Source organism: Solwaraspora sp. WMMD406 (genome assembly GCF_029626025.1).
GTDB lineage: Bacteria > Actinomycetota > Actinomycetes > Mycobacteriales > Micromonosporaceae > Micromonospora_E.
Map to the genome: position 1 here is coordinate 4,733,428 of NZ_JARUBF010000001.1, position 461,373 is coordinate 5,194,800.

Sequence of the window (461,373 nt, forward strand, 5' to 3'; positions counted from 1 at the left end):
CAACTGGAACGCCTGGTCACCGGAGAGCTTGCCGCCGCCGGCCGACTTGGTCTGCGCGATCGCGGTGTCCAGGATCGTCGTGCCCGCCCGCAGGGTGGACAGGAACGCGTCCTCCTCCGCGTAGGCGTACGTGGAGATCCGCTCGAAGTCGGCCGCCAACTCCGGGTACGACGGCGCCATGCAGTCGCGGGCGACCGGCAGCAACTCGGGCAATGCCCGGTCCTGCCAGCCGAGCAGGCGTACCGAGCGAATCGCCCGACGCATGATCCGCCGCAGCACGTAACCCCGGCCCTCGTTGCTCGGGGTCACCCCGTCGCCGATCAGCATCAGCGCGGTCCGCACATGGTCGGCGATCACCCGCAGCCGTACGTCGTCGGGGTGCGACTCGCTCGCCGCGTGCCCGGAGCCCGCACCGTACCGTTTGCCGGTCAGTTCGGCCGCCCGGTCCAGGATCGGCCGCACCTCGTCGATCTCGTAGAGGTTGTCGACCCCCTGCAGGATCGACGCGATCCGCTCCAGCCCCATGCCGGTGTCGATGTTCTTCTTCGGCAGGTCGCCGACGATGTCGAAGACCTCTTTGCTCAGTACGTTGGTGATCTCGTACTGCATGAAGACGAGGTTCCAGAACTCCAGGAACCGGTCCTCGTCGACCTCCGGGCCGCCGTCGGGCCCGTACGCTGGTCCCCGGTCGTAGTAAAGCTCCGAACAGGGCCCGGCCGGTCCGGGAATGCCCATCGACCAGAAGTTGTCCTTGTTGCCCCGGCGCACGATCCGCTCCGCCGGAACCCCGGTGCGCCGCCAGATGTCGGCGGCCTCGTCGTCGTCGAGGTAGACGGTGACCCAGATCCGGTCCGGGTCCATGCCGAACCCGCCGGCCTCCACCGGCTTGGTGGACAGGTCCCAGGCCAGCGGGATCGCGCCTTCCTTGAAATAGTCGCCGAAGGAGAAGTTGCCGTTCATCTGGAAGAACGTGCCGTGCCGGGAGGTCTTGCCGACCTCGTCGATGTCCGGCGTACGGATGCACTTCTGCACGCTGGTCGCCCGCTGGAACGGCGGGGTGCGCTGGCCCAGGAAGAACGGTACGAACTGCACCATGCCCGCGTTGATGAACAACAGGTTGGGGTCATCGATAGCGGGCAGCGGAGCGGACGGCACCACGGCATGGCCGTTTCCCTCGAAGTGTGCGAGGAACCGCCGCTTGATCTCCGCCGTTTTCACCGAACGTCCTCCTGGGGAAAGATCTCCTCGTCGCCGATGCTCGGGTCGCCCCGCAGTTCGGCGAACTGGTCATCGAACGCCACGCCCTCGGCGAACGCGGCCTGGATCTGCTGCTCGCGCTCGGCCATGCCCTCGCGGACGTCCTCCATGAAGGTACGGACCGACTCGACCAGTCCACCAGCGGATTCCGACAGCGAGGCGGCGATCCCGGACGGGGTGTACGACTGCGCGGTGTGGGTCAGCTTCCGGACCACCAGGGCACCGACCGCCAGACCGACCCCGAGCCACAGCAACCGCTTCATGTCTGCTTCCTCTCCGCTCAGCCGGCGTTGCGACGAGCGGCCCGACGCCGGGACTTGAGTTCGGCGCGGACGTCCCGCTCGGTCTCGGCCTGTCGGCGCGCCGACGCGGCCCGCCGGACGCCGTAGCCGAAGGCCGCGACCTTGACCAACGGGTTGGCCGCCGCGGCCGAGACCACAGTGGCCAGGTTGGCCACGTTCGCCGTGACGTTCTGCGCGTGGCTCGTCATCGTGTCGATCTTGGCAAGTTGGATGTTGACCCCGTCGAGGGTCGTGTGCATCTGCCCCAACGCGGTGTTCATGTTCTCCACGGAGGTGTTGACCTGACCGAGCAGCGGCCCGGTCCGGTCGTTCAGGTCGTTGATCGCCCGGGTGGCCGCGTCCACGGTGTGCCGCAGCCGCAGGATCGGCACCGCGAGCACGAGCACGAGCATCAGGAACGCGCCGGCTGCCACCAAGGCCGCGATCTGTCCACCATCCATGCCTGTGTCCTCCTCGTTCATGAACCGCCCGGCCGTGGGCACGGACCGGTAGACGGGTCGCGCCCGCAGGCACGACCCCGCCGACACCGGTGACCGGTCCGGCTGCGGTCAGCCGGCGCCGCACCACCGTGCAGACCCTACCGTCAGTGATGGGGGTCCGCTCACGACGGTTCGGTCTCCAGGTCCAGCAGGGGGTCGTCGGTGAAGACCGGGTCGGGATCCTCACCGGTCAGCGAGGGGTCGATGCTGGGCTGCGGCTTCATCCGATCGTCACCGATGGCGTTGCGGACCTTGACCGAGACGACCGAGCCGGTGCATTCCGGCGCGCCGTCGGCCGGCACGTCGCCGCTGGTGTCGACCTCGGGCGCGCCGTCGGCCGGCGGTTCGACGGTCGGACGCTGCGCCAACAGGTCGTCGGAGCAGGCCGGCGGCCGGACCCACAGGTCGAGGGTCAGCTCGTCCCGGGTCCAACAGGTGTACTGTCCCTCCACCGGCTGCGCCGGGCAGAGCTCCACGGTCCAGGGCAGCCAACCCGCGTCACTCAACGCGGCGGTGTAGACCTGAGCGGTCTCCTCGGTGCCGCGTTCGGAGGTAATGGTCCGCTCCCGGAACCGGCAGTCGATCATGCACCAGCGGCTACCGCTGACCGCGTCGGTGCTCTCCACCGCCGCCCACGCCGGCACGTCGAGCCGGTCCAGGGAGTTGAAGACCGGATCCCGGGTGGCCGCGCGGATGCCGAAGTAGAGCGGCAACGCCGCCAGCACCAGCACGGCGATCATGATCAGGGCGATCGCGCGCAGTCGTCGGTGCTGCCCGCCGGATTCGGTCTCCGAGTCGGCGGGTGAGTCACCGGCGTCGGTCGCGGGCGACACGACGGGCGACCCGGCGGACGGCGGCGCGGCAGGCTGACGCACGATCAGGGCGGTCGCGGCCCGATCGGCATGCGGGTCGCCCGCTCGGCCGGTCGGACCAGGCCGGCCGGCGTCACTCGGACCCCGGCCGGGCGGCGCCGACACCGGACGCGAACCCGGGCCAGCGCCGGTCGGCGGCAGGCCACCGGACCGCACCGGTACGGCGGCGGCCGATGCCCGGGCCACCGGGACACCGGCGCCAGAGGTCGGGCGGGGCGAAGGGCCGATCGGCCGGGCCGCGCCACGAGGTCCGCTGTCGGGCGTGGCCGCTTGCCCAGCCTGAGCTGGCGCACCGCCACCCAGGTCGGGGCGACCTGGTCGACCGGTGTCCGGCCGGGGACCGCCGCCCGGGCGTCCGTCCGGGGCCGTACCCGCCGGGTCGACGGCTGCTCGGCCCGGGCCACCACCACGCGTTGGCGGACCGGCCAGGGTCGACGGCGACGGGCCGGCCGGCCGGTTGACCGGACGCTGGCCGCGATCCCCCGGCTCCGCCGGTGGACGGCTCTGACCCGGCGACGACGCGCCAGCGGGGCCGGGCACCACCGGGGGTACGAGATTGTCCCGGATGGCTGCCCGGCCTGGCGGCGGTCCTGGCGGCGGACCGGCCGCTGGTGACACCGGCCTGGCCGGCGCACCCGGGCTCGGGCTCAGGCTAGGACTCGGGCTCGGGCCAGGACCGATGCGAGGTGCCGGCCCGGGGCTGGGGCGGGGGCCAGGTGCCGCCTGCTGGCCAGGAAAGCGTTCCGACTGTTGACCGGGGAAGTATGGACGTCCGCGCCCCGCCGGTTCCGTCGGGGCGGACGAGTGCCGGCCACCGCCGGGGGAATCCGGTCCCCCACCGGTCCGCTCTGGTACGGCCCGCCCTGGTACGGCCCGGTCGGGCATCGCTCGATCGGGCATGGCCCGGTCGGGCATGGCTCGATCGGGCATGGCTCGATCGGGCATGGCTCGATCGGGCATGGCTCGATCGGGCATGGCTCGATCGGGCATGGCTCGATCGGGCATGGCTCGATCGGGCATGGCTCGATCGGGCATGGCTCGATCGGGCATGGCTCGATCGGCGGGCGGGGCGGCGGCTGCCGGGTCCGGCGGTTCCGGGGCCCGGCGGCGCCCTACCGGTGGCGCACCCGTCGGTGGTGCCTGTGGCGGCGACCGATCAGGAGCACGGCTGGCTCCACCGGCGGACGGGCCGGTCTCGAATCCAGGGAAGGACCCGCCCGACAGACCATCGATCGGTCCACGGGCAGGGCCGGTCGGGGGGACGCTGGTCGGCCGCCGACCGGCGGTGGGCTCGTTCGATGGCGTCCGGTCCCGTTCGGGGACGGGCAGCGGCGGCGCGTTGCCGGACTGCGGGACCATGGGGGCCGCCGGAGCAGGTGACCCGGGTGCGCGCTGGGCCGTCGCGGCGTGTGGCGGCGGGCCGGGCGGCCCGCTGGTCGGCCTTGGCGGACGGTAGCGGTCCTGCCCGGTTCGTGGTTCGTCCGGTGACGCTGGCGGACCGGGGCGGTACGTGGGTGGCTGGCCGGCGGCCGGCGGGCCAGACCGGGGGTCGACCTGCCGGGCGCCGGCCGCCCTGGGATCGACTTGTCGGGCACCGGCCGACCTGGGATCGAACTGGCGGGCGGCATCGTCGGTGCCACGCGAACTCGTCGCGCGGGGGTCCACCTGTTGCGGTCGACGCCCCGGCCCCCCGCCAGCGGGTGAGCCGTTCGATCCGGGCGCGTCCCGGTCCGGCGCCGTACCGGCACGTGGCGCGCTCGGCCCGTGGGGTGACGTCGGCGGCGGGGCAGGCGGTCGGGCGGGCGCTGCGGGCGAAGCCGGCGCGGCGCGTACGGCGGCCGACGGTGGGCTGGCCGACTCCACCGCGCCGGGTCCGATGTCGACCCGCTGTTCCTTGGCCGTACGCAGGTCGTCGAGCCAGCCGGTCTCCTCGCCGCTCACCTCTTCTTCGACCTGCGCCGCCCGGCCCCATCGACGGCCCTTGGCCTTGGGCTCCCGACGCTCGTCGGGATTGTCGGGCCGATCAGAACCGCGCGCTCTCACTGCTGTTCCTCCCCGGCAGTCGTGCTGCCGCTGTCATCATCGGACGCCACACCAGGTTCGGTCATCGGACCGGCGGTGCCACGGACGATCCGGCGGAGCACCGGCAGGCGGGCGGCGACCGTGCGCTCCGCGCCGTGCTCGGTCGGCTGGTAGTAGTCGACCCCAGCGAGTTCGTCCGGCGGATACTGCTGGGTGACGACGCCTCGATGATCGTCGTGTGGATAACGGTAGCCGCGCCCGTGTCCGAGACCACGCGCCCCCGAGTAGTGGCCGTCGCGCAGGTGGGCCGGCACCGCTCCGCCCCGGCCGGCCCGTACGTCGGCGACGGCGGCCGACAGCGCGGTGGTAGCCGAGTTGGACTTGGGCGCGGTGGCCAGGTGGATCACCGCCTGGGCCAGGTTGAGCTGCGCTTCCGGGAGCCCGACGTACTCGACGGCGTGGGCGGCGGCGGTGGCGACCGACAGTGCGCCGGGGTCCGCCATGCCGATGTCCTCGCTGGCGAAGATCACCATGCGGCGGGCGATGAAGCGGGCGTCCTCGCCGGCGACCAGCATCCGCGCCAACCAGTGCAGTGCGGCGTCCACGTCCGAGCCGCGCAGGCTCTTGATGAACGCGCTGGTGATGTCGTAGTGGGCGTCGCCGTCGCGGTCGTAGCGCACCGCCGCGACGTCGATCGCCTGCTCGGCGGTGTCGAGATCGATCTCGTCCAGTTCGCGGGCTGCCGCAGCGGACGCCGCCGCCTCCAGCGCGGTCAACGCCTTGCGGACGTCGCCGCCGGCCAGCCGTACCAGGTGGTCTTCGGCGGGCTGGGCCAGGCGTACGGCCCCGGCCAGACCGCGCTCGTCGGTCATCGCTCGCCGGAGCAGGCCACGGACCGCGTCGTCACCCAGCGGCCGGAGGGTAAGCAAGACACAACGCGACAATAGTGGCGATATTACCGAGAAGTGGGGATTTTCCGTCGTGGCCGCCAGCAGCGTCACGGTGCGGTCCTCCACCGCCGCCAGCAACGAATCCTGCTGGGTCTTGCTGAACCGGTGCACCTCGTCGATGAACAGCACCGTCGGCGGTCCGCCGGTACGTCGCTGCCGGCGGGCCTCGTCGATCACCGCCCGGACGTCCTTGACCCCGGCCGACAGTGCCGACATGGCCACGAACCGGCGGTCGGTCGCCCGCGCGACGAGATGCGCCACGGTCGTCTTGCCGCAGCCGGGTGGGCCCCACAGGATCACCGACATCGGTGCGCTGCCGGTGACCAGCTGGCGCAACGGGGACCCCGGGGCGAGCAGGTGTTCCTGCCCCACCAACTCGTCGATGGTCGCCGGACGCATCCGTACCGGCAGGGGCGCGGCCTCGCCACCGGAAGCCCGATCGGAACCACCGGGAGTCGGACCAGTGCCGGGGCCAGAGCCGCCGGGGGGCGGGCTGAAATCACCGAGTCCGTGCTCCGCGCCCATGCCACCCGCAGCGGGCCGCGCGCCGCGCGGCCCACCCGAAGCGGGATAGGAGAAGAGGACGTCGGACTCCATCAGCAAGACAGTACCGGCCCGATCTCGCCTGCCGGAAATGCACCGAGATCGGACCGACACCGCCACTCGATCAACGCCTACGCTGCGCCAAGGCGGGTTGACGCTATGCCAGGCTCAGCCCCGACCGGGACGACGTCCGCGATACCACCGGCCGCCGCCGGTCCCACCACGGCCGACGCCGGCGAAGAACAACGCCAGGCAGAGCAATCCGATCAGCACCAGCGTGTTCCAGTTGAACAGCTCCGGCGCACCGAGATCGGTGTTGAGCAGGTCGAGAAGCAGAGCGAAACCAAAGACGACCGCCGCGACGATGGCGAGCATGAAATCCTCCTGGGGGTTCAGTCGGTCGCCCACTCCATACCCACCCGTGACCTCGACCAATCCAGGTTGGACTAGGGTGCCGCCGACACGACCTCGCCCGCCGATCCGTCCCGGCCCGCCGGTTCGCGTCGGGCTGGTCCGGCCCGATGGGCGGACGGCGACGGGTGCGACGGGGTCCGCCGCGCCGCCAGATAGAGCGGCGCGGCGGCGGCCAGCACCACGGCACCGACCAGCATCGCCAGACTGACCGACGTCGCGCCGGCGATTGCCAGCAACACCACCCCGCCGAGCGCGCCGGCCGGCTGCGCGACCATCGAGTTGAGCGAGACCACACTGGTCCGGTGCCGGCCGTCCACCTGCCGGTGCAGCAGACCCAGATGTACGGGGTTCGACGCGCCGTGCACGGCGTAGCAGGCCAGATATGCCGCGACCACCCCGAACGGCCCGGCGAGCAACGCCATGCCGACCACCGTCGCCCCTTGGAGCAGGCGCAGCGCGGCAGCGGTCAGCGGCGCACCGATCCGCCGGCTGGCCATCGGCACCAGCGCCGCGCCGCCGGCCGACGCCAGCCAGGCGACGGCACCGACCGGGCCGAGCAGCGCCGCCGCGTTGTCGGCATCGCCGGTCACCTCGGCCAGGCGTACCGGCATCAGCGTCTCGAACGAGATCATGCCGAAACCCCAGAACAGCTCGACCGAGACCAAGGCGACCAGGATCCGGGAGCGGCGCAGCAGCCGCAGTGCGCCGAGCACCACGGTCGGTACCTGCCGGACCGACGTACCGAACGACGACAAGCCGGCCGGCTGTCCCCCAGCGACGGACGCCCCGGCCGCCGGCCGGGCCTCGACCAGCAGCCATGCCAGGCCGACGAGGCCGACGACCTGCAGCAGCCCGGCGACCACCACCGGTCCGGTCAACGCGCTGACCGGACCGACCGGCCCGAGAGCCACCAGAGCGCCGGCGGCCAGCGCACCGGCGGCGATCGCCACACCGGCCACCACGCCGCCGTGGCTCAGGCCGTCCTCGTACCGCGCGTCCGGGTCGGCGGCCAGCGTCGCGTCGACGTACCAGGACTCCAGTGGCCCGCTTTCCAACGCTCGGTAGACACCCTGCAGGAGCAGCACGGCGACGAACAGGCCGAACGAGTCGGCGACCACGAGCACCGTCAGCGACGCCAGGTTGGCCAGGGCCGCGCCGACCAGCACCGGCTTACGGCCGACCGCGTCCGCCAGGCCGCCGGTCGGCAACTCCAGCAGCAGTACGGTGAACCCTTGGAACGCGACGACCAGGCCGATCTGGGCCAGGGTGAGCCCGCGTTCCAGCATCAGTAGCACCATGACCGGGATCAGTAGCCCGGTGGGCGCCCACCGCAGTGCGTGCAGGACCAGGTAGCGCTGGTGGACCTGGCCGGCGGTCAGCGTGGTCACGGCTCGTCCCCCGCCGGCCCGCCCCGCTCGCCCAGGTCACCGGAGACGTCCGGCCCGCCCCGTTCGCCCGAGGTGTCCGGCTCGTCACCGCCGTCGCCGCCGTCATCCGTGCCGCCCTTGACGACCCGGGGGAAGGCGTACCGGTAGAGCAGCACCTGCTCGGCCTGCCCATCGCCGGGACCGGGGTCGGTGCGGTAGCGCTCGACGACCGCTTCGATGTCGGTGTTGAGTCGCCGCAACTGGTCGGCGGTGAGGGTCAGCCGGGTGTCGGAGTAGTCGGCCGCCTCGCGCCATTGGGCCGAGTAGCCGTCGCGGGCGGTGTGCCAGTCCTCGGCGTGCTGGACGAACACTTGCAAAAAATAGCTGTTGAGCCAGTCGGCGGCCGCACGGGCGTCCGGGTCGGCGTCGAAGGCCGTGTTGTGCCAGGCGGTGACCTGGTGCACCGACCGCCACCAGCGTTCCCGGCCGGTGCCCTTGGCAGGTTCTTCCCGTACCAGCCCGGCGTCGGCGAGCTTGCGCAGGTGGTAGCTGGTGGCGCCGGTGTTGGTGCCCAGCTCGCGGGCCAGGGCGGTGGCGGTCGCCGGGCCGTCCAGGCGCAGCGCGCCCAGCAGCCGCAGCCGCAGCGGGTGGGCCAGGGTGCGGACCTGGTCACCGGTGAGCCAGACCGTCGACAGTTGCTCGTCCATGTTGTGCAGACTAACTATGCAAAGGAAGTGTGCACAACTTCTTTGCAGAGAACCTGTGCAAAGAAGTTGTGCATCTCGGTCGGCGGAGCCGGAGACACCGGTGGGCCCGGGTGCGTGTACGCACCCGGGCCCACCCGCTCAACCGCGAATCAGCAGATCAGGACGGCTCCACCGGGGCCGCCACGCCGGCCGTACCGGCCGCCGGGGTCGGCGCGACACCGGCCGGCGGCTTCGGCTTCGCGTCCACCCCGGCCTCCGCCCGCTGCTGGGCGGTGATCGGCGTCGGCGCCTGGGTCAACGGGTCGAAGCCGCCCCGGGTCTTCGGGAACGCGATCACCTCACGGATCGAGTCCACCCCGGCCAGCAGCATGCAGATCCGGTCCCAGCCGAACGCGATACCGCCGTGCGGCGGCGGGCCGTACTTGAACGCCTCCAGCAGGAAGCCGAACTTGTCCGACGCCTCCTGCTCGGTGATGCCCAGCAGGTCGAAGACCCGCCGCTGGACGTCCGCCCGGTGGATACGGACCGAGCCGCCGCCGATCTCGTTGCCGTTGCAGACGATGTCGTACGCGTACGCCAAGGCCTCGCCGGGCGCGCCGTCGAAACGGTCCAGCCACTCGTCGGTCGGCGAGGTGAACGGGTGGTGCACCGCCGTCCAGCCGCCCTCCTCGGTCGGCTCGAACATCGGCGCGTCCACCACCCAACAGAACGCCCACGCGCTCTCGTCGATCAGGCCGGACCGGCGGGCGATCTCGATCCGGGCCGCGCCGAGCAGTTCCTGCGCCTCCCGCCGGTCGGTCGAAGCGGCGAAGAAGATCGCGTCACCGGGCTTGGCGCCGACCGCGTCGGCCAGCCCGCCCAGGTGCTCGGCCGACAGGTTCTTCGCCACCGGGCCGCGCGGCTCGCCGGTCTCGGCGTCCAGCACCACGTACGCCAACCCGCGCGCACCGCGCGCCTTGGCCCAGTCCTGCCAGCCGTCGAGCTCCTTGCGGGTCTGCGCGGCACCACCGGGCATCACCACCGCGCCGACGTAGCCGCCCGCGTCGATCGCCCCGGCGAACACCCGGAACGCCGTACCGCGCAGGAAGTCGGTCAGCTCGGTCAGCTCCACCCCGTAGCGCAGGTCGGGCTTGTCCGAGCCGTACCGGTCCATCGCCTCGTGCCAGGTGATCCGCGGCACCGGGCCGGTGATCTCGTGCCCGGCCAGTTCCCGCCACAACGCGCCGACGATCGACTCGCCCAGCTCGATCACGTCGTCCTGGGTGACGAACGACATCTCGATGTCCAGCTGGGTGAACTCCGGCTGCCGGTCGGCCCGGAAGTCCTCGTCGCGGTAGCAGCGGGCGATCTGGTAATAGCGCTCCATCCCGGCGACCATCAGCAGCTGCTTGAACAGCTGCGGCGACTGCGGCAGGGCATACCAGGTGCCGGGCTGCAGCCGCACCGGCACCAGGAAGTCCCGGGCACCCTCGGGCGTCGACCGGGTCAGCGTCGGCGTCTCGATCTCCACGAAGTCACGGTCGTGCAGCACCGTACGGGCGATCTGGTTGGCCCGCGACCGCAGCCGCAACGCCCCCGCCGGCCCGCTGCGCCGCAGGTCCAGGTAGCGGTACCGCAGCCGGACGTCGTCGCCGGCGTCGACCTGGTCGTCGATCGGCAACGGCAGCGGCGCGGCCTCCGACAGCACGGTCAACTCGGTCGCGGTCACCTCGACCTCGCCGGTGGCCAGCTCCGGGTTGTCGTTGCCCTCCGGACGGCGGTCGACGGTGCCGGTCACCCGGACGCAGAACTCGTTGCGCAGCGCGTGCGCCAGCTGCATCTCCTCGCGGAACACCACCTGCACCACGCCGGAGGCGTCGCGCAGGTCGACGAAGATGACACCGCCGTGGTCGCGCCGGCGGGCCACCCAACCAGCGAGCGTCACCGTCGTGCCGGCGTGCGTCGCGCGCAGGCTGCCGGCGTCATGGGTACGAATCACGGCACGGAACTCCTCATCGCGGGTACGGACTGCATCCCGCATTGTGTCAGCCCGTCCGGTGGGCGTCCGCGCCGATCCCGGCCGGCCGGCATACCATCACCGGGCCTGCCACCCTGGTGTCCGCGGAGTCGCCATGCTGCTGTTGAGTTTCGCCGCCGTACTGCTGCTCGCCGTGCTGCTGTCGGCGCTGGCGCATCGGACGATCCTGTCCACGGCGGCGCTGTTCCTGGTGGCCGGCTTCCTGCTCGGGCCGGAAACCACCGGTGTGTTGGACGTGGGTGCCGACTCGTCGATCGTCAACACCCTGGCCGAGCTGGCGCTGTTCGCCGTCCTGTTCACCGACGGCATGCGGGTCGGCTGGCAGGATCTGCGCTCGGCCTGGCGGCTGCCTGGCCGGGCCCTGGGCTGGGGACTGCCGCTCACCCTGGTGATCACCGCGCTGCTGGCCCACTACGTCGCCGGACTGGGCTGGGCCGAGTCCCTGCTGATCGGCGCCGTGCTGGCCCCGACCGACCCGGTGTTCGCCGCCGCGCTGGTCGGCAACGAGAAGGTGCCGTACCGGCTGCGGCATCTGCTCAACGTCGAGTCCGGGGTCAACGACGGCCTCGCGCTGCCGTTCGTGATCCTGTTCTTGGCGATCGCCACCGGCTCCGGTGACCTGCACCTCGACGAACTGGCCACCGAACTCGCCGTCGGCCTGGTCATCGGGGTCGCCGTACCGGCGGCCGCCATTGCCCTGGAACGGACCCGGTGGTTCGCCGCGTCGGCCCTGTACGCGCCGCTCAACGGGGTGGCCATCGGACTGCTGGTGCTGGCGCTCGGCCAGGCCACCCACGGCAACCTGTTCCTGGCCGCGTTCGCCGCCGGCAGCACCATCGCCACCTTCGGCCCCCGTCAGCGGGCGGCCTTCGAACACTTCGGCGAAACCGTCTCCGAGCTGTTGAAGCTGGCCGCGCTGCTGGTCTTCGGCGCGCTGATCTCGATCGAGTTCCTCGGCGAGATCTCCTGGCCGGGATGGGTCTTCGCGGTGCTGGCCATCTTCGTCGCCCGGCCGGTGGCGCTGGCGATCGCGTTCCTGCGCTCCGGGCTCGCGCCCCGGGAACAGGCGGCGGCCATGTGGTTCGGCCCGAAGGGCTTCGCCTCGGTGGTGTACGGCCTGATCGTGCTCAAGTCCGGGATCGACGCCGCCGACGAGGTGTTCCACCTGGTCGCCCTGACCATCGTGCTCTCCATCCTGCTGCACTCGTCGACCGACGTGGTGATCGCCAACGCCTTCGACGACGAACGGGACACCCCGGCCTGGCACGAGCGCTTCCGCCGTACCCGTACCACGCCCGACCCGCCGACGCCTGAAGCCACTCACCCGGACGGGGGCCATCCGAGCTGACGTCGAATGGCCCCGTCGCAGGCCCTCACCCCGGGATCTTCCATGCGTCCATGCGCAGGCTGACGTCCCCGTCAGGGGAGTCCCCGGTGATTTCCAACAGCACGACAAGCTGTGCCCTGCCCGAGTTGACGGCTGCGGCACGGCTCGTCCAGAGGCAGAGCACCACACCTTGCTGCACCGGCACCTGCGCCTCGGCGCCGAGCGGGGCCATGCGGATCTGTTCCGAGCAGTCATGCGGAGTGAGCCCTGGTCCGTCGACCTTGCTGCCGCGTACGTCCCGGCCGAGCACCAGGTTGGCCTGCGGGTTGCCGTAAGAGGCCCGCAGCGTGATGTCCGCCTCGGACGACGGCACGTCGGCCCGCGGCTCGTCCAGGTCGGCGTGCATGCTGGTGTTGTTGCCGGATACCCGCAGCGTCAGTAGCTGCTGCGGGTAGTGGATCGCGTACTGAGTCTGCGCGTCGAGCGTCGGCTGCGCGGTCGGATCGACCGACGGCACACCGTCGGGCGGTCCAGAGGGCTCCGGCCCGTCCGGCGTCGCGGAGGCCTCGATCGTCGGCTTCGCGCCCGGCTCCGACCCACCGCCACCGCCGTCCCGTGCAGTCATCGCATCGACCTCGCCCGCCGTCTGTAGAGCGATCACTATCGACGTGGCGGCGAGCGCCAACGCGACCACCGCGAGCACCACCGACACCGCGACCAGCAGCCGCTGGAGCCGGCCGGTCGGTCGCCGCGACGAAGAGGCACTGGAAATCGTCGACGGGCTGTCTCCAGAAATCGACATCTGACTCCTCCATACGCCATCGGCCAGGGACGGCCGACAATCACTCAGAGACCTCACCAGCCGCGCGCACCGTCCGACCGCCGACGTACTCGGAGAGGTCACCGAGCCAGTTGATTGATCGAGTAGTGCAATGGTGGCACGGCGCCACAATCATCTTCCGCGACCCCGATGGACGAACCATGCCTGACAATGGCAAATCCGCAGGTGAAGACCCTGGCCGACCACGTCGGCGGGTGCGGAGAGCATCCGAACGGCTGGCGTTGGCCGGCCTGGTGGTCACCGTAGTGGGGGTGATCGTCGCAGTGTTCGCCTGGCGCTTTCCAGTCGTACAACAGGCGACACCAGCGCCGACGGGGTCGATCGATCCATCGGTGACGGTGCCGGCGGGCGCGTCGCCCGGCGCTCCTCAGGACGGTTCACCGGCCACGACCGGGGTCGAATACCTTTCCGCGCTCCCAGCTCATGCTGGCACCACCAATCTGACGGAACTTCCACGCGAGCTACGGAAGACCGCCGGATTCGAACGAGCCATCGTGATCAAATGCCCGAGCAACCAGAGCAATGACAAGATCAGCGAGGTCACTTATCAGCTCTTCGGTCGATTCGACACGTTCCAGGCGACTGTTCGGCCGTATTTCGAGAGCCAGCCGGATGCCCGGATGCACGTCGAGGTCCTAGTCGGCGAACGCACTCGCGACGGCGGCCTGGCGTGGGCAGTCGGCGGGGGACAGTACGAAGCGAACGCCGAAGAGCCCAAACCGGTCAGCGCGGTCGTCGAGGGGATGCAGGAGCTAGAGATCCAGGTGCAGTGCCAGCTGCCGGACGGGGTGGCGATCCTGGTCGACGCCGCCTTGTACGAGTGACCGACCCCGCCCTAGCTGCGCAGGTGGGGTCGCCGGCCCAGTGAGTCGGATACGAGTACGTAACGTGATTGAAATGTCAGAATGCCAGCATCTGGCACGACCCAGGTCTCGATCGCTCATGGAGGTCCGGTTTTGTTTCTCACCCGGCACGAGCAGGAGCGACTGCTCATCCACGTCGCAGCGGACGTGGCCTGGAAACGCCGTGAGAGGGGCATCCGGCTCAACCACCCGGAGGCGACCGCGGTGATCACCGCCTTCCTGTTGGAAGGTGCCCGGGACGGCCGCAGCGTGGCGGAGCTGATGGAGGCCGGGCGTCACGTGCTCGGCCGCGAGGACGTGCTCGACGGAGTGCCGGAGATGCTCCCCGAGGTGCAGGTGGAAGCCACCTTCCCCGACGGGACCAAGCTGGTGACCGTACACGAGCCGATCTCCTAGGAGCGCAAGTGAGTGCACCACCCACGCCGTCGGGCACCGACGGCGGCCCAGTCGTTCCCGGCGAAGTCATCCCCGGCGACCGGCCGATCGTCCTCAACTCCGGTCGGCCGGTGCTGACCCTGGCCGTGGTCAACACCGGGGACCGGCCGGTGCAGGTCGGTTCGCACTACCACTTCGCCGAGGCCAATCCGGCGCTGGACTTCGACCGGGCCGCCGCCTGGGGTCACCGGCTGGCGGTGGCCGCCGGCACGTCGGTACGGTTCGAGCCCGGCGTGGACCGCGAGGTCACCCTGGTGCCGTTCGGCGGTCGGCGGATCGTGGCCGGCCTGCGCGGCGAATGCGCCGGCGAGTTGGACGGACGGGGCCCGGCCACGGCGGCGGGCACCGACGAGGCGGGAGGCCCGGCGTGAGCACCCTGGACCGACGGCGGTACGCCGCCCTGCTGGGACCGACCGCCGGTGACCGGATCCGGCTGGCCGACACCAACCTGCTGATCGAGGTCGAGGAGGACCGCTGCGCGCCGCGCGGCGCCGACGGCACCCCCGCGTACGGCGACGAGGTGGTCTTCGGCGGTGGCAAGGTGATCCGCGAGTCGATGGGTCAGTCCCGGGCGACCCGCGCCGAGGGCGCCCCGGACACGGTGATCACCGGTGTGGTGGTGCTGGACCACTGGGGCATCGTCAAGGCCGACGTCGGCATCCGCGACGGCCGGATCGTGGCGCTCGGCAAGGCCGGCAACCCGGACACCATGGACGGCGTACATCCGGATCTGGTGATCGGGCCGGGCACCGAGATCATCGCCGGCAACGGCAAGATCCTCACCGCCGGGGCGATCGACAGCCACGTCCATCTGATCTGTCCGCAGGTCCTGGAGACGGCGCTGGCCAGCGGCGTCACCACGATCATGGGTGGCGGGACCGGACCGGCCGAGGGCACCAAGGCGACCACGGTCACCCCGGGTCCGTGGCATCTGGGCATGATGTTCGCCGCGCTGGACCCGTGGCCGGTCAACGTGCTGCTGCTCGGCAAGGGCAACACGGTCAGCGAAGACTCGATGTGGGAGCAGCTGCGCGGCGGTGCCGGCGGCTTCAAGCTGCACGAGGACTGGGGCACCACGCCGGCGGCGATCGACGCCTGTCTGCGGGTGGCCGACGCGTCCGGGGTCCAGGTGGCGATCCACACCGACACCCTCAACGAAGCCGGGTACGTCGAGTCGACGCTGGCGGCGATCGCCGGCCGGTCGATTCACGCGTACCACACCGAAGGGGCCGGTGGCGGGCACGCGCCGGACATCATGCGGGTGGCGGCCGAGCCGAACGTGCTGCCGTCGTCGACCAACCCGACCCGCCCGCACACCCGTAACACCCTCGACGAGCACCTCGACATGCTGATGGTCTGCCACCATCTCAATCCGAGCGTGCCGGAGGACCTGGCGTTCGCCGAGAGCCGGATCCGGCCGTCCACGATGGCCGGTGAGGACATCCTGCACGACCTGGGCGCGATCTCGATGATCGGCTCTGACTCGCAGGCGATGGGCCGGGTCGGCGAGGTGATCCTGCGGACCTGGCAGACGGCGCACGTGATGAAGGCTCGCCGGGGCGCGTTGCCCGGCGACGGCGCCGCCGACAACATGCGGGCCCGGCGGTACGTCGCCAAGTACACGATCTGTCCGGCGGTGGCGCACGGCCTGGAAGGCGAGATCGGCTCGGTGGAGCCGGGCAAGCTGGCTGACCTGGTGCTGTGGGATCCGGTCTTCTTCGGCGTACGGCCGCAGGTGGTGATCAAAGGCGGCATGATCGCCTGGGCGCAGATGGGTGACGCGAACGCGTCGATTCCGACCCCGCAGCCGATGCTGCCGAGGCCGATGTTCGGCGCGTACGGCACCGTTCCGGCCGCGACCAGCCTGGCGTTCGTGGCCCCGGTGGCGATCGACGACAACCTCGGTGACCGGCTCAACGGGGTCCGCCGCCGGCTCGCCCCGGTGGCCGACACCCGGGGTCGGGGCAAGGCGGACATGCCGCTCAACGACGCCACCCCACGGATCGAGATCGACGCGGACACCTTCACCGTCCGGATCGACGGGGAGACCGTGGAGGCGGCTCCGGCGACGGAGCTGCCGATGGCTCAGCGCTACTTCCTGTTCTGATGACCGGCCGACGTGCGATGACTGGCCGACGTGCGATGAGCGGCCGGCTTCCGACGACCGGTGGAGCATGAGCGGGCTCGCCACGCTGCTGGTGCTCGCCGACGGCCGGTTGCCGTCCGGCGCGCACGCGCACTCCAGCGGTCTGGAGGCGGCGGTGGTCGCCGGCCGGGTCAAGGACCTGGACACCCTGGCCGGGTTCCTGACCGGGCGGCTGGCCACCGGTGGGCGCACCGCCGCCGCGTTCGCGGCTGCCGCGGCCGGCGCACCGACCTCCGACGCCGCCTCCGGGGGCGCGACGGCCAGGCTGGACGCGCTCGACGACGGGCTCGACGCCCGTACCCCGTCGCCGGCGCTGCGCCGCGCGTCGCGGACCCAGGGCCGGGCGTTGCTGCGGGCCGGCCGGGGCATCTGGGCGATGCCGGCCGGCGGCCGACGGGACCGCCACCAGCCGGTGGCGCTCGGCGTGGTGACCGCCGCCGCCGGGCTCGGTCCGGCGCAGGCGGCGCTGACCGCCGCGTACGGTGCGGTCACCGGCCCGGCCAGCGCCGCCGTGCGGCTGCTCGGCCTCGACCCGTACGCGGTGCACGGGCTGCTGGCCCGGCTCGCCCCGCAGATCGACGCGGTCGCCGCCGAAACGGCGGCCATGGCGGACTGGCCGGTCGACGACCTGCCCGCCGGGTCGGCCCCGATCCCGGAGGTCGACGCCGAACACCATGCCACCTGGGAGGTGCGTCTCTTTGCGTCCTGAACCTCACGTCCATGCCACCGGCGATGCCGCCGAACCGCACGCGCACGTCGGCGGGAGCGTCCCGCACGTACACGACGAAGGCGAGGTGCCGCACACCCACCCGGAGCCGGGCGTCGACCCGCACCCGCCGAGGGTGCCCGACGGCTCCCCCGCCCTGCGGATCGGCATCGGCGGGCCGGTCGGCTCCGGCAAGACGGCGCTGGTCGCCGCGCTGTGCCGGGCGCTCGCCGACGAGCTGCGGCTCGCCGTGGTCACCAACGACATCTACACCACGGAGGACGCCGATTTCCTGCTGCGCAACGGGGTGTTGCCGGCGGAGCGGGTCCGGGCGGTGGAGACCGGCTGCTGCCCGCACACGGCGATCCGGGACGACATCTCGGCCAACCTGGACGCGATCGAGGAGCTGTCCGAGCAGTTGGGCACGCTCGACCTGGTGCTGGTGGAGTCTGGTGGCGACAACCTGACGGCCACGTTCAGCCGGGGCCTGGTCGATCAGCAGATCTTCGTGGTCGACGTGGCCGGCGGCGACAAGGTGCCGCGTAAGGGCGGGCCGGGGGTCAGCACCGCCGACCTGCTGGTGATCAACAAGACGGATCTGGCGCCGCTGGTCAACGCCGATCTGTCGGTGATGCAGCGTGACGCCGCCGCCCGCCGGGGCGATCTGCCGACGGTGTTCCTGTCGCTGGTGCGCGACCCCAAGGCGACGCCGGTCGCGGACTGGATCCGGGGGCTGCTGCGCGAGCGGGCCCAGGCGTCGGCGGCGGTCGCCGGCTGATGGGTCGGCACAGCGACCGGTCGGCGAGGGTGAGCGGCTGATGCGCGCTCGCGCGCGGCTGGTCGCCGAGGTCGACGCCACCGGGCGGACCCGGCTGGCCAGCCTGCGCGGCGAACCGCCGCTGGTGCTGCGCCGCACCGGCCCCCGGACGGCCGGCGACGGCGACTCCGACGCCGGTGAGGTCGAGGTCCATCTGGTCGGGGCGGCGGCCGGCCCGCTCGCCGGCGACGACCTGCGCCTGGACGTCGAGGTCGGGGCGGGGGCGCGGTTGTGCCTGCGTACGGTCGCCGCGTCGCTGGCGCTGCCCGGGGCCGGCGGCGGCCGGTCGGTGCTGGAGATGGTGGTCCGGGTCGCGGCCGGCGGGGCGCTGCGCTGGCTGCCGGAGCCGCTGATCGCCGCCGCCGGCTGTGACCACGTTTCCCGGTCGGTGGTGGAGCTGGCCGACGGGGCGTCGCTGGTGTGGCGTGAGGAACTGGTCTGCGGGCGGGCCGGCGAACCGTCCGGTGACGCCCGGATCGACACGGTCGTACGGTACGCCGGTCAGACGTTGCTGCGGACCGACCTGGCGGTGGGGCCGCGCGCGGCCGGCTGGGCCGGACCGGCGGTGCTGGCCGGGGCGAAGGCGACCGGTTCGATGCTGGTCGTGCGGCCCGAGTGGGCCGACGGTGGGGCACCGACGGCCGCCCCGCTCGGGCCGGGCGCGGCGCTGCTGCCGCTGGCCGGTGGCCCGGCGGTGCTGGTGACGGCGACCGGGCCGACCGCCCATCAGGTCCGCGCCCACCTCGACCGCGCGGCCGATCAGGCGCCGGCGGCGGTGAGCTGACACTGCCGGAGCAGATGTTCACGGCCGTACGCCGGCTTGTCACCGCTGCGCTGCTGCGGACCCGGTCTGGAACTCCTCGGTGCCGAGCACGAGCAGCAGTGCCAGCCGTTCGCGGGCGTCGTCGTCGGCCGGGGTCAGCACCAGCAGCAGCTGCCGCTGATCGGGCGTGACCAGTGTCTCGCAGTCGAGCAGGAGGCTGCCCACCTGCGGATGGACGACGGTTTTGCGGTCGGCGCGTCGGACCGCCACCTCGTGGTCGTCCCAGAGTCGCCGGAAGTCGGCGCTTGCTGACCGCAGACGCCCGACGAGCCCGGTGACCATGGGGTCGCCGCTGCGGCGGCCGGCGGTCGCCCGTAGATCGGCCACCAGCTGACGGGACTGGTGTTCCCACTCCCGCTGCGGGTGGGTGGCACGGGATTCAGGATCGGTGAACCATCGGAACACGAGGTAACGCCGGTCGCCGTGGTGGCCGGTCTGGTCTCCGGTGAGCAGCACTGACGCCCGGTTCTGGGCGAGCACCTCTCCCAGGTCGGACAGCACCAGGGCCGGCGTGTCGCGGAGCCTGTCGAGCATGCGCACCAGGCCGGCGCGGGCCAGGCGGGCTGTCCCGTCGGCGGGTGGTGGCTGGTGTCCGGCCAGGTGGAACAGGTGGTCGCGTTCGTCGTCGGACAGGCGCAACGCCCGCGACAACGCACCGAGCAACTGGGGCGACGGCTGACTGCTGCGGCCCTGTTCCAGGCGTACGACGTAGTCCACCGACATGCCGGCGAGCATCGCGACCTCCTCCCGGCGCAGTCCGGTGGTCCGCCGACGCGGACCGTCGGCAATGCCGACCTCGACCGGGCGGATCGCCCCACGGCGGCGACGCAGGAAGTCGGCGAGCTCAGCACGCTGCATGGCTCCATACTCGCGCGCGACTGGCTGACGAGCCAGGGAGCGGCTCTCCCACGACAGACGCTCCGCTCCCGTACGCCCCGGCTCCGACGCACGGTAGGTGTCACACACGTCGACGACGAAGGGAACACCATGGAGAACGTCACGATGCCGACCCGGACCCTGGGCCGGGCCGGGCCGGCGGTTTCCGCGCTGGGGCTGGGCGCGATGGGCATGTCGGGTGACGGCTACGGCCCGGCCGACCGGGCGGAGAGCATCGCCACCGTGCACGCCGCGCTGGACGCTGGCGTCACGCTGATCGACACTGGCGACTTCTACGGGGCGGGTCACAACGAGTTGCTGCTCGCCGAGGCGCTGCGCGGCCGGGACCGGGACAGCTACCTGCTGAGTGTCAAGTTCGGTGGGCTGCGTACGCCGGACCACGGGTTCGGTGGGCAGGACAATCGCCCGGAGGCGGTACGGAACTTTGTGGCGTACTCGCTGACCCGGCTGGGCACCGACTGCATCGACATCTATCGTCCGGCCCGGCTGGATCCAGCGGTGCCGATCGAGGAAACGGTGGGTGCGATCAAGGAGTTGGTCGACGCCGGGTACGTCCGGCACATCGGCCTCTCCGAGGTCGACGCGGCGACGATCCGTCGGGCGCACGCCGTACATCCGATCGTCGATCTGCAGATCGAGTACTCGCTGATCTCCCGCGCGGTGGAGGCCGAGGTCCTGCCCACCTTGCGGGAGCTGGCTATCGGCCTGACCGCGTACGGCGTGCTCGGCCGGGGGCTGATCTCCGGGCACTGGAGCACCGACTACACCGCCGGTCCCGGCGACTTGCGCGGGCTCGGTCTGATCCCCCGGTTCGCCGACGGAAACGTGGAGCACAACCTGGCCCTGGTGGAGGCGCTGCGCCGGGTCGCCGGGGCCAAGGGGTGCACCGTCGCCCAGTTGGCGATCGCCTGGGTGGCCGCGCAAGCTGCGGACATCGTCCCGCTGGTCGGCGCACGTACCCGGGAACGGCTGGCCGAGGCGTTGCCGGCGGCGCGGTTGCACCTCACCGCCGACGACCTCGCCGAGATAGAGCAGGCGGTGCCGAAGGGCTCGGCGCGGGGCGACCGCTATCCGTCGGCGTTCATGGCCAGCCTCGGCGTCGGTAACTGAACGAAGTCGTGACCAGGCGGTGAATCTGGTCGCTCCGCTGCTGTTGCGGCAGGCCGAACAGGAGCCAGGGCATCCGTTCCTGCGGGGCTACCGGTCGGCCGCCGGCGACGAGGCGGTCGATCTCGACGACGCGGCGGTACGTCGTCGACTGGCCCTTTACCGGATGCACCTCATACCTGGTGATGCTGGTGGAGATGCCGAGCCGGCAGATGACCGACCCGGCACGCTCGGAGTTCCTCACCGACCTGCTGATGCGGGAGCTCACCGCCGCGTCCGGCCGGGCTTAGTACTGCAACGGCGGGTCGTGACTTATGGCGGTTCGAGTCGTTTGCGGTAGTGGGAGGCTTTCGCTTGAGCTTGCCTACGGCGGCGCCAGGTTGACCAGTGCAGCACGTGATCAGCTGCGGTACGCCCGATGAGGACGAGGTGGGCGAACAGGCGGCGGACCTCGTTGCTGCTCAGCGGGATCAGGCTGCGCTCGCTTGGGGTGGTGCCCCCTTTGCGGCCTCGGCGGCGCGGGTGACGACGAGGAACGCGGCGGCGGCCATCGCGAGGGTGATGTGGGCGTACCAGGCGTCGTAGCGGCGGACCTGGTACTGGTCCAGGCCGACCTCGTTCTTCGCGGTCTGGAACGACTCCTCCACCGACCAGCGACTGCCGGCGACCCGCACCAACTCACGCAGTCGGGTGCCGCGTCGGCCGAAGCAGACGTAGTAGGCGATCTCGCCAGGGTCGCTGATCGAGCGTCGGGCGAGGACCCAGCCGCGGCGGCCGTGGGCGAAGGTGCGCCGGATCGGTACCCGGGCCCAGTCGTAGCGGCGTGGCCCGCGCGCGCCATCACCGCACGACAGGCGCTGCCACGCGCCCGCACGCACCCTCGCGACCAGCTCATCGACACGCAGGGTGGTGCGCAGTCCGGAGGGCACCTCGTCGTCACAGCGGGTGGCCATCACATAGGCGATGTCCTGATCCTCCAGCCAGCCCCGCAGGCCCGGGTTCTGCCCGTAGGCCTCGTCCGCCGTGAACCACGAGAACGGCACCCGCGCCTCGATCGCCCGCTCCACCATGGCCTGTGCCTGCTGCGGCTTCGTGGCGAACCCCACCTCTTCCGGGATCGCCGCCGCCCGGCACCGGTCCCGGTCATCGGTCCACGACTTCGGCAGGTACAACTCCCGGTCGATCAACGCCCGACCCCGCGCCGTGGCGTAGCACAGGAACGTGCCGATCTGACAGTTCTCGGTCTTGCCCGCCGTGCCCGAGTACTGCCTCTGGACTCCCGCCGAGGCGCGGCCCTTCTTGATGAACCCGGTCTCATCGGCGACAAGCACCCCGGCCGGATCGCCGATCCGCTCCACGACGTAGTCGCGCACGTCATCGCGGACCGCGTCCCGGTCCCACGCCGCGCTGCACAACATGCCCTGCAACCCGTCCGGCGACACATGCCCAGCCTGCTCCGCGAGAGTCCACCCGTTCCGCCGCTCCAACGGCGCCAACAACCCCCGCACATACGCCCACGCCCGCCGCCGGGGCTCCACCCGCTCAAACCGATGTGCGAACCGGAAGAACAACTCCTCCAACCCGGCATCCCACGACCCGACCACCTGCGCATCCACCACAGTCAACCAACGAACGATCAGCAGCCGAAGCAACGACCCGCCGTTGCAGTATTAGGCGCGAGCCGCGCGTTCGGCATGTGGACCACGCGCAGGAACGCCGGGAGTCGCCACGGTCTCGGCCCGCTGATCACCACGTCACGGCGAAGCGCGGCGACGGCGGTGCTGGTCCGGCCGAACAGCATCAGGTTGAACCGGGCCGGCCGGAACCGTACCTGGACGTCGACGGGGTGGTCGGGGGGCGCGAGCCGGATCCGTCGGTCGCCGAGCACGATCGTCGCGGTCGGCGTGTACGCGGAGCGGAACCGCACCGCGATCGGTCGTTTCGGCATCGGCAGCGAGGTGTCGAGCAGCACGCCGTAGTCGTGGTGAAGCATGCCGAGGAAGAACTGGTCCCAGTAGAGGGCGGCGTGGTCGTCGGGGATCGGCCACGGGCGGCGTACCGCCCTCGCCATGTCCCAGCCGTGCACCAGCAGTTCGTTGACCAGGTGGGCGAGCACGCCGCAGACGGGGACCCGGGCGTCGCCGAGCCACGGCAGGGTGGTCTCCGGCGGCGTCCGGGTGGTGGCGACGAGGATCGCGTCGATCGCCTCGCCGAGCTGGTCGGCGAGGCGATCGGGGTCGCGCTCGGTGAAGTGCCGCAGGACGTGGTCGTTGACGTCGGCGACCGTGTCGACGTTCGTCGCGGGCAGGATCGTCTCGATGTCGGGTATCCGCACCGCCACGTCGCTGTCCTCGACGAGTGCGACGTAGAGCACCGCGATGCTGAGTACGTGCGCGGCCGAGTCGGCCACGGTCCACTCGCGGGTGGCCATGGCCGTCGGGTCGGTGCCGTCGGTCAGCAGCGTTCGGAACCTGTCCCCGGCGGCGCGTAACGCGGTCCGGGTGAGGGTCCAGCGGTGCGCGGGGACGGTGTAGGTCATCTGGTCACCCTCGCACCGCCGCTGACAGGGGACTTCTCGCAGATTGCGCGATCAGGCGCCGTCGCGCGCGAGACGCCGCTGAGGTGTGCCCCGCCGGGCGGCGAACCGGGCAAGGGTCCGCAGCATGGTCCGCATGAACCAGTCGAAGCCGCGATCGGGCAGAATCCGTCGTACGGCCAGGATCGGCTTGGCACCGTTGCCGACGGCGTAGCGGGTCCGGGGCCGGCGGGCGCGTACCGCCTTGGCGACCGCGTCGGCCACCACCGAGGGCGGCGACGCCGGGCCGTCCTCGATGGAGAGAAAAGCCGCGCTGATGGCGGCTTGGTCGGCGTACGCGCCCTGACCGGAGGTGGCGAGCAGGTGCCGGCCGGCGATGCCGGTCCATTCGGTGGCGATCGCGCCCGGCTGGATGACGATCACGTCGATGCCGAGTGGAGCGAGTTCCATCCGCATCGAGTCGCTGAGCCCTTCGACGGCGAATTTGGTGGCGTGGTACCAGCCGCCGAGCGGCTCGTGGATCTTCCCGCCCATGGACGAGATGTTGACGATGCGACCGCTGCCCTGCCGGCGCATCTGGGGCAGGACCAGCTGGGTCAGCCGGGCCAGGCCGAACACGTTCACGTCGAACTGCCGGCGAGCCTCGTCCAGGGGCACATCCTCGACCGCGCCGAAGGAGCCGTAGCCGGCGTTGTTGACCAGCACGTCCACCCGTCCGGATTCCGCCAGGACCTGCTTCACGAGGTCGACCAGTGCGGCGTCGTCGGTGATGTCGACCCGCACGGGCCGAATGCCGACCTCGGCCAACAGCGCGATCCGCTCCGTCCGGCGGGCGACGGCGTAGACCTGGTAGCCCATGGCGCGCAGCTTGCGGGCGGTGGCTTCGCCGATGCCGGCGGAGGCGCCGGTGACGATGGCGACCTTATCGCTCATGATCTCTCCCGAGAGGAGTATCCAACTGGTTAGTTAGATAATCGGCCCCGAGCCGTCCCGTTGTCAACCAACTAGTTGGATCGGCGTAGGCTGGCCGGCATGGCCCGCGACTCCACCGCCACCAAGCAGCGCATTCTCGACGCCGCCACCGTCGAGTTCGCCGCGTACGGGCTGGCCGGTGCCCGGGTCGATCGGGTGGCCGAGCGGGCGGGCGCCAACAAGCAGCTCATCTATGCGTACTTCGGCAGCAAGGAACGACTCTTCGACGCCACACTCGCCACCCACCTGGAGCACTTCATCGAGGCGGTGCCCTTCGACGCCGACGACCTGCCCGGCTACGCCACCGCGATGTTCGACTTCGGCATCCAGCACCCCGACCTGCTCCGGCTGCTGCGCTGGCACACCCTCGAACGCCCGGGCGAGCTAGCCCGGATGGAGCAGGACCACGGCGCGACGCGGCGCAAGCTGACCGCGCTGGCCGAGGCCCAAGCCGCCGGCACCGTCGACGACACCCTCGCACCGGCCGAACTGCTCGCCGTCATCCTGGCCATCGCCCAGGCCATCGACGACCCGGAGCCCGCCTCGACCGCCGTACGCCGCGCCAGCGTCGCCACCGCCGTACGCCGCCTCGTCACCCCAGCAGGCGGCGCCGGACGGTGACCGGTGTGCCGGACGACGTCGTCGGGCACGGGCGTCAGACCCGACGGTCAGACGCGGCAGAGGATTTCGCCGTGCAGGATGGCGAACCAGCCGTCGGGCGCGTCCGCCCAACGACGCCAGCCGGCGGAGAGACGTTCCAGGTCGGCGGCGGTGGCGGTGCCGGCGGCGAGGACCTGGCGGGCCATCTCGGACGCGACGATCCGGTCCGCCCACATGGTCCCCCACCAGCGGCGATCCTCATCGGTGGCGTAACACCAGACGGACGCTCCCGGGGTGATGTCGCTGAATCCGGCGGCCCGCGCCCAAGAGAGCAGCCGGCGTCCGGCGTCCGGTTCGCCGCCGTTGGCGCGGGCGGTCGCCCGGTAGAGCGCGAGCCATTCGTCGAGCTCGGGGACGGCGGGGTGCCAGGCGAACCGGTCGTAGTCACTGTCGCGGGCCGCGACGACACCGCCGGGTGTACAGACCCGGCGCATCTCGGCGAGCGCGCGGACCGGGTCGCCGACGTGCTGCAGGACCTGGTGTGCGTGGACCACGTCGAACGCGTCGTCGGGGAACGGCAGATCGTGGACGTCGGCGGTGGTGAAGTCGACGGTGGTGACGCCACGGGCTCGCGCCTCGGCACGGGACAGCGACAGGGCGTCGTCGGTGACCTCGGTGGCGGTGACGCGGCCGGGGGCGACGAGCGCGGCGAGGTCCATGGTGATGGTGCCGGGTCCGGCGCCGATGTCGAGCAACGTCTGTCCGGAACGCAGGTGCGGCAGCAGGTACGCCGCCGAGTTGTCGGCGGTACGCCACCGGTGGGAGCGCAGCACCGACTCGTGATGACCGTGCGTGTATACGGCTGACATGCCCCGACGATAAAGCACCCATCTCGTCATCTGAGAGAGATTTCTCTATATATGAGATGACGACTAGCGAGAACATCGACCGGTACGCCCCGGAGGCAATGTCTGTTCTGGCGTGATCCCGTACGGGGATCGTGATCCCCCAAGGGGATCACGCGCGGAAGCAATACAGGTCCCCAGCCCTGGCATCAGGGTGGACGAGTGAGGATTCAGACAGGTAACGCCAGCCGAGGACCGGGTCAGACCGCCCTGGGCGGCCGGTTCTCCCGGATCCACCGCTCCACGTCGGCCCGAAGCCAGACCGGCCCTTGCACCAGCCGGGCGACCGGATCGGGGAAGCCCTTGGACCGGCTCACCACGTATGCGCGCTGCTTGCTCACCGGCTTGTCCGGCGTGCCCAGCATCGCGCGCAGCTCCGAGGTTCCGACCAGATCCATTGGCTCGACGCTAGGGAGTTGCCATAGGGCATTGCCTTTGGGCAACAAATGCTTCACGCTATCGGGTATGACGGGCAGGGAACACGGCCGGCGGGCCGGTGGGACGGCGTTGCTGCGACGGCAGTTGGGGCGGTGGCTGACCGTGCTGCGGAACCAGGCCGGACTCTCCCAGGACGCCGCCGCCAACAGACTCGGGCGCGGCAGCAGCACCATCTGGCGGATCGAGGCCGGCGACGAGCGGACCCGCTGGAACGAAGCGGACGTGACGGCGATGTGTCAGCTCTACCGGGCCGACGACCGCACCCGGGAGCGGATTCTCGCCCTCGCGGCCGAGACGGGGCGCTCCAGTGAGGGCCGCTGGTGGCACGACCAGACCGACGGGCTACCGGTCGCCGCCGACCCGTACCCGGTCTTCGAACAGTCCGCCACGGTCGTCCGTCACTACGCCCAGGAGGCGATCCCCGATCTGCTGCAGGCCCCCGAGTACGCCGAGGCGGTGCTGCGGCGACCGGCGGGATTACGCAGCGACGACGAGATCGCGGCCCGTCTCGACCAGTTGGCGGCGCGGCATCGGCACCTGCTGACCCATCCGCACCCGCCCGCCGTACAGGTGATCGTCAACGAGGGCGCGCTGCGGCGTACCGCCGCCGGCGACGCCGCCACGACGCGAGCGCAACTCGACCACGCCGGGACCGGGCTGGTCCGGCTGACCACCGTGACCGGGACGATGTACCTCGACCGGCCGGCGCACGTCACCGCGTACGAACGGGTCTGGTCCGACCTCGCCGGCCGCGCCGTCGACGACCGAACCGGCCGCGCCGTCGACGAGCGTCTCGGCCGACGAGCAGACCAGCCGGTACGGGCGGTGAGCAGCTGACATGGAAAGGCAACAGGGCAGCAAAGTGATCGAAACCACAGCGGCGTCTACTCCGTGGTGACTCACCAACGGTGAGGCGCACCTAGGGTTCCGCCGCCGCCGGGCAGCCGTAGACGGACAGCCGGAGACGGGCAGCCGACGGCGGGACTGGTCCGAGAGGTGCAGGCGTCGGACCCGCCGACATGAGCGGGCGCGGCGTTCCACGGCGGGACAAAAGCCCGGGAGGCAGCCGAATGTCTGGCTGTGCCTCAGCCAGGCCCTCATTCGGAGGTGCCCGTGGGCTTCCACCACCACCATCATCACCACAATCACCAGCACCGCGACCAGCAGCCCAGCGACCAGCCCGAGCTGCACGGCAACTACGGCCCGGAGGCGGCGTACGCGGTCGCCCGCGAAGCCGAACTGCCCACCACCAAGTGGGAAGAGGAGATCGCCCGGGGCCTGGAGTACGGCCTGCCCGGTGCCGACTCGATCGTCGACAAGCGGATCCCGACGTTCTCCCGTGGCGAACTGCCACACTTCGCCGGGATCAACACCTTCCTGAAGGCGCCGTACGTCGAGGACGTGCGCCGCTGCGGCGAGTACGACGTGGCGGTGCTCGGCGCGCCGTTCGACGGCGGCACGACGTACCGCTCGGGGACCCGGTTCGGGCCGCAGGGCATCCGCAAGATCTCCGCGCTGTACGGGCCGTACTCGTTCGAACTCGGCGTCGACCTGCGGGAGTCGATCACGATCGCCGATCTCGGGGACGTGTTCACCATCCCGGCGAACATCGAGAAGACCTTCGACCAGATCTCCAAGGCGGTCAGCCACGTCTACGCTTCCGGGGCGTTCCCGGTGGTGCTCGGTGGGGACCACTCGATCGGCTACCCGACGGTGCGCGGGGTCGCCGAACACCTCGACGGCAACCTGGGCATCATCCACTTCGACCGGCACGTCGACACCCAGGAGACCGACCTCGACGAGCGGATGCACACCACCCCGTGGTTCCACGCCACCGACATTCCGAACGTGCCGCCGAAGAACCTGGTGCAGATCGGCATCGGCGGCTGGCAGGCACCGCGCCCCGGAGTCAAGGTCGGCCGGGAACGCGGCACCACGATCATGACGGTCACCGACTGCGTCGAGATGGGCATCGAGGCCGCCGCCGAAAAGGCCCTCGAAGTGGCCTGGGACGGTGCCGAGGCGGTCTGGTTGTCATTTGACGTGGACTGTCTGGACGCCGCGTTCGTGCCCGGCACCGGCTGGCCCGAACCGGGTGGCTTCCTGCCCCGCGAAGTCCTCAAGTTCATCCAGTTGATCGCCGAGAAGCCCTTGGCGGGCATCGAGGTGGTGGAGTGCTCGCCGCCGTACGACAACGCCGACATCACCTCGTTGATCGCCACCCGGGTCATCTGCGACACCCTCGGCTGCCTGGTCCGCGCCGGGCACCTGCCGCGCCGCTGAACCCCTGAAACGCCTCACCGCAAATCCCGCTCCGCAGGAGGACATAGATGCGACGTACCGCCGGATCTTCCCGCCGCTCCCCCACCCGCCGCCTGGTCGCGGCCGCCTGCGCGGCGACGCTGCTGGTCACCGCCGCCGGCTGCGGCGACAGCGAGCCCGACGGCGACGGCTCGACCACCGTACGGTTGGGGTTCAGCGCCTGGCCCGGCTGGTTCCCCTGGCAGGTCGCGCAGGAGCAGGGGCTGTTCGAGGAGAACGGGGTCGACGTCGAGCTGACCTACTTCGACAGCTACACCGACAGCTTGACGGCGCTGGCCACCGGCAACCTGGACGCCAACAGTCAGACCCTCAACGACACGCTGTCGTCGGTCAGCGGTGGCGCGACGCAGACCGTGGTGCTGGTCAACGACAACTCGACCGGCAACGACCAGATCATCGCCGCGCCCGGGATCGACTCGGTGGCCGACCTGGCCGGCAAACGGATCGCGATCGAGGAGGGTACGGTCGACCACTACCTGCTGTTGTTGGCGTTGGCCGAGGCCGGGCTGAGCGCCGACGACGTCGAGATCAGCCCGCTGCTGACCGACGCGGCCGCCGCCGCGTTCCTGGCCGGGCAGGTCGACGCGGTCGGGGCCTTCGCCCCGTTCACCACGACCGCGCTGGGCCGCGAGGGCAGCACGGCGATCGCCACCTCGGCGGACTTCCCCGGCGCGATCCCGGACCATCTCGTGTTCGACTCGGAGTTCGTGGCCGCGCATCCGGAGCAGGTGCAGGCGGTGGTGGACACCTGGTTCGACACCCTGGACTGGATCGCCGCCAACCCGGACGAGGCGGTGGAGATCATGGCGGCGCAGGCCGGGGTCAGCGTCGAGGACTACCGCACGTACGACGCCGGGACGACGATCTTCGACCTGGCCGACAACCAGGCGGCGTTCGAGTCGGGCGACACCCCGGCCAACCTGGACTTCCAGGCCCGCTCGATCGCCGAGTTCCTGGTGGAGACCGGTCTGGTGGACGAGGCACCGCCGCTGGACGGGCTGCTCGACGGGCAGTTCGTGGCGGCGGTGTCGCCGTGACCGTCGCCCCGGCCCAGGCGACCGCGAACGGCGGCCCGGACGACACCGGCCCGGCCGCGACCAGCGGTGGGGACCGGGCGTCGTGGGGGCCGCTGCCCCGGCGGCGGCCGGCCCGCCGGGTGCCGGCCCTGCTGGCCATCCGTACGCCGATCCCGGCGGCCGGGCGGTGGACGTTGACGGTCGCCTCGATCGTGGTGCCGTTGGCCGCCTGGCAGGTCGGCAGCATGCTGGTCGACGGGCGGCCGGACTTCCTGCCGTCGCCGTTGGAGTCGGTGGCGGCCGGGGTGGAGATGGCCCGTACGGGTCAGTTGTGGACCGACACCGCCGCGACCGTCGGCCGGGTGTTGCGCGGTTTCGGCCTGGCGGTGGCGGTGTCGGTGCCGCTGGGTCTGCTGATGGGCAGCTTCCAGGCCGGTCGGGCGGCGTTGGAACCGATGATCGGCCTGCTGCGCTACCTGCCGGCCAGCGCGTTCATCCCGTTGCTGATCATCTGGTTGGGGTTGGGTGAGCCGTCCAAGGTGGCGTTGATCTTCATCGCGACGGTCTTCTTCAACACGCTGATGACCGCCAACGTGGTCCGGACCGTGCCGGCCGGGTTGATCGACGTGTCGTACACCCTCGGTGCCCGCCGGCTCGAGGTGCTGCGCAAGGTGATCGTGCCGCACTCGCTGCCCGGCATGATCGACGCGATCCGGGTGAACGCGGCGGCGGCGTGGAACTTCGTGGTGGTCGCCGAGCTGATCAACGCCCAGTCCGGGCTGGGCTACCGGATCGTCCGCTCGCAGCGGTTCAACCAGCTCGACAACATCTTCGCCGTACTGATCGTGATCGCCCTGATCGGCGTGGCAATCGACCTGGCGTTGCGGACGACGCGCGACCGGGTCGGGAGGTGGGCGTCGTGACCGCGACCGACGGCGACGCCGCAACATCAGCCGCCGACGCCGCAACATCAGCCGACGCGCCGCTGGTGCGGCTCGACGGCGTCGGCAAGGACTTCCGGGCCGCCGCCGGCGGGTCACTGCGCGCGCTCGACGGCGTGGATCTGGCGGTACGCCGAGGCGAGTTCGTCTGTCTGGTCGGCGCTTCCGGGTCGGGCAAGTCGACCCTGTTGTCGCTGATCGCCGGGCTGGCCACGCCGAGCCGGGGCAGCGTGCTACTCGACGGCGCGCCGGTCACCGGGCCGGGACCGGACCGGGGGCTGGTGCTGCAGAGCGGTGCCGTGTACCCGTGGCGGACGGTGGAACGCAACGTCGCGTTCGGGTTGGAGCTGCTGCCGATCAGTCGGGCCGAACGGGCCCGGCGGGTTGCCTGGTATCTGGCCGAGACCGGGCTGACCGGGCTACGGCACGCGCTGCCGAAGCAGCTGTCCGGCGGGCAGCGCCAACGGGTGGCGATCGCCCGGGCACTGGCCTGCGAGCCACGGGTGCTACTGCTCGACGAGCCGTTCGGCGCCCTGGACGTGCAGACCAAGGAGGACATGCAGCTGTTCGTCCGCCGGGTGTGGGCCGACACCGGCACCACGGTGGTGATGGTGACCCATGACGTCGAGGAGGCGGTCTTCCTCGGTCAGCGGGTGGTGGTGCTGGCCAGCGACCCGGGTCGGGTCGCTGCCGACCTGCCGGTGGAGCTGCCGCCGGACCGCGACGGAGCGCCCCGGGAGCTGGCGGTCAAACGGCTGCCCGAGTTCCTGGCGCTGCGCGCCGAGGTGGAGGACCAGGTCCGCGCCTACCACCAGCGGCACGCCGCAGCGGCCGGCTCGGGCGGCTGACTGGCCGCCCGCTCCGGTGGCGAGCGTTCAACGGCTCGCAGCGGCGTCACTGCCAGCGGAAGAAGCGGGCGGCGACCAGCGCGCCGACCACGGTGGCGACGGCCAAGGCGATCAGGTGCCGGGCCTGCGGCGGCTCGCCCGACCAGGCCGCGCCGACCGCCTGCACGGCCGCCCCGAACGGCAGTGCTTCGCCGACGGTGGCCACCGGGTCGGGCAGGTTCTGCGTCGGCCCGAACAGGCCGCCGGTCGCCGCCATCGCGAAGAAGGCCGTCAGGCCGATCGCCACCGAGGCGTTGCCGCTGGGCGCGACCGCCGCCACCAGCATCCCGACGGCGTACATGGCCGCCGCGGCGAGGGCGACGACGGCCACCGTACGGCCGGGGTGCTCGTGCGCCCGCACCCCGAATGCGACGACCGCGACGCCGAGTGCCAGCCCGACCCCGACGATGGTCTGCAGCAGACTCGTGACGACCTGCGCGGCGAGGACCATCGCCGGGTGGGCGGGGGTCACCGCCAGGCGGCGCAGCACCCCGGTCCGCCGGTAGTAGGCCAGGAAGCTCGGCATGTTCACCACCCCGATGGTGGCGATGATGACGGTGAACACCAGCGGTAGCACGTAGACGTCGAGCACGGTGCGGCCGCCGGGCAGCGGCTGACCGCCCTGCGCGCTGACCGCGTTCATCACCAGGATCAGCAGCGGCAGCCCGATCGGGACGACCAGGCCGGCGGTGTCGCGGGCCACCATCCGGCATTCGGCGGCGACCAGCGCGGCCCAGGCGCGCGGTCCGGGCCGGCGGACGATGATGTCGGGTGCGGTCACCACGGCTCCTCCTCGGCGTCGCGTCCGGTACGCAGGTCGGGCGGCAGCCGATGAGTGCCGAACGGCTGGCCGGTCAGGGCGAGAAAAGCGTCGTCAAGGGTGGTGTACGGTGCTGCCGTCCCCGTGTCGGCGGCGATGCGCCGGGCTCGCGCGATCAGTCCGGCCGGGCTGTCGAGGGCGATCAGCCGGCCCCGGTCGATCAGCGCGACCCGGTCGCAGAGCCGCTCCACCTCCTCCGTCAGGTGGCTGACCAGCAGCACCGTCACCCCGTCGTCGCGCAACTGTTCGACCACCGCCCAGATGCGTCGACGGGCCTGTGGGTCCAGCCCGGTGGACAGCTCGTCGAGCAGCGCCACCCGGGGGTTGCCGACCAGGGCCAGGGCGATCGACAGCCGCTGCTGCTGGCCACCGGAGAGCTTCTCGAACCGGGTGTCGCGGCGGCCGGTGAGACCCAGCAGGTCGATCAGCTGGTCGGGGTCGGCACCGTCGGCGTAGAAGCTGCGGTACAGCCGGACCAGTTCCCGGACGGTCAGCGCCGCGTGCAGCGCGGCGGACTGCAGCTGTACGCCGAGCACCTGGCGCAGCCGGGCCCGGTCCCGCCACGGGTCGAGGCCGAGCACCCGCACCCGGCCCCGGTCGGGTCGGCGCAGCCCGGCGATCGTCTCCACGACGGTGGTCTTGCCGGCCCCGTTGAGCCCCAGGACGCCGAGGATCTCCCCCGGTTCGACGGTGAAGCTCACCGCGTCCACGGCGACGGTCGACCCGTACCGCTTGTGGATGTCCTCGACGAGGATCGCCGGCATCGACCTACCTCCTCTGGTGCGATGTCCGCACGCTATGCCGGTCGGGCCGGCCGGCGGATCTGCCGGTGGTCACGGCCGGTGGGGGTGACTTCCGGCAGGGGCGGTACGCCGGCCGGGCCGCCTAGCATGACGAGGGTGAGCCGTCTGGATCCCCGACCGTGGTCCGGGGTGGTCGGCGTGCTGACCTGCCTCGCGGTCGGCGTACCGGTGGTGGTGCTGGGTCGCGGACCGGCCGCCGGCGCGTTTCTCGTCCCGGTCTGGCTGTGGTGGGTGTGTTTCGCCGGATTCGTCGTGGCGTTGGTCGTCTGCACGCTGCTGGTGGACCGGGTCCGCGACGTCGGCACCGTGCTGGTGTTCGGCGCGCTGGTCGCCCTCGGGGTGGCGTTGGTGCTGATGGCGCCAGCGTTCGGCTGGACGCAGATCCTGCTGGTGTTCGGCGCGGCGGTCAGCACCTACCTCAACCGGTGGCCGGTGACCGCCGCCGTGGTCGGGCTCAACACCGTCGTGGCCGCCGTGGCCGCGTACCTCAGCTCGGGTGCGGTCGCCCAAGGGTTGCTGAACGCGCTGCTGTACGCCCTGCTGCAGGTGGGGGTGGTGCTGTCGGTGCGGACGTACCTGCGGGAGTTGGCGACCCGGCGCGAACTCGCCGAGGCGCACACCGAGCTGCGGGCGGCGACCGCGCTGCTCGCGCAGGCGACCCGGTCGGACGAGCGGCTGCGGATCGCCCGGGAGTTGCACGACCTGATCGGCCACCAGTTGACGGTCCTGTCGTTGGAGCTGGAGGTCGCCGCGCACCGCAGTGCCCCACCGGCGCGGGACCATGTCCTGCGGGCCCGCCGGGTCGCCCGGGATCTGCTGGCCGACGTGCGGGACGCCGTGGGCGAGCTGCGTCGGCACGCCCCGGATCTGCGCGACGCCCTGGAACGGATCGTCGCGGAGCTGCCGGAACCCGCCGTGCACCTGCGGGTCGCCGACGGGATCGCCGTCGACGAGGCGCGGGTCACCGCGCTGGTCCGCTGCGTGCAGGAGGTGGTCACCAACACCATCCGGCACGCCGACGCGGCCAATCTGTGGGTCGAGATCAGCGACGACGACGGGACGATCCGACTCACCGCCTGGGATGACGGCCGGGGAGCCGGCGGCCAGGTACGGCCCGGCAACGGGTTGTGCGGGATCCGCGAGCGGGTCGAGGCACTCGGCGGCCAGGTGTCGTTGGATGGCGGGCGCGGCTTCCGGATCCAGGCCGAGGTGCCAGCCGCATGACCGGTAGCCACATGACCGGCGGCCGGGTGATCAGCGTTTGTGTCGTCGACGACCAGACCCTGGTCCGGCAGGGCATCCGCAGCCTGCTGGAGCTGGCCGACGACGTCGTCGTGGTCGCCGAGGCCGACGACGGGCAGTCGGCCGTCGCGGCGGTCGAGCGGCACCGGCCGGACGTGGTCCTGCTCGATCTGCGGATGCCGGGCTGGGACGGGATCTGGGCGCTGCGGACGTTACGGGAACGCGGGATCGACGTACCCGTGCTGGTGTTGACCACGTTCGACGACGACGAGCTGGTGCTGCGGGCGTTGCGGGCCGGGGCGCGCGGCTACCTGCTCAAGGACGTGACGCTCGACCAGCTGGTCGGCGCGGTCCGTACCCTCGCCGCCGGGGGGACGCTGATCCAGCCGGCGATCACCGACCGGCTGCTGCGGGCGGTCGGCGCCGGTGACGTGCCGGCCGCCGTGGACCGCGACGCCCCACCGATCCAGGAGCTGACCGAACGGGAACGTGAGGTGCTGCGGCTGATCGCCACCGGCTACACCAACCGGCAGATCGCCGAGGCGCTGTTTCTCGCCGAGGGCACGGTCAAGAACCACGTGTCGGCCGTCCTGGCGAAGTTGGGCACCCGCGACCGCACCCGGGCGGTGCTGCGCGCGCTGCACCACGGTCTGCTCAGCTGACGCGGAGACGGGCACCGGGTCCGGGGCGGGGCAGGGCGTCACGCGGGCCGGCCAGGTCGTGGCCGGCGGCGCAACGCATGGTCACGCCGACGTCGGCGCCGCAGTCGCGGTGGGCGACGGTCAGCGCCGAGCCGTCCGGGTCGGCGCAGTACCGGTCGCCCCATTGCAGCAGGGCGATCAGCACCGGCCACAGGTCGAGGCCTTTGTCGGTGAGCCGGTACTCGTAGCGGTGCCGCTCCCCCGGTTCCTGGTAGGGGTGCCGACGCAGCAGGCCCTGATCGACCAGCATGGTGAGCCGGTTGGTCAGCACCTGGCGGGGTACGCCGGTGCGTTCGCGCATCTGGTCGAAGCGCCGTACGCCGTTGAAGACCTCGCGGAGCACGACGACGGTCCACCGCTCGCCGAGGATGTCCATGGTGCGGGCGATGGTGCAGTTGTCGATGGACCAGTCGAGTGCGGTAGGTCTCACCCCGCCCAGGCTAGGTCTCGTTGACAGACCTAGCAACCGGCTGCCAGGCTGCGTCCATGACACAGACCGAGCGGCCGTCGCAGCCGGACGCGCAGCCGGAGCCGGACGCCGCGCAGCGCAGCCGTACCTTCTCCTGGACCGACCCGGCGGAGGTGCGGCTGGCCGCGTTGAACGGCCTCGACGGGCTGGGCCAACTGCGGGCGATGGCCTCCGGCGAGATCCCCGCCCCGCCGGTCATGGTGATGCTGGGCCTCGAAGGGCTGGAACCCGAGCACGGCCGGGTGGGCATCGCGCTGACGCCGCAGGAGTTCCACTACAACGCCTTGGGCACGGTCCACGGTGGCATCATCTCGACGCTGCTGGACACCGCCGCCGGCTGCGCGGTGCACTCGGTGCTGCCGGCCGGGACGAGCTACACCTCGATCGACCTGAACGTGAAGTTCCTGCGCCCGGTGACGCTCGCCTCGGGCACGCTGCGCTGCGAGGGCACCGTCGTGCAGCGCGGGCGGCGCACCGCGTACGCCGAGGCGAAGCTGACCGACGCCGCCGGCCGGCTGGCCGCCCACGCCACCTCGTCCTGCCTGCTGTTCGAGCTGCCACCGACCAGCTGAGGCCGGGCCGCCAACAAGCTGAGGCCCGGCCCGGCGGTGGGTCACACCGACAGCAGCTGGCGGACCGACTCGTCGCGCAGGTCCTCCTTGTCGCCGGCCCGGACCACCTCGCCGGCGTCGAGGATGACGAACTGGTCGGCGAGCCGCAACGCCAGTTCGAGGTACTGTTCGACCAGCAGGATCGCCAACCCGGCCTCGGTGTGCAGCCGTTCGATCGCCTCCTCGATCTCGACGATGATCGACGGCTGGATGCCTTCGGTCGGTTCGTCGAGCAGCAGCATCTTCGGCCGGGTGACCAGCGCGCGGGCGATCGCCAGCTGCTGCTGCTGACCGCCGGAGAGGAACCCGGCCTTACGGCGCAGCAGGCCGACCAGCGCCGGGAACAGGTCGAGCGCCTCGTCCACGGCCACCTTGTCGGTCCGGGCCGCCTCGACCGCCACCTGCAGGTTCTCCGCGACGGTCAACTGCGGGAAGGTCTCGTGGCCCTGCGGCACGTAGCCGAGCCCGAGCCGGACCCGCTCATGCGTCCGTAGCTTGGTGATGTCGCGGCCGTCGAAGGTGACCCGGCCGGAGCGCACCGGCAGCACCCCGGTGATCGCCTTCAGCAGGGTGGTCTTGCCGACCCCGTTGCGGCCCATCACGCAGACCAGGGCACCGGCCGGGGCCTGCAGGTCGACCCCGAACAGCACCTGGGCCCGGCCGTACGCGACGTCGAGCGACTCGACGGTCAACATGGCGGTCACGACGACGCCTCCTGAGCGATCGGTGATCCCTGCGCGGCGGCCGGCGGTTCGGCAGCCTCGGTGCCGTCCTCGCGGCTGCGGCCGAGGTAGACCTGTTGCACCCGGGAATCGGCCTGCACCTGCGCGACGGTGCCCTCGCAGAGCAGTTTGCCCTCGTGCAGCACGGTGACGGTGCTGGCGAAGCGGCGCAGGAATTCCATGTCGTGTTCGATCACCATCACGGTGTGGTCCTTGGCGACCTCGCGCAGCAGCTCGCCGGTGCGTTCGCGTTCGCCGCGGCTCATCCCGGCCACCGGTTCGTCGAGCAGCAGCAGGCTGGGCTGCTGCACGATCAGCATGCCGATCTCCAGCCACTGCCGCTGGCCGTGCGACAGCACCCCGGCCGGGGCGAACGCCAGGTCGGCCAGGCCGGTGGTGTCCAGTGCCCGGGACACCTGGTCGGAGACGCCCCGGCGGCGGCGCAGCAGGCCGACCAGCGGTCGGCGGAAGCTGGCCGCCAGGTCGAGGTTTTCCAGGACGGTGAGCTGCTCGAACACCACCGACGTCTGGAAGGTACGGCCGATGCCGAGCCGGACGATGGCGTGTTCGCGGCGGCCGACGAGTTCCTGGCCGTTGAACCGGACCGAACCGGACGCCGGTCGGGTCCGGCCGGTGACGACGTCGATCAGGGTGGTCTTGCCGGCCCCGTTGGGTCCGATCAGGAACCGCAGCTCGCCGGGCTCGACGGTGAGGCTGAGGTCGGTGACCGCCCGGAATCCGTCGAAGACCACGTTGAGGTCGCGGACCTCTAGCTTTCCGCTCACGGCTGGTCACCTCCGACCGAGGCGGTCGCCGCCGGTTGGGCCGGCGCGGGCGCGGCGGTGTCACCGGCCGCCGGTGACACCGGGGCCGCGCCGGGCGGACCACCGGTGGACCGGCCGGGCCAGCGGTGCCGTACCGCCGACCAGCCGTCGGCGAGCAGCCCGGCGAGGCCCCGGGGGGCCCACATCATCACGGCGATGAACAGCCCGCCGAGCAGGTAGAGCCAGCCCGACGGCCACTGTTCGCTGAGCACCGTACTGCCGTAGTTGAACAGGATGGCCCCGCCGACCGCGCCGACCAGCGAGAACCGCCCGCCGATGGCGACCGCGACCAGCATCTCGATCGACGGCACCACACCCAGGTCGGCCGGTCCGAGGATGCCGACCACCGGCACGAACAGCGCGCCGGCGATCCCGGCCATCGCCGCCGACAACGCGTACACCAGGGTCTTGACCACGGCCGGGTCGTAGCCGAGGAACCGGACCCGGTCCTCGCCGTCGCGGATGGCGACCAGCAGTTTGCCGAACCGGGAGTGGGTGAGCTGCCAGGCGGCCAGGAACACCAGGCCGAGCGCGCCGACGCAGACATAGTAGACGATCCGCTTCTGCGCCGGGTCGTACAGGTCGAGGCCGAAGAAGAACTGGACGTTGGTCAGGCCGTTGGTGCCGCCGGTGAGTCCCTGCTGGCCGATCAGCAGGATCACGAACGCGGCGGCCAGGGCCTGGGACAGTACGGCGAAGTAGGCGCCCCGGACCCGTTGGCGGAACACCAGGGTGCCGAGGATCAACGCCACCGTGGTCGGCAGGACGACCACCATGGACAGGGCGAAGAACGGGTTGCGGAACGGTGCCCAGATCGCCGGCAGCGTCTCCACCCCGCTCCACACCATGAAGTCGGGCAGGTTGCCCTCGCCGGCGTCGGCGAGTTTGAGGTACATGCCCATGGCGTAGCCGCCGAGGCCGAAGAAGACGCCCTGGCCGAGGGTGAGCATGCCGCCGCGTCCCCAGGCCAGGTAGATGCCGACGGCGACGATGGCGTAGCAGAGGTACTTGGCGAGCAAGTCCAGCCGGAACGGGCTGAGCGCGAGCGGCGCGACGACCAGCAGCAGGACGCCGACGGCGACGAACACAGCCGGTCCGGGCCAGCGGGCGGGCGGCCGGGCGGCGAAGCGGGCCGCCGGTCGCGGGTCGGCCGGGGTCGGCCGGGCCGGGGTCGCCGGGGCCGGGGTCGTCCGGGGGGCGCTCATGTCAGCGCCCGGGAACGGAGGACGAACATGCCCTGTGGACGGAACTGGAGGAAGGCCACGATCACCGCGAAGACCACCACCTTGGCGAGGCTGGCATCGGTCCAGAATTCGACATAGCTGTTGATCACGCCGAGGGCGATCGCGGCGATCACCGCACCACGCAGTTGCCCGAGTCCCCCGGCGACGACGACGAGGAACGCGTCCACGATGTAGTAGGTGCCCAACGACGGCCCGACCGGGCCGATCAGGGTGAGCGCCACCCCGGCGACACCGGCCAGGCCGGAGCCGATGAAGAAGGTGAGCTGGTCGACCCGCTGGGTGGCCACCCCGGTGACGGCGGCGAGTTGGCGGTTCTGCATCACCGCCCGCATCCGGCGGCCGTAGGACAGTTTGCCGAGGTAGAGCGAGATCGCGACCACGCAGGCGATCGCGAGGACCATGATGAAGATCCGGTTGTACGGCAGCCGTACGCCGACCACGTCGATCCCGCCGGTGAGCCATCCGGGCGCGGTGACCTGCACGTTCGGCGCGCCGAAGATGTCGCGGGCGAGCTGCTGCAGGATCAGGCTGACACCGAAGGTGAGCAGCAGGGTGTCCAGGGGCCGGCCGTAGAAGCGTCGGATCACCAGCCGCTCCAGGATCAAGCCCATGGTGCCGGCGATGAGGAACGCGACCGGCAGGGCGGCCGGGACGGCTTGCGTCCCGACCAACCCCTGCATCATGTACGCGGTGTAGGCGCCCGCCAGGATGAACTCCCCGTGGGCCATGTTGATGACGCCCATCTGACCGAAGGTGAACGTCAGTCCCAGCGCGATCAGGAGCAGCACCGCTCCGATACTCGCGCCGATGACCAGTTGGTTGACGACAGCCATGGCGGGCACCTCCCTCCGCTAGTCGCGCCGGGTCAGGACAGGCCTTCGGCCCAGTCGTAGCCGGTCAGGTATGGGTCCGGCTTGATGGGTTCGCCGGAGTTCCACACCTCTTGGATCTGGCCGTCGGGCTGCACCACGCCGATCCGGGCCGTCTTGTGGACGTGCTGGTTGTCGCCGTCGATGGTGACCTTGCCTTCGGGGGCGTCGATGCTGATCCCGCCGGCGGCTTCCTTGACGGCTTCGACCTCGGTGGTGCCGGCCGCTTCGACGGCCGCCGCCCACAGGTAGACGGCGTTGTAGCCGGCTTCCATCGGGTCGGAGGTGACCTTGTCGGCGCCGTACTTGGCCTTGAAGGCCTCGACGAACTCGGTGTTCCGGTCGCCTTCGGTGGTCTGGTAGTAGTTCCATGCCACCAGGTGTCCGGCGACGTTCTCCGGGCCGATGCCGACGACTTCTTCCTCGGCGACGCTGACCGAGACGGTCGGCATCGCGTCGGCGGTGATGCCGGCGCTGGTCAGCTGCTTGAAGAAGGCGACGTTGCTGTCGCCGTTGAGGGTGTTGAACACCGCGTCGGGTTGGGCCTGCTGCAGCTTGTTGACCACGGTGCTGTACTCGGTGTGGCCGAGCGGGGTGTACTCCTCGCCGACGACCTGCATGCCGTTGGCTTCGGCGTACGCCTTGATGATCTTGTTGGCGGTACGCGGGAAGACGTAGTCGCTGCCGACCAGGAAGATCGTCTGGTGGCCCTGCTCCTTGAGATAGTCCAGGCCGGGCACGATCTGCTGGTTGGTGGTGGCTCCGGTGTAGAAGATGTACGGCGAGCTTTCCAGCCCTTCGTACTGCACCGGGTACCACAGCAGCGCCTTGTTGCGCTCGAAGACCGGCAGCATCGCCTTACGGCTGGCCGACGTCCAGCCACCGAAGACGGTGGCGACCTTGTCCTGGGAGATCAGCTTCTGGGCCTTCTCGGCGAACGTGGGCCAGTCCGAGGCACCGTCCTCGACGACGGGTTCGATCTGCTTGCCCAGCACGCCACCGGCGGCGTTGATCTCCTCGATCGCGAGCAGCTCCGCGTCGCGTACGGTGACTTCGCTGATCGCCATGGTGCCGCTCAGCGAGTGCAGGATCCCGACCTTGATCGTGTCGGAGTCCGTGTCGCCGCCGGAGGCGGTGGGATCCTCCGCGCACGCCGTGGCCGCAACCAATGTCGACAATATACAGAGCGCGGCGAGGCCGCCCCGGAAGCGTCGTGGCATCCAACTCCCCTTCAGCCGAAGTTGTGGTGCCACGAAACGTAGGGAGGGCGGGTTTCACGAATCTCGACGCATCGATTTCCAATGCGTTAAGCCCGTCTCACCGTCAACCTGAGCGTCTAGTGAGGCGGGTCGGCCACCGGTCCACCGACGACCGGCGCTCCACCCACGACGGGCACTCCACCGACGACCGGCCACACCCGACGCGGGTCCCGTGGCGACCAGCCACGAGACCCGCGTCGCCAACACTGGGCACGGCTCAGCGATTGCGGGCGCGCCGCTCCTCGCGTCGTGCCTCGAACCGGGCGGCGGCGGTGTCCATCTGCGCCATCTGGTCGGCGAGCTGCTCGCGGGCCGCCTCGCCGTCGGCGTCCAGCCCGGTCACGTTCCAGATGTCCCACTGGCGCAGCACCGGCGAGAGCACCTCGTCGTGGTGCTGGCGCAGGTCGTAGATGCCGGCCATGGCGATCGCCACCGACTTGCGGGCGAACCCGTCGATGCCGACCCCGGGCATCTGGAAGTCGGCGACCACGTCCGCCACGGCCCGCATCGCCTGGCTCGGGGCCAGCTCGAACGCCGCGCCGAGCAGATTGCGATAGAACATCATGTGCAGGTTCTCGTCGGCGGCGACCCGGGCCAGCAGCCGCTCACACAGCGGGTCGCCGGTGGCTTTGCCGGTGTTGCGGTGCGAGATCCGGGTGGCCAGCTCCTGGAACGACACGTACGCCAGCGAGTGCAGCACCTCGTCGCTGTGCACGTTGGCGTAGCCGTTGGACATGTGCACCATCCGGGCCCGCTCCAGCGCGACCGGATCCACCGCCCGGGTGACGGTCAGGTAATCGCGGATCGCGGTGCCGTGCCGGCCCTCCTCGGCGGTCCACCGGTGCACCCACGTGCCCCACGCGCCGTCGCGGCCGAACAGAGTGGCGATCTCGTGATGGTACGAGGGCAGGTTGTCTTCGGTGAGCAGGTTCACCACCAGGGCGGTACGGGCGACCTCGGGGATGCTGAAGTCCTCCGGTGACCAGGGTTCGCCGCCGAGCGGGCCGTCGAAGGTGCGCCCGTCGCTCCACGGTACGTACTCGTGCGGGAACCACTCCTTGGCCAGGCTCAGATGCCGGTCGAGGTTGGTGGCGACCACCGGCTCCAGTTCGATCAGCAGGGCGGTCTGGGACATCGGGGCGACGGACACGACGGACAACAGCTTCTCCCTACGGCAGCGTAACTTACGCAACCGTAGGTTATCCGAAGCCGTCGCCGCCACTTCTCCCGAGCGAATCGCCCCTTTCGTCGCCGACTACCCGTTAGATCGTTGGTCAGTCGGCCGCCGCCGCCGACCCGCCCGACACCGTCGGTGTCAACTCGGACGCCGGCGGTGACCAGGTCGAACGCTCCGCCGGCTGCTGCGCACCCGACCGGATGTCCTTGACGCTGTCCGGCTCCCCGTCGACCCCCGGGAACCACACGTACGGAATGCCGCGCCGTGCCGCGTACCGGATCTGCTTGCCGAACTTCGCCGCCGACGGCGACACCTCGACGGCGATCCCCCGCCGCCGCAGCGCGTCCGCGACCTGGTTGCCGGCCGGCCGGTCGGACTCGGCCGGCAACGCCACCAGCACACAGGTCGGCACCGGCCGGGAGATCGACAACGCGTCGGCACCGAACAACAACCCCAGCAGCCGGGACACCCCGATCGAGATGCCCACCCCCGGGAAGCGGTCCGCCCCGGCCGAGGCGAGATCGTCGTAGCGGCCACCCGAGCAGATCGAACCGAACCGCTCGTACCCCCGCAGTTGGGTCTCGTAGACCGTGCCGGTGTAGTAGTCGAGCCCGCGGGCGATCCGTAGGTCGGCCACGCACAGGCCGGGCGCGTGCGCGGCGGCCGTCTCCAGCACCACGACCAGCTCGGCGAGCCCTTCGTCGAGCAGCGGGTGCTCGACCCCGAGGCCGCGTACCGCGTCGGCGACCGAGGCGTCCGGCGCGGAGATCTCCGCCAGCGACAGACACGCCTTCGCCTGGCTCTCGCCGGCCCCGGCCGTACTCATCAGCAGCTCGGCCACCCGCTGCGGACCGATCTTGTCGAGCTTGTCGATCGCCCGCAGCGCCGCGTCCGGGTCGGTCAACCCGATCCCCCGGTAGAAACCCTCGCAGACCTTGCGGTTGTTGACCTGGATCCGCACCGGCGGGATCGGCAGACTGGCCAACGCGTCCCCGATGACCAGCGGCAACTCCGCCTCGTGGTGCGGGGCCAGCTCGTCGCGGTCAACGATGTCGATGTCGGCCTGCAGGAACTCGCGGTAGCGGCCCTCCTGCGGCCGCTCGCCCCGCCACACCTTCTGGATCTGGTAGCGGCGGAACGGGAACTGCAGCTTGCCGGCGTTCTCCAACACGTAGCGGGCGAACGGCACGGTCAGGTCGAAGTGCAGCCCGAGGGCGTCGTCGCCGGCCGAGGCCGCCGCGTCCGGGTCGGCCTGCAGCCGGCGCAGCAGGTAGACCTCCTTGGAGGTCTCCCCCTTGCGCAGCAGCTGGTCCAGCGGCTCGACCGCCCGGGTCTCCAGCGGCGCGAAGCCGTACAGCTCGAAGGTGCGGCGCAGCCGGTCGATCACGTACTGCTCGATCATCCGCTGCGGGGGAAGCCACTCCGGAAAGCCGGAGATCGGCGTGGGCTTGCTCATCAGGAACTCTCCGTCACAATCCGGTCTGGCGGGCGCGGGGCGCGACGCCGAGGTCGGCAACCTCCCGCAGGTACGGGTTATCCGCGCGTTCCCGCCCGATGGTGGTCGCCGGACCGTGGCCGGGCAGCACGACCGTGTCGTCGGCCAGCGGCAGCACCTTGTCGCGCAGGCTGGCCATCATCGCCGGCAGGCTGCCACCGGGCAGGTCGGTACGGCCGATCGACCCGGCGAACAGCACGTCACCGGCGAGGCACACCTGCTCGGCCTCCCACGGCGAGCCGGCACCGGGCAGCCGGAACAGCACCGAGCCGCCGGTGTGCCCGGGGGCGTGGTCGACGGTGACCTCCAGCCCGGCCAGGGTCAACACACCTCCGTCGGTCAACTCGGCGACGTCGTCGGGCTCGGTGTACGGCAGCCGGCCGCCGAACATCGCGGCCAGGTCCGCCGACAGGCCCTTGGCCGGGTCGGCCAGCAACTCGCGGTCCCCCGGATGCACGTACGCGGTGACGCCGCGCGCGCCGCACACCGGCGCGACCGAGAAGGTGTGGTCGAGATGGCCGTGGGTGAGCAGCACGGCGGCCGGGTGCAGCCGATACTCGGCGACGACCGCGTCGAGCTGGTCCAGCACCCCGATGCCGGGGTCGACGATCACACACTGCTCGCCCGGCCCGGTCGCCACCACGTAACAGTTGGTGCCGAAGGCCGGTGCCGGGAACCCGGTGATGAGCACGCCTCTCCTTCCGCCGGTCCTTCCGCCGGCCGTGCGGGCACGCCACGGCCTCTGTCACCGGTCGAGCCTAGCGGCCGGCGCGAATCGGCGGATCCGGCCCGCCGCGCGTCCCGGCAAACCCATCGGTTACAAAGATGATCTCCGATTGGATACGGAGCAGACCTCGTACAACAATTTCCCAGCGGATACCCGTACACTCTGGCGGGCATGTGGCGCGGAGTACCGCAATGCGTCTCGATCCGGCACGCCCGCCGCAGGGTGCACGGCTGATCAGGAAAGGGGAGCGCGGGTGGCTTCCAGCAGGGACCGGCAGCGCAAACTGGCGCGCGCCAAGCTCGACCGGCAGATGGCCCGGCGAGCCGCGACGGCGCGACGCAAGCGGCGAGTCCGCGCCGGTGTCGGCGCCGGTCTCGCGCTGCTACTCGTCGCGGGCGCGTCCGCGTGGGCACTCGGTGCGTTCGATCGCGAACCCGAACCGGTCGCGGAGGCCGGACCCTGCACCTGGACCCCGCAGGATCCGGTGGCCAACACCGATCTCAAAGACGTCGGCATGCCGGAGACGACCGATCCGCCGACCAGCGGCGTACGGCTGATGACGATCAGCACCAACCAGGGCGACCCGATCACCGTCGAACTCGACCTGGCCAACGCCCCCTGCACCGCGGCGAGCTTCGCCCATCTGGCCAGCGAGAACTTCTTCGACGACACCACCTGCCACGAGATCACCGACGAAGGCGCGATCCTCTGCGGTGACCCGAGCGGCACCGGGCAGGGCGGGCCGGCATACTCGTACTACAGCGAAAACGTGCCGACCGCGCCGCAGCCCGACCCCTCGGCGGACCCGGCCGACAACCCGCCGCTGTATCCGGCCGGTACGGTGGCCGCTGTCGGCGTGCCGCAGGGCACCAACGGCAGCCAGTTCAAGATCTTCTTCCGTGACTTCACCACCGAGTTCCCCGAGTACCCGATCATGGGGCGGGTCACCGGTGGAATGGCGACGGTCCAGGCGATCGGCGCGCTGCCGAAGGTGGCCAACGACGCCGGCGCCGAGGTCAAGCCGGATTCGGACGTCGTCATCGAGACCATCACCGTCGACGAGCCGTACGAGCCCGGCACCCCCGCGCCGACCCCGTCGGCCAGCAGCTCCGCCGACGGTCAGTCCTGACCAGCCTGACCAGATCGACTCGACCACGATGTCCCAGAGCAGCTAGATAACCGATTCAGGAGGAGCCACCGTGACGTCGACCAGGGAGCGGCAACGTGCCGCGGCTCGGGCCCGCCTCGAAAAGGAGATGGCCGAACGCGCCGCGGCGGCTCGCAAGCGCCGTCAGCTGCAGGCCGGCGTCGGCGCCGGGCTCGCGCTGGTGCTCGTGGTGGCCGTCGTGGTGTGGGTGGTCGTCGCCGTCGGTGACGACGAGACCGAGACGCCACAGGCCGAGGGTGAGGCCGTCGCCACCACCTGCGTGTGGAACGAGGTCCCCGCCGAGCAGCGCCGCCCCACCATCAAGGACGTCGGCCTGCCGCCGACCACCACGCCGCCGGACAGCGGCACCCAGGTGATGACCCTGGACACCAACTTCGGTGAGATCCAGGTGACCATGAACCTCGCGGACGTGCCGTGCACCGCGGCGAGCTTCCACCACCTGGCCAGCCAGAACTTCTGGGACAACACCAAGTGCCACCGGATGTTCCCCGGCATGCTGCAGTGCGGCGACCCGAGCGCCAGCGGCGAGGGCTACCGGGAAACCGACGGTACGGGTGGCCCGACCTACCAGTTCGCCAACGAGAACCTTCCGGTCGACGACCGCCCCGCGTACCCGGCGGGTGTGGTGGCGATGGCCAACAGCGGGCCCGACACCAACGGCAGCCAGTTCTTCTTCATCTACCAGGACGTCGAACTGAGCCCGGACTACACGGTTCTCGGTACGGTCACCGAAGGGCTCGACGTGATCCAGGAGGCGACCGAGGCCGGACACGACGGGGCGTTCGAACCGTCGCCGGGCGGCGGTCACCCGAACAACGACATCCTGATCAACTCGCTGACCGTCAGCGACCCCCAGTAGGCGGGCCGTACGTGGGAGGGCCGGCGGCCAGGGGCTACCCCTGGCCGCCGGCCCGTTTTCGTGGGATGAGCCCGACCGTCGGGGGTGCCGTCGGGCCGGGCGTTCAGCTTCCGGACGTGACCCGGTAGGCGTCGAAGACTCCGTCGACCTTGCGGACGGCGGCGAGCAGGTGCCCGAGGTGCTTCGGGTCGGCCATCTCGAACGAGAACCGGCTGACCGCGACCCGGTCCCGCGTGGTCGTCACGGTCGCAGACAGGATGTTGACCCGCTCCTCGGACAGCACCCGGGTGACGTCGGCCAGCAGCTTGTGCCGGTCGAGTGCCTCGACCTGGATCGCCACCAGGAACGTCGACGCCGACGTGAGCTTCCAGCTCACCTCGACCATGCGCTCCTTCTGCACGCGCAGATCGACGGCGTTGACGCAGTCGTCGCGGTGCACGCTGACCCCACCGGACCGGGTGACGAACCCGAACACGGTGTCCGGCGGGACCGGGGTGCAGCAGCGGGCCAGTTTGATCCAGACGTCGCTGACGCCACGGACCACGACGCCGGGATCGGTGCCGGCGTGGCGGTCCCGGGGAGGACGGGTGGCGACGGCAGACTCGGCGAGATCCTCGGCCGCGCCTTCTTCCCCGCCGAAGCTGGCCATCAGCCGCTGGACGACCGTCTGGGCGGAGACCTGGCTGTCGCCGACGGCGGCGTACAGCGCCGCCACGTCTGCCAGGTGCAGGTCGCGGGCGATCGCCATCAGCGAGTCGGTGGTCAGCATCCGCTGCAGCGGCATGCCCTGCTTGCGCATGGCCTTGGCGATCGCGTCCTTGCCGGCCTCGATCGCCTCCTCACGGCGTTCCTTGTTGAAGTACTGCCGGATCTTGGTCCGGGCGCGCGGACTCTTGACGAAACCGAGCCAGTCCTGGGTCGGGCCGGCGGTGGCCGACTTCGACGTGAAGATCTCGATGACGTCGCCGTTGGACAGCGTCGATTCGAGAGGCACCAGTTTGCCGTTGACGCGCGCACCGATGCACTTGTGTCCGACCTCGGTGTGGACGGCGTAGGCGAAGTCGACCGGGGTGGAGCCGGTGGGCAGCGGGATGACGTCACCCTTGGGGGTGAAGACGTACACCTCCTGGCTGGACAGGTCGAAGCGCAGCGCGTCGAGGAACTCGCTCGGGTCGCTCGCCTCCCGCTGCCAGTCGAGCAGCTGACGCAGCCAGGTCATCTCGTCGATGTGGGCCGGCGGGCCGACGACGGTGGCGCCCTTGAGTTCCTTGTACTTCCAGTGCGCGGCGATGCCGAACTCGGCGGTCCGGTGCATGGCGAAGGTCCGGATCTGCATCTCCACCGGCTTGCCGGTCGGGCCGATCACCGTGGTGTGCAGCGACTGGTACATGTTGAACTTGGGCATCGCGATGTAGTCCTTGAACCGGCCGGGTACCGGCTGCCAGTTCGCGTGGATCACCCCGAGTGCCGCGTAGCAGTCGCGGACCGTGTCGACCAGGATCCGTACGCCGACCAGGTCGTAGATGTCGGTGAAGTCGCGTCCGCGCACGATCATCTTCTGATAGATCGAATAGAGGTGCTTGGGGCGACCGGTCACCTCGGCCTTGATCTTGGCCGCGCGAAGATCCACCTGGACCTTCTGGGTCACCTTGCGCAGCTGCGTGTCGCGCTGCGGCTGGTGCTCCCCGATCAGCCGGTTGATCTCCTCGTACCGTTTGGGGAACAGCGTGCCGAACGCGAGATCCTCCAACTCCCACTTCACGGTGTTCATCCCGAGCCGGTGGGCCAGTGGAGCCAGGATCTCCAAGGTCTCCTTGGCCTTCTGCTCCTGCTTGGCCTTGGGCAGGAAGGTGAGCGTCCGCATGTTGTGCAGCCGGTCGGCCAGCTTGATCACCAGCACCCGGGGGTCCTTGGCCATCGCGACGACCATCTTGCGGATCGTCTCCGCCTTGGCCGCGTCGCCGAGCTTGACCCGGTCGAGCTTGGTCACCCCGTCGACCAGCAGGGCGACCTCGCCGCCGAAGTCGGTCCGCATCTCGTCGAGGGTGTAGCCGGTGTCCTCGATCGTGTCGTGCAGCAGCGCGGCGACGAGTGTGGTGGTGTCCATCCCGAGGTTGGCGAGGATCGTGGCGACCGCCAGCGGGTGGGTGATGTACGGATCACCCGACTTGCGGTACTGCCCGGAATGCCACTTGGAAGCCAGGTCGAACGCCCGCTGGAGCAGCCGCGGGTCCGCCTTGGGGTGGCTCTGCTGGTGCGTGGCAATGAGCGGCTCCAGCACCTCCTGGATGTGCGCGGACTGCCAAGGGGAGTTGAACCGCGCCAGCCGGGCCCGGACCCGACGGCCGGTCGGCGCGCCGGCGAAGGCGAAGCCGCTGGCCGCCGGGGCGGTGCCGTTCGTGTGGGTGCCGCCGGTGCCGTTGGTGTGCGTGCCGCCGGTGGCGGCCACGGTGCCGTTCGCCGGGGGCCTGCCGTTGGCCGGTGGGGCGGCGTCGGCCGGGCTGGTCGACGCGGCGGCCTGCGGGCCGTCGGACGGCGCGGCCGAGCTTGCCGTCACCGGTTCGATCGGCGGCGGCTCGGACGGGGTGGTACGTGGCGTCGGGTCAGCCTCGCCAGTCGGGTGCACAGTGCCCTCCACAGAAGGGGCGACGTCGTGGGACACCGGCCTCCTTCCAGTCCGCCGGGACCTCAGCCGACCGTATCCGGCCGACCTGCTGCAGCGCTAGCCAGGAGAGGATGCCCCTGACTGACAGGGACCGCAATACTACCCGTACGGACCTGACCGTACCCGTCTGCCGGGTCGATCATGTCGGTCACGTCGGGCGTCACACTCGCCACATCGCGTGTACCGCCCGGGGCGACAACCGCTCACGTCCGGCCAGAAAACCGAGTTCGAGAAGCACGCTGAACCCGGTCACGACGCCGCCGGCCCGTTCGACCAGGTCCAACGTCGCGCTCGCCGTACCGCCGGTGGCCAGCACGTCGTCCACCACCAGCACCCGCTGGTCGGCGGTGAACGCGTCCTGGTGCACCTCCAGCACCGCCTCGCCGTACTCCAGGGCGTAGGAGGCGGAGAACGACGCTCGTGGCAGCTTGCCGGCCTTGCGCACCGGCACCACCCCGGTGCCGGTGGCGTACGCGATCGCCGCCGCCAGCACGAAGCCTCGCGCTTCGATGCCGGCGACCACGTCGAACGACTCGGCACCGTGGTAGCCGACGATCTCGTCGATCACCTCACGAAACACCGGTCCGTCGGCGAACAACGGCATCAGATCCTTGAACACGATGCCCGGTTTGGGAAAGTCTGGCACGTCGAGTACCCGACTCGCCACGAGTGCCGCCGCCTCGGGTCCGCTGTCCCCGATGACCGGTGACTGGCTCTCCACCACCCGATCCTCCCCCACCCGCGGCACCGTCGGCCCGGTCCGGGCCGACGGTGCGTTGTCGGTCAGCGACGCTTGGCCCCGCTGGGCCGTTTCCGACCGCCTCCGCCGCCGGGACGGCCACCGCGTCCGCCGCCGGTTTGGCGCTTGCCGCCCGGGCGGGCCCCGACCTTGGGGGTGCTGCCGGCGAAAGCGGCGTCGGTGTCGTCGGCCGAATCATCGTCGTCCGCGTCGGTCTCGGCCGGTGCGGCGGCCGTACGGCTCGGCCGCTTGGCCGACGTCTTGTCCCGCTCCGCCAACGAGGCACGCTTGGCCTGCACTCGTTGGGTGTGCATCCGGTACTTGGGCTCCTGCTCCTTGAGCAACGTCACCAGCGGAGCGGAGACGAAGATCGAGACGAAGAAGGCGGCGCCCATACCGACGAAGAGCACCAGGCCGAGGTCCTTCAGCGTGCCGGCACCGAGCAGACCGGCGCCGATGAACAGCAGACCACCGACGGGCAGCAGCGCCACGATCGAGGTGTTGATCGACCGCATCAAAGTCTGGTTGATGGCCAGGTTGGCGGCTTCACCGTACGTTTGCACGCTGCTGCCGGTGATCGACCGGGTGTTCTCCTGGATCTTGTCGAAGACCACGACGACGTCGTAGAGCGCGAAACCGAGAATGGTGAGGAAGCCGACGACGGTCGACGGCGTGACCTCGAACCCGGACACGGAGTAGATCCCGGCGGTGAGCACCAGGTCCAGGACCAGGCCGGCGACTGCGGCGATCGCCATCCGGGCTTCGAAGCGCAGCACCAGGTAGATCGTGACCAGCACCATGAAGACGGCCAGACCCAGCAGCGCACGCTGGGTGACCTGACCACCCCAGGCCGCGCTCACCCGGCTGTCGCTGATGGTGTCCTCGGCGATGCCGAACTCCTCGGCCAACCCTTGCTTGACCGTGACGACCTGCTCGGCACCCAGTTCCGAGACCCGGAACAGGTAGGTGCTGTCCCCGACCTCCTGCCCGGACACCACCCGCGCCGGCTCGTCGGCGTCGAGGTCACCCAGCTCGGCGGCGAGGGTCTCCTCGGCCTGCTGCAGGGTGCCGACACTCGACGGCACCTGGAACTCGTTGCCGCCCCGGAACTCGATGCCCAGGTTGAAGCCGCTGATGATGATGCTGGCGATCGAGCCGACGACGATCACGGCGGCGATGGTGAACCAGGTCTTGCGGCGGGCGACCACCGGCAGGTTGGCTTCACCTCGGTACAGGCGTCCAGCGAAACCACTCATCTCAGGCCTCCTTGACGCGTGGGTTACGGACCGGGGTGGTGGTCTCGTCGTCGGTCTTGACCGCCCTGCCCAGGCCGCTCACCCGAGGCGAGAGGAAGGCCTTGGTGCGGGCCAGCATCGACATGATCGGATGCCGGAAGAGGAAGACCACGACGAGGTCGAGGATGGTCGCCAGGCCGAGCGCGAAGGCGAAGCCCTTCACGGTGCCGACCGAGACGATGTAGAGCACGATCGCCGCCATCAGGGTGATCGCGTTGGCGGAGATGATGGTCCGCCGGGCCCGCAGCCAGGCCCGTGGCACCGCGCTGCGCGGACTTCGACCTTCTCGGATCTCGTCTTTCAGTCGTTCGAAGTAGAGCACGAACGAGTCGGCAGCGACGCCGAGCGAGACGATCAGACCGGCGATCCCGGCCAGGGTCAGGGTGAAGCCGATCTGCCGGCCGAGCACCACCATCGCGCCGAACACCAGCAGCGCCGACAGGATGAGGCTGAGGAAGATCACGATGCCGAGCATTCGGTAGTAGAAGAACGAGTAGACCGCGACCAGCAGCATGCCGATCCCAGCCGCCAGCAGACCGGCCCGCAGGTGCTCGGTGCCGAGGGTGGCGGAGATGCTCTGCGCCTCCTGCGGCTCGAACGTCAGCGGCAGGGCACCGAAGCGCAGGTTGCTGGCCAGTTCGTTGGCGGTGGTGCCGTTGAAGTCGCCGGTGATCTGCGAGTCGCCGGTGAGCACGCCCTGGATCTCCGGCGAGGAGATGACCTCGTTGTCGAGGACCACCGCGACGCGGCACTTGCCGTCCTGGCCGAGGGCGCTGGCCTCGCACTCCTGGTCGGTGTTGTTGAACGCCTCGCGGGTCAGCTCGGTCCAGGCCCGCTGGCCGGAGCCGGTGAAGTTGAGGCTGACCACCCACTGGCTGGTGGTCTGGTCGAGCACGCCGGCGGCGTCGCTGACGTCGGTGCCGACGACCTTGGCCTCGTCGAGGAAGTACTTGACCAGTCCCTCGCAGGCGACGACCTGCTGCGACTCGTCGCGGATCGAGCCGGCCTGGCGCAGCAACAACTTGTCGCAGGTGACGTACGGGACGTTGTACTGGACGGTGGCCGGCAACGCGCGGATCTCCGCAGGGGTCAACTCGCCGAACGGCCGCAGCGTCTCGGCCAGCGACGGGTCGGCGCTGAAGTCGGCCGGGGCCTGCAGGCCGGTGGCCGCCGCCCACGCCGCCTCGCCGACCTTGGCCTGGACGTCGGCGACGTCGACCGGGCCGGTGTCACCGGCGTCGGGAGCCGGCGTCGGGGACGGGCTGGTCTCGGCGCCAGGGCTGGGGCTGGGGTCGGTGGCGGTCGGGCTGGGATCCGGCTGGGCCATGCCGCCCTCGCCGCCCGCGTCCGGGCTCGTTTCGGCGCCCGGGCTGGCCTCGACCTCGGCCTCCGGGGAGGTCTCCGGGTCCGGTGACGCACCGGGCGAGGCGTCGGGGGCTGGTAACTCGGTGCCCTCGCCGGGGGTGGGGCTGGCCTGCGGCTGGATCGGCTCGCCACCGTCGGTCGCCCGGATGACCTTGCGGAACCGCAGCTCCGCCGCGTTGCCGATCTCGGTGAGGTCACGGTTCTGGCCCGGCAGCGACACGACGATGTTGCGGTCGCCCTCGGTCACCACCTCTGCCTCGGAGACGCCGAGGCTGTTGACCCGGTTCTCGATGATGCCGCGAGCGCGGTCGAGCGAGGCGGCCGGCGGCGCGCTGCCGTCCTCGGTGGTCGCCTCCAGGGTGACCCGGGTGCCGCCGATCAGGTCCAGGCCGAGCTTCGGCTCCAGCCGTTCCTGCCAGCTACCACTCGCTCCGGCGAAGAACACCATGAGGTATAGGACGGCGAAGATGAGTCCGAGTGCGGCGAGTTGCCGGCCGGGACGCATCTGTCCCTGAGGTGGTGCCACGGCGGTCCTGTCTCCCTGCGCGGTTCGGCCGCTGACGCCCCAGGTGGACGGGGGGTGCCCCTGGTGCGAGCGACGGTGGGGTGGCCTGTGCCCGCTAGGTCACCGCCGGCGCAACCCGCCGACGGTGACCGGGGACACAACGATCAGTATCATCGATGTAACCCGGCTCGGTGCAACCGGGGGTGGTCAGTCTTTGCTCGGCACCTCGTCCGGCGCGGTCGAGTCCGCCGGGGAGCTGTCCATCGACGCGGTCTTGGTGACGACCCGGGCGATCGCCGGACGGGCGTACCGCTCGTGCACACCGGGTGCGACCTCGAGCATCACCGTCTCGTCGTCGACGCTGGCGACCGTGCCGTACAGGCCACCGATGGTGACCACCTCGTCGCCCGGGCCGATCGACGACTGCATCTGCTCGGCCTCCCGACGCCGCTTCTGCTGCGGCCGGATCATCATGAAGTACATGACGCCGAAGAGCAGACCGATCATCAGGATGGGCATGAAGCTGGCGCCACCGCCGCCGCTCTCTACTGCCAAATGCACAACGAACGACCTTTCCCGTCAGCCCACCGTACGGCGGATACGCCGCAGCGGAGGCAGGATCTCACGTGCCGTACAGACCGCGGCGAGTCTAGTCGGTGTGACTGAGAACCCCACGGCCGGCACAGATCACGTTCAGATCACGAGATAATTTAAGCCCCATCTGCGAACAAATCAGGCGGCGCGGACCCGCCGCTGCCGCTGCCGAGTGACCCGGACCGGCCGGACCCACCGGCACCGCCACCGGGCGGACCCGATCCGAGGCCGCCGCCGAGCGCACCCGGCGGCGGAGTCCGACCCAGATGCCGCCACGCGGCCTCGGTCGCCACCCGACCCCTGGGCGTACGGGCCAGCAGCCCGGCCCGGACCAGAAACGGCTCGCAGACCTCCTCGACCGTGTCCGGCTGCTCCCCCACCGCCACCGCCAGGGTCGACAACCCCACCGGGCCGCCGCCGAACGACGAGATCAACGCGGTCAGCACCGCCCGGTCCAGCCGATCCAGACCCAGGTCGTCGACGTCGTACACGGTCAACGCCGCCCGCGCCGTCTCCCGGTCGACCACCCCCGCCGCCCGTACCTCGGCGTAGTCGCGCACCCGGCGCAGCAGCCGGTTGGCGATCCGGGGCGTGCCCCGCGACCGGCCGGCGATCTCCACCGCCCCGTCCGGGGTGATCGGCACCGACAGGATCCCCGCCGACCGGCGCAGCAGCACCTCCAACTCGGCCGGCTCGTAGAAGTCCAGATGCGCGACGAAACCGAACCGGTCGCGCATCGGCCCGGTCAGCAGCCCGGCCCGGGTGGTCGCCCCGACCAGGGTGAACGGCTCCACGTCGAGCGGGATCGCGGTCGCCCCCGGCCCCTTGCCGACGATCACGTCGACCCGGAAGTCCTCCATCGCGCTGTACAGCAACTCCTCCGCCGGCTTGGCGATCCGGTGGATCTCGTCGATGAACAACACGTCACCTTCGGCCAGGCTGGTCAGGATCGCCGCCAGGTCACCGGAACGTTCGATCGCCGGGCCGCTGGTCACCCGGATGCCCGAACCCAACTCGGCGGCCACGATGTTGGCCAGGGTCGTCTTGCCGAGCCCCGGCGGCCCGCTGAGCAGAATGTGGTCCGGCGGAGCGCCCCGCTTCATCGCCCCGCGCAGCAGCAGATCGAGCTGGTCGCGTACCCGGTGCTGGGCGATGAACTCGGCCAGCCGGCGCGGTCGGACGCTGACCTCGGCGTCGCGTTCGGCGTCACTGGCGTACGCCGACACCAGACCGTCGGGCTCCGCGCTCACCGGGTCCTACCCAGGAGCCGGATCGCCTGCTTGAGCAGCACCGGCACCGGTGGCGGTGGGCCGTCGAGCGACTCGGCGACCGCCGCCACCGCCTGATCGGCCTGCCCGGCGGTCCAGCCCAGCCCGACCAGCGCCTGCCGTACCTGCTCGGGCCAGGCCCCGCCGGTCACCCCGGCTGCGCCGTCGGTGCCGACCGCAACCGGGCCGACGCGGTCCCGCAGCTCCAGCACCAGCCGCTCGGCACCCTTCTTGCCGATGCCGGGAACGCGGGTCAGCGTCGCCGTGTCGGCGTTGGCGATCGCCGTGCGGACGGCGTCCGGGGTGAGCACCGCCAGCACCGCCTGCGCCAGCCGGGGACCGACCCCACTGGCGGTCTGCAACAGTTCGAACAGCTGCTTGGCGTCGTCGTCGGCGAAGCCGTACAGGGTGAGCGAGTCTTCCCGGACCACCAGGCTGGTCGCCAGCCTGGCCGGGCTGCCCGGCCGAAGATTGGCCAGGGTGCCGGGGGCACAGTGGACGGACAGGCCCACTCCCCCGACCTCGATCACCGCGCTGTCCGGCGCGACAGCCACCACGGTTCCGCTCAGGCTGGCGATCATCGCGGGTCTCCTGTCCGGGCCGCGCGCGTCGCGGCGGCCAGCCGATCGTGGGTACCACCCCGCCAGACGTGGCAGATGGCCAGGGCCAGGGCGTCGGCGGCGTCGGCCGGTTTGGGCGGTTGGGCCAGCCGCAGCAGCCGGGTCACCATCGCGGTCACCTGGGCCTTGTCGGCCTGGCCGGAGCCGGTCACCGCCGCCTTGACCTCGCTGGGAGTGTAGGTGCGCACCGGCAGACCGGCCCGCGCGCCGGCCAGCACCGCGACCGCGCTGGCCTGCGCGGTGCCCATCACGGTCCGTACGTTGTGCTGGCTGAACACCCGCTCGACCGCGACGCTGTCCGGCCGGTGCTCGGCGACCAGCTCGGTCAACCGCTGGTCGAGCCGCAGCAGCCGGGCCGGCAACTCGTCGCCCGGGTCGGTCTGCACCACGTGGTAGGCCACGAGCCGGCACGGCCGGCCCGGCGTCCCCTCGACCACACCGACCCCGCACCGGGTCAACCCCGGGTCGACTCCGAGCACCAGCACATCGCTCCTCCCGGTTGACTCCCGCGCCGCCGGCACCACCTGTCGCATCCGGCACGTACGTGTGTTCGACACCCTAGCCAACCAGCAGCGGGCCAGAACAGCCGACACGCGTACCGGAGCCACCGGCCGGTACGTCAGTTCAGCTGCACGTCGATGACTGCGTTCTGGCTCAGGTCGACCGCGTATTCCAGGCGCAGGCCGGTCGTACCAGCCGGGACCTCGAACGGGACGTACCCCTCGACCGCCTCACCGGGGGCGAGGGTGACCGCGTCCGGGGCGTCCCCGACCTCGGCGTCGTAGAAGGACGGTCCGTAGGTCTCGTCCGACTCGTCGAAGAGGAAGAACTGTACGACGTTCGACTCCCAGGGATCGGCGTCGACGTTCTCGATCTTCACCTGGAGGTACAGCACCTCGTTGCCCTCACCGACTTCCCACAACGGGGAGGCGGGTGTGGAGGTACCGAACGATTCGACGGTGAGCCTGCGGCCGTTGAGTTCCTCCGTGAACGGTAGTGAATCCGCTGCGATGCCGGTGTCACCGCCAGCGTCCGCACCGTCGCCCGGATCGCCGGCCTGCGATGGCGCCGCGGTCTCCGCGACACTCGACGACGGCGTCTCCTCCGTCGATGAACACCCTGTGGCGATCAGCCCGAGGAGGCCAAGCACGGCGATCCGGGCAACTGCGGCAATGAGTTTCCTGTTGACCATTGTGTCCTCATCTACGGCTCGGTTGCGGCAGGGCCGCCGACTCGAATCCCGCCAGCGGGAAGCCAGCTGGCAGCCCAGGTGATCTTAGACTTCCCGCGACCGTAGGGGAGATTGTCAAACCCGGATACGACGACGTAGTGAGCCCAGGGCGATCCGGAGCAATTACTCGGTCGGCCGTCCGCCGACGACGGCTCTGCTCCGATCGACGACGGGCGAGCCGGCGACGGGCGAGGCGGTGCCGGGGAGGCGGTGCCGGGGAGGCGGTGCCGGTCAGTCGCCGGGCAGCGCCATTCGCAGGGCGTCGGGCAGTGAGGTGAGCAGGGTGGCCCGCGCCGGTGCCCGCTGCGGCCAGCCCGGCCCGGCGAGGCCGAACCGGACCGCAGGGTGGTCGCGGCCGAGCCGGGCGGCCGGCTGGGTACGCGCGGTGAAGTGGTCTGCGCCCACACGATCGCCACCCGGGGCCGCCACCGGTGTACGGCGTCGGCCAACGCCGTCCACGGCAGGGCCGCGCCCAGCAGCAGGCAGTCGTAGCCCCGTTCGCGTAGGCCGGCGGCGACGGCGTGCAGGCCCAGGCAGTGCTGTTCCCGTTCGGCGGCGGCGAGCAGGACGCCGCTGGATCTCAGTCGGCGGTCGGATCCCCGGACGGCGTGGTCGAGGCCGATCCGGATGCCTTCGGACAGGACGTGTTCGGCGGCGATCTCCAGGTCCGGACCGACCGGGATCCGCGCGAGCAGCGGCAGGCAGATCCGCTGCCAGGTCGGCAGTACGCCGTCGCTGGCGATCCGATCGGAGATCAGCCCGGCCACCCGATACGTGTCGAGGTCCTCGGCCGCGCCCCGGATCCGGGCCAGCGTCCGCCATGTGCCGACCGACGTGTGTTCCGCCTGCACGCCACCCATCCCTCAGCGCCGTCCTGCCTGTCGCTGAGAGTTCGCCGCTGGGCACCGATCCGGATGCAGGCAACCGGAGTGTCGTCGACCTGCGCCACGTGCGGTCCGCGCTACCGGCGGACCGCGTGGCGGATCGGGAACGGCTCGCGCTAGCGCGGCGGCGACGACCCCTGAACCGAGGCGGCCCGAGGTGCGTGCCCGCATCGACGCCACTGATACCCGATCCAAGATCAATGTGAGCGCTATTGTCGTCAGGACGCGGCTTTGACGACAATAGCGCTCACATTGATCTTGGCAATGGCGGCTTTCGTGACAGGTCCGAGGCCGGCGCATCGCCACCGACACCGGCCGTGACCGGGTCAGGGGCGCGTTGCCGCGACTGACCGCTGAGCAGCGAGCGGAGAATCAGCGCCGTCGGAACATGGTGCGCGCAGGAACCTGGCCGGCCGACGACATCTGACCTGACCGGCCCGTCGTTGATCCCGGTCACGCCGATCTATCGGCACGAAGGTTCGTGATCGATTCCGGGATACCTGGTCACTTATGGTTCGCCGAGGTCGAGGATGCTCCAGCCTGCGGGCAGGACGGCGGCGGCCGCCTTTGGGTCGGCGGTGGCAAGGTGCGCTTGGTGAGCGATAGCGCTATGGGCCGCGTGGCCGAGTGCGATGTCGCCGTCTGCGGCACGTGCCAGAACGCCGGCTTGGCGGGCGTCGTCGTTGCCGGCCTCAGCCCCGAGCGGTAACACGGTGATCGTCGGCGTGGTGGTCAAAAGCGTGAGCAGGGCGCTGCTCACCTCGCTGCTGGTCGCGGCGTAGGCGGCGGCGAGGCAGGCCGCCGGTACGCCGACCGTACGGCCTTCGTCCGCGACCTCGGCGATCAGCTCACCGACGGAGACCTGCCCGTCGATGAACGCGGCGAGCGCGGAGGCGTCCAGGACCACAGCGACCTGGCCGGCGCTCACGCGGCCTCGTCGAGCATGCGCCGTCCCTCGGCGAGGGCTTCATCAGGGATGGGTGCCGCCAGGCGGTCACGCCAGCGCGCCTTACCCGCGTCGGTGACCTCGATGCCGGCGCGACGCAGCACCTCGTCGAGGTGGGTGCCGGCCATCTGAGCGCGCACGGCAGCGGTGATGGCGGCAGATACGTTGGGCTGGCCGTCGAGCCACTGGGCGACGTCGTCAGGGACGCTGATCGAGCGTTTCGCGGTCATGGCCCGAGCATACTCCCGTGGTGGCACCGCCGGTGCCACCAACGAAGATTTCTGCCCCCGATCGACGGCAGCCGATCGTCTTCACCGCCTCGGGGTCAACCGCCGGAGGCCGGCGAGTTGGACGAACACCTCCCGGCGCTCGACCGCGTCGCCGGCCGCGTCCAACTCGTAGCCGTCGAGCCAGCACCACCCGTGGTAGGTCTGCCGCTCGTCGCGGCGGATGACCCGGAAACGGATCGGTCGCGCGGCGAACTGGACACTGGCCGCACGGTTCAGCAGCACCACGTCACCGGCGGCCGGGAGGCGCGGGTGAGCGCGGTCGCTCATTCGACATCCTGGTCGGGATCGATCGACCGAGTCGGGCAGCCCTTGTTGGTGGCCGATTCGCATTCCCGGCACGCGGGCACGTCGCCATCCGTACGGCACTCGATGATCAACACGGCCGACGACGTACGGCAGTAGGCGCACGTCGGCACCTTCCGGGTCAGCACACCCGGACGTACAAGCGCGTCCTTGTACGGGCGCACCATCACCAGCGTGCCGGAGCGCTCCGGATCGTCGCTAATCTCCGGCCCCATCACGATGATCCAGGACTGCCACGGCACGTCCGGGCCGATCTCGGCCACCGTCAGCCGCACCGGGCGCAGCCCGTCCAGGTGATCTGCCGCCCGGACATCGACCACGTCACCGGGGCGCAGCCGCACCGGCCGGTAGGCGGCGACCGGCGGCTCCGACGCCCCGACCGGCCACAACCCGGCGTACGCCAGAACAGCGCGGACCCGCTTCGCCCGCCCCGGGTCGACCCGCTGCAGTACGGCGAACGCCCGCCGGAACCGCTCACAGAAGGCGGGAGTGCCGCAGCTTCGACACTCCACCGTGGCACGTACCGGCATGTGCTGATTGACCAGCGCCACGGCCCGATTCGCCACCAGGGACGCCGGCCGAGGCGGCGGCACGTTCCGAGCCAGCCGCCACACACCTGCCGTCGTGTCGTAATGACCGGGGTTACGAATCGGAAGCCGTCCCCGCCGGGCCGCAGCCAGGTTACGCACAACCCGCGATCCATTCGCGTTTCCGAAACCATCGTCATTACGCACGCTGTCCCCCTCGGTGAGGTCGGTCTGTCTGGGACCCCGAGGGTTGGTGCCGTGGCGCGAGGAGTGAGCGCTCCCAACCCCGGGGTCACTTCACTCTGGACTGACGACCCCTCTCGACGAAATACTGAGAGCATCCGTGGGCGGTCACGTGGCTACAGGTCGCAGTGGGTGCCTCCGGGTAGGTCCATACAGAGTGGTGTGGCATGCCGTAGTGAAATTGGGGGACGTGAACGTCTATGTCTGCGAGCGAATATCTGCTAGAGGACCTACGCCGCATCCGCGATCTACTGGGACTGACCCAGGAGTCCTGGGGCGAGCGCATCCACTTCTCGGCGTCGCATGTCGGCGCGGTGGAGCGCGGCGAACGTCCGGCACTCCCGGACTACCTCGGGGCGGTGGACCGGGCGTACGGGACCGCGTTCATGAAGTTCTATCGTGAATTCATCCGTGGCGAGTGGACCCCGGTGTGGTATCGCCCGTTCGTCGAGTACGAGAGCCGGGCGAGGCTACTGCGGATCTTCCAGCCGATGATGATGCCCGGCCTGCTGCAAACTGAGGCATACGCTCGCGCTCTGTTGCAGGCGCTCAACACCAAGCCGGAGGATCTTGAGCCGACCCTGGCCGCCCGACTGGACCGCCAGGAAATCGTCACTCGCGCCACCAACGCCTGCCGGCTGGTGGTGGTGCTCGATGAAATGGTGTTGCGCCGATCGGTGGGTGGGCCGGAGGTGATGCGCGACCAGCTCAAGGCGATCGCCGACGCCAACCAGCGACAGAACGTGCAGGTGCACATCGTGCCGTTCGCCACCGGGGGTTACCCCGGGATGCTCGGGCCGATGGTGCTGGCGACCGTCGACGGCCGGACGGTCGGCTTCCTCGAAGGCCACCAGGAAGGGCGGTTGGTTGAGGCCACGGATGCCACCGAGGCGCTGGAAGAGGATTGGGAAGCAATCCGGGGGTACGCTCTGAACGCACGGCAGTCCGAGGAGATGATCATGGAGGCGACCGAGACATGGAGCTGACCGAGGCGCGTTGGCGCAAGAGCACCAGGTCCGACAGCGGTAACTGTGTCGAGGTTGCCGACAACCTGCCCGGCCACGTCTACGTCCGGGACACCAAGAACCGCGACGGCGGTACGTTGGCGTTCGCCCCGTCGTCGTGGTCAAGCTTCGTTGAGATGACCAAGGTACGCGGCTGAGCCCGCACCGGAACCCGCCGAGCGGTTCACGTACGGACCACGGAGCCTCGGACCCCGTCTCTCATCGCCGGGTCCGGGGCTCCTCCGTCTGGCTCCTCCGCGAGAGGTCCGTCACGACGCCTCTGAGCGCAGACACCTCTCGGAGCCTTGACGTGCGTTACCCCTCACCCTGATGCTGCCGGTTCCCGGTCCAAGATCAATGTGAGCGTCATCGTTCTCAAAGCCGCGCCATAACGACGATAGCGCTCACATTGATCTTGACCATGGTGAGTATTCGCGACAGGTCCACGCGCCGACACGTGGCCGACGACGCGACACGCGCTGAACCGAGCGGCCGCGAGGATGGAGAGGGAACAAGATCAGAAACCTCGCGACATGCGGGCCGAAGGGAGTACGCACCCGACCGTGCGGCATGCACGGCACCCGACCCGGAGACCGGATCACCAGGAATCGAGCCAACTGGTGGACGCGAAAGTTGGGCTGATCAGTTCGCCTGACGGTCAGCCGACGGCGGCCATGATTTCGTCTGAGACGTCAAAGTTGGCGTAGACGTTCTGCACGTCGTCGCAGTCTTCCAGCACGTCGATCAGCTTGAAGATCCGCCGCGCGCCTTCCTCGTCGAGCGGGACGTTCACGCTCGGCACCAGCGACGACTCGGCCGACTCGTAGTCGATGCCGGAGTCGACCAGGGCGGTCCGTACGGCCACCAGGTCACCGGGCTCGCTGACCACCTCGAACGCCTCGCCCAGGTCGTTGATCTCCTCGGCCCCGGCGTCGAGGACCGCCATCATGACGTCGTCCTCGGAGTGGTCACCCTTCGGGACGATCACCACACCTTTGCGGGAGAACAGGTAGGAGACCGAGCCGGCGTCGGCGAGCGACCCGCCGTTGCGGGTCAGTGCGGTCCGTACCTCGGTGGCGGCCCGGTTGCGGTTGTCGGTCAGGCACTCGACCAGCAGCGCGACGCCGTTCGGCCCGTACCCCTCGTACATGATCGTCTGCCAGTCGGCGCCGCCGGCCTCCAGGCCGGAGCCGCGCTTGACCGCGCGGTCGATGTTGTCGTTGGGTACGGAGCTCTTCTTGGCCTTCTGGATCGCGTCGTACAGGGTGGGATTGCCGGCCGGATCGCCACCCCCGGTCCGCGCGGCGACCTCGACGTTCTTGATCAGCTTGGCGAACATCTTGCCGCGCTTGGCGTCGATGACGGCCTTCTTGTGCTTGGTCGTCGCCCATTTGGAGTGGCCGGACATGTGTACCTCCGTCGCTTCCCGCCTGAGGGGTCAGCCTGCCGCGCCAGCCATCTCCACGAAGAACCGGTGCACGCGCCGGTCGCCGGTCAGCTCTGGGTGGAAGGCCGTGGCGAGCAGATTGCCCTGCCGAACCGCGACAATCCTACCCTTGGCGTCACCGGCCGCCACGCGGCCCAGCACCTCGACGTCGGCACCGACCCGTTCCACCCATGGCGCGCGGATGAAAACCGCGTGAAAAGGTGGCCCGTCGATGCCGTCGACGACCACGGGTCCTTCGAACGAGTCGACCTGTCGGCCGAAGGCGTTGCGCCGGACCGCCATCGAGATGCCGGCGAAGGAAACCTGGTCCGGTCGGCCGTCCAGGATCTCGTCGGCCAGCATGATCATGCCCGCGCAGGAGCCGTACACCGGCATGCCGTCGGCGATCCGCTTGCGGATCGGCTCGAACAGCCCGAACTCGACCGACAGCTTGCTGATCGTCGTCGACTCGCCGCCGGGCACCACCAGCGCGTCGACCTCGTCGAGTTCGGTGGGCCGCCGGACCGTCCGGGCGGTGGCCCCGCACTCGGTCAGCGCCCGCAGGTGTTCGCGGACGTCGCCCTGCAGCGCGAGTACGCCGACCCGCACCGCCGGCCGTACCGCCGGGGTCGGCTGCCCGGCGCTCACCAGCCGCGCTCGGCGAGCCGGTGCGGCACCGGGATGTCGTCGACGTTGATGCCGACCATCGCCTCACCCAGGCCACGGGACACCTTGGCGATGACGTCCGGGTCGTCGTAGAACGTGGTGGCCTTGACGATCGCGGCGGCCCGCTGCGCCGGGTTGCCGGCCTTGAAGATGCCGGAGCCGACGAAAACACCCTCGGCGCCGAGCTGCATCATCATCGCCGCGTCCGCCGGGGTGGCGATGCCACCGGCGGTGAAGAGCACCACCGGCAGCTTGCCGGTCTCGGCGATCTCCTTGACCAGGTCGTACGGGGCCTGCAGCTCCTTGGCCGCGACGTAGAGCTCGTCGGCGGACATCGAGGTCAGCCGGCGGATCTCGGCACCGATGCGCCGCATGTGGGTGGTGGCGTTGGAGACGTCGCCGGTGCCGGCCTCACCCTTGGAGCGGATCATGGCCGCGCCTTCGGTGATCCGGCGCAGCGCCTCACCCAGGTTGGTCGCGCCGCAGACGAACGGCACGGTGAACGCCCACTTGTCGATGTGGTTGGCGAAGTCGGCCGGGGTCAGCACCTCGGACTCGTCGACGTAGTCGACGCCGAGCGCCTGCAGCACCTGGGCTTCGACGAAGTGCCCGATCCGGGCCTTGGCCATCACCGGGATCGAGACCGCCTCGATGATGCTCTCGATCATGTCGGGGTCGCTCATCCGGGACACGCCGCCCTGGGCGCGGATGTCGGCCGGGACCCGCTCCAGGGCCATCACGGCCACCGCGCCGGCGTCCTCGGCGATCTTCGCCTGCTCGGCGGTGACCACATCCATGATCACGCCGCCCTTGAGCATCTCGGCCATGCCGCGCTTGACGCGGGCGGTGCCGGTGACGCCGGTGGGCGACGCGGAGGTGGATGCGGCTCCGGTGCCGGCCCGGGCCGGGGTGCTGGTGGCCTGCTCAGTGGTCTCGGACACGACGGATCGGCTCCCTCGTCAACGACGCGCTCAGTGGACGGCCCGATGCTACGCCGGCCGCCACCGGCCACCGACAGCCAATCGACAACCCGGTGGACTGCTGTGTGGTCCGGCTCACCCAGACGGGGAGGCGGACGGCGAGCCGGACGGGGAGCCGGATGGGGAGCCGGACGGCGAGACCGGTACGTCCGGATCCCGGACCAGCGTCGGGTCGTCGATCTCGAAGTAGCGGGGTTCGTCGTGCCGCCGTCCGAACCGCATCAGTCGCACCAGTGGACGCCGCCGCGCCAACAGGGCGTCGCGGACCAGATCGGTGTGCACCTGTCGGGCCAGCACCAGCCGTCGGCTGGCCACCACCACCGCCTCGGTGGCCGGGTCGGCGGCGGTCAGCGTGGTGGCCCGCAGCTGCCGGGTCAGGTCGTTCTCCGCCGCCTCGCGTTCCTCCGGGGTGGTCGCGTCGAGGGCGATCCGGGCGGCCGCGTACAGCTCGACGGCGTACCGCTCCTCGGCGAGCACCGCCGCCGCGGCGGCCCGGCGCAGCAGGTGGGCGTCAAGGGCGCGGGCGGCCGCCGCCACCCGTACGTGCAGGCGGTCGACCCGCGACGCGGTCCAGGTGAGGTACGTCGACACCACGACGACCACCAGGCTCACGCCGACCACCCACCACATTCCCGGCATCGTAGTGCGGCCGGCTACCCGGCCGTGGACCCGATCACCGTGGCTCTACCCACTCCTGGTAGAGAACCCGCCCGTCGGTGGCTTCGATCGCCGCCGCGTAGACCTCCAGCACCCGGCGGGCCACCGCCGGCCAGTCGAAGGCCGCCACCGCCTGCCGGGCGTGGGCGGCGAGCGCGGCCCGGCGCGGTTCGTCGTCGAGCAGGTCGGCCAGGGTGTCACGGAGCGCGGCCACGTCGCCGGTCGGGAAGAGCTGCCCGGCCCGGCCGTCGTCGAGGACCCGGCGGAATGCGTCCAGGTCGCTGGCGACCACCGCCGCGCCGGCGGCCATCGCCTCGGTGAGGATCATCCCGAACGACTCGCCGCCGATGTTGGGGGCCACGTACAGGTCGACGCTGCGCAGCATCCGGGCCTTGTCCTGCTCGGAGACGAGTCCGAGAAAGGTCACCCGGTCGTGGAGCTCGGGCGGGATGCCGGCGTACAGGTCGGCCGGCCGGCCGGGGCCGGCGACCAGCAGCCGCAGCCCCGGCCGCTGCGCCGCGAGCGGCACGAACGCCTGCCGCAGCAGGTCGAAGCCTTTGCGGGACTCGGTGAACCGGCCGAGGAAGCCCAGGGTGCCGCCGTACCCGGGTCGACACTGACCGGGCCAGCCGGGCAGCGGTTCGGCGGTGGCGAACTTGGCCACCGCGACCCCGTTCGGGATCTCCACCGCGCCGCCGTCGAGGTGTTCGACCTGGACCTTGCGGGCCAGCGCCGACACCGCGATCCGGGCGGTGATCTTCTCCAGGACCAGTTGCAGGACGCCCTGCGCGGCGGCGAGCGCCCGGGACCGGGTCATCGCGGTGTGGAAGGTGGCCACCACCGGTCCCCGGGCGCAGAGGACGGCCAGCAGGCCGACGCTGAGCGCGAACGGTTCGTGCACGTGCAGCACGTCGAAGTCGCCCTTGTTGAGCCAGCGCCGGACCCGGGTGGTGACCACCGGGCCGAAGCTGACCCGGGCCACCGACCCGTTGTAGGGCACCGGCACCGACCGGCCGGCCGCGACGACGTACGGCGGTAGTGCGGCGTCCTCGTCGGCCGGCGCGAGCACACTCACCTCGTGACCGAGACTGATCAGCGCTTCGGCGAGATCGACGACGTGGTTCTGCACCCCTCCAGGTACGTCGAAGGAGTACGGGCACGCGATGCCGATCCGCACAGCGCCTCCCCTCATCCCGGTCCGGAAGCGGGAGCCGTCGTCGTTGTCGAACCTTCAGCGTCGCTCGCCGGGCGGTCGGACAGCCAGAGCCGCTGCATCATGTGCCAGTCCTGCGGGTGGCGGGCGATGCCGGCCGCGAGCCGGTCGGCGATCTGCTGGGTGAGCAGCCGGACCCGTACGTCCAGTGGACCGGACGCGGGATCCGGCAACGGCAGGGGCCCTTCCAGCGCGCCGTGCGCGGCGTCGGGTTCGAACCACATGGTCGTCACGTAGAGCGGGGCACCGGTGCGCAACGCCAGCAGCGCCGGGCCGGGCGGCATCCGGGTGCGGCCGCCGAAGAAGCTCACCTCGACCCCCCGGGCGGACAGGTCCCGGTCGGCCAGCAGCGGCACGACGTGGCCCTTGCCGAGCCGGTCCACCAGGACATCGAACGGAGGCCGTTGCCCGCCGACCGCCGGGATGATCTCCATGCCGAGGCGTTGCCGGACGGCGACGAACCGTTCGTAGACGCCTTCCGGACGCAGCCGTTCGGCGACGGTCGTCAACGGCCAGCCCTTCGCGGCCACCCAGGCACCGGCGGCGTCCCAGTTGCCGGCGTGCGGCAGCGCCACCACCGCGCCCCGACCGGCGGCGACGTCCGCGCCGAGCAGGTCCTCCCCGGCCAAATGGAAGGCTGCCAGCCGCTGCGCCCGGCTCAGCGACGGCAGCCGGAACATCTCCATCCAGTAGCGGGCGTACGAGCGCACCGCGTCCCGCAGCAGCAGGTCGAACTCGGCCGCCGGCAGGTCCGGGCCGACGACCCGGCGCAGGTTGCCGGCCAGTCGCCGTACCGCCGGGCCGTCGCGGCGGTGCGCCCGGTCGGCACCGGCGCGGAACAGCGCCGCCGCCGCCGGCCGGGGCAGCGTACGGACCAGCCGCCACGCCGCCGCGTAGCCGAGCTCGACCGGGGTCACGCCTGCACGCCCTGCGTCGTCTGCTGCTCGCGGGCGGCCTGGCTGGCCTGCTGGTGCACGTGCGCGATCCGCTGCCAGACGGTGATCACCGACAGGACGGCCAGCAACCACAGCGCCGCCGGCAGCCCCCAGCTGAGGCCGAGGCCGCTGAGCAGGCCGCCGATGCCGACCAGGATCAGTCGTTCGGCGCGTTCGGCGATCCCCACGTTGCAGGTCATGCCGAGGCCTTCGGCCCGCGCCTTCACGTACGACACCACGCCCCCGGCGATCAGGCAGATCAACGCCGCGACCGCTCCGGGGCGGTTGCCGCTGACGGCCAGCCAGTAGGCGACGGAGCCGAAGATGGCGCCGTCGGCGACGCGGTCCATGCTCGAATCGAGGAACGCGCCGAAGGTGCTCGGGCCGCCCCGCAACCGGGCCATCGTGCCGTCGAGCACGTCGGTGAGTGCGCTGAGGGTGACGATCACCAGGCCGGTGATCAGATGCCCACGAGCCCCGAAGCCGATCGCGCCGACCAGTACGCCGATGGTGCCGGCGACCGTGACCGCGTTGGGCGAGACACCGACGCTGAGCAGCGTACGGGCCACCGGCTCGGTGACCCGGGTGATGCCCGCACGGATGGACACTCTGAAGATCTTCGCCATGGCGGTCCCACGATAACGGTCGGCGGAAACGGTCGGCACGGTGGCCGTGCACGCGAGCCGACGACGGTCACCTCGCGCGCCGGACTTGTGTACGGCGCGTCGCGGGTGTGGGATCGACACGTGAACGTGAGCGAGCTCACCCGTGCCCGTCTCACGTTACCGACGGGTGGCCACCCGGCCGAAGATGTCGCGGCGGAATCACCCCGAGGTCACCCACCGCGGTCCGCGACCGACCACTGGTCCGCCCGGCCCGTGGTCACCCCACGCAGCAGGTGTAGCCAGGAGGTGCGCAACGATGGCGCAGAAAAGCCATGACCAGGGGTTCACCGGGACCGTCCCGGTGGTGACCGAACCCGAACAGGTCCGCAACGTGGTCGTGGTCGGGCATTCCGGTGCCGGCAAGACCGCGTTGATCGAGGCCCTGCTGGCCGCGTCCGGCACCATCGCCCGGGCCGGCAGCGTCCCGGACGGGACCACCGTCTGTGACCACGATCCGGCCGCGATCCGGCAGCAGCGTTCGGTGGCGCTGGCCTGCGCGCCGCTGTTCCACGCCGGGATCAAGGTCAACCTGCTGGACACGCCGGGTTACGCCGACTTCGTCGGCGAGTTGCGGGCCGGGCTGCGCGCGGGCGACGCCGCGCTGTTCGTGGTCTGCGCCGCCGACGGGATGGACGCGGCCACCGCCGCCCTGTGGGAGGAGTGCGCCGCCGTCGGCATGCCCCGGGCGGTGGCCGTCACCCGGCTGGACCACCCCCGCGCCGACGTCGACGAGACTCTCGCCCTGTGCCAGCGGGTCTTCGGCGACAACGTGCTGCCGCTGCACCTGCCGATGCTCGACGACGACGGCGTCGGCACCGTCGGCCTGATGGACCTGATAGCCCGGCAGGTACTGGACTATTCGGCCGGCTACCCGCCGGTGGTGCGGGATCCCGATCCGCAGCACCTGCCGGCGATCACGGAGGCCCGCGACGAACTGATCGAGGGCATCATCGCCGAAAGCGAGGACGAGACCCTGCTCGACCGCTACCTGGCCGGGGCGCAGCTCGAGGTGAAGGTCCTGGTCGACGACCTGGAAACGGCGGTCGCCCGGGGTCACTTCTACCCGGTGGTGCCGGTGTGTGCCCGTACCGGGGTGGGTCTGGACGCGCTGCTGCGGCTGCTGACCTCGGCGTTTCCCGCGCCGGCCGAGCATGATCTGCCGGCGGTGACGGAGCTGGACGGCACCCCGCGTCCGCCGCTGAGCTGCGATCCGGCCGGGCCGCTGGTCGCCGAGGTCGTCCGTACCACAGTGGACCGCCACGTCGGGCGGGTGTCGCTGGTGCGGGTCTTCTCCGGCACGCTGCGCCCGGAGGCCACCATGCACGTCGCCGGGCACGGCCTCGGCGACCGGGGCCACCCGGACCACGACAGTGACGAACGGGTCGGGCACCTCTACAGCCCGCTCGGGGCGCGGCTGCGGGAGGTGCCGCTCTGCGTGGCCGGCGACATCTGCGTGGTCACCAAGTCGGGTGGCGCGGAGACCGGTGACACCATCTCGGCCCCGGCCGATCCGCTGCTGATCGCGCCGTGGGACATGCCGGAGCCGCTGCTGCCGGTCGCCGTGGTGACCCGGACCCGGGCCGACGAGGACGCGATGGCCCGCAACCTGGGTCGGCTGGTGGCCGGGGATCCGACGCTGCGGCTGGAACGCAACGCCGAAACCCGGCAGCTGGTGCTCTGGTGCATGGGTGAGGCGCACGCCGACGTCGTCCTCGACCGGCTGCGCGCCGGCGGGGTCGAGGTGGACACCGAACCGGTACGGGTGCCGCTGCGCGAGACGTTCACGGCACCCGCCCGTGGGGGCCGTGCTCGGTGACCTGTCCGGTCGGCGGGGACGGGTGCTCGGCACCGAGGCGGACGGCGACGCCGGGGAACGGTCGGTGATCCGCGCCGAGGTGCCGGCCCGTGAACTGCTGCGGTACGCGGTGGAGCTGCGTTCGATGACGTCCGGGGCAGGCACGTTCCGGCGGGCGTTCGCCCGGTACGAACGGGTCCCGGCGCAGTTGGCGGCGGAGATCACCGCCCGGTGACCGTGGTGGGACGAGGCTGACCGACCAGGTGTCGGTCGGTCAGACGGGCTGGTCCGCCGGAGGTAGGTCAGCCGGCAGCGGGTCAGACGGGCTTTTCCGCCGCTGGCCAGGCGGCGGCGAACAGGTCCCGGGTGTCGGCGAGCAGTTGCGGCAGAACCTTGGTCTGCCCGACCACCGCCATGAAGTTGGCGTCGCCACCCCACCTCGGTACGACGTGCTGATGCAGGTGGGCGGCGATCCCCGCGCCGGCGACCGAACCCTGGTTCATCCCGAGATTGAATCCGTGCGCGTTGCTGACCTGCCGGATCATCCGCATCGCGGTCTGCGTGAAGGCGGCCAGTTCGACGGTCTCCGCCCGGTCCAGGTCCGGGTAGTCCGCGACATGCCGGTACGGGCAGATCAACAGGTGACCGGGGTTGTACGGGTAGAGGTTGAGCACGGCGAACACCCGTTCGCCCCGGGCCACCACCAGGCTCTGCTCGGTCGGTCGGCCGGGAGCCCGGCAGAAGGGGCACCCGGCCGGCTGGTCGTAGCCGCCGTCGGGGCGGTCCTCGCCGGTGACGTACGACATCCGGTGCGGTGTCCAGAGCCGTTCCAACCCGTCCGGCCCGCCCGGCCCTGGCTGCCCCGTCACGCCGTCACGCCCCCTCACGCCCGTTGTTCCATGATCCTACGGGCCGCCGTGGTCACGACGCCCGACCCGGCCCTGACCTCGGCACGCCAGAGGATGGTGTGCCGTCGGCCACGGCAGGGCCGAGCGGCTCAGGCCGCGCTCGGGTTGGTGTTGGTCCGCGAACGGACGATGTCGACCACGTGCGCCACCGCCTCGGCCACCGGCATTCCGTTGCGCTGGGAACCGTCGCGGTAACGGAAGGAGACCGTACCGGCGGCGACGTCCGCGTCGCCGGCGATCGCCATGAACGGCACCTTCTGCTGCTGGGCGGTGCGGATCTTCTTCTGCATCCGGTCGTCGGAGAAGTCGACCTCGGCTCGAATGCCCTCGGCCCGCAGCATGGCCACGAACTCGGCCAGGTAGTCGCCGTGCTCGCCCCGGATCGGGATGCCGACCACCTGCACCGGTGCCAGCCAGGCCGGGAACGCCCCGGCGTAGTGCTCGGTGAGGATGCCGAAGAACCGTTCGATCGAGCCGAACAACGCCCGGTGGATCATCATCGGCTGCTGCCGGGTGCCGTCGGCGGCCTGGTACTCCAACCCGAACCGACGCGGCTGGTTGAAGTCGAGCTGGATGGTCGACATCTGCCAGGTGCGGCCGATGGCGTCGCGGGCCTGCACCGAGATCTTCGGGCCGTAGAACGCCGCGCCGCCCGGGTCGGGCACCAGCTCCAGGCCGGAGTCGACGGCGGCCTGCCGCAGGGTCTCGGTGGCCTCTTCCCACTCGGCCGGGTCACCGATGAACTTGTCCGAGTCGTCGCGGGTGGACAGCTCCAGGTAGAAGTCCTCCAGCCCATAGTCGCGCAGCAGGTCGAGCACGAAGGCCAGCAGCGAGCGCAGCTCGCCGGGCATCTGCTCCTTGGTGCAGTAGATGTGCGAGTCGTCCATGGTCAGCCCGCGCACCCGGGTCAGCCCGTGCACGACGCCGGACTTCTCGTACCGGTAGACGGTGCCGAACTCGAACAGCCGCAGCGGCAACTCCCGGTAGGACCGCCCGCGCGACCTGAAGATCAGGTTGTGCATCGGGCAGTTCATCGCCTTGAGGTAGTACTGGGCGCCTTCCATTTCGGCCGGCGGGAACATCGTGTCGGAGTAGTACGGCAGGTGGCCGGAGGTTTCGAACAGGTGCGACTTGCTGATGTGCGGGGTGTAGACGAACTCGTACCCGGACTGTTCGTGCCGCCGGCGCGAGTAGTCCTCCAGCTCCCGGCGGATGATGCCGCCCTTGGGGTGGAACACCGCCAACCCGGAGCCGATCTCGTCGGGGAAGCTGAACAGGTCGAGGTCCGCGCCGAGCTTGCGGTGGTCGCGGCGGGCGGCCTCGTCGAGCAGCTTCAGGTACGCCTTGAGGGCGTCGCGGGTCGGCCAGGCGGTGCCGTAGATCCGCTGCAGTTGCGGGTTGCGCTCCGAACCGCGCCAGTACGCGGCCGCGCTGCGCATCAGCTTGAACGCGCCGATCAGCCGGGTCGACGGCAGGTGCGGGCCGCGGCACAGGTCCGACCAGCAGGTCTTGCCGGATTCGGGGTCGAGGTTGTCGTAGCTGGTCAGCTCGCCGCCGCCGACCTCCATCACCTCGCTGGCGTCGAAGTCGGCGGCACCTTTGACGTCGACCAGCTCCAGCTTGTACGGCTCGTCGGCGAGTTCGGCGCGGGCGGCGTCGAGGTCCGGGAACCGGCGGCGGCGGAACCGCTGGCCGGCCTTGACGATTTCCTGCATCCGCTTTTCCAGCTTGTCGAGGTCCTCGGGCTGGAACGGCTTGGCCACGTCGAAGTCGTAGTAGAAGCCGTTGGTGATCGGCGGGCCGATGCCCAGTTTGGCTTCCGGGAACAGGTCCTGCACCGCCTGGGCGAGCACGTGCGCGGTGGAGTGACGCAGCACGTTGAGCCCGTCGGGTGAGTCGATCGCGACCGGTTCGACGGCCGCGTCGGCGTCCGGCGTCCAGTCGAGGTCGCGCAGGGTGCCGTCGGCGTCGCGGACCACCACGATCGCCTTGGGCCCGGTGGTGGGTAGCCCGGCGGCCGCGATCGCGTCGGCGGCCGTCGTCCCGGCCGGGACCGCGACGGGTTCGGCTGGGGTCAGGGCTGCGCTTGCGGACACGACGGGCTCCTTGTGGCTTGTGGTGACGGATTGGTACGGATCGGTACGGTCACGCACCGACGCGACGGCTGGTCGGCTCCGATGCTATCGGTCCCTGTTTCTACGCCTGACGGGGACGCGTCCCGGGCGATAGATTGACGCGGTGGCACCCACCGACATGGTCGGCGCCCTGCGGCGCCGTTACGACTCATTCTTCACGCACCGGTCACCGGTGCCGTTCGCGGTACGGGACGCGACCGGCGCGGAACACCGTTTCGGGCCGGGTGAGCCCGAGTTCAGCATCGTCGTACGGGACCGGCGGGGCGATCGGGCGCTGGCCGCGCTGGACCAGTTCGCGGTCGCCGCCGCGTACCTGCAGGGGTGGCTGGACGTCGAGGGCGACCTGTCGGCGGCGCTGCGGATGCGGGCGTTCTTCACCGACTTCCACCCGGTGGCCCGGTTCTCCGGGCTGGTCACCGGCATGGTGCGGGGACGCCGGGAGGACGACCGTCGGGCGATCTCGCATCACTACGACGAGGAGTCCGAGTTCTTCCTCACCTTCCTGGACACCCGGCACCGCTGCTACACCGAAGGGGTGTTCGTCTCCGACGACGAACCGCTCGAAGACGCGATGAGCCGCAAGATGGACCTGGCGTTGGAAGCGATCGGTGTCAAGCCGGGCGACCGGGTGCTGGAGGTCGGCGGCGGCTGGGGGGCCTTCGCCGAGCACGCGGCCCGGCGCGGCGTCGAGGTGACCACGACGACGCTGTCGCGGGAGTCGGAGCGTTACCTGACCGGGCTGTTCGAGCGGGAAGGCCTCGATGTGCGGGTGGTCCGCCAGCATTTGTTCGCCTTTACCGACAACCACCGCTACGACGCGATCGTCAACATGGGCGTCACCGAGCATCTGCCCGATTACCGGCGGACCCTGCGCAAGTACGCCGAGCTACTCAAGCCGGGCGGGCATGTCTATCTGGACGCGCTCGCGATGCGCCGCAAGCACATGGCGTCGGCGTTCATGAAGCGCTACATCTATCCCGGCCGGTCGGCTCCGTTGCTGTTGCACCAGTATCTGCGGCACGTCGCGCGGTCGCCGTTCGAGCTGCTGAGCATCGCCGACGACCGGCACAACTACTACCTGACCTGCCGGGAGTGGGCGCGGCGGCTGGACGCGTCCCGCGACGACATCGTCGGGCGGTGGGGCGAGCCGATGTACCGGCGGTTCCGGATCTTCCTGTGGGGATCGGCGGCGGGCTTCGACACCGGGCTGGTGCAGGCGTACCGCTGGGTGTTGCGGCTGTCCTGAACCGGCCGTGGGGCGGCCGACTTGCCAGGGGCAGTACGGTCGTGAGGTGGCTACGGTGCTTCTGGTCGAGGACGACCACGTGGTGCGCGGCGCCATGTTGCGCTCGCTGGCCGATCGCGGGCACGCGGTCCATGCGGTCGGTACCGCCTTGGACGCGCTGCGGCGGGTCGCCGCGGAAACCCCTGACCTGGTCGTACTCGATCTGGGCCTGCCGGATCTCGACGGAGCGGACGCGCTGCGGATGCTGCGCGGCATCACCGACGTACCGATCATCATCGCTACCGCGCGCGACGACGAACAGGCGATCGTCCGGCTGCTGCGCGCCGGGGCGGACGACTACATGGTCAAGCCGTTCACCGGGGCGCACCTGGACGCGCGGATCACCACCGTGCTGCGCCGGGCCGGCCGGGCCAGCCGCTCGGTGGCTCCGGCGGTGCACGAGGTGGGCGGGCTGCGGGTCGACGTCGGGGAACGCAGTGCCACCCTGGACGGCGAGTCGCTGGCGCTGACCCGCAAGGAGTTCGACCTGCTGGCCTATCTGGCCGCCCGTCCTGGGCGGGTAGTGTCCCGCCGGGAGCTGTTGGAGGAGGTATGGCGGCAGCCGTCAGTCGGCGAGGATCAGACCATCGACGTACATCTGTATTGGCTTCGTCGCAAAATGGGCGAGTCCGCAGCGAAACCGCGCTACCTGCGCACCGTGCGGGGGGTCGGCTTCCGGTTGGTGGTACCGGACTGAGGTTGGCCCTGGCCTACCTCGGAGCCGGCATGACGTCGATCATCGCCTTGGTCTTCCTCATCCCGCTCGGCCTGCAGCTGCAGCAGGAAACCCGCGAACAGGCCCTGGCCGACGCGGCGCGCCGGGCCGCGGTGATCAGCGGCGCGCTCGCCATCAGCAACGACCCGGCGACGGTACGGCGAGCGGTCGACAGCCTCGGCGAGGATCCGGCACGTCAACCCGTGGTGCACGGGCTCGACCTCGGCGGCACCGCACGGGCCACCCCCGAGGACCTCGCCAGCGCCACGGGATCGGACAGCCCGGTGGTGGTGGCCGCCGACGGTGGAGTGCTGCGACTGGAACCGGTGACCGTCGGCGACACCGTGACCGCGATCGAGGTGTTCGTACCTGACGCCGAACTCAACCGGGGCGCGGCCGGCACCTGGGCGCTGCTCATCGCGATCGCGGCCGGGCTGGTGGTCATGTCCGTGATCGTCGTGGACCGGATCGCGGCCCGCGCGGTCGCGTCGACCCAAGGGCTGGTCAAAGCGGCGCTGGCGGTCGGCGACGGCGACCTGGGCGTGCGCATCCAGCCCAGCGGTCCCCGGGAACTCGCCGAGGCCGGATACGCATTCAACCGGATGGCCGACCGGCTGGTGGTCTCCCGTACCGACGAACGTGAACTCGTCGCGGACCTGTCACACCGGCTGCGGACACCGCTGACCGTCCTGCGTCTCGACGCCGACGCGCTCGACTCCGACGACACCAGCGTCGGCTCGTTCAGCGAAGCCGAACTGGACCGTCGGCGCACGATCCGCCGCATCCGGCAGGCGATCGTCACCCTCGAAGGTGAGATCGACGTGCTGATCAACACCACCCGCAAGACGGTCATCCAGGAGACCGGTCCGGGCAGCTGCGACGTCAGCGAGGTGGTCCGGGACCGGATGGTCTTCTGGTCGGCGCTGGCCGGCGACCAGAACCGGCCCTACAACGTGATCGGTGCCCAGCTGCGGACACCCGTCCCGGTCCCCCGCGCGGAGCTGGCGGCCGCCCTCGACGCCGTCCTCGGCAACGTCTTCCGCTACACCCCACAGGGGACCGCGTTCGAGGTGGCGGTCTCCCGGCGGGACGGGTACGTGGCGATCCGGGTCGACGACGCCGGACCGGGCATCGCCAACCCTGACCGGGCGCTGCGCCGGGGCGCCAGCGACCAGGGCTCCACCGGACTCGGACTGGACATCGCCAAACGGGTCGCGTTGCAGGCCAACGGCTCGGTGAGCCTGGACCGGGCCCGACTCGGCGGTGCCAGCGTCGTGATGCTGCTCGCCGACGCGGAGGCCGCTCCACCCCGGCCGGTGAGCCGGTTCGGCCTGGTCGGCCGGTTGGCCCGCGAACGCGACAAGGACCGCAACCGGGACCGGGGCCGCGACAAGGACCGGGACCGAGACAAGGACCGGGGCCGCGACCGCGCCGGTGGCAGCGGACGGGACCGGGAACCGGCCGACCGCGCGGAACGGGACGCCGACCCGCCGCGCTTCCGGCACCGATCGCCGCGCGACTGAGTCGGTGTACCCGTCGAGACTGCCCTCGATCAGGTGAGCCGAACGACGACCCGCACGCCCACCCCAAACGCAAGTCTTCCTTAGGTCTGGATTAACGGCGTTCCAGTCGGCGGCCCACGGATGGCACCATCTGCTGCGAACCCAACCTGTTCCTTGGACCATCACCCGCAGTTCCGTCCCGAACCACCGGTCCAGGGGACGCCCACGCGCGGCGGGGCTCGGTCCCCCAACTCCCTGTCCCGCCGCGCGCCCACCCTCGGCAGTGAGGCAGGTCGACGTGTCAGCGCCGCTACGGAACTCCCCGACCGGGACCCGGCGGGGCGGACAAGAGACCGACTCGACACTCACCGACGCCGACGACGCACCGGTGCTGTCCGGCCGCCGGTTGTTGCGGTGGACGGCGGTCGTCGGCGCGCTGGTGATCGCGGTCCTCGCCTGCTGGCAGGACCCCGGCTACGCGCTCGACGACGGCCGCTGGAGCGAACACCCCGGTACCGGTCCGGCGTCGGCCGGCACGGCGGGGCTCGTCGCGACGGTGGTCGTCGCGCTGCTGATCGCCCGGGGCACCCGGATCAGCTGGTCGCCGTCGCCGTCGCCAGGTAACCGTCGATCTCGCTGAGCAGCGCCGCCTGCGCCGGTCGGGGCAGGAACGACGCGGTCACCGCGTTACGCGCCAACTCCGCCAGCACCGGCGGACCACCGTCGAGCAGGGACGCCGCCACGGCGTACTCCCGGTTGAGGGTGGTGCCGAACATCGGCGGATCGTCGGAGTTGATCGTCACCAGCAGACCGGCGGCGACCATGTCGGGCAGCGGGTGGGCGGCCAACGTCGGGACGGCACCGGTACGCAGGTTGGACGTCGGGCACACCTCCAGCGGGATCCGCCGCTGCGCCAACAGCTCGACCAGCTTCGGGTCCCGCAGGCAGGACGTGCCGTGCCCGATCCGCTCGGCGCGCAACTCCCGTACCGCGTCCCAGATCGTCTCCGGACCGGTGGTCTCGCCCGCGTGCGGCACCGAGTGCAACCCGGCCGCCCGCGCCTGGTCGAAGTACGGCTTGAACTGCGGCCGGGGAACCCCGATCTCCGGGCCACCCAGACCGAAGCTGAGCAGACCGTCCGGTGCCTCCTCCAGACAGATCCGCAGGGTCTCCTCGGCCGCCGGCAGACCCGCCTCACCCGGGATGTCGAAGCACCAGCGCAGCTCCACCCCGAAGTCGGCCCGGGCCCGCTGGCGGGCGTCCTCGATCGCCGCGCAGAACGCCGGGGCGGCGATCCCCCGACGCACGTGCGAGTACGGCGTCACCGTGAGCTCGGCGTAGCGGACCTGCTGCCCGGCGAGTTCACGGGCCACCTCGTAGGTGAGCGTCCAGACGTCCTCGTCGTCCCGGATCACATCGACCACACTCAGATAGATCTCGATGAAGTGGGCGAAGTCCCGGAAGACGAAGTAGTCGGCCAGGGCGGCGGGATCCGTGGGCACCGGGCTGTGCCCCTCGTGTCGCTGCGCGAGTTCGGCGACGATCCGGGGCGAGGCCGAACCGACGTGGTGCACGTGCAACTCGACCTTGGGCAGACCGGCGATGAACGCCGACAGGTCCGGCGACGGACCCGATGGCACTGGCAACTCGGTCACCTGACTGCTCAGCCTCCTCGCGCGACGGGCAGCGCCGAGCGTACCGTCCGGGCGGTCGTCCGGGTTCTCCGGCCGGCCGGACGGGCTCGCCGGCCGGTCGTCTAGGCTCAGCCGGTGGACAAGCGAACGTTTGTGCGGCTCGGCCGCACCGTGGGAGCCGTCGGCCTCGGGGCCTGGCAGCTCGGCGCGGACTGGGGAACGGTCAGCGAGGACGACGCGCTGGCCACGCTGACCGCCGCCGTCGAGGCGGGCACCACCTTCCTGGACACCGCCGACGTGTACGGCGACGGCCGCAGTGAGCGGATCATCGGTCGTTTCCTGCGGAACCGGCCGGCCGGGGCCGACCTGTTCGTGGCCACCAAGATGGGCCGCCGGGTCGCCCAGCGGGCCGACGCGTACGTGCTGGACAACTTCCGGGCCTGGACCGACCGGTCGCGTACCAACCTGGGCATGGACACCCTGGACCTGGTCCAGCTGCACTGCCCGCCGACCGAGGTCCTGCACACCGACGGGGTCTACGACGCACTGGACACCCTGGTCGCCGAGAAACGGATCGCCGCGTACGGGGTGAGCGTGGAAACCGTCGACGAGGCGTTGGCGGCGATCGCCCGGCCGACCGTGGCCAGCGTGCAGATCATCCTCAACGCGTTCCGTCTCAAGCCGCTCGAACGGGTCCTGCCGGCCGCGCGGGCCGCCGGCGTGGGGATCATCGCGCGGGTGCCGCTGGCCAGCGGACTGCTCTCCGGCCGCTACGACGAACAGACCCGGTTCGCCGACGACGACCATCGCACGTTCAACCGTGAAGGGACCGCGTTCGACGTCGGCGAAACCTTCTCCGGGGTGGACTTCGCCATCGGGCTGGCCGCCGTCCGCCGCCTCGCGCCGCTGGTCGGCGAGCAGGTGACCATGGCGCAGTTCGCGCTGCGGTGGCTGCTGGACCAGCCCGGGGTCACCGTGGCCATTCCCGGTGCGCGCAATCCGCAGCAGGCGCGGGACAACGCGACGGCCGGTGAGCTCGCCCCGTTGGACGAGGAGACCCATCGGGCGGTGGCCGCCGTCTACGACGAACTGATCCGCCCGCAGGTCCACCACCGCTGGTGACCGCCGTCCGGCACGGCCACGAGCGTCCGGTACAGCCAAGCGTCCGGTACAGCCAAGAGCCTCGCATCCCGGCCAGGGTGCGAGGCTCTTGTCACGACCGTTGCGGGTCAGTGCCAGGACCGGCAGGGCGCCGGCCGCTGGGATCAGATGGGGCGGACCTGCTCAGCCTGCGGGCCCTTCTGGCCTTGGGCGATCTCGAACTCCACCCGCTGGTTCTCCTCCAGCGTCCGGTAGCCGCTGGTCTGGATGGCCGAGAAGTGGACGAACACGTCAGCACCCCCGCCGTCGACGGTGATGAAGCCGAAGCCCTTGTCTGCGTTGAACCACTTCACGGTTCCCTGCGCCATGTGTATCTCCTTCTGAAACTGGCGGCCAAGCACGCCGTGCGGCCGGTTGGCCGTTTTCGAGCAGCGGCGCCTGAGGTGGCCCCCGGTGAAGGAGGACTCTCAACCCACGCTGTCTCGCAACAGCGTGGACAGCAAACCACGTACGCAAAAACTTCGCACAGCCTACCTGACGAACGTCGCCGACATGTGACCTGAGACGCCCCTCATCCCCCTCGTGGCGGACTCGAAACCAGGGGTCCTCGGCCGACCGCCGACCGGCACGGCCACCCTGGTCAGCTAGGCCAGCGGCCGGTCAACCGGCGTACCCCGGTGGCACCGCCCCGGTCCACCGCGGCCCGTACGACCGAGAAGATCGCGCCCTGCAGGGCGGCGGCGGCGAGCACCTCGCCCCAGCCTCGTTCCTCGTCGATCGGGCTGGGTGCGTCGTCCTCGCCGGCCGCCAACTTCCAGACCTGTCGGAAAACGACGCCCGCCAACGCCCCGGCGGCGAATCCCAGTACCAGCCCCACCGGACGGTAGGCCAACTTGTTGACCGGCTTGCTCACCGACGCCTTCCTCTCATCATCAGCCACACCACCACGACCACCGCGACCGTCGCACCGGACACCACCAACGCGGGAGTCCGCCGGGCCACCATAGCCGGAACCTGACGGCGCAGGTCCGTCCGGCGGGCCCGCTGGACCGCCCCGGTGGCCTGGTCGCGCAGACGCTGTCCGGTACGTGCCGCGCCGAGCCGCACCCGGCTCTTGACGTCGGTCTTCGCGGCCAGCGCCTGTACCGTCTGGCCGAGCTCGGCCCGGGTCTGCCGGATCTCGGCGCGGAGCAGTTCGAGATCGCCGCTGCCGTTGCCGTTCGTACCGGGAGGGTGCGGGGTCATGACCGCCTCCCCCGCTTCATCGCGGCGCTCACCACGGTCACGTCCGCACGTACGCTGTCGGCGGCCGCCGTCGGCACCGCCGGCGCGGCCTGGCGGACCTGACGTCGGCCGGCGATCGCCAGGCCACCGGCCAGCGCGAAGAGCAGGACCGCGATGGTCAACGCCGCCACCCAGGGCGGCCACGCCTGGCCCAGCAGCAGCACGGCCGCCGCGATCAGGGTGGCCAGGCCGTACAGGGCGAGAACGCCACCGCCGCCGAACAAGCCAATGCCGAAACCGGCATGCTTACCCTTTTCCGTCAATTCGGCTCGGGCCAACGCCAACTCGTCGCGGACCAGCCGGGAAATCTGCTCACCGGCCTGCTGGACGAGTTCGGCGGTGGACCGATCGTCGGTGGCCCGGTCGGCGGGCGGCCGGTGCAAGACGTCGGCCATCTGATTGCCTCCTTTCCCGCTGTTCGACGCTGTATGCCCGCGTGGGGCCCGGATCAATCCTGCTGACGACGATCAGGCGCGGGTGTTTCGTGCCGACCGGCGAAGGCCTTGTCCCGACCGGCGAAGGCTGTGTCGCGACCGGCGAAGGCTGTGTCGCGACCGGCGAGGTCCTCGTCCGGGCCGGCGAACCTGTCATCCCTGTGGTCGCCCGGCCCGTCCGGGTCGTCGGCCCCCTTGTCGGGGTCGTCGACTACCCGGTCCGGGCCGACCACGTCGTCCGGGCCGACGAACACCGAGGCGCGGGCATCGCCCTCGGCGCCGCCGCCGAACAGCCTGGCGTCGTCGGGCAGTTCGCCGTCCGACGCGGGGCCGTCGTGGTCCAACGACCGGGCGTCGTCCGGTACCCGGCCGGCGAGCACCCGGTCGGCGGCTTCCGTCCGCCGGGAATCCAGCCAGTCCAGCATCCCGTCGCCGTCGCCCACCTCGGCACGCCACCGGGGCAACGCGATCGGCGACTGCTCCCGGACCCACCGGACCAAGTGCTCACGGACCAGGCACCGCAGGTCCCACAGGGTCGGCGAGTCGGCGGCGCTGACCAGGGCCCGAAGCCGGACCGTACCGCCGGTCGCCTCGGTGACCTGCAGGACGCAGACCCGTCCGTCCCACAGCTGCGACCCCTCCACCGCGCGGCGCAGTTCCTCCCGCATCGGCTGCACCGGCACCGACCAGTCGAGGTCGAACTCCGCCGTGCCGAGCACCGCTGCTCTGGTCCGGGTCCAGTTCTGGAACGGCTTGGTGGTGAAGTACGAGGTCGGCAGGATCAGCCGGCGGTCGTCCCAGATGTGCACCACCACGTAGCTAAGGGTGAGTTCCTCGATCCGGCCCCACTCGCCTTCGACCACCACGACGTCGTCGATGCGCACCGCGTCGCTGAACGCGAGCTGCAGCCCGGCGAAGACGTTGCCGAGGACGCTCTGCGCCGCCAACGCGGCGACCACACCGATCACCCCGGCGGACGCGAGCAGACTGGCACCGACGCCCCGTACGGCCGGGAACGTCATCAGCATCACCCCTGCGGTGAGCACGACGATCACCGCGATGGTGACCCGACGCAACATCACCACCTGGGTGTGCAACCGGCGGGCGTGCCGGTTGTCCGGCACGTCGGTCCGGAAGCGGGCCAGCGTGGTGTCCTCGAACGCCAGCAGCAACGCGGCGACCAGCCACGAGCAGGACGCGATCGTCGCGAGCACCAGCACGTGCAGCAGTCCCGCGCGCCATGGCTCGCCGGCGGCGAACCCGGTCGTGAAGCGGACGGCGAACTGGACCGCCGCCGCGGTGGCCGCCACCAGCAGCGCGCGGTGCGCGTGCGCGGACAGCTCGGCCAGCAGCAGCGAACGGCGGCCGAGTCGACGGATCACCCGGTGGACCGCCACCACGAAGACCACCGCGAACACCGCCGCGCCCCCGGTGACGATCGCCGTCCAGACAGCGGGATGCACGATTGCCTCTCCCTCCACAGTACGAATCATCGGTGACAAACCGCCAACAATGCCGCAAGTGGAGTAGCCCTGTCACGCGTGCCACTCCGCTAGTGATCCGGCACACGCTAAGTCCGGCCCGGCGTGTGCCGGGCCGGACTCAGCCCCTCGACGCTCCGGCCGGGGATCACACCTTGCGGTAGCGCGACTGGGCGAAGCAGTAGATGCCGAACGCCGCGAAGCCGGCGGCGACCAACGTGAGCAGGATCGTGCCGTAGGCCTGCTCGCGCAGGGCGCGCAGGGCCGCGTCCAGACCACGGGCCCGCTCCGGGTCGTACTGCACCGCCGCGACGACGACGAGCACGCCGGCGGTGCCGTACGCGATGCCCTTCGCCACGTATCCGACCATGCCGAGCCGGCAGGTGACCTGGCGGACCCGCGCGCTCATCGCGCCCGTCTTCAGCTGCTTCTCGAACCGGCGGGTGGCTCCGTTGAAAATCATGCCCGCACCGATCCCGACCAGCACCAGTCCCGCCACCCCGACCAGCCACCGTCCACCGGGGGCGGACATCACCCGCTCGCTCAGCGCCTGCTGCTGGTCGGCCGTGTCGGAGCCGGCGTTGCGGAAGACCTGGACCGCCGTCCAGGCGAACGAGAGGTAGACGGCGGTGCGACCGGCCGAGATGACCCGTTCGAGGACCCGGTCCCGACCCTGCTCGGCCCGGTGCCCGACGGCGGCTTCGATCGCCTGCCAGATCGCCATCGCGGTGAGTCCCACCGCGATCGCGATCAGCAGTACACCGCCCAACGGCTGAGCGGCCAACGTACGCATGGCACCGGACTGGTCGCCATCGGCGGCGGAGCGACCGAACGCGATCTGCAACGCAAGCCAGGCGACCAGCAGGTGAACGATTCCGTATCCGATGAAACCGACCCGGGCGAGCAGTTCGAGCCAGCGGCTGTCACCGACCTGATTGGCGGTCCGACGGGCATCTTGGGTGTTCGGCATGGCCGCATCATTGACCGTTGCCGAACATCGCCAAACCTCCCGCCGGCGGTCGGGTCACTGCCGGGCGATCCGCACCACCACCTGGGACTCGGTGACCTGCTGCAGGCTGACCGCCAACCCGGCCACCTCGGTCGCCTGCTCGCCGACGGTGAGCGTGAGCTGTTCACCGGCGATCTCGACGGTGACCCGGTCGGCCTCGGAACCGATGAGCTTCGCTTCCACGCCGAGGATGTTGGCGCTGGCCTGTACGCCACGGTCGAAGGTGACGGTGCAGGCGTCCAGCCCACACTCGGTGCTGGCCCCCTCGGAGCTGCAGCCGGTCAGCAGGGCGACACCGAGGATCAGCGCCGCCGCCAGGCCGGCCAGCCGGGACACGTCGCGTCGGGCCGACCGGGCGAGCCGCAGCGGCGAGATCGAAGACAGGAAGGGGAGAATCGTCACGGGGTCAAGCGTACCGACGCCCCACCAGCACCGGTCGGCCTCGACGGTACGGACCGGTCCTGCCTGCTCCGTGGCCGCGCCTTGCTCGGTGGCCATGCCTGAGCTCGGGCGCCCCGGTCGGCTAGGCTCGGCGCAGTCGAGGAGGTGCCCTGCGGTGACGATTCTGGTGACAGACAATCCGGCCCGAAGCCGGTTCGAGATCCTGATCGACGACGGGCTGGCCGGGTTCGCAAGCTACCGGGTCCGCCCCGGTGCCGTCGTCGTGACGCACACCGAGATCGATCCGTCCTACCGGGGACAGGGCGCGGGTGACGCTCTCGCCCGGGGCCTGCTCGAACAGATCCGCGACCGGGGCGAGCAGGTAGTGCCACAATGCCCCTTCATCGCCGCCTTCATCGAGCGTCACCCCGAATTCGCCGCCATGGTGTCCGGCACCGGTGACTGATCGGCGCCCGGCCGATCGGCGCCCGGGCAGAGTGGTCCGTACGGTCGTCGCGCTCGCCGTCGTGGTCGCGGTCGTGGCCGCGACGGTCACCGCCGGTAGCTGGCTGGGCTGGTTCAGCGACCCGACCGTCTCCGACACACCCGAGGCCGAGACCGAGGTACGGGTCGTCACCACCGGCCTGGCGGCCCCCTGGGATATGGCGTTCCTGCCCGACGGCACCGCCCTGGTGACCGAACGGGACAGCGCGCGGCTGTTGGCCGTCGACCCCACGGGTGCCACCCGCCAGCTCACCCGGGTGCCCGGCGTCGCCAGTGGCGGCGAGGGCGGCCTGTTGGGGGTCGCGGTCTCCCCCGACTACGCCAGCGACGGCTGGGTCTACCTGTACTACACGACAGCCGACGACAACCGGATCGCCCGGCTGCGCCTGTCCGACGCCTCGACCGTGGACACGCCGGAACCGGTGCTGACCGGAATCCCCCGGGCCCGTACCCACAACGGCGGGCGGATCGCGTTCGGCCCGGACGGGATGCTCTACGCCGGCACCGGCGACGCCGGCCAGCGCGACGCCGCCCAGGACCGGTCCACCCTCGCCGGGAAGATCCTGCGGTTGACCCCGGAGGGCGAGACACCGCCGGACAACCCGTTCCCCGGCTCCCCGATCTACAGCCTGGGGCACCGCAACGTCCAGGGCTTGGCCTGGGGACCGGACGGTGTGCTGTTCGCCAGCGAGTTCGGCCAGAACCAGCACGACGAGCTGAACCGGATCGAGGCCGGTGGCAACTACGGCTGGCCGATCGCCGAAGGGGTGGCCGAACTCGCCGAGTTCGTCGATCCGGTGGCGACCTGGGCGACCCGGGACGCCTCGCCCAGCGGCATCGCTTTTCACCAGGGCAGGATCTGGTTGGCCTGCCTGCGCGGCGAACGGCTGTATCGGATCGGACCCGGCGGCGAGCAGCCAGAGTCCCTACTGAGCGGGGATCACGGACGGCTGCGGCACGTCGCGGTGGCACCGGACGGATCGCTGTGGGTGCTGACCTCCAACCGCGATGGTCGCGGATCACCTGCCGATGACGACGACCGGATCCTACGCATCGCCGGCTGACCGGTGGAACGCGGCGACCGGTTCAGGATCCACCGGACCGGCGGGATCGACCGGACCTGGACCTAGTCCCGGCTCCGGATCCGGCTCCGTGCGGTCGGTCGACCGGTGCCCGGCGAGCAACTCGGCCGCCGCCCGAGCGTTGGCGCGGCTCGCCCCGTACGTCGCCAGGTAGCCACCACCGGTCACCAGAACCGGGACACCGAGCTCCACCACGATGGCGTCCGGACGGTCGACCAGGGCCTGGTCGACCGCTGCCGACATCCACGGGTGCCGGTGCAGATCCCGCACGACCAGCACCAGCGGGCGGTCGGCGGCCGGGGCGGTCTCCGGGCGGCGGGCCGTCGAGGCCGGGTCGAGGTGGTCGGGCGGCGCGGCGACCCGCGGTGGGTCGTCGGCGGTGACCCGGGCGAGGGTGGTGCCCGGAAGCAGTTCGGTCAGCGACGCGGCCAGGCCCCACGGGGTCTCGGCGCCGATCGCGATGTTGTGGGCCGGGGCGAACTCCACGACGTGCGGCGCTCGACGCAGTGGCAGGTCGGTGCCGGGCCGCACCCGGACGGCTCGGCGAGCCGCGACCAGCCCGATCGCCGAGTGCCCCGGCCGGGCCGTCGCCAGGGCCGGCCGTACCTCGATGGTGGACCTCGCGGGACCGGCGGCCGGTGGCGACGGGGAGTGCGCGGCCCGATGCCGCAGGGTCCATCCGGCCAGCCGGCCCACCCGGTCGGCGGCCTGCGCCAGCCGCCGCTCGGGCAACCGCCCGGCGACCACGGCGTCGACGATCGCGTCCCGCAGCAGCCGTACGGTCTGCTCGTCGGCGTGCCCGCCACCGACGCAGACCGCGTCGACGCCGGCGGCGATCGCCCGTACGGTGGCCCCGGCCAGACCGAACCGCCGGGTGACCGCCCGCATCTCGATCCCGTCGGTGATCACCGCTCCGTCGAAGCCGAGTTCCTCACGGAGCAGGTCGGTCAGTACCCGGTGGCTCAGGGTCGCCGGCCAGGTCGGGTCGATCGCCGGCACCAGGAGATGACCGGTCATGACCGCCTTGGTGCCGGCGGCGATCGCGGCGCGGAACGGCAGGAGTTCCACGGTGTCCAGTCGGGTCCGGTCGCCGGTGATCCGGGGCACGTCGACGTGCGAGTCGACGCTGGTGTCGCCGTGTCCGGGGAAGTGCTTGGCGCAGGCGGCGACTCCCGCGTGCTGCAGGCCACGGGTCCAGGCGGCGGTGTGGCGGGCGACCAGGTCCGGGTCCGCGCCGAAGGCCCGTACCCCGATCACCGGGTTGTCCGGGTCGACGTTGACGTCGGCCACCGGCGCGTAGTCGAGGGAGATTCCGAGGTACGCCAGTTCGTGACCGAGGTCGCGGGCGACGTGTTCGGTCAACCCGACGTCGTCGACGGCCCCCAGCGCCAGGCTGCCCGGTCGTGAGCTGCCCGAGCCGGACTCGATGCGGGTGACGTCGCCGGCCTCCTCGTCAATGGCGATCAGGACGTCGGGGCGTTCGGCCCGCAGTTGGGCGGTGAGCGCCGCGACCTGCTCGGGGTCGCGGACGTTGCGGGCGAAGAGCACGACGGCGCCCAGCCCGTCGGCGGTCCACCGGCGTACCCAGGCCGGTGCGACGGTTCCCTCGAACCCGGGCTGCAGCACGCTGGCCGCCATCCGGCGCAGGGTGGGACTGCGATCCGCCATCCGGCGCGCACCTCCGGTCGTGCCACGACAATCGAACGTTCGACCGACCGCCGGTCGCAGCCCATGGTCACACCGCCCGGATTATTAGTCAATAAACCTTCCTATTAAACGAGATCAGGCCGACCCTGTCGCCTCAGTGACCGCTGTGGCACAGTGCGTGGATGGCACCGTTCGTCCTTCGCGCCGCCGACGACATCCGGTGGGTCGCCCAGGAAACCAGCTGGCAGGACATCCCGGGCGTCCAGGTCGTCGGCGCCGTGCTGGGCATCCTGTTGCTCCTCGCCGCGTTGCGCGCGATGTTCGGCAAGCGCCGCTGAACCGGCGGTGTTCGGCAAGCGCCGCTGAACCCGACGCCGTTTGGCCACCGCGCGCACCGGGTAACCACGGCCTCCGATGAAGCTGCCGTTGCACTCACCCCGCCTGCGCCGCGTCGCCCGCCAACGATTCGGCTGGTCCGCGCTGCGTCCCGGCCAACTCGGCGCCATGCGCGCACTACTCAAAGGCCGGGACACCCTGGTCGTCCTGCCGACCGGCGCGGGCAAGTCGGCCGTCTACCAGATCCCGGCGGTGCTACTGCCCGGACCGACCGTGGTCATCTCACCGCTACTGGCGCTGCAACAGGACCAGATCACCGCGCTCAACGATCGTGACCAGCCGGACCTGCGGGCCGTACGGATCAGCTCGGCCGAATCACCGGCGCAACGGCAGGCCGCGCTGGACGACGTCCGACACGGCCGGGCACGGTTCCTGTTCACCACCCCCGAACAGCTCTGCGACCCACACCGGCTCGCCGAGGTCCGGGCACTTCGGCCGGCCATGATCGCCGTCGACGAGGCGCACTGCGTCTCCGCCTGGGGGCACGACTTCCGGCCCGACTACCTGTCCATCGGTCATCTCGTCCGTGAACTCGGCCGCCCGCCGGTGGTGGCGCTGACCGCCACCGCCTCGCCGCCGGTCCGCGACGACATCGTGGCGCGGCTCGGCCTGACCGACCCGCACCTGGTCGTCGCCGGCCTGGACCGGCCGAACCTCTTCCTCGAAGTGGCGCACTGCCCGACCGAGGACTATCGCTGGCGACGGCTGCTCGGCCTGCTCGACGTCGAACGACCGCCGGGGATCGTCTACGTGCCGACCCGACGCGCGGCCGAGGAACTCGCCGAGCGGCTCACCGGCGACGGATATCCGGCGCACTGCTACCACGGCGGAATGCCCGCAGCCGCGCGGGACAGCCTGCACCAGGACTTCATCGACGGCGCCGTACCGGTGATGGTGGCCACCTCGGCGTTCGGGATGGGCATCGACAAACCCGACATCCGGTGGGTCGTCCACACGGCACTGCCCGACTCGCCGGACAGCTACCTGCAGGAGATCGGCCGTGGCGGCCGCGACGGGGAACCCGCCCGGGCCCTGCTGCTGTGGCGGGCCGAAGACGTCGGACTCCAGCGCTACTTCACCACCAGCCCACCCGACGCCGACGAGGTCCGGGACCTGGCCGCGCTGCTGCGGGCCGCGCCGGTCACCCGCGCCGCGCTGCGGGAGCGGACCGGGCTGGGCGCCCGCAAACTCGGCCGCCTGCTCGCCCTGCTGGAAGAGGTCGGTGCCGCCCGTACCGTCGGGGCCAACCGGGTGACGCGACCACCGTACGCCCCGTCACCCGCCGACGCCGCCACCGAGGTGCTGGCCGCCGCCGCCCGACGCCAGACGCTGCAACGATCCCGGACCGACATGATGCGCGCCTTCGCGCAGGCCCAGGGCTGCCGCAGCCAGACGCTGCTCGCCTACTTCGGCGAGCACATGGCCGAGGTGTGCGGCCACTGCGACAGTTGCCACGCCGGCAACAGCACCCCGGACGACGGCGCCGCCGGGCCCTTCCCCGTGCACAGTATGGTGCGACACGGCGAATGGGGCGCCGGCATGGTCCTCGGCTACGAAGAAGACCGGATGACCGTCCTGTTCGACGACATCGGATACAAGACATTGTCGGTGCCGGTGGTCAGCGAACAGGGACTCCTGACCGCCGAGCCGCGCTGATGAATCACCCGGCGGGCACTAGCCTGGGCGGGATCACTGGTGGAGAGGGGCATGAGCGTGACGGACGTGCCGGTGTACACCGCACTCGGGTTCTCCGACGCGGAATGGGGACTGCTGGTCGGGCTGCCGCACGCGGTGCTGACCGCGGCGAGCGCCGCCGAGTCCGACGGCGGGCGGCGGACCCGGGCCGAGAACGCCGCCGGTCTGGATGCGATCGGCGCCGGCCGGGAGTCGGCCAGTCCGCTGGTCGCGGCGGTCGCCGGCGAGCTGGTGAGTCGGGTCGGCGATCCGGAGGCCGGCGAGGAGCTGCCGGTGCTGGAGCCGACGGATCCGCAGGCCCTGATCGCCGACGTGCTGGCCCGGGCGACCGAGGCGGCCCGGCTGCTCGCCCAACGGGTCGACGACGGCGAGGCCGGAGCGTACAAGCACTGGCTGGTCGGCATCGCCGAACAGGTGGTCAGCGCCGCGTCGACCGGCGGCCTGCTGGGCATCGGCGGCGAGACGGTCAGCGAGTCGGAGCGACGGTTCCGCGACCAGCTCGCGCACGTGCTCAACGACTGAGCCAGGGTCATCCCGGCCGGGGCGGGTTTGACGCCGACCAGTACGGTCTCCTACCGCGAGCCGTGGCGGCTCGGTAGGCACACCCCTTGACCTGGGAGCGTCATGGAGCTTCTCACCAGCCCCGAGCTGTGGATCGCGTTCGCGACCCTGCTGCTGCTCGAAATCGTGCTGGGCATCGACAACATCGTGTTCATCTCGATTCTCGCCGGCCGGCTTCCCGAGCATCAGCAGGCCCGCGCCCGGACCATCGGCCTGTCACTGGCGCTGATCACCCGGCTGTTGCTGCTGGCCTCGCTGTCCTGGGTGATCGGGCTGACCGCGCCGCTGTTCACGGTGTTCGGCCAGGAGATCTCCGGCCGGGATCTGATCCTGCTGCTCGGTGGTCTGTTCCTGCTGGTCAAAGCGACCTACGAGATCCACGAACATCTCGAAGGCGCCGATCACGGGACCAGCCGCAAGACCGCGTCCTTCGCGTCGGTCATCGCGCAGATCCTCGTCCTGGACGTGGTGTTCTCCCTCGACTCGGTGATCACCGCGGTCGGCATGGTCGAGCAACTGTTCATCATGGTCGCCGCGGTCGTGGTGGCGATGGTCATCATGCTGGTCTCCGCCGGTACGGTGAGCGCGTTCGTCAACCGCCATCCCACGGTGAAGATGTTGGCGTTGTCGTTCCTGCTGCTGATCGGCGGCAGCCTGATCGCCGAAGGGCTCGGGCAGCACATCGCCAAGGGCTACGTGTACGGGCCGATCGCCTTCTCGGTCTTCGTCGAGTTCCTCAACCTGCGGCTACGCTCGCGTCAGCGGCGCGAGGAGGCCCAGCCGGTCAACCTGCACCCGACGTACGTCAAAGCCGGGGCCGGCGGCGCGGCGGACACCAAGGGCACGGCGGACGCCAAGGGCACGGCGGACGCCGATGGCGGAGCGACCACGTAGCGGTGACGGCGAGACGCCATGCCGCAATGGCGGCGAGACGCGACCCGACCCGCTTGGAACAGATCATGCGGGACGTGTGCGCCGACTTCGAGGCCGAACTGGTCGAGTTCAACGGCGGCCACAACCACCACCTGCTGGTCAACCACCCACCCAAAGTCGCCGTTTCCCGCCTGGTCAACTCACTCAAGGGCGTCTCGTCGCGCCGCCTGCGGCAGGAATTCCCCGACCTCGCACGCCACTTCTACCGGGCCGACAAGCTCTGGTCAGGCTCGTACTTCGCCGGCTCCGTCGCCGGCGCGCCACCGAGCGCCGTGAAGCGGTACATCGAGCAGCAGAACCAGCCAGGTTAGAACACTGCTCGGGCCCTGGCGGCCCTCCCAGCGCGGGCCTTCACCCCCGGCCTGAAGGCCGGAGCACTGGCCCGCATTCCGGTAGCGGCAGGAGGCGGCGGACCGCGTCCTCGGCGGCGGCCGAGGGCGGTCCGCCGCCGTCGTCGGGCACGGCGGCACGGCCGAGCCGGACCACGTGACCTCGGTGGAACAGCTCGACCACCCGTGGGTCGACGTAGGAGGCGCGCGCCACGGTCGGCGTGTTGCCCAGCAGGTCGGCGACGTCACGCATGGCCGCCGCCACCGCCCGCCGCCGGGCGGCGGTCGAGCGGGGCACCCCACCCCGGGCGAGCGTCGTGGCGGCCCGAACCGTGGCGTGCCAGGTACGAAAATCCTTCGCGGTCATGTCGGTGCCACTCGCCGCACGCAGGTACGAGTTGATCTCGTCGCTGTGCACCTCGCGCCACTGTCGCCCGTCCCAGTAGCAGAACAGCCGCTGCTCGCCGGTGCGACGCCGACGCAGATCACGCAACACCGCGCACACCTGCGGGTCGGTGATCCGGCGCACCTGCGGGATCCCACCCTTGGCGGGGAAGTCGAGGACGACGCAGCCCCGACCGACCCGGGTGTGTGTCGACCGCAGCGTGGCGACGCCGAAGGTCGGATCGTCGCCGTCGGCGTACTGGTCGCTGCCGATCCGGAACATGCCCAGGTCGAGTAGGCGGACCACGGTGGCCAGCACCCGCTCCCGGCGCAGGCCCCCGCCGCGCAGATCGGCCGCCACCCGCCGACGCAGTCGGGGCAGCCGCTCGGCGACCCGCCGGACGTGCTCGAACTTCGCGGTGTCCCGGCGGGCCCGCCACTGCGGATGGTAGAGGTACTGCCGACGACCGGCGGCGTCGGTCCCGACCGCCTGGATGTGGCCGGCCGGGTGGGGGCTGATCCACACGTCCCGCCACGCGGGCGGGATCACCAGTTCCCGCAGCCGGGCGAGTTCGGCGTGGTCGGTGAGCGGACGCCCGTCGGTGTCCAGGAACGTGACGCCGCGACCTCGGCGGCGTCGCCGGTAGCCCGGTCGGGCCAGGTCACTGCGTCGCAGCCGCACCGCGTTGCACCTCACCGATCGCGGCGAGCACCTCGTCGACACAGATCGCCGCCAGCGCCGGATGCGGTACGGCGTCAGCCGGCTCCGCGTACCCGTCGGCGTCAGCCGGCTCCTCGGTGCCCTCGGACAGCGCCGGATACTGCAGGACCTGGTGGATCTCCCGGTCGATCAGCGGACCCCACCGGGCCGGCGACGTCGGCCCGAACAGCAGCACCGACGGTACTCCGAACGCGGTGGCCAGGTGCCCGGCTCCGGTGTCCCCGCTCACCAGCAACCGGGCGTGGGACAGCAGGGCGCTGAACCGGAACAGGTCCATCCGGCCGGCGTACACGGCGGTGCCGGGCAGGTCGGCGACGGCCGCCACCGCCTCGGCGAGGGTCCGCTCCCCCGGCGATCCGGTGATCACCACCCGGTGGCCGGCGTCGGTGAGCCGGCGGGCCAGCACCCCGAACCGGTCCGCCGGCCAGCGCCGCCGCGCCGAGGCGGCTCCCGGGTGCAGCACGGTCACCCCCACCGGAACCCGGTCCGGTGGGGGTCGGGGCAGCGTCAGATCGGTCGGGTCGCACTCCACGCCGTACCAGGTCAGAAGCCGGCACCAGCGCAGCACCTCGTGCTCGTCGTCGCGCCAGGTCGGCCCGTCGTCGTGGTCGGCCGCCGGGCAGGCGTAAGCCCACAGCCGCCCCGGCCGGGTCGCCCGTAGCACCTGGTGCGACTGCGGGCCGCGACCGTGCAGGTTCACCGCCCAGTCCGGCGGGGCGTCCAGCCAGCGCACCGGCTCCAACCCGACGGTCGGCACCAGCCGGTCCACCACGCCGATCAGGTCGATCAGCGCGGCCAGTCCGGCCGGCGCGGCCAGGGTGAGGGTCATCGCCGGGTACGCGGCGCGCAGCCCCCGCAGCGCCGGAACGGCGGTGACCAGGTCACCGATGCCGAGCGCCCGCAGCACCAGGATCACGGGTACGACGACTCACGGTCGGCGCAGACCACCAGCTCGCGTACGGCACAGCCGGCGGGTTGCTGCAGCGCGAACAACACCGCCGCGGCGACGCTGCCAGGATCGTTGAGCGCCGCGTCCGCGCCGGGACGGTACTGGACGTCACGGTCGTCGAAGAAGGCGGTCCGCATCCCGCCCGGGATCAGCAGGGTCACCCCGACGGAGCCGGCGAGCTCGGCGGCGAGGGCACGGGTGAACCCGACCACGCCGAACTTGGCCGCGCAGTAGGCGGTGGCGTCGCTGACCGCCTTGACACCCAACGTGGACGCCACGGTGACGACGTGACCGTTGGCCCGGGCCAGCCAGGGCAGCGCGGCCCGGATCACGGCGGCGGTGGCCAGCAGGTCCACCGTCACGATCCGCTCCCAGGTCTCGCCGGGCAGTTCGGCGAGCCGGCCGGGAACGTCCATGCCGGCGGCGGTCACCACAGCGGACAGTCCGCCTGCCTGGTCGGCGATCCGCCGGGTGGCGGATTCGGCGGCGCGGGTTTCGGCCAGGTCGCATTCGACCCACGGCACTCCGTCAGCGGGGGCCTGCCGGTCGATCACGTACGGCCGGTGGCCGGACTTCGCCAGCAGGCTGACGACCGCCGCGCCGAGGCCGCTGGCGCCGCCGGTGACGAGCACCGCCGGCTCGAGGGCATGGTTCGTCATCGGATTCCTTCCGTCACACGAACGATGTGGTCGACCGACGGGTGCCGGCGCGCGCGGCGGCGATCATGCTGCTGGTGGAGTGTCCGTCGAGGTACGGGACGATGGCGGTCTGGCCGCCCCAGCGTCGGACCAGATCGGCCTCGGGCAGGTCGGGTCGATCGGCTCCGCCGCCGGCGTAGTCGCCGCCCTTGACCCAGACGTCGGGACGCAGCCAGGCGAGCACCGCCTCCGGAGTGTCCTCGTCGAAGATCGCCACCGCGTCGACGCAGCCCAGCGCGGCCAGCAGCCGGGCCCGATCCCGCTCACCGACGAGTGGACGCTCGGGGCCTTTGATCCGGGCCACGCTCGCGTCCGAGTTCAGGCAGACGATCAGGCAGTCGCCCATCCGGCGGGCGGCCTGCAGGGCCGACACGTGCCCGGCGTGCAGCAGGTCGAAGCAGCCGCCGGTGGCGATCACCGTCCCGCCGGCCGCGCGGACCCGGGCGGCGAGCGCACCGACGGCGTCGAGTCCGATCCGGTCGGCCACCGGAGCCGACGCACCGGCCGGTTCCGGTGCCGGCCCGTCAGCGGACGGCGCGAGCGACCACGACACCCCGGCGCCGATGCCGCCGCCACCGATGCCAGTGGCGACCCCGGTGGCGGCGGCGGTGGACAGTCGCGGCACGGCGGCGACACCACCATCTGCGACGTACCGCGTGGCCTGCCGTACCGCCGTCTGGACCGCCTCGGAGACCAGCGCCCCGTCGGCCAGCGCGATCGCCGCCGCGGCGGCGAACCGGTCACCGGCTCCGCAGGTGTCGCCGTCGGCACTGGTCGGTGCCGCGACCATCAGCGGTGTCGCGCCCGCGTGACACAGCAGCGCGCCGTCGGCGCCCATGGTGACCGCGACCGCGCCGACCCGCCACCGCCGGCGCAGCTCGGCCGCGCTGCGGGCGGCGGCGGCCATCCGGGTCTCGCCACCCGCCGGGTCACCGGTGAGCTGGCGGACCTCGACCTCGTTCGGAGTGACCAGCCGCACCCCGGCCACCGCCGCCGGGCCCCGAGGGTGCGGATCCCAGACCACCGGGGCGGCGGTGGCCGCCAACGCGGCCCGCAGCGCCGGCAGCCGGGCCAGCCCACGCCCGTAGTCACTGACCACCACCGCCGTCGCGCGGGCAAGTAGTTCCTCGGTCGGTTCGGGTAGCGTCCCGATCGCGCTTCCCGTCCCGCCCCGGTCGAGGCGTAGCAGCACCTGGCCCCGGGTCCGCAGGCGGATTTTCTCGGCGGTGGTCCCGGACGACGGCAACGGGTGCAGTTCGACCCCGGCGGCGGTGAGCAGACCGGCGAGCCGGGCACCGGCGGCGTCGTCGGCGAGCGCGGTGACCAACGCCACCGGATGTCCGTGACCGATGGCGAGCAGGGCCGCGAGTCCGGCGCCCCCGGGCCGGTCGGTGACCTGCCGCTCGTCGAGCACCGGTGCCGGGGCGTCCGGGCAGACCCGGGTGACGGCACCGTCGACGTCACGATCGAGCAGGGTGTCGCCGACGACAACGATCCGGCCGGCGGTCACGGCCGGTGTCCGCTCGCGTCGACGACGGGCAGGCCGGAGACGGTGGCCGCGCCAGCGGCGGTGGGGGCGCCAGCCACGGTGGGGGCGCCAGCGGCCGCCAGCCCGGTCAACGAGTCGACGGCACCCGCCAAGCCGAGCACGCTCGGCAACATCTGGTCGACGTACTCGCAGATCAGGTGCGCGGTGACCAGATGCAGCTCCTGCACGACCTGCGGATCCTTCGCCGGCACCGCGAGGACCTCGGCGCACAGTTCGGCCAGCGGGTTGGGTGCCGGCCCCGTACAGGCCCAGCAGCGCAACCCCACGTCGCGCCCGGCGCGGGCGGCGGCGAGCAGGTTGCCGCTGCGGCCGCTGGTGGAAAAGAGCAGCAGGATGTCGCCGGGCCGGCCATGGGCGCGGACCTGCCGGGCGAACACCTCCTCGAAGCCGAAGTCGTTGCTGATCGCCGTCAGCGAGGAGGTCTCCGCGGTCAGCGCGATCGCCGACAGCGGGGTCCGGTCGTCGCGCAACTTCCCGACCAGCTCCGCCGCCAGGTGCTGGGCTTCGGCCGCGCTGCCGCCGTTGCCGGCGACCAGCAGCCGTCCACCGTGGCCGAGGGTCCAGGCCAGGTCACTGCCCCAGCGTCCCAGCCGGCTCGCCACCCGCCGGTACGGCAACATCGCCTCGGCCAGACCGGCGAGGTGCTCGTCGAGCACCGTGTTGGCGTCGGCCATCTCAAGCCACCACCCGGCTCGGTTGGCGCACCCCGCTGACCGTCGCGTAGACGGCGACGAGCTGCTCGGCCGCCCGCCGCCACGAGTAGCACTGGCGGGCGCGGTCCAGCGCGGCGGTCGCGTACGCGAACCGGCGCACCCGGTCGCTGAGCAGCCGACGCATCGCCATCCCGAGAGCGCGCGGATCCCTGGGCGCGACCAGGTCGCCGGTCAGCCCGTCGACGACGGTGTCGGTCAGTCCGCCGACCGCGGTGCCGATCACCGGTACGCCGCAGGCCATCGCCTCCAGCGGAGTGAGCCCGAACGGCTCGTACCAGGGCGCAGCGACCAGCACGTCGGCGGAGCGGTACCAGCGGGGCATTTCCTCCCGGGGCACCGCGCCCACCAGCCGGACCCGGTCGCCGACCCCGCAGTCCTCGGCGAGTCGGCGCAGCTGACAGGCCTGCGGATCGGCGTCGAGGTCGCTGCCCGGCGGCCCGCCGACGATGACGCACTCGGCGTCCGGCACCAACTGCATGGCCCGGACGACGTCCTGGAAGCCTTTGCGCGCGACCAGCCGACCCACGGTCAGCACCCGGGGCCGGCCCGGGATCCGGTCGGCGACCGGGCCGTCCGGCGCGAAGGTCTGTTCGTTGACGCCGGACGGCACCACCGACAGCCGGGCCCGGGGTACCCCCATCCGGATCAACTCGGCCACCTCGTCCTGGGATTGCGCGATGACCCGGTCGACGCTGCGCCCCAGTGCCCGTTCGTAGCCGATGCGTCGGGGCGGAGAGGTGTCCATGGCACCCTGGTGGCGTCGTTTGACCGTGCCCAGCGCGTGATAGGTCTGCACCACCGGCACCTCGGTGAGCCGGCCGGCGGTGACCGCCGCCAGGCCGCTCATCCAGAAATGGGCGTGGGCGACGGCCGGTGTCCACTCGCCGCTGCCCCACTGCCGGACCAGCCAGTGGCTGAACTCCGCCATGTGCGGCAGCAGATCGTCCTTGCCGATGTGTTCGGCCGGCCCGGCCGGCACGTGCACCACCGACACCCCGTTGTCCAGTTCTGCGAGTTCCGGCAGGTCGGGGGCGTCCCGTCGGGTGTAGACCCGCACCTCGTGGCCCTCCGCCGCCAACGCGGTGGACAGCTCGGCGACGTGCGTGTTCTGCCCACCGGCGTCCACTCCGCCGAGCGCGGCGAGCGGGCTGGCATGCTCCGAGATCATCGCGATGCGCATTGCGCCTCCTCCAGCAGCTCGTCCCAGTCCGCGAGGAAGCGGTCCAGTCCGTAACGGGTCCGCGCGGCACGCCGCGCCTCGTCGCCCAGCTGGCGTGCGGCAGCGGGCTCCTCGATCAGCCAGACGGCGGCGTCGACCAGGGTCTGCACCCGGGTGTCGAGCACCCCGGCCGACGCGGGTACGGCGGCGACCGCCTCAGTGGTGGCGAGCGCGATCACCGGCATCCCCATCGCCATCGCCTCGATCAGGCTCAGGCCCAGCGACGTCCACCGGCACAGATGCAGGTACGCCCGGCGTCGGGCGACCTCGGTGTGCATCGCCGCCTGGGGCGGGTCGTCGTAGGCGGTGACCCGCTGGCCCGGCGGACCGAGCGCTTCGGGGAGGCCGGCCACACCCATGCCGTACACGTCGAGGGGGGCGACCGGGGTGAATCGAGGGATCAGGTCGGTGCCGGTGATCCGTTGACGCCGCACCGGTTCGTTGGTGACCACGGCCAGCCGGTCGAGCTGCCCGGTGTAGCGGGCCGTCGGCGCGACGATGCCGTGTTCGATCACCCGGGTACGGGTGGCGCCGGTGTCCCAGAACAGTTCGTTGAAGTGGGTCACGTGCGCCAGGATCACGTCGTCGCGGTCGGCCATCGGGTGGCGGGTGTTCGGCACGTCTCCCTTGGGCGTGTTGTGCTCGACGTAGACGACGGGCAGGTCCCGGCCGACCGCCCGGCCGAGCCAGCTCGTGGCGAGCTCCCACTCCTCGGGTCGCTGCAGGACGACGAGGTCGATCTCGGCCGTGGCGAGCTGACCGGGCCGGATCTCCACGACCGAGTCCGGCCAGGGGTAGGTGCGCGCCCGGCCAAGCCCGTACGGCCCCCGGTCCGGGGTGACCGGCACCAGGTAGCGGTGTTTGCCGTGCACGAAGGCGCTGGTCCAGGAGCCGTGCACGTGCCAGAGCAGGATGTTCATGCGGCCGTCCCGCAGATCAGCTCGACCGCCTCGACGACGCTTTGCGGCCGTACCGAGGTGAGGCAGGGGTGACCGGGTACGGGGCAGCGGGCGGCCCGGGTGTTGCCGCAGGCCGCCATCGGGTCGCCCAGTCGTACCCAGGGCACCCGGTACGGGCCCCACTGTCCGAATGGAACGGTTGGTGCGAAGAGACTGACCACCGGGGTGCCGACGGCGGCGGCCAGGTGCGCCGGGCCGGTGTTGCCGACCACCAGGGCACTGGCCGACGCGATGATCGCGGCCAGCCTGCCCAGGGACGTCTGGCCGCCCAGATCGGTGCCGTCCCGGCCGGCGACCATGGCGCTGAGCGCCCGTTCGTGCGGTCCGCCGGTCACCACCACCCGGTGTCCGGCGGCGCGCAGCGCGGTGACGTACTCGGCGCAGCGCTCCGGCGGGCAGGCCCGCGACTGCACCGACGATCCGGGGTGCACCACCACGTAGCCCGGTCGCACCGGGCCGGGTGAGCCGCCGGGTAAGGCACCGGGGGGTGCACCGCCGGGTGACTCCGTGGCGGCCGGCGATTGCCGCGGACCCACCGGTACGGCCGCCGGGAAACCGGTCGAGGTGGCCGGCCGTAGACAACCGGGACGCAGCCGCAGCACCGGCTCGTCGGTGTCGGGCAGCGGGAAACCCGCCGCCGCCGCGAGCGACAGGGCCCGTTCGGCCTCCGGGACGCCCGCCGGGACCCGGTGCCGGACGTCGAGCAACGAGCCCGGATAGTCGTCGCTGATCGCGGCGATCCGGACCACTCCCGCCATCCGCAGCAGCACGGCCAGCGGCAGCGGCGACTGGTGGAACGAGGTGAAGATGATCGCTTCGTCGACGTCGATGGTGGCGAGCCGGTCGGTCAGCCGGGACAGTTCGGCCGGCTCGACCGGTGCCGGCTCGGGATCGATCCAGGGCAACGGCCATTCGATCAGCTCGGCGACCCCGGGGAGCAGTTCGGCCGCCGCCCGGCCGCGTGGCCCGCACAGCATGACCACCTCGTCTGCGCCGGCCGCGACGGCCCGGATCGCCGGCCCGGTGACGAGCACGTCGCCGACCGAGTCGGAGCGGACCACCAGCACCCGGCGTCGGCGCTCGACCGCCGGGCGGGAGTGGAGCATCCGGTGCCGGCGAAGGATGAGATCGACGGCGCTGGTCAGGTCTCCGGCCACCGCCGGAGCGGCGGCGATCTCCGCCGGCCAGGTCGCCTCGGTCGGCACCATGATGGCGGTGGCGCCTGCCGCGCCGGCGGCTGCCATGTCCCGCCCGATGTCACCGACCACGACGCACCGGGCCGCCACGGTGCGCAGGGCGGACGCGGCGGCGTGGATCATCCCCGGGGCCGGCTTGCGGCACCGGCAGCGCTCGCCCTCGTCGTGTGGGCAGACCTGCCAGGTGTCGAACGGGCCAAGCAGTTCCTCGATCCGGTCGTGTACCCGGGCCAGTTCGTCGGCGGTGAAGTGGCCGCGCGCCAGTCCGGACTGGTTGGTGACCACCCCGATCCGCAGCCCGGCCGCCCGCAGCCGGTCCAGCGCCGCCCGGGCACCCGGCATCACCCGGACCTGTCGTGGGTCGCCGTTGTAGGGAACGTCGTGCACCAGCGTGCCGTCACGGTCGAACAGCACCGCGTCGAACAACCCGCGGCTTCGACTGATCTGTTCGCTTCGCACCTGGTACCGGTTCCCGGGGGTCCGACGAGTAAACATCGCTCACCTTCGTCCGGTCCGCACGGTTTGCGCAGGCTGCGTGATTAGTCGGCCCTGGCAGGGGTACGGGCCAATCGTGGCTGTCGTACAGCGGGTCATCCCGACCTCGCCGGACCGGGTCTTCGCGGTACTCGGCGACGGGTGGACCTACAGCGACTGGGTGGTCGGCACGGTGCACGTCCGGGACGTGGACGATCACTGGCCGCGACCCGGTGCCCGGTTGCTGCACAACGCCGGGCCGTGGCCGTTGTCGCTGGCGGACAGCTCGACCGTCGTTTCCTGCGATCCGCCCCACGAGCTGATCCTGCGCGCCGGTCTCTGGCCACTCGGTGCGGCGACCGTGACGTTCCGGCTGGCCCCCACCGAGGCCAACGGCACCCGGGTGAGCATCGACGAAACCTTCACCGGAGGTCCGCTGGGTTGGCTGACGGGCAGGCCGCCGGGCTGGATGACGGGCGGACCGCTGTGCCGGGTGCCCGGCTGTCCGCTGCGACGGGCCTGGACCACGATCGACGATCTCGTACTGCAGCACCGCAACCGGGAGACACTTCGCCGGTTGTCCGACATCGCGACCAGGCAGGTGAACGTGTGATGAGCCAAACCGTCATGATCACCGGGGCGAGCGCCGGGATCGGCCGGGCCACCGCAGAACGGTTCGCCCGTCAGGGTGCCCGACTCGGGCTGATCGCCCGGGGTTCCGCCGGACTCGCCGCCGCTGGTGCCCGGTGTCGGGAACTGGGGGCCGAGGCGGTGGCGACTTATCAGGTCGACGTCGCCGATCCCACGGCGGTCGACCAGGCCGGCGACGACCTGGTCCGACGCCACGGCGTCCTCGACGTCTGGATCAACAACGCCATGGTGTCGGTCTTCGCTCCGACGTGGGAGATCAGCGCCGACGAGTTCCGGCGGGTCACCGAGGTCAACTATCTGGGTACCGTCCACGGCACTCTCGCCGCCCTGCGGCACATGCGCTCGGCGGGGATCGGCACCATCGTGCAGGTCGGCTCGGCGTTGGCTTACCGGGGGATCCCGTTGCAGTCGGCCTACTGCGCCAGCAAGCACGCCATCCAGGGTTTCAACGACTCGCTCCGGGCCGAGCTACTGCAGGCCAGCCCCAAGATCAAACTCTCGATGGTGCAGCTGCCGGCCGTCAACACCCCGCAGTTCTCCTGGGTTCGCACCCATCTGCCCCGGCATCCGCAACCCGTACCGCCGATATTCCAGCCCGAGGTCGCGGCGCGGGCGATCTGCTGGGCGGCACAGAAGGGTCCCCGCGAGGTCAACGTCGGCGGGCCCACGCTACGGGCCCGGCTGGCTGACATTCTGGCACCTGGCCTGCTCGACCGCTACCTCTCGGTGCGCGCGGTCGGATTCGAGTCACAGCAGACCGCAGAGGTGATCGACCGCTCCAGCTGGCGGGACAACGTCGACACGCCCGCCGACGAAGAGGTCGACCACGGCGCGCACGGGGTCTTCGATCACCGGGCGCACCCACGGTCGCTGGCGCTGTGGGCGGTGACCCACAAGCAGGCCGCGACGGCGATGCTGCTGGCCGGCCTCGGCGCGGCACGGGCGCTGGCGGCGGCCGGCTCGGACCGGCTGCGCCTGTCCGTGCCGACGGCCGGTCGCGGGGGCAGCGTGGCCGGCTGACCGACCGGTCGCGCGGACGATGTGGCCGGCTGACCGACCGGTCGCGCGGACGATGTGGCCGGCTGACCGACCGGTCGCGCGGACGATGTGGCCGGCTGACCGATCCGACGCCGCGTTCGTCCGACCCAGACCTCCGACAAACCGCGACCTCGCTGATCTCGACCCGTCTACTGTGGCACAGATGGGGGATACAGGCGGCTCACCGCCGGATGCATCATCGACCGTAGCTGACGATCATGGGATGCCGACGAGGTCGCGTCCCCGACACGAGGTGGCGGTCAATGACAACCGATTCCAGCTGGGGCGACTACTTGTCCGACGACACGAGCGTGGCGGACGTGGCGGCCAGCGCCGCCGAGCTACCCGAGCCGGTCGCGGCTGCCGTGGAAACCGACCTGGGCCAAGCGGTAGCCGACCAGGAGTGGTCCGACTGGCACGGCGGGATCAGCGATTCGTGGACCGATTCCGCCGACAGCTATCTGCAGCACGGCCTCGACAGCGCCGCCGCCGGCTTCGACGGCGCGGCGGCCGCGTCGTTCGAAGCCGCCGAACGGCAGTACGAGCTGGCCGCTGACGAAGCCAGCACAGCCGGTGACTACGCGGCGGCGGCCGAGTACAACGTCGCTTCGGCCGCGGCCGAGGTCAACGCGTACGACAGCGCCAGCGGCTCGTACGACACCTCCAGCGCGTACGACGCTGGTACGGCGTACGACACCTCCAGCGCGTACGACACCTCCAGCACCTTCGACGCTGGTAGCACGTACGACAGCGGGCTCGGCGTCGAGTGACGACCTGGGCCGACGGTAACGGCGCGCCACCCGCCGCAGCTCCGGGTGTCGACCGGCGGCAGCCTGGTCAGCTCGCCGCCGGCTCGGAACGGGCCATCCGCGTACCACTGACCGTCGTACGGCAGCACCTGCACGCCGCGCTCCGACACCTGGGGTTCCAGTTCACCACCGAGCAGCTCACCGTTTTGGCGGCGGAGCGCGGCTCCAAGCTCGGCGCGCTCACCCTGCAGCCGGCGCGGGTGCCGGTGGGCGTGCAGGTGGGACTGGAGTCGACCCCACAGGGGTGCCGGGTGACCGTACGGCTCGCCGACGGGTGGCCGGCGAAGGTGGGCCGCAACTGGGGTGCCACCGCCGTCTATCTGGACGTGTTCGGATCGGTACTGACCGCCGTCGACGACGCCCTCGGCCGGCTCGACCCGGCCGCCGTGTCCGGCTTCGCGCCGTGGTGGCGCGACACCGGTACGGGCGACGTCGCCGCGATGCAGAACGCCGCCGGCTGGGCCGCGCAGGCCGGCTCGATCCTGTCCCGCCAGACCGGCCGGCTGCTCGACGGATCGGGCCCGAAACGCGGTGCACCGGTGAGCCGTACCGGGGCGGAGACGTTCACCTTCGTCGCACCGGACACGGTCGCCGAGATCCCGACCGCGCTCGCGGACGGGATGCTCACCGTCGGTACGCTGATCACCAGCAGGCCAGGCCCGATGCCGGGCAACCTGGTCGGCCAGATCCAGGGACTGGTCTACCGGGTGGAGGAGTACATCGCCGCGTCAGCCGGCCCGTCGGGTGCCGCTACGCCGTTCCGGTTCACCGTGAACGCCGACGACGTACCGGTGGTGACGTTTCTCCATCAGCAGGCACAGCTGCGGGAGATGCTGCCGGTACGCACCTTGCTGATCTGCACCACCTGCAAGCTCGAAAAGATCGTCAACCCCGAGTTGGAACGGTTGCAGGAGCGGAACCGTCGTACCCGCGACCTGGCGACCACGGTGAGCGCGGTGATCAGCCCGTTCGTCCTGGCCGGACGGCTGGCGCAGACCAAGGGGCCGGCCTTCGCCTGTCCCCGCTGCCAGGGTCTGTCCGCCGACGAGTCGGTCGTGACCTTCTGCAAGCAGTGCGGGGAACGACGGTCGGAGACGGCGTTGCGCACCTGCGGAAAGTGCGCGTTCGACTTCCGCTCGCTGCTTTCAAAAGAGCCACTGTGGACGAAGCCGGCCGGACCGACGACTGCGATCACGGACGTGGCCGCCACGCCGGAAACCACGACCGGACCCGCCGGGCCGGTCAACGAGGTCGCATCAGGCCCGCCGCCGCCAGCTCCAGCGCCGATGCCGCCGGCACCACCATCGCAACCAACACCAGCACCAGCGGCAGCGCGACCAGCACCAGCGGCAGCGCGACCAGCACCGCCGGCACCGCAACCCACCGCGCCGGTACCGACGCCACGACCAGCACCGATGGCGCCGCCGGCCGCGCGCACGCCGCCGGCCGCACCGCCAGCGGCGGCGACCACGCCGACGCCGGACGAGCAGGCGTGGCCGAAGCCGCCGGGCACCTCAGGGCCATGATCGATCACGCCGCGCCGAGAAGACCGTCGAGCTGCGGAGATCCGACATTCCTCCACCGGGCATGACCCGACATCCGGAAGCCACCATCTAATGACAATCAGTAATTGGATGGTGGCTTCGTCGGTACTGCGAACGGGGAGAAAATGGCGTACTACCTGGCGCCGTCGTTACAGCGGCTGCGCAACGAGATCGACGCCCGCTGGCCCGACCGTGACCGGGCCTCGGACGGATGGATCGGCGCCGCCGCGCACGCGGCGTCCACCGCCGGCCACGCATGGTGATCGACTTGGTCACGCGCCGCAGTGCGGCGGGTCGGCGTCGCCGCGATCAGCGGTAGACAGCCCGCTGGGTCGCGGAGACCACCGCGCCGTACAGGCCGCCGAGCACGGCCCGGTCCCGGGCCAACGCCGCGCGGGCCGCGTTGGCGCCGGGGGCACCATGGACACCGCCGCCGGGATGCGCCGAGGACGACGCCAGGTAGAGCCGATCCACCGGCGTGTCGGCACGGCCCAGACCGGGCACCGGGCGGAAGAACAGCTGCTGGTACGCGGCGGCGGTGCCGCCACCGACCGCGCCCCCGACCAGGCTCGGGTTGCCGTTCTGCAGATCAGCCGGACCAGCGACGTGCCGGGCCCGCACCAGTGCGGAGAAGCCGGGGGCGTGCCGTCCCAGCACCGCCTCCATCCGATCCACCTGTTCGGCGACCTCCTCGGCCCGCCACCGGGCACGGTGTGGCAGATGGGTGTACGCCCACACCGACTCGGTGCCCGCCGGCGATCGCGTCGGGTCGGCCGTGGTCAGCTGGCCGAGCAGCAGAAACGGGTCCCCGGGAAGTTCGTCGCAGGCCAACGCGGCGGCGTAGCGGGTCAGGCCGTCGAGGTCCGCGCCGAGGTGCACCGTGCCGGCGCCAGCGACCGCCGGGTTGCTCCAGGGCACCGGCGCGGACAGTGCCCAGTCGACCTTGACCGTGGCCCCGTCCCAGCGAAACCGGCGCACGTCGTCCAGCATCCTGGTGGGCAGCCAGGTCCCACCGACCAGGTCGAGGAAGAGCGCCGGCGCGGGAACGTCGGCGACGACCGCCCGGCGGGCCCGCCAGTGCCGCCCGTCGACGGTACGCACTCCGACCGCTCGGCTACGCGCGATCAACACCCGCTGCGCCGCCGCCCTGGTGACGAGCACCCCGCCCCGGCTACGGAGCCGGTCGACCAGGGCGTCGGTGATCCGCTGCGCGCCGCCGACCGGCACCGGCCAGCCGACTTCCTGACCGAGCATGGTCAGCAGCCACCCGTAGATCCCGGAGGCCGCGTCGTCTGGTCCCAGGTCGGTGTGCAGCGCGCAACCGGCGAGCAGCGCCGGGCCGCCGGAACCGGCGAACAGTTCCCGGCCGAGTTGGCGGGCCGGTAGCAGCATTCGTCGGGCGAGCCGCAGCGCGCCGGCGGTCCGCAGCCGCCGGAGCACCGTCGCCGCCGACCGGACCGGCGGGAACGGGCTGAGCACCGCGTCGAGCAGCGGCGCCGAGACCGCCCGCCACTCGTCGTACGCGGCCAGCCACCGCTCGCCGTCGCCGGTGGCGAAGGCCTCCAGCGACACGGCGGTACGGCGCGGATCCAGGTTGACCACCGCCGCCCGGTCGTCGGCAAGCAGGTGGGCGAACACGTCGGGAGCATGCCGCCAGCGCAGTCCGAACTCGGCCAGCCGCAGGTCGCGCAGCACCGGTGAGGCGAACCCGAGCGGATAGAACGAGCTGTAGAGGTCGCTGAGATACCCGGGTGCGGTCACCTCCGCCGAGCGCACCGCACCGCCGGGCACCCCGGTCGCCTCCAGCACGACCACGTCCCAGCCGGCGTCGGCCAGCAGGTTCGCGGCGACCAGCCCGTTGTGTCCGGCACCGACGACGACCGCGTCGGCGACCTGTCCACCCGGGGTTGTCATCCCGGGGCGGCTACCCCACCCGGCCGGAACCAAACGTTTGCGACACCGGACATCGGGAACGTCGACCGGATGTACGACGTGGAGCAGTTCATCGACGGTGTCTGGGGCCGGTTCGGCGACGACGCCGAACTGGTGGTCGACGACCCGTCCGATGGTGGACCGGTCAGCCGGAGCCCGATCGCCACCCAGGCTGACGTGGACGCGGCGGTCAAGTCGGCCCGCGAGGCCGCACCCGGGTGGGCCGCCACCCCGGCGGCCCGCCGGGCGGCGGTCCTGCACCGGGTGGCAGACGCGCTGGCGGCGGCGACCGACCGGGTCGCCGAGGTGCAGAGCGCGGAGATGGGCAAGCCGTTGACCGGGGCACGGGACGGTGTCGCCGCCGGCATCGGCACCCTGCGCCAGTACGCCGAGTTGGGGCCGGTGCACCGGGGCCGGGCCCTGGCCGGCGATCCGGCGGCGATGGATGTGATGACCCACGTGCCGCGCGGGGTGGTCGCCGTGTTGACTCCGTGGAACGATCCGGTCGCGGTCGCCTGCGGGTTGCTCGGCGCCGCCCTGGTCACCGGCAACACGGTGGTGCACAAACCGAGCGAACGTAGTCCGGCGACCGGTGCCCTGCTGGCCCGGATGTTCGCCGACGAGGTGCCAGACGGGGTGTTCGCCCTGCTCACCGGGGACGGCAAGGTGGGTGCCCGGATCGCCGGTGCGGACGGCGTCGACCTCGTGGCGCACGTCGGTTCGACCACCGCCGGCCGGGCCGTCGCCGCCGCTTGCGCGGCGACCGGGGCGAAGGTGCTCCGGGAGAACGGTGGCAGCGATGCCCTGATCGTCGACGACGGCGTCGATCCTCGGTGGGCGGCCGAGCAGGCCACGCTCGGTGCGCTGGCCAACTCGGGTCAGCTCTGTGTCGGTGTGGAACGGATCTACGTGCACAGCGCGGTGGCCGTACCGTTCCTGGACGAGGTGACCCGGCGCTGCGCCGGGCTCCGGCTCGGCCCGGCCCGGGACCCGTACACCGAGCTGGGCCCGCTGGTCGACCGCCGGCACCGGGAGCAGGTGCACGCACAGGTCGCGGCGGCGGTCGCGGACGGGGCGACGGCCCGGTGCGGCGGGCAGATCCCCGACGGCCCAGGCGCCTACTATCCGCCGACCGTCCTGGCGGACTGCACCGACTCGATGTCGGTGATGCGGGAGGAGACCTTCGGCCCGGTCGCGCCGGTCATGGTGGTGGGCTCGTTCGACGAGGCGCTGTCCCGGGCCGCCGACTCGCCGTACGGGCTGTCGGCGACCGTGTTGACCCGCTCGATGACGCACGCCCAGCGGGCCTGGCGGGAGCTACCGGTGGGCACCGTCAAGATCAATTCAGTGTTCGGTGGGGCGCCGGGAGGCGCGGCGCATCCGCGCCGGGGCAGCGGCGAGGGCTTCGGATACGGTCCTGAGCTGCTGGACGAGATGACACTGACGAAAGTGCTGCACCTGTCTCCGCCGGGCGGCCCGGACGACCGTTGGTGACCGGGGGTAGATCGTCTGGTGACGACGGTGACCCGGTGCCGGCCCTGCGGTGGGGTGCTCGCGCCAAAGTCACGTGTCTCCCCGGGCCTTGGCGGTCTGCCGGCGGTTGGCCCGACCGATCGCGGTGACCAACTGGTCCTTGGTCATCGAGGACCGGCCCTTGATGTCGAGCTTGCGCGCCACCCCCATCAGGTGTTCCTTGGAGGCGTTGGCGTCGACCCCGCCGGCGCTGCTGGTCAGCGGATCACCGTAGCCCCGGGCGGCCTGCGGATCGCTGGGCCCCTTCTTCTCCTTCGGCTCCCAATGGTCGCCGACCTTCTCGAACGAGTGCTTCAGCGACGCGAACGCCGTACGGTGCGCCCGTTCCCCTTCGCCGTACGTCTCCACCGCGCTGTCGTGGGTCTTCGACCAGGTGTCCTGCGCCTTCTCCGGTGATCGGCGCAGCGTGCTTGGTAGTTCCTCCCGAGCCGGCATGATCGCCTCCACATCGTCGGTACTGACAGACTCACCTGATCGACATGTGCCCGAGCGGGTGGCCGGCAAACCCGCCAGCCAGGTTTACTCGGGCCGCCCTGGGGTAGCGGGAGCGGGACATGGGGTCGTCCGAGACTGAAGGTCCAGCCGCCGGTGGACGCTCCGCCGCCGACGTCAACGAGACCGAGCCACAGCGGTCGCTGCGGCTGCGCGACCTGCGACCGGCGACCTGGCGGTACGTGGTGGTCAACAGCGGCCGGGAGTTCGTACGGGACAACTGTGTCGACTGGGCGGCCGCGTTGACGTACTACGGCGTCCTCGCGCTGTTCCCGTCGATGATCGTCATCGTCGCCTTGGTCGGCCTGGTGTCCGACGGCGAACGGACCGTGGAAACGATCGTCGATCTGGCCGACGACGTCGGCGCCGGCGGAGTGGTCGGCAACGACGCGTTCATCGATGTCGTCAACGAGGTGGTGAACCAGCGGAGTTCGGCCGGCGTGCTGCTCAGTTTCGGCCTGCTCGCCGCGCTCTGGTCGGCGTCGGGGTACGTCCGGGCCTTCACTCGGGCCGCCAACGCGATCTACGGAGTCACCGAGGGACGTCCTTTCTACAAGCTGCAGCCCCAACAGCTCGGACTGACCTCGGCCGGGCTCGTCCTGCTCGCCCTGGTCGCCACCATGCTGATCGTCAGTGGTCCGGTGGCCGACGCCGTGGGTGACCTGCTCGGGCTCGGGCAGGCCCCTCGCACCGCATGGGACCTGCTCAAGTGGCCGGTGCTGGTCGCCATCATGACGCTGCTGCTGACGCTGCTGTTCTGGCTCGCGCCGAACGTGCGGCAACCCCGGATCCGGTGGTTGGCCGTCGGCGGCGCGGTCACCTTGTTCCTGTGGGCGGCCTCGTCGGTCGGATTCGGCGTCTACGTGGCGCACTTTGGCTCCTACGACGTCACGTACGGCAGTCTCGGGGCGGTGATCGCGTTCCTGGTCTGGCTCTATCTGGCCAATCTGGCCGTCATGCTCGGCGTCGAGATCAACGCCGAGGTGCAACGCGGCCGGGCCATGCAGGCCGGCGAGCCCGACCCGAGCGACCCGGTGCTCCCGCCGCGTACGCCGGCCCGATGACGGCTCGTACTCGATGACGGCTCGTACCCGGTGACCGGCGCGCGGGCCGGCCGGGTCGCCCTGACGGCTGACACCAGTGGCCCGTCGGCCTTGTCGGTTTAGCCCGCCGACCGCCGGGTAGTTCGACAGCTATGGAACGCGGCAACAGCAAACACGGCCCCCGGGTGGACGAGAGCATGGCCCACGAGGTACGTGGGACCACGCAGGGAACCGCGGGCGGTCGGGCCGAGGAGTGGCACGAAGCCGAGCCACCGGGCGAGGACCAGCCGGAACCGACCACGGTGCCGGCGGGCGACAACCGTTCGGGAGCACCGCAGGGCATGACCAACGAGGAAGTGGAGCAGCGTAGCCGTCTCGGCCGCTACATCAACCTCTCCGCTCTGCCCGGCGACCGCACCATGCTGCGCGACAGCGCGCGGGAGAACGAGGCACCGGCCGACGTGCTCGCGGAGATCGACCAGCTGCCGGCTGGCCGCACGTTCCGGACGGTGTCGGAAGTGTGGGCCGCCCTCGGCCACGCCAACGAAACGACACGCTGGTGACCGCGCCGCCTCGCGGTCACGTCAGCTGAGGAGGAATGGACACAAGCTGAGGAGGAATGGACACATGAGTGCAGTTACCGAGTACGTCGATGTCGCGGTGCCGGTCCGGGCCGCGTACAACCAGTGGACCCAGTTCGAGGAGTTCCCCCAGTTCATGGAGGGAGTCTCCGAGGTGGTTCAGGTGTCGGACACGATGACGCGCTGGAAGACCGAGATCGCCGGGGTCGACCGGGAGTTCGACGCCAAGATCACCGAGCAGATTCCGGACGAGCGGGTGGCCTGGACCGCGACCGGCGGTGTGAAGCAGGCCGGCGTGATCACGTTCCACCGTCTCGACGATCACCACACCCGGGTGACCGCACAGATGGAATTCGACCCTGAGGGCGTGGTGGAACAGGCCGGCGACAAGCTTGGCATCGTCGACCGACGGGTCAAGGGCGACATGAAGCGGTTCAAGGAATTCATCGAAGGCCGCCACGGCATGGAGACCGGCGCCTGGCGCGGTGAGGTGCCCCGGCCGCAGCCGTGACGAATCCGAGTTCACTCGGCACGAACATCCGACGCGGGTGTGGCGCGGACCCAGGTCCTGGGTCCGCGCCACACCCGCGTCACACCTGTGCGTTTGCCGCTGACCGGACCGGGTAATCGATCCGGTATGACGGAATCCGAGGACGGCGTCTGGCGCGACGAGCAGCGGTTGCCCCTACGCGATCTGGAACGCGCGGTCGCCGCGTCGGCGCAAGACGGCGAGGTCGACGACGTCACCGGCAACGACTCCGGCGCCGAAGAGGAGTTCGGCCACGGCGCCGAGGCCGCTGATCACGCACGAACCCGGGGGCAGACGGATCCGCACCGTTCCTACCGGCCCTCGACCACCGGCCGGACCGGGCCGCACTGACTGACGACGACGCGGACGATCTCTGCCCGGAACGATCCCCGCCCGGAGGAACAAATCCCCGCCCGGGGGCGATCTCTGGCGAGGGGGGCGCTCTCAGCGCGGTAGGGGTCGCCCGCGACTCGATCGCCTCGGCAAGCGGCTGGTCATCGTCAGTTCGGTCAACCATCCTCGTCCGATCGGCTGACGGCGGGACGCCTGGGTCGAGCAACACTTTTCGGATGCGTCCCGCCTCTGGATTCCTCACTGTGCGCCAGCGACGTTGGGCCTGGCTCGGGTTCATCCTGGCCGCGCTACAGGCCCCGGTCTCGGCATATCTGCTCCCGGACGGCTCCTGGTTGTTCAGCGTCTGCGTAGCGCTGATGGTGGCGACCGTGATCATCGCGGACGACGCGGCCCGCCGTCGCCCGGCTCAAGCCGATCATGGCGTCGAGTGAAGACCCCCGCGACTCCGTGATGAGCCCGTTGCGTACGTCCCCCCGTGGCCTGTTCGCCGCGCCGGCAGCCGTCCGGTCGGCGCGCGACACGCTGGTCGGGCTGCAGGCCCTGATCGGCGAGCCCGGGGTGGCTGCCGCCGCCGCACAGCCGGGGCTGCTGGCCGAAATCGATCAGCACTCGGCGGCCATTCGGGACCGGCTGCTGGGCGATTTCCGGCCGCTGAGCCAGGTCACCCTGGCCCGCTACGCCGAGGGGGTCCGCGACGCCGCGATCGAGGTCGGCTGGCAGGTGCCGACAGAGCCGATGGACGACTGGTCGCGGACCGACTGGGTCAGCGTACGGTTGCTGGCGGTCTGCCACCTCGCCACCCGCTGACGGCGGAAGGATCTCGGGCCGGCCGACCAGTAACCACTGATCAACCGGCCCGAGTGGCAGGACGCCTGCCTCACCGCGTCTGGCCGCCGCCCAGGCGCCTAGCCTCGCGGCGTCTGACCGCCGCCCATCTGCCGGCCGCCGCCCATCTGCCGGCCGCCGGCCGTACCACCGATGGTCGGACCGCCGCCGGCCATCCCGCCCGGCTGGTTGGCTCCCGGGCCGGCCATTCCACGGCCGCTGGCCGCTTCCGGCCCACCGGACATCGCCGGAGCCTGCTGGGTCTGCGGGATGACCTGGGTCGGCTCGTTCATCCGCCGGCCCACGTCGTCACGGCCCGCCTGATAGGACTGGGCGCTGTCGCGGATCGCCTGCGACTCCTCCGCCATCCGGGTCAGCCAGCCTTCCCACCGCTGCTGCATCGGCCGCACCAGGCCCCCGCCGACGCCGATGATCAGAATTCCGGCGACCGTGGCGAGGAAGGCGATCAGCACCGGAGTGGTGACCGTCGTGGCGATTCCGACCTGGTTGAGCGCGGCGATGATGCCGAGCGCGAGAATGAAAATCGACGCGGCGGTGGCCAGTACGCGACCGTAGGACAACCCGCCGAGCGCACCGGATACCAGGTCGCGTACCGCCGTCGCGATGGCGGCGGCGACGACCACGATCACGATCGCGACGAAGGCCCGCGGCAGCCAGGCGACCACGGCGCTGATCAGGTCACTGATCGGGTTCGGTCCCCACACTCCGAACGCGAACTGCAGGGTGAACAGCAGGACGGCGTAGTACGCCAGCCGCGCGAGGATGTCGCTGGCGTCGTACCTCGTCCGTTCGAGCGCCCGGCCGACCCCTCCGCGCTCCACCGCCCGGTCGAATCCGACCCGCTCAAGAGCTTTGTCCACCCCTTTGAGCACCGCCCGCGCGATCAGCCATCCGACCACGAGGATCGCGATGAACGCGATGGCCCGGGGCACGAAAAGCACAACGGACCGCCACATGTCAGTCAGCGCCTCACCAATGTCGACCTGCGCCGACGCGTACGTCGAGGACATCCGGTCCCCCCTTCCGCCTCGTTTGTCGATGCGTCGCCTCGCTGTCGTACGGACGCGCAGCATCGCCTACCGCCGGCCCGCATACCCACCTTGCGGCGGTCCACGCACCGGGGTGACGACCATCCGGATAGGCTGCGTGTCATGGCAGGTACCGCCGGACAGACCCGGGACAGCCCATCGGGGGTACCGGCGGCGCGTTCCGGGGTGACTCCGGGCATGGCCTCGCCTGCCGACGCCCCGTCCGACACCGCGCCGGCGCCATCGGTCGCTACCGCGCTGGCGGACCGGACGGTGTGGCGGGAAACGTCGTTGGGGATGCCTGATTCCTGGGATCCCGCGCTGCGGGCGGTCGTCGAACTGATCCTGGACTCGCCGGTACCGATGGCCCTGGCGCACGGCGACGACTTCGTGATGATCTACAACGACGCGTACGCCGACCTGCTCGGTGCCAAACACCCGGCCGCCTTCGGCCAGCCCGCCGCCCTGGTGTTCGCCGACGTATGGGATCAACCTGGCGTGGGCGACGTGGTCGAGCGGGTGTACCGCACGGGTGAGCCGTTCCTCGAGTCGGAGAGCGTCGCGCCGTTCGCCGGCGACCTGGACCTGCTCGGACGCACCGCGTTCACCCGTGGCTACTCGGCGGTCCGCGACAGCCACGGCACGATCATCGGCATGCTCTCGGTCGCCACCGAGACCAGCAGCATCACCCACCGACTGCAGACGCTCAGCGAGCTGACCGCCGCGCTGGCGGGCACCCTCACTCTCGACGACGTCGCCCGCGTCTCGTTGCGGTACGGCCTGGCCTCACTCGACGTGGACCAGGTGGCGCTCGGCATCGACGACGGTGGCGGGTGGCGGGTGGTCCGGCGGGTCCGTGGCGAGCTGATGGACGAGGCCGACGAACGACTGCCTCCGGTCTGGCGTCGCTACCCGCGAGACACCACCACCCCACTGGTCACGGTCGGCGGCACCGGGGTGCCCCGGTTCATCGCTCAGGGTCAACCGCTGGCCCGCTACGCCGTCGACCGGCACGACGAACGGGTCGAGTCGCTGGCCGCGCTGCCGCTGCGCACGGCGTCGCTACGGGGTGCCATCACGTTCGGCTGCCGGGAGCCGCATCAGTGGACTCCCGCCGAGCGGGCGCTGCTGAGCGCGGTGGCCGAGCTGATCACGCAGGCGGCCGAGCGGGCCCGTCGGTTCGAGACCCAGCACGGTACGGCGCAGCTGCTGCAGCGGAGCATGTTGCCGGAGCAACTCCCGGACCTGCCGCTGTTCCGCCTCGCCGCACGGTACGACCCCGGCGTGGACGGCAACTCTGCCGGCGGCGACTTCTACGACGCGTTCCGGCTGCCCGGCGACCGGCTCGCGGTGGTGCTCGGTGACGTCGCCGGTCACGACGTGCGGGCCGCGGCGTTGATGGGTCAGGTGCGGGCCGCGTTGCGGGGGTTGGCCCTGGCGGAGCCGGAGCCGGCCGCCGTACTGCACGGTCTGGACCGGCTGGTGCAGAGCCTCGGGGCGGAGAGCCGCAACGAGGAGCTGTTCGTCACCGTCCTGTACGGGGTCCTCGAACCGGCCACCGGTCAGCTCGACATCGCCAGCGCCGGGCATCCGGCACCGTTGGTCCGCCGCTGGTCGGCCGAGTGCCCGCAGGCGCACTTCGTCGAGTTGGCGCCGGGTGTGCCGCTCGGGTTGACCGGCGACCGCCGGCCGATCCGGGTCGAGCTGCGTCCGGGTGACACGTTGCTGCTGTTCAGTGATGGCGTGGTGGAACGGCGGGGCCAGGATCTCGGCGTGGGTCTGGCCAGCCTGGCCGCCGCGATCGCCGCGACGGCCACGAGTGATCCGCGCAATCTCTGCGCGGTGGCCAGCGCGGCGGTCGCCGGTACGACCGACGACGACGTGGCGGTGTTGGCGGTCGAACATGCCACGGCACCGAGCCGGTCCGCCGGGTTGCTGGTGCCGGCGGAGCCGATCGCGCCGAGTCGGGTGCGGCACTGGCTTGCCGAGCAGTTGGCCCAATGGCGGGTACCGGAGTCGGTGATCGGCCCGGCGGTGCTGTGCGCCAGTGAGTTGACCACCAACGCGTTGCTGCACGCGGGCACCGAGGCGCGGGTGGAGATCGACCTCAGCCAGGAGCGGCTGCTGGTCTCCGTCGCGGACAGTGGTACCCGGGGCACGGTGAGCCGGGCGCGTACCGATACGCTCAGCAGTCGCGGACGCGGCCTGGGCCTGATCGAGCAACTCAGCGACGCGTGGGGCACCGACCCGTCGGTACGCGGTTCCACCGTGTGGTTCGAGATCATGTTGCCTACGGAAGCGTAGCCGCCGTCGTCACTGCGAGTGAGCATAATTCGGCCTTTCAGCCGACCTGCCCGGGAGCGGTTGCAGCGTAACGTAACTAATCCCCAGGACCAGGGCGAACCACTCGGAGAGGTACGGCAGGTGCGAATCAGAGGTTACGCTCCAGGGACCCCATGTTGGTCCGAGTTGCGCAGCGCCGACCCGGACCGCTCCGTGGAGTTCTACGGCGAGCTGTTCGACTGGAAACCCGTCCATCTCGGGGCGGAGGGGGACCTCGACTTCCATTTGCGCAGTGCGGCGGTCGCGGGTCTCGCGCCGACGGTCGCGCCGCACCAGCCGTCCGCATGGTTGACCTACCTGTCCAGCGCCGATCTGGCCGGCACCGTCGCGTCCGCGACCCAGGCCGGGGGGCGCACGTTGCAGCCGCCGACGGACCGCGCCGGCCGCGGCGTCGCGGCTCTGCTGGCCGACCCGCAAGGCGCGGCGTTCGGGTTGTGGCAGCGGGGCACGTTCGCCGGCGCCCAGGTGGCGAGCGAGCCGGGGGCGAGCTGCTGGAACGAGCTCGCCTGCCGCGACGTGGCGCAGGCGACCGGCTTCTACGGCGCCGTCTTCGGCTGGATCACCCGGGCGAGTATCTACAGCGACAACGAAGGTTACCGTGAGTGGTTGCACGACAGCCGCGAGGTGGCCGGTCTGATCGAGATGGGCGCGCTCTACCCACCTGAGGTGCCCGCCCATTGGCGGACTACCTTCGAGGTCGACGACTGCGAGCAGACCGTGTCGCGGTGCGTCGAACACGGCGGCCAGGTGGCCTTCGGCCCGTTCGACGCCGGGCCCGGGGTGTACGCGCAGCTGGTCGACCCGCTCGGAGCAGCGTTCGGGGTCATCGCCCTGATTCCGGAGTTCCGGTCGCCGTTGGCCTGACGGGCCGCCGGCCCCGCCTGGCGGCCGCCGCCGGCCCGGCTCATCACCACCGCCCGCCTCCCTTCATCCTGCTCCTGGTCCTATCCTCTGTCCGGCGATGCCGGCCGCTGACCCGGAGTAATGACGCATGTCTAATACGAGCCCTTCTGACGGCATTTCGGACGTTTTGCGCGGTCAGTCGTCATAGCCTCTTCACATATCGGCAACACACCCGTACGGTAGTCGATATCCATGGGAGCGCTTCCACTGAGAGCTCTCAATATATCGTCCCTACCCGGAGGGAGTAAGGCATGCGCAGGAGAACTGCGCTCACCGCAGCCGGCACCGCCGCCGTCCTGGCGTTCACGGTAGCCACCGCGGTCGGTGTCGGGCTGCTACAGCCCCGGGCTGCCGAGGCAGCCGATTCGGTCTTCTACGTCGATCCGAACACCTCAGCCGCCCGTTGGGTGGCGGCGAACCCCGGTGACTACCGGGCGAATGTGATCCGCGACCGGATCGCCACGGTTCCCCAGGGCCGCTGGTTCACCCAGTACAACCCGAACGAGGTCCGCAACCAGGTCAGCTCCTACGTCGGCGCCGCAGCGGCGGCGGGCAAGATCCCGATCATGGTGGTCTACAACATTCCCAATCGTGACTGCAGCAACCACAGCAGCGGGGGCGCGCCCAACCACACCGCCTACCGGCAGTGGGTCGACCAGGTAGCCGCCGGGCTCGGTGACCGGCCCGCGTACATCGTGCTGGAACCCGACGTGCTCGCCCTGATGGGCACCTGTATGAGCTCAGGCGAGCAGGCCGAGGTACGGGCGTCGATGGCGTACGCCGGCAGGGCGCTCAGGGCAGGATCATCCCAGGCCCGGGTCTACTTCGACGCCGGACACTCAGCCTGGCACTCCCCTTCGGCCATGGCGAGCATGCTGGTCGGCGCCGACGTGGCGAACAGCGCCCACGGCATCTCCAGCAACGTGTCCAACTACCGCAGCACCAGCGAGGCGGTCAACTACGTCAAGGCGGTCATCAACGCCACCGGCGCGAACCACCTCACCGCGGTGATCGACACCAGCCGCAATGGAAACGGGCCGCTGGGCTCGGAATGGTGCGATCCGGAAGGCCGCGCGATCGGCACGGCGAGCACCACCAACACCGGTGACAGCAAGATCGACGCTTTCCTCTGGGTCAAGCTGCCCGGCGAGGCGGACGGCTGCATCGCCGCCGCCGGACAGTTCGTGCCGCAGCGGGCGTACGACCTCGCGATCGCTGCCGGGCCGACCACCCCGCCGCCGACCACGGCACCCCCGACCACGGCACCCCCGACCACCGCACCCCCGACCACCGCACCCCCGACCACCGCACCCCCGACCACCGCACCCCCGACCACCGCACCCCCGACCACCAACCCGCCGACCACCAACCCGCCGACGGGCGCGTGCAGCGTCAGCGTCAGCACCAACCAGTGGCCGGGTGGCTTCACGCGCGAACTGCGGATCACCAACGGTGGTGCCGCGCTCAGCAACTGGACCCTGGTCTTCAACGCCGGCTCCAACGTCAGCCTGAGCAACGGCTGGAACGCCACCTGGAGCCAGTCAGGCAGCCAGATCACCGCCCGCAACGCGGCGTGGAACGGGTCGCTGGGCTCCGGCGCGACCGTGAGCATCGGGTTCCAGGGCACCTTCACCGGCGGTAGCTTGCCGGCGCCGAGCTCCTTCACCCTCAACGGGTCCGCCTGTAGCAGCTAGCGGGGCTGATCCCGACAAGCGGGGCTAACGGTCGATAGGCGTCCGAACCTCACCAGACGTCCCGCGCGAGCCCCCCTCTCGAACGTTCGAGAGGGGGCTCGGTCCTGTCCGCCCACCGCTGACCGCGATCCGACCGCCCAGGTCGGTTACCGACTGGACGGACGGGGCACTCCTCAACGAAAGGAGGCCGAACATGACCAGATCCACGATCCGCACCGACGCCGCGTCGCCGGGCACACTGGGCGACACGGCCAACTTTCCCGCCGGCCCCGCCGGCTATCCAGCCACGCCCGGTGGCCCCCAGACCGGGACCGACCAGGGCCGGGCGACGGTGAGCGTCGCCGTCTTCTCAAACTATGCCTCGGCGCAGCGGGCGGTCGACTATCTGTCGGACAACCGGTTCCCGGTCGAGCGGACCACGATCGTCGGTACCGATCTGCGGTTGGTCGAAGACGTGACGGGCCGGCTGACCACCGGTCGCGCGGCCCTGCTCGGCGCGGGGACCGGAGCCTGGTTCGGTCTGTTCATCGGGTTGCTCGTCGGCATCTTCGCAGTGGTGAACTGGCTGGGAATCATCGCGGCCGCAGTGATCATCGGGGCGGTCTGGGGTGCCGTTTTCGGCGCGGTCGCGCACGCGATGACCGGCGGCCGACGCGACTTCTCGTCCCGCAGCATGCTCCAAGCCAGCCGGTACGGCGTCGCGGTGGACGCGGAACTCGCAGATCAGGCACGCCAGGTCCTGGATCGGATGCGTCCCGGTGCCGGCACCGCCGCCGTCCGCTGAGCGCACCGCTACCCGCTTGTCCACGGACCCCGGCCGGTCGATCGAGACCCGGCCGGGGTCCACCTACGTGACGACGACGAACTACCGGCACCTGGCCCATCCAGCGACGATCGGCATTGGTTGATTTTTTCAACACGAGCCAGTCTCGTCTTCGATCACCAGGACTCGCACGGCGGCGGTGGCACCATCACCAACGGTGACACCCAATGGATGACCGCCGGGTCCGGCCTGCTGCACATCGAGGCTCCGCCCGAGCAAATCTGGTACTCAGCGGCGGCCTGTTCCATGGTCTGCTGCTCTGGGTCAACACTTTTGCGCGCGAAGGAGTTCGCGCCGCTGCGCTACCAGGACATCCGCCGCCGCGCTACCAGGACATCCTAGGGTCCGTTCGTGATGAACATCCGCGACGAACTCGTCGCGGCGTTCGAGGACTATCAGGCCGGCCGACTCGGCGTCGTCCCGGCCGCCCGCGTTCCGCTCACCGACGGCCGGCGACTGCCACGCTGACGTCTCTGGAGTTCGGTGGCGTCAGGAGACCAGGAACATCCCGAGCACGCCGAGGACGACCATCACCAGCACGGCCAGCAGGAGGCCCTGCTCGCTCTGGACCTGCTGGCCGGAGTACGTCTGCTGGGGATCCGGGGTGACGATTTCGGTGCTCATCGTGCCTCCTCAGCGGGCTGTCCTGCTTGCCAATGACGGTAGGTGGCCGGCCTCGTCGGCGAATCCCGAACCTGTGCCACCCGATCGATGTCCTCGCGCCCCCTCGTGTACCCGCCACCACGGGGCCAAACACCGGTCGACCGGAACGGAGGTGTGGCGGCGGGCACGTCGTTCGCGACGGGTGGGAACGATGCGGCGACTGGGTATCAATGAGGGATGGGTGATCAGGGGTCAGGGACGGCTGTGGGCGCGGTGGGTTGTGACCTCACCTACGAGGTGGCGGAGCCGGCGAGGCTGGTGGTCCAGGTGTGCGCGTACCGGGAGCTGCCGGACATGAGGTTCATCGTCACCACCGACGACGGCGATCTGCCGGCCGAGGAGGTCAGCGGCTCGTGGGCCGACGGCGGGCGGCAGCATCTGCTGCTCCTGCCGCCCGGTAGGGCTCGGGTCAGCTACCAGGCGACCGTGCCGAACGGCCCGCCGGCGACACCGGTGCCGCTCACCGCGCTGGATCGGATCGTCGCGGTACGGCCGAGTCGATACTGCCCGTCCGATCGGCTGGGTGGGTTCGCGGCCGCGCGCATCGACCGAAGCCGGGCCGACGCCGACGTCGTGCGGGCGGTCTGCGACTACGTTCACGGCCACACCGTCTACGCCGCCGGGGCCAGCGGGCCGAGTACGGACGCCGCCGACACACTGCTCGCCGGACAGGGGGTCTGCCGAGACTTCGCGCACCTCACCGTCGCCCTGTGCCGGGCGTTGGACATCCCGGCCAGGGTGGTCGCCGTGTACGCGCCGGGTTTGACGCCGATGGATTTCCATCTGGTGGCCGAGGTCGCGGTCGACGGCCACTGGTACGTCTGGGACAGCACCCGCCTGGCGCCCCGGCAGAGTCTGGTCCGGATCGCGACCGGCCGGGACGCGGCCGATGTCGCCTTCGGGACGATGCTGGATGGTCAGGTCGAGATGTCGGAGATGATCGTCTCGGCGGTCGCGCCCGGGATCCTGCCGATCGACGATCACGAGGGCTTGGTGGCGCTTCACTGACCGTCTGCGGGGCACTCCGACGGTGGCCGCGCCAGAATTATCGCGGAAAAATGTCCGTCTTGATCCTCTATGAGCGATAAGTACATCATACTTTCGGCTAGCTTTATCCAGGCCGATCAGGCTAGGGTAAGAACCGAAAGACCCTAGCTCGCTCAACCACACGCACCACCTTCCATATCCGCGGACGAGGTGCAGGGAGGACCACCATGACCGCGACATTGACCGGACACCGCGCGGTGCACGAGCCCGCGACAGTGGACCAGGCCATGACCACCACTGTGGACGCCCCGGCGGCCGCCACCACGGACAGCGCGACCGACGTACTCAACGCCATGGCCGCGCTGCCCGCCGGCCACCCGTCCCGCGAGGCCCTGCGGGCCCGCGCGATCGAGGCCTGGCTGCCGCTGGCCCAACACCTCGCCCAGCGCTACAGCGGGCGCGGCGAGCCGACCGACGATCTGGCGCAGACCGCTGCGGTCGGCCTGATCAAGGCGATCGACAAGTTCGACCCGAGTCGCGGCGTGGACTTCGCCGGGTACGCCATCCCGACCATCATCGGCGAGCTCAAGCGGCACTTCCGCGACCGTACGTGGGACATCCGGGTTCCGCGCCGACTGCAGGAGCTGCGGCTGAGCATCTCCGAGGCGAACAGCACCCTCCTGCAGACTCTCGGCCGCTCGCCGACAGTGGCCGACATCGCGGCCCACCTGCGGATCACCGAGGAAGAGGTGCTGGAGGGCCTGGAGGGTGCCCGCGCGTACAACGCGGTGTCGCTGTCCACGCCGACCGGGGACGGCGAACGCGCCACCGAGCTGGCCGACATGCTCGGCGCCGAGGACCGGGAGTACGAGCTGGCCGAGATGCGGGTCGCCCTCGGTCCCGCGCTGGCCACCCTCGACGAGCGGGAGCAGCGCATTCTCACGCTGCGGTTCTACGGCAATCTCACTCAGTCGCAGATCGCCGACCAGATCGGCGTCTCCCAGATGCACGTGTCCCGGCTGCTGGCTCGCGCCCTGACCAAGCTCCGGGGGCAGCTGCAGTCCGCATACTGAGCTGACCGGTGGCTTCCACCGGTTGCACCGTCTCGGAGACGGTGCAACCGGTGGAAGCCACACCATGATCGACGACGAGAAGCAGCGGTCACCCGCCTCGGGCGGGTGACCGCTGCTTCGTCGTCCGGTGGCTGGTCAGCTGCGTTTCGTCGCCCGGTGGCTGGTCAGTCGGTGACCTCGGTGATGTCACCGATGACCACGGTGATGTTGTCCGGACCACCGGCCCGGATGGCGAGATCGACCAGCCGCTGCGCCCCGGCCTGCGGGTCGGCGTAGGTGGCCAGCACCTCCGAGATGCTCTCCGCTCGCACCACGTTCGACAACCCGTCGCTGCAGATCAACCACCGGTCGCCGGTCTGCGGCTCGAGAACGGCGTAGGTGGGATTCACGTTCTCCCCCTGCAGTGCCTGGGTGACGACGGCACGCCGGGGATGCACGGCTGCCTGATCCGGCGTGATCACACCCTCGTCGACCAGCATCTGGACGAACGTGTCGTCCCTGGTGACCTGCTGCAGGGTCCCACCGCGCAGCAGATAGGCGCGTGAGTCGCCGACGTGCGCCAGGGCGATGGCCGCACCGGAGGCGGCAAAGAGCAAGGCGGTCAACGTGGTGCCCATGCCCTCACGGGTCGGATCGTCGACGATCGCCTCGCGGATGCGCGAGCTGGCGGTCTCGACCGCCTCCTGCAGGAGGGGCACCAACCGCTCGTCGGAGACCGCGACGTCGAGCGGAGCGATCGCGTCGATCGCGATCTTGCTAGCCAGATCCCCAGCCGCCATCCCCCCCATGCCGTCAGCGACGGCGATCAGCCAATGGCCGGCGTGGACGGAGTCCTGGTTCCCGCTCCGGATCAGGCCGCGGTCGGTCACCGCCGCGGAACGCAGCTTCAGGGTCATGGCTGGCAGCCTGCCAGGAAGAAGGCTGAAATGTCTCTAGTAGATCCGCATGCAGATGGCAAAGATCGTGGAGTTTCTCGACCGGAAATTACACAAAAGCCTATAGAAGCGACATGCCGCCGCCGGACCCACCCACCAGCTGGCGAGACCGTCACGCGATTGACACAACGGTAATGCCCTGGCAACATCGTTCCAGATCAATGGGAGCGCTCCCACTCATCGCTCCTGTTCATCGAGTGCTTTTCTCCTCAGCCGGAACCCCCGCACCGGAAGGATCCCCGTGACCCGATCCAGACCCCGACGGCCGGCACCCCGCCGGGCCGTCGCGCTGCTGGCTGGCGCGACCGTCACCGCTCTCGCGCTGACCGCGGTGACCGTGACGACCGCGTACGCGGAAGAACGCGAACACATCGTCAACGGCAGCTTCGACGACGGAACCGATCCCTGGTGGGCCACGGAAAACGTCGCCCTGACCGCCGACGACGGCCGGCTGTGCGCTGCGGTACCCGGTGGCACCGCGAACCCCTGGGACGCCAGCATCGGACACAACGGCATCCCGCTGATCGACGGCGCCGCCTACCGTCTCGCGTTCTCCGTCAGCAGCGACGTACCCACCAGCGTGCGCGCCAACGTCCAGCTCAACGCCGCTCCGTACACCACGGTGCTCAGCCGTGAACTCACGCCGACGGCGGAGAGCGAATCGGTCAGCTACCAGTTCACCGCCAACCTCGACTCCCCTGACGGCACCTTCACCTTCCAGCTGGGCGGCAGCGCCGAGCCGTACACCCTCTGCCTCGACGACGTCTCGCTGATCAGCGACGACGCGGCCGGCCCACCACCAGGCGGCCCGGAGCAGATCACCAACGGAGACTTCAGCAACGGCACCACCGGCTGGACCACCTACGGCACCACCAACACCGGGGTGACCGACGAACGGCTCTGCGCCGCCGTACCCGCCGGCCTGGCCAACCCGTGGGACGCGGGCATTCTGCAGGACGGCGTACCGCTGATCGCCGGCGAGCCGTACGTCATCTCGTTCGAGGCCTCGGCCGACCCGGGTGCCAACGTACGGGCGGTGGTGCAACTCGGCGCCGATCCCTACACCGGGTACTTCGGTCGGGACCTGGTGCTCACCGCCGAACCGCAACGCGTCGAGCAGACCTTCGTCGCCAGCGATGACACCACCCGCGCCCAGGTGGCCTTCCAGGTCGGTGGCAACGCCGACGGATTCACCTTCTGCCTGGACGACGTCTCCCTGCGTGGCGGCGAGGAAGAGCCGCCGTACCAGCCGGACACCGGCCCCCGGGTCCGGGTCAACCAGGTGGGTTACCTGCCCGGCGGCCCCAAGAACGCCACCATCGTCACCGACGCCGACGAACCGGTGACCTGGGAACTGCACGACGCGGCGGGCGACACCGTGGCCAGCGGTCAGAGCACCCCGCGGGGTCTCGACACCGCCTCCAGGCAACAGGCCCACAGCGTCGACTTCTCGGCCTACCGGGGCACCGGCGACGACTACACGCTGGTCGCCGACGGCGAGACCAGCTACCCCTTCGCCATCTCCGGCGACATCTACCAGCAGCTCCGCTCCGACGCACTGCAGTTCTTCTACATCCAGCGCAGCGGGATCGCCATCGACGGAGACCTGGTCGGCGAGGAGTACGCCCGCCCCGCCGGCCACCTCGGCGTCGCCCCCAACCAGGGCGACACCGACGTGCCGTGCCAGCCCGGGGTCTGCGACTACCGGCTCGACGTACGCGGCGGCTGGTACGACGCCGGCGACCACGGCAAGTACGTGGTCAACGGCGGCATCGCCACCTACCAGCTGCTCAGCACCTTCGAACGGACCAAGACCGCGCCCAGCGCCAACGGCGGCGCCGCCCTGGCCGACAGCACGCTGCGGGTGCCCGAGCGGGACAACGGTGTGCCGGACATCCTCGACGAGGCCCGCTGGGAACTGGAGTTCCTGATGCGGATGCAGGTGCCGGCCGGCGAGCCGCTGGCCGGGATGGCCCACCACAAGATGCACGACCGGAACTGGACCGGGATGCCGATGCAGCCCGAGGACGACCCGGAACTGCGCGAGCTGCACCCACCGTCGACCGCCGCGACACTCAACCTGGCGGCCGTCGCGGCCCAGTGCGCCCGGTTGTTCGCCCCGTACGACGCCGATTTCGCCGGCCAGTGCCGCACCTCGGCACGCGCCGCGTACGCGGCGGCCAAGGCCAACCCCGACCTGCTGGCCGACCCGAACGACGGCAACGGTGGCGGCGCCTACAGCGACCCCAACGTCAGCGACGAGTTCTACTGGGCGGCGGCGCAGCTCTACCTGACCACCGGTGAGCAGACCTACCTGTCGGACCTGAGCGCCTCACCGCACCACAGCGCGGACGTGTTCGATCCGACCGGGTTCGGCTGGGGCAGCACCGCCGCGCTCGGCCGGCTCGACCTGGCCACGGTGCCCAACGGCCTGGCCCCGCAGGAGCGGGAACGAATCCAGGCCTCGGTGGTGGCCGCCGCCGACGAATACCTGGCCGCGCTCGACAGCCAGGCGTACGGGCTGCCGATGCCCGGCCACCGGGGTGCCTACTTCTGGGGTGCCAACAGCAACATCATCAACAACGCGGTGGTGCTCGCGACCTCGTACGACCTGACCGGGGACGTCGAGTACCGCGACGGTGCCGTGCAGGCGATGGACTACATCTTCGGCCGCAACGCGCTGAACCACTCGTACGTCACCGGTTGGGGCACCGTCTACCCCCGCAACCAGCACAGCCGGATCTTCGGCAACCAACTCGACCCGAGTCTGCCGAACCCGCCGGCCGGGTCGATCGCCGGCGGCGCGAACGCCAGTCTCGACGATCCGTTCGTCCGGGAGCTGCTGGACGGCTGCGCACCGATGTTCTGCTACGTCGACCACATCGACTCGTACTCGACCAACGAGGTGGCGATCAACTGGAACTCGGCGCTGAGCTGGATCGCGTCCTTCCTCGACGATCAGGGTGACGCCGTACCGGCACCCGCGCCACTGGCCTGCCGGGCCGAGTACGTCAACTACGGCACCTGGGCCGGCGGCGGCGGCTTCACTGGTCAGGTCAACATCACCAACACCGGCACCACGGCGATCGACGGCTGGACGGCCCGCTTCGCCTTCACCGGTGACCAGCGGGTCCGCGAGGCGTGGTTGGCCGGCGTCACCCAGGCCGGTGCCACGGTGACCGCGCGCAACGACACCTACAACCGCCGGATCGGTCCCGGAGCGAACGCGATGTTCGGCTTCAACGCGGTGACCGACGGCGGCGCCAACCCGGCACCGGAGCTGATCACCGTCAACGGGGTGGCCTGCTCCTGACCCGGCCGTGGTGGCCGGCCCGTCGACGAACGGTGCGGCGACGGGCCGGCCACCACCCGGTCAGCGGCTCGACCAGTGGGTCTGCCGATCGGTCGGTCCCCTCGCGGGCCGCCGCGCCCCGGCCCCGGCCGTGCCGACCCCCGTCGCGCCGACACCCCGGGTTGCCGGTAGCCGCGGCTGGCCATCGGCCGATGACGGGTCAGCTCCTGCATCGCCTGCTGCAGCAACTCCTCCAACGCCACGCCGAGCGCCCGGCAGATCGACGCCAGCATCTCGGACGAGGCTTCCTTGCGGCCACGCTCCACCTCCGACAGGTAGGCCGTCGACAGGCCTGCGGTCCGGGCCACGTCATGCAGGGTGCGGCCCTGATCCTGCCGGAGCCGGCGCAGCACCCGGCCGATCACCTGTCGCAGCAGCATCACGCGTCTCCGTCCGCGATCGTCGGTCAGGTGGTGACGCCAGCGGCGGACAGTTGCGCGGTCGTGGCGATCACATGGTCGATGATGCCGTACTCGCGAGCCTGCTCGGCGGTGAACCAGCGGTCCCGGTCGGAGTCGCGCTCGATCTCCGCGTAGGTGTGCCCGGTGTGGAACGCGATCCGCTCGATCGTCGTCCGCTTGATGTGCAGCATGTTCTCGGCCTGGATGGCGATGTCCGCAGCCGTGCCGCCCATCCCGCCGGACAGCTGGTGCATCATGATCCGGGTGTGCGGCAGGGCGTACCGCTTGCCGGGTGCACCGGCGCACAGCAGGAACTGCCCCATGGACCCGGCGAGCCCGAGCCCGACGGTCGCCACGTCGTTGGTGATGTAGTGCATCGTGTCGTAGACGGCCATGCCGGCGCTGATCACGCCGCCCGGTGAGTTGACGTAGAGGAAGATGTCGCGCTCGCTGTCCTCGGCCGCCAGCAGGAGCATCTGAGCGCAGATCGTGTTGGCCGAGGTGTCGTCGACCTGGGTGCCGAGGAAGATCACCCGTTCCTTGAGCAGCTGCTGATAGACCTGGTCGCCGAAGCCGGTCGCCGCGTTGGTCGCGGCCATCGCGGAACTGGTGTGCCGCATGGATGACGCCCTCTCGATCACGGTGGATACGCCTATCAGCATCAACCGTCGTCGAGCCGGTTCGCTGCCTTTTCTGCTGACAGGAGATCAGCTGTCGGCAGAAGGCAACCAGCGTCGTCCACTCTGGCCCATCGAACACCTACCACGACCGACGTAGCCGGCACCGATCCGCTGTCGACACTCCCCCGTGCCCACCGGTCGGCCGGGTGCGGCCCGCCGTCGAAGACGGGCCGCACCCGCAACCTCAGTCGAGCAGCTCAGTCACGGTACCGGCGGCCACCGTACGGCCGCCCTCCCGGACCGCGAAGCCGAGCCCGACGTCCATCGCGACCGGCCTACCGAGCTCCACCGTCAGGTCGATGGTGTCGCCGGGCATCGCCATCGTCCGGTCGCCCAGGTCCACCGACCCGACCACATCCGTGGTACGGAAGTAGAACTGCGGCCGGTAGTTGGCGAAGAACGGCGTGTGCCGCCCACCCTCGGCGGTGGTCAGCACGTACAGCCGGGCGGCGAACCGCTGATGCGGCGTGACACTGCCCGGCAGCGCCACCACCTGGCCCCGCTGCACCTGGTCACGCTTGACCCCGCGCAGCAGGACGGCGGCGTTGTCGCCGGCCTCGGCCGTGTCCAGCGACTTGCCGAACGTCTCCAACCCGGTCGCCACGGTCGACAGGGTCGGACCCAGTCCGACCACCTCCACCTGGTCACCCAGCCGCAACGTGCCGCGCTCGACCGCGCCGGTCACCACCGTCCCCCGGCCGGAGATGGTCAGCACGTTCTCGATCGGCATCAGGAACGGCTCGCCGAGCTCGCGCGGCGGCACCGGAACGTACCGGTCGACGGCGTCGAGCAGCTCCACGATGGACCCGACCCAGCGCGGGTCACCCTCGAGCGCCCGCAGCGCCGACACCCGGACGACCGGAAGCTCGTCGCCGGGGAACCCGTACTCGGTGACCAGCTCACGGACCTCCAACTCGACCAGGTCGAGCAGGTCCGGGTCGTCGACCGCGTCCGCCTTGTTCATCGCCACCACCAGGTACGGCACCCCGACCCGCTTGGCGAGCAGCACGTGCTCGCGGGTCTGCGGCATCGCGCCGTCGAGCGCCGACACCACCAGGATCGCCCCGTCGACCTGGGCCGCACCGGTGATCATGTTCTTGACGAAGTCGGCGTGACCGGGCATGTCCACGTGGGCGTAGTGCCGGGTCGCGGTCTCGTACTCGACGTGCGAGATGTTGATGGTGATGCCCCGCGCCACCTCCTCCGGTGCCCGGTCGATCCCGTCGAAGGAGACGAACCGGTTGACGGCGGGGTCGCGGTCGGCGAGGACCTTGGTGATCGCGGCGGTCAGGGTCGTCTTGCCGTGGTCGACGTGACCCATCGTGCCGATGTTGAGGTGCGGCTTCGCCCGCACGAACTGACTCTTGGCCATGATGCTGACGCTCCAGATCGGAGACGAACTGGCGGACGACGAACGCGGGCGGGTGCCATACCGCCGCGTCAGAACCACTCTTGACGGCGCGCCTGTGGAACGGGCAGCGCCGGAGAGACCGGGCCACCCTCCTCCGTGGTTCTGCCGCAGCTAGAGGAGGGTCAGCCTCGGGTATCAGCCAGCCATGCGCACCCGACGGCGGCACCCGGCAGGTGGAAGCCTGCGGGCCGCACAACGCCGACGGTGCCGAACATGGTGGTCACGCTAGCCCGCAACGTCCGGCGGGGCGACCGAATTCCCGCGCGGTCAGGCCGGCCGAATTCCCGCGAGGTCAGGCGGTACGCAGCTTCGGCAGCACCTCCGCGCCGAAGACATCGACGAACTCGTCCAGCTCCTGGCCGACGTGATGCAGGTAGATCTCGTCGAAGCCGAGCGAGACGTAGGCGGCGAGCTGGTCGACGTGGCGGGACAGATCCGACGACACGTTCACCGTACGGCGTACCTGGTCGATGGTGACGTCGCGGGCCACCACGTCGAAATGCTCCGGGGTGGCCAGGTCCCACGCCACCGGCGGGGCGAAGATGTTGGTCCGCCACTGGTCGTGCGCGATCGCCTCGGCCTCGGCCTCGTCCGGTGCCCAGCTCAGGTGCACCTGCAACACCAGCCGGCCGCGACCACCCGCACCCCGGTACGCGTCGACCACCTGGCGCAGGTGCTCGACCGGCGCGTTGACGGTGATCAGGCCGTCGGCCCAGTCCGCGCACCAGCGGGCGGTCGCCACGGTGACCGCCGCGCCGACCAGCGGGGCCGGCTCCGGCGGACGGGTCCACACCCGGGCGCGGTCCACGGTGACCAGACCGTCGTGGCTGACCTCCTCGCCGGCCAGCAGCGCCCGGATCACGTCGACACACTCGCGCAACCGGGCAGACCGCACCTCCTTGCGCGGCCAGACGTCACCGGTGACGTGCTCGTTGGCGTTCTCGCCGGTGCCGAGCGCCGCCCAGAAGCGCCCCGGGTACATCGCCGACAGGGTGCCGATCGCCTGCGCGACGATCGCCGGGTGGTAACGCTGGCCAGGGGCGTTGACCACCCCGAACGGCAGGCTGGTGGACTGCATGGCGGCCCCGAGCCAGGACCACACGTACCCGGAATGGCCCTGCCGCTCGCTCCACGGCGCGAAATGGTCCGACGCCATCGCCGCGTCGAACCCGGCCCGTTCCGCTCGGATCACGGCGTCGAGCAGCCGGCTGGGGTGGATCTGTTCGTGGGAGCAGTGCAGGCCCAAGACCGTCATGGCCGGTCATCTACCCAATGGCCGATTCCGTCAATCGCCTCGGACGACTCCGTCGACCTGTCAGGCAGCCGCGCCGCTCACCCGCAGGCAGCCGCGCGGCTCATTCGAACAGCGAATGCCGTACGCCCGGCTCCTCCCGCCTGCGGGCCCGACGACGCCGCTGGATGACGACCAGGTCGACCACCGCGATCGCCGCGAGAACCCACAGGATCACCGCACCGGCCACCAGATCGGCCCGCCAGGCCAGGAACCCGATCACGACGCAGAAGACGAACCCGAAGCCGGCCATCGCGAGCCGCAGGTTCAACGCGCTGTAGGCATGGCCGACGGTCCCTCTCGCCCGCTTGGGCTGCGATTTCGTAGCCATCTCGCCGGTGTACCCGACGTTCGCCGACCCGTAACGTCGCACCGGTATCCGATCCGGCACCGTCCGGCACGGGCCTGGCGGCAGGATCTGAGCTTCGGCACCGGGATCGGATTGAGCACCCCTACTCATCCGGGCCACCCCAGTCCGGCGGAAAGCTGAGCACATGAACGTCGCGTCGCCACCGGGACCGCCCACCCCAAGGATCGGAATCACCGGAATCGGTGCCAGCCTGCCCGACCGGGTCCTCGACACCAGCGAACTGCAGGACCGGATCGCCCGCACCAGCGCGATCACGCTACCCGGCGGACTGTTCGCGAGAATGACCGGAATCAGCCACCGCAGGGTCGCGCGCGACGACGAGTACGCCTCGACCCTGGCGGTCCGGGCGGCCCGGCAGGCGCTGACCGCCGCCGACCGGCGACCCGACGAGGTCGACCTGCTGCTGTTCGCCTCCGCCAGCCGCGACCTGGTGGAACCCGCCACCGCGCACATCGTGCAGGCCGAACTCGGCGGCCGGGCCCACGCCCTCGACGTCACGAACGCCTGCAACAGCTTCCTCAACGGCATCGACCTGGCCCGCTCGGCGATCCTCGCCGGCCGCGCCACCCGGGCGCTGGTGGTCACCGGAGAGACCCCGACCAGGGTGATGCGGCCCACGCTGACCGGTCTGGCCCAGGCCCGCACCGCCTTCGCCGGCTACACGTTCGGCGACGGCGGGGCGGCGGTCCTGGTCGAGCCGGTCGACCGGGGCGGGATCGTCGACGTCGACACCGAGACCCGTTCCGAACACTGGTCGGTGGGCGGCATCTTCGGCGGCGGTTCCCGGCACCCGCGCGGGGACGAACACACCTACTTCCACGGCGACGGACACTCCCTGCGCTCGGTGTTCGAGCAGGTCGGCACCGCCATCCTGGACCGGGTACGGCACCGGACCGGCTGGGACTGGGCCGACTACGAGCGGGTGCTGGTGCACCAGGTCAGCCTTCCTTATCTGGAACGGTTCATCGAGATCACCGGGGTACCGAAGGACAAGCTGGAGGTCACCGTCGACGAGTTGGGCAACCTGGCCAGCGCCACGCTCGGTGTGCAGCTGGCCCGGGTCGACGCCGGGCTGCGCACCGGGGACCGGGTCCTGGCGATCGGCCTCGGCGGCGGGATCAGTGTGATGACGATGGTGTGGGAGAAGTCGTGACCCGGGCCTTCGAGCAGGACCGTACGGTGGCCCCGGCCCCGGCCCCGGCCCCGGCCCCGACGCCGGACCCGGGCGGGCCGCTGTGGGTCGTGGTGCCGGCCTACCAGGAGCAGGCCCGCGTCGGCGCGACCCTGGCCGCTCTCGCCGCCCAGGACGATCGGGACTTCACCCTGGTCGTGGTCGACAACGGATCCACCGACGACACCGCCGGCGTCGTGAAGCGTTTCGCCGCCGGAGCGCCGTTCCCCGTCGTGCTGCTGCGCGAACCGCAGAAGGGCGTCGGAGCGGCGGTCGACACCGGCTTCCGGTACGCCATCGCGCACGGGGCGCGGCTGCTGGCCCGCACCGACGCCGACTGCCTGCCCCGGCCGGGGTGGGTGGCAGCCGCGCGATCGGGGCTGACCGCCGGTTCCGGCATGGTCTGCGGGGCGATCCGCGCCCGCCGCGACGAACTCGGCCCGGCCGGCCGGGCCGGGTTCCGGCTCCTGGTGGCGCTCGCCGCCGCGTTCGGACGCCTACGGCCGGCCCACCGCGACCGGGGCTACCTGGCGCCGTACCGGATGCACGCCGGCAACAACATGGCGATCACCGCCGAGCTTTACCAGGCCTGCGGCGGCATGCCCCGCATACCGTCGCCGACCGACCGGACGTTTCTCAACCGGGTACGCCGTACCAGCCCGGCGATCTCCCACCGGCGGGACATGGTGGTGGAGAACTCGCTCCGCCGGCTGCGGGCGTACGGCGTGCTGCGGACGGCGTCCTGGTATCTGGGTCGCGGCAGCGGCCCGATGAGCCCGGATCCCCGCTGATGCTCGATCGACTCGATGCCACGCTGCGCGCCCACCGGCACCGGCCGGCGGTGCTGACCGCCGCCCCGCTCACCGGCCGCCCCCGGGTCCGGGCCACCGCCGGCGACCTCGCCGACCTCACCGACGGCTACGCCGCCGCGTTGCACCGGCAGGGGCTGGCCGCCGGGGACACCCTGGGCGTGGCCGTGCGGCCCGGACCTCGGTCGCTGGCGGTGCTGCTGGCCGCGTACCGCCTGGGAATCCGGGTCACGGTGCTGGATCCGACCGCCGGCCCGGACGTGCTCACGGCCCGGTTGGCCCTGGCCCGGCCGGCGCTGGTGCTGGCCGACGCGGCGGCCCAGGCGGTCGCCGGTTGGGCGGGCCGGCTGGCCCGCCGCGCGCACCTGGCGCTACCGGAGCTGACCCGGATCGGGCCGGTGTTGACGGTCGGTCGGCGGGTTCCGGGATGTGCGCCGAGCCTACCGGCGGGGCGTGGCCCGCTCCCGGTGGCTTTCGACGGTGACGGCGACGCGGTGATCATCTTCACCTCGGGTACCACCAACCAGCCCCGGGCGGTGGTCCACACTCGGGCCGGCCTGGCCGCCGGGTTGCGGGCCGTCACCGAGCTGGTCGGGCCCCGTCCGCAGGTGCCGGTGCTCGGCGGGATGTTCTTCGTGCTGGTGCCGGCGCTGGCCAGTGGTGCCCCGGTCGCGCTGCCGGCACGGTCGTCCCCGACGCTGGCCCGGCAGATCGCCCGGCTGCGCCCACAGGCCAGTTATCTGACCCCACCCCAGTTGCGGTCGCTGCTGGCCTGCTCCCCCCGGCTGCACGGGCGGTTCTTCAGCGGTTCGGCACCGGTCAGCGCCGGGTTGTTGACGCGGGTCAAACGGGCCGGCGCGGACCGCGCCTACGGGGTGTACGCGCTCACCGAACTGTTCCCGGCGGCGGCGGTGGAGGAAGCGGAGAAGGCTGCCTTCGCTGGTCCCGGTGACCTGGTCGGGTCCCCGCTGCCCGGCGTACAGGTCAGGATCGACCACGACCGTGACCACGACCCCGGAAACGACCACGACCGTGACCACGACGGCGGCCCCGGAAACGGCGACCCCGGCGACAACGGTCATGTCCTGTTGGCCGGGCCGGGACAGGCCGACCGCTACCTCGGCGAGCGGCCGCACGACTGGGTCGCGACCGGCGACGTGGGCCGGCTCGACGGTGGACGGCTGGTGCTCGCCGGCCGCAGCAAGGACATGGTGCTGCGGGGCGCGGAGAACATCTACCCCGGACTGTACGAACCCACGCTGCACGTGCCGGGGGTGGCGCTGGCGGTCCTGGTCGGGGTGCCGGCCGGCGACGGCGACGAGCGGCTGGTGGCCCTGGTCGAAACCGAACCCGGGGCGGATCGGGCCCACGTCCGGGCAGCGCTGCGCCCGGCCCTGGAGCGGATGGGATCGGCGCGCCCCGACCGGGTGCTGTTCACCAGCGTTCCGCTGGCCGGCCGGTCACGCAAACCGGACCGCGTCGCCGCGGCCGCCGCCGCAGCGGCCGTCACGACGACCAACGGCGACAGTGCGGACCGTACGGGCGGCACGGACGGCACGGACCCGGGCGGCACGGACCCGGGCGGCACGGACCGTACGGGCGGTCCTGGCAGACGGGAGCGGCGTCGTGTCGAGCGTGGTTGACCGCTGGCGACGCGGCCGGGGCCGCCGCCGGGACCGGCAGGTCTACCTGGCCACCCATCCGGTGTTGTTCGCGGCGATGGCGATGACCAGGCGGGCACCGGTACTCCGGATCGGCCGGACGGTCGTGGTACACGGTGCCGAGGCCTACACCGACGCGCTGCGGCGGGTGCCGTTGGACCGGCTGGCCGACGGCACCACCGCCGGCGCGGCCCATCGGGCCATCAGCGGCGACGCGGAAGGCTTCTTCTTCGACCAGGACGGCCGTGGCCACCGGCAGGATCGTCGAACAGCGGCCACCGTGTTCAGCAGCGACGGAGTGGCCCGACTTCGCCCGGTGTGGCAGGAAGTCCTCCGCCGGCGGCTGGTGCCGCTGTCCGACGGAGGCGAGGTGGACATCGTCGATGTGGTCGCCGAGCTGACCGGTGCCAGCACCGTCGCGCTGCTCGGCGTACCGGCCGACCCACGGGCGCTGGCCGACGCCGCGCGATCGGCCGCCGCCGCCGCGACGCGGGGACATCTACCCGGGCTGCGGTGGCCGAGCCGGACCCGACGCGACCACGCGGCGACAGCCGTCGCGGCGGCGCGGCTGGCCACGCTGCTCGGCCTGCCACCGGAGCGGAGCGCCCGCGCGAGCATGCTGGCGGTGGCGTCGGTGAACACCACGTTGGCCGCGATCCCCCGGGCGGTGGCCTGGTGCGCCGACGACGGGCTGTGGAGCGTGGCCGACGATCCCCGGCGACGCCCGGCTCTGGTCACCGAACTGTTGCGGGTGACCGCCCCCAGCCCGGTGCTGCCCAGGTTCGCGGCGGCGGCCGGCCAGGTGGGGCACGTCGCGGTCCAGCCCGGTGACCGGTTGCTGCTGGTCGCCCGGCATGCCAGCCGAGCCGGGCGGCCCGACCCCGATCCGGCGGCACCGGTGGCGGCCGGGATCGCCCAGCTGGTCTTCGGCACCGGCCCGCACGCCTGTCCCGGGGCGCGGATGGCCCGGGCGCAACTCGACGACGTGCTCGCGGCACTCGCCCCGTACCGGCCGGTGGTGACCGGAGCCCGGGTCGATCGCCGTGCGGCCCTGCCCGGCTGGGCGCGGCTGCGGATCCGGGCCGGTCGGTGACGATGCCGGACCTGTCCGGCCTGCGGGTCGCGGTGACCGGTGCCAGCGGGTTCTGCGGTGGTGTGGTGGCCCGGGCCGCGATCGCCGCCGGGGCCGACGTGACCTGCCTCGGCCGCCGCCCGGGACCGGCGGGACGCCAGGTGTACTGGGACGCGACCCGGCAGCAACCGGATCTGACCGGCGTCGACGTGGTCGTCCACCTCGCGGCGGCGGTCGGCGATCCTCGGCCGGGCGCCGCCGCCGAGGCCGCGTATCACGCGGTCAACACGGCCGGTACGGCGCGACTTCTGCACGCTGCGGCCGATCGGCGGGTGGTCTGGGTGAGCAGCGCCAGCGTCTACCGACCGGACGGGACCGGCCAGCCGCTGCGCGAGGACCATCCGGTGGACGGTCAGCGAACGGCGTACGGGCGCAGCAAGGCCGCCGGTGAGCGACTGGCGCTGGCCGCCGGCGCGGTCGTGCTCAGGCCACGTGCCGTGTACGGCGCGGGTGACCCGCATCTGCTGCCGCGCCTGACGGCGGCGGTACGCGGACGGTGGATACCCCTGCCCGGTGGCGACGTCACGCTGAGCATGACCGCCGTGGAGAACCTGGCGGACGCCTGCCTCGCCGCGCTGCGGTGGCCGGCGGGCCCGTACAACGTGACGGACGCGACCGCGTACTCCCGCGACGAGGTGGTCGCCCGGGTGCTCGCCGCTGTCGGCCGGCCGGCTCGGCCGCTGCGGATACCGGTGCCGGTGGCGCTCGGGGCGGCCGGGGTGGCTACCGCAGTGGCCCGGCTGCGGCCGGCCGGCACGCCACGGCTGACCCGGTACGCCGTGGAACAACTGGTGTTCGGCACGGTGCTCGACATCGGACGGGCGACCGGCCAGGGCTGGCGGCCGCGGCGCGGGTTGTCGGACTTCCTGGCCGAGCTGAGCGGACAATCGTCGACCGCACCGGTGACAGCACCGCCCATCTGACGCATATAGTGACGACAATGTCGCTATGAGCAAGATGGAGGCGTGGTGAGCCGACGATGGGTGGCCGCTGCGGCGGCGGTCGCGGCATTGGTCGCGTTGGCCTGCGAGGCCGAGCCGGAGCCGGGCCAGCCGGTGTCGCCGACACCGCCCAGCGGCGACCTGCCGTCGTCGATGGCGGCGCTGGGCGACTCGATCACGGCTGGCTACGGCTCCTGCGTGGTGTTGACCTCGTGCCGCCGCAACTCGTGGTCGACCGGCGACGGGTTCCGGGTCGACAGTCACTACGAACGGATCCGCCAAGCGAATCCGGCCATGCGCGGTCAGGCCCACAACTTCGCCGTACCGGGTGCCCGCGCCGCCGCCCTGGCCGACCAGGCCGCGTCGGCGGTCGACGTCGGCGCCCAGTACGTGACGATTCTCGTCGGCGCCAACGACGTCTGCCGTCCAGACGTGCGCGAGATGACCTCGGTGACGGCGTTTCGCGCCGAGATCGATCGGACCCTCGACGTCCTGCGGGCCGGGTTGCCGCAGGCAGAGGTCCTGGTGGTGAGCATCCCGGATCTGTATCACCTCTGGCAGATCGGTCACGGCGAGGAGCGGGTGGTACGTGCCTGGAACCGGGGCGTCTGCCCGTCCATGTTGGCCGATCCGACCTCGACCGACGAGTCCGACGTCCAGCGACGCGCCCTGGTACGGGACCGGGTGGAAGCATTCAACACGCAACTGGCCGAAGCGTGCCGCGCGTACGGCGACCGGTGCCGATTCGACGGCGGCGCGGTCCACCGGGTCGAGTTCGCTCTCGACACGCTGAACCAGATCGACTATTTCCATCCGGACGCCGATGGTCAGGACATCCTGGCCGACGTGACGTACGCCGCCAGCGGCCTGGCCAACTGATGCGCCGACCGCCGCGTGGTCCGGCCGGCGGCCCGGTCGACCGGCCGCCGGCCGCTGTTGATCGATCCGGTCAGCGAGTGGCGAGGATCGCGGTGACGACGGCCTCCGCCGGCGCCTCGTGCTTGGCGTAGTGCTCCGGGAAGGCCGACACCTGCACCGCCTGAGCGGCTTCGGTGAGCCGCAGCAGTTGCCAGCCGGCGACCCGTTGCAGTGCGAGGTAGAACTGGGTGGCCGCGTACTTCGGGTCCATCAGGTCGGCGACGGCGCCCCAGCCGGTGCTGGTCCGCTGCTGGAACAGGCCGACCGAGTCATGGTCCCAGCCGGTGCCCTGGTGCGGATAGTTCTTCGATTCCGGCAGTACCTCGCTGGCCCGGTTGAGCAGCGTGCTCTCCTGCATGGCGGTGGCGACGGCGATCACCAGGGCCCGGCGTGGCATCTGCAGGTCGAGGCCGGCGTCGACGATCGCGGTCGCGTTGTCCATCTGGATCTGGGAGAGTCCGGCGACCGGCGTCACGCTGGTCGGGGCGGGTTCGGCGGCCGGCGACTCGGCCGCCGCGTCGGCGGACGGCTCGGCGGATGGCTCGGCGGATGGCTCGGCGGGCTGTGGCTCACCGCTCGGCTCGGCAGCGGCCAGGTCCGGATCGGCGGCGGTCGCGCCATCGGTGGTGCCGGCCGACGGCTGCGTGGCGGTGGCGGCACCACTGTCGGTCCGCTCGGACCGGGACGCGCCGTCGAGCGCTTCGGCCCGCCGGAGCAGGTCGGACTCCGCGACGACGGTTCCGCTGTCGGTACGGGTCTGCGGATCGGCCGTCGACTCGACCGCAGCGACGACGCCGAGGGCGCCGATCACCACCGCCGCGACAGCGCGGCGGGCTCCCGGGCGGTGACGCAGGGTGGCGCCGGCCGCGACGAGGGCGCGCCGGACCGGAGTCGGGTACGGCGACGGAAGCAACCGGTCCCCAAGCCGAAGCCACCCGGCGATGAGCTGGGTCGCACCCGTGGTCTGGACGCCGGACTGGGCATCGTCCGAACGGCTATCGCGACTCAGGGTGTTCTCGTCGTTCCTTGTGGTGTGGTCATCAGGCATTCGACGAGGCTAGGCAGCATCACCCTCGATTACCTAGAGTGATTTTGTGATCGAGGACACATTTCCATCCTGACTAACCAGTCAACGCGCCTCACGCGATCACCCGGCCGACAATACCTCCGAAAATTCCGATGTCGGTAATACCGCTTTTGGCTGTTTAAGACGGCATTTATCGAGTGAGCAGCTTCCACCACATCGCCGACGGGACCGAATCCACCGTTCGACGGACCAGCTCCCCGAACTTCCGAGCCACGATCGGCCACCCGGCCAGCGCCCACCCCACCACATCCGCCGACCACCCTGACGAAGAGTAACGATAAATTAACTATTAGTAGTCACAGCTGAGTCGTCTCGGATCCGTGTCCGGAACCTGGAATGCACCGGGATGGCACTAACGTTGCGGCAACAGGGATGCCGTCCCGCCGTACCGTTCTGAGGAGGTTGCGTCCGGTGCTCGACCCACACGAACTCTACGACGTCGTCGATGAGTTGCCCGAGCTCGGCCAGCCGGTGCTGATCCAGGCAATGACCGGATTCGTCGACGCCGGCAATGCGACCCGGCTTGCCCGCGAACACCTGCTCGCGACCCTCGAGCACGAGGTGGTCGCCACATTTGACATCGATCAGCTGCTGGACTACCGGTCCCGCCGTCCGGTGATGCTCTTCGTCGAGGACCACTGGGAGCACTACGACGAGCCCCGGCTCGAGATACATCTGGTGCGCGACGACGCCGGTACACCGTTTCTGCTGCTCGGCGGACCCGAGCCGGACCTGCAGTGGGAACGGTTCACCGCCGCCGCGATCGCCGTCAGCCGTCGACTGAACGTCACGACGACCGTCGGCCTCAACGCGATACCGATGGCGGTGCCGCACACCCGACCGACCGGGTTGACCGCCCACGCCAGCCGCCGCGAGCTGATCAACGGATACGAGCCGTGGCTGCAACGGGTCCAGGTTCCCGGCAGCGCCGGGCACCTGCTCGAATACCGGCTCGGCCAGCAAGGTCAGGACGCTGTCGGATTCGCGGTCCACGTACCGCACTACGTGGCGCAGGCGGAATATCCTGCAGCGGCCGAACTACTGCTCAACTCGGTCTCCCGCACCACCGGTCTGCTCCTGCCCACCGAGCAGCTGCACACCGCGGCCGAAGCGGTCCGCGAGGACATCGACCGGCAGGTGGCACAGACCGAGGAGGCAGCCTCCCTGGTCCGCGCGTTGGAGGAGCAGTACGACACCTTCACCAGGGGACGGACGAGCAGCACCAACCTGCTCGCTGAGTCCGCCGGACCGTTACCGACCGCCGACGAGCTCGGCGCCGAGCTGGAGCGGTTCCTCGCCGAACAGAGCCGTCCGGGAGACCTCGGCGGCGGACCCGGCTGAGCCCAAGGCCCCGCCGCTCAGCTGAGTCCCGAGGCGGACTCAGCTGAGCTGCTCAGCTGAGCAGGCCGGCCGCAGGGCCCGGCCCAGCAGGCGTGTCAGGCCCCGCGTGGTCGGCCGCCTCGACCGGGCGTTGTGGCAGGCTGGGCCGGTGCGGATAGCCACCTGGAACGTCAACTCGGTCAAGGCCCGGCTCCCCCGGCTGCTGGGCTGGCTGGCGGACACCTCGCCGGACGTCGTCTGTCTGCAGGAAACCAAGTGCGCCGCTGGTGCCTTCCCCACCGCCGAGGTCGCCGAGCTGGGCTACCTGACGGCGGCACACGGCGACGGACGGTGGAACGGGGTCGCGGTGTTGTCCCGGGTCGGGTTGGCCGATGTCGCGACCGGGTTCCCCGACGAACCCGGGTTCCCGCTGCCCGAAGCCCGGGCGATCGCCGCCGACTGCGCCGGGATCCGGGTCTGGTCGGTCTACGTGCCCAACGGCCGTACGCCGGACTCGGCGCACTACGCGTACAAGCTGGCCTGGCTGGCCGGGCTACGGGAGGCGCTGGCAGCCGAACCCGGGCCGGAACTCGTGGTCTGCGGCGACTTCAACGTGGCGCCCACCGACGACGACGTCTGGGACCCCGCCGTGTTCGCCGGATCCACCCACGTCACCGGGCCGGAGCGGGCAGCTCTGGCCCGGTTGACCGAAATCGGACTTGTCGACGTCGTACCGCAGCCGATGAAGGGGCCGCACCCGTACACCTATTGGGACTATCGGGCCGGCATGTTCCCGAAGAACATGGGGATGCGCATCGATCTGGTCCTGGCCTCCGCCGCCGTCAACCGCCGCGTTCGAGCGGCCTACGTCGACCGCGACGCCCGCAAGGGACCCTCGCCGTCGGACCACGCCCCGATCGTCGTCGACCTGGACTGAGCCCGAACACCCGGAGCAGCGAGCGTCAGGGGACGCCCGGAGCTGGTGGCAGGCACAGCGGCCGGCCGTGACGACGCCGCCCGGGGCCGCCACCAGCGGGGGTCGTCGTGGCCGGCTCGTCGACCGGCCGGCCACGACGATTCCTCACCCGCGGGGCCGTCAGCGGGACGCGACCTCGCTGCGGTCACCGGCCCAAAGCACGTGGAAGCTGCCCTCGGCGTCGACCCGGCGGTAGGTGTGCGCCCCGAAGAAGTCCCGCTGGCCCTGGATCAACGCGGCCGGCAGCCGGGGTGCGCGCAGCCCGTCGTAGTAGGCCAACGCCGAGGCGAACCCGGGTGCCGGAACGCCGATCTGGGCGGCCGTGGCCACCACTCGGCGCCAGCCCTGCTGGGCACCGGCGAGGGCCTCGGCGAAGTAGCCGTCGGTGAGCAGGGTCGGTAGCTGCGGCGCGGCGTCGTAGGCGGCCCGGATCTTGTCCAGGAACGCCGCCCGGATGATGCATCCGCCACGCCAGATACGGGCCACCGCGCCGAGGTCGATGTTCCAGTCGTACTCGACGCTGCCGGCCTGGATCTGGTGGAAGCCCTGGGCGTACGCCACGATCTTGGACGCGTAGAGCGCCTGCTCGACGTCGGCGATCAGCTCGTCCGCCGAACCGGCCCAGTTGTCCACCGGTCCGGGCAGGCTCGCGGCGGCGGCCCGGATGTCGGCGTGTCCGGACAGCGCCCGGGCGAACACCGCCTCGGAGATCCCGCTGACCGGCACCCCGAGGTCGAGCGCGCCCTGTACGGTCCACCGGCCGGTGCCCTTCTGCCCGGCCTGGTCGAGCACCACGTCCACGAACGGCTTGCCGGTGGGGACGTCGGTGTGACCGAGCACCTCGGCGGTGATCTCGATCAGGTACGAGGACAGGCGGCCGTCGTTCCAGCCACGGAAGACATCGGCGATCTGCGCCGGGGTGAGCCCGCCCGCCCGGCGGAGCAGGTCGTACGCCTCACCGATGAGCTGCATGTCGGCGTACTCGATGCCGTTGTGCACCATCTTGACGAAGTGACCCGCACCGTCCGGGCCGACCCGTACGCAGCAGGGGGCACCGTCGACCTTGGCCGAGATGTCCTCCAGCAGCGGGCCGAGCGCGGCGTACGACTCGGCGGAGCCGCCCGGCATGATGCTCGGTCCGTGCAGGGCACCTTCCTCACCGCCGGAGACGCCGGTGCCGACGAAGTGCAGCCCCCGCTCGCGCAGCGCCGCCTCGCGGCGCCGGGTGTCGAGGAAGTGCGCGTTGCCGCCGTCGATGATCATGTCGTCCGGCTCCAGCAGGGGCGCGAACTCGTTGATCACCGCGTCGGTCGCCGCACCGGCGTTGACCATGATCACCACGCGGCGCGGCCGTTCCAGCGAGGCGACGAATTCCTGCGGGCTCTCGGCCGGCAGGAACGTCCCCTCGTGGCCGAACTCGGCCATCATCTCCTTGGTCCGCCCGACGGACCGGTTGTGCACCGCCACCGCGTGCCCGTGCCGTGCCAGGTTACGGGCCAGGTTACGGCCCATCACACCCAGACCGGTGACGCCGATCTGCGCCGTCTGGCTCATGACTCCTCCTCGGTGCTGCTGATGTGGTGAACATCTTTCCGCCTTCCGGATGGCGGGACACTCCGGGGCAGGGGTACGGCGGCGACGTCGGAACAGTTCACCGGACCGGTCGCCGTCAGGCGTCACGGACCTCGACCAGCGAGGCGAAGACCACGATGTTGTCGGCGTACCCGATGCCGTCGCCCAGCCATCGACCGCCGCAGGTGATCAGGCGCAACCCGGGCCGCGCGTAGTCGCCGTACACCCGCTCGATCGGCAACTCGTCCTTGCCGAAGTGCTCCACCGAGTTGACCTCGAAGACCGCGACCGCCCGGTCGCGTCGGGTCACCTCGACCAGCGCGCCCGGTTCGATGTCGGGCAGGTCGTGGAAGACCGACGGTCCGTCACGGGTGTCGGCGTGACCGACGATGATCGCCGGTCCGAACTGGCCGGGCGTCGGCCCCCGCTCGTACCAGCCGGCCTGGTTGTGCCGGTACAGCGGCGGCACGGCGATCGACCCGTCGTCGGCCAGCCCGACCGAGTGCACCGGGGCGCGGACGTCCAACGACGGGATCGCGATCCGGATCGGCCGGCTGGGTTCCAGGACCGGGAACTCGCGGGGTGGCGGATTGTTGCCACCGGCCAGGATCTCGCGCCAACCGCCGTCGCCGCCGAACGCGATCGCGAACACTCCGAACAGCCCCAGCAGCAACGCGACCGACCCGGTCCAGCTCCGGCGACCACCCTTCGCCACGTCCCCACTCCCTTCGCCCCGCCGTCCGGCGGCGGGGTCAGGCCTGCCGACGCCGCCGCAGAGTGATCAGGCCGAGTACGCCGCCGGCGGCCAGGGCCGCCACACCCATGCCGGTCAGCACGGCACCGGAGTCACGATCGCCGGCGGTGCCGCCGAACCCGGTGGCCGGGCCACGACTCGGCCGGTTGGGATCCAGTACGTAGAGAGTCGTTGTCGCGGACCGGTCGTCGGAGCAGGTCAGCCGGACCCGGTAGCTGCCGGCCTCGGTACCTTCCGGCACGGTGACGGCGGCGGTCAGGAAGTCGTACTGCGGCTGTGCCTCGACCGTGCCGAACGCCTCCGATTCCACGGTGGCTGCCGCGGTGTTCTCGGTGCAGCTGGCCCGGATCCCCACCAGATAGCCGGATTCGACGGTGCTCGGATTGAGCTCGACGAACACGTCGGCCGCGTGGACCGGTGCCGCCCCCACCAGGACACCGGCGACCGCGACGGTCAGGCCCGCCCCGACGGCGGCCAGCGAACGGCGTACGGACATCGGGCACCATCCTCTCCGTGACGCTGCCGGGATCCTCTCACTCCGCTGCCCTGGATGACACCCCGGACACCCTCGGTGTCGGCTTTCGGGCGATCCGCAGGTAGGCTTCGGGCCGCGAGCCGAACAACCGCCCGAACCCCGCAGACCGCAGAATCGGCGACCGTGACGATCCGGACCTATCATCCCCGCCGTGGCCGGCTCAGTGGCCGACACCACGACGCGCTGGACCGCCTGCACCACACGTACGGGCTGGTGGTCGCCGACCTGCCGACGCCGCTGGACCTGCCGGCGGTGTTCGGCCGGACCGCGCCGGTGGTGCTGGAGATCGGCTTCGGGATGGGCGACGCCACGGCGGCGATGGCCGGTGCCGACCCCGACCGCGACTACCTCGCCGTCGAGGTGCACACCCCCGGCATCGCCCACCTGCTGGCGCTGATCGAGCAGCGGGAGCTGACCAACGTACGGGTGGCCGACGGCGACGCGCTCGACCTGGCCCGACGGTGCCTGCCGGAGCAGAGCCTGGACGCCGTACACGCCTACTTCCCGGATCCGTGGCCCAAGTCCCGCCACCACAAGCGGCGACTGATCCAACCCACCAACGTGGCGCTGCTGCGCTCCCGGCTGCGTCGCGGCGGGCGGCTGCACTGCGCCACCGACTGGGCCCCGTACGCCGAGGTGATGCTGGCGACGCTGACCGCCGACCCGGAGCTGTTCAACCGGCACGACGGATACGCGCCCCGCCCGGCGTACCGGCCGGAGACCAAGTTCGAACGGCGTGGGACGCGGGCCGGCCGCCCCGCGTACGACCTGATTTTCGAACGCCGCTGACGCGACGCGGCCTGCCTTCCGAACGCCGCTGACGCGACGCGGCCTGCCTTCCGAACGCCGCCCCGCCGGGCTCGGTGCCGGGCCCCGCGTTGCTCGGTGCGGGCCGCGACGGGCACGATGGAACGACTATGACGCAGACCGCCCCGACCCTGACCGACCTGCTACCGCGCGACGCCGACCCGGACGCCGTCTACGAGAGGTTCGCCGAGTGGGCCGCCGGCCGGGGTCTGGAGCTGTACCCACACCAGGACGAGGCGCTCATCGAGATCGTCTCCGGGGCGAACGTCATCCTGAACACCCCGACCGGATCAGGCAAGAGTCTGGTCGCCACCGGCGCGCACTTCGCGGCCTTGGCCGACGACCGGGTCACCTTCTACACCGCGCCGATCAAGGCGCTGGTGTCGGAGAAGTTCTTCGCGCTCTGTGAGGTCTTCGGTCCGGCCAACGTCGGCATGCTCACCGGCGACGCCAGCGTCAACGCCGACGCGCCGATCATCTGCTGTACCGCCGAGATCCTGGCCAACCTGGCGTTGCGCGACGGCGCCGACGCCGACGTCGGCCAGGTGGTGATGGACGAGTTCCACTTCTACGCCGAGCCGGACCGGGGCTGGGCCTGGCAGGTGCCGCTGATCGAGCTGCCGCAGGCCCAGTTCGTGCTGATGTCGGCCACGTTGGGCGACGTCAGCCGGTTCGTCGACGACCTGACCCGGCGTACCGGGCGGGCCACCGCCGTGGTCGCCTCCGCGCAGCGGCCGGTGCCGCTGATCTACTCGTACGCGATGACCCCGCTGCACGAGACCCTCGAGGAGCTGCTCAGCACCCATCAGGCCCCGGTGTACGTGGTCCACTTCACCCAGGCGGCGGCCCTGGAACGCGCCCAGGCGCTGATGAGCATCAACGTCTGCACCCGGGCGGAGAAGGACGCGATCGCCACGGCGATCGGCAACTTCCGGTTCACCTCCGGATTCGGGCGCACCCTGTCCCGGCTGGTCCGCCACGGCATCGGGGTGCACCACGCCGGCATGCTCCCCAAGTACCGGCGGCTCGTCGAGACCCTCGCCCAGGCGGGACTGTTGAAGGTCATCTGCGGTACGGACACCCTCGGTGTGGGGATCAACGTACCGATCCGCACGGTGCTGTTCACCGGGCTGTCCAAGTACGACGGAGTTCGTACCCGGCTGCTCAAGGCACGGGAGTTCCACCAGATCGCCGGCCGCGCCGGCCGGGCCGGATTCGACACCCTGGGCACCGTCGTGACGCAGGCCCCGGAGCACGTCATCGACAACGAGAAGGCACTGGCCAAGGCTGGTGACGACCCGAAGAAGCGCCGTAAGGTGGTGCGCAAGAAGCCACCGGAGGGGTCGATCGGCTGGGGCAAGCCGACCTTCGAGCGGCTGGTCGATGCCGAGCCGGAGCCGCTGACCTCCAGCTTCCAGGTCAGCCACGCGATGCTGCTCAACGTGATCAGCCGCCCGGGTGACGCCTTCGCGGCCATGCGTCACCTGCTGACCGACAACCACGAGGACCGGGCGGCGCAGCGCCGGCACATCCGCCGGGCGATCGCGATCTACCGGGCGCTGCGCGCCGGCGGCGTGGTCGAGCAGCTGCCGGAGCCGGACGCCGAGGGCCGACGGGTCCGGCTCACCGTCGACCTGCAGTTGGACTTCGCACTCAACCAGCCGTTGTCGCCGTTCGCGCTGGCCTCCTTCGAGCTGCTCGACGTCGAGTCCCCGACGTACGCCCTGGACGTGTTGTCGATCATCGAGGCGACGTTGGACGATCCCCGGCAGATCCTCTCCGCGCAGCAGCACAAGGCGCGCGGCGAGGCGGTGGCGCAGATGAAGGCCGACGGCATCGAGTACGAGGCCCGGCTCGAACTACTCGACCAGGTGACCCATCCGAAGCCGCTGGCCGAGCTGCTGGAGATGGCGTACGAGACGTACCGGCGGGGCCATCCGTGGGTGGCCGACCACGAGGTGGCGCCGAAGGCGGTCGTCCGCGACATGTACGAGCGGGCGATGACCTTCACCGAGTACGTCAGCTTCTACGGGCTGTCCCGCTCAGAGGGTCTGGTGTTGCGGTACCTGGCAGACGCGTACCGGGCGCTGCGTCAGACGGTGCCCGACGACGCCAAGACCGAGGAGCTGATCGACCTCATCGAGTGGCTGGGTGAGCTGGTCCGCCAGGTCGACTCCAGCCTGATCGACGAATGGGAGCGGCTGCGTAACCCGACCGACCCGGAGGCGCCGGTGGTGGCCGACGACCGACCACCGGCGGTCACCGGCAACCTGCGGGCGTTCCGGGTGCTGGTGCGCAACGCGATGTTCCGGCGGGTGGAGCTGGCGGCGTTGCGCCGCTTCGACGAACTGGGCGAGTTGGACGCCGGGTCCGGATGGGACGCCGACGCCTGGGCGGACGCGCTGGACGACTACTTCGCCGAGCACGACCAGATCGGCACCGGGCCGGACGCCCGTGGCCCGGCACTGCTGATGATCACGCAGGAGCGGGAGCGGTGGCTGGTCCGGCAGATTCTGGCGGATCCGGCCGACGATCACGACTGGGGCATCAGCGCCGAGGTCGACCTGGCGGCGTCGGACGAAGCCGGAGCGGCGGTCGTGCGGATCACCGACGTCGGTCAGATGTGATCGGCGCGGGTTCGACCGAGATCGGCTCTTGATCGGCGTCAGCGCCGATCGTCGTCGGTGAGCCGCTCGTCCGGCCAGAGGCCGGCGTAGCGGAGCACCGCCCGGACCCGGTGTGCCTTGCCCGGATCCCAGCGGTCCAGGACCGCTAGCGCCTTGGTGAATGGGTCGCACAGTGCTCTCGCACCGCACGCACGGCATTCGCCGAATCGATTCGGCAGGTGGGTCGTGGCGATGTCACGCGCCCGGTTGACGACGACGTCCCCGGAGGCGGTACGGCGGATCGCGCCGATCAGTGTCACGCCGGCGGCGGGCCAGCGGAGCCGAAAGGCGCGCTCGATTCCGGCCTCGCCGGGGGACCATCGGGGTCGCGGTGTTCGGTTCGGTGCGCCGTGGTCGAGGTCGGGCCGGGACGGGGCGTCGGACTGGGGCCGCGCATCGGGCCGGCGTCGGGCAGCGGCAGATGTGTAGCGGGCCATGCGTGGTGTACCACCGATTCCGTCGTTGCGAAGCATTCATCCCCCTCGAATCGAACACGAGTCAGCAACCTGTCCCCTTCCACCCTGGACTGTCGGCCACGGCAAGTGGAAGATGGGCGGCGACCCGGCGTAGTTGGTGAATGACCACACCAAGATCGGGTGCTCAACTGCGGCGTTGTGAGGGATGTGAAGGTATTGTGAGCGGCAGCGAGTATCTGGTAGGAGAACTGCGTAGGCTTCGGGAGATGCTCGGGCTCACGCAGGAGGCATGGGGAGACCGAGTCCACTTCTCGACGTCGCATGTCGGGTCGATAGAACGTGGCGACCGACCGGCGCTTCCGGACTACCTGGGAGCGGTCGACAAGGCATTCGGAACGGCGTTCGTGAATTTCTATCGCGAATTCGTCGTCGGCGAGCGGGCTCCGGTGTGGTACCGCCCATTCATTGAGCACGAGAGCCGGGCAACCATGATCCGGATCTACCAACCGCTGATAGTCCCCGGGTTGCTGCAAACGGCCGCGTACGCGCGAGCGGTGCTGGCCGCACACGGGCTGCACGGGGACGAGTTGGAGACGGCGCTGACCACCCGGCTCGGTCGCCAAGAGGTGCTGAACCGTCCGCAGCCCTGTCGGCTCGTCGCCGTGCTCGACGAAAGCGCGTTGCTGCGCAGGGTCGCCGAGCCCGAGGTGATGCGAGAGCAGCTGAAGGCGGTGGCGGCGGCAGGCGAACGTCCACACATCAGTGTGCAGGTGGTGCCGGCCGACGCGGCCGCACATCCCGGGCTCGATGGTCCGTTCGTCATCGCGACGGTGGATGGACGTTCTGTCGGCTATCTGGAAGGACACCTGCAGGGCCGCGTGGTGGAGAGTCCGGACGACACGGCCGACCTTGAACGCATCTGGGAAGGTATCCGGGACTACGCTCTACCCGGCCACCAAAGCCTGGACATGATCATGAGGACGGCTGAGACATGGATCTGAATATTGCTCCACTTTGGCACAAGAGCAGCTATAGCGACAGCTCGTCCTGTATAGAGGTCGCCGGAAACCTGCCCGAACGAGTGCTGGTCCGCGACACCAAGGACCGCGATGGCGGCACCCTGACCTTCGCGCCCACCGCCTGGTCGGCGTTCCTCGACCTGGCGACAACGGACCGGACGGTCAACCGGACAACCGGTCGTTAGCAGCACCGTGACCAGTTCGAGGATCACGTGACGGACAACCGGCCGGCCCACCGCTAGCCATCCGGTAACACGTGTAGCCGCCCGGTAACACGTGGTCGAGCATGTCGATCATCGCACTGGGCCCGCCCGACGACCCGTACCTCGTGGTCGTCGCGGGCAGCGGTCGGGACGGCCGCCTCGGCGGCCAGAGCGTCCGCTGGTCGGGCCCAGTGCGATGATCAGCAGAACGTACGGAAGGCGACACCGCCGCATCGTCGGTGGCGACGACGCCGTCAGTCGCCGTCAGTCGCGGCGTAGGCCACGGTCGAGGAAGTCGACCATCCACTCGAAGCTCTCGTCGATGTCCGCCGTCAACTGGAAGCCCTTCGACTGCTCGAGGGTGGCGAAGCCGTGCAGGGCGCTGCGCAGCGTACGCAGCGCGTGAATCCGCTCGGCCGGGGCGACCGGGTAGCCGCGCAGCACCGCCGAGAGCGACTCCAGCGCCCGTGCGCTGGACGCCCCGAAATCGGCGTCGCGCGCCGCGCCCACGGTGGCCGCGTACCGGCCGGGGTGTTCGGTCACGTAGGAGCGGATCACCCGCGCCGCAGCGGTCAGCGCGTCGCGCCCGGCGACGCCCTGCAGGGCGTCGCGCAGCGCGTCATCCAGCTCGGTCATCGCCAGCGCCGCGATGCCCTGCTGCAGCTCGGCGAGACTGTCGACGTGTTTGTACAGCGACGGGGTGCGCACCCCGAGCCGCTGGGCGACCACGGCCATGGTCAGCGCGGCAAAGCCCTGCTCGTCGGCGACCATCGCACCGGTGGCGATCACCGTGACCCGGTCGAGGCCGGCTCTAGGCACGAACGGCCTCGGCGACGAACGGAAGCATGAGCGCCATCAGCTGATCGGGATACTGGGTGTGCGGATAGTGTCCGGCACCGTCGATCATCGCCAGCGTACCCAGGCCTTCGGGCAGCGCCGCGACGATCGCCTCGCCTTCGGCTCGCGGGTCGGCCCAGTCGGGATCGAGCGTTCCTTCGACGACCAGTACGGGGCGGCGGACGTTGCCGAGCTGCGCACCGGCGTCGGCCGGGCTGGACTGGCCCATCTTCCGCAGCACCGTCATCCGGCCGGGCTCACGCAGGCGGGCCTCGGTCCGGGCCAGCTGCTCGGCCCAGTCGGCCGGCCGTTGCCCGGGGAAGGCGACGTCCAGGTAGCCGAGCCACTGCCGGACGCTGCCGAACATGCCCGCGCCCAGCAGCCGGGTCATGCCCTGCCGGTACCGCTTGACCCGCAGGTCACCGAGGCTGATCGACTGTTTCCGAGTGAACGGTGCGAGCTCGACCACGGCGGTGATCAGTTCGGGCGCGGTGGCCGCTGCGATCGTGGCCGCCCCGCCGGAGATCGAGTGCCCGGCCAGGACGGCCGGACCACCCAGGTGCCGGATCAGCGCGACCAGATCGCCGGCGATGTCGGTACGGGAGTACGACGGCCAGCCGACGCTGGACTCACCGGTACCCCGCAGGTCGGTGGCGGCGACCCGGTAGCCGGCCGCGACCAGCTGCGGGACGACGAACCGGTACGCGGAGCGGCTCTCGCCCATGCCGGGTGCGAGAACCACGAGGGGGCCGTCGCCGGTCACCTCGTAGGCGATGCGCCCGCCGTCGACGGACAGGTACGCGGTCATCACAGCCTCCCGTTTAGCTAACTTATGTAGCCTGAAAGCTAACACCGTTAGCCATCGCCGTCAACCCACCCCAGCCGACAGGAGCACACGCCAGCCCTCCCCCGCCCAACCGAACGCGCGCAGCGTGATCAAAGACTGGGCACAGCGTCACTTCTCGATTAGAATGGGTGTACTAATCCGGCTCCTGACCTGGGAAGGAACGCCGTGATCGCACCCCCTCCTGCCACCGCTTCGAGCCCGACCGCCACACCGACCAACCCCACCCCGGTGCCGTACGCGACCCTGCTCGGTTTCACCCGTTATGTCGGGCAGTCCGGGCCGGCGAAGGCCACCTTCGTCGGCGGGCTGCGTCGGCAGCGGGCCAGCCGCTCCGGGTTCAACCCGCACGGGCAACTGGTCAAGGCGCTCAAGGCCGACATCCGGTTCCGCACCGGCGGCAGCCACCTGGCCGCCGTCGGCGGGCAGGTCGCCCAGCGCTGGCAGCCGCTGTACGCGACCCTTGTTCCAGGCGCCCAGCGCTACCTGGAGTCGCTGGGTGACCTGAGCCAGGTGGAGCTGGCGCAGACCCACGACGCGCTCGGCATGGTCGGCAACCTCCCCGTCAAGATCAACCCGCACTTCGGCCTGCGGTACGCCGACGGGCACGCCGAAGCGGTCCGGATCCACTTCGACGACCAGCCACCGAACCCCGACGCGTACACCGCGACCCTGCACCTGATGGCCCGGCACATGGACCAAGTGCTGCCGCACGCCGAACCCGTGCTCGTCGATCTGCGGCGCGGCACCACGTTCCGACGCCCGGACGTCACCTCCCGCCCCGACCAGGTGGAGCGCTGGCTGGCCGGCGAAGCCGCCGCCTTCACCGCGATCTGGTCCACCACCGCCTGACCCGTCCAGGCAACCATCGCCCCTTTATGCGATCACGGGTGCGCCGAGGGTACGCCGCCACGTGCGGCGTATCCTCGGGCACCGGTGAACCTGTGGACCGAACTTCGCGCCGGTGCCGTCCTGTTCGAGGACGACACCGCCCTGGTGCTGAACAAACCCTCCGGCGTGTCGGTGATGGGCGAACGGCACGGCACCGACCTGGCCCGCCTCGCCGAGGAAGCCGGCGAGCCGGTCTTCCCGGTGCACCGCATCGACAAGAACACCTCCGGGGCGGTCCTGTTCGCCAAAGACCTACGCCACCACGGTGACCTGACCCGGCAGTTCAACCGCCGTACCGTGGAAAAGGTGTATCTGGCCGTGGCGTCGGCCGCCGCCGACGCCGCGCCGCTGCCCGAGGTCGGCCTCGTCGACCTGCCGCTGAGCGTCGGCCGCAAGAACCGGGTCCGGGTCGCCGGCAACCGCGCCGACATCGGCTTCGACGCCGCCACCGCCCGCTGGTCGCTCCCCGTCGGGGCCGAGTTCGACCACGTGAAGACCTATCCGTCGCAGAGCCGGCTGACCGACGTCGCCGCCGGCTCCGACCGGGTCACCACCGGATCCGGTACGCCGGCAGCCGACGCCACGCACCGGCTGCTCGCCGTCGCGCCGCTCACCGGTCGACGCCACCAGATCCGGGTGCACCTGGCCTGGATCGGGCACCCGATCGTCGGTGACCCGCTGTTCGACCGGACGGCCGCCGACAATGGGTTGCGGACACACCTGCACGCCTGGCGGCTCGGCTTCGACACCACCGACGGCAAACGGGTCGACGTGACGGCCACCCCCGACGCCGACTTCTGGCAGCCGCTGCCCAGCGGCGCACCCGATGATGCCGAGCTGGACCGGGCGTACCAGCGGGTGTCACGCGACTGAGTACCCGGCGTCCACACCCATCAGCGGGATCGCGATACCTGTCCGAACGACCGCGTCACAGGCATCGGTGGTGGTGAACAGCTCCAGCAGGTCGCGGCCCGCGCAGTCGGCACCGAGGTGCTGGTCGAGGCGTGCGGGGTCGAGCAGCACGAACCCGTGAGCCTCGGGAAAGCAGCCGGTGAGGCGGACGGCCGGGAAAAGGCCATGGCGTCGACGCTACAATGATCGACAGCGCGCCGGGGATCGCGCCGAGACTCGCCGGAAGGCTCAAAGCCACCCCAATTGTCTGGTGTGAGCGACAGACACCGCAGCTCTGAATCCGCCCGTGCGAGTCCGGGTCGCAGAGCGAGGTTCCCGTGAAGACGCTCCCCGACAACGCACACCTGCGCCACCTGCGGCAGCAGGCCAAGGAACTACTGGCCGGGCTGCGTGACGTCGATCCGACCGCGACGCTGGCCGACGCGCAGGCGACGCTGGCCGGCCAGTACGGCTTCCGTACCTGGCCAGAACTCAAAGCCGAGGTCGACCGGATGCACGGGCGGGCCGACACCACCGACCCGGCCCTCGCCCAGGTGATCGCCGACCGGTTCGGCCTCGGCACCGTCGCCGGCCCGATGCGCTCGCTGGCTCGTCCGGACGCCATCGGCCGCCGCTGGTCGATCACCACCGACCGGGGACGGTTCACCGTCCGTACGATGGACACCTGGCTGCCGATCGTCGACGCCGACACCGACTTCGCCCTGCAGCAGGCCGCCGCCGCAGCCGGTGTGCTGTTGCCGGGCCCGATACGCGGCCGCGACGGCGAGGTCGTCGAGTCGATCGGTGGACACCGGTGGCGGGCGTACCAGCACCTGCCGGCCGGGCCGCCGCTCGCGGCCCCGGTGAGCGCGGCGGTCGCCGGTGCGGTCGGCGACGTGCTCGCCACGCTGCACGGCCTGGCGTTGCCGGTCGACCGGGTCAGCCCGTGGCACGCCAAGCGGCTCGGCCCGGCCAGTTGGGCCGGGCTGGCGGCCACCGCGACCGCCCGGCAGGTGCCCTGGGCCGGGCAGTTGGCGGCGGCGGTGCCGGCCCTGGAGGACCTGGCCGCGATCGGCCGCGACGTGCCGGTGCCGGGGGCGGTGCTGACCCACAACACGCTCGGCCCGGCGCAAGCCCGACTCGCCCCCGACGGTCGCCTCGTCGTCGTCGGCTGGGAGCACGCCGGTGGCCAGCCGCCGGCCTGGGAGGTGGCGAACGCGCTGCTGGACTGGGCGGTAGCCCCGCACGGTCGGGTCGACACCGTCGACACCGTCGACACCGTCGGCGCGCGGGCGCTGGTCGACGGCTACCGTCGGCGGGCCGGTGGTGTGCCGACGCTGTGCCTGGCCGACTTCCGGGGTGCGGCGACCGGTCTGGGCAACTACGCGTCCGAGCAGATCGAGGCGGCGTTGGCGGCCGGGACGACCGACGAGCGGCGGTACGCCGACCGCAGTGTCCGCCACCTGCTGACGCAGCTGCCGACCCGGACCACTCTGGAGCGCCTGCTCGACGCGGTGACCTGATCCAGGGGCAGGCAGGGCAGAAACCCAGGCGACCGGGCGGGGTGCGGCGGGTATCGTGGTCACCGTCATGAACCCGCCCTCCCCTGCGCGCTCCGCCTCTGAACTCCTGAAACTCCTCCCCGAGTTGACTCTTCGTGACGAGCGGCGGTTGCACCGGCGCCTCGACGGGGTGCGCAAGGTCCGGGATCCGCAGGCCCGCCAGTCGACGCTCGACGAGATCGCCGGCGCGGTCGCGTCGGCGCAGCAGGCGGTGCAGCGGCGGCGGGACGCGGTGCCGCAGGTCAGCTACCCGGCCGGGCTGCCGGTCAGCGAACGCGCCGACGACATCGCGGCGGCGATCCGCGACCACCAGGTGGTGATCGTGGCCGGGGAGACCGGCTCGGGCAAGACCACCCAGATCCCGAAGATCTGTCTGGAGCTGGGTCGTGGCGTGCGCGGGCTGATCGGGCACACCCAGCCGCGCCGGCTGGCCGCCCGTACGGTCGCCGACCGGATCGCCGACGAACTCGGCACCACCCTCGGCGACGTGGTCGGCTACAAGGTCCGGTTCACCGACCAGGTCGGCGGCCAGACCCTGGTGAAGCTGATGACCGACGGGATCCTGCTGGCCGAGTTGCAGCACGACAAGATGCTGCGCCAGTACGACACGTTGATCATCGACGAGGCGCACGAGCGCAGCCTGAACATCGACTTCATCCTCGGCTACCTCAAGCAGCTGCTGCCCCGCCGCCCCGACCTGAAAGTGGTCATCACGTCGGCGACGATCGACCCGCAGCGCTTCGCCGACCACTTCTCCGAGCCGGGCCGGCCACCGGTGCCGGTGGTCGAGGTGTCCGGGCGTACCTATCCGGTGGAGGTCCGTTACCGGCCGCTGCTGCGGGAGGCCGCCGACCCCAACGACCCCGACGCCACCCCGACCACCGTGACGCTCGACCAGGTCGACGGGATCGGCGAAGCGGTCGAGGAGCTCGCCGCCGAAGGCCCCGGTGACATCCTGGTTTTCCTCAGCGGCGAACGGGAGATCCGCGACGCCGCCGACGCGCTCGGCAAGCTGGTCGCCAACCGGCCCCGGCTGCGCGACACCGAGATCCTGCCGCTGTACGCCCGGTTGTCCGCCGCCGAGCAGCACCGCATCTTCCAGCCGCATCCGGGCCGGCGGGTGGTGCTGGCGACCAACGTCGCCGAGACGTCGCTGACCGTGCCAGGTATCACATACGTCATCGACCCGGGCACGGCGCGGATCTCCCGCTACAGCAACCGGTTGAAGGTGCAGCGGCTGCCGATCGAGCCGGTGTCGCAGGCGTCGGCCAACCAACGCAAGGGCCGCTGCGGGCGTACCTCGGACGGGATCTGCATCCGGCTGTACGACGAGGCCGACTTCGAGTCGAGACCGGAGTTCACCGATCCGGAGATCCTGCGGACCAACCTGGCCTCGGTGATCCTGCAGATGACCGCGATCGGGTTGGGCGACATCGCCGCGTTCCCGTTCGTGGAGCCGCCGGACCGCCGGCAGATCACCGACGGCGTCGCGCTGCTGCACGAACTGGGCGCGATCGAACCGCCCGCGCCGGGTCTGCCGCCCCGGTTGACGGCCGTCGGCCGGCGGCTGGCGCAGCTGCCGGTGGATCCCCGGCTCGGCCGGATGGTCCTCGCGGCCGAGGGCAACGGCTGCGTCGACGAGGTCGCGGTGATCGCCGCGGCATTGTCCATCCAGGACCCTCGGGAGCGGCCGGCGGAGCAGAAACCCCAGGCCGATCAGGCGCACGCCCGGTTCGCCGATCCGGAGTCGGACTTCGTCGCGTTGCTCAACCTGTGGCGCTACCTGCGCGAGCAGCAGCGGGAACGCTCCGGCAGCGCGTTCCGGCGGATGTGCCGGGCCGAGTTCCTCAACTATCTGCGGGTCCGCGAGTGGCAGGACATCAACAGTCAGATCCGGCAGGTGCTGCGCGGGATGAACGTGCCGGTCGACCGGGGCGGTGAGCCGGCCGCGCCGACCGCCGTACACCAGTCGTTGCTGGCCGGTCTGCTGTCGCATGTCGGGGTGAAGGACCCGGCCAAGCCGGAATACCTGGGTGCCCGAGGGGCCAAGTTCGCCATTTTCCCCGGTTCGGCGCTGGCCCGCAAACCACCCCGCTGGGTGATGGCGGCCGAGCTGGTCGAGACGTCCCGGCTGTGGGCGCGCACGGTCGCCAGGATCGAACCGGAGTGGGTCGAGGCGCTCGCCGGGCACCTGGTGAAACGCTCGTACAGCGAGCCGCACTGGGAGAAGAAGCAGGCGGCGGTGATGGCCTACGAGAAGGTCACCCTGTACGGCGTACCGCTGGTCGCCGGCCGCAAGGTCACCTTCGGCCGGGTCGACCCGGTGCTGAGCCGGGAGCTGTTCATCCGGCACGCCCTCGTCGAGGGTGACTGGCACACCCCGCACCGGTTCTTCCACGACAACCGGGCGTTGCTCGACGAGGTCGGCGAGCTGGAGGAACGGGTCCGCCGCCGGGACATCGTGGTCGACGACGAGACCTTGTACGAGTTCTACGACCAGCGGCTGCCCGCCGACGTGGTCTCCGGCCGGCACTTCGACTCCTGGTGGAAGAAGGCCCGCCGGGACCGGCCCGACCTGCTCACCTTCGACCGGAACATGCTGGTCAACCAGGGCAAGGGCCGCATCGACCCGGCCGACTACCCCGACGAGTGGCACTCGGACGGGATGGCGCTGCCGCTGACGTACCGGTTCGAGCCCGGCTCGGCCGTCGACGGGGTCAGCGTCGACGTGCCGTTGGCGATGCTGAACCAGGTCTCCGAGGACAGCTTCGACTGGCACGTGCCCGGGTTGCGCGAGGAGCTGGTGGTGGCGTTGATCCGGTCGCTGCCGAAACAGGTGCGCCGCAACTTCGTACCGGTGCCGGATTTCGCCCGCGCGGCGTTGGCCGCCATCACCCCCGGCGCAGAGCCGATGCTAGCCGCGCTGGCTCGGCAGCTGCGCCGGATGACCGGGGTGCTGGTCCCACACGACGCCTGGGACCTGACCAAGCTGCCGGCGCATCTGCGGGTGACGTTCCGGGTGGTGGACGCCGACGGTAAACCGGTCGCCGAGGGCAAGGATCTCGCCGCGCTACGCCGACAGCTGACCACCGAGGTCCGTGAGGTGGTGGCCGCCGCCGCGCCGGACGTGGAACGCCGGGGGCTGCGCGACTGGAGCATCGGCACCCTGGACCGCAGCGTCGAGCAGGACCGGGTCGGCTACCGGGTGACCGCGTACCCGGGGCTGGTCGACGAGGGCACCTCGGTGGCGGTACGGGTCTTCGACACCGCCGCCGTGCGGGACCGTGCGATGTGGGCCGGTACCCGCCGGTTGCTGCTGCTCGGCCTGCCGTCGCCGGCGAAGTTCGTCTCCGGCCGGCTGTCCAACCAGGACAAGTTGGCGTTGAGCCGCAACCCGTACCGCAGCGTGGTGGAGCTGTTGGAGGACTGCGCCGGCGCGGCCGTCGACAAGCTGATGGTCGACGCCGGCGGGCCGGTCTGGGACGCCGACGGTTTCGCGGCGCTGCGCGAGCGGGTCCGGGCCGGGCTGGTCGACACCACCGTCGAGGTGGTCGACCGGGTACGTCAGGTGCTGGCGGGGGCGCACACGGTGCAGCAGCGGCTGGGCCGTACCACCGATCTGGCCCTGGTGGCGGCGCTGACCGACATCCGCGACCAGCTCGCCGCCCTGGTCTATCCGGGGTTCGTGACGGCCACCGGGTACGCCCGGCTGGGCGACCTGCCGCGCTACCTGACCGCTATCGAACGCCGGCTCGACAAGCTGGGGCAGAATCCGCGCCGGGACCGTGACCAGCAGGCCAGGATCGACGCGGTACGCCGGGAGTATCAACAGCTGCTCGACGGGCTGCCGCCGGCCCGGCGCCATACCGAGTCGGCCCGGCAGATCCGGTGGATGATCGAGGAGCTGCGGGTCAACGTGTTCGCCCAGGCGCTCGGCACCCCGTACCCGGTGTCCGAGCAGCGGATCTACCGGATGATGGACGAGGCGGAGACGGCGGACTGAGCCGTCGGGTGGCCCGGCCCGCCACCGGTACGTCAGTCGCGTCGCAGGGTGAACACGGAGGTGCCGGCGACGACGTCGACGTCGTACCGGTCGGTCGCGTCGGCGAAGTCACGGCCGGTGAACACCGACCCGGGGGCTACGCCGCCCCGCTGACGGTCGTCGAGGGTCACGTCGCCCGCCCCGGCACCGAAGCGGACCCGGGCCGGCGGCCCGGCCGGGGCGCGGATGAGGAACTGGTTGGCGCCGCCGGTCATCCGTACCGGCAGGGTGCCGTCCGGGGCGGGCAGGGTGAGGTCGATCCGCGCCGCGCCGCCGACGATGTCGATCCCGGACAGTCGCGCCGAGCTCAGGTCGATGTGGTGTTGCGCCACGCCGCCGGTGAGTCGCAGTTGCCAGTCGACGTCGGCGTGCAGCTCGATGTCGACGACCCCTGGCCCGGCCTGACCGGTCGGGACGAGGTGCAACTGGATCTGTCCGCCTTCGGTGATCGCCCGGGGCAGGATGTCGGCGTCGAGCGGGGTGCTGACCCGGTAGAGCTCGTCGCCGAGGTCGACCGTGCGGATGTTGACCGTCGTGGTCCCGCTCACCAGGTCGAACTGGGCTTGACGCAGGTCTCCCAGCGGCGCGGACGCGACGCGTTCGGTGGCTGGCTCGACGAGGTCACCGCCGCCTCCGGCGTTGGCGTCGCCGTTGGTGGATCCGGCGTCGGCGGGGGTGCCTGTCCCGGTGGTGGTCGGCCCGCTGGCGAGGTCGGCCGGGTCGCCGCCACGGGCATCGACGTAGGCGGCCCCGGCGAGGGCCGCGACGACGAACAGCGCCAGCAGCCCGGTGAGCAGCAGGGCGGAGCGGGGCAGCCCTCGGCGGGGCTGGTCCGCTGACGGTTCTCCGTCCCGACGGGGATCGAATCCGGGATGGGAGCCGAATCCGGGATGGGAACCGAATCCGGGATCGGGATCAGGGTCGAAGAACGGCACCGCCGGAGTGACCGGTTCGGGCCGGTCGAGCTCGCGGGCCAGCCACGGCGGAGGTGGCACCAGGTGGGGTGGCGTGGACCCGGCGGAGTCCGTGGGATCCGCCGCGGTGTCGACGGCCAGGTACGGGTACGACCGCGTGCCGTCGTCGGGGTCCGCTGGCGCCGGGCCGGGCCAGACGGTGTCCGGCCGCGCCCGGGGATGCTCCGGCCCCTCGGTGCGCAACGTGGGCGGCGTTGGGCCGGCGGGTTCCGGCGTCGCTCCTGGTCGCTGCACCGGGCCTAGTTCGATCGCGGCGAACTGCCCGCTTTGTGCCGGTCGCTGCATGGCGGCACCTCCTCAGCTGGTCGCGGGCACGGCGTACCGACGCGCCCATCGAGGAATACGGACCGGCGAGGCGCGCGGATCGGTGTGCCGGAGAGAAGCGCAGCCGCACCGGCTCGAATCCGACATGCTCCACATCGGAGATAACGGAGGGTGACAGATCAGGTGGCTTGTGCCACAACGCCTGCCGCCCTGACCTGGTTCTCAGTCGTCACTCATACTCATGGGTAGGGCCGTGGCCACCCCCTCTACGACGGCGCGGTCCGGAGGATGGGGACATGTACATAGAGGTCGAGACGACCATTCCCGGCGAACTGGCCGAGGCGACCTGGCAGCTCTACACCGAGGCCTTCGACGAACTCCGCACCGTAGCGGTACAGCGACACGTCATGGATCGCGGCGAATTCGACACCGTGTTGGGCGACAAGCGCGTCCTGAAATACCTCGGCCATGATCCGAACCGGACGGACCAGCTGGCCGCGCTGGCCACCTTCACCAACGAACTCGCCGCGATGCCGCTGATCTCGCCGGACTACTTCGCCCACCGCTGGCCCGACCTGTACGCGGGGAAGCGCATCTGGTACATCGGCTTCTTCGCCATCCACCCCGCGTACCGTGGCTCCGGGCTGTTCGAAGCCATCATCGCCGATATGTGGCAGCGGGTACAGGCCTGTGACGGCATCGCCGCCCTGGACATCTGCCGACGCAACGACACCATCGGGCTCGGCCGGGCGATCCACCACACCCTGACGGCGTTGACGCACGGCGCGCGGGCGAGCCGGATGGACGAGCAGACGTACTGGCTCTACGAACTGCCGGCGCGTTCCTGACCCTGATCTCCGTACGGATCCGACCAGCGCTTGGCGAACTCCACCGGCCCGACCGGTTCGCCCCACAGCCGCCCCTGTCCGAACACCACGCCGAGTACGGCCAGTACGCCCTGCTGCAAGGTGGTTTCGACGCCTTCGGCGACGACGGTCAGGTGCAGGGCGCTACTCATCGCGACCACTGCTCGGACGATCTCCTCGTCCTTGGCACTGGACCCGAGCCCGGCGACGAACGCCCGATCGACCTTGACCCCGGTCACCGGGTGGCTACGCAGGTAGCCCAGGGCGGAGAAACCGGTGCCGAAGTCGTCCACGACGATCCGGATCCCCCGGGCCCGCAGGTCGGCCAACACCTGACCGGTCACGCTCGACGGATCGATCATCACCGACTCGGTTATCTCCAGCACGACGACGGCGGCCGGCACCCTATAGCGCGCCAGCGCGTCGTCCAACGCGCGGCCGAGTCCCGGGTCCCGCAGTTGGCGGGGTGAGACGTTGATTGACATCCAGAACTCGACGCCGACCGTACCGTCCGTTCGCCAGTCGGCCAGCTGGCGGATCGCCCGATCCAGCACCCACCGGCCGATCGGTCCGATCAGCCCGGTGTCCTCGGCGATCGGGATGAACATCGCCGGCGAGACCGGTCCCCGCTCCGGATGCTCCCACCGCAGCAACGCCTCGGCACCGATGAGCCGGCCACTTTCCAGATCGACGATCGGCTGGTACGCCAGCCTCAGGTCGTCGGAGCTCAACGCGGTCCGCAGGGCCTGTTCGATCTCCACCCGCTCACGGACCCGCTCGTGCATGGACGCGTCGAACATCACCCACCGTCCACGCCCGTCGGACTTCGCCTGATACATGGCGGTGTCCGCGTCCCGGAGCAGCGCGTCGGCGGTGGCGGGGGCCGGATCGCCGGACGCGTCGGCACCGAGCCGGGTGCCGGCGACGCCGACCGAGGCGGTGATCACCGCCTCGACCTGCCGGATCTGCAGCGGCTCGTTGACGCAGTCGATGATCCGGTCGGCCACCGCGATCGCCTCGGTCTGGTCACCGAGGTGGACGACGACGAACTCGTCGCCGCCGACCCGGGCCACCGTCGCCGACGGCGGTAGCGCGGCCCGGAGCCGACCGGCGACCTCGGCGATCAACTGGTCCCCGGCATGGTGCCCCCACGAGTCGTTGACCAGCTTGAACCCATCCAGGTCGAGGAAGAACACCCAGATCCAGGTCTCCCCCGCCGTGGTCGTGGTCAGCAGTCGACGGACCTCGGCCGCCAGCATCAACCGGTTCGGCAGACCGGTGAGGGGATCGTGGGTGGCCCGGTGCTCGTACCGGCGCTGCGCGGCGGCGTACCCCTGGACAGCGGAGACCGCCCGCATCATCAGCAGCGCCACCATCGCGGCACCACCCACGCCGAGCACCAGCCGGTCGGCCGCCGAACGGCCGGAAACGAAAATGGTGAGCAGGAACGGTGCGGCCAACGCCGGTCCGATCAGCAGCAGCCGTTGCCAGGACCAGGCCTGCACCGGCAGCCGGGCCGCCCGCCCGACGTCGACCACCGACGGATGCAGCGCGGCCGCGCCGATCAGCAGGAAACCGAGCAGGAACGGCAGGTCGAGCAGCCGGGAACCGGTGAGCTGACCGAACACGCCGATGATCGCGTAGAGCACGTCACCGATCAACAGGAAGCTCATCGACGCGACCAGCAACAGATAGCTGGGCCGCCGCACCGCCGTGGTGAAGGCCAGGCTGACCAGCACCAGCACCAGGACGACGTCGAAGATCGGGTAGACAGCGGCGAGTGCCGAGACCAGCACCGGTCGGTCGGCGATGCGGCCGGCCGGTACGGCGAGCAACAGCAGCGAACTGAGCGCCGCGCCGGTGCAGACGATCAGACCGTCGATCACCGCGTGCAACGGAAGCCGGCCACGGGTGTGGAGCAGCCCGGCCAGGCCGAGCAGCATGAACAGGTATCCCGGAACGGTGAACGCGTCGGCGGCCAGCGCCCCCGGCCCCTCCTGGTCGACCGCCCACGGTCGGACCAGCGCGCCGCCCAGGAACAACAGGCACGCGACGGCGAGGGACTGCCAGGCCCAGCGGGGCGCAGCCGCGTGCCACCGGGGTCCGATCACGACGGCGGCGGCGCCACCGGCACCGGCTACGGCGAAAGCCAGTCCGGTGACCAGCGGAGAGTCGACCACGCTGTAGAGAACGGCGGTGGCCAGCCCACAAGCCAGAAACAACAGAGCAGGCAGCGGCGACGGGGCGGTCCGTCGCGTCCCCGGCGTCGCGGGTCGCACCCCCACCGCCCCTGCGCACATGTCATCCACCGGCTGATTCGTCGAACAGGCGCACACCATACCAAGGGAATCCAGAAACCGACCTGGTCATGACCGGCCGGTGTGTCCGAACCGATCGACCGCACCGATCAACCGCACCGATCAACCGCACCGATCGACCGTGCCGACGTGCGGTGTGGGATCTCAGCCGGGCGACGGCAGCGGCAGACCCGACGGGAGCAGTCCGGAGTCGACCAGTTCGTACCAGAACGCTGCAGACGGTCGCTCGATGGTCGTCAACGAGACGTTACGCCGTACCTGATCGGCACCGGCGGCACCGATGATCAGTTGCCCTACGGCTGGATGGGTCGCGGCGAAGGACAGCGCGGCGGCGGGCAACGAGGTGCCGTGCCGGCGGCACGCATCGGCGATCGCCGTGGCACGGCGTACCACCTCGGCAGGGGCGGCCTGGTATTCGTAGGGCAGGTCGGCCGTGGGTGACTCGACGGCGAGCAGCCCGCTGTTGAACACCCCGGCGAGCAGCACCCGGACCCGCCGACGCTGACAGGCCGGCAGCAGGGTCGCTGCGGCTGACTGTTCCAACAGGGTGTACCGACCAGCGATCAGGACTGCGTCGAGGTCGACCTCGGTGACGAACCGCTCCAGGACCCCGATGTGTTTGGAGCCGACCCCGATGGCACCGACCACGCCCTCGTCGCGTAGCACGCGCAACGCCGGGTATGCCTCGTCGAGCGCGGCCGTCTGGTGTTCCTCGGGGTCGTGCAGCAGGACCAGGTCGATTCGGTCCAGTCCGAGCCGGCCGAGACTGGCGTCCAGGCTCCGGCGCACCCCGTCGGCGGTGAAGTCCCAGACCCGCCGATGGTCGGCAGGCACATCGAAGCCTTCGGGGTCACGCCGGGCGGCACCGGACGGATCCGGCACCAACCATCGGCCGACCTTCGTGCTGATCAGATACTGCGTCCGTGGCCGGTCCCGCAGTGCCGCGCCGAGCCGGCGTTCGGAGAGCCCGAGCCCGTAGTGCGGGGCGGTGTCGAACAACCGGACGCCGGCATCCCAGGCCGCCGCCACGGTGCCTTCGGCGCATTCGTCGTCGATCGCCGTGTAAAGGTTGCCGAGCTGGGCACAGCCGAGACCGAACGGGCCGGACCCGCCAGCCGTACCCGGTCCGACGAGTCCGCCTGACCCGCCGGACTCCGGCCCTGGAACCTCATTTGCCGCCGACACGCGCACCGCCGCCTCCCTGGTCTCGCTGGCCATCCGCACTGCTGCTCGGTGGTTCCCGGGCACGGACGCGCGGTCAGGATGTGGCCGGACGGCGGATCCGCAGGCCCTGCATCCCCCCGTCGACCGCCAGTACGGTGCCGGTGGTGGAGCCGGCCAGCGGACTTGCCAGGTAGGCGATCGCGGCGGCGACCTCGTCGGTGCTGACCAGCCGGCCCGTCGGCTGGCGAGCGCGCAGCGCGGCGAGCTCGGCTAACGGGTCGGCGGTCGTGTCGAGCAGCCGGCGGACCCAGGCGGTGTCGACCGTACCTGGATTGACCGCCACCACCCGGATGCCGTCCCCGACGTGGTCGGCGGCCATGGCCAGGGTCAACGACAGGACCGCGCCCTTGCTGGCGCTGTACAGCGCCCGATCCGGCAGGCCGGCGGTGGCCGCGATCGAGCAGGTGTTCACCACGACCGCTCGTCGGGACGACCGCAGATACGGCAGGGCCGCACGGGTCACCCGGACGATTCCGACGACGTTGACGTCGAGTACGTGGTGCCACTCGTCGTCGGAGTTGGCCTCGATCGAACCGACCGCCCCGACGCCGGCATTGTTGATCACGATGTCAAGCCCGCCGAAATCCTCGGCCGCAGCCGCGACCGCACGACGTACCGAGGCGTCGTCGGTGACATCGGCCGCGATTGCGACCAGCGGCTCAGGTAGGGTGTCCGGCCGCAGATCGAGGCAGGCGACCCGGGCACCACGACGGGCGAGCAGCCGCGCGGTGGCCAGCCCGATCCCGGAGGCACCGCCGGTGACGACAGCCGAGCAGCCGGAGAATTCGCCCATCTCGCCTCCACTACAGGCCGTACGACATCCAACAGCCCCAATGAATGGTGGTCCGATCGCGGCGTTTGGTCAAGGTTCTGAATGATACCTGGTTGGATCGACGGGATTCTCCGGTTGTCGAGTAGCCTCGTGTCGGCCAGGATCGGATTCCACGCCACGAGTTCCACGCCACGAGTTCCACGCCACGAGTTCCACGCCACGAGCGGCATCGTCGCCGAGCAGGAGGTTATCGTTGACTCAGCCATCAGCCGGATTGGACGCCCTGCTCGGCGTACGGAAGGTGGAGGTGTCCGGCGAGCGGGTACGGCTACAGCTTCCGGTCACCCCGGCGCTGCACCAACCACACGGACTGGTCCACGGTGGCGTGTACTGCGCGATGGTGGAGAGCGCCGCCAGCCTCGGCGGCGCCCGCTGGCTGGGTGAGCAGGGCCGGGTGGTCGGCGTGGCCAACCAGACGGACTTCCTGCGGGCGGTACGCGACGGCGAGCTGACTGCCGTGGGAAGCCCGGTGCACCAGGGTTACAGCCAGCAGCTCTGGCAGGTGGAGATCACCGACTCCGGCGGTCGGCTGGTCGCCCGGGGACAGGTCCGGCTGCAGAACCTCCGCCCGGATGCCGGCCGCGCGGATGGACCCGGCCGGTGAACCGATCGCGACGACGGCGAACCGGACGGGCCCCCGGTCCGTAGAAACGGGCAGGAGGTAGACGAGATGGACATCCTGGTCGACCCTGCCCACCGTGACCCGACCCAGTCCGACCTCTACATCGTGCGCGGATTGCTGCGCTGCGGCGCAGATCCGATGATCCCGGCCCGCACAGCCGGCGGGACTCGCGGCTACGCCTGCCCCGACCGTACCTGCGACCGGTTCCTCAACGCGGAGGAGATCGAACAGCAGGTCTGGCGGCGGTACGTGCAGCTCAACGCTGACGCCGCCGACATCGTCAGTCGCGACCGACGCCGCAGCGCGCTGCTGGCCGTACTCGCCCGGGTCACCGTCGGCTCCAGTCTGGCCGACGTCGACTACGACTGGCGGGACTGAGGCCGGGCCGGCGCCAGCGGGACTGAGGCCGGGCCGGCGCCCACCGCCGCCGGCCGATGTCCCACCGCGAGCGTCGGGAGGTTTACAGCACGAAAGCATCGGTCCAGAGCTGGCCGGATCGGCCGGACAAGGCGTCGAGCAGGGCCACCGCCTGGCTGTCGGTCAGTGAGCCGATGTAGTCGACGATCGCCCGACCCCGGGCCGCCCGCACCGGATCGGCGACCTGCCCGGTCAACTCGGCGGTGGCCAGTTCGACCAGATCGTGCAACCGTCGGGGCAACCGCCCCTCCTCGTCCGGATCGGTCAGCCAGGCCAGCAGCGCCTCGACCAGGGTGGTCAGCAGTTCGGCCTGACCACGCTGGTGCAACGCCAGGTCCGGCCGGGCCAGGACGAACCGGTGGTGCACGAACTTGAGCACCTGCACCTCGTGCCACTGCGCGGTGGCCAGCAGCACGTGCCCGGACCGTACGGTCGGATGCGCGGTGACCCAGATGGCGTCGACCAGCCGGCGGGTCCACCGCGCGGAGAACGTGGTGATGTTCTCCTCCGCCTCGATCGACCCGTCGAACGGCACCATCAACAGTCCGTCGACCAGCTCGCGGCGGACATGCTCGACGGCGTCGGCGAACGCCGCGTCGGAGCTGATCCAGCCGTCCTTGCGGTGCAGTTGCCGGCGGAGCCGCTCGATGGATCGGCCCGGCCGGTGGGCGGTCGCGGCCACTTCCTCGTCGGGCAGGGCACGCAGCTCGTCGGCAGCCCGCCGCCAGGCCGTCAGTTCACCGGCGACCGCTCCCTGCTGGAGCACGCCGACCCGGTGGAAGTCCTCGACGTCGTGGATCGCGTACGCGATGTCGTCCGCGGTGTCCATGATCGACGCCTCGACGGTTTGCTGCCACGGGTCGATCAGCCCGAGGAACGGCGCCCGGGCCTGCCGAAGGTCCTCGGCCTCGGTGGTGTAGGCACCGAACTTGACCGAGCCGACCGCCGGATCGTCCGGTGCGACGGCCGCGCCGCGCGGCGCGGGGCTCAGCTCGCTGGGATGCGGCCGGGGGTACGTCCGCCGGGTCCACGGGTATTTGAGCATCGCGGCCCGGACCGCAGCGGTCAGATCGAGTCCGATCGCCGCCTCGCCGCGAATCTCGGTGCTGGTCACGATCCGGTAGGACTGGGCGTTGCCCTCGAAACCGTCGGGCAGGCCGAGCCGTTGCCGGGCGATCCGGTCCAAGACCCGCTCGCCGAGGTGCCCGAACGGCGGATGGCCGAGGTCGTGGGCGAGGGCGGCGGCCTCGACCACGTCCGGATCGCAGCCGCCCAGCTTGTCCAGCAGGGTCCGGTGCCGGTCGTCGGCGGTGAGTCGTTCGGCGATGGCCCGCGCGACCTGGGCGACCTTCAGGCTGTGAGTCAGCCGGTTGTGCACCAGCAGACCGGAGCCGCCCGGGCTGATCACCTGCGTGACGCCGCCGAGTCGGGCGAAAAACGGCGAGGAGACGATCCGGTCGCGGTCGGCCCGGAACGGGCTCGCGGCCAAGTCGCCAGCCGCGACCGCGCCCCGGCCGAACAGTCGGCGGGCCCGGGGATCCTCCGCGCCATCCATGAGCAGACGCTAACCCGCCCGGGGGCCGCGTACCGGCGCGGGGTGGCACATCGTGGCGCGTCGTGCTCACCCGGCGACGCCTGCTGGCAAAAGTGATGGTTGAGCGGATTGATCCCGCGTCGTAAGGTTCCGCTTCAACAAGGTCATCCTTGCCGGGCCGCTCCACCGGCCCCGCTCGGCTCGCGCACCAGAAACCGCCGCAGAGGACGATCGATGCGCCACGCTCGAACTCCGACGGAGTTGACGCTGACCGAGGAGTTCTTCCTGGTGGCGCTCGACGACGCGACCGGCCGGCCGATGATCGGCCGGGACGCGCTCGGTGCCGGACTGGCCGGTGCCGCCATCGCCACGCTGCTGCTGGCCGGCCGGGCCGCCGTACACGACGCCATGCTGGTCGCGACCGACGGCGATCCGGTCGACGACCCGATCTGTGACCCCCTGCTGGCCGGGCTACGCCGGGAACGCCGCCAACCGGTGGGCGCCTGGATCGCCCTGATGCGCGACGGGTTACCCGCGATCGTCGCCGAGGACCTGGAGGCGCTCGGCGTCCTGCGCACCGTGCGGGTACGCCAGGTGGTGACCCGCCGGACGGTCGCCCGGTTCCCGGCCGACGACCCGGTCCGCGCCGTCGGACCCCGGGTCCGGCTGGGGTACGCGCTCGGTCGGCCGGTCGCGGTCGACGACCGTACGGCGGTCCTGGCGCAGATCGTCCGGGCCACCGGGATGGATCGGTGGTTCGTGACCATGTTCGGGCCGGTGGTCCGCAATCGGCTCGCCGCCCTCGCGCAGCGCATGGATCCACAGCTCGGGGTGGTGGTCACCGCGATCAGCGAGCCGGCCCCGCAGGCCCGGCCGACGATCCGGCTCTGGCCGCAGCGCGACACGTCGGTCGCGTGGTGAGCCCGGCCAGGTCGCCGCGCGGCCCGCAGCGCATAGCGCGACCCGCACCAACGCCGCGCGGCGCACAGCACGGGCCGCACGCCGGCCGCGTGCCGTCGCCCAAGGGGACGCGACACCGGCGCCGTTAGCCGGCACAATGCATCCGGACCCAGACGGTGGTCCCCGGCGCCGGTCCGCCCGGCCGCCGGGTCGCGAGGGACCGGGTCGGCCGGCAAGGTCGGGCCCGGCAGGGTAGTTGGAGCGGGGCGCGGAACGTGACCACAGCGATTGACCAGCGGATCGCCGAGGAACTCGGGGTACGGGCGGGGCAGGTGTCCGCCGCCGTGGAACTGCTCGACGGCGGCGCGACCGTGCCGTTCATCGCCCGGTACCGCAAGGAAGCCACCGGCATGCTCGACGACGCGCAGCTACGCACCCTGGAGGAACGGCTGCGCTACCTGCGGGAGTTGGAGGAACGCCGCGGCGCGATCCTGGAGTCGATCCGTGGCCAGGGCAAGCTCGACGAGGCGCTGACCGCGCAAATCATGGCCGCCGACTCCAAGGCCCGGCTGGAGGACATCTACCTGCCGTACAAGCCGAAGCGGCGGACCAAGGCGCAGATCGCCCGCGAGGCCGGCCTGGAACCCTTGGCCGAGACGCTGCTCGCCGACCCGACCCAGGATCCCCGGACGCTGGCGGCCGGCTACGTCGACGCGGACAAGGGTGTGGCCGACGCGGCGGCCGCCCTCGACGGGGCGCGGGCGATCCTGGTGGAACGCTTCGCCGAGGACGCCGACCTGATCGGCGCGCTGCGGGAACGGATGTGGTCTCGGGGCCGGCTCACCTCGCGGGTACGGGACGGTCAGCAGACCGAGGGTGCCAAGTTCGCCGACTACTTCGAGTTCGCCGAGCCGTTCACGAAACTGCCGTCGCACCGGGTGCTGGCGATGTTTCGGGGCGAAAAGGAACAGGTCCTCGACCTGACCATGGAGCCCGAGGAGGTGCCGGCCGACGCCGTCGCCGGGCCGAGCAGCTACGAGCCGATCATCGCCGGCCGGTTCGGGATCTCCGACCAGGGCCGGCCGGCCGACAAGTGGCTGGCCGACACGGTCCGCTGGGCCTGGCGTACCCGGATCCTGATCCACCTCGGCGCCGACCTGCGGACCCGGCTGTGGCAGGCAGCCGAGGACGAGGCGGTCCGGGTGTTCGCCGCCAACCTGCGGGATCTGCTGCTGGCGGCGCCGGCCGGCAGCCGTACCACGATGGGCCTGGACCCCGGGGTCCGCACCGGGGTGAAGGTGGCGGTGGTCGACGCCACCGGCAAGGTGGTGGCGACCGAGACCGTCTATCCGCACGAGCCGCGCCGACAGTGGGACGCCTCGATCCACACCCTGGCGAAGCTGGCCGCCGCGCACCGGGTGGACCTCGTCGCGATCGGCAACGGCACCGCGTCGCGGGAGACCGACAAGTTGGTCGCCGACCTGATGGCCCGGCATCCGGAGCTGACACTGACCAAAGTGATGGTCTCCGAGGCCGGCGCGTCGGTCTACTCGGCGTCGGCGTACGCGTCGCAGGAGCTGCCCGATCTGGACGTGTCGCTGCGGGGCGCGGTCTCCATCGCCCGCCGGTTGCAGGACCCGCTCGCCGAACTGGTCAAGATCGACCCTCGGTCGATCGGAGTCGGGCAGTACCAGCACGATATCTCCGAAGCCAAGCTGTCCCGGTCGCTCGACGCGGTCGTCGAGGACTGCGTCAACGGCGTGGGGGTGGACGTCAACACCGCGTCGGCACCGCTACTGACCCGGGTGTCGGGCATCGGCGCCGGGCTGGCCGAGAACATCGTGCTGCACCGCGACACTCATGGGCCGTTCCGGTCGCGCGCCGCGCTGAAGACGGTCGCCCGACTGGGGCCGAAGGCATTCGAGCAGTGCGCCGGCTTCCTGCGCATCCGCGACGGCGAGGACCCGCTCGATTCGTCCAGTGTTCACCCCGAGGCGTACCCGGTGGTCCGCCGTATCCTCGCCGACACCGGCAGCGACCTTCGGACGTTGATCGGCGACACGAAGACGTTGCGCCGTATCAAACCGGAACGCTTCGTCGACGCGATGTTCGGCTTGCCGACGGTCACTGACATCCTGGCCGAGTTGGAGAAGCCGGGCCGCGACCCCCGGCCGGCGTTCCGTACCGCGACCTTCGCCGACGGGGTGGAGACCCTCGCCGACCTGCGCACCGGGATGATCCTGGAGGGCGTGGTCACCAACGTGGCGGCGTTCGGCGCGTTCGTCGACGTCGGGGTCCACCAGGACGGCCTGGTGCACGTGTCGGCGATGTCCACGACATTCGTCAAGGATCCCCGCGACGTGGTCAAGCCCGGCGACATCGTCCGGGTGAAGGTGCTCGACGTCGACGTGGCACGCAAACGGATCTCGCTGACTCTGCGGCTGGACGACGAGCCCGGCACCGGTCGACCGCCGGGCCAGCGGGGCACCGGTGGCGGGCAGCCCCGGTCGGGTGGTCGCGACGGCCAGCCGGGCAAGGGCGGTGGCCAGCCGGGCAAGGGCGGTGGCCAGCGAGGCGGCGGCCGGTCCGGTCAGGGTGGCCGGCCCTCGGCCGGCGGCGGGTACGCCGACGGCGCGCTGGCCGACGCGCTGCGCCGGGCGGGTCTGGCCTGATCCTTGGGCATGGTCGCCGGGGCGGGCCGTGGCCCGCCCCGGCGACCGGTCAGCAGTGGACGAGAAAGGTCAGATGTTGGACGAGTAGGTGAGGAAGAAGTTGTTGGGTGTCTGCGTCCCGGCGGCGTTGAAGCAGATCACGTTGCGGACGAGCACTGTGCTGCCGGACAGCGCCCAGGGTGCCTGCAGATTGCAGTAGTCCGGGGTGGTGCCGAAGGCGGTCACCTGCACGGTGGTCATCCGGAAGCCGACCAACGGCAGGGTCACCAGATACTGCCCGACGCCGGAGACCATGATGGTGTTGACCCCGCCGGCGGAGTTGAAGTCGCTCGGTGCGCCGAGCGCCGGGGACCACAGGTAGGCGAACTGCGTCGGCGGCACCGCACCGAAGATCGGCCGCTGCCGGTGGTAGGTCAGGTTGAAGAAGCTGTCGGCCATCGCCCCGGCGGGGTCGAAGCAGAACACGTACGCGTAGACGATGCCGCCGCTGGAGATCCAGCGGGCGATCTTGCAGCGGCGCGGGAGGTTCGGGTGTTCGGCGGTGGCCTGCAGGTTGCCGTCCAGCAGGGCCGTGCCGAGACCATTGAGTCGCACCTCGTAGAAGCCGGTGCCGAGCTGGGTGACCACGTTGCCGGCACCGACCGAGTTGTACGACGACATCAGGCCACCGACCGGATTGGCCTTGACGTAGCCGAACGCGGCCGGGCCCGGGGGCAGCACCCCGGAGGCCGACGTGTAGTCGACGACGAAGCGTGAGTTGTCCGGCGCGCCACCGGGCCGGTAACACTGGACCTCGACGATCTGGAAGGCACCGGACGGGTACGTCTGGAAGACCTGGCACCAGCGCGGGGCGTTGTCGACGGCGGTGACGTGTGCGGCGCCGTTGACCGAGGCGGTGCCGGGGAACCGTACCCGGTAGCGGCCGAGGCCGATCTGGTCGACGGTGGCCCAGGCCGCCGGCATGGTGGCCTTCCAGCCGCCCCACTGACGACTGGTGTCGAGGATGGTGCCGGGTGCCGGTGTCGGCGTCTGCAGATAGGCGAAGCCCCACCGGTCGGGTACGGCGGCCTGGGCCGGCGCGGTCACTCCGGCGAGCGCGGTGGTGGCCACCAGAACGGTGGTGGCGACCAGGGTCAGGCACCGGCGGGCGATGGTACCGCCGGCGCGGGATCGAATGAGGACGGACACGATCCACCTCCATCTATGGAGTTGCGATCCAATCAGCGTAGATAGCACCGACAGTGCCCGTACAGTTATTGACCGTGATCTGATTTCGCGCGGCATTCGGACCGGCTGACAATCCGGGTCATGCCCCACCACCAGCGGCTTTTACCTGATCCGTACCGGAAGCTGATGTTCGGTGCCCCCGGTGCCGGCATGATGAACCGGTGACCTCCACCCGGCGTTCCGACAGTTCCCCGACCGTGGTCACCGCCGACGAATCCCGGCCGGCGGATCGTGGCCTGATCCTCGTGGTGGAAGACGAACCGGCGATCGCCGACCTGATCCGGCTCTATCTCACCCGGGACGGATACGGCGTACACGTGTGCGCCGACGGACCGAGCGGACTGGCCGCCGCCCGCCGGCTGCGCCCCGTGCTCTGCGTGCTGGACATCGCGTTACCCGGTATGTCCGGAACCGAGATCTGCCGACGGCTACGGTCCGACGGCGACTGGACCCCGGTCGTATTCCTCACCGCCCGCGACGACGAGATCGACCGGATCGTCGGCCTGGAAATCGGTGCCGACGACTACATAACGAAACCGTTCAGTCCACGCGAACTGGTCGCCCGGATCCGGGCGATCCGCCGCCGCGCCCTCGGCCCACCCGACGCCGACCCGGTACGCGTCGTCGGCACGGTGACCCTCGACCCGGCCCGGCGCACGGTGCGGGCCGCCGGCCGGCCCGTCACTCTCACCTCGACCGAGTTCGACCTGCTGGAACATCTGATGCGCCGGCCCGGACGGGTATTCACCCGCGAGGAGCTGCTCGCCGCTGTCTGGGGCTACGCGGCGCACGCGGGCACCCGTACCGTCGACGTGCACGTGGCCCAGGTACGCGGCAAACTCGGCGACGCGGCCGGTGTGATCCGGACCGTCCGTGGGGTGGGCTACACCGCCGATGGCTGAACCGACCCGCCCGTACGGGATCGACCGGCCGTACGAGATCGACCGGCCACGCCGTCCCGGCCCGCCGGGCGGGTACCGGTGGACCCGCACGCTGACCGCCCGCACGGTCGCCGTGGTGTGCGCCGTCGCCGGCCTGTCGGTGCTGGTCACCGCCGCCGTAGCGATCCCGCTCGGGGTCCGAGGCACCGAACGGGGCGCCCGGGCGTCCCTGGCCGCCAAGGCCGATCTGGTCGCGGTGGCCCTCGCCGCGCCGGCCGCCGGCCAGGACCGGTCGGTACTGATCGACCGGCTGACCGGTGAACTCGCCGGCCAGGGCGTCGAGGTCCTGCTCGTCGAGCGCGGCACGGCCGCCCCGCAGCGGCTCCCGACAGCGGTGGTACGGCGACTCGCGGCCGGCGAGGCGGTCAGCGGCCGACCGATCCGCGTCGCCGGCCGACCAACCCTGGTCGAAGGCCGACCGGTCGGCGACGGGTCAGCGGTGGTGCTGCTCCAGCCGCTGCGCACCGGCGTCGGCCGGGCCGTCTGGGGCAACCTGTGGCTGGCCCTGGCCGCCGGACTCGCCGCCGGACTGATCGCCGGCGTGCTGCTGGCCGCCCGGCTGTCCCGACCGATCCGGGCCGCCGCGCACGCCGCGGTCCGGTTACGCGCCGGCGACCGCACCGTCCGGGTGCCGGTCGAGCCACCGGTCGAGGCGGAACAGCTGGCGCACGCGCTCAACGACCTGACGACGGCGCTGGCCACCAGCGAGGCCCGGCAGCGGGACTTCCTGCTGTCCATCTCACACGAGCTGCGAACCCCGCTGACGACGCTGCGCGGGTACGCCGAGGCGATCGCCGACGGAGTCGTCGACCTGACCGACGCCGCGCGGACCGGACGGATCATGCTCGGTGAAGCCCGGCGGCTGGACCGGCTGGTCGGTGACCTGCTGGCACTGGCCCGGCTGGAAGCCTCCGACTTCACCCTCGAAGTGGCCGATTTCGACCTCGGTACGGTGCTCACCGACGCGGTCGACGCCTGGTCGCCCCGATTCGCCGGCGACGGGGTGACGCTGACGGTGACGCCCCCGGACGCGCCGGTCGTCGTCCGGACCGATCCCGGGCGGCTGCGCCAGGTGATCGACATCCTGCTGGACAACGCGCTGCGGGTGGTACCGGCGGGGGGCACCGTGCGGCTCGGCGTACCGCCGGGGTCGGCCCACGCGGACCCGCGCGCCGTCGCGGTGCAGGTCCACGACGACGGTCCGGGCTTCACCGACGGTGACCTCGCGGTCATCTTCGAACGGGGTGCGCTGCACCGCCGCTACCGGGGCGAACGGTCGGTCGGCACCGGGATCGGGTTGGCGCTGGCCGCCGGGCTCGTCCACCGCCTCGGTGGGCGGATCACGGCCGGGCACGCCACCGGTGGCGGCGCCGTGTTCACACTGCTGCTGCCCAGACGGCCGGCACCGTAGAAGCCCTCGCGTCGGGCCGGCGGTCAGCAGGGGACGGCGCTTACCTGATTCGAACATCCGGCTGACCGACCCTTGGTCGACGTCGCACACGCTTGGCCACATGAGACGTTCACTGCTTCCGAGAACCCTGGCCGGTACGGCGGCGGGCGTGGCCGCGCTGCTGGTCCTCACCGGCTGCGCGGTCGGCGGGCCCCGCGCCGACGAATCGTTGACGGCCGAGGCACACGCGATGCGGCTCCTCGGCTTCGCCGACGACGACATCGCCGACGTCGCCGACCCAGCCGACGTCGCGTCGCTGACCATCGTCGAATCCGATCATCCCGACGACGGGCGTCCCGGCTGGTGGCAGGATCGTCCCGGCCGGTACGCCGAGGGTGGCGGCCCGTGGCGTGGCCGGCACCCGCTACGCGGTGCCGGCCTGCACGGGGAGGTCACCGTCGAGACCGAGGACGGTCCCCGGACGATCGTCGCGCAGCGCGGCACAGTCGAGGCGGTCGACGGTACGACGGTCACGGTCGAGTCGGCCGACGGGTATCTGCTCGACTGGACCTGCGCCGACGGGTGCCGGGTGATCGACCAGGGCGACCGGATCGGGTTGGCCGAGCTCGACCTCGACACCGCCGTCGGTGTCGCCGGTGTCCGCGATGGCGAGGATCTCGTCGCCCGGCTCGTGCTCCGACCGAAGGCGAAGTGATCCTGACCTCGGCGAGGCGCGCGGTCCGATGACGGTACCCTCCCGGCACCGATCCGGCCGACCACCGAGTCTGCTGCCGGATCGACTGCCGTCATCGGACCGTCATCGGACCGACATCCGATCCTTCGGGTCGTCCCGGCTACGCTGCGACGATGCGGGTGAGCGGGCACTCGGGCTCGGTGGACGCGCCACTTGCGATCTCCGCCCCGACGTTCGTTGGGCGGGACCGCGAGATGGCCGCCCTGGTGGCGGCGCTGGCCCGGCCTGCGCCGGTGGTGGCGCTGGTGGAGGGCGAGGCGGGAATCGGCAAGAGCCGCCTGGTACGGGAGGTGCTCGGCGCGGCCCCGGCGCGCCACGACGAGACGTTACTGGCCGTCTGTCCCCCGCTGCGCGAGTCGCTCACCCTCGCGCCGATCGTGGACGCGCTGCGGGCCGCCCGGCACCGGCTGACCGGCGTGCGGCTCGGTGTCCTGGCCGGGGCGTTGCGGCCACTCGTACCGGAATGGTCGGCCGACCTGCCGCCGACACCGGAACCGATCGACGACGCGAAGGCCGCCCGCCACCGGCTGTTCCGGGCGCTCGACGAACTGATCCGCGCGTTCGGGGTGACTCTGCTCGTCGTCGAGGACGCGCACTGGGCCGACGACGTGACCCTGGAGTTCCTGCTGTTCCTCGCCGCCAGCCCGCAGCCCGGCGGGCCGAGCCTGATCGTGACGTACCGCCCCGACGAGGTCCACGACCAGTCGCTGCTGTTGCGGTTGTCGGCCCGGCTTCCCGCCGGCGGCACCCCGCTCCGAATCGGCCTGGCCCCCTTGGACGTGGCCGGTACGGCCGCCCTGGTGTCGTCGATGCTCGACGGCAATCCGATGTCGACCGAGTTCGCCTCCTTCCTGCACGAGCGCACCAGCGGTGTGCCGCTGGTGGTCGAGGAGTCCGTACGGTTGCTCTGCGACCGGGCGGACGTGGTGTTTCGCGACGGCCGGTGGGTTCGGCTGAGCCTCAGTGAGCTTCAGGTGCCGGCGACGGTACGGGACTCGACCAGGGAACGGGTCGGCCGGTTGACCCAGACCGCGCAGCGGGTGCTTCGGGCGGCGGCGGTGCTGGCCGAGCCGTCCACGGAGGAAGTTCTGGCCGCTACCGCCGGATTGTTGACGCGGGCGTGCCGGACCGGTCTGGCCGAGGCGGCGGCGGCCGGTCTGCTCGACAGCGCCGACGGCGGCAGCCTGGACGGTGGCGGAGGTCGGCCCGGAGGCGGTGACGGTCGACCCGGAGGCGGTGATCGGAGTCGGTGGCGGTTCCGGCACGCGCTCGCCGCCACCGCCGTGTACGAGGCGATCCCGCGCGCTGACCGACGCGCCCTGCACCTGCGCGCCGGGCGCGCGGTCGAGACGCTCGACCCGCCGCCGGTGGCCCGCCTGGCCCGTCACTTCCGGGAGGCGGGCGAGGTGGCCCGGTGGGTACGGTACGCCGAGCTGGCCGCCGAACGGATGATCGCCTCCGGAGATCACAGCTCGGCGGTCGTCCTGCTCGACGAGGTGCTGTCCACGGCGAGGCTCCCGGCTCAGGACACCACCCGGATCGCCCGGATGGCCGCGGTCGCGGCGCTCGGTCGCCGGGAGCCGGTCGACGACGTCCACCACCACCTGGTCGCCACCCTACGCACGGTGTTGGACTCCGCCGGCCTCACCGCCCGGCAGGAGGCCGACATCCGTGACCCGCTGGGCCGGTTGCTGATCATCGGTGGCGAGGCGCGGGCCGCGCTCGTCGAACTCGACCGGGCGGTGGAACACCTGGATTCGCCGGTCGACGCGGCCCGGGCGATGACCTACCTCGGCTGGGCGTACGCAGGACCGTGGCCCGCCTCGACCCATCTGCGGTGGCTGCGCCGGGCCGCCGAGCTGACCCCGCGCATCGGCTCCCCCGCCGACCGGATCTCGTTGGCCGGCAACCGGGCGGCGGCGTTGCTGATGCTCGGCGAGCCGCAGGCCTGGGAGGTGGTGGCCGGGCTACCGAGCGACGGCGGGTCCCCGGCCGAGCGGCAGGACATCGCCCGGATCCACGCCAACGTCGGCACCGGGGCACTGATCTGGGGTCGGTACGCCGAGGCGCGGCGTCATCTGCGGGTCGCGCTGGCGTTGGCCGACGCCGAGCGGCTGGTCCGACTGCGCTACAACATCCTGATCGAGCAGGCCAACCTGGACTGGTTCACCGGCCGCTGGGAGGGACTCGGGCACCGTGCCGCCGAGCTGGCCGAGGCCGATCGGGACCGGCCCGGCGTCTACCTGGCCGGAATGCGACTGGCCGGCCGGTTGGCGGCGGCCACCGGGCGGCTCCGCCAGGCCGAGCAGCAGCTCCAGCTGGTGCTGGACGAGGCGACCCGGCTCGGGGCGGTCGACGACACCGTCGAGCCGGCGGCTCTGCTGGCCCGGATCTGGCTCGCCGACGGACAGGTCGATCGGGCGGTAGGGGTCACCGACGCCCCGATCGGTACGGTCACCGACAAGCGGGTCTGGGTGTGGGCCACCGACCTCGCGCCGGCCCGGGTCGAGGCGCTGATCGCCGCCGGCCGGGTCGACGAGGCCGACCAGTTGGTACGCCGCTTCGCCCGAGGGCTGCGGGGTCGCGCGGCTCCGGGGCCGCAGGCGGCGCTGGCGGTGTGCCGGTCGTTGCTGGCCGGCACCGCCGGTGACCACACCCGAGCGGCGGCCGGGTTCGACCGGGCGGCGCGGGCCTGGTCCGCGCTGCCCCGGCCGTACGACACGTCGCTGGCCCGCGAGCGGCAGGCCCTGGCCCTGCTGGCGGCCGGACAGGTGGAATCGGGTCACCGGCTGCTGGCCGAGACCTACGATCGGCTGACCGGCCTCGGGGCCAGCGGGGACGCCGACCGCGTCGTACGGCGGCTGCGAGAGCACGGCGGGCAGGTGCCACGGCGGTGGCGGGGTGGCCGCAAGGGGTACGGCGACCAGTTGTCGCCCCGCGAGTTGGACGTGGTCCGGTTGGTGATCGCCGGTCGGACCAACCGGGAGATCAGCCGGCTTCTCGCCAAGTCGTCGGCCACCGTGGATCAACAGTTGCGCTCGGCGATGCGCAAACTCCGGGTGTCGTCGCGGACGGCCCTCGCGGTCGCCGCGGTCGAAGCCGGCGTCACCGCCGCCGGCAGCTCCACTTCGGCCGAAAACACAGACCCGGCGTCGGCCTGAAACGGTACGGCAACTCGGTCGACACGCAGTCCACGAATCCGCCGGCGCGCGGCAGTTCTTTGACGTATCTGCTGGATAGCTAACCCCTCTGCCGGCTCTGCAGCATGACGGAATGCGAAAGCCACCGGGGCGATTCACGGGTGATTCCGTACCCGACCGACCAGCGCCCGACGAGAACGGCTCCGGTGTGGACGGCAGCGGTTCGACCGGGGCCGGAGCGGACGGCGATCACGGCCCGACACCCGACGGCCCGACACCCGACGGCCCGACACCCGACGGCCCGACACCCGACGGCGACCGCCGCGACCCGTACCAACCCCTGTAAGGGACGACCACGCCCACCTCGCGTGGCGATCCCACGGAAGGACATCGATGAGATCCATCGCACGAGCCCTGTCGCTGGTGCTGTTGGCCGGGGTGGCGCTGGTCGCGCCGCTGCCGGCTGCGGCGGCGCCCCGACCCGGCCCGGAACCGGGCGACACCCCGGCGCGCGGTGCCGCCGACAAGATCCAACCGGAGCTGGACCGGTCGCTACAGGCGGCCGGTGCGGCCGACCTGTGGATCCGGTTCAGCGAACAGGCCGACCTGTCGCAGGCCCGTCAGATCGACGACTGGACGGCCCGGGGCGAAGCGGTCGTCCACGCGCTGCGGACCGCCGCCGCCACCAGCCAGACCAACGTCCGGCACCTGCTCGACACCGAAGGGGTGACCTACCAGGCATTCTGGGCGTCCAACGCGATCTACGTCCACGACGGCTCGTCGACCCTGGCCCGGGAACTGGCGGCCCGGCCCGATGTCGAGGGCCTGTACGAGCCGGTCGAGTACCAGCTGATCGACCCGGCACCGGGTACCCCGACCGCCGACGAGCCGACCCGCAGCAGCACAGCGGACGACGCCGTCGAATGGGGTGTCGCCGACATCAACGCCGACGACGTGTGGGACCAGTTCGGCACCAAGGGCGCCGGCATCACCGTCGCCAACCTCGACACCGGGGTCCAGTTCGACCACCCGGCGCTGGTCGCCCAGTACCGGGGCAACCTCGGTGACGGCACCTTCGACCACGACTACAACTGGTTCGACGCCGACGGTCGATGCACCGACGCGCCATGCGACCGGGGCACCCACGGCACCCACACGATGGGCACGATGGTCGGCGACGGCGGTCCCGGCAACCGGATCGGGGTCGCCCCCGAAGCCACCTGGATCGCGGCGAACGGCTGCTGCCCGAGCGACGCCGCGCTGGTCGCCTCCGGTGAGTGGCTGCTGGCCCCGACCGACCTCGCCGGGCAGAACCCGGACGCGGGCAAGCGGCCACACGTGATCAACAACTCGTGGGGCAGCCGGGCACCGTCGATGGATCCGTTCATGGAGGACGTGATGACGGCGTGGGACGCCGCCGGCATCCTCGGCATCTGGTCCAACGGCAACAGTGGCTCACTGGGCTGCCAGTCCAGCGGCTCCCCGGGTAGCCGGACGATCAACTACTCGGTGGGCGCGTACGACGCCGACAAGCGGATCGCCTCCTTCTCCGGCCGGGGACCCGGCCAGGACGGCGAGTTCAAGCCGAACATCGCCGCCCCCGGGGTCGCGGTCCGTTCCTCCGGGCCGGGCAGCAGCTACTACACCGACGACGGCACCTCGATGGCGTCGCCGCACGTCGCCGGTGCGGTGGCGTTGCTGTGGTCGGCCGCGCCGTCACTGATCGGCGACACCGACGCGACGAAGCGGCTGCTGGACCAGACCGCGATCGACACCGCCGACCCGCAGTGCGGCGGCACCGGCGCCGACAACAACGTGTTCGGCGAAGGTCGCCTCGACGCGGTGGCGCTGCTGGAAGCGGCACCGGTCGGTGACACCGGCACCCTGACCGGCACCGTCACCGACGCCGCCACCGGCAAGCCGGTCGAGGGCGCCACCGTCACCATCGAGACCGAGCCGGCCCGCGAACGGGTCACGGCGGTGGACGGGTCCTACTCGGCCCGGCTGACGGTGGGGACCTACCCGGTGACCGTCACCGCGTTCGGCTACGCCGCACAGACCACCGAGGCGACGATCACCGTCGGCGGCGCGACCATCGTCGACGTGGCACTGACACCGCTGCCGACCGTGACGCTCAGCGGTCTGGTCCGTGACGGTTCCGGCCACGGCTGGCCGCTGTACGCCAAGGTCACCGTCGACGGCACCCCGGTCGATACGTTCACCAACCCGTTCACCGGCCGCTACCAGTTGACCCTGCCCGCGCACACGGCGTACACGCTGGTGGTCGAGCCGCAGTACGACGGCTACGGCACCGTCGAACAGGCGGTCGAGCTACGCGGCGGCAACCGTACGGTGGACGTGGCCGCGACGGTGGAGCAGTGCGGGACTGCCCCGGGGTACGCCTTCTCGGCCGGCATCGGCATCCTCGGCGACGACGCCGGCCAGCTCGGCGGCTACCTCGCCGACCGGGGCGTGCCGACCACCGAGGTCGACTGGGACACCGACGTCACCGGCTACGACGCGATCATCGTCAACCGGCCCAGCAACCCGGGCCAGGAGACGTTCCTGCGGTTCCTGGCCGACACCGACGCCGCCGGCGTCGGTCTGCTGTTCCTCGACACCTGGTCCAACGTCGGCGGCAACGGCATCTACATGCTCAGCCAGTACACCGGCAACCCGGGTGCCCGCAGCAGCGGCATCGTCTACGACACCGAGGGCGACCTGTCGTACCAGGTCATGCAGGACCATCCGGTCGTCGCCGGCTTCCCGCTCGGCGGGCGGATCGCCTTCGACGAGACGGCCAACTACTCCAAGTACTACGGCTTCTTCAACGCCTACGGCGGCGACGGCCGGATGGTGGTCGCCAACGCGGTCACCTCGGAGGTCGGCACCGTCGGCGTCGGAATCGGCGTGCAGCAGCGGGCCAACAACCGGCACGTGCTGCTGTCGATGCACGCGGCCAGCTACAACACCGGACCTCAGAACTGGCACGACGACAGTGCCCGGGTGTTCCGCAACGCGGTCGACTGGATCGCCGAGACCGAGTTCGAATGCCTCGTGGTCGACGGTGGAATGGTCGCCGGCTTCGTCCGGGACGCCAACACCGGTGCCGGGCTGGCCGGCGCGCAGGTGACGCCGGTGGACCGGGTCGGTGCGGGCACCCGTACCGTCGCCACCCCGACGGACCCGGCGCTCGACGACGGGTTCTACGCGCTGTTCTCCCCCGCCGGCCGGCACCGGATCACCGCCTCCGCCAACCAGTACACGCCGTTGACCCGGTGGGCCGACGTCGCCGAAGACTGGACCACCCGACACAACTACAACCTGGCCGCCGGCCAGCTGACCGTCACCGGGTCACCGGTCGAGGTGACCGTACCGTTGGGCGGCACGACGACGGCCAGCGTCACCGTGACCAACACGGGCGGCGCGTCCGCCGAGGTGGAGCTGGCCGAGCGGGCCGACGACTTCGAGATCGCCCGCGCCGACGGCACCGAGGTCGGATCCCGGGCGCTCGCGTCGGCACCGGGCGCGCCGGTGCGTCGCGTCCCGGTCGACATACCGATCGAGCAGCTGGCCGGCGCGAACCCGGCGGCGGCGTTCGGGCCGAATGCCGCGTCCGGAACGGCCGCCGCGCCGGCCCCGACGGGCGTGCCGACGCCGGCCGCCGAGCCGTGGCTCACCCTGCCGGGCCTGCCCCGCACGGTGATGGACAACAGCGCGGTCACCGTCGACGGCAAGGTGTACTCGTTCGGCGGGTCCAGCGGATCGTCGCTGGCGGAGGTGTACGTCTACGACCCGGCGGCCCAGTCCTGGACCCGGCTCGCCGACATGCCCGACGGCCCCCGCAGTCAGGCCGCCGAAGGGGTCATCGACGGCAAGGTCTACCTGGTCAGCGGCTGGAGCACGCTGAACACCGACACGCTGATCTTCGACCCGGCCACCGGCGGATGGAGCACGGGCGCCGACGTGCCGTCCGCGTCGGCCGCCGCCGGCTCGGCGGTGCTCGACGGCCAGCTGTACGTGGTCGGCGGCTGCACCACCACGAATTGCACGCCAAACACCGACCAGGTGTTCCGCTACGACCCCCGGGCCGACGCCTGGGAGACCGTCGCCCCGTACCCGGTGCCGATCGGGTGGCAGTCCTGCGGTGCGCTCGCCGGCCGAATCGTCTGCGCCGGTGGTCTGTCCAACAGCCAGCCGGTGACTGACAGCTACTCGTACGACCCGACCAATGACTCCTGGACTCCGGTGGCGGACCTGCCGGTGAACCTGTGGGGCTCGGCCTACCACAGCGCCGACAACCAGCTGCTGATCTCCGGTGGCGGCACCGGCAACCAGGCGATCACCAACCAGGGATACGCCTACGACCCGGTGACCGACGCCTGGTCGAACCTGCCTGCGACGAACAGTCCCGGTTTCCGGCCGGGTAGCGCCTGCGGGTTCTACCGGGTCGGCGGCTCGGCGGTCGCCGGTTTCCAGCCGACGACCACCGTGGAACTGCTGCCCGGATTCGACCAGTGTGGGTCGACACAGGACACCGCGTGGTTGACGATGGACCCGGCTACCGCGACGATCGCCCCGGGTGCGAGCGTCACGGTGACGATGACGCTGACGGCCGACGTGGCCCAGCCGGGCACCTACACCAGCAGCGTCGCCGTCTTCGAGGACACCCCGTACGCGGTCGACGCGGTGCCGGTGACGATGACGGTCACCCCACCGGACACCTGGGGCAAGATCACCGGTACGGTCTCCGCCGTGGGCTGTGATGGCGACCGTACCCCGATCACCGGGGCGACGGTGCAGCTGAGCACGTGGACGATGGAGTTGCCGTTGGCCACCGACGCCGGCGGGGGCTACGCCCACTGGCTCGACCACCGGCACAACCCGGTCACGATGATCGTGGCCAAGGACGGCTACATGCCGCAGACCCGCCAGACCCAGGTCACCGCCGGTGACGTACGGGTCGAGGACTGGGCGCTGCGTCAGATGTGTGGCCGATCGGCCGGAGCGCTGGAGACCAGCTGACCCGTGAGCCGGCTCACCGGTAGATGACCCGTCGACGGTGAGCCACCCTGAGCGTACGCCCCGAGGTGATCCCTCGGGGCGTACGCCGTGGGAGGTCGGCTCAGCTGACGACGCAGGTCGCGGACACTCCGGCGGCGCCGTCGCCAGAGGCGAGGAACCCGAAGCTCGCCGTACCGCCGGCCGGCAGGCCGCCGTTCCAGCTCGCGTTGCCGGCGGTGGCTACCGCGCCGGTCTGGGTCACGGTGGCGTTCCATGCCTGGTTGATCTGCTGGCCGCCGCCGAGGGTGAGCGTCGTGGTCCACGCCGACGTCGCCGTCGGGCCGGTGTTGCGCACACTCACCTCGCCCTGGAAGCCGCCGTTCCACTGGCTGACCACCCGGTAGATGGCCGTGCAGTTCCCGCCGGCCGGCGGCGTGGTCGGCGCGACAGTCGGGGTCGGGGTGACCGGAGGTGTGGTCGGGGCTACCGTCGGCGTCGGCGTCGGACTACCGGTCGTGCTCGGGGTCGGGGTCGGTGTGGCGGTGCCGAGGAGTCGTGCGATCGCCGGTGCGAACCGGTCGGCCATCTTGCGGAAGCCCGCGTCGTTGGGGTGTACGCCGTCGCCGGTGTCGGTGGCGGCGTCGAACCCGGTCCACTGGTCCACGACGGCGATCGGTGACCGGGTCGTCGTCAGACCGGCGGCCCAGCCGACGATACGGCTGTTCAGCGTGACCGTGTCGGCCGGGCAGGTGGCGCAGCCGTGATGCGGGATGATCTGCGCGACCAAGAGCTTCATGTCCGGGTTGTGCGCCCGCATCTGCCCGACCAGGGTGGTGAACGCGGCCATGATGGTGTCCATCGACTGCCAGCCACCCCACAGGTCGTTGGTGCCCAGGTGCATTACCACGATGTCCGGATCGGCCGCAGCCAGCCACGGTGGCAGCTGGTTGTTGTTGGCGATGCCGACCGCCGAGAAGCCGCCGTGGCCCTCGTGGTCGGGGTCGTACGAGAAGCCGTAGTTGCAGCTGCCGCCGTCGGAGGCGCTGCCGACGAAGTCGATGTCGGTGTGCCCGGCGCGGCGCAGCTGGTCCCAGACCAGGGCCCGCCAGCAGCCGGGGCCGGCGGTGATCGAGTCACCGAGCGGCATGATCCGCACCGGGGTGGCGGCCGAGGCCGCAGGCACAGGCACCGCCACCAGCGTCAGCCCGAGGGCCATGGCGAGGGTTGCGAGCACCGCGTACACAGTGGTTCGTCGTGACATGGTCGATCCTTCCGAATGTCGCACCGACGTCGGCGGCCCGGGGAAGCGGTGACCGCCGGCACGGCGAGTGGGGATCGCCGATGGGAGCGCACCCTCAGCTTTGTTTATAATCCCTACTAAGTCAACGATCGATCCTGGTCGGTGACCCGGAACCCACGTCGGAGTCCCATATGCGGGCAACATCCGCCTCGGTGATCCCGTACCCGGTGAACCGCTCCACCGCGACCAGTCCCTTCTCGACTCGGTCGCGGGGCACGTCGAAGTCGAGGCCGGCGATCGCGGGTCTGACAGGACGGGTACGGCCGCCGACGCCCAGAGACGACTGACGTCGACCGCCGAGACGGCTACCCTTCGTAGTGGTACCGGCAGGCGACGATCTCGACGTCTTCCTTGGTGATCCGGTACACGAGCCGGTGTTCGCGATCGATCCGGCGGGACCAGAATCCGGACAGCTCGCCACGAAGGGGTTCCGGCTTACCGATGCCCTCGTAACCGTTGCGCATCACGTCGGCAATAAGGTCGTTGATCCGTTTGATCAACTTTCGATCGGTATGACTGAGGTACTGGGCCCATGCCGTAGCGGCGAAGACCAGTCTCACGCAGCGTCCCGTTCGGCGGCTGGATCGACCAGCTCCCGCTCCTGCGCATCGCCGTTTTCCAGCTCCGCGATCGATCGCCGCAGGGCTGCGGCGTTGCTCGGGTTGCGGAGCAGGTACTCGGTCTCCTTCATCGACTCGTACTCGGCGAGCGGTACGATGACGACCGGCTCATGACCTGACCGGGTCACCACGACCTCCTCGGCGTCGTTGACGACGCTGTCGAGCTCGGCAGCCAGATTCTGCCTCAGCTGGGTGAAGTTCACCGTCCGCATGATCACCTCCGCAGGTACAGAAAATTGTACCCCAAGCGGCGGCTCCGGTCAGACCTCAGGAGTTGGGCCGGTCGCGCAGCACGTCGGCGATCATGCGGTGGCCCTGGGCTTCGAACCGCTCGTCGGCCACCCGGTACGCCCACCCGGCGGTGCCGATCGCCTCACGGACCTGGGTACGGTGCCACGCGTCGGCCGTACGCGGATCGGGCCCGTAGCCGTCGAGGAACGCCGCTTCGAGGCCCGGCGTACGGCGGAAGTCGTTGACCGCCAGTCGGGCGAAGTCGGTGTACGCGGGGCGCAGCGCCGCCCGGCCGAAGTCGATGACGCTGACCACGCCCCCGTCGACGAGCCAGTTGCGCGGATGCCAGTCGCCATGGGTGGGTACCAGGGTCGCGGCCGGGGTCGGCCAGCGGGCGATCTCGGCGCGCAACCGCCGTACCGTGTCGTCGTCGATCCGGTGCGGGCCGGCCAGCCAGGACAGCGACTTGGTGTTCTCGCGCCGCTCGTAGTCGACGTCCGTGGCAGCGGTCTGGGCGTGCAGCAGCGCGAGCAGCCGGCCGGCCTGCCGGTGGACGTCCGGGTCGTCTGCGTGTCCGCTGCCGAGCGCCAGCTCCCCCGGCAGGAACCGGGTGACCAGCAGCTTCGCTTCGACGCTGCCGTACGCCATCAGCGGAGCACGGCCGATCCTGGTCCACGGGCGCAGCCAGTGCCGGTGGGCGTGCAGTTCGCGAGCGAGATGATGGTCGTCGTCACCGCCGGCCTTGACGATGAACCGCGACCCGGCCTGCGTCACTTCCAGTACAGTGGTCGCCACGAAGCCCCAGCTGTGGTCCCGCTCGACGATCGCGCCGGGCAGCCAGCGGTCCAGCAACGACCGCTGCCGCCGGGTGAACGTGCCGAGCGCCGAGTCCACAGCTCCGGATCATACGGTCGGGCGCACAGCCATGCAGATTGCCGGCTTGTCAGTTCGTGCAAAGCTCAGTTCGCGCAAAGCGCGCTGACCGTGACGTTGTAGACGTGCCAGGAGCCGTCCGGCGCGGTGAACACCTTGCTGGAGTTCGTCGCCCAGTTCGCACAGGCCACCCCGACGGCGAGAATGTCGGCTCGAGCGGCCTGGGACCCGTTCTGGATCGCGATGGTCGAGCTGGCACCGCTGCCCTGTCGGGTAGCCGAGCGCGCGACGGTATACGACGGCGGCGGGGCAGGTACGCAGTAGCCGGTGGCTGTCGCCTCGTAGATGTACGCCGAACCGTCGGGCGCGGTGTAGAGATGTCGCGGCGCCGGGACCGTGACGTTGCTGCAGGTCTCGCCGAGGCTCGCGGCGAGCGAGGTGAGGGCGGCGCGAGCGTTGTTGGCCGCGGACTGCTGCCCGGAGGCTGGGCTCGGTCCCCACCCGGTGGCCGTGGCCGACCGCCACGTGGCGGCCTGCGCCGCCGTCGCCGGGAGCGCGAAGAGTCCCATGGTGGCAGCCAGAGCGACGACCATCAGCCGGCGGATCAGTCCGCCCGTTCGGTTGTCGGAACCGTTCATGAGTTCTCCCTTTCGGCCCTGTATTCGCTACGCCGACCCAATTGATCAGACGTCATCACTGTGATGCTAGTCAATGCATTAGCTTTTCGACAGAGGACGTCGTCCACTTTGCTCGAGTCATCCGGCGGCCCGGCCGGGGCCGGCCCGGCACACCGGACGGCCTGGACGGCGAAGGCGGTGTTGACTTCGAGCGCGCTCACAGTGGGAACCTTTCGCCGTACCCGAGATTCGACGGAAGGAACGTAGGGCGATGGAGAAGCGAACCCTCGGCAGCCTCGGACCGGTCAGCGTCCTCACCCTCGGCGGGGGTGGGCTGGGCCAGGTCTGGGGCACCACCGACCGGGACGAGGCGGTGGCGACCGTACGGGAGGCGGTCGACGCCGGCATCGACCTGCTCGACGTCGCCCCCGGCTACGGCGACGGCGAAGCGGAACGGGTGGTCGGCGCGGCGTACGGTGGCAGCCTGCCGGCCGGCGTACGGGTCGTCACCAAGTGCGGGCTTGGCAACCCGGCCGCCGGTGACGTCGCGGCCCTAGTGGAGAAGTCCCTCGACGACAGCCTGGAGCGCATGCGGCTGTCCACGGTCGACGTATTGCTGCTGCACAACCCGATCGTGGCGCAGGCCGCGCCGGGCACGACCGGAGTGACCTCGGCGGACCTGTTCGACGAGGCCGTCCGACCAGCGTTCGAGGACCTGGTCCGGCGCGGCCGGATCGGCGCCTGGGGAATCACCGCCGTCGAGGAGCCGGACGCGATCATCCGGGTGTTCGGCGAGCAGCCGCCGCCGGCGGTCGCCCAGTGTGTGACGAACCTGCTCGACTCCCCCGGCGATCTGCTGCGGCCGGACGGCGAGGGCTCCCGGCCACTCGACATCCTGTCGGCCGCCGGCCGGTACGGCGTCGGGGTGATGGGTATCCGCGCGGTCGCGGCCGGCGCGTTCACCGACGCCGTGGACCGAGACCTGCCGCCAGAGCATCCGACCATGGTGGACTTCGAGCGGGCCGCGCCGCTGCGCGATCTGGCCGGTGAGCTGGGTGAGTCCGCCGCGTCGCTGGCGCACCGGTACACGCTGTCGATGCCGGGCGTCGACACCGTCGTCCTCGGCGTGAAGAACCGCGTCGAGCTGCGGGAGTGCCTCGCGGCGGCGGCCGCCGGCGCGCTCTCGGCCGACCTGATGGCGACCATCGACGCCCGCGTCGGCGCTCAGACACCCAAGTAGCGGGGCGGCACCGCGTCGGTGAGCCATACCCCGTTTGCGCTGCGGTAAAAGCTGCGGTAAACAGGTGGCCGTCTCGCGCCATCGCCGCCGCGTTGACGGTGAGGACCACGACGCCACCGGCCCGTCGGGCACCGACCCGACGGGCCGTGTCGGTGTCGGCCGACAGGTGCACGTGGTGTCGCCGGGCCCGGTGCAGCCCGGTGGCCCGGATCGAGTCGAGCGCGGCGGCGGTCGTGCCGTGGTAGAGCCGTTCCGGCGGTGGCTGCGCGACCAGCCCCAGGTCGATCCGGACCGAGTGTCCCTGGTTGGCCCGGATCTGCTCGGTGCCGTCGGGGTCGCGGCGCAGCGCCAGCAACATCCGTTTACTCAATTTGACCAATACCTTGTCGTTCGCACCGGCATTGTCGCCGTACGGCGCACCCGCCCGCATCGGCATTGTCGCCAGCCCAGCACGCCCCACCAGAGCATCACCGGTAGATGCAGGACGTAGCCGAGCTGTTCCACCGCGGCGGAGGCCCGGCGGTCCCGGTCGTCCAGGGCAGGACCACGGCGGCGAGGCCGGACGCCGTGGCGGCCATCCCGGCCCGCCGTAGCCCGGTCGGCACCGCTGTGTCGGACGCGGCCACCACGGTCGCGGCCACCCAGAGCAGCCCGGCCAGGTTGACCATCCACTTCGCGGTGAGCAGCACGCCTTCCGCCACGGCGGCGGCAGCGGGTTCGGTGGGGTCGGCGGCGAGCTGGGTGACCGCCAGGTTCCCGGCGTCGTGCAGCAGCCCGGCCAGGCCGGCACCGGCCAACAGCCCACCGGCCGGTGCCGCCAGATGGGAGCGGGTGCCGTCAGCACGCGCGGCCAGCACCAGACCGGCGGCGAGCAGGGCGAGCCAGCCGATCACGTCGAAGGCCAACTCGATCAGGTGTAGTTCGACCCGGGCGTGCACGGCCGCCAGCACGGCGGCCGGGTCGGCCGAATTCAGGGTCAACCCGGATGGCACGACAATGCCGACACCGGCGAGCATGGCAAGCAACGACCCCAGCAGCAGTACGCCCGTCAGCCGGGCGGCGGAATCGCGTTCAACGGCACTCATGGCGGCACGCTAGAACCCTGCCGCAGGGGCAGAGTCAATGCGACGGAGCAGGAGGACACCGGCGTGTGGCGGATCGGCGAGGTGGCGCGCATGGTCGGAGTGTCCGAACGCACCCTGCGTCACTACGACAAGATCGGGCTGCTACCGCCGGCATCGACGGACCAGCTCACCGGCTACCGCTGGTACGGCGTTGCCGAACTGTCCCGGCTGGAACGCATCCGTGGCCTGCAACGGCTCGGGCTGTCGCTGCGCCATATCGCCGAACTGCTGGACGCCCCCGACGCCCAGCTGCGGCAGGCCCTGGTCGAGACCGTGGCGGCACTGCGCGACGACATCGCCGCCCGTACGGCGACGGTAGCCGCCGCCGAGGACCACCTCGCCGGTACGGCGTCGGTGCTGCCGCAGGTCGCCCGGGTCGGCACGCGCCGGCTGCGGATGCGTCACGTACGGGTGGCCGATCCCGCCGAGCTTGCTGTGCTGTGTCCGCGACCGCCGACGGTGCTGCTGACCTGGCTTCGCGGCTGGCCGGAGCGGGGTTTCCGGGCGGCGGTGGCGACCGACAGGTCCGGCGAGCGGCTCGACCTGCCCGCCCGTACCGTCGTCCGGGCCGTCGTGCCGCCGACGAGTGGCGTGGTCCGCGCCGGACTCGACCTGTTCGCCTGGCTGCCTCGCCAGCACCTGACGGTCGCCGGTCCCACGACGGAGGATCACCTGGTCGACGGCGACGGTGCCGCTGTCACCGTCCTGGAGATCCCGGTCGCGGCATGCCCGGACCGGCAGGCCCGCCCGGCCAGGTAAACGGGGCCGAAGTGTCAGCCGGGTATGGTTACCTACCGCTATGCCACACCCGATCATGTTCGACGACGCCGATCCGCTGCTCGCCGAGGTACGCCGGCTCGCGCTGGCCTTCCCCGACGCCGCCGAGAAGATCTCGCACGGCCATCCGGCGTTCTACACCACCAAGGTGTTCGCCTACTACGGCGGCTCGGTGAAGGTCGACGGCGTCTACCAGCAGCACGATCACTCCGTACTGGTGCTGGTGGACCCGGACGAGCGGGCGGCGCTGCTGGCCGAGCCGCGATGCTATGCCCCGGCGTACCTGGCCAGCTCCGGCTGGGTCGGGGTGGACCTGGCCGACGACACCGACTGGGCGGAGATCGGCGAACTGCTCGACGCCAGCTACCGGCGGACCGCCGGGCCCCGCCGGATCGCCCGACTCGACGCCCGGCCGATCCGCTAGCAGCCGACATTGTCGAGGAGTCCCACGACATGATCCTGAAAGCGGTGCAGACATGGAGCTGAGCCCCACCCCTCGCTGGCGCAAGTCGACCCGCAGCAACCCCGCTGGCGGCAACTGTGTCGAGGTCGCCGACAACCTCCCCGGTCGGGTCCACGTCCGCGACACCAAGGACCGCGACGGCTGCACCCTGACCTTCGCCCCCGCTGCCTGGTCCGCCTTCGTCACCCTGGCCAAGACCACGTCCGTACGCTGACCCGGCCACGCCGACTGTGAGGTGGGTCAGCCAGTGAGGAAGCGGTGGGCGTTTCCGCCGCGTAGGGCGACCCGCTGGTCGGCGGTGAGGAAGTCCGCCTTGTCGACCACCGCGCCGACCGGCCGCTCCCCCAATGGGTACGGGTAGTCGCTGCCCAGCAGCACCTGGTCGGCACCCATCGTGTCGACCAGCAGCCGCAGCGCCGCCGGGTCGAACACCACCGAGTCGACGTAGAACCGGTCCAGGTAGTGGCTGGGCGGGTGCGCCGAGCGGCCGCGTACCACGTCGCCGCGCCGGTGCCAGGCGTTGTCGGCGCGGCCCAGCCAGAACGGGAAGCTGCCGCCGCCGTGGGCGAAGCAGATCCGCAGCGTACGGGGCAGCTGGTCGAAGCCGCCGCCGAGGATCAGCGCCAGGATCGACAGGTGGGTCTCGGCGGGCATACCGGACAGCCACCGGGCCATCCACCGGTCCAGCCGGGGCCCGGACGGCATGTCCCACGGATGGACGAAGACCGGTGCGCCGGCGTCGGCGCAGTGCCGCAGGAAGGCGACGATGCCAGCGTCGTCGAGGTCGCGGTCACCGACGTGGTTGCCGATCTCTACCCCGGCATGCCCGGCGGCGAGGCAGCGGTCCAGTTCGGCGCAGGCCGCGTCCGGGTCCTGCAACGGCACCTGGCAGAACGGCACCAGCCGGCCACCGCCAGCGGCGGTGACCTCCAGCGTCAGGTCGTTGAAGATCCGCGCCACCTTGACCGCCTGATCGGCCGGTCGGTCGTAGGCGAAGAACACCGGCGTCGGCGAGACCACCTGCACGTCGACCCCGTCGGCGGCCATATCGGCCAGCCGGGTGGGCGGGTCCCAGGTCTGCGGGCCGACCGGCCGGAACTCCGTCTGACCCACCATGATCATGGCGGCGCGTTCGGAGTCGATCCGCAGCCACGGCCAGCCGGTCCCGCCGCAGGCGGCGGCGAGATCCGGCCAGCCCTTGGGCACCAGGTGGGTGTGGACGTCGATGGTCCGCTCGGCGACGGTCACGGCACTACTCAGCCCTTGCCCGGGTGCAGGGCACCGCACTTGTCGCAGGTACGGGCGGACTCGTCACCGTAGAAGGCGGTGAACACCGGCGGCAGGTCGGCGACGATGTCACGTACCTGCAGCTCGACGGAGTGCACCAGGTTGCCGCAGTCGAGGCAGTACCACTGGAACTTCTCCAGGGTGCCCTCCTCGCGGACCCGCTCGATGACGACCCCGATCGAGCCTGGCTCGGGGCGTTGCGGCGAGTGCGGTACGAATCCGGGCAGCACCCACATCTGACCTTCCCGGATGTGCACCGTCTGCGGACCGTCGTCGGTCATCAGGTTGACGTGCATGTTGCCTTTGACCTGGTAGAAGAACTCCTCGTACGGGTCGACGTGGAAGTCGGTGCGCTGGTTGGGGCCGCCGACGACCTGCACGATGAAATCGTCGCCGGTGGGGAACAGCTGCTTGTTGTTCACCGGCGGCTTGAGCAGATGCTCGTTCTCGCTGACCCAGTGGGGGAAGTTGACCGGTTCGGCGATGTCGCTCACGGGTGTCACTCCTTCCGGGTGGAGGCGTCGGCCGGTGCCACGGCGATGGCCTGGATCTCGATGAGTAGGTGTGGGTGGGGTAGTTGGTGGACGGCGACGGTGGTGCGGGTGGGTCCGGTGTGGTCGAAGTGTTCGGCCCAGATCTGGTTGTAGCCGCCGAAGTCGTTCATGTTGGTCAGGTAGGTGGTGACGGAGACGAGGTCGGTGAGGCTGGCGCCGGCGGCGGTGAGCAGGTCGGCGATGTTGGCGATGACGGCGCGGGTCTGTTCGCGGATGTCGAGTTGGGTGGTGCCGTAGGCGTCGACGGTGGCGCCGGCGATGGTGTTGTCGGGGCGGCGGCTGGAGGTGCCGGAGACGAAGATGAACCCGCCGGCGACCTTGACGTGTGGGAACGCCCCACGCGGGGTGGCCTTGCCGGCGACCAGGTGCGCGGTCACGGCGTACCTCCGATCGTGGTGAAGGCGGCGGTGCCGAGCCCTTGCACAGTGGCCCGCACGTGGACGCCGCGTGGGAGGGGGACGGCGGCGGTGGCCGCGCCGGCCAGGAAGATCCAGCCTGGTTGGAGGGCCGGGCCGTGCCGGTCGGCCAGCGCGACGCCGGCGGCGAGGGCCCGGCGGGGGTCGCCGAGGATGGCCGCCGTCGACCCGGTCTGCACTGTGCGTCCGTCCACGTCCAGCAGTACGCCGAGATTGTCGACGCCGGCCGGGACCGGCTGCCACGGCCCGATGGTGAACAGGGCGGCCGAGGTGTTGTCGGCGATCACATCAGGCAGCGAAAAGGTGAAGTCGGCGTACCGGGAGTCGATGACCTCCAGGGCGGGGGCGACGGCCCGGACCGCGTCGGTGAACGGCATCCCGGGGGTCGGCGGACGGTCCAGCAGGAAGGCGATCTCCGGTTCGACGCGGGGGTGGATCAGCCCGGAGATGTCGACGCTGCCGCCGTCGGGTACGGCGGTGGCGTCGGTGAGCTGGCCGAGGATCGGGGAGTCGACGCCGACCTGCGCCATCTTCGCCTTGCTCGTCAGCCCCATCTTCGCACCGACGAGCCGTTCACCACGGCCGGTACGGCGGGCGATCAGCGCCTGCTGCACCGCGTAGGCGGTGTCGACGTCGACGCCGTACGCCTCGGCGAGTTGCGGGATCGGGGTGCCGGTGACCGCCGCGTCGTCGAGCCGGGCGGCCAACCCGGCGAGGTCGACGTCTGTGCTGGTCACTGCACACCTCCGTGGGCGGTGCGGGGGGTGTCGGCGAGGTCGAGGGCGACGTCGGTGATCATGTCTTCCTGGCCGCCGACCATCCGTCGGCGGCCGAGTTCGATCAGGATGGACCGCACGTCCAGGTTGTAGCGGTCGGCGGCGCGTTCGGCGTGGCGCAGGAAGCTGGAGTAGACGCCGGCGTAGCCCAGCGACAGGGTTTCCCGGTCGACGCGGACCGGCCGGTCCTGCAACGGCCGGACCAGGTCCTCGGCGGCGTCCATCAGCGCGAACGTGTCGCAGCCGTGTTCCCAGCCGTGCAGGTCGGCGACGGCGGTGAACACTTCCAGGGGGGCGTTGCCGGCCCCGGCGCCCATGCCGGCGAGGGAGGCGTCGACCCGGGTGGTGCCATGCTCGACGGCGATCACGCTGTTGGCCACGCCCAGCGACAGGTTGTGGTGGGCGTGGATACCGATCTGCGTGTGCGGGTCGAGGACCTGCCGGTAGGCGTCGACCCGCTGGGCGACGTCGGTCATCAGCAGCCGGCCGCCGGAGTCGGTGACGTAGACGCAGTGCGCCCCGTACGACTCCATCAGTTTGGCCTGCCCGGCGAGCCCTTCCGGGGTGTTCATGTGCGCCATCATCAGGAACCCGGCGACGTCCATACCGTGGTCGCGGGCCCAGCCGATGTGTTGGGCGGCGACGTCGGCCTCGGTGCAGTGGGTGGCGATCCGCACACTGGTCACCCCGAGGTCGCGGGCCGCTTTCAGGTCGTCGATGGTGCCGATGCCGGGCAGCAGCAACGTGGTCAACGTCGCCCGGTCGACCACGTCGGCGGCAGCACGGATCCAGTCGGCGTCCGACGCCGCGCCGTGGCCGTAGGTGACGCTGGAGCCGGCCAGGCCGTCGCCGTGGGCGACCTCGATCGCGTCCACCCCGGCCGCGTCCAACGCCGCCGCGATCGCCCGGACCTGCCCGACGGTGTAGCGGTGCCTGATGGCGTGCATGCCGTCGCGCAACGTGACGTCCTGGACGTACAGCCGGGTCATGACCGTGCCTCCGCTCGGACAGCGACCAGACGTTCCGCTGTGCGCAAAGCGGCCGAGGTCATGATGTCGAGGTTGCCGGCGTACGCGGGCAGGTAGTGCCCGGCACCGGAGACCTCCAGGAACACCGACACCTGGGTGCCGACGAAGTGGCCGCCCAACGCCGGAACGTACGCGTCGACCGGGTCGAACTGCACCGCCTGTTTGAGTCGGTAGCCGGGCACATAGCCGGCGACCGACCCGACCATCGCCTCGACGGAGTCGGCCACCCGGCCGGTGTCGACGCCGGCCGGGACCAGGCAGTAGACGGTGTCACGCATCAACAGCGGCGGATCCGCCGGGTTCAACACGATGATCGCCTTACCCGTACCGGCACCGCCGACGACCTCCAGGGCGCGGGCGGTGGTCTGGGTGAACTCGTCGATGTTCGCCCGGGTGCCCGGACCCGCCGACCGCGACGCGATCGAGGCGACGATCTCCGCGTACGCCACCGGCGCCACCGCCGCGACGGCGGCGACGACCGGAACGGTGGCCTGCCCACCACAGGTGACCATGTTGACGTTCGGCTCGCCCAGGTGCGCGTCCAGATTCACCGACGGCACCACGTACGGGCCGACCGCCGCCGGGGTCAGATCCACCACCGACCGGCCGTAAGCTCGCAGGACCTCGTCGTTGCGCCGGTGCGCACCCGCCGACGTGGCGTCGAACACCAACCCGACGTCGGCGAACTCGGGCAACGCCACCAGGCCGTCGACCCCCTCACTCGTGGTCGCCACGCCGAGCCGGCGGGCGCGGGCCAGCCCGTCGGATTCCGGGTCGATACCGACCATCGCCACCATCTCCAGCGACTCCGACAACCGCAACACCTTGATCATCAGATCGGTGCCGATGTTGCCCGACCCGACCACCGCCACCCCGACACCCACTACGACCCCTCCCCTGGCGACTCGCTACCGGCCGACCGGTCGGCCGGCTTCGCACTGAATCTGGTCCGCACCGAACCGAGCCCGCCGATCCGCGCCTCAAAGGCCGCCCCCGGGGTGACCGGCACCATCGGGCCGAGCGCACCGGACAGCACCAGGTCACCGGCCCGCAGCGGATCCCCGGCGGCGGCCATGGTCGAGGCCAGCCAGGCGACGGCGTGCACCGGATGGCCGAGGCAGGCCGCACCGGCACCCACCGACACCGGTTCACCCGCCGATTCGAGCACCATGCCGCACTCGCGCAGGTCCACCGAGGCCGGCGGCACCGGCCGGTCGCCGAGCACGAACAACCCCGACGACGCGTTGTCCGCCACGGTGTCCACGATCGAGATGTCCCACCCGGTGATCCGGGAGTCGACGATCTCGACCGCCGGCAGCAGGAAATCGGTGGCCCGCAGCACGTCGACCACGGTCGCCGGGCCGTCCGGCAGATCCGCGCCGAGCACGAACGCCACCTCCGCCTCCACCCTGGGCTGGATCAGCCCGGCCAGGTCGACCTCGTCACCATCCGCCACCGCCATGTCGGCGAAGAGCACCCCGAAGTCGGGCTGGTAGACGCCGAACGCGGCCTGCACCGCCGGCGCCGTCAGGCCGATCTTCGCCCCCACCCGGCGGCGGCCCGCGCCTGTCCAGCCGGCCACCGTCGCCCGTTGCACCGCGTACGCCGCCGCCACATCACCCGCCGGCAACAGCCGGTCCCGCAGCGGCGCACACGGCACCCCCGAGTCGTACGCCCCGGTCAACGCCGCGACAGCGGCCTCAACATCAACGGTCATGACATGTCCACACAGACGTTGGTCAGTTCGGAGTAGAAGCCCAGCGAGTGCACGCCACCCTCCCGACCCACCCCGGAGGCCTTCACCCCACCGAACGGGGTGCGCAGGTCCCGCAGGAACCAGGTGTTCACCCACACGATCCCGACGTCCAGACGCGATCCGGCCCGGTGCGCCCGCCCCACATCCCGGGTCCACACCGTCGCCGCCAACCCGTAGTCGGAGTCGTTGGCCAACGCGAACGCCTCCTCCTCCGAATCGAACGGGGCGACATGACAGACCGGGCCGAACACCTCCTCCCGCACCAGCCGCGCAGACTGCCCCAACCCGGTCAACACCGTCGGCTCCACGTACGCGCCACCGTCACGGGCGTCACCGAACACCGGCACACCACCACCAGCTCGTACGTCAGCGCCTTCGACGCGGGCCAGGTCGTAGAAACCCAACACCTTGTCCCGATGCCCCCGCGAGATCAACGGCATCGTCGCAATCGACTCGTCAGCCGGCCAACCCCACCGAACGTCGCGGGCGGCAGCCGCCAACCGGTCCACGAACTCGTCGAACACCGGCCGCTGCACATACAACCGCTCCGTACACAGACACACCTGACCGCCGTTGGTGAACGACGACCGCACCGAACCCGCCACCGCCGCGTCCAGATCCGCGTCGGCGAACACCAGACCGGCGTTCTTCCCGCCGAGCTCGAACGACACCGCCCTCACCCCGTCAGCCGCCGCCCGCATGATCGCCGACCCCGTCGCCGACTCACCCGTGAACGTGACCGCGTCCACCCCCGGATGCCGCGTCAACCACTCCCCCGCCGCCCCCGGCCCGAACCCGTGCACCACATTGAAAACCCCGTCCGGCACACCCACCGCCGCCATCACCTCGGCCAGCAACGTCGCCGACGCCGGAGTCTCCTCACTCGGCTTGACGACGACAGCGTTGCCGCAGGCCAGCGCAGGAGCCACCTTCCAGGTCAGCAACAGCAACGGCAGATTCCACGGCACGATGACCGCCACGACGCCGACAGGTTTGCGGACCGCGTAGTTCAACGCCCGACCACCCGACGGCGTCACCGTCGTGAACGACTCCGTCGGCGCGGTCGCGGCGATCTCCGCGAACGCCCGGAAATTCGCCGCCCCGCGCGGGATGTCCAGGGCCCGGGCCTGGCTGACCGGTTTGCCGGTGTCGGCGACCTCGGCGGCGACCAGGTCGTCGAAGCGGCGGTCCAACTCGTCGGCGACCGCCCGCAGCACCGCCGAGCGGTCCCGTTCGCCCATGCCGCCCCAGGGTCCGCGCACCGCCGACCGGGCCGCAGCTACGGCCGTGTCGACCGTCCCGGCGTCGGCCTCGGCGACCTCGAACACCGTCTCGCCGGTCACCGGCGACACCTTCGCAAACCGCTTCCCGACGTCGACGAACCGACCATCCACGAAGCTGCGCAGCAGGCCGGGACCGCCCGCCGCCGGCCGGCCGACGAGCAGATCGGGGTGCCACAGGGTCATGACCGTCCCTTTCGGAAAGACCGGGTGGCGGCGGCGCCGAGTGCCCCTACCAGCAGCGCCGCCGCCCCGGCCACCGTCGCCGCCAGCAGCTGGTGCTGGCGGCGGACCCGACGCCTGACCTCGGCGTACGGGATGGTGGTGAAGGAGACCATCTCGTAGCGGGACACGTAGCGCCCCGGCAGTGCCCGTTCCAGGGCGTGTTCGACCTTGCGGAACGTCTGGAACGTCGGGGAGGCGACCTTGTCGCGCATCTCGACGAAGTTCGCCAGCGCCATCTGTGCGATCGCCTCGGCGTTGGCCTGACGGCGGGACTGGTACAGCGGCAGCGCCGCCGCCCAGTCGCCGCCGGTGTCGTCGAGGCAGCGGTCGATCTCGACGACGTCCTCGAAGGCGCAGTTGGCACCCTGACCGTAGAATGGCACGACCGCGTGCGCGGCGTCGCCGAGCAGGGCCACCCGGCCGCCAACCTGCCACGGGTCGCAGCGCACCGTGCCGAGCAGGCCGACCGGGTTGTGCTGGTAGTCGTCGACCAGATGCGGCGTCAGCGGCGGCACGTCCGGGTAGTGCTCGCGGAAGTGCCGTTCGATCGCCGCCGGGCTGCTCAGCGAGGCGAAGCTCGACGTGCCGCCGGTCGGCCAGAACAGGGTGCAGGTGAAGGAGCGGTCCGGGTTCGGCAGGGCGATCATCATCGACGTGCCGCGCGGCCAGATGTGCAGCGCGCCGGGGTCGAGGGCATAGTCGCCGCCGACCGCCGGGATGGTCAGCTCCTTGTAGCCGTAGTCGAGGAAGTCGAGGCTCTCGTCTACCAGGCCGTGGGCCAGCAGCTGGCCGCGTACCGCCGAACCGGCGCCGTCGGCGCCGAGCACGACCCGCGCCGGCGCGCGGACCGTGCCCTGCGGGGTGTCGAAGGTCGCCTCGCCGGTGTCCGGGTCGAGGCCGACGAGCCGGTGGTCGAAGACGACGGTGACGCCGGGCGCGGCCTCGGCGGCGTCGAGCAGGGCGTTGTTGAGCGCGCCCCGGCTGATCGAGTTGATCGCCCGCTGCCCGTCGGCGCTGTACGGCTGGAAGTCCAGGTCCCCCGCGACCGGGTGGATCATCCGGCCGCGCATCGGCAGCGCCTCGGCGAGCACCTGGTCGGCCAGGCCGATGCGGCGCAGCGCGTCCAGGCCGCGTTCGGACAGCGCCAGGTTGATCGACCGACCGCGTTCGGCGGTGCCGCGTCGCGGGTCGGACCGTCGCTCGTAGAGGGTGACCGGCAGGCCCCGGCGGGCCAGGAAGCAGGCGAGCAGGCTGCCGGCCAGGCCGGCGCCGACCACCGCGACGGGTGCACGCTCAGACATCGTCGCCGCCTTCCGCCGGGAGGGTCGCGGCGAGCGCCCGGGCGGCCCGCCAGCAGTCGTGGTACGTCGAGTACAGCGGCACCGGGGCGAGCCGGACGATGTCCGGTTCCCGGGCGTCGGCGATCACCCCGTGTTCGTGGCGCAGGCGGGCGGTCAGCGTGCCCGCCCCCACCCCGCCACCGATTCGCAGGGACAGTTGGCAGCCGCGCCGGGCCGGGTCGCGGGGGGTGACGACGCTGACCGGCCGGCCCGGCAGCATCTCGTCGAGCAGCTGTTCGAGGTAGCCGGTGAGCCGTTCGCTGCGCTCGCGCAGCGCCGCCATGCCGACCTTGTCGAAGATCTGCAACGAGGTACGGACCGGACCCATGGCGAAGATCGGCGGGTTGGAGATCTGCCAGGCGTCGGCGCTGGCGGGTGGCCGCGACACCGGGGTCATCTCGAACCGGGTGGCTGGTTCCGTGCTCCACCAGCCTTCGAAGCGGGCCAGCGTCGGATCGCCGTGGTGGCGTTCGTGCACGTACGCGCCGGCGAGGGCACCCGGACCGGAGTTGAGGTACTTGTAGGAGCACCAGGCGGCGAAGTCGACACCCCAGTCGTGCAGCCGCAGCGAGACGTTGCCGGCGGCGTGCGCGAGGTCCCAGCCGACGATCGCGCCGACGGCCCGGCCCGCCTCGGTGATCGTCGGGATGTCCAGCAGCTCACCGGTGAGGTAGTTGACCCCGCCGAGCAGCACCAGCGCCACCCGGTCGCCGTCGGTGCGCAGGTAGTCGACGACGTCTTCGGTGCGCAGCGTGTCCTCGCCGGAACGGGGCCGCAGCCGGATCACCGTACAGTCGGGGTCGAGGCCGTGGAAAGCGGCCTGGCTGCGCACCGCGTAGCTGTCCGACGGGAACGCCGAGTCCTCGATGACGATCCGGGTGCGCTCGCCGGCCGGCCGGTAGAACGACACCATCAGCAGGTGCAGGTTGACCGTCAGCGAGTTCATCACCACGGCCTCGCTGGGCAGGGCGCCGACCAGTCGCGCGGCCGGCTCGGTGAGAAGCGCGTGGTACGGCAGCCACGGCCGGCCGGCTTCGAGGTGGCCTTCGACGCCGAGCCGGGCCCAGTCGTCGAGGTCGTCGAGCAGTTCGGCCCGGGTGGCCTTGGGTTGCAGGCCGAGGGAGTTGCCGGCGAAGTAGGCCGCCTCGGCGTACTGCCCGCCGCTGGCCGGCGGGATGTGGAACAGGTCGCGGTGCCCGGGGTCGGCGGCGTCGCGGCGCCGGGCGTCGTCCTCTGTGAACATGCGGCAGCCTCTCACATGCCGGTCCGGGCGGACCAGATCTCCGGGAACACCACCCGGTTCATGCTGCGTTGCAGCCAGGCCAGCCCGGCGGAGCCGCCGCTGCCGACCTTGGCGCCCATGGTGCGCTGTACCGCCTTGAGGTGTTTGTAGCGCCAGTCGCCGAACTGTTCGGCGACCTCGGTCAACGCCTCGCCGAGCTGCCGCAGATGGTTGTCCGGGGTGTTGACCCGGTAGACCTCCACCCAGGCGGCTTCGACGGCCGGGTGTGGTTCGTGTTCGGTGGCGACGTCGCGGGTCAGCAGGTCGGCCGGGATGTCGTGGCCGGCGCGGACGAGCAGGGCGATGACGTCGTCCCACAGGCTCGGCGTCCGCAGCGTCTGCTCCAACCCGGCGTACACCTCGGGTTGGCGGCGGAACGGGCGGATCAGCGACGGGGTGCGGATGCCGAGGGTGAACTCCAGCTGCCGGTACATCGCCGACTGGAAACCGGAGCCCTCGCCGAGCAGGTTGCGGAACCGGTTGAAGTCGGCCGGGGTCATCCAGCGCAGCGTCTGCCAGGAGGCGTTGAGGCCTTCCAGGTGCAGGGCGGCGCGGCGCAGCGGGGCCAGCGCCTCCCACACCTGGTCGGCGCGGATCAGGCGTTGGGCGTGGCGCAACTCGTGGCGGGTCAGCCCGAAGTACAGCTCCATGATCTGGCTGACCATCAGGAACGACATCTCGCCGGGGTCGTCGCTGAGGGTGCGCTGCAGGCTGTGCAGGGTGCTGGCGTGCACGTAGGCGTCGTACGGGACCCGGTCGCCGAACTCCAGGGTCGGCTCGCCGGCGTTGGCGGCGGCGCGGGCGTCGCGTTCGTCGGCGTCCACCGGCCGGACGGCGGGCGGGCTGGCCACGTCGGTGCTGTTCACGTCGGCTGCCTCCTTCGCTGTGTCGCCCATGATTGCCCACTTGCGGTGCGTGGCTGAATACCGGATCAACGGCGGTACGGGGGCGCGACCTGCAGGTCCGTGGCTAGATTGGGGTGATCGGTTAACGAAGGGAAAGTGTCCGTGGACGAGATGGATTGGGCGCTGCTGCGCGAGTTGCAGACCGATGCCCGACTTTCCTTCAGTGAGCTGTCCCGCCGGGTGCACCTGTCACCGCCGGCGGTGGCCGAACGGGTCCGCCGGCTGGAGGAATCCGGGGTGATCGGCGGCTACCACGCCCACGTCGACCTGACCCGGGCCGGCTGGACGGTGGTCGCGCTGATCCGGATGTCCTGCTACGGGTCGCACTGCATCCTGCGGGATCCGCAGGTGCCGACCTGGCCGGAGATCCGGGAGATCCATCGGATCACCGGGGACGCCTGTTCGATGGTGAAGGTGGCGGCGGCGTCGATGGACGCCTTCGAGGACGTGATCGACCGGCTCGCCCCGTACGGTCAGCCGTCCAGCACCATGGTGCTCTCCACTCCGCTGGGCTGGCGGCCGGTCACCGCCGCCGACTGACGAATCTGGCTGGCCCACCTCTGACACACCTCGATTGAACGGAGGCAACCGTGACGACAGCACCGCAGGGGCCGTGGGTGCCGCTGGACCGGGCCCGGCACCGGACCAGCGTCAAGTGGCGGATCTATCCGCCCGACGTACTGCCGGTGTGGGTGGCGGAGATGGACGTCGAGCTGGCGGTGCCGATCGTCGACGCGATCGAGTCGGCGGTGCGGGCCGGGGATCTCGGGTACGCCACCGGGGCCGGCTACGCGGAGGCGGTCGCCGGGTTCGCGGCGGCACGTTGGGGCTGGGACGGTCTGGATCCGGCGCGCACGGCGATCGTGCCGGACGTGATGCTCGGCGCGGTCGAGATGCTGAGGCTGGTGACCGGGCCGGGCGACACCGTGGTGGTCAACCCGCCGGTGTACCCACCGTTCTACGGCTTCCTACGCAACCTGGAGCGGCGGGTGTGCGCGGCCCCGCTGGACGACGCCGGCCGGCTGGACCTCGATGTGCTGGCCGAGGCGTTCACCGCCGCCCGCGCCGGTGGCCGGAGTGCGGCGTACCTGCTGTGCAGCCCGCACAACCCGACCGGGACGGTGCACACCGCCGACGAGTTGGCCGCCGTCGCCGAACTGGCCGGCCGGTACGGCGTACGGGTGGTGGTCGACGAGATCCACGCGCCGATGACCGCGTCCGGTGTGACGTTCGTGCCGTACCTGTCGGTGCCCGGCACCGACGACGGTCTGACACTGATCTCCGGGTCGAAAGGCTGGAACCTGGCCGGGTTGAAGGCCGCCCTCGCGGTCGCCGGGCTGGCGGCCGCCGCCGACCTGGCCCGGTTGCCGGAGGAGGTCGGCCACGGGGTCAACCATCTCGGGGTGATCGCGCACACGGCGGCGTTCCGTGACGGCGGCGACTGGCTGGACACCGTACGGTCGGCGGTCGACGCCAACCGGCGGCTGCTCGCCGACCTGTTGGCGGACCACCTGCCGCAGGTCGGGTACGCACCGGGTCAGGCGACGTTCCTGGCCTGGCTGGACTGTCGTGGCCTCGGGCTCGGCGGAGATCCGGCGGCGGTGTTCCTCGACCGGGGGCGGGTGGCGCTCAGCTCGGGCGTGGACTTCGGTGCCGGCGGCGCCGGGCATGCCCGGTTGAACCTGGCCGCCGCCCCGGAGACGATCACCGAGGCGGTACGGCGGATGGCGGCGGCGGTAGCCGTCGCCTGATGTCACCAGGGCTCGGGGATGACCAGCGCGAGGCAGCGCTGGGTCCCGGGCACCGGCTGATAGCAGGCTGACGCCTCCAAGTTGACCGTCGACTCTGGTCGATTCGATTCGGTAGACGTCCACGGTGAACCGGCACGACGCCGGCCAGTGCCCGCGACGACGACGTGCCGTCGCTGGTGGGGCGCGGAGCACATAGGACTTGACGTGCTCCAACCCGCTGCCGACAGCACCGCAGCGGCAGCGCCGGTTCGGGGGCGCTCTGCCGCACCTGCTGCGTGGTGCGCGGGCTTTCCGACCTGCCGCCAGGAAACCTGGTGGTCAGCGACTACTGACCGGCATCGGCGTCGCGGCGCGGGCGGCGAACGTCGGCGTGGTGCCCAGACTCGGCCGGTCCCGGTTCGCAGGCACGGCCCTGGACGGTGAGCTGGGTCGGGCGGTCGGGCACCTGGTTGGCGGCTGCGGCCGCTGGTGCCGCCGGCACCAGCGGCACCGCCAGCAGGCTCGCCACGCCAGTGGCGAGGCGAGACGGTCAACCGGACAGGCGCCGGACACCGTGACCGACGTCGAACGTCAACGGGCGCCTGCCGCCCGGCGTGTCCACCCCCGGCGATGTGGATGTGAATGCCGGAGCAGATCGGCCACCGGACGCCAGTGCCCGGCGATCCCCGTCCCCACGAGACTTCACGCCGCGGCAGTCGATCGACACGATGCGTGGTCGGGCTCGGGCGGTGCGCCCGCGTCGCCGTGAACGTGCGCATCACCTACCGACGACGTCGGGCCGGGGTTCCGGTCGGGTGGGTTAGTTCGATACCATCGAACAAGAATCGGCGCGGCCCGGCGGGCGGTCCGCACCGCCGCAGTGGGAGGTCCGGTGCGCAGGTCAGACCGCGTCGTCGCCGACGGCGACGTACGCCAGGATCTGGTCGGCGCCCGGATGCGCCAGTTCCGCAAGGAGCAGGGGCTGACCCTGCGCGGTCTGGCCAGCCGGGCCAACCTGTCGATCGGATTCCTGTCCCAGGTCGAGCGGGGCGTCTCGTCGATCGGGCTGACCGCGCTCAACGGTGTCGCCGCCGCCCTGGACCGGCCGGTCGCCGAGTTCTTCAACGAAGAGCCGGCCGAGCCGCCGCCGGACCCGGACGCCAAGCTACCGGTGCATTTCACCCTCACCCGCGCCGACAACGGCGCCACCGAGTACGTCTCCGGTCAGCAGACCTACCGGATGCTGTCGGATCGCGGCCCCAACCTGGTGCTGGAGCCGATGCTGGTGCACATCGCGCCGGGCGGACGCCGCGACGAGGCGTACGGGCACGCCGGCGAGGAGTTCGCCTACGTGGTCAGCGGCGAGCTGCTCTACGAGGTCGACGGCGTCGAACACCGGCTCTACCCGGGCGACAGCCTGCACCTGCGGTCGAGCACCCCGCACCGGCTCTACAACGACACCGACCAGGTGACCACTGTGGTGTCGGTGGTCACTCCACGGCTGTTCTGACCGCCGCTCGCCGGTGATCGGACATCATGTTCACCACCACCTAACATTTCCGAACGGACATCAGTCCGCACGGCAGCCACCGGTCAACGGCCCAGTTTGCGGTCGACCTCGGCCATCGTGGCCGTCCAGATGGGCGCGGCCGGGTCGATCACCGAGAAGTGGTCGCCGGGCTGCTCCCGCCAGCCGGGATCGTCGCCGGCGGCCCGGGCCGCCACCACGTACCGGCGGTTGACGTCGATCAGGTCCAGGTCGTCGTCGGCGCCCTGCACGATCAGCTGCGGTACGCCGAGCGGCAGCCGCGCCATCGGATCCGAGGCGGCGTACACCTGCGGAACGGTGTCGCGACCGCCGCCGAGCGCGGCGGCGACCGCCCCGGTGCCGACCTGTCGCCGCTCCCCTTCGGCCAGATCGAGCACGCCGGCCAACGACACCGCGAGCGCCACGGCCACCGGACCGTTGTCGGCGGCCAGCCGCAGCGCCAACTGTCCGCCGGCCGAATGGCCGAACACCGCGACCCGGTCCAAATCCAGCAGACCGGCCGGCACCGCGCCGCCGGTCAGCTCCGGCAGGTCGGCCAGCACCGCCAGCCCGGTCGCCACATCGGTGGTGGTGGCCGCCCAGCCGTGCCGGTCCGGTCGGCGGTACTCCAGGTTCCACGCGGCGTAGCCCCGGTCGGCCAGGTCGATGGCGAGCGCGTCCATCAGGTCCGCCGCCCAGATCGACCGCCAGAAGCCGCCGTGCAGCAGCACCGCCACCGGCAGCGCCGCACCGCCCGGGTTCGGCGGCAGCCGCAGCTCGCCCCACTGGTCCGGGTCAGGGCCGTACGGGATCCGCGACGCCGGGCGGCGCAGCCGGTGCACCGCGTGCCGGATCGCCCAGGCAAGCCCCCACACCCCCCGGCCGTACAGGTGGACCGCGCCCGGGTCGGTCTGCTGAGGGCCGGTGACATCAAGGTCGTAGTGGACGGTGCGGGCCGCCCAGTCCTCGCCGCAGGTCAGCAGCGCCCGTACCGCCTCGTCCGGACCGGGTAGCAGCACGGCGGCACCGCCCGGGGCGAGGCCGGCGAGCTGCCGCCGCACCTCGACGGCGTCGGCGGCGGCCACGACGTCGCTGTCGACGCCGAGCGGCACGGCCTCGCGGGCGGCGAGGTCTCGCAGCAGCTCCGGATCGGCGGCCAGTCCCGGTCCGACGACGACGAGCACCCGGTCCACTGTCATCAGGTCGCCTCCCTCCGCAGCATCGGCAGCACCGCGCCGCCGAGCAACTCGACCCCACGATCGTCGGTCAACCCGTGCGGCGTGCCGAACTCGACCCGGCGCACACCTGCGTCGATCAGCGCCTGCGCCTGGGCGGCCACCTGCTCCGGGGTGCCGGAGAAGGCGAACCGGTCCAGCAGATCGTCGGGGACCAGCCGGCCCGCGTCGACGTCGCGCCCGGCCGCCACCAGCGACTTGACCCGCGCCAGCAGGTCGTCCGGGACGGTTACCGTCGGGTCGAGGTCGGCGACGACCGCCAGGTACATCGCCACTTCCGTGCGGGCCTTCGCCCGGGCTGCTTCGCCGTCGGTGTCCACCACGGTCACCGCGCCGAAGACGATGCCGATGTCGTCGACGGAGCGGCCGGCGGCGTCGGCACCGGGGCGGATCCGGTCGCGGATCACCGCGACCATGTCGGGGTTGGCGCTGCCGCCGACCTTGAGCTCGTCGGCGATCCGGCCGGCGAGGGCGGCACCGCGCGGCCCCCAGGCGCCGAGCAGCAGCGGCGGGTCCGGGCGCCGCACGGCGTACCGCAGCGTGGTGTCGGGGGCGAGCCGGAAGACCTTGCCGTCGAAGCCTGCGGTGTCGCCACGGAGCAGCCGGTAGACGACGTCGGCGGCCTCGGCTAGCACGGTGAGCGGGCGCGGCTGGTCGATGCCGACCGCGCCGAGCCAGGTGCCCCGGGCCAGCCCCAGGTAGGCCCGCCCGTGCGAGGCCAGGTCGAGGGCGGCGAGCTGCCCGGCGATCTCGTACGGCGCCATCGAGTACGGGTTCAGGCAGGCCGGGCCGAGCCGGACCCGTCGCGTGACGGCGGCCATTTCCAGCAGCGGGAAGATCGGCGGCTGGTACATCAGGTCGCCGAAGACGGTGAGCACGTCGAAGCCGTACGCCTCGGCGGCGCGGGCCAGCCGGGCGTAGTCACCGGCGCGTTTGTCGCTCTGCAGGCCGAGTCCGATTTCGACGATCACGCGAACCTCCGCAGGGATGAGAGTCGGATCAGGTCAGGTCGGCGGAGTTCATCCGCCGTTTGCAGGTCCGTTCGACCCGCATGACCAGACCCTCCTCCGGGTCGGGGCAGGCGAACAGGGTGTCGCGTTCCAGCCAGTCCCCCGGCGGCATGTCGCGCTGCTTGGCGGCCAGGAACGGCAGCACCGACGCGAGCGCGTACACGCAGAAGTGTTTGCCTTCCGGGATCTTCAGGTGGGCGCTGTCGGTCAGCTCGAAGTGGTCGCCGACGGCCATCCCGCAGACCGACCGGCCGTCGATCCGGTCCACGCTGACCCGCAGGTCGTAGACCTCCATGTCGCCGTCGCCGGTCGTGTCACCGCCGCCGGTGCCGGCAGCCTGGTCGCTCACGGTTGCTCCTTCGGGTCGATCCGGACGACGATCTTGCCGGTGGTACGCCGGTCGGCCAGGTCCGCGAGCGCGGCCGGGGTGCCGGCCAGGTCGACGACCCGGTTGACCGGGGGCCGGACCGCGCCGGTCCGGATCAGGTCGAAGATCCGCTGGTACGCCTGGGCGACCGCGTCGGGCCGGGCCCACGGATACGTCGAGCCCCAGGAGAGCCCGATCAGGCTGTGGTTGCCGGCGATCAGCCGCATCGGGTCCACCGGTGGCGGGGTGCCGCCGGCCGCGCCGACCGCGACGAGGCGGCCGTCGACGGCGAGGCAGTCCAGCGACCGGGTGAACACGTCACCGCCGACCGGGTCGACGATCACGTCGACGCCGGCACCGCCGGTGGCGTCGCGTACCGCGTCGACGAAGTCGGTGGCCAGGTAGTCGACGGCCACGTCGGCGCCGTTGTCGCGGCACAGCGTGGTCTTCGCCGGCCCGCCGGCGGTGCAGATAACCCGGGCGCCCCGGGCGCGCGCCAGCTGGGTGGCGGCGACCCCGACGCCGCCGGCTCCGGCGTGCACCAGCACCGTCTCACCAGCGTGGAGCGCGGCGCGCTCCAGGGCGAACCAGGCGGTCTGGTAGGTGACCGGGACGGCGGCGGCGACACCGTCGTCGATGTCCGCCGGACGCGGTACGGCGAGCGTCGCGTCGATGGTGACGGTGTCGCCGAGCGCCCCGTGCGGCAGCGCCGGGCAGGCCACCACGTCGACCCCGGCGAGGGCCTCGGCGCCGGCACCGGTGGCGACGACCCGGCCGGCCAGTTCGACGCCGGGGGTGAACGGCGGCCGTGGCCGGACCGGGTACTCGCCCCGGCACAGCATCACGTCGAGGAAGTTCAGTCCGACGGCGGCGACCGCGATCCGTACCTGGCCGGGGCCGGGCGGCGGGTCGTCGGGCAGGTCCGCGACGGTGAGCACCTGGTCCGGTTCGCCATACCCGGTGGCGATCAGTCGTCTCATGCCGGGCCGCCGGCAGGTGTGCGGGCCGGTTCCGCCGGGTGGCGGACCAGTTCCGAGTGGTGGTGCACGATGCGCCAACCGTCGTCGGTGCGACGCAGCACGTCGGTGACCCGGCTGTGCTGCGCCGCGCCGCCACCGGCGGGCACCGCGACCAGCACGTAGCGGGCCAGCGCGGTGTCGCCCCACACGTCGACCCGCAGCTCCTGCGGGGCGAGCCGGTCCAGCACCGGCCGGGCACCGGTGGCGTCACGCCGCGCCCGGTAGGCGTCCAGTTCGGCGCGGGTACGCAGCGGGCCGGGCAGGTGCGTCTCCCAGGTGGTCACCTCGGGGTGCAGGTGCCGGTCGAAGCCGGACCGGTCGCCGGCCAGGAACGCGGCGTACATGTCACCGATGCCGGCGGCGATCTCGGCGCTGTCCGATCCGGACATGTCGCTCCTCCTCACGTCGGTCACCGGGCGGCCCAACCCGTACGGTCGTCACGGACGATCCGGCCACCGGACATCACCCAGCGGATGCCCCGGAAAGCGGACGTGTCGGCGACCGGGTCGGCGTCCATCGCCACCAGGTCGGCGTACTTGCCGGCCTCGACGGTGCCGAGGTCGGCGTCGGCGCCGAGCCAGCGGACCGGCCCCAGCGTGCCGGCGTACAGCGCGCGGGTCGGGCCGATGCCGCCGTCGGACATGTACTCCAACTCGCGTACCGAGGCGTTGGTGCCTTCGAAATGCCAGAACGGTGGCATGTCGCTGCCGAGCAGCACCTCCACCCCGGCGGCGAGGGCCATGGCGTAGCTTTCCAGGTGTCGCGGCCCGGCACCGAGCGAGCGGCACTGCATCCACTCCGGTACGCCGAGTTCGTCGAAGAACTCCTTGCACCGGGTGACCAGCAGGGTCGGGACGAGGGCGGTGCCGAGCCGCGCCATCCGCGCGGCGACGGTCTCGGTGAGCTGGTATCCGTGTTCGACGCAGTCCAGGCCGAGTTCGACGGCTTCGCCGATGACCGGTGCCGGGCCGGCGTGGGCGGTGACCTTGCGGCCCCAGGCATGCGCGGTGTCGATGACGGCGGCCATCTCGTCGGGGAAGAGTTGCCGGGTGTGGATCGCCTCGTGCTCACCGGCGATCCCGCCGGAGATCATCACTTTGATCAGGTCGGCACCGGCTTTGATCTGACTGCGGACGCCACGCCGGAATCCGTCCGCGCCGTCGCATTCCAGCGTGTCGGTGCTTTCGTGGCCGTGCCCGCCGGTGCAGACCAGCGCCCGGCCGGCGGTGAAGATCCGTGGCCCGGTGACCCGGCCGGCGGTGATCGCCCGGCGCAGCGCGAAGTCGGCGTGGTCCTTCTCGGCGACGCAGCGCACGGTGGTCACCCCGGACAGCAGCGTCCGGCGGGCGCCGTCGGCCATGTAGAAGGCCAGCTCGTGCGGGGTCATGTTCTTGACGTTCTGCCCACCCGGGCCGGGCAACGACAGCGACAGATGGGTGTGCATGTTGGTCAGCCCGGGCGTCAGGTACGCCCCGTCGAGGTCGATCTCGGTGACGTCGGCTTCAGCCCGCGCGGCGGCGGTCACCTCGGCGGCCGGGCCGACGGCGGCGATCCGCTCGTCCCGTACCCAGACGGCGGCGTCGGCGACCGGGCCGACGCCGTCGAGGATCCGGGCGTCGACGACGGTGCAGTTGGTCAGGACGGTGTCGACCGGGTCGGGGCGGGCGGCGGCGCTCATGCCGGCGTCCGATCATCGATGATGCTCATCGGAACCTCTTTCGGTACGGGACGGGTACGCCGTAGACGTCGCGGGCGGCGGCCGGTGACACGTAGCCTTCGGCGACGTCTTCGCGGACCGCCTCGGGATCGCGGTCGCGTGGGTCGCCGTGCCCGCCGCCGCCGGCGGTGAGCAGGGTGATCCGGTCACCGGGTACGACCGGGGTCCGTTTGGTGCTGACCCGGTGCTCCCGGTCGGTGCCCGGGTGCACGATGACCTGGATCGGATCGGGCCGCGCGCCACCGTCGAGGGCCCACGGCGACGACTTCGTCTTTTTGATCACCGACAGGAACTCGCCCGGCGTGGTGAACCGGATGTCGCGGCGCAGCCCGGGTCCGCCCCGGTGTCGGCCGGCGCCGCCGGAGTCGGTGCGCGTCTCGACCCGTTCGAAGAACATCCCGGTACGGGCTTCGAGGACCTCGACCGGGGTGTTGCGGGCCTGGGTCTGGCACAGGTGGTTGGCCGGGCCGATGCCGTCGTGCCCGGGTGCGGCACCCCAGCCGACCGGGTCGTTGTTGCTGACCGCGTAGAGCTGCCCGGTGTCGGGGTGGGTGCCGACCATCATGAACCCGGGCACGTCGCCGCCGGACGAGGCGGCCAGCCGGTCCGGCATGCCCTGGGCGAGTGCCTGGTAGATCAGCTCCATCGCCACGGTGCCGGTCCACTGGGTGAAGGTGGCGGCCGGATAGACGGCGTGGAACAGGCTGCCCGGTTCGGCGACCACCCGCAGCGCGGTGAAGTGCCCGGCGTTGGTCTGCTCGGTCGGGGTGGTCAGCGCCTTGAACGCGACCCGGGCGGTGGCGATCGTCGACCCGTACGGCAGGTTGACCGGACCGGCGACGGCGGGTGACGACCCGGTGAAGTCGATGGTGCAGGTGCCGTCGGCGATGGTGACGGTGACCTGCATCCGGATCGGTTCGTCGGTGATGCCGTCGTCGTCGAGCCAGTCGACGGCGGTCCAGGAGCCCTGCGGCAGCGCGGCGAGGGCGTCGGCGGTGGAGCCTTGCGCGGCGGCGATCGCGGTGTCGACGACCGTGCTCACGGTGGCCGGGCCGAACCGCTCGATCAGCTCGATCAGCCGCCGTTCGCCGGTCCGCAGTGCCGCGACCTGGGCGTGCAGGTCACCGATGACCAGGTCGGGCATCCGCGAGTTGAAGCGGATCAGTTCGATGATCTCGTGCGCCTCCTCGCCCCGGCGGAACACTTTGGTCCCGGGGAAGATGATGCCTTCCTGGTGCATGTCGGTGGAGTCGAGCACGTATCCCGGGTCTTTGGCACCGAGGTCCATCCAGTGCGCCCGTACGCAGAGGAACCCGACCAGGGTGCCGTCGCCGGCCGGGCCGTCACCGCCGGCACCGTCCCCGGCCGGGTCAGGCAGGAACACCGGGGCGAACAGGGTGGCGTCGTAGGCGTGCGCCGCGTTCCAGTACGGGTAGTTGAGCAGCACGATGTCGCCGGGGTGCAGGTTGTCCCGGCCGACGTACTCGACGCCTTTGCGGATCGAGTAGTCGTTGGCGCCAAGGAACCGGCTCAGCCCGGTCGATTCGGCGACCAGTCGCAGCCCGGCGTCGTAGATGGAGATGCCGAAGTCGTACACCTCGTAGATGACCGGGTTGAACGCGGTGCGCACCAGCGCGGAGCGCATCTCCTCGGCGGCGGCGACCAGGTAGCTGCGCACGACTTCGGCCGCCGCGCCGTCCACTGTAGGTGCCGCTGGCCCGCCGGACCCGGCCGAAGGGCTAGCCATCGACGTCGACCCCGTAGACGTCGCGGGCGGCGGCCGGCGACACGTAGCCTTCGGCGACGTCTTCGCGGACCGCCTCGGCATCCCGCCCGCGCGGGTCGCCGTGCCCGCCGCCACCGGCGGTGAGCAGGGTGATCCGGTCACCGGGTACGACCGGGGTCCGCTTGGTGCTGACCCGGTGCTCCCGCTCGGTGCCGGGGAAGACGATCACCTGGTTCGGGTCCGGCCGGGTGCCGCCGTCGAGCGCCCACGGCGCCGACTTCGTCTTTTTGATCACCGACAGGAACTCGCCCGGGGTGACGAACCGGATGTCGCGGCGCAGCCCCACGCCGCCCCGGTGCCGGCCGGCGCCGCCGGAGTCGGTGCGCATCTCGACCCGTTCGAAGAACATCCCGGTCCGGGCTTCGAGGACCTCGATCGGGGTGATCCGGCCGGTGCTGCCGGAGACGTGGGTGGCGGCGTTCGTCCCGTCGTGGTCGCGGGTGGCGCCCCAGCCGACCGGGTCGTTGTTGCTGACCGCGAAGAGCTGCCCGGTGTCCGGGTGGATGCCGACCATCATGAACCCGGGCACGTCCCCGCCGGACGAGGCCGCCAACCGGTCCGGCATGCCCTGGGCGAGCGCCTTGAGGATCAGTTCGACGGCGACGATCCCGGTCCACAGGGTGAACGTCGGCTGCGGGTAGACGGCGTGGAACAGGCTGCCCGGCTCGGCCTTGACCCGCAGCGGCGCGATGGTGCCGGCGTTCGAGGGCTGGTCCGGCGAGGTCAACGACTTCAGGATGACCTTGCAGATCGCTCCGGTGGCCCCGTACGGCATGTTGATCGGGCCGGGCACCGCCGGTGACGAGCCGGCGAAGTCGACGGTGAAGGTGCCGTCTGCGATGGTCACGGTGACCTGCATCTTCACCGGGTCGTCGGTGATGCCGTCGTCGTCGACCCAGTCGGTGGCGGTCCACGACCCCTGCGGCAGCGCGGCCAGGGCGGCCCGGCTGCGCGCCTCGCCGTCGGCGATGATCGCCTCGACGGCGGCGTCCACGGTGGGCCGGCCGAACTTGGCCAGGATCTCCAGGAACCGCCGCTCGCCGGTGCGCAGCGCGGCGATCTGGGCGTGCAGGTCGCCGAGCACCTCGGCCGGCATCCGCGAGTTGAACCGGATCAGTTCGTGGATCTCGTGCACCGGCTCACCCCGCGACACCACCTTCGTGCCGGGGAAGATCAGCCCCTCCTGGTGCATGTCGGTGGAGTCGAGCACGTACCCCGGGTCCTTGGCGCCGAGGTCCATCCAGTGCGCCCGCACACAGAGGAACCCGACCAGGGTGCCATCGCCCTCCGGATCGGCCTCATCGGGCTGAAAGACCGGCGCGAACAGGGTGGCGTCCGAGGCGTGCGCCGCGTTCCAGTACGGGTAGTTCAGCAGCACGACGTCGCCGGAGTGCAGGTTCTCCCGGCCGACGTAGTCGACCCCTTTGGCGAGCGAGAAATCGTTGGCGCCGAGGAAGAAGGTCAACCCGGTCGCTTCGGCGATCAGCCGCAGGTCGGCGTCGTACATCGACATGCCGAAGTCGTGCACCTCGTAGATCACCGGGTTGAACGAGGTACGGATCAACGTGGCCCGCATCTCCTCGGCGGCGGAGATCAGGTAGCTGCGGACCACTTCGGTGGTCGCGCCGTCCAGAGTGCTCACTTCGCCTCCTCCAGGGTGACCAGCAGGTAGCCGTGCGGGTCGACCTCGACGCGCTGCCCGCTGGGCACCACAGTGGTCGAGGTGCCCTCGTCGACCAGGGCCGGCCCGGCGAACCGGTCCCCCGGGGCCAGCTTCGACCGGTCGTAGACGGCGAACGACGCCACCTCGCGGGTGCCGAAGTCGAAGGCGTCGCGGTGGCCGAGCAGTGCCCGCGTCGGGTCGCCGTCGCGCGTCGGGTCGCCGTCGCCGGCCGCCGGACGGACCAGCTCCGGGCGGGTGGTCCGGCCGATGCCGCGTACCCGCAGGTTGAGGATCTGCAGCCGGTTGCTCATCGCGTGGCCGTACCGGGTGCGGTGCAGTTCGGTAAAGGCGGCGCGGATCGCGTCGCGGTCCAAGTCGGTGCCGATCGTGACGATCAGGCTGTGTTCCTGGCCGAGGTAGCGCAGCTCCAGTTGGCGTTCCAGCACCGCCGAGGCGGCGTCCACACCTTGCTCCACCAGGGAGCCGACCGCTTCGGCTTCGACCTCGGCGAACGTCGACTCCAGCACGGCCAGGTCGACGCTGCCCTCCGGCGCGTCGGCGTCCAGGGTGGCCAGCACCGTACGGGAGAAGTCGTCGACGATGTCGGCCGACAGCATCCCCCAGGCGGAGAAGCCGGACGGGGCGAACGGCACGACGACCTCCCGAATCCCCATCTCGCGGGCCAGCAGCGGGGCCAGCAGCGGCCCGGCGCCACCGAAGGCCAGCAGCGAGAACACCCGGGGGTCGTGGCCACGTTCCACGGTGATCTGGCGGACCGCGCCGACGGTCCGGGCCAGTAGTACGTCGTAGACGCCGGCTGCGGCCGCCGTCGGGGTCAGTCCCAGCGGGGCGGCGATCTGCTCGTCGAGGGCGGCCCGCGCCGCCGCGGCCTGCAACCCCATGGTGCCGGCCAAGAAGCGGTCCGGGTCGACGTAGCCGAGCACCACCGAGGCGTCGGTGACGGTCGGCCGCTGCCCGCCCCGGCCGTAGCAGACCGGACCCGGATCGGCGCCCGCACTCTGCGGACCCACCTTGAGCAGCCCCCGGTCCAGCCAGGCGATCGAGCCGCCGCCGGCACCGATGGTGCGGATGTCGTACGTCGGGATCAGCAGCGGGAAGTGCTCCAGCTGCGCCTCGTAGGCGGCGACCGGGCTGCCGCGTTCGATCACGCAGGCGTCCAACGACGTACCGCCGATGTCGAAGGTCAACAGGTTGTCCCGGCCCAACGCGCCGGCCAGGTAGGCGGCGCCGACGATGCCGCCGGCCGGGCCGGACAGCACGGTGTGCGTCGGCGACGTCTTGGCCATCGCCGAGGTCATCGACCCGCCGCCGGAGCGCATGATCAGGAACCGGCCGGTGAAGCCCCGGGCGGCCAGCCCGGACTCCAGCTCGTCGACGTAGCGTTCGAAGATCGGCCGGATGTAGGCCTCCAGCACGGTGGTGCTGGTCCGCTCGTACTCGCGGTGCTCCCGCACGATGTCCGTCGACACCGAGACGCTGACCTGCGGGTACGCCTCGCGGATGAGCGCGGCGGCGGCGCGCTCGTGGCGCGGGTCGACGTGCGAGTGCAGGAAGCAGACCGCGATCGAACCGACACCTTGGCCTTCGACCAGGGTACGGGCGGCGGCCCGGACGCTGTCCGGGTCCAGCTCGGTCACCACCCGGCCCCGGTAGTCGAGCCGGCCGGTGACCCCGGCCGTGTACCGGCGTTTGACCAGGCTCTCCGGCCGCTCGTATTGGAAGTCGTACATGTGGTCGGCGGGCACGTTGCCCCGGCCGAGCAGAAAGATGTCCCGGAAACCCTCGTTGGTGATGATCCCGGTGGCCCCGCCCCGGCGTTCCAGTACGGCGTTGAGCCCGAGCGTGGTGCCGTGAATGAACAACTCCACCTGCGACAGGTCGGTGCCGAGCGCGGTCACCGCGTCCAGCACGCCCTCCCACGGGCGGGCCGGGGTGGTCGACGCCTTACGGAACCGGACCTGGTTGGTGCGGGTGTCGAGTTCCATCGCGTCGACGAAGGTGCCGCCGATGTCGACAGCGAGCCGGATGTGGGGTGCGGACATCGTCGTGGGGTCACCTTTCGGAAGCGGTGGCGTCCGTCGACGCCGACGCGGTGGTCGGGACGGTCAGCAGGTCGGGGATCTCCGGTGCCCGCCAGCAGGCCGCCCGGCTGGGCCCGTACGGCCGCAGGTGCTGGTGCTCGCTGCGGCAGCGGTCGGTGGCGAACGGGCAGCGGGCGGCGAGCGGGCAGCCGGCCTCGGCGTCGGCCTCCTCCAGGTCGGTGAGCAGCTCGACCCGGCCGCCGCCGAAGCCGGCCCCGAGGCTCGGCGCGCTGGACAGCAACGCCCGCGTGTACGGGTGCGCCGGACGGGTGAAGACCTCGTCTACCGGGCCTTCCTCGACGATCCGGCCCAGGTAGAGCACGATCACCCGGTCGGCGAACCCGCGTACCGTGGCCAGGTCGTGGGAGATGAAGATCGAGCCCCGGTCGCGGTCGGCGGCGACGTCGCGGATCACCTCCAGGATCTGTGCCTGCACGGTGACGTCCAACGCCGACGTCGGCTCGTCGAACACGATCAGGTCGGGGTCGCCGACCAGGGCGCGGGCGATGCCGACCCGCTGGGCCTGGCCGCCGGAGAGTTCGTGCGGGCGGCGGGCCAGGATCGACCGGTCCAGGCCCATCCGGTCCAGCACCGTGCCGACCCGCTCGGCCCGCTCGTCGGCCGGTACGCCGAGGGCCCGCAACGGTTCGCCGATGGCGTCGGCGACGCTGCGGCGCGGGCTGAGTGAGCCGAACGGGTCCTGGAACACCATCTGGGCGCGGGTCCGCAGGGTGCGCAGCGCCCGGCCGCGCAGGTCGGCCATCCGGGCGCCGCCGATCTCCACGGTGCCGTCGGCCGGCTCGACCAGTCCCAGGATCAGTTTGGCCAGGGTCGACTTGCCGCAGCCGCTCTCCCCGACGACGCCGAGGGTCTCGCCGGCGGCCACGGTCAGGTCGACGCCGCGCAACGCGTGGTGTCCGCCGCGCCCGAACCGGCTGCGGTAGACCACGTGGGCGTCGGCGATCCGCAGCACCGTCCGGTCGGCGGCGGCGGTCGGCTCCGCGTCGCCGGTCGTCGTGCCGCCGGTCGACGTGCCGGTCGACGTGCCGACAGTCGTCGAGGTGCCGGCGGTCAGCGGCCCGGTCTGCGGGTGGAAGCAGGCCAGCGTCCAGCCGGCGCTGCCAGCACCGAAGCCGGCGGCGGTGCTGTCCGACACGGCGGCCGGCCCGGCCCCGGTCGGCGGGCGCAGCGTGGCGCAGTGGTCGGTGGCGTGCGCGCAGCGCGTCACGAACGGGCAGCTCGTCGGCGGCCGCGTCAGCAACGGCATGCCGCCAGCGGTGGCCCGGACCGGCCGGCCGTCGACGTCGGGCACCGAGGCGAGCAACGCCCGGGTGTACGGGTGGGCCGGCGCGCGCAGCACCGTGGCCACCGGCCCGCTCTCCACGACGGTGCCGGCGTAGAGCACCACCACCCGGTCGCAGACCTCGGCGATCGAGGCCAGGTCGTGTGAGATCAGCAGTACCCCGCGCCGGTCGGTGTCGGCGGCGTGGCGGAACTGCCGCAGGATCTCCCGGGCCAGGGTGACGTCCAGGCCGGTGGTGGGTTCGTCGGCGATCAGCAGGCCGGGCGCGCAGCCGGTGGCCAGCGAGATCATCACCCGCTGCGCCATCCCGCCGGACAGCTCGTGCGGGTACGCCGCCAGCCGTCGCTGCGGGCTGCGGATGCCGACGGCCGCGAAGAGTTCCTGGGCGGTCTCGCGGGCCTGCTGGCGGGTCACGCCCTGATGGGTGACGAGCCGGTCGGCCAACTGTCGACCGACGGTACGGGTGGGGCTGAGCGCGCCGCGCGGGTTCTGGAAGCAGATCGCCGCGCCGTGGCCCCGGTGGCGGCGCAGCTGCTCCGGTCCGAGCCGCAGCACGTCGACGGACTCACCATCGCCCGGACCAGCGGGACTGTCGCCGCCGTGGAAGCGGACCCGGCCGGTGGCCCGCGCGCCGCCGGGCAGCAGCCCGACGATGGAGCGGGCCACCATGGACTTGCCGCCGCCGCTCTCGCCGACCAGGCCGACCACCTCGCCCCGGTCGACGTGCAGGCTGACGTCGCTGAGCGCGGCCACCTGCCGGCCGGGCCGGCGGATCAGCACCGACAGGTTCTCGATGGCGAGCAGTTCGCGGGTCGTCGTCGGGTCCATCGCGCTCACCGCCGTTTCGCTTCGGCGCGTTCCTGCAGGCCTTCGCCGAGCAGGCTGAACCCGAACACGCTGACCAGCAGGAACAATCCGGGCGGTACGGAGGTCCACCAGCGGCCGGCGACCACGTCCGGTGAGCCGAGGCTGATCATCGATCCCCATTCGGCGGTCGGGACCGCGATGCCCAGCCCGAGGAAGGACAGCCCGGCCAGGGTCAGCATCGCCCAGCCGCAGCCCAGCGGGGCGATCACCCGTACCGGGGTGAGGCTGTTCGGCAGGACGTGCCGCCAGAGCACCCCGACCGGTGACGCGCCGGAGGTGACGGCGGCGTCGATGAACGGCAGTTCGCGGACCGAGCGGACCTCGGCGCGCACCAGTCGGGCGTAGCCGGGGGCGTTGACCAGGGCGATGGTGAGGATCAGGTTGACCGTGCCGCCGCCGAGCAGGGCCGCCACGGCCAGGGCGAGGATGAACGTGGGGAACGCCTGGAAGATGTCGAGCAGCCGCATCAGCAGGTCGTCGATCCAGCCGCCGAAGTAGCCGGCGACCAGCCCCAGGGTGGTGCCGACGATCACGGCGAGGGCGACGGCGGCGACCGCGATGCCCAGGTCGAGCCGGCCGGCGTGCAGCACCCGGCTCCACACGTCCATCCCGTTGATGTCGGTGCCGAGCAGGTGGCTGCCGCCGGGTGGTAGCAGCGTGCCGGCGGGGTCGATCTCCTCCGGGCCCCACGACGACAGCAGCGGGGCGGCCAGCGCGGCGAGCGCCACCACGGCCAGGATCGTCGCGCCGACGGCGATCAGCACGGTGGCGAACCGGCCGCCCCGGGCGGTGCCGGCGGCCACCACCGGGGCGGCGTCGTCGGCGCCGTCGCCTGGTCCGCCGGCCGCGCGCAGGTCAACCATCAGATCTTCACTCTCGGGTCGAGGATCGCGTGCACGACGTCGGCGATCAGGAAGACGAGGACGTAGCAGACCGCGATGAGCAGCACGCTGGCCTGCACCACCGGGAAGTCGCGGTAGAGCAGCCCGCGTAGCGCCCACTGGCCGAAGCCCTGCCACGAGTAGACGTACTCGATCAGCACGGTGGAGCCGATCGCGGTGCCGAACACCAGCGCGGCCAGCGACGGCAGCCGTACCAGGGTGGCTCGGATCAGGTAGCCACGGCGCAGCAGCCGGTCGCGCAGCCCGTGCGCGGCGGCGGCGGTGTACGCCTCGGAGTGCAGCACCTCCAGGGCGGAGGCGCGGACGCTGCGCAGCAGCGGCGCGACGACCACGATCGCCAGGGTGGCCACCGGCAGCGCCAGGTGCCCGAGCGCGGAGGTGAACGCCGGCCCGTTGGCGGTCAGCGCGGCGTCGATCAGTTCGGCGCCGGTGATCGGGGTGAGGTTGGTGTCCGGGTCGACCCGGCCGCTGGGGGCCGGGAACCAGCCGAGCACGCTGTAGCCGACCAGGACCAGCACCAGTCCGAGCCAGAACTCCGGCACCGAGTTGCCGATCAGGGCCAGCACCCGGATGCCGTGGTCGGCGGCCCGGTCGGCGCGGCGCGCCGACCAGATGCCGCCGACCACGGCGACGAGCACCGCGACGGTGACCGCCAGCACCACCAGTTGCAGGGTGGGGCCGACCCGCAGGGCCAGTTCACCGGCGACCGCGTTGCCGCTCTGGATCGAGGTGCCGAGATCGCCGGTGACCAGACCGCCCAGGTAGTCCAGGAACTGCTTCCACAGCGGCTGGTCCAGCCCGTAGCGGGCACGCGCCGCCGCGGCCTCCACCTCAGTGGCGTTGGGGCCGAGGATGGTCCGGATCGGGTCCCCGGGCAGGACCCGGACCAGGACGAAGGTCGCGACGATCACGCCGAGCAGCACCGGGACGAGCTGCAGCAGCCGGCGGGCGACGAAACGGGCGATGCGCATGGGCGCTGGTTGCCGCCGGCGGTCAGGCCGAGGCGCTCAGGTACCGCAGCCGGGCCAGCCCGTCCATGGGCTGGACCCAGCCGGTGACCTGATCGCGGACCGGCAGGTTGAAGTTGGGCTGGCAGAGGATCACCCAGGGCACGTCGGCGGCGAGGATCTCCTGGACCCGCAGCCACAGCGCGTTGCGTTCGTTGGCGTCGACGATGGTGTGCGACCGCTCGTAGATCTCCTCGAGCTCCGGGTTGACGTAGTTGGAGTAGTTGAGGTTGGCGCCCTCGACGAAGCTGGTGGCCAGCATGTACTCGACGTCGTTGACCCACAGCTGGCCGGAGGTGATCTGCAGCGGGATGTTCTTCTGCTGCCGGCGCTCGGCCAGGGTGGCCGGGTCCAGCGGGGTCAGTTCCAGTTCGATGCCGACCTTGCGGGCCTCGCTCTGGACCAGTACGGCGATCTGCTGCTGGGTGTCGTTGTCGGTGGCGTACACCAGCTCGGAGGTGATCTGGCCGACCCCGGCGGCGGCGAGCGCGGCGCGGGCGGCGTCCGGGTCGTAGCCGTACGGGTACCCGCGCTCGTCGTAGCCGGGCATGTCCAGCGGCACCAGGCTCTTCGTCGGGCGGGCGTCGCCGCCGTACACGTTGGCGATGATCTGCTCGTACGGCACCGCCTGGGCGAGGGCCTTACGGACGTCGACGTTGTCGAACGGCGCGGTGGTCACCGACATCTGGATGGCGACCTGTTCGTTGCTGGCCGCCGAGATGACCGTGATGCCGTCCGCGTTCTTGAGATCGGCGATGTCGCGTTGGCTGATGCCCAGCGCCACGTCGATGTCGCCGGCCTGCAGTTGCAGTCGCTGGTTGGCGGCGGCCGGCACCACCGAGATCCGGATGGTCTTGGTCTGCGCCGGGTCCGGGCCGGGGTAGTTCTCGTTGGCGGTGAGCACGATCTCCTGGCCCTGCACGGCCCGTTCGACGTTGAAGTAGCCGCCGGTGGGGGCGTTGTTGGCGAACCATTCGGCGGCCCACGGGTCGGCGTCGGTGGCGTGCTGCTTGGCTTCTTCCGAGTCGAACACGTACAGCGAGATGGCCTGGATCTGCCGGGTCAGCGCGCTCGGGAAGGCCTGGGTGAACTCGACCGTGTAGTCGTCGACCACGCGTACCTGGTCGGGCTCGGTCAGTCCGATGGTCCGGTAGATGCCGGCGACGTTGGCCTGGGCGGCGAACGCCCGGTCCTTGGACCATTTGACGTCGGCGGCGGTCATCTCGTTGCCACTGGCGAAGGTGACCCCTTGGCGCAGCTTGAGGGTCCAGACCGTCTGGTCGGCGTTGGGCTCGAACGACTCGGCGAAGGTGGCGACGATGTTCTCGGTGTCGAGGATGCGGGAGCCGTCGGCTTCGGTCACCCCGTAGTCGATCATGTACGGGAAGACGTTCTTGTACAGCATCAGGGCGACCGGGTCGAAGCCCACGAAGTCCTGGTCCCAGCTGCTGAGGTAGCTGGAGACGGCGATCCGGAGGGTGTCCGAGCCGGTGCCGGGCGAGGCGTCGTCGGAGCCGTCGGTACGCGAGCCGGAGGCGCACGCGCCGGTGGCGAACAGCAGTGCGCCGATGCCGCCGAGCTGGAGCACCGACCGGCGGGAGATAGCGGACGAGGCGGTGCCGCCTCGCGGAGAGGTACCAGCCATGGGAGAAGTCCTCCGTCGTGAACGGCGAGGGTGACCTGATGTGTGTGGCGTGGAGTGGGTGGCAGATCCCACGTCGGGCGGCAGGTCGGCTGACCCAGCCACCTCCGTGTTCTATCAGGCTGAACGTTTGTGAACAAGAGGTGAAACTCGTTCACGCGCATATTCCCGCAAGTGGAGATGCGATAGAACCGAAAGGAGGAGAGACCCGAGGCCGAGTTGTTCACAGATTTTCACACAATTGATACACAACCGAGAGCACCGCACCGGCGGCCTGGCCGACGTGACGGCACAGCGGCGCTACGGGCCGGCCGCCGCCGAGGCCCGCCGACGTCCCGCCGGTCGCCGACCGGACCTGCCTCGCTGGCGGCCACCCGGCCACCCGGCCACGGTCACCACCCGTGATCGACAAAAATTGATGAGCGGCCTATGCTCCCGACTGACCTCTGGTAGCGCTCCCACCGTCCGACGCCGGAGGCGCACCGATAGGAGGTAGTGTCATGCGCTCCATTGCGGGCGTTCTCGTCGGAGTGGCCGCGCTGGTGCTGGTCGCCGGATGCACCACACCGCCCGGCCGCGACACGGTCGGCCCATCCGCCGCCGCGCCCACGCCCAGCCAGTCGCCCATCCAGGTCAACGTCGCCGACGCGCTCGCGGTCGCCCAGCAGGAATTCAGCCTGATCGCCGGCGGCGACTGGACCGGGGCCTGGCAGCTCTGGACCGAAGAGGCCCAGAAGTCGGTGCCCGAGGAGGTCTTCGTCGACGCGAACGAGACCTGCCCGGTCCAGCCAGGGGTGGAGTTCGAACTCCAAGAGGTGACGCCGGTCAGCGAGACCGCGGTCGACCTCACCTGGCGACGGGACGACCGGGTCGGCAACAGCTCGCTGCGGCTGGAAGACGACACCTGGCGGTTCGACCCAGGCGGCGGCATGCTCGTCGAGTACGCCTCCGGCGCCGACGAGACTATCGAGGCGCGTCGCGCCGCCGGCGACTGCCCGTCCTGACCTTGAAGGCGGTTACCCGGCCCGGAGGCAACGGACCCTGACCGTGCTCCGGGCCGGCCAACCTGTCGCGGCTCACCGCCCTCAGCGGCGCCGCTTGTTCCGGTGCAGTGCGTCCCCCGCCTGCCGCAGCAGCTTCGAGGTACGCGACGACGGGCCCCTGCGGGACTCCACCACCGAGCTGAGCTTGCGCGCCCCGGCCGCCGCCAGCGGCACAGCGACCGCGACGACCGCCCAGCGCTTGATCATCCTACCGACCATGGTCGCCTCCTTCGGTCCGGCGTCGACACCCGGCACGTCGCGCCGGCATCGACCTGGCTGGTGCCGTGTCGACGGGTCCGGCGCGTGCTGTCGGCAGACACATACCCAGCAGCCCGCTCCGCTAAGCCTGGCCCGGACCCGATCCGCCGCCGGGTCGGCCGGGGTGGTGCGGAAAGGACAGGATTTCGCCGTGTCGGGCTGGTTCTGTCGACGGCGCAGGTGCGCGGTGGCGGTGGCCGTGGCGGTCAGCTCGGGTGCGTAGCCGGGCGGCAGGTGCGCCTGGATGATGACCGGCGGTCGCCCGAACGCCCCGGGTGAGCCGGCCGCGCGATAGGTTGGACATCGACAGAGGTCGGTAGCTGGTCGGCGGGCAGCTCGGATCAGCCGGTGGTGGGCAGGCGGCGCACGGTCGGCGCGGCCCCAGCCGGGTCGCCGCCGACCGGGCCCGAGTCGACGACCAGGAACAGCTCCAACCGGTTGGCGCCGGCGACGAACAGTCGCTCGTCCGGGATCAGCCCGACGAAGCGGAGCTGACCGGCACGGTCGCGCGCCACCTGGACGACGGTACCGACCCGCCCGTTCAGCGCGACCGCGACCGGGGCTCCGACAGGCACCGATTCCGGCAGGGTGCCGTGCACCAACGCCGGGATCTTGCCGCGCTCCGCCCGGACGTCCTGGTACTCGGACAGATTCGCCACGGTCGCCGGCGGGCCGGTGCCGAGCACCGTCAGATCGTCGACCGCCGCGCCGACCAGGTCGGCCGCCGGCAGCGGCGGGAACACCGGCCGGGCGCTGGAACCCGCCCGTACGGCCGCGAAGTGGGCCGGTCCGTCGACAGTCACCGGCTCGCCCGGTCGCCGGTCGAACCGCTTGTCGGTGGTCTCCCGCTCGCCGCGCAGCGCGGAGATGCCGTCGGTACGCCACGGAACCTGCACCCCGGCGTGGTCGGCGACGGTCGGCAGCAGGTCGACCTGCTCCCAGTTGCGGTCGTCGGTCCGCCCGGCCTGTTGGCCTGGCTCCTTGACGAACAGCGGCACCCAGGCGAGCTCGGCGGCGGCGGTGAACTCGTCGTCCATCTCCCGGCCGGTGACCCCCTCGCTGAAGCTGCCGCCGTGGTCTGATGTCACCACGATCAGCGCGTCGTCGTAGAGGCTGCTCGCCCGCAAGACGCGCAGCGCCTCACCGAGCAGAAGGTCGGTGTAGCCGACCTGCTGCAGGTGCCGCTGGTGGGTGAGCCGGGCCCACCATGGCCCGTCGTACGGCAGCCCGCCCGGACCGTCGTACCGCATCCCGCTCGGCAGATAGGTCCACGGCGAGTGGGGCATCAGCAGATGCAGAAAGTGCAGCGTCGGGGTGTCCCGTGGTTGCAGCGAACCGAGAAACCCGGTGAACCTGGCCGGCTGGTTCTCCTTCAACCTGCTCATCCGGAACTCGGGGCCGGACTCGGGCGCCTTGTCGTCGGCCCGGATGTCGTCGGCCACCGTCGGCTCGCGGAAGCTGGCAGCCGGGTCATCCAGCGAATCGTCCGGTGAGATCAACTGGCCGTACAGTGCCGTGGTCTCCCGCAGCATCACCGGCAGGCTGCCCCGGTCCTGCCCGGGACGCCCCCGGCAGTGCTGCGGCGGGCACAGTTGGGTGACGTTTTCCCAGGCCTCGATCTGGTAGGTCGGTCCGAGCAAGGTGAACAGGTTGTCCGGGTGCTGCGAGTAGTGCGGGGTCAACTCCCCGGTCGGGTACCGCCCGGTCAACATCGCCGGCACCGCGTTGACAGTCTTGCCGCTCACCGTGGTGGCGTTGCGGTACCAGGTCGATCCGGCGGCCAACTGGGCGAAGTTCGGCACCCGGTCGGCGTCGATCTCACCCCGCTCATCGAGCAGCGACACCAGCGGGAACTCGTCGAGGATAATCATGACGACCGGCGGATGGGGACCGATGCTACGCACCGGCGCGTCGGACGTCTCCCGGCCGAGCAGCACCGCCGACGACGGAGAGGCGAAGACGAACAGCAGCACGAAGGCCAGCGGACCGACCGCCGCGACCCGCAGCACCTGCCGGGTGATCGTCAGTCGGGCGTACGCGACGGCTAGTCCGACTCCGATCAGCAGGGCGAAAACGGTCAACGGAGCACCGCGCAGGCCGGACAACAGTTTGCCGACCTGCACCGCGAGCAGCGCGCCGAGACAGCCGACGACGACTAGGTGGGTCCCCCGCGCGGCCGGTGCACCCAGCAGCCCGGTCAGTAGTACCACACCCCACAGCAGTACGGGTGGAACCAGCACGACGATCGCCACCAACGCCAGCACCGAGGCCGGACCGGCACCGTGGAAGAAGAAGAAATCCGGGCTGCGGCCGAGCACGTCCAGCAACGGCTGCGCGACGACCAGGCCACACAACGCGGCCAGCTCCAGCAACGCGGGGACTGGTGCCAGGGCTGGGGCTGGGGCTGGGCGCACCGCGTCGGTACGGCGGTCACGGGGCTGCTCGGTCACCGCGCACTCTTATCACAGTCGTCGGCACCTCCGCGTGGTCGGCGGGCCGGCAGCGGCTGAGCGCACAGATGGGCGTGGTTGGTCCGACCCACCGGCCGGGTCGGGTCCGGCTGCACCGGACCCGACCCGGCCGGACCGAAACACCTCGTCGCACGCTGCCGCCAATCGCAAAACGTGTGGCCGTGCGACACCGCCGAGCGGTCAGTGCTGACCGGCGGCCTGCTTACGGCGCAGGGTCCGCAGCCAACTCTGCGCGGTGTGTCGAGGAACCGAGTAGTGTGCGGCCACCCCGCTGGTGGTACCCAGCTGGGCGAACACCGCGCCGAGGTCGTCCGGCGCACGTCGGTAGCTGCGGGTGCCGGTGCCGGTGGCCGTCCGGTCGGCCGCGTCGGTACGCCTACCACGGCGCGGGGTCGATCCCGGTCCACCGGATGCCGCCTGCGTGGTGGCACCCGCTGTGGTGGCGGCACTCGCCGCGGACGTCGTACCGGCAGCCGTCGTACCGGCTCGCCGGGTCTGCCTACCTGCGGCAGCGGACGTCCGGGCTCCGGCCGTGGTTTTCCCACTCGCGGCCACGGACTTGCCACCCGTGGACTTCCTACCCGCGGTCGCCGACTTTCCGGCCGTGGCTGCGCCTTTCTTGCCAGCGGCTGCGCCTTTCCTGCCAGCGGCTGCGGCTTTCCTGCCAGCGGCTGCTGGCCTACGGGGTCGAGTCGGCACGGCGACCGGCGGCCGGACGTCGTCGGAAGACCGCGCATCGTCGGAGGACCGGACGTCGGCCGCGTCGGTGGTCGGTGCCGTCGCTCCACCATCGACCAACTCATCGACTGACGCTAATGCCGGACGCTCGGCGGGGCCGGCCTCGGCCGCTGGCGGGATCGGCGTGGATTCGGCAGCGATCGGATGATCCCCGGATGGACCCACAATCGACCTGAGGAGTCGCTCGACATTGAGTGCGGACAACTGGTCCGCGATGAGGCCCGCGCCGGTGCCGGCGCGGACCAGTAGTTCGGTGATCCGGGTACCGGAGCCGGTCACCTCGACGCGCAACGTGGTGGTCGCCCGGGTGTGATCGTCCGGGGCGATCGTGATGGTGTATGAACTCACGTGTTGTGGAACCTCCATGACTGCGGACGCCGCCGGTGCGGACCAGCCCCGTCGAGGTCACGGCCCGGCAGTACGCCTGACGATATCCGCAGCCAAGCTACCCCTTGGTAGACGGAACCACCAGGTAGGGTTTAACTCCCCACAGGAGCATGGGAAAGCAGAGCTGGATCGCCGCTCATCCGGCGTCGCGACATCGCCGAGAGATGCCGTACGGGAAACCTTGCGGCACAACGGATCTTAACATTTGTCTAGCTGGATTTATCCGAAGCTCCGTGACATGATCGGCCGAACGTGACCCCTCGCTTCCAATTAGTCACCAGGCCGGCCAGTGGAAATCCCACCGGCCGGGTGCTGACGAATGGAGCTGACGTGCAGGAAGACCCATGACGAACACCACGACACCGCCCCGGGGTCACCCGGCGTCGGCGACGACCATCTCGGCCTGGCGGATCCTTCCCTCATTGGTCCGCGATCCGCTGGCCACATTGGTCCGTCTCGCCGACCACGCCGACGGGCGAGTCGTCCGGCTGGGGCTCGGACCGGTCCGCCCATATCTGATCACCGACCCGGCGCACGTCGCGCATGTGGTACGGGACAACTCCGGCAACTATCTGCGCGATGGTCGAGGACTGCTCTGGCAACCGATCAAGCGGCTTTTCGGCGACGGAGTCCTCAGCGAAGGACCCGTCTGGGAATCCAGCCGCCGAACCCTGCAACCGTTGTTCACCGCACGGCGGGTCGATGCCCTGACCGAGGATCTCGCTGACGCGATCGACGCGGCGATGGAGCCCCTCGCCGAGGCCGCGTACGCGGGACGGACCGTCGACATGGGGCGGGAACTGTCCCGCATCGTCTGCCGGGCGGTCGTACGGGTGTTGTTCGCCGACCGGTTCTCGGTGACCGACGCGCTACGGATCACCGCGGCGCAGGACACCATCGCCACCGCGGTGCTCCCCCGGTTGCTGCTGTCGTTCGTACCCAACTCCGTCCCGGTGCCCGGCGATCGCGCGTTCCGCGACGCGGTACGGACCATCGACGGTATCGTCCTGCCGGTGGTCCGACAGGTGATGGCGCAACCAGCCGACGGCGGCGACGTCCTGGCCACTCTGGTCCGGGGGGTCGACGCGCACGGCCGACCGCTGGACGAGACGCAGATCCGCAACGATACCGTCGCCATGTTCGCCACCAGCACCGAAACGACGTACGGGGTGCTCACCTGGCTCTGGCCGATCCTGCAGGCGCATCCGGAGGTGGCGGCCCGGTTGTACGACGAGGTCGACGAGGTCGTTGGCGCCGGTCCGGTCCGTGGCCACCACCTGACCCGGCTGCGGTACACCCGGATGGTCCTCGACGAGCTGTTGCGGCTGTACCCGGTGGCCTGGCTGATGCCCCGTACGGCGGTCGCCGCCGACACCATCGGCGGCGTCGGCGTCGAAGCGGGAGCCCACCTGTTGCTGAGCCCCTATCTCACCCAACGCCTGTCCGGTGTCTGGCCCGACCCCGAGCGGTTCGACCCCGAACGGTTCGACCCCGAACGGACCGACCCCGAACGGACCGACCAGCGGCCCGCTGACACCGACCCGGCCGGGGGCTGCCCGGCCGGCTCCGGACCGCTGACCAGCCGACCCGTTCGACGTCCCCGGTACGCGCACTTTCCCTTCGGCGGCGGACCACACCAATGTCTCGGCCAGCACCTGTTCTATCTCGAAGGACTGTTGATCGTGGCGTCCATCGTGAGCCGGTTCCGGATCTCGGTGCCGGACGGTCGCGTTCCCCGGCCCCGGGCCGGCGCGTCGCTACGGACCAGCCATCCGGTCCAGGTCACGCTCCGACCGGTCGCACCGACCAGGATGGATTGATGCAGACTTCGGCGCTGTCGTTGTCCGCCGCCGACAACCTGGGGGCCGCCGCCGAACACGGGCGCGTGTGCGCGATCGCCGCCACCGGACAGCGTGACCTGATGGCCCGGGCGGCGGCGTACCCCGGGCTGTTTCCGGCCGCGCCGTTCGACGCCACCGTGTTCGCCGCAGTCTCGATGGCCACGGCCTTCGGCGCACCGTGGTGCACGCCCGAACAACTACGCCTGGCCAACCGTACGGCGTTGTGGGTGTTCGCGGTCGACTGGTTGATCGACTACCGGGCCAGCGTGGCGTCCGACGTAGATGATGTGATCCGCGCCTGCCAGGCGGTCGCACACGGCGCGTCGCCGGCCGGCGACGACGAGGTGGGCGGGTTCCTCGCCGAACTCGTCGCCGAACTGGCGACGTCACCGGCCTTCGCGTCGGGCCGGCAGCGGTGGAGCACGGAGCTCGACCGGATGCTGCTGGCCATGCGCCGGGAGTGGCGGTGGAAGACGGCCCGGCGGGACGACCCAGCAGGCGACCAGCCGACCTTCGCCGACTACCTCGACAACGCCGACAACTTCGGGTCGACGTTCGTCAACGTCTCCCACTGGCTGCGCAACGCGGACGGACCGGCGATCGCCCATCTCGATGAGCTGACGACTGTCAGCCGCGAGGTGCAGCGGGTGCTCCGGCTGGTCAACGACCTGGCGACACAGGGTCGGGACCGTGGCTGGGGCGATCTCAACGCGATGATGTTCACCTCCGACCGGGCCGCGATCCACGCACAGATCAACCAACTCGTGGACCGGTGCCGGGTGCTGCTGCGACCGTTGGAGATCCGGTGCCCCAAGGAGGCGGCCTACCTGTCCCGCCAGATAGGTTTCAGCAGCGGCTTCTACCGGGTCGCCGACTTCTGGGGCCGGCTGTGACCGTGGACGAACACGCGCCCGAACGCACCGTACCCGGGCGTGCTGGGACGGCGGACCGGCCACCGACGTCAGCGGCGGACCGGCCACCGACGTCAGCGGCGGCCCACACCTCCGTCGCGCGCCGCGACAGGCCGGCCGACCCGCACGCCGCCGGGCCGACCGCCGCCGACCTACACGCCGCCGGGCCGCACGCGGGCTGGTCGGCGGCGGCGCAGGAGGTGGTCGACGGATTGACCCGCCAGCCCTGGGGCCGCAGCAGCGTCTCCGTCTACGAGACCGCGCGGCTGGTCAGCCAGGCACCCTGGCTACCCGGCCATCAGGAACGCGTCCGCTATCTCCTCGGGCGGCAGCACCCCGACGGCAGCTGGGGCCCGCCGGGTGGGTACGGCCTGGTGCCGACGTTGAGCGCCACCGAGGCGTTGCTGGCAGGCGGGCCGATGTCGGCCGACGGCACGGTGCCGAGCACCGCGTACGACGAGGCCGCGCTCCGCGGGCTGGCCGCCGTACGGCGGATGTTGACCCCCGTACTGGCGGTCGCCTTACCCGACACGCCGGCGGCCGACATCATCGTGCCGGCGTTGGTCGCCAAGGTGAACCGGCGGCTCGACCGACGCCGGGTCGTGCCGTCGGCACCGGGCCGATGGACCGACCAGCCACCGTTGTCCTTGCCGGCCGGGCTGGACTCCCGGCGGCTGGCCGCGGTGCGGTTGCTGCTGGGCACCGGCGGTCGCCTGCCGGCGAAGCTGCTGCACGCGTTGGAGGTGCTGACCGACGAGCCCGGGCCGGTCCGGGTGCCGACCGCGGCACCCGGGCGCCCCGGCCCGCCGGCCGGCCCGGGCACCATCGGCGGATCTCCGGCCGCGACCGCCGCCTGGCTGGGCATCGTCGGGACCGACCACACCGGGGCCGACGAGGCCCGCGCCTATCTGCGTACGGTGGTCCGCGAGTACGGCGGCCCGGTCCCCTGTGCCACGCCGATCACCGTCTTCGAACGGGCCTGGGTCCTGGCCACCATGCTCCGCTGTGACCTGCCGATACGGGTACCGCCGGAGGTCGTCGCCGGGCTCCGGGACGCCGTCACCCCGACGGGCGCGGCGGCCGGTGCCGGGCTACCGGCCGACGCCGACACCACCGGAGTGGTCCTGCACGTCCTCGCGCTGCTGGGTGAACCCGCCGACCCCACGGTGCTGCGTGGCTACCAGGTCGACGGTCACTTCGCGACCTGGCCGGACGAGGACGGTGCCTCGGTGACCACCAACGCGCACGTCCTCGACGCCCTGGGCACGGTGGTCGCCACCGGCGCGTGGGGAACCGTGGCGGGTGGATCGGCGTACCGCCGGGACCACACCGATCTGGCGGCGGCCCGCCGCTCGGTGACCGCCTGGCTCTGCGACCGGCAACAGCCCGACGGGTGCTGGTCCGACCGGTGGCACGCGTCGCCCTACTACGCCACCGCCGCGTGTGCCCTGGCCTTGCACGAGCACGGCACCGGGCCCCGTTCCGCCGCGGCCGTCCTGCGCGCCGTCGACTGGGTGTTGCGCACCCAACGCCCGGACGGTTCCTGGGGCCGTTGGCAGGGCACCACCGAGGAGACCGCGTACGCGGTACAGGTGCTGCTCGCCACCACCACACCACCGAGCGCCCGTATGCGTGACGCGGCGTTGCGCGGGGCCCGCCACCTTCGACTGTCCGATGTTGATCGGGGACCGGCGTTGTGGCACGACAAGGACCTCTACCAGCCGGTGTCGGTGGTGCGGGCCACAGTGATCGGCGCCGGGGAACTGGTCTGGCGGATGGTGACAGGTGGCCTCAACAGGCACGCTTGAGCACCATGCCGCGACGCTGCTAGCGTGCGCCGTGCCCATGCGCTCAGTACCGCCACGGCACCGACGACGGTTTCATGACCACGCAGGAGTGGCAGGCAAATGACGAGTTACCCGCAAGTCCGGCCGGGGACGGTGTAATGGTTTCTCGCAGTTCTCGTCTGCGTACCAAGATCGTCGCACTCCTGGTTTCGCTCTGCGCGCTGTGGGCGTTCGCCGCCTGGGTAACCCTGCGCGACGGTTTGAATCTCCTCTGGGTGCAGACCTACGACAGTGAGATCTACCAGCCGAGCGAACCGCTGCTACTCGGATTGCAGGCCGAACGCCGTCTCGCCGCCGAGTATCTCGGGGATCCCAGTGAGCGACGGCGCGCGGCGCTCGACGATTCGATTCGGGACAACAGCCAGTTGGCTCGGGACTTTCAAACGTCGGCGCGGAGTTGGCGGGCGGAACTCGCCGCCGGCGACGAACTGCGGTCGCGGGTGGCCGAGACGGTGTCGCTGTTGGAAGGCCTCGGCACCACCCGTACGGCGGTGCAGGCGGCTGACCTCGACCGGTCCGACGCGGAAGCCGCCTACACCGCGACGATCGACGCTTTCTTTCACATGTTCGACGCGCTGGGCAATCTCGACGAGCGCGACATCGCCGACGACACCGCCGCGCTGATCGACCTCAACCGGGCCCGGGAACTCGTCTCCCAACAGGACGCGTTGATCGCCGGGGTGCTCGCGGCCGACCGACTCACCGCCGCCGAATACACCCGGTTCGTCCAGCTGGTCGGGGCCGAACGCTTCCTGATCGACAGCACCGTGCCACGCCTGCCAGACCGGGACCAGACCCGGTACGCCGACCTCGTCGACTCCGGCGGCCACCAGGGTCTGCGGACCACGCAGGAACGGATCGTCTCGACCAGCCGGGCGGGTGCCCCGCTGCCGGTCGACGGCACCGACTGGAACTCTGCCACCGAGTCGACTCTCGGCGAGTTGCACACGATCGTGCTCGCCGGCGGCGACGATCTCGTCGACCGCGCGGCGCCGGTCGCCATCGGGGTGTTGCTCCGGCTGCTGCTGGCCGCCGGGCTCGGCATGTTCGCCGTCATCGCCTCCATCATCATGTCGATCACCACGGCCCGCGCGATCGTCGCCCAGTTGGAACGGCTCCGCGACGCGGCGCACCAGCTGGCCGAGGAACGGCTGCCCGGGGTCGTGGAACGACTCGGCCGAGGTGAGGAGGTCGACGTCGCGGGTGAGGCCCCGCCGCTGGAGTTCGGAAACGACGAGATCGGCCAGGTGGGCCGGGCGTTCAACCGGGTCCAGGAAACCGCCGTACGTACCGCCGTGGAACAGGCCGAACTCCGACGCAGCGTCCGTGACGTCTTCCTCAGCCTGGCCCGACGGACCCAGGCCCTGGTGCACCGCCAGCTCACCCTGCTCGACGCCATGGAACGCCGCGAGGACGACGCCGACAAGCTCGAAGAGCTGTTCCGGGTCGACCACCTCGCCACCCGAATGCGCCGCAACGCCGAGAACCTGATCGTGCTCTCCGGCTCGACCCCCGGTCGGACCTGGCGCCGCGACGTGCCGATGGTCGACGTGCTGCGCGGGGCGATCGCGGAGGTGGAGGACTACACCCGGGTCACCGTGTTGCCGGTCGGCCCGGTGGCGCTGGCCGGCCGGACCGTCGGCGACGTCATCCACCTGTTGGCGGAGTTGATCGAGAACGCGCTGTCGTTCTCGCCACCGCACACGACCGTCCAGGTGAAGGGTCAACTCGTCGCCAACGGCTACGCGGTGGAGATCGAGGACCGCGGCCTGGGCATGAGCGACGACGAACGCGACGCGGCCAACGAGCGCGTCGCCAGCCACCCGGAGTTCCGGTTGTCCAGTACGGTGCGGCTCGGACTGTTCGTGGTCAGCCGACTCACCGAGCGGACCGGCATCCGGATCCATTTGAAGGAGTCCCCGTACGGCGGCACCACAGCGGTGGTGCTGATCCCGCTCGACCTGATCGTGGTGACGGCCGACGACGGTTCGGGCGACGACGGTTCGGGCGACGACGGTTCGGCCGCCCACGGTTCGGCCGACGACGGTGTCGCCGATGCGCACCGCCGATCCGACCCCGCGCCCGAGGCCGCGAGCACGAACGCCGGTCACGGACCGGAACCTGAGATCGCCGCGGCCCGGCCGCAACGTCACCAGACCATACGGGCGGTGGCGTCGGTGGTGACGGCGTCGCCGCCGCCCGCCGCGTCGGCGGGACCGTCGGTCGACACACCGACCGGTTCGCTGGCCGGGCCCCTCGCCGGTTCGCTCACCGACACCCCGTCGACGGCACCGCCAGCGGCCCGGAGCTCGACCTACACGCCGTCTGGGCTGCCGGTGCGGGTACGACCCACCATCGGTCCACCGCCGGCCGCCGCCCCGCCGCGCCCTACCGGTGGCCTGACCGACGACACGGCCGACCTCACCGGCGGTACCTCCCGACCACCCGAGCAGGTACTGCGCATGATGAGCGCATATCAGAGCGGCACCCGGCAGGGCCGCTCCGACGCCGCCCGGCTGGGTGCGGACCCGGACCCGCCCGACGACCAGCCCGCAGACGACCGTACGGGGCAGTGACGACGCCAGATGCGCCGCTGAGTCCGCTGACGGCAGGACCAGCCGGCACGAAGAGGGGAACGACTGATGCAGCAGACCGCCTCGATCGCGGACCTGACCTGGTTGCTCGACGACCTGGTCGGACGAGTGAAACAGGCCGATCACGCGATCGTTCTGTCGGTGGACGGCCTGCTGATGGCCTCGTCCCGGAACCTCGGCCGCGACGACGGCGAGCACCTCGCGGCGATGGCGGCCGGCATCCAGAGCCTGGCCCGTGGCGCCGGCAAGCGGTTCCGGGGCGGCTCGGTGCGGCAGACCATCATCGAGATGGAGTCGTCGTTCCTGTTCGTGACGGCCGCCGGGCACGGCGCGTGCCTGGCCGTGCTGGCCAGTGAGGAGACCGACGTCGGCCTGATCGCCTACGAGATGGCCATGCTGGTGACCAGAGCCGGCAAGTACCTGGCGTCCCGGACCCGGCCCACCGATACCTCTACCACAGAGAAATGACCTGTCACGATGAGCCAGCCCGACGATTCCAGTCCGGAGCGGTGGATCGACGACCACGCGGGGCCGGTGGTCCGTCCGTACGCGATGACCCGGGGCCGCACCCGTCCCAGCCGAGGCCGGTTCGACCTCATCTCGCTGGTCTTCGCCACCCCACGGACGCCCCCACCCGAGGCGGGTCTCGGTCCGGAGCATCTCGCCATCCAGGATCGGTGCTACGAGCCACTGTCGGTCGCTGAGGTGGCGGCCTACCTGGACCTGCCGCTGGGGACCGTCCGCGTCCTGCTCGGTGACCTATTGGAGCACGGTCTGGTGCAGGTGCAGGAACCGAGACCGGCGTCGACCCATACCGACGACAGCGTATTCGAGGCGGTAATCAATGGACTACGAGCGCTCTGATCAGCGAATCGACGAGGTCGTCGCGCCGACCGCCGTCAAGGTCCTGATCGCCGGCGGGTTCGGGGTGGGCAAGACCACCCTGGTCGGCTCGGTGAGCGAGACCCGACCGCTGCGGACCGAGGAGTTGCTGACCGAGGTCGGGGTGGCCGTCGACGACGTCTCCGGAGTCGAGGGCAAGACCACGACGACCGTCGCGATGGACTTCGGGCGGATCACCGTGAGCAAGGATCTGGTTCTCTACCTGTTCGGCACACCCGGCCAGGAGCGGTTCCTGTTCGTGTGGGACGAGCTGTCGCTCGGCGCGCTCGGCGCGGTGGTCCTCGCCGACACCCGCCGCCTCGCCGACTGCTTCCCGTCCATCGACTACTTCGAGCAGCGGGGCACCCCTTTCATCGTCGCGGTCAACTGTTTCGACGGGGCTCGGCAGTACGCGCTCGACGAGGTCCAGCTGGCGCTGAATCTCGACCCGGAGGTGCCGGTGGTGCTGTGCGACGCCCGGCAGCGGCAGTCCGGCAAGGAGGTGCTGATCACGTTGTTGCAGCACGCCCGGGGTCACTCGAAACGGACCGCCGTCGTCGGGTGACGGTCCCGCTGGCTCGGCGAGACGTCCTCCGGTTGCCCCGCCCCGGCTGTTGCCCGCGCCCGCGACAGGTACGCCGTACCTGGTAGGGCCGACGTACGGCACTGCCGGGCGGGACTTGTGGCCCTGCCGGCCGGTCGCGCCATCCCCAGATCATTGATGTGTCGGAAGGGCCAGCCCCGGCCGACACGGCGAACGGATTGGGGAGGGGATTGCGATGACACGATCGACTCAGACGACACCAGCGGCCCGCAGCGGACTGGGACAGGCACCGGGAACACCGACTGCCGCACGATTCGGCGAGGTGATCTGGGCGGTCACCCGGGTGGCACTCGGGTTCGTCTTCCTCTGGGCCTTCCTGGACAAGCTGTTCGGTCTCGGCAAGGCGACGCCCACGGAGCGAGCCTGGCTCAACGGCGGTTCGCCGACCACCGGATTCCTGAGCAACGTGGAGGGTCCGTTCGGCGGCTTCTTCTCAAGCATGGCCGGACAGGCCTGGGCCGATTGGCTCTTCATGATCGGTCTGCTCGGCATCGGTGTCGCCCTCTTGCTGGGCATCGGAATGTGGGTAGCCGCGGTCTCGGGATCGCTCCTCCTGGGCCTGATGTGGCTGGCGTCGCTGCCGATCGCGACGAACCCGTTCCTGGACGATCACCTGGTTTACGCGCTGGTGCTGCTCGGCCTGGCCGCTACGGGTGCCGGCCTGCGCTACAGCCTGGCGGGCTGGTGGCAGAGCCTGGCGGTGGTACGGCAGAACAACTGGCTCCGCTAACAAATCCATAACAGGCCCCGCTGATTCGATCAGCGGGGCCGCTTCGTGTCGGCACCCCGATGAGCCGATCTCAGGTCCGCTGGCCGGTGCCCGCTACCTGGTGGAATATGCACATGAGCGCCGGCTGCGGCTTTCGCCGCAGCCGGCACCCACGTCCATCAAACGACAGCATCCGAGCGTCCGAACCGGACACTCACCACCTACGGCGGTCGTCGCCTGAACCAGGCGATCAACGCTGCACCTCGTATCCTAGAGAACCGCTGTCCGTTCGGTAATGGATTGTGGGGCATCCCACGCCCGCCAGTCCGCTGGCGGCAGCCGTGGACGGCCGGCCGGATGCCCGACCACACCGGGGATTCGGCGGCCACAAGGACCGGGCCGGGCCCCGAATGACCGCCCTAACCAGATCTTCCGACCCCCTCTGGCGCTGCCAACCCCACGGGAAGAAAGGCGGAAGTGTTGCGGAATCGTACGTCAATGCGTCAGACTCAATTCTGAACCCGGCCGTATCCTGAGGAGTGAGCATCTGTGGCCAAGAAAGTCATTACTCTGCTGACCGACGACCTCGACGGCAGCGAGGCCGATCGGACCGTAGAGTTCTCGCTGGACGGCGTCAGTTACACGATAGATCTGTCCGAGAAGAACGCGGGTAAGCTGCGGAAAGCACTCGACGCCTACATCGCTGCCGGCACCAGGGTCAGCCGAAGTGCCGCCACTGGACGCGGCTCGCGGGGCAGCTATGCGGCCGCGCCGGCCCGTTCCGACCGCGAGCAGAACCGGGCGATCCGCGAATGGGCCGCCAAGAACGGCTACACGGTGTCCGAACGCGGGAGGATCCCGGCGAACGTCATCGCCGCCTATCACAAGGGCTGACCACAAGAGGCTGACACGGACGGCCCGGCACGTACGACGGCGCCGACGACACCTGGGGGCGTCAATTCCGTCCCCAGGCCGGCGGCGGCGTGTGCCGGCCCACCGCCGACCTTCCACCGAACCGCCGATCCGTCGCCGCGCAGCGGGATAGCGGCCACGACGGGACAGCGGCCCGCAGCCGGCCCGCAGCCGGCCGAGGGTCGGGATCGGTCAGAACGAAACGTGATCGAACGCGAACTCGCCATCCATGTCGGATCGCCGCAGCCGCAGCTGACGCAACTCGTCGGCGAGGTCGGCCCGCCCACGTAGCGACTCATCGGCCAAGCCCAGCGTCTTCAGCCGCTCGCCCACGGCAGCCGCGGCCAGGTCCTCGGCCAATCGTCCATGATCCACCCCGCAGTGCAGCCGGTACGCCCGAATGCGTACCCGCTCGAAGAGGAATCCGCCGTCGCGTACGGTCAGCCAGGCCCATCCCTCCGCGGCACCGTCCTTCCACCGGACGTGCAGACCCCGCAGCAACGGATCAGCAAGCTGCCGGCTCACGAAAGCGTCCACCGCACCGGCCCGGGCCACCGCCCCCAGATCGTTCACGTATCCGGTCCGACCGTCCGGGAGCCGACCGATGATGTCCCGATAGCCGACCCCCGCGCCGGGCTGGTCCGGCTCCGCTTCCCCGGCTTCGGTGAACGTCCGCGCGTCGATCACGTACTCGACGATCCGACGCCCCGCATCGGCGGGCCGCAAGGCGGACGACTCGATTCGCAGCGTCCGGAGACCCAGCGCGTCGCACACCGCGTCCGTCATCCGGTCCTCGCGCCACTCGGCCGCTGTCCGCCGGGCCGGATCCACCAGATCCACCACGAAGACGGGACGGTAGTCCTCCGGATCACAGACCACGAAGTCCCACTGGACGCGGGTCGCGACGCTCCACTGACGAGTCGTGACACCCGGCGGCCGGCGATACGCGATCTCGCTGAGCCGCCGATCCCGCACAATCACCTGGCCGGCGCGTTCCAGCAGAGCACCACTGCGCAGGCCGAGTCCGGCGTCATGCTCCGCCCGGCTCAGGACAGGACGGAGCCAGGCAGCCTGCCCGGCGCGTTCGTTGAACATGGTCATCATTGCCTTGGTCGCCCACTGGTCCAGGGCTATTGCGTAGTCGGGTAACTCCTGGTCACGGCGTCGATGAGGTCTGTAGAACGGCGGTTCGCTCGTCGGGTGGCGCGGGCGATGTTGGGTTCGCCGTTGCTGCGGTGGTAGCCGACCGCGGTGTTACGGAGTGTGGCGAAGACGGCGGGTCCGTTTCCGGTCCGGGCGTGATGGGCATCCTCACGTAACGTGACATCGCGGACGTAGTGCAGGCGGTTCTCGATATGCCACTCCGCCCGGGCCCAGGTGCCGAGGTCGGCGGGTCGGGCCTGTCCAGCGGGCAGGGACACCGTCAGGTACGCCGTTTCGCGGCTGGTCCTGCCCTTCACCGTGCGGGTACGGGTGATCCGGACGGCCTGCTGGGCGTAGGGGAAGCCGAGCCCGCCGGGGGTCGCCACGGTGACAGCTTTGACGGTGCGGGTCTCCGTGCGGCCGTGTCCGGTGTCCCGGGTCCGGGCTCCAACCGGGACCTGCGCCCAGGGAACAGCTTTGAGCTGGGCGAACGTGGTCGGCCGGTTGGCTTTGACCGTGACCATCAGATGTCCGCCGGCGGCGGCCAGGTACTCGGCGTGTCCGGTCTGGGCGTGCAGGGCGTCCGCGACGACCAGGACGTCGGTCAGCGATCCCAGCTGGGCGGCGACCAGGCGCAGCAGGGGCGTGAACGCCGGGATCTCATTCGACTTCGCGGCGATCTGGACCTGGGCGAGCACGACGCCGGTGCTGGTGTCGTAGGCCGACAGCAGATGGATCTGACGTCCGTCGGCGAGTCGGGCGCCGCGTACGACCTTGCCGTCGACGGCGATGACGAGGCGCCACCGCCGCCCGCTGCGGGTGACGGGTGTCGTGCGTGCCAGTAGCCAGCTGGCCAGCACCGTCGACAGGGCCTGCGCGTCGACGCGGATCAACAGCCGCCACACCGTGGTCGCGGCGGGAACCCGGTCGGTGAAGCCGAGCCTCGCCCACGCGGTGCGGTCCAGGTCCCGTACCCAGTCGGCGATCGCGGCGAAGGTACATGCCCCGGCCAGTACCGCGCACACCGCGACGGCGAGCACGCTGACCAGGGGGTAGCGGCGGCCACGCGGATCACGCGGATCGGGTACCGCCCTCAACGCGGCGAACAGGCCGTGATGCTCGCTGTCGGTGACCGCCGCCGGTGGTGGCGTATCGGTGGGTCGGTGCGGAAGCAGAATCTCGGTGGGTGATGATGGCATCGGCGGGTGCGGTCCTTCTCGTGATCATGTGGCTTCGCAACTTCATGATCACCAACGGGCCGCGCCCGTCCTGCATAGACCCCCGAATTCCTCCCGAACTCCCAGCTCAGCCAGCCCTCAACCGACTACGCAACAGCCCTGGTCCAGCGGGCAGGGACACCGTCAGGTACGCCGTTTCGCGGCTGGTCCTGCCCTTCACCGTGCGGGTACGGGTGATCCGGACGGCCTGCTGGGCGTAGGGGAAGCCGAGCCCGCCGGGGGTCGCCACGGTGACAGCTTTGACGGTGCGGGTCTCCGTGCGGCCGTGTCCGGTGTCCCGGGTCCGGGCTCCAACCGGGACCTGCGCCCAGGGAACAGCTTTGAGCTGGGCGAACGTGGTCGGCCGGTTGGCTTTGACCGTGACCATCAGATGTCCGCCGGCGGCGGCCAGGTACTCGGCGTGTCCGGTCTGGGCGTGCAGGGCGTCCGCGACGACCAGGACGTCGGTCAGCGATCCCAGCTGGGCGGCGACCAGGCGCAGCAGGGGCGTGAACGCCGGGATCTCATTCGACTTCGCGGCGATCTGGACCTGGGCGAGCACGACGCCGGTGCTGGTGTCGTAGGCCGACAGCAGATGGATCTGACGTCCGTCGGCGAGTCGGGCGCCGCGTACGACCTTGCCGTCGACGGCGATGACGAGGCGCCACCGCCGCCCGCTGCGGGTGACGGGTGTCGTGCGTGCCAGTAGCCAGCTGGCCAGCACCGTCGACAGGGCCTGCGCGTCGACGCGGATCAACAGCCGCCACACCGTGGTCGCGGCGGGAACCCGGTCGGTGAAGCCGAGCCTCGCCCACGCGGTGCGGTCCAGGTCCCGTACCCAGTCGGCGATCGCGGCGAAGGTACATGCCCCGGCCAGTACCGCGCACACCGCGACGGCGAGCACGCTGACCAGGGGGTAGCGGCGGCCACGCGGATCACGCGGATCGGGTACCGCCCTCAACGCGGCGAACAGGCCGTGATGCTCGCTGTCGGTGACCGCCGCCGGTGGTGGCGTATCGGTGGGTCGGTGCGGAAGCAGAATCTCGGTGGGTGATGATGGCATCGGCGGGTGCGGTCCTTCTCGTGATCATGTGGCTTCGCAACTTCATGATCACCAACGGGCCGCGCCCGTCCTGCATAGACCCCCGAATTCCTCCCGAACTCCCAGCTCAGCCAGCCCTCAACCGACTACGCAACAGCCCTGCCCACTGGTCACGGTCGTGATCCGTCACATCGCTACTCGCCCACTCGTCGCCGGGTCGGCGAAGTCCCGACCATGCTAGTGGTCGACACCGCCGCCAACGTGCCGTCATCGGCGAAACCGCCCGACGCGCGGCCCGAGCCCGCCGTCACCGGCCGGTCCGCCGATGACGGCGCCGACGGACCCGACCGGGCCGATCAGCGGCGGGGCGGTACCGGCCCGACTGGAAGCAGCCGCAGTGCCAGCTCAGGACAGTTTGCGACCGCGAGAGCGGCGTGCCCGCGCAACTGTGACGGGACCACCGGTTCCCTGCTGCCGTCCCGGGAAACCGGGAATCCCCAGTCGTCGTGGGTCAACAGCTCAGGTAGCAGCTCGATGCAGAGCCCGCGACCATCGCACGCCGCCCAGTCGATCTGCAGCCGCCGGGCGTCCGGATCGTTCACCTGTCCACTCCTAGCGGCGCCACCCCGTAGAGACCGTCTCCGAGCCCTCACCATAGCCGCCGCCATCGGCCCAGCCGTGCCACTGGTAGCCAGCGTCACCTGGCGCATCCGTCCAGGCCGGATCACGGTAGGCCGGGTCCGTCCAGGCCGGGTCGCGTCGGTCGGCCTCGCCGCCGTGGTCCGGATACCCCGACCGGCCGTACTCGTCGTCGACGACGCCCGGCTCCGGGTAGCCACCCCACCGGGCGTCCGGGTGGATCTGCGCCCCGTACCCCGGCTCGGCGCGGCCGTGGCGGGAGTAGCTCAGCTCGTCGTCGCCCTGCCGGCGGTGTCCCTGATACGACGGCTCAGGCTGATACGGCGTGGGTCGGCGATACATGTCGATCGGGGAAGCCGCCGCCGCGTACCCGTTGGACGGCACGGCGGCGTAGCCACCGGACGGGGTCGCCGTCCGGGCGGGCGACCCATAGGGCCAGTGGCGCGACGCGTCGTCAGGCGGCGATCCCACCACAGTCGTCTCCTCCTCGACGACGCCGGTGGTGGACCGGGCCGCCGCGCCACCGGTCACCACTGTCGAACGTCGAGGCGATCGGCGGGCTCTCGGCCGGATCCACAGCACCAGTCGCCAGACCAGCGCACCGAGCACGGCCAGCAGGCAGGCCGCCGAGACCGCCCACATCCAGGACTCACCGCTGTCGGTGCCGGTCCCGACCGCGTGCCCGAAGGCCGCCGGCCACGACGCGTACGCCAGCCAGTGGATCGTGCGCCACAGCCGCACCCCGATCCGCCGACGGAGCAGGCTGGTCACCACCAGGACCAGCATGACGTCGCTGGCGATCGTGCCCAACCCCAGGTAGATCGGCCGGTATTCGGCACCGAACGGGACGAACAAATCGAAGACCCGCAGCTTCGCGTACGGATCGAACAGCAACGTCACGATGTGCACCGTCAGCAGGCCGATCGCCAGCAGGGCCGCGTTGCGGTGCACCAGGCTGACCGCGAACCGCGGCAACCCGAACACCGGACGGCCGGAGCGGCTGCCCACACCGAGCACGACGACCACCGAGAGCAGGATCAGCGCCATCACTCCGGTGCCACGCGCGACGAACCACCCTGCCTCGGTCACCGCGTCCCCTCCTTCGCCGACCAACCGGCTACGGTCCGCACCACGCCGTCGTCGGCCACCAGCCGGCTCGGCGCCCCCAGCTCCGCCAGCCACCGCGTGGCCCGGCCACCCCGGACCAGCGCCGCCGTGCTCAGGGTGTTGGCCCGTACGCAACTGAACGCGGCGACCGACACCGTCCGCCACACCCGCCGCGCCGGTTGACCGGTACGCGGATCCACGATGTGGTGCAGCGTGACGTCCGATCCGGACCACTGCCGGCTGACCGTGCTCGAGGTGGCGACCGCGCCACCGGCCGGCAGGTTGATCACACAGTGCGGTTCTCCGGGACGGTCCTGGACCCGGACCCGCCAGCCATCCGCCGGAGCCGGGCCAGCGGTCGCGATGTCCCCACCGAGCGCCACCAGCGCACCCACCCGGCAGCGACGGGCGACCTCCCGCGCACACCGGTCAGCGGCCCAGGCCTTGGCGGTCGCCCCGAGGTCGAGGTGCACCCCGGCGGGGACGGTCAGCTCATCGTCCCGCAGCCTGATCTGGCGCCAACCCGCCACCGGCACGGGCGTCGGCGGCTGCGGCCGCGGCCGCACCGCACGCAGGACGACCCAGCGCAGATCCGCGTCGTAGCCGAGCTCACCCAGCGCCGTGCCGACGGTGGGATCGACGTCCCCGTCGGTGTCCCGGGCGGCCCGCAGCGCCACCGATACCAGCCCGGCGAACAGCGGACTCACCCGCACCGGTTGCCCACCCGTACGGCAGGCCCGCACCAGTTCGGAATCGGGCCGGAAGCGGCTCGCGGCGCCGTCGACCGCCGCCAACACGTCCTCGGCGATCTCGCGGGCCGCCGGCACCGCCGCCGGATCCGTCACCACCAGCCGCGCCAGAGTGCCCCACACCTCCCACTGGGCGCAGTCCGGTCCGACCGGCAGGGTCTCCAGCAGCGGCATCCGGTCACGACCCGCCCGAGGTCGCCTGGCCGGACGCGCCACCGCCATCGGTCACCGGTGGAAACCCCTCGGCTGCCGGCGGGTCTGCCGCCTCCTGCGGTGGCTGGTCAGGCGGGTTTCCGTCGGCCGGCGTACCCGGGGCTTCGTCGCCGACGGACGCCGCGCCCGATCCGGTGCTCCCCCCGGCGCCGACGTCGTCGGCTGGCACCTGGTCCGCTGGCGGGTTGGGCTGCTGACCGGCCGACCCACTGTCCACGGTCCCGGCCGGTACGGTGGCCTTCTGGTCGGCGACGTGGTCGGCGTGCGCCGCGACGGCGACCCCGAGTGTGCCGGCCAGGCTCACCGCGGCCAGGCCACCGGTCAGGATGGTCACCCGGCGAAGCCCGCGTTCACGTTCGCCCACTGTCGCCTCCCTCGTCCACCGGCTGACAGTGCAACCCGCTGCCGGCGATGAACCCACCGGCTCGCGGTGAGTCCTGTCGTCGACCGGGGATACGGCTGGGATCGGTGACCGGTTCAACGGACGGCCGGAGCTCGCCGACAAGTCGTCAGGTTTTACCGACAACCGATTTACAGCGCCGAAGATCGATGACACCGTGTCCACAGCGGAGGGCGACCGTCCCCCGCTGCGGGCCGCCGGTCGGATCGGCCAGCGGCCACCCGATCGATCGTCGACGGAGGGAAACGGATGTCGGAGGGACAGCGATGAGGTCCAGAGCGGCAACCCTGATAGCGGTAGCGGCGGCACTACTCATGGTCGTTTCAGTTGCTCCGGCCAGCCAGGCCGCCGCACCGCGATTCGCGCATCTCAATCCGGGCGGCGCCCCGGACCTGACCGAGAAGGTTCCGGTCAACGTCGTGTTCCTCGGCTACAGCCGGAACCAGGTCGACCGGTCCGACTACCTCGCCGAGCTACCGCAGCGGTACGAACCGGTGGTGCGGTCCCGGCTGTGGTACGACACCGTGGAGAAGCTCGGGCTCACCTACACCTACGACTACCGGATCAGGTACGCCGACAAGCGCTACGAGGACCGCTTCTTCGGTGAGCTCTCCCGACTCGCCGAGCCGGCTCCGCTCACGCTCTACCAGGAGCTCTACAACGAGCAGGAAAACAACGTCACCACGATCACCGAGAACTACGAGATCGACGCCCCGAGCGTGGAGCGTTGGCTCGCGCTGAACCCGCCGGCCGGGGTCGACACCCGCCGCAACACCATCTTCTTCATCAACTGGTACAGCCGCGCCGACTTCCGCTTCCACGTCTACACCAAGACCAACGAGCCGGACCCGGACACCGGCTACAACTTCGGCGCCGAACGGGACAGCCGCAAGATCATGGCCTGGGGCGGCACCACCGCCGACGACGAGGAAAACGGACTCGGTTCGACCCGGCGGGTCTGGTTCCACGATCTGTCCGCCGGGCCGGAGTCCTGGACCGAGAACTGGAACGTCGACACCCCGGACCTCGACGGCAACGGCGTCGAGGACTACCGGATGCCGCCGACCTGGGAGTACACGGCAGACGGCTACCGCTCCCCCGACGCGCTCAGCGGCGACCTCGGGCTGATCACCCGCTATGTGGCGTTGAACCTGCTGTTCACCACCTCACCGCTGTATCCGGCGGAGCTACCGAGCGCCGGGCCGCCCACCTCGATCAACATCGACAGCAACACGTACGAGGGTTGGCCGGGGGTGGACGCCTCCACCGAGTACATCGACCAGGAACTGCTGGAGTCGGAGCTGGCGAAGTTGCGGTGGCGCAACCTGCTCGACTACGACAGCCAGGATCTGGCGTTCGAGGGTGAAGCGCAGCGCTGCTACGTCGCGGTGATGGAGAACGACGAATCCTGCTACCCCGAGCTGGGCTACCCGCCGTTCGCCAACTTCTACCTGCAGAACACCTTCGAACTCGACCGGGTACTCGACGACCAGGACCGAGTCGACTACGAGATGCCGGTGTTCAACTACGCGGTGCCGGCGGGGACCCCGGTGCCGGCTCTCGGTTTCGCCGAGGACAACTACACCGACGGCACCCAGTCGTACGTCTTCGCGTTCGTCTCGCCGGAGATCACCGAGTCGGGTTACGGCCTGACCACCACCCTGATCCACGAGGTCGGCCACCACCTGGGCATGAGTCACCCGCACGACGGCTACGACAGCGAAACCGGCGTCGACTACGGCCCGGAGGACGACTACTTCTTCGCCTGGGCCGGCGACGAGGTCAACTCGATGATGAGTTACATCGACCTGAACTGGGACTTCAGCCAGTTCGACCGGGACAACAGCGACCGGTTCCTGACCGCGGCGTACGCGGAGGCGGCGAACCTGCTGGCCGAGTCGGTGTTGGCGAGTCCGCACGCCAGGCGGGCCACCCGCGAGCTCCGGGAGGCCGACAGGTTGCTCGGGCAGGCCCAGCGAGAGCTGTCTCGGCACGACTACCGTGACGCCCTGGTGTCGGCGGAGTGGGCGTACCGCGCGGTCGTCGAGGCCGCCGAGAAGGTGGGCGTCTCGGCCGACACGGTCGCCGAGACCATGGCGGTCGAAGCGAAGCAGGCTCGGGACACCAGCGACCTGACCGGAACGCACGAGTTCATCGACACTCTGCACCCGGACGGGCCGCGTAGCCAGCCCTGATCCAGCTGCACCACGCGGCGTCCAGCCGCACCATGCGGCCGGGACGACATCGTCCCGGCCGCATGTCTTTGTTCCGCTGGCGGCTTCTTGTGCCGAGTGATCGTGACCGGGCGCACCACCCTTACAGCATCCTAGGTGGCTGGCCAGATGATCGCCGCCAGATCATCGCTCCCGGAGCAACTCGTGGCCAGGTCAGCTCGTGCAGGTCATCGCCGGGAGAGCGGTCGGCGCGGCGTTCGTCGACACCACCATGCCGAACGAGGCCGTTCCGCCGGCTGCGACGGCGCCGTTGTAGCCGGCGTTGGCCACCGTGACCGCCGCCCCGTCGGTGGTCACCACACCATTCCAGGCAGTCTGGATCCGCTCGTCGCCGGCCCACCGCCAGGACACCCGCCAGCCCTCGATCGCCCCGACACCGGCGTTGCGTACGGTGACCGTCGCGACGAAGCCGGTGCCCCAACTCGCGTCGAGGGTCGCGGTGGCGGTGCAGGTCGCCACCGGCAGGGTCCATGCGGGTCCGCCGACGACATAGGTGTCACGCCGGCCCTCGGCGTCACTGAACCGGAACCAGTACTCGGTGTCCGGGGTCAGCCCGGCGAGTGTGACGTCGCCGTGCCGGTCCGGGCCGGACACCTGCTCCGCCACCGGATCGCGCCACTGCTGCGCGTCGGCCTGGCTGGCGAACAGGGTGACCGTGATCGGTGGTACGTAGCCGCACGGCGGACCGACCAACAGCATCGAGTAGCTGACGGTCAGCGTGGTCGGGGTCGCTCCGGTCACCCTGCCCGTGATCGGCAGTGCCGGCGGGCACGTCACGCCCGGGGTCGGGGCGGTGGTGGCCGGCGCGGTCGGCTGGGCCGCCGCCGCCCCGGCCGAGGCGGTGAGGGCGATGGTTACGGCGGCGAGGAGCACACCGACTCGATACGGCATCACGATCTCCTTCGTGGACGCGGAGGTGCCGGCCGCACCGCCGGTACGGCCGGCACCAGGTCAGCGCCGTCGGGTCATCGGCACTGTCGGATCACAGCGGTGGGTACGCGTTGGCCATCAGCTCACGGAACTGCGCCGAGAACCAGTGACCAGAAACCGGCGCGTTCGGCAACGCACCACTCATGTTGTTGTTGTTCCGCGGGTTACCCGTGTACGTCGGGTCGCACATCCGGTCGAAGCCCTTACCCTCGTCGTTCGGGATCTCCGAGCTCGAACCATCCGACTCACCCGGCGGCTTGATCCACACGTACGCGTCGATACCACTGGCCGGCGCGGCGGTCGGCCGCTCACCCAGACCCGCACCGGACTGGTTACACCAGTTGCCCTTCTGGAACCGACGGTCGATCCGCGACTCGTCCACCCGGGTGTTCACGTCCCCGGCGCTGCTCGGACCGGTCGGCCGGTCCGGCCCACCCCACCCGTTACGCGACGTGTCGATCAACATCCCGATGTTCGAGTTGAACCCGGCCTGCACCAACCGCTGCCGGAACGCCTGCGCGAACGACAACTCGTCGTTGTACATGTTCCAGTCGATCCACGTCGACGGACGCGTCGTCGAGTCCACCGTGATGTACGGCTCCCGCAACGCCGAGTAGTTCGCCGTGTTCGTGATGAACCCGTGCACATCCGACGGCGACGCCCCGGACGCGTTGGCGGCCTGCGCGATGAGCTGCGCCGACGGACCGAAGTTGTCGTCCCAACCGATCCAGCCGTGGTGCCCGGCGTCGATGTAGTTGTACACATTCGGCACATCACCGAGCTGAGCGACCGCGTACCCCACACCACTGACGTAGTTACCGTTGGCCAACATCACGTCACACTCAGGAGTAGCCGTCGGCCGACTACCCACATTCGTCACCAGGTTCGGCAACGAATCGATCTCGATCACCGCGACGATCCGCAGAGCCGCGTACGCCGGCCGCGCCACGATCTCCGCGATCGGATCGATGTACTCCGTCCGATAGACGTCGATCTCCTCCGGACCGAGCTCACCGTTGGACGCCAACGCCGCACAGTCACGACCCGGCAGGTTGTAGATCACCACCTGGAACACCAACGGCCGACCACCGTTCGCCGCGTCCTGCCGCACCGCCTCGTCGAGGTGATCCGCCAGACCCATGTCACCCGTCGTCGGACTGTTGTTGCCATAGATAGCGCTCGTCCGGTCCAACCACACACCGGTCGGCTCGTCCGCGATCCGGCTACCACCCGGCTCCGCCGCCGCGTTCGCACTCCAGATCGGATTCACGTACACATCCGCACCCACATACGGGTTGTCCACCCGCGGACCACCCGTCGGAGGCGGCGACGTCGGAGGCGCCGTCGTCGGAGGCGCCGTCGTCGGAGGCGCCGTCGTCGGAGGCGCCGTCGTCGGAGGCGCCGTCGTCGGAGGCGCCGTCGTCGGAGGCGCCGTCGTCGGAGGCGCCGTCGTCGGCGGGGGTGCCGTGGTGACCGGCGGCGGAGTCGTCGGTCCGGTGCCGCCGTTGCAGGCCACCCCGTTGAGGGTGAAAGCGGTCGGGCTGGAGTAGCTGCCGGACCAGCGGCCGTTGAAACCGATTGAGGTGGACGCGCCGGTGCCCAGGTTGCCGTTCCAGGAAGCGTTGGTCGCGGTGATGGCACCGGAGCTGCCGCTCCAGTTCGCCGACCAGCCCTGGGTCAGGCTCTGGCCAGACGGCAGGGTAAACCGCAAGGTCCAGTTGCTGACCGGGTCCTGCCGGTTGTTGATGGTGATGTTGGCGGTGAACCCGCCGGTGCCGGAACCTTCGGTCCAGGTATTCGCCTGATAGGTGACGTTGCAGACGACAGCGGCCTGGGCGGCGGTGGCGGGAACGATCAGGGCGGCGGCGACCAGTGCGCTCGCGCCGCCAGCGGCGAGAAGTCCGCGACGAGCGGTGCGTCTCGGGACAGGTGACATGGCTGGCTCTCCTACCGGGGTCAGGGTGTGCCGCCACGGCTGAGGGGTGACCGGCGGTCCTGTCCGGACGGGCGACAGGACGGGACCGGGCAGCGACGTGGCGTGGCGGATCGGGAGAGGATCGCCCGGCGCGGTGGCACGCCACCTCGCTCATCCTCTCGGCTCGAAACGAGCTGCTCGCACTGGCTCCCGGTGCGACTGAGCCGAATTCTCGCATGTGAGAATGATCGATACAATCGCCGATTCGTCGTGGGTTCGCGGTGCCGTGGAACCGTCCCCACGCCGGCTGCCGATCGAGTACGGGCGATTTACAACGCGGGTCGACGCGTCGTAGGGTCGGCATATCGGACGGCAAGTACGGGGATAGTTGTCTGCCGCCGTCCTGGGCATCTTTGGTGCTCTTAAGGCTGCTATGGTGTTCGATGTGAACTTGAAGGAGTGGGCGGCGTCGCAGGGCATCGCGTACGTCGCCGCTCGTCGGCAGTACGCGGCCGGGACGCTGCCCGTTCCCACGTACCGACTCGGCCGCCTGATCATGGTCGGCGACCCGCTCGCCGCTGCCCCGACTGACACCGGGCAGGTCGTGGTGTACGCCCGGGTGTCGTCCGCCGACCAGGAAGCGGACCTGGACCGGCAGGTCGCCAGGGTCACCGTGTGGGCGACCGGCCAGCGGCTGTCGGTGTCGCGGGTGGTGACCGAGGTGGGGTCCGCGGTGGACGGACATCGCACGAAGTTCCTGGCCCTGCTCCGAGACCCGACTGTGTCGACGATCGTGGTGGAACACCGGGACCGGTTCGCCCGCTTCGGCGCCGGGTGTGTCGAGGCGGCACTCGCCGCGCAGGGCCGGCGCCTCCTGGTTGTCGACCCGGCCGGGGTGGACGACGACCTGGTCGGTGACGTGACGGAGATCCTCACCTCGTTGTGCGTTCGCCTGTACGGGCGGCGGGCGGCGGCGGACCGGGTCCGCCGGCCTGTCGAGGCTGTCACCGCAGCGGGCGGTCCGGTGTGAAGACGATTCAGGCGTACCGGTTCGCCCTGGATCTCACCCCGGGCCAGGAACGCGCGGTGCTCGGGCACGCCGGGGCGGCGCGGGTGGCGTACAACTGGGCCCTCGCGCGGGTCAGAGCGGTCATGGACATGTGGTGCTGCCCCGACTGGGTCGGCTGAAGGTGCACGAGTCCACCCGCAGACTCGCCCGCCGTGTGGAAGCCGGCACCGCCCGGATCATGTCCGCCACCGTGCGCCGCGACGGCAGGCGCTGGCACGTCGCGTTCACCGTCGAGGTCGACCGCGCCCAACGCGCTGTGACCCGGCCCGGTTCGGTGATCGGGGTGGACGTCGGCATCACGCACCTCGCGGTGCTGTCCACCGGTGAACCGGTACCGAACCCGCGACACCTCGCCGGCGCGCGAGGTCGGCTACGGACACTCGGCCGGACCCTGTCGCGCCGGCAAGGCCCGGACCGGCGCACCGGCCGACGTCCGTCGAACCGGTGGCAGCGCGCCTCCGCCCGCCTCGGACGGGCACACGCCCGGGTCGCTCGTCTGCGCCGCGACGGCCTGCACAAGCTCACCACCCGACTGACCCGCGAACACGGCACCGTCGTGGCCGAAGACCTCCATGTGGCCGGGATGCTGGCCAACCGCGGGCTGGCCCGGCACATCACCGACGCCGGATTCGCCGAACTGCGACGGCAACTCGCGTACAAGACCGGATGGAACGGCGGCAGGCTGCTCGTGGCCGACCGCTGGTACCCCTCCTCCAAAACCTGCTCGGGCTGCGGCACGGCGAAAACCAAGCTGGCCCTCTCCGAGCGTGAGTACCACTGCGCGGCCTGCGGCCTGGTCATCGACCGCGACCACAACGCCGCCCGTAACCTGGCCGCCCTGGCCGCCGGGTACGACACCGCCGGGAGTGGCCCGGTGGCAGCACGTGGACCGACCAGAAGACCCCCGTACGCGGGCAGGTGGCCGCGAAGCGTGAACCCGGCACGGCACCCGCCGGTCAGACCGGGACCGTCCCACCGCAAGGCGGGACCACCCACCGCGTGCTCACTAGAGCACACTGAGAGGTAATGGACCATGCCAGAGACGATCGGCCTTGGCGCGCCATGGATGAGCCTGGCTGACAGTCATGTGCTCGCGGCCCAGCGGTGGGTCAACGCCACCTACGCCGGCGCGCCGGGCTACATCCGGTGTCCGGAGGACGGGCTCACCGGCTGGCCGACGGTGCTCTCCCTGACCCAGGGACTGCAGCACGAACTCGGCATCTCCCCCACCGTCCAGAACTTCGGGCCGGGCACCCTCAGCGCGGTCAAGGCACACGCCTGGATGCCGCGCGAGGACAACAACGCCAATCTGATCCGAATCTACAACGCCGCGCTGTGGTGCAAGGGTTACCCGGCCTCCACCGACCAGGCGGTCTGGACCAGTGTCTCCGAGGCCTCGTTGAGCCAGCTCTACACCGACGCCGGCCTGTCGTACGCCAATCAACGGTACCGCCGGGCGATGTGGCCGCAGGTCGCCCGCGCGATGCTGCGCATGGATCAGTTCCGCCTGGTCCCGCAGGGCGACGCCACGGTCCGGCGGATTCAGCAGCGGCTCAACTCGCGCTACGTGTCCGACGTCCGGATCCCGGCGATGAACCTGGTGCCGTGCGACGGGATCTACTCGCGGGACGTCCAGCAGGGCTTCATGATGGCCGTCCAGTACGAGGTGGGCATCCCGTTGTCGTCGATCAACGGCAACTTCGGGCCGGGCACTCAGGCGGGGCTGCGCGGCGTCGGTTCCGGCCGCCTCACCGGCAACCTGCGCCATCTGTTCCGTTCGGCGTGCTACTTCAACTCGCCGACGATGGTGCCGGGCGACCCACAGGTGCCGTTGGCGTACCGCCCGGAGGACATCGACACCGACACCGACACCGACACGGCGACGCACCTGGAGTGGCTGAGCGCCTTCCAGCGTTTCTCGCAGATCCCGATGACCGTCACGAACGACTACACCACGTGGGCCCAGCTATTGGTGTCCTCCGGCGACCCGGACCGGCCCGCCACCGGCTGCGACTGCATCACCGAGATCACCGCGACCCGGGGCGCGCAGCTGATGGCGGCCGGCTACCGGATCGTCGGCCGCTACCTCGACGAGCACCTGCCGCCGTCGGATCCGCATTTTCTCGGCAAGGCGCTCAAGCCGGACGAGCCGCAGACCATCCTGGACGCCGGGCTGCGGTTCTTCCCGATCTTCCAGTACAACGGCACCCAGCTGGTCAACTTCACCTACGACAAGGGCTACGACCAGGGCCGGATCGCCCATCAGAAGGCGGTCGAGCACCGGATCCCCGCCGGCGTCTGCATCTACTTCGCGGTCGACTTCGACGCACTCGACGACGACATCGACAGCGGTGTCAAGCCGTACTTCCAGGGTGTCAAGGCCGCCCTCGCCGACCTGGGCGACCGCTACCAGTTCGGGGTGTACGGGGCGCGCAACGTCTGCATCCGCGTTTCCCGCGAGGTCGGTGCCCGATGGTCGATGGTCTCCGGCATGTCCTGGGGCTACTCCGGCAACCTGGGCTTTCCGCTGCCGGATAACTGGGCGTTCAACCAGATCCGAGAGTACGAGTTCCAGCCCGGCTGGGGCCTCGACCATGACGTCTGGCGGGATGGTGCCGACCCCGGTGTGTCCGCCCTCGTGCCCGTCCCGTGAGCGAGTGAGGACCCGACGATGATCACCAGACGCAGCCTGATCAGCGGTGCCGTCGGCACCGTCGGTGCCAGCGTGCTCGCCGTGGCACCCGGCGGACCGGTCAGCGCGACCGACCGGCGATGGGCCCGCGCCGTGTCCGCCAACGGCTGGCGGATCGAGTCCGCCGCCGTCGCCGTCTACCGGGTCACCGGGTCCGCCGCCTCGGTGGCGCTGCGCCGCGGCCCGGCCGCCGCGGTGCTGCTGCACGTTGCCCGACGCTGGCACTACGAGATCGCTCCGCTCGACACCGGAGAGGGCGGCGGGATCACCGGCCACGACGCCAATCGGACCGTACGGGTCGACGTCGAGTCGAACTACCTCTCCGGTACGGCCGTCGCGGTGTATCCCACCGCCTACCCGCTCGGCGGTAGCGAACCGCTGTGGCCGCACCAGGAGGCCGTCGTCCGGGACATCCTGGCGGACTGCGGCGGCACGGTGGCGTGGGGCGGTGACCTGACTCCGACGATGCTGTCCCATTTCCACGTCGTCGCCCGGCCCGGTGACCCGACCCTGGCCCAGGTCGCCGCCCGACTCGACCCTGGCGCACAGGTCGCGGTCCGGTCGCAGACCGCTGGTGCCGTCGCCGACCCGGCCGCGCCGGAACGCCTCGAACTGGCCCGCCGGTTCGCCGGCTCACGCTGACCAACCTGGGACAGCTGGCCCCCTGGTGGGCCGGCGACAGGTCGTAGCGGGCCCACTCCATCCGATGGGTTACCGAACCCGTACGCGCTGACGTACCCCGGAGCTGGGCGCGTAGCTCCGATCACCGGAGTAGGCAACGTGGACCGGGTGGATTCCCGCCGGCAGGTGCCCTCGGCCCGGCTGTCGGTGTAGAGCAACTCCCGGCCGTCCGCGAAGTACCGTGAGGTGATCCGTCCGTCGAAGATCTGCTCGTACCGGACGCCGTCCGCTACCGCGACGCCGGCGGATCCGGGCTGAACACCGACAGCACCGTACTGTCGAGTCGATAGGTCGTCACCACGCCGGTACCACGGTGCACGACGGTGGCGACCGCCGGCATCCGGGTGGCGCCTCCGGTCAGGAAGACCGCCGCCAGATCGCCGCCACCGAGCTCGACATCCGCGAGCACCGACCGCGCACTGTCCACGGTCCGCTCCAGCAGCGGTGCTGCGAGCTGGTCGAGTTCCTCGCGTCCGAAAGGTACGTCCGCTTCGATCAGCGGAACGTGGATGGTGGTGGTCGAGGTCCGGGCCAGCATCTCCTTGCCGGCCCGTACGTTCTCCCACAGCCGCCCCGCCGCCCGACGGTCGGTCGGGGTCTTCGGGTCGACCAGCCGAAACCAGTCGGCGGGGCCGCGCTTGGCGATCGCCGTACCGAGATGCGACACGATCGCCGCGTCCACGTTCGAGTCCGCCGACGTCGGCCAGTCCGCCGCTGGCGAGCACGACGAACCCGGTGTCGGTCCGGCGCAGCACCGACACGTCGAACGTTCCCGCACCCAGGTCGTAGACGAGGGCGTGGTCACCGACCGGAACGCGACCGCTGGCGACCGACTCGAACCGGTAGGCGGCCGCGACCGGTTCCCGCTCCAGACGTACGGTCGGCAGCACCGACGTGACGGCGGCGAGCAGCACCGCGCGCCGCCGCCGCCCACGACGCCGGCAGGTGACGACGGCCTCGGTGACCGGTGTGCCCGCCACCCTGGCCGCTTCGAAGGCGACCTGGCCGACGACGGCACCGATCAACCGGTGGACCGGGATCTCGTCCTGGCCGAGCAGCACCACGCCGTCGTCGACGCACCGCTTCGGGTACGGCTCGAAGCGCTCCGGGTAGGCCTGTGCCTGATGCACGGCGTCCCGCCGACTACCAGCCGACCGGTCGGATCGAGGCAGACCACCGAAGGCAGCAGGGGTGACCCGTCGAAGAGCAGCGGACGTGGTGTCTGATCACCGATCGCCAGCACGGCGACCGTGTGGGAGGTGCCGGAGTCGATGCCGAGCCGCGCTCGCGCTGTCACACCGGCCACTGTAGGAGGCACCGGCGCGCCCGCCACCGGCGCGCTCAGTCCAGCGGCGTCAGCCGTACCCGTCCGATCAGCTCACGCACCGCCTCGGCGCGGCCGGTGCCCAAACCGTGCCGGGTGACGTTCACCGCGCCGGCCGCCGCGCCGGTACGAACCGCTTCCTCGAGACTGCCGCCCCGGGTGAGCACGGCCGCCACACCGGCGGTCATCGAATCGCCGGCTCCCCGGTGGTCGACGATTTCCAGCTGCGGCACCCGTACCTCGACCAAGTCGTCGTCGAGCAGCGCGAGCGCCGGTTTCTCGGCCCGGCTGATCAACACGGCCTCCGCGCCGTCGGCGCGCAACTGGTGTGCGGCCCGCGACAGCGCGTCGACGCTGTCGTCGGCCGCCCGGCCCGCCTCGATCACTTCCTCATGGCTGACCTTGAGAAAGGACACCCCGCCGCCTAGTACGGCGGCCAACTGCCCACCGGACAGGTCGGCCACCACCTGGGAGCCGTTGGCCCTCAGGTCGCTGGCGAGTCGCCGGTAGACGTCGTCGTCGACCACCGACGGGTGGGCCGGGCCGCTGAGCACGCTGACCGCCGCCCGCATTCCCTCGGCCAACGCGAGGCCGTACAGCTCGTCGATGTCGTGCCGGATCAGCGGGGCACCCGGGTTCTCCGCGATCTCGCTGCGGCTGCCCTCCCGGCGGTCGTGGACGTACCATCCGCTGCTGGACTTGCGCGGAACCATCCGCAGTTCCAGTTCCTCGTCTTCGAGCGCCCTGCCGAGCACCGCACCGACCTCTCCGCCGACGGCGGCGCAGAGCACCACCCGGACACCCAGCGAGCTGATCATGCGCGCCTGCCAGATGCCCTGGCCACCGGCGTGCAGGTGCAGTTCGAGTACGTCGGCCTGCTGCTCGATCGTCACCGACAGCACCGGAGCCGGGGCGAACACCATCACGTGGTCCCTCATACGGGTACCATTCCCCTGATCCGGGGAGATTACGCCAGGGCGGGCGCTCCGGTGGTTCTCCGTCCCGTGCCCTGATGGTCCATCGACAGCCATCTGCTGAATCCGTGTGCCGGCGTTCACCTGTCCGACGCCTGGCCAACGCCGCACCGACTGGTCGGGGCAGCAGCATGCCATCGGACGAGAAACCGACCAGATTGGACGACCATGGTCACACTCCGATGGCGTCGCGCGGTGGCCACCGCGCTGGCGACGGTCACCGCCGTGTCCGCCGTGGGCGGACCCGCTCACGGCACGGGTCCCACGCACCTGCGGGAATCCGGTCAGTCGGCCGGCGCTGCCGGCGACCGACAGCGCCACCAGCACGTTTTCGACCTGCAGGCGCACCGGGGCGGGCTCGGCCTGCGGGTGGAGAGCACCCTCGCCGCTTTCGGCAACGCGCTACGGCTCGGGGTACGCACACTGGAACTCGACGTACAGATCACCCGCGACGGCCACGCGGTCGTCACCCACGACCGGCGAGTCAGTTCCGCGAAGTGTACGGATACCGCCCCGGTGAGCACCGACGACCCGGATTTCCCGTATGTCGGCAAGTTCGTGCACACCCTCACACTGGCCCAGGTCCGCACCCTCGACTGCGGCAGCCGCACCCTCCCCGGCTACCCGGGCCAGACCCCGGTGCCGGGTGCCACCATGCCGCTGCTGCGCGAGGTCCTCGACCTGGTCAAGCGATACGAGGCGAACCAGGTCCGGCTCAACGTCGAGACCAAGGTGGAAGCGGGCGCACCACACGAGACCGCTCCCCGCGAGCAGTTCGTGCAGGTCACCGCAGCCGAAATCCGGGCAGCCGGGCTGCTGCGGCAGACCACCGTCCAGAGTTTCGACTGGGGCGCGCTGATGCGGATGCGCCAGGTCGAGCCCCGACTGCCGCTGGTCGCCCTGACCAACTACGACTTCCTGCAGGTCGGAGCGCCCGGTGCCTCGCCGTGGCTCGGCGGGATCGACATCGACGACTTCGGCGGCGACCCGATCCGGGCGATCAAGACCTTCGGCGCGACGTCCTTCTCCCCGGTGCACGGCTTCCCGCAGAACGGCACCGTCACCGACCCCGACTACCGGCCGTACGTGACGAAGGATCTCGTCCGGCACGCGCACCGGCACGGCATCACCGTCGTTCCGTGGACGGTCAACGACGTACCGACCATGGCGAAGCTGATCGACGACGGCGTCGACGGTCTCATCACCGACTACCCGGACCGGCTGCGGGACCTGATGGCACAGCGGCGGATGCGGCTACCGAAGCCGTACGCGTCGCCGTTCGACATCCAAGCCCACCGCGGTGGACGTTGGGAACGTCCGGAGAACACGCTGCCGGCGTTCGCGTACGCCCTGGCCGACCCGGACGTGTCCACCCTGGAGCTCGACACCGGGATGACCCGCGACGGACACCTGGTGGTGCTGCACGACCGCACGGTCTCCGGCTCACACTGCGCCGACACCCGCCCGGCCCGCCCCGGCGACCCGATGTTCCCGTACGTGGGCAAGCGGGTCCGGGATCTCACGCTGCGCCAGATCAAGACCCTCGACTGCGGTTCGGTGCCCGTGGCCGACCTGCCCGAACAGGTGCTGGTCCCGGGCGCCCGGATCCCGACGCTGCCGGAGGTGTTCGCGTTGGCCCGCGACAGCGGGCGGCGGGACATCCGGTTCAACATCGAGACGAAGATCAGTCCGTTGGTCGACGACACCGCGCCGTACCAGGTCTTCACCGCCGCGCTGGTCCGTGCGGTGGAGCGGGCCCAGGTGGTGGACCGGGTGACGATCCAGTCGTTCGACTGGCGCACGATCATGCTGGCCCGCGAGCTCAACCACCGGATCGCGACGGTCGCCCTGGTCTGGCAGTACGGGCCGGCCGAGTGCGCGTCACTGGCCGACGAGTGCTCGCTGCGGGCGGTGTACGGCGACCCGTCGGTACGCAGCCCGTGGACCGGCGGCCTGGACTGGTGGCGCTACCGTGACCTCGGCAAACTGGTACGCGCGGCTGGTGCCACCACGGTGTCGGCCAACTGGCAGGTGCACGACCCCGAGCAGCCCACGGCTCCACACCCGGACTGGTACCTGCGTCAGGACCCGAGCTACTTCCACGGTCCGGTGGTGCCGACGTTGCGGCAGCGCGACCGGCTGCTGGTGGTGCCGTACACGATCAACGACGCCGCGTACATGCAACGGGCGATCGACCTCGGCGTGGACGGCATCATCACCGACGACCAGCGGACCTTGATCGAGGTGGCGATCCGCAACGGCCTGCGCTGAGCAGGTCCGGTGAGCCGCCGGTCGGCACCGCCCTGGGGCGGTGCCGACCGGCCGGTGGTCACTCTCGGGCACTGGCCCGCCGGTGCGGCGCCGCGTGACCGTCACGTTCCGGGCCGAGGCCGTGCGCGCGCAGGAATCCGTCGACCGACGCCGACCAGGGAAACCTCTCGGCGCGGCGGCGGGCCGCCGCGCGGCGCGGCGGCTCCGGTCGCTCGGCCAGTGCACAGATCGCGTCGGCGAAGCCCGCGCCGCCGCCGGTGGCGGCCAGGCCCGCGTCGCCGACGACCTCCGGCAGGGCGCTCTCAGCGGCGACCACCACCGGAGTGCCGCTGGCCAACGCCTCCAGCGCGGCCAGCCCGAAGGTCTCGATCGGTCCGGGGGCGATCACCACGTCGGCGCTGGCCAGCAGCCGGGCGATCTCGTCGCGGTCGCCGATGTAGTCGGCGAAGTGCACGTCGAGCCCGGCGGCGCCGGCCTGGGCCCGTAGCCCCGCCTGCCGGGGGCCGGTGCCGACGAACACCCCGACCGCAGGCACGCCGCGTCGGCGCAACTCGGCGAGCGCGGCGAGCGCCCGTTCGGGGCATTTCTCGGCGGACAGCCGGGCACAGTGCAGCACCAGCAGTTCGCCGCCCGGGGCGTAGCGCTCGCGGACCGCCGGATCGCGCCGACCGGGGTGGAACTGGTCGAGATCGACGCCGAGCGGCACCCGGACCAGGTCGGCCGCGCCGATCCGGGCGAACTCGCGGGCCGCCCATTCGGTGGTGCAGACCACCCTGTCGTAGCGGGCGGCGGTGGCGGCGTTGAGTCGGTCAGCGATCGGGCCGGTGAGCCGGTCGGTGAGCCGCCCCGACCGTTCCCGACCGCCGAACGGCAGCCGGAGCAGGCCGTCGAGGGTCTCGTGGGAGACCATCAGCGCGGGTACGCCGTGCCGGCGGGCCCACTGCCCGGTCCAGCGCAGCGTGGTCCGGTCGGAGACCTCCAGCCGGTCCGGTGCCAGGTCGCGCAGCAGCCGCCGCATCCGGTGGCGCGCCACGATCACCCGGTAGCCGCCGGTGCCGGGAACCACCGGGCCCGCGACGGTGATCACCCGCCCCTGCGGGGTGTCCTCGGTCGTGTCGGTGGTACCGGGAACGACGAGTACCGGCTCGTGACCGGCGGCCAGATAGCCGGCGCCGAGTTCCCGCAGCGCGGTCCGCAGACCTCCGGAACTACCGGTGATGAAATTCGCCAGCCGTACGATCCTCATGAGGCGGTCACCATACGGTCAGGATGCGGTCGTCCGGCAGACCGCCGGTGCACGCGCCCGTGACGTGTCGGCGAACTGTCGTTGACTGGTTGGCCGGCGCGCCGCTGGTCAGGACCAGCCGTAGCCGCCCCGCAACGCGTGGCACACGCGGTCGAAGCGGGTCCGGTCCAGGATGGCGCCTTCGCGCCGGATGCTGTCTTCACGCATGGTCAGTACCCGGTCCAGCCGGATCCAACTCGGTCGCCCGTCGTCACCCCAGGTGCCGAGTTCCAGCCAGTGTCGCTGGCCGTCGCGGTCCGACTGGCTGGACAGCATCAGCCCGTAAAGGGTACGGCTGCGGCGGCCGACGACCAGCACCGGACGGTCCTTGCCCTGGCGCGGATCGTCCTCGTACGGCACCCAGGTCCAGACGATCTCGCCAGGATCGGCGTGCCCGTCGAGCTCCGGCGCGTACGACAGTTGCCGACGCTGCAGCGCCGCGACCTGGCGTGGTCGGGCGACCCGCGCGGGGGTCGGACGGCGCTGTGTCGGGACGCGCTGGCCAGTGAGCCGGCCTACGGTGGCGGTCACGCCCTGCCAGAGTCTTCCCACGGCGGTAGAGCCTAGCGGCGGCCGGGCAACGACCGGCGGCCGGGCAGTGACCGCCGGACAGTCGGCCGACGACCGGTCACCTCCCGTCACCTCCCGTCACCGAGTTGTGGCCCAAAGATCGATCGACTAGGGTCGGTGCCACGACAGCCGGGCGGGATGCCCGGCACAGCAGCGCCCGGCGCGCGGCACCGGCGTCACGCGACGCCCGGCACGTCGGCCGGGCCGGCGGCGACGGCGACACGCCGAGTCCGCTGGATCGCCCCTGGTCGTCCCGGCGATCCGCCCCGGCGGGGCCCGCTTTCCCGGCCACCGTCCCCAGCCCGTCCCGCCCGTACCGGCCACCTCCGCCCGTACCGGCGACCACCAGGTAGGAGACGACGGTGATCCGTACCCCCGGCCACCCCGACCGACGGCGATCGACACACGGCGTCACGACCCGTACGGCCCGGTGGCGGCGGGCCCGTGCGACGCTGGCCGCCACCGCCGCGCTCGTCCTGACCGCCTGCTCCGCGGGCGAGTCGCTGGAGACCGACGAGGGTGCCGACCCGCAGGCCGGCACCCTCGTCGTGGCCATCTCCAGCGAACCGGACAGTCTGGACGTCCACGTCTCCACCGCGTCGCCCACCTTTCTGGTGTTGGAAAACGTCTACGACACGCTTGTCGAACCGGCTCCCGACCTCAGCTTCCAACCCGCGTTGGCCACCGATTGGGAAGTCAGCGACGACCTGCTCACCTGGACGTTCCACCTACGGGACGGCGTGACCTGGCACAACGGACAACCGTTCGTCGCCGACGACGTGGTCGCCAGCTTCGACCGGATCACCGACGGGGAGACCGCCGCCAACGCCTGGCGCTTCGAATCCGTCGACGAGGTGCGGGCGGTCGACGACCGGACCGTCGAGTTCGTCCTCAACCGCCCGACGCCGAACCTGCTGGCCAACGTCGGCGGCTTCAAAGGCATGGCGATCGTCGCCCCCGAACTGCTCGACGGCGACGGGCTGACCACCGACGCGATCGGCACCGGGCCGTTCCGCTTCGTCAGCTACACCCCGGGCGACCGGATCATCCTGGAGGCCAACCCGGACTACTGGGGCGACGGACCGCACGTCGACCGGGTCGAGTTCCGGTTCATCTCCGAACCCACCACCGCGTTGACCAACCTGCGCACCGGAAGTGTGCACCTGACCAACAACGTCCCGCCGCAGGAGGCCGGCGCGCTCCGCGACGACCCCGACGTCGAACTCGGCCAGGTCGCCAGCAACGACTACTGGTACTTCACCTGCAACTTCGACCGGCCGCCCTTCGACGACATCGACGTTCGCCGGGCGCTGTCGTTCGCCATCGACCGCGAACAGGTCGCCCAGGCCGCGTTCTTCGACGCGGCGACGCCGGTGCAGTCGGCGATGCCGCCGGGCAACTTCTGGGCCACCGACTACGCGCCGTTCGACTACGACCCGGAGCAGGCCCGTGAGCTGCTCGCCGGCGCCGGCGTCGACGGGCTGACCGTCGACCTGATGCTGACCAACGAGTTCCCGCACACCCTCCAGGCCGCTGAGGTGATCGCCAGCCAGTGGCAGGACGTCGGGGTCGAGGTGGAGATCCGTACCCTGGACTTCGCCAGCTGGCTCGACGAGCAGGGCGCCGGCAGCTACGACTGCTACGTCCTCGGCTGGTTGAACAACCTCGACGGCGAGTACGCCTACTACGCCCAGCACCACTCGACCGGCTCGTTCAACTTCCACGGCTACGCCGACCCGCAGGTCGACCAACTGCTCGACCAGGCCCGGGCCAGCGTCGACGACGCCGACCGCAAGCCGCTGTACGACCAGGCCGCGCGGTTGATCATCGACGACGTCAGCTACGGCTACCTCTACAGTCCACAGGCGTCGTTGGCCTGGCTGCCGACCGTGGAAGGCGTCGAGATGCACCCGGACGGCAAGACCCGGCTGCGCACCGTACGGCTGACGGGCTGAGCGACCACGATGGGCCGCTTCCTGCTGCGGCGGGCGCTGCAGACGGCGATCGCGATGCTCGGGGTCAGCGTCGCCGTGTTCCTCATCGTCCACCTGGTGCCGGGTGACCCGATCCGGCTCGCCCTCGGCACCCGCTTCGACGAGGAGCTCTACCAGGCGATGCGGGCCCGCGCCGGGTTGGATCAGCCGCTGTGGACACAGTACGGCGACTGGCTGGCCCGGGCGGTCACCGGCGACCTCGGGGTCAGCTTCCGCAGCGGCGAACCGGTGACCCGGCTGCTGCTGGCCCGGCTCGGCCCGACCAGCCTGCTCGCCGTGGCCGCACTGCTGGTCGCCCTGGCCGTCGCGCTGCCGTTGGGCATCGTCTCCGCGGTCAGGTCCGGCTCCGTGATCGACCGGATCGCCACCGCGTTCAGCCAGTTGTGGGTCTCGGTCCCGGACTTCTGGAGCGGGATCATGTACATCCTGCTCTTCGCTCTGGTGCTGGGCTGGCTCCCGGCGTCCGGCTACGTCTCGCCGATCGACGATCCGGTCCGGGCGCTGCGACATCTGATCCTGCCGGCGTTGACCGTCGGACTGATCTCGGGGTCGGTGCTGACCCGGTTCGTCCGCTCGGCGGTGCTGGAGGCGATGCAGCAGGACTACGCCCGTACCGCCCGGGCCAAAGGGCTCAGTCGCTGGCGGACGGTACGCCGGCACGTGCTGCCCAACGCCTGGATCTCCATCGTCACCGCGGTCGGCCTGCAACTCGGGTTCCTGCTCGGCGGCGTCGTGGTGGTCGAGGTCATCTTCGAATGGCCGGGCCTGGGCCGGCTCGCCTACGACGCGGTCATCCGCCGCGACTACAGTCTGCTGCAGGGCGCGGTGCTGGTGATCGCGATGATGTTCCTGCTGGTCAACTTCCTGGTCGACCTGCTCTACAGCTACCTCGATCCCCGGGTACGGCATCGATGACCCGTCGCGTGTTCGCCGTACTGCTGCGCAACCGGCTCGCTGTCGCCGGGCTGGTGGTGCTCGCCGGGTTGGCAGTCGTCGCCGCTTTCGGCGCGATGCTGGCACCGTACGATCCCAACGCGGTCGACGTGCCCGGCCGCCTCGCGGCGCCGTCGCCGGACCACCTGTTCGGCACCGACAACCTCGGCCGTGACGTGTTCAGCCGGGTGCTGGTCGGTGCCCGGGTGTCGCTGCGGGTCGGTTTCGTCGCGGTCGGCATCTCGTTGACCGCCGGCCTGGTGATCGGGCTGGTCGCCGGCTTCTACTCCGGCCCGGCGGACTCGCTGTTGATGCGGACCATGGACGTGCTGTTCGCCTTTCCGGCGATCCTGCTCGCCATCGCGGTGCTGGCCATCCTCGGCCCCGGCATCACCAACGCCATGATCGCCATCGGCATCGTCTACACCCCGATCTTCGCCCGGATCGTGCGGGCCGCGACGACCGTCGTCGCCACCGAGACGTACGTCCGGGCGGCCCGCGCGATCGGCGCGTCCGACCTGCGGATCCTGCTGCGGCACGTGCTGCCGAACATCACCGCCCCGGTGATCGTGCAGACCTCGCTGAGCCTGGCGTTCGCGATCCTGGCCGAAGCCGCGCTCTCCTTCCTCGGTCTCGGCGTGCAACGACCCGATCCCGCCTGGGGACGGATGCTCGCCGAAGGGCGTGAGTTCGTCAGTCAGGCACCGTGGATGGGGATCTTCCCCGGCCTGGCGGTCTTCTGCACCGTGCTGGCGTTCAACGTGGTCGGGGACGCGCTGCGCGACGCGCTGGACCCGCGCCAGCGGTCGGTCATCGAGTCGAGAGGACGAACGGGTTGACGGACGCGGTGACGAACGGGATGACAGACACGCTGACGGACCGGACACCGGACGCGGTGCCCTCGGCGGCACCGGTGTTGTCGGTCCGCGACCTGAGCGTCTCGATCGGCACCCGACGCGGCGTCGCCCGAGTGGTCAACGGCGTCAGCTACGACGTACGGGCCGGGCAGACCCTGGCGATCGTCGGCGAATCCGGTTCCGGCAAGACCGTGGCCGCGTTGGCGGTGATGCGACTGCTGGACCCACCGGCGAAGGTCAGCGGCGAGGTGCTGCTCGACGGCGTCGATCTGCTGAAAGCCTCGGAACGCCAGCTGTGCCGGATCCGGGGCAACCGGATCGCGATGATCTTCCAAGACCCGATGACCTCGCTCAACCCGGTGAAGACCATCGGCTCCCAGCTGATCGAACCGCTCCAGCTGCACCAGCGCACGACCGGCTCGGCGGCCCGGGACCGGGCGGCCGAACTGCTCGATCTGGTCGGCATCCCGGCGGCCCGGCACCGGCTGGACGACTACCCGCACCACTTCTCCGGTGGGATGCGCCAACGGGTGATGATCGCGATGGCGTTGGCCTGCGAGCCTCGGGTGCTGCTCGCCGACGAGGCCACCACGGCGCTCGACGTCACCACCCAGGCGCAGATCATCGACCTGGTCGCCGGCCTGCAGCAACGGCTCGGGCTGGCGGTCGTCTGGATCACCCACGACCTGGGCGTGGTGGCCGGGATCGCCGACCGGGTGGCGGTCATGTACGCCGGCCGGATCCTGGAGGAAGGGCCGGTCGACGCGGTGTACGGCGCGCCCGGGCACCCGTACACTATCGGGTTGCTGGCCGCGGTGCCCCGCGTCGGCGCCGAACGACCCCGCCGGCTGCGGACCATCCCTGGTCTGCCGCCCGACCCGGTGGCGCTGCCGCCGGGCTGCCCGTTCTGGCCGCGCTGCGAATACCGCGAGGACGCGCGGGCCGCCACCGAGGTGCCGCCGGCCCGGCTGGTCGGCCCCGACCACCGGGTGGCCTGTTTCTACGACGTCGAGGACGGCCGGCATGACGCAGCCCACGACTGAATCGACGCTGCTACGGGTGACCGACCTGCGGGTGCACTTCCCGCCGCGCGGCGGTCGACCGCGCCGGACCGGGCGGCCGGCCCGTTTCCCGGTCAGGCAGCTGGCCCGTCTCCCAGACAGGCAGCTGGCCCGTCTCCCGGCCGGTCGGTCGACCCGGCCGGGGCGCGGCGCGATACGCGCCGTCGACGGGGTCAGTTTCGACGTCGCCCGAGGCGAGACCCTCGGCCTGGTCGGGGAATCCGGGTGCGGCAAAAGCACCACCGGGTTGGCGCTGCTGCGGTTGATCGAGCCGACCGCCGGTCAGGTCACACTGGACGGTGTCGACCTCACCGGGCTCAACCGGTGGCAGCTGCGGCGGACCCGCCGCCACGTCGCGATGATCTTCCAGGATCCGTACGCGTCGTTGGATCCCCGGATGTCGATCGGGTCGATCGTCGCCGAGCCGCTGCTGGTGCATCGCCTGCACCGGGGATCCCGCGCCCGCCGGCACCGCGTCGGTGAACTGCTCGAACTGGTCGGTCTCGATCCGGGCCACGCGCACCGGCATCCCCACGAGTTCTCCGGCGGCCAGCGACAACGGATCGGGATCGCCCGCGCGCTGGCCAGCGAACCGCAACTGATCATCGCCGACGAGCCGATCGCCGCCCTGGACGTGTCGATCCAGGCACAGATCATCAACCTGCTCGAAGACCTGCGCGACGAGCTGGGGGTGGCGCTGCTGTTCATCGCCCACGATCTGGCCGCCGTCGGGCATCTCAGCGACCGGGTCGCCGTGATGTACCTGGGACGGATCGTGGAGATCGCCGACCGGGCCACCCTGTTCGCGCGCCCTGCCCACCCGTACACCCGGGCGCTGTTGTCGGCGGTGCCGGTGCCGGATCCGGGTACCGAACGTGGTCGGGAGCGGATCATCCTCCATGGTGCGGTCCCCTCCCCCGCCGACCCACCGAGCGGCTGCCGATTCCGTACCCGCTGCCCGGCCGCGTTCGACAGGTGCGCCGTCGACGACCCGGCGCTGACCGTACGCGGCGACAGCCATTCGGCCGCCTGCCATCTGTCGGACTGATCACCCCGACCTCGGACGGAGCAGCCGTGCCGACCGCTGCTCGTCGTCCGGTCGTGACCGGCCGAAATCTACTGGGAGCCGGATCCGTGATCACCGGACTGTGGCTCAGCGGAGCCGGGTCCGACGGCGTCGAGCGTGGCGGCATCGATACGGCGCCTCAGGTGGGACCGGTCCGGCTCGGTACCGGCCAGGTCGAGCGCCTGCCGGTAGGCGGCCACCGCCTCGGCGTGACGACCGAGACGGTGGAGCAACTCGGCCCGGGTCGACGGGTACAGGTGATAGTCACGAAGTTGGGGATCGTCCGCGAGCGCGTCGAGTAGGGCCAGCCCCGACTCGGGTCCGTCGCGCATGGCGACGGCCACCGCCCGGTTGAGCGCCACCACCGGAGACGGCACGACGGTGAGCAGGACGTCGTAGAGCGCCACGATCTGTGGCCAGTCCGTGCTGGCCAGATCGCTGGCTTCGTCATGCAGGGCGGCGATCGCGGCCTGCAGACCGTACGACCCGGGCGCGCCGCCGCTCAACGCGGTCCGGGTCAGCTCCCGGCCTTCGTCAATCATGGGCCGGTCCCAGAGCCGGCGGTCCTGCTCGTCGAGCAGCACGATCTCGCCACCCGGGCCGGTCCGGGCGTGTCTGCGGGCGTGCACCAGCAGCATCAGCCCGAGCAGTCCGGCAATCTCCCGCTGCTCGGGTAACAGGCGGCGCAGGATCCTGGCCAGCCGGATCGCCTCCTCGGCCAGGTCCCATCGCTGCAGGTGCGGGCCGGCGCTGGCGGCGTAGCCCTCGGTGAAGATCGAGTAGACGCACTGCAGGACTCCGGGAAGCCGTGCGGGCAGTTCGTCCGTTCCGGGCACCCGGAACGGAATTCGGGCGTCGCGGATCTTCCGTTTGGCGCGCACGATGCGCTGGGCCATCGTGGCGGTCGGCACCAGAAACGCCCGGGCCACCTCCGGGGTGGTCAGGCCGGCCAGGCACCGCAGGGTCAACGCGATCCGGTCGGCTGCCGGCAACGCCGGATGGGCACAGGTGAAGAAGAGGGCGAGTCGGTCGTCGGGCAGCTCCCGGTCGGCGTCGGCGGCTGGTGCGGGCGCGGCCCGGTCGGCTTCGGCCTGCAGGATCGCGATTCGCGTGGCGAGGTTGCGGTCGCGGCGCAGCCGGTCCACCGCTCGTCGTCGGGCGGTGGTCTGCAGCCACGCGCCGGGTCGGGTCGGCACACCGGTGGCCGGCCAGTGCACCAGCGCGGCTTCGACGGCCTCGGCCGCCACCTCCTCCGCCAGGTGCAGATCACCGAACCGGCGAACCAGGCTGGCCAGCAGGCGGCCGTGTTCCTCCCGGAACACGGCCTCGACCGACGTGTACGCGGCCGTCACCTGCCGGACCATCAGCTCACAGCCCGAACTCGGCGATCGGCCGGACCTGGACCGATCCACCGTCACGGGCACCGGGCGAGCGGGCGGCCCACTCCAGCGCGGCGTCCAGATCCGGTACGTCGATCACGTCGTAGCCGCCGAGGACCTCGCGGGTCTCGGCGAACGGCCCGTCCGTGACGATCCGTTCACCGTCCGGGCCCAGCCGCAGCGACGTGCACGTCGTCAGGTCCCGCAACGCGTGTCCGCTGACCCACACACCGGCGTCCTTCATTTCCTTGTCGAAGCTCATCCAGTCCTCGACCGTGCAGCTGGGCTCGGACTGGCCGTCGCCCTCGGTCGGACTGACGAACAGCAGCATGTACTTCATCGTGGTCTCCTCACCCGCGTGGCTGGTTGCCGTACGAGATGACGACGATCGGCGGGCGGGTGAATCGACACCGACCGGCGACCGGATTCGCGCAGGTCGGCTAACCGTACGTCGGGCGCTGCGGCCAGCCGGCCGGGGAGTCCTCCCACTCCTCCTGCCGCCCGTACGGGGTCAGGTCGAGTACATTGCGCGCGAACTGCAGCCGGTCCACGCCCCGCGCGTAGGTGTGGTAGGTCCGGTAGACGTCGGTGCCGTCGCGGAGGAAGACGTTGAGCATGAATCCTCCGCCGGCCCCGCAGTCGTCCGAGAAGGTGGTCCCCCGGGACGACACGAACGGCATCGTCCAGCCCATCTGCGCCTTCTTCGCCTGGATCTGGGCAAGGGGCATGTTGGAGATCGTCACCCAGGTGACACTTTTCTTCGCCATCTTGTCGAGCGCGCCCGGTGGGATGTTGTTGGTGAATTCGGTGCAGCCTGGGCAGAACCGGTCCGGCCCGGTGTCCATGAACTGGTAGGCGACCAGTTGGTTCCGGCCGTCGAACAGGTCGACCAGGGTGGCGGGCCCGCCGGGTGTGTCGAAGACGTAGTCGGTGCGGAACGGCACCATCGGCAGCCGGCGCCGCTGCGCGGCGAGGGCGTCGAGCGCGCGCGTAGCCTCCTTCTCGGCCTTGAGCAGCTCTTCGCGAGCGTGTTCCCATTCCGCTGCGGAAACGATCCGTGGTTTCTCCATGGTTGACCATTGTGCGCCCATCGGCCCTCGTCTCGCGCGGCGAAGCGGCGTCGTGTCGGCTGGCGGCTGGCGGCTCAGTCGAGAGCCGCCGGTCCGGGCCGGTGCACGGGGCACGACCGCGCGTTCACCGCGTTTCGGCGAGGATGGCGTAGAGCTTGCGACGGGTTTCGTCGAGCACCTGCAGTGCCCGGTCGCGTTGGTCGGCGGTGCCGTTGAGCATGACGTGACGCAATGCGTGCATCGCCTGTGCCCCCGCGTCGCGGATACCCTGCCAACTGTCGATCGTTTCCGGCGCGAGTTCCGCCCAGGGTGGGGTCTCGGCCGCCTGCTCCGCCTCGGGGCGTCCCGCCTCGGTCAGGGCGTACTGCTTGCGGCTTCCGCCGGTGGTGTCGGCGATGCCGATCACCAGCCCTTCGTCCTCCAGCAGTTGCAGGGTCGGGTAGATCGATCCCGGGCTCGGCCGCCAGGCTCCGCCGGTGCGGGAGTCGAGTTCCTGGATCATCTCGTAGCCGTGCATCGGGCCTTCGACCAGCAGGGCGAGGACCGCGGCCCGGACGTTCGGGCGGCGCCGGCCTCTGCCGCCCCGGCCGCCCCGACCGCCGTGGGGACCGCCTGGACCGAACCCGGGTCCGAATCCCGGCCCGAAGGGTGGGAAGCCGAATCCGCCGCGCATCCATGCTCCCGGGCCTCCGGGGAAGCGGTGGTGAGACTTCATGAGGAACCTCCAAGGATGTCGTTGATACGCCAACGATATATCGTGAGACTGTCGCCGACAAGCGGCAGGTCTACTCCATCGAGGGCGGCACAGGCACCGAGCCACCAGACAAACCGGAACAAGGCACCGAGCCACCGAACAGGCCGGCAGACATGCGGACGGACCCGTCCAACGGCGTTGGACGGGTCCGCGCTCGGCGACGATGTCTACCGGTAGGTGAGGTCAGACGAGGAGTAGAGGCAGTTGGTCCCGTCCGCGCCGGTGCCGACCTGGGTCGGTTCATTGCCGCTGCTGTTACCGTTGTACTTGCGGCAGATCACCATCGACCGGCTCGAGTCGTTGACGATCGTGATACCGCTGAATCGTGCGGTGTCTCCGTAGTTCACGTTGATGCCGGCGACCGTGCTGCCCGGCCGGGTCAGCGTGACGTTGCGGATGACGACGGCACGGCGGTGCTGCGTCGAGCAGTTGCCGCAGGATCGGTAGAAGGTGCCGAAGTTGCTGGCCTGGAAGTTCTGGATGGTCAGCGTACCCGGACCGTTGTGCTGGAAGACCTTGTCACTAGCGGATCGGGCCCCACCGCCGTCCACCAGGAAGCTCGGGTTGCCGCTGCCGCGGAAGGTCGCGGCGTCCTCGCCGACGTCCTCCCACCACACGTTGCGCAAGGTACATGGGCCGGAGCAGTGCACGCCGTCGCCGGCCGGCGCGCCGATGATGACGTTCTGCAGGGTGGCCCCGGCGGCGAGCTGGAACACCGGATCCTGACTCTCCTCCTGGCCTCCGTCACCGATGCAGCAGTAGCGACGCATGCCACCGTCGAGCGTCCCGGACACCTGAATCGTTCCGTTGACGTTGACCTGTCCGGTCGGGGTCGGCCACGAGTTGCTCGGCGGTGGGGTGGGATTACCGCCGCCGACGGTGTTCAGCTGCCACTGCTGGTTCCAGCCGTTGAGGTCGGTGTAGCCGGCGAGGGTGCCGCCGTCAGCGGTTGACCATTCCCATACGTCGATGGCCTTGTTGCTATGACGGTTGATGAAGCGGACGTAGCCGCTGTCGGAGTCGGCGAGGCGGAAGTGTTGACGGGTGGCACCGTTGTCGGGGTTCTGGATGAGTGCGGTGCCATCGTTGGCGTCGGGGAGTTCGAGGTACTTGCCGCTGTGCACAGAGCGGATCTTGTAGTAACCGCTGCCAACGTCGACGAAGCGCCACTGCTGGACGGCGAGGTCGTTGCGGGTCCACTGGACGATGGGCGCGCCGTCGTTGGTGGCCCAGCCGTAGAGATCCATGGCTTTGTTGCTGTGCCGGTTGACGAAGACGTAGGTGGCGTTGGTGTCGACGGTGGCGGCGGATGCGGTGGTGACACCGACCGCGCCGATGGCGGCGGTGGCGATCACGGCGGTGGCGCCGGCCAGGATCGCCATGCGCTGTCGACGTCGGCGGCCGCCGACGTCGACAGCCACGGATTGACTCATGGTGCGTTACCTCCCGGGACGGATGACGTGACCCTAGGGTCAGGCGCGTGAAAGCGCTTTCCAGGCATCGTATTGATGGTTCTCGATCTGGTCAACGTCTGGCCCGATCGCGGTCCGGGGTCGGGTCGGCCGGGCGACCGGACGACCGAGGGCACGCCGATCAGCCGCCGACGGCGGCCTGCGGGCCCGAGTAGCTGCTGTTCACGGTGATGTTGCCCCGCTGGACAAGCTCGCCCTCCTCGACGCAGTACGGGTCACGCACGTTGTCGTGGTAACTGTTCTCGTCGTCGACGCCGCCGTCTCCGGCGGTGCGGTCGACGGCTTGGGTGCGGACATGCGCCCGCCGTGACCGGTGACGCGTCGGCGGGCGGGTGCTCAGCTCAGCAGGCTCTCGCCGATCCAGCCGTCGGCCGGGCAGCCGGGCGGGATCGCGAACACCGCCGACCCGATCGGGGTGACCCACTCGTTCAGCAGATCGTGGTCGGCCAGGCGCTGCTGGATCGGCAGGAACTGAGCGGCGACATCGGCCTGGTAGGCGGCGAAGATCAGGCCGCTGTCGGGCGTACCGTCCGGACCGGGCACTCCGTCGTAGTTGTACGGACGCCGCAGGATCTTGTAGCGGTCGTCGGAGATGTGCGCGCGGGTGACGTGCGAGAAGTCCGGCATGATCGGCAGACCGACCTCGTTGACCGCCGAAAAGTCCGGGATGTCAGACTCTTTCTCGCCGGTCAGCGGCGCGCCGGTGTCCAGCCGACGGCCGATCACCTGCTCCTTGTCGACCCGTCCCAACTTGTCCCAGGTCTCCATCTCGGTGCGGATCCGACGTACCACCAGAGTGCTGCCGTCGCGGTGCCATTCCGGCCCGTCGGCCACCCAGACCGCGGTATCGAAAGCGGCGGTGTCCGGCTTCGGATTTCCGGTGCCGTCGATCTGACCCATGATGTTGCGCTGGGTGTGCGCCTCGTGCTCGACTCCCCGGCCACGCCGGAAACCCTGCTGGACCCAGCGGACGGAGGCGAACGGCCGAGCGTCCTTGATCAGCATTCGCTGCGTGTGGGCGACGGTGATCGGGTCGTCGGCACAGATCTGCAACAGCAGGTCGCCACCGGACCACCGTGGCTCCAGCCGGTCGATCGCGAACGCGGGCAGGTCGGCGACGGACGGCGGTCGGCGATCGGCCAACCCGGCGACGGCGTACAACCGAGGACCGAACCCGAAGGTCACGGTGAGCCGGGCCGGCAGCACCGCCAGCTCGGGTTCGGTGTCGGCCAAGGCCGGTATCCCCTGGGTCAGCCGCGCGGCGTCGTCGCTGAGCAACCGCAGCAACCGGGCCAGGGCCGCCCGGTCCGTCGTGGCACCCAGGGTGAAAGCGACGAAGGCCGCGTACGCCTGCGGTCCGGTGGCCACTCCGGCCTGACGCGGCCCGTGGAACGGAACCGTCGCGGTGCCGTAGTCGACCGCCGACGCGGTCACGGCGTCGGGCGTCTCGACCGTCGGCGTCCGCTCGTCCGAGCGGGTGACCGCCGCGACGGCGGCACCGCTGGCGAGGGCACCACCGAGCGCAGCCGCGCCCCCGGTGAGCAGCAGACGGCGGTTCACCGGGGGCGGTGACGGTTGCTCGGTCATCAACTCAGCCGTTGTCCATGTCCATGTCGGGGTCGTAGCTCTCCTCGGCGCCCGCGAACGGCTTGGCGACCGCAGTGAACTGTGACGTCGTGCCATCGGCGAACGTCAGGGTGAAGGCTACCTCGTCGCCGGGCAGCACCGGTCGGGCGATGTCCATCAGCATGATGTGGTCGCCGCCGGGCTCCAAAGTGTGGCTGCCGTTGGCGGGTACGACGATCCCGCCGTCCTTTTCGCGCATCACCATGGCGCCGTCCTGCATCGCCATCTCGTGCAGCTCGACGACCGGCGAGACATCGGTGGCGACGCTGGCGATGGTGATGTCGGCGGACGTCTCGTTGACCAGCACGCCGAAAGCGGCGGTCATCCCGTCGTCGGTGGCCTTGACCCACGGGTCCTCAACGACCAACGCGGCAGCCGCGAGCGGACTGGTCGACGCCTCCGGACTCGGCTGACCGGTGGCGGACGTGCCACCGTCGCCGCAGGCGGCGACGAGGACAACGATGGTGCTGGCCACACCGGACAGCACCGCGCGCCGCGTCGCCTTCCGGTGCGACGAACCCGACTGGACGGCTATCGACATCTGCTTCTCCTCACGAGTCGTACGAGGTAAGTAGTCGCCGATTCACCCGACCGGGTTCCCGGGATGCACTAGGTCACACGTCGACGGCGAAGCAGGACCACCGCCACCCCACCGCCGGCCACCAGCACGAGCAGACCGAGGACGTACGGCCACCACTGGCCGCCCCCGCCGTCGCTGTCGTCGGCGGTCGAATCAGCGGCGTCCGTCGCGGGTCGCCCACCGGGCTCGCCGCTCGGATCCCCCGGTGGTTCCGCAGACGCGGCGGTCGACGGCTCGGTCAGCGGGGCGTTCACCGCGAACCGGAACGCGCCCTGGACCGGATGCCCGTCGGCCGACACCACCCGGTACGCGACCGTGTAGACCCCGTCCGGCAACGGGTCGACCGGGCGGACGATGCCGCGCTGCTGATCGACGACCGGCCCGTCGACCGGCATCGACACGCCGCCGTCGTCACTGACGACGATCGTGGTGTATTCCGCGTTGAGGCGCTCGGTGAACACCAGTTCGATCTGCTCGGGTGACCGCGCCAGTCGGGTGTTCTGCCCCGGCTCACTGCCGACCAGGGCGTTGTGGGCCAGGGCCGGCGTGGCCGGCAGGACGACCGCGCCCAGGGCGAGCAGGGCCGCCAGCGCCCCGCCGGTGGCGCGGGTGAGGAGATCGGATCTGGGCACGGGACGAAACCTCCGGTCTGGACGACGTGCCGGCGACGGCCGGACCGCCATTCGACCATCCCGATGATGGGGCGGATCGGCCGGTGGATCGGTACCGGTGGCACGATCGCTGGAACCTGACGGTACGCCGTACCGACTGATGTTGCGGCGACGAGGGAGGCGGCGGGTGCGGAAACGATGGTGGGCGTCGGCCGTGGTGGCGACCTGGGGCGATGGCCGTGTCGATGCCGCCGCTGTACGCGGTCAGTGCGCTCGGCCCGTACCTGGCCGACGATCTAAAGGTGTCCCGCACGGCGGTGGGTGTGCCGGTGATCGTGGCGTTCGCGGTCGCGGCGGTGGTGTCGCTGTCGGCGGGGCGGCTCGTCGACGTGGTCGGGCCCCGACGCGGGTTGCTGTGGTTGGCGACCGTGGCGCATCAGGTCGAAGGCGCGGGCGGTCTGACCGAGCCACCACAGACAGCGCAGGGTCAGTCCGAGCGCGAGCCGGCCGGCGACGATCCGCAGGCCAGACCCGGCGGTACCGATCAGATGGTCCCCTCGCACTCGGACACCGTCGAGTGCGATCTCGTACTTGTCCGCCCACCCCGAGGACCGGCAACTGCCGGACGATCCGGTAGCCGGGTGCCGTGGTCGGCACCAGCAGCAGGCTGGGCGCGTCCCGCCCGGCCGCGCCGGCCGTGACCGGTCGGTCGGCGGCCGGGTCCGGACCGGTACGGAAGACCACTGTGGTGAAGCCGGCGTCGGCGGCGCGGCTGGTGTCCGCGCTGTACGCGGCGGACGGATCGACACGCCGCACCACGAAGGTTAAGGATAGGCTCGCCTAACGAATCGTTCGATCCGGGAGTCCCCCATGCCGTTCACCCTCACCCGTGCCGGCGCCGGACAGGTGTTCCGCCGTACCGCCCGGCTGGCCGACCGCACCTGGCTGACCCCAGGCTATCTTCGGTTGCGTCTCATCGGCGCGCAACTGCGTGGATTCACGTCCCCCGGTGCCGACGACCACATCCGGCTGTTCCTGCCGGCTGGTGCCGCCGAATCGGCGGGAACAGCCGATGCCGCTGGACGTGCCGCCGAGACCACCAACGGACGTGCCGCCGAGACCACCAACGGACGTGCCGCCGCACCGCAGGACGCCCCCAGCCGGGAACTCACCCCCCTCGCCTGGGACGGCACCGCCGGCTGGCTCGACCTGGAACTCGTGGTGCACTCCGGCGGGCTGGCCAGCGACTGGGCGGTCGGAGCGCCGTTGGGCTCCCCGGTAGGGGTCGGTGGGCCACGCGGATCGACGGTCCTGGACGGTACGCCGGACGCCTGGTTCCTGGCCGGCGACGAGACCGCCGTCCCGGCGATCCGCCGCTTCGTCGCGGCCATGCCGGCGACGGCGACCGGCAGGATCCTGGTCGAGGTGCCCGACGCGGATCACGAGCTCGACATCGCCACCCCACCCGGCGTCCGGCTCGACTGGGTGCACCGCGGCCATGACGCCGGCCGTGAGACGCCTGCCCTGGTCGCCGCGCTCGACGCGATCGACACCGGGCAGCGACCCGACGGTGGCGTGTTCGGCTTCGTGGCCGGCGAACAGTCCGTGGTGTCCGCCGGACGCGCGCTGCTACACGACCGGTGGCGACTGCCGGCGGACCAGACCATCGTCAAGGGCTACTGGAAACGTGTTGAGGAGTCGCGGCTGGTCTGACGATTTCGCCGTCAGCCGGGCCAGCGCCTGGGCGGCGACCGGGCCGACGGCTCCCGTCAGGTCGGCTCGTAGTGCGCCGTATCCGGCGACGATCCGGTACGGGCGGGTGCGACCGACCACCCACCCGTACCGGAACCTCGGATCAGGTGCCGTCCGTGGCCGTCCGGGACGCCCGGGCGCTCGCGTCGATCGCCGGCAGCCCGACCGTACCGGGCAGCAGCTGAGCGGTGAGCAACGTGGACAGCGCCGAGGTGTCCGTACCGCCGGCGCCGTCGGTGCGGACCACCACCGGCTGCGGGGCCTTGCCGGCCAACGCGGCCCCGACCTCCAGACGACGCAGCGCCAGCTCGTACTGCAGCACCGCCCGGTTGTCCCGGTACGCCTGGGCCAGCCGACGCTGCGCCTTGGCCTCGTTCTCGGCCGAGATCAGCCCGCTGCGGCCCCGGGTCTCGATCTCGAACCGGACCCGCTGGGCGTTGGTCTCCTGCTCCTCCAGCAACTGGGCGACCTGCTCCCGGGCCTTGTTCAGGGCCGCCTTGACCTCGACGAACCGCGCGTCACGCACCTTCTTGGCCCGCTCGATGTCCATCTGCAGGCTGTCGATACGCCGTTTGCGGGTGAGCCCCCACTCCTGCTCGTACGCGGCGTGCTCCTTCGCGACCCGCTCCCGGGTGGCCAGGTGCTGCTGATACTGCGTGGGCAGCTGCACGTCGGGGATGTTGCAGCCGGTGATCCGCACCCCGTAGCGGGACAGCTGCCGGTTGAGCAGTTCCTGCATGTCGGCCACGTCCGAGCCGCGCAGGTCGTACGCCCGCTCGGTCTGCACCTTGCGGGCCCGCTGCCGGATGGCGTCCTGTACGGCGCTGGACAGCACCAGGTCGAAGTTGCCGGCACCGATGGTCCGCACGAACAGCACCGCGTCGGTGATCCGCAACTTCATGAAGAACTCGATCGACCGCAGTGGCACGTTCTCCTGGGTGGGGCAGGCCATCACCGGGGCGGAGTACGGGATCTCGGTGGCGACGTCCACCACGAAGCCGACCCGTGACCACGGATGCCACAGGTAGTGCCGGCCCGGTTCCAGGGTGCGGGTGACCGCGCCGTAGCGAGTGAGCACGCCGTGGGTGCCCTGCTCGATCTCGACGATCGCCGACCGCCACCACCAGAGCCCACCGATCAGCAGTAACAGGCCGCCGGCGAGGTAGCTCAGACCCGCCAGCGCGCCGTACGCGGTGCCGAGCAGGCCGTCGTCGCCGCGCACGGTGAACATCACCCCGGTCAGCAGCAGGAGCAGGCCGAGCCAGAGCGGCACCATCCAGCCGAGCCGTCGCCGGTGCTTGGGGATGACGACCGGGACGAGGGTGCCCGCGTCACCGCCGCGCAGCAGTTGGGCGAGTTCGCCCCAGGACGCGACGGCTTCGGAGATGACCGACCTGCCGCCGCTGACTTTGCTGATCACCGTTGCACCTCCGTGGTGTGGTCGGCCGAGGCGGGCGGGTCGGTCGCCGGTGGCGGATCGGTCGCCGGGACCGAGCCCGCGTCGGCGGCGGCGGGCACGGTGGGCCGGTCGGCTTCCCGCAGCGCGGCGATCTCCGGTTCCCGTTCGGCGATCCGGGCGGCGACCTCGGTCAGTCGGGTGCGCATGGCGGCCATGTCGCCGGCGCTGAACAGCTCGGCACCGCGTTCGCCGACCAGTTCGCGGGCGAGTCGCAGCAGGTCGATACCGGCTGCGGCGTCCGGGTCTGCCGAGCCGCCGATCCGGACCAGCTGCGGCAGATGGTCGGCCACCTCCTCCAGGGTGTCGAGCACCTCACGCTGGTAGCGGAATTCGAGGATCTCCGGCGCTTCGGCGGCGGTGACCGCCCGGATGTCCAGCGCCTGCGCCTCCAGCAGGGCGGCGTTGGCGCGGGCCTCGGATTCGGCCGACACGTACCGTTGCCGGGCCAGCGCCTCGGCCCGGTTGGTTTCCCGTTCGACGGCGGTGTCCATCTGGGCCTGGTATTGGGCGATGTCGGCCTGGATCGCCGACAGGGTTTCCTGCAGGGTGGCCAGTTCCTTGGTCAGGTCGCCTTCGTCCTGTTCCTTGCGCAGCTGCAGGGCGTACTCGTGGGTGTAGGCCTCCTTGGCGACCCGCACCATCTCCGGGGCGGCGAGGTCCATCCGGTATCCCCGGTCGGACGGTTCGGCGTGGGTGATGTTGGCGTTGGTGAGCTCGACCGCCGGCATGAACTGCTGGTTGAGCTGGTCGAGCAGCCGTCCGGTGTCCTCGCCGACCATGTTGTAGATCTCGGCGGCCTCCTGCTCGTAGATCAGGCTGCGGATCGTCTCGCTGATGGCGTTACTGAGCTTCTCCTCGAAGCCGCGCACCGCGCCGAGGGTGTAGACGAACTCGACCGGGTCGCTGATCCGGAACTGGATGAACAGGTCGATCGAGGCCTTCACCCCACCCTTGGTCGGGGCCTCCCGGACCGGTGCGTTGAACGGGTACTCCCGGGTGGTGTTGACGATGTACGACACCCGCTTCCACGGGTTGAGCAGGATCACCCGACCCGGGCCGACCACCTGCTCCAGCTTGCCGAAGCGGGTGATCAGGGCGGCGCAGCCGTCGGGCACCATCACCATGCCCTGACGCCACCACACGAAGCCGACCGCCAGCAGCGACAGCACCCAGTAGTGGATGCCGAAGAACGGGTTGGTCGCCACGTCGCCGCCGGCGATCCAGACCACGACCGAGCCGATCGCGCCGAACACCAGCAGCAACGACACCGGCAGCATGGTCGCCAGGGACCGGCCCCGGGGGATCACCATCGGGCAGATGACGTGCACCTGCTGCCCACCGTCGCGGCGCTGCTCGCTGCGGTTGAGCACCTCTCCCGCGTCGTCGAGCGGGACGGTGCGTTGTTCCATGACGGTGTCGATGCTGCCGGCGAGGTCCCGGGCCGCCGGGAAGTCGACCGGATCCATCGCGTCGTCGGGCGATCGGGGCCGGTCGGTGCCGCGGTCGGCCCCGGGCGCGCCGCCCGCACCGGGCGCGCCGCCACCGGCGGACGTTCCCGCGCGCCGCTGCAGTTCCGCCATGGCCGCCGCCCGGGGGTCAGCGCCTTCGACCACCGCCATCGCGGCGTTCCGTATACCTTGTTGGACCCGTGCCACGGCTCCCCTTCCGATGGGACTTCGGTCCCGGCGATGCTATCCAGCCAGGTCAAGCCGCGCGCGCCGGCTCCATCGTCGCGTCGATCAGCAACGCGCTTCGTCACCGGGCGTGATCAGACGCCGACACCCGCGGTTCGCCGCCGGTACGCCGTCGATTCGCCGTCGAGAGGTTCAATCCTTCAACGGGTACGGGATGAAGGTGCTGCGGTTCTCGTCGACGTCGAGTCGCCGGCTGATCGGCGGCGCGGCCCGCTGCGGGCAGGTCATCCGCTCGCAGGTCTTGCAGCCGGGGCCGATCGGGATGGCGGCGTCGGCGGCGTACAGGTCCATGCCGGCGGAGTAGACCAGCCGGCCGGCGTGCCGAATTTCGCAGCCCAGGCCGATCGCGTACACCTTGCCGGGTTGGCCGTAGCCGCCGTGGTGGCGGATCACGGTCCGGGCGATCCACAGGTAGCGCTGGCCGTCGGGCATGGCGGCGATCTGGGTGACCACCCGGCCCGGTGCGCCGAACGCCTCATAGACGTTCCACAACGGACAGGTGCCGCCGGTACGGGAGAACGGGAACCCGGTCGCGGACTGGCGCTTGGACATGTTGCCGGCCCGGTCGACCCGGACGAACGAGAACGGCACGCCCCGGGCGCGGGGCCGTTGCAGGGTGCTGAGCCGGTGACAGACCGTCTCCCAGCCCATCGCGAAGTGCTCGGTGAGCAGGTCGATGTCATAGCGACGCTGCTCGGCGGCGGTCAGGAACTGCTCGTACGGCAGGATCAGCGCGGCCGCGAAGTAGTTGGCCAACCCGACCCGGGTGAGGATCTGGGTCTGGACGTCGTCGAACCCCTCCTCCTCGATGATCTCGTCGATCACGTCGGCGTACTCCAGCAGCGCGATCTGGGCGGCCATCCGGATCGCCTCCTGTCCGGCACGTAGCGAGGTCGACAGGTGCAGGGTGCGGGTCTGTGGCCGGTAGCGGTGCAGCTCACCGCCGAGGGAGTCGGCGTCGTCGCGGGCGATTCGCACGCCGTGGCGCTGCGCCAGCCGGTCCCGCAGCGCCGAGCGGGCTTCGTCACGGCGGATTCCGATCTGCCCGGCGAGCCGCTCGGCCGCCTCGTCGATCGCCGGCACGTAGTTCTGCCGCCGGTAGAAGAACTCGGTGACCTGGTCGTGTGGGCTGCGGCCGACCAGGTCACGGTCGCCGACCAGCTCAGCCAGTTGCTCGTCGACCTGCTGGTAGCGGCGGTGCAGGTCGATCACGGCCTCGGCCACCTCGGGTAGCCGGGAGGCGAGCTCGGTCAAATCGCCGACGCCGGCGCGGGCACCGAGGGCCTCACGCAGTCCGGCGACAAGGCGTGGGGTGTCGTGCGGGGCGAAGCTGGTCGGGTCGACGCCGAACACTTCGGTGAGCCGCATCAGTACGGCGACGGTCAGCGGCCGAGAATCGTGTTCGATCTGGTTGAGATAGCTCGCCGAGATGTTGAGTTGCCGGGCGAGTTCGGTCTGACTGACGCCCCGGTCCTCGCGCATCCGGCGCAGCCGGGCACCGGCGAAGGTCTTGGTCATCGTGGCGCACCTCCCCGGTCGCCTGTCGCGCGGTTCGCTCACGTTAACACGCTCCCGACGAGCATTAACACCGCTGCGAAGGTATGGATTGGCAAGTTGGCAAAAACGGTCGAGAACTTTTCAAGATGTGGCTTCTTCCGTCTCTCGACCCGCTTGTCGCCGGCATGCCACCGTGCTCCATACCGGCCGACACGCCACGGAACAACGGCACCCCTTATGGCGCGGAAAAGGAGACGACGATGCGGAACGCTGTCGATCAGTTGCGGCACGAATGGGACACCGACCCCCGCTGGCACGGCGTGCGGCGCACCTACCGTCCCGACGACGTGGTGCGGCTGCGCGGTGCCATCCAGGAGGAACACACGCTGGCCCGGCACGGCGCCAGACGGCTGTGGCAGCTGCTGCGCGGCGAGGACTACGTCCACGCGCTCGGCGCGCTCACCGGCAACCAGGCGGTGCAGATGGTCCGGGCCGGGCTGAAGGCGATCTACCTGTCCGGCTGGCAGGTGGCGGCCGACGCCAACCTCGCCGGGCACACCTACCCCGACCAGAGCCTCTACCCGGCGAACTCGGTGCCGGCCGTGGTCCGCCGGATCAACAACGCGCTGCTGCGGGCCGCCCAGATCAGCACCGCCGAGAGCGGCCCGGCCGGCGCGGACGGCACCGGCGGCGGCCCGGGCGGCGCGGACGGCACCGGCGGCGGCCCGGCCGGCGGCGACAGCCCGGCCAGCGACTGGCTGGCCCCGATCGTGGCCGACGCCGAGGCCGGCTTCGGCGGCGTGCTCAACGCGTACGAGCTGATGACCGCGATGATCGCCGCCGGTGCGGCCGGGGTGCACTGGGAGGACCAGCTGGCCGCCGAGAAGAAGTGCGGCCACCTCGGCGGCAAGGTGTTGATCCCGACCGGCGCGCACATCCGCACCCTCGAAGCCGCCCGGCTGGCCGCCGACGTGGCCGGCGTGCCGAGCGTGATCATCGCCCGCACCGACGCGCAGGCCGCCACCCTGCTCACCACCGACGTCGACGAACGGGACCGGCCGTTCGTCACCGGCGAGCGCACCGCCGAGGGCTTCTACCGGGTGCGCAACGGCATCGAACCGTGCGTCGCCCGAGGGCTGGCCTACGCACCCCACGCCGACCTGCTGTGGATGGAGACCAGCACCCCGGACCTGGAGGTCGCTCGCCGATTCGCCGAGGCGATCAAGAACGAGTACCCGGACCAGCTGCTGGCATACAACTGCTCGCCGTCGTTCAACTGGCGCAAGCACCTCGACGAGGCGACCATCGGCAAGTTCCAGCGGGAGCTGGGCCACATGGGGTACAAGTTCCAGTTCATCACCCTGGCCGGGTTCCACGCGCTCAACTACTCGATGTTCGACCTGGCGCGCGGCTACGCCAGCGACGGGATGAGCGCGTACGTGTCGCTGCAGGAGCGCGAGTTCGCCGCCGAGCCGGCCGGCTACACCGCCGTCAAGCACCAACGGGAGGTCGGCACCGGCTACTTCGACCTGATCAGCACGGTGCTGAACCCGGCCGGCGAGACCACCGCGCTGCGCGGTTCGACCGAACAGGAGCAGTTCTGATGAGGTACGAGATCCTGGGACCGATGGCGGACCGCTTCGACGAGGTGCTCACCCCGGCCGCGCTGGAGTTCCTGGTGGCCCTCGACGGCGAGTTCGCCGCCCGGCGGGTGGCGCTGCTGGACACCCGCCGCGCCCGGCGGTCCCGCTACGCCGCCGGTCAGCTGCCCGACTTCCTGCCGGAGACCACGCACATCCGCGCCGACGAGTCCTGGCGGGTGGCCCCGCCCGCGCCGGGCCTGGTCGACCGTCGGGTCGAGATCACCGGGCCGACCGACCGGAAGATGACCGTGAACGCGCTGAACTCGGGCGCGAAGGTGTGGCTGGCCGATTTCGAGGACGCCACCAGCCCGACCTGGCACAACGTCGTCGCAGGGCAGCTCAACCTGATGGACGCGCTGGACCGACGGATCGACTTCACCGACGAGCGCGGCAAGCGGTACGCCCTAGGCGAGCAGCTGGCCACGATCGTGGTCCGCCCGCGCGGCTGGCACCTGGTGGAGAAGGGCATCGCGGTCGACGGCCGGCCGATCTCGGCCAGCCTGGTCGACTTCGGGCTGTACTTCTTCCACTGTGCCCGCCGGCAGCTCGACGCCGGTGCCGGCCCGTACTTCTACCTGCCGAAGCTGGAGAGCCACCGCGAGGCGCGGCTGTGGAACGACGTGTTCGTCTTCGCCCAGCCTTACCTCGGCCTGCCACGGGGCACGATCCGGGCGACGACGTTGATCGAGACGATCACCGCCGCGTTCGAGATGGAGGAGATCCTCTACGAGCTGCGGGAGCATTCGGCCGGGTTGAACGCCGGCCGGTGGGACTACATCTTCAGCGTGATCAAGAACTTCGGGCAGTGGCCGGACTTCGTGCTGCCCGACCGCGCCGAGGTCACCATGACCGTGCCGTTCATGCGGGCGTACACCGAACTGCTGGTGCGGACCTGTCATCGACGCGGCGCGCATGCCATCGGCGGGATGGCCGCCGTCATCCCCAGCCGGGATCCGCAGGTCAACGAGGCCGCGTTGGGCAAGGTGCGGGCGGACAAGCAGCGGGAGGCCGGCGACGGCTTCGACGGCTCCTGGGTGGCCCACCCGGGTCTGGTGCCGACCTGCCGGGAGGTCTTCGACGCGGTGCTCGGCGACCGGCCGCACCAGATCGACCGGCGGCGCGACGAGGTGGCGGTGACCGCGACCGATCTGCTCGCCGTGGACAAGACCCCGGGTCAGGTGACGGCGGCCGGGGTCCGCGCCAACGTCGCGGTGACGCTGCGGTACGTCGACGCCTGGCTGGGCGGCACCGGCGCGGTGGCGCTGTGGAATTTGATGGAGGACGCGGCGACCGCCGAGATCGCCCGCTGCCAGGTGTGGCAGTGGTGCCAGCACGGCACCCCGCTGGCCGACGGCGGCTGTGTCACCGCCGACCTGGTCCGGTCGATGCTCACCGAGGAGCTGGCCGATCTGGTCGTCGGGCGCGACGGCCCGGACCGCGCCCGCGCCGAGGCGGCGGCGCGCGTCGTCGAGCAGACGGCGCTCGGCGAGGACCTGCCGGCGTTCTTCACCACCGAGGCGTACGCCCGGCACCTGTCCGCCGCCGGGGCGGCGACCCGGCGCTGACGCCGCCACCGCGCGTTCATGGCGGGTGGCGGCCGCGCCGCCGCCTTCCCGGCGGCGCACGGACGGCCGGTACGGGCTCAACGACGCGCCCGTACCGGCTAGCCCGTGGATCAGTGCTTGCCTTCGGCGATTTCCTCGACGAGTTTGGCGCAGAACGCCGGCAGGTCGTCCGGCTTACGGCTGGTGACCAGGCCGTTGTCGACATGGCACTCGGCGTCGATCCAGGTGGCCCCGGCGTTGGTCAGGTCGGTGCGCAGGCTCGGCCAGGAGGTGAGCGTGCGCCCCCGCACCACGTCGGCGTCGACCATGGTCCACGGCCCGTGGCAGATCGCGCCGACCGGCTTGCCGGCGGTGAAGAACGACCGGACGAAGTCGACCGCGTCCTGGTCGGCGCGCAGGAAATCCGGGTTGGCCACGCCGCCGGGCAGTACCAACGCGTCGTAGGAGTCCGGGTCCGCCTTGTCGGCGGTCACGTCGACGGCGTACGTCTTGGACTTGTCCAGGTGGTTGAAGGCCTGGATCTCTCCCGGCTTGATCGACACCAGCTCGACGGTGGCGCCCGCGGCCTCGATCGCTTGGCGCGGCTCGGTGTACTCGACCTCCTCCACGCCGTCGGTGGCCAGGAACGCGACCCGCTTGCCGTGCAGTGTCGTCGTCATCTGCGGCTCCTTTCCTCGCGTACGGGTGTGCAGTCGATCCATCTGCCCCGTCGACGGCCGGCCAAACCCATCCGTGGGGGACCACACCGTCTCACCCGTCGCGAAGATCCGCGATCCGTACGGCGTGCTCCGCAGTCGCACCGGGTGGTCAGCCGGTCAGACCCGGTGTCGTAGACGTACGAGATGCTCACGCCGCCGCAGACCGGGCTACGGCGGACGTCTCGCTAGCGGGCGAGCAGGGACCGCAGCACCTTGATGATCTCCTCAGGCGCTTCCTCGGCCATGAAGTGGCCGGCCGTGGTGGCGCGGTGGTCCAGGTCGTCGGCCCAGGTACGCCACAACGCGGCGGCGTCGAACCCGAGGGCGGCTCCCCAGTCCTGTTGCACGACGGTGACCGGCATGGCGAGCCGGTTGCCGGCCGCCCGGTCGGCCCGGTCGTGTTCGATGTCGATGCCGGACGAGGCCCGGTAGTCGGCGACGATCGAGGCGACCGCCTCGCGCGAGGCGCGCAGGTACTCGGCCCGCAGCCGCGCGGGAATGGCCTGCGGGTCGCGGATCCACAGGTCGAGGAAATAGCCGAAGAAGGCGTCCGCGCTGGCGCTGATCATCTGTTCGGGCAGGCCGGGCGGCTGCGCCATCAGGTACAGGTGGAACGCGACGGCGGCGGTGGAGCCGTGCAGGACGTCCCACATGTCCAGGGTCGGCAGCACGTCGAGCGAGGCGAGATGGCTGATCCGGGTCGGGTGGTCCAGGCCGGCGCGGATGGCGACCAGGGCACCACGGTCGTGTCCGGCCACGGCGAAGCGCTCGTGGCCGAGCGCGTCGGCGAGCGCGACGATGTCGGCGGCCATGGTCCGCTTCGAGTACGTGTCCCGGTCGACCGCCTCGGGTTTGTCGCTGGCACCATAGCCGCGCAGGTCAGGCACGATCACGGTGTGGTCGGCGGCCAGGTCGGCGGCGACATGGCGCCACATGGCGTGGGTCTGCGGAAAGCCGTGCAGCAGGACGATCGGGCGGCCCGTACCGCCGACCGCCACGTGCAGTGTCACGTCGCGGGCGACCGCGACCCGCTGGTAGCCGAAGCCCGGGATGGTAAATGTCATGGTTGTCCCTTTCTGATCGGGTGCCGAAATCCAGCGTGCCGGCCACGGATGAGCAACCGATGAGCGCGATACGTTGAGCGCAGGCGCAGAAGGGCGGTCCGGGTAGTGCAGGTCAGCTTCGGTGTTCTCGGGCCGGTCGTCGCCTGGGACGGCGACGGCGAGGTGATCGACCTCAAGGGGCCGAAGCACCGGGCGGTGCTGGCCCGGCTCATCGTCGCGCGGGGTCAGGTCGTCCCGGTCGACCGTCTCGTCGAGGACCTGTGGCCGGAGCCGCAACCGGGCGCGGTGAGCGCCGTCCGTACCTTCGTCGCGGCGTTGCGGCGCGCCCTGGAGCCGCAGCGTCCGCCGCGTCAGCCGGCCCGCCTGCTGGTCACCGACGGACCGGGGTACGCGCTGCGGCCGACTCCGGACGCGGTCGACGCCTGGCGGTTCGAGGAGGCGGTCGCCGCCGCGTCCTCGGCTCCCCCGCGCGCGGCGCTCGACCGGCTCGACCGCGCGCTGGCCCGGTGGCGGGGGCCGGCGTACGCCGGTTTCGACGACGAGCCGTGGGCGCCGGTCGAGCGTTCCCGCCTCGACCAGCTCCGGCTCAACGCCGTCGAGCAGCGGGCCGCCGCGCTGCTGGACCTCGGGCGGGCCGCCGAGGCCGTACCGGATCTCGACGCCCACGTGGCCGGGCATCCGTGGCGGGAGGAGGCGTGGCGGCTGCTGGCACTCGCCCTGTACCGGGCCGGCCGCCAGCGAGACGCGCTCGCGGTCCTGCGCCGGGCCCGCCGCCTGCTGCTCGACGAGTTGGGCATCGATCCGGGCCTGCGGTTGCGGCAACTGGAGGCAGACATCCTGCGCCAGACCGAGCGGGTCGACGACGGCCCCGGTCCGGCCGCACCGGATCGGCTCTGGGCGCAGACGTTGGCGGCGTACGATCGGACCGTGCCGGCCGGTTCCGGCGCCCGGCTGGAGTCGACGGTCGGTCTGCTGCGCAGTCTCGCCGTGACCGGGGCGGGCGGTCTCGAAGCGGCACGGGAGCAGCGGATCACGGCGATCGTCGTGGCCGAGCAGGTGGGCGATCCCGAACTCACCGCCCGGGTGATCGGCGGGTACGACGTACCGGCGATCTGGACCCGGTCGGACGACCCGGCGCAGGCGGCGCAGATCGTGGCGGCGGCCGAGCGGGCTCTGACCACCGTTGGTCCCGGCTCCTTCGATGCCACCCGAGCCCGGCTGTTGGCCACGATCGCGGTGGAATCACGTGGTACGCGCGGCGGACGCGGACCCGAGGCGGCCCGCCAGGCGCAGCGGATCGCCCGCCGGCTGGGCGACCCCACCCTGCTCGCGTTCGCGCTCAACGGCATGTTCATGCAGACCTTCCACCGCGCCGGCCTGGCCGCCGCGCGCGACGAGATCGGCGCCGAACTGGTCGCGATCTCCGCCCGCAACGGTCTGCCGACGTACGAGATCCTCGGCCGGCTCGTCCGGATGCAGGCGTGCGGCGGGCTGGCCGACTTCGCTGCCGCAGACCGGCACGCCGCTGCCGCCGACGAGCTCGCCGAGCGGTACGACCGGCCGCTGGTCGGGGTGTTCACTTGTTGGTATCGGGCGCTGCGGCTGGCCGCGACCGGGTCGCCGACGCGGATCGCCGAGGCCGCCTACCGCGATGCGGCGGAGCGGCTCGCCACCGCCGGCATGCCCGGCGTCGAGCAGGGTCTGCTCCCGTTGACGCTGTTGTGCCTGCGGGTCTGGCACGGTGAGCGGGCCGGTTTCGACGACGACACCGACTGGGGTCCCTACCGGCCGTGGGCGCGTCCGCTCGTGCTGCTGGCCCGGGACCGGCCGGCCGACGCGTCGGCAGCGCTGCGGCAGATCCCGGATCCGCCGCGCGATCTGCTGCTCGAGGCACGGTGGTGCCTCACCGCCCAGGCCGCGATCGCCCTCGATGACCGTACGGTGATGAATCGTGCCCGGACCGCGCTCGCGCCCGCGGCGGGCGAGCTGGCCGGGGCGGGCAGCGGCGTACTCACCGCCGGTCCCGTCGCCGATGTTCTCGACCGTCTCGACGCGGCACTCGGTCGATGAGACGTTCGAGAACCTGCTGTTCCAGCGCCCCGCCGCGACGGAGAGGCGAACGGTTCCGCCCGTCGCCACCGATCAGGGCGCTGGATTCGCGCTCAGTCGAAGACACCGAGGCGGACCAGCGCGTCGCGGGCAAGACGGAACCCAACGATCCCGACGATCCATGACATGGCGTTGCGCCCCAGCGATGCCGCACCATCGCCGTGTGCGGCGTCACGCCGGACGGCGGCCGGTGGTCACGCCGGCCCTAGGACGCTTGGCGGACGGGCATGTCGGCCAGCCAGACGTCGGCCAGGTCGCTGAGGGGGACGGCGAGTGCCTGGCTGAGGCAGACCACGGTGCCGAACGCTGGTGCGGGGAGCCGGCCGGCCTCGATCTTGCGCAGCGTCTCCGGAGAGATTCCGGCCGCCAGGGCCACCTCGACGAGGCTACGGCCGGCGCGCGCGACCCGCAGGGCGGCACCGAGGCGTTGGCCCGCCGCGATCTGTTCGGCGGTGAGCGGTTGGCGAACCATACGAGCAGGATAGACCCTGCGGAGCGGCCCCGACTCGATGTGGTATAAAAATACCGCCAGGGAGAGGGAGGCTGTCGTGATCGAGCTCAAGTCCGCCGAGGAGATCGACCGGATGGCGGTGACCGGCCAGTTCGTCGGAGAGCTGCTCGCCGAACTGAGCGACGTCGCGGCGGTCGGCGTCAACCTGCTGGACATCGAGCACCACGCCCGCCGGCGGATCGCCGAACGCGGTGCCGAGTCGTGCTACTGGGACTACGCCCCGTCGTTCGGCCGGGGACCGTTCCGCAACGTCCTGTGCCTGTCGGTCAACGACGCGGTGCTGCACGGGCTGCCGCACGACTACGTCCTGCGCGACGGTGACCTGCTCAGCATCGACATGGCGGTCAGCATCGACGGCTGGGCAGCCGACTCCGCGTTGTCGGTCGTCGTCGGCACCCCCGACCCGGCCGACCTGACCCTGATCGAGGCCACCGAGACCGCGCTGGAGTCCGCGATCGCCGCCGCCCGACCCGGCGGCCGTCTCGGCGACGTGTCCGCCGCGATCGGCGAGGTCGCCCGTTCCTACGGCTATAGCGTCAACGGCGAGTTCGGCGGCCACGGCATCGGCCGCACGATGCACGAGGCCCCGCATGTGGCCAACAGTGGCCGTCCCGGCCGTGGCCTGCGGCTCGACCCCGGCCTCACGATCGCCATCGAGCCCTGGTTCTGCCGGTCCACCGACAAGATCGCGTTCGACGCCGACGGCTGGACGATCCGCTCCGCCGACGGCTCCCGCACCGCCCACTCCGAACACACGGTCGCCATCACGGCGTCCGGGCCCCGGGTGCTGACCGGCCGCCCACCCAGGGCGCCGTCGATCGGATGACCGGCGCCGCACCCAAAAGTGACCGGCGCCGCACCCAAAAGCCACGGATGGCTCCGGCTCGATCCGCGACCGGCCGTCGGCCCGCAAACCCTGTCGACGACCCGCGAGGGTTCTGGGACACTCCGAACATGGACCACGCCTCGGCGCGCACCACGGCACCCCGTCATCTGTCCATGGTCGAACTCACCACCGGGCTCACCGAGGTGGCCCGTTCCCCACGCGGCGTCGGCACATTGGACCTCGTGGTCCGTAGACCTTCCGTCGACGAGCGGGAACTGCTCGCCGAAGGCGAGCTCGACGTCACCGAAGGGCTGGTCGGCGATGACTGGGCGCGGCGCGGGAGCTCGAAGACCAGTGACGGGTCGGCTCATCCTCACCGGCAGCTCGCCGTGATGAACTCCCGGTTCGTCCGGCTGGTCGCCGGCGACGACCCGCAGGACTGGGGGTTGGCGGGCGACCAGCTCTTCGTCGACCTCGACCTGCATCCCGACGCGCTGCCCGCCGGCATCCGGCTCGCGGTGGGCGACGAGGCGGTCATCGAGGTGACGGCCGAGCCGCACAACGGTTGCGTGAAGTTCGCCGACCGCTACGGCCGCGACGCCCACAAGCTGGTGTGGAGCGAGCCGGGCCGGCAGGCCCGGCTGCGTGGCCTCTACGCGCGGGTGGTGGTCGCGGGCGTGATCCGGCCGGGCGACCGGATTCACGTACTCGGCCCGGCCGACGCCACCGACCGGGCCACGTCCTGATCCCCGACGGTCGCGCTACCGCGACATACGTACGGGCGGCGTGGTTCATCGTCCGCCCCCAGCCGGGTCCGCGTGTCCTGCCCGACCGGTAAGAAGGTGATCGGCACCGGCGGCGTCGCCCACGGCAAGTACCCCAACCAGCTCGACACCGTCGCACCGTCGTCGGCCTTGGACGGCGTCCTCGTCGAGGCAGCACTGGCCGAGTCCGACGGCCCGCCGTCGTCGGAGTACGGCGCGCAGGCGTACGCCGTCTGCGTCAATCCGGTCCCGGGCTGCGGCTGGCGACCCGTAGCAGCGGATTCACCTCCGAGGGCAAGACCGTCGCGGTGAAATGCCCACCCGGTAGGCGGCACGTCGCCGCGCAAGCCTACCGTCGCCTTGAGAACTCCCTCCACAATCGATAGGTCTACATATTTAGAAATGTATGTAGAGATCGGTCAACTATCCGACCGGGAGCCATTCCGACTCGGCACAGGATGACAAAAGCGACAACAGACAGAGCACTCTGGATGTTTGAAATGAGATGGCAATCTATCTAACCTATCGTCCGACCGGGTAGCGGCCGACCTCCGTCGACAGCTGCCCGGCGGCGATGGCCGCACCCGCTGTCCACGGTTTCCTCGACGTGTCCACTACCGCCGGCACTCGACCGGCAACGGTCGGAATACGCCGTCGGAATCGGATCGCACCCAACGAAAGGAAAGCGATGCACTGGCCCAAGAATGCCCGGCGACGCCTGGTTTACGCCGTCGTCCTCGGGGTCCTCCCCGCACTCGCCGGCACCCCCGCCGTCGCGGCCCCCGAGGCGGGTACCGAAGGACTCCTGCCCCTGCGACCGCCCGCCTACACCCACGAGGTGCTCGCCAAGGCCGTCCCCGACGAGTGTTTCAACGGGATCGGCCAACCCTATCCGGCCGGTCCGCCGTGCGCGGAGGGCCAGGCCAAGGTCAACCAGGCGTACGTGTGGTCGCTGGCCCAGGCCAACAACCGGCTGTGGTTCGGCACCGGGGCGAACGTCAACTGCATCGTGACCGGGGCGACCCTGGCCCTGCCGACCCCCCGGCAGACCGACTCCTATGTGTGCGAGTTCGCCGAGAGCCAGGTCGTCAAACAGAATCCGACCCTGCCGGTCAGCGCCGGCGACCACCGGATGCCCCGGGTGTACACCCACGACCTGGCCACCGGCGCGCTGACCGAGAAGACCGCCGACGTCACCACCGCGTCGGCGGACGACCTGTCCCGGCTGCGCCGTACGCTGGGGCTGAGGGCCGGCGGCACCCACCAGGGCGTCGTCTTCCTGGCCGGGCCGGCCCTCGGGGCGACGGTCAACATGTTCGCCTTCGACACCGTCACCGGCCAGTTCCTGGGCTCGTTCAACTTCACCAAGTACGGCAACATCCGGCACTTCGTGGTCGCTGACGGTGTGCTGTACGCCGGGGTCGGCGTCGGCCCCAACGGCCGCGACGGCGGATACATCCTGCGCTGGGCAGGCGACCGCAACGACCCGTTCAACTTCGTCGAGGTCGGACAGCTACCGGCCCAGGTCGCCGACCTGGAGGTGCACGACGGCCGGGTCTTCGTCAGCACCTGGTCGGCGGCCGGCGGCGGGTCGACCGCCGCCCGGTCGGCGATCCGTCGCCCCGGCGTCACGCCCACCGTCGACGCCGACCCCGGAATCGCCGGGGTGTGGATGAGCCCACGACTCGGCGACGGTGCGCCGGGGCTGACCGCCGACGACCTGGCGGGCTGGACGCAGGTCTGGAGCGCGGCGTCCTACGAACCGGACCCGATCATCGCCGGCACGTACGGCCTGGGCGCGCTCGCCTCCTACGAGGGCTACCTCTACTGGGGCACCATGCACGTCCCGCTGAAGTCGACGGGCACGCTCGCCGAGGCGTACCCGCCGGCCGACGAGTTCGCGGCGCGGGCGACGTTGGAGAACTCGCAGCGGGCGGTGAGCATCTTCCGGGGCAAGCGGTTCGGCACCGTACTGGAGCGGGTGGAACTGCTCTACGGCGAAGACGAGCTGCCGGCGTACGACCCGATGGCCAACAGCGGGACGGGTGGCTGGTCGTGGGTGTCCACCGGCTACCGTCCGAAGTTCGGACACATCGGCTTCGGCAACATCTACAACAACTACACCTGGACGATGACGGTCTCGAACGGGAAGTTGTTCGTCGGCACGATGGACTGGAGCTTCCTCGCCAAGGACTTCCTGCCGGAGACGGAGCAGATGCTCGGCTTCGACGGGGTGGCCGGCCGGCTCAGCGACGAGCTGGACCCGATCACGATCGATCCCCGGCTCTACGGCGGCGACCTGTGGGTGTTCGACTCCAGCCTGCGGCGGGCCAGGCCGGTGGACACCAAGGGGTTGGGCAACTACCTCAACTACGGCTTCCGCACGATGATCGCGGACGGTTCGACGCTGTACCTGGGCATGGCCAACCCGATGAACCTGGCCACCGACCCGACCGACGACGTGCCGGAGGGCGGTTGGGAGTTGATCAAGCTGACGCCGGCCAGCGGCTGAGCGAACAGTTAGGGAAACACCTGATTCGGCGAGACGCCGCACGCCCTAGCGTCGGCGTATGACGAGACTGCCGTATCCGGGCCGGGTCGCCGGTGCCCACCACCGGCGACCCGGCCCGCTCGCGGTGTCGACGCTGCTGGTCGTGCTGGTCACCACGCTGATCGCGGGCTGCGGTCCCGGCGGGCTGGGCGACCTGGCCGGCTCGGGCGGCGGAGGCGGGCCGGCCGGCGGGTCCGGCGGCGACCAACAGCACGGGTACGCCCCGAAGCCGGACGACTCCGTCGTCTACCAGCCGGACGTGGTGTTCGTCGACGGCGGCGGCGCGGCGATCCGCTCGGTCAGCGAGGACGGCTTCACCTACGTCATCGACGGCGACGCTGATGGCGCCGACCAGCTCGAACCCGGCAAAGTCATGTTCCTGACCAGCGAGGCGCTGGGCCGGGTCGTCCGCGCCGAACGGTCCGGCGGCGACCTGGCGGTCACCCTGGCACCGGTGGAGCTGACCGACGTCGTACGGGACGGCCGGTTCACCTTCGATCAGGCTCTCGACCTGGAGTCCCAGACGTTCGAGCCGCTGCCCGACCTGCTCGGCGAGGTCGTCGACGACGGAGCCGGTACGGACACACCGGTACTGCCCGACCCGGAGGCGGCGGCCGGGCTGGGCGTCAACGCGTTCGGCGCATCGGACGACCTGCGGATCGCCGTACCGCCGATCGCCCTGGCTCCGATCCGGGCGCTCGCCCCCGGCGGCACGTCGGGGCAGGCGCTGGCCGGGGCCCGCGCGCCGGTGTCGATGAAACGTACGGTCGGCGGCTGGGCCGTCACCGCGTACGGCGAGCAGACGAAGCTGGGTCTGAGCGCCCAGCACGGTACGGCCGCCACCGGCCTGGTGGTCGACTTCGACATCCACCTGCTGCTGCGTGACCTGCGGGTGTCGGGCGATCTCCGGGTGACCAACGGGGTGCTGCCGCAGCCGAAGTTGCGGGTCGACGGGCTGGAGGCGCTGTCGGTCACCATCGCGGCCGGTGCGCAGAACGGGCTGAGCGACAACAAGAAGGCCCGCGTCGAACTACCGATCGAGCTCAAACAGAACATCATCATCGGCGGGTTCCCGGCGACGCTCAAGCAGACGTTCAAGTTCCTCGTCGAGACGGCGTTCACCGCCAAGAACGGCAACATCTCCGCGACCGGGCAGTGGGGGCTCACCGGGCCGATCGGCTACGACGGCGGCGTGCTGACGCCCCAGTTCTCGGTGATGAAGAGCATCATGCAGTCGCTGTCCGGGGTGTCGGTCGGGGTCGAGGCGATCGTGGTGGCGATCGAGTTCCGCTTCGGACTGATGATCGGTCTGCCGGTGGCGGGCGCCGGGCCGTTCGTCGGGGTGGTCGCGTCGATCGGGTTGACCAACGGGTCGGCGGCCGGCCGGGTCGGGCTGCCGTTGGCCGGGCCGGCGGTGAAGTGTCGCGGGACGACGCTGGTGGTGACGGTCCGGACCGGCGGCGGGCTCAACGTGTCGGAGCCGCTGCAGAAGGCGATCGAAATCGTCCTCGACTACAAGATCCCGACGTCGGTGGACTTCCTCAGCGCCGACGTGATCAACCGTACGGTCGTCGAACCCGACGTCCCGCTGTGCCGAGGCTGACCGCCCACCTGTCTCACCAGGTAAGGCCGATCGCCGTCGCCAGTCGGGCCACGCCGGCCGATTCCGGTCCGTGCCGGGCGACCTCGGTGACGACGGTACGGGCGGCAGGTCGCAGGCGGACTTCGGCGGGCGCGACGCGGTCGGCGTCGACGAGGGTCCGGCCGGCCGCGACGATGTCGCCGACGTGCAGGTAGGCGCGGGCGGCGTCGATGAGGTAGGCGGCGCGGTGTTCGGCGGGCAGCTGCGACCAGTGGGGACCGGTGACGATGGTGTCGTGTCGGCGTACCGCCTGGTCGGGTTGGCCGAGGTCGACGGCCGTCACCACCCGGGCCAGCTCGACCACGACAGGCCCGAAGGCGGTCTGCTCGTGGTCGTGGTCGTGGCCGTCGCCGACGCGGTCGGCGACCTGGGCGGCCTGCCGGATCAGCTCGCCGGTGCCGGCGGTGTCGCCGATCGCGGCGGCGGCCAACGCGGCCTGCAGCAGCAGCGTGCCGTAGACCGACTGCCGCTGCGGTCGGCTGTGGTCGCCGGCCTGCGGTGCGATCCGGTGGGCGGCGGCGACGCTGGTCGCCATCGCCAGCCGGTGGCGCTGCAGTGCCCGCAGGATCTGCCCGAGCGGTACGGCGGCGCTGGCGGCCAGCAGCGGGTCGCCGGCCGCCGCGCTGCTCGCCACGGTGACGGCGCGGTCTGCGGCCAGCCAGGCCAGGTCGGCTTCGCCGAGCTTGACCAGCGCCGACGCGGTGATCCGGTAGGTCTGCGTCAACGGTTCTGCGGCAGTGGCAGGTTCGGTGGCGTGTCGGCGTTGGGCGGTGTCGAGCAGTCCGGGCAGCATCCGCAGCAGCTGCGGATAGTGGGCGTGCCGGTAGGTCGACCAGGCATGTGCGACCCGCTGCCACAGCTCGTCGAGTGTCGGGGGCGGCCGTGCTGGTGTGTCGAGGCGGAACACGTCGTAGCTGGCGAGCGCAGCCCGTAACCCGTCGATCTCGGCCGCCGCCCCGGCGGCGGTGGGTGTCGGCGGACCGCCCTCGCCGCCGAGCAGTTCGGTCGGGTCGACCCGCAGCACCTGGGCGATCTGCTGGACGGTGGAGTACTTGTCCAGCGTTCGGACTCCTCGCTCGACCTTGTCCATCCAGCTTTTCGACTTGCCGAGCCGGTCGGCGAGGACCTGCTGGGTCATCCGCCGCCGGACCCGCCACTGCGCCACCCGCCGCCCGATCGGCAGCTCGGTCTTGGCGGTGCTCTCCGTACTCACAACGGGCTCACCATTGGTCGGCCTTTTGCGGCCGGCTGTCGGGGTCGGCCGGGGTCCAGGTCCAGGCGACGAACCGTTCGTGCAGCTCGGCCGGGTCGCTGATCGCGGCCTCGTCGGCGGCGTATGGCAGCATCGCCGCCAGGTCCGTCGACAAGCCGACCGGATCGTCGACGTACGCCTCGGCGAGCTGGGTACGGGCTGGTGGGCAGGGCCAGGGCGTACCGGCTGGGCACACGACGCAGGTCCACGAGGGTCGGTGCGGCTCGTGGGCCGGTTCGGTGCCGGTCACGGCAGATAGTGCCGGCCGCCGTTACCGCCACGCCGGTGCGCCCGATCCGTACGGGTGACCGGCCGGCTGTCCACCGGGGCGGGCCGCTCGGCGTACCGCCGCCGACCCGGCACCGGATACACCACGTCGATCACCCCGTCCGGACGCTGAAACCACTTCCCGAGCACGACGCCCCCCAGTACGGAGTTGGAAGGCGGCGACCCGAGGTGGCTCTCCACGTCGACCCCAGGCCGCCGCCGGCAGACCAGCCCGACGCGAGAACAAACCCGTCAGGCCGTAGCCAGAACGCTACGAGTGGTCACCTGGCCGGAGGGGGAGGATTCGTACCCGTGGTACGGCGACCAGTCGATGCGTCACCTCTCGGTGCCTCGCCTGCGCCTTGCGCTTTGGGACGCTGTCGTTGGCGACCTGCTATGCGATCAGGCCGACCGTCAACGCGAGTGCGCGAACCTCGTCCCGCATGGATCGCGGACCGTCGAGCAGGTCGAGGGTGATCTGGCGGGCGTACCCGTTGAAACGAATCGTCTCTGGTGCCGACTCGTACGCTTGGCGCAGGGTGGCGACAGCTGCCTCGGCGCTGCCTTTGCCATGGTGGCCACGAGCGACCTCGATGAGGTGGCGGGCACGGCGTGGCCGGGAAGGGATCTCCCCGGGATCGATTCGCCGCGACTGCCGCACGGCTTCGCCGGACTTTCGCAACTCCACGGCGAGTGTCACCGCGTGCGCACCCATGACGATCTGGGAAAACGACGTTTGCGGCTGGTAATAGCCTTTCGGCAGTCGTTGGGCGACGCTGTCGGCGCGGTCCCAGTAGCGCCAGGCATGGCCCTCCTCGCCTGCACGGGCTGCGGTGTAGGCGGCCTCGAAGTTCAACGCACCCCAAAGCGCGAGAAGGTTCGCGTCAGCGTCGGTCAGCTGCGGTTCCAGTGCCGAGACGAGATCGAGCACCAACGCCATCGCGGTATCCCAATCCCCGGTGTCGCGGTGCACGTGACACAGGAACCAACCAGCGCGAGCCAACGCCTCGGGATCGCCTGACTCCTGAGCAGCGGTCATCGCACGGTCGGCGACCCGCCATACAAGTTCGGCAGCCGGTTGGTATGCCAGGAAGATCTGCGTCAGCCCGAGTGCCTCAGCCAGCAGCGCCTGAGCCTGCCTGCGCTCGTCGCCCTGATAGGCGAGCGCGGCTCGCTGCGCGTCTCGCAACAGGTCCGGCAGCAGAGCACCGAGCACCGTACGGTGGTCAGGTGCCTGATGACGTGCCCGCCATCCTGCGGTGAGGCGTTCTCGGATCTCGCTCAACGGCTGCGGTGCCACATCGCCGGCCAGGATAGGCCGGTTGACAGCATCACGAACCGCCGCCAGCGCCGGATGCTCGGGACCGTTCACGACCGTCGAATGATTGCCCAGTTCTCCGACGAGCGCTGGCACATCCACCTTGAGGACACGGGCGATGCGGTCCAGCATATGAATGCGCGGCGGCAGAATTCGATCGGTTTCCACCGCCTTGACCCACTCAGCGCTGCGGCCGACCAATCCGCCGAGCACCGCACGCGTCTTGCCGGATCGCTCGCGGTAGACCTTGAGACGCTGACCGAAGGTCAGTCCCGGCATGGGGTCCATCCCGATCCTCCTCAGTGGGCGGGACGCGATCGACGGACCCGCCTCCCGCCACGATACCGGTCACGAACGCCGGTCAGGCGGCCTGACCGGCCATCAGCCGCCAGCTTCTCCCAGCGCTCAATACCCCCGCCCCGACGATTGCACGGTGTCGCGAGCTACGGCGCCATCACGACGACGGCTGATGTGCCTCGCACAGCTCATCCAATTCAGCCGTCGAGATTCCGGCCTGCGCCAGTCCTTGCCGCACCCGGTCGACGCGCCACCAGTTCGAGTCGGCAACTCGCCCCGATTTGATCGCAGCTGCGACCTGCGTTGTGGCCTCGTACGGATCCACCGGGAGCAAGGCTTGGCCGAGATCCAGCCGAGCCGAAGCGATTCGTCGCGGCCTACTTCCCTCGGCCAACAGGCCAGCAAGAACGTCGCTGGCCTCGACGGTGGCTGCCGGGTCGCCCGCCCAGGTGAGGGTGGTGGCGATGTAAGCCCGGGCTTTCTGCGGATCATAGCGGTAGTGGTGCTCCGGCTGGTCTGGTTGACCGAGCGGGGACACCATTCGCTCAAGCTGGGCCAGTCTTCTGCTGGTCGCACGCCGGTCGCCGAGCAGCGCCAACGCCCGGCCGGTCTGCGCGGTCGCTTGCAGCAGGATGCTACTGCCGGCTGGGGCAATGGTCTGGGCACCTTGAGCCAGTTGGAGCGCTGCGGTGGGGTCGCCAGTGACGAGCGCATCCCATGCTCTCGTTTCGAGACACCAGGCTCGGATTTCGCCGTGCTCCGCCTGTGCGGCCATCTCGTCAGCGGTACGCAGATGCGCGGCGGCAGCGACACGGCGGCGCAGGTCGATCAGCACAGTGGCAGTGAGCAACGACATCCAGCCGCCAGCCACGAGAATCCGGCGGTGCTGATCGAGGGTCATCCTGCTGCCGGATCCGACGAGGGTGGTCACATAGGTCAGGTGTCGACAGACGAGCGGCAGCAGAACATGAGGGGTAGTGACGGGGTAGGCGACGGCGAGCTGATCAACAGCCACCTCCAGACCTGTGATGGTGGTGGTGCTGACATCGCTGGCGGTCACGCGGCGGGCAAGCTCCGCAGCGTCGTTTTCGCCGTCGTCGGTGAGCATGGATGTGAGGACACCACCGGTGGCGAGCACGTCATCGAGCTGGCCGGCGACTTCAGGCGTGGGCGACTTGCGACCGGTTTCAAGGTCGTGCAAGTACGACTTGGCGTAGTGCGCTCTGGTCGCGAGGTCTCGCAGCGACAGCCCGGCTTGCCGACGAAACGTGCGCAGGGTCGACGGCCAGCGCGGATCGACGACTCGGGACATGACGGTCACCCCCAGGCAGCGATCTGGACAGCACCCGGGTCGCTACCCGAAATGCCGCCACGTCCGACGGTACTCGGCTCCCCGATGGCATTGAAGCGTCGGTTGCCGGTCGCTCGGCCGTTGACACTGGGCCGTAGCTGCCTCAGGGAAGAATCTCCATCGATGAGAGCGATCGTTGATGAAATCGGTTCCGGCTGCCGCGAGCGCGGAAGGCGGTTGTGTCATGGTGAGGGTTACGCACGTTAAAACGCAGAATAACGTGCGTAACCCTCACCATGATGTAGATGGAGCATGCAGTCATCGGGCGACAAAAGCCGCCGGTCGGGACACGTCCACTTCGACGGCGAAAGAAAGCGCGCACCTCTCGGCAGGCTGACCTTCATTTTGAGACAGCAGGGACCGTCGTCCGCTGAACGTCGGCGGCGTGACAACGCGCTCGGTCAATGGCGACGGTCCCGGCGGCTACCGCCAGAACATCAACCGTCGCCGACGCCACGGCGCCGCACTGTAGGCCGCAAGGCCCAGGGCCAGGAGGACGACGCTCACGACCAGGCTCGGCAGATCGTCGTACGGCCGGGCGCTGAACTCCCACCACCGGTACTGGTAGTCCGTGCCGAATCCCCAGTACCACACGCAGACGGCGACCGCCGTCGGCAGCGTCCAGGCCAGCCGCCAGCCGAGGATCGCCCCGGCGGCCAGCGCCAGACCGAACCAGCCGACCCACCCACGGGCCATGATGGCGATCACCGATGGCGGCATGGCGAGCGCGGAGACGCCCAGGAAGAGCATCGCGGATCCGACGCCCAGGCCGGCAAGGTAAATCCGCTGTGCGGCCCGCAGCCGTACGGTCGCCACCTGCTCCAGGTCGGCAAGCGGGCTGGTCAGCCCGAGGACGGGAAGAACGGCAGCGCCCATGGCGAGCAGACGCCACAACGGGATGATCGCCTCGTCGCGGTCGACCGACTGCGGCAACGGCGTCTCGGCCATCCCGAACCAGGCCGCCAGTGCGCCCAGCAGCGCCACGGCGGCGAGGACAGCGGCTGCCGGCCGTACCGTCAGAAACAGCTTGACCGCGACGGTGCCGGCGGTCATCTCAGTGTCCCGGGTGGCAGTAACGCCCACGAAGGTCGTCCACCTCCCCCGCCGCCCATTGGAACTGGTCGGAAAGGGAGTCCCCGCTGGCGATCTCGCGCCCCTTCGACCAGGCTTCCTGCATCTCCGCTGGCGCGTTGGTGCGGTAGTCCGGGCTGGTCTGGCCGACCAGGTACGACTCCAGCCAGGCCTCGACCGTCCAGAGCCGTCTCTCATCGGACGAGCTGAGAATTGTCCAGTCACAAGAGCCGAATCGCAAGGTGGCGGAGACGAGCGCCGTACCGATGTCACCGGAGTAGGACCACGGACTTCCCGCAAGGATGTTGAAGGCCGGCGGCCCCACGTCGTCGCTGTGGTGCCGCCGCCCGTCAGGTCCGATGAACCAGGTCGGCTGGATTCCGACCTGATTGATGAGCGGCGGGCGGACGAAGCTTTCCGGCAGCCGGTCGATCCGCGCGTTGAGTTCCCCCAGCAGAGGCAGGTATTTCTCGTGTTCGGGCCAGATGCACAACCTGGTCGACCCCTGGACGCAGACCACGTCGTCGCCGGGTAGCTCCCGCTCCGCGACCGGGCTGGTGGCCGCCAGCACCACGACGAGCGGCAGGACCGCCGGGACCAGCACCAGCGTTCTCCGTCGCCCCGCCGTGGACAAGGCGGGTAGCCAGAGCAAGACCAGCAGCAGGAGCGTGATCGACGCCAGCCGTGCCGCGAGTGGACCCGGATCGACTGTCATTTCCGGACGACCCGACACCACGACGAATCCCACCCGGTCGAGCAACGCGATGAGAAACAGGAATCCCAGCGCCGCCGTCAGCGCCGCGAAAACAGACCCGAGCAGCTTGCCGCAGGTCCAGCCCAGCGCGACCGAGGTCAGGATGACGAAGACGCCGAGTAGTGCGTACCCCAGCCAGAGATGCAAACCTGGCGGAAACGTCCGTGCCGTGACGACGAAGGCCACCGCCTGCCCGATGAGATAGGGAATCAGCAGGACGACGATGGTGGCTCCGAGGCGGTTCGCTTCCAACCGGGCCGGGTGGACGCGGGCGGCCGTCAACTGTTCCACCATGCGGTGCCGGGTCGGTACGCTCGCCGCCCAGGCGGCGGCACCGGCACCGAGGATCCCGAGCAGGTACGCCGGCACCTGGGCGGCGGCCCCGGTCTCCGGCCAGACCCCGATCCAGTGCCGATTGCGCAGAAACAACACCGCAAGGTCGAGCGCGATGAGGACCGGCAGCGCCCACCGCAGCGGCGAGTTCCGTACGTGCAGCCACAGTCCGCTCACAGTAACTGCTCCCCTTCGGGCAGCAGACGCATGTACGCCCGTTCCAGCGGCGAATGACCCGGGAGTCCATCGTGGCCCAGTGCCGCCAGCTCGTCCACCGGGCCGTCGAACCGGGCCGTGCCACCGTGCAGCACGATCACCCGGTCGCAGACCGCCGCGACGTCGTCGATGAGGTGGGTGCTGAGCACCACGATCGTGTCGTCGAGCCCGGCGATGATCTTGCGAAATTGCAAGCGCTGGCGCGGGTCCAGGCCGACGGTGGGCTCGTCGAGCAGCACCACCCGAGGGCGGCCGACGACCGCCCAGGCGATGCCGGCGCGCTGGCGCATGCCGCCGGAAAGGCTGCGCATCCGCGATCGCCGCCGATCCGTCAGGTCGACCATCTCCAAGGTCTCGTCGACGAATCGCCGCCACTGGCTCGACGGCACCCCGCGCATCCAGGCCGCGTACGTCACGAAATCGGCGACCCGCATCCTTGGGTCGAATCCGAAGTCCTGCGGCAGATAGCCGATCCGGTCCCGGACCTTACGGGCCGACCGCTCGCCGTCGATTTCGACGTCGTCGATGCGGATCCGGCCGTTGCGGGGCGGCATGATGGTCGCCAGGGTACGCAGCAGGGTGGTCTTACCCGCCCCGTTAGGGCCCAACAACGCCGTGATCCCGGGCCGCAGGGTGACGCTGAGGTTTTCGATGACGGTCGACGTCGCGTATCCCTGGGCCAGCTCATCCAGCACGACACTCATCTGGCGGCTCTCAATCACGAACATGCGGCTACGGCGTGTGGTCGGCAACCACACGCCGTCGCGGCATGTCCGGGTAGTCGTCAGTAGTAGGAGATCCATCCGTTGTTGGCCGAGAAGGTGCAGTCGGGACCGGAGACGGTCCCACGGCTGCCCTGCACTCGGACGACATCGATGCGTTTGCCCGACTGGGCCGAGCATCCGATGCCCGAGACGTACGTTCCGGTGTACTTGGCGCCCGGAGCGCCGCACTTCTGCGCCCAGGCGGTGTTCCACCACTGGGTGTAGCAGTTGAAGACGGAGCCGGACGTGCCCCCGGCGACCGCCGGGCCGGTCGCGGTGAGACTAAACGCACCGGCCGCGAGTAGAGCCAGGACGCCCGCCTGGACAGCACGCTTACCGTGACGACGGAAACCTGATGATCCTTGATCCTTGCCCATGAGGCTCCAATGGGTAGATCCGAACGGGCATTACGGTGGTCGACCGAAGATCACGAAGGATTCCACCGGCCGACACGACCATCATCGAGATTACTGAACATTCATTAATGACACAAGCACAACCGCGTGGACGATCGCGATGTTGGAAATTCCATCGGACTAGCGTTCGACGTACGAGGCGAGATTGGCCAATGACGAACCGAGGCCGGCTGCGTGATCTTCCGCGCTGATACCGGCGGGCACGTCGTCGGCTTGGATCATGACTCTGGTCCCGCCCTCGGCCATGGTCACTTCCCAGGTCATGGTCATCGTGCCCGCGAACGCCGGGTCGTCGGAGACGAAATCGACCGCCTGCACGACCCGTACGTCATCGACGATCTCGACGAAACGCGCCTCGACGACATCGGAATCCTCGGTCGCCTTGCCCGAGGCGGACGAGGCATCCGCGTATGTCAGGACCATCCGGTAGGAGCCGCCAGGCCGCAGGTCGAATCGTTCGATCCGGCCGATCATCCCTTCCGGCGGCAGCCACGCGGAAAGGGCCTCCGGGTCGACGAGCGCGGCGTAGACGCGCTCGACCGGAGCGGAGATCAGGCGGGAAGCGGTGTCCGTACGGGCCATGACGGCCATCGTAGTAGTGATCCGTTCCGCGCGGACGGCCTCGCCCATTGCCGTCCGGCCGGAGGCTTCCGGACATCGCGTCGTCGAACGGCGGGTCGGGCGGAACGGCCTCGTTGTGTCGGTGGGTGGGTCTAGCGTCCGGGATGACACGTACACATCCAGCAAGGAGACCCACGATGGCGTCCCGACTCAACCCTTACCTGACCTTCGACGGCAACGCCCGCGAGGCCATGGAGTTCTACCACTCGGTGTTCGGCGGCGAGCTGCGGATCAGCACGTTCGGCGAGTACGGCTCGGCCGAGCCCGCCATCGCCGACAAGGTGATGCACGCGATGCTCACCACCGACCAGGGCTACACGCTGATGGCCTCCGACACCGCGCCCGGGATGGCGTACCACCCGGGCGACACCGTCGTGTGCAGCCTCAGCGGCGACCCCGGCGAGGGGCTGGAGGAGGCCTGGGAGAAGCTGTCCGCCGGGGGCACCGTCACCATGCCGTTCGAAAAGCAGATGTGGGGCGATCTCTACGGCAGCTGCGTCGACACGTTCGGCATCAGCTGGATGGTCAACGTCGCCCAGCCACAGTGATCCCCGCCCGCGCCGCGATCCCCACCCGGGCCGCCCACAAAGGATCTTGAAAGAAGTTGTTGGCGGCCGGGCCACGCCGTGCTCTCCCCTGTGTCAGATCCCCACGACAAGGGAGAGCACAGTGAAGAATCGACTGGTACGCCTGGCAATCGCCGCGCTGGTGGTCGCCAGCGGCACCCTGGCCGGGGTGGCCGTGGCCACCCCGGCGTCGGCGGTGCCCGGCCTGGTCTTCGTCAGCGGCGTCACCGCGCTCGACTCGACCAGCAGCAAGGAAGCCCTCGCTGTCTGCCCGGCCGGCACCCGGATCCTCGGTGGCGGCGGCTACGTCAGCGGCGGCGGCCGGCAGGTCGGGTTCACCCGGCTGCAGGCGCTCGGCAGCAGCGACCGCTTCGCCGCCGGCGCGGCGGAAAACGGTGCCTACGCCGGCAGCTGGCGGGTCCACGCGTACGGCATCTGCGGTCGGGCCCCGGCCGGGCTGGAGTACATCGGCTTCCAGACGGGCAGCAACTCCGACAACTACAAGGCCGCGACCGCGACCTGCTCCGCCGGCAAGCGGCTGATCAGCGTCGGTGCCCGGACCAGCAACGGCGGCGGCAACGTGGTGATCGACGACCTGCGGCCGAACTCGGCGCTCACCAGCGCCACGGTCACCGGCTACGAGGACGAAGCCGGCTACGCCGGCAACTGGAGCCTGTGGTCGTACGGTGTCTGCGCCAACCCGCTGCCCGGCCTCCAGCTGGTCAGCGCCACCTCGACGGTCGACTCGGCCGACAAGGTGGTCGGTGCCAACTGCCCGGCCGGCAAGCGTCTGCACGGCCTCGGCGCCGAGATCACCGGCGGAATCGGCCAGGCCATCCACGCCGGCGTCTACCCGGACGCCGCGCTGACCAGCGCCGTCGACATCGCGCTGGAGGACCCGACCGGCATCCCGGGCAACTGGTACACCCGGGCGTACGCCATCTGCGCCACCTGATCCCCACCCCAGCGATGAGCACCGGGTGCCACCCAGCCCGTCCGGGCGGTAGCACCCGGTGCTAGCCGCTCCTGCCGAAGGCCCCGGTCGGGCGTAGCACGACCACGTACGCGATTGCGGCGGCCAGACCCCACGCGGCGAAAGCCGTCCAGGGCAGCCATCGCGCGACGCCGCCGTCGAGATCGAGCAGCCACCCACCGCCAAGGTTGCCGACGAGTCCACCGAGCGCCAGCACCAGACCGTTCGCGCCGAAGTACGAAGCGACCGCGCCAGGCGGGGCGAGCCGCGAGACGGTGCCGTTGACAGTCGGCAACAGCAGCACCTGTCCCAGGGTGAACACGACGACGCCGGTGACCACGCCGGCCGGACCCGGCAGCACACCCAGCAGCCACAGCCCGGACGCGAGCATCACGGTGGCGATGGCGAGCGTCCGGCCGGTGGTCAGGTACCGCTCGGCGAGCCGGGTCAGTGGCACGGTCGCCGCGACCATGACGACTGCCGCGACGGTGTAGACCAGACCCAGCGATGTCGTACCCGGCAGCACCTGCCCGACCCGGACCGGTACGGCCAGGTAGAGCTGGCTGAACAGGGCCCAGGCGCCCGCGCTGACCAGCACGAAGCGCCGGAAGTCGCGGTCCCGGGCGACGGTGCGCAACCGGTTCAGCGACGAGGTCCGATCAGCCGTCCCGGTCGTGGGACCGTCCGGGCGCAGACCGATCCAGGTGATCGCGCCCGCGACCAGGAACAATCCGGCCGCGACGAAGCACAACACCGGGAAGTTGACGGCCGCGAGGAGGCCGCCGAGCGCGGGGCCGAGAACGAAAGCGACGTTGCTGGCCATCTCCCGCACGGCGTAGGCGCGGGTACGGTGAGGTGCCGGTGTCAGTTCGGCGTACAGGGCGTAGCTGGCCGGGTGGAACAGGGAGCCGCCCAGGCCGGCCAGGACCGAGGCGACCGCGAGTCCCGGCACGGAGTCCACGACACCGAACGCGGTGAACCCGGCGGCGCGCAGCAGCACACCCAGGCAGATTGCTCGTCGGTGGCCGAACCGGTCGGCGAGCATGCCCGACCACAGCATCATGCCCTGCTGGCTGGCTGACCGTACGCCGGCGAGCAGGCCGGTGAGCGCGATGCTGAGGCCCAGATCGTTCAACAGGTGGTAGGCGAGCAGCGGAACGAGGGCGTAGAAGCCGAGCCCCATGAGGAAGGTGTCGGCGACCATGATCCGCAGTCCCGGCGACCACCACCGGCGCCGCCGGCCTTCCGACGCGTCCCCCGGCGCGCTCTCCGACAGATGTTCCGGCGCGGCCCCTGACCCGCTGTCCGGCGCGCTCTCCGACAGATGTTCCGGCGCGGCCCCCGACCCGCTGTCCGGCGCGCTCTCCGACGCCGGCGGCGGCTGCCCGTGTCCGAGGTCGACCGCGCGACGGCGGGGCGTGTTCAGCGCCGTACCCGGGCGTTGGAGCCGGCGGCCAGTGCCTCGACCTCCGGCAGACTGGCCATCGAGGTGTCACCCGGCGTGGTCATCGCCAGCGCACCGTGGGCCGTGCCGGATTCGAGGCTCACCCGCAGGTCGCCGTGCTCCAGCAGGCCGTGGAAGGCGCCGCAGGCGAAACCGTCGCCTCCGCCGACGCGGTCCAGGATCCGCAGGCCCGGCCGGTGCCGGGCGGCGACGAACCCGGTGTCGGCGGACCATCCGATGGCTCCCCAGTCGTTGACCGTGGCGGTCCGTACGGTACGCAGCGTCGCTGCCATGATCGAAATGCCGGGGTAGGCCCGGACCACCCGGGAGATCGACCTCTCCGCACGGTCCACGCCCGGGTACGACAGATCCGCGTCAGTGTCCGGGGCGTCGGAGCCGAGGACAGTGGTGAAGTGGTCCTCGTTGCCGATCATCACGTCGACCATCCCGGCGATCCGCTGATTGACGTGTCGTGCCCGGTCCTGGCCGCCGACGTCGCGCCAGAGACTCGACCGGTAGTTGAGGTCGTACGAGACGATCGTGCCGTGCCGGCGGGCGGCGGCCACCGCCGTGGCGGCGGTGTCGGCGGCGGCCTCGGACAGGCCGACGTAGATGCCACCGGTGTGCAGCCACCGGACGCCGAGGACGCCGAACAGGTGGTCCCAGTCGACATCGGCGGGGCCGAGCTGGCTGACAGCGGTACGTCCACGGTCGGAGACGCCGACCGCGCCGCGCACGCCATGGCCGCGTTCGGTGAAGTTCAGCCCGTTACGGACGGCCCGGCCGACTCCGTCGTCGGGCACCCACCGGATCAGCGAGGTGTCCACACCACCCTGGAGCATCAGGTTCTCGACGAGCCGGCCGACCTCGTTGTCGGCCAGAGCCGTGACGACGGCGGTCCGCAGGCCGAAGCCCCGACGAAGTCCCCGAGCGACGTTGTACTCGCCACCGCCCTCCGAGACGGCGAAGGTCCGGGCGGTCCGTACCCGGCCCTCACCGGGATCGAGGCGCAGCATCACCTCGCCGAGGGAGACGAGATCGAAGCGACATTCGGCGGCGGGCCGGACGGTCAGGATCATCGGCCACGCTCGCGGGACTGGTCCCACCTCTCACGGGCCGGTCCCGCGTCGGCGCCCACGTCGGACCGGTCGGTGGTCGTACCGGCGGTCCGTGCCGGGGCGGTGGTTCGTCGTCGCGTCATGACGGCCGCTCCGCGCGAGCACCGAGCCGGTCCGCGAGCCGCAGGCCGAGCAGTAGCGGCAGCGTGGCACCCAGCAGCAGCGGGCCGAAGGCGAGCGGCGCGGTGACGATCGGCACCGCGACCACGGCGGCGAGCAGTGCCAACCCACGCCAGGGCGACGCGAAGGCGAACAGCAGCGCGGCGGGTCCCCAGCGTCCGGTGTCGCCGTCGGGATCACGCGCGGCGGTCACGGCCAACGCCAGATGGTACGGCACCAGAGCCAGGACCAGGCCGACCTGCAGGGCCAACAAGGCCGCCGCGTAGACACCCGGACGGGCGGCGAGAAAGACGGGATTGGCCACGAGCAGGACCATGGCCGTGGTGGACACCACGGCGTGGCGCCACAGCCGTTGCCAGTAGTGCCCGAACACGGCGAGCGCGCCGACGAACGGCCGGGCCCGCCTGCCCGCGCGCCACTGCTGCAGCGCGTGCCCCGTGGCGGCCAACGCCGGCAGCCAGGTGACGACGCCCAGGCTGAGCAGGAGCAGCGCGCACCCGGCCAGCGCCGGGTAGGCGACGTACTCCAGTATCCGCAGCGCGGTGGCTTCCCAGCCCTCCCGGTCGGGCGCCGCCGCGCCGCTTCGACGCCCGACGACTCCACCGCCGGGGACGGACGAGGCGGTGCTCAGGCCGGCCACGGCAGCACCCCCGTCACCGGTTCGTCGCTGTGCAGCAGGCTGCGACCCGCCAGAACCACGTTGGTCGCCGAGACCACGCCCACCCGGGCGGGGCGGCCCTCGGAGGCGGGCAGCAGGATCACTGCGGCGGCGTCGGCCCGGACGTCCGCCCCGTCGATCCGCCAGTTGACCGGTGCCAGGAGGACCGTCTCGCCGCCTTGCCCGAACCGTACCCCGACCCCTTCGGCACAGCTCAGTGGTTCGGCCACGGCGGGATCCGGGGCCAGCGCGGACGTCGGTTCGACACTGGTGAGGATCCGGGTACGTGGGATCGGCGCCACCCGGACCCGAATGGTGTGCAGGGAACGGACGATCCGCAGGCTCGGTGTGCTGCCGGTCGGGTTGGCCTCGATCTCCGTCGTCGTCTGGCTGACCGTGGCGGTGTCCGGAACGAACTGGCGCACGTACGCCTGCGCCGGTCCGGAGCGCAGCACGATGTCGCCGCCGGTGAGTTCGGCCGGCCAGTCCGAGTGCAGCAGGAAGGTCCACTCGCAGGGCCGGTCGGCGGCGAGCATGTCGAGGACGACCAGCCGGCCGGCCGGAGTGAAGACCAGGGTTCGGTCGACGCGCCGCACGCCGAGTGCCGGGTCGAACATGGCGGCCGATTCCGCCGTCGCGTGCACCAGCCCGTCGTCGGTGAGCACGTCTCGCAGCCGGGCCTGACGTTCGTAGGGCAGATCCTGGTAGACGTGGTAGCGGTCCTCACCGGCCCAGCCCTGTCCGTCGACCAGGACAAGGTTGTGCTGGGCGGCCCGCTTGTTGTTGGAGTAGCCGTCGTCGACGGCGAGGAACGCGCCGTGCGCGCCGAACACGAACCCCCCGGCGTCGGGGTGGTGGTGACCGGCGTTGAGGGTCTGCCAGCCCTTGTCACGGCGGAACCGCTCGGCGGTGTCCCAGGCGGTGTGCCCCCCGCCGGGGGCCGCATTGAAGCTGACGAAGGCCGCGTCGCCCTGCCAACTGGTCCGTGCCGTCACCTGGCCGAGGTCGGGAAAGTACGCGGAGGTCGGCACGGTGTCGGCGGGATCCACGGCCGGTACCTGCGGGTCGTACCAAAGCAGTTCGTAGCCGGCCTCCGGCATGACGCCGGGCTTGACGCCGGAGGCGTACGCCTCCCGCCAGAAGTGCCGGTCGGCGACGTGGTCGGCGAGCCAGCGGGCCCGGCCGTCGCGGTAGGCGGCGGCGAGCTTGTGGTACAGCGCGACGCTGTGCCCGGACCGGCGGTCGTGGCAGTCCCCGTGGTCGATGTTCTCCTCGAACCCGGGGGCGCACTGGTGCAGGCGCCATTCGAGGGTACGTCCGAGGAAGTCACCCCGCCGCCACCAGTCGATGCCTTCGCAGTGTTGCAGCAGGTCGAGGTGGATTGCCAGCCAGGGCACCCCGTACCGCCAGTAGACGACGCCCTCGGAGTCAGAGCCGTCGCCCGGCATCAGGTCCAGCACCGTACCCAGGTTTTCCCGGGCCCGGTCGCTCCACCGTGGTTCGTCGAGCACGTATCCGGCGGCGGCGAGGCCGGCGTAGCAGATCCAGTTGTGGTTCTGCCAGTAGCTCGACGACCACCAGGTGCCCTCGGTTTCGACGGCGAAGGTGTACAGCCGGTCGCCTTGGAGCGTGAGCTTCGCGCGCAGCGCCGCCGCCTCGTCGTCGGGCAGGTCGTCGCGGAGCCAGGAGTAGGCCAGGGACAGCCCGTGCAGCAGCCAGCCGGCGTCGAGGTCGTGGTCGGGCAGCTTCGCCTTGCCCCAGTGCGGGTAGGAGACCGCGGTGCGGATCCAGCGGCGGGCTTCGAGCAGGTAGCCGGCCTGGCCGGTGAGGCGGTACGCGAGGGCCAGGTTCATCGCGGCCGGGCCGAAGTAGGTGATGCTCGCGGTCGGGTGTTCCGCTGGTGGGCTTTGGTCGCGATACCAGGCGCACTGTTCGTACAGGCGCCGCCACTGACTGGCGTGGGTGGTGGTGAGGGCCGCTCGCAGCTGGTCGAGACGGCCGCCGATGAGCAGGGGTTGCATCAGCTCTCCATCCGGTAGATCGAACGGAAGGTCACGGTGGTCGCGTCGGTGGCGGTCCAGTCGACCCAGGAACGGATCCGCTGCGGGTCGTCTGCCGGCCCGGGACCGGGCCGGTAGAGCAGGCCGGCGGCGGCCGAGACGCTGTGCCGGCCACGCAGGGTCTGCCGGCCGCGCCAGACCGTCTCCAGCGTCCCGTCGCCACCGGCGCGGACCGTCAGGTCGACGTCCGGTCGCAACTGGGCCGTGATCCGGCGCGGCCGGTCGGTCTCCACGGTCAGTTCGTCGACCAGCTCGCCGTCGCGCAGGGTCAGGTGTCGCCGGGCGGACACCCCGGGGTAGGCGGTGTCGCATCCGACGGCGACCGACCGGCTGTCGTGTCCGATCAGGTGGCCCGCGCACTCCGCCTGGTCCAGCCCGTCGACGGCGAACGTCGGGTGGGCGGCGGTCGAGGCGTAGTGGCCGCGCCAGCCCCGGTGCCCGTACGGCACCTGACCCGGGTCGGGCTGCCAGGGGGTGTCGTCGCCGTACAGATAGAGCGCCAACTTGTCGAGATGCCCGTGCGCACCGCCGTGCGGGCCGAAGTCGACGACGGCACGCAGCCCCGACCCGCTCAGCACCGCGTAGCCGGTCTCCGGATAGAGCGTCACCGGTCGAGGTCGACTCGCACCAGCGCCGATCAGCGGCAGCAGTTCCCGGAGCTCGTCCAGTTCGTACCGGGCCGGCGGCCGGTCGTACGGGCCGTCGTGCAGGGCGGGCAGCAGACCGCCGGGGGTGGTCAGGGTGTCGAGCACCCCGGCCATCGCGGTGAGCCGGGAGCTCACCTCGTCCGGCACCGCGACGTCGGGCAGCGCCTCCAGGGTCAGCAGGTACGCCCGCAGTACGAACCCGTGGTAGTAGGTGGAGCCCTCCCACTCCCAGCCGTCGGGGCGGACCGCCGCGAGCGCATGGTCGCACATGCCGTGCCGGCCGTTCATCCACTCGGGATCTTCGGAGCAGGCCGCTCCTGCGGCGACCAGCCAGGCGGTGTAGTTGGAGTCGAACCGGCCGGCGGCGACCAACCCGTCGCGGGCCTGCCGGGCCGCCGTGTCCAGCGCGCGCAGCAGTTCGGGCACCTCGGCGGGCAGCGGCTGCCCGACCGCCCGCAGGGCGCGGGCGGCCTGGCCGATGGTCACCGCCCAGATGGCCTCGGTCAGCGCCTGGTGGAACAGCCGACCGGGCAGCATCCAGTCGGCGGCACCGTCGTGGTGGGTCGTGCCGAGCGCCGCGTACCGCCGGGCGTAGACGGTGAGTAGGTCGACGGCCGTGTGGCGGTCGGCGTCCCGGCCCGACCGGGCGAGTGCGCGGATGTGTCGGGCGCACGCTTGATGGGCCAGGACCGTCCACGCGCCGCGTACCGACGGATCGTCGACCCGGCAGCCGTGCCGGCAGTGTGCGCCACCGGCCGGGAAGGCGCCGTCGAGCAGTCCGTCGTGGTCGAGTTCCACGCCGTGCGCCGGACAGACGTACGCGTGCCACCAGCCGCCGCGCTCGACGGGGAGTACCGGCGCGCGCAGCGGCGGTGCCGGTGCGCCGGTCACCGGAACCATGCGCCACCGTCGATGTCGACCGTTGCTCCGGTGATGTAGGAGGCGGCGTCGGAGGCGAGCCACACGACCGCGCCGGCGACGTCCTCGGGACGGCCGCCCCGGCCCAGTGGCACCCCCGCGATGATCGCCTCCTGGGTCTGCGCCGGAGTGAACGTGTCGTGGAAGGCGGTGCCGCCGATGAATCCGGGGGCGACCGCGTTCACCGTCGTGCCGGTGACCGCCAACTCCTTGGCGAGTCCTTTGGTCAGGCCACGCACGGCGGCCTTCGCGGCCGCGTACACCGCCGATCCAGCGCCCCCGCCGTTCTGGGCGGCCAGCGACGACATGGTGATCACCCGCCCCGCCGTACCGGCGGCCCGAAGGTGTGGGATCGCGGCTCGCACGGTCCGGAAGGTGCTGCCCAGGTTGAGGTCGACGACCTGGTCGAAGTGCTCGTCGGTCATGTCCGCCACCGGGCTACGGCCGACCATTCCACCCGCGTTGCAGACCAGGATCTCCAGGCCGCCGAGGAAGCCCGTGGCGTCTTCGACGAGTGCGGCCACCTCGCTCGTCCGGGTGAGGTCGGCCTGCCGTACGACGGTTTTGCGACCCAGCGCCTCGATGGCCGCGGCCACTTCGGCGGCCGGAGCGGCGGAATGTCCGTGGTGGACGGCGACGTCCGCCCCGGCCCGGGCGAGCGCGACGGCGATGGCGGCGCCGATGCCATGGCCGGCACCCGTGACCAGGGCCCGACGCCCAGCCAGATCGATATTCATCAAGATACTCCTTTACTTGATTCCGGCGGTGGCGAAGCCCTGCACGAAGTACCGCTGGGCGAACAGGAACAGAACGATCATCGGTACGGTGGCCAGCGTCGATCCGGCCATCAGGTAGGACCATTCGGTCCGCTCGGCCTGTTGGAAGGCCGCCAGACCGACCTGGATCACCCGCAGGTCGTCACGGGTGGTGACCAGCAGCGGCCAGAGGAAGTTGTTCCAGCTGTTTTCGAAGGTGACCAGGGCGACGGTCGCGACGGCTGGTTTCACCAACGGTGTCATCACCCGGGCGAAGATCCCGAACTCGCCCATTCCGTCGATACGGGCGGCCTCCTCCAGTTCACGCGGCAGGGAGAGGTAGAACTGCCGGAACAGGAAGATCGCGAACGGGGTGAGCGCGCCCGGAACGATCAGGACCCACCACGAGTCGAGCCAGCCGTAGCCGCCCCGGCCGAGGTAGTCGTTGCCGCCGAAGAACGGCATTCCCTTGGCGATCAGGTACTGCGGGACGATCTTCGTGTAGGTCGGGATCATCATCATCGCGAGGATGGCCATGAACAGCACGGTCCTGCCCCGGAACGGGACCCGGGCCAGCGCGTAGCCGGCCATCGTCGCCAGCATCAGGTTGATCACCGTGTGCCCGACGGCGATCAGCAGGCTGTTGCGGAAGTACGTCCCGAACGGGGCGTAGTCCAGTGCCGCCTGGTAGTTGCTCCACACCCATTCGGTCGGCAGCAGTTGTGGCGGGTAGGCCGCGATGTCGGCGCGGCTCTTGACCGACGTCAGGATCATCCAGACGAACGGAACGATCATGATGAGTCCGCCGAGACCAAGCAGCAGGTGCAGCATCCAGCGGGCGTCGAACTTACGCTTCATCGCCGTCCTTCCCGGTCAGTCGGCGCCCGATCACCGTCAGGACGAGCAGAAAGGCGAAGAGCACCACGCTCTGCGCACAGGCCGCCGAGATGTCGAACTCGCCGAACGCCGTCCGGTAGATCTCGTACGTCATGACGGTCGTCGAGTTCGCCGGGCCGCCGTCGGGAGTCAGCACGTACACCTGGTCGAAGACCTGGAACGCGTCGATCATGGAGACGATGAAGACGAAGAACGTGGCGGGTTTCAGCAACGGCAGAGTGATCGCGAAGAACTTGCGGGGGCCGGAGGCACCGTCGAGATCCGCCGCCTCATACAGGTCGTGCGGGATGTTCTGCAAGGCCGCCAAGTAGATCAGCATCTTCAGACCGATGCCTTTCCAGATGCTGACGAGGATGACCGCCGGCATCGCCCAGGTGGGGTCCGACAGCCAGGCCGGCCCGTTGACCCCGACCCAGCCCAGCAGCAGGTTGAACAGCCCCAGGTTGGGCTCGAACATCCACATCCAGACCAGTGCGATCGCGACGGTGGCGGTGATGTGCGGCATGAAGAACGCCGCGCGATACCAGGCCAGCGCCTTGATCCGCTGGTTGAGCAGCACCGCGATGACCACCGCGATCGCCATCGCCACCGGGACGGTGAAGAAGGTGAAGACGACGGTGTGCCAGATCGACAGGTTCCAGATGTCGTCGGCGAAGATCTCGCGGAAGTTGTCCAGGCCGGCCCACTCGACGGTGCCGGCGATGATGTCGTAGTCGGTGAAGGCCAGGCCGAACGTGGCCACCACGGGTAGGCCGATCCACCAGATCAGGTGGATGACCGACGGGGCCAGCATCAGGTACGCCGCACGGCGACGGTCGGCACCCAGCCTTCGGCGACGGCGGGGCGGGCGTGGCGCCCGACTCGCGGACGCCACGCTCACGGTTTCGAGGGTGCTGGTCATGTCAGCCCTTGGCGATTGCTGCCTGGGCCTTGACCACCAGCTCGTCGAGTGCCTGCTGTGGGTCCTTCTGGCCCAGCAGGGCCGACTCGATGGCCGCCTTGAAGTCGCCCCGGATCTCCAGCCATTCCGGCACCCCACCTTCGGAGTAGGCGGCGTCGAGGTTCGCCATGGCGAACTGCGCGGCCGGGTTGCTCCGCACGTAGTCGGAGTCGGCCAGGCTGTTGAGTGCCGGCACGTTGCCCCGCTGCTCGTTCGCGGCGAGCGACGCCTGTTCGCCGGTGAGGAAGCTGACCAACGCCTTGGCCGCCGCCGGACGCTGCGACTTGGCCGAAACCGTGGCCAGCGTCCCACCCTGGAACATCGCGGGACACTCATTGTTGATCATGAAGAAGCCGATCTTGTCTTCCTTGATCAGCTCCGGTGCCTGCTCCTCGATCGCCAACAGGTGGTTGTTGTGTCCCACCATCATCGCCGCCCGCCCCTGGGCCAGCGGCAGGCCGGTGGCACCGGGTTGGGTGAAGCCGAAGTCCTCGCTCTTGTCGGTGAGGATGATGTCGGTCATCAGTTGCAACGCCCCGACCGCCTCCGGGCTGTTGAAGGCCGGCTGCCCGTCGGAGGTCCACAGCTCGCCGCCGTTGGCCCACATCAGCGGGAGGAACGTCTGTCGCAGATCGTTGGAGAGGATGTCCACGCCGGCACGGGTGAGCTTGCCGCTGCCGTCTCGCACGGTCAGCTGGCGCCCGATCTCCCGCAGCTCGGCGAAGTTGGTCGGCGGGGCGGCGATGCCCGCCTCGGCGAATATGTCCTTGCGGTACAGGCCGAACCGGGTGTCCAGCATGATCGGCAGGCCGTACACCTTGCCCTGGTAGATGCCGGGCTCGACGACCCGCTCGTTGTACCGCTCGGTGAGCTCCTGCTTCTTCTCGTCCAGCTCGGCAAGGGCCCCCTTCGCCGCGAACGGCGGAATCCAGCCGACCCCCATGAGCATCACGTCGTACGGCCGGCCTCCGGCGATCGACGTGGTGAGCTTCTCGTTGAGCTTGCCGTACGTGGTGTAGTCGACCTCGACGGTGATGTCCGGGTACTGCTCCTTGAAGGCGACGAGCTGCTCCTCCAGCACGGTCTTGCCGTCCGCGCCCTCGAAGATCGGCGTCAACAGCCGGATCGTGCCGCTGGTCTGGTCGTCGCCTTCCGTCGTGGTCGCCGGACCGCCACAGGCGGTGGTGAGCAGCGCGACGGCAAGCGCTACCGTCATCGCACGCGTCCGGCTCCCCCGGGTTCTGGTCATCCTGGCCCTCTCTCCTGCGGCAGACTTCGCCGCCCTGGGTGACTGCGACAACACGATCCGGATCGCGGTCGCGGGCTTTGCATCGATTTACTGGTGGAACGTTGCAGCAACGTTAGGGGCGAGGTGCAGCGCTGTCAATGGCTAGACACAGCGCCGAAACATCCGCTTTACTGGAAACCCTTGCAGCGGTCACGAGCTGGTAAACCGCCACACTCGGCTGGCCCAAGATCCGCCGAACAACCGGAGAAGCGCGAACGTGAGCGGTGTGACGATTCACCAGGTGGCCCGGGAGGCTGGCGTCTCGCCCAGCACCGTGTCGAACTTCCTCAACGGACGCCCCGAGCGGATGCTGCCCCAGACCCGCGAACGCGTGGCCGAAGCGATCGATCGGCTCGGTTACCGCCCCAACCGCGCCGCACGGCAACTACGCACCGGCCGGATCCAGGTGATCGGGCTCGTCGTGCCCTCGGTGGCCAACCCGTTCTGGGGCAGCTTCGCCCGCTACCTGGAGCGAGCCGCGCTGGGCGACGGTTACCACGTGCTGCTCTGCAACAGCGAGCGGGAACCCGATCGAGAGCGGCGGTACCTCGAGGAACTCTGGGCCGACGGCATCCGAGGCGTCGTCCTCTGCTCCTCACTGCCTTCGCTGGACCATGTGCTGCCACTCGTCGAGACAGGACTCAGCCTCGTCGCGTTCGACCGCACCGCCCAGGCAGGCGACCCGGGCACACTGGTCAACATCAGCGTCGACAACGTCGTCGGCACCCACCTCGCCACCACCCATCTCCTCCGACTCGGTCACCGCCGAATCGCCTTCGTCTCCGGTTCCCTGCGCAGCGTCAACCGCCGCGAGCGGTTCCGCGGCTTCACCGACGCCTTCGAGCAGGCAGGCCTCGATCCCGCCGAGGCCATCGTGTGGTCCGGCGGCGCGGAGCAGGAGCCCTACGGCGACCTCGACGCCGCCGGCCTCGGTCGCCGGGCAGCGCACGAGTTGCTACAAACGGCCGATCGCCCGACCGCCATCGTCGCGATCAACGACATGTGCGCGCTCGGCATCAGTGCCGGCATCCGAGACGCCGGACTGCGGGTGGGACAGGACATCTCCGTGGTCGGCTTCGACGACATCGTGCTCGCCGACCTCGCGGCACCACCGCTGACCACGGTACGCCAGCCGATCGCGGACATGGCGGCGGCGGCGTTCCGACACTTGCGCTCCCGGATCGACGATACCGACACCGGTCCCAGTCAATCGCTGCTGCTCCGTCCGGAGCTGGTGGTCCGTGCCTCGACCGGTCCGGTGCCGCACGCGAGGGAGTAGGAACACGACGATGACCGCAGACGGCACCTCCCGGGTCAAGTCGGCAGATCGCACCGTCGAGCTGCTGGAACTGCTCGCCGCCACTCCGGACCGGCGCACACTCGTGGAGCTCGCCCGAGACCTGGGGATCCCCAAGAGCAGCATGCATGGTCTGCTGCGTACCCTCGTACAACGGGGGTGGGTGGAGACCGACACCGCGGGGTCACGCTACGGTTTGGGCGTCCAGGCCCTCCGGACGGGCGCCGCCTACCTGCGCACCGACCGTGCGGTCCGGCGTCTCACTCCGGTAGTCGACCTGCTGCACCGCCAGCTCGACACCACCGTCCAACTGGGTCGACTGGTCGGTGGACACATGGTCTGCCTGCTGACGCGGGAGAAGTCCGACGTGCGCCCCATGCTCCGGACAGAGTGGCCCGCCCCGGCGTACGCCACCGCGATCGGGCGGGTGGTGTTGGCCCGCGTCGCTGACGACGACGAAGCGCTGGCGCGGATCCTGTCCGCCTCGGCCGCGCTGGCTCCGGCTGACCTCAGGGCGCTGCGCGACGAACTCCTCCAGGTCGTCGAACGTGGACATGCTGTCGACCAGAGGTCAGCCGACCCGGACGGCGGCTACGGCGTGGCGGTGGCCGCCCCGCCCAAGCTCGGCCCGTACGACGCGATCGGCGTCTGCGTACCCGAGGGTGATCTGACCGCGGATCGCGTCAGCGAGCTCGCTGACGCGATCCGCGCAGCGATCATCGCCGGCCTGACCGGCCGAATTTAACAATCTTGGAATTTATCGTTGACCAGACAGCAATCTTCTTCTATGGTCACTCGGCACTAGTGCGGCATAGTTCACATATAGGAACTCTCACTACCGAGGACCCCAATGAGACGATTTGCAATCCTCGCGCTCCCCGCCGCCCTCATCATCGCCAGCCCCGCGCTGACCGTCCTCCCCGCCCAGGCCGCCACGGCCCTGCCGGTCGCTGCGGTGACCGCCAGCTCCCACGACGGCAACCTGCCAGCCAACGCCATCGACGGCAGCCTTTCCACCCGTTGGTCAGCCCAGGGCAACGGCTCATGGCTCCGTCTCGACCTTGGTGCCAGCAAGCAGGTCGGCTCAGTCGGCATCGCCTGGTACAACGGCAACCAACGCCAGGCCACCTTCGCTGTCCAGACGTCGACCGACGCGAGCTCCTGGACGACCGTCGTCCCCCAGCGGCAGAGCAGCGGCAGCACGTTGCAGGTGGAGGACTACGACTTCGCCGACCGGTCGGCCCGGTACGTGCGCGTCGTCGGTTACGGCAACACGGCCAACAACTGGAACAGCATCACCGAGGCAAAGGTCTACGGTGCCGACGGCGGCGGCGGCGACTGCACCGTCCCCGCCGACGTGCTCAATCTGACCAACTGGAAGATCACCCTGCCGACCGGCTCCTCTGGCAGCCCGACCGAGATCAAGCAACCTGCCCTGAGCGGCTTCCAGGTTTCCCCCTACTTCATCACCGCCGACTCGTGCCAGTCGGTCCAGTTCCGCTCCCCGGTCAACGGGGTCACCACGAGCGGATCCAGCTACGCCCGCTCCGAGCTGCGTGAAATGGCGAACAACGGATCAAGCAACGCGAGTTGGTCGTCGACCTCCGGCACGCACACCCTGGTCGTGGACGCCGCCTTCGACACACTGCCCTCGACCAAGCCGCACGTGGTGGTCGCCCAGATCCACGACTCCGACGACGACGTCACCGTCTTCCGACTGGAGGGCACCAGCCTCTACGTCACCAACGACAACGACACCCATTACCACCTGGTGACCAGCAACTACCAGCTGGGCACGCGGTTCCAGGCCAAGTTCGTGGTCAGTGGCGGCCAGGTGAGGGCGTACTACAACGGCGTCCTGCAGACCACCATCACCAAGAGCTTCTCCGGCGCCTACTTCAAAGCCGGTGCCTACACCCAGGCGAACTGTTCCAACTCCTCACCCTGCAGCAGCAACAACTACGGGCAGACGCGAATCTTCGGACTCACCGTCACCCACTCATGATGCGGTCGCCGCCCGGGTGCTTCGGCCCCGGGCGGCGCCACTCTCTCCCCACCAGTACGACCACCGCGCGGTCGTTTCGCTGTCCACCTGCGCGGTCAGCACAGCGACCAGGATCAGGCACCAACAGACACTCAAGGATTGGACTCCGATACTCAAACCCTCGAGGGGATCGAAGTGAATCGAATATGGCAGGGTCCCACCGGCACGGTCGTCGTCGCGGTTCTCGTAGGTAGCGCCCTCACCGTACCGTCTCCACTCGCCGCGACCGGCAGTGGATCGGGTCAGGGCGGGGCCACCCGTTTCGACACGACCAGTGCCGATTCGCTGCCCATCTGCGGCATGAGCGCGAGTGGTGACGACGGCAACAGGCGGCGTCCGCGTCTACGGCCAGGATCATAGGATTTACAACAACCACTTCGAAGGACTCACCGGCACGGGCTACGACGCGGCGTTGCAGCTCGACGGAGGCGATGTCGACACCTCGGGCGCGCTCTCGGCTCACTGGCGTGTGTACCGGATTACCGTGGTACACAACACCTTCGTCAACAACGCCTCGAACATCGAGATCGGAGCCAACTACACCCTCGCCCCGGTCGACAGCATGGTGGCCGACAACCTCGTCGTCGGCGGTCAGGGCAAGCTGTTCAACGAGCTGAGAACGCCGGTGAACATGACGTATGCCGGCAACATCGGCTGGGTGACCGGTTCAGCCAGCGTCGGTGTCCCCGAGGGCGTACGAGTCGTCGATCCGCTACTGAGCGCACAGGGTGAGGTGTATCGAATCGCACCCGGCAGTCCTGCGGCCGACACCGCCACAGGCGCCTACGCCTTCGTCACCGAAGACATGGACGGTCAGCCCCGAAGCGGTGTACCCGACGTCGGCCCGATGAACGGTCCCCCGCCTTGGTCGTCCGGGCACCGCTCACCCCGACGGATGTCGGCATCCACGCGCTCTGACAATCGGATCGGGATCTGGTCCGCAGCCACACGTGCCCTGGGCGGCGGACCAGATTGCGCGGGAGGATCAGCGAGGGCACGGCCCGGACGGCGACACCCGCCGGCCATCGAACGACGTCGGGTTCTCCGTCACGCCGCCGGACGACACGTCTGGCGCTGTTCCCCCAGCCCTTCGATGCCCGCCCGCACTACGTCGCCGTCGCTGAGATAGGGGAACCGACCGGACATCGCTACTCCTTCTGGCGTGCCGGTGTTGACCACGTCACCGGGCTCCAGCACCAGATACTGACTGAGATACCAGACCAGGTGGTAGACATCGAAAATCATGTCCTGGGTGGTGGATGCCTGCCGAGGCTGGTCGTTGACGTAGCTGCTCAAGGCGAGACGCTGTGGATCGTCGATCTCGTCTGCGGTGACCAGCCAGGGTCCCAGCGGATTGAACGACTCGCAGCTCTTGCCCCTGACCAGTTGACCGCCGGAGTCGTTGCGTTGGAATTCCCGCTCGGACAGATCGTTCGATACGGCATATCCGGCGATGACGTCGCCCGCGTCCGCGGGCGACGCCAGATAATGGGCTCGCCGACCGATGACGACGGCCAGCTCGACCTCCCAGTCGGTCTTGGTCGATCCCCGCGGCAGGATGATCTCGTCGAAGGGCCCTACCACGGTGTTGGATGCCTTGAGGAACACAACCGGCTCAGCCGGCGGCGCGGCACCGGACTCCGCCGCGTGCCGGGCGTAGTTGAGCCCGACGCAGGCCACCGTACCCGGTCTGGCGACCGGCGCACCGACGCGAACGCCGCTGACATCGAGCTGGGGTAGGTCGCCCGCCGCCATGGCGGCGCGCGCTCGATCGATGCCGCCGCCAGCAAGGAAAGCGGCGTCGATGTCATCGGTGACGCCGGTCAGATCGAAATGACGACCGTCGACGAGCAGCACAGGTCGCTCCTGGCCCCGGGGGCCGATCCGCATGAGCCTCACGATCAATCCTCTCGATACAGGACAGGTCGACACCGGAACCGCACGGCATCACCGAGATCACCCGGCCGGTCGTAGTAAATCGATGCACCAGCATTCTGGTCAACCGCTCGAGGTATGTCAATCGGAGTCGCGCTGGCCGCCGCGTGGCGCCCCTGCCGAAGTTCGCTACGAAGCTTCTCGGCGCGCATCGGGACACCTTCCCACCTGGCCCAATGGGCGAGGTCTCTACCAACAGCAGCCGTGGCCCGCTTCGCCGGGCTCGGTTTCGGGCGAGGGTCTGGCGTCCATCCCTGGTCCGTGCCGGACGCTCAGGAGGGTCGACAGCGTCAGCCACCTCAAGTGGCGCGCGGCGTGGGTCGACTCCGAACGCGTCGAGTGGGCTGCCGGGTTCACGACCGAGCGGGACGCCGTGGCCCATGTGGCAAAGCTGGCACCGGGTGGGGTCGCGCTTCCACGACCTACGGCACTCGTACGCGACTGTTCTGGGCGTCGCACGGCGTGCCCGTCAACGACGTCCCGGCGGTCATGGGTGGGTCATGGGCGCTGACGATCCGCTGACGAGTGAGGGTCTGGAGTAGGCCAGTCAGCAGCAGAGGCACCCCGTTCGGGGTGCCTCTGCTGGCAATATCGATGGTGGGCGATACTGGGATCGAACCAGTGACCTCTTCGGTGTGAACGAAGCGCTCTCCCGCTGAGCTAATCGCCCTCAGCGCGCACGACTGTACCTGATCCCCCGGCCTTCGCGCACACGCGGGGGGCACCGATCAGGTCGTGGCGAGGTAGCGCAGGAAGCTGGCGATGACGTCGATGCCGAGTCCGACTTTGAGCGAGATGGCCAGGACCACGGCGACGAGAAGCAACCCGACGCCGGCGATGGCGAGCCGGACCGGCCAGGTCTGCCGGGCGGCCCAGCGCGTCCATCGGTGCACGTGCCGGCGGGCGAAGGCGAGCAGCCGCTTGGCCCAGTGGAATTCGACGCCCCAGACGGCGAGCCCGGCGAAGACGATCAGCCAGCCCGGACCGGGCAGCGGGATGAGCGCGAGCCCGAGCAGAACGATCAGCGCGCCGAGCAGGCCGACCCCGACCTTCAGTGCTATCCGCCCGGTCGGGTTGGAACGGATCAGCGCCAGGGTCATTCTGACGCGTCGCCGCAGGCCGGCGATCCGGCCCGGTGAAGCCGGATCGGGACGTTCGGTCACCGAGACCGATCCGCCGGAACCGTTGTGCGATGCGTTGACGTGCGACACCGCACCCGCTCCTTCCGACGTCGACCGCCCGATCCCGACAGCCTCGCCGTCAGGTTCGTACGGCGTGTGACCCTGCGCTGAATTCTGGGTCATCCGCTTAGAGGAGGAGGGATTTGTGGCCATTTTGCCCCTCATTGTCGCTCGCCCCGTCACCCAAGGGCACCACTGGACGTTACCGGAGTGGGTCGACGTCTGAACCACCCGACGCCGGGCACATCCAGATACCCAAGCAGAACCGGACAAGCAACTCAAACAAGTTGGATTGGTGCACTCCCGGAACCGCTTCCCTCTACTGGGTGAGATCAGCGTATGACTGAGCGTGATTACGAACAGAACCTGAGTATGGGGAAAGCGGGGCAGGCGTCCCGCAGCGGTGCCGGGGGGAGAACGTCCATGAGTGTCATCCGACCAACGACCGTCGAGGTCGAGACGTCACTGCGACTCATCGCGCCGGACGCTACCGCGCTGCCGGTACGGGCCAGCCTGCGCTACGAACCAACCGATCCGTACGCCGTACACGTGCTCTTCCACGCGGAATCCGCTGGCGGCGAAGCGGTCAGCTGGTCCTTCGCGCGAGAGTTGCTGGTCACCGGACTGGACGAACCAGCCGGTATCGGCGACGTGCGGGTCTGGCCGTGGGCCACTCCCCGAGGCGACTTCGTCGCGCTCGCGCTGAGTTCGCCGGACGGCAACGCGCTCTTCGAGGTGCCCCGCAGTGTGCTGGTCCGATTCCTACGCCGCACCTACGTCGTCGTGCCACGTGGACGGGAATCCGATCACCTGGACGTCGACGCCGCCGTCAGCCGGCTGCTCGCCGGACGTTGATCGGGGCTCTCGCACCATAAGCTCCGCACCGTACGACGGATAAGCTCCGCACCGTACGACGGACCGGCTCCGCCGCACCGCGCGGCGGGCCACGAACGAAACGGCCGGATCTCGCCCGAACGGGATGGTTCAGGACCGTTTCGCGTGACGGGAGTACGGCGATGCGCCGTACTCCCGCCGCTGGTGGCGGTCCGACCACCACGGTCCCGCCGGGCGTCACGCGTACGGCGGTCGCGTACCGGATGCGGAGTTGGCGTCCGGAGGTTACCGTCGAATCGATGGTTGATCCTGATCAGCGCGATATGGCGGCACCGGACGCGGCACCCCGGCTGGGAGAACCAACGATCAGGGCAACCACTCTACGTGACATGTCCACGGCAGTAGAGTTCCGAAAGCCGGAGCTGATCACCCATGACGAGCTCCTCCTGGTCACCGCCGGACATGGCTCGCACGAGATCGACTTCGTGACGTACCCGTGCCGGCCCGGAACCTTGTTGCGCGCGCACGCCGGCCAGGTGGTCCGACGCGGTGGTCAGGCCGGTCTCGACGCCGTACTGGTGCGGTGGACCCCAGATCTGATCGACGAGACAGCCACGCTCGGCCGCGCCCACTGGCAACTCGTCGGTGAGGACGAGGACGCGATCATCAACGAGATCAGTCAACTCGTGGTGGACAGCCAGCGACCCCGCCGAACGCCGTTGGTCACCTCGCTGCTGGAACATCAGCTCCGGGTGCTGCTGCTGCGGATCGCGCTGCTTCCCGGCGATCCCGGCGACGGTGTCCCCGCCTCGGCTGGAGTCGGCCAGCCGGCCGCGCCGGCCGCCGGCGAACCCGAGGAGGGTCCCGGACTCCCCTCCCGGCTGGACACCTTCCGTCGTTTCCAGCAGGAGGTCGAGCGCGACCACGCCCGTACCCGACGGGTCGAGGAGTACGCCGAGCGACTGGGGTGTGCCGTGCGGACCGTCACCCGAGCCAGCCTGGGTGTCACCGGACGCACCGCCAAGCAGGTCATCGACGATCGGGTCGCGCTGCAGGCGAAGCGGCTGCTGGCCGCAACCGACCTCCCGGTCGCCGAGGTCGGCCAGCGGCTCGGCTTCCCGGAGCCGACGAACTTCGGCCGGTTCTTCCAGCGGGAGGTCGGCCGTAGCCCGGGGGCGTTCCGGGCCGGCGTACGGCAATCCGGTCGACGCGACGCCGCCCCGCCCGCTCGCCCCATCGGTTTGCCGGGTGGCGGGCCTGGCCTGGGGCCGACCCGGTCCGGCCACCGATGACCCGACCGGTCCCGGCAACCGGCATGATGGGCAGGTGCAGATCTCCGCGCGTGGCGACTACGCCGTACGGGCAGCGCTGATACTGGCCGCTGCCTACCCGACGCTGATGTCCACCCAGGCGGTGGCGGCCGAGCAGAACATGCCCCGCAAGTTCCTGGAGGCGGTGTTGGCGGACCTGCGTCGCGGCGGAGTGGTCCGGGCCCAGCGGGGCGCCGAGGGCGGTTACACGCTGGCGCAGCCGCCTCGGGACATCACCATCGGTGCCGTTCTGCGTGCCGTGGACGGACCGCTGGCGGGGGTGCGTGGGCTGCGTCCGGAGGAGACCCGGTACGACGGCGCGGCCGAGAACCTGCCCCGGTTGTGGATCGCCGTCCGGGCCGCCGTACGCGAGGTGGTCGACGAGGTCAGCCTCGCCGAGGTGCTCAGCGGACGGATGCCGGCCCACGTCCGCAAGTTGACCCTCAAGCCGGACGCGTGGGAATCACGCTGACCTCGGTCCCGCTCCCGCCGGGTCGCGCACACCCCGTCCACCCTGGAGGCGGCATGCGGGTCACCAGGTTTACCGATCGTGCGACTCGGGAATTGACGAGCCACTCGTACGACGGCTGAGGGAGAGAGGGAGCCACGGCCATGGGTCTGATGTTCCGCAAGCGTAAGAAGTTCGGCCCGTTGGTGTTGAACTTCACCGAGAACGGGTTCTCCTCGTGGACGATCAGGATCGGCAAATGGTCCTGGAACTCTCGAGCTCGGGCCCATCGCGTCGACCTGCCCGGGCCGTTCTCCTGGAAGCAGGACAAGTCCCGGAGCTGAGATCGCTTGTGCCGGGATCACGGCCGTCGGACACTGCCAGGTGTCCGACGGCTTCTTGCATGCATGGGTCCGGCCGCTGGCAGGGTCCACGGCGCACCACGATACCCACACTGTAATAACACTGTATTGCTATTCATCGGTAGAGAATCATGTCCATGTCCGACATCGCCAGACCCAGCCGGGTAGCCCGAGCCGAGATCATCCGCACCACCGTCATCTGCGTACTGGTCGTCGTCATCTACTACCTGGTGCCGATCGAGCCGGGCGTCACCGGCGTCCACCGCTTGGTCCGCGCGGCGATCACCGGTGTCGGCGTGCTCGTGGTGGCCGCGATGGTGCTGGCCCAGGTTCGCCGGCAGCTCACCGCCGATCCGGCCGACGTGCGGCTGACCCGGCTGGCCATCGCGATCGTCAGCGGGGTCATCGTCTTCGCCCTCGCCGACCTGGTCATCTCGTTCAGCGACCCGGGCCAGTTCGTCAACATGACCACCAAGACCGACGCGCTGTACTTCGCGATCGGCACCCTCACCACCGTCGGGTACGGCGACGTGCACGCCCAAGGCCAACTCGCCCGCGCGGCAGTCTGTCTGCAGATGGTGTTCAGCGTCGGCGTGCTCGCCACCGGAGCGTCGTTGCTGGTCAAGCGCTGGACTGAACGGGCGGCGGCGCGGCGCCCGACGTGACCCGGTAGCGGGCAGCCGTAGGAGTGGCGCGTCACGGCGTATCGATCGCCGGCGTCACCGCTGGTTCTATCGTCACGTCCCCGCCAAGTCTGCCGTGCTCGGGCCGGCGGCGGGCCGCACCGGCGGCGAGCAACTCGGCCACGGCCCGGTTGGCGTCGGCGGCCCGATGGATCGTCTCGGTGACCGCGAACCGCCGCAGCTCGGCGACGGTCAGCGGCCCGGTTCGGGTGAGCCGCGCCAGCAGCGTCTCCGGCAGCGATCCGGACCGGTCGGTCATCGAGCCCGGCGGCGGATCCTGCGTCGACGGACCGCCGGTGAGGCGCGGATCCCGCAGCGTCATGCCGTTGCCGGCCGCCACCGACCAGATCGCGTCCTTGACCGCCTCGATCCGCTTGCCCGAGGTGGTGGCGAAGAACAGCCCGAGCGCCGTGTCCGGGCCCGGCCCGCCAGCCGGGTCGATGCCTGGTACCAGCCCGCCAGCCGGGTCGCTGCCTGGTACCAGATCGACCATCGTGACCAGTGGAAGTTCGCTCGCGTCCGGTGCGCTACTCGGGCCACCGGCACCGCGCGCACCGGCGGTGCTCAGGAGCAGGATCTCGGTGGGGTGCCCGGCGGCCATCGCCCGCCACACGGTCGGGTCGGGCACCTGCTCGGCAACATGGTCGAGGTATACGAACAGCGGTGCCCGAGCCGCTGACGCGGCGGCGAGAGCCACCGGGATCCGCTGGGCGCCACCGGGCAGCAGGTGCACCGACACCCCGGCCGGCAGCGCCGCCTGGGCGGCACCGAGCCGGGTCGCCAGGTCGAGCGGATCGCGCCCGGCCGCCGGGCCGCCGTCCGCCGGGCCGGCGAGGGTGACCACGGTCAGGTGGCAGCCGCTCGGCAGGTCGGCGGATGCGGCGATCACCCGCAGGGCGGCGTCGGCCGTGCCCGCGTCCGCGCCGGCGTACGCCTGGACGAAGGTGGCCCGGCGGGAGCGGTGCAGCGTCGACAGCCAGGTGCCCAGGTGGCGAAGGAGTAGGTCGCGGCGCGCGGCGGCGCACGGGTCGGTGGTCACCTCACCGTTCTACCCGTCGCGAGCCGGCCGGTTCAGACCGGTACGGAGACTCCCACTCCGCCACGGGTCTGGCCGCCGTACCGCTGCTTCTCCCGGGCCAGGTCGAGTGGGCGGATCCGCTTGCGCGCGGCGAGGGCCTGCTCGTCGAGCCGGTCGGCCGGCACCAACCAGACGACCTCGAACTCCAGGCCGTCCGGGTCCTTGCCGTAGAGGCTCTTGGTGGTGCCGTGGTCGGAGCTGCCGGCCAGCGCTCCGGCCTCCGCCAAGCGGGCGGCGAGGGCGTCGAGCTCGTCGAGCGTGTCGACTTCCCAGGCCAGGTGGTAGAGACCGACGGCGCTGCGACCGGCCGGGGAGGCGGCGGCGTGCGCGCCGATCTCGAACAGTCCGAGGTCGTGGTCGTTGGTGGAGCCGGGAGCCTGCAGGAAGGCGGCACCGGCGAAGCCGTCCGGGGTCATCGGGACGAGCCGGAAGTCGAGCACGTCCCGGTAGAACGCGACGCTGCGGTCGAGTCGGGAGACGAACAGTACGGCGTGGTTGAGGCGGTGGATTCCCATGTCCACCACCGTAGCCCGAACTAGTTGAGCATTCAACCAAATTGGGTATGATGGTCGTCATGACCCGCTGGCTCGACGACGACGAACAACGCACCTGGCGCGCCTTTCTCGCCGCCACCCGGTCACTGATGACCACCCTGGACCGCGAGCTGCACAGCCAGGCCGGCTTGTCGCACGCCTACTACGAGATCCTGGTACGACTCTCCGAAGCTCCCGAGCGGACCCTGCGGATGAGCGAACTCGCCGAGGCCACCGACTCGTCCCGGAGCCGGCTCTCCCACGCCGTCGCTCGGCTGGAGGCCACCGGCTGGGTCCAGCGCGAGGACTGCGCCACGGACCGACGCGGCCAGTTCGCCGTCCTCACCGAAGCGGGTTTCACCGCGCTCGCCGACGCCGCGCCGGGACACGTCGAGGGCGTCCGTCGACACCTTTTCGACCAACTCACCCCGGATCAGATCGAGCAACTTCGCCGAATCAGTGAGGTGGTCATCGCCCATCTGGACGGTAACAATCCGCCATCATGAGCAAACTGTCCCACATCAGACCCTTGTACAGACCGTCGTCGGACACGCACGATGGGACGTGTCTCTCGGCCTGGGCGAAATCACCACGCAGGCGCACGGCCTGATCAGTGTCGGCGACCTGCCCGCAGCGCGAAACCTGCTCACGGCTGCGTTGGCCGGCACCGATCCCCGACCCGCCCACGCCAGCGCCGACCACGCCGACGCGGCCGGGTTGCTCGCCCGGGTGACGGTGGCGCTCGGTGACGCCCCGGCGGCTCGCGCCTGGGCCGCCTACGCCTACTCGGCGAACCAGCGACTACACAGCGCTACCGACGAACGCACCATCGGGGCGGCCGCCACGCTCGCCGCCGTACTGCACCGGGTCGGCAGCCACGCCCGCGCCGCGCACCTCTACCGGGAGGTGATCGACGAACTCTGCGCCATCGACGGTCCGGAGTCGCTCCGGGTCCTCGCCGCCCACGCCGACCTGGCCACCGTCGAATTCGCCCACGGCCAGTGCGACATCGCCCGCGACCGGCTGGAGGACGCCTGGGAGCTACACCGCGAGGTGTACGGCGAAGGCCATCCGGCCGGGATCAAGATGCTCGCCCGACTCGGCTCGATGCAGCGTGACTGTGGGCGTATAACCGAATCCGACGTCAGTCTCGCCCTCGCGGTCGAACTCTGCCGTACCCAGCTAGCCGCCGACCATCCGCTGGTCGGCCAGGTCGCGGCACTGGCGCAGGCATCCGCCGATCCCGGCCACCAGTGCGGCGGCGACGGTGGACTGGACCAGTACCCGACCGGCGGACCCGACGACGATCCCGGCGCGGTCACCGGAGACGGAACCGAAGCGTCGATCACCGCCCCTGGGGGGACAGCCGGGGTGGGCGGCACCGCCGCACCCGGTCAACGGACCCCGGCCGAGGAGAGGTTCGCCGACACCGGCCAACGTGCGGACGGTCAGTTGACCGCCGCCAGGTCCGACGACGACGACGGCGGCTGGGCATCCGACGAGCCTGCCGGGGAGCGGTACGACCAGCCGTGGGCCGAGCCGGGTTGGATCGATCCCCAACCGGCCCCGACCGAGCTGACCGATCCGTCATGGTCGGCGAACCTGTGGTCCGAGCCGGCGGCCCACTCGACGCCCACGGCCCAACCGGCGTCCACGGCCCAACCGGCGTCCACGGCTCCGGCGCAGACCGAGGTGCCCTGGCCCGACCTGCCGGACCCGTCGAGGACGCCACCCGAGCGGGGCGCCGACGATCCCTGGGCCCACCAGGGTTGGATCGAGCGGGAGACCATCGGCGCCGACACCGACGATCCGGTGTGGTCGCCCAGCGGCTGGCTCGCCGAGGAGCCACGTTCCCACCCGAGACGCGACGACGCCGGCCCGGCGGACGACTTCCAGCGGTCAACCGAGGCCGGGCACGTCGGCGGGACGGTTCCGCCGCCCCGACTGGCCGCCGACCACTCCGAACCGACCAACGCCTGGGACACCGGCACGTCGGCCGGCCCGCGATGGCCGGACGTCTCCGACCCGCTGACCGCCCCGTCGGCCTACCCGGCGGACGACAACGGCGACGGCCCCGCCGACGACCGCGACCCGACCGGCACCGCCGACGACCGCGACGCGACCGGCACCGCCCACAACGGTGACAACGGACGGGCGAACATCCCGCCGCCCCGCCTCCCGGCGGACACCCGAGGTGCCGAACCACCCCCGGGGTCGGAGACCGGCGCCGACACGTGGCTCTTCGACGAACCGTGGTGGCCACCGGAGTTGACGGTGACCGACGACGAACAGTCCTCGTCGGCCGACGGCCCGCCGCCGGACAGCCGGTCGATCAGCCCGTTCGGACCGGTCCGCTACACCGCGACGGGCGGTAGCGGGGCGGCCGGTCCTGTCGACGCGCCACCTGCCGAGTCCCAGCCGGCCGAGCGGTGGTCCGACGAGCCGCAGCCTGACGAACGGTGGTCGACCGATTCACCGTCGCGCGCCGATGCCGGGCCGCAGGGCACGCCGCCCGGCGTACCCGCCTTCGTGCCGAGCCCACGTGGTCCCTACTCGGCCGGTCATCGGGTCGCGCCCGATCCGGTCAACGAACCGAACACCGGTGACGACCCGAACACCGACGACGACCCGGCCGACCGATGGTACGGCGACCCGCGCGGCGACGGTTCCGCGTCCGACGCCTCCACTCACCCTGCGACCACGGCGGGCGAGCGGCCCGGCGGCTCGTCCGGGACGCTGTCGCGGATACCCCCGCGGGAGATCAGTCGCATGCCGGACCGGCGGCGGCATCTGCCGGTACGGCGAGCACGCGGCCAACTGGTACCGGTGCACCGGCCGACGGCGTCCGTACCCCGGCCCCGGGCGCCGATGCTGGTCTTCACTGGCATGGTGGTCGTGCTGCTTGGTGCGGCGGCGGTGGTCGCCGGGGTCAGTCTGGTGGACGAGACACCGCCTGGTCCGGTGGCGGCACCGAACGACCCGGCCGCGACGCCGAGCGCGGCGGCCAGTCCGACACCCGAACCCGCTCCACCGGGCACCCCGCCGACCGGCGTCAGCTTGCGGGACAACCGGGACAGCGTCCTGCTGGGCTGGACCTATCCCCCGGGTGCCGAGGGCCCGGTGCTGATCTCCGGCGGCCGGGCCGACCAGCAGCCCCGCGCGTTCATGGAGCTGAGCCCGGGGGCGACCAGCTACGTGGCTTACGGGCTGGACCAGTCGACCGACTACTGCTTCACCGTGGCGGTGGTCTACTCGGCCGACCTAGTCGGGGCGGCCGACCCGGTCTGCACCGATCGCGCCGCGTCGACCGCCGGCTGAACGGAGCGGGCGGCCGCGTCAGGTCCGTGCCCGACATCGTCGACGTCCACGCGGTCGTCGGTGCCGTCGTCGGTGTCCTCGGTGTCGTCCGCCAGCAGGTCGGCGGGGAGCCGGACGCGGACCCGTAGCCCCGGTCGGGCCGCCGAACCGGCCGCCGCACCGGGCGCGGAATGCTCCACAGCGGCGTCGGCGTCGGCGTCGGCGTCGGCGTCGGCGAGGTCGACCGTACCGCCGTGTTGGCGGACCAGTTGCCGGACGATCGCCAGGCCGAGACCGGCCCCACCCGCGTCGCGCGCCCGCGCGTCGTCGAGCCGGGTGAACCGGTCGAAGACCCGTTCCCGATCGTCTGCCGGCACCCCCGGGCCGTCGTCGGTCACCACCAGCTCGTGCCAGCCCGGCGGACCCGGTCGGGCCGCCACCACGACCTCGTCGTCGGCGTGCCGGACGGCGTTGTCCAACAGGTTCGCCAGCACCCGCACCAAAGCGTCGGAGTCACCGGCGGTCCAAAGCGGCTGGCCGGGGGCGACCACCCGTACCGGCGGCGCCGGATAGCGGGCGGTCACCGTCAGGATCAGCTCACCCAGCTCGATCGGACCCACCGGTCCGAGCACGCCCACACCGGTGCCGGTCGCTGCCCCGGGTGCCCCGGCCTGATCCGCCCTGGCCAGCAGCAACAGGTCGTCGACCAGCCGGCTCAGACGGTGACTGTCCGCGAGCAGGTCCTCGGCCACCGCCGACCAGTCGGTACGCGGCCCGAGCCGCTGCGCCACCTCCAGTTGCGTCCGCAGGCTGGCCAGCGGGCTGCGCAGCTCATGGGCGGCGTCGGCGACGAACGCCCGCTGTCGGGCGCGACCGGCTTCCAGCCGGTCCAGCATGCTGTTGAGTGTGACGGCCAGGCGTTGGATCTCGTCACTGCCTTCCGGGACCGGCAGGTGGCCGGCCTGTTCGCCGCCGGTGATCTCCTCGGCGCCGGCCCGCAGCTTCTCCACCGGGCGCAGCGCCGCCCCGATCGTCCGCCACAGCAGCGCGGCGACCCCGGCGACCAGCAGCGGAAACGCGAGCAACAAGATGACGCGCACCAGGGTGACGCTGCGGGTGATGTCGGCTATCGAGCGGGCCACCAACACGGTTTGCGGGTCGGCGACGGTGCCGGCCGGGACCGCGGTCACCCGGACCGGGCCGCGCAGACCGAGCCGGTCACCGGGGATCGTGATCCGGGTGAAGCCGTCGTCGAGCCGCGCGCGTTCGGCGGTGTAGAGCATCGGGACGAGCCGGTCGGCACCGATCGATGCCGCCCGTACCCGTCCCTGCTCGTCGACGATCTGCACCCGGACCTCGTTGCCGGCGACCGGCAACGGATCGGGCAGCGCGTCGGCGGCGACCAGCTCGGCGATCGCCTCCCCGGTGGTCCGGGCGTCGGCGTCCGCGCTGCGATCCAACGCCACGGCGAGCGCGACGCTGAGCCCCACGGCGCCAGCGGCGAGCCCGGCCGACACGCCGAGCACGCTGATCACGGTCAGCCGGGTCCGCAGGCTGAGCCGGGCACCGAAACGACGGAGCAGCCGGGCCGGCGCGGCGATCCAGCCGGACCCGCCCGGGTCCGACGCGGTCACGGGCGGAACGGGATGCCGCGTCACGGGCGGAACGGGATGCCGCGTCACGGGCGGAGCCGGTAGCCGGCGCCGCGTACGGTCTCCAGGCGTTCCCGGCCGATCTTGCGGCGCAGGTAGCCGATGTAGACCTCTACGGCGTTCGGGGCGGTCTCGACGCTCGCCTCCCAGACGTGGTCCAGCAGTTCGATCTTGGAGACGACCTCCCCGGCCCGACGCATCAGGTACTCCAGCAGGGCGTACTCGCGGGCGGTCAGGGCGATCTCGGCGTCGGCCCGGGTGACCCGCCGGCGGGCCGGGTCGAGACTCAGGTCACCGGCGGTGAGCACCACCGGCCGCTGCGGGGCGCCGCGCCGCAGCAGGGCCCGCAACCGGGCCACCAGCACCACGTACGAGAAGGGTTTGGTCAGGTAGTCGTCGGCGCCGCAGTCCAGGCCGTCGGCCTGGTCGTACTCCCCGTCCTTGGCCGACAACATGAGCACCGGTAGCCAGTTCTGCTCGGCCCGCAGCTGGCGCACCACCCGATAGCCGGACAACCCGGGCAACATCACGTCGAGGATCATCGCGTCGTAGCCGCCGTGGCGGGCAAGTTCCAGTCCGCGCGGACCGCTGCCGGCCACGTCCACCACGAAACCCTCCTCCTGCAATCCGCGACGCAACGCGTCGGCCAACCGGGCCTCGTCCTCCACCACCAGCACTCGCACCGGTCAAGGGTGCCACCCGGTCGGCATGTCACGGTGCCGACGGACCCGCCACGCTGAGCGCGTTCACAGGTCGAACCGGCGCTCTCAGCCCCTTCTCAGCCCGGCCGGGGCAGCATGGTCACAGGAGGTACGGATGATGTCGGTATTCACATCCCGGCCGGCGATGCGCTGGCTGGTCCCCGCAGCGGCGGCCGCGGTACTCGTGGGCGGCGGTGCGGCCGTCGGCGCACTCGCGGCGTCGGCCGATCCGGTGCTGCCGCCCCGCAGCGCCGAGCAGCTTCTGGTCGATCTGCAGTCCGCCGAGGTGGACGGAATGTCCGGTACGGTGGTGCACCGCGCCGAGCTGGGTCTGCCGTCCGCGATCAACCTGGCCAGCCAGTTCGGTGGCGGGCTGGCGTCCCTCGTCGACGGCACCAACACGGTGCGGGTCTGGTACAGCGGACCCGATCAGGCGCGGATCGCCGTGGCGAACACGCTCGGTCAGACCGACGTGATCCGCAACGGTCGGGACGTGTGGACCTGGTCGAGTCAACTGGACAAGGCCAGCCATCACGTGTTGCCGCAGGACACCGAGGATGCCGAGGGTCGGCCGGCGCCGGAGGATCTGGCCCCGGAGGACTTCGTCACCCCGCAGGCCGCCGCCGATCAGGCCCTGGCCGCGATCGACGAGAGCACCGAGGTGACGGTCGGCCGGGCGGCCGAGATCGCCGGACGCACCGCGTACGAGCTGATTCTCACCCCGCGTGACCCGGCGTCGCTGGTCGGGGAGATCCGGATCGCGATCGACTCGGCCGAGTACGTGCCGCTGCGGTTCGCGGTCTACGCCGCCGGTGCCGAACGGGCCGCGATCGAGACGGCGTTCACGCAGGTCAGCTTCGAGCGTCCGGACGCGGAGCAGTTCGTGTTCAACCCGCCGCCGGGTACCGAGGTCGAGGAGGGTACGGAGTTCTTCGACGACCTTGGATCCAAGGAGAAGCACCGGCCGGGTGGCGTGCCGGGTGGCCCGGACGCCGAACTCACCGAGGAGTGGGCGCAGGGCCGGGCCGGCGAGGACGCGGTGAAGACCGTGGGTGACGGTTGGGCGACGGTGCTGGTGGTGACCCCGCCTGCGGAGCTGGCCGGCCGGTCGGCGGCGGAGGCGGCCGAATCGGCGGCGGACGCGGCGGAATCGGCGGACGCGGCCGATCTCGCCGGGGCGCTGCGGATGCTGGGGGATCTGCCGCAGGTCGACGGCGACTGGGGCAGCGGGCAGGTGCTGTCCAGCGCCCTGTTCACCGTGCTGTTCACCGACGACGGGCGGATCCTCGCCGGGGCGGTCGGCCCCGAGCGGCTGTACGAGGTGGCGGCCGAGACCCGGTAGTCCACGGCCCCCGCCTGGACCGACAACTTGACCGGTCCATCACCGGCGCTGATGCCCTCGCCGAGGGCGTCAGCGCCGGTCTCGTTCGTGGGTGACCGACGGGATCCGAAGCCAGCGGCCTCGCAGGTAAGGGCTTTCCAGAGCAGCAACTTAACCGGTTGCGTAGCCGCCGGAGACAGGTCTACTCTGATGCCTGCGCGAAGGGCCGGGGTAGTTACCGACATCGAGTTGACCTTGTCAGCCGGTGTGTCAAGGTCCCCATGCACGGCATGGGGCCGCTACCCGAGGTAGGTCATGAAGACACGTCTGCGCGTCGCGGCCGCGACGCTCATCGCTCTGTTCGCCTCTATCGTGGTCTTGGTCCAACCGGCGCACGCTGCCGTCGGTCTGCACGTCAGCGGTGGTCGCCTGGTCGAAGCGAACGGTACGCCGCTGGTCCTGCGCGGGGTCAACCATGCGCACACCTGGTACGCCAGCCAGACCAGCTCGTTCGCCAACATCAAGTCACTGGGTGCCAACTCGGTACGGGTGGTGCTGAGCAACGGCCACCGCTGGACCCGCAACGACGCCAACGACGTCGCCAACGTCATCTCGCTGTGCAAGGCCAACCGGTTGATCTGCGTCCTGGAGGTGCACGACACCACCGGGTACGGCGAGGAAGGTGCCGCCGCGACCCTGGCGTCCGCGACGGACTACTGGATCAGCCTGGCCAACGTGCTGCGCGGCCAGGAGAACTACGTGATCATCAACATCGGCAACGAGCCGTTCGGCAACAGCGGCTACCAGAACTGGACCAGCCACACCACCAGCGCGGTCCAGCGGCTGCGCGGCGCCGGGTTCGAACACGCGATCATGGTCGACGCGCCGAACTGGGGGCAGGACTGGACCTTCACCATGCGCGACAACGCGCAGTCGGTCTGGAACGCCGACCCGGCCCGCAATCTGATCTTCTCGATCCACATGTACGGCGTGTTCGACACCGCCGCCGAGATCAGCGACTACCTGGGCCGGTTCCGGTCGGCGAACCTGCCGATCGTGGTCGGCGAGTTCGGGCACAACCACTCCGACGGCAACCCGGACGAGGACTCGATCCTGGCCTACACCCAGCAGCACGGGATCGGTTGGCTGGGCTGGTCGTGGAGTGGCAACAGCGGCGGCGTCGAATACCTCGACATGGTCACCAATTTCAACGTCAACGCCCTGACGTCGTGGGGCCAACGGCTGTTCAACGGTGCCAACGGCATCCAGCAGACGGCCCGGGAGGCGACCATCTACAGCGGCGTCACCCCGACCACCGCACCACCCACGACGGCTCCCCCGACCACCGCACCGCCGACCACCGCACCGCCCACGACGGCTCCTCCTACCACCACTCCCCCGACCACTCCGCCGCCGGCCGGGGCGTGCAGCGCCACGTACTCGGTCATCGGTCAGTGGCAGGGCGGCTTCCAGGGTGACGTACGGGTGACCGCCGGCGGATCGGCGCTGCGTGGCTGGCGGGTCAGCTGGACCTTCGCCAACGGCCAGACCGTCAACCAGGCGTGGAACGCCACTGTCACCAGCACCGGATCGAGTGTGTCGGCTACCAACGTCAGCTACAACGGCAACCTCGGCGCCGGACAGAGCACCACGTTCGGCTTCATCGGCAGCTGGAACGGCACCAACAGCGTTCCGACAGTGAACTGCACCGCCCTGTAGGACCACCGACGGCCGCCCAGGACCTGGCCGGGCAGCGGTCTCGTTGCCCGGCCACCGGTGGGTCGCGGGCGCTCCGCCCCGGCCCACCCCGACTCACGCCGGTTCACCCCCGGGTGTCGGACTCTGGCCGACCGGCGGCGTCCGGCTCACGCCGCGACGGGTCACACCGGCCGGGGCCGCATTCGCGGCGGGCGACCCGTACCCGCCAGACGACGAATCCGACGACCACCACGACCGCGATCACTGCCGCGACCGCCTGACCGGCGACGTCCTCGATCGCCGCGTACGACGTACCGGCGAGGTAGCCGATCGCGACGGTGCCGGTCCCCCAGATCAGCGCGCCGGCCACGTTGTAGACGAAAAAGCGCCGGTACGGCATGTGCGCCGCGCCGGCCAGGGCCGGCATGACGGCGTGGAAAAAGGTGACGAACCGGCCGACGAAGACAGCCATCCCACCCCGGGCGGCGAGTCGGTCCTGGGCTCGGCGTACCCATGATTGGCGGTTGCGCAGGAAGCGCATCCGCAGCAGCCGGGGTCCGAGCGCCCGCCCGATCAGGTAGCTGGCGGTGTCGCCGGCGACGGCGGCGGTGACCACGACCACGGTGATGCCGGCGAGGGAGATGGTGCCGAGGCTGGCGGCGACGCCGCCGAGGATGGCGGCGGTCTCGCCGGGGAAGACGAAGCCGACGAAGAGCGCGTCTTCGGCGAAGACTAGCAGCCAGACCAGCAGGTAGATCAGCATGCCGTCGAGGGACAGCAGCCTCTCCAGCCAGTCACTCAACACGACGCCCCCACTCAGCGGGGGGCTGCGACTCGTCGAACGTAACAGCATCGCGGCGGCGACCGCACCGGTAACCGCGACGCCGCCGACCGCACAGGTTGGCGCGACGCCGCCCGGCCGGCGGGGTGCCCGTGACGGCCGGCGTCTGGTCGCCGGGCGTCACGGGCCCATCCTCCCCACCACAGAGAGGGGCGACACCGGAACCCTTAACCGGTTAAGCGCAACGTTACGCCGCCGTCACCGACACCGTCAAGGGAGACATCGATCACCATCTTCACAGTCGGGCTCCCGAGCAGCGGCACCACCCACGCCCCCCGTACGGCGCTCAGCGGGCCTTCGCCAACCGCAGCATCGACCAGGACACCGGCGGCAACGCGACCTCCAGCCGCCCCTGATCCACCGCCGCACCGGACACCGACCGGGGCCGTACCCGATCGGGCCGCGCCGACGTGTTGGCCGCCCGTACGTCCGGATCGGTCAACACACAGCGCTCCGCCAGCTGGTAACCGGGGAACGCCCGCAGGTCCACGCCGAGGGCGAGCGACTCGGAGCGGCTGCGGTTGACGGCGAACACCGTCAACGCGTCGGCGTCGTCGTCATGGGTGGCCACCGCGTCCAGCATCGGCACGTCGCCGTACTTCGCCGTGGTCATCAGCGGTGCCCGGCACTCCACCCGCAGCACCTCGCCCCGGGCGTGCCGAGCCGTGTAGGCGAACGGGTAGAAGATGGTCTGCCGCCAGGCCGGTCCACCCGCTTCGGCCCGGATGCCGGAAATGGTGTTCACCAGTTGCGCCTGGCAGGCCGCCGTCACCCGATCGCTGCGACGCAGCAGCGTGATCAGCAGCGAACCGACCACCACCGCGTCCGCCAGGGTGTAGTCGTCCTCGCTCAACGCCGGTGCCCGTACCCACTCGCCGGGCACCCCGTGCTGGAGGAACTCCCGCATGTACCAGACGTTCCACTCGTCGAACGAGATGTTCATCCGCTTGCGCTGACGAGTCTTGGCCCGCACATGGTCGCAGGTCGCCACGATGTCCGAGATGAAGTTGTCCATCTGCACCGACGAGGCGAGAAAGCTGTCCAGATCCCCGTCGAGCTCCTCGTGATAGAGGTGGGCCGAGACGAAGTCGACCTGGTCGTAGGTGTGCTCCAGGATGGTGGCCTCCCAGGAACCAAAGGTCGCCATGTCCGGCCCCGAGCTGCCGCAGGCGACCAGTTCCAGATCCGGATCGATCATCCGCATCGCCCGCGCCGTCTCGGCCGCTTTGCGCCCGTACTCGTCGGCGTTCTGATGGCCGAGTTGCCACGGACCGTCCATCTCGTTGCCGAGACACCACATCCGGATCCCGTACGGCTTCTCCCGGCCGTGCGCGCGGCGCAGGTCGGACAGGCGGGTGCCACCCGGATGGTTGGCGTACTCCAGCAGCTCCATGGCTTCCTGCGGACCCCGGGTGCCGAGGTTGACCGCCATCATCGGCTCCACCCCGGCGACTTCCGCCCAGGTCATGAACTCGTCGAGGCCGAACTCGTTGGTCTCGACGCTGTGCCACGCCGGGTCGAGCCGGGTCGGCCGCTGCTCACGCGGCCCGACCCCGTCCTCCCAGCGGTAGCCGGAGACGAAGTTGCCGCCGGGGTAGCGCACCACGGTCACGCCCTGTTCCCGGACCAAGTCGAGCACGTCACGGCGCAGTCCGCGCTCGTCCGCCTCGGGGTGCCCCGGCTCGTAGATCCCGGTGTAGACGCAGCGGCCCATGTGTTCGACGAACGATCCGAAGGTCCGCCGACGCACCGGGGCCACGACGAACGCCGGGTCGATGTGCATCGTGGCGGTGACCGGCTCGGCCGCCGCCATCAGGACGTCGCTCCCGCCAGCGACCCGCCGCTGTCGGTCGTTAACATCGATAGTCATCGCCGATGATCCTTTCCGTGCCCCGAGAGGCGGCGACTTGACCGCCCCGAGGACGCACGCTGTTGAACGCCAACCGACCCACCGTGTCGAACGCTAACACGCGACCGTCGGCGCGCCATCGCCGTGCGAGACGGGCAGTCGCGCCCGCGTGAGCCGGTCGATCTGCCTCTGGCGCGGGCCCCGGATCGCCTGGACAATCGGCGATATGGCGGTGCTGTGGCTCGGTGGTGCGGTCCTGCTGACGTTCCTCAGCGGCTTTCTGATCGGCCAGGGGTCGGGGTTCCTCATCATCGCGGTCGCACTGGTATGGGCAAGTGCCGCCGCCTACGTGGTTGCCGCCATTTGGCCAGCTCAGGCACCGTACGATGGGCCGGCCAGCCGGTCGTGGATAGTCGTCAACGCCGGGCGCACACTGCTCGGGATCGCGGTCGCGGTGCTCAGCAGCGGTTTCGCCCTCGCCTACGGCGAAGGCAACCTTTCACCGTACGGCGAGCAGGTCACCGCCGAGATCACCGAGATCAGTGACGAATGCGCACCGGAGGCCCCTTCGTGCCATCCCAGCTACCGCCTGTCGGTTGCGGGCGACGACCTCGGTTGGGTTCCGGTATGTGCGCCGGCCGGGCCGGTCGGCACGACGGTCGAGGTTGACGTCGACCCGAACGGTCAGCGACGGCCGTGGCCCACTTCCTGTATCCCCGGGCGAGACAGCGCACAAACGATCACCACGCTGTGTGTCGGCGGCGTCGGCACCATCGGCCTGGTAGCCGTCGCCGATTCGGGGTGGCGCGCCAACCGTTCCCGGGTCCTTCGCCGGCGCGGCGACACCGAGCCCGACTGACGTACCAGCACAGCCGTCGACGCCCTGTCGTCGATGGCCAGCTCTGACTCCACGGCACCGTCGGCAGGCGGGCTCGTCCGGGTGGGCGGGGCATGCTCGTCCGTCAGAGGTCACTGCCAGCACACTTCACCCGGCGGAGGATCGGCGTGCGACGCAGTGCCCTACTCATCGGCTCTCAGACGTACGGCCTCAGCGGCGTCGGCAACGACGTGGACACCATGGCGGACCTGCTCGACCGACGGGGATTCACGGTGACCCGTCGCGAGTGCGCGCAGGCCACGCGGGCCGAGATCCTCGACGCGTACGAGCGGTTGATCCGCGACACCCGCGCGGACGACGCCGTCGTGCTCTACTACAGCGGGCACGGCGGCCTCGCGGTGGCCCCGCCCGACCTCGCCCGTGCGAGTCGGACCTCGGGCGCGACCCGGAGCGCCGGGGTGGGACGGGGCGCGCCGCCGAAGCTGCAGTTCATCGTGCCGACTGACTACGCCGAATCGACCGAATCCGACTTCCGGGGCATCACTGGCGCGGAGCTCTCGGTGCTGCTCGTCCGGCTGGCGAACGTGACCAACAACATCACCGTCGTCGTCGACGCCTGCCACGCCGCGCACGTGTCGCGCGACGACGAACTGGTAGTCAAGGCACTGCGCGGCCGGACGTACATCGACATCGAAGAACACCTGAGCCGCCTGCGACGCCAGGGCCTGGACACGGCGGTACGGGACGTGCTCGGCAACCAACGCGCCGTACGGGTGGTGGCCTGCGGACGCGACCAGTCGGCGTACGAGCACACCAACGCCGCCAGCCGGCGTACCGGAGTTTTCACCGAGGCCCTGGCACGGACGCTGACCGAGACCGGGGAGCAGCCGGCGACCTGGGCCGGCCTACTTTCCCGGGTACGCGAGCGGGTCTGGGACGCCGTGCCGTGGCAGCGACCCGAGGCCGAAGGCCCGGCCCACCGGCTGCTCTTCCAGACTGTCGCCGACCAGCCATCGCCGGTCGAGGACCGGTCCCCGCTGGGGGCTGCGGTCACCGTGGAATGGGGCCGCGTCCACGACGGCCGACCCGCGCCGCTGCCGGCGGCGGGGGCGACGCTGGCCGACGACGACCACGTGTACGTGCGCGTGCGCAACACCGGCCACGCCACCGTGCACGTGTCGGTCCTCGCGTTCGACGCGCAGTCGCGGATCTCCGTGGTCACCTCGCTCGACCCGTCAGGTGTCCCGGTCGGTCCGGCCGAGGAACACCTCGTCGGCCGTGACGAGCTGGACGGACGGCTGGTCGGGTTCCGACTTGCCCGGCTCCCCCGGCTCCCCCGGCTCCCCCGACCGTCCGGCGTCGATGACGGCGACACCCACCGCGACGCCTCCCCCGAAGCGGCGATGGTCGTCCTGGTCGCCTCGGCCCCGGCCACCCCGGTGAAGGCATACCGGGAGCTTGGCGCAGGTCACCACGGGTCGGTCCGGCACGACGTACACCGGATCTCGTTCCGCTGGGCACCGGTCCGTCAGTAACCCACATGAGCGCGACAACCGAGGTGTTCGGCGCGGCGGACGCGACCGACGCGACCCGTGACCCGGATGGAGGATGAGCAGCTGTGTCGATCAAGGACTTGTTACTCGGGCAGAAAGACGACACCGTGTACGCCCGCGCGGTGCCGCAGCGGGTCGAGCTGACCGAGACGTACCGGGTCAGGCAGGACATCTCCAACAATCGGTCGGTTGAGCAGGACGGCGACGGTGCCGGCCGCCTCGAGATCATCGTGCCGTACGACGGGCAGCGGTACTTCACCCAGGAGGCCTCCAGCGATGTCGCGCATGCGCTGCCGTCGGGTCCCGGGCCGGACAGCCGGGCCATGATCGGTCATCTTCTGTTGACTGACCACCACAAGGCGACCCACCTGCCCGCCGAGGTCCACCACCACACCTCGGCCGCTGTCCTCCCGCTCACCGTGCCGCTGACCGACGCGGGTGCTCCGATCAACCTGACCCTAGACCGCCAGACGTGCGAGATCCGGCACGACTACCAGCTCCAGAACCCGCTGGTCTACCCGGTGGAGTTCACCGTCAACGTCCACGATCTCGACAGCCTGGAAGACGAACTGGAGGACGCCGCCAGAGTCGCCGACGACCTCGATCCGGAGACGGTACGGGAGAAAGCCTGGGATCGGATCAAGGGGAAGTGGTACACCAATCCGCAGCAGATCATCAGCAGGTTCGACCGAAAGGCCAGCTTCACCAACGAGTTGTGGCTGACGTTCGCCCTCCGGATCGTGCTTCCCGTCGAGCCGCGCCCCCGCCAGCTGTCTCCCGAGATCACGAGCATGTCCATCGACTGGCCGACGCTCACCTCGCTGCGCAGCACCAGGCTCTCCGTCAAGAATCTCGAGTCGCCGGCGAGTGAGGACCCACTCCGGAAGGTGGTGCGCTACAACCCGGTCGAGCGCCGGCTGGAATGGGACGACGTTCCGGTGCGCTACCTGGAACCGGAGGAGTCCGGCCACGACGGCACCGTTCAGATGTTCCACAGCGACATCGCCGTGCTCTACGTCGGACATCCGGGTGACCTGTTGAAGGACGACGTGTTCGAAGTCGACGCGGAGGTCGAGATCCCGGGCTACCTGATGTCCGGGGTGCGGGCCAGGTTGTACGACGCGACCGGACACCCACACGCGCTGCGGCCGGAGCTGTCGACGAAGCTGGCGATCACGGCGAAGGTGTATCTGGGCGACGTCTTCGCAGGGCGGGCGTTCTCCCCGTACCAGCAGTTCGTCTTCGACGACATCATCCCGGAGGAAATCCGGATCACGGATATCGAAACCGTGCTACGCAACGCCCGGTTCACGGTCAAGAAACTGCCGGAGGAACCGCAGAACCCGGCCGCCCCGAGGTGGCTGCTGCTGGCCCGACGCAGCCAAGGACCGGACGACCTCGAACTGCGGATTCTGATCGAGGGCAAACGGACACAGCTTCTGCGTCAGCAGAAGATGGGCAACACAGTGGTCGAAGGCGCCAAGGAGAGTGGCCGGATCACCGTCTCCATGCTCGGCACGTTGCACCGCGACCACAAGGAGATCGCCCGCGTGATGAACACCGTGCAGCAGGAAATTCGGGAGCGGTTCGTCTACCACCAGTTGTCGAGAAGGAAAGCAGCCGAGTGATGAACGAGGAAGTGGTTGGCCGCGCGCCTCGGGCGCGCTGCTACAAGTGCGGACACGACAAGATCGCCTCGCTGTGCCACCATTGCCAACGTCCGATGTGCCGCAAGCACAGCCCGATGGTGTTCCGGCCGGAGAAATCCCAGGGCGGCACGTCCGGTGGCGGCAGGGCGAAACCGGCCAAACCGATCAGTGCGGAGTTCGCCGGCTTCGGCCTCGACAGCGCCACAGCGGGCGTCTATCACTGCGACGACCACGATCACGTCGTCAATGGCATCCCGTACCGCTGGATCGCGCTCGGGGCGGCTGCCGCGGCGCTCGGCACCCTCCTGCTGGCCGTACACCTCGCGACCGGGCTGATCCTGATGCTCGCCGGCCTGGTGACGGCCGGCGGCGCGCTGCTCGTGCACTACCTGCGGGCCCAGAACGCGACGCGCCCCCCGCTGCCGATCGTGCCTCAGCTGGGCTCTGTCGAGCTCGTCGAACGCCTCAGCGGGTACGTCCGCCTGGACGACGCCGGCTACGCCAGCACAGTGGACTCGCTAGCCGGGACGATGACGGTCACCATGTCGACCAACAACGCCTTCGCCGGGATCCAGGCGTACCGCAAACGGTTCACGCTTCCCCCGTCCGAGCCGGTGCCGTTCTCCTGCGGCTACCTGATGTTCAAGGGAGACGTCGGGCTCGCTTTCCGTCCCGGGCAGACCTCGGTCCTGCCCGCCGGGACCGGCATCGCACTCGGCGGCGATTCCGCCGACGACAGTCCGCTGCTCCGACCGGCAGCACAGCGGCCACACGACGAGCCGACCTCCGTCGTCGACTACGAGATCCTGGACAGCCGCACCCCGGGCGGTATCCCCCTGTGGATCGTGCCGTCCCTGGTCCCCACGTCCGATCGCCGTACGCTCGAAATCGACCTGCACTGGAATCCGCTCGGGGAGGAGCCGGACAACCTCACGCTGTCGGTGTTCGACCTGATCCAGCTCGAAGTGCCGGCGAGCTGGGGTCACCTGGAGAACTCCGCACCGGGCCGAGCCGAGGTCAGCCTCCGCGACGACGGGTATCGGGAAATCCGGTGGAAGCAGGTCAAGCCGAGCGCCGCCGCCGGTACCAGCCGTAGTCTGCCCCTGACGCTACGATTCGAAAATCGCATCACCGAGATGCCCGAAACGGCCGTCGACAGCGACGCCGGGCCTGCCCGGACCGGGGACGACAGCCCACGGACCAGGCTCACCGTGTCCGGCAAACTCGAGGCGACGTTCGACAAGCTCCTCTCCGGCGTCACCGGCGTCGGTGTCTACCTGCCCGGCGGCGGAGCCGGACACCGGCTGAAGGCCACGACGCAGACCCGGGTGGCCGTCGCGCTCGACGCCAGTCTCCGCTCGATCCGTTATCAGGAACAGCGGGCGATCCCGGACGACAAGGCATCCGATCACCCCCGGGCGGACGAGTTCCACGGTGTCGTCCCCGACCACAGCGTGGTGGCGGAACTGACCAACGCCATCAGCTACGACGACTACTACGTCAAGAGCGTCGTCGAGCACCTGCCGTATCTCGACGACGCGCGATCCGGGGTGAACCGCGTCTGGGACATTTCCGGCCGGCGGTACATCGGACTGTTTCCCATCGACTTCGACATCAACCTGCGCGGCGAGGAGGTCGGTGCCTCGTTCGGAAGCATCGGCAAGACGACCGCCACGGTGACGGTCAAGGGTACCCACGCGATGGGCGTCCCGGTCGGGATACGGCCGTCGATCGAGCCGGCCGACGACAGCACCGCGCCGGATACCTCCGGCGACGAGCTGCTCATCCACATCGAGAACACCTGGGAAAGCCTGCGCGACCGGGTCACCCGGTTGCTCGCCGCCCGCGCCGCTGGCGCCGCCGACCCCCGCGCGCTGCCGTCGGCGGAGACGACCGTCGCACCGGACGACGTGATCGACGGGCAGACCTGGCCGGACGACACCATCCGGGTCGAGGCCACCGTCGGGCCGGAGTACGGGTCGGACGTCCCGTTCGCAGCGGACGACCCGAGCCAACGGATCGCCGAACTGCGTCGGCAGCGCGGCGTCGCCGGTGAGGCGGTGGTCTCGGGACGCATCTCGGAAGAGACCTATCGATCGGTCGTCGCGCAGATCGACGCCGAGCTAGCCGGATTGGAGTGCGAACGATGATCGTCACCTGCGGGGGCGGCGGCGAGCCCCTGGAAGACAAGCAGATCCTGGTGTGCCACCACTGCGGGACGCCGGTCTGCCGGGCCCACGGTCGGATCATCGCCCCCGACCATGCCTTCGCCGACGCTGACGCTGATTCGGCGGCCCCAGATGGCGTCGATTCCCCGGACCCCGATTCCGATACGCCGAATCCGGTGCCCCACCCGGTGCCGCTTCCCGCGCGGCCGACGACCGCACCCTCGGCCCGGGGCACCGCCGTGAGCGCGCCGCCCGCTGTGCACTGCGAGAAGTGCGCCAAACGGTTTCACCCGAACGAGATCCGCAGGGAACGGGCGGCCAACGTGAAGGAACAGCTGAAGAGGTTCAGCGGGGAACGATCGGCGGGCAGGCCTTGATAGCGGTAGCCGTCGTACCGGATGAACTGACCGTCGACCGACGGACGTCGCTATCGGTCGTGCTCAGAAACACGGGCCGGGGACCGTGCACCAACGTCGTGTTCAAGCTCCGGATGCCGGCCGGTGTCGTGCTGATGGCCGGCTCCGACCGGGTCGAGGTCCCGGTGATCCCGCCCGGTCACGCGCACACGCACGAGATCGCGGTGCAGGCGCGGCGGCCGGGCACGTTCCCGCTGACCAGCACCAACTTCTCCTACCGCAACGGGTTCGACGTACCGGTCCGGGTGACCGACTTCCGCGCGGACCTGGTGGCGAGGTCCGCGCCGGCGCCCGTGCTGATCCCGCAGCCCACCGGTCGGCTCCGGGTGTGGTGCGACAACCCCGAGCTCGACCTGGACGCCTGGGACGAGCTGACCATCATGATGAGCAACGACACCGGCGTCGCGCTGCACGACGTCACCGTGGCGCTGCGGGGGCCGGTCGTCAGCGACGACCGGCGGCGCGGGGTCGCCGTACTCAAGGAGGGCGTGACGGCGCGGTTCACCCTGCCGGTACGGGCGACCGAGCGCGGCCGACACGTGCCGGTGGTGGTCACCACCCGGTACGGCCACCTGGACCCGTACGGCACCATCCGGACCGTCACACAGGAGAACGTCGTCGACGTGGCGGTACGGTCGGCCGCGTCGAGTCAGCCGACTGCACCGGTCACCCAGCCGGCCGCGCAACCGGCCCCGCAACCGGCCGCCGTCGAGCAGACCATCCTCTACCTGGCGGCCAGCCCGCAGGACCTGCCCCGGCTGCGCTCGGACCTGGAGATGCGCAAGGTCCGGGAACGGCTCCGGCTCGGCAAACAGCAGCACCGATTCCGAATCGACGATTGCACGGCCACGCGGTTCGACGACCTCAGCCAAGCGCTAAAGGACTACGAGCCGCAGGTCGTCCACTTCTCGGGGCACGGCGACAGGGAAGGATACCTGTACCTGGAGAACGATCTGGGCGATGGGGACTTGATCTCCCCGGAGGGGTTGGCGGAGCTGTTCCGGCTGCACACGCCGACGCTGCGCTGCGTGATAGTGAACGCGTGTCACTCGGTGCGGCTGGCCGAGGCCGTGTCCCAACACATCGACTACGTGATCGGGATGCGGTCCGAGATCCTGGACGAGGCGTCGATAGGATTCAGCACGGGCTTCTACGAAGGGCTCTTCGCCGGCTGGACCGTGCCGAAGGCCTTCGCCAATGGCTGCGCCCACATCCAAGCGCGCCGGGCCTTGGAGGGGCAGCACCGTACCCCGCTGCTCTACTCACGGGGGGCGGAGCCGCAGAGCTGCTGACGAGTTGCGGTATCCGGGCCGGCCGCGCCGGGGTGGTCGGCGACGGCGTGTCGGTGGGGCGTGGCACCCTGACCGGGTGACCGTGGAGGAAGCTGTCCGGCTACGCCGGGCCCGGGACCTGCTCGACCGGGAGTACGCCCGCCCACTGGACGTGCCGGCGATGGCGCGGGCGGCGTACATGTCGCCGTCGCACTTCAGCCGACTGTTCCGGGCCGCCTACGGCGAAAGCCCGTACGGCTATCTGTCGACCCGGCGGGTCGAGCGGGCCAAGGCGCTGCTGCGCCGGGGTGATCTGAGCGTCACCGACGTCTGCATGGCGGTCGGCTTCACGTCGCTGGGTTCGTTCAGTTCCCGCTTCACCGAGCTGGTCGGCGAGACGCCCAGCGCGTATCGGGCCCGGTCACACACGGCAGGCGCGGCCATTCCGGCCTGCTACGTCAAAGCCGTCGCCCGACCAACCCGCCCGACGACGCCGCGCATTCCTGTTCGTTGACGGCTGGAACGAGGTAGCGCTAACCGAACAGCTCACGGATTACGCCCATGGCCCGCGGCGAGATCACTTCGTCCGGGTAGAAGTCGCGGCACAGTCGCACGGCGTCGTCCACCGTCGCGACGTCGGCCAGTGCCGCGAGGGCACGAAGGTCGTCGACATCGCGTGCTCGTGCCGCGAGAGCCTTCATCGCGAAGATGTGCTCGGGTGACGCCGCCATGACCCGAATGCCGGGATGGTCGAAGACCCGCCGTCGACCCGGGTCGTCCTTGCCGGACACGTACACGCTGGCCTGCTCGTTGAGCCACCACGGAGGCAGGCCCAGTTCGTCTGCGACCGCACGCGCTTCGTCGAGTACGACGCCGTGCGGCACGAACATCGCGTCGACGTCCCTGGTAACCCGTTTCGCGTCATAGGCCAGCGCCATTGCGGCTCCACCGACGACGAAGATGTCAGCAACGACTCCTCGGCGCACCAGCCGATCGCCCAGGCTACCGAACGCTCGCTCAAGATCCGCGCGCCCCATCAGGACGCCGTCCGGCTCGGTCACGCTGCCGCCAGGTCGTGGATCGACAGGTATACCCCATGCTTGCGGAACGCGGCCGGTGCCCATGCCAGCGCATCTGCCCGGTGGACGGCCAGTTCGGCCGGAAACCATGCCCGGCGCAGCACCCGCGCGTCGACCCATTGCGGCGGGGCGAGGTCCGCCTGAGCGAGCAGATGCTCCGCGAGTGCCGCGAGCAGTGCGTCCCACCGCTCGTCCCCGGTCCGCTCCGGTTCGTCCATCAGCAGCCTCACCCTGGTCGCCGGCTCCCAGCGGAACTCCTCCAGGAACTCCCACACCAGCTTCCAACGAGTCTGGTCGGTATCCGCAGATGCGAGATGGGTGGCCAGCACGGCCAGACTCATCGGTTCGTAACCGGAACCCACAGCGCGAACCTCACTTTCCACCACAGCATCGCGTCGTCAGCTTCAGGCTACCGGTCAGCCGCTCGGCCGGGATCGGCCGGCGCATCAAATCGGTTTGGAGAAGCCCAGGTCAGCCGCCCGGCGTAGCGTCCCTGCCATGGCAATCACGCTTTCTCACACCTTCCTGCTCGTCCACGACCAGGACGAGGCACTCAAGTTCTACCGCGACCTGCTCGGCCTGGAGGTCCGCACCGACCTGCCGTTCGAGGGCCACCGCTGGCTGACCGTCGGCCCGCCCGGGCAGCCGGACGTCGAGATCGTGCTCGAAGTCGCCGCGATGGGTCGCCCCGCCGATCAGGAGACCCTGGATCTGCTGCTCGCCAAGGGCTCGCTCAGCGGGTTGATCTTCCTGGTCGACGACGTAGACGCGACGTTCGAGCGGGTGCGGGCCGGCGGCGCGGAGATCATGCAGGAACCTATCGACCAGCCGTACGGGGTACGCGACTGCGGCGTACGCGACCCGTCCGGCAACAACATCCGTTTCTCCCAGCGCCTGTCCCAGTGAACTGACGTCAACGCTGGCCCGATCGAGCTGCCCCGGCTCACCCCGAGGCAGCCCGGTCGCCGCCGGTAGGCCGGGCCGGGGCATGACCGCGTCGATGCCGCATGAGCCCAGGTGGCAACGGGTATCGGTCACAGCATGAGAATCGGAAACACCGAGATCCGACCGCTCGGCGGCGGGATCGGCTGCCTGCTGATGCTGCTGGTCTCGCTCCTACTGTCCGCCCTGCTGACCATCGGCCTCAACGTCATGCTGCGGTAGCGGCATCGCCGCGTCGAGTTGAGGGCTGACGTACGTAATTTTCGAGAATTACGTACGTCAGCCCTCAACTCGATGGCCCGCGTCGGGGAAGACTTGCGGTCACGGGTGACGGTGCCTCCGGTCGGCTTGCCGATTCCAGCCGGAGGCACCGTCGGCTTATCTGCGGCGGCAGTTCAGAGGTCTTCAGGAATCATTTCCACCGGTTGGCCGTCGCGGAGCAGTTCGGCGAGCCGCTGATATGCCGGGAAGTCTTCCACGCGTAGAAATTCCAGCGCGGCATTCATCGGGCGGCACCCGTCGGTCAGGCAGGCCGGGCAGCCGGCCCACTCCACCGAGGGCCAGTGATCGATGACGACGCGTCGCGCGTACAGGATGGCGACGTCACGGGTCTGCTCCTCGCTCAACTCGGGGATGGCTGGCGGTTCGGAGCCTGGCGCCAGGATGCTCATTTCTGCCCTCCGCTGATCTTCGAAAACTCTCCTGTGAACACTCTGGACTCTGCAGACCGATCCGGTAAGGATGGAGCGGCATACCGGTGAAATCACTCACGTACGGAGAGGTAAGCCGTGCACATGATCATGTGGATTCGCGCGCTCAAAGCGGCGCGGGTCGCCGCTGACGTAAGCCAGGACGGCCTCGCCGAAAAGATCAACTGGAGCGCGTCAACGATTGCCGCGATCGAGACCGGCCGACGCAAGCCGACGTTCAGGTTCGCCGAGGAGGCCGACGAGGCCTTGGACACGGCCGGCCTGCTGACCGAGCTGCTGGACCGCGCCGAACGCCAACGCACTCCCGCCTGGTTCTTGCCCTGGCTCAAGATCGAATCGGAGGCCAATCGCCTCCGCAACTTCGAGTTGGGCGTCATCCCCGGACTGTTACAAACCGAGGAGTACGCCCGAGCGATCATCTCCGCTGGCGGTTTACACACGCCGGACAAGGTAGAGGAGCTGGTCCGGGTGCGGATGGAGCGGCAGGAGCTGCTGACCCGCGACAACCCGCCTGAGTGCATCTTCATCCTCGACGAGTCGATGCTGGCCCGGCCGATCGGCGACCATGCCATCCTCGATCGGCAACTGCAGCACCTGCAGAAGGTCGCCGAGCTGCCGAACGTGCGGCTCCACATCCTGCCAACCGAGGTCGGCGCGCACGTCGGACTACTCGGCGGCTTCATCATCGCCGAGTTGCCCGACGTCGACCCCGCCGTCTACCTGGAAAACGTTGCCCGTGGCCAAGTCGCCGACGACGAGGAAACAATCGTCCTACTCAACCGAAAGTGGGACTGTCTGCTCGGCGACGCCGCGTCCGTCAGCGCGTCGCTCCGCATCATCGCAAAATATAGGCTGACTCCATGACAACTTCCGATGGTCTGCAGTGGCGCAAGTCCAGCCGCTCTGGCGACACCGGCGGCAACTGCGTGGAGGTGGCCGACAACCTGCCCGGTCGGGTCCTGGTACGCGACTCGAAGGACCGCGACGGCGGCACCCTCACCTTCTCCCCCACCGCCTGGACCACCTTCCTCACCCACACCTCCATCCGCTGACCCCACCCGTACGTCCGCAGCCGGCCACCGCGCACTCCCGCTGGAGAAACACTGGCGCGATGGCCAGCTGCGGACTAGCCTACTTAGCTAAGGGGGTGCGAGATGACGAGCGAAGCTCTGGGGCAGTTCAACATTCATGAGGCCAAGACGAACCTGTCACGAATCATCGAGCGGGTGGAGCACGGCGAGGAGATCATCATCAGCCGCGCCGGTACTCCTGTAGCGAAGGTCATCCCACTGCACCGCGAGGTCATCCGGAAAGGCCGCGGCTCGTTGAAAAACCTTCTGGTCGTCGCTGACGACTGGGACTCGGCAGAGGTCAACGAGGAGATCGCTCGGGACTTCGGGCTGAATACGTGATGCTGCTCCTCGACACACACGTTGTCATCTGGTGGTTCACCGACGACCCCACCCTTGCCGACGACATCAAAGACCAACTGGACCGCGACCCAGGCGTGCATCTCAGCCCGATCAGTCTCTGGGAGATAGGGATAAAACAGGCCACCGGCAAGCTCAAGGGCCCGGATGACCTGGTGGAACGCATCAGGCGGAGTGGTTTCAAGGAGTTGCCGATCACCGCCGACCATGCGATCGTCGCGGCACGCCTTCCCATGATCCACCGAGACCCCTTCGACCGGATGCTCATCGCGCAGGCCCAGCACGAAGGGTCAACCATCGTCACCCGTGACGCGGAGATCCGCAAGTACGAAGTGAGCATCCTACCCGTCTGAACAGTTGCCTTCCGTCGCAATGGAGACCGGCCCTCGCGGGCCGGTGACGGCGTCGGGCGGACGGCGAGGCGTCGATCGCCAGCCCTTTGTCGCAATGGAGACTGGCCCTCGCGGGTCGGTGAAGGACCGCAGCCGCGATCAGCTCGCCGAGCACGTCCTCGGCCCGTCGCAATGGAGACCGGCTCTCGCGGGTCGGTTAAGGTCGAGGCCTACGCCGGCTGACCGGTCCCAAACGCACAGTCGCAATGGAGACCGACCCTCGCGGGCCGGTGATGGTGCGCCTGATCCGCGCCCGGCTCGGGCAGGGGTGTGCCGTCGCAATGGAGACCGACCCTCGCGGGCCGGTGATGGCACTGTGTGGCAGCCCGGTCCCGGTGGCAGATCACCCGGTCGCAATGGAGACCGACCCTCGCGGGCCGGTGATGGGGGTCGTGCTCGCGGCCCACCGCGCCGCACCAGCGGACGTCGCAATGGAGACCGACCCTCGCGGGCCGGTGATGGCACGGCCGTTGGCGTCCGCCAGCAGGGCACGCAGCGTCGCAATGGAGACCGACCCTCGCGGGCCGGTGATGGCTGGTCGGCTCGGTGGCGAAGCGGTTCGGTATTCGGGAGTCGCAATGGAGACCGACCCTCGCGGGCCGGTGATGGGGCTGCCCGCGATCCTCGGCCAGCCAGTTCGGCTTGTGGTCGCAATGGAGACCGACCCTCGCGGGCCGGTGATGGGCACCTTGCCGCACTACGCGCCGCTGCGGTCGCCACCCGTCGCAATGGAGACCGACCCTCGCGGGCCGGTGATGGGCCAGCCGCCGGTTCTCGCTCACAGCGCCTCCCGTCACAGTCGCAATGAAGACCGACCCTCGCGGGCCGGTGATGGCCATCAGACGTTCCGGCAGACGTACGCCACGCGGCCGTCGCAATGGAGACCGACCCTCGCGGGCCGGTGATGGTGGAAGGCTGAGGCCCGCAAGTGGGAGACCAGAGCGTCGCAATGGAGACCGACCCTCGCGGGCCGGTGATGGCCGCCAACTCGCGCCAGGAATCAGGATCGAGGTCACACCATGTCGCAATGGAGACCGACCCTCGCGGGCCGGTGATGGTGGACCATTTCCCGGTCGGTGTAGTCCGTGCCCGCGTAGTGTCGCAATGGAGACCGACCCTCGCGGGCCGGTGATGGCGGCGAGACGAAACCGCGCGGGGAGTTCTCCCGGAATAAGTCGCAATGGAGACCGACCCTCGCGGGCCGGTGATGGATGTTTGGCTTCTATCCAGAGTGGGGCGACTTCTACATGGCGTCGCAATGGAGACCGACCCTCGCGGGCCGGTGATGGGGGCCGGGCAGTACTCGAAAGCTGTCTATGAGGCGCAGTCGCAATGGAGACCGACCCTCGCGGGCCGGTGATGGAGATCGTGGAGCCCTCGGATGAGTGAGCCTGGAGCGTCGCAATGGAGACCGACCCTCGCGGGCCGGTGATGGTCCGGGACCACTTCGGGCTGGGTGCCTCGTGACCGAGTCGGTCGCAATGGAGACCGACCCTCGCGGGCCGGTGATGGGAGAAAGTCGCCAAGCAACGCACTGTCGCTGACTCCCTCGTCGCAATGGAGACCGACCCTCGCGGGCCGGTGATGGCACTGAGGCCCGCACCCTGCCAGGGGTACGGGCCTCAGCGTCGCAATGGAGACCGACCCTCGCGGGCCGGTGATGGCTCGACCTTACGATCTGGGACCTGTTCCCACCCAGGGGTGTCGCAATGGAGACCGACCCTCGCGGGCCGGTGATGGCTCGACCTTACGATCTGGGACCTGTTCCCACCCAGGGGTGTCGCAATGGAGACCGACCCTCGCGGGCCGGTGATGGCTTCGGGCACCCCTGGTTCCGGGTCGACCCGAGTGCCGAGTCGCAATGGAGACCGACCCTCGCGGGCCGGTGATGGCTGACCGACGCGCAGCGCACCCTCAGCATCGACCAGGCGTCGCAATGGAGACCGACCCTCGCGGGCCGGTGATGGCATGGGGTGGACAGGGTGGACGTGTCCACCCTACCGGTCGCAATGGAGACCGACCCTCGCGGGCCGGTGATGGGCCTTTGTCTCCAGCTTGCTCGCGCCGCGACGCCGGTCGGGTCGCAATGGAGACCGACCCTCGCGGGCCGGTGATGGGCCCGGTCGGTACGGTCCTCGGCGATCAGCCAGCCGTAGTCGCAATGGAGACCGACCCTCGCGGGCCGGTGATGGGGCTCGTGAACTGGCTATATAGCCAGTTCACGATGGAGTTCAAGCAGATCACCAGCCGGGTTGGTCCGATTTGGTGGCATATCCAGGTTAGGAACCTCCCGCGTGAAGCGTGTCCACTGGAGGTTCCGAAGCTGGGGGACGTGTCGGACGCATCTGTTCATTTGTCAAGTAAACGACTCCAGGACCGTCAGCGCGGCAGGAGCGAGGTCAGCGTACTCGGCGGCACCGACGGAACTGGCTGGCGTCGTTTGGGGCGGCTGGTGCCCGTACCCCCGGTCGTCAGGGTTTTGTGGGTGTCGGACCGGTGATGGTGACCGGGATCGGGGCGAGCACACCAGCTGATTTGCGGCCCTCGACGGGTTGACGAGCGGCGGCGGCAACGGCGAAGACGCCGAGCGGCGGCCACCTGGCCGGGTTGACGGTGACGGCGTTGGGCACGGCGTTCGGGACACCGTCCCGGCGGCGGTCCGGGCGCAGCTCGCGGTGTTCGAGCAGGGCGGTGACGGCGTGCCTGTCCAGGGATTGCCGCCACAGTGGCCACAGCATGACCGGCTGACGTCGGCCGGCCACCTGATGCCAGCCGGTCGCCGCCACGGTGCTGCCGTCGCCGGTCAACCGCAGCATCGGCAGCGCCATGATGGCCAGCCAGGTGGCACCGGGCACGCCGGCTTCGACGGACTTGCCGGACGGGTGGTCGGCCGCGCCGCGTACCACCCGGTGGTCGAGGTATTCGCCGGTGTAGCCGTCGACCCGCCGCCAGCCGGCGAACGCCTGTCGGATCAGCGTCGCCGGGTCCTTGCGTACCTCGTCGAGGGGTTTGGCGAAAAACGAACGCAGGCTCTGCTGACCGGCCGGCGCGGTGAACGGGGTGAGCGCGGCCCGGCCTTTGGCGTCGGCGGCGAGGTCGGTGACGAGTGCGGCCAGCCACCGTACGGCGGCCGGGTCGCCGCTGGTCAACCTGTCGGCCGCGGCTCGGAACTCGTCGCGGGCGACCCGCATCGGGTCAGGCGCGGTGCCGACCTTCGCAGCGGGCAGCGTCGCCGGTGCGGCGGGGATCACCCCGTCGGGCGGAACGGTGGCGACGATGTCGATCACTGTGGATACAAGGTCGTCGAGGGAGGTCAGCCGGGCGGTGTGCAGTCGGGCGACGGCGGTCTGCTCGTCGAACGACAGCGCGGCGGCCGGATCGTGGTGGTCGGCCAGGAGCCGCAGGGTGCCCAGCGCCGCGAGGAACCCGAGCGGGTCCCGCCCGTCCAGGGCCGGCAGCTCGATCGGGTCGCTCACGGGTCGGTCCCTTCGTCGTCACCGGCGGGTGTTTCCTCGTCGCGGGCGGACGCCCAGATGTCGGCCAGCCGTACGACGGTTTCAGCAGCGCCAGACCCCACCGGCCGTACGCGTCGTTGAGCTGCGCGAACCGGACCGGAGCCGACCAGTCGACGGTGTCGGCCGAGTCGAACATTGGCAGCAACCCGGGCACGGCGACCTTGACCGACCGGTCGTCGACGACCGGTGGCAGCAGCGGTCGGTTGCGGCCGTGATGGCTGGCGACCAGGTGGACGACCAGTTCCGGGTCGAGGTCGCCGGGGTGCTCGGCGAGTCGGGCGGCGACGATCCGTGCCGACAGTGCTTCGTGCCGCATCCCCTTGGGGTAGCCGGCGGCGTCCCGGGCCCGGCGCGCTTCGGCGAAGTTGGCCGGGTCGATGCCAGACTTGGCCAGCGGCTGCAGGGCGAGTTCGGCGAGCTCCGGGCGGCCGGCGTGCAGCATCGTCTGGAAGCGGGGGTCGCGTTTGCCGTCGTCGTGCCAGCGGGCGGCGGTTTCGACGCTGGCGACCAGCGGCGCGGGCAGGCCGAGGTTGCGGGCCATTTCGGCGGCGCGGGCGGCGACCGCCCGTTGATGGTCGTCGAGGTTGATGCGCCGGCCGGGGTACGCGCTGGCGGAGCTGCCCGCTTCCGAGTCGTCCTCGGCCTGCCGGTAACTGGGACCCTGGCCGGCCGAGCCCCGCGCCGTGGTGAGCAGCACCGGGAACGGCGGCTGCCAGGTCCGGCCGGTCTGGGCGTCCAAAACCGTGGCGGTACGGGTGACCAGCGGCTTGGCCTCGATCATCGGTTTCAGGGTGTCGAGCAGCGGATGGCGGGGCGGCAGCGCGGTGGCGAGCGCGCGAAGGAGGTCGCGGTAGCCGGCCGCGTCGGTCGGTTCCTGCTCACCGGCTGAGTCTGCGGCCGGGTCGGCGAGCAGCGCGTCGAGCGCCGCGTCGACATCGGGGCCTGGTGGTGCCAGCGGGTCGGCCAGGTAGGCGACGAGCGGGCGCAGCTGGGTGCCGATCCGCAGCAGCGGCCGGCCTCGGCGCTTGGCGAGGTCGGCGACGTCGACGACTGGTTCCCGGCTTGCCGGGTGCCAGCCGAACCGGTCGCAGCCGCCGTACTCGACCGGCATGACGATGGTGTCGCCGGGCCGGATCCTGGACGCCCGGATCATCTCGCCGCCGCCCCGGCGCGGGTAGCGCAGCACCAGCGGGTCGGCCGTACCGCCGGGTGTCGGGTTTTGCTCGTCCGGGGTGACCGCGAGCGCGACATCGGCGGTCAGGTCGGCCGGGTCGGTGCCGGTCAGCAGGCGGCGGAGCGCGTGGATCGGCACCTCGATGGCTTCGTCGGCGACCGGCGGCACGATGTCGACCGTGGCCGGCCAGTGGTCGGTCTGCCCGGTGTCCAGTCCGGCTCGCCAGACGACGGTGACGGCGGGCGGTTCGGCGTCGAGGCCGTGCAGGAACGGGGCGACCGGCGGGTCCGGGTGCGGCGGCGGTGAGCTGCGGGTCCAGGCGTCCAGGATGGCCGGGTCGAGCAGCGGCACGTACCGCTCGATGGTGGTGACGGCCGCTGCCGGGGCCTGGGCGCGCAGGTCGCGCAGCGCGATCGGGGACACGTCGCGGACGTCGCCCTGGTGGGGATTGGCCGGGGTGGCCGGGGTGATCCGCCCGGCCAGCCACTGCCAGGTGGCGAGGCGGGCCGGCCCGTAGACCGGGTCGTCGGCGTCGACGGTGCTGTCGTGCACCAGGTACGCCGGGGCGGGTTCGTCGTGGTGGCCGAGCCGATTGAGCCGGCCGAGTCGCTGGATCAGCGCGGGCAGCGGCGCTGATTCGCTGATCAGCGCGTCGGCATCGATGTTGGCTCCCACCTCGATCGTCTGGGTCGCGACGATCACGAACGGGCGAGGGTCGGAGCGGCCAGGGTCGGCCTTGATCCGCTGGTAGTGGCGTTTCAGCAGCAGATCCCGGTCGATCGGGCGGATCCGCCCGGTCAGCAGGACGGCGTCGGTGCCGACGGGCAGCCGGTCGAACACGCCGCGGGCGCGGGCGACCGTGTTGGCGACGACGGCCACCACGCCCTGGTCGGCCAGCCGTACGGCGAGGTCGGCCATCACCTGCGGCACCTCGGTGTCGGCTTTGCGCCGGTTGGTGTCGACGTGGACGAGGCGTAGTCGCTTGCCGGCACGCAACCGCTGTCCGGCCATCGGGTGATCGAGGTCGGCGGCGCTGATCGTGTGCACCGTCGGCGTACCAATGTCAGAGGCCGCCGTCGGCGTACCGATGTCGAAGGCCGCCGGCCGGTCGTCGTCGGCCGGGTTGGTCGCGGACATGGTGACCAGCGTCGGCCGTCGGGCGATCGGCCACCGGTCCAGGTCGAACGCGGCGCGGGCGGTGGTGTGGAACGCGGTGGCCAGGTGGGCTTCGTCGACGACGATCAGACTGTCCGTGCCGACGAGGGCGGCGTCGATCGGGCGGGCGTACTCGCTGACGCCGTAGCCGCGCATCAGCAGCCGGCTGCCGACCTGGTCGATGGTGCCGGTGATGATCGCCCGCCGGTCGGGGCGTTCCAGCCAGATGCGGTCCCAGGTGACGCCGCCGCGCATCCGGGCGACGGTCAGCACGTCACCGGGGTCGCCCACGGCGCGCAGCCGGTCGGCGACCTCGCGGCACACCGGCCCGGCGGCGGTGCCGGTCAACGCCGCCTGGATGGCGGTGGCGTGTTCGTCGGCTTCGTCGACGACGAGACGCCGGTCGACGACGAAAAACGTCCGCCGGGGTGCGAGGTCGGGGCGCAGCGCGGCGACGAACACGGCGACGTCGAGCACGGTCGTCTTGCCGAGTCCGGTCGGTACGTCGATGACGTCGGGCCAGCGCCCGTCGGCGAGGATCCGGTCGAGCAGGGCCTGCTGCCAGGGGAACGGCTCGCGTCCGGCGTGGGCCTCGGCGACGAACGCGGCGAAGTCGGCGGCGGTCAGCGCCGCGACGGTGTCTTGTCGGCCGAGGCCGGCCGCTGGCCGGTCGGCATGTTCAGGGGCGGGCAACGGGTACCTCCGGGACGAACACGCCGCAGCCCAGGTAGCGCAGGGCACCGGCGATGACCGGGCCGCGTACCTGTTCGGCGAAACTGATCCGGCAGTGCACCAGCGGTCGGGACGGCCGCTGCCGGGGCAGGGTGCCGCGCCGGGGTGCGCTGATCGCGCCGCGCAGCACCGGGGCGTCGAGCACGGTCACCGACACCGGCCGGGGATAGCCGGCGGTGACGAGTCCGTCGGCGACGATGTCGGCGGCGTCGCGGCTGCGATTGGGAAAATGGTCCAGCATCATCGGGCTGGCGGTCACCCACCGTTGTACGCCGGACGGTGGTCCGGTCCACCGGTCGGCCCGCACACCCCACGTCGTCGGCGGCTCGGCCGGGTCGGCGAGTTGCACCGGGCCGAACTGGTTGCCGTTCAACGTCTGGATCGGGTCGTCGCCGGTCGGGCCGAACAGTCCGGTCAGTACCGCCCGGCGGTCGGTGTCGGGCAGGTCGGTGGGCAGCGCGACGGCGACGCCCAGCAGGTGTCCGTCGGCGTGGCGGTGGCCGACGTCGAGCAGCGGCAGGTATGCCACGTGCGGCCGGCCGTCGGCGCCGTGGCCGCTGACCTGGGCCGGCAGCGGATCGGCCACCCGGTCCATCACGGTACGCCGCAGCAGGCCGGCGACCTGCAGGATCCGGTCGCCCCGGATCGGCACGTGTCCGCGTCGTACCGGCCAGACCAGCAGTGTCCGGTACGGGCCGGGCGCTTCCACCGGTGGTGGCTCCGCCGGCTGCGGCAGGGTCTCGACGGTGTAGGCGATCGACCGGGCGGTTTCCCAGGCCCGCTGGCCGGTGTCGTACGCGGCGATCAGCTGGTCGGTGTAGCCGGGGTACGGCACCCGCGGCGCGATCGACCCCGGCGCGCCGATCCGGGTCGGCCGGTACGTCGTCCACCTCGGACGCGGCGGCGCCTCCTCGTCGTGCACGGTGATTTCGACGTTGCCGGTGGACCGGCCCAGGTACGGCACCCGCCGGGCCAGCTTGGTCAGCCGCCACAGCACGCCGTCGTCGGGCTCGGCGGTCGGCCAGACGAACGCGAACCGGTCGTCGGCGGGCAGGGCGCTGCTGCGGCTGCTCGACCGGTTGGTGCGGCCCGGCCAGAACGTGCTGCCCGAATGGGTTTCGGTCGCGTTGGTCACCACGAATCCGCTGCGGACGCTGGTGTGTATGTCGGTCGGGGCGACCGCCGCGACCAGCGGTGGACCGGCCTGTTCGAGCCAGCGCAGCGCCGCCAGGTCGGCGTCCTCGGGTGGGTTGCCGCTGCCGTGTTCGACGGCTGCGACCAGCGCGTTGAACAGGCGCGCCGGATGTGGTGGCCACTCCGGGTCGGCGGGGGTGGTCGCGGCCGCGTCGTAGCGGGCTTCCCTCAGCCGTACGGTGATGCTGAGCGCCACCGGTCCTACGCCTCTTCCGCTGCGGACTGGGTGAGGGCGTGCCGGATCGCTTCGGCGAGCGAGATGATCGGGGTGATCGCGATGACGTCGTCGTCCATGCGGATGCCGGCGGCCGTCGCCCGGCCGCGCAGCTCCCGGAAGGTGTCGATCGCCTCGGCGGTCGACACGTCGATCGGGTCGAGTGTGCCGCCGTCGCCTTCGAAGGCGACGGTCTCCCGGTGGCGGGTCAGGTCGCAGCCGGAGCGGAGCCACAGCGAGGCCCGCCCGAACGCGAGCCGGTCGCCGACCAGGGCCAGGGCGGCGAGCGTCGCCCGGGCCGCCGTCGCGGCTTCGGCCGACGCGTCGCCGAACCGCAGCCGTTCCAGGCCAGCCAGGGAGATCCAGCCGTACCGGCGGATTTCCCGCACCGTCACCCCGCCGTGCACCGTGTTGGGCGCGATGTGTCCGTGCCCGATCTCGCTGAGCTTGCCGCCCTTGGCTTTCGTGCCCTCCGGCAGGTAACGCCAGTCGCGTTCGGCTTTGCCCTTGTCGTCGATGGCGCCGGTCAGGTTGACCGGGTCGACCTTGCCGGCCCGCCGGTCCCCGATCGACCAGTCGATGCCGAACATCGACGACGAGTAGACGCGCGGGAACTTCGGCCAGCGTCCCTTGCGGTGCGAATCCCAGGCCCCGAAGATCAACGAGTACGGTTCCCGGCGGTAGAGCGGCCGTACGTCGGTGGCCGAGGTCGCCCGCAACGCCTTACCGACCGGGCTACGGTCGAAGCGTTCGCCGTCCACGTCGCTGTCGCGTAGGTAGGCGTCGGCGTAGCGGTGCGGGAAGTCCAGCGACGTCAGCCGGACGCCTTCCTCTTTCATGGTCAGTTCGAAGATCGGCAGGTCGAGTCGGCCGCCGTCACGGGCTGCCAGCAGCGCCTCTTCGACCCGGTTGGCCTGCGAAGGCACCTGGTCGACGATGACGGTGTCGCGCAGCGTGTCGTCGATCAGTCGGCGTTCTGTCGCGTACGGCACGGGCTCGCGGCCTTCACGTCGGGCGGCGGCCTGCTCCGAGTCGGGAATCGGGAACGTCGGCGGCATGATCTTGCCGCCCGGCCCGCCCACCGGCTGATACACCCCGTTGAACACGATCCCCGCGTGCGAGCGGTCTTCACGAACCGCGTCGAGCAGGCGGTCGGCAAGCGACATCCGTGGCACTCCTCATTGGTGTCGAAAGTAGATCGAGCATGTCTACCCGACGGGTGCGACATTTGGCATCAGGAGCAGCGGCGACCGGACCGACGTACCGTCCCCTTCTCCCCCGCCGCCGATCAGACGACCTCTCCCCCGTTACCTTTTTGATCGTCCCCAGCCGGGGACTGCTCGGTCGCCCGGCTCGGTATGACTGAATGCCCCTGTCGTACGCATGATCCGGGGGGTGTTGTCGCCGAGCCGGGTGGCGTCGGCGGACCGCTGATAGGGACCCGGCCACCCCGTCGTGGGGTAGGTCTCTCCGTAACGTGGATGCCGGCAGTCCGACGCTATGACCAGCGGCCGAGCCAGGCCATCGCCGTGAGGAGGCAAGCTGTGCACGACGGGTTCGGCGTCTTCATCGGACTCGACGTCGGCAAGGAAGGACACCACGCGGTCGCGTTGAACCGCGACGGCAAGCGGCTGCACGACGCGACGCTGCCCAACACCGAAACCGGGCTGCGGAAACTGTTCGACAAACTCGCCCGGCACGGCCAGATCCTGGCCGTGGTCGACCAGCCCGCCTCGATCGGCGCGCTGCCCGTCGCGGTCGCCCGCGCCTGCGGCCACCAGGTCGCCTACCTGCCCGGTCTGGTCATGCGCCGCCTGGCCGACCTGCACCCCGGCACCGCGAAGACCGACGCCCGCGACGCCTACGTCATCGCCGACGCCGCCCGCACCCTGCCCCACACCCTGCGCCGGGTCGACACCGGCGACGACGCCCTGGCCGAGCTGGAGGTGATGGTCGGCTACGACGACGACCTCGCCGGCGAGGTCACCCGCGTCGCCAACCGCATCCGGGGCCTGCTCACCCAGATCCACCCACCCCTGGAACGCGTCCTCGGCCCGAAACTGCAGCACCCCGCCGTCCTGGAAGCCATCTCGCGGTGCGGCGGACCCACCGGCATCCGCAAGGCAGGCCGGGCGAAACTCACCGAGATCGTCAAGGCCCGCGCGCCACGCATGGGCGCCCGCCTGGTCGACCAGATCTTCACCGCGCTCGACGCGCAGACCGTCGTGGTTCCCGGCACCACCGCCGCCGAGACCGTCCTTCCCCGACTCGCCGACAACCTGCGTGACCTGCTGCGCCAACGCGACAAGGTCGCCGAACAGGTCGAAGGGATGCTTGATGCGCACCCTCTTGCCCCGGTCCTGACCTCGATGCCCGGCATCGGCGTCAGGACCGCGGCCCGCATCCTGCTCGAAGTCGGCGACGGCACCTCGTTCCCCACCCCCGGCCACCTGGCCGCCTACGCCGGCCTGGCCCCGGTCACCCGCCGCTCCGGCACCAGCATCCGTGGCGAACACCCACCCAAGGGCGGCAACAAGCAGCTGAAACGCGCGTTCTTCCTGTCCGCGTTCGCCGCTCTCGCCGACCCGCTCAGCCGCGCCTACTACGACCGCAAACGCGCTGAGGGCAAGAAACACAACGCCGCCCTCATCTGCCTCGCCCGCCGCCGCGTCGACGTCCTCCACGCCATGCTCCGCACCCAACGGCCATACCAGCCCAAACCGGCGGACGAACCCCGCCTCGCTGCTTGACAGAACCCATAGGGACACCCCCCACCGCCCCGCTGGCGTCGCCGTCCCGCGAATGAGGAAGAATGCTCACATGACCGAGGAACGGGAGCTTCCCTCAGGCTCCAAGCTGGACACCACGGTTCCGCACTCGGCGCGGATCTGGAACTACTGGCTGGGCGGCAAGGACAACTTCGCGGTCGACCGGGCCGCCGGCGACGAGGTGATCGCCCACATCCCGGACATTCCGATCGGGGCCAAGGCCGAACGCGCGTTCCTCAAGCGGGTGGTCCGGTTCCTCGTCACCGACGCCGGCATCCGTCAGTTCCTCGACGTCGGCACCGGGCTGCCGTCGGCGGACAACACCCACGAGGTCGCGCAGTCCCTCGACCCGCGCTGCCGGGTGGTCTACATCGACAACGACCCGCTCGTCATGGCACACGCGCGGGCGCTGCTGACCAGTACGCCGGACGGCAGCTGCGACTACGTCGAAGCCGACCTGCGGCAGCCGGACTCGATCCTGGAGTCCGCGCGGCGGACGCTCGACCTCTCGCAGCCAATCGGGCTGATGCTCCTCGGCGTCGTCAACCACATCATGGACGACGAGGTGGCGTACGGCTCGGTCGCGCACCTGGTGCGTGCCATGCCCGCCGGCAGTTACCTGGTGCTCACCCACTCCACTGCGGAGATCCACGGTGAGCCGATGCTGCGGGTGATGCGGGAAACCACCGAGCGCGGCGGTACGCCGATCCGCGCGAGGACGAGGGTGGAGCTCGAAGGCTTCTTCGAGGGGTTGGACCTGCTGGAGCCCGGCGTCGTCACCTGCTCGCGGTGGCGGCCCGACCCGGATTCCGACGAGCCGGAGGTCTACCTTTTCGGCGGGGTCGGCCGGATCGGTTGAGCTGTCGCTGTCGGTCCCGACGCCGGTCGGCCATGACGCCGGTCGGTCCCGACGCCGGTCAGCTATGACGGCGGCCGGCCGGCCGGCCTCGATTGAGGTCTACGACCGGCCGCCACTCGTCACCTGGTCAGGGTTTGCGGGCGACCCCGCCGACGAAGGTGTAGTAGGTGTCGGTCTGGGCCGTCGGCTCCTCGTCCGGGTCGGTACGCCACTCCGGGACCGGCACCAAGCCCGGCTCCAGCAGCTGGAAGTCGCCGAAGTAGCCGAGGATCTCGTCGCGCTGGCGCCACCGGCCGGTGCCGAGCGTCTGGTTGAAGATCTTTTCCACGGTCAGCGCCTTCTTGGCGGCCTCCGGGTGCGCCTCGCCCGGGTTGTGGAAGTGCGAAACCACCATGAAGCTGCCGGACGGGACGGCGTCGCGGAAGGTCGCGGCGACACCGCTCGGGTCCTCGTCGTCGTTGATGTGATGCAGGATGGCGAAGAGCAGCAGCCCGACCGGCTGCGAGAAGTCGATCAGCGCTCGGACGTCGGGGTCGGCGAGGATCTGCTCGGGGTGGCGGGCGTCGGCCTGCACGACCGTGGTGTACGGCGAGTTGCCGAGCAGCGCCCGGCCGTGTGCCAGCACCATCGGGTCGCTGTCGACGTAGGCGACCCGCACCTCGGGGTCGATCTGGTGGGCGATCTCGTGCACGTTGCCCTGGGTGGGCAGCCCGGATCCGATGTCGAGGAACTGGCGGATTCCTTCCTTGGCGACCAGGTGCCGGATCACCCGGCCCAGAAAGGCGCGGTTGGCCTTGCCGGCCGCCGGCCCGTCCGGGGTCACCTGCAGCGCCATCTGGGCAGCCTGCCGGTCGACCGCGAAGTTGTCCTTGCCGCCGAGAAAGTAGTCGTAGACCCGGGCCACGCTCGGCCGTGTGGTGTCCACTCCGACCGGTGCCCGTTCCTCGCTGCTCATCGTCAGGACCTCCGGCTGTCGGGCTGGCGTACGGGCGCCAGCTGGGAGCGCTACCGGACCGCAGTCTAGAGGATCTGTGCCGGCTGGAACGTCCCACCCCGGTGGCGTTCAGGCGGCTGGCCGCAGGGCGTTGCGCACCCAGTGATCCACTGTGTCTGGATCGACTCCGGCGGCCATGATGGCCGCGACGGCCGGTCCTCGACCGTCTCTGAGCAGGCCCAGCAGGAGGTGCTCGGTGCCGATGTGCCGGTGCCGCAACCGCAGCGCCTCGCGCAGTGACAGTTCCAGGATCTTGCGGGCCTGTGGGGTGAAGGTGCCACCGGCGGTCCGTCGCCACCAGGGCCGCCGGGCCGGCTCCGGCGGCCGCAAGGCTCCCGCGCCGAACGTCCGCTCGACGGCGGCGCGTACCGAGTCGAGGTCGATGCCGATCTCGCGCAACGCGGCGGCGTCGGCCTCGCCGAGCGGTACGGTCGTCGGCTCGGCCGCCCGGGCCGCGTCCGCCGCCCGCGACCGCAGGTCGGCCAGGTCGGCGCCGGCGTCGCGCAGCACTCGTACGCAGAGGTCGTTCTCGTGGGCGAGCAGGGCGACGAGCAGGTGCTCGGCTCCGGCTCTCGGGTGTCGCAGCCGGTCGGCCTCGGCGCGGGCGGCACGTACCACCTGTCGGGCCTGGTCGGTGAACCGTTCGAACATCATGCCTCCCCGGACGGGCTGACCGCGGGTCGTCCCGCGTGTTTCTTGTGGACGGCTTGTCGGGTGACGTCGAGGATGTCGGCGATCTCCTGCCAGGACCATCCCTGGCGACGGGCGTTGTCGACCTGGATGGCCTCGAGGCTCTCCAGTAGCCGGCGCAGCGCGACGACCGCACGGAGGCCGACCAGCGGATCGGCGCTTCCGGCGGCGGCGGCGAGGTCCGTTGCCTGACTCATCCCGTCAATCTACGTTGACAACCCGCGTCACGTCAACCTGAGTTGACAGCGGTCGGCTGTCCCCGGGTGTCCGGCGGTCGGTCCGGCGGCAATCCGGCGGCTATCCGGCGGCTATCCGGCGGTCGGTCCGGCGGAGCCGAGCGACAGCACGCGGTCCACCGTCAGCTCGGCCAGGTCGTCGATGACCAGGGCGGCCCGCGCCAGCGCGTCCTCGGCCGGCGGGTAGTCCCGATGCGGCACGGCGACCACGACCATGCCGGCGTTGGCCGCCGAGCGCAGCCCGTTGCTGGAGTCCTCCACCGCCAGACACCGGTCGGTGGGCATCCCGAGACCCCGCGCCGAGACCTCGTACACCTCGGGGTCGGGTTTGCCGGCCCGGCACTCCTCGGTCGACACGCTCACCTGGAAGGCGTCGGTGATGCCGGCGCTGGCGAGCACCTGGTCGATCAGTTGGCGGGGCGACGAACTCGCCAACGCCAGCGGGAACCGGGCGGCGAGCCGGCGGACCGCCGCGACGGCTCCGGGGATCAACGGCAGGTCGGCGCGGTAGCGCTCGGCCATCCGGTCGATCACCTCCTGGGCGACCCGATCGGCGCCGCGACCGACGCCGAGATCGTCATCCAGATAGCGCGACCACTCTCCGGTGCTCATCCCCATCAGCCGGCTCTGGGTCTCCGGCAGCCACCGCCCGCCGGCCCGCGCGACGTAGTCGCGGCGGACCTCCTCCCACACGGGCTCGGTGTCGATGAGTACGCCATCCATGTCGAACACCACGGCGGAGATCATGAACACATCCTGCCTGGGCTGGGCGAATCGACACCGCGCGGGGTGGTCGCGGGCTAATCTCGAATCGAGCTCCCACTCGGTCGCGGCTCGTCGGTGTGGCGTACCACATCGCCGGCCGCGCCACGCGTCACGCGCGGAGTCGCGCCACGCGACACGCGCAGAGTGCAGAAAGGGGCGACCATGTCAGATCACCCCACGCCCGTACGGGACCGGATCGCGGTCGGCGTCGACGACTCCGCGTCCGCCTGGGCCGCCGTCGCGTTGGCTGCCCGGGAAGCCGCCGTCCAGCACCGCCCGCTGCGACTGGTGCACGCGATGCACTGGACCGCCGACGCGCCGTCGACCGGCGCCGGCGACGACCGCCCCGACACCCAGCACCTCCTCGAAAAGGCGACCCGGCTCGTCGACGACGTCGCCCCCGACGTCGAGGTCAGCGTCGAGGTGTCGGAGAGCACACCCACCACCGCACTGCTGCGGGAATCCCGGATGGCGTCGCTCGTCGTGCTCGGCGACGGCGATCTCGCCCGATGGACCTGTCTGCCGCTGGACGCGCTCGCCGTGGAGGTCGCGGCCCGGGCGGACTGCAGTGTGCTGGTCGCGCGGGCCCCGGGCGGTCAGCGCCCCGATCCCGGCGGACCGGTGCTGGTCGGGGTGGACGGCTCGGCCGGGTCGGAACGGGCACTCGGACTCGCCTTCGACATGGCGGCCCAGCGCGGAAGCGAACTGACCGTCGTCCGGGCCTGGGAAAGCGAGCTGCGCTGGGCGGACACCTCGGCCGTCGCGCACGCCGAACTGACCGAGGCCGTGGCACCGTGGCAGGAGAAACACCCGGAGGTCACCGTACGGCTGCAGGTGGTCAACGGCGCGCCCGGACGGGTGCTCATCGACCGGTCGGCGGACGCCGGTGTGGTGGTCGTCGGTGCGCGCGGCGACCACCCGCTGCGGGTGCCGCTGGGCGCGGTCAGCCAGGCCGTGCTGCACCACGCCCGCTGCGCGACGGTGATCGTCCGGGAATGCGCCCCGCCGCCGGCCGTCGGCGACTGACCTCCCGATCCGCCCGGCGACCGCCTGATCGGCCCCCCGGGAAACCAGCGGTCGGCCCCCGGGACCAACGGCCCACGGCGGTCCCCGACCGGCCCGGCCGGCCGCCGCGCGTCGTCGACGGTCCTCGGCCCTGGTGGGCCTGGCTGCTGCGGGCCAGCAGGCTGGCCGGCTCCGGCCGCTCCACCGTGGCGAGAGGTCGCTGAGCGGCCGTCCGTACGGTCCGGCGGGGTAGGCGACGAGGTGTCACCGATGTGCACGATGTTCACGTATTGGTACTCATATGATTACCCTGTGACAACCCCCGACACCTTGCGCCTACCGGCCTGGACCTTGCTGACGAACCACGGGCACGTGCTGCTCGCCATCGCCCGCGACCCCCAGGCCCGGCTGCGGGACGTGGCGGCACGGGTCGGGATAACCGAACGGGCCGCGCACACCATCGTGGCCGACCTGGAGGAAGCCGGATATCTGACCCGACACCGGGTCGGCCGCCGCAACGAATACACCGTCGACCCGATGGTGCCGTTCCGGCATCCGGCCGAACGGGACCACCTAGTCGGCGAGCTGCTCGCGCTGTTCACCGACGTCGGCCCCCACGGCACAGCGGCCACCGCCACCGACGACTCCGCCCGCGCTGACGGCGGCGCCGGTGACCGGGGCGGCCAAGGCGGCCAGGCGCACGTCGTGACGGCAGGACCCCAGTCCCGCAACGGCGGGTCGTTCGCATCTGTGCCGCACCCCGCGCCAGGTATGGACTGGGTGCAGGTGCAGTCGAAGGAGTGAGCACGATGAACGCCAACCATCTGATCGTCGTCGGCATCGACGGCTCCGACGGAGCCCGCCGAGCGCTGGACTGGGCGGCCCAGGAGGCCGCGACCCGGGGCGGAACGCTGCGAGTGGTGACCGCGTGGCGCTGGGACTCCGGCACCGTGGTCAGCCCTGTCGAAGAACGCCAACGGGCCAACAAGCTGCTCGACCAGGAACTGGCCGCGTCGACCGCCCGACACGGCGCGGCGCTGCCGGTCGTCGGCGAGGTCCATGAGGGACGCGCCGCCGACGTGTTGACCCTCGCCGCCCGCTCCGCCGACCTGCTCGTGCTGGGCAGCCACGGACACAGCCGGCTGCACCACACCGTACTCGGCTCGGTCAGCGAGGAGTGCATCCGCAAGGCGACCTGTCCGGTCGTGGTGATTCCCGTCCCCGCCCCGGCCACCCCGGCACCGGCCGGGGCCGTGGCCGTCGGCTGACCCGAGTGGAGGACGTCATGACCAGCAGACCGATCGTGGTCGGCTACGACGGCTCGGCCAGCGCCGACGCCGCCGTCGACTGGGCGGTGGCCGAGGCCGTCCGCACCGGAACCCCGGTCCAGCTCGCCTACGCCTTCGAGTGGCTGACCGGTGCCGGCCCGATCATCCCCGGACCGGCCGACCGACCAACGGCACCGACGGCCGCCCGACGACCAACGGCACCAACTGCCGCCCGACGACCAACGGCACCACCAACGGCCCGACGGGCCGTGGGCCACGACCGCCCCGCCGAGCGTGATCACGCTCGGCACGGCCGCCTGAGCGCGGCCCGACTCGATGGAGGCTGACGTGATGGCTGAACAGATCCGCGACCCGTGGCGGACGTTCCAGGGGCGGCACTGGCGGGACACGATCGACGTGGCGTCGTTCATCCAGCACAACTACACGCCGTACACCGGCGACGCCGGCTTCCTCGCCGGCCCCACCGCCCGGACCAGCGCGCTCTGGGACCAGCTCCGCGCGATGTTCGTCGAGGAACGCCGCCGGGGCGTCTACGACATCGACCAGAGCACACCGTCGACGATCACCGCCCACGCCCCCGGCTACATCGACCAGGACCGGGAACTGATCGTCGGGCTGCAGACCGACGCGCCGCTGCGGCGGGCGATCATGCCCGGTGGCGGTCTGCGGATGGTGGAGAACGCGCTGGACGCGTACGGCTACGAACCCGACCCGGTCGTACACCGGATCTTCTCCACCTACCGTAAGACCCACAACGACGCGGTCTTCGACGCCTACCCGGCGGACGTGCTGGCCGCCCGCCGCTCGCACATCGTCACCGGCCTGCCGGACGCGTACGGCCGGGGTCGGATCATCGGCGACTACCGGCGGTTGGCGCTCTACGGCGCCGACCGGCTGATCGCCGAACGGCGCGCCCACCGGGCCGCGTTGGACCAGCGTCCCTCCACCGACGACGTGATCCGCGACCGGGAGGAGCTGGCCGAGCAGATCCGCGCCCTGGGCGAACTGGTCCGGATGGCCGCGTCCTACGGGTTCGACGTCACCCGCCCAGCCGTCGACGGCCGGGAAGCGATCCAGTGGCTGTACTTCGCCTACCTCGCCGCCACCAAGGAGCAGAACGGCGCGGCGATGTCGCTGGGCCGTACCGCCACGTTCGTCGACATCTACCTGCAGCGTGACATCGCCGAGGGCCGGCTGACCGAGATGGCCGCGCAGGAACTCGTCGACGACTTCGTGATCAAGCTGCGGATCATCCGGTTCCTGCGCACCCCCGAGTACGACCAGCTCTTCTCCGGCGACCCGACCTGGGTGACCGAGGCGCTGGGCGGCACCGGAACCGACGGTCGGACGCTGGTCACCCGTACCTCGTTCCGCTACCTGCAGACCCTGTACAACCTGGGCCCGGCCCCGGAGCCCAACCTGACGGTGCTCTGGTCGCCGACCCTGCCCGACGGGTTCAAGCGGTTCTGCGCCCAGGTGTCGCTGGACACCAGCGCCATCCAGTACGAGAACGACGACACCCTGCGGTCCTGGTACGACGACGACACGGCAATCGCCTGCTGCGTGTCGGCGATGCGGGTCGGCCGCGACATGCAGTTCTTCGGCGCCCGCGCCAACCTGGCCAAGGCGCTGCTGTACGCCATCAACGGCGGCCGGGACGAGATCAGCGGCGAACAGGTCGCCCCGGCGACACCGCCGGTCGGCGGCGAGATCCTCGACTACGACGAGGTGCTGGCCGCGTTCGACAAGACGATGGACTGGCTGGCCGCGACGTACGTGACCGCGCTCAACGTCATCCACCACATGCACGACAAGTACGCGTACGAGCGGCTGGAGATGGCGCTGCACGACTACCCGGTGCATCGCTTCCTGGCCTGCGGGATCGCGGGCCTGTCGGTGGCGGTGGACAGCCTGTCTGCGATCCGACACGCCCGGGTCAAGGTGTTGCGCGACGAGACCGGGCTGGTCGTCGACTACGCGGTCGACGGCGACTACCCGAGCTTCGGCAACAACGACGACCGGGCTGACGAGATCGCGGTGTGGCTGGTCGAAACGTTCATGGCGAAGCTGCGCCGGCAGCCGGCCTACCGCGACGCGGAGCACAGCCTGTCGGTGCTCACCATCACCTCCAACGTGGTGTACGGCAAGCACACCGGTCACACCCCGGACGGCCGGCGGGCCGGCGAACCGTTCGCACCGGGCGCGAATCCGATGAACGGTCGCGACCGGCACGGACTGGTCGCCGCGGCCCTGTCGGTGGCGAAGCTGCCGTACGACTGCGCGCGGGACGGGATCTCGTTGACCACCACGGTCACCCCGGAGGGTCTGGGCCGCACCGCGCAGGAGCGGGTGACGAACCTGGTCGGCGTGTTGGACGGCTACACCGACGCCGGCGGGTTCCACCTCAACGTCAACGTGCTGGACCGGGCCACCCTGGAAGACGCGATGGAACACCCGGAGCGGTATCCGCAGCTGACGATCCGGGTCTCCGGGTACGCCGTCAACTTCGTGCGGCTCACCGCCGAACAGCAACGGGACGTGATCTCCCGGACCTTCCACACGGGGCTGTGAGCGCGATGACGACCACGGCTCGCCAACCGGCCGGGGCCACGGCCCGCCAGCCGATCGGGGCGAGCGCCCCGGTCCGGACCGGACGCCCGGTCCGGACCGGGCGTCCGGTCCGGACCGGGGCGGTCCACTCCTTCGACCTGTCGATCGGAGTGGACGGCCCTGGCACCCGGTTCGTCGCGTTCCTCGCCGGCTGCCCGCTGCGCTGCCGGTTCTGCCACAGCCCGGACACCTGGTACCGGCGTAGCGGCCGGTCGATGTCGGTCGACGACCTGCTGGCCGAGGTACGGCGATACCAGCGGTTCATCTCGGTCGCCGGCGGCGGCGTCACGCTCAGCGGCGGCGAGCCGCTGATGCAGCCGGACTTCGTCCGCGAGGTGCTGCGGGGCTGCCGGTCGATGGGCCTGCACACCGCGCTGGACACGTCGGGCTTTCTCGGTGCCCGCGCCGACGACGATCTGCTCGACCTGACCGACCTGGTGCTGCTGGACGTCAAGTCGGCGGATCCGGCGACCTATCGCCAGGTGACCCGGACCGGGCGGCTCGCGCCGACGCTACGCTTCGCGCGGCGGCTCGCCGATCGCGGCATCCCGATCTGGATCCGGTTCGTGCTCGTGCCGGGACTGACCGACGCGGTGGACAACGTCGCCGGGGTGGCCGAGGTGGCGGCCGGCCTGTCCACCCTGGCCAGGGTCGAGGTGCTGCCGTTCCACCGGCTCGGCGCCCACAAGTACGCCGAGCTCGGGCTGAACTTCCCGTTGGCCTGGACCGCGCCACCCGACGTGGCGCTACTCGACCGGGTACGGGGCCAGTTCCGCGAGCGCGGCCTCACCGTCTACTGACCGACCCGGACGCGCGACTGTCAGCGCGGTGCCCGGTGATGCTGTCAGCCGGGTGCCCGGTGATCGGCAACGGCCCGGTCCAGCGGCCCGTCGACCAGCGACGGTGGACGGTGCCGCCGCGCCCGTGGCGGGCGAGGTGCAGGGTGATCGCCTCCACCTGGCGGTACCCGGTCGCCAGTAGGAACGCCGAGGCCCGACCGTAGCTCTTGACGCCGGCGACGAAGTAGTCCGGTTCGGGGTGGCTGAGCTCGGCCACCCCGTGCGGCGGGGGCCCGGACCACGGCAACCGGGGCCGTTCCGGATCGATCAGGGTGGCCAGCCCCCGGCTCGTGCCGAGCACCGGATCGAGGTCCAGCCGCAACTCGGCCGCGATCCGGTGCTCGGCGCGGAATCCGGTCGCCACGACGACCCGGTCGGCGTCGATCGTCCGCCCGTCGCGGGCCACCAACCGCACCTGCGGATCGTGGGCCGGGCGCACCCGAGGGTCGTGAGCCGGCCGGCGGTCGCCGACGGTCTCCACCCGGTGGGTGACGAATCCCCTGGCCAGCGTGATCAGACCGGCGGCGATGAACCGGGGCAGGTCGGTGCCGGCCGCCGCGCGGGCGGGCAGGACATCGCCGACACCGCGCGGCAGCACCGGGTCCGTACCGGCCCGGCGCACCGCCCAGGTCACCCGGGTACCCGGATGCCGGCGGGCCAACTCGACCAGCGCGAGCAGCGTGTTCGCCGCCGAGTGTCCGGCTCCGACGACGACGGTGTGCCGGCCGGCGTGCGCGTCGCGGTCGGTACCCAGCACGTCGGGCAGGGAGAAGTCGAGACGGTCGGCCGCCGCCGGCTCGCCGATCGCCGGCAGCCCGTCGCCGCCGAGCCGGTTGGGCGTGTCCCAGGTGCCGGTGGTGTCGATCACCGCCCGGGCCAGGTGCTCGGTGCCGTCGGCGAGGCGGAGCACGAACGGCGTCGTCGCCCGCCCGGCGCCACGGGTACGGTCCAGGCCGAGCCGGCCGATCCCGATCACCTGGCACCCGTAGCGAATCCACGGCGCCAGCTGCGGCGATCGCGCCAGCGGCAGCAGGTAGTCCTCGATCAGCTCGGCCCCGGTCGGCCGGTCACCCGGTGCCGGCGTACGCCAGCCGCCGGCGTCGAGCAGCCGCGCGGCCACCGGGTCGACGTTGCGGTGCCACGCGCTGAACAGCCGCACGTGCTGCCAGTTGCGGATCGTGGTGCCGGCCGTGGTGCCGGCTTCCAGCACCAGTGGGACGGCACCCAGCTCGACGAGCCGGGCGGCGGCGGCCAGCCCGACCGGACCGGCCCCGATCACAGCCACCGGCAGCCGCCGGTCGGCGGACGAACGGTCGGCGTGGTGCTTGACGTAGTCGATGGTCATCTGTCTCCTCGCGACGACGTGGCAGCCGGCCGAGGAGCACACGGGTCGGGAGGACCGGGAGTCACACCCGTCACCCAACAGCGAGGTCGATGCTTGTCGGCGCAGAGCATCATGCGGTACCGCGCGCTGAGCTCCGGCTCGGCAGACACGCGTCCAACGACGAAGCGACCACGAAGATGCGCACAGCGGGTGTGTCTAGCCGCCGATGACCTGTCCGCCGGTGCCGCCGACGGTCGGTCCGCCGACAACTCGACCGTCGGCGGCGCCGTCCGCGCCCGGGCCGGGCGGGTACCCGTACAGCTCCATCAGCCGGCTCCGCGCGGCGTGCAACCGGTCGACGACCACCTGCATGAACCGGGTGGTCAACTCCCGGCCGAGCGCCTCTTCCTGGCTGATCAGCCGCCGGGTCCCGGCCGCGTCGAACTCGATCATCAGGGTCCGGTCGACCGCGACCGCGCCGAACTGCCACTGGTACGGCGGGAAGAGCCACGACCAGCCGAGCACACTGCCGGCGGCGATGGTCTCGATCCCGACGTCACCCCGGCCCGGCACGTGGAAGTCCAGCGCCACCTGCCCGGACCGCAACAGCCAGAACCGGTCGGCCCGGTGACCTTCCTGGAAGATCCGCTGTCCGCTGTGCCGCACTCCCGGTCGCGCCTGGTAGGACAGCCGTTCCAGCCAGGGTCGGGGCAGCCCGGCCAGAAACGGGTGGGAGTCGAGCAGATCAATCGTACGGATCATCGCTCCTCCAGTGTCGCCGCTCGATCCACCGGCGTGGCGTCGATATCCCTTATCGCAGCCCTGTCGGCAGCGTCGACACCAGGGCCGGAGGTCCCGGTGCCACGGGACCCGCGCCCCCCGCACGCGCGGCGTTTCGCCCCTGCCCCGCCGGCCTCGATCGGACGAGGCTGAAGGCAGGCACAGCCAGGAAGGCAGGCACAGCCAGGCACGAAGCGATGATCCCGGCCGCACCGGTGCGACGTCCCGGCCGGACGGGGAAGAGGGACGGTGGGTGGAGATGAACACCGGTTGGGTCTGGACCGAGCAGCCGGGACCGCTGATGGCGGCCTGTCTGGAAGCCGCCGCGGCGGCGCCGTCGGTGCACAACAGCCAGCCGTGGCGGTTCCGACCACACCAGGACGGGGTGGAGGTCGGCGTGGAGGTCCTCGCCGACCGCAGCCGCCAGGCCGGCCTGGTCGACCCGACCGGCCGGGAGCTGACGATCAGCATCGGGGCGGCGGTGTTCAACCTGCGGGTGGCGATGCTGGCCCACGGCCGGGTGCCGATGCTGCGGCTGCTGCCGGCCCCGGACGACCCGGACCTGCTGGCCCGGATCACGGTGGGTCCGGTCACCGAGACCGACGAGACGGTACGACTGCTCGCCCGGGCCATCCCGCACCGCCGGACGAATCGGCGTCCGTTCGCCGAGCTGCCGGTCCCGCCGGAGGTGAGTGACGAACTCGTCGCGGCCGCGCGCACCGAACACGGACAGCTGGCGATGGTCGACCCGATGGTGCTCGACTCGGTGCTGGCGTTGATCCGCAGCGCCGAGGACCGTCGTCGGGCGGATCCGGCGTACTGGACCGAGCTGGAGCGCTGGACCCGGGACCGACCGGGCCGCCTCGACGGCGTACCGCCACAGGCGTTCGGGCCGTGGCCGGTGCCGCGCTCGGTGCCGGTCCGGGACTTCGGGCTGGTCTGGCCGGCCCGGCGGCGGGTCGCCGCGTTCGAGACCGAACCGACGCTGGCGGTGCTCTACACCGTCGGCGACGGCCCCCGGGACTGGCTGCGGGCCGGGCAGGCGCTGCAGCGGGTGTTGCTGACCGCGACCGTACGCGGACTGTCCACCACGCTGCTGACCCAGCCGCTGGAGTTCCCGGAACTTCGGGACCTGCTCGGCGGGCGCGACGACGGTCGGCGGGCGCAGGCGATCGTCCGGATCGGCTACGGTCCGCTGAGCCCGCCGGTGCCGCGCCGCCCGGTGGCCGAGCTGCTCGACCCGCCGGTCGGTCTACCGGTGCCCGTCGGTGACCGCCGTAGCGGCGGTGCCCGGACTGGTGTTACATCTGTCCCGGAGCGGGAACGGAAGCGCATCGGGTCCGAATCCCGCTCCGGGCCGCCCGACAGTCGCGCGGCCCGGCAGCAGACCTGACCAGAAGGGGCGCCTGATGGACGACGCGACGACGACCGACACCACGGACCGGGACCGGCCGATCGCCGTCATGCTCGCCGAGGCCGCTGGCGCGGCCGGCTACGCGCCGTCGGTGCACAACACCCAGCCGTGGCAGTGGCGGGTCCGGGCCGACCGGTTGGAGCTGTTCGCGGCGCGTGACCGCCAGCTGCCGGCCACCGATTCCGACGGCCGGCTGCTGACCCTCAGCTGCGGTGCCGCGCTGCACCACGCCCGGATCGCGCTGGCCGCCCGGGGCGTGCGCGCCGAGGTGGACCGGCTGCCGGACCCTGACGCCGCCGATCTGCTCGCCGTCGTCCGGCCGACCGGCCGGATCGCCGTCCAGCCGGAAACGATGCGGCTGGTGCAGGCGATGCAGGTCCGGCACACCGACCGCCGGCCGGTCAGCGACGAGCCGCTGCCGGTGGCGTCGGTCACCGCGATCGCGGCGGCCGCCGGTTCCACCGTACGGATGCAGATCCTCAGCTCTGACCAGGTGATGCTGCTGGCCGCCGCCGCCAGCCGGGCCGAGGAGGTCACCTCCGAGGATCCGCAGATCCGGGAGGAGCTGGCCTACTGGACGGGGTTGGCCGCGCCGGACGGTACCGGCCTGCCGGACGGTACCGGTCTGCCGGAGACCGTGCTGCCGGAGCAGCCGGCGCAGACCACGGTGCCGGGACGCGACTTCGGCCGGGCCGGCACGCTGCCGGTCGGTGGTGGTCACGACCGGGCCGCCGTCTACGCGCTGCTGTTCGGTGACGACGACGAGCCGGCGTCCTGGCTGGCCGCCGGGGAGGCGCTCTCCGCGGCCTGGCTGACCGCCACCGAACTCGGGGTCTCGGTGGTCCCGTTGAGCGGGGCGGTCGAGGTGACCAGCACCCGGCAGACGTTGCGCCGTGTTCTCGCCGACCTCGGATACCCGTACCTGGTGCTGCGGCTCGGCATTTCCAGCGCCGACCACGCCGGACCGCCGCACACCCCTCGGATGCCGGCCGCGCAGGTGGTGGACACCAGCGACGTACGGCTGACGGAGCCGGACCAACCTGAGGAGTGAGTGACCTTGACTGTCTCCGCAAACAGCTCCGAGAACGGCCACAGGAACGGCTCCGGGAACGGCTCCGGCCGGGCGCCGATCCTCGTCGGCGTCGACGGTTCGCCGTCAGCGGTGGCGGCGACGGGGTTCGCCGCCCGCGAAGCGGACCTGCGGGGGCTGCCACTGCGCGTCGTGCACGCCTTCACCTGGCCGGCGATGCGGATGCCGATGGGCTCGGCGCCGATGGGCCTGGCCGCGATGGTGCCGCCGGAGACCGAGGTCAAGCGCTACACCCAGGACATCGTCGACGAGGCGGCGGCCGCCGCGACGAAAGCCGCGCCGCAGATCGACGTCACGACCCGGGTGATCGACGGTGCCGCCGCGCCCGTGCTGCTCGCCGAATCCCGCTCCGCCGCCCTGGTCGTCCTCGGCGACCAGGGTTTCGGACCCATCTCCGGTGCGCTGATCGGCTCGGTCGCCTCGCAGGTCGCCACCCACGCCGAGTGCCCGGTGCTGGTGATCCGCGCGGCCGGCGACCCGGACGGCCCGGTGATCGTCGGCGTCGACGGGTCGGAACTGTCCGAGCGGGCCGTCGAGTTCGCCGCCGCCGAGGCCAGCCTGCGCGGGGCCGACCTGCTGGCGGTGCACACCTGGACCCATCCCCCGTCGATCGGACCCGGCGACATGCAACCGCTGGTGTACGACGTCGAGGCGCTGCGGGCCGAAGAGGAGCTGGTGCTGGCCGAGTCGGTGGCCGGCGTCCGGCAACGCTACCCGGACCTGACCGTCCGGCAGGTGTGCACCCAGGGGCGGGCGACGAAGGTGCTGGTCGAGGAGTCCGACCGGGGGCAGCTGCTGGTCGTCGGGGCGCGGGGTCGGGGCGGATTCACCGGCCTGCTGCTCGGGTCGGTGAGCAACTCCCTGCTCTACCAGAGCCGCTGCCCGCTGGCGGTGGTCCGGGTCCCGAAGGACAAGGGCTGAGCACAGTGAGGCTTGACATCGTCGGCGATCGGCGGCTGCCCGGGGCGAAGGGTCGGCGATAGCATCGGGGCCGTGGCCACCTCGATCCCCCCGCCGGAGGAACACCGCGACGTTCCCTCTCTCGGTCTGACGCCGCTTTCGCGGGTACGCCTCGACGAGTTGCTGCACGAGATGCTCGACCGGGTGGGCCAGGTGGTCAGCAGTCGTGAACGGCTGCGGGCCCTGCTGGACGCGGTCGTCGGCATCGGCACCGACCTGGATCTGCACAGCACGTTGCGGCGCATCGTCGAGGCCGCCTGCGGGCTGGCCGGTGCCCGGTACGGCGCGCTCGGCGTGATCGGACCCGACCGCCAACTGGTGGATTTCATCACCCACGGCGTCGACACGGCCACCCACGCCGCGATCGGTGACCTGCCGCACGGTCGCGGGGTGCTCGGGCTGCTGATCGACGATCCGGCCCCGGTCCGGATGCCGGACATCACCCGACACCCCCGCTCGTACGGCTTCCCGGCCAACCATCCGCCGATGCACAGCTTCCTGGGGGTGCCGTTGCGCATCCGGGACCAAGTGTTCGGCAACCTCTACCTGGCCGAGAAGCAGGGCGCGGCGGAGTTCACCGAGGACGACGAGGAGATCGTGACGGCGTTGGCCGCGGCGGCCGGCGTCGCGATCGAGAACGCCCGCCTGTACGAGCTGGCCAGTCGCCGGGAGCGGTGGCTGGCGGCCACCGCCGAGATCACCGGGGTGCTGCTCGGCACGGTACGGCGTACCGACGCGTTGGCGTTGGTCGCGCGGCGGGCGCGGGAGGTCTCCGAGGCCGACCTGGTGTTGGTGTTGGTCAACGACGACCAGGCCGGGCAGTTCACCGTCGAGGTGGTGGACGCACCGGACGGGGCCCCGGCGGGCCTGGTCGGGGCGGTGTTGCCGGTCGACGAGACCAGCTTCGCCGACGCGGTGGCCAGCGGCCGGCACATCATGGTCGAAAGCCTGGTCAAGGCCGCCCCGTGGCCGGTGCCGGTGGCCGCCGGACCGGCGGTGGTGTCGCCGTTGACGGTGGCCGACACGTCGCACGGCGTCCTGGTCGTGGCGCACCGCAGCGACGCCGGCGCCGCCGCCGACGGCGACGTCGGGCTGCTGGCCAGCTTCGCCGGTCAGGCGGCGCTGGCCATGGAACGGGCCCGGGCGCAGGAGGAACGCGAGTTGCTGGTGGTGCTGGAGGACCGCGAACGTATCGCCCGGGACCTGCACGACGTGGTGATCCAGCGGCTGTTCGCCACCGGGCTGCAGTTGCAGAGCGCGATGCCGCTCACCACCCGTCCCGAGGTCGGCAAGCGGATCAACGCCGCCGTCGACGATCTCGACTCGACGATCCGCGACATCCGCCGGGCGATCTTCGAGCTCCGTACGCCGATGAGCGCCGCGCTGCGGACCGAGTTGCGCGACGCGGTCGACCTGGCCGCCGAGGGACTGGGGTTCCGCCCGACGCTGGAACTGACCGGTCCGGTGGACAGCGCGGTGCCCGACGCGCTGCGTCCCGAACTGCTGGCGGTGCTGCGGGAGGCGCTGTCGAACGTGGTGCGCCACGCGGACGCGAGCCAGGTCGGGGTCGCGGTCCAGGCGTTGTCCGGCCAGCTGTCGCTGACGGTGACCGACGACGGGGTCGGGGTCGATCCGGCGGCGGCGCGCGGCGGGCTGGTCAACATGCGCGAGCGGGCCGAACGGTTCGGTGGCGAGTTCTCGGTGGTGGCCGGTCGGCCGCGCGGCACGGTGCTGAGCTGGCGTGTCCCGCTGACCGACTGACCTGGTCGGCCGCGCGGCGGTCGGCCGGTCAGCCGGCTGCGGGGTTCGGCTCAGTGCCGCTGGCCGAGCAGCCGGGTGGCCAGCACCGCCGCCTGGGTACGACGCTCCAGCCCCAGCTTGGCCAGCAGGCTGGACACGTAGTTCTTGACCGTCTTCTCGGCCAGGAACATCTTGCCGGCGATTTCCCGGTTGGTGAGCCCTTCGGCGACGTACTCCAGGATCCGCCGTTCCTGGTCGGTGAGCGACTTGAGCTCGTGCGGTTCCTCGACGCCGCTGCGGATGCGTTCCAGCACCCGGCGGGTGACGGCAGGGTCGAGCAGCGACTGCCCGGCGGCGACCCGGCGGACCGCGTCGACCAGGTCGGTGCCCCGGATCTGCTTGAGGACGTAGCCGGCGGCACCGGCCATGATCGCGGCGAACAGGGCCTCGTCGTCCTCGTACGAGGTGAGGATCAGGCCGTTGATCGACGAGTCGACGGCCCGGATGTCGCGGCAGACGTCGATGCCGTTGCCGTCGGGGAGTCGGGCGTCGAGGATCGCCACGTCCGGCCGCAGCGCCGGGATGCGACGGGTCGCTTCCTGCGCGGACCCGGACTCGCCGACGACTTCGATGTCACCGCTGCTCTGCAGCAGGTCGGCGAGGCCGCGGCGGACGACTTCGTGGTCGTCGAGCAGAAAGACACGGATCATCTCCCGTTTCTACCCTGTGCCGACCGGTGTTGCCCAGGGCCGAAAGTCCCGCGAGTCGCGCACACCAGCCGCGCGAGCGCACGCGCCGCGCGCCCCCCGCGACCGCCGGGCCGGGTGCGGCTGGGCCCACCGATTCGGGACGTCCGACCCTGCCCGTGCCCGCGCCGAAGGCGCATGGTGGTCATCTGAGACGACGACCGCAGGGACGGTACCGATGCTGACTTCCACGTTCACCGAGGCGGAGTTGCGAACGGCGGTCGCCGCCGCGATCCGGGCACCGTCGCTGCACAACAGCCAGCCCTGGCGGTTCCGGCTCGCCGGCGGCGCGATCGAGTTGCGCCTCGACCCGGGTCGACGGTTGCCGGCCTGCGATCCGACGGGCTGGGCGGCCCGGATCAGTTGCGGCGCGGCACTGTTCAACCTGCGGCTGGCGTTGGCCGTCGCCGGAGCACCCGCCGAGGTGCGGTTGCGGCCCGAACCGGCCGAGCCGGCGATCCTGGCGCGGCTGGTGCCCGGACCGCCCCGTCCGGCGACGCCGACCGAGACCCGGCTGTACGCGGCGATCGGCCGACGCCACAGCAACCGGCTGCCGTTCCTACCGGAACCGGTGCCCGCCGAGGCGCGGCACCGGATGATCGAGGCGGCACGGGCCGAGGGCGGCTGGCTGGAGCTGGTGATCGGGTCCACCGCTGTCGGCGCGGTCGCCGAGATCGCGATGAGCGCCAACCGGGTGCTCGACCGGGATCCCGACTACCGCGACGAGCTCGCCCGCTGGACCCGGCACGGGCCGGCGTCGGACGGCGTCCCGGCGCTCGCCGGCGGCCCGGTCGCCGAACCGCAGGACCTACTGCCGCAACGGCCGTTCGGCGACCAGCGGCGGGCACCCGGCCGGGACTTCGAGACCGAACCGCTGGTCGGTGTGCTCGGCGCGCCCGGCAACAGCACCAACGACCAGCTCGCCGCCGGACAGGCCCTGCAGCGGGTGCTGTTGACCGTCACCGACGCCGGACTGGCCGCGTCGATGCTGTCCCAGCCGATCGAGGTGCCGCAGGCCCGGGAACAGCTGCGGCGCGCGCTCGGCCGGTTCGGATCCCCCCAAATGGTGCTCCGGATCGGATACGGTCAGCCCGGTCGACCGACGCCACGTCGGGAACCGGCCGACGTGATCGACCTGGTCCTGGAGGACACATGAGCGACCCGATCATCGCGGGTGTGGACGGATCACCGGCGAGCCTGGGCGCGGCGCGGCACGCCGCCGACGCGGCCCACCGGCGCGACGCCCCGCTGGTGCTGGTCCACGGCTACCTGCACGCGTTCGGGTACGGCATTCCGATCAACCCGTACGACGGCGAGCTGCCCGGCCCCAACGAGGACGGCGAACGGATGCTGGTCGAGACCGCGGCGGCGTTGCGCGCCGACCGGCCCGGTCTGGCAGTGCAGACCCGTCAGGTGGCGGCCGGTGGCGCGCCCACCCTGATCGAGGAGTCGCGGCACGCCGAGCTCGTCGTGGTCGGCAGCCGGGGCCACGGCGGCTTCGCCGGGCTGCTGCTCGGCTCGGTGAGTTCCCAGGTCGCCGGGCACGCGCACTGCCCGGTGCTGGTGGTCCGTCCGCCCGAGGCGCCGGTGGACGCCGACGGGCCGGTGCTGGTCGGCGTGGACGGCTCGGCGCACGCCGACACGGCGCTGCACGTGGCGGCGGACGAGGCGGCGTCGCGCGGCACCACGCTCGCGCTGCTGCACGTCTGGTGGCCGAGTTCGATGCGGGACACCACCGAGGTGGTGGCCGCCGACGGCGCCCGGCGGGAGGCCGGCGAGGTGCTCGACTCGGCGACGGCCACGGTCCGGCGCCGCCACCCGGATCTGCCGGTCGACCAGCGGCCGGTGGAGGGGGTGGAGGCGGACGCGGTGATGGTGGAGGCCAGCCGCAAGGCATCGCTGGTGGTCGTCGGTTCGCGGGGCCGGGGTGGTTTCGCCGGGCTGCTACTCGGATCGGTCAGCCAGACCCTGGTGCATCACGCGCACTGCCCGGTCCTGGTGGCCCGCCCGCACTCGCACCGGGCCTGACGGTGTGACGGCAGGTGCCGTCACACCGGCGGCGCGGCGGGCTCGGGATCGGTCACGTCGTGTACCGCAGGATCGCGCCGATCCCGTCCGGCACCTGGTCGGCGAGGTCGGCCGGCACGCTCAACACCTGGGCGCCACCGGCCAGGGCGGCCCGGGTCGCGACGTCGCCGAGCGAGGCACGGACCGGGTCGGTCGCGCCGAGCGCGTTCACCTCGGCGCTGGTCGTCCCGACCTGGTCGGGCCGGTCGCCGGCGTACGCCGGCCGCTCCAGCAGATCCGGGTCGTCGACGAGCATCAGGGTCGCCACCTGGTGCCGGGCCAGGGTGGCCAGGGTGTCGGACGCCCCGCCGGTCGCCCGGTCGGCCTGACCGCGCTCCCGCTGATAGGCGTCGACGGCCTCGGCGACGTCCGCGTCAGCCAGCCGACGTACCACCTCGACGGCTTGTTCCACCGCCGCGTCGGTGGTGTCGTAGGCGCCCTGGACCTCGTGCAGCAGGTCGGCGACCCGACTCGGGGCCTTGTCCCGCAGGAACTGCACAGCGCGCACGTCGCCGGTGACGACGATGACCCGGGGACGGAGTTCGTCCACCAGGTCGGCGAGCCGGTCGGCCACCAGGGTGGCGTTCGCCTCCCAGCGGTCCTCGGCCCGCTGCTGGAACCGACGTTGGGACCATCCGCCGGGGTGGGACCGGGTGATGTGCAGCGTCTCCCCGGTCACGCTCTCAGTGATCTCGTCACCGTCGGGCCGCATCGCGACCAGCTCGGCACCGGTCCGGTCGGTCGCCACCACGAGCACCGGCAGTTGCCGTTGGTCCCACCGCAGCAGGGGCAGCAGATGCGGGACCGGACCGTAGCGGGCGACCTCCCGGGGCGGCGCGTCGGGCAGCTGCCGGGCCACCCGTACGCCGGTGGCGTCGGCGAGCACGACGAGGGTGTCGCCGTCGGGGTGCGACCGCGTGGTCAGCGGCTCGATCTGGTCGAGCAGGTCCTCGGGTGCCCCGTCGTCGGCGAGTCGGCGGCGGGCGGCCCGCCAGCGGAGTTCGACCTGCCGGGCCGTGTCGGCGCTCTGGCCGCTGGTGTCGAGGTAGAGCGACACGAACGGGCCGTCGGCGTGGGCGAGTTCCGCGACCGTGGTACGCACCTGAGTCGAGGTCATGGTTCGTCCTCTCCGTCGTTTCCGTCGTTGGGCGGGTGGGCTGAATTGGACCCTCTACCCGCTGGGGCCGGCGGCTACTCCCGCCGCCCCGCCCGTACGAGCGGCCGCCGAGGTCGGTCAGTGACCTCGGCCGAAGGCGTCGACCACGCCCCAGCGTCCGGGAATGTCGAGCAGTTCGATCCGGCCGATGTCGCTCGGCAGGTGCGGGCGGACGATCAGATGTTCACCTTTGGGTTCCAGGCCGAGCATGCCGCGCAGGAACATCAGGATCGACCCGGCGGACCAGGAGTGCGGGCTGCACGCCGCCGGATACTGGACCGGGTACTTGGTCAACGTCCGGTCGTAGCCGGCGAACGCGCCGGGCAGCCGGCCGTCGAAGAACCGGGCCGCGTCGATCATCGACCCGGCGATCCGGGCGGCCTGTTCGTCGAAGCCGTACCGGCGCATGCCGAGTGCGATCAACGAGTTGTCGAAGGGCCAGACCGTACCGGTGTGGTAGCCGACCGGGCTGTATCTCCCCTCCCCCTCGGCGAGGCTGCGCACCCCCCAGCCGGAGAAGAGCCGGCGGTCCATCAGGTGTCCGACGATCCGCTGGGCCTTGTCCCGGTCGACGATCCCGCTCCACAGCAGGTGCCCCATGTTGGAGGCGTACGCGTCCAGCAGGTTGCCGTCGGCGTCCATGCCCAGCGCGAAGTATTCCCGGTCGGCGATCCAGAAGTCGCGGTTGAACCGCAGTTTCAGCTCCGCTGCTTCCCGCTCCAGCTGATCGGCGTACGCCGGATCGTCCCAGATCTCGCGGGCGAGCCGCGCCCCGCGCCGTTTCGCGTCGTAGACGTAGCCCTGCAGTTCACAGGTCGCCCGGGGGCCGACCGGCAGCCGTCCGTCGCTGAACGAGATGCCGTCGGGAGAGTCCTTCCAGCACTGGTTCTCCGCGCCCAGTCGGTCGTTGCGGCGGGCATACCACAGGTATCCGTCGCCCATGATGTCGCCGTACGCGTCGATCCACCGCAACGCCTGCCGGGTGTGGAATTCGAGTTCGCGGACGAGCTTCAGGTCGCCGGTCCAGCGCTCGTACTCGTCGACGGCGATCACGAACAGCGGGGTGGTGTCGGCACCACCGTAGTAGGGGCAGGCCGCGATCTCCTCGAATCCGGCCCGTTCGCCGTACCGGAACTCCTGGAGGATCTTGCCCGGTTCCTCTTCGGTGAAGTCGTCGAGCCGGTTGCCCTGCGCGTCGGCGAGGCCGTGCAGGATGGCCGGCACGATCTGCGGGACGAAGGGCAGCACCTGCAGGCAGGTGATCAGGCTGTCGCGTCCGAAGAGACCCATCAGCCAGGGCAGGCCGGCGGCGAGGATCTTCTCGCCCCGGGTGTTGGCCATGTAGCGCAAGGCCGCCAGATCGATGAGACTTCGCCGGTACGCCTCGGCGAGCGCGGTCGAGTCACATGTCAGGGTTGGTGCGGCGACGAGCCACTCGGTCAGCAGCCGACCCATCTCGACTTTGGCCGGGGTGTCGTAGGTGGGGACCGCCTCGCGGATGTCGCGACCCTCCGCACCTCGGGTCCAGACCACCACCTGGAAGGTGGTGGTCCACGCCTCATGCGGCGGTATCCGCACGTCGAAGGTCATTCCGTGGTCGTCGACCGTGCCTTCGACGCTGCTGGAGATCACCACTTCGCGGCGCTGGCTCTCGCGGGTGTAGAGCAGCCGTAGCGTGCCGCGGTCCACCGCCGTGGAGATCTTGCCTTTCTTGCGCACGTCGCCGGTCTCGGTGATGTCGGCGAAGTCGGTACCCATGTCGATGCGGATCCGCAGGTCCACGTCGACGGTCCGGTGGTTGAGCACGGTCAACTGTTCCAGGAGGAGCCCGCCGCCGACCGACCGTTGGCGGATCACGGACAGGTCCGCGTCGACGTAGTGGGTGGGTTCACCCGGTACCAGGAAGTAACGTGACTCGAAGTACTGCAGATCGTCGATGGACAACGCGGTCAACCGCTCGCCGTTGACGGTCAGGTCCCAGGTCGACAGTAGGCGCATGTCGTAGGCGAACAGGCCGGTCGGCAGCTCCGTGGAGGCGAGAATGTCCCCCCGGTTGTCGCTGACCATGAACATCACGCCGTCGACGATGCTGGTGTAGCTGAGACTTCTCACCTGGCTCGCCTCCATCCGTCGGCCATCTGGCGGGGATGACGCGCGCCGGGGGTGTCCGGCAGCAACCGACGGAACATCAGAATCAGCGGGAACATCCCTTCGAGGCCCAGGGCGTAGCGGACGACCGCCGGATCGATGCGTTCCCGGCTCTGGAGGATCTGGTCGAACAGTTCGCTGTCGACGGTGACCACGCAGTCGGCGGGACCGTCGGTTTCCTCGGACCGCACGTCGCCGTGCTCCATCCGCAGAAGCCAGTGGCGGACCTGGTCACCGTCGCGGACGTCGAAACGCAACGTGCCGTCCATCATCGGTGGGACCCGTTGCGCACCGTTGCGGTTGACCTCGGCGAAGAAGGCTCGCGCGACCGCCGACATCCGCCACCTCCACATTCCGTCGCGTTTCGGACGCGTGTCCTCCCGTCGGATTCTCCCGCCGAGCCGGGTCGGGGGCCGACGTGACAGCAGAATTCACCCTCGGAGTACGACCTTCCGCCTCCATGGCGAACCAGCCACCGGCGGCACCTGTGACCATGATCGGCCGGTAACAGCACGGTGACCCCGGTGGCAGGGGCGACGCACGCACCAGCGATCGCCCCGCCACCCGTGCCGACCGATCAGCGGCCGGCCAGACCTGACCAGTGATTGACATGAGTCGATTTTGATGTCAGCCTCGTGGCAGGTCTGCTGCGGGAGCCAGCAGCGGTGTGGAGAGCAGGGCAACTCTCCGCCGGACCGGGTGTCGACCCCGACCGTGCACGCACCGCGTCTGAGCCGGACCGCGCGCACAGCGACGGCCGTCCCCTTCTGGGCACGCAGCATCTCACCCTGACCGCGCCCGGCGCAGCCGGCGCACCAACCGAGGTTGGAGTCTTCATGTCCTCTGTCACCACCACCCGACGACCGATAGGGCTGTACGCCCTGGTCGTCGCCGTCGCGGCCGCGCTGCTGCTCACCACCGCGCTGGCCAACGTCGCCTCGGCGCATGGTTCGGTCGTCAGCCCCGCATCGCGCAACTACGGCTGCCTGGAGCGCTGGGGCGACAACCACATGGCGCCCGAGATGGCCGCCGAAGACCCGATGTGCTACCAGGCCTGGCAGGCCAACGCCGCCGCCATGTGGAACTGGAACGGCCTCTACCGGGAAGGCGTCGGCGGCAACCACCAGGGCGCCATACCGAACGGCCAGCTCTGCAGCGGCGGCCGCACCGAAGGCGGCCGCTACAACGCCATGGACACGATCGGCAACTGGCACGCCACGTCGATCGGCAACTCGTTCAACCTGCGCCTGTTCGACCAGGCCAGCCACGGCGCCGACTACATCCGGGTGTACGTCACCCGGCAGGGCTTCAACCCCGTCACCCAGGCCCTGGGCTGGGGCAACCTGGAACTGGTCGCGCAGATCGGCAACACCCCCGCGTCGCGCTGGCAGAGCGTGCCCAGCGGGGTGCAGATCGACATCCCGGTCAACGCGCCGGGACGCACCGGCCGGCACATGGTCTACACGATCTGGCAGGCCAGCCACATGGACCAGTCCTACTACTTCTGCAGTGACGTGAACTTCGGCGGTACGAGCACCCCGCCGCCGACCACCGCCCCACCGACCACTCCCCCGCCGACCACTCCCCCGCCGACCACTCCCCCGCCGACCACCGCCCCGCCGACCACCGCCCCGCCGACCACGCCGCCGCCCGGCTCGGCCGGCTGCACCGCCACCTACAGCGTCGCCTCGACCTGGTCCGGCGGCTTCCAGGGCGACGTACGGGTGACCGCCGGCTCCTCGGCGATCAGCGGCTGGACGGTCACCCTGGCCTACCCCGGCGGGCAGACCGTGCAGCAGGCGTGGAACGCCACCGTCTCAGCCAGCGGGTCGACGGTGACTGCCCGTAACGTCAGCTACAACGGCAGCCTCGGCGCCGGTGCCAGCACCAGCTTCGGGTTCATCGGTGGGACCTCCGGCGGCACTCCGTCGGTGACCTGCACCGCCTCCTGAGGCACCCCCGGTCAGTACGTCAGCACGCCCGTACGGGGCGGTGTCGCGAGTCGCGACACCGCCCCGTACCGCGTCCGGTCGATGATCGACATCCGTCGACGGTGGTTGACCGCATTACACGTCCGAAACAGCCGGTAACACGCACATGATTGTCAGCGATTGCCGGCGTGGTTACAGTCGTACCTTCGCTACGCCCGGAAGCGCCAGGTCACCCACGGATCGGCCGACGCGCCGACCGCGTCGCGAGTGGATCGAGCACGCCGGACCGTCACCGGGCAGGAAGGATCCGTCATGTCACAGGTCATCCGGGCCGCCATCGTCCAGACCAGCTGGACCGGCGACAAGGAATCCATGATCAAGGCGCACGAGGACTACGTCCGGCAGGCCGCTGCCCAGGGCGCCAAGATCATCTGCTTCCAGGAGCTGTTCTACGGGCCGTACTTCTGCCAGGTACAGGAAAGCGAGTACTACGACTACGCCGAGTCGATCCCGGGGCCGACCACCGAACGCTTCGCCGCCCTGGCCGCCGAGCACGGCATGGTGATGGTGCTGCCGATGTACGAACGGGAGCAGGCCGGCATCCTCTACAACACCGCCGCCGTGATCGACGCCGACGGCAGCTACCTGGGCAAGTTCCGCAAGACCCACATCCCCAACGTCAAGGGCTTCTGGGAGAAGTTCTACTTCCGCCCCGGCAACCTCGGCTACCCGGTCTTCGACACCGCCGTCGGCCGCGTCGGCGTCTACATCTGCTACGACCGGCACTTCCCCGAAGGCTGGCGGGCGCTGGGCCTGGCCGGCGCGCAGATCGTGTTCAATCCGTCGGCGACCAGCCGCAGCCTCTCGTCGTACCTGTGGAAGCTGGAGCAGCCGGCGGCGGCGGTGGCCAACGAGTACTTCATCGCCGCGATCAACCGGGTCGGCGTCGAAGCCGACTACGGCGACAACGACTTCTACGGCACCTCCTACTTCGTCGACCCGGAAGGCAAGTTCGTCGGCGACACCGGAGACCCGTACCAGCCGGAGTTGATCGTCCGGGACCTCGACCTCGATCTGATCGAGACGGTCCGCAACCGCTGGGCGTTCTACCGCGACCGCCGCCCGGACGCCTACGGCGACCTGGTCCAACCCTGAGCCGGCGGAGGAAGCCATGGCACTGCTGATCACCGGCGGCACCGTCGTCGGACCGACCGGACCGTACGCCGCCGACGTGCTCGTCGACGGCGAGACGATCGCCGCGCTCTACTCCCCCGGCGCCGGACCGGCCGACGGGGTCGAGGTCCTCGACGCGGCAGGCAAGTACGTCATCCCCGGCGGCGTCGACGTGCACACCCACATGGAGCTGCCGTTCGGCGGCACGTTCGCTTCCGACACCTTCGACACCGGCACGAAGGCCGCGGCGTTCGGCGGCACCACCACGATCATCGACTTCGCCGTGCAGCGCGCCGGTGAGGTGGTCGGCGACGGGCTGGCCGCCTGGCATGCCAAGGCGCAGGGCAACTGCCACGTCGACTACGGCTTCCACATGATCATCGGCGGGGTGGACGACGAGTCGCTCAAGGCGATGGACTCGCTGGTCGCCACCGAGGGCATCACCAGCTTCAAGCTGTTCATGGCGTACCCCGGGGTGTTCTACAGCGACGACGGGCAGATCCTGCGGGCGATGCAGAAGGCCCGCGACAACGGCGCGATGATCATGATGCACGCCGAGAACGGCATCGCGATCGACGTCCTGATCGGCCAGGCCCTCGCCCGGGGCGAGACCGACCCGATCCACCACGGACTGACCCGCCCGGCCGCGCTGGAGGCCGAAGCGACCAGCCGGGCCATCGCCCTGGCCGGGGTCGCCGCCGACTGCCCGCTCTACATCGTGCATCTGTCCGCCAGCGAAGCCCTCGCCGCCGTCGCGACCGCCCGCGACGCCGGCCGCAACGTCTTCGCCGAGACCTGCCCGCAGTACCTCTACCTGACCCTGGAGGACCAGCTCGGCGCGCCCGGTTTCGAAGGCGCCAAATGGGTCTGCTCCACCCCGCTGCGCGGCAAACACGAACCCCACCGCGCCGACCTGTGGCGTGGGCTGCGCACCAACGACCTGGCGGTGGTCTCCACCGACCACTGCCCGTTTTGCTTCAAGGACCAGAAGGAACTCGGCCTCGGCGACTTCTCCAAGATCCCCAACGGGATCGGCGGCGTCGAACACCGGGTCGACCTGGTCTACCAAGGTGTCGTCGACGGCAAGCTGTCGCTGGCCCGTTGGGTGGAGACGATCGCCACCACCCCGGCCCGGATGTTCGGCCTCTACCCGCGCAAGGGCGTCATCGCCCCCGGCTCCGACGCCGACATCGTCGTCTACGACCCGGCCGGGCGGACCACCATCTCGGCGGCCACCCACCACATGAACATGGACCACTCGGCGTACGAAGGGTTCGAGATCACCGGCAAGGTCGACACCGTACTGTCACGCGGCACCGTGCTGGTCACCGACGACGGGACGTACCACGGGCGCGCCGGCCACGGCCGCTACCTGCGCCGCGGCCTGTCGGACTACCTGATCTGAAGGGGGTACGGAGATGGACTTCGGCGTCGTGTTCCAGTGTGACCCGCCCGGCCGGGAGCTGGTGTCGTTGGCCCAGCAGGCCGAGCAGGCCGGCTTCAGCCACGTGTGGACGTTCGACTCGCATGTGCTGTGGCAGGAGCCGTTCGTCATCTACAGCCAGATCCTCGCCGCCACCTCGTCGGTGACGGTCGGGCCGATGGTGACCAACCCCAGCACCCGGGACTGGACCGTCACCGCGTCGATGTTCGCCACCCTCAACGAAATGTACGGCAACCGGACGGTCTGCGGCATCGGCCGGGGCGACTCGGCCGTCCGGGTCCTCGGCGCGCGCCCCACCACCCTCGCCGAGCTGCGGGACTGCGTCACCGTCATCCGGGACCTGGCCGCCGGGCGGACCGTGCGTTACCGCGACCGGGACATCACCCTGCCGTGGGTCAGTGACGGGGCGCTGGAGGTGTGGGTCGCCGCGTACGGGCCGAAGGCGCTCGCCCTGGCCGGCGAGGTCGGCGACGGCTACATCCTGCAGCTCGCCGACCCGGACATCGCCGCCTGGATGATCGGCGCGGTCCGGGCCGCCGCCGAACGCGCCGGCCGCGACCCCGACGCGGTCACCTTCTGCGTCGCCGCCCCCGCCTACGTCGGCGACGACCTGGCCCACCAGCGGGAGCAGACCCGCTGGTTCGGCGGCATGGTCGGCAACCACATCGCCGACATCGTCGCCCGCTACGGCGGTGACGGCGGCGGCGTGCCGAAGGTGCTCACCGACTACATCGCCGGCCGGCAAGGCTACGACTACGCCGAACACGGCCGGGCCGGCAACACCCACACCGACTTCGTACCCGACGAGATCGTCGACCGGTTCTGCCTGCTCGGCCCGGTCGACGAGCATTTGCGGCGGCTCGCCGAGCTGCGTGATCTCGGCGTCGACCAGTTCGCCGTCTACCTGCAACACGACGCCAAGCGGGAAACCCTGGCCGCGTACGGGGAGCAGATCATCCCCGCGTACCGCCGGGTGGTCGCGTCTTGACCAGCGGTCCGACCATCGACTCGACCAGCGGCTGGGTGCGCCGGGCCGGCGTCGCCGGGGCCGCGCTGGGCGCGCTCGGCCTCGCCGCCGCCGCGTGGGAAGGCTACAAACTGGTCGGCGACCCGGACGGCACCGACGTGTACGGCGTACCGCTGCTGCCGCGCGCCGACGACGCCGCCATGCCGCACCTGGCCGACGTGGTCGCCGGCCTCGGCGCCGTCGACGTCGCCGCCGGCCAGCCGGTGTGGCGGGTGGTCGTTGACGCCTGCCTGTTCACCCTCGGGGTGACCGGCGTCGGGTTCGCCGCCGGCACCCTGGTCGGGCTGATCCTGGCGGTGGCGATGCAGCGGCTGCGGATCGTCGAACGGGGACTGCTGCCGTACGTGGTGCTGTCGCAGACCGTGCCGCTGGTCGCTTTGGCCCCGGTGATCGCCGGCTGGGGCGGGCGGCTGTCGATCGGCACGTACCCGTGGCAGCCGTGGATGTCGGTCGCGGTGATCGCCGCGTACCTGGCGTTCTTCCCGGTCGCCGTCGGCATGCTGCGCGGGCTGCAGTCGCCGCCGGCCGCCGGAGTGGAGCTGATGCGCAGCTACGCGGCCGGCTGGTGGCGCACCCTGTGGAAGCTGCGCGCCCCGGCCGCGCTGCCGTACCTGTTCCCGGCGCTGCGGCTGGCCGGCGCCGCCGCCGTGGTCGGCGCGGTCGTCGGGGAGATCTCCACCGGCACCCGGGGCGGCATCGGCCGGCTGATCCTGGAATATTCGCGGCAGGCGACCAGCGCCCCGGCGAAGGTGTACGCGGCGATCCTCGGCGCCGCCGCGCTCGGATTGGTCGTCGCCGCCACGGTGACCCTGCTGGAGCTGGGGCTGACCCGCCACCAGCGGCGGGTGGCGGTGACCGGATGAGCAATGCATCCGCCGTCGACATCACCGGGGTCGACAAGGTCTTCAACGCCGGCCGGGCCGACGCGGTCACCGCGCTGACCGGGGTGCAGCTGACCGTCGGCCGGGGCGAGTTCGTGTCGCTGATCGGGCCGTCCGGCTGCGGCAAGAGCACCCTGCTGCGGCTGATCGCCGACCTGATCACCCCGACCGCCGGCACGGTCACCGTCAACGGCAAGGCCGCCCGACAGGCCAGACTCGACCAGGAGTACGGCATCGCCTTCCAGCAGGCCGGACTCTTCGACTGGCGGACGGTACGGCGCAACGTCGAACTGCCGCTGGAGCTGCGTGGGGTGCGGCGCGCGCAGCGCAGGGATCGGGTCGACGAGATGCTGGCCCTGGTCGGGCTGGCCGACTTCGCCGGGCACTACCCGGCCCAACTGTCCGGCGGCATGCAGCAGCGGGTGGCGATCGCTCGGGCGCTCGCCGTACACCCGCCGTTGCTGTTGATGGACGAACCGTTCGGTGCCCTCGACGAGATGACCCGCGAGCGTCTGCAGGACGAACTGCTCGGCATCTGCGCGCGCACCGCGACCAGCACCGTGTTCGTCACCCATTCGATCTCCGAGGCGGTGTACCTGTCCGACCGGGTGGTGGTGATGTCGGCCCGGCCGGGCCGGATCACCGCCGTCGTCGACGTCGATCTCGGTGCGCGCACGGAGCAGACCCGGCAGTCGCCGGAGTTCTTCGCCGCCGTCACCGAGGTCCGCCGGGCGCTGCGCGGCACCCCCTCTCCGGCCACTGAGCCGGCAGCGACGTGAGGGCCTTGCGGGCGGCCGGGCCGCCGGTCGCCGTCGGGCTCGCCGGGCTGGCGCTGTGGGAAGCGACGGTACGGCTGGGCCGGGTCGCCTCGTACGTGCTGCCGGCCCCGTCGGCGATCGCCGAACAGTTCTGGGCCAGCCGTACGGTGGTGCTGAGCGCCGGGCTGGCCAGCGGCACCAACGCGCTGATCGGGCTGCTGGCCGGGGCGGCACTCGGGGTGCTGGTGGCGTTGGCGGTCAGCCGGCTGCGGCTGCTCAGTGAGGTGTCGGTGCCGCTGGCGGCGCTGGTCAACGCGCTGCCGATCATCGCGCTCGCCCCGGTGCTGAACAACATGTTCGACGCGGCCAGCAGTGTGCCCCGGCGGATCGTGGTCGGCTTGGTCGCGTTCTTCCCGGTCTTCGTCAACACGCTGCGCGGGCTGCGTCAGGTGCAGCCGATCCACCGTGAGCTGATGGCCAGCTACGCCGCCAGCGGTTGGACCTTCGCCCGGTTGGTCCGGCTGCCCGGCGCGCTGCCGTTCGTCTTCACCGGGCTGCGCCAGGCGTCGTCGCTGGCGGTGATCGCGGCCGTGGTCGCCGAGTACTTCGGTGGGCTGCAGGACGGGCTGGGGGCGCGGATCACCTCGGCGGCGTCGCTCACCGCGTACCCCCGGGCCTGGGCCTTCGTCGTCGGCGCCTGCCTGCTCGGCCTGGTCTTCTACCTGGCGACCCTGGCTCTGGAACGCCTCGCGATGCCCTGGCGTACCGGCCAGACCCCGTGACCTCTGCTTCCCCTGGCGCACCCGTCCGCGCGCCGCAGTCCCCCGCTCCATCATCGCGACCAGGAGGAACGACGAAATGAGAAGACGGTTGGCCGCCGCAGCGGCGTTGACGGGTGCCGCGCTGCTGATCAGCGCCTGCGGTACGGCGGACGAGGAACCGGACGCCGGTGGCGGTGCCAACGACGGCACCACCACGGTAAAGGTGCAGTTGCAGTGGTTCTTCCAGGCCCAGTTCGCCGGCTACATCGCGGCCGTCGAGAAGGGCTTCTATGAGGAGGAAGGGCTCGACGTCGAGCTGCTCGAAGGCGGGGTGGACATCGTCCCGCAGACGGTGCTCGCCCAGGGGCAGGCCGACTACGCGATCGCCTGGGTGCCGAAGGCGCTCGCATCGCGCGAACAGGGCGCGGAAATCACCGACGTCGGGCAGATCTTCGCCCGCTCCGGCACCTACCAGGTGGCGTTCGCCGACTCCGGCATCAGCGGGCCGGCGGACCTGCGCGGCAAGAAGGTCGGCAACTGGGGCTTCGGCAACGAGTTCGAACTGTTCGCCGCGATGACCCAGGCCGGGCTGGACCCGGGGTCCGATGTGACCCTGGTGCAGCAGCAGTTCGACATGCAGGCGCTGCTGCGCGGCGACATCGACGCCGCCCAGGCGATGAGCTACAACGAGTACGCGCAGCTGCTGGAGGCGGAGAACCCGGACACCGGTGAGCTGTACACGCCGGAAGACTTCACAGTGCTCGACTGGAACGAGGTCGGCACCGCGATGCTGCAGGACGCCATCTGGGCCGACACCACCAAGCTCGACGACCCGGCGTACCAGGAGCAGACGGTCAAGTTCCTCACCGGCACGATCAAGGGCTGGGCGTACTGCCGGGACAACCCGGAGGAGTGCCGGGACCTGTCGGTGGCGGCCGGGTCGACGCTGGGCGCCAGCCACCAGCTGTGGCAGGTCAACGAGGTCAACAAGCTGATCTGGCCGTCGACCGGCGGGATCGGGCTGATCGACGAGGCGGACTGGGCGCGTACGGTCGAGTTGTCGCTGGCCACGAAAAACCAGGACGGCCAGACGGTGCTGACCGCCGAGCCGGAGGGGTTGGCCTACACCAACGACTACATCAGCCAGGCGCTCGAAGCAGCGGAGGCCGACGGCGTCGACGTCACCGGGGCCGGGTTCACCCCGCTGACCGTGACCCTCAACCCCGGCGGCGCCTGAGCCGAGGCCAGCAGCCGACAGCCCATCTACTCCCCATGATCAGTTGACGAAAAACCGGGCGACACGCCGGTGCCGTCCCGGTTTTTCGTCAACTGATCCTCCTAACCCAGCTCATGCCCACACCTCTTGCGGGTGGATTCCCGTAGAAGCCGCCGTGGCAGCGGTTGGCCGACGCCCCGGACGGGTTGTCCGACAACGCCGCCGTGGTGCTCGACGGCACGGTCTACTCGATCGGCGGCGGCACCCACCTCGGCACCACCCGGCAGGCGTGGGCCTACGACCCGGCCGCCGACGCCTGGCAAGGGCTGCCGGACCTGCCCCGCGACCGGGGCAAACCGGCGGTCGACGGCAAGGTGTATGTATTCGGCTGCTGCGATACCGAGTTCCGGCCGCAGTCGGCGGTCGACGTGTTCGATCCGGCGACCGGGGTGCGGCAGACCCTCGCTGGGCGGATCTACTGCGCGGGCGGGTTCAGTCACGACGGCGACTACGCCGACACCCTCGCCTACGACCCGGACACCGACCACTGGTCGGCGCGCACGGCCATGCCCGAGCACGTGACCAGCATGGCGTACTCGGTGGCCGCCGGCCGCCTGGTGCTGGCCGGCGGCATGCTGTCCGCCGGGGGGACCACCGACCGGACCATCGGGTACGACCCGGTGGCCGACGCGTGGCAGGAGCTGGCCCCGACCGGGCAGGCGGCGTCCCGGGGTGCCGGTGCCTGTGGCGGGCTGGCGATCGGTGGCATGTCGCCGCAGTGGGCGGCCCTGCCGTCGATCTCCCGGTGGTCCGGTGCGGACGGCTGTACGCCGCAGGCCGAGGTGCCCTGGCTTGCGGGTACAGCCGGCCAGCTTCACGTCGGCACCAAGCCCGTCGAAGGCCGTGACGGTGCGGTTCACCGCTGACGCCGCGACCGGCGTCGACGGGCCCGGCCGGTACGTGGCCACGTTGGCGCTGCGGGCGCAGACCCCGTACCCGGTGCCGACCGTGCCGGTGGAGTTGACGGTGCGACAGCGGTAGGTCGGCCGGTGGGTCAGCTGTCGACAAGCATGATCGCCAGCAGCAGACCGATCAACACTCCGGCGGTAAGCGCGTTGACCAGCCAGCCGACCCGGATCAATGCGGTACGCCGGACGCGCGGCCAGGTGCGCAGCCGCAGCCACCAGCGTTTCGGCGCGGCGGGGGCGGCCGGCCAGACGGGTGAGTCGGGCGGGACGTGATGGCCGGCCTGGTCCAGATAGCGCAGGCCGAGCCAGGGCAGCAGCGGTGCCGGGAGTCCTCGGTCGCAGGCGTGGTCGCAGATCGCCCGGACGACCACGGGCGACAGTCCGGGCGAGCGGAGGAACTCCCAGGTCCGCGGATCGCTGGTCGCCAGGTCCGGACCGATCGCCACCTCGACAAGCCGGGTCACCACCGTCCTGGCCAGATCTGCGGGCAGGCGATCGAACAGAAGTGCCGCGTGAAAGCCGGCGTTGACGAGTTCCGCGCGGACCGCCGACCGGTCGTCAGGACCGAAATCGGTGCCGGCGGGAAGGTTCCAGGCGAGCCATTGCTCCAGATCGCCGGGCGGGACCCGGATGACCCGGCGGATGAGCTCCACCGGTGTCGCTGGCAGGTCCGACCTGCTGGTGTACGGCTGGGACCGGCTCTCCTGCGGTAGCCGGCCGGCGGCCGGCGGCTGGTGGTAGTGGTAGTGGTCGTCGGCGGGATGCGACCCTGACCTGTCGAAGGCTGCCGCGCTGCCGGAGGCTGCCGCGCTATCGAAGGCTGTTGTCGACGGCTCGCCCACCGGCTCCGGCGCGGGTGCCGCCGATTCATCCATCGTGGAGCTGAACGGTCGTGGGGCTGGACGCGCCGAATTCCTGAGCGTTTGCTTGTGTGCCGGTCGGGACGGACCCATCAGATCCAGGTGCGGCCCGGACAGCAGATCCCCGCTTTGGTGTGGGAGCGGCTGCGTGACGGCCTGCGACGGCCGGGGCTGCGTAACCGGCTGGGACGGGCGGGGCTGGACTGCCCGCTGTCCGGCGTCGAGGGCGTCCCGCATCCGTACGATGGTCCCCGGTAGCTGCCGGATGCGACTCCGCGTGTCCCCCGACCGGTAATGCCCGGCCGCCTGCAACTCGGCGCCGAATCCGTCCGGACCGAGCCTGGCGTAGAGCTCGACCAGGGCGGCCGCGTCCTCCGGAGCGATCACCTCCCGGGGTGGTTGTCCGCCGGCCTGCCACGGGTGGACCACCTGCCGGGAGACGCCGAACGATCCGGTCGATCCGACAGTGGGCGCGCAGACCGTACGCAGACGATCATCGGTGCCGTCGTGCAAGCCCGGCGCGTAGGTGGTGAACGTCTCGTTCCGGATATCGAATTCGTCCGCTTCGTGCAGTACGGCCGCCAGGGTCTGGTGGACCGTCCACAGGGTTGCGACGATCGCCTCCGGGGTGACGTCCGGCGGGGTCACCACGCCGAACTGTGCGTCGGGTTCGGCGAGCCGGTGTGCCAACAGGATGCTGGCCGGCGCGGCGGCGTCGGGACCGATCGCGTCGAGCGAGGGCCGCCGCCGTCGGCATTCCTGTCGCAGATGGCTTCCCGACAGCGGGGACACCGGGCAATCGAGGTCCTCGGCGACCCGCCACTCGGGCCAGTCGCTCAGCGCCAGAACCAGCGACGGGGTGATCTTGTCGGGGTGGCCGACCAGGGCGTGCCCGATGTCGTGGCGGTTGTCGTCGGCCACCCGGGTACGGCGGATCGCCGCCGCCCAGGCGTTGAAACGGACGTAGGTCAGACTCCACGGCGGTCGTCGGGTCGGCCCGGCGTCGCTCATCCGGACGAAGTCGGCAAGCCCTTCCACGTAGGCGGTGAACCTCTGGTCGGTCTGGACCGAGTTGCGTACCGGGCCGACGCCGCGCCCGTGCGTGTTGTCCGGCGTCCACCAGTAGAGGATCTGGTCCACCCGGTCGCGGTGGCTGTCGGTGCTCACCGCCCCACCTCTTGGGCCGCAGGTTCGGCCAGCACGCCCGACATCGCCAGCAGCGCCACGAGCGGTTCGAGCACGCGCATCGGCCGGACACCCCCCGGGTAGCCACTGCCTCGTGCCTCGCCGCCGGTGGCGGACGCGAAGTGCAGGGTGCAGCGGCGGCAGGTGCGATAGGGCTCCAGCAGGGCGGTGGCGCCGGCCCGGTGCAGGAAGGCGTACGCGTCCCGGCTTTCCGCCAGGATCCGCTCCGGGTCCAACCCGGCCGGCGCCGGTCGCCGCAGCCAGTTCTCCACCGGCGGATCGAACCGATGAATGTCGGACTTGTTGATCACCACGGCGGCGGGAACGTCGAGGAGCCCCGCGCCCGGATGCAGCAGGCTCAACACCGAGCGGTACGTCTCGTCCGCCGGTCGACCACCGGTTCGTCCGGACCGACCCGTGACGATGTCCGAGTCGAGCACGAACACCAGGGCGGTCACTCCGTTGAGGAAACGGGTGTTGTCCCGTAGCTGCCCGAGGTCTTCCCCGCCGATGTCGAAGAAGGTCACCGGCCAGGTGCCGGCCGGTGAGCTGATCAGCAGGGCATCGGCGAAGTCCACCACCCCCTCCCGGGTGCCCTGCAGCTTGTCGCCCCGCTCCAGCAGCGGACGGGTGTGGGAGTTCAGAAACGATCGGTGCCGGTTGAGGTCCAACGCCACGGCCTGCAGGCCGTACCGGGCGAGTCCACCGTTCTCGATCTCGCCGATCATCGCCGCCAGCAGATGTGTCTTGCCGGACAGGGAGGCACCGACGAAACCAACCACGATCGGTTGCTGGTAGATCGAATACAGCAGCGGCAGGTAGTGCCGTGGCGTGTCTCCGGACTGGTTCGGGCAGCGGATGTGGGCGGTGCGCAGCACACCGGCCCGCTTCTCCGGCGACGTCGTCGGGGGCAGCACCAGTGGCCGGTAGCCGGCGCCGTCGGCGAACGAGTAGAGCTCGTCGCCAACGTCGCCCCACCGGACGGTGTCCAAACAGAGCGGACAGCGGACCCGGCGGTCGGGGTCGCCCGGCGCACCCGGCGCACCCGGCGCACCCGGCACTGGAGAGGGCTCAGTAGCAGGACTCACCGGAACACCCCCACGAGACAGATCACGGCGACCAGTCCGACCAGCGCCAGCACGGCCGTACCAAGAAGCAGCGACGCGGCTCGACGAGGACGGGCACCGGCGGCGGACGGCCCGGTCTCGGCGGCGGCGCGCCGGCTGATCTCCTGCCAGAGCGCCGCTTTACGGGCGCGTTCCTCGTCGAAGGCCGCCGCCCCGGCGACCAGGCCGGGATCCGGCTCCGCCGGCCCGGGCGGCAGCTCGGTGGGGGCACCGAGGCGGCGCAGCATCCGGGCGGCGTCCGGCCGGGCGGCCGGGTCGGCCAAGAACACGCCCTCCAGCATGACCGCGAGTGGCGACTGTGGGTCGGGGCGCGGCGGCTGTTCGGATCCGGCGGGTCGGCCGGTGACCAGCTGGTACATCAGCAGGCCGGCGGCCAGGATGTCGTCGGCCGGGTCCGCTGCCCCGTCCGGACGCCGTGGCGCGGCGACGGCGTCCGGCACCGAGTACGGCTCACCGGCGACGACGGCGGTGGACAGGTCCATCAGCCGCACGTCCCGGCCGTCCCAGCCGACCGTGTCGGTGTCGATACCACCGTGCACCACGCCGGCGGCGGTCAGCTGCAGCAGGCAGCGGAAGAGTCCGGCTTCGAACTCGTGCCGCTGGTTGACCAGCAGCTGGCCGGCGACCTGCGCGGCGGTCCGGCCGGACCAGTGCCGCCACAGCACGAACGGCGTGGCCCCGTCCAGGTCGTAGCCGACCAGCCAGGGCAGGCCGGCGGGCGGCTGCCCATGGTAGCGGCGGTGGATGCGTACCCCGGCTCGCGCTTGGTTGTCCAGCAGACGGTACGGCGTCGGACCCGTGGCCGACGGTCCGGCCGCCCTGGCGTACTGCACCATCTGTGGCTGGCCGTCGGAGCCGTCGAGGATCCGGCTCATCAGGCCGTGGCGGCCGATCCGCCAGGCGCGTCCGGTTGCCAGTACCTCGGCGCTGGCCCCGGTCGCGCTGCGGTAGGCCAACCGGATCACCTCGTCCGGTTCACTCGGCTTCGACATGGTGATCCCCCTCCGAGTCTGCCCACCAAGCGGCTTCGTCGTCGTTGCTGCGCCAGTAGGTCTGCGCGACGCCCTGGCGGGGAGGCACCAGCCGCAGCACACCGGCGAGTACGCCGGACTCCGTCCACGTCATCTCGGCGAGCGGCTGCCCGCCGCCCCGGTGCCGCAGCTGTGCGGTGCCTCGATCCCGCAGCGCGGCCGGCGCGAACCGGACACCGCTCAGGTGCTCCCGGGAGAGCAGACCGAGGTGTCGCGGTTGGCACAGCTGCACCAGCGGGCCGCCGAACGCCGTCGCCAACACGTTCCCGAGTCGCTCCGGACCACCCCAGCCGGCGTCGACGCCGGCCCGGACACGGGACCGGTCCGCGAACGGCGGCGCGTCGCTGACGTGGTGGCTTTCGAGGTGTCGGCGGTAGTCGTCGAGATGCCGTATCAGCACGTCGTCGACCTGATCCCAGGATCCACTCAGGCTGCCGCCGCTGCCGGCGCGGTCCCAGACGACGTCCAGCGCGCTGGCGACCGCGTCGCGCAGGTCGGCGGCGAGCACCTCGACCAGGTCGCCGTCGACGTCGCTGGCCGGTTCCCCGTACGGCGCAGTGGCGGTCGGCGTACTCGACGGGCCGATCCGATCGCGCAGCACGGCCGTCGCCCGGTCGAGTGCCACCGCCGCCGAGACGGCGGCGTCGGCCAGCAGCGCCCGGGCCGGCACCGTCCGCCATTCGTCGTGAACGACCCGATGCAGCAGGGCGTCGATCCCGCTCGACCACTGTGGTCCGATCATCGGTTCCAGCTGGGCCGACCACCGTGCGACGGCGCCGCGCCACCAGTGGTGTACGGCGACCAGGGCGGCCGCCGCCGCGATGCCCACGAGGGCGATCCGCACGATGAGGGGTGGCGGTCCGATCAGGCCCGCGATCAGGACGCCGGCCGCCGTCGCCGCCGCCATCGCCGGAAGGTACGCGGTGAGCAGCGGACGCGCCGCCGACGCGACCCCGGCCTCGCCCCGGGCCGCCGGGCGGCACGCCAACAGCATCAGCACGAGCAGTGCAGCCGACAGCGGCACCACGGCGCCGGGCGGGCCGGCGAGGCCTGCGGCCAGCGAGGCCGCCGTGAGGATCAGCAACAGCCATCCCGGCCGGACCGGTAGCGGGAACTCGGGTACCGGTCCGGCGTCGGGACGGAGTCTGGTCAGCTGCGGCAGGTAACGGCCGCTGCCCTGCGGTGTCGCCCGGTCGGCGAGGGCCCGCAGCCATCGTTGGGTGACGCCGACGTTCGACGTCCGCCAGAGCCGGCTGGTGTCGACCCGCAGCTTCGTCAGCAGCGCGCCCGGGTTCGACTCCTCCGGTGGGTCGGGCAGCAGGATGCCGCGGTTGCGCAGGTCGTCACGCAGCGCCTGACCGCTTGGGTCGTTGCCTGGGTGCTGCGCCGAGGTGAGCAGGTCGGCCACCACCCGTACCAGCTCGGCCCGTTCGGCGCGCACACGGTCGATCCGCTCGACGACGGTCCGGCTGGGTCGGTCGGGGCCGAGCAGGTGCCGCAGCCAGGCCATCCGGCGGACCTGGTCGGCGGCGGCGTCGGCGGCGGACGCGGCGGCGGTGCGATGTCGGTGCAGTTCGGATTCGTCGGTGAGGATCCGGTCGACGTCTGCCGGACCGGACAGCGCTGGTGCCGACGCGACGAAGTGCGCCAGCTCGGGGCGCCGGTCGCGGCCGGTGTCAGCGCACAGCTGCGTGACCGCGAGGCGCAGCGAGGTCCGCAGCAGCTCGCCGGTGATGCGGCCGCTGATCGCGAGCAGCCCGGGACTGGCCACGTGATCGGCCATCTGCTCTACCTGGGCCCGTACCGCGTCGAAGACGTCCGGCACCTGCAGGCAGTCGTCGAGCAGGTCGAGTGCCGAGGCCGACTCCGAGCCGAGTAGCTGGGCAGCGTCGAGTGCCGGCCCACCGGTCTCGATCCACCAGCCGCAGCCGGCGCCGGCCGGGTCACTGACCCACAGGGTGGCGATGCCCTCGGTGGCGAGCATCGCGGGCAGGGCCAACGCGGGGCGATCGACGTCGTGGGACGGGACGCCGATCACGACGCAGATCAGCTGGACCCCGGGACTCGCGGCGATGTCGAACAGGGTCGACTCGACTTCGGCCAGGTCCGGGTGATACGCGATCACCAACGTGCGTCCCGATTCCTGAGCAACCCGGTCCTGGGTGAAGCGGCGCGCGGCACCCGGTGGGCGTAGGTCGTGGCGACGGACGACCGGCAGGTCCGCCCGCAGACTGGAATTGCTCATCCGAGGGCCTCCTCCAGCTCCCGGAGGTTGTCCCGGACCGGGTTGGAGACCGCTTCGAAGGGCATGTCGAGCGCGCCGGGGAACGTCCGGGCCCAGAACTCGCGGCGCAGGTCCAGGGCTCGGTTGCCGCGCGGGATCTGGCGACCGATCTGGTCGAGCACCTGGACCTCGTCTTCGGCGATCTGCCGGACCAACTGGTAGAGCTTGCTCGGGCGGGCCGGGGCGCTGTCCAGGTCGTGCGGCCGGGTCGTCATCAGCTTCTCGGCGAAGTCCTGCCGGATGACGTCGTCGTCGGCGATCGTCCATTCCTCGTACGCCCGCAGCAGGCCGCCCCAGGAGGAGGCCCGTTCGAACGGGTGCAGGTCCAGCGTCATGGAGACCGACTGCCGCTGGCCGAGTCCGACCCGGATCCGGACCGGGCTCGCCTCGTCACCGGCGAGCACCTCGATCTGGCCGTTCCACAGCGCGCACAGCAGCCGGTGCAGGATCCGGGTGCGGTGCTCGGGGGTGGTCATCAGGTAGCCGGAGTCGTCGCCGAGACGCTGCCGCCAGCGCAGGTAGTCCTGCGGTTCCTCGTGGTGTACGGCGTCCGACCACTGCCGCAGCACTCCCCGTAGTTCCGGGACCTCGGTGACGCTCATCGAGGTGCGGACCAGCACGACGACGATCGACTCGGCGTCCACCGAGCGGAAGTCGCGGACGGCTCCAGATTCCCGGGGCAGGTTGAGCCGGTTCTCCAGGTACGCCTCGATCTCGCTGTCCCGGCTCCCGGCCGCGTACGAGATCAGGACCTTCAGCGGGCCGGTACCCTGCGGCGAGAACCCACCGGGCACCAGACCGGCGATCTTGTGCCGGAACTGGGTGAGGTCGTCGTCGCCGACCGGGCCGGCGGGTTTGTCAGCGGCAGCGGTGAGCAGGTCGCTCAACGCCGGCAGCAGCGGCTGCTCGTCCGGGGTCTGATAGCGGAACAGCCGTTTGACGGCCTGCTTGATCCGGTCGCTGACCAGTGCGACCGCGTTGTCGGCACCACGCTGCCAGCCTTGTACGTAGCACTGGCGCCAGCCTTCCGCGCCGACGACCTCCCGGACGATGTCACCGGGCGTCGCGGTCGGCCGGAGCCGGCCCTGGGCGACGTAGTAGCTGACGAACCGGCGCAGGGTCGCCTGGTAGAACGGCTCCAGGTCGCTGCCCTGCGGCGGAAGCAGGTAGGAAACCCCGGTGCGGGGCCGGTACAGGTCCTTGGCCCGCTGGTTGAAGCTGCCGATGTCGTTGCGTTGGGCGTACCCGGCGAACTGGCCGGTGATCTGCAGCAGGTCCCGGCGCAGCGCGGCCAACGGCCGTTCCCACCGGGTGGTCTGCTCGGCCCAGGCGGCGTGCCAGGCCCGGCGGGTGCGCCACCGGTACCACCGGTCCTGCCGTTCCAGGCAGTCCTGCACGTCCGGGTCGGACCACCGGACCGAGCGCATCAACCTCTTCTCGATCGCCGGCAGCGGTGGCTTGACCTCCACCCCGTCGGGCGCGGCCGGCTCGCTGCGGCGGCTCTCGACCAGGCCGATGAAACCGAGCCGGTCGGCGGGGTCGGCCAGTGACGGGTCACCGGAGACCACGCGGTGCAGCCGGAACACGTCGATCTCGCCGATCAGCTGCTCGGCGGCCCGCCGGGGGTCGAAGCGTTGCGCCAGCGCCGGCATCTGGCTGGCCAACTGCTGGTCCAGCGCGTCGAGGCCGCTGAGCATGGTCCGGGCCCGGGTCCGCAGGGCGGCGGTGACGGCCTCGTGTCCCCGTTCCGGGGCGACCTCGGCGAATTCCATCGGCGCGCAGGTCCGCAGCGGGTCCAGGTGTGCCATGCCGAAGAACCGTTCGATCAACGGCCGGTTGGCTTCGGCGCGACCCGGTGGCGCGGTGGACAGTTCGGTGACCGCCTCGGAGAGGATCCGGGAGGCGATGATGTCGGCGAGTTCGTCCACCGGCACCGTCATCGACGCGACCAGGGCGGTGGAGACGCCACGGTTGCCGACGCCGGAGGCGGCGGCGATCTCCCGGTCGACGCCCTTGTTGATGAACTCGTCGGCGAACGACTGGTAGAGCCGGTCGGCGGCCCCGACGTGTTCCCCGGCCTCGTCGTGGTCGGTGCCGACCAGCGACAGCATCAACGACACGACGGACCGGTGCAGGTCCGACGGTTCGACACCCGGTGGCCGGCTGAACAGGAAGGCGGTCTGCACGGTGGACGGGCGCAGCCGCACCTCGCCGAGCGCGGGATACCGGACGCCGACCGACCCGACCGTACCGAAGTCGTCGAGTTGGGTGCCGGCCGCCTGCCCGTTCTGGTCGTCGACCAGCCGGAACAGGTCGAGCAGCGCCCGACCGGAGTTGAGCATGGCGCGGCGGCCGCCGCCGAGGCCGTCCTCGAACGCCGACGGCATCAGCACCAGCGGATAGATCTGCGGGCGGAACCCGGCCTGCTGCAGCGTGTGCCCGATCAGGTGCAGGAAGTCGTAGAAGATCCCGCACCCAGTGCCGCCCGCGACCGAGAAGGAGACGAACACGTCGCAGGTGTTGTCGACTCGGCCGTTGAGCTGGCTGATCTGCGAACCCGACTTGCTGATCCGGCCGATCGCCTCGCGCAACGGCTCACGGATCGGGGTCACGCCGTGGCGCATCGTCTCGAACAGGGCGGCGCGGCCGACGGTGGGCAGCTGCCCCGCGCCGCGCGGCAACGGCCCGATCCGGGGCTCTCCCGCCGCGTCCGGCAGCCAGTCCCGCACGTACGGGTACAGGTTGGTTCGCAAGCTGCGCGCCACTTCCGGATAGGTCGCCTGCTTCGGCACCAGATCCCGGATCCGCTGCTGGGTACGGTCGACGATGCCCAGGTGTTCGTCACTGGGCACCACCTGGCGGGGCAGTCGGGCGAGTTCGGCGTCGCTGAGGTCGCCGTAGACGAACTGCAGGCAGGCCGGCAGTTGGAAGGGTTGGAAGTTCTCGCCGGCCATCACCTCCTGCAGGTCGGTCCCGTCCGGCCCGCAGAGTTCCTCCCGCAGTCGGCGTTCCAGCTCCGCGCCGACGAGGCAGCCGGTGCCGCCGAGCCCCACGTAGAGCATCGGCTGAAAGATCTTCACGACGTCACTCCTGTCTGCCGCATGTGGTCACCACGTCAAGGGATCGTCGGTACGCCCGCCGGAACCCGTAGCGCTGGAGCCGGGGCCGGACCCGCCGAATCCGGGGTCGCCCCGTTCAGAACTGACGGACGGCCGGCCGGCCGCCGGGGTCGCGATCAGGTCGTCATCGGCGAGCGGGTCCCCGGCGGACCTGCCCGTCGGGGACCCGGCCGGGCGGCGGGTGCGGCGATCTGCTCGTTCGTCGCGCAGACCGACCTCCCGCCCGGGTTCGGCGAGCGCGATCCGCTGCGCCCGGCCGATGACCTGCTCGCCGCCGCCGGGCGTCCGTACGGCGTACGAGCCGTCGGGTCGGCGGCGCACCACGTACGCGGGTTCGCCGGGCTGGGCGCGGTCGAGCCGACCGGCGCCGCTGTGCTCGTCCCGTACGACGAACCGGAACTCGCTCGCCCGCCGGTCCGGTGCCGCCAGGTAGTTGACCTGGTGGCCGTCGCGGTACAGCTCGGCGACCAGGCCCCGTACGTCGCGGGCGGCGACGGCGGCGCGCCGGCGCAGCAGCGACCACCCGACCAGTGCGACCGCCAGCAACCCGGCCAGCACGATCAGCGGCCATTTCCACCACGGCGGCGGCGGGTCGTCGACGTCGACGGTGACCAGGGCGTTGCCGTAGACGAGGTCGTCGTCGGCGACGTCGACCACCCGCAGCACGAACTGCGCCGGGCCCCGGCGGCTCGACTCGGCCACCTCGACGACGAACGGGTGATCGCTGCGTCCGGTGCCGGCCGGCACGTCCACCGTCGCCGGCCGCAGGGTCGCCAGTGTCCCGTCGTCCAGGTCGGACAGCGACAACCGGAGCTCGACCGCGTCGCCGGACTCGTTGTCGATCAGGAGTCGGCCGGCGAGTTGGCCGCCGGGTGCGACCCGGGCACCCGAAGGCAGCTCGATCTGGGTCCGTACGCCAGGGCCGGCCGACGACACCCGGGTGTTGGCGGGCCGTTCGTCGGTCACGATCCCCTCGCCGGACACCGTGCCGACGAAGGCGAGCCGGCCGTCAGCGGACTCCGGCACCCGGACCGTCCCGGTGTAGCGGCCGTCGCCGGCGGTGGCGTCCCCGGCGGTGCCGTCGTCGCGCAACGGCGTGACCAGTTCGTCGAACCCCTCCCCGCCCAGCCGGACCGCCACCGACAACGCGGATGTCGAGGCGGGATCGATCGCCCCCCGCCGGGTCGAGATCGCCACCGAGACGGTGACCGGTTCACCCGGCACCGGCTGTGGCGGATCGAGCACCACCGCCGCCTGCACCACGCCCTGCCACACCACCCGGGCGCTGATCTGCTGGGTCGGCACGCCGTCGGCCGAGCGGACCGTGATCAGCCACGGACCCGGCAGCGGGTTGTCGATCCGAAGCACTTCGACCGCGCCGCGTTCCCCGCTGATCTGGAAGGTGCTGTCGCCGAGGCGTCCCCGGGTGGGCACCTGTCGCCCGGAGGGGTCTCGGTATTCCACGACGATCCGCGGGTCCCGCTTGACCACGGTCATCGATCCGGTGGTGGCGATCGCCGGTACGTCGACGGTGAACTCACGGCTGGCGCCACCGGGAAGGGACTGCGGCCGGTCGGGGGTGACCGCCGCGCACCGGGCGGACGCGAACGCCTCCAGCAGCGACGGCACCACGTCGGCCGCGTCGCCCACCACCCGGGCCTGCGGCGCCGGAGCGCTGTCGCTGCACCGATGCTGACTGCCGCCGGCCGCGAACTCCCGCAGACTGGCTTCGTCGACCTGGTCACCGAAGCCCAGCGGCCACACCTGCACCCGCTGTTCCCTGGCCCGGGCCAGTTCCTCGTCGAGCTGGGCCCTGGCGACCCGGTTGCGGTCCTGCTCCACCGCGCCGTACCGATCGCTGTCGGACACGTCGAGCACGCCGTCGGTGAGCAAAAAGACGATCTTGGCCCGGGGGTCGTCGGGGTCGTCGCCGAGCAGGCTCAGCGCCTGCTGGAGCGCGCTGACGAAGTCGGTGTCGTCGCCCTCGTCCGGTTTGCGGATACGCAGGTCCTCGACGCAGGTGGTGAGGAACTCCCGCTGCGGCTCGCTGTCCACCTGGGTCATCGGGCAGACGATGTCGACCGGGGACTGCCCCGGGCCGTTGTCACTGGCGAAACCGACAACCGCCAGCTCCGAACGCGGCGAGAACTCGCTCTGGGTGATGATCGCGGCGGCCTCCCGCTCCGCCGCCACACCCTCCGGGCCGAGGGAGCCGGACTGATCGACCAATACGACGACCTTGACCGGACGCGGCTCGCCGTCGCTCCGCGCCCAGCCGGGCGCCGGCCCCGGCACCAGCGCGACCGGGCCGAGCAGCCCCAGGACGAGCAGCGCTGCGGCCACTCTTCGACAGCTCACTCGCACGTCAGTTCCTCTTCCTCGACAACGCGTCCACATCGGCGTACCGATCGCGTGGGTCGGCGGGTGCACACCTCTACCTGACGGACGGGTTCGACCGATGGCCGACCGGCAGAAGCTGACGGCGACGGTGCGGGCGCGGCGTTAACTGATTCGTTGCCACCCCGACACCGGACGTTGCGGGAACGCCCAGGTAACCGAGCTATTTTCGGCCTCCATGCGTGTCAGCCCGCCCCTGCGAGACAACGAGCAGGAGACGTCTGCCCAGTTCGCCGCGCCAACCCGGATACGCGAGCGCAGCCCGTACATCGACGCGCTGCGGGCGTTGGCGATCCTGCGGGTCTACCTGCTGCACGCGTTGTGGCTGACCTGGCTGCCGACGGTGTTTCCCGCGATGCCGGTCATGTTCGCGCTCGCCGGCTACCTGACCGCCGTGTCCCTGGAGCGCGGCGCGCCGCTGCGGGTGGTCGGCTCCCGGCTGCGCCGGCTGCTGCCGCCGCTGTGGGCGCTCGCCGTGGTCGCCGTACCGCTGATGATCCTGGTCGGCTGGCGACCCAGCCTGCCGGACGTGACGTGGTGGGTGGCACCGCTGCGCAACCCGCCGTCGAGCGAATGGGGCGGGCCGTTCTCCCTCGGGCTGTGGTACATCCGCGCCTACCTGTGGCTGGTGCTGCTCTCCCCGCCGCTGTGGTGGGCGTTCCGCCGCTGGCCGGCCGGCGCGCTGCTGACCCTGGCCACGTTCGCCGTCGTGTTCGCCTCGCCGCTGGTCGAGCTGCCGGTCAACCCGGTCACCGACGTGATCTGGTCCACCGCCGCGTACGGCAGCTGCTGGCTGATCGGCTACGCCCGACACACCGGGCTGCTGGACCGGGTGCCGCTGAGGTGGTACGTGCTCGGCGTCGGCGCGCTGGCGCTCGGCGCGATGATGTGGCTGTCCGACCGGGGCGAGGACGACCAGCTCGGCGCGCTGGTGTGGGGCTGGGCGGTGGTGCTGCTGCTGATGCGGGCCCGGCCCCGGCTGGACTGGCTGGCGCAGGTGCCGTGGCTGGCCCGACTGATCCGCAGGATCAACGCCCGCGCGGTGACCATCTACGTCTGGCACCTGCCGGTGCTGTGGGCCGCCGCCGCGCTGCTCAACCTGGCCGGCCTCTACGCCGGCAAGTCGACAATTCTCGGCGTCGGCACCGTGCTGCTGGTCGCGGTGGTGCTGGCGCTGGGCTGGGTCGAGGACCTGGCCGCCCGCCGCCGCCCGTCGCTGCTACCGCCGGGCTGATTCCGCTCGCTACCCGGCCGGCTCTCGCGGACCGGCTGGCGGAACGCGGCCCGGTAGGCGTACGGGCTGGCGCCGACGACCCGTTTGAAGCTGTCCCGGAACGCCGTCGGCGAGCCGAAGCCGACCCGGCGGCTGATCCGCTCCACCCCGTCGTCGGTGGCTTCCAGCAAATGCTGGGCCTGCCGGATCCGGGCCTCTTGCAGCCAGCGCAGCGGCGGGACGCCGGTGTGCTCGCGGAAGCGCCGGTGCAGCGTCCGTGGGCTCATGCCGGCCCGGTCGGCGATCCGGGCCAGCGTCAACGGCTCGGCCGCCTGCTCACGCAGCCAACACAACAGCGGCTCGATCGCCGGCTCGGGCGGCCCCGGCGGCACCTGGGCGGGGATGAACTGCGCCTGCCCGCCGCTGCGTTCCAGCGGCATCACCGACAGCCGGGCCGCGTCGGCCGCCGCCGCCGAGCCGTGGTCGCGGCGGACCAGATGCCGACAAAGATCGAGGCCGGCGGCGGCCCCGGCGGAGGTGAGAATCTGCCCGTCGTCGACGTAGAGCACGTCCGGGTCGACCCGTACGGCCGGATAGCGGGCGGCCAGGTCGGCGGCGGCCAGCCAGTGGGTGGTGGCCGGTCGGCCGTCGAGCAGACCGGCGGCGGCCAGGACGAACGCACCCGAGCAGATCGAGGCGATCCGGATGCCGGCATCGGCGGCGGCCCGCAGCGCGGCCAGCACCGGCTCCGGGACCGGGGCGGCCGGGTCGGCGCAGCCGGGAACGATCACCGTGTCGGCGGCGGCCAGCGCGGACAGGTCGGCGGCGGGTCGCAGGGTGAACGCGCCGGCGTCCACCTCGGCGGTGGCCGCGCAGACCACCACCTGGTACGCGGCCCGGCCGTCGGGCAACCGCAGCCGGCTGAACACCTCGATCGGGGTGGACAGGTCGAACGGGATCACCCCGTCGAGGGCGAGGATCGCGATCCGGTGCACGCGATCGACGGTACGCCAGTGCTGGCGAGAATCCGTTGACCTGTGTCCTGCTGGCCACTCGTCGGGTCACGAAGGTGCCCATACCGTCGCGTCGTGACGAAATTCCTGCTCTCCGTCCATGTGCTCGCGGCGATCGTGGCAATCGGCCCGGTCACCGTCGCGGCCAGTATGTTCCCGGCCGCCGCGCGGCGGGCGATCGCCGACCCGCACGATGCCGCCGCCCGCACGACGCTGCGTACGCTGCACCGGATCTGCCGGGTGTACGCCGCCGTCGGGATCGTCGTGCCGGTCTTCGGCCTGGCCACCGCCACCAGCCTCGGGGTGCTCACCGACGCCTGGCTGCTGGTGTCGATCACGCTCACGGCGATCGCCGCCGCGCTGCTGGTGCTGCGGGTCCTGCCCCGTCAGGCGGCGCTGCTGGCCGGGATCGACGACACCGGCACCGCACCGGATCCGACGGCCGTGGCCACGGCGACCACGACCGCGAGCACGCCGACCGCAGCGCCGGGGCGGCTGGCGGCGTACACCGGGGTGTTCAACCTGCTCTGGGCGACCGTCACGGTGCTGATGATCGTCCGGCCCGGCTCGACCACGGGGGTGTGAGCCGTGCCGGCACGCCTGCGGCTGCTGCGGATCGCCGCCGGGGTCGAACTCGCCACCCTGATCGTGATGCTGGTCAACCTGGCGACCGTGCACTGGCCGGCGGTGTCGTCGCTGCTGGGCCCGACCCACGGGGCGGCGTACCTGTTGGTGATCGTCGCCGCCGCGCAGCAACCGGCCGCGCCGAGATCGACCCGGCTGCTCGGCCTGCTACCCGGCGTCGGCGGTCTGCTGGTGCTCCGTCGGCTGCGAACGGCCGACACACCGGTACGGCGTTGACCGATGCCGGACACACCGGGGCGGTACGGCGATCGGCCGACTCCGGAGCAAGCGTGGGCTACCGGCGGCGGGCCAGGTAGCGCAGCGACCGCCGCAGGTAACTGCGCGGGTTGGTGTCCAGATACCTGGCCCAGGACGGCGACAGGTCGTCGCGCAGCCAGGCGTACCGGCCGAGCGCGTAGCCGTACATCGGCTCGGTCAGGTAGCCGAGCCGACTCGACTGCCACCCGCCGGACCGGTTGCGGAACTCGAACGCGGCGTTGGCGGTGAAGATGCCGAGTCCGAAGAAGACGGTGGCGAGGTCGGTCAGCGGCTCGTGGTCGGCGGCGTCGGCCCGATGCCGACCTTCGCCGAGCAGGCGTTCGTGCGCGAGCTCGTGGGCGATGGTGGCGACCAGGGCCATCGGCTGGCTGGCCTGCGCCCCGTCGATGGTGATCACACCGCGACCGGCCCGGCGCACGTAGTGACCGGCAGCGCCCGAACTGCGCGACGCGTACGCGGGCAGCCCCGCCAGCAGCGCGGCCTCGGCCTCGTCGACCCGCTCGTAGACGAACTCGATCCGGTCCGGGTCGACGGACATGTGCCGGGCGACCCGGTCCAGCACCGCCGCCACGTCCGCCTCGCTGCCGTGGTATTCGCCCGGGAAGAAGTCGTCCGTCGGCAGCACCACCGGGCCGCGCAGCGCCGGCTCACCGAACTCTCGGACCAACCAGGACAGCGATTCGTCGATCCAGTCCCGCTCGGTAGCCCGGACCGGGCACGCCGCACCGAACACCAGCACGTACCTCCCCCGCGTGGTCGCTACCGCACAGTCTGCCACCGCCGCGCCACCCGGCGGCCACCCGCCGCGCCATCACCGGAGGGCGTCGTCGGCCAGCCGGGCGTGCACCCCGACCACGGTGTTGACGATCTGGGTGACCCGCACGTCCACCACCACACTGGCCAGCACTACCGCGTCCCCTCTGGACAGATCGTACCGGCGGGTCATCAGCGTGATCATCGCGTCGAGCGCGTCGGCGGTGGCGGCGTCGAGCGTGTCGCCGAGGCCGAGGGTCAGCCAGGCGCCGTCCACCCGGGCGACCGGGCCGGTCAACGGCCGGTCCTCGATCAGGTCGAAGGTGAGTTGGACCCGGTCCATCGGGCATTCGATCGCCGTACCGCAGATCTCGCCGTCGCCTTGGGCGGCGTGCCCGTCGCCGACGGAGAACAGCGCCCCGTCGACCGTCACCGGCAGCAGCAGGGTGCTACCGGCGACGAGATCCTTGCAGTCCAGGTTGCCGCCGCAGCGGCGCGGCGGAATCGTCGAGTGCTCCCCCGGCTGCGCCGGCGGCATGCCGAGCACCCCGAGGAACGGCCGCAGCGCGACGGAGTGCCCGAGCTGGTTGCGGCCGGTCATCGTGGCCGGGTCGAGCTGCCAGGTGTGCACCGTCTCGGTGCCGGCGATGCCGTACCGCTCGCTGTGCGGGGTCAACGCGCTGCCGGCGAGGGTGGTCCCCCAGCTGGCCGGCACCACCTCGTCGATCCGTACCGACAGGGTCGTCCCGGGCCGGGCACCCCGGATCGCTATCGGACCGGTCAGCGCGTGACCGAATCCCGGCCGGTGCTGGGCGACCCGGGCCCGATCGTCGTGCCGTCCACCCTGGTAGGGACCAGCCGACCACCAGCAGTCCAGGGTCCGGAAGGTGACCGTGTCACCGGGGTCGATGGTGAGCACCGGTGGATAGTCGGGTGAGAAGTAGCCGTGCAGAGTCCCGCTGTCCGGCTCCAGGTGATGCCGCATCGCCGCAGGTTACCGTCTCGGCGGCACCACCAGCACCGAGCAGTACGGTCAGCGGGCAGCACGGTCAGCGCGGCAACGCGTCCAGCAGGCCGCGCAGCACCGGTTCGTAGGCCGTACCGCCGAACCGGTCGAAACTGGACATGGTGAGTGTGTAGCTGCCGGCGTCGCTGACCACGACCGCCTCGGCCCGGATGTCCTTGACCGCCAGGTATCCCCCCTCGACCTCGATCACCTGGTCGTACTGGGCCTCGGCCTGTTCGAGCTGGTAGTCGTAGGTCGCGGCACCGGCACCGCCGGACGCCATCGTGATGGTCAGCGCCGCGACCCCGTTCCCGTCGCCGAACAGGCAGTTGCCGTCGTCGACCATCGGCTGCCCGACCAGGTCGGTGACCTGCTCGACGGTGAAGGAGCACGGCGGCACCGTGGTACCGACGACACCGTCGGTCGACTCGCCACCGTCGGTCGACCCGTCCTCGGCGTCGGCGACAGTGCCGCCGAGGTCAGGGGCGGTGCCGTCCGCTTCGGCCGCACATCCGCCAGCGGTCGTCAGCAGGGCAAGCACCAGGACCGGTGTCATCAGACGTCGCATCGGGTTCTCCAGGTCGAGGGGGCGCGTGGCTGGCCCGCCATCGGCTCAGACGCTACGACCGGCCGGACGTCCCGGAATCAGGTGTTTCCCTACCGTCGACCTCGCCACCGCCACCGCGCGGTGAGCAGACCGCCGCCGGGACCGGGCCGCAGCCGGGACCGGCGGGTCGACCGCGACCGGATCACGCCGGACGGCCCGGCAAAACGCCGCGGCGCGATCACGCCGTACGGCGTACCGCGACCAGGTAGTCGTCGAGCCGGGTGAGCACGAAGTGTTCCTCGTCGATCAGCCGCGTCGGCACGAGCAGTTCCCGGCGGTCGGTACCCCACGGGAAGGCGTCGTCGTAGGTGACGTAGCGCAGCTGGTCACCGTCGACCCGCAGCACGATCGCGTCGATCCGGTCGTACGGGTTGTCCGCGATCCGGCGGGCGAACTTCGCCGGGGTGGCCACGGCGGCGCTGTCTTCGAGGAAGTCGAGCCGGTCGTGGTAGCGAGCGGTCGGATGGGAGTAGTTGGCGTTCCACTGGACGAACCCGTAGTAGGGGTAGAAGGCGTACAGGTCGGGTCGGTCCGACCAGACGGTGGCATTGCCGTCGCCGGCGTACGTCGCTTCGATGGCGTCCCGGATGGCGTCCGTCGACGGGGTGACCGGTTCGGCGTCCGGGTCGTGAAACGGCGGCAGGGTCCCGTCGGGCAGCGTCTGGTTGTGCGCGGCCCGGGTCAGCGGATCGTCGACCACGGCGGTGACGAAGTGGTCGGTGGCGAAGATCGCCAATCCCAGCGCACCGACGGCGGCGACCCGCCAGACCCGGTCCGCCGGCAGCCGGCGCACGGCGTAGCCCACCAGCCGTACCAGGGCGAACGCCGCCGCCGAGACCAGCACCAGCGGGACCAGCGTCTTCATCCGGAACGCCATCACCGGCCGGTCGACCACCGCCAGCAGATAGCCGACGGCGTGCCAGACGTACAGCGAGGCGGTCACGATCAGCAACGCCCGGGACAGCGGCTCCCTGGCCGTCCACACCAGATAGACCAGGCCGGTCAGGCAGAGCGCGCCGACGATGGTCGGCGCCAACATGGGCAGGGCCAGGTCACCGGAGTGCCAGGTCATCCAGCGGTTGTTCAGCGAGTGGAACTGCTCGGCGGTGAGGAAGTCCCAGGCGAGTCGCGCCCAGAACGCGGCCGCGACGGCGGCGGCGACCGCCAGGACGGCCAACCCGCGACGGACCGCCCGCCAGCTGAACTCGCCGCGCCACCAGGCGAGGGCGTGCCAGATCACGAAGACGATCGGGAAGACAAAGAAATAGTAGTAGTAGACGACGAAGATCAGCCCGCCGATCAGGCCGGCGACCAGCGGATGGTGTGGCCGGACCCCTCGGCGGCGGACGTCGTGGATCGCGTCGAGCCACCACGGCACCATCGCCACCTGCACGAGCCAGCCGTACGGTTCGGTGAGGTCCGGCAGGATCAGCGGCACCGCCGAGATCAGCGCGGCGACGCGTGGGGTCACCAACCGGCGCCAGAACAGGTAACTGACCAGCGGGGTGGCGAAGGCGACGAGGATCGCGCCGACTTTGAGCATCATCCACGGCGGTACGGCGAACAGATCCGCCGCCCGGCCGAGGAGGAAGAAGAACCCGGGCGCGTAGTAGAACGGATGATCGCGGTAGGTGTAGTCGTCGCCGGTCCAGCCGTCGGCGAACCGGGTCACCGCGGCGGTGCGAAACGACTGGTCACCACCGATGCCCCGCAGATCGAACGGGGTGGCGTGCAGGGCCATCAGCATGGTGAAGGCGGCCAGGCCGCCGAACAGCGCCGGCAGCAGGTCGGCGTCCCAGGTCTGTCCACGACGGCGGGCCCACCACACGGCGGCCACCGCGACGACGGCCACCACCAGGGCGGCGACGTGCAGCCCGTACTCGGTGCGGGGCGAACGGGCGTGGGCCGAGCCGAGGATCGCGGCCGCGTAGAGGCCGAGCACGACGCAGCCGGAGGCGACGGCGAACAGCAGCGGCCGTACGGCGAGCAGCAGCCGGCGCGTGGTGGTGGTGCCGGTGGTGGTGGTGTCGGGTTCGGCGGCGGGGACGTCCGGTCGCCGTCGCGCCACATCCTGAGCCATCGCCGCTCCACATCCGACCGTGCCACATCCGACCGTGCCGAGACACCGCAATGTAGCCGACCGTCCCGAGGCGGCGGGTGGCCGGGCGGCGGCGTATCGTCGTGCGACGTGGCCGCCCTCGCCTTCTCGTACTGCTCGTACTGTGGTGCCGCCTACCCTGCCGACGCCGGCTGGCCCCGGGTGTGTGACCGCTGCGGCCAGTCGGTCTGGCGCAATCCGACCCCGGTCGCCGTGGCGGTCGTGCCGGTGTCGACGCCACAGGGGATCGGTGTGGTGGTGCAGCGCCGGGACATCGAACCGGCGCGCGGCGAGTTGGCGCTACCGGGCGGATTCATCGAGTTCGGCGAGGACTGGCGCGCCGGGGTGGTCCGCGAGCTGTGGGAGGAGACCGGGCTGACCGGGGTGGCCGACGAGGTCCGGCTCTACGACGTACGCAGTGCGCCGAGCGGCGGTACGGTGCTGATCTTCGGGCTGCTGCCGGTCCGGCCGATGGCGGGGCTGCCCGCGTCGGTCGCCACCGACGAGGCCACCGAGTGGTTGGTGGTCACCGAGCCGGTGCGGTTGGCGTTCTCCACCCACACCGAGACGCTGGCCGGGTTCCTCGCCGAGGCGCCGCCGTCGAGCTGACGGTCGGGCGGGCGCGCCGGCCCCGGCGCCGCACGATCCGGGCCATCGTACGGGTGCTGGCGATCGGTACGCTGTCGAGCGTGAGCGATGTTCCTGACCGGCTGCCTCCGGGTGAGCTGCGGGCTTCCGACGCCGACCGGGAGCAGGTGGCGGAGGTGCTCCGAGCCGCCGCCGCCGAGGGCCGCATCGAGTTGCCGGAGCTCGACGACCGGTTGGGACGGGTGTACGCGGCCCGGACCTACGCCGAGTTGGAGCCGCTGACCCGCGACATTCCCCGGGCGGTGGGCGATGCCGTGGCCCGCCGTACCGGTCACGATCTGGATCGGCCCCGTCCGCCGCGGTGGGGCTTCGGGGTGCTGAGTGGATTCGACCGTCGGGGCCGCTGGGTCGCCCCGCGTTCGTTCCAGGCGGTCGCGTTCTGGGGCGGCGGCAAGATCGACCTGCGGGAGGCGCAGCTCGACGGCAACGTCATCCGCGTCCGGGCGCTGGCGGTGATGGGCGGGATCGAGATCGTGGTGCCCGACGACGCCGACGTGTCGATCACCGGCGTCGGCCTGATGGGCGGCTTCGATCAGCGGGCCAGCGGTCTCGGTAGCCCGGGTGGGCCGCGCATCACGATCACCGGTTTCGCGTTGTGGGGCGGGGTGTCGGTCAGGCGTCGGGGTCGGCCGCGACGCTGATCGCCGCGATGAGCAGGCCGTCGCTGGCGAGCCAGCGGCCGGAGAATCCGGTCAACGGTCGGTCGCCGGGCAGGACCGGACCGTCGACCAGCAGCTTCGCGGTGAAGCCACCGGTCTGCGGATCCATTTCGACGTACGCCTCCTCGAAGCCCAGCCAGCGTTGCGCCAACGGGTACCAGGCTTTGTAGACCGCTTCCTTGGCGCAGAACAGCAGCCGGTCCCAGCGGACCTGAGGATGGCTGGCCAGGTGCGCCTCGATCCAGCCGGTCTCGTCGGGCAGGGCGATGCTGTTCAGCACTCCGCTGGGCAGCGGTTCGTGCGGTTCGGCGTCGATGCCCACTGTGGCCAGGTCGGTCGACCGGGCCACCACGGCGGCCCGGTAGCCGGCGCAGTGGGTGATGCTGCCGACGACACCGTGCGGCCAGCGTGGTTCGCGGCGCGGACCGGAGGGCACCGCCGTGGCGGGGAAACCCAGTTCGGCCAGGGCTTCGTGGGCGCAGCGGCGGGCGGTGCCGAACTCGCGTCGGCGTTTGTCCACCGCCTTGTCGACCAGCGCCTGCTCCTCGGGGAACAGCGTGACCGGGACGCTGTCGTCGAACGCCTCCCGGGCGACCACTGTGTCCGGGAACAGTCGCTCGATCATGCCCATCTCCTCGTGTCGCCCGGCCGGCCGTCGGGACCCGGAATCTCCTCGGGACCCATCATGTCACCGCGTCCGCCGCCGGCGTCGCGACCGTCGTGGACGTGTCAACCGACCGGTCCGGGCGTACGCAACAGCGGGGCGAGCCGGATCCGGTCCCCCAGCCGCATGTGATCCACGTACAGCCGGCCGGCCAGGTGATCGATCTCGTGGGCGACGTCGCGAGCCCGGCGCCCGGTGTAGGTCTGTCGGCGCGGCGCGCCGTCCAGCCCCTGGTAGACGACGTCGATCGTCGCCGGCCGGGTGAGTTCGCCACGGACGTCGAAGTAGCTGAGGCAGCCCTCGAAGTCGCGGGTCTCCCCCGCACTGCCCACGATCCGCGGATTGACCAGGAAGAACGTCTCGGCGTCGCCAGGCCGGATCAGCACCACCTGGGCGTCGACGCCGATCTGTGGTGCGGCGAGACCCATGGTGTCGGTGAAGTGATGCAGGCGAGCCACCCGGTCGGCGACCCGGCCGAGCTGGTCGGCGATCCGTCGGGCGCGCGCCGGGGCGTCCGGTTGCCTGAAGTCCACCGGCGTGGCCGGGGTGGTCAGGGCGTCGCTGCCGTCGTCGTGCTGGAGCACGCCGGCGGCCGACAGCCGGGTGGTCGGCCAGCTGTCGAAGGTCCATTGGGTACGGTATCGGGCCTGCGACGCGGGTGCGGTCACCTCCCAGGTGTGGCGTGACCTGCCGGCCAGGTGGGTGGAGTCGATCCGCACCGGGGCGGCGACGTACTCACCCGGGCGCTGGGCGGGCGAGAAGTACCGCACCTGGACGCCGTCCGGTGCGAGCAGGTGCTCGGGAAAGTCGAGCGTCACCCGTAGTCGCTGGGTGCGATGTTTGACGGCCCGTTGAAACCAGTCGCCCCAGTTGTCCTGACTGACCCGGTACTCGTATTCGATCCACACCTGTCGGCCGGGGCGGAGGGGACGCTCCACGCCGTCGATGCCGACGAACTGCAGCCAGCGCTCGATCACCGAGTTGGTCGCGGCATTCTTGGTGGACCGCAAGGGGGTCTGCCGGTCCAGCCCGAGCCAGGCGCGGAGCTCCAGATCGTCGAAGCGCAGCGGATGCCGCAGATGGTAGAGCTCGGACAGTCGGGCAAAGGCAGGGAATCGGTTGACGTGGACCCGTACCAGGTAGCCGAAGATGTCACCGGCGCCGATGTTGCGGATCAGACGCTGTTGGTTGAGCGTGTAGAACCCGTCGTCGTAGCGGAGCGTGGCGAAGTCCTTGATCACTTCGATCTCGCCAGCGGGTGGGGCGGAATGCGTCCGCGCGGCCGACGCCGTCGACGGGACCTGGTCCTCGGCGTCTCGGATCGCGATCCACAGGGGCCGGAAGTCCTCCGGGTCGCCGCCGAGTGTCTCGACGACCAGCTCCAGCTGCCCCCACCGGGGGTTACGGACACACCGCAACACGGCATTGACGGTGGTGTGGCTGACCGCCCGTCCCAGTCGGGTGGCAAGCACTCGGGTGCTCGGTTCGCCGGCCTGCCGGTACAGCCGCTGGATCCGCCGCCGAAGCTCGGTGAGCAACTCCTCGACCGTCGCCCCACTGACGCGAGGTTCATCGTTCATGGTCGCTCCAGCATGCCGCGCGGGTGCACCACTGTAAAGGAGTGGACCATCACGCTGAGCCGCGTAAGCGGGTGTCAACTTTGGTAAGCAGCCGTACGCTTCCGTCAGATCTTGTGATAAGGCGTAACGCCCCGGAAAGGCCCTCCGTTCGACTCGCAGGCTGGTAGGTGTCGAACCACCGCCGATCCGGAAAGGGCGATCCCGATGCTCGAAGTCGCGATTACCACTGTGGTTCCGGGTGGAATTCTCATGGAGGGTTATTCAGGCGTGTACATCGCCGCAGGTCAAGCTTATGCTCGACGTTAGCCTGAATAACCCTCATGACTCTCGGCGCCGTCTACCTCTGGTCGGGGGACGAAGACCGTCGAGCGCGGGCCCGGCATCTGTTGGAGCTGATCTTCCGCCAGTGACTGTCGTATGAGCGACAACGACACCGGCGTCGACATCGACGTCGCGTGGTGCCGACGCCGTACCGGCGTCGGCACCACGCACGTCGGGTGCTCACTGGCGCAGCTGAGCCTTCAATCCTGCCCCGTAGCGGGTAGGTCGCCCCTGGTAGTCCCGGATCAGCGGCGGGACGTCGGCGTACCCGTCGGTGTGCCACACCGACCCGAGATAGCCCAGCCGGCGCGTGTCCAACCAGTCGATCACCCGGTCGGTGAAGCGGTGGCCGCCGGTGTCCTCGCTGACCTCGGTGGCGACCAACGGGACCTCGGCCGCCACCGGGCCGACCTGGGCGGCCCAACACGCCGGGGTGGCGCAGCTCGACCGGTTGTCGACCCGCCAGGCGGCGGCGATCTTGCGTCCGTCGGGGTCGGCGGGCCGGTACGTCGACCAGCCGCTGAGGTCGTTCGCCCCGTCCAGACCGCCGGCCAGGAGCACGTTGAAGCCGCCGTAGGTCCGGATGCGGCGGATCAGCTCCTGGGTCCCGTACTCCGGCCACCCCAGCTCCCGGCACCCGGAACCGTCCCGCCAGCAGCTCCAGGCCACCGCCGGGTCGATGTCGCCGACCGCCGGAAAGTGCTCGCCGTACAGGTCGAACAGGACCCTGTTGTCGCTACCGAGTTCGCGGGCGACGTCTGCCCAGAAGCTCCGCGGGTCTCCGGTCTGCGGCCCGCGCGGCGCGATGATCGGCGTGATGCCGTGGTCGGCGAGCCGGTGCGCGTACCCGGTGATCTCCGCGCGGTAGGCCGCGCCACGGTACGGCGACGGCTCCATCGCCCCGTCCAGCCAACACCGGTCGTCGACCAGGATCCGTACGGCGTCGACCCGCCACCTCGTCATCGCCGCGACGGAGGCGTCGTCGACCGGGCCGTCCCAGATCCCGGTGCCGGCGACGCATAGCGCCTCGGCACCGGCGCGCACCACCCCCCGCAGCCGGTACGGCCGGGTCGGATCGTCGAGGGCGACGATCTGGTTGCCGGACACGGTCAACGCCGGCGCTGTCCCGGGCGGCGTCGCGGGGATCACCCGGATCCCGCGTACCTCGGCTCTGTCCCACCCCCCGGCGTCGTCGTATGCCGTCGCCGCGATCCGCAGCACGTCGGTCGGCGTGGCGTCGTTCCAGCTGAACTCGTACGGCGCGGTGGTGTCGGTGTGCAGCAGGGTCCCGCCGGCGCGGAACTCCACCCGGGCGATCCGCCGACCCGGTGCGGCGGTCGCCCGCGCGGCGATCAGAACGGGTGTCACCACCGAGAAAACCTCGTTCGGCTGCGGCGAGGTCACGGCGACGGTCGGCCGGAGCGGATCCCCCGGCGACGGTGACGGCGACACGACGGGCGGCGTCGGGCTGGCGGTCGGATCCTCGGCGTTGCAGCGCAGTCCGTTGAACAGGAACTCGGTGGGTTGGGCGTTGCGGTCGCCCTGGTAGTGGCCGCCGAGGACGACGTGCACCGTACCGCCGGTGGGCAGCTCTGGCGCGGTCTCGGTGGCGGAGAGGATCACCGGCCCGAAGACGATGTTCATCCGCACGCCGGCCGGCAACACCGACAGGCCGTAGTTCATCTGCTGTCCGGCGGGCATCCGGAACTCCAGCGCCCAGTCGGACAGCGGCGCGCCGAGGTTGGTCAGGGTCAGGTCGGCGAGGAATCCGTTGGACCACTCCCGGGTCAGCTGGTAGTCGACGGTACAGGCCGGCGCCGCGTACGCCGGTCGGTGTGTCGGCGCCAGGGCGACGGCCGCCGTCACGGCGGCCACCGTCGCCAGGGCTACCGCCGTGGCCACGGCCCTGGCCGCGACAGCACGTCGACGTCTCATCTTCATTCCCCCGAAACATAGATGGACATAAGTCTCAAGGTTTCACCATCGACCCCTGTGGACCCGGTTGTCAAGGTGGCCGGTCCACGGCTGACGCATCGTCCACCGAGTGGCCGGGCCGGGCCGGTCGCGCGTCGGCGACGGGTCCGACCAGCAGGCCACGTATGGTTACCGGGGCTTCCGGAGCCCGCCGGACGAGGAAGGACGCGCCGATGACACCGCAGGGCCGCCGATGACCGCGCCCGACCACACGTCGCCCACCGCGTCCGACCACACGTCGCCCACCGCGTCCGGGCACGCGTTCTGGCTCCGGGCTCCCGGCCACGGCGAGATCCGCCCGGTCGATGTCGGTCCTCCCGGCCCCGACGAGGTGTCGGTCCGCACCCTGTTCACCGGCGTCAGCCGGGGCACCGAGACGCTGGTCTTCCGGGGCGAGGTCCCGGCCAGCCAGTACGCGGCCATGCGCGCTCCGTTCCAGCAGGGCGACTTCCCCGCTCCCGTCACGTACGGCTACCTCAACGTCGGCGAGGTCGAGCAGGGACCGGCCGAGCTGGTCGGGCGGACCGTCTTCTGCCTCTATCCGCACCACACCCGCTACGTGGTGCCGGTCGACGCGGTCACCGTCGTCCCGGACGCCGTACCGCCGGCCCGAGCCGTCCTGGCCGGCACGGTGGAGACCGCGGTCAACGCCCTCTGGGACGCCGCTCCCCTGGTCGGCGACCGGATCGCCGTCGTCGGTGCCGGCATGGTCGGCTGCGCGGTCGCCGCGCTGGCCGCCGGCCTGCCCGGCGTACGGGTGCAGTTGGTCGACGTCGACCCCGCGCGGGCGACCGTCGCGGCGGCGCTCGGCGTCGACTTCGCCGGCCCGGACCACGCCGCCGGCGAGTGCGACCTGGTGTTCCACGCCAGTGCCAGCTCCGCCGGTCTGACCCGGTCGCTGGAGTTGCTCGCCGTCGAGGGCACCGTGGTCGACCTCAGCTGGTACGGCGACCGTCCGGTCACCGTACCGCTCGGCGAGCACTTCCACTCCCGCCGGCTGACCGTCCGCAGCAGCCAGGTGGGCCGGGTGTCACCGGCGCGGCGGGGCCGGCGCGGGTACGCCGAGCGCCTGGCCGTCGCCCTGGACCTGCTCGCCGATCCGAGATACGACGCCCTGCTGACCGGCGAATGCGACTTCGCCGAACTGCCCGACGTGCTGCCCCGACTCGCCAGCGGCGAACTGCCCGCCCTGTGCCACCTGGTCCGTTATCCCGCCGCCGGAGGATGAACATGTTCAGCGTCACCGTCCGCGATCACATCATGGTCGCCCACAGCTTCACCGGGGACGTGTTCGGCCCCGCGCAGCGGCTGCACGGAGCGACGTTCGTGGTCGACGCGACCTTCCGCCGCACCGAACTCGACGCCGACAACATCGTCGTCGACATCGGCCTCGCCGGCGAGCAGCTCAAAGCCGTACTGGCGGATCTGAACTACCGCAACCTCGACGACGAGCCGGCGTTCGCCGGGGTGAACACCTCGACCGAGGCCCTGGCCAGGGTGATCGCCGACCGGCTGGCCGACCGGGTGCACGCCGGTGACCTGGGCGACGGGGCGCGAGGGCTCGCCGGGATCAGCGTCACCCTGCACGAGTCGCACGTCGCCTGGGCCAGCTACGAACGGACCGTGTAGTCGATGGTCTGTGTGGTCCTGCCCGGCGACGTCGACGACCCGACCGCCCCGAGCGGCGGCAACGTCTACGACCGGCAGCTCTGTCACGAGCTGCGCGCCGCCGGCTGGCCGGTACGCGAGATCGTGCTGCCCGGCGGCTGGCCGCGACCCGGGCCGGCCGACCGCCAGGCCCTCGCCGCCGCGCTGGCCGACCTGCCGGACGCCACGGTCGTGCTGCTCGACGGCCTCGTCGCCTGCGGAGTCCCCGAGGTGGTCACGCCGCACGCCGGCCGGCTGCGGCTGGGGATCCTGGTCCACCTGCCGCTGGCCGACGAGACCGGACTGACCCCGGCCGTCGCCGCCGCCCGCGACGCGGCCGAACGCGCGACCCTGCGGGCCGCCGACGCGGTGATCGCCACCAGCGGCTGGACCGCCCGGCGGCTGGTGGAGCATCACGGACTCGACGAGCGGCGGACCCTGGTCGCGCGGCCGGGAGTCGCACCCGCTCCGCTGGCCGCCGGCACGGCCGATGGCGGTCGGTTGCTGTGCGTGGCCGCAGTAACCCCCCGTAAGGCGCACGACGTACTGGTGGAGGCTCTCGCCACGGTCGCCGACCTGGCCTGGGAATGTGTCTGCGTCGGCGCGCTCGACCGGTCCGGCGGACAGGTGGCCCGGGTACGGTCGCTGCTGACCGACCATCGCCTGCACGGGCGGGTCCGGCTAGTCGGGCCCCGGGGCGGGGCGGAGCTGGCCCGGTCGTACGCCGACGCCGATCTGCTGATCCTCCCGTCGCACGCCGAAACGTACGGCATGGTGATAACCGAGGCACTCGCGCACGGGCTGCCGGTGCTGGCGACCGAGGTGGGCGGCGTACCGGAGGCGCTCGGCCGGGCCGCCGACGGCACCCGGCCGGGAATCCTGGTGCCGCCGGGCGACCCGCCGGCCCTCGGCGCGGCGCTGCGGGGCTGGCTCACCGACACCGGGCAGCGGACCCGGTTGCGGTCCGCCGCCGTCGACCGCCGGGCCGGGCTGTCCGGTTGGGCGAGCACCGCCGGCAGGATCGCCGAGGTGCTGGCCCGACTCCGCTGACCGCGCCCGGAGCCCGGCGACCGGCCGTGGGACCGACCAGGTAACTCAGGCAGCGTCGACCGGTCAGGTCGCGCCGCTGCCCCGAGCAGGCCGGCAACGCCGCTTCAGACCAGTCAGGACACGCCGTTTCGACCAGTCAGGTAACACCGCTTCGACCAGGGAGGTCATCGTGGAGACGATCGAGTCGGCCGGGTACAGCCCGGCCTGGCTGGGCCTACGGGAGCCGGCCGACGCGCAGGCCCGGGCGAGTGGGCTGGTGGCCGAGCTACGCCGGCTGTTCGCCACCGCCGAACGCACCGAGATACACGATCTGGGCTGCGGCACCGGCTCGATGGGCCGATGGCTCGCACCGCAGCTGCCCGGGGCGCAGCACTGGATGCTGCACGACCGCGACCTGCGGCTGTTGGAGCACGCCCAGGCCAGAATGGCACCGGCCGCCGGTGACGGCGCGCCGGTCACCGCCACCACCCGGCGCGGGGACGTCACCGCGTTGACCCCGGCCGACCTGGCCGGAGCCGGCCTCATCACCGCTTCCGCGCTGCTGGATCTGCTGACCCGCGAGGAGGTCGACGCCCTCGCGACGACCTGCCTGGCGGTGGGCTGCCCGGCGCTGCTGACCCTGACCGTGGTCGGGCAGGTCGAGTTCAGCCCGGCCGACCCACTCGACCAGGAGATGGTCGAGGCGTTCAACGACCATCAGCGGCGACACGCGGCCGGGCGACGGCTGCTGGGACCCGACGCGGTCGCGGTCGCCACCGAGGCGTTCACCCGGCGCGGCGCGACGGTGCTGGTCCGGCCCAGCCCGTGGCAGCTCGGTCCGGACCAGGCGGAACTCACCACCGGGTGGCTGGCCGGCTGGATCGACGCGGCGTACGAGCAGCGTCCGGAACTCGCCGACCGGCCGGGACGCTACCGGGAACGCCGCCTGGCCGCGGCGAACGCCGGTGAGCTGCGGGTCACCGTCGACCACCGTGACCTGCTGGTGCTGCCGGGTTGAACCAGCCGGCTGACCCGCACGTATCACTTCGCGACACTCATCGAGGGGGTTCGACATGTACAGGGCGCAATGCCCACCGTCCACCACAGCGGCTGGCCGTGGGACGCGGTGAGGGCCCGGATATGGCAGTGGGGGCGGCTGCTCGCCGGGGTGGCGATCCTGGTCCTGTTGGCCTGGCGGCTCGGCACCGGCGCGTTTCTCGACGGTCTGCGGGTGATCGACGCGGGGACGCTGCTCGTCGCGCTGGGGATCGGCCTACTGACCACCGTCTGCAGCGCGGCCCGGTGGTGTCTGGTCGCCCGTGGGCTGGGCATCGCGCTGCCGTTGGGGACGGCGGTCGCCGACTACTACCGGGCGTTGTTTCTCAACGCGGCGCTGCCGGGTGGGGTGCTCGGCGACGTGCACCGGGCGGTCCGGCACGGCCGTGAAGTGCGCGACGTCGGACGCGGCGTGCGGGCCGTCGTGTTGGAACGGACCGCCGGTCAGGTGGTGCTGTTCGGGGTCGCGACGGCGGTGCTGCTGACCCTGCCCGTACCGATCCCGCCGGGTTTCGCGGCGATGGCCGAGACGGCGGCCGTCGCGGGCGCGCTGGTGGCGATGGCCATGGTGGTGACCGTCGCCGTCGTGACGGTGGTACGCCGCAGCAGCCCCGGCGCGCGGTCCGGCCCGTCCTGGTGGACGCGGGCCGTCCGGCGAACCCGCTGCGACCTGCGGTCCGGGCTGCTCGCCCGAGGCACCTGGCCCGGCGTGACGCTGCTGTCGGTGGTGGTGCTCGGTGGTCACCTGGCGACCTTCCTGGTGGCCGCGCGGGCGGCAGGCTCGTCGGCCCCGATCGGTCAGCTCGTGCCGTTGATGGTGCTGGCCCTGCTGGCGATGGCGGTGCCGCTCAACGTCGGCGGCTGGGGACCCCGGGAGGGCGTCACCGCCTGGGCGTTCGGCGCCGCCGGTCTCGGTGCCGGTCTGGGGCTGACCGTGGCGGTCGTCTACGGGTTGCTCGCGCTGACCGCGAGCCTGCCCGGAGCCGCCGTACTGGCCGTACGCGGGCTGCGGCAGACCCGCGCCGACCGTGTCGAACGGCCAGCACCACCGGTGCTTCCGCTGGACCCGCTACCAGACGTCGGAGCCGAGCTGGACCGGGAACTCCCACTGCTGGACCAGCGGTGGCGGCCTCAGCCGGTGGCCTGAGTGGGCGGCCGAAGCGTCCCTGGCCAGCTAGCCCAGCTCGAAACGCCGCGACAGGGCATAGCGCAGCAGGGCGACGTCACCGATCTGGCGTACCTCGGCGAGCCGCGCCCGCCGGTCTGCGTGCCAGGGGAAGCACCCGTCCCCGACGAACCGTGGAGCGCGGGAGTCGCCGACGAAGAACGGCGCGACCACCAGGTGCAGTTCGTCGACCAGACCGGCGGTGAGGAACTGGGTGTGCATCCGTTCCCCGCCTTCGACCATCAGTCGGCGTACCCCACGGTCGTACAGGTCGCCGACCACCCTGGTCAGGTCCACCGGGTCGCCGCAGTCGACCACGGTCGCCACCGCGCCGAGCCGGTGGCGGGCCGAGGCCAGGGTGGGGCTCGCGCAGTAGACCAGTTTGTCGATCTCGCCGAGAGTGAAGAAGCGGGCGGCCGGGTCCAGTTCGCCTCGACCGGTCACGGTCACCTTGATCGGGGTCGGCCCCTCACCACGGGCCATCCGCTGTCGCCGCCGGTCGGCGGACCGTACCAGCAGCCGCGGATCGTCGGATCGGATCGTGCCGGCCCCGACCAGGATGGCGTCGCATTCGGCGCGTACGGCGTCGACCCGGTCGAAGTCGGCCTCGTTGGAGAGCAGCAGCCGCTGCCCGCTCGCGTTGTCCAGATAACCGTCGATCGACATGCCGCAGCTGAGCAGGACGTACGGTCGCTCAACCACTGATGGCACCTCCTCGTCGATCGAAAGATAGCCTGCTGGTGAGGCCGGCACACATTTTGCCCGTACCGTCCCCACGCAGACCTTCGGCCGCGTCGACGTCGACCGGCCGGATGTCCCACCACCGATAGGAAGTACCGATGCTCGAACCGCCGATCCACGTCCCCGCCAACGGTAAGCTGGTCACCCGCGACGGGATCGATCCCGCGCCGGTGGCCGCGATCCGCCGGCAGGTGACGGTGCCTCTGCGGTTCGCCGACGGGTACGCCACCACGGCCCGGGTCTTCACCTTCGACGGCCTCGCCGACCAGCGCGAACACCTCGCCATCGGGCTGGGCAACTGGCGTCGTGCGTTGGACCGGGAGGCCAGCGGCGGCGAGCCGCCGCTGGTCCGTCCGCACAGTGAGTGTCTCACCGGTGACGCCTTCGGTAGCCAGCGCTGCGACTGCGGGCCGCAGCTACGCGAGGCGGTGGAGCGGATCGCCGGCGTCGGCGGCTTCCTGCTCTACCTGCGTCAGGAGGGTCGGGGCATCGGGCTGTACGCCAAGCTCGACGCGTACGCCCTGCAGGACGCCGGCCTGGACACCTTCGAGGCCAATCTGGCGCTCGGGCGGGGCGAGGACGAGCGCGACTACACGGTCGCCGCGCAGATGCTGATCGCCCTCGGGGTACGCCGGGTGGCGCTGCTGACCAACAACCCGGACAAGGCCGAGCAGCTCGACCGGCTCGGGGTACGGGTCAGCGAGCAGATCCGCACCGGGGTGCACGTGTCGGCGGCCAACGTGCGGTATCTGGCGGCGAAGGCCAACCACGCGGCGCACACGATCGACCTGTCGGTGCCCGACTGACGATTACGCCCTCACCTCGGCGTGTTCACGATAACATCGACGCATGTCATGCTGCACGGACCCAGCCGACGCTGCCACGCAGGTTGAGGAAGCTGGCCTGGTGAACGGCGACGGCACCGCCGCCCACCAGGCCGGTCCGCCCGATCGATCGATCGATCGATCGACTACCGTCAGCCGATCTGACAGATCGTGCCGTTGAGCCGGAACTCGGCCGGCCTGGGGTTGCTACCGCTGTAGGTGGCCTGGAAACCGAAGCTGACCGTACCGTTCTGCGGCAGGTTGCCGTTCCACGCCGCGTTGCGCGCGGTGACGTCGCGCCCGGACTGGCTGATCTGGGTGTTCCAGCCGTTGGTGATCTGCTGGTTGCCGGCGAACGTCCAGGTCAGCGTCCAGCTGGTCAGTGACGGCCCCCGGTTGGTGATCCGGACCTCGGCGGTGAACCCGTTCCCCCACTGGTTGACCTGCCAGGAGACTCCGCAGCTGGTCGCCGGGGGCGGCGTGGTGGAGGGCGGCGTGGTCGGAGGCGGAGTGGTCGGAGGTGCCGTGGTCGGTGGCGCGGTCGTGGGCGGCGCGGTCGTGGGCGGCGCGGTCGTCGGGGGCGGCGTGGCGTCCCGGGGCGGGAAGCGCAGGACCCGGTCGTCGTTCGCCGCCGGGGTGCCGCGACCGTCCCGGTTGCTGGTGGTGACCCAGAGCCAGCCGTCGGGACCGTACTCGACCGTGCGCAGCCGGCCGTAGCTGCCGACCAGCTCAGCGGTGGGAGTGCCCACACCGCCGGAACCGTTCAGCGGTACGTTCCACAGCCGGTTGCCGCGCAACGCCGCGACGTACAGTCGGTTGCCAGCGATGGCCGCGCCGCTCGGCGAGGCCTCGGCCGGGGTCCAGACCAGCAGCGGATCCCGGAACCGGGGGTCGTTGGCCCGGCCCTCGACGGTCGGCCAGCCGTAGTTGGCTCCGGCGACGATCAGGTTGATCTCGTCCCAGGTGTTCTGCCCGAACTCGGTGGCGTAGAGGCGACCCTGCGCGTCCCAGGCCAGTCCCTGCACATGGCGGTGGCCGAGGCTGTAGACCAGCGAACCGGAGAACGGGTTGTCCGACGGGACGCCGCCGTCCGGACGCATCCGCAGGATTTTGCCGTTGCGGCTCTGCGGGTTCTGCGCCGACGAGGTCTGCCCGGCGTCGCCGACTCCCGCGTAGAGCATGCCGTCCGGGCCGAACGCGATCCGCCCGCCGTTGTGGATGGAGGCGCGGGCCAGTCCGGTGAGGATGGGTTGCTGGTCCTGCGGGTTGGTGAGCCGGAAGCGGGCAATCCGGTTGTCGGTCGCGGTGGTGAAATAGACGTAGACGTAGCCGTCCTGGGCGTAGGTCGGCGAAACGGCCAGGCCGAGCAGGCCTCCCTCGCTGACCGGGGTGATCCCGGAGATCTGGGCGACCGGGACCGGCTGCTGGCCGGGCCGGACCTGGACCACCTGGCCGGTGCTGCGCTGGGCGACCAGCGCGCTGCCGTCGGGGAGGAAGTCCATCCCCCAGGGCACCTGCAGACCGGTGGCCACCACCTCGGGGCGGGAGAAGTCGAACTCGCCGAGGGCCAGCGTACCGATGTCACTGTCGGGTCGGACGGTGACCGGCGCGGCACCGGCGACGGTCGCGGCACCGACGCCGACCGCGACGAGGCCCACGGCGAGCGTGGCGCCGACCAGGGCACGGATCTTCATGACGCACACCTCCGAGAAAACGATATCCGTCAATGTATCAGGCCAAGGTGACGGACACCGGGACGGTGCGCGGCGCGACGGTGGTACGGGCGACGACGGGTGGGATCAACCCGTCAACGGCTGGCCAGCAGCTCGGCGAGCGCGTCGGCGAACGCGAACGGATGCGTCACGTACCCGACGTGGCCGCCCGGGAAGTGCACGATCTCGCTGCCGGTGCGCTGGGCCAGCACCTCGTTCGGCCGATACGGGAACGCCTCCCGCGAGTCGACGCCCCCGGCGAGCACCATCCGGTCGCCGGCCGCGACCAAGGCGGCCAGGTCGAGTTCGGTCGCCGGATAGCCGCGCAGCTCGTGCTCCAGCCAGAACAGGTGGTTGCGGCGCAACCGCTCCAACAGCTCGTCGAGTTCGGCCGGCGGCAGGGCGGTCTCCGGCGGCATCCGGGTGGTGATCGTCATCCCCATGCCGGCCCGGAAAGCGGCGGCGGCGGCCTTCGGCCCTTCCCGCCGGTAGATGTCGTACACCTCCTGGTAGAAGGCGTACCAGTGGTCCGCGTCCGGCATCACCGACACCAGCGGCGGCTCGTGCGCCACCACCACCCGAACCGACTCCGGACACCGGGTCAGCGTGGCGAGGGCGACGATCGCCCCCGAACTGCCACCGAAGACGTCCGCCGGCCCGCCACCGACGTGCGCGATCAGCCGCCGGGCATCGTCGACATCGTCGGCGAACCGCCGCCCGCTGTCGACCGGGCCCTCGATCGCGCTACGGGAAAAGCCGCGCCGGTCGTACGTGACCACCTGATGCCGGTCGGACAGCAACGCCGCCAACGGCGCGTACGGTGTGCAGTCGCCGTTACCGGTCGGGATCAGCAGCAGCGTGGGTCCGCTGCCGCGAACCTCGAAGTAGAGTCGGGCACCGGGCACCGCGAGGGTCCCGGTACGCACCGGGACCGACCGCCAGTCCACCGTCGAGGAAGGACGCATCCGGTCAGCGTCCCACGGCGAGCCGGTCGCGGACACAGTCACGCACCGCGCGTACCGTGTGCTCGACGTCGGCGTCGGACAGCGACTGGTGCATCGGCAGCAGCAGGGTCCGGGCCGCCGCCTGCTCGGCGTTGGGCAGCTTGGCGTCCGAGCCGAACGCCGGCACCTGGTGCAGCAACGGATACCGGAACGTCGTGTAGATGCCCCGGTCGTACAGGTCACGGGCGATCTCGTCGCGGATGCCGCCGTCGAACTGCAGCCAGTACATGTAGTACGAGGTTTCGTGGCCGGCCGGCAGCGGCGGCGGGCAGTGGATGCCTTCGATGCCGGACAGCTCGCTGTCGTAATAGCGGGCCACCTGCGCCCGCCGCTCGATGAACTCGTCGAGCCGGCTCAGCTGCACCAGCCCGACCGCGGCGAGCACGTCGTTGGTCACCGACCGCCGGGAGAACGACGATACGTCAAAATCCCACCACCGGGTACGGGTCTGCAACGCGTGGTCGTAGCCGCTGCGCTGCTCCAGCCCGAAGTAGGCGAGCTTGGGCGCTCGGGCGGCGAGTTCCGGATCGCGGACGTAGAGCATGCCGCCGTCGACCGTCACCACGATCTTGCCGTGGTCGAAGCTCCAGACGCCCATGTCGCCGAACGTGCCGCAGGCCTTGCCGTCCACTCGGGAGGTGACGGCGACGGCGGCGTCCTCGATGAGCAGCAGACCACGGTCGCGGCACAGTTCGGCGATCTGGGCCACCTCGCCCGGATATCCGCCGTAGTGCAGAATGATGACGGCCTTGGTCTGCGGCGTCAGTACGGCCTCGATGTCGGCGACCGTCGGGTTCAGGGTGTGCGGGTCCACGTCGCAGAAGACCGGCCGGGCGCCGCGCGAGGCGACCGCGTTGCCGGCACCGACGAAGCTGACCGTCGGCATCACCACCTCGTCACCCGGACCGAGACCGGCCAACTCCAGCGCGAGGAAGGTCGCCTCCGTACAGGAATTCACCGCCGTCACGTGCTCGCTGCCGACGCCGATGTGCCGGGCGAACTCCGCCTCGAACCGGTCGGCGCGCGGTCCCCGGCCGATCCAGTTGCTTTCGAAGACCTCCCGTACGGCGGCCAACTCACGCTCGCCCAGGGACGGTTGAAAGACGTTGATCATGTCAGCCACGCGCACTCCCTCATCGCCTGAGCCATCATCATCACCGCGCCTGCGGACCGGTCACACCTTCCCGGTTGCGATGATGAACAGCGCCGATGCCGGCGTCATTGCCGACGGGCCGGACGGCGTCGACGCCGGCGAGGCAGCAGGATGGAAGAAGCGGTAAGGTCCGGCCGGCCCATACGCTGCGGCCATGACGTCGTGCCGGATCTGCGGCGGCCCGGTCCAGGAGATCCTCGACCTTGGACGGCAGCCCTCAGCGAACAAGTTCCTGCTCCCCAGTGAGGTCGAGCAGGAATTCCTGTTCCGCCTGGCGATCGGCGCGTGCGCCGACTGCACGATGGTCCAGTTGCTGGAGGACGTACCGCAGGAGCTGCGCTACCACAGCGCCTACCGCTACCTGGCGTCCGGCTCGGCCAGCCACCGCAAACACTTCGAGCAGGACGCCCGGCGGTTCCTGGAAACCGAACTGACCGGTCCGGACGCGTTCATCGTCGAAATCGGCTGCAACGACGGGGTGATGCTGGAGACGATCGCCCAGGCCGGCGTACGGCATCTGGGGGTCGAACCGGCCAGCGCGGTCGCCGAGATCGCCCGGGGCAAGGGCATCGACGTCGTCACGACGTTCTTCGACGCCGATACCGCCGCCGACATCCGCGCCGCACACGGCCCGGCGCAGGTGGTGTTCGGCGCCAACACCATCTGCCACATCAGCCACCAGGAGTCGCTGTTCCGGGGCCTGGACACGCTGCTCGGCCCGGACGGGGTGTTCGTCTTCGAAGAGCCCTACCTGGAGACCATCTTCGGCGCGTTGGCGTTCGACCAGATCTACGACGAACACGTCTTCTACTTCAGCGCCCGGTCCGTGCAGGCGATGGCCGCCCGGTTCGGCTTCGAACTGGTCGACGTCGAAGAGGTGCCGTTGCACGGCGGCGAGATCCGCTACACCATCGCCCGGCCGGGGCGACGCCGGCCGACCGAGGCCGTGCACCAGCTGCTGGCCCGCGAACAGGAGATCGGGCTCGCCGAGCCGGAGACGTACGCCCGGTTCGGGATGACCGTGGCCCAGGTCCGCAGCGACCTGCTGACGCTGCTGCACGAGATCCGCGACAGTGGACGGACCGTGGTCGGCTACGGCGCGCCGGCCAAGGCCGCGACCGTGACGAACTACTGCGGCATCGGCCCGGACTTGGTGCCCTTCACCTGTGACTCCACGCCCGCCAAGCAGAATCTGTTGCTGCCCGGCACCCACCTGCCGGTGCTGCCACCGGAGGAGTTCCACAAGGCCGCGCCGGACTTCGCGCTGCTGTTCGCGTGGAACCACGCCGAGGAGATCATGGCCAAGGAGCGGGCGTTCCGCGAGCGCGGCGGCAAGTGGATCCGCTACGTGCCACAGGTACGCATCAGCTGAACCGCAGCGGTGGAGGCAGATCGATCCGGTCGCAGCGGATCAGCGCGTTTGGTCGTCGTGTTGAGCAAGCCGGTCGCGGAGCAGGGCGTGTCGGAACTGGTAGACGCCGCCAGCTTGGCGTAGCACGCCCCGCCGATGGGCGTCGGCAAGGAACGCCATGATCGGCCAGGGTAGTTCGTTTCGAATACACCACCACAATCGCGCAACTTGAAAAGCACCCCATGCGTTCAGCACGAGCCCGCCCACGAGCCCGAGCACGAACCCAAACACCAGCCCGCCCACGAGCCCGGACACGAGCCCTCCCACGAGCCCTCCCACGAACCCAAACGCCAGCCCAAACGTCAGCCCAAGCCAGAGGCCGATCCAAATCGCGCCAGCCAGCGATCGACGCCGGTCGTCGTAGAGGAGTGCAAGCGGATCCGATGCCGTGTCGGCGTCGCTGCTGTCGAAGAGGGTGGTGAACTCCCTGCTGAGCTCGTATAAGAGCCCGACCACGAGCCCGCCCACGAACCCAAACACGAGCCCGGACACCAGCCCCGACACGAGCCCTCCCAAGAGCCCCGACACGCCGCCGAACAAGAGCCCTCCCACGAACCCAAACACGAGCCCGGACACCAGCCCGACCACGAGCACGGATCCGATCCGACGAAACAACGGCCGGTTCGACCGTCGCCAGCGAAGCTCTCGTCGAGACAGAGTCGCGCGCCCGCCCTCGAGCCCGCCCTCGAACCCGAACACCAGCCCGAACACCAGCCCGACCACCAGCCCGACCAACAGCCCGACCAACAGCCCCGCCACGAGCCCCGCCACGAGCCCCGCCACGAGCCCCGCCACGAGCCCCGCCACAAACTCGAAGACGAGTCGGATGGGACGGGGAAGGGCATGGACGAGTTCCCACCAGGCGACGTCCTGGGTGTTGTGGCGGTGCATGTGGTTGGCGAGGTTGCGGAGGTATCGGTGAGCGTCTGCGCGCCGCCAGGTTCGGCCGGTGGGGTCTGGTTCGGGTGGGTCGGGGTAGGCGGCGGGGATGAGCCGGTCGAGGAGGTAGGCGTGGACGGTGTCGGTGTCGGGCAGGTCGAGGAGTCTGGCGGGTTGGTTGTCGGGTTGGTCGGGGTCGGTGTGGGTGATGCGGGCGAGGTCGATCCACAAGGGCGCGTTGAGGGCGGCGGCCAGCCGGCCACCATGCTGCGTCGTATCGAGGTCGAATGCCGCTGCCCAGTCGTCGGGTCGGCTGGTGGTCTGTTGCAGGTGCGCACGTACGACGTCGGCGGGGATCGCTGCGAGTTCCAAGACCGCTGCGGCGGCCATCGTGGTGCCGGGCAGATCGGTGAGGGTGTCGAGATACTCGGTGGTGCGGCTGGTCAGCACGAGTGGCTGGTCAGGGTCGAAGGTGTTGCTGATCGCTCGGATGGCGCGCGCCCGACGAGGCGCGGGCATCTCGTCGAGGCCGTCGAGCAGCGGGAGCAGCTGCCCGGTCGTAATGGAGCCCTGGTAGCCGTACTCGGTGGCGAGCTGGCTGGAGATCCATTGTTCGAGGGTCTGCTCGTCGGGGTTCCAGGTCGGCAGGCGCAGCAGCACCGGCACTGGGTCTTCTGCGGTGCGGGTCTGGAGGAGTCGCAGGGCTTCGCGTAGTAGCAGTGAGGTCTTGCCCGCGCCGGGCTCGCCGAGGATGACGACCCGGCCGCGCAGCCGCTGGTCAGTCAGGACGCTGTGCAGGGCGTCGGGGTGGCCCAGGTCGAGGTGACCGTCAAGGTTCAGCGGAGCCGGGTCGCCGTCACTACGGATGTTGCTCCAGCGGTCGGCGATCGGCGGGCCGATCGTGGTCCAGGCCACCGGCAGGGGATGTGGATTGGCCAACCGGCGACGGCGTAGCTCCGGACGCCATGTCCGCTCGACCGCAGCCGCGAGTCCGTCCAATGCCGCTGGATTCGAATGCCCGCCAGGAGCATCGGCGTGGCCACCAGCAGACCGAAGCCCTCGGACCGCCAGGACGAACCCGAGGAAGCCAAACGTACCCCCGATGACGCTGAATACCTTGTCGAGCCCTTCCAGCACATCATTGTCGTGAAAGGAGTGAGCTATCCCAACAAGCACCACACCCAGCGCGACAAGCCCTGCACCCCACGCAACGCGCCGGCCTCGGCCGCCAACCCGCTTGCCCACCACCGCCACACCATACTGACCGTGACCTGACCTCACACTAATCACGGTGCTGTCGGACAGTTGACCTTCATTGGTCCCGGCGGGAACTGCTCTCTTGTGGATCTGCGACCTCGAAGGCGCAGCCCCAGGAGAGGGTGAGGCCAGCCCCACTGTGACCGTAGTTGTGGATCATCCTGGCGGCGCCGAGTCGCTGTTCTTCGACCCGGACGTGTGGGCGGGTAGGACGAAGGCCGACACGGTGCTCGATGACCCGGACACCGCGCAGGCGCGGTTCGACTTCGGCGCAGCGGCCAAGGATCGCGGCTGCGGTCTCAAGGTCGGGTTCTCGACTCCACTCGCCGGGCTGGGCGGTGCCGCCGAGGACCAATGTCTCGCCCTGCGGATAGATGTGTAGCAGGTCCGGTGAGAGCCCGGTGTCTTCGGAGAAGAACTCGGTGATGCCGGGGTTCTCGACCACGACGAGCTGTCCACGGACCGGTGTCAGGTCGAGATCGGGTACGAGGTCACGTGCGCCCATCCCGGCGCAGTTGACGATCATCGGTGCGACACCAATGGTTTCGTCCAGTGTGCTGAGCCGGCGGATCACGATCTGGCCGCCGACCGCCGCCAGCCGCTGTCGCAGATAGCCGAGGTAGATCGGCATGTCGACCAGCGGCGCGGTGTAGCGCCAGCCAGTGGCAAAGCCGTGCGGTAGCTCGCTCGGCTCGCACATCCGGAACCCGTCGAGCTGGGCACCCCAGGGTGGCGGTGGGGCGGGGGTGCGTGATGCCTCGATCCCGGCGACCAGCCGTACGCCGGTCGTCGGGTCGGTGGCGAGTCGACGCAGCACGTCGAGCGTCTTGGCGCTCCAGGCGCGGACCCGCTCGACGGGCTGGACCAGATACGGACCCCACATCGCTCCGGCGGCGTACGAGGTGGTCCGCTCGGGTGGCTCAGCGGCCCAGATCGTGACCCGCAGACCGGCCTCGGCGAGGCAGATCGCGGTGGTGAGACCGGTGACGCCGGCACCGATTACCAGGGCGTCGAGATCGGTGCGGGTCATCACGTGACCGTAGCGTCAGGCCGGTTGGCGTGCGAGTGCGTTGTCCAGTTCGGGGAGCAGGTCGGCGACGGTCTGGTTCCGCTTCCGTCGGCGGAGTTCCTGCGTGAGAGCGCGGAGTAGGGCCGTGCTGCGGGGTGAGCGAACCTTGTCGAGCCGGGGCAGGGCCATCCGGGTGACCGCGCAGGCGTCGTCGAGTTTGCCCTGGGTGGCGTATCCGAGCGCGAGCCAGGCGCCTTCGTAGAGAGCGCGCCGCTGGTAGGGAACGTCTGGTCGGCGGGCGTAGGCACCGGTTCGTAGGAGGGATTCACCCTTGCGGAGCAGCGTCCGTCCGTCGGTTCGCCGGCCGGCCGCTGCTGCTTGTCTACCGGCGAGGATCATGGCGTAGCCGGCTTGGCAGTCGAGGTGGTTCGGGGTGAGGTAGTACATCCATCCCGGGTCGCGGTCGGGATGCCGCTTCGCGAGCTGGTCGCGGGATTCGGTCCAGGCGCGTTCGCACTGGTCGACGCGGCCTGCGGCGGCGTTGGCGTAGGCGAGGCGCGACAGCACGGATGCCTGGACGCTCGCGGGAGACCGGTCGGCGAGCCGACGGGCGGCGTCACCGAGGCGTAAGCCGTCGCTTGTGTCGCCGAGTGACGCGGACTGGAAGGACAGGTCGGCGAGGACGTGTGCTTCCATCGAGCGGTATCCGGCGTCGTGTGCGGCTCGCAGGCTGGTGAAGTAGTAGCGCTGGGCGAGCCCTTGTTGTCCGGCGTCGAGGGCCTTCCATCCGGCGAGTTGGGCGAGGTCGGCGAGAGCGATCAGAAGCCGGTGGGTGGTGGCGTCGGTGTGACCGCCATCGCGAAGTACGAGAAGGACCGCGCGGACCTGGGCACCGACGTAGCCGAGGCCGGCCGCGCCGCCACGCTCGTCGTCAAGCAACTGTAGGCGTGGCACGCTGGCTTCGATTTGGTCGACGAGTGGGTCGTCCGGTGTCGCGGTCGGGAGGACGGTTCCGCCCGCCGGTAGGTGTTGGTCCAGGTAGATGGTCACCGCCTGGGCGAGGGCGGCCCCGGAGACGGAGAGGAACATCCTCCTGTCCACCAGACCTCCCAACAGCCAGTCCTCGGCGATCAGCATGGTGTTCGCGAGTGTCCACGGCCCGTCCATGCCGGTACTGGCCGCCACCACCAGCGTGCCATCTGCCGCCTTGGGCTGCCCGTGCCAAAGGTCCCCCGCTGTCACGATGCGTCCGAGGCGTCGGGAGATGACGTACGCGGCCAGGGCCGGCAGCGGCGGGCGTGGGACGCCGCCGGAGTCACGCCAGTGGTAGGGAGCGGTCTCGGCGAGTGACCCAGAGCCGAAGAGTCGGTTGATCTCCCGCGCAAGGGTACGTGGGGTGAGGCCGGCTTCTGCCATGTGCGCTGTGAGGGTCTGGTTGGCGCGCTCTGGTGGTGGTGATCCCATGAAGCTCCTCCCCCAGGTTCAGCCGACGGTACCGCGAAGACGCTGATCATGTTGTCCGTCATGGCCGTGTCAATTTGACGCTCTTAACGCTTCCATCCCCTGTCTGAGCGATGCCGGTTCGCGGTCTGCTGGATATGTCGCCGCTGGCGTACCCAAAGAGGCACTGCGCTGGCAGACACAACCCATGACGGATAAGCGGAGGATCTGTGCCTGTCTCCACGACACACCGCCGGGACTACGAGTTCGACCGGCATCGAACATCGAGAAGCCTCCCGCCCGGATCGCCTTCCGGGTTTCCGTCGACTCGGCTGAGGGGGATTCTTGATCAACAATGACAGTGGTGGAAGCGGATCGCAAAGATCATCGGCGCGAGATGGCATCGACGACGCCAGCGACGCTGCGCCTGTCCGGCCGGCGTTGCCGAGGCGGGTGCCTGACCCGGCCGGCGTGGACACCGATCTGCGGTTCCGCCTGACGGCGGTCCGAGAAGACGTACGGGCGCATCTGCCGACCCGGTGGCGGGTCTGCCGTACCTGCGGCCGCGCCACACCGTGCCGGCCGTTCCTGCGAGCGCTGACGATCCTCGACCGCCACGACCCGGCCAAAGCGAGACGGCTGCGCACCGTGCTGCACCTGTCCGGACTCTGGTCGGCACCGCTGCCGGCCCGGAAATGAAAGGGCGTGTCGACGATGGAGATCGGAGCAATCGTCGGAGCGGCGCTGCTCGGCTTCTGCGCCGGACTGTTCTCGTTCCGGGTGAAGTCGAGATGGTGCCCCCAGTGCGGGCTGACCACTTGGCCGACAGAACGAGGCGCTGACGGCGTCGAACGGCCACGGCGCGACGCACCACCCCGTGAATAACCAGCTCCTGCGCACACCCGAACCCAAACCCGGCGACGTACTGCTGATCGGCAAGCACGCCAGCGTGCAGTTCGCCGGCGACCGACGGCTGACGTTCCGCGTCATCTCCGTCGACCGAAAACCGACCTACCACGGCTGGGTCTGGTTGACCGGCTACGTCATCGACGAACACGGATATGCCGCCGAGCGGCGCGAGATATTCGTCCAGCGGCGTGGACTCTACCGACTGCCCAAACGTACCGCGAAATAGTAATTGATCAAGGAGAGAAAGACGATGACCATCGACGTGTTGTGGAACTGGTGGCTGCGCTGGCGGGAATGGCGCTCCGGCCGGTCCACGGCGTCCAAGCGGCTCGAACACCTGCACCGCGAACGGCTCGACCAGCAGCGACACCACCGGACCACGGTCCGGCACCGCCGACTCGACGGCAACCGAGAACGCCACTGGTCGGCCGAGGCGACCACCACCCTGCTGCCGACGCTGCGGCCACTGATGACCTACGGTCAGCAACTCGCGTACCGAGCGCCGCACGGCATGACCTGACGGGCGGCGGCCGGCCGTGGCCTGATTCCGCCCGCACCAGTGCGGCCCTGGCCAGCGTGGTGCTGGTCAGGGCCGCGACGGTGGTGCCGACGACTGGGTGGTTCAGGCGACGGCGGCGGCCACCGGTGCCGGCGCGGTGACGCCCTTCACCAGGTCCGCCGCCTTCTCACCGATCATGATCGCCGAGGCGTTCGGGTTGCCCCGACCGACCGTCGGCATGATCGAGGTGTCGGCCACCCGCAGCCCCTCGACGCCGTACACCTTGAGCTCGGCGTCGACCACCGACCCCATCGCGCAGGAACCGGCGGCGTGGAAGATCGAGTGCGCGTACCGGCGCGCGTACGCCCGAAGGTCCTGATCGGACTCGGAGGCCGGCGCGCGGTGCAGGCTCTCGGCGTACGGCCGCATCGCCTTCTGCCCGGCGATCTCCATGGCGATCCGCATCGCCGCGACGGCGGCGTCCAGATCGGCCGGTTCGGACAGATAGTTGTGTTCGATCCGGGGCTTCGCGGTCGGATCCTCCGAGGCGAGGGTCACCGACCCACGGCTGGCCGGGGTCAGCATCGCCGGCCCGCAGGACAGCGCGTGCTGGGTCGGCAGCCCGAGCCCGCTTTCCAGGAACATCACCGGGGCGGCGAGGAACTCGGCGTCCGGGCCGGGCAGACTCGGATCGGTACGGACCAGGCCGCCGGCCTCCGGGCCGTTGGAGGTCATCGGACCGCGCCCCTCGGCCATGAACAGTTCGATGTTCTCCGGTGCCGCCGCCGCCAGCAGGCTGACCGGCTGCGAATGCAGATAGTTGAGCGGGATCAGCGGGTGGTCCTGCAGGTTCTGGCCGACGGCCGGCTGGTCCAGCACCACCGGGATGCCGAAGGCCTGCAGCAGCCACGCCGGGCCGATCCCGGACAGCATCAGCAGCTGGGGCGAGTTGTAGGCCCCGCCGCTGACGACGACCTCCCGTTCGGCGCGGATCGTCACCGGCTGGCCGTTCTGGTAGCCGGTGATCCCGACCGCCCGGCCGTTCTCGATGAGCACCTTGTGCACCTGCAGGCCGGACTCCACGGTCAGGTTCGGCCGGCCCATCGCCGGGTGCAGGTACGCCACCGACGTGCTGCACCGCTTGCCGTCACGTTGGGTGACCTGGAAGAATCCGAAGCCGTCCTGGACCGGGCCGTTGAAGTCGTCGTTCGCGGCGTACCCGGCCTCGACGGCCGCCTCGACGAACGCCGCCGAACTGGGGTTGTTCGACCGGCTGTCGGAGACACTCATCGGGCCGCCGACGCCGTGGTAGGGCGAGGCACCGCGCTCGTTGTCCTCGGACCGGATGAAGTACGGCAGGACCTCGTCGTAGCTCCAGCCCGGCTGGCCCCAGCCGTCGTAGTCGATCCGGTTGCCGCGGACGTAGATCATCGCGTTGATCGAGCTGGAACCGCCGAAGACCCGGCCGCGCGGCAGGTAGATCCGGCGGCCGTCGAGCGCCGGATCGTCGTGGCTGGAGTAGTCCCAGTCGAATTCGGTCCGGAATAGCTTGCTGAACGCCGCCGGGACGTGGATGTTCTGAGCGGAGTCGGCCGGCCCGGCCTCGATCAGGCAGACCTTGACGTCCGGGTCTTCGCTGAGTCGGGCCGCGATCACGCACCCGGCGGAGCCGGCGCCGACCACTACATAGTCGTACATGGCGTCCTCCAGGTCAGATGAACAGCGTGTTGGGCTCCAGCCCGCACAGGACGCGGCCGAGCAGCTCGGTGTTGGTGGCCGGGTAGATCAGCCCGTGGGTGGAGATGACGTGGATGTCGCGGGCGATCCGCTGGATCGGCACGTCCGAGTAGATCGACGAGCCGCCGCTGGCCTGGTTGAGCAGGTCGACGGCTTCCTTGCTGAGCCGGCAGGCCGCGCCGACGTCGGCCCGGCTGCTGGCCCGGTCGAGCATGCTCCAGGGCTCGCCGGTGGCGGTGCGTTCGTCGACCCGGCGGGCCACCCGCAGCGCGTGGAACTCGGCCGCGTCGATCTTGAGTGTGGCCTCGCCGACCTGCAGGTGGGTGACAGGCGCCTCACGCTGGCTGTCGTACATCGTGTAGGTGATCTTGCGGTCGGGCAGCCGCTCCATGAACGCCTCCATGGCGCCCTTGGCCATCCCGACCATCACCCCGGCCGACGCCACGTTGGCCGCCCCGACCAGCGGCACCTTGTACATCGCCGAGTCGGCGTTGGCCACCGAGGCGGACTGCTGCATCATCAGCGCGCCGAGCGGCAGGACCCGGTGCTGCGGCACGAACACGTCCGTCGCCACCGTGGTCACGCTGCCCGACCCCCGTACGCCGGAGGTGTGCCAGTCGTCGACGATCTGCAGATCGGACATCGGCACCAGCGCCAACACCGGCTGCATGCCCCCGTCCGGGGTCGGCGACATGGCGATGATCTCCTGCCACTGGCTGTGCCAGGCACCGCTGATGAAACCCCAGCGGCCGTTGACGACGACGCCGCCGTCTGCCGGCGCTGCCATCCCGGTCGGGCTCAACGTGCCGCACACCCGTACGTCGGGGGTGCCGAACACCTCGTCCTGGGTCTCGTCCGGGAACATCCCCACCATCCAGCTGGGGATCCAGTACACCGAGGCGGTCCACGCCGCCGCGCCGTCGCCCCGTCCCAGCTGGGTGGCCACCTCGACGATGGTCCGGCTGTCCGACTCGTACCCGCCGTACCGGGTCGGCACCCGCATCTTGAAGATGCCGGCGGCGGTCATCGCCTCGATCGTCTCGTCGTGCAGGCGACGGTTCTCCTCGCCCCACGCCGCGTGTTTGCGCAGCAGCGGCACCAGGTCCGCCGCTTTCTCTACCAGATCGTCATGGGGTGGTGCGTGGACTACGGTCATGGCGTACTCCTTGAGACGTGCCGGATGGTGAGTTGCCGGCAGCGCGGTCAGCGCGGTCAGCGCGCGGCGATGGTCCCGTCCGGGCGCAGCCGGGACAGCACCTCGACGACGGCGGCGGTGGCCGTCTGGGCCTGCTCCTCCGTGAAGATCAGCGGCGGGGCGAGCACCAGACACTGGCCGTACGCGCGGGCGATCACGCCGTGCGCCTCGCGGACCTCGAAGGCGGCCCCGATGACCGCGTCCCAGGCCATCGGTTCCCGGGTCTGCTCGTTGGTGATCAGTTCCAGCGCGCCGAGGGTGCCCTCGACCCGGACGTCGCCGACCACCGGCAGGTCGGCGGCGGCGGCGAGCCCGTCGCGCAGCCAGCCGCTGATCCGCTTGGCGTTGTCCAGCAGGCCTTCCCGCTCGATGATGTCGAGGGTCTCCAGGCCCAGCGCGCAGGCCACCGGGTGGCCCTGGAAGGTGTAGCCGTGGAAGAAGCCGCCCTCGCCGAGCAGCGTGTCGGCGATCTCGTCGCGCATCAGGGTCGCGCCGAGCGGCGCGTACCCGCCGGCGATGCCCTTGGCCAGGGTGATGATGTCCGGGTCCATGCCGTAGCTGGGCGAGGCGAACCACTCCCCCATCCGGCCGTACGCGGTGACGACCTCGTCGGCGATCAGCAGGATGCCGTGCCGACGCAGCACCTCCTGCATCCTTGGCCAGTAGTCGGCCGGTGGCGCGAGCACACCGCCGCCGGCCATCACCGGCTCACCGATCATCGCGGCGATGTTGCCGGCCCCGATCCGCTCGATGGTGGCCTCCAGTTCGGCGACCAGGAAGTCGGTGGTGTCCTGTCCGCCGTACATCTCGGTGCGGTACGGGTGCGGCGGGGTCAGCTTCTCCACGTGCGGCAGGTTCGGGCCGACCCCGAACTGCATGGGCGGGAACCCGGTCAGCGTGCCGCTGCCGTAGGTGGCACCGTGGAACGAGTAGTGCCGGGCCAGGATCCAGGTCCGCTCCGGGGCGCCCTTGCGGTGGTGGTAGAGACGCGCGGCCTTGATCGCCGTCTCGACCGCTTCCGAACCGCCGCTGCTGAACGCGACCCGGTCGATGCCCTCGGGAGCGAGGGCGGCCATCCGGGCGGCCAGCCGGATCGCCTTGTCGTTGCTGAATTCGAGCAGGCTGGTGAAGAACTCGATCGACTGCATCTGCTTCGCGGCCACCTCGGCCATGTCGCGGCGGCCGTGGCCGATCGGCGAGTGCCAGACACCGCCGCCGGCCGCGTCGAGCAGTTCGTTGCCGCGCGCGTCCCAGACGGTGCAGCCTTCACCGCGGACGACGACGACGCGCTCGGTGATCGCGCCGTTCTGGATGGAGCGGATCAGGTGCCGTCGGTCCAGGTCCTCCAGCTCGGACGCACTGAGCGGGGATCCGGCCGACCCGTTCGCCGACGTGGGCAGATCGATCTCCGGTGGGGTTATGGTCACGCCCGCCTCCAATCAAGAGTGTTGAGCTGCGATTCGTGGTCGTAACGTGGCGCCGGTCCTCGACGTCCGTCACATCGTGGCAGCGGCCCGTCGGACGGGTCTCCTTCAAACGTGCGCACCGGCGAGGAGCGCCGGAGTCGACGACCGTGGCGTCAGCGGGCGAGGTCAATGGTGCTCCGGGCCAGGATCGACAGCCGGGAGTCGTAGTCGACGATCGTCACCGCGCGGGCACCGGCCGTCGCCGACGTGTCCAGTTGGGACGCCAGCGTGGCCCAGGTCCCGGTGCCCGGCAGCCCGGCCGGTGCCACCGTCGCCGCAGCAGCCGCAGTCGTCGCGGCCGTCCCCGTACCCGCCGCTGCGGCCGCGACGTGGTCGGCGAGTCCGCCGCCGAGCACGAGCCGATGATCGGCGCCGATCCCGGCCGCCGCGATGAGCTCGGGCAGCAGCTCGTCGGCCCGGGGCGGGGTCACCGCCGGGGTCAGCTCCACGGACAGCCGGCCGACCACGTCCCGCCCACCGACGCCGCCGGTGCCCGGTCTATCGACAGCACCGGGCCGGCCGAACGTCAGGGCGACGACCCGGTTCTCGGTCGGTGTCGGCGGGTCGGCGTCAGCCGCCGGGTCGCGCAGCAGCACGGTCTGGTCCAGGATCAGCACCACCGCCCGGGTCAGGTTCCTGGCCCGGACCTGTGCGGCCGCGATCCGCAACGCCGTGAACGGGGTGACCACGCCCTGGTCGGCGACCGCGAACGCCATCGGATCCGCCGGCAACGCGGTGGCCAGGTAACACGCCGGCCAGCCGGTCTCCGCATCGGGTACGGCGTGTGCGAGCACCACCAGTCCGACCGGATCGTCCGGCTCGGTCAGCTCGTCGACCAGATCGGCGACCATCTCGGTGAAGGTGGTCCGCCGGTCGGTGGCGTACCGCTGGGCTGGGAACGGCACGCCGTACGCGGCCGCCAGGTCACGGATGATCTCCACCCCGGGCGACCGGAACCCGCCACGCGGTCCGAAGGCCCGGGTGACGATCCGGTTCAGGGGTAGCGGAAACGTGTCCACTGCAGGTGTCACCGGCTCCCTAGTGCCGAAAGACCATCGCGGCCAGCGTGGCGCCGAGCCCGGCGGCGACCATCAGATAGTGGTCGCCGCGACGCAACCGCCCGCCTGCCCGGGCCGACCGGTAGGCGATGAACGGATCCGCGCCGAAGCAGTGCCCCAGCTCGGCCTGGTTGTCCAGGTAGAGGCGGTCCATCGGGATCCCGGCTCGGCGCATCACCCGCAGCCAGGAAAGTCGGTTGACGTTGTGCGGCAGGACCAGCGCGACATCGGTCACGGCGAGGTCCGCCTGCTTCAGGGCCGCCTGGATCACCTCGGCCAGGGTGTCGGCGTACATCTGCTGGAACTCGGCGTCCAGCTCCGGCGTCAACTCGGGTGCCTCGTGGAACTGACCCAGGATCCGGGTGGCGTAGGCCAGCACCCGGTCGGAGTCGCCGTGTGCCCGGACGAGTACGGCGGCCACCCCCTCGCCCATCACCGCCGAGTGGTCGATCACCCGCGCGACCCGGGTGAACGTCTTCTCCCCGGTGAACACCAGCGCGACCGCGTCCGGATCCTCGGTGGCCAGCAGCGTGCCGCAGACGTCGATGGCCAGCAGCGCGGAGGCGCAGGCGTGCTGGGTCAGCGAGAACGGCAGCGCGTGGCGCAGCCCGAGGGCCTGGCTCGCGGTCGCCACCGGATTGATCGGGTACGGCGCGGTGAGCTGGATCGTCGGGGCGTGCACCACGTACCGGACCTGGTCCTCGCGGCCCGGCAGCCAGCGTAGTGCTGCGCCGGCCGCCCGCAGTTGCTCGGCCAGGTTGGCGTCCGCGTCCCGCCGGACGTGGCCGAAACCGTAGTAGCGCTGGTAGGCGTCGCTGTCGACGGCGAGCGCGGCCGTCTGCTCCGCTACCGGGATCCGGTGCGATGGCAGGTACTGGGCCACTTCGATGATCGAGGTCACCGGCTACCGTCCTTGGTGGACGCCGCTGCGGTGTGCGGGGCGGTCACGGCGGATCGGGACGTCCCGATTCGCCGTGACCTCACCATGTCCGGGTTCCCGTTGTCCGGTCCGGCGTCACAGCGCCGAGGCACGTTCGGCGACGGGCTTGCCGGAGTCGACCCCGGTCGAGCCATCCGCCGGGCTCTCGGCCGCCGGTACGCTGGCCGTGCCCGGGCCGTCACCGAGCGGCGTGGGCTGCTGACGACGCCGACCCAGTTCGTGCACGTTGAGCGAGTGCAGCACGATCAGGATGCCGAGGCTGAGCCACCAGACCTGGGTGGCGATCGCCGCCGGCATCCACCAGAGGCTGACCATCGGGCCCGGATCGTAGGCGCCGGTCGCCCAGGCCACGAACGACCAGGCGCCGAGGAACAGGCCGAGGCCGGCGAGGATCCAGGCCTGCACCTTGGAGGGGCCACGCGGGTAGCTGCGGGCGAGGGAGATCAGACCGACGGACATGGCCGCGGTGCCGAACGCGATGAGCAGCCAGGCGTACATGCTGATCCGGATGGTGAACCACTGCCCGGAGGCGAATGTCTGGGTGATGGCCGCGGTCAGCGTGGGGTCGCCTTCCGAGGCCAGTAGCGCCTTGCCGGTCTCCGGGGCCACCCAGCCGTCGTACATGTAGGTGAGCACCCAGAGTACGGCGCCCATCGTCAGCATCACGAAGCCGAGCGGCGTCCACCTCGACTCGCCGGCGCGTCGGATGAGCAGCAGCACACCGAAGGCACCGACCGCCCACATGGTCGGGGCGATGAGCATCTGCTCGTGGTGGGCCTGCCACTGCGGGTCGTAGACCATCAGCTCGGCGAACTCCCAGAAGAAGGCGTCGGTGCCGAACTCGCCCATCTCTTCGCTGATGGTGGGGTGCCGGCTGCCACCCCACATCCACAGCAGACCGCCGATGATCATCAGTACGCCGTTGAATGCCAGAAATGGTCTACTGATTGGTTTGGTGTCCATGTCGTGCCCCCTAGGTAGCAACGATCGTTGCCCGGTTGACCATCAGAATTCCGGCTCGGCGGATCGCTAGCCACTCCAGACGTGCGGACCTCTGACCGATGGGCACCGCGGCTGGGCACCGGCTCTGGGCAGCGCAGAGCCCCGTGGCCGAATGGTCCACGGGGCTCCGCGTGGTGGCGGATCACCGGTCGGTACGGCCGGATCGTCGCCGGCTGTGCGGTCACGGTCGTCCGGATAGCGGCCGCGCCGCGCCGGTCGCACGCCGTACCGGCGCGCCGTACCGGATGGTCCTCAGCGGTTGGTGTGCGCCACCAGGTCGGCGACGAAGACGTCCCAGAGTCCGGCCGGTACCTCGTGTCCGGCCTTCTCCAGCACCAGCAGGGAGGCGGTCGGGATCGCCTTCTGCAGTGCCTGGCCGTGTTCGATCGGGAAGACCGGGTCCTGTTCGCCGTGGACCACCAGGGTCGGCACGTCGATGGCGCCGAAGTCGACCGAGCCGCTGGTGTCGATGACGAAGTGGTTGGTCAGGCAGGAGGCGATGTTGTCGGTCCGCTCGATGTCGACGTGGGCCAGCTCGCGCTGGTGGTCCTCGTCGAAGTACGGCGACGGCCCGGAGTAGATCCGCATCAGGCCGACGATGAAGTCGGTGACGGCCTTCGGGTCGCCCGGGTTGGGTCCACCGGAACTGGTGTAGTTGATGAACTCGCCCGACGGTGGCGGCAGGTTCGAGCCACCGGTCGTGGTGGTGACCAGGGTGAGCGACGCGACCCGGTCGGGGTAGCGCTGCGCCGCCAGCAGGACGATCGCGCCTGCCAGCGACCGACCGACCAGGTGTGCCCGTTCGACGCCGAGGGCGTCCAGGATGCCCACCGCGTCGTCGGTCATGTCGGTGAGCGCGTAGCCGGGCTGGCCCGGCGGGTAGCTCACCGACTTGCCGGTGTCCCGGTTGTCGAACCGGATGACGTACCGACCGGCCTGCGCGATCCGTTCGCACAGTTCCGTCTCCCACCAGATCATCGACGCCGAGGCGCCGTGGACCAGCAGGATCGCCGGGTCGGAGGAATCGCCGAAGGTTTCGACACAGAGATCGACGCCGTTGGCTTTGACGATCTTCTCACCGTTGGACATGGTGGCTTGCTCCTTTGTGGGCATCGCCGCGCGCGGCCGGGCGGTCGCGGCGCGACGGGCGGATTGTCAGGAAAGTCCCTTCGCTGTCAGCGTAGACAGGTCCAGGCCATTCCGCGACCGCTGCCCGCCCACGTCAGTCGCCGATCTGGGCCACGAACGCCTCACGCAGCTGCGCGTAGGTCGGTCCGAGCTCCCGGAAGACGGCCGCCGACTGGGCGTACTCGTGGGTCATCAGCAGTAGTTGCAGCGAGCCGACCAACAGCGCCTGCCGCTCCAGGATGGCCGCCGGGCCGTCGCACCCCTGCTCGCGGTAGAGCGCCGCCGCGTCGGCCAACCGACGCGAGCCCGCCTGTACCTGGAACTCGACCAGGTACTTGTACTGCATGCTGGACAGGTCGCCCTCGACCAGCTGCGCCGCGCGCTCCGCCGCCTCGGCGATACCCGGGGCCGACAGCTGCTCGACGGCGGTGTGCATCGCCTGCCGCAGGATCTCGTCCTGGCTGACCGTCCGGGTCTGGCGGAAGTTGAACCGCACCGCGTAGGCGTCGGCCGGATAGGCGAACGTGTCGCCCTGCCAGGTCTTGAGCAGTGCGTCGACCGGCACCGTCACGAACGGCCAGCCGATCACGTCGTGGCCGCGCACCATGTCGCCCTCGACGCCGATCACCACCAGGTTGTGGTCGGCGCCCACCGCCTGACCGAGCCCGGGGACGTACGGCAGCAGTCCCATCTCGATCGGACCGGCCAGCACCGGCGCGTCCCAGGTCGCCTGGCGCAGGATCGCCACCGAGTCGTCGGCGTTGCCGTGGATGCGGTCGCATTCCCAGCCGGCCAGCCGCATCGCGTTGTCCAGGCCGAAGTCCGGCCGCCAGACGGGTGAGGAGAAGTAGATGATGTCGTCGCCGTGAATGGCGATGCCGAACGGCGAACCGCCCGCCACCTCCAACGTCGCCGGGCCGGGCCCGGCCGGGCCGAAGATCACCGAGAGCGAGTTGGCGGCGCAGTAGGGGCTGTTGCCAAGGTATCGAAGCGTCATGGATCGAGTCTGGCAGCGCCGACGATCACCAGTCATCAGTCGACGAGCGACTGAGCACGGTAGAAGAGGTGGCCGGGCACCGACCCGACGAGCCCGCCCTGACCAGGCCCGCTGACGGCGATCATGGTCGCGGGCAGCACGACGCTCCCGGCCGAGCCTGGTCGCTCGGCCGGGAGCCAGTGAGCCGCGAGCAGCCGTCATACCGCCCGCTGGTACGCCCGGAAGGCGCGGGTGGCCAGGAAGGTCATCACCACCAGCAGTCCGGCCAGCAGGGCGAGCCGGCCGCCGACGACGCCCCAGTCCGGGTCCGCCGACAACGCCGTACGGCTGGCCACGGCGGCCCAGTCCACCGGGTTGAACTTGGTCACCGTCTGGATCCAGTCGGGCAGCAACGACGGTGCCATCAGCACCGAGGACAGGAACGTCAACGGCAGGGTGATGAACATCGACATGCCGATCAGCGTCTCCTGGGAGCGCACCACGAGCGCCATGGCGCAGGAGAACGCCGCGAACACCAACGCGAGCAGGTTGGCCGAGACGATCACCAGCAGGACGCCGACCAGACCGCCGGCGAAGCGGGCCCCGAGCAGCAGGCCGACCCCGAAGACGATCAACGCCTGGACGGTGGTGACCACCGCCCAGTAGGCGAGCGCGCCGTTGACCATGCCGGCCCGGCTCACCGGGGAGGTGAGGTTGCGGTCCAGCACGCCGGTCCGCATGTCGTCGATGAACGACGTACCGGCCCAGTTCGCGGACATGATCGCGGTCATCACGATCACGCCGGGGGTGAGGAAGGTGACGTACGAGTCGTAGCCGAAGCCGGGCACGTCGGTGACCCGCTGGAACAGCTGGCTGAACAGCAGCAGCCAGACCATCGGCTGGAGCAGGGTGAACACGAGATAGGCGGGCTGGCGGGCGAGGAGCCGCATCGACCGGCCGGCCAGGTAGCCGGAGTGTTGCAGCGTGCTGGTCATCGGGCGGCAGCCTCCTTGTCGTTGGTCGTGACACCGGCGTCGAACTCCCGGCCGGCGTGGTGCAGGTAGACCTGGTCCAGGGACGGACGGGCGGCGGTGACCGACGAGATCGGCACCGCCGCGGCCTCCAACGCGGCCAGCACCTTCGGCAGGGCGGTGCTGGCGACGGCGGTACGGGCCCGTACGTCCCGACCGGCAGCGGTGACCTGCTCGACCCCGTCCACGGCGGAGACCGCCTTGCTGGCCGCCTCGGCCTGGTCGGTCGCGGCGAGCCGGACGTGGATGGTGTCGCCGGCGAGATCGTCCTTGAGCTGTTCGGGGGTGCCGGCCGCGACGACGACGCCCCGGTCGACGATCACCAGGTGGTCGGCGAGCTGGTCGGCCTCTTCCAGGTAGTGGGTGGTGAGCAGCACGGTCAGGCTGCCGGACGCGGTGAGCTCGGCGATCGCGGTCCACAGATCGCTACGCGCCTCCGGGTCCAGGCCGGTGGTCGGCTCGTCGAGGAACAACACCGCCGGACCGTGGATCAGGCCCATCGCCACGTCGAGTTTGCGCTGCATGCCGCCGGACCACTTGCGGGTGATCCGGTCGGCCGCGTCGGTCAGGTCGAACCGGGCGAGCATGTCGTCGACGGCGCCACGGGCACCGGCCTTCATCCCGTAGATCTTGGCCTGCAGGGTCAGGTTCTCCCGGCCGGTGAGGTTGGGGTCGAAGCACGGCTTCTGCGGCACGTACCCGATCACCCGCCGGACACCGGCGGGGTCGGTGGCCACGTCGATCCCGGCCACCGTGGCGGTGCCCGAGTCGGCCGCCGACAGGGTGGTCAGGATCTTGACCGCGGTGGACTTGCCGGCGCCGTTCGGGCCCAACAGGCCCAGGATCGAGCCGGTCGGGGCGGCGAAGCTGACCCCACGAAGCGCCGGCACCGCACGCTCACCACGGCCGTACGACTTGGCCAGGTCGACGGCTTCGATGGCGGCGGACCGACTGTCCGCCGCCGCGTCGACGGTCTGCTGCTTGGGTGCGGTCACGGACACAGTGTTTTCTCCTTCGGGCTGGTCTGGCCGGCGGCGTCCGGGCGGGGCGTCGACGAGCAGCGGGCGCGGGCAACGATCAGCGAACGGATTCGGTGCGGAACCGCTCCAGGCACTCGACGAGGTCGCTCGCCCTGCTCAGCGCCGGAAGATGACCGCCGTCGATCTCGTCCGGCGTGATCCCCAACCGCTCGGCGACCACCCGCCGTTGGAAGTCGGCCGGGAAGAACCGGTCGTCGCGGCAGAGCAGGAACCGGGTGGGAACGTCCGGCCACGCCGTGAGCGGCCACGGCTCCTTGAAGAAGGCGGCGGACTCCTCTTTGGGCGGGTGCCGCAGCGCCTCGTCGAGTACGTCCGGCGGAAGATCGTGCAGGAACACCGAGAGCGGATCGAACGGGGCGTCCGGATCCCGGCCGGCCGCCACGTCGGCGGCCCGGCGGGCCTGTTCGACGCCGGTGTTCCCCCACCAGTCGCCGGCCGTCTCACCGGGAGCCGGCACCATCGCGGCGACGAGGACCAGCAGGTCGACCGGGACCCGCTGGCAGACCACCGGGGCGGTGAAGCCGGCCAGGGACTGCGCGACCACGACGACGTCGCGGCGATCGCCGATGGCCTCGACCACCAGGTCGACGTACGCCGACAATCCGGCCGAGTCGTCTTCGCACGGCAGGTCGGGGGCGATCACCTCGTGGCCGCGTCCGCGCAACCGGGGAATCACCAGATGCCAGTACCACGAGTCGGACCCGGCACCGTGAATGAGGACGTAGGTCGCCATGCCTTTCCTTCCTACCGGTGAACGCCCGGTTAATCGCCTGATCCGGCATGGGTCGCTATTGGGCCGCCCATGATAAGCAGACCGAACAGGCCCAGGTGAAGGCGCGACACGAGATTGCGCAACCTGGAAGAACAGCGCCGGCGCGTATCACCGCGCGGGACGCGCTGACCAGCACCAGGACGCTGACCACCGCCACCAGCGCGCCGACCAGCTAGAGCACTTCGACGTGCTCGTCGGTGGACCGGGTCATCACACCGCGCGCGTCGAACAACAGCCGAGCATTGGTGGACAATATCTCCGGTTGGTAGACGGCGTGTTCCTGCAACAGAATGCTCAGATCGGCGGCGCGCAACGCCGGCTCCAGATCACCAGCACAGGTCACCGGAACGTCGTCCACCGACCAACCGCCGGCGTACGGATCGTGATAGCTGAGCTCGGCACCCTGCGTCCGCAGCTCCCGCACCACCTCGTACGCCGGAGACATCCGCAGGTCACTGATGTCGGCCTTGTAGGTGACCCCGAGCAGCAGCACCCGGGCCCCGGCGAGCCGCCGGCCGTGCCCGGCGAGCATCGCCGCGGACCGGCTGACCACGTACCGGGGCATGACGGTGTTGACCTGCTCGGCCGCCTCGATCAGCCGGGACCGCAAACCGATCCGGCGGGCCTTGTACGCCAGATAGTGCGGGTCGACCGGGATGCAGTGCCCGCCGACGCCGGGTCCGGGCCGAAAGGGTTGGAACCCGAACGGTTTGGTCGACGCGCAGTCGATGACGTCCCAGACGTCGATGCCGAACCGGTGGCACAGGATCGCCATTTCGTTGATCAACGCGATGTTGACCTGCCGGTAGGTGTTCTCCAGCAGTTTGGCCATCTCCGCCTCGCGGGTGCTCTTGGCGTGCACCACCTCGTCGACGAACCGGCTGTAGAACTCGACCGCCCGGGTGGTGCAGCCAGGAGTGTAGCCGCCGACCACCTTCGGGGTCTTGGCCATGGTGAGCACCTTGTTACCGGGGTCGATGCGCTCCGGGGAGAAGGCGAGGTGGAAGTCGATCCCGGCGGTGAGCCCGGATCCCTGTTCCAGGATCGGGCGGACCACCTCGTCGGTGGTCCCCGGGTACGAGGTCGACTCCAGCACCACGAGCATTCCCGGGCGCAGCTGGGCGGCGACCGCGGTGGCCGCGCCCCGGACCGGTCCCAGGTCGGGTTCGCCGGCCGGGTCCAACGGCGTCGGGACGCAGATGGTCACCACGTCGGCGCGGCCCAGGGCGGCGACGTCGCAGGTGGCGGTGAAACCCGCCGTCGTCATCGCGATCAGGTCATCGTCGAGTACGTCGTCGATGTGGGAGCGACCCGCGCCGAGCGCGTCCACCACCGACTGGTCTATGTCGTATCCGGTGACCTTGAGTCCGCTCGCGCTCGCCTCCAGGGCGAGCACGAGCCCGACGTAGCCGAGGCCGCACACTGTCACATCGGCGTTCAACGGATCGATCCCTTCTGTTCGGGCACACCGTCGGACGTCGGCGCGCGCATGCCCACGACCTGTCCACGTGCCACGTCGATGTCGAACTCGGAGCCGGCCCACACGGCAGTCGGGTCCACCGGCGGCGGCTGTTCGGCCACCGCGTTGCGGGACTGGCGAACCCCGTCGAGCAGCCACTCGTAGCAGTCCGGGGCGACCTGGTAGGCGGCGAAGAAGTGCCGCAGGGTGGCCGCGTAGAAGTCCATGATCTCCGGGTAGTGGTCGCCGATGATCTGTTCGGCGACCCGTTCGGCGTACACCTGCTTCTCGGCGTACGGGGTGTCGGCGAACTCGCGCAGCACCTTGTCGGTGAGCACCTCGTCCTCGATGCGCGCGGCGGTCGACGGGCTGAACATCAGCCGCCACACCCGCTCGCTCACGATCCGCCGTTCCTCGGCACCCTGCGCGTAGAAGCGCACCGCGTTCTGCAGCATCCACCGCAGCGGGAACAGCACCCGCTCGGGAAACGCGGTCTGCTCGAAAATCCGGTCCTCGTAGTCGCGCATCTCGCGTTCGATCGCGTCTTGGATCCGGGTCATGTGCACGTACAGGCCGGTCGCCCGCTCCAGCGCGGGACTGCGGGTCTCGCCGTAGAAGACCGACTGCTGGTTGACGAAGTTGCGGATCATCTTGATCAGCCGGTCGGTCTCGGTCTCGGCGAACACCTCGGCCGGGCCGAGCCGCACGGCCGCGCCGACCGCCTGCAGCACCCGCCCGGACTGGTAGTCGCTGCCGGTGGCGATCCGCAGACCGGGCCGGCGCAGCTGGTGCTGGCCGCCGATGGCGAACGCCCACACCCGGAAGGTCTTCAACGCGTCACTGGTGTCCGGGAAGACCATCGTCTCCGGCAGCCCCATGCCGGCGAACGACCAGTGCAGGAAGATGTCGTGGCCGACCACGGTGTGCCACCGCCACTTCTCGTCGCGGCGTACCCCACCGTTCTCCAGGAAGACCAGGGCGGCGTCGAGGCCGCTGACCGGGGCCTGCTCGACGGTCAACGTACGGTCCTCGAACAGGTATGCCCGGCGGCCCCGCGCGTCGGCCAACACACCGAACCGCCGCCCGAACTCGTCGGTGGCCGGCAACGGCACGGACAGCACCGCACCGTCGGCGGTGGTGACCTGCATGCCGTCGGCCACCCGACGCCGCTGCCAGCGGGGCAGGGCGTCGTGCGCGGCGGCGGTGGCCAACTCGACCGGGACCACGGTCGGCACGATGCCGTCGACCCGGTCGACCAGCTCCGCCGGGCGGGCCGGCTGGTAGTCGTGGAACAGCCGCAGCGCCGCGGTGAACTTGTAGGTGAGGAACGGCATCACGCCGTCGACGGTCGGACATTCGGCGAAGATCTGATCCATCGCCCGCAGCGTCTCCGGGTGATACACGGTGTCGCCGTCGGAGACCGCGATCGTCGCCGTCTGCAGGCGCTCCCAGCGGTCGTCGGCGCGGCACATCTCGTAGACGGTGGCGATACAGCTGTCCACGCCGAACCGGGCCGCGTTGCCGGCACCGGCCATCGCCTGGTTGAGATACACGATCCGCGCGGCGCTGCGGTTGTTGGCGATCGCCGTCTTGACGATCGCGTCGGAACCGTCGGTGGAGTTGTTGTCCACCGCGACGATCACCACCCGGCCGAGGTCCACGCCGGTCTGGTTGGTCAACGAGTGCAACGTGGCGGCCAGGTGCGGCGCCTCGTCCATGAACTTGATGACCAGGAAGATGTCACGGCCTTCCCGGGCCAGGGCGGCGACGTCGTCCAACGGCTGGGACTGGCCGGGACCGAACCGCGCCCGCCGACCGGCGAGGAACCGTTCGACGACCCGGCGTTGACCGGCGAGGACCTCCGTACGGAGGGTGTCGGCACCGCCGTCGACCAGGTCCGCCCGCGTCGACAGCACCCGACGCGCGTCGTCGACCTGCTCCGGCAGCAACGGATCCACGTCGGAGCTACGACCCAGGGCCAGCAGCGGGCTCTCCGTCGCCGTCTGTGGCGGTTGCCGCCGGTTCAGCTCGGCCCAGAGCCGGTGGTACGGGGGCACGGCAGCCTTGCTCACAAACGGGTTCACCAGACCTCCTAGGTCACGCTGGTACGGTTCGCAGCAGATCAGGACCGATGCTCGCCACGTCCGGGCAGCCACACACCGCCATGACGAGGTCGAGTTCCTCCAGGTACATCCGCAGTACGGCGCCGACGCCCGCCTCGCCGTCGGCAGCCAGCCCCCACATCACGGGTCGGCCGACGAAAGCCATCCGGGCGCCCAGGGCGACCGCCTTGAGCACGTCGGTGCCGCGCCGGACCCCGCCGTCGAGGTAGACCTCGCACCGGTCACCGACCGCGTCGAGCACCTCCGGCAGCGCCGTCATGGTGGCCACCGATCCGTCGATTTGCCGGCCACCGTGGTTGCTGACCAGCACCCCCTGCGCGCCGGCGTCGACCGCCCGGCGTGCGTCGTCGGCGGCGAGCACGCCCTTGACCACCAGCGGAAGGCTGGACAGCCCGCGTACCCATTCGACGTCCCGCCAGGTCAGATCCGGGCTGACCAGGATGTCGTTCAGTTCGGTGAGTTCGAGCCCGCCGGCCGAGTCGGCCGCGACGGGCAGGTTGACCGGCCGGATGTGCGGCGGCAGACCGAAGCCGTTGCGGATGTCCCGATCCCGGTAACCGATCACCGGCAGGTCCACCCCCAACACGATGGCCCGGTAGCCGGCGGCCGCGGCCCGCTCGATCAGATTCCGCGTCACTGCCCGGTCCCGGAGGCAGTAGAGCTGGAACCACAGCGGGCCGGTGGCCGCCGCCGCCACGTCCTCCAACGTCACGCTGGAGAAAACACTCTGGATGGTGAGCACCCCGGCCGTACCTGCGGCCCGCACCGTCGCCAGTTCCCCGTCGGGGTGGGCCAGCACGTGGTACGACGTGGGGGCGATGCCGACCGGCGCGGCCACCGGCGTGCCGAGCGCGCTGGTCCGCGCGCTGCGGTTCGCCACGTCCACCAGGACCCGGGGCAGCACCGACAGCCGGTGGAAGGCGTCCCGGTTGGCCTGTACCGTCCGTTCCTCGCCCGCGCCGCCGGCCACGTAGTCCCACACGTCACGCGGCAGCACGGCTTCGGCGAGCCGGGCGATCTCCGCCACGCTGACGGGGCGGGTCGTCGAGGTCGTCATCTGTCCTCCCGGGGCACGGCCATCCAGTGTGGAATCGGTGATGTGGTGATTTCCCAGAAATCAGTGACACGGCGATTCCACACGACCGACTGTGCCTGTTGACGCTGCCCCGTGGTTCTCCGAGAATGCCCAGCTGACCCGTCGCCGTACGGCTGGTTGCTCTGCGACCGTGGGGGCCGGAGGTGGCAGGTGACTCTCGACCCTTTCACGGCGGCGATGCGACGACTGATGACGGCCGCCCATCCCGACCTCGGCGGCACCGTGACCGACGCCCGCGAGGCCCGGATCATCCACGGCCGGGCCCGGTTCCCCGGCGGGCCGCCGATGGCCACGACGACCGAGCACGACCTGCCCGGCCAGCCGGGCGTACGACTTCGCGTCTACCAGCCGTACGGTGACGACACACCCCGGCCGGTCGTGCTCTACCTGCACGGCGGCGGTTGGGTGCTGTGTGGACTGGACACGCACGACGGGGTCTGTCGGCAGCTCGCCGACCGGACCGGCGCGGTCGTGGTGTCCGTCGACTACCGGCTGGCCCCGGAGCACCGGTTCCCGGCCGCCGCCGACGACGCGTACGCCGCGCTGCGGTGGGTCCGCCGGCAGGCCCCCGGGTGGCGGGCCGACCCGGACCGGATCGCCGTCGCCGGCGACAGCGCCGGCGGGGCGCTGGCCGCCGCGACGTGTCTGCGCGCCCGGGATCTGGGCATCGACTGGATCCGGTTCCAGCTGCTGATCTATCCGGTCACCGACTGCCTGGCGGACCGCACCGAGATCGACGACTCGCTGCTCACCGTGGCGCACATGCGCTGGTTCACCGAGCAGTACCTGGCCGATCCGGCCGACGGCGTCCACCCGTACGCGTCGCCGCTGCGGGCGGGCGAGCTGTCCGGGTTGCCGCCCTGCCTGCTGATCACGGCGGAACACGACCCGCTGCGGACCGAAGGCGAGGCGTACGCGGCGCGGCTCGCCGCCGCCGGGGTGCCGACCGAGGCGCACCGGGTCGACGGGATGTTCCACGGCGTGTTCGGCCTCGGCGCGTTGCTGCCGGTCGCCCGTACCGCCGAGGATCTCGCGGTCGCCGGACTACGTCGGGCGGTGGGCCGATCGACAGTCCGCACGTCTGAAGATTCCTAATCGGTCATTCGACAGGCAGTTTGGTGACGTCAAGGCAACAACCCAACTGGAGGGGGACCTTCCATGGATCGCGATCCGGCTGACCTCTACGCCACGATCGGGCGGGTGATGGGGCAGATCCTGGTCCGGCCCGCGCTCGGTGCCGACGAGGACTTCTTCAAGAACGGCGGCGACTCGCTGCGCGCCGTCGAACTGCTGCAACGGCTCGCCGCCGAGGACGGCTACAGCGAGCACCTGGGCCGGCCGGAGGTACAGGCGGCGATGCTGGAGCGGGTCTTCGAGAAGGCCACCCCTCGCGCCCTCGCCTCGGCCGCGTTCGCCGAGGCGGGCTGACCCGCCGCTGCCGCGCCGCGTCCGGCGATTCGTCGCCGGGGCGGTGCACGGTGACCCGACGCGACCGGCGAGGAGGCAACACGCGATGCTGACCGAGATTCGCCGCATTCGGCGGCGTACCCCCGACGCGGTGGCGGTGCGCTGCGGCACCGCCGGCGGAGAGTGGGTCGAGACCAGTTGGGACCAACTGTGCGACGACGCCGCCGCGGTCGCGGCCCGGGCCCGGCAGGTCACCGGCGCCGACCCGGTGATCGTGGTGGTCGACGGCACCGCGGCCAGTGTCGCGACCGTGATCGGGGTGGTGCAGGCCGGGCTGGACGTCGTACTGATGGAGGAGAAGAGCTCGTACCTGAGCGATCCTCGCTCCCCGGTGGACGCGGTCGGCGCCACCCTGGTCGTCGGTCCGGCGGATCCGGACGCGGCCGCCGTCGCGGCGGCCAAGGGCCGGACCTACCTGGAGTACGGGCGGTTCCGGGCCCCCGACGACGGCGACGACGGGCCGCCGCCCCGGGTCAGCCGGATCCTGCAACTCACCTCCGGCTCGACCGGGGAACCCCGGGTGGCCCGGCAGACGATGCCCGGTGTCCTACAGGGCGCCGAAGCCTACCGGGACCTGTTCGAGTTCACCGAGTCCGACGTCATCCTGGTGACCGTCCCGCTGGCCCACTCCTACGGACTGGCCGGGATGTTCGCGTCGCTGATCTCGGCGGCGACGCTCGTCACGATCCCACGGTTCAGCATCCGGTCACTGCTGGCGGCGCTCGACGACGACGTCACCGTGCTGCTCGGTACCCCGATGGTGTACCGGCTGGTGTCGCCGGTGTTGAACGCCCGCCGCAGATCCGCCCGGGTACGCACCGCGCTGTCGGCGGGCGGCCCGATGACCACCGAGGTCGCCGACGCCGCCCGGCAGGCGCTGGGCACCCCGGTCCGGCAGATCTACGGCATCACCGAGGCCGGTCTGGTGGCCTGCGTGCCCCGGTCGGTCACCCAGTGGCCGCCGGGGAGCGTGGGCCACCCGGCCCCGGGGGTGCGGCTACGCATCGATTCCGAGCCAGGCCCGGACGACGACGAACTGCCGCCGCAGCCGGCACCCGACGGCTCGCGCACCGGTCGGCTGTACGTCTGGACGCTGGCCATGTTCGAGGGGTACGTGGGCTCGACGGCCCCGCACCTGACCGAGGACGGTTTCTACGACACCGGCGACGTGGTGCGCCTCGACGCCGACGGGGTGCTCACCGTCCTGGGTCGCAAAGGCAGCTTCATCAACGTCGGCGGGCGCAAGGTCAACCCCCGGCGCGTCGAGCGGCTCCTGTCGGAGCATCCGGCGGTACGGGACGCGTACGTCTTCGGGGTGGAACGCTCCGACGGCGAGGAGGAGATCCACGCCGCGGTGGTCCTCGACCCGCAGACCTACGTCGACCAGGTCCTGGCGCACTGCCGGGCCGGCACGCTCATGCCGTACGAGATACCGCACCACGTGCACGTACTGGAGCGGATGCCCCGGACCGGCATGGGCAAGATCGATCGGGCCGAGGTGCTCGCGGCGACCCGGCAGCCCGCCCGGGCGGCGGTCGTCCGTGGGTGAGCGCACCCGCGACGACGGCCACCTCGACCCGTCCCACCTGTATGTGTTCAACCCACTACGTCGATCAGGAGTGAGCGAATGACAACGACCATCGCCTCGCAGGAACGGTACGACCTGGGCGGGGTCGGCGACACCGCGTTGTGGATGGCCGCCTACCGGGCTCGCGAGAGCCGTCGGCCGGACCGGCTCTACAACGACCCGTTCGCCGAGCTGCTCGCCGGGACCAAGGGTCCGAAGCTGCTGACCCACTTCCACACCGCCCACGCCTCCGACGAGGGCAACCCGTACCTGGCGATCCGGACCCGCTGGTTCGACGACTTCATCACCGACAACGTCACCCCGGGTTCGCAGGCGGTCGGCCTCGGTGCCGGGCTGGACTGCCGGGCCTACCGCAAGGACTGGCCGGCGGACATCACGCTGTTCGAGGTGGACCAGCCGGCGGTGCTGGCGTACAAGGCGGAAAAGCTGGAGTCGATCGGCGCGCAGCGTCGGTGCGACACCCGTACCGTCCCGGTCAACCTCGGTGACGACTGGATGAGCGCGCTCGCCGAGGCGGGTCACGACCCCGCCCGGCCGACCACCTGGTTCTCCGAGGGCGTGCTGTTCTACCTGCCGATGGAGCTGGCCAAGACGGTGCTGCGCTCCGCCGCCCGGCTCTCCGCGCCCGGCAGCCGGATCGCCATGGACCTGGTCGGCACCGGGATTTTCTCCTTCCCGTACACCCAGGAGTTCCTGTCCCGGCTGAAGGCCGCGGACAGCCCGTGGCAGTGGGGCACCGACGACCTGCGGGGTCTGTTGGAGTCCTGCGGCTGGACCGACGTCACGGTGGTCGAGCCGGGCAACGAGTCGGCGAGCTACGGCCGCTGGCCCGAGGCGGCGGCGCCGAGCAACATCCCGTCGATCCCGCGTATCTACCTGGTCAGCGCCACCGTCGCGAGCTGACCTCGGCGTACCCCTGCGCACCCCGGGTGGCCCGGCCGAACATCGGCCGGGCCACCTGTCGTCGTGGCCGACGGGGTCCACGCCCGACGGACCGACAGGACCGCACCCGGCCAGAACAACAGCACCGCACCGGGCAGACGAGGCGAGCCCGGACCAGCACGGTGCCGGTCCGAGCCCAGGTCAGACGAAACGGGCCCGGACCGGCGTGGATGCCGGTCCGGGCCCGTCGAGGCCGACGAGGTCAGCCGCCCTGATCCGGCAGGGCCAGCCACCACGGGTTGGCTCGGGCCCAGTCCACAGTGGCAGCGAGTCCGTCGGCCAGTGCGGTGTGGTTGTGCCAGCCCAGCACCGTACGGGCCTTGGTGTTGTCCGGCACCCGGCGCCGCAGGTCCTGGTACGCCGGACCCAGCCGGGTCGCGGTGTCCACCGCCCGTACCTCGACGTCGCAGTCGGTGAGCTTGGCGACCAGGGCGACCACTTCGCCGATCGTCGTCTCGTCCATGCTGCCGATGTTGAACGCCTCACCGACGGCCTGGTCGCTGGCCGCCGCCAGCAGCGTGCCCTCGATGACGTCGGCGACGTAGGTGAAGGCCCGGGTCTGGCGGCCGCCGTCGTAGAGCACCGGCGCCCGGCCGTTGAGCGCCCGATGCACGGTACGGCTGACCAGGTAGGCCGGCCGCTGCCGGGGCCCGTACGCGTTGAAGTAACGCACCACCGTCGCCGACAGGCCGTGCTGGCGGGCGAAGGCGAACGTCAGATGTTCGGCGAGCGCCTTGCTCGACGAGTACGCCCACCGGTCGGCGGTGGTCGGCCCCAGCACCCGGTCGGCGTCCTCGGTCCACGGCACCGCCGGGTTGCGGCCGAACACCTCGCTGGTGCTGGCCACGATGACCCGGGCACCGACCCAGGCGGCCTGCTCCAGCACCTGCCGCGTACCGGTGAAGTTGATGTCGATGACGTCCAACGGACGCGCCAGGTACTGGTCGACCCCGACCACGGCGGCCAGATGGAAGACGAGATCGGTGCCGGGGGTGACGGCCTGGGCGAGTCGGTCGCCGTCGCGGACGTCGCCGGCCACGTAGCGGACCTGCCCGGCCAAGTCGGCGAGGTCGGGCGGCGGGGTGTCGACGCCGTCGAAGACCGTCACCTCGTCGCCCCGGTCGACCAGTCGCCGCACCAGGTGGCTGCCGATGAAGCCGCAGCCGCCGGTGACCACGGCGCGCACGGCGCTCACCGCCCGATTCCCTGGTAGCGGTAGCCCGCCGCGCCCAGCTCGGCGATCTTCGGTTTGGGGAAGTAGGCGCGGCCGTCCAGGATCAGGCACCGCTGCGCCACCGGCAGGTTGACGAAGTCGACGTCGGCCAGTTCCCGGTGGTACGCCAGGATCGCCAGGCAGTGCGCGTCCTGCGCCGCTTCCTCGACGGTCACCGTCGGCCGGATGCCGAACATGTCCTTCGCCTGGTTGGCGTCGACCAACGGGTCGTGCAGGCGGACGTCGGCACCGGCGGCCACCAGGTCGGCGACGACCTGGCGGGCCGGGGTGGCCCGCAGATCGCCGGTGTTGTTCTTGAAGGCCAGGCCGAGCACCGCGATCCGGGCGGACCGGGCGTCGACCCCGGCCGAGGCCAGGTCCTCCAGGATCAGCCGCGCGGTGTATCCCGGCATGCCGTCGTTGACCCGCCGGCCGGCGCCGGGGGTCTCCAACAGCAGCCCCTGGTCGGCGGCGGACTGGCGCACCATCAGCGGATCCTTGGTCAGGCAGGAGCCGCCGACCCCGACGCTCGGCATCAGGATGTTGACGTTGCCGTTGCCCTTGGTCAGCGAGTTGGCCGCCGCGATCACGTCGAGTACGTCGACGTCGAACAACGCGCAGTACTTGGCCAGCTCGTTGGCGAGCGCGATGTTCAGGTCGATCCACCAGTTGTCGGCCAACTTGGTGATCTCGGCGGCTTCCAGGGAGTCCTGCGGGATCACGTCGACACCCAACGCCGTACGCCAGAAGTCGCTGGCCGCGTCGCGGCTGGCCGCGTCGAGCCCGCCGACGACCATCGGCAGGTCGCTGAGGTCGGCGAGGGCGTTGCCCTCGGCGAGCCGCTCGGGGGTGAAGGCCAACCCGAAGTCGGCGCCGGCGGTGAGGCCACCGCTCTCCAGCAGGGGCAGCACCAGGTTACGGGTGGTGCCCGGCGGGACGGTGCTCTTGACCAGCACGAGTTGTCCGGGCCGCAGATGGTCCCGCAGGGACAGGCAGGCGCTGCGCAGCTGGCGGTCGTCGAGCGAGCCGTCGTCGCGGACCGGGGTGCCGACCGCGATCAGCACCACGTCGGCGGCGGACAGTGCGGCGTAGTCGGTGGTGACCCGCAGGCGTCCGGCCTGGTGCGCCCGGAAGAACGGCTCCTGCAGTTCCTGCTCCGGCCAGCGGCAGTAGCCGTGGTTCAGCTCCTCTACCAGGTCCGGGGCGGCGTCCACGCCGACGACACGCAGGCCACGATCGGCCACGGTCGCCGCGATGCAGGAACCGACATACCCCAGACCGACCACACCGACGGTTTGGTTTCCAGGCACGGTAACTCCTTCGATCGTCGCCGGGTACGGCTCGGGCGCGTCCAGACCCGCGAGCGGGGTCCGGGCACGGTCCACGACCGCCCCGACGCGCGAGCGGGTCCGGGTACGAGCCGGACCGGCCGGACGCTTCGCGGGTGGCCAGGTTGCGGGCAGGCGACCACGGCCGGCGAGCGACCGTGGTCGGCTCGCAGGCACGCGATCGGGGTCAGACGAGGCTCAGACCGGCCGGACGAGCCGCTCCAGCATTCCGACGATCTCGCCGGGGGTCGGCGACAGGGCCAGGTCCTGGTAGAGCCGGTTGGCGCCGTCGCGGATCGCGCCATCGGCGAGGACCCGGGCCACCTGCGCGCGGATCGTCTCCACATCGGGCTTGCTGAGGTCGAGCACCTCGCCCGCGCCGTGGCCGGTGACGTAGCCACCGGTCACCGGTGCGAGCGGGTAGCGGGATCCGAGCATGGTGCCCTCGCCGGACGTCTGGGCACCGATCTCGAAGTCGAGGAAGTCGACGATCAGCTGCGGGACCCGCATGGATCCGGCGGTGACCATCGTGGCCAGGCCGCCGTGGTGGATCACCAGCGAGCAGGTCGGCAGGAGCTGATCGAGCGGGAAGTAGTCGACGAGCCGGACGTTGTCCGGCACCCGGGACACGTCGACCAGCTGCACGTCGTTCAACGTGGCGACGACGTCGATGTCCAGGTCGGCCAGGGCGTCGAGCAGCACCGAGACGTGGCTCCAGTCGGCCGCCATGTAGGCGCGGGTGGAGATGCCGAGGGAAACGGCGACCCGTGGACGCGGCACCGGGTAGAGCCAGTCCGGCATCGCGTTCTGCGTGACGTGCGGGATCCACCGTACCGGCAGCATCCGGGTCTGCACCGGCAGGTTGATCGCCGGCGGCATCGGGTTGATCGTCCACTGTCCGTACAACAGCTCGCGGTCGACGGTGACGCCGTACCGCTCGGCCATCGGCCGGACCGTCTCGATCAACGGGTTGTCCACCGGCGGCGCGCCGGGGACGGAGCTGAGCCGGGCGAAGGTGTCCAGCGACCAGCCGACGTAGTCGGGTCCGGTGTAGCGGGCGTGCCGCGCCCCCACGGTCTGCGCGGCGACCGCGGCCCCGGGCATGATCGGGTCCCAGATCACCAGGTCGGGCCGCCACTCGCGGAAGAAGGCGACCATGCCTTCCATCGCCGGCATCGGGGTGTCGGCCGACGCGCGGTACGGGATGAAGTCCCACATCGACGGGAGCAGGAACTGGCTGAAGGTGATCCAGGTCCCGATGTCCTGTGGTGGCACGTTCAACATGCCGGTGATCCGTCCGACGTCGGCCCGCTCGGTCGCCCACACGCCGCCCGGTCCCAACGGCGGCGGCATCGCCCCGGCGTCGCACATCGGCGTGAACGGCAGCCCCTGGGCGGTGACCGCCTCGCCGATGGCCGGGTGGGAGATCACGCAGACCTCGTGTCCGGCCGCGCGCAGCGCCCAGGCCAGCGGCACGACCGGGAACAGATGAGCGGGTGCTGGCCAGATGGCGAGGGCGACGCGCATGAGGGCTCCTTCGGCGGCGACGATCTATGGAGTGTTGCTCGCTAGTCAGTTTTGTCGGGCCTCGGCGACCGGGCACCTTCGACATTGCGCACCACCGGGCGGATCCGCGCGGCGCGCGCCGATCGCACCCGTACGGCGTGCGTCTGACGCCGCCCGCGTCTGACGCCGCCCGTACCCCGCACGGCGGAAGGTGCGCGCGCGGATCCGGCGCGACCACGATGATCGGCATGGCGAGCAGCGAAACCATCACCCTCTCAGCGGCCGACTACCTGCGGCTCATCGTGCACGGCACCACCGCCTACGAACTACTCCGTACGGCGCTGGAGTTCGACCTGTTCGAGAAGCTCGAGGCGGCAGGCGGCATGGAGCTGACGGAAGTGGCCGCCGCCATCGACGTCGAGCCGCAGCCGGCCCGGGTCCTGCTGCTCGGGCTCACCAGTATCCAGCTGCTGACACTGGTCGACGGCACGTACGCCAACACCGATCTGGTCCGGCGAAAGCTGCTGCGGTCGAGCCCTCGCTTCCTCGGACCACTCGTCGACATCCAGGAGGTCATCAACCCGAGCCTGGTCGACTTCGCCGAGTCGATGCGCAAGAACACCAACGTCGGGTTGCGGCACATCGACGGGCCGGGCACCACCTTGTACCAACGGCTGACCGTCCACCCCGAACTGCAGAAGGTCTTCTACGCCAACATGGGTGACGCCTCCCGCAAGGCCTTCGATCAGATCCTGGAGCGGTACGACTTCTCGCACGTACGGCACGCGATCGACATCGGCGGCGGCGACGGCTCGAACGCGGCGAAGCTCAGCGCCCGCTATCCGGATCTCACCGTCACGGTGTTCGACCAGCCGACGGTCACCGAGCTCGCCGCCGGGCGGCTGCCCGAGGCCGAGTCGGCGGTGCGGTTCCACCCCGGCGATCTGTTCGCCGACGCGCTGCCGCAGGGCGCGGACGCGATCCTCTACTTCCATATCTTCGAAATCTGGTCGCTGCCACGCAACACCGAGCTGCTGCGCAAATGCTACGACGCGCTGCCCGACGGCGGGGTGTGTCTGGTCTACAGCTTCGTCTCCGACGACGACGGGACCGGATCGATGAGCGCCGGCCTGGTCTCGCCGTACTTCCTCACCCTTGCCTCCGGTGAGGGCATGGCGTACTCGTCGCGGGACATGGAGCAGGCCGTACGCGACGCCGGGTTCCGGCAGGTGCAGCGGTACGCGGGACTCGGTTTCAGCCACGCCCTGATCGTGGGCCACAAGTAGGGAATGCTCCGGTGACCTCACCTGAACCGATCGCCGTCATCGGCATGGCCTGCCGCTTCGCCGGCGGCGTCGACTCGCCCGAGAAGTTCTGGGACCTGCTGCGCGAGGGCCGGGACACCATCGGGGACCTCCCACCGGGCCGATGGGACTGGTACGCCACGCAGGGACGCGATTTCACCACCGCCGTAGCGCAGGTGACCAAGCGGGGCGCGTTCCTGGAGGACGTCACGGGTTTCGACGCCGAATTCTTCGGGATCACCCCCCGCGAGGCCGCGTTGATGGATCCGCAGCAGCGGATGATCCTGGAACTGTCGTGGGAGGCGCTGGAGGACGCCGGAGTGCCGGCGGACCGGCTCGCCGGCACCGACGCCGGGGTGTTCATGGGCGTCGGCGCCGACGACTACGGCCGGCGGCTGCTGGAGGACCTACCCCGGATCGAGGCCTGGACCGGCATCGGCGGCGCCTACTGCGCGGTCGCCAACCGGGTGTCGTACGTGCTCGATCTGCGGGGACCGAGCATGTCGGTCGACACCGCCTGCTCGTCGTCGCTGGTGTCGATCCATCTGGCGGCACAGTCGCTGCGGGCCGGCGAGTGCCCGGTGGCGTTGGCCGGCGGGGTGCTGGTGATGGCGGCACCCGGCCTGTCGATGGTCCTGGACGCGGCGGGCGCGACCGCGCCGGACGGGCGCAGCAAGTCGTTCGACGCCGCCGCCGACGGGTACGGCCGCGGCGAGGGCGGCGGTGTCCTGGTCCTCAAGCGACTGACCGACGCCCGGCGCGACGGGGACCGGGTGCTGGCCGTGATCCGGGGCAGCGCCGTGCATCAGGACGGCCGGACCAACGGAATCATGGCGCCGAGCGGTCCGGCGCAGGCACATCTGCTGCGGCGGGCGTACGACAGCGCCGGGATCGACCCGGCGTCGGTCGACTACGTCGAGGCGCACGGCACCGGTACCCGGGTCGGTGACCCGTTGGAGGCAGGTGCGCTCGCCGCCGTGTTCGGCCCCGACCGACCGGCGGACCGGCCGCTGCTGATCGGGTCGGCGAAAACCAACGTCGGTCATCTGGAGGCCGGTGCCGGGGCGACCGGGGTGATCAAGGCGATCCTGGCGTTGCGGCACGGCGAGATCCCGCCGAGCCTGCACTTCGACACCCCGAACCCGGAGATCGACTGGGACGCCGGACTGCGGGTGGTCACCGAACACACGTCGTGGCCGGTGGGGTCCGGCCCGCGCCGGGCGGGCGTCTCCGGGTACGGCTACGGCGGCACCATCGCGCACGTGATCCTGGAGGCGGCCGAATCCGAGACGCCCACGGTCAGCGACGCGGCGGCCGACCTCGACCCGACGGCCCAGCGGCCCGACCACCTCGACCCGACGGCCCAGCGGCCCGGCGACCTCGACCCGACGGCCCAGCGGCCCGACCACCTCGACCCGACGGCCCAGCGGCCCGACGGCCCGGCGCTGTTTCCGATCAGTGGGGCGAGCCCGGCGGCGGTACGAGCGTACGCGGACCGGCTGGCGGACCGGCTGGCCCGACCCGAGCGCCCCACCCTGGCCGACGTCGGGCACACGCTGGCGCACCGCCGCACCCACCTGGCGTACCGCGCGGCGGTGGTAGCGGCCGACCACGCGCAGCTGGTGTCCCGGCTGAGGGCGCTCGCCGCCCCGGACGCCGCCCCGCCACCGGCCCGGACGCTCCCCCACGCCGGGCGCGGCGTCGTCTGGGTGTTCTCCGGGCACGGTTCACAGTGGATCGGCATGGGCCGCGAACTGTCCGCCCACGATCCGGCCTTCGCCGACGTGATCGACGCGCTGGAGCCGGTGTTCCGTACCGAGCTGGGCGTCTCACCAGGGGAGGTCCTGCGGCAGGACACCGCCCAACCGGTCGACGTGATCCAACCGATGATCTTCGCGGTGCAGGTGGCGCTCGCCGCGTCGCTGCGCGCCCGCGGAATGCGACCGGCCGCCGTCATCGGCCATTCGGTCGGGGAGATCGCCGCCGCCGTGACCGCCGGGGCGCTGACCATGGAGCAGGGTGCCCGGCTGGTCTGCCGACGCTCGGTGCTGTTGCGCCGGGTCGCCGGGCAGGGCGCCATGGCGATGGTCGACCTGTCCGCCGACGAGACCGCCCGGCTGATCGGTGACCGCCCCGACGTGAGCGTGGCGATCGTCGCCGCACCGACGTCGACGGTGATCTCCGGCGCGGCGGCGGCGGTCGAGCAGGTCGC

Annotated in this window: 422 protein-coding genes, 1 tRNA gene, 11 pseudogenes and 1 CRISPR repeat array (2 of these 435 cut by a window edge); of the genes and pseudogenes, 198 read left to right on the forward strand and 236 right to left on the reverse strand. The window is 70.9% G+C overall.

The window, feature by feature from the left end:
• The 4 genes from alaS to O7632_RS20750 form a co-directional block, all read right to left on the reverse strand.
• Positions 1–1,218, reverse strand: the beginning of a protein-coding gene (alaS, locus tag O7632_RS20735; RefSeq protein ID WP_278116610.1) for an alanine--tRNA ligase. 1,467 nt of this gene lie to the left of the window's left edge; only the first 1,218 of its 2,685 coding nucleotides appear in the window; its start codon is at positions 1,216–1,218; the stop codon falls past the left edge of the window.
• Positions 1,215–1,520: a hypothetical protein gene (locus O7632_RS20740; RefSeq protein WP_278116611.1), complete on the reverse strand. Its 306-nt coding sequence runs from the start codon at positions 1,518–1,520 to the stop codon at positions 1,215–1,217. Before O7632_RS20740 ends, alaS begins: the two co-directional genes overlap by 4 nt.
• 17 nt (positions 1,521–1,537) lie before the next feature.
• Positions 1,538–1,999, reverse strand: coding sequence for a DUF948 domain-containing protein (locus O7632_RS20745; RefSeq protein WP_278116612.1), 462 nt, complete (start codon positions 1,997–1,999; stop codon positions 1,538–1,540).
• 161 nt (positions 2,000–2,160) lie between these two features.
• Complete coding sequence (locus O7632_RS20750) at positions 2,161–2,799, reverse strand: hypothetical protein (RefSeq protein WP_278120244.1); 639 nt, start codon at positions 2,797–2,799, stop codon at positions 2,161–2,163.
• Positions 2,800–3,180: 381 nt separating this feature from the next.
• Between O7632_RS20750 and O7632_RS20755 the strand changes: the two genes are divergently transcribed.
• A complete protein-coding gene (locus O7632_RS20755; RefSeq protein ID WP_278116613.1) occupies positions 3,181–3,525 on the forward strand; it encodes a hypothetical protein in 345 nt (114 codons plus the stop codon).
• Positions 3,526–4,949: 1,424 nt separating this feature from the next.
• Here the strand turns inward: O7632_RS20755 and O7632_RS20760 are convergent.
• The 5 genes and pseudogenes from O7632_RS20760 to aspS all read right to left on the reverse strand — a co-directional run bounded on the left by O7632_RS20760 (position 4,950) and on the right by aspS (position 10,891).
• On the reverse strand, positions 4,950–6,479 hold the full coding sequence (locus O7632_RS20760) for a replication-associated recombination protein A (protein WP_347403586.1): 1,530 nt from the start codon (positions 6,477–6,479) through the stop codon (positions 4,950–4,952).
• Positions 6,480–6,593: 114 nt separating this feature from the next.
• A complete protein-coding gene (locus tag O7632_RS20765) occupies positions 6,594–6,800 on the reverse strand; it encodes a hypothetical protein (protein ID WP_278116614.1) in 207 nt (68 codons plus the stop codon).
• Positions 6,801–6,871: 71 nt separating this feature from the next.
• Positions 6,872–8,227 (reverse strand): MFS transporter, encoded by a 1,356-nt coding sequence (locus O7632_RS20770; protein ID WP_278116615.1) that lies wholly within the window; start codon positions 8,225–8,227, stop codon positions 6,872–6,874.
• A 128-nt stretch (positions 8,228–8,355) separates the two neighbouring features.
• Positions 8,356–8,913: pseudogene (locus tag O7632_RS20775) on the reverse strand (winged helix-turn-helix domain-containing protein); the annotation flags it as partial.
• A gap of 157 nt (positions 8,914–9,070) precedes the next feature.
• Positions 9,071–10,891 (reverse strand): aspartate--tRNA ligase, encoded by a 1,821-nt coding sequence (gene aspS, locus O7632_RS20780; protein WP_278116616.1) that lies wholly within the window; start codon positions 10,889–10,891, stop codon positions 9,071–9,073.
• A 133-nt stretch (positions 10,892–11,024) separates the two neighbouring features.
• On the opposite strand from aspS, the gene O7632_RS20785 reads away from it, so the two are divergent.
• The gene (locus O7632_RS20785) at positions 11,025–12,278 is read left to right on the forward strand and encodes a cation:proton antiporter (RefSeq protein ID WP_278116617.1); all 1,254 of its coding nucleotides are present in this window, start codon (positions 11,025–11,027) and stop codon (positions 12,276–12,278) included.
• Positions 12,279–12,303: 25 nt separating this feature from the next.
• On the opposite strand, the gene O7632_RS20790 is transcribed toward O7632_RS20785, so the two are convergent.
• Complete coding sequence (locus O7632_RS20790; RefSeq protein ID WP_278116618.1) at positions 12,304–13,059, reverse strand: hypothetical protein; 756 nt, start codon at positions 13,057–13,059, stop codon at positions 12,304–12,306.
• 290 nt (positions 13,060–13,349) lie between these two features.
• Between O7632_RS20790 and O7632_RS20795 the strand changes: the two genes are divergently transcribed.
• The 7 genes from O7632_RS20795 (at position 13,350) to O7632_RS20825 (ending at position 18,849) form a co-directional block, all read left to right on the forward strand.
• Complete coding sequence (locus O7632_RS20795) at positions 13,350–13,922, forward strand: hypothetical protein (protein ID WP_278116619.1); 573 nt, start codon at positions 13,350–13,352, stop codon at positions 13,920–13,922.
• Positions 13,923–14,054: 132 nt separating this feature from the next.
• Positions 14,055–14,357 (forward strand): urease subunit gamma, encoded by a 303-nt coding sequence (locus O7632_RS20800; RefSeq protein WP_278116620.1) that lies wholly within the window; start codon positions 14,055–14,057, stop codon positions 14,355–14,357.
• Positions 14,358–14,365: 8 nt separating this feature from the next.
• On the forward strand, positions 14,366–14,767 hold the full coding sequence (locus O7632_RS20805) for an urease subunit beta (RefSeq protein WP_278116621.1): 402 nt from the start codon (positions 14,366–14,368) through the stop codon (positions 14,765–14,767).
• A complete protein-coding gene (locus O7632_RS20810; protein ID WP_278116622.1) occupies positions 14,764–16,503 on the forward strand; it encodes an urease subunit alpha in 1,740 nt (579 codons plus the stop codon). The genes O7632_RS20805 and O7632_RS20810 overlap by 4 nt, the downstream gene beginning before the upstream one ends.
• A gap of 67 nt (positions 16,504–16,570) precedes the next feature.
• Positions 16,571–17,251: an urease accessory UreF family protein gene (locus O7632_RS20815; protein WP_278116623.1), complete on the forward strand. Its 681-nt coding sequence runs from the start codon at positions 16,571–16,573 to the stop codon at positions 17,249–17,251.
• An 85-nt stretch (positions 17,252–17,336) separates the two neighbouring features.
• Complete coding sequence (ureG, locus tag O7632_RS20820; protein ID WP_347403641.1) at positions 17,337–18,026, forward strand: urease accessory protein UreG; 690 nt, start codon at positions 17,337–17,339, stop codon at positions 18,024–18,026.
• Between the two features lie 40 nt (positions 18,027–18,066).
• A complete protein-coding gene (locus O7632_RS20825; protein WP_278116624.1) occupies positions 18,067–18,849 on the forward strand; it encodes an urease accessory protein UreD in 783 nt (260 codons plus the stop codon).
• A gap of 39 nt (positions 18,850–18,888) precedes the next feature.
• Here the strand turns inward: O7632_RS20825 and O7632_RS20830 are convergent, their stop codons facing one another.
• Entirely contained in the window at positions 18,889–19,746 is an 858-nt protein-coding gene (locus O7632_RS20830; protein WP_278116625.1) for a helix-turn-helix transcriptional regulator, read from the reverse strand.
• 129 nt (positions 19,747–19,875) lie between these two features.
• Between O7632_RS20830 and O7632_RS20835 the strand changes: the two genes are divergently transcribed.
• Positions 19,876–20,895 (forward strand): aldo/keto reductase, encoded by a 1,020-nt coding sequence (locus O7632_RS20835; protein WP_278116626.1) that lies wholly within the window; start codon positions 19,876–19,878, stop codon positions 20,893–20,895.
• A 467-nt stretch (positions 20,896–21,362) separates the two neighbouring features.
• Here O7632_RS20835 and O7632_RS20840 read toward each other — a convergent pair whose 3' ends face one another.
• Genes O7632_RS20840 through O7632_RS20850 form a run of 3 tightly spaced genes read right to left on the reverse strand, consistent with a single transcriptional unit; the run spans position 21,363 to position 24,361 of the window.
• Positions 21,363–22,496, reverse strand: a complete 1,134-nt coding sequence (locus tag O7632_RS20840) for an IS701 family transposase (protein ID WP_278119920.1) — start codon at positions 22,494–22,496, stop codon at positions 21,363–21,365.
• Positions 22,497–22,528: 32 nt separating this feature from the next.
• On the reverse strand, positions 22,529–23,431 hold the full coding sequence (locus tag O7632_RS20845; RefSeq protein ID WP_278116627.1) for a maleylpyruvate isomerase N-terminal domain-containing protein: 903 nt from the start codon (positions 23,429–23,431) through the stop codon (positions 22,529–22,531).
• 51 nt (positions 23,432–23,482) lie between these two features.
• Positions 23,483–24,361, reverse strand: a complete 879-nt coding sequence (locus O7632_RS20850) for an oxidoreductase (RefSeq protein WP_278116628.1) — start codon at positions 24,359–24,361, stop codon at positions 23,483–23,485.
• A gap of 99 nt (positions 24,362–24,460) precedes the next feature.
• Between O7632_RS20850 and O7632_RS20855 the strand changes: the two genes are divergently transcribed.
• Positions 24,461–25,021 (forward strand): TetR family transcriptional regulator, encoded by a 561-nt coding sequence (locus O7632_RS20855; RefSeq protein WP_278116629.1) that lies wholly within the window; start codon positions 24,461–24,463, stop codon positions 25,019–25,021.
• 47 nt (positions 25,022–25,068) lie between these two features.
• On the opposite strand, the gene O7632_RS20860 is transcribed toward O7632_RS20855, so the two are convergent.
• Together O7632_RS20860 and O7632_RS20865 are read right to left on the reverse strand one after the other, a co-directional pair.
• The gene (locus O7632_RS20860; RefSeq protein ID WP_278116630.1) at positions 25,069–25,869 is read right to left on the reverse strand and encodes a methyltransferase domain-containing protein; all 801 of its coding nucleotides are present in this window, start codon (positions 25,867–25,869) and stop codon (positions 25,069–25,071) included.
• A 236-nt stretch (positions 25,870–26,105) separates the two neighbouring features.
• Positions 26,106–26,303, reverse strand: coding sequence for a hypothetical protein (locus tag O7632_RS20865; RefSeq protein ID WP_278116631.1), 198 nt, complete (start codon positions 26,301–26,303; stop codon positions 26,106–26,108).
• Between the two features lie 67 nt (positions 26,304–26,370).
• Here O7632_RS20865 and O7632_RS20870 point away from each other — a divergent pair, with 67 nt between their 5' ends.
• From O7632_RS20870 to O7632_RS20890, 5 genes are all read left to right on the forward strand, one after another.
• Complete coding sequence (locus O7632_RS20870) at positions 26,371–27,180, forward strand: Scr1 family TA system antitoxin-like transcriptional regulator (RefSeq protein ID WP_278116632.1); 810 nt, start codon at positions 26,371–26,373, stop codon at positions 27,178–27,180.
• 270 nt (positions 27,181–27,450) lie between these two features.
• Positions 27,451–28,626 (forward strand): agmatinase family protein, encoded by a 1,176-nt coding sequence (locus O7632_RS20875; protein WP_278116633.1) that lies wholly within the window; start codon positions 27,451–27,453, stop codon positions 28,624–28,626.
• 47 nt (positions 28,627–28,673) lie between these two features.
• The gene (locus O7632_RS20880) at positions 28,674–29,702 is read left to right on the forward strand and encodes an ABC transporter substrate-binding protein (protein ID WP_278116634.1); all 1,029 of its coding nucleotides are present in this window, start codon (positions 28,674–28,676) and stop codon (positions 29,700–29,702) included.
• The gene (locus O7632_RS20885) at positions 29,699–30,604 is read left to right on the forward strand and encodes an ABC transporter permease (RefSeq protein WP_278116635.1); all 906 of its coding nucleotides are present in this window, start codon (positions 29,699–29,701) and stop codon (positions 30,602–30,604) included. The genes O7632_RS20880 and O7632_RS20885 overlap by 4 nt, the downstream gene beginning before the upstream one ends.
• A complete protein-coding gene (locus tag O7632_RS20890) occupies positions 30,601–31,470 on the forward strand; it encodes an ABC transporter ATP-binding protein (protein WP_278116636.1) in 870 nt (289 codons plus the stop codon). Before O7632_RS20885 ends, O7632_RS20890 begins: the two co-directional genes overlap by 4 nt.
• Positions 31,471–31,516: 46 nt before the next feature.
• Here O7632_RS20890 and O7632_RS20895 read toward each other — a convergent pair whose 3' ends face one another.
• A complete protein-coding gene (locus O7632_RS20895) occupies positions 31,517–32,290 on the reverse strand; it encodes an ABC transporter permease (RefSeq protein ID WP_278116637.1) in 774 nt (257 codons plus the stop codon).
• Positions 32,287–33,093, reverse strand: coding sequence for an ABC transporter ATP-binding protein (locus O7632_RS20900; RefSeq protein WP_278116638.1), 807 nt, complete (start codon positions 33,091–33,093; stop codon positions 32,287–32,289). The genes O7632_RS20895 and O7632_RS20900 overlap by 4 nt, the downstream gene beginning before the upstream one ends.
• A gap of 135 nt (positions 33,094–33,228) precedes the next feature.
• Between O7632_RS20900 and O7632_RS20905 the strand changes: the two genes are divergently transcribed.
• On the forward strand, positions 33,229–34,356 hold the full coding sequence (locus O7632_RS20905) for a histidine kinase (RefSeq protein WP_278116639.1): 1,128 nt from the start codon (positions 33,229–33,231) through the stop codon (positions 34,354–34,356).
• Positions 34,357–34,382: 26 nt separating this feature from the next.
• On the forward strand, positions 34,383–35,036 hold the full coding sequence (locus O7632_RS20910) for a response regulator transcription factor (RefSeq protein ID WP_278120248.1): 654 nt from the start codon (positions 34,383–34,385) through the stop codon (positions 35,034–35,036).
• Here O7632_RS20910 and O7632_RS20915 read toward each other — a convergent pair.
• Positions 35,029–35,505, reverse strand: coding sequence for a helix-turn-helix domain-containing protein (locus O7632_RS20915; protein WP_278116640.1), 477 nt, complete (start codon positions 35,503–35,505; stop codon positions 35,029–35,031). The genes O7632_RS20910 and O7632_RS20915 overlap by 8 nt on opposite strands.
• 56 nt (positions 35,506–35,561) lie before the next feature.
• Between O7632_RS20915 and O7632_RS20920 the strand changes: the two genes are divergently transcribed.
• Entirely contained in the window at positions 35,562–36,116 is a 555-nt protein-coding gene (locus O7632_RS20920) for a PaaI family thioesterase (RefSeq protein WP_278116641.1), read from the forward strand.
• Between the two features lie 41 nt (positions 36,117–36,157).
• On the opposite strand, the gene urtE is transcribed toward O7632_RS20920, so the two are convergent.
• From urtE to O7632_RS20960, 8 genes are all read right to left on the reverse strand, one after another.
• Positions 36,158–36,850 (reverse strand): urea ABC transporter ATP-binding subunit UrtE, encoded by a 693-nt coding sequence (gene urtE, locus O7632_RS20925; RefSeq protein ID WP_278120250.1) that lies wholly within the window; start codon positions 36,848–36,850, stop codon positions 36,158–36,160.
• A 5-nt stretch (positions 36,851–36,855) separates the two neighbouring features.
• Positions 36,856–37,662: an urea ABC transporter ATP-binding protein UrtD gene (gene urtD, locus O7632_RS20930; protein WP_278116642.1), complete on the reverse strand. Its 807-nt coding sequence runs from the start codon at positions 37,660–37,662 to the stop codon at positions 36,856–36,858.
• The gene (gene urtC, locus O7632_RS20935; RefSeq protein ID WP_278116643.1) at positions 37,659–38,906 is read right to left on the reverse strand and encodes an urea ABC transporter permease subunit UrtC; all 1,248 of its coding nucleotides are present in this window, start codon (positions 38,904–38,906) and stop codon (positions 37,659–37,661) included. The genes urtD and urtC overlap by 4 nt, the downstream gene beginning before the upstream one ends.
• The gene (gene urtB, locus O7632_RS20940; protein ID WP_278116644.1) at positions 38,903–39,778 is read right to left on the reverse strand and encodes an urea ABC transporter permease subunit UrtB; all 876 of its coding nucleotides are present in this window, start codon (positions 39,776–39,778) and stop codon (positions 38,903–38,905) included. Before urtB ends, urtC begins: the two co-directional genes overlap by 4 nt.
• A gap of 32 nt (positions 39,779–39,810) precedes the next feature.
• The gene (urtA, locus tag O7632_RS20945; RefSeq protein ID WP_278116645.1) at positions 39,811–41,034 is read right to left on the reverse strand and encodes an urea ABC transporter substrate-binding protein; all 1,224 of its coding nucleotides are present in this window, start codon (positions 41,032–41,034) and stop codon (positions 39,811–39,813) included.
• Positions 41,035–41,290: 256 nt separating this feature from the next.
• Positions 41,291–42,208, reverse strand: coding sequence for an acyl-ACP desaturase (locus O7632_RS20950; RefSeq protein WP_278120252.1), 918 nt, complete (start codon positions 42,206–42,208; stop codon positions 41,291–41,293).
• A gap of 139 nt (positions 42,209–42,347) precedes the next feature.
• A complete protein-coding gene (hisS, locus tag O7632_RS20955; protein WP_278116646.1) occupies positions 42,348–43,706 on the reverse strand; it encodes a histidine--tRNA ligase in 1,359 nt (452 codons plus the stop codon).
• Between the two features lie 13 nt (positions 43,707–43,719).
• A complete protein-coding gene (locus tag O7632_RS20960) occupies positions 43,720–44,436 on the reverse strand; it encodes an MBL fold metallo-hydrolase (RefSeq protein WP_278116647.1) in 717 nt (238 codons plus the stop codon).
• A gap of 289 nt (positions 44,437–44,725) precedes the next feature.
• Here O7632_RS20960 and O7632_RS20965 point away from each other — a divergent pair, with 289 nt between their 5' ends.
• Both O7632_RS20965 and O7632_RS20970 read left to right on the forward strand, forming a co-directional pair.
• A complete protein-coding gene (locus tag O7632_RS20965; protein ID WP_278116648.1) occupies positions 44,726–45,601 on the forward strand; it encodes a peptidylprolyl isomerase in 876 nt (291 codons plus the stop codon).
• Between the two features lie 70 nt (positions 45,602–45,671).
• Entirely contained in the window at positions 45,672–46,499 is an 828-nt protein-coding gene (locus O7632_RS20970) for a peptidylprolyl isomerase (protein WP_278116649.1), read from the forward strand.
• A gap of 103 nt (positions 46,500–46,602) precedes the next feature.
• Here the strand turns inward: O7632_RS20970 and O7632_RS20975 are convergent, their stop codons facing one another.
• The 14 genes and pseudogenes from O7632_RS20975 to O7632_RS21040 all read right to left on the reverse strand — a co-directional run bounded on the left by O7632_RS20975 (position 46,603) and on the right by O7632_RS21040 (position 59,770).
• Positions 46,603–49,161 (reverse strand): RelA/SpoT family protein, encoded by a 2,559-nt coding sequence (locus O7632_RS20975; protein WP_278116650.1) that lies wholly within the window; start codon positions 49,159–49,161, stop codon positions 46,603–46,605.
• 163 nt (positions 49,162–49,324) lie between these two features.
• Complete coding sequence (locus tag O7632_RS20980; protein WP_278120254.1) at positions 49,325–49,888, reverse strand: adenine phosphoribosyltransferase; 564 nt, start codon at positions 49,886–49,888, stop codon at positions 49,325–49,327.
• A 59-nt stretch (positions 49,889–49,947) separates the two neighbouring features.
• The gene (secF, locus tag O7632_RS20985) at positions 49,948–51,159 is read right to left on the reverse strand and encodes a protein translocase subunit SecF (protein ID WP_278116651.1); all 1,212 of its coding nucleotides are present in this window, start codon (positions 51,157–51,159) and stop codon (positions 49,948–49,950) included.
• A 1-nt stretch (position 51,160) separates the two neighbouring features.
• Complete coding sequence (secD, locus tag O7632_RS20990) at positions 51,161–53,089, reverse strand: protein translocase subunit SecD (protein WP_278116652.1); 1,929 nt, start codon at positions 53,087–53,089, stop codon at positions 51,161–51,163.
• Between the two features lie 186 nt (positions 53,090–53,275).
• Positions 53,276–53,629 (reverse strand): preprotein translocase subunit YajC, encoded by a 354-nt coding sequence (gene yajC / locus O7632_RS20995; RefSeq protein ID WP_278116653.1) that lies wholly within the window; start codon positions 53,627–53,629, stop codon positions 53,276–53,278.
• 281 nt (positions 53,630–53,910) lie between these two features.
• Positions 53,911–54,912 (reverse strand): annotated as a pseudogene (gene ruvB, locus O7632_RS21000) (Holliday junction branch migration DNA helicase RuvB); the annotation flags it as partial.
• Positions 54,909–55,511: a Holliday junction branch migration protein RuvA gene (gene ruvA, locus O7632_RS21005; RefSeq protein ID WP_278116654.1), complete on the reverse strand. Its 603-nt coding sequence runs from the start codon at positions 55,509–55,511 to the stop codon at positions 54,909–54,911. The gene ruvA and the pseudogene ruvB, both read right to left, overlap by 4 nt.
• Positions 55,508–56,035 carry a crossover junction endodeoxyribonuclease RuvC gene (ruvC, locus tag O7632_RS21010; RefSeq protein WP_278116655.1) on the reverse strand — a complete coding sequence of 176 codons (528 nt, stop codon included), beginning with the start codon at positions 56,033–56,035 and terminating at the stop codon, positions 55,508–55,510. Before ruvC ends, ruvA begins: the two co-directional genes overlap by 4 nt.
• Positions 56,036–56,169: 134 nt before the next feature.
• On the reverse strand, positions 56,170–56,742 hold the full coding sequence (locus O7632_RS21015; protein WP_278116656.1) for a DUF4352 domain-containing protein: 573 nt from the start codon (positions 56,740–56,742) through the stop codon (positions 56,170–56,172).
• Between the two features lie 11 nt (positions 56,743–56,753).
• Complete coding sequence (locus O7632_RS21020; RefSeq protein WP_278116657.1) at positions 56,754–57,632, reverse strand: hypothetical protein; 879 nt, start codon at positions 57,630–57,632, stop codon at positions 56,754–56,756.
• Between the two features lie 541 nt (positions 57,633–58,173).
• Positions 58,174–58,593, reverse strand: a complete 420-nt coding sequence (locus tag O7632_RS21025) for a hypothetical protein (RefSeq protein ID WP_278116658.1) — start codon at positions 58,591–58,593, stop codon at positions 58,174–58,176.
• Complete coding sequence (locus tag O7632_RS21030) at positions 58,590–58,841, reverse strand: hypothetical protein (protein WP_278116659.1); 252 nt, start codon at positions 58,839–58,841, stop codon at positions 58,590–58,592. Before O7632_RS21030 ends, O7632_RS21025 begins: the two co-directional genes overlap by 4 nt.
• 81 nt (positions 58,842–58,922) lie before the next feature.
• Entirely contained in the window at positions 58,923–59,168 is a 246-nt protein-coding gene (locus O7632_RS21035) for a hypothetical protein (protein WP_278116660.1), read from the reverse strand.
• The gene (locus tag O7632_RS21040; protein WP_278116661.1) at positions 59,165–59,770 is read right to left on the reverse strand and encodes a hypothetical protein; all 606 of its coding nucleotides are present in this window, start codon (positions 59,768–59,770) and stop codon (positions 59,165–59,167) included. The genes O7632_RS21035 and O7632_RS21040 overlap by 4 nt, the downstream gene beginning before the upstream one ends.
• Before the next feature lie 404 nt (positions 59,771–60,174).
• Between O7632_RS21040 and O7632_RS21045 the strand changes: the two genes are divergently transcribed.
• On the forward strand, positions 60,175–60,960 hold the full coding sequence (locus tag O7632_RS21045) for a helix-turn-helix transcriptional regulator (protein WP_278116662.1): 786 nt from the start codon (positions 60,175–60,177) through the stop codon (positions 60,958–60,960).
• Positions 60,951–61,136, forward strand: a complete 186-nt coding sequence (locus tag O7632_RS21050; protein ID WP_278116663.1) for a DUF397 domain-containing protein — start codon at positions 60,951–60,953, stop codon at positions 61,134–61,136. The genes O7632_RS21045 and O7632_RS21050 overlap by 10 nt, the downstream gene beginning before the upstream one ends.
• A gap of 500 nt (positions 61,137–61,636) precedes the next feature.
• Here O7632_RS21050 and O7632_RS21055 read toward each other — a convergent pair whose 3' ends face one another.
• The 7 genes from O7632_RS21055 to pgsA form a co-directional block, all read right to left on the reverse strand.
• Positions 61,637–62,386: a YebC/PmpR family DNA-binding transcriptional regulator gene (locus O7632_RS21055; protein WP_278116664.1), complete on the reverse strand. Its 750-nt coding sequence runs from the start codon at positions 62,384–62,386 to the stop codon at positions 61,637–61,639.
• Between the two features lie 30 nt (positions 62,387–62,416).
• The gene (pdxT, locus tag O7632_RS21060; RefSeq protein ID WP_278120256.1) at positions 62,417–63,013 is read right to left on the reverse strand and encodes a pyridoxal 5'-phosphate synthase glutaminase subunit PdxT; all 597 of its coding nucleotides are present in this window, start codon (positions 63,011–63,013) and stop codon (positions 62,417–62,419) included.
• Positions 63,014–63,048: 35 nt separating this feature from the next.
• The gene (gene pdxS, locus O7632_RS21065) at positions 63,049–64,011 is read right to left on the reverse strand and encodes a pyridoxal 5'-phosphate synthase lyase subunit PdxS (RefSeq protein ID WP_278116665.1); all 963 of its coding nucleotides are present in this window, start codon (positions 64,009–64,011) and stop codon (positions 63,049–63,051) included.
• Positions 64,012–64,125: 114 nt separating this feature from the next.
• Positions 64,126–64,680, reverse strand: a complete 555-nt coding sequence (locus tag O7632_RS21070; RefSeq protein WP_278116666.1) for a hypothetical protein — start codon at positions 64,678–64,680, stop codon at positions 64,126–64,128.
• 43 nt (positions 64,681–64,723) lie between these two features.
• Positions 64,724–65,884, reverse strand: coding sequence for a glycosyltransferase family 4 protein (locus tag O7632_RS21075; RefSeq protein ID WP_278116667.1), 1,161 nt, complete (start codon positions 65,882–65,884; stop codon positions 64,724–64,726).
• A gap of 11 nt (positions 65,885–65,895) precedes the next feature.
• A complete protein-coding gene (locus O7632_RS21080) occupies positions 65,896–66,837 on the reverse strand; it encodes a phosphatidylinositol mannoside acyltransferase (RefSeq protein ID WP_278116668.1) in 942 nt (313 codons plus the stop codon).
• On the reverse strand, positions 66,834–67,481 hold the full coding sequence (gene pgsA, locus O7632_RS21085; RefSeq protein ID WP_278116669.1) for a phosphatidylinositol phosphate synthase: 648 nt from the start codon (positions 67,479–67,481) through the stop codon (positions 66,834–66,836). The genes O7632_RS21080 and pgsA overlap by 4 nt, the downstream gene beginning before the upstream one ends.
• Positions 67,482–67,776: 295 nt before the next feature.
• On the opposite strand from pgsA, the pseudogene O7632_RS21090 reads away from it, so the two are divergent.
• Positions 67,777–69,550, forward strand: a pseudogene (locus O7632_RS21090) (elongation factor G).
• A gap of 82 nt (positions 69,551–69,632) precedes the next feature.
• Here the strand turns inward: O7632_RS21090 and O7632_RS21095 are convergent.
• Both O7632_RS21095 and thrS read right to left on the reverse strand, forming a co-directional pair.
• Positions 69,633–70,121: an HIT domain-containing protein gene (locus tag O7632_RS21095; protein WP_278120257.1), complete on the reverse strand. Its 489-nt coding sequence runs from the start codon at positions 70,119–70,121 to the stop codon at positions 69,633–69,635.
• 191 nt (positions 70,122–70,312) lie between these two features.
• Positions 70,313–72,319 (reverse strand): threonine--tRNA ligase, encoded by a 2,007-nt coding sequence (gene thrS, locus O7632_RS21100; protein ID WP_278116670.1) that lies wholly within the window; start codon positions 72,317–72,319, stop codon positions 70,313–70,315.
• 142 nt (positions 72,320–72,461) lie between these two features.
• Between thrS and O7632_RS21105 the strand changes: the two genes are divergently transcribed.
• The 4 genes and pseudogenes from O7632_RS21105 to O7632_RS21120 all read left to right on the forward strand — a co-directional run bounded on the left by O7632_RS21105 (position 72,462) and on the right by O7632_RS21120 (position 76,500).
• Positions 72,462–73,604, forward strand: coding sequence for a class I SAM-dependent methyltransferase (locus tag O7632_RS21105; RefSeq protein ID WP_278116671.1), 1,143 nt, complete (start codon positions 72,462–72,464; stop codon positions 73,602–73,604).
• 46 nt (positions 73,605–73,650) lie between these two features.
• Positions 73,651–74,340: a response regulator transcription factor gene (locus tag O7632_RS21110; RefSeq protein WP_278116672.1), complete on the forward strand. Its 690-nt coding sequence runs from the start codon at positions 73,651–73,653 to the stop codon at positions 74,338–74,340.
• A 29-nt stretch (positions 74,341–74,369) separates the two neighbouring features.
• Positions 74,370–75,713 (forward strand): annotated as a pseudogene (locus O7632_RS21115) (HAMP domain-containing sensor histidine kinase); the annotation flags it as partial.
• 445 nt (positions 75,714–76,158) lie between these two features.
• The gene (locus O7632_RS21120; protein WP_278116674.1) at positions 76,159–76,500 is read left to right on the forward strand and encodes a hypothetical protein; all 342 of its coding nucleotides are present in this window, start codon (positions 76,159–76,161) and stop codon (positions 76,498–76,500) included.
• Here the strand turns inward: O7632_RS21120 and O7632_RS21125 are convergent.
• On the reverse strand, positions 76,454–77,506 hold the full coding sequence (locus O7632_RS21125) for an adenosine deaminase (RefSeq protein ID WP_278120259.1): 1,053 nt from the start codon (positions 77,504–77,506) through the stop codon (positions 76,454–76,456). The genes O7632_RS21120 and O7632_RS21125 overlap by 47 nt on opposite strands.
• Before the next feature lie 123 nt (positions 77,507–77,629).
• On the opposite strand from O7632_RS21125, the gene O7632_RS21130 reads away from it, so the two are divergent.
• On the forward strand, positions 77,630–78,616 hold the full coding sequence (locus O7632_RS21130; RefSeq protein ID WP_278116675.1) for an aldo/keto reductase: 987 nt from the start codon (positions 77,630–77,632) through the stop codon (positions 78,614–78,616).
• Positions 78,617–78,759: 143 nt separating this feature from the next.
• Here O7632_RS21130 and O7632_RS21135 read toward each other — a convergent pair whose 3' ends face one another.
• The 7 genes and pseudogenes from O7632_RS21135 to O7632_RS21165 all read right to left on the reverse strand — a co-directional run bounded on the left by O7632_RS21135 (position 78,760) and on the right by O7632_RS21165 (position 83,169).
• Positions 78,760–78,963 carry a cold-shock protein gene (locus O7632_RS21135; RefSeq protein ID WP_007075740.1) on the reverse strand — a complete coding sequence of 68 codons (204 nt, stop codon included), beginning with the start codon at positions 78,961–78,963 and terminating at the stop codon, positions 78,760–78,762.
• A 272-nt stretch (positions 78,964–79,235) separates the two neighbouring features.
• Complete coding sequence (locus tag O7632_RS21140; protein WP_278116676.1) at positions 79,236–79,508, reverse strand: DUF4235 domain-containing protein; 273 nt, start codon at positions 79,506–79,508, stop codon at positions 79,236–79,238.
• The gene (locus O7632_RS21145) at positions 79,505–79,840 is read right to left on the reverse strand and encodes a DUF3618 domain-containing protein (protein WP_278116677.1); all 336 of its coding nucleotides are present in this window, start codon (positions 79,838–79,840) and stop codon (positions 79,505–79,507) included. The genes O7632_RS21140 and O7632_RS21145 overlap by 4 nt, the downstream gene beginning before the upstream one ends.
• Positions 79,837–80,274 (reverse strand): phage holin family protein, encoded by a 438-nt coding sequence (locus O7632_RS21150; protein WP_278116678.1) that lies wholly within the window; start codon positions 80,272–80,274, stop codon positions 79,837–79,839. The genes O7632_RS21145 and O7632_RS21150 overlap by 4 nt, the downstream gene beginning before the upstream one ends.
• 272 nt (positions 80,275–80,546) lie before the next feature.
• Positions 80,547–81,752 (reverse strand): annotated as a pseudogene (locus O7632_RS21155) (mechanosensitive ion channel domain-containing protein); the annotation flags it as partial.
• 190 nt (positions 81,753–81,942) lie between these two features.
• Positions 81,943–82,764: a DUF1206 domain-containing protein gene (locus O7632_RS21160; RefSeq protein ID WP_278116679.1), complete on the reverse strand. Its 822-nt coding sequence runs from the start codon at positions 82,762–82,764 to the stop codon at positions 81,943–81,945.
• Between the two features lie 54 nt (positions 82,765–82,818).
• Positions 82,819–83,169, reverse strand: coding sequence for a hypothetical protein (locus O7632_RS21165; protein ID WP_278120261.1), 351 nt, complete (start codon positions 83,167–83,169; stop codon positions 82,819–82,821).
• 190 nt (positions 83,170–83,359) lie between these two features.
• Between O7632_RS21165 and O7632_RS21170 the strand changes: the two genes are divergently transcribed.
• Together O7632_RS21170 and O7632_RS21175 are read left to right on the forward strand one after the other, a co-directional pair.
• A complete protein-coding gene (locus tag O7632_RS21170) occupies positions 83,360–83,650 on the forward strand; it encodes a GNAT family N-acetyltransferase (RefSeq protein WP_278116680.1) in 291 nt (96 codons plus the stop codon).
• Positions 83,643–84,752, forward strand: a complete 1,110-nt coding sequence (locus tag O7632_RS21175) for a PQQ-dependent sugar dehydrogenase (RefSeq protein ID WP_278116681.1) — start codon at positions 83,643–83,645, stop codon at positions 84,750–84,752. Before O7632_RS21170 ends, O7632_RS21175 begins: the two co-directional genes overlap by 8 nt.
• A 108-nt stretch (positions 84,753–84,860) precedes the next feature.
• Here the strand turns inward: O7632_RS21175 and O7632_RS21180 are convergent.
• Positions 84,861–86,438 (reverse strand): annotated as a pseudogene (locus tag O7632_RS21180) (glycoside hydrolase family 3 protein); the annotation flags it as partial.
• 161 nt (positions 86,439–86,599) lie between these two features.
• Here O7632_RS21180 and O7632_RS21185 point away from each other — a divergent pair.
• The 5 genes from O7632_RS21185 to tnpA all read left to right on the forward strand — a co-directional run bounded on the left by O7632_RS21185 (position 86,600) and on the right by tnpA (position 90,313).
• Positions 86,600–86,755 carry a hypothetical protein gene (locus tag O7632_RS21185; protein WP_278116682.1) on the forward strand — a complete coding sequence of 52 codons (156 nt, stop codon included), beginning with the start codon at positions 86,600–86,602 and terminating at the stop codon, positions 86,753–86,755.
• Between the two features lie 76 nt (positions 86,756–86,831).
• A complete protein-coding gene (locus O7632_RS21190) occupies positions 86,832–88,469 on the forward strand; it encodes an ATP-dependent DNA helicase RecQ (protein WP_278116683.1) in 1,638 nt (545 codons plus the stop codon).
• Between the two features lie 57 nt (positions 88,470–88,526).
• Entirely contained in the window at positions 88,527–89,030 is a 504-nt protein-coding gene (locus O7632_RS21195; protein ID WP_278120262.1) for a hypothetical protein, read from the forward strand.
• A 102-nt stretch (positions 89,031–89,132) separates the two neighbouring features.
• Entirely contained in the window at positions 89,133–89,963 is an 831-nt protein-coding gene (locus O7632_RS21200; RefSeq protein ID WP_278116684.1) for a TerC family protein, read from the forward strand.
• A 26-nt stretch (positions 89,964–89,989) separates the two neighbouring features.
• The gene (tnpA, locus tag O7632_RS21205; protein ID WP_278116685.1) at positions 89,990–90,313 is read left to right on the forward strand and encodes an IS200/IS605 family transposase; all 324 of its coding nucleotides are present in this window, start codon (positions 89,990–89,992) and stop codon (positions 90,311–90,313) included.
• Between the two features lie 40 nt (positions 90,314–90,353).
• On the opposite strand, the gene O7632_RS21210 is transcribed toward tnpA, so the two are convergent.
• Genes O7632_RS21210 through O7632_RS21245 form a run of 8 tightly spaced genes read right to left on the reverse strand, consistent with a single transcriptional unit; the run spans position 90,354 to position 99,178 of the window.
• Positions 90,354–91,397: a DNA topoisomerase IB gene (locus O7632_RS21210; RefSeq protein ID WP_278116686.1), complete on the reverse strand. Its 1,044-nt coding sequence runs from the start codon at positions 91,395–91,397 to the stop codon at positions 90,354–90,356.
• Positions 91,378–92,352, reverse strand: coding sequence for a glycosyltransferase family 9 protein (locus tag O7632_RS21215; protein WP_278116687.1), 975 nt, complete (start codon positions 92,350–92,352; stop codon positions 91,378–91,380). Before O7632_RS21215 ends, O7632_RS21210 begins: the two co-directional genes overlap by 20 nt.
• Complete coding sequence (locus O7632_RS21220) at positions 92,349–93,044, reverse strand: SDR family oxidoreductase (protein ID WP_278116688.1); 696 nt, start codon at positions 93,042–93,044, stop codon at positions 92,349–92,351. Before O7632_RS21220 ends, O7632_RS21215 begins: the two co-directional genes overlap by 4 nt.
• 13 nt (positions 93,045–93,057) lie before the next feature.
• Positions 93,058–94,593, reverse strand: a complete 1,536-nt coding sequence (locus O7632_RS21225) for a PfkB family carbohydrate kinase (RefSeq protein ID WP_278116689.1) — start codon at positions 94,591–94,593, stop codon at positions 93,058–93,060.
• On the reverse strand, positions 94,590–95,306 hold the full coding sequence (locus O7632_RS21230) for an SIS domain-containing protein (RefSeq protein ID WP_347403587.1): 717 nt from the start codon (positions 95,304–95,306) through the stop codon (positions 94,590–94,592). Before O7632_RS21230 ends, O7632_RS21225 begins: the two co-directional genes overlap by 4 nt.
• Position 95,307: 1 nt before the next feature.
• On the reverse strand, positions 95,308–96,525 hold the full coding sequence (locus tag O7632_RS21235; protein WP_278116690.1) for a glycosyltransferase: 1,218 nt from the start codon (positions 96,523–96,525) through the stop codon (positions 95,308–95,310).
• On the reverse strand, positions 96,510–97,484 hold the full coding sequence (locus O7632_RS21240) for a glycosyltransferase (RefSeq protein WP_278116691.1): 975 nt from the start codon (positions 97,482–97,484) through the stop codon (positions 96,510–96,512). The genes O7632_RS21235 and O7632_RS21240 overlap by 16 nt, the downstream gene beginning before the upstream one ends.
• Positions 97,481–99,178 carry an HAD-IIIA family hydrolase gene (locus tag O7632_RS21245; RefSeq protein WP_278116692.1) on the reverse strand — a complete coding sequence of 566 codons (1,698 nt, stop codon included), beginning with the start codon at positions 99,176–99,178 and terminating at the stop codon, positions 97,481–97,483. The genes O7632_RS21240 and O7632_RS21245 overlap by 4 nt, the downstream gene beginning before the upstream one ends.
• 112 nt (positions 99,179–99,290) lie before the next feature.
• Between O7632_RS21245 and O7632_RS21250 the strand changes: the two genes are divergently transcribed.
• The 5 genes from O7632_RS21250 to O7632_RS21270 all read left to right on the forward strand — a co-directional run bounded on the left by O7632_RS21250 (position 99,291) and on the right by O7632_RS21270 (position 103,498).
• Complete coding sequence (locus O7632_RS21250) at positions 99,291–99,806, forward strand: SRPBCC family protein (RefSeq protein ID WP_278116693.1); 516 nt, start codon at positions 99,291–99,293, stop codon at positions 99,804–99,806.
• Entirely contained in the window at positions 99,806–100,864 is a 1,059-nt protein-coding gene (locus O7632_RS21255; RefSeq protein WP_278116694.1) for an SDR family oxidoreductase, read from the forward strand. Before O7632_RS21250 ends, O7632_RS21255 begins: the two co-directional genes overlap by 1 nt.
• Before the next feature lie 281 nt (positions 100,865–101,145).
• The gene (locus O7632_RS21260) at positions 101,146–101,652 is read left to right on the forward strand and encodes a hypothetical protein (protein ID WP_278116695.1); all 507 of its coding nucleotides are present in this window, start codon (positions 101,146–101,148) and stop codon (positions 101,650–101,652) included.
• On the forward strand, positions 101,649–103,217 hold the full coding sequence (locus O7632_RS21265) for a hypothetical protein (protein ID WP_278116696.1): 1,569 nt from the start codon (positions 101,649–101,651) through the stop codon (positions 103,215–103,217). Before O7632_RS21260 ends, O7632_RS21265 begins: the two co-directional genes overlap by 4 nt.
• A 143-nt stretch (positions 103,218–103,360) precedes the next feature.
• Positions 103,361–103,498, forward strand: coding sequence for a hypothetical protein (locus O7632_RS21270; protein ID WP_278116697.1), 138 nt, complete (start codon positions 103,361–103,363; stop codon positions 103,496–103,498).
• A 46-nt stretch (positions 103,499–103,544) separates the two neighbouring features.
• Here the strand turns inward: O7632_RS21270 and O7632_RS21275 are convergent, their stop codons facing one another.
• A complete protein-coding gene (locus O7632_RS21275; protein ID WP_278116698.1) occupies positions 103,545–105,149 on the reverse strand; it encodes an NAD(P)/FAD-dependent oxidoreductase in 1,605 nt (534 codons plus the stop codon).
• Positions 105,150–105,218: 69 nt separating this feature from the next.
• Here O7632_RS21275 and O7632_RS21280 point away from each other — a divergent pair, with 69 nt between their 5' ends.
• Positions 105,219–106,661 (forward strand): aldehyde dehydrogenase family protein, encoded by a 1,443-nt coding sequence (locus tag O7632_RS21280; protein WP_278116699.1) that lies wholly within the window; start codon positions 105,219–105,221, stop codon positions 106,659–106,661.
• Between the two features lie 69 nt (positions 106,662–106,730).
• On the opposite strand, the gene O7632_RS21285 is transcribed toward O7632_RS21280, so the two are convergent.
• Positions 106,731–107,135: a ChaB family protein gene (locus O7632_RS21285; protein ID WP_278116700.1), complete on the reverse strand. Its 405-nt coding sequence runs from the start codon at positions 107,133–107,135 to the stop codon at positions 106,731–106,733.
• 119 nt (positions 107,136–107,254) lie between these two features.
• Between O7632_RS21285 and O7632_RS21290 the strand changes: the two genes are divergently transcribed.
• The 6 genes from O7632_RS21290 to O7632_RS21315 all read left to right on the forward strand — a co-directional run bounded on the left by O7632_RS21290 (position 107,255) and on the right by O7632_RS21315 (position 110,506).
• Positions 107,255–108,256, forward strand: coding sequence for a YihY/virulence factor BrkB family protein (locus O7632_RS21290; RefSeq protein ID WP_278116701.1), 1,002 nt, complete (start codon positions 107,255–107,257; stop codon positions 108,254–108,256).
• Between the two features lie 131 nt (positions 108,257–108,387).
• On the forward strand, positions 108,388–108,798 hold the full coding sequence (locus O7632_RS21295; RefSeq protein ID WP_278116702.1) for a DUF2795 domain-containing protein: 411 nt from the start codon (positions 108,388–108,390) through the stop codon (positions 108,796–108,798).
• A gap of 64 nt (positions 108,799–108,862) precedes the next feature.
• Positions 108,863–109,327, forward strand: coding sequence for an SRPBCC family protein (locus tag O7632_RS21300; RefSeq protein ID WP_278116703.1), 465 nt, complete (start codon positions 108,863–108,865; stop codon positions 109,325–109,327).
• A 126-nt stretch (positions 109,328–109,453) separates the two neighbouring features.
• Positions 109,454–109,696 (forward strand): hypothetical protein, encoded by a 243-nt coding sequence (locus tag O7632_RS21305; RefSeq protein ID WP_278116704.1) that lies wholly within the window; start codon positions 109,454–109,456, stop codon positions 109,694–109,696.
• Between the two features lie 218 nt (positions 109,697–109,914).
• Positions 109,915–110,130 (forward strand): hypothetical protein, encoded by a 216-nt coding sequence (locus O7632_RS21310; RefSeq protein ID WP_278116705.1) that lies wholly within the window; start codon positions 109,915–109,917, stop codon positions 110,128–110,130.
• A 19-nt stretch (positions 110,131–110,149) separates the two neighbouring features.
• Complete coding sequence (locus O7632_RS21315; protein ID WP_278120264.1) at positions 110,150–110,506, forward strand: DUF6401 family natural product biosynthesis protein; 357 nt, start codon at positions 110,150–110,152, stop codon at positions 110,504–110,506.
• Between the two features lie 98 nt (positions 110,507–110,604).
• Here O7632_RS21315 and O7632_RS21320 read toward each other — a convergent pair whose 3' ends face one another.
• Positions 110,605–111,555 carry a hypothetical protein gene (locus O7632_RS21320; RefSeq protein ID WP_278116706.1) on the reverse strand — a complete coding sequence of 317 codons (951 nt, stop codon included), beginning with the start codon at positions 111,553–111,555 and terminating at the stop codon, positions 110,605–110,607.
• 315 nt (positions 111,556–111,870) lie between these two features.
• Here O7632_RS21320 and O7632_RS21325 point away from each other — a divergent pair, with 315 nt between their 5' ends.
• The 5 genes and pseudogenes from O7632_RS21325 to O7632_RS21345 form a co-directional block, all read left to right on the forward strand.
• Entirely contained in the window at positions 111,871–113,877 is a 2,007-nt protein-coding gene (locus tag O7632_RS21325; RefSeq protein ID WP_278120266.1) for a SpoIIE family protein phosphatase, read from the forward strand.
• Positions 113,878–114,042: 165 nt separating this feature from the next.
• Entirely contained in the window at positions 114,043–114,780 is a 738-nt protein-coding gene (locus O7632_RS21330; protein WP_278116707.1) for a VOC family protein, read from the forward strand.
• Between the two features lie 290 nt (positions 114,781–115,070).
• A complete protein-coding gene (locus O7632_RS21335) occupies positions 115,071–116,513 on the forward strand; it encodes a glycoside hydrolase family 6 protein (protein WP_278116708.1) in 1,443 nt (480 codons plus the stop codon).
• Between the two features lie 193 nt (positions 116,514–116,706).
• Entirely contained in the window at positions 116,707–117,297 is a 591-nt protein-coding gene (locus O7632_RS21340) for a general stress protein (RefSeq protein ID WP_278116709.1), read from the forward strand.
• Positions 117,298–117,450: 153 nt separating this feature from the next.
• Positions 117,451–117,804: pseudogene (locus tag O7632_RS21345) on the forward strand (pirin family protein); the annotation flags it as partial.
• Between the two features lie 21 nt (positions 117,805–117,825).
• Here the strand turns inward: O7632_RS21345 and O7632_RS21350 are convergent.
• Positions 117,826–117,960, reverse strand: coding sequence for a hypothetical protein (locus tag O7632_RS21350; protein ID WP_278116710.1), 135 nt, complete (start codon positions 117,958–117,960; stop codon positions 117,826–117,828).
• 216 nt (positions 117,961–118,176) lie between these two features.
• Here O7632_RS21350 and O7632_RS21355 point away from each other — a divergent pair, with 216 nt between their 5' ends.
• Positions 118,177–119,007 (forward strand): transglutaminase family protein, encoded by an 831-nt coding sequence (locus O7632_RS21355; RefSeq protein WP_278116711.1) that lies wholly within the window; start codon positions 118,177–118,179, stop codon positions 119,005–119,007.
• Positions 119,008–119,273: 266 nt separating this feature from the next.
• Positions 119,274–120,059, forward strand: a complete 786-nt coding sequence (locus tag O7632_RS21360; RefSeq protein WP_278120268.1) for a SigB/SigF/SigG family RNA polymerase sigma factor — start codon at positions 119,274–119,276, stop codon at positions 120,057–120,059.
• Between the two features lie 164 nt (positions 120,060–120,223).
• On the opposite strand, the gene O7632_RS21365 is transcribed toward O7632_RS21360, so the two are convergent.
• Complete coding sequence (locus tag O7632_RS21365) at positions 120,224–120,955, reverse strand: protein phosphatase 2C domain-containing protein (RefSeq protein WP_278116712.1); 732 nt, start codon at positions 120,953–120,955, stop codon at positions 120,224–120,226.
• A 280-nt stretch (positions 120,956–121,235) separates the two neighbouring features.
• Between O7632_RS21365 and O7632_RS21370 the strand changes: the two genes are divergently transcribed.
• Complete coding sequence (locus O7632_RS21370) at positions 121,236–124,307, forward strand: glycoside hydrolase family 9 protein (RefSeq protein ID WP_278116713.1); 3,072 nt, start codon at positions 121,236–121,238, stop codon at positions 124,305–124,307.
• Here the strand turns inward: O7632_RS21370 and O7632_RS21375 are convergent.
• From O7632_RS21375 to O7632_RS21395, 5 genes are all read right to left on the reverse strand, one after another.
• The gene (locus tag O7632_RS21375; RefSeq protein ID WP_278116714.1) at positions 124,190–124,729 is read right to left on the reverse strand and encodes a helix-turn-helix transcriptional regulator; all 540 of its coding nucleotides are present in this window, start codon (positions 124,727–124,729) and stop codon (positions 124,190–124,192) included. The genes O7632_RS21370 and O7632_RS21375 overlap by 118 nt on opposite strands.
• A 23-nt stretch (positions 124,730–124,752) precedes the next feature.
• Entirely contained in the window at positions 124,753–125,367 is a 615-nt protein-coding gene (locus O7632_RS21380; RefSeq protein ID WP_278116715.1) for an ATP-dependent Clp protease proteolytic subunit, read from the reverse strand.
• Between the two features lie 244 nt (positions 125,368–125,611).
• Positions 125,612–126,799, reverse strand: a complete 1,188-nt coding sequence (tuf, locus tag O7632_RS21385; protein ID WP_278116716.1) for an elongation factor Tu — start codon at positions 126,797–126,799, stop codon at positions 125,612–125,614.
• A gap of 331 nt (positions 126,800–127,130) precedes the next feature.
• Positions 127,131–128,093 carry a TIGR03885 family FMN-dependent LLM class oxidoreductase gene (locus tag O7632_RS21390; protein WP_278116717.1) on the reverse strand — a complete coding sequence of 321 codons (963 nt, stop codon included), beginning with the start codon at positions 128,091–128,093 and terminating at the stop codon, positions 127,131–127,133.
• A 100-nt stretch (positions 128,094–128,193) separates the two neighbouring features.
• On the reverse strand, positions 128,194–128,460 hold the full coding sequence (locus tag O7632_RS21395; protein WP_278116718.1) for a hypothetical protein: 267 nt from the start codon (positions 128,458–128,460) through the stop codon (positions 128,194–128,196).
• Between the two features lie 163 nt (positions 128,461–128,623).
• Here O7632_RS21395 and O7632_RS21400 point away from each other — a divergent pair, with 163 nt between their 5' ends.
• From O7632_RS21400 to O7632_RS21425, 6 genes are read left to right on the forward strand one after another with little or no spacing between them, the layout of a single operon-like run.
• Positions 128,624–129,652 (forward strand): ketoacyl-ACP synthase III, encoded by a 1,029-nt coding sequence (locus O7632_RS21400; RefSeq protein WP_278116719.1) that lies wholly within the window; start codon positions 128,624–128,626, stop codon positions 129,650–129,652.
• Positions 129,649–130,461, forward strand: a complete 813-nt coding sequence (locus O7632_RS21405; RefSeq protein ID WP_278116720.1) for a glycosyltransferase — start codon at positions 129,649–129,651, stop codon at positions 130,459–130,461. Before O7632_RS21400 ends, O7632_RS21405 begins: the two co-directional genes overlap by 4 nt.
• Positions 130,461–132,122, forward strand: coding sequence for a class I adenylate-forming enzyme family protein (locus tag O7632_RS21410; protein WP_278116721.1), 1,662 nt, complete (start codon positions 130,461–130,463; stop codon positions 132,120–132,122). The genes O7632_RS21405 and O7632_RS21410 overlap by 1 nt, the downstream gene beginning before the upstream one ends.
• Complete coding sequence (locus O7632_RS21415; protein ID WP_278116722.1) at positions 132,106–133,233, forward strand: cytochrome P450; 1,128 nt, start codon at positions 132,106–132,108, stop codon at positions 133,231–133,233. The genes O7632_RS21410 and O7632_RS21415 overlap by 17 nt, the downstream gene beginning before the upstream one ends.
• 2 nt (positions 133,234–133,235) lie before the next feature.
• On the forward strand, positions 133,236–134,195 hold the full coding sequence (locus O7632_RS21420; RefSeq protein WP_278120270.1) for an NAD-dependent epimerase/dehydratase family protein: 960 nt from the start codon (positions 133,236–133,238) through the stop codon (positions 134,193–134,195).
• 45 nt (positions 134,196–134,240) lie between these two features.
• Positions 134,241–135,092 carry an SGNH/GDSL hydrolase family protein gene (locus O7632_RS21425; protein ID WP_278116723.1) on the forward strand — a complete coding sequence of 284 codons (852 nt, stop codon included), beginning with the start codon at positions 134,241–134,243 and terminating at the stop codon, positions 135,090–135,092.
• A gap of 70 nt (positions 135,093–135,162) precedes the next feature.
• Here the strand turns inward: O7632_RS21425 and O7632_RS21430 are convergent, their stop codons facing one another.
• Positions 135,163–136,179, reverse strand: a complete 1,017-nt coding sequence (locus O7632_RS21430; protein WP_278116724.1) for a hypothetical protein — start codon at positions 136,177–136,179, stop codon at positions 135,163–135,165.
• A 450-nt stretch (positions 136,180–136,629) separates the two neighbouring features.
• Here O7632_RS21430 and O7632_RS21435 point away from each other — a divergent pair, with 450 nt between their 5' ends.
• The gene (locus tag O7632_RS21435; RefSeq protein ID WP_278116725.1) at positions 136,630–137,559 is read left to right on the forward strand and encodes a PAC2 family protein; all 930 of its coding nucleotides are present in this window, start codon (positions 136,630–136,632) and stop codon (positions 137,557–137,559) included.
• A 148-nt stretch (positions 137,560–137,707) separates the two neighbouring features.
• Complete coding sequence (locus tag O7632_RS21440) at positions 137,708–138,475, forward strand: exodeoxyribonuclease III (protein ID WP_278116726.1); 768 nt, start codon at positions 137,708–137,710, stop codon at positions 138,473–138,475.
• A gap of 159 nt (positions 138,476–138,634) precedes the next feature.
• Here the strand turns inward: O7632_RS21440 and gndA are convergent, their stop codons facing one another.
• The 3 genes from gndA to O7632_RS21455 all read right to left on the reverse strand — a co-directional run bounded on the left by gndA (position 138,635) and on the right by O7632_RS21455 (position 141,336).
• Positions 138,635–140,068 carry an NADP-dependent phosphogluconate dehydrogenase gene (gndA, locus tag O7632_RS21445; protein WP_278116727.1) on the reverse strand — a complete coding sequence of 478 codons (1,434 nt, stop codon included), beginning with the start codon at positions 140,066–140,068 and terminating at the stop codon, positions 138,635–138,637.
• Positions 140,069–140,183: 115 nt separating this feature from the next.
• Positions 140,184–140,801, reverse strand: a complete 618-nt coding sequence (locus tag O7632_RS21450; protein ID WP_278116728.1) for a class F sortase — start codon at positions 140,799–140,801, stop codon at positions 140,184–140,186.
• Between the two features lie 37 nt (positions 140,802–140,838).
• Positions 140,839–141,336 carry a hypothetical protein gene (locus O7632_RS21455; protein ID WP_278116729.1) on the reverse strand — a complete coding sequence of 166 codons (498 nt, stop codon included), beginning with the start codon at positions 141,334–141,336 and terminating at the stop codon, positions 140,839–140,841.
• A gap of 162 nt (positions 141,337–141,498) precedes the next feature.
• Between O7632_RS21455 and trmB the strand changes: the two genes are divergently transcribed.
• The gene (gene trmB, locus O7632_RS21460; protein WP_278116730.1) at positions 141,499–142,164 is read left to right on the forward strand and encodes a tRNA (guanosine(46)-N7)-methyltransferase TrmB; all 666 of its coding nucleotides are present in this window, start codon (positions 141,499–141,501) and stop codon (positions 142,162–142,164) included.
• 128 nt (positions 142,165–142,292) lie between these two features.
• Positions 142,293–144,809, forward strand: a complete 2,517-nt coding sequence (locus O7632_RS21465) for a DEAD/DEAH box helicase (RefSeq protein WP_278116731.1) — start codon at positions 142,293–142,295, stop codon at positions 144,807–144,809.
• A 38-nt stretch (positions 144,810–144,847) separates the two neighbouring features.
• On the opposite strand, the gene O7632_RS21470 is transcribed toward O7632_RS21465, so the two are convergent.
• Positions 144,848–145,108: a hypothetical protein gene (locus tag O7632_RS21470; RefSeq protein WP_278116732.1), complete on the reverse strand. Its 261-nt coding sequence runs from the start codon at positions 145,106–145,108 to the stop codon at positions 144,848–144,850.
• A 317-nt stretch (positions 145,109–145,425) separates the two neighbouring features.
• On the opposite strand from O7632_RS21470, the gene O7632_RS21475 reads away from it, so the two are divergent.
• Together O7632_RS21475 and O7632_RS21480 are read left to right on the forward strand one after the other, a co-directional pair.
• Entirely contained in the window at positions 145,426–146,265 is an 840-nt protein-coding gene (locus tag O7632_RS21475) for a helix-turn-helix transcriptional regulator (RefSeq protein ID WP_278116733.1), read from the forward strand.
• Complete coding sequence (locus O7632_RS21480) at positions 146,256–146,468, forward strand: DUF397 domain-containing protein (RefSeq protein WP_278116734.1); 213 nt, start codon at positions 146,256–146,258, stop codon at positions 146,466–146,468. Before O7632_RS21475 ends, O7632_RS21480 begins: the two co-directional genes overlap by 10 nt.
• A gap of 282 nt (positions 146,469–146,750) precedes the next feature.
• Here O7632_RS21480 and O7632_RS21485 read toward each other — a convergent pair whose 3' ends face one another.
• The gene (locus tag O7632_RS21485; protein WP_278116735.1) at positions 146,751–147,305 is read right to left on the reverse strand and encodes a TetR/AcrR family transcriptional regulator; all 555 of its coding nucleotides are present in this window, start codon (positions 147,303–147,305) and stop codon (positions 146,751–146,753) included.
• On the reverse strand, positions 147,298–148,131 hold the full coding sequence (locus O7632_RS21490) for an alpha/beta hydrolase (protein WP_278116736.1): 834 nt from the start codon (positions 148,129–148,131) through the stop codon (positions 147,298–147,300). Before O7632_RS21490 ends, O7632_RS21485 begins: the two co-directional genes overlap by 8 nt.
• Before the next feature lie 267 nt (positions 148,132–148,398).
• On the opposite strand from O7632_RS21490, the gene O7632_RS21495 reads away from it, so the two are divergent.
• Both O7632_RS21495 and O7632_RS21500 read left to right on the forward strand, forming a co-directional pair.
• A complete protein-coding gene (locus tag O7632_RS21495; protein ID WP_278120272.1) occupies positions 148,399–149,019 on the forward strand; it encodes a hypothetical protein in 621 nt (206 codons plus the stop codon).
• Between the two features lie 84 nt (positions 149,020–149,103).
• Positions 149,104–149,931: an RNA pseudouridine synthase gene (locus O7632_RS21500; protein WP_278116737.1), complete on the forward strand. Its 828-nt coding sequence runs from the start codon at positions 149,104–149,106 to the stop codon at positions 149,929–149,931.
• On the opposite strand, the gene O7632_RS21505 is transcribed toward O7632_RS21500, so the two are convergent.
• Complete coding sequence (locus O7632_RS21505) at positions 149,920–150,081, reverse strand: hypothetical protein (protein WP_278116738.1); 162 nt, start codon at positions 150,079–150,081, stop codon at positions 149,920–149,922. The two genes, O7632_RS21500 and O7632_RS21505, sit on opposite strands and share 12 nt — an antisense overlap.
• A gap of 206 nt (positions 150,082–150,287) precedes the next feature.
• Between O7632_RS21505 and O7632_RS21510 the strand changes: the two genes are divergently transcribed.
• Complete coding sequence (locus O7632_RS21510) at positions 150,288–151,472, forward strand: phosphotransferase (protein WP_278116739.1); 1,185 nt, start codon at positions 150,288–150,290, stop codon at positions 151,470–151,472.
• Positions 151,473–151,539: 67 nt separating this feature from the next.
• Complete coding sequence (hrpA, locus tag O7632_RS21515) at positions 151,540–155,514, forward strand: ATP-dependent RNA helicase HrpA (RefSeq protein WP_278116740.1); 3,975 nt, start codon at positions 151,540–151,542, stop codon at positions 155,512–155,514.
• Between the two features lie 32 nt (positions 155,515–155,546).
• Here the strand turns inward: hrpA and O7632_RS21520 are convergent, their stop codons facing one another.
• The gene (locus O7632_RS21520; protein WP_278116741.1) at positions 155,547–156,812 is read right to left on the reverse strand and encodes a hypothetical protein; all 1,266 of its coding nucleotides are present in this window, start codon (positions 156,810–156,812) and stop codon (positions 155,547–155,549) included.
• A 275-nt stretch (positions 156,813–157,087) separates the two neighbouring features.
• On the opposite strand from O7632_RS21520, the gene O7632_RS21525 reads away from it, so the two are divergent.
• A complete protein-coding gene (locus tag O7632_RS21525) occupies positions 157,088–157,639 on the forward strand; it encodes a hypothetical protein (RefSeq protein ID WP_278116742.1) in 552 nt (183 codons plus the stop codon).
• Here O7632_RS21525 and O7632_RS21530 read toward each other — a convergent pair.
• The 3 genes from O7632_RS21530 to O7632_RS21540 all read right to left on the reverse strand — a co-directional run bounded on the left by O7632_RS21530 (position 157,615) and on the right by O7632_RS21540 (position 161,992).
• On the reverse strand, positions 157,615–159,879 hold the full coding sequence (locus O7632_RS21530) for an EAL domain-containing protein (protein ID WP_278116743.1): 2,265 nt from the start codon (positions 159,877–159,879) through the stop codon (positions 157,615–157,617). The two genes, O7632_RS21525 and O7632_RS21530, sit on opposite strands and share 25 nt — an antisense overlap.
• A gap of 240 nt (positions 159,880–160,119) precedes the next feature.
• Complete coding sequence (locus O7632_RS21535; RefSeq protein WP_278116744.1) at positions 160,120–161,193, reverse strand: aldo/keto reductase; 1,074 nt, start codon at positions 161,191–161,193, stop codon at positions 160,120–160,122.
• Between the two features lie 40 nt (positions 161,194–161,233).
• Positions 161,234–161,992 (reverse strand): SDR family oxidoreductase, encoded by a 759-nt coding sequence (locus tag O7632_RS21540; RefSeq protein WP_278116745.1) that lies wholly within the window; start codon positions 161,990–161,992, stop codon positions 161,234–161,236.
• Positions 161,993–162,224: 232 nt separating this feature from the next.
• Between O7632_RS21540 and O7632_RS21545 the strand changes: the two genes are divergently transcribed.
• Both O7632_RS21545 and O7632_RS21550 read left to right on the forward strand, forming a co-directional pair.
• Complete coding sequence (locus O7632_RS21545; RefSeq protein WP_278116746.1) at positions 162,225–162,635, forward strand: PaaI family thioesterase; 411 nt, start codon at positions 162,225–162,227, stop codon at positions 162,633–162,635.
• A gap of 66 nt (positions 162,636–162,701) precedes the next feature.
• Entirely contained in the window at positions 162,702–163,031 is a 330-nt protein-coding gene (locus O7632_RS21550; RefSeq protein ID WP_278116747.1) for a zinc ribbon domain-containing protein, read from the forward strand.
• Positions 163,032–163,113: 82 nt separating this feature from the next.
• Here O7632_RS21550 and dgt read toward each other — a convergent pair whose 3' ends face one another.
• Positions 163,114–164,625 carry a dGTP triphosphohydrolase gene (gene dgt, locus O7632_RS21555; protein ID WP_278116748.1) on the reverse strand — a complete coding sequence of 504 codons (1,512 nt, stop codon included), beginning with the start codon at positions 164,623–164,625 and terminating at the stop codon, positions 163,114–163,116.
• A gap of 213 nt (positions 164,626–164,838) precedes the next feature.
• Here dgt and O7632_RS21560 point away from each other — a divergent pair, with 213 nt between their 5' ends.
• Together O7632_RS21560 and O7632_RS21565 are read left to right on the forward strand one after the other, a co-directional pair.
• The gene (locus O7632_RS21560) at positions 164,839–165,525 is read left to right on the forward strand and encodes a GPP34 family phosphoprotein (RefSeq protein ID WP_278116749.1); all 687 of its coding nucleotides are present in this window, start codon (positions 164,839–164,841) and stop codon (positions 165,523–165,525) included.
• 254 nt (positions 165,526–165,779) lie between these two features.
• Positions 165,780–168,176, forward strand: coding sequence for a Tex family protein (locus O7632_RS21565; RefSeq protein WP_278116750.1), 2,397 nt, complete (start codon positions 165,780–165,782; stop codon positions 168,174–168,176).
• 69 nt (positions 168,177–168,245) lie between these two features.
• Here the strand turns inward: O7632_RS21565 and O7632_RS21570 are convergent, their stop codons facing one another.
• A complete protein-coding gene (locus O7632_RS21570; RefSeq protein WP_278116751.1) occupies positions 168,246–169,364 on the reverse strand; it encodes a hypothetical protein in 1,119 nt (372 codons plus the stop codon).
• 236 nt (positions 169,365–169,600) lie between these two features.
• Between O7632_RS21570 and O7632_RS21575 the strand changes: the two genes are divergently transcribed.
• The 6 genes from O7632_RS21575 to O7632_RS21600 all read left to right on the forward strand — a co-directional run bounded on the left by O7632_RS21575 (position 169,601) and on the right by O7632_RS21600 (position 180,653).
• Positions 169,601–170,305, forward strand: coding sequence for a response regulator transcription factor (locus O7632_RS21575; protein ID WP_278120274.1), 705 nt, complete (start codon positions 169,601–169,603; stop codon positions 170,303–170,305).
• Positions 170,298–171,755: a HAMP domain-containing sensor histidine kinase gene (locus O7632_RS21580; protein ID WP_278116752.1), complete on the forward strand. Its 1,458-nt coding sequence runs from the start codon at positions 170,298–170,300 to the stop codon at positions 171,753–171,755. Before O7632_RS21575 ends, O7632_RS21580 begins: the two co-directional genes overlap by 8 nt.
• Positions 171,756–171,855: 100 nt before the next feature.
• Positions 171,856–172,449 (forward strand): hypothetical protein, encoded by a 594-nt coding sequence (locus tag O7632_RS21585; protein ID WP_278116753.1) that lies wholly within the window; start codon positions 171,856–171,858, stop codon positions 172,447–172,449.
• Between the two features lie 152 nt (positions 172,450–172,601).
• Positions 172,602–175,649 carry a LuxR family transcriptional regulator gene (locus O7632_RS21590; RefSeq protein WP_278116754.1) on the forward strand — a complete coding sequence of 1,016 codons (3,048 nt, stop codon included), beginning with the start codon at positions 172,602–172,604 and terminating at the stop codon, positions 175,647–175,649.
• A 112-nt stretch (positions 175,650–175,761) separates the two neighbouring features.
• Positions 175,762–175,974: a hypothetical protein gene (locus O7632_RS21595; RefSeq protein WP_278116755.1), complete on the forward strand. Its 213-nt coding sequence runs from the start codon at positions 175,762–175,764 to the stop codon at positions 175,972–175,974.
• A gap of 47 nt (positions 175,975–176,021) precedes the next feature.
• Entirely contained in the window at positions 176,022–180,653 is a 4,632-nt protein-coding gene (locus O7632_RS21600) for a S8 family serine peptidase (RefSeq protein ID WP_278116756.1), read from the forward strand.
• Between the two features lie 100 nt (positions 180,654–180,753).
• On the opposite strand, the gene O7632_RS21605 is transcribed toward O7632_RS21600, so the two are convergent.
• From O7632_RS21605 to O7632_RS21625, 5 genes are all read right to left on the reverse strand, one after another.
• Positions 180,754–181,893, reverse strand: a complete 1,140-nt coding sequence (locus O7632_RS21605; RefSeq protein ID WP_278116757.1) for a cellulose binding domain-containing protein — start codon at positions 181,891–181,893, stop codon at positions 180,754–180,756.
• 344 nt (positions 181,894–182,237) lie between these two features.
• The gene (locus O7632_RS21610) at positions 182,238–182,492 is read right to left on the reverse strand and encodes a Txe/YoeB family addiction module toxin (protein WP_278116758.1); all 255 of its coding nucleotides are present in this window, start codon (positions 182,490–182,492) and stop codon (positions 182,238–182,240) included.
• Positions 182,489–182,764: a type II toxin-antitoxin system prevent-host-death family antitoxin gene (locus O7632_RS21615; protein WP_278116759.1), complete on the reverse strand. Its 276-nt coding sequence runs from the start codon at positions 182,762–182,764 to the stop codon at positions 182,489–182,491. Before O7632_RS21615 ends, O7632_RS21610 begins: the two co-directional genes overlap by 4 nt.
• A gap of 55 nt (positions 182,765–182,819) precedes the next feature.
• A complete protein-coding gene (locus O7632_RS21620; protein ID WP_278116760.1) occupies positions 182,820–183,677 on the reverse strand; it encodes a phosphotransferase in 858 nt (285 codons plus the stop codon).
• Positions 183,678–183,742: 65 nt separating this feature from the next.
• Positions 183,743–184,294, reverse strand: coding sequence for a hypothetical protein (locus O7632_RS21625; RefSeq protein ID WP_278116761.1), 552 nt, complete (start codon positions 184,292–184,294; stop codon positions 183,743–183,745).
• 250 nt (positions 184,295–184,544) lie between these two features.
• Between O7632_RS21625 and O7632_RS21630 the strand changes: the two genes are divergently transcribed.
• Positions 184,545–185,513: an aldo/keto reductase gene (locus tag O7632_RS21630; RefSeq protein WP_278116762.1), complete on the forward strand. Its 969-nt coding sequence runs from the start codon at positions 184,545–184,547 to the stop codon at positions 185,511–185,513.
• Between the two features lie 115 nt (positions 185,514–185,628).
• Here O7632_RS21630 and O7632_RS21635 read toward each other — a convergent pair.
• Positions 185,629–185,949 (reverse strand): annotated as a pseudogene (locus tag O7632_RS21635) (RNA 2'-phosphotransferase); the annotation flags it as partial.
• A gap of 31 nt (positions 185,950–185,980) precedes the next feature.
• Entirely contained in the window at positions 185,981–186,598 is a 618-nt protein-coding gene (locus O7632_RS21640; RefSeq protein ID WP_278116763.1) for a hypothetical protein, read from the reverse strand.
• Between the two features lie 63 nt (positions 186,599–186,661).
• On the opposite strand from O7632_RS21640, the gene O7632_RS21645 reads away from it, so the two are divergent.
• Genes O7632_RS21645 through O7632_RS21655 form a run of 3 tightly spaced genes read left to right on the forward strand, consistent with a single transcriptional unit; the run spans position 186,662 to position 188,091 of the window.
• Positions 186,662–187,396: a MerR family transcriptional regulator gene (locus tag O7632_RS21645; RefSeq protein WP_278116764.1), complete on the forward strand. Its 735-nt coding sequence runs from the start codon at positions 186,662–186,664 to the stop codon at positions 187,394–187,396.
• Positions 187,397–187,436: 40 nt separating this feature from the next.
• Positions 187,437–187,838, forward strand: a complete 402-nt coding sequence (locus O7632_RS21650; RefSeq protein WP_278116765.1) for an MmcQ/YjbR family DNA-binding protein — start codon at positions 187,437–187,439, stop codon at positions 187,836–187,838.
• 52 nt (positions 187,839–187,890) lie between these two features.
• Positions 187,891–188,091 (forward strand): DUF397 domain-containing protein, encoded by a 201-nt coding sequence (locus tag O7632_RS21655; RefSeq protein WP_278116766.1) that lies wholly within the window; start codon positions 187,891–187,893, stop codon positions 188,089–188,091.
• A gap of 26 nt (positions 188,092–188,117) precedes the next feature.
• On the opposite strand, the gene O7632_RS21660 is transcribed toward O7632_RS21655, so the two are convergent.
• Genes O7632_RS21660 through O7632_RS21710 form a run of 11 tightly spaced genes read right to left on the reverse strand, consistent with a single transcriptional unit; the run spans position 188,118 to position 198,687 of the window.
• Positions 188,118–189,125, reverse strand: coding sequence for an amidohydrolase family protein (locus O7632_RS21660; protein WP_278116767.1), 1,008 nt, complete (start codon positions 189,123–189,125; stop codon positions 188,118–188,120).
• 8 nt (positions 189,126–189,133) lie between these two features.
• Complete coding sequence (locus O7632_RS21665) at positions 189,134–189,658, reverse strand: 3-hydroxyanthranilate 3,4-dioxygenase (RefSeq protein WP_278116768.1); 525 nt, start codon at positions 189,656–189,658, stop codon at positions 189,134–189,136.
• Between the two features lie 5 nt (positions 189,659–189,663).
• Positions 189,664–190,095, reverse strand: coding sequence for a RidA family protein (locus O7632_RS21670; RefSeq protein WP_278116769.1), 432 nt, complete (start codon positions 190,093–190,095; stop codon positions 189,664–189,666).
• Positions 190,092–190,871: a fumarylacetoacetate hydrolase family protein gene (locus O7632_RS21675; protein WP_278116770.1), complete on the reverse strand. Its 780-nt coding sequence runs from the start codon at positions 190,869–190,871 to the stop codon at positions 190,092–190,094. The genes O7632_RS21670 and O7632_RS21675 overlap by 4 nt, the downstream gene beginning before the upstream one ends.
• On the reverse strand, positions 190,868–191,899 hold the full coding sequence (gene dmpG, locus O7632_RS21680; RefSeq protein WP_278115979.1) for a 4-hydroxy-2-oxovalerate aldolase: 1,032 nt from the start codon (positions 191,897–191,899) through the stop codon (positions 190,868–190,870). The genes O7632_RS21675 and dmpG overlap by 4 nt, the downstream gene beginning before the upstream one ends.
• Complete coding sequence (locus O7632_RS21685; RefSeq protein ID WP_278115977.1) at positions 191,896–192,822, reverse strand: acetaldehyde dehydrogenase (acetylating); 927 nt, start codon at positions 192,820–192,822, stop codon at positions 191,896–191,898. The genes dmpG and O7632_RS21685 overlap by 4 nt, the downstream gene beginning before the upstream one ends.
• A complete protein-coding gene (locus O7632_RS21690; protein ID WP_278115975.1) occupies positions 192,822–193,655 on the reverse strand; it encodes a fumarylacetoacetate hydrolase family protein in 834 nt (277 codons plus the stop codon). The genes O7632_RS21685 and O7632_RS21690 overlap by 1 nt, the downstream gene beginning before the upstream one ends.
• Entirely contained in the window at positions 193,652–195,160 is a 1,509-nt protein-coding gene (locus O7632_RS21695; protein ID WP_278116771.1) for a 2-hydroxymuconic semialdehyde dehydrogenase, read from the reverse strand. Before O7632_RS21695 ends, O7632_RS21690 begins: the two co-directional genes overlap by 4 nt.
• Complete coding sequence (locus O7632_RS21700; RefSeq protein ID WP_278116772.1) at positions 195,157–196,500, reverse strand: NAD(P)/FAD-dependent oxidoreductase; 1,344 nt, start codon at positions 196,498–196,500, stop codon at positions 195,157–195,159. Before O7632_RS21700 ends, O7632_RS21695 begins: the two co-directional genes overlap by 4 nt.
• Complete coding sequence (kynU, locus tag O7632_RS21705; RefSeq protein ID WP_278116773.1) at positions 196,493–197,782, reverse strand: kynureninase; 1,290 nt, start codon at positions 197,780–197,782, stop codon at positions 196,493–196,495. Before kynU ends, O7632_RS21700 begins: the two co-directional genes overlap by 8 nt.
• An 11-nt stretch (positions 197,783–197,793) precedes the next feature.
• Positions 197,794–198,687 (reverse strand): tryptophan 2,3-dioxygenase family protein, encoded by an 894-nt coding sequence (locus O7632_RS21710; RefSeq protein ID WP_278116774.1) that lies wholly within the window; start codon positions 198,685–198,687, stop codon positions 197,794–197,796.
• A gap of 141 nt (positions 198,688–198,828) precedes the next feature.
• On the opposite strand from O7632_RS21710, the gene O7632_RS21715 reads away from it, so the two are divergent.
• Both O7632_RS21715 and O7632_RS21720 read left to right on the forward strand, forming a co-directional pair.
• Complete coding sequence (locus tag O7632_RS21715) at positions 198,829–199,266, forward strand: Lrp/AsnC family transcriptional regulator (RefSeq protein ID WP_278116775.1); 438 nt, start codon at positions 198,829–198,831, stop codon at positions 199,264–199,266.
• A gap of 50 nt (positions 199,267–199,316) precedes the next feature.
• Complete coding sequence (locus O7632_RS21720) at positions 199,317–200,477, forward strand: aminotransferase class I/II-fold pyridoxal phosphate-dependent enzyme (protein ID WP_278116776.1); 1,161 nt, start codon at positions 199,317–199,319, stop codon at positions 200,475–200,477.
• 325 nt (positions 200,478–200,802) lie between these two features.
• On the opposite strand, the gene O7632_RS21725 is transcribed toward O7632_RS21720, so the two are convergent.
• Positions 200,803–200,985 (reverse strand): hypothetical protein, encoded by a 183-nt coding sequence (locus tag O7632_RS21725; RefSeq protein ID WP_278116777.1) that lies wholly within the window; start codon positions 200,983–200,985, stop codon positions 200,803–200,805.
• 363 nt (positions 200,986–201,348) lie between these two features.
• On the opposite strand from O7632_RS21725, the gene O7632_RS21730 reads away from it, so the two are divergent.
• Entirely contained in the window at positions 201,349–201,966 is a 618-nt protein-coding gene (locus O7632_RS21730; protein WP_278116778.1) for a cupin domain-containing protein, read from the forward strand.
• Between the two features lie 83 nt (positions 201,967–202,049).
• Here the strand turns inward: O7632_RS21730 and O7632_RS21735 are convergent, their stop codons facing one another.
• From O7632_RS21735 to O7632_RS21795, 13 genes are read right to left on the reverse strand one after another with little or no spacing between them, the layout of a single operon-like run.
• The gene (locus O7632_RS21735; RefSeq protein ID WP_278116779.1) at positions 202,050–203,183 is read right to left on the reverse strand and encodes an alpha/beta hydrolase; all 1,134 of its coding nucleotides are present in this window, start codon (positions 203,181–203,183) and stop codon (positions 202,050–202,052) included.
• Positions 203,183–204,190 (reverse strand): LLM class flavin-dependent oxidoreductase, encoded by a 1,008-nt coding sequence (locus O7632_RS21740; protein ID WP_278116780.1) that lies wholly within the window; start codon positions 204,188–204,190, stop codon positions 203,183–203,185. The genes O7632_RS21735 and O7632_RS21740 overlap by 1 nt, the downstream gene beginning before the upstream one ends.
• A 28-nt stretch (positions 204,191–204,218) precedes the next feature.
• The gene (locus O7632_RS21745; protein ID WP_278116781.1) at positions 204,219–204,578 is read right to left on the reverse strand and encodes a TIGR04076 family protein; all 360 of its coding nucleotides are present in this window, start codon (positions 204,576–204,578) and stop codon (positions 204,219–204,221) included.
• On the reverse strand, positions 204,575–205,576 hold the full coding sequence (locus tag O7632_RS21750; RefSeq protein WP_278116782.1) for an NADPH:quinone oxidoreductase family protein: 1,002 nt from the start codon (positions 205,574–205,576) through the stop codon (positions 204,575–204,577). The genes O7632_RS21745 and O7632_RS21750 overlap by 4 nt, the downstream gene beginning before the upstream one ends.
• On the reverse strand, positions 205,573–206,004 hold the full coding sequence (locus tag O7632_RS21755; protein WP_278116783.1) for a nuclear transport factor 2 family protein: 432 nt from the start codon (positions 206,002–206,004) through the stop codon (positions 205,573–205,575). The genes O7632_RS21750 and O7632_RS21755 overlap by 4 nt, the downstream gene beginning before the upstream one ends.
• Before the next feature lie 20 nt (positions 206,005–206,024).
• A complete protein-coding gene (locus O7632_RS21760; protein WP_278116784.1) occupies positions 206,025–207,293 on the reverse strand; it encodes an amidohydrolase family protein in 1,269 nt (422 codons plus the stop codon).
• Between the two features lie 25 nt (positions 207,294–207,318).
• Complete coding sequence (locus tag O7632_RS21765; protein WP_278116785.1) at positions 207,319–209,079, reverse strand: hydantoinase B/oxoprolinase family protein; 1,761 nt, start codon at positions 209,077–209,079, stop codon at positions 207,319–207,321.
• The gene (locus tag O7632_RS21770; RefSeq protein ID WP_278116786.1) at positions 209,072–210,760 is read right to left on the reverse strand and encodes a hydantoinase B/oxoprolinase family protein; all 1,689 of its coding nucleotides are present in this window, start codon (positions 210,758–210,760) and stop codon (positions 209,072–209,074) included. The genes O7632_RS21765 and O7632_RS21770 overlap by 8 nt, the downstream gene beginning before the upstream one ends.
• The gene (locus tag O7632_RS21775) at positions 210,757–212,844 is read right to left on the reverse strand and encodes a hydantoinase/oxoprolinase family protein (protein WP_278116787.1); all 2,088 of its coding nucleotides are present in this window, start codon (positions 212,842–212,844) and stop codon (positions 210,757–210,759) included. Before O7632_RS21775 ends, O7632_RS21770 begins: the two co-directional genes overlap by 4 nt.
• Positions 212,845–212,854: 10 nt before the next feature.
• Positions 212,855–215,014, reverse strand: coding sequence for an ABC transporter ATP-binding protein (locus O7632_RS21780; RefSeq protein ID WP_278116788.1), 2,160 nt, complete (start codon positions 215,012–215,014; stop codon positions 212,855–212,857).
• A 5-nt stretch (positions 215,015–215,019) separates the two neighbouring features.
• Positions 215,020–215,916, reverse strand: a complete 897-nt coding sequence (locus O7632_RS21785) for an ABC transporter permease (protein ID WP_278116789.1) — start codon at positions 215,914–215,916, stop codon at positions 215,020–215,022.
• Complete coding sequence (locus O7632_RS21790; protein ID WP_278116790.1) at positions 215,916–216,926, reverse strand: ABC transporter permease; 1,011 nt, start codon at positions 216,924–216,926, stop codon at positions 215,916–215,918. The genes O7632_RS21785 and O7632_RS21790 overlap by 1 nt, the downstream gene beginning before the upstream one ends.
• Before the next feature lie 22 nt (positions 216,927–216,948).
• On the reverse strand, positions 216,949–218,607 hold the full coding sequence (locus O7632_RS21795) for an ABC transporter substrate-binding protein (protein ID WP_278116791.1): 1,659 nt from the start codon (positions 218,605–218,607) through the stop codon (positions 216,949–216,951).
• A gap of 497 nt (positions 218,608–219,104) precedes the next feature.
• On the opposite strand from O7632_RS21795, the gene O7632_RS21800 reads away from it, so the two are divergent.
• Positions 219,105–219,608 carry a hypothetical protein gene (locus O7632_RS21800; RefSeq protein ID WP_278116792.1) on the forward strand — a complete coding sequence of 168 codons (504 nt, stop codon included), beginning with the start codon at positions 219,105–219,107 and terminating at the stop codon, positions 219,606–219,608.
• Between the two features lie 81 nt (positions 219,609–219,689).
• Here the strand turns inward: O7632_RS21800 and O7632_RS21805 are convergent, their stop codons facing one another.
• From O7632_RS21805 to O7632_RS21815, 3 genes are all read right to left on the reverse strand, one after another.
• The gene (locus O7632_RS21805) at positions 219,690–219,866 is read right to left on the reverse strand and encodes a hypothetical protein (protein WP_278116793.1); all 177 of its coding nucleotides are present in this window, start codon (positions 219,864–219,866) and stop codon (positions 219,690–219,692) included.
• 380 nt (positions 219,867–220,246) lie between these two features.
• Positions 220,247–222,355, reverse strand: a complete 2,109-nt coding sequence (locus O7632_RS21810; protein WP_278116794.1) for a sulfatase-like hydrolase/transferase — start codon at positions 222,353–222,355, stop codon at positions 220,247–220,249.
• A gap of 201 nt (positions 222,356–222,556) precedes the next feature.
• The gene (locus tag O7632_RS21815) at positions 222,557–222,931 is read right to left on the reverse strand and encodes a hypothetical protein (protein WP_278116795.1); all 375 of its coding nucleotides are present in this window, start codon (positions 222,929–222,931) and stop codon (positions 222,557–222,559) included.
• 373 nt (positions 222,932–223,304) lie between these two features.
• On the opposite strand from O7632_RS21815, the gene O7632_RS21820 reads away from it, so the two are divergent.
• The 10 genes from O7632_RS21820 (at position 223,305) to O7632_RS21865 (ending at position 233,783) form a co-directional block, all read left to right on the forward strand.
• Positions 223,305–223,427, forward strand: coding sequence for a hypothetical protein (locus O7632_RS21820; protein WP_278116796.1), 123 nt, complete (start codon positions 223,305–223,307; stop codon positions 223,425–223,427).
• Positions 223,428–223,896: 469 nt separating this feature from the next.
• A complete protein-coding gene (locus tag O7632_RS21825) occupies positions 223,897–225,321 on the forward strand; it encodes a cytochrome P450 (protein ID WP_347403642.1) in 1,425 nt (474 codons plus the stop codon).
• Positions 225,321–226,235 carry a terpene synthase family protein gene (locus O7632_RS21830; RefSeq protein WP_278116798.1) on the forward strand — a complete coding sequence of 305 codons (915 nt, stop codon included), beginning with the start codon at positions 225,321–225,323 and terminating at the stop codon, positions 226,233–226,235. Before O7632_RS21825 ends, O7632_RS21830 begins: the two co-directional genes overlap by 1 nt.
• Positions 226,232–228,061, forward strand: a complete 1,830-nt coding sequence (locus O7632_RS21835; RefSeq protein WP_278116799.1) for a prenyltransferase/squalene oxidase repeat-containing protein — start codon at positions 226,232–226,234, stop codon at positions 228,059–228,061. Before O7632_RS21830 ends, O7632_RS21835 begins: the two co-directional genes overlap by 4 nt.
• A gap of 137 nt (positions 228,062–228,198) precedes the next feature.
• Complete coding sequence (locus O7632_RS21840; RefSeq protein WP_278116800.1) at positions 228,199–230,676, forward strand: nitrate- and nitrite sensing domain-containing protein; 2,478 nt, start codon at positions 228,199–228,201, stop codon at positions 230,674–230,676.
• A gap of 66 nt (positions 230,677–230,742) precedes the next feature.
• Positions 230,743–231,162 carry a roadblock/LC7 domain-containing protein gene (locus tag O7632_RS21845; RefSeq protein WP_278116801.1) on the forward strand — a complete coding sequence of 140 codons (420 nt, stop codon included), beginning with the start codon at positions 230,743–230,745 and terminating at the stop codon, positions 231,160–231,162.
• A 9-nt stretch (positions 231,163–231,171) separates the two neighbouring features.
• Positions 231,172–231,558, forward strand: a complete 387-nt coding sequence (locus O7632_RS21850; RefSeq protein WP_278116802.1) for a DUF742 domain-containing protein — start codon at positions 231,172–231,174, stop codon at positions 231,556–231,558.
• A complete protein-coding gene (locus tag O7632_RS21855; protein WP_278116803.1) occupies positions 231,539–232,141 on the forward strand; it encodes an ATP/GTP-binding protein in 603 nt (200 codons plus the stop codon). The genes O7632_RS21850 and O7632_RS21855 overlap by 20 nt, the downstream gene beginning before the upstream one ends.
• Positions 232,142–232,355: 214 nt before the next feature.
• Entirely contained in the window at positions 232,356–232,910 is a 555-nt protein-coding gene (locus O7632_RS21860; RefSeq protein WP_278116804.1) for a hypothetical protein, read from the forward strand.
• Positions 232,911–233,438: 528 nt separating this feature from the next.
• Positions 233,439–233,783 carry an Lsr2 family protein gene (locus tag O7632_RS21865; RefSeq protein WP_278116805.1) on the forward strand — a complete coding sequence of 115 codons (345 nt, stop codon included), beginning with the start codon at positions 233,439–233,441 and terminating at the stop codon, positions 233,781–233,783.
• Positions 233,784–233,993: 210 nt separating this feature from the next.
• Here the strand turns inward: O7632_RS21865 and O7632_RS21870 are convergent, their stop codons facing one another.
• The 7 genes from O7632_RS21870 to O7632_RS21900 form a co-directional block, all read right to left on the reverse strand.
• Positions 233,994–234,902 carry a DUF2726 domain-containing protein gene (locus O7632_RS21870; protein WP_278116806.1) on the reverse strand — a complete coding sequence of 303 codons (909 nt, stop codon included), beginning with the start codon at positions 234,900–234,902 and terminating at the stop codon, positions 233,994–233,996.
• Positions 234,903–234,931: 29 nt separating this feature from the next.
• Positions 234,932–236,143, reverse strand: coding sequence for an ISAs1 family transposase (locus O7632_RS21875; protein WP_278111103.1), 1,212 nt, complete (start codon positions 236,141–236,143; stop codon positions 234,932–234,934).
• Between the two features lie 106 nt (positions 236,144–236,249).
• Complete coding sequence (locus O7632_RS21880) at positions 236,250–237,224, reverse strand: ISAs1 family transposase (RefSeq protein ID WP_278116807.1); 975 nt, start codon at positions 237,222–237,224, stop codon at positions 236,250–236,252.
• Positions 237,225–237,559: 335 nt separating this feature from the next.
• Positions 237,560–237,805, reverse strand: a complete 246-nt coding sequence (locus O7632_RS21885) for a ferredoxin (RefSeq protein ID WP_278116808.1) — start codon at positions 237,803–237,805, stop codon at positions 237,560–237,562.
• A gap of 10 nt (positions 237,806–237,815) precedes the next feature.
• The gene (locus O7632_RS21890; protein ID WP_278116809.1) at positions 237,816–238,931 is read right to left on the reverse strand and encodes a ferric reductase-like transmembrane domain-containing protein; all 1,116 of its coding nucleotides are present in this window, start codon (positions 238,929–238,931) and stop codon (positions 237,816–237,818) included.
• Positions 238,928–239,872: an FAD:protein FMN transferase gene (locus O7632_RS21895; protein WP_278116810.1), complete on the reverse strand. Its 945-nt coding sequence runs from the start codon at positions 239,870–239,872 to the stop codon at positions 238,928–238,930. Before O7632_RS21895 ends, O7632_RS21890 begins: the two co-directional genes overlap by 4 nt.
• Positions 239,873–239,876: 4 nt before the next feature.
• A complete protein-coding gene (locus O7632_RS21900; RefSeq protein ID WP_278116811.1) occupies positions 239,877–240,275 on the reverse strand; it encodes a hypothetical protein in 399 nt (132 codons plus the stop codon).
• Positions 240,276–240,577: 302 nt separating this feature from the next.
• On the opposite strand from O7632_RS21900, the gene O7632_RS21905 reads away from it, so the two are divergent.
• Positions 240,578–242,506, forward strand: a complete 1,929-nt coding sequence (locus O7632_RS21905; RefSeq protein WP_278116812.1) for a hypothetical protein — start codon at positions 240,578–240,580, stop codon at positions 242,504–242,506.
• A gap of 192 nt (positions 242,507–242,698) precedes the next feature.
• Here O7632_RS21905 and O7632_RS21910 read toward each other — a convergent pair whose 3' ends face one another.
• Positions 242,699–243,436 (reverse strand): cellulose binding domain-containing protein, encoded by a 738-nt coding sequence (locus O7632_RS21910; RefSeq protein WP_278116813.1) that lies wholly within the window; start codon positions 243,434–243,436, stop codon positions 242,699–242,701.
• A gap of 91 nt (positions 243,437–243,527) precedes the next feature.
• Entirely contained in the window at positions 243,528–245,411 is a 1,884-nt protein-coding gene (locus tag O7632_RS21915; protein WP_278116814.1) for a glycoside hydrolase family 6 protein, read from the reverse strand.
• Between the two features lie 424 nt (positions 245,412–245,835).
• Between O7632_RS21915 and O7632_RS21920 the strand changes: the two genes are divergently transcribed.
• From O7632_RS21920 to O7632_RS21940, 5 genes are read left to right on the forward strand one after another with little or no spacing between them, the layout of a single operon-like run.
• The gene (locus tag O7632_RS21920; protein ID WP_278116815.1) at positions 245,836–246,420 is read left to right on the forward strand and encodes an IS607 family transposase; all 585 of its coding nucleotides are present in this window, start codon (positions 245,836–245,838) and stop codon (positions 246,418–246,420) included.
• Positions 246,417–246,578 (forward strand): helix-turn-helix domain-containing protein, encoded by a 162-nt coding sequence (locus O7632_RS21925; protein WP_278116816.1) that lies wholly within the window; start codon positions 246,417–246,419, stop codon positions 246,576–246,578. Before O7632_RS21920 ends, O7632_RS21925 begins: the two co-directional genes overlap by 4 nt.
• Complete coding sequence (locus tag O7632_RS21930; protein ID WP_278116817.1) at positions 246,554–247,486, forward strand: RNA-guided endonuclease TnpB family protein; 933 nt, start codon at positions 246,554–246,556, stop codon at positions 247,484–247,486. The genes O7632_RS21925 and O7632_RS21930 overlap by 25 nt, the downstream gene beginning before the upstream one ends.
• A gap of 6 nt (positions 247,487–247,492) precedes the next feature.
• The gene (locus O7632_RS21935; protein WP_278116818.1) at positions 247,493–249,112 is read left to right on the forward strand and encodes a glycoside hydrolase domain-containing protein; all 1,620 of its coding nucleotides are present in this window, start codon (positions 247,493–247,495) and stop codon (positions 249,110–249,112) included.
• Positions 249,113–249,130: 18 nt separating this feature from the next.
• The gene (locus O7632_RS21940; protein WP_278116819.1) at positions 249,131–249,793 is read left to right on the forward strand and encodes a hypothetical protein; all 663 of its coding nucleotides are present in this window, start codon (positions 249,131–249,133) and stop codon (positions 249,791–249,793) included.
• Between the two features lie 268 nt (positions 249,794–250,061).
• Here the strand turns inward: O7632_RS21940 and O7632_RS21945 are convergent, their stop codons facing one another.
• On the reverse strand, positions 250,062–250,514 hold the full coding sequence (locus tag O7632_RS21945) for an Hsp70 family protein (RefSeq protein WP_278116820.1): 453 nt from the start codon (positions 250,512–250,514) through the stop codon (positions 250,062–250,064).
• On the opposite strand from O7632_RS21945, the gene O7632_RS21950 reads away from it, so the two are divergent.
• Entirely contained in the window at positions 250,471–251,058 is a 588-nt protein-coding gene (locus O7632_RS21950; RefSeq protein ID WP_278116821.1) for a hypothetical protein, read from the forward strand. The two genes, O7632_RS21945 and O7632_RS21950, sit on opposite strands and share 44 nt — an antisense overlap.
• Before the next feature lie 115 nt (positions 251,059–251,173).
• On the opposite strand, the gene O7632_RS21955 is transcribed toward O7632_RS21950, so the two are convergent.
• A complete protein-coding gene (locus O7632_RS21955; RefSeq protein WP_278116822.1) occupies positions 251,174–252,094 on the reverse strand; it encodes a PfkB family carbohydrate kinase in 921 nt (306 codons plus the stop codon).
• A gap of 204 nt (positions 252,095–252,298) precedes the next feature.
• Between O7632_RS21955 and O7632_RS21960 the strand changes: the two genes are divergently transcribed.
• Positions 252,299–254,401 (forward strand): glycerophosphodiester phosphodiesterase family protein, encoded by a 2,103-nt coding sequence (locus tag O7632_RS21960; protein ID WP_278116823.1) that lies wholly within the window; start codon positions 252,299–252,301, stop codon positions 254,399–254,401.
• Positions 254,402–254,459: 58 nt separating this feature from the next.
• On the opposite strand, the gene O7632_RS21965 is transcribed toward O7632_RS21960, so the two are convergent.
• Positions 254,460–255,647, reverse strand: coding sequence for a glycosyltransferase (locus O7632_RS21965; RefSeq protein ID WP_278116824.1), 1,188 nt, complete (start codon positions 255,645–255,647; stop codon positions 254,460–254,462).
• 108 nt (positions 255,648–255,755) lie between these two features.
• Entirely contained in the window at positions 255,756–256,217 is a 462-nt protein-coding gene (locus tag O7632_RS21970; RefSeq protein WP_278116825.1) for a type II toxin-antitoxin system PemK/MazF family toxin, read from the reverse strand.
• 401 nt (positions 256,218–256,618) lie between these two features.
• Here O7632_RS21970 and O7632_RS21975 point away from each other — a divergent pair, with 401 nt between their 5' ends.
• From O7632_RS21975 to O7632_RS21995, 5 genes are read left to right on the forward strand one after another with little or no spacing between them, the layout of a single operon-like run.
• Entirely contained in the window at positions 256,619–258,211 is a 1,593-nt protein-coding gene (locus tag O7632_RS21975) for an ABC transporter substrate-binding protein (protein ID WP_278116826.1), read from the forward strand.
• Positions 258,212–258,220: 9 nt separating this feature from the next.
• Positions 258,221–259,165: an ABC transporter permease gene (locus O7632_RS21980; protein WP_278116827.1), complete on the forward strand. Its 945-nt coding sequence runs from the start codon at positions 258,221–258,223 to the stop codon at positions 259,163–259,165.
• A complete protein-coding gene (locus O7632_RS21985; RefSeq protein ID WP_278116828.1) occupies positions 259,162–260,022 on the forward strand; it encodes an ABC transporter permease in 861 nt (286 codons plus the stop codon). Before O7632_RS21980 ends, O7632_RS21985 begins: the two co-directional genes overlap by 4 nt.
• Positions 260,023–260,042: 20 nt before the next feature.
• Positions 260,043–261,083, forward strand: coding sequence for an ABC transporter ATP-binding protein (locus tag O7632_RS21990; RefSeq protein ID WP_278116829.1), 1,041 nt, complete (start codon positions 260,043–260,045; stop codon positions 261,081–261,083).
• Entirely contained in the window at positions 261,064–262,149 is a 1,086-nt protein-coding gene (locus O7632_RS21995; RefSeq protein WP_278116830.1) for an oligopeptide/dipeptide ABC transporter ATP-binding protein, read from the forward strand. The genes O7632_RS21990 and O7632_RS21995 overlap by 20 nt, the downstream gene beginning before the upstream one ends.
• A gap of 68 nt (positions 262,150–262,217) precedes the next feature.
• On the opposite strand, the gene O7632_RS22000 is transcribed toward O7632_RS21995, so the two are convergent.
• The 8 genes from O7632_RS22000 to O7632_RS22035 form a co-directional block, all read right to left on the reverse strand.
• Entirely contained in the window at positions 262,218–263,519 is a 1,302-nt protein-coding gene (locus O7632_RS22000) for a DUF6596 domain-containing protein (RefSeq protein WP_278116831.1), read from the reverse strand.
• 16 nt (positions 263,520–263,535) lie between these two features.
• Positions 263,536–263,886, reverse strand: a complete 351-nt coding sequence (locus O7632_RS22005; RefSeq protein ID WP_278116832.1) for a YciI family protein — start codon at positions 263,884–263,886, stop codon at positions 263,536–263,538.
• A gap of 100 nt (positions 263,887–263,986) precedes the next feature.
• Positions 263,987–264,616, reverse strand: a complete 630-nt coding sequence (locus O7632_RS22010) for a DUF899 family protein (protein ID WP_278116833.1) — start codon at positions 264,614–264,616, stop codon at positions 263,987–263,989.
• A 124-nt stretch (positions 264,617–264,740) separates the two neighbouring features.
• A complete protein-coding gene (locus O7632_RS22015) occupies positions 264,741–265,289 on the reverse strand; it encodes a PadR family transcriptional regulator (RefSeq protein WP_278116834.1) in 549 nt (182 codons plus the stop codon).
• Between the two features lie 248 nt (positions 265,290–265,537).
• Positions 265,538–266,803 carry a pectate lyase gene (locus tag O7632_RS22020; protein WP_278116835.1) on the reverse strand — a complete coding sequence of 422 codons (1,266 nt, stop codon included), beginning with the start codon at positions 266,801–266,803 and terminating at the stop codon, positions 265,538–265,540.
• 375 nt (positions 266,804–267,178) lie between these two features.
• Positions 267,179–268,429: a Dyp-type peroxidase gene (locus O7632_RS22025; RefSeq protein WP_278116836.1), complete on the reverse strand. Its 1,251-nt coding sequence runs from the start codon at positions 268,427–268,429 to the stop codon at positions 267,179–267,181.
• Between the two features lie 4 nt (positions 268,430–268,433).
• Entirely contained in the window at positions 268,434–269,009 is a 576-nt protein-coding gene (locus O7632_RS22030) for a copper chaperone PCu(A)C (RefSeq protein ID WP_278116837.1), read from the reverse strand.
• A gap of 68 nt (positions 269,010–269,077) precedes the next feature.
• Complete coding sequence (locus O7632_RS22035) at positions 269,078–269,680, reverse strand: copper resistance CopC family protein (protein ID WP_278116838.1); 603 nt, start codon at positions 269,678–269,680, stop codon at positions 269,078–269,080.
• Between the two features lie 212 nt (positions 269,681–269,892).
• On the opposite strand from O7632_RS22035, the gene O7632_RS22040 reads away from it, so the two are divergent.
• Both O7632_RS22040 and O7632_RS22045 read left to right on the forward strand, forming a co-directional pair.
• A complete protein-coding gene (locus O7632_RS22040) occupies positions 269,893–270,360 on the forward strand; it encodes a hypothetical protein (RefSeq protein ID WP_278116839.1) in 468 nt (155 codons plus the stop codon).
• Between the two features lie 169 nt (positions 270,361–270,529).
• A complete protein-coding gene (locus O7632_RS22045; RefSeq protein ID WP_278116840.1) occupies positions 270,530–271,372 on the forward strand; it encodes a siderophore-interacting protein in 843 nt (280 codons plus the stop codon).
• A 142-nt stretch (positions 271,373–271,514) separates the two neighbouring features.
• On the opposite strand, the gene O7632_RS22050 is transcribed toward O7632_RS22045, so the two are convergent.
• The 3 genes from O7632_RS22050 to O7632_RS22060 all read right to left on the reverse strand — a co-directional run bounded on the left by O7632_RS22050 (position 271,515) and on the right by O7632_RS22060 (position 276,082).
• Positions 271,515–272,831, reverse strand: a complete 1,317-nt coding sequence (locus tag O7632_RS22050; protein ID WP_278116841.1) for an SPFH domain-containing protein — start codon at positions 272,829–272,831, stop codon at positions 271,515–271,517.
• Positions 272,828–274,489: an SPFH domain-containing protein gene (locus O7632_RS22055; protein WP_278116842.1), complete on the reverse strand. Its 1,662-nt coding sequence runs from the start codon at positions 274,487–274,489 to the stop codon at positions 272,828–272,830. Before O7632_RS22055 ends, O7632_RS22050 begins: the two co-directional genes overlap by 4 nt.
• 207 nt (positions 274,490–274,696) lie before the next feature.
• Positions 274,697–276,082: a short-chain fatty acyl-CoA regulator family protein gene (locus O7632_RS22060; protein ID WP_278116843.1), complete on the reverse strand. Its 1,386-nt coding sequence runs from the start codon at positions 276,080–276,082 to the stop codon at positions 274,697–274,699.
• A 239-nt stretch (positions 276,083–276,321) separates the two neighbouring features.
• Between O7632_RS22060 and aceA the strand changes: the two genes are divergently transcribed.
• Entirely contained in the window at positions 276,322–277,665 is a 1,344-nt protein-coding gene (gene aceA / locus O7632_RS22065; RefSeq protein ID WP_278116844.1) for an isocitrate lyase, read from the forward strand.
• Positions 277,665–279,269 carry a malate synthase A gene (gene aceB / locus O7632_RS22070; RefSeq protein WP_278116845.1) on the forward strand — a complete coding sequence of 535 codons (1,605 nt, stop codon included), beginning with the start codon at positions 277,665–277,667 and terminating at the stop codon, positions 279,267–279,269. Before aceA ends, aceB begins: the two co-directional genes overlap by 1 nt.
• 110 nt (positions 279,270–279,379) lie before the next feature.
• Here aceB and O7632_RS22075 read toward each other — a convergent pair whose 3' ends face one another.
• Both O7632_RS22075 and O7632_RS22080 read right to left on the reverse strand, forming a co-directional pair.
• Positions 279,380–279,928 carry a type 1 glutamine amidotransferase domain-containing protein gene (locus tag O7632_RS22075; RefSeq protein ID WP_278116846.1) on the reverse strand — a complete coding sequence of 183 codons (549 nt, stop codon included), beginning with the start codon at positions 279,926–279,928 and terminating at the stop codon, positions 279,380–279,382.
• Positions 279,929–280,152: 224 nt separating this feature from the next.
• Complete coding sequence (locus O7632_RS22080) at positions 280,153–281,031, reverse strand: alpha/beta hydrolase (protein WP_278116847.1); 879 nt, start codon at positions 281,029–281,031, stop codon at positions 280,153–280,155.
• 105 nt (positions 281,032–281,136) lie between these two features.
• Here O7632_RS22080 and O7632_RS22085 point away from each other — a divergent pair, with 105 nt between their 5' ends.
• Positions 281,137–283,101 carry a BTAD domain-containing putative transcriptional regulator gene (locus tag O7632_RS22085; RefSeq protein WP_278116848.1) on the forward strand — a complete coding sequence of 655 codons (1,965 nt, stop codon included), beginning with the start codon at positions 281,137–281,139 and terminating at the stop codon, positions 283,099–283,101.
• A gap of 244 nt (positions 283,102–283,345) precedes the next feature.
• Here the strand turns inward: O7632_RS22085 and O7632_RS22090 are convergent, their stop codons facing one another.
• The gene (locus O7632_RS22090) at positions 283,346–283,612 is read right to left on the reverse strand and encodes a helix-turn-helix transcriptional regulator (RefSeq protein WP_278116850.1); all 267 of its coding nucleotides are present in this window, start codon (positions 283,610–283,612) and stop codon (positions 283,346–283,348) included.
• Positions 283,613–283,688: 76 nt separating this feature from the next.
• Here O7632_RS22090 and map point away from each other — a divergent pair, with 76 nt between their 5' ends.
• From map to O7632_RS22115, 5 genes are all read left to right on the forward strand, one after another.
• Positions 283,689–284,477, forward strand: a complete 789-nt coding sequence (map, locus tag O7632_RS22095; RefSeq protein WP_278116851.1) for a type I methionyl aminopeptidase — start codon at positions 283,689–283,691, stop codon at positions 284,475–284,477.
• A gap of 128 nt (positions 284,478–284,605) precedes the next feature.
• Complete coding sequence (locus O7632_RS22100) at positions 284,606–285,223, forward strand: MOSC domain-containing protein (RefSeq protein WP_278116853.1); 618 nt, start codon at positions 284,606–284,608, stop codon at positions 285,221–285,223.
• A gap of 72 nt (positions 285,224–285,295) precedes the next feature.
• Positions 285,296–285,553, forward strand: coding sequence for a hypothetical protein (locus tag O7632_RS22105; protein WP_278116854.1), 258 nt, complete (start codon positions 285,296–285,298; stop codon positions 285,551–285,553).
• A 376-nt stretch (positions 285,554–285,929) separates the two neighbouring features.
• Positions 285,930–287,753 (forward strand): hypothetical protein, encoded by a 1,824-nt coding sequence (locus O7632_RS22110; RefSeq protein ID WP_278116856.1) that lies wholly within the window; start codon positions 285,930–285,932, stop codon positions 287,751–287,753.
• 58 nt (positions 287,754–287,811) lie between these two features.
• Complete coding sequence (locus O7632_RS22115; RefSeq protein ID WP_278116858.1) at positions 287,812–289,395, forward strand: hypothetical protein; 1,584 nt, start codon at positions 287,812–287,814, stop codon at positions 289,393–289,395.
• Between the two features lie 13 nt (positions 289,396–289,408).
• Here the strand turns inward: O7632_RS22115 and O7632_RS22120 are convergent, their stop codons facing one another.
• The 10 genes from O7632_RS22120 to O7632_RS22165 form a co-directional block, all read right to left on the reverse strand.
• Positions 289,409–290,647 (reverse strand): helix-turn-helix domain-containing protein, encoded by a 1,239-nt coding sequence (locus O7632_RS22120; protein ID WP_278116859.1) that lies wholly within the window; start codon positions 290,645–290,647, stop codon positions 289,409–289,411.
• 7 nt (positions 290,648–290,654) lie between these two features.
• A complete protein-coding gene (locus O7632_RS22125; RefSeq protein ID WP_278116861.1) occupies positions 290,655–290,936 on the reverse strand; it encodes a hypothetical protein in 282 nt (93 codons plus the stop codon).
• On the reverse strand, positions 290,933–291,103 hold the full coding sequence (locus tag O7632_RS22130; RefSeq protein WP_278116863.1) for a hypothetical protein: 171 nt from the start codon (positions 291,101–291,103) through the stop codon (positions 290,933–290,935). Before O7632_RS22130 ends, O7632_RS22125 begins: the two co-directional genes overlap by 4 nt.
• Before the next feature lie 244 nt (positions 291,104–291,347).
• Complete coding sequence (locus tag O7632_RS22135) at positions 291,348–292,559, reverse strand: helix-turn-helix transcriptional regulator (protein WP_278116865.1); 1,212 nt, start codon at positions 292,557–292,559, stop codon at positions 291,348–291,350.
• A gap of 166 nt (positions 292,560–292,725) precedes the next feature.
• Positions 292,726–293,880 (reverse strand): helix-turn-helix transcriptional regulator, encoded by a 1,155-nt coding sequence (locus tag O7632_RS22140; RefSeq protein WP_278116867.1) that lies wholly within the window; start codon positions 293,878–293,880, stop codon positions 292,726–292,728.
• Between the two features lie 462 nt (positions 293,881–294,342).
• Entirely contained in the window at positions 294,343–294,972 is a 630-nt protein-coding gene (locus tag O7632_RS22145) for a hypothetical protein (protein ID WP_278116869.1), read from the reverse strand.
• A gap of 1 nt (position 294,973) precedes the next feature.
• A complete protein-coding gene (locus tag O7632_RS22150) occupies positions 294,974–296,254 on the reverse strand; it encodes a hypothetical protein (protein WP_278116870.1) in 1,281 nt (426 codons plus the stop codon).
• Positions 296,251–296,997, reverse strand: a complete 747-nt coding sequence (locus O7632_RS22155; protein ID WP_278116872.1) for an ATP-binding cassette domain-containing protein — start codon at positions 296,995–296,997, stop codon at positions 296,251–296,253. Before O7632_RS22155 ends, O7632_RS22150 begins: the two co-directional genes overlap by 4 nt.
• Positions 296,998–297,077: 80 nt before the next feature.
• Positions 297,078–297,434: a hypothetical protein gene (locus O7632_RS22160; RefSeq protein WP_278116874.1), complete on the reverse strand. Its 357-nt coding sequence runs from the start codon at positions 297,432–297,434 to the stop codon at positions 297,078–297,080.
• A 159-nt stretch (positions 297,435–297,593) separates the two neighbouring features.
• Complete coding sequence (locus tag O7632_RS22165) at positions 297,594–298,103, reverse strand: SRPBCC family protein (protein ID WP_278116876.1); 510 nt, start codon at positions 298,101–298,103, stop codon at positions 297,594–297,596.
• A gap of 128 nt (positions 298,104–298,231) precedes the next feature.
• Here O7632_RS22165 and O7632_RS22170 point away from each other — a divergent pair, with 128 nt between their 5' ends.
• Both O7632_RS22170 and O7632_RS22175 read left to right on the forward strand, forming a co-directional pair.
• Complete coding sequence (locus O7632_RS22170) at positions 298,232–298,642, forward strand: VOC family protein (RefSeq protein WP_278116878.1); 411 nt, start codon at positions 298,232–298,234, stop codon at positions 298,640–298,642.
• Between the two features lie 121 nt (positions 298,643–298,763).
• Positions 298,764–299,615 carry a hypothetical protein gene (locus O7632_RS22175; protein WP_278116880.1) on the forward strand — a complete coding sequence of 284 codons (852 nt, stop codon included), beginning with the start codon at positions 298,764–298,766 and terminating at the stop codon, positions 299,613–299,615.
• Positions 299,616–299,676: 61 nt separating this feature from the next.
• Here O7632_RS22175 and O7632_RS22180 read toward each other — a convergent pair whose 3' ends face one another.
• The 9 genes from O7632_RS22180 to O7632_RS22220 all read right to left on the reverse strand — a co-directional run bounded on the left by O7632_RS22180 (position 299,677) and on the right by O7632_RS22220 (position 310,406).
• On the reverse strand, positions 299,677–300,837 hold the full coding sequence (locus O7632_RS22180) for an MFS transporter (protein WP_278116882.1): 1,161 nt from the start codon (positions 300,835–300,837) through the stop codon (positions 299,677–299,679).
• Positions 300,838–301,055: 218 nt separating this feature from the next.
• Complete coding sequence (locus O7632_RS22185) at positions 301,056–302,156, reverse strand: sugar kinase (protein WP_278116884.1); 1,101 nt, start codon at positions 302,154–302,156, stop codon at positions 301,056–301,058.
• 118 nt (positions 302,157–302,274) lie between these two features.
• On the reverse strand, positions 302,275–302,955 hold the full coding sequence (locus O7632_RS22190; protein ID WP_278116886.1) for a hypothetical protein: 681 nt from the start codon (positions 302,953–302,955) through the stop codon (positions 302,275–302,277).
• Positions 302,943–304,994, reverse strand: coding sequence for a hypothetical protein (locus tag O7632_RS22195; RefSeq protein WP_278116888.1), 2,052 nt, complete (start codon positions 304,992–304,994; stop codon positions 302,943–302,945). Before O7632_RS22195 ends, O7632_RS22190 begins: the two co-directional genes overlap by 13 nt.
• Positions 304,994–306,580 carry a heparinase II/III family protein gene (locus tag O7632_RS22200; protein ID WP_278116889.1) on the reverse strand — a complete coding sequence of 529 codons (1,587 nt, stop codon included), beginning with the start codon at positions 306,578–306,580 and terminating at the stop codon, positions 304,994–304,996. The genes O7632_RS22195 and O7632_RS22200 overlap by 1 nt, the downstream gene beginning before the upstream one ends.
• The gene (locus O7632_RS22205) at positions 306,568–307,335 is read right to left on the reverse strand and encodes an SDR family NAD(P)-dependent oxidoreductase (protein ID WP_278116892.1); all 768 of its coding nucleotides are present in this window, start codon (positions 307,333–307,335) and stop codon (positions 306,568–306,570) included. Before O7632_RS22205 ends, O7632_RS22200 begins: the two co-directional genes overlap by 13 nt.
• A 12-nt stretch (positions 307,336–307,347) precedes the next feature.
• The gene (locus O7632_RS22210) at positions 307,348–308,211 is read right to left on the reverse strand and encodes a carbohydrate ABC transporter permease (RefSeq protein WP_278116894.1); all 864 of its coding nucleotides are present in this window, start codon (positions 308,209–308,211) and stop codon (positions 307,348–307,350) included.
• The gene (locus tag O7632_RS22215; RefSeq protein ID WP_278116897.1) at positions 308,201–309,130 is read right to left on the reverse strand and encodes a sugar ABC transporter permease; all 930 of its coding nucleotides are present in this window, start codon (positions 309,128–309,130) and stop codon (positions 308,201–308,203) included. The genes O7632_RS22210 and O7632_RS22215 overlap by 11 nt, the downstream gene beginning before the upstream one ends.
• Before the next feature lie 22 nt (positions 309,131–309,152).
• Positions 309,153–310,406: an ABC transporter substrate-binding protein gene (locus O7632_RS22220; RefSeq protein WP_278116898.1), complete on the reverse strand. Its 1,254-nt coding sequence runs from the start codon at positions 310,404–310,406 to the stop codon at positions 309,153–309,155.
• Positions 310,407–310,704: 298 nt separating this feature from the next.
• On the opposite strand from O7632_RS22220, the gene O7632_RS22225 reads away from it, so the two are divergent.
• The 4 genes from O7632_RS22225 to O7632_RS22240 all read left to right on the forward strand — a co-directional run bounded on the left by O7632_RS22225 (position 310,705) and on the right by O7632_RS22240 (position 314,948).
• Positions 310,705–311,757: a LacI family DNA-binding transcriptional regulator gene (locus O7632_RS22225; RefSeq protein ID WP_278116900.1), complete on the forward strand. Its 1,053-nt coding sequence runs from the start codon at positions 310,705–310,707 to the stop codon at positions 311,755–311,757.
• Positions 311,758–311,767: 10 nt separating this feature from the next.
• Positions 311,768–312,520, forward strand: coding sequence for a helix-turn-helix domain-containing protein (locus O7632_RS22230; RefSeq protein ID WP_278116902.1), 753 nt, complete (start codon positions 311,768–311,770; stop codon positions 312,518–312,520).
• 105 nt (positions 312,521–312,625) lie between these two features.
• Positions 312,626–313,780: a polysaccharide lyase family 7 protein gene (locus O7632_RS22235; RefSeq protein ID WP_278116904.1), complete on the forward strand. Its 1,155-nt coding sequence runs from the start codon at positions 312,626–312,628 to the stop codon at positions 313,778–313,780.
• A 349-nt stretch (positions 313,781–314,129) separates the two neighbouring features.
• On the forward strand, positions 314,130–314,948 hold the full coding sequence (locus tag O7632_RS22240; RefSeq protein WP_278116907.1) for a chondroitinase-B domain-containing protein: 819 nt from the start codon (positions 314,130–314,132) through the stop codon (positions 314,946–314,948).
• Here the strand turns inward: O7632_RS22240 and O7632_RS22245 are convergent.
• From O7632_RS22245 to O7632_RS22255, 3 genes are all read right to left on the reverse strand, one after another.
• Positions 314,867–315,676, reverse strand: a complete 810-nt coding sequence (locus O7632_RS22245; RefSeq protein WP_347403588.1) for a fumarylacetoacetate hydrolase family protein — start codon at positions 315,674–315,676, stop codon at positions 314,867–314,869. The genes O7632_RS22240 and O7632_RS22245 overlap by 82 nt on opposite strands.
• 673 nt (positions 315,677–316,349) lie before the next feature.
• Positions 316,350–316,424 (reverse strand) — tRNA-Val (locus O7632_RS22250).
• A 58-nt stretch (positions 316,425–316,482) separates the two neighbouring features.
• Positions 316,483–316,917, reverse strand: a complete 435-nt coding sequence (locus O7632_RS22255) for a TIGR02611 family protein (protein WP_278120278.1) — start codon at positions 316,915–316,917, stop codon at positions 316,483–316,485.
• 441 nt (positions 316,918–317,358) lie between these two features.
• Between O7632_RS22255 and O7632_RS22260 the strand changes: the two genes are divergently transcribed.
• The 5 genes from O7632_RS22260 (at position 317,359) to O7632_RS22280 (ending at position 320,554) form a co-directional block, all read left to right on the forward strand.
• Positions 317,359–317,790 carry an SsgA family sporulation/cell division regulator gene (locus tag O7632_RS22260; protein WP_278116909.1) on the forward strand — a complete coding sequence of 144 codons (432 nt, stop codon included), beginning with the start codon at positions 317,359–317,361 and terminating at the stop codon, positions 317,788–317,790.
• Positions 317,791–318,158: 368 nt separating this feature from the next.
• Positions 318,159–319,061: an AraC family transcriptional regulator gene (locus tag O7632_RS22265; RefSeq protein ID WP_278116910.1), complete on the forward strand. Its 903-nt coding sequence runs from the start codon at positions 318,159–318,161 to the stop codon at positions 319,059–319,061.
• 34 nt (positions 319,062–319,095) lie between these two features.
• The gene (locus O7632_RS22270; RefSeq protein ID WP_278116911.1) at positions 319,096–319,551 is read left to right on the forward strand and encodes an Rrf2 family transcriptional regulator; all 456 of its coding nucleotides are present in this window, start codon (positions 319,096–319,098) and stop codon (positions 319,549–319,551) included.
• 140 nt (positions 319,552–319,691) lie between these two features.
• Positions 319,692–319,871 carry a DUF4236 domain-containing protein gene (locus O7632_RS22275; RefSeq protein ID WP_278116913.1) on the forward strand — a complete coding sequence of 60 codons (180 nt, stop codon included), beginning with the start codon at positions 319,692–319,694 and terminating at the stop codon, positions 319,869–319,871.
• A 155-nt stretch (positions 319,872–320,026) separates the two neighbouring features.
• Positions 320,027–320,554 carry a potassium channel family protein gene (locus tag O7632_RS22280; protein WP_278116915.1) on the forward strand — a complete coding sequence of 176 codons (528 nt, stop codon included), beginning with the start codon at positions 320,027–320,029 and terminating at the stop codon, positions 320,552–320,554.
• Between the two features lie 31 nt (positions 320,555–320,585).
• On the opposite strand, the gene O7632_RS22285 is transcribed toward O7632_RS22280, so the two are convergent.
• Entirely contained in the window at positions 320,586–321,611 is a 1,026-nt protein-coding gene (locus tag O7632_RS22285) for a hypothetical protein (RefSeq protein WP_278116916.1), read from the reverse strand.
• Between the two features lie 32 nt (positions 321,612–321,643).
• The gene (locus O7632_RS22290; RefSeq protein WP_278116918.1) at positions 321,644–322,165 is read right to left on the reverse strand and encodes a VOC family protein; all 522 of its coding nucleotides are present in this window, start codon (positions 322,163–322,165) and stop codon (positions 321,644–321,646) included.
• Between the two features lie 50 nt (positions 322,166–322,215).
• Between O7632_RS22290 and O7632_RS22295 the strand changes: the two genes are divergently transcribed.
• Positions 322,216–322,689, forward strand: coding sequence for a MarR family transcriptional regulator (locus tag O7632_RS22295; protein ID WP_278116920.1), 474 nt, complete (start codon positions 322,216–322,218; stop codon positions 322,687–322,689).
• A gap of 58 nt (positions 322,690–322,747) precedes the next feature.
• Positions 322,748–323,440 (forward strand): annotated as a pseudogene (locus tag O7632_RS22300) (tetratricopeptide repeat protein); the annotation flags it as partial.
• 1,991 nt (positions 323,441–325,431) lie between these two features.
• Here O7632_RS22300 and O7632_RS22305 read toward each other — a convergent pair.
• Both O7632_RS22305 and O7632_RS22310 read right to left on the reverse strand, forming a co-directional pair.
• Positions 325,432–327,081 carry an ATP-binding protein gene (locus O7632_RS22305; protein WP_278120281.1) on the reverse strand — a complete coding sequence of 550 codons (1,650 nt, stop codon included), beginning with the start codon at positions 327,079–327,081 and terminating at the stop codon, positions 325,432–325,434.
• A gap of 77 nt (positions 327,082–327,158) precedes the next feature.
• The gene (locus tag O7632_RS22310; RefSeq protein ID WP_278116922.1) at positions 327,159–327,815 is read right to left on the reverse strand and encodes a response regulator transcription factor; all 657 of its coding nucleotides are present in this window, start codon (positions 327,813–327,815) and stop codon (positions 327,159–327,161) included.
• Between the two features lie 136 nt (positions 327,816–327,951).
• On the opposite strand from O7632_RS22310, the gene O7632_RS22315 reads away from it, so the two are divergent.
• Together O7632_RS22315 and O7632_RS22320 are read left to right on the forward strand one after the other, a co-directional pair.
• Positions 327,952–329,175 carry a hypothetical protein gene (locus tag O7632_RS22315; protein ID WP_278116923.1) on the forward strand — a complete coding sequence of 408 codons (1,224 nt, stop codon included), beginning with the start codon at positions 327,952–327,954 and terminating at the stop codon, positions 329,173–329,175.
• Between the two features lie 294 nt (positions 329,176–329,469).
• Positions 329,470–330,873 (forward strand): cellulase family glycosylhydrolase, encoded by a 1,404-nt coding sequence (locus tag O7632_RS22320; protein ID WP_278116926.1) that lies wholly within the window; start codon positions 329,470–329,472, stop codon positions 330,871–330,873.
• A gap of 103 nt (positions 330,874–330,976) precedes the next feature.
• On the opposite strand, the gene O7632_RS22325 is transcribed toward O7632_RS22320, so the two are convergent.
• Positions 330,977–331,657, reverse strand: coding sequence for a DedA family protein (locus O7632_RS22325; protein WP_278116927.1), 681 nt, complete (start codon positions 331,655–331,657; stop codon positions 330,977–330,979).
• A 322-nt stretch (positions 331,658–331,979) separates the two neighbouring features.
• Positions 331,980–333,506, reverse strand: coding sequence for an alpha-N-arabinofuranosidase (locus O7632_RS22330; protein WP_278120283.1), 1,527 nt, complete (start codon positions 333,504–333,506; stop codon positions 331,980–331,982).
• Positions 333,507–333,768: 262 nt separating this feature from the next.
• Here O7632_RS22330 and O7632_RS22335 point away from each other — a divergent pair, with 262 nt between their 5' ends.
• The 7 genes from O7632_RS22335 (at position 333,769) to O7632_RS22365 (ending at position 341,951) form a co-directional block, all read left to right on the forward strand.
• Positions 333,769–334,401, forward strand: a complete 633-nt coding sequence (locus tag O7632_RS22335) for a hypothetical protein (RefSeq protein ID WP_278116929.1) — start codon at positions 333,769–333,771, stop codon at positions 334,399–334,401.
• Positions 334,402–334,547: 146 nt separating this feature from the next.
• Positions 334,548–335,915, forward strand: a complete 1,368-nt coding sequence (locus tag O7632_RS22340; protein WP_278116931.1) for a caspase family protein — start codon at positions 334,548–334,550, stop codon at positions 335,913–335,915.
• A gap of 83 nt (positions 335,916–335,998) precedes the next feature.
• Positions 335,999–337,561, forward strand: a complete 1,563-nt coding sequence (locus O7632_RS22345) for a hypothetical protein (RefSeq protein WP_278116932.1) — start codon at positions 335,999–336,001, stop codon at positions 337,559–337,561.
• Positions 337,561–339,732: a hypothetical protein gene (locus O7632_RS22350; protein ID WP_278116934.1), complete on the forward strand. Its 2,172-nt coding sequence runs from the start codon at positions 337,561–337,563 to the stop codon at positions 339,730–339,732. Before O7632_RS22345 ends, O7632_RS22350 begins: the two co-directional genes overlap by 1 nt.
• On the forward strand, positions 339,729–340,127 hold the full coding sequence (locus O7632_RS22355; RefSeq protein ID WP_278116936.1) for a hypothetical protein: 399 nt from the start codon (positions 339,729–339,731) through the stop codon (positions 340,125–340,127). Before O7632_RS22350 ends, O7632_RS22355 begins: the two co-directional genes overlap by 4 nt.
• A gap of 59 nt (positions 340,128–340,186) precedes the next feature.
• Complete coding sequence (locus tag O7632_RS22360; RefSeq protein ID WP_278116938.1) at positions 340,187–341,458, forward strand: CHAT domain-containing protein; 1,272 nt, start codon at positions 340,187–340,189, stop codon at positions 341,456–341,458.
• A gap of 76 nt (positions 341,459–341,534) precedes the next feature.
• Positions 341,535–341,951, forward strand: a complete 417-nt coding sequence (locus tag O7632_RS22365) for a helix-turn-helix transcriptional regulator (protein ID WP_278116939.1) — start codon at positions 341,535–341,537, stop codon at positions 341,949–341,951.
• 19 nt (positions 341,952–341,970) lie between these two features.
• On the opposite strand, the gene O7632_RS22370 is transcribed toward O7632_RS22365, so the two are convergent.
• Together O7632_RS22370 and O7632_RS22375 are read right to left on the reverse strand one after the other, a co-directional pair.
• Entirely contained in the window at positions 341,971–342,498 is a 528-nt protein-coding gene (locus O7632_RS22370; RefSeq protein WP_278116941.1) for a DUF6036 family nucleotidyltransferase, read from the reverse strand.
• Positions 342,495–342,878, reverse strand: coding sequence for a hypothetical protein (locus tag O7632_RS22375; protein WP_278116942.1), 384 nt, complete (start codon positions 342,876–342,878; stop codon positions 342,495–342,497). The genes O7632_RS22370 and O7632_RS22375 overlap by 4 nt, the downstream gene beginning before the upstream one ends.
• Positions 342,879–343,014: 136 nt before the next feature.
• On the opposite strand from O7632_RS22375, the gene O7632_RS22380 reads away from it, so the two are divergent.
• Together O7632_RS22380 and O7632_RS22385 are read left to right on the forward strand one after the other, a co-directional pair.
• Positions 343,015–343,422, forward strand: coding sequence for a VOC family protein (locus O7632_RS22380; protein ID WP_278116944.1), 408 nt, complete (start codon positions 343,015–343,017; stop codon positions 343,420–343,422).
• A 135-nt stretch (positions 343,423–343,557) separates the two neighbouring features.
• The gene (locus O7632_RS22385; RefSeq protein WP_278116947.1) at positions 343,558–343,680 is read left to right on the forward strand and encodes a hypothetical protein; all 123 of its coding nucleotides are present in this window, start codon (positions 343,558–343,560) and stop codon (positions 343,678–343,680) included.
• A 173-nt stretch (positions 343,681–343,853) separates the two neighbouring features.
• Here the strand turns inward: O7632_RS22385 and O7632_RS22390 are convergent, their stop codons facing one another.
• Entirely contained in the window at positions 343,854–344,129 is a 276-nt protein-coding gene (locus O7632_RS22390; protein ID WP_278116948.1) for a hypothetical protein, read from the reverse strand.
• A gap of 123 nt (positions 344,130–344,252) precedes the next feature.
• On the opposite strand from O7632_RS22390, the gene O7632_RS22395 reads away from it, so the two are divergent.
• The 4 genes from O7632_RS22395 (at position 344,253) to O7632_RS22410 (ending at position 345,951) form a co-directional block, all read left to right on the forward strand.
• The gene (locus O7632_RS22395) at positions 344,253–345,032 is read left to right on the forward strand and encodes a helix-turn-helix transcriptional regulator (protein WP_278120285.1); all 780 of its coding nucleotides are present in this window, start codon (positions 344,253–344,255) and stop codon (positions 345,030–345,032) included.
• Complete coding sequence (locus O7632_RS22400) at positions 345,029–345,220, forward strand: DUF397 domain-containing protein (protein ID WP_278116949.1); 192 nt, start codon at positions 345,029–345,031, stop codon at positions 345,218–345,220. Before O7632_RS22395 ends, O7632_RS22400 begins: the two co-directional genes overlap by 4 nt.
• A gap of 102 nt (positions 345,221–345,322) precedes the next feature.
• On the forward strand, positions 345,323–345,580 hold the full coding sequence (locus tag O7632_RS22405) for a type II toxin-antitoxin system prevent-host-death family antitoxin (protein ID WP_278116951.1): 258 nt from the start codon (positions 345,323–345,325) through the stop codon (positions 345,578–345,580).
• Positions 345,577–345,951: a type II toxin-antitoxin system VapC family toxin gene (locus O7632_RS22410; RefSeq protein WP_278116952.1), complete on the forward strand. Its 375-nt coding sequence runs from the start codon at positions 345,577–345,579 to the stop codon at positions 345,949–345,951. The genes O7632_RS22405 and O7632_RS22410 overlap by 4 nt, the downstream gene beginning before the upstream one ends.
• A gap of 13 nt (positions 345,952–345,964) precedes the next feature.
• Positions 345,965–348,182: a CRISPR direct-repeat array (repeat unit 37 nt; unit sequence GTCGCAATGGAGACCGACCCTCGCGGGCCGGTGATGG).
• 279 nt (positions 348,183–348,461) lie between these two features.
• Here the strand turns inward: O7632_RS22410 and O7632_RS22415 are convergent.
• The 4 genes from O7632_RS22415 to cas7u are packed head-to-tail and all read right to left on the reverse strand — an operon-like array spanning position 348,462 to position 355,140.
• On the reverse strand, positions 348,462–349,277 hold the full coding sequence (locus O7632_RS22415) for a hypothetical protein (protein WP_278116953.1): 816 nt from the start codon (positions 349,275–349,277) through the stop codon (positions 348,462–348,464).
• Positions 349,186–352,527, reverse strand: coding sequence for a type I-U CRISPR-associated helicase/endonuclease Cas3 (gene cas3u, locus O7632_RS22420; protein WP_278116954.1), 3,342 nt, complete (start codon positions 352,525–352,527; stop codon positions 349,186–349,188). The genes O7632_RS22415 and cas3u overlap by 92 nt, the downstream gene beginning before the upstream one ends.
• Positions 352,514–353,956, reverse strand: coding sequence for a type I-U CRISPR-associated protein Csb2 (csb2, locus tag O7632_RS22425; protein ID WP_278116955.1), 1,443 nt, complete (start codon positions 353,954–353,956; stop codon positions 352,514–352,516). The genes cas3u and csb2 overlap by 14 nt, the downstream gene beginning before the upstream one ends.
• A 5-nt stretch (positions 353,957–353,961) precedes the next feature.
• Positions 353,962–355,140 (reverse strand): type I-U CRISPR-associated RAMP protein Csb1/Cas7u, encoded by a 1,179-nt coding sequence (cas7u, locus tag O7632_RS22430; protein WP_278116956.1) that lies wholly within the window; start codon positions 355,138–355,140, stop codon positions 353,962–353,964.
• 378 nt (positions 355,141–355,518) lie between these two features.
• Here cas7u and O7632_RS22435 point away from each other — a divergent pair, with 378 nt between their 5' ends.
• The gene (locus O7632_RS22435) at positions 355,519–356,724 is read left to right on the forward strand and encodes an IS110 family transposase (RefSeq protein WP_278111927.1); all 1,206 of its coding nucleotides are present in this window, start codon (positions 355,519–355,521) and stop codon (positions 356,722–356,724) included.
• A 70-nt stretch (positions 356,725–356,794) separates the two neighbouring features.
• On the forward strand, positions 356,795–357,601 hold the full coding sequence (locus O7632_RS22440; protein ID WP_278116958.1) for an SAM-dependent methyltransferase: 807 nt from the start codon (positions 356,795–356,797) through the stop codon (positions 357,599–357,601).
• 127 nt (positions 357,602–357,728) lie between these two features.
• Here the strand turns inward: O7632_RS22440 and O7632_RS22445 are convergent, their stop codons facing one another.
• The 4 genes from O7632_RS22445 to O7632_RS22460 all read right to left on the reverse strand — a co-directional run bounded on the left by O7632_RS22445 (position 357,729) and on the right by O7632_RS22460 (position 360,268).
• Positions 357,729–358,556, reverse strand: coding sequence for an SAM-dependent methyltransferase (locus tag O7632_RS22445; protein WP_278116960.1), 828 nt, complete (start codon positions 358,554–358,556; stop codon positions 357,729–357,731).
• A 108-nt stretch (positions 358,557–358,664) separates the two neighbouring features.
• Positions 358,665–359,246 (reverse strand): Clp protease N-terminal domain-containing protein, encoded by a 582-nt coding sequence (locus O7632_RS22450; protein WP_278116961.1) that lies wholly within the window; start codon positions 359,244–359,246, stop codon positions 358,665–358,667.
• The gene (locus O7632_RS22455; protein ID WP_278116963.1) at positions 359,246–359,482 is read right to left on the reverse strand and encodes a helix-turn-helix domain-containing protein; all 237 of its coding nucleotides are present in this window, start codon (positions 359,480–359,482) and stop codon (positions 359,246–359,248) included. Before O7632_RS22455 ends, O7632_RS22450 begins: the two co-directional genes overlap by 1 nt.
• A 111-nt stretch (positions 359,483–359,593) precedes the next feature.
• Positions 359,594–360,268: an HAD family phosphatase gene (locus tag O7632_RS22460; RefSeq protein ID WP_278116964.1), complete on the reverse strand. Its 675-nt coding sequence runs from the start codon at positions 360,266–360,268 to the stop codon at positions 359,594–359,596.
• A gap of 180 nt (positions 360,269–360,448) precedes the next feature.
• Between O7632_RS22460 and O7632_RS22465 the strand changes: the two genes are divergently transcribed.
• The 6 genes and pseudogenes from O7632_RS22465 to pflA all read left to right on the forward strand — a co-directional run bounded on the left by O7632_RS22465 (position 360,449) and on the right by pflA (position 365,990).
• Positions 360,449–361,312: a universal stress protein gene (locus O7632_RS22465; protein ID WP_278116966.1), complete on the forward strand. Its 864-nt coding sequence runs from the start codon at positions 360,449–360,451 to the stop codon at positions 361,310–361,312.
• 291 nt (positions 361,313–361,603) lie between these two features.
• Positions 361,604–361,894: pseudogene (locus O7632_RS22470) on the forward strand (helix-turn-helix domain-containing protein); the annotation flags it as partial.
• 206 nt (positions 361,895–362,100) lie between these two features.
• Positions 362,101–362,559 carry a universal stress protein gene (locus O7632_RS22475; protein ID WP_278116968.1) on the forward strand — a complete coding sequence of 153 codons (459 nt, stop codon included), beginning with the start codon at positions 362,101–362,103 and terminating at the stop codon, positions 362,557–362,559.
• A 17-nt stretch (positions 362,560–362,576) separates the two neighbouring features.
• Entirely contained in the window at positions 362,577–362,906 is a 330-nt protein-coding gene (locus O7632_RS22480) for a universal stress protein (protein WP_278116969.1), read from the forward strand.
• A 4-nt stretch (positions 362,907–362,910) separates the two neighbouring features.
• Positions 362,911–365,151 (forward strand): formate C-acetyltransferase, encoded by a 2,241-nt coding sequence (gene pflB / locus O7632_RS22485; RefSeq protein ID WP_278116971.1) that lies wholly within the window; start codon positions 362,911–362,913, stop codon positions 365,149–365,151.
• A gap of 5 nt (positions 365,152–365,156) precedes the next feature.
• The gene (gene pflA, locus O7632_RS22490) at positions 365,157–365,990 is read left to right on the forward strand and encodes a pyruvate formate-lyase-activating protein (protein ID WP_278116972.1); all 834 of its coding nucleotides are present in this window, start codon (positions 365,157–365,159) and stop codon (positions 365,988–365,990) included.
• On the opposite strand, the gene O7632_RS22495 is transcribed toward pflA, so the two are convergent.
• The gene (locus O7632_RS22495) at positions 365,977–367,374 is read right to left on the reverse strand and encodes an NAD(P)-binding protein (protein WP_278116974.1); all 1,398 of its coding nucleotides are present in this window, start codon (positions 367,372–367,374) and stop codon (positions 365,977–365,979) included. The two genes, pflA and O7632_RS22495, sit on opposite strands and share 14 nt — an antisense overlap.
• A 195-nt stretch (positions 367,375–367,569) precedes the next feature.
• The gene (locus O7632_RS22500; protein ID WP_278116977.1) at positions 367,570–368,115 is read right to left on the reverse strand and encodes a cyclic nucleotide-binding domain-containing protein; all 546 of its coding nucleotides are present in this window, start codon (positions 368,113–368,115) and stop codon (positions 367,570–367,572) included.
• Between the two features lie 277 nt (positions 368,116–368,392).
• On the opposite strand from O7632_RS22500, the gene O7632_RS22505 reads away from it, so the two are divergent.
• The 4 genes from O7632_RS22505 to O7632_RS22520 all read left to right on the forward strand — a co-directional run bounded on the left by O7632_RS22505 (position 368,393) and on the right by O7632_RS22520 (position 373,358).
• Entirely contained in the window at positions 368,393–369,526 is a 1,134-nt protein-coding gene (locus O7632_RS22505; protein WP_278116979.1) for a nitroreductase family protein, read from the forward strand.
• A 16-nt stretch (positions 369,527–369,542) separates the two neighbouring features.
• Entirely contained in the window at positions 369,543–370,598 is a 1,056-nt protein-coding gene (locus O7632_RS22510; RefSeq protein ID WP_278116981.1) for a nitroreductase, read from the forward strand.
• 78 nt (positions 370,599–370,676) lie between these two features.
• Positions 370,677–371,558, forward strand: coding sequence for a universal stress protein (locus O7632_RS22515; RefSeq protein ID WP_278120287.1), 882 nt, complete (start codon positions 370,677–370,679; stop codon positions 371,556–371,558).
• A 171-nt stretch (positions 371,559–371,729) separates the two neighbouring features.
• Positions 371,730–373,358, forward strand: coding sequence for a GAF domain-containing sensor histidine kinase (locus tag O7632_RS22520; protein ID WP_278120289.1), 1,629 nt, complete (start codon positions 371,730–371,732; stop codon positions 373,356–373,358).
• A gap of 50 nt (positions 373,359–373,408) precedes the next feature.
• Here the strand turns inward: O7632_RS22520 and O7632_RS22525 are convergent, their stop codons facing one another.
• On the reverse strand, positions 373,409–374,047 hold the full coding sequence (locus tag O7632_RS22525) for a response regulator transcription factor (protein ID WP_278116983.1): 639 nt from the start codon (positions 374,045–374,047) through the stop codon (positions 373,409–373,411).
• Positions 374,048–374,264: 217 nt separating this feature from the next.
• Between O7632_RS22525 and O7632_RS22530 the strand changes: the two genes are divergently transcribed.
• Positions 374,265–375,239: a nitroreductase family protein gene (locus tag O7632_RS22530; protein ID WP_278120290.1), complete on the forward strand. Its 975-nt coding sequence runs from the start codon at positions 374,265–374,267 to the stop codon at positions 375,237–375,239.
• Complete coding sequence (locus tag O7632_RS22535; protein WP_278116985.1) at positions 375,236–376,111, forward strand: universal stress protein; 876 nt, start codon at positions 375,236–375,238, stop codon at positions 376,109–376,111. The genes O7632_RS22530 and O7632_RS22535 overlap by 4 nt, the downstream gene beginning before the upstream one ends.
• A 52-nt stretch (positions 376,112–376,163) precedes the next feature.
• On the opposite strand, the gene O7632_RS22540 is transcribed toward O7632_RS22535, so the two are convergent.
• From O7632_RS22540 to O7632_RS22550, 3 genes are all read right to left on the reverse strand, one after another.
• On the reverse strand, positions 376,164–377,267 hold the full coding sequence (locus O7632_RS22540) for a Vms1/Ankzf1 family peptidyl-tRNA hydrolase (RefSeq protein WP_278116987.1): 1,104 nt from the start codon (positions 377,265–377,267) through the stop codon (positions 376,164–376,166).
• A 117-nt stretch (positions 377,268–377,384) separates the two neighbouring features.
• The gene (locus O7632_RS22545) at positions 377,385–379,418 is read right to left on the reverse strand and encodes a glycogen debranching N-terminal domain-containing protein (protein WP_278116988.1); all 2,034 of its coding nucleotides are present in this window, start codon (positions 379,416–379,418) and stop codon (positions 377,385–377,387) included.
• Positions 379,415–379,792 carry an SCP2 sterol-binding domain-containing protein gene (locus tag O7632_RS22550; protein WP_278116990.1) on the reverse strand — a complete coding sequence of 126 codons (378 nt, stop codon included), beginning with the start codon at positions 379,790–379,792 and terminating at the stop codon, positions 379,415–379,417. Before O7632_RS22550 ends, O7632_RS22545 begins: the two co-directional genes overlap by 4 nt.
• A 498-nt stretch (positions 379,793–380,290) precedes the next feature.
• On the opposite strand from O7632_RS22550, the gene O7632_RS22555 reads away from it, so the two are divergent.
• The 10 genes from O7632_RS22555 (at position 380,291) to O7632_RS22600 (ending at position 389,686) form a co-directional block, all read left to right on the forward strand.
• Complete coding sequence (locus O7632_RS22555) at positions 380,291–381,406, forward strand: lytic polysaccharide monooxygenase (protein WP_278116991.1); 1,116 nt, start codon at positions 380,291–380,293, stop codon at positions 381,404–381,406.
• Between the two features lie 291 nt (positions 381,407–381,697).
• Complete coding sequence (locus O7632_RS22560; RefSeq protein ID WP_278116993.1) at positions 381,698–382,540, forward strand: nitrilase-related carbon-nitrogen hydrolase; 843 nt, start codon at positions 381,698–381,700, stop codon at positions 382,538–382,540.
• A gap of 16 nt (positions 382,541–382,556) precedes the next feature.
• Positions 382,557–383,963 carry a dihydropyrimidinase gene (hydA, locus tag O7632_RS22565; RefSeq protein WP_278116995.1) on the forward strand — a complete coding sequence of 469 codons (1,407 nt, stop codon included), beginning with the start codon at positions 382,557–382,559 and terminating at the stop codon, positions 383,961–383,963.
• 13 nt (positions 383,964–383,976) lie between these two features.
• Entirely contained in the window at positions 383,977–384,990 is a 1,014-nt protein-coding gene (locus O7632_RS22570; RefSeq protein WP_278116997.1) for a TIGR03842 family LLM class F420-dependent oxidoreductase, read from the forward strand.
• Entirely contained in the window at positions 384,987–385,892 is a 906-nt protein-coding gene (locus O7632_RS22575; RefSeq protein ID WP_278116999.1) for an ABC transporter permease subunit, read from the forward strand. Before O7632_RS22570 ends, O7632_RS22575 begins: the two co-directional genes overlap by 4 nt.
• The gene (locus O7632_RS22580; RefSeq protein ID WP_278117001.1) at positions 385,889–386,689 is read left to right on the forward strand and encodes an ABC transporter ATP-binding protein; all 801 of its coding nucleotides are present in this window, start codon (positions 385,889–385,891) and stop codon (positions 386,687–386,689) included. Before O7632_RS22575 ends, O7632_RS22580 begins: the two co-directional genes overlap by 4 nt.
• A complete protein-coding gene (locus tag O7632_RS22585; RefSeq protein WP_278117003.1) occupies positions 386,686–387,450 on the forward strand; it encodes an ABC transporter permease in 765 nt (254 codons plus the stop codon). The genes O7632_RS22580 and O7632_RS22585 overlap by 4 nt, the downstream gene beginning before the upstream one ends.
• 76 nt (positions 387,451–387,526) lie before the next feature.
• Entirely contained in the window at positions 387,527–388,666 is a 1,140-nt protein-coding gene (locus O7632_RS22590) for an ABC transporter substrate-binding protein (protein WP_278117005.1), read from the forward strand.
• 164 nt (positions 388,667–388,830) lie between these two features.
• A complete protein-coding gene (locus tag O7632_RS22595) occupies positions 388,831–389,571 on the forward strand; it encodes a hypothetical protein (protein WP_278117006.1) in 741 nt (246 codons plus the stop codon).
• Positions 389,555–389,686 (forward strand): hypothetical protein, encoded by a 132-nt coding sequence (locus O7632_RS22600; protein ID WP_278117008.1) that lies wholly within the window; start codon positions 389,555–389,557, stop codon positions 389,684–389,686. Before O7632_RS22595 ends, O7632_RS22600 begins: the two co-directional genes overlap by 17 nt.
• 13 nt (positions 389,687–389,699) lie before the next feature.
• Here O7632_RS22600 and O7632_RS22605 read toward each other — a convergent pair whose 3' ends face one another.
• Genes O7632_RS22605 through O7632_RS22630 form a run of 6 tightly spaced genes read right to left on the reverse strand, consistent with a single transcriptional unit; the run spans position 389,700 to position 401,562 of the window.
• Entirely contained in the window at positions 389,700–391,640 is a 1,941-nt protein-coding gene (locus tag O7632_RS22605) for a hypothetical protein (RefSeq protein WP_278117010.1), read from the reverse strand.
• The gene (locus O7632_RS22610) at positions 391,637–392,746 is read right to left on the reverse strand and encodes a hypothetical protein (protein ID WP_278117012.1); all 1,110 of its coding nucleotides are present in this window, start codon (positions 392,744–392,746) and stop codon (positions 391,637–391,639) included. The genes O7632_RS22605 and O7632_RS22610 overlap by 4 nt, the downstream gene beginning before the upstream one ends.
• A complete protein-coding gene (locus O7632_RS22615) occupies positions 392,743–393,777 on the reverse strand; it encodes a hypothetical protein (RefSeq protein WP_278117014.1) in 1,035 nt (344 codons plus the stop codon). Before O7632_RS22615 ends, O7632_RS22610 begins: the two co-directional genes overlap by 4 nt.
• A complete protein-coding gene (locus O7632_RS22620; RefSeq protein ID WP_278117015.1) occupies positions 393,761–396,061 on the reverse strand; it encodes a hypothetical protein in 2,301 nt (766 codons plus the stop codon). Before O7632_RS22620 ends, O7632_RS22615 begins: the two co-directional genes overlap by 17 nt.
• Positions 396,058–399,180 carry a tubulin-like doman-containing protein gene (locus O7632_RS22625; RefSeq protein ID WP_278117017.1) on the reverse strand — a complete coding sequence of 1,041 codons (3,123 nt, stop codon included), beginning with the start codon at positions 399,178–399,180 and terminating at the stop codon, positions 396,058–396,060. The genes O7632_RS22620 and O7632_RS22625 overlap by 4 nt, the downstream gene beginning before the upstream one ends.
• A gap of 27 nt (positions 399,181–399,207) precedes the next feature.
• A complete protein-coding gene (locus O7632_RS22630) occupies positions 399,208–401,562 on the reverse strand; it encodes a vWA domain-containing protein (protein ID WP_278117019.1) in 2,355 nt (784 codons plus the stop codon).
• Positions 401,563–401,794: 232 nt separating this feature from the next.
• On the opposite strand from O7632_RS22630, the gene O7632_RS22635 reads away from it, so the two are divergent.
• Positions 401,795–402,850, forward strand: coding sequence for an acyltransferase (locus tag O7632_RS22635; protein ID WP_278117021.1), 1,056 nt, complete (start codon positions 401,795–401,797; stop codon positions 402,848–402,850).
• A gap of 38 nt (positions 402,851–402,888) precedes the next feature.
• On the opposite strand, the pseudogene O7632_RS22640 reads toward O7632_RS22635, so the two are convergent.
• Positions 402,889–403,824, reverse strand: a pseudogene (locus O7632_RS22640) (helix-turn-helix domain-containing protein); the annotation flags it as partial.
• Between the two features lie 93 nt (positions 403,825–403,917).
• Between O7632_RS22640 and O7632_RS22645 the strand changes: the two are divergent.
• Entirely contained in the window at positions 403,918–404,427 is a 510-nt protein-coding gene (locus O7632_RS22645; protein WP_278117022.1) for a hypothetical protein, read from the forward strand.
• Between the two features lie 66 nt (positions 404,428–404,493).
• On the forward strand, positions 404,494–404,703 hold the full coding sequence (locus tag O7632_RS22650) for a hypothetical protein (RefSeq protein ID WP_347403643.1): 210 nt from the start codon (positions 404,494–404,496) through the stop codon (positions 404,701–404,703).
• 58 nt (positions 404,704–404,761) lie between these two features.
• Here the strand turns inward: O7632_RS22650 and O7632_RS22655 are convergent, their stop codons facing one another.
• The 4 genes from O7632_RS22655 to O7632_RS22670 all read right to left on the reverse strand — a co-directional run bounded on the left by O7632_RS22655 (position 404,762) and on the right by O7632_RS22670 (position 409,191).
• Positions 404,762–405,484, reverse strand: coding sequence for a hypothetical protein (locus O7632_RS22655; protein WP_278117025.1), 723 nt, complete (start codon positions 405,482–405,484; stop codon positions 404,762–404,764).
• Between the two features lie 72 nt (positions 405,485–405,556).
• Entirely contained in the window at positions 405,557–406,483 is a 927-nt protein-coding gene (locus O7632_RS22660; RefSeq protein WP_278117026.1) for an acetamidase/formamidase family protein, read from the reverse strand.
• Between the two features lie 64 nt (positions 406,484–406,547).
• On the reverse strand, positions 406,548–407,072 hold the full coding sequence (locus O7632_RS22665; RefSeq protein WP_278117028.1) for a hypothetical protein: 525 nt from the start codon (positions 407,070–407,072) through the stop codon (positions 406,548–406,550).
• Positions 407,073–407,289: 217 nt separating this feature from the next.
• The gene (locus tag O7632_RS22670) at positions 407,290–409,191 is read right to left on the reverse strand and encodes an arabinofuranosyltransferase (RefSeq protein WP_278117029.1); all 1,902 of its coding nucleotides are present in this window, start codon (positions 409,189–409,191) and stop codon (positions 407,290–407,292) included.
• A gap of 108 nt (positions 409,192–409,299) precedes the next feature.
• Here O7632_RS22670 and O7632_RS22675 point away from each other — a divergent pair, with 108 nt between their 5' ends.
• Together O7632_RS22675 and O7632_RS22680 are read left to right on the forward strand one after the other, a co-directional pair.
• The gene (locus O7632_RS22675) at positions 409,300–409,818 is read left to right on the forward strand and encodes an NUDIX domain-containing protein (protein WP_278117031.1); all 519 of its coding nucleotides are present in this window, start codon (positions 409,300–409,302) and stop codon (positions 409,816–409,818) included.
• 80 nt (positions 409,819–409,898) lie between these two features.
• Positions 409,899–410,498, forward strand: a complete 600-nt coding sequence (locus tag O7632_RS22680; protein ID WP_278117033.1) for a DUF1707 domain-containing protein — start codon at positions 409,899–409,901, stop codon at positions 410,496–410,498.
• Here O7632_RS22680 and O7632_RS22685 read toward each other — a convergent pair.
• The 3 genes from O7632_RS22685 to O7632_RS22695 form a co-directional block, all read right to left on the reverse strand.
• Positions 410,470–411,141, reverse strand: a complete 672-nt coding sequence (locus tag O7632_RS22685; protein ID WP_278117035.1) for a 4'-phosphopantetheinyl transferase superfamily protein — start codon at positions 411,139–411,141, stop codon at positions 410,470–410,472. The two genes, O7632_RS22680 and O7632_RS22685, sit on opposite strands and share 29 nt — an antisense overlap.
• 104 nt (positions 411,142–411,245) lie before the next feature.
• On the reverse strand, positions 411,246–412,760 hold the full coding sequence (locus O7632_RS22690) for a peptide deformylase (protein ID WP_278117037.1): 1,515 nt from the start codon (positions 412,758–412,760) through the stop codon (positions 411,246–411,248).
• 501 nt (positions 412,761–413,261) lie between these two features.
• On the reverse strand, positions 413,262–415,016 hold the full coding sequence (locus O7632_RS22695) for an Ig-like domain-containing protein (RefSeq protein ID WP_278117038.1): 1,755 nt from the start codon (positions 415,014–415,016) through the stop codon (positions 413,262–413,264).
• A gap of 232 nt (positions 415,017–415,248) precedes the next feature.
• On the opposite strand from O7632_RS22695, the gene O7632_RS22700 reads away from it, so the two are divergent.
• The 5 genes from O7632_RS22700 (at position 415,249) to O7632_RS22720 (ending at position 419,934) form a co-directional block, all read left to right on the forward strand.
• Positions 415,249–416,283 carry a zinc-binding alcohol dehydrogenase gene (locus O7632_RS22700; protein ID WP_278117040.1) on the forward strand — a complete coding sequence of 345 codons (1,035 nt, stop codon included), beginning with the start codon at positions 415,249–415,251 and terminating at the stop codon, positions 416,281–416,283.
• A 2-nt stretch (positions 416,284–416,285) separates the two neighbouring features.
• Positions 416,286–416,684, forward strand: a complete 399-nt coding sequence (locus O7632_RS22705; protein WP_278117042.1) for a 6-carboxytetrahydropterin synthase — start codon at positions 416,286–416,288, stop codon at positions 416,682–416,684.
• Positions 416,685–416,687: 3 nt separating this feature from the next.
• On the forward strand, positions 416,688–417,752 hold the full coding sequence (locus O7632_RS22710; protein ID WP_278117044.1) for a glycosyltransferase family 4 protein: 1,065 nt from the start codon (positions 416,688–416,690) through the stop codon (positions 417,750–417,752).
• Between the two features lie 169 nt (positions 417,753–417,921).
• Positions 417,922–418,749, forward strand: a complete 828-nt coding sequence (locus O7632_RS22715; RefSeq protein WP_278117046.1) for a class I SAM-dependent methyltransferase — start codon at positions 417,922–417,924, stop codon at positions 418,747–418,749.
• A gap of 69 nt (positions 418,750–418,818) precedes the next feature.
• Positions 418,819–419,934 carry a lysylphosphatidylglycerol synthase transmembrane domain-containing protein gene (locus tag O7632_RS22720; protein WP_278117048.1) on the forward strand — a complete coding sequence of 372 codons (1,116 nt, stop codon included), beginning with the start codon at positions 418,819–418,821 and terminating at the stop codon, positions 419,932–419,934.
• Between the two features lie 27 nt (positions 419,935–419,961).
• Here O7632_RS22720 and O7632_RS22725 read toward each other — a convergent pair whose 3' ends face one another.
• Positions 419,962–420,654, reverse strand: coding sequence for a dihydrofolate reductase family protein (locus O7632_RS22725; RefSeq protein WP_278117049.1), 693 nt, complete (start codon positions 420,652–420,654; stop codon positions 419,962–419,964).
• Positions 420,655–420,791: 137 nt separating this feature from the next.
• Between O7632_RS22725 and ribA the strand changes: the two genes are divergently transcribed.
• On the forward strand, positions 420,792–421,499 hold the full coding sequence (gene ribA, locus O7632_RS22730; RefSeq protein ID WP_278117051.1) for a GTP cyclohydrolase II: 708 nt from the start codon (positions 420,792–420,794) through the stop codon (positions 421,497–421,499).
• 170 nt (positions 421,500–421,669) lie between these two features.
• Here the strand turns inward: ribA and O7632_RS22735 are convergent, their stop codons facing one another.
• The 3 genes from O7632_RS22735 to O7632_RS22745 form a co-directional block, all read right to left on the reverse strand.
• Entirely contained in the window at positions 421,670–423,211 is a 1,542-nt protein-coding gene (locus tag O7632_RS22735) for a PQQ-dependent sugar dehydrogenase (RefSeq protein ID WP_278117053.1), read from the reverse strand.
• A 113-nt stretch (positions 423,212–423,324) separates the two neighbouring features.
• A complete protein-coding gene (locus O7632_RS22740) occupies positions 423,325–424,194 on the reverse strand; it encodes an alpha/beta hydrolase (RefSeq protein ID WP_278117055.1) in 870 nt (289 codons plus the stop codon).
• A 4-nt stretch (positions 424,195–424,198) separates the two neighbouring features.
• Complete coding sequence (locus tag O7632_RS22745) at positions 424,199–425,356, reverse strand: DegT/DnrJ/EryC1/StrS family aminotransferase (RefSeq protein ID WP_278117056.1); 1,158 nt, start codon at positions 425,354–425,356, stop codon at positions 424,199–424,201.
• Positions 425,357–425,540: 184 nt separating this feature from the next.
• On the opposite strand from O7632_RS22745, the gene O7632_RS22750 reads away from it, so the two are divergent.
• Positions 425,541–426,758 carry a class I SAM-dependent methyltransferase gene (locus O7632_RS22750; RefSeq protein WP_278117058.1) on the forward strand — a complete coding sequence of 406 codons (1,218 nt, stop codon included), beginning with the start codon at positions 425,541–425,543 and terminating at the stop codon, positions 426,756–426,758.
• A 39-nt stretch (positions 426,759–426,797) separates the two neighbouring features.
• On the opposite strand, the gene O7632_RS22755 is transcribed toward O7632_RS22750, so the two are convergent.
• Positions 426,798–428,591: an NACHT domain-containing protein gene (locus O7632_RS22755; protein ID WP_278117060.1), complete on the reverse strand. Its 1,794-nt coding sequence runs from the start codon at positions 428,589–428,591 to the stop codon at positions 426,798–426,800.
• Between the two features lie 120 nt (positions 428,592–428,711).
• Here O7632_RS22755 and O7632_RS22760 point away from each other — a divergent pair, with 120 nt between their 5' ends.
• On the forward strand, positions 428,712–428,951 hold the full coding sequence (locus tag O7632_RS22760; protein WP_278117062.1) for a hypothetical protein: 240 nt from the start codon (positions 428,712–428,714) through the stop codon (positions 428,949–428,951).
• Between the two features lie 37 nt (positions 428,952–428,988).
• Here O7632_RS22760 and O7632_RS22765 read toward each other — a convergent pair whose 3' ends face one another.
• Both O7632_RS22765 and O7632_RS22770 read right to left on the reverse strand, forming a co-directional pair.
• Positions 428,989–429,963, reverse strand: a complete 975-nt coding sequence (locus tag O7632_RS22765; RefSeq protein WP_278117063.1) for an FAD-dependent oxidoreductase — start codon at positions 429,961–429,963, stop codon at positions 428,989–428,991.
• Between the two features lie 15 nt (positions 429,964–429,978).
• Positions 429,979–431,358 carry a hypothetical protein gene (locus O7632_RS22770; RefSeq protein WP_278117064.1) on the reverse strand — a complete coding sequence of 460 codons (1,380 nt, stop codon included), beginning with the start codon at positions 431,356–431,358 and terminating at the stop codon, positions 429,979–429,981.
• 495 nt (positions 431,359–431,853) lie between these two features.
• Here O7632_RS22770 and O7632_RS22775 point away from each other — a divergent pair, with 495 nt between their 5' ends.
• From O7632_RS22775 to O7632_RS22785, 3 genes are all read left to right on the forward strand, one after another.
• Positions 431,854–432,081, forward strand: a complete 228-nt coding sequence (locus O7632_RS22775) for a hypothetical protein (RefSeq protein ID WP_278117066.1) — start codon at positions 431,854–431,856, stop codon at positions 432,079–432,081.
• Between the two features lie 178 nt (positions 432,082–432,259).
• Complete coding sequence (locus O7632_RS22780) at positions 432,260–432,517, forward strand: hypothetical protein (protein WP_278117068.1); 258 nt, start codon at positions 432,260–432,262, stop codon at positions 432,515–432,517.
• A gap of 24 nt (positions 432,518–432,541) precedes the next feature.
• Entirely contained in the window at positions 432,542–432,811 is a 270-nt protein-coding gene (locus tag O7632_RS22785) for a hypothetical protein (RefSeq protein WP_278117070.1), read from the forward strand.
• Positions 432,812–432,913: 102 nt separating this feature from the next.
• On the opposite strand, the gene O7632_RS22790 is transcribed toward O7632_RS22785, so the two are convergent.
• The 14 genes from O7632_RS22790 to O7632_RS22855 all read right to left on the reverse strand — a co-directional run bounded on the left by O7632_RS22790 (position 432,914) and on the right by O7632_RS22855 (position 449,774).
• Positions 432,914–434,488, reverse strand: a complete 1,575-nt coding sequence (locus O7632_RS22790) for a GMC family oxidoreductase N-terminal domain-containing protein (RefSeq protein ID WP_278117071.1) — start codon at positions 434,486–434,488, stop codon at positions 432,914–432,916.
• A gap of 13 nt (positions 434,489–434,501) precedes the next feature.
• Positions 434,502–435,683, reverse strand: coding sequence for an acyl-CoA dehydrogenase family protein (locus O7632_RS22795; protein WP_278117074.1), 1,182 nt, complete (start codon positions 435,681–435,683; stop codon positions 434,502–434,504).
• Between the two features lie 56 nt (positions 435,684–435,739).
• Positions 435,740–437,143, reverse strand: coding sequence for an aminotransferase class III-fold pyridoxal phosphate-dependent enzyme (locus O7632_RS22800; RefSeq protein WP_278120292.1), 1,404 nt, complete (start codon positions 437,141–437,143; stop codon positions 435,740–435,742).
• A gap of 158 nt (positions 437,144–437,301) precedes the next feature.
• Positions 437,302–438,219 (reverse strand): hypothetical protein, encoded by a 918-nt coding sequence (locus O7632_RS22805; protein ID WP_278117076.1) that lies wholly within the window; start codon positions 438,217–438,219, stop codon positions 437,302–437,304.
• Between the two features lie 7 nt (positions 438,220–438,226).
• Positions 438,227–439,147, reverse strand: coding sequence for a 3-oxoacyl-[acyl-carrier-protein] synthase III C-terminal domain-containing protein (locus O7632_RS22810; protein ID WP_278117078.1), 921 nt, complete (start codon positions 439,145–439,147; stop codon positions 438,227–438,229).
• A 114-nt stretch (positions 439,148–439,261) separates the two neighbouring features.
• On the reverse strand, positions 439,262–440,149 hold the full coding sequence (locus O7632_RS22815) for a hypothetical protein (protein WP_278117080.1): 888 nt from the start codon (positions 440,147–440,149) through the stop codon (positions 439,262–439,264).
• Between the two features lie 291 nt (positions 440,150–440,440).
• The gene (locus tag O7632_RS22820) at positions 440,441–441,277 is read right to left on the reverse strand and encodes an alpha/beta hydrolase (protein ID WP_278117082.1); all 837 of its coding nucleotides are present in this window, start codon (positions 441,275–441,277) and stop codon (positions 440,441–440,443) included.
• Between the two features lie 133 nt (positions 441,278–441,410).
• Positions 441,411–442,313 carry a hypothetical protein gene (locus O7632_RS22825; RefSeq protein ID WP_278117084.1) on the reverse strand — a complete coding sequence of 301 codons (903 nt, stop codon included), beginning with the start codon at positions 442,311–442,313 and terminating at the stop codon, positions 441,411–441,413.
• A gap of 197 nt (positions 442,314–442,510) precedes the next feature.
• On the reverse strand, positions 442,511–443,287 hold the full coding sequence (locus O7632_RS22830) for an ABC transporter permease (RefSeq protein ID WP_278117086.1): 777 nt from the start codon (positions 443,285–443,287) through the stop codon (positions 442,511–442,513).
• Positions 443,284–444,324, reverse strand: a complete 1,041-nt coding sequence (locus tag O7632_RS22835) for an ATP-binding cassette domain-containing protein (RefSeq protein WP_278117087.1) — start codon at positions 444,322–444,324, stop codon at positions 443,284–443,286. Before O7632_RS22835 ends, O7632_RS22830 begins: the two co-directional genes overlap by 4 nt.
• A 76-nt stretch (positions 444,325–444,400) precedes the next feature.
• Complete coding sequence (locus O7632_RS22840; protein WP_278117088.1) at positions 444,401–445,096, reverse strand: alpha/beta hydrolase; 696 nt, start codon at positions 445,094–445,096, stop codon at positions 444,401–444,403.
• A gap of 211 nt (positions 445,097–445,307) precedes the next feature.
• A complete protein-coding gene (locus O7632_RS22845; protein ID WP_278117090.1) occupies positions 445,308–446,576 on the reverse strand; it encodes a nucleotide sugar dehydrogenase in 1,269 nt (422 codons plus the stop codon).
• The gene (locus tag O7632_RS22850; RefSeq protein WP_278117092.1) at positions 446,573–448,678 is read right to left on the reverse strand and encodes a glycosyltransferase family A protein; all 2,106 of its coding nucleotides are present in this window, start codon (positions 448,676–448,678) and stop codon (positions 446,573–446,575) included. Before O7632_RS22850 ends, O7632_RS22845 begins: the two co-directional genes overlap by 4 nt.
• Before the next feature lie 13 nt (positions 448,679–448,691).
• A complete protein-coding gene (locus O7632_RS22855; RefSeq protein ID WP_278117094.1) occupies positions 448,692–449,774 on the reverse strand; it encodes an alpha-hydroxy acid oxidase in 1,083 nt (360 codons plus the stop codon).
• Positions 449,775–449,963: 189 nt separating this feature from the next.
• Here O7632_RS22855 and O7632_RS22860 point away from each other — a divergent pair, with 189 nt between their 5' ends.
• The 4 genes from O7632_RS22860 (at position 449,964) to O7632_RS22875 (ending at position 453,771) form a co-directional block, all read left to right on the forward strand.
• The gene (locus tag O7632_RS22860; protein WP_278117096.1) at positions 449,964–450,908 is read left to right on the forward strand and encodes an alpha/beta hydrolase; all 945 of its coding nucleotides are present in this window, start codon (positions 449,964–449,966) and stop codon (positions 450,906–450,908) included.
• 63 nt (positions 450,909–450,971) lie between these two features.
• Positions 450,972–451,241 (forward strand): phosphopantetheine-binding protein, encoded by a 270-nt coding sequence (locus O7632_RS22865; RefSeq protein ID WP_278117097.1) that lies wholly within the window; start codon positions 450,972–450,974, stop codon positions 451,239–451,241.
• Positions 451,242–451,326: 85 nt separating this feature from the next.
• Entirely contained in the window at positions 451,327–452,829 is a 1,503-nt protein-coding gene (locus tag O7632_RS22870) for an AMP-binding protein (RefSeq protein WP_278117098.1), read from the forward strand.
• A gap of 78 nt (positions 452,830–452,907) precedes the next feature.
• Positions 452,908–453,771 carry an SAM-dependent methyltransferase gene (locus tag O7632_RS22875; RefSeq protein WP_278117100.1) on the forward strand — a complete coding sequence of 288 codons (864 nt, stop codon included), beginning with the start codon at positions 452,908–452,910 and terminating at the stop codon, positions 453,769–453,771.
• A gap of 241 nt (positions 453,772–454,012) precedes the next feature.
• Here the strand turns inward: O7632_RS22875 and O7632_RS22880 are convergent, their stop codons facing one another.
• The 3 genes from O7632_RS22880 to O7632_RS22890 all read right to left on the reverse strand — a co-directional run bounded on the left by O7632_RS22880 (position 454,013) and on the right by O7632_RS22890 (position 457,878).
• Positions 454,013–455,005, reverse strand: a complete 993-nt coding sequence (locus O7632_RS22880) for an NAD-dependent epimerase/dehydratase family protein (protein ID WP_278117102.1) — start codon at positions 455,003–455,005, stop codon at positions 454,013–454,015.
• Positions 455,002–456,333: a nucleotide sugar dehydrogenase gene (locus O7632_RS22885; RefSeq protein ID WP_278117104.1), complete on the reverse strand. Its 1,332-nt coding sequence runs from the start codon at positions 456,331–456,333 to the stop codon at positions 455,002–455,004. The genes O7632_RS22880 and O7632_RS22885 overlap by 4 nt, the downstream gene beginning before the upstream one ends.
• A gap of 216 nt (positions 456,334–456,549) precedes the next feature.
• Positions 456,550–457,878 carry a nucleotide disphospho-sugar-binding domain-containing protein gene (locus tag O7632_RS22890; RefSeq protein ID WP_278117106.1) on the reverse strand — a complete coding sequence of 443 codons (1,329 nt, stop codon included), beginning with the start codon at positions 457,876–457,878 and terminating at the stop codon, positions 456,550–456,552.
• Positions 457,879–458,105: 227 nt separating this feature from the next.
• Between O7632_RS22890 and O7632_RS22895 the strand changes: the two genes are divergently transcribed.
• Together O7632_RS22895 and O7632_RS22900 are read left to right on the forward strand one after the other, a co-directional pair.
• Entirely contained in the window at positions 458,106–459,143 is a 1,038-nt protein-coding gene (locus O7632_RS22895; protein ID WP_278117108.1) for a methyltransferase, read from the forward strand.
• Between the two features lie 11 nt (positions 459,144–459,154).
• Positions 459,155–461,373, forward strand: the beginning of a protein-coding gene (locus O7632_RS22900; RefSeq protein WP_278117110.1) for a type I polyketide synthase. 3,145 nt of this gene lie beyond the right edge of the window; the window shows 2,219 of its 5,364 coding nt (coding positions 1–2,219); it begins with the start codon at positions 459,155–459,157; its stop codon lies beyond the right edge, outside the window.

Coding starts and splice junctions, on each gene's coding strand:
- O7632_RS20740 (WP_278116611.1), bottom strand. CDS start 1,520: ATGAAGCGGTTGCTGTGGCTCGGGGTCGGTCTGGCGGTCGGTGCCCTG.
- O7632_RS20745 (WP_278116612.1), bottom strand. CDS start 1,999: ATGGATGGTGGACAGATCGCGGCCTTGGTGGCAGCCGGCGCGTTCCTG.
- O7632_RS20760 (WP_347403586.1), bottom strand. CDS start 6,479: ATGGAGTCCGACGTCCTCTTCTCCTATCCCGCTTCGGGTGGGCCGCGC.
- O7632_RS20765 (WP_278116614.1), bottom strand. CDS start 6,800: ATGCTCGCCATCGTCGCGGCGGTCGTCTTTGGTTTCGCTCTGCTTCTC.
- O7632_RS20785 (WP_278116617.1), top strand. CDS start 11,025: ATGCTGCTGTTGAGTTTCGCCGCCGTACTGCTGCTCGCCGTGCTGCTG.
- O7632_RS20790 (WP_278116618.1), bottom strand. CDS start 13,059: ATGTCGATTTCTGGAGACAGCCCGTCGACGATTTCCAGTGCCTCTTCG.
- O7632_RS20815 (WP_278116623.1), top strand. CDS start 16,571: ATGAGCGGGCTCGCCACGCTGCTGGTGCTCGCCGACGGCCGGTTGCCG.
- O7632_RS20825 (WP_278116624.1), top strand. CDS start 18,067: ATGCGCGCTCGCGCGCGGCTGGTCGCCGAGGTCGACGCCACCGGGCGG.
- O7632_RS20830 (WP_278116625.1), bottom strand. CDS start 19,746: ATGCAGCGTGCTGAGCTCGCCGACTTCCTGCGTCGCCGCCGTGGGGCG.
- O7632_RS20835 (WP_278116626.1), top strand. CDS start 19,876: ATGGAGAACGTCACGATGCCGACCCGGACCCTGGGCCGGGCCGGGCCG.
- O7632_RS20845 (WP_278116627.1), bottom strand. CDS start 23,431: ATGACCTACACCGTCCCCGCGCACCGCTGGACCCTCACCCGGACCGCG.
- O7632_RS20850 (WP_278116628.1), bottom strand. CDS start 24,361: ATGAGCGATAAGGTCGCCATCGTCACCGGCGCCTCCGCCGGCATCGGC.
- O7632_RS20855 (WP_278116629.1), top strand. CDS start 24,461: ATGGCCCGCGACTCCACCGCCACCAAGCAGCGCATTCTCGACGCCGCC.
- O7632_RS20860 (WP_278116630.1), bottom strand. CDS start 25,869: ATGTCAGCCGTATACACGCACGGTCATCACGAGTCGGTGCTGCGCTCC.
- O7632_RS20865 (WP_278116631.1), bottom strand. CDS start 26,303: ATGGATCTGGTCGGAACCTCGGAGCTGCGCGCGATGCTGGGCACGCCG.
- O7632_RS20870 (WP_278116632.1), top strand. CDS start 26,371: ATGACGGGCAGGGAACACGGCCGGCGGGCCGGTGGGACGGCGTTGCTG.
- O7632_RS20880 (WP_278116634.1), top strand. CDS start 28,674: ATGCGACGTACCGCCGGATCTTCCCGCCGCTCCCCCACCCGCCGCCTG.
- O7632_RS20900 (WP_278116638.1), bottom strand. CDS start 33,093: ATGCCGGCGATCCTCGTCGAGGACATCCACAAGCGGTACGGGTCGACC.
- O7632_RS20920 (WP_278116641.1), top strand. CDS start 35,562: ATGACACAGACCGAGCGGCCGTCGCAGCCGGACGCGCAGCCGGAGCCG.
- urtE (WP_278120250.1), bottom strand. CDS start 36,850: ATGTTGACCGTCGAGTCGCTCGACGTCGCGTACGGCCGGGCCCAGGTG.
- urtC (WP_278116643.1), bottom strand. CDS start 38,906: ATGAGCGCCCCCCGGACGACCCCGGCCCCGGCGACCCCGGCCCGGCCG.
- urtB (WP_278116644.1), bottom strand. CDS start 39,778: ATGGCTGTCGTCAACCAACTGGTCATCGGCGCGAGTATCGGAGCGGTG.
- urtA (WP_278116645.1), bottom strand. CDS start 41,034: ATGCCACGACGCTTCCGGGGCGGCCTCGCCGCGCTCTGTATATTGTCG.
- O7632_RS20950 (WP_278120252.1), bottom strand. CDS start 42,208: ATGTCCCAGACCGCCCTGCTGATCGAACTGGAGCCGGTGGTCGCCACC.
- hisS (WP_278116646.1), bottom strand. CDS start 43,706: ATGAGCAAGCCCACGCCGATCTCCGGCTTTCCGGAGTGGCTTCCCCCG.
- secF (WP_278116651.1), bottom strand. CDS start 51,159: ATGAGTGGTTTCGCTGGACGCCTGTACCGAGGTGAAGCCAACCTGCCG.
- ruvA (WP_278116654.1), bottom strand. CDS start 55,511: ATGATCGCCAGCCTGAGCGGAACCGTGGTGGCTGTCGCGCCGGACAGC.
- O7632_RS21015 (WP_278116656.1), bottom strand. CDS start 56,742: ATGGTCAACAGGAAACTCATTGCCGCAGTTGCCCGGATCGCCGTGCTT.
- O7632_RS21030 (WP_278116659.1), bottom strand. CDS start 58,841: ATGACCGCGAAACGCTCGATCAGCGTCCCTGACGACGTCGCCCAGTGG.
- O7632_RS21035 (WP_278116660.1), bottom strand. CDS start 59,168: ATGAGCGACCGCGCTCACCCGCGCCTCCCGGCCGCCGGTGACGTGGTG.
- O7632_RS21045 (WP_278116662.1), top strand. CDS start 60,175: ATGTCTGCGAGCGAATATCTGCTAGAGGACCTACGCCGCATCCGCGAT.
- O7632_RS21050 (WP_278116663.1), top strand. CDS start 60,951: ATGGAGCTGACCGAGGCGCGTTGGCGCAAGAGCACCAGGTCCGACAGC.
- O7632_RS21055 (WP_278116664.1), bottom strand. CDS start 62,386: ATGTCCGGCCACTCCAAATGGGCGACGACCAAGCACAAGAAGGCCGTC.
- O7632_RS21070 (WP_278116666.1), bottom strand. CDS start 64,680: ATGTGGTGGGTGGTCGGCGTGAGCCTGGTGGTCGTCGTGGTGTCGACG.
- pgsA (WP_278116669.1), bottom strand. CDS start 67,481: ATGGCGAAGATCTTCAGAGTGTCCATCCGTGCGGGCATCACCCGGGTC.
- O7632_RS21095 (WP_278120257.1), bottom strand. CDS start 70,121: ATGTCGTACGTCACCGGCGAGGACCGCCCCGACGGCGGCTACGACCAG.
- O7632_RS21135 (WP_007075740.1), bottom strand. CDS start 78,963: ATGGCGCAGGGAACCGTGAAGTGGTTCAACGCAGACAAGGGCTTCGGC.
- O7632_RS21145 (WP_278116677.1), bottom strand. CDS start 79,840: ATGACCCCGCACCCTCCCGGTACGAACGGCAACGGCAGCGGCGATCTC.
- O7632_RS21150 (WP_278116678.1), bottom strand. CDS start 80,274: ATGGCCGACGTCTTGCACCGGCCGCCCGCCGACCGGGCCACCGACGAT.
- O7632_RS21160 (WP_278116679.1), bottom strand. CDS start 82,764: ATGCCGAACACCCAAGATGCCCGTCGGACCGCCAATCAGGTCGGTGAC.
- O7632_RS21185 (WP_278116682.1), top strand. CDS start 86,600: ATGGCACCGTTCGTCCTTCGCGCCGCCGACGACATCCGGTGGGTCGCC.
- O7632_RS21190 (WP_278116683.1), top strand. CDS start 86,832: ATGAAGCTGCCGTTGCACTCACCCCGCCTGCGCCGCGTCGCCCGCCAA.
- O7632_RS21200 (WP_278116684.1), top strand. CDS start 89,133: ATGGAGCTTCTCACCAGCCCCGAGCTGTGGATCGCGTTCGCGACCCTG.
- tnpA (WP_278116685.1), top strand. CDS start 89,990: ATGGCGGCGAGACGCGACCCGACCCGCTTGGAACAGATCATGCGGGAC.
- O7632_RS21220 (WP_278116688.1), bottom strand. CDS start 93,044: ATGACGAACCATGCCCTCGAGCCGGCGGTGCTCGTCACCGGCGGCGCC.
- O7632_RS21230 (WP_347403587.1), bottom strand. CDS start 95,306: ATGGCCGACGCCAACACGGTGCTCGACGAGCACCTCGCCGGTCTGGCC.
- O7632_RS21235 (WP_278116690.1), bottom strand. CDS start 96,525: ATGCGCATCGCGATGATCTCGGAGCATGCCAGCCCGCTCGCCGCGCTC.
- O7632_RS21240 (WP_278116691.1), bottom strand. CDS start 97,484: ATGAACATCCTGCTCTGGCACGTGCACGGCTCCTGGACCAGCGCCTTC.
- O7632_RS21255 (WP_278116694.1), top strand. CDS start 99,806: ATGAGCCAAACCGTCATGATCACCGGGGCGAGCGCCGGGATCGGCCGG.
- O7632_RS21260 (WP_278116695.1), top strand. CDS start 101,146: ATGACAACCGATTCCAGCTGGGGCGACTACTTGTCCGACGACACGAGC.
- O7632_RS21270 (WP_278116697.1), top strand. CDS start 103,361: ATGGCGTACTACCTGGCGCCGTCGTTACAGCGGCTGCGCAACGAGATC.
- O7632_RS21275 (WP_278116698.1), bottom strand. CDS start 105,149: ATGACAACCCCGGGTGGACAGGTCGCCGACGCGGTCGTCGTCGGTGCC.
- O7632_RS21280 (WP_278116699.1), top strand. CDS start 105,219: ATGTACGACGTGGAGCAGTTCATCGACGGTGTCTGGGGCCGGTTCGGC.
- O7632_RS21285 (WP_278116700.1), bottom strand. CDS start 107,135: ATGCCGGCTCGGGAGGAACTACCAAGCACGCTGCGCCGATCACCGGAG.
- O7632_RS21290 (WP_278116701.1), top strand. CDS start 107,255: ATGGGGTCGTCCGAGACTGAAGGTCCAGCCGCCGGTGGACGCTCCGCC.
- O7632_RS21295 (WP_278116702.1), top strand. CDS start 108,388: ATGGAACGCGGCAACAGCAAACACGGCCCCCGGGTGGACGAGAGCATG.
- O7632_RS21300 (WP_278116703.1), top strand. CDS start 108,863: ATGAGTGCAGTTACCGAGTACGTCGATGTCGCGGTGCCGGTCCGGGCC.
- O7632_RS21305 (WP_278116704.1), top strand. CDS start 109,454: ATGACGGAATCCGAGGACGGCGTCTGGCGCGACGAGCAGCGGTTGCCC.
- O7632_RS21310 (WP_278116705.1), top strand. CDS start 109,915: ATGCGTCCCGCCTCTGGATTCCTCACTGTGCGCCAGCGACGTTGGGCC.
- O7632_RS21315 (WP_278120264.1), top strand. CDS start 110,150: ATGAGCCCGTTGCGTACGTCCCCCCGTGGCCTGTTCGCCGCGCCGGCA.
- O7632_RS21320 (WP_278116706.1), bottom strand. CDS start 111,555: ATGTCCTCGACGTACGCGTCGGCGCAGGTCGACATTGGTGAGGCGCTG.
- O7632_RS21325 (WP_278120266.1), top strand. CDS start 111,871: ATGCCTGATTCCTGGGATCCCGCGCTGCGGGCGGTCGTCGAACTGATC.
- O7632_RS21335 (WP_278116708.1), top strand. CDS start 115,071: ATGCGCAGGAGAACTGCGCTCACCGCAGCCGGCACCGCCGCCGTCCTG.
- O7632_RS21340 (WP_278116709.1), top strand. CDS start 116,707: ATGACCAGATCCACGATCCGCACCGACGCCGCGTCGCCGGGCACACTG.
- O7632_RS21350 (WP_278116710.1), bottom strand. CDS start 117,960: ATGAGCACCGAAATCGTCACCCCGGATCCCCAGCAGACGTACTCCGGC.
- O7632_RS21355 (WP_278116711.1), top strand. CDS start 118,177: ATGGGTGATCAGGGGTCAGGGACGGCTGTGGGCGCGGTGGGTTGTGAC.
- O7632_RS21360 (WP_278120268.1), top strand. CDS start 119,274: ATGACCACCACTGTGGACGCCCCGGCGGCCGCCACCACGGACAGCGCG.
- O7632_RS21365 (WP_278116712.1), bottom strand. CDS start 120,955: ATGACCCTGAAGCTGCGTTCCGCGGCGGTGACCGACCGCGGCCTGATC.
- O7632_RS21380 (WP_278116715.1), bottom strand. CDS start 125,367: ATGCGGCACACCAGTTCCGCGATGGCCGCGACCAACGCGGCGACCGGC.
- tuf (WP_278116716.1), bottom strand. CDS start 126,799: ATGGCCAAGAGTCAGTTCGTGCGGGCGAAGCCGCACCTCAACATCGGC.
- O7632_RS21390 (WP_278116717.1), bottom strand. CDS start 128,093: ATGACGGTCTTGGGCCTGCACTGCTCCCACGAACAGATCCACCCCAGC.
- O7632_RS21395 (WP_278116718.1), bottom strand. CDS start 128,460: ATGGCTACGAAATCGCAGCCCAAGCGGGCGAGAGGGACCGTCGGCCAT.
- O7632_RS21400 (WP_278116719.1), top strand. CDS start 128,624: ATGAACGTCGCGTCGCCACCGGGACCGCCCACCCCAAGGATCGGAATC.
- O7632_RS21410 (WP_278116721.1), top strand. CDS start 130,461: ATGCTCGATCGACTCGATGCCACGCTGCGCGCCCACCGGCACCGGCCG.
- O7632_RS21420 (WP_278120270.1), top strand. CDS start 133,236: ATGCCGGACCTGTCCGGCCTGCGGGTCGCGGTGACCGGTGCCAGCGGG.
- O7632_RS21430 (WP_278116724.1), bottom strand. CDS start 136,179: ATGCCTGATGACCACACCACAAGGAACGACGAGAACACCCTGAGTCGC.
- gndA (WP_278116727.1), bottom strand. CDS start 140,068: ATGAGCCAGACGGCGCAGATCGGCGTCACCGGTCTGGGTGTGATGGGC.
- O7632_RS21455 (WP_278116729.1), bottom strand. CDS start 141,336: ATGTCCGTACGCCGTTCGCTGGCCGCCGTCGGGGCGGGCCTGACCGTC.
- O7632_RS21465 (WP_278116731.1), top strand. CDS start 142,293: ATGACGCAGACCGCCCCGACCCTGACCGACCTGCTACCGCGCGACGCC.
- O7632_RS21475 (WP_278116733.1), top strand. CDS start 145,426: ATGACCACACCAAGATCGGGTGCTCAACTGCGGCGTTGTGAGGGATGT.
- O7632_RS21480 (WP_278116734.1), top strand. CDS start 146,256: ATGGATCTGAATATTGCTCCACTTTGGCACAAGAGCAGCTATAGCGAC.
- O7632_RS21490 (WP_278116736.1), bottom strand. CDS start 148,131: ATGACCGCGTACCTGTCCGTCGACGGCGGGCGCATCGCCTACGAGGTG.
- hrpA (WP_278116740.1), top strand. CDS start 151,540: ATGAACCCGCCCTCCCCTGCGCGCTCCGCCTCTGAACTCCTGAAACTC.
- O7632_RS21520 (WP_278116741.1), bottom strand. CDS start 156,812: ATGCAGCGACCGGCACAAAGCGGGCAGTTCGCCGCGATCGAACTAGGC.
- O7632_RS21525 (WP_278116742.1), top strand. CDS start 157,088: ATGTACATAGAGGTCGAGACGACCATTCCCGGCGAACTGGCCGAGGCG.
- O7632_RS21535 (WP_278116744.1), bottom strand. CDS start 161,193: ATGGCCAGCGAGACCAGGGAGGCGGCGGTGCGCGTGTCGGCGGCAAAT.
- O7632_RS21540 (WP_278116745.1), bottom strand. CDS start 161,992: ATGGGCGAATTCTCCGGCTGCTCGGCTGTCGTCACCGGCGGTGCCTCC.
- O7632_RS21550 (WP_278116747.1), top strand. CDS start 162,702: ATGGACATCCTGGTCGACCCTGCCCACCGTGACCCGACCCAGTCCGAC.
- dgt (WP_278116748.1), bottom strand. CDS start 164,625: ATGGATGGCGCGGAGGATCCCCGGGCCCGCCGACTGTTCGGCCGGGGC.
- O7632_RS21560 (WP_278116749.1), top strand. CDS start 164,839: ATGCGCCACGCTCGAACTCCGACGGAGTTGACGCTGACCGAGGAGTTC.
- O7632_RS21580 (WP_278116752.1), top strand. CDS start 170,298: ATGGCTGAACCGACCCGCCCGTACGGGATCGACCGGCCGTACGAGATC.
- O7632_RS21585 (WP_278116753.1), top strand. CDS start 171,856: ATGAGACGTTCACTGCTTCCGAGAACCCTGGCCGGTACGGCGGCGGGC.
- O7632_RS21590 (WP_278116754.1), top strand. CDS start 172,602: ATGCGGGTGAGCGGGCACTCGGGCTCGGTGGACGCGCCACTTGCGATC.
- O7632_RS21595 (WP_278116755.1), top strand. CDS start 175,762: ATGCGAAAGCCACCGGGGCGATTCACGGGTGATTCCGTACCCGACCGA.
- O7632_RS21600 (WP_278116756.1), top strand. CDS start 176,022: ATGAGATCCATCGCACGAGCCCTGTCGCTGGTGCTGTTGGCCGGGGTG.
- O7632_RS21605 (WP_278116757.1), bottom strand. CDS start 181,893: ATGTCACGACGAACCACTGTGTACGCGGTGCTCGCAACCCTCGCCATG.
- O7632_RS21615 (WP_278116759.1), bottom strand. CDS start 182,764: ATGCGGACGGTGAACTTCACCCAGCTGAGGCAGAATCTGGCTGCCGAG.
- O7632_RS21625 (WP_278116761.1), bottom strand. CDS start 184,294: ATGAACGGTTCCGACAACCGAACGGGCGGACTGATCCGCCGGCTGATG.
- O7632_RS21630 (WP_278116762.1), top strand. CDS start 184,545: ATGGAGAAGCGAACCCTCGGCAGCCTCGGACCGGTCAGCGTCCTCACC.
- O7632_RS21640 (WP_278116763.1), bottom strand. CDS start 186,598: ATGAGTGCCGTTGAACGCGATTCCGCCGCCCGGCTGACGGGCGTACTG.
- O7632_RS21650 (WP_278116765.1), top strand. CDS start 187,437: ATGCCACACCCGATCATGTTCGACGACGCCGATCCGCTGCTCGCCGAG.
- O7632_RS21655 (WP_278116766.1), top strand. CDS start 187,891: ATGGAGCTGAGCCCCACCCCTCGCTGGCGCAAGTCGACCCGCAGCAAC.
- dmpG (WP_278115979.1), bottom strand. CDS start 191,899: ATGACCCGGCTGTACGTCCAGGACGTCACGTTGCGCGACGGCATGCAC.
- O7632_RS21690 (WP_278115975.1), bottom strand. CDS start 193,655: ATGACCGTTGATGTTGAGGCCGCTGTCGCGGCGTTGACCGGGGCGTAC.
- O7632_RS21695 (WP_278116771.1), bottom strand. CDS start 195,160: ATGACCCTGTGGCACCCCGATCTGCTCGTCGGCCGGCCGGCGGCGGGC.
- O7632_RS21700 (WP_278116772.1), bottom strand. CDS start 196,500: ATGTCTGAGCGTGCACCCGTCGCGGTGGTCGGCGCCGGCCTGGCCGGC.
- kynU (WP_278116773.1), bottom strand. CDS start 197,782: ATGTTCACAGAGGACGACGCCCGGCGCCGCGACGCCGCCGACCCCGGG.
- O7632_RS21735 (WP_278116779.1), bottom strand. CDS start 203,183: ATGACAGTGGACCGGGTGCTCGTCGTCGTCGGACCGGGACTGGCCGCC.
- O7632_RS21750 (WP_278116782.1), bottom strand. CDS start 205,576: ATGAGACGACTGATCGCCACCGGGTATGGCGAACCGGACCAGGTGCTC.
- O7632_RS21755 (WP_278116783.1), bottom strand. CDS start 206,004: ATGTCCGGATCGGACAGCGCCGAGATCGCCGCCGGCATCGGTGACATG.
- O7632_RS21760 (WP_278116784.1), bottom strand. CDS start 207,293: ATGAGCGCCGCCGCCCGCCCCGACCCGGTCGACACCGTCCTGACCAAC.
- O7632_RS21765 (WP_278116785.1), bottom strand. CDS start 209,079: ATGGCTAGCCCTTCGGCCGGGTCCGGCGGGCCAGCGGCACCTACAGTG.
- O7632_RS21775 (WP_278116787.1), bottom strand. CDS start 212,844: ATGTCCGCACCCCACATCCGGCTCGCTGTCGACATCGGCGGCACCTTC.
- O7632_RS21780 (WP_278116788.1), bottom strand. CDS start 215,014: ATGGACCCGACGACGACCCGCGAACTGCTCGCCATCGAGAACCTGTCG.
- O7632_RS21785 (WP_278116789.1), bottom strand. CDS start 215,916: ATGGTTGACCTGCGCGCGGCCGGCGGACCAGGCGACGGCGCCGACGAC.
- O7632_RS21790 (WP_278116790.1), bottom strand. CDS start 216,926: ATGCGCATCGCCCGTTTCGTCGCCCGCCGGCTGCTGCAGCTCGTCCCG.
- O7632_RS21795 (WP_278116791.1), bottom strand. CDS start 218,607: ATGGCTGGTACCTCTCCGCGAGGCGGCACCGCCTCGTCCGCTATCTCC.
- O7632_RS21800 (WP_278116792.1), top strand. CDS start 219,105: ATGCGCTCCATTGCGGGCGTTCTCGTCGGAGTGGCCGCGCTGGTGCTG.
- O7632_RS21805 (WP_278116793.1), bottom strand. CDS start 219,866: ATGGTCGGTAGGATGATCAAGCGCTGGGCGGTCGTCGCGGTCGCTGTG.
- O7632_RS21830 (WP_278116798.1), top strand. CDS start 225,321: ATGCAGACTTCGGCGCTGTCGTTGTCCGCCGCCGACAACCTGGGGGCC.
- O7632_RS21840 (WP_278116800.1), top strand. CDS start 228,199: ATGGTTTCTCGCAGTTCTCGTCTGCGTACCAAGATCGTCGCACTCCTG.
- O7632_RS21845 (WP_278116801.1), top strand. CDS start 230,743: ATGCAGCAGACCGCCTCGATCGCGGACCTGACCTGGTTGCTCGACGAC.
- O7632_RS21850 (WP_278116802.1), top strand. CDS start 231,172: ATGAGCCAGCCCGACGATTCCAGTCCGGAGCGGTGGATCGACGACCAC.
- O7632_RS21855 (WP_278116803.1), top strand. CDS start 231,539: ATGGACTACGAGCGCTCTGATCAGCGAATCGACGAGGTCGTCGCGCCG.
- O7632_RS21860 (WP_278116804.1), top strand. CDS start 232,356: ATGACACGATCGACTCAGACGACACCAGCGGCCCGCAGCGGACTGGGA.
- O7632_RS21870 (WP_278116806.1), bottom strand. CDS start 234,902: ATGACCATGTTCAACGAACGCGCCGGGCAGGCTGCCTGGCTCCGTCCT.
- O7632_RS21875 (WP_278111103.1), bottom strand. CDS start 236,143: ATGCCATCATCACCCACCGAGATTCTGCTTCCGCACCGACCCACCGAT.
- O7632_RS21880 (WP_278116807.1), bottom strand. CDS start 237,224: ATGCCATCATCACCCACCGAGATTCTGCTTCCGCACCGACCCACCGAT.
- O7632_RS21895 (WP_278116810.1), bottom strand. CDS start 239,872: ATGCCGCTGCTGGAGACCCTGCCGGTCGGACCGGACTGCGCCCAGTGG.
- O7632_RS21905 (WP_278116812.1), top strand. CDS start 240,578: ATGAGGTCCAGAGCGGCAACCCTGATAGCGGTAGCGGCGGCACTACTC.
- O7632_RS21910 (WP_278116813.1), bottom strand. CDS start 243,436: ATGCCGTATCGAGTCGGTGTGCTCCTCGCCGCCGTAACCATCGCCCTC.
- O7632_RS21915 (WP_278116814.1), bottom strand. CDS start 245,411: ATGTCACCTGTCCCGAGACGCACCGCTCGTCGCGGACTTCTCGCCGCT.
- O7632_RS21935 (WP_278116818.1), top strand. CDS start 247,493: ATGCCAGAGACGATCGGCCTTGGCGCGCCATGGATGAGCCTGGCTGAC.
- O7632_RS21940 (WP_278116819.1), top strand. CDS start 249,131: ATGATCACCAGACGCAGCCTGATCAGCGGTGCCGTCGGCACCGTCGGT.
- O7632_RS21955 (WP_278116822.1), bottom strand. CDS start 252,094: ATGAGGGACCACGTGATGGTGTTCGCCCCGGCTCCGGTGCTGTCGGTG.
- O7632_RS21960 (WP_278116823.1), top strand. CDS start 252,299: ATGGTCACACTCCGATGGCGTCGCGCGGTGGCCACCGCGCTGGCGACG.
- O7632_RS21965 (WP_278116824.1), bottom strand. CDS start 255,647: ATGAGGATCGTACGGCTGGCGAATTTCATCACCGGTAGTTCCGGAGGT.
- O7632_RS21980 (WP_278116827.1), top strand. CDS start 258,221: ATGGGCCGCTTCCTGCTGCGGCGGGCGCTGCAGACGGCGATCGCGATG.
- O7632_RS21985 (WP_278116828.1), top strand. CDS start 259,162: ATGACCCGTCGCGTGTTCGCCGTACTGCTGCGCAACCGGCTCGCTGTC.
- O7632_RS21990 (WP_278116829.1), top strand. CDS start 260,043: ATGACAGACACGCTGACGGACCGGACACCGGACGCGGTGCCCTCGGCG.
- O7632_RS21995 (WP_278116830.1), top strand. CDS start 261,064: ATGACGCAGCCCACGACTGAATCGACGCTGCTACGGGTGACCGACCTG.
- O7632_RS22005 (WP_278116832.1), bottom strand. CDS start 263,886: ATGAAGTACATGCTGCTGTTCGTCAGTCCGACCGAGGGCGACGGCCAG.
- O7632_RS22010 (WP_278116833.1), bottom strand. CDS start 264,616: ATGGAGAAACCACGGATCGTTTCCGCAGCGGAATGGGAACACGCTCGC.
- O7632_RS22015 (WP_278116834.1), bottom strand. CDS start 265,289: ATGCGCGGCGGATTCGGCTTCCCACCCTTCGGGCCGGGATTCGGACCC.
- O7632_RS22020 (WP_278116835.1), bottom strand. CDS start 266,803: ATGAGTCAATCCGTGGCTGTCGACGTCGGCGGCCGCCGACGTCGACAG.
- O7632_RS22025 (WP_278116836.1), bottom strand. CDS start 268,429: ATGACCGAGCAACCGTCACCGCCCCCGGTGAACCGCCGTCTGCTGCTC.
- O7632_RS22030 (WP_278116837.1), bottom strand. CDS start 269,009: ATGTCGATAGCCGTCCAGTCGGGTTCGTCGCACCGGAAGGCGACGCGG.
- O7632_RS22040 (WP_278116839.1), top strand. CDS start 269,893: ATGGCCGTGTCGATGCCGCCGCTGTACGCGGTCAGTGCGCTCGGCCCG.
- O7632_RS22045 (WP_278116840.1), top strand. CDS start 270,530: ATGCCGTTCACCCTCACCCGTGCCGGCGCCGGACAGGTGTTCCGCCGT.
- O7632_RS22055 (WP_278116842.1), bottom strand. CDS start 274,489: ATGGCGGTGGTCGAAGGCGCTGACCCCCGGGCGGCGGCCATGGCGGAA.
- O7632_RS22060 (WP_278116843.1), bottom strand. CDS start 276,082: ATGACCAAGACCTTCGCCGGTGCCCGGCTGCGCCGGATGCGCGAGGAC.
- aceA (WP_278116844.1), top strand. CDS start 276,322: ATGCGGAACGCTGTCGATCAGTTGCGGCACGAATGGGACACCGACCCC.
- aceB (WP_278116845.1), top strand. CDS start 277,665: ATGAGGTACGAGATCCTGGGACCGATGGCGGACCGCTTCGACGAGGTG.
- O7632_RS22075 (WP_278116846.1), bottom strand. CDS start 279,928: ATGACGACGACACTGCACGGCAAGCGGGTCGCGTTCCTGGCCACCGAC.
- O7632_RS22080 (WP_278116847.1), bottom strand. CDS start 281,031: ATGACATTTACCATCCCGGGCTTCGGCTACCAGCGGGTCGCGGTCGCC.
- O7632_RS22090 (WP_278116850.1), bottom strand. CDS start 283,612: ATGGTTCGCCAACCGCTCACCGCCGAACAGATCGCGGCGGGCCAACGC.
- O7632_RS22100 (WP_278116853.1), top strand. CDS start 284,606: ATGGACCACGCCTCGGCGCGCACCACGGCACCCCGTCATCTGTCCATG.
- O7632_RS22110 (WP_278116856.1), top strand. CDS start 285,930: ATGCACTGGCCCAAGAATGCCCGGCGACGCCTGGTTTACGCCGTCGTC.
- O7632_RS22115 (WP_278116858.1), top strand. CDS start 287,812: ATGACGAGACTGCCGTATCCGGGCCGGGTCGCCGGTGCCCACCACCGG.
- O7632_RS22135 (WP_278116865.1), bottom strand. CDS start 292,559: ATGGACCCCATGCCGGGACTGACCTTCGGTCAGCGTCTCAAGGTCTAC.
- O7632_RS22140 (WP_278116867.1), bottom strand. CDS start 293,880: ATGTCCCGAGTCGTCGATCCGCGCTGGCCGTCGACCCTGCGCACGTTT.
- O7632_RS22145 (WP_278116869.1), bottom strand. CDS start 294,972: ATGACCGCCGGCACCGTCGCGGTCAAGCTGTTTCTGACGGTACGGCCG.
- O7632_RS22155 (WP_278116872.1), bottom strand. CDS start 296,997: ATGAGTGTCGTGCTGGATGAGCTGGCCCAGGGATACGCGACGTCGACC.
- O7632_RS22160 (WP_278116874.1), bottom strand. CDS start 297,434: ATGGGCAAGGATCAAGGATCATCAGGTTTCCGTCGTCACGGTAAGCGT.
- O7632_RS22165 (WP_278116876.1), bottom strand. CDS start 298,103: ATGGGCGAGGCCGTCCGCGCGGAACGGATCACTACTACGATGGCCGTC.
- O7632_RS22170 (WP_278116878.1), top strand. CDS start 298,232: ATGGCGTCCCGACTCAACCCTTACCTGACCTTCGACGGCAACGCCCGC.
- O7632_RS22180 (WP_278116882.1), bottom strand. CDS start 300,837: ATGGTCGCCGACACCTTCCTCATGGGGCTCGGCTTCTACGCCCTCGTT.
- O7632_RS22185 (WP_278116884.1), bottom strand. CDS start 302,156: ATGATCCTGACCGTCCGGCCCGCCGCCGAATGTCGCTTCGATCTCGTC.
- O7632_RS22195 (WP_278116888.1), bottom strand. CDS start 304,994: ATGCAACCCCTGCTCATCGGCGGCCGTCTCGACCAGCTGCGAGCGGCC.
- O7632_RS22200 (WP_278116889.1), bottom strand. CDS start 306,580: ATGGTTCCGGTGACCGGCGCACCGGCACCGCCGCTGCGCGCGCCGGTA.
- O7632_RS22205 (WP_278116892.1), bottom strand. CDS start 307,335: ATGAATATCGATCTGGCTGGGCGTCGGGCCCTGGTCACGGGTGCCGGC.
- O7632_RS22210 (WP_278116894.1), bottom strand. CDS start 308,211: ATGAAGCGTAAGTTCGACGCCCGCTGGATGCTGCACCTGCTGCTTGGT.
- O7632_RS22220 (WP_278116898.1), bottom strand. CDS start 310,406: ATGACGGTAGCGCTTGCCGTCGCGCTGCTCACCACCGCCTGTGGCGGT.
- O7632_RS22230 (WP_278116902.1), top strand. CDS start 311,768: ATGACCGCAGACGGCACCTCCCGGGTCAAGTCGGCAGATCGCACCGTC.
- O7632_RS22235 (WP_278116904.1), top strand. CDS start 312,626: ATGAGACGATTTGCAATCCTCGCGCTCCCCGCCGCCCTCATCATCGCC.
- O7632_RS22260 (WP_278116909.1), top strand. CDS start 317,359: ATGAGTGTCATCCGACCAACGACCGTCGAGGTCGAGACGTCACTGCGA.
- O7632_RS22265 (WP_278116910.1), top strand. CDS start 318,159: ATGTCCACGGCAGTAGAGTTCCGAAAGCCGGAGCTGATCACCCATGAC.
- O7632_RS22275 (WP_278116913.1), top strand. CDS start 319,692: ATGGGTCTGATGTTCCGCAAGCGTAAGAAGTTCGGCCCGTTGGTGTTG.
- O7632_RS22280 (WP_278116915.1), top strand. CDS start 320,027: ATGTCCGACATCGCCAGACCCAGCCGGGTAGCCCGAGCCGAGATCATC.
- O7632_RS22290 (WP_278116918.1), bottom strand. CDS start 322,165: ATGGGAATCCACCGCCTCAACCACGCCGTACTGTTCGTCTCCCGACTC.
- O7632_RS22295 (WP_278116920.1), top strand. CDS start 322,216: ATGGTCGTCATGACCCGCTGGCTCGACGACGACGAACAACGCACCTGG.
- O7632_RS22315 (WP_278116923.1), top strand. CDS start 327,952: ATGTCGGTATTCACATCCCGGCCGGCGATGCGCTGGCTGGTCCCCGCA.
- O7632_RS22320 (WP_278116926.1), top strand. CDS start 329,470: ATGAAGACACGTCTGCGCGTCGCGGCCGCGACGCTCATCGCTCTGTTC.
- O7632_RS22330 (WP_278120283.1), bottom strand. CDS start 333,506: ATGGCGGCGGCCGAGCCGGTCACCGCCACGATGCACATCGACCCGGCG.
- O7632_RS22335 (WP_278116929.1), top strand. CDS start 333,769: ATGGCGGTGCTGTGGCTCGGTGGTGCGGTCCTGCTGACGTTCCTCAGC.
- O7632_RS22350 (WP_278116934.1), top strand. CDS start 337,561: ATGAACGAGGAAGTGGTTGGCCGCGCGCCTCGGGCGCGCTGCTACAAG.
- O7632_RS22355 (WP_278116936.1), top strand. CDS start 339,729: ATGATCGTCACCTGCGGGGGCGGCGGCGAGCCCCTGGAAGACAAGCAG.
- O7632_RS22380 (WP_278116944.1), top strand. CDS start 343,015: ATGGCAATCACGCTTTCTCACACCTTCCTGCTCGTCCACGACCAGGAC.
- O7632_RS22385 (WP_278116947.1), top strand. CDS start 343,558: ATGAGAATCGGAAACACCGAGATCCGACCGCTCGGCGGCGGGATCGGC.
- O7632_RS22390 (WP_278116948.1), bottom strand. CDS start 344,129: ATGAGCATCCTGGCGCCAGGCTCCGAACCGCCAGCCATCCCCGAGTTG.
- O7632_RS22395 (WP_278120285.1), top strand. CDS start 344,253: ATGATCATGTGGATTCGCGCGCTCAAAGCGGCGCGGGTCGCCGCTGAC.
- O7632_RS22400 (WP_278116949.1), top strand. CDS start 345,029: ATGACAACTTCCGATGGTCTGCAGTGGCGCAAGTCCAGCCGCTCTGGC.
- O7632_RS22405 (WP_278116951.1), top strand. CDS start 345,323: ATGACGAGCGAAGCTCTGGGGCAGTTCAACATTCATGAGGCCAAGACG.
- cas7u (WP_278116956.1), bottom strand. CDS start 355,140: ATGTCGCTTGCCGACCGCCTGCTCGACGCGGTTCGTGAAGACCGCTCG.
- O7632_RS22440 (WP_278116958.1), top strand. CDS start 356,795: ATGACCGAGGAACGGGAGCTTCCCTCAGGCTCCAAGCTGGACACCACG.
- O7632_RS22445 (WP_278116960.1), bottom strand. CDS start 358,556: ATGAGCAGCGAGGAACGGGCACCGGTCGGAGTGGACACCACACGGCCG.
- O7632_RS22450 (WP_278116961.1), bottom strand. CDS start 359,246: ATGTTCGAACGGTTCACCGACCAGGCCCGACAGGTGGTACGTGCCGCC.
- O7632_RS22455 (WP_278116963.1), bottom strand. CDS start 359,482: ATGAGTCAGGCAACGGACCTCGCCGCCGCCGCCGGAAGCGCCGATCCG.
- O7632_RS22460 (WP_278116964.1), bottom strand. CDS start 360,268: ATGATCTCCGCCGTGGTGTTCGACATGGATGGCGTACTCATCGACACC.
- O7632_RS22465 (WP_278116966.1), top strand. CDS start 360,449: ATGTCAGATCACCCCACGCCCGTACGGGACCGGATCGCGGTCGGCGTC.
- O7632_RS22475 (WP_278116968.1), top strand. CDS start 362,101: ATGAACGCCAACCATCTGATCGTCGTCGGCATCGACGGCTCCGACGGA.
- O7632_RS22480 (WP_278116969.1), top strand. CDS start 362,577: ATGACCAGCAGACCGATCGTGGTCGGCTACGACGGCTCGGCCAGCGCC.
- pflB (WP_278116971.1), top strand. CDS start 362,911: ATGGCTGAACAGATCCGCGACCCGTGGCGGACGTTCCAGGGGCGGCAC.
- pflA (WP_278116972.1), top strand. CDS start 365,157: ATGACGACCACGGCTCGCCAACCGGCCGGGGCCACGGCCCGCCAGCCG.
- O7632_RS22495 (WP_278116974.1), bottom strand. CDS start 367,374: ATGACCATCGACTACGTCAAGCACCACGCCGACCGTTCGTCCGCCGAC.
- O7632_RS22500 (WP_278116977.1), bottom strand. CDS start 368,115: ATGATCCGTACGATTGATCTGCTCGACTCCCACCCGTTTCTGGCCGGG.
- O7632_RS22505 (WP_278116979.1), top strand. CDS start 368,393: ATGAACACCGGTTGGGTCTGGACCGAGCAGCCGGGACCGCTGATGGCG.
- O7632_RS22510 (WP_278116981.1), top strand. CDS start 369,543: ATGGACGACGCGACGACGACCGACACCACGGACCGGGACCGGCCGATC.
- O7632_RS22520 (WP_278120289.1), top strand. CDS start 371,730: ATGCTCGACCGGGTGGGCCAGGTGGTCAGCAGTCGTGAACGGCTGCGG.
- O7632_RS22525 (WP_278116983.1), bottom strand. CDS start 374,047: ATGATCCGTGTCTTTCTGCTCGACGACCACGAAGTCGTCCGCCGCGGC.
- O7632_RS22535 (WP_278116985.1), top strand. CDS start 375,236: ATGAGCGACCCGATCATCGCGGGTGTGGACGGATCACCGGCGAGCCTG.
- O7632_RS22540 (WP_278116987.1), bottom strand. CDS start 377,267: ATGACCTCGACTCAGGTGCGTACCACGGTCGCGGAACTCGCCCACGCC.
- O7632_RS22550 (WP_278116990.1), bottom strand. CDS start 379,792: ATGTCGGCGGTCGCGCGAGCCTTCTTCGCCGAGGTCAACCGCAACGGT.
- O7632_RS22555 (WP_278116991.1), top strand. CDS start 380,291: ATGTCCTCTGTCACCACCACCCGACGACCGATAGGGCTGTACGCCCTG.
- O7632_RS22560 (WP_278116993.1), top strand. CDS start 381,698: ATGTCACAGGTCATCCGGGCCGCCATCGTCCAGACCAGCTGGACCGGC.
- hydA (WP_278116995.1), top strand. CDS start 382,557: ATGGCACTGCTGATCACCGGCGGCACCGTCGTCGGACCGACCGGACCG.
- O7632_RS22570 (WP_278116997.1), top strand. CDS start 383,977: ATGGACTTCGGCGTCGTGTTCCAGTGTGACCCGCCCGGCCGGGAGCTG.
- O7632_RS22580 (WP_278117001.1), top strand. CDS start 385,889: ATGAGCAATGCATCCGCCGTCGACATCACCGGGGTCGACAAGGTCTTC.
- O7632_RS22590 (WP_278117005.1), top strand. CDS start 387,527: ATGAGAAGACGGTTGGCCGCCGCAGCGGCGTTGACGGGTGCCGCGCTG.
- O7632_RS22615 (WP_278117014.1), bottom strand. CDS start 393,777: ATGTCGAAGCCGAGTGAACCGGACGAGGTGATCCGGTTGGCCTACCGC.
- O7632_RS22620 (WP_278117015.1), bottom strand. CDS start 396,061: ATGAGCAATTCCAGTCTGCGGGCGGACCTGCCGGTCGTCCGTCGCCAC.
- O7632_RS22635 (WP_278117021.1), top strand. CDS start 401,795: ATGCGTGTCAGCCCGCCCCTGCGAGACAACGAGCAGGAGACGTCTGCC.
- O7632_RS22650 (WP_347403643.1), top strand. CDS start 404,494: ATGCTGGTCAACCTGGCGACCGTGCACTGGCCGGCGGTGTCGTCGCTG.
- O7632_RS22660 (WP_278117026.1), bottom strand. CDS start 406,483: ATGCGGCATCACCTGGAGCCGGACAGCGGGACTCTGCACGGCTACTTC.
- O7632_RS22665 (WP_278117028.1), bottom strand. CDS start 407,072: ATGCGACGTCTGATGACACCGGTCCTGGTGCTTGCCCTGCTGACGACC.
- O7632_RS22670 (WP_278117029.1), bottom strand. CDS start 409,191: ATGGCTCAGGATGTGGCGCGACGGCGACCGGACGTCCCCGCCGCCGAA.
- O7632_RS22685 (WP_278117035.1), bottom strand. CDS start 411,141: ATGATCGAGCGACTGTTCCCGGACACAGTGGTCGCCCGGGAGGCGTTC.
- O7632_RS22690 (WP_278117037.1), bottom strand. CDS start 412,760: ATGAACGATGAACCTCGCGTCAGTGGGGCGACGGTCGAGGAGTTGCTC.
- O7632_RS22695 (WP_278117038.1), bottom strand. CDS start 415,016: ATGAGACGTCGACGTGCTGTCGCGGCCAGGGCCGTGGCCACGGCGGTA.
- O7632_RS22700 (WP_278117040.1), top strand. CDS start 415,249: ATGACCGCGCCCGACCACACGTCGCCCACCGCGTCCGACCACACGTCG.
- O7632_RS22705 (WP_278117042.1), top strand. CDS start 416,286: ATGTTCAGCGTCACCGTCCGCGATCACATCATGGTCGCCCACAGCTTC.
- O7632_RS22710 (WP_278117044.1), top strand. CDS start 416,688: ATGGTCTGTGTGGTCCTGCCCGGCGACGTCGACGACCCGACCGCCCCG.
- O7632_RS22720 (WP_278117048.1), top strand. CDS start 418,819: ATGCCCACCGTCCACCACAGCGGCTGGCCGTGGGACGCGGTGAGGGCC.
- ribA (WP_278117051.1), top strand. CDS start 420,792: ATGCTCGAACCGCCGATCCACGTCCCCGCCAACGGTAAGCTGGTCACC.
- O7632_RS22735 (WP_278117053.1), bottom strand. CDS start 423,211: ATGAAGATCCGTGCCCTGGTCGGCGCCACGCTCGCCGTGGGCCTCGTC.
- O7632_RS22740 (WP_278117055.1), bottom strand. CDS start 424,194: ATGCGTCCTTCCTCGACGGTGGACTGGCGGTCGGTCCCGGTGCGTACC.
- O7632_RS22750 (WP_278117058.1), top strand. CDS start 425,541: ATGACGTCGTGCCGGATCTGCGGCGGCCCGGTCCAGGAGATCCTCGAC.
- O7632_RS22765 (WP_278117063.1), bottom strand. CDS start 429,963: ATGACCCGCACCGATCTCGACGCCCTGGTAATCGGTGCCGGCGTCACC.
- O7632_RS22770 (WP_278117064.1), bottom strand. CDS start 431,358: ATGGCAGAAGCCGGCCTCACCCCACGTACCCTTGCGCGGGAGATCAAC.
- O7632_RS22785 (WP_278117070.1), top strand. CDS start 432,542: ATGACCATCGACGTGTTGTGGAACTGGTGGCTGCGCTGGCGGGAATGG.
- O7632_RS22790 (WP_278117071.1), bottom strand. CDS start 434,488: ATGTACGACTATGTAGTGGTCGGCGCCGGCTCCGCCGGGTGCGTGATC.
- O7632_RS22795 (WP_278117074.1), bottom strand. CDS start 435,683: ATGACCGTAGTCCACGCACCACCCCATGACGATCTGGTAGAGAAAGCG.
- O7632_RS22815 (WP_278117080.1), bottom strand. CDS start 440,149: ATGGACACCAAACCAATCAGTAGACCATTTCTGGCATTCAACGGCGTA.
- O7632_RS22820 (WP_278117082.1), bottom strand. CDS start 441,277: ATGTCCAACGGTGAGAAGATCGTCAAAGCCAACGGCGTCGATCTCTGT.
- O7632_RS22825 (WP_278117084.1), bottom strand. CDS start 442,313: ATGACGCTTCGATACCTTGGCAACAGCCCCTACTGCGCCGCCAACTCG.
- O7632_RS22830 (WP_278117086.1), bottom strand. CDS start 443,287: ATGACCAGCACGCTGCAACACTCCGGCTACCTGGCCGGCCGGTCGATG.
- O7632_RS22840 (WP_278117088.1), bottom strand. CDS start 445,096: ATGGCGACCTACGTCCTCATTCACGGTGCCGGGTCCGACTCGTGGTAC.
- O7632_RS22855 (WP_278117094.1), bottom strand. CDS start 449,774: ATGACGACCTCGACGACCCGCCCCGTCAGCGTGGCGGAGATCGCCCGG.
- O7632_RS22865 (WP_278117097.1), top strand. CDS start 450,972: ATGGATCGCGATCCGGCTGACCTCTACGCCACGATCGGGCGGGTGATG.
- O7632_RS22870 (WP_278117098.1), top strand. CDS start 451,327: ATGCTGACCGAGATTCGCCGCATTCGGCGGCGTACCCCCGACGCGGTG.
- O7632_RS22875 (WP_278117100.1), top strand. CDS start 452,908: ATGACAACGACCATCGCCTCGCAGGAACGGTACGACCTGGGCGGGGTC.
- O7632_RS22890 (WP_278117106.1), bottom strand. CDS start 457,878: ATGCGCGTCGCCCTCGCCATCTGGCCAGCACCCGCTCATCTGTTCCCG.
- O7632_RS22895 (WP_278117108.1), top strand. CDS start 458,106: ATGGCGAGCAGCGAAACCATCACCCTCTCAGCGGCCGACTACCTGCGG.